Consider the following 408,164-nt stretch of genomic DNA (forward strand, 5'->3'; position numbering starts at 1 on the left):
GGTGAAGCGAGTTACACTACGTCTTTCATTGCCCCGCTCGAGCGTAGTTTCAGGGAAGCTACTTTTAAGAAAATCTATGATTTTTGCGGTGGCAAGTACGACATTATGGGTGAAAGCAATGACGGACGTGAAGTTCACCTGAGCTTCTTGTGTACCAAAAACCTGGTGCCATCAGGGGCCATTTATATTAACCGCTCCAACGGAGCCACGTGGTAACGCCCGCCGCTTACAGCACCGGTTGGTCGAGATAACGCGCGGCGAACAGCTGTTTCAGCTGGGATAACTTCGGCATATCGTTGATGGCGATATAGGGGTTATCCGGGTTTTCCGCCATATAGTTCTGGTGATAATCCTCGGCCGGATAGAAGTGGTTCTGCGTTTCGATGCGGGTGACCAGCGGTTTGGAAAACGCGTGGCTGGCATCGAGCTGCGTGATATAGGCCTGCGCGACGTTGGCCTGTGACGCATTCAGCGGAAACAGCGCCGAGCGGTATTGCGGCCCGCTGTCCGGCCCCTGACGGTCCAACTCTGTCGGGTTATGCGCCACGGAGAAAAACACCTGCAACAGGCTGCCGTAGGAGATTTGGGTCGGGTCAAAGGTCACTTCAACGGACTCCGCGTGGCCGGTAGTGCCGCTGCTGACGGTGTCATAATTGGCCGTTGCCGCCGTGCCGCCGGTGTATCCCACCACCACTTTTTTCACCCCTTTGACATGCTGAAACACGCCCTCAACGCCCCAAAAACAGCCACCGGCAAACAGGGCGGTTTCGTTGTGAGAGGTGGCCGCTGCTTCATCCTGCGCAGGGGGAGCAATGGCGACGGCCTCTTCCGCGCCACCAAATGACCAGGCGATGCTGCACCACAGTAACGCCGTGACCGCGATAAACACTCCCCAGACTCCCGAGCGGCGAAGGGACAATAAACCTGCACTGGATGTTTTCATACTGAACCTCACTCGTGATTAACCAAAGGTGAAGGCGTAAGCCGTCACACCACTGTCTAAAAATTCGATGCTGAAGGTATTGACAGGCAATGCGCCCCGGTGCTGGCAAAGGATTGATCGGAATGGGCAAACACAAAGGACAGCCCCGGCAAAATACAGGGGCTGGCGATGGGCAGCCCGCCACCGAGGTAAGCAAGGATAAGGATCAGCATGTTGGTTCCTTAGTGCAGGGTGAGGGCTTTAATTCTTATGGATTTTATTCATGCTTTTATCCTGGCAAAGCGACCAGGCCTGACGCATGACGGTTGGATGACAAAATTGTCATGAAGTGGGGGAGCTGGCTATGAGGTCAGTGCCAGATATAGTCATTCGAACCCTGAGAGTGCTAATCCAAAAATAGCGGGTCAGGGTCTCAACCATGACTCCTGCGTCTCTGTGATGCTCATCTGATTTTATCAGATGGTTTTTATTGTTTCGCATGGGAGTATTTACCTGCGGCAAACTTATGGATGAGAACCGGCACAAACAAAAATTGTTTACCGAACGGTGAATATACGATGTTGGTGTATCCCATGAGTTAAAAATACTAATGATTTGATAGGGTTTGCCGATAACATACCCAAAATATAGGGGGTCATGATGTCAGAAGCTAAATATTTCAGTGATTATTACGAGTTTCTTAATTCACAGAACATACGCGATAGTGCAGGCATTGCCGCGGTAAAAACCAAGGGCCTTCATCTCGTATGGGAGAATGGAGTTCCTGTATCAACTGGAAACTGGGGATTTGCAGCACCAAGTGATATCGATTACCTCTTAATATTTTACGTGCAAAATAAATTACCAACACAGTTATGGTTGGGTGAGGTCGTTGACGCTACACGGGTAAGCAAACTAAAGAATGACGGCGACAACTACCAACTTCATCTCAGAAATGCGGTTTTGATCGGTGAAACAACTCAGAACTGGACAACCTTCACTGCTAATGGCCAATCGAATGGTATTCGAATTTTACAACGGAAGGCGCTGAGTTCATCCTCCATCATTACCGAAGAAATGCCGATGGGTATTCCCGCAGGTAACAGGCATCCTCAAAAAATCGCTGAAATTAGAGATGTCATTGAACGATGTGAAAAGGTTAAAAAATATGTCCTTCTACGTGCGAATGGCCAATGTCAGGGATGCTTTAATGAAATACCACCTTTGCTAACTGACAGCCAGGCAGTATTTCTGGAAGTTCATCATGTGAAATTTTTACGGAATTTAGGGCCAGACACCGTGGACAATACAGTTGCTCTTTGCCCTCGCTGCCATAAGCAAGCTCACCATAGTTATGATCGTCATAAATTCATGAAACATCTTTATGAAATGAACGATTTTCTAAAGCCTTGATTTTGGTGATTGGTAACAGTCAGGTCTGACGGGCAGTTCAGTGCCATAAGTGGGCATTAACAAATCGCACCTATACATACAGATGCCCCATAGGGGTTATGGCAAATCCGGGTAACTGACAGGTTGCCCGGAAATGAGGCTAACGTGGTGAAACGGCGTCCACCACATGCTGGGAAAATTTGGCGAGGTTATTTAGCCAGGAGCTCTTTTCGGACAATTTCTGCACCTGCACTTAGCGCATCCAGTTTGCCTCTGGCTACTGCGCGAGGTAAAGGAATCATGCCACAGTTGGTGCAAGGATAGAGCTTGTCGGCGTCGACAAACTGCAAGGCTTTTCGAAGCGTCGCGGCCACTTCCTCAGGTGTTTCAATCGTATTGGTTGCCACGTCAATGGCTCCAACCATCACCTTTTTACCCCGAATAAGCTCCAGCAGTTCTATAGGAACATGGGAATTTTGACATTCCAGTGAAATGATATCGATATTAGATTTTTGCAGTTTTGGAAAAATCTCTTCATATTGCCGCCACTCTGTTCCCAGCGTTTTTTTCCAATCTGTATTCGCTTTGATGCCATAGCCGTAGCAAATATGTACCGCAGTTTCACATTTAAGCCCTTCAATGGCTCTTTCTAAAGTCGCAATTCCCCAATCATTCACTTCATCGAAGAACACATTAAATGCGGGTTCATCAAACTGGATAATATCGACACCCACAGCCTCTAATTCTTTGGCTTCTTCATTAAGAATTTTAGCAAATTCCCAGGCGAGTTTTTCACGACTTTTGTAGTGGTTATCATAGAGCGTATCGATCATCGTCATCGGCCCTGGCAGGGCCCATTTAATCGGTTGTGTGGTTTGCTGGCGTAAGAATCGGGCATCTTCGACAAAAACGGATTTTTGGCGACTCACAGGGCCAACGACTGTCGGCACACTTGCTTCATAGCGATTACGAATTTTAACGATCTCACGTTTCTCGAAATCAACACCGTTGAGATTCTCAATAAACGTGGTGACAAAATGCTGACGCGTTTGCTCGCCATCACTGACAATATCAATACCTGCTTGTTGTTGATCTTCCAGGCATAAACGCAGAGCATCTTGCTTACCGTCAATTAATTCCTGATCTTGCAATTTCCAGGGTGACCAAAGTGTCTCAGGTTGCGCAAGCCAGGAAGGCTTCGGTAAACTGCCCGCAGTCGATGTCGGTAATAATTTTTTCATCACAGGTGACCTTATATTTTTTAGTTAATCAAAGAACGGAATGAGCAGACCATTGTTCAAGAACCGTTTGGTAGGGTTTGATGAAGTTTTCTTCAGTAAACTTCCCCTGTTCAACAGCCAACTGACTACGTTCTTCCCGATCATAAATAATTCGGGTTAAAGAATAATCCTGGAAATTCAAGCTTGGTTGATACTGTTTTCCTGCTGCGGAATTCGCGTTGTAAATCTCAGGCCGGTAAATCTTTTGGAAAGTTTCCATTGTGCTGATGGTACTGATCAGCTCAAGATTGGTGTAATCACTGAGTAAGTCGCCACTAAAATAAAAAGCCAGAGGCGCAACGCTGTTTTCAGGCATAAAATAGCGGGCCCGCAATCCCATTTTTGCGAAATATTCATCAGTCAGGGATAGTTCATCCTGCTGATATTCGACGCCCAATACAGGATGTTGATTGCCAGTGCGATAATAGATGTTTTTACTTGAAACACTCAGGCAGATAACAGGGGTTTTATTAAAACACTCTTTATAGGCATCTGAGTTAATAAAACATTTAAATATATCGCCATGTAACTGGCCAAAATTAGCTGGAAGGCTGAATTCTGGTTGGTTTTTATTATGCTCTGACAGCAAAACACTGAAGTCATAATCTCGCACATAAGAGGAGAAGTTATTGCCTAAAATGCCTGCAAAACGTTCATTGGTTTTTTTATCAACGATAGTCGTTTTCAATATTTCAATCACCGGGAAAGTATCGGTCTTATCTTCAATATTGATATTCAGCTGAGCCGTAATGATGTCAAGTTCGACAGAATAGCGATCTGCCTTGGGGTTATCCCAATGTGCCAGGGCGTTGAAACGGTTGTCAATCATCACCAAGGTGTTGCGCAAGTTATCCTGGCGTTTCTCACCCCGTGCCAAATTAGCAAAGTTGGTCGTAATACGCGTATTTTCCGAGGGGTTATAATTTTCGTCGAAACGAAGACTCTTAAGAGTAAATGTGAAGTTTTTATTCATTGTAATTTTACTTCCTGACTTCTGATATAAAACCTGATGTTATTGCTTGCTTTTCAGGGCTTACCCGTTTTATTTTCGGGTTTTCTTTCAGCAGTCTTCATGTTTTATAAGGTTAATAGCAATGTACAATTTATGCCTGAGTCATTGAGTGAGGAAAAGTGATTTAATTTCATTAAACATGAGCCATATTCATGATCGGGACAGTGCATTTGCCCGCGTTGATGAGCCAGGATGGAACCCCCTCACACCTCAATATCAAATAACCGCCTCAGCGCCGCTTTACCGCTGGAGGTGATCGTTACTTCCCGGTAGCCCGGAACGCGCGTCAGCCAGCCCTTTTGTTCGCAGTGGGTGAAGAAAGCGGCTCCCGCATCGCCGCCGAGGTGAAAGCGCCTCTCGCTCCAGTCGAGGCAGCCGCAGCAGGCTTTGCGGCGTGTTTTGGTGTCGAGCACCACGCCGGATGCCTGGAACTGTTTGCGGCCTTCGGACGTCATTGTATTCCCATCAGCCTCAAACCAGCCCCGGCTTACCATCACGTCATAAATCCTGACGGCAATTTCACCGGCCAGATGGTCATAACAGGTGCGGGTGGCTCTTAACTGCAGCGGGGCGCGGGTTTGGGGGGCAGGGATTCTCTTCCATGAGATGCCCATCATCATTTCAATCAGCTCGGCAATATCATGCCCGGCCAGACGATAATAGCGGTGCCGCCCTTGCGAAAGACAGGTGACCAGTTTTTCACTGAACAGCCTGGCCAGATGTGCGCTGGCGGTGGAAGCAGCGACATCAGCCACGATGCTGAGCTCCGTCGCCGTCCATGCCCGGCCATCCATCAAAGCACAGAGCATTTTTATGCGCGACGGATCAGACATGGCAGCGGCAACCGCCGCCATGGAGAGCTCCAGTGAGTCATTGTCATCAATCGCTTCAATCTGTTTAAGCATGTTTACTCAGCCTCAATGGCCCACTTTTCGGTGACTTTGCCTGCGATAATATCATTGTCGGTGATCAGAATAAGTCGGTTTGCGTGGTCACTGTATTGCGTCAGGATATTGATACCCTGTTTCGCCAGCGTTGCGGCTATTTCACCCAGCTCACCCGGACGTTCCTGCTTGAGTTTTCTGATCAACGGTTGATGAACATTGCGCACCTCAATTCCGGCACTTTCCAGCACGGCTCTGGCTTTGTTGCCATCTTCAACCAGGAAGTGGGCATGGCACTCGGAGTCTGTGGTGAAAACTCCTCCGCCTTCCAGGCCCACGCCGTTACGTCCGAGTGTCGCGCCTAAAAGCGCCAGTTCACCGGGCTTATTGTTCAAAAGAACATGAATATCGTACATCTGTTTTATCCCCGGTTTTCTGATGAGTAATCCCTGACGACGTGTGCAATGCGGATCCGGTAATAAGAAAAGATCGATTCACGCCCTTCAGCCTGAGCTTCCTGATGAAAGACATTTTTCTTCCACTCAAGTACTGACTCCTCATCCCGCCACCAGGATAACGACAGGATTTTTCCCTCAGTGCTCAGGCTCTGGAAACGCTCGATGGAAATAAAGCCTTCAATGTCAGCCAGCAGGGGCTTTAATTCAGCAGCGAGCTGGAGGTAGCGCGCCTGTTTAGCCGGAACCGTATCCGCTTCGAATATTACTGCGATCATCATTCATCTCTCTGGAGGGGGAATGAGCGCCACTTTACGGATTTAAAAACAGGATGCTTCGCTGGGGAGCGAAATGTGGGGGAAACAGGGGAATTCACTATCACTCTTTTTGGCGGTGTTCATATACAGAGCTATTGTTTTTTACATTTATAATTCCCATGCAAATCTGGGAATTATTCATGATTGTTATGGGGTTGCTTTAACGCAATTGCACTTTCGCCAGGCAACGCAGGGTTTATACATCCGCTCACAAAAAATCTTATTGTTTGGACGATTTTCGGGGAGTATCTTTCCCGTACAAAACATAAGGAGTTGTTAACAATGACGATACCCGCGTACTTGTGGCTTAAAGATGATGGCGGTGCTGATATTAAAGGATCTGTAGATGTTAACGGTCGGGAGGGTCGCATTGAAACCCTGGTAATATCCCACGATGTTTCAATTCCGAATGATGATAATACCGGGAAGTTAACGGGTACCCGAGTTCACGGTGAACGTACGCATGGGCCAGCAGGTTTTGCTTCGGAAGGCGGTATTATTTTGACTCCTTCGGTTCGCCGACTAATACGCAGCGCTTCTGAACAACTTGGGGTAATAAGATGAAGCGATTCGCTATTCTCTTCCTCTTTCCTGTAATAGCATCCGCCTCAATTACACCAAAAGATATTCGCAATGAAATTCATCAATATGGATTCGCTGATTTCGCTGCCAAAGTATCACCCGGTGACTGGCAAATAACGGTAGATAATATTTCCAGTGGTAAAAGTGAATGGGTAGCGCTTGCACCTGATTTAGCGCCTGTAGTTAATCTGAACCAGGCAAATCAGCTTACGGATGCGCTTTACTACGCATTGGCACCCAATGCTGAAGCAACGTTAAAGGTGCTGGCAATACTTGATAAACAGCATGATGTGCATCAACAAGGCACCGCTGTATCCTGTGTCTTCCCTCTCGATAAACCAAAAGATGAAACACAGCGCGTTTATAATGAAACGCGTTTGTCTTTGCTTAATGCAGGGCCGCAGGCTGCACAATGTCTTTGGTCACTTGAAGGCTGGATGGAACAGGTCAAGGCGGAAAACGCCCATAATGAAAAGAAATGAAGGTGAGCCGTACACTCATTCTTTGTTTGGTCAGTTCAGTGCCAGAAGCAGGCGTTAATTAAATCAATGGGCATTAATCAACTGCGAACATGCCATCATCGAGAAAATGACAATGTGGCTCTTCAGAAAAGGATCTGAATTACTGCCTGCATGGGGAAATAGCTGGAACGGGCTGAACAGCCCTGTTCCTGTCTGCTTTATGAGCCGTCTGGGTTCACTAAGCAATTCATAAGAATGTAATGTGCTTCTTTACGCTTGTGTTGATCAATTAAAGGTACAAGCCGTCTGAAATGTTCACTTGAACAATGATCGTCGAGGGCCGCATGGTCCTGCCATTCCTCTATAAAAATGAAATGCCCCGGATCCTTTTCATCAATATACAAATCATAAGCAATACAGAGAGGCTCTCTCTTCGTTGCTGCTATCAGCTCACGGTACAAAGGTATAACTATTCCAACACACTCGGGTTTTATGAAATCTTCGGCAATGACTTTTAACATTCGAGGCTCTCAGTTAAAAACAGATGGCACACTATGTTGTAAAAACGTATTTTGGACAAGATTTCTTAGTGCTGACCTGCTCCCGTTGATTCGTGCAATATGATTTTAGCACTATTTTCATAGTGATCTGATTGTCGTACCCACTTTATAGCCAGAAAGTCCCTTTCTCGCACTGAAACTCAGATACAGAACTTAATCAGCTATTCAGTGACTTGGTTAAATTCTGCACCTGCCGTTAATGTTTCTATTTAGAATGGGAATGGTATGTTAAATTGAGTTTTTTCTTCTGATTTGTGTTGTTTCTCTACGATTAAAGTTTGGCCACTCATTGATTGGCCATGATACAGGACGTTCATTGTTTCCTCCCGTAGCGATGTAATTGACTGCGCGTATATATTTAAAGTATTCGGGAGGTATAACTAATTGCAGGTTGTTGGACATGCCGTTTAAATCATTTAAATTATCACGCGGGCTAATGCCATACTGGCTAATGTCCATTATATCCCACCTGCATTTTCTCAGTTGAGGTAAAGGAACGGTTGAATATATTTTTAAAATAATGGAGCCGTCGGTGGATTTCGCGATTTTACCCACGGAAGACCCTTTCTCGCCATAGTCGGGTTTTTTGAAACTATCCCGCTGTTGTGCTACCCGAGAGAAAAAAGAGACTAAAAAACCACAATCCCTGGCAACATAAAGTCCTGCTCCCAGGGCGGCATAAGCGTGACTTACTTTTGGCCCATCAATAATTAATCCCGTTGCTGCCGCTTTGCTTGTGCCATGATATCTGAGTAGAAATATGCATATTCCTTATAATATAAATACCGACCAGTCCCCATGTGCTTTATTAATGCGTCTGCTTTATAAAAATCAACGTAAATTAATATGCTTTATGTATGAGTGTGATTTGTTTATTAATTGGAGTAATAACTTAAGGGGCTGTTAAGCGTTACCCCGATGGGTTACTATTTTTTTTGGTGATATATAATAGAGTAACCTGATGGCTAAATAAAGCATTATGCATGATGTATGTTTTAAATAGAGGGGGTAATGGTATCTACCTGTATCGTGGTTTTTAAATCTTCGCCAGCCACACCTCCACCACATAATTCTCCTCGTCATCCGTCAGCGGTTGTTCACCCCTGTTCACCTGATATTCACTTTCGCCGTGTTTGACGGTGATCTGATACTGCCTTGCTGATAGGTGAGGGGGACCTGCGGCCCGTCGGCGGGCAGAACCGACCCGCGCCAGCCGCCGCCGTTGTGCGCTGGCTTCTCATAATCATAAAAAATGAAGAGAGAAGATCTCAGAACGTCATATTCCATGCCCTTGTGAAAGCCAGTTTACTACTGTAGGTTATTTAACCTTTTTCAGCGATGCTTAATAAGTCTATTATTATACTTTGGTGTCTTTTTATTTATTATTTCTTTCCTGTATTCGTATTCTAATATATTTTTGTTTAACCCAAATGCAATGCATAAGCACAATGAATGTTTACAGTTGATGGAGACTTACTATGGATGGTGAAGCGCTTAAAATCCTTCTTAAATATCAGGGGAATTATAATTTCTTCTGCCAGGATAAATATATTAGAAGTAATGGGTGGGCGAATGTCGACTCAAGGACGCGTAAGGGGGCATGGATTGGGAATCAGTATAATGAAAAAGGACAGGTAACAGCCTATGGTCTGGAGGGGGGCGTTTGTGTGGGGCTAGGTGTTGCCTATCTTATCTCTGGAAATGAGTGGGAGACTTTCAATGCATATATGATGAGTGACCGGGGGAAAAGCGTGATCCGTGGCACAGCGAATTTACAGATGCTCACTCAACATTCAGCGGTGCCCAGCCCTGAAGGATGGCATACAGTTCTTAACGTTAACCATGTTCGTTTTGTTAAAGAGTTTGACATATCTTTCGATCTATTTACTGCAAACCCACGCCAGGCTTTATGGAGAGAACTGACTCCAGAGGTTGGATATCTTATTCTGGCTTATGGCAGAACATGTGGCCATGTATTAAGTATGAGATTAAGACAGGGAACAATAACATTATTTGACCCTAACTCCGGTGAGTATTCATTTCCTTATAAGAATGGCCGCAGCCCCGGGATGGAGTCATTTCTTTCGTATTTTACCACTGTGCTTTATACTCGGTTTACACTTTTCCTTGCTGAGAAGTACGTCTTAAGTCGATATTAATTAACGGGATTTAATCCTTAATCCTTAAATCTTCATTGGTATTAAATTTAGATAATGGATTTTATGCCGTTGGGTTAATTGAATTATTGCTTTGGCTGCAATGTGTTAAAAATTGACTTTCAATTTCCTCATGATTAATTCTTTAAATGAATTGCAGGTGATTAAATTATTTATTAAAAGGTGAGCTGGTTAATATTCATTTATATACAGTTTCCACACGCATTTACCTGCACGTTGACGGGTTTGCCTGACCTGAGATCCAGACGTTAATTTCCGGGTTCAGGCCAGGCAAAACTCATCACTTCAACTTATATCTGTATCAGGTTCACCCCGCCAGCCATACCTCCACCACATGATTTTCCCCGTCATCCGTCAGCGGGATCATCCCGTCGGTCAGCGGTTGTTCATCCATGGTTACCTGATAGTCACCTTCGCCGCGTTTGACGGTGATCTGGTACTGGCTGCTGCCTTGCTGATAGGTGAGGGTGACCTGCGGCCAGTCGGCGGGCAGGCGGGTGTTGATGGAGATAAACCCGCCGTGGCGTTTGATGCCGAGCAGTGATTCGGTAATAAGCCGGTAGGTCCAGCCGGCGGAGCCGGTGTACCAGCTCCAGCCGCCGCGGCCGTTGTGCGGGTCGACGGTGTAGATGTCGGCAGTGATCACGTACGGCTCGACTTTATATTGCTCAACGGCGTCGCGTGTCAGGCTGTGGTTAATGGGGTTGATGAGGCGCATCAGTTGCCACGCCCGTTCAATATCCCCCATTTCGGCGAAGGCCATCACTGCCCAGATCGCGCCATGGGTGTACTGGCCGCCGTTCTCGCGCACGCCGGGCAGATAGCCACGAATGTAGCCAGGGTTCGGCCCGTCGCCGTTGAACGGCGGCGTCAGCAATTTGATCAGCCCGGTTTTATCGTCCACCAGCCGCGCATCCAACTCTTTCATCGCCTGCTGGCTGCGCTCAGGGTCGCCCGCGCCGGAAATCACCGACCAGCTCTGAGCAATGGCGTCAATCTGGCACTCGTTGTTGAGGTGCGAACCGAGCGTCTCTCCGCTGTCGAAATAGCCGCGCAGATACCATTCGCCGTCCCAGGCGTTATCGTGCAGATTTTTTTTCAGGGTAGCAGCCTGCTGGTGGCACAGTTGTGCGATGTCAGCACGCTCCAGCCGTTCGGCCAGCGCCGCGAAGCGTTGCAGTACGTTGTAGAGGAAGAAGCCGAGCCATACGCTTTCACCCTGGCCTTTGATGCCGACGTTGTTCATGCCGTCATTCCAGTCCCCGGCGCCCATCAGCGGCAGGCCGTTTTTGCCGAAGTTCAGACCATGCTTGATGGCACGCACGCCGTGTTCGAACAGCGACTCATTAAGCCCGCTGAGCGTCGGTTGTTCATAGAATGATTCCTCTTCCGGTGCCAGCAGCCGTGCTTCGATATAGCCCACCGGCTGCTCTGCTATTTCTGTATCGCCAGTGACGTCAATGTAATGACAGATTGCCAGCGGCAGCCACAGGTAATCATCTGAGCAGCGGGTGCGCACGCCGTTACCGGATGGCGGGTGCCACCAGTGCTGGACGTCGCCTTCGGCAAATTGCCGCGAGGCACACAGCAGGATCTGCTCGCGCATACGCTCTGGCGCGGCGTGGGTCAGCGACAGGGTGTCTTGTAACTGGTCACGGAAACCGAACGCGCCGCCGGACTGGTAATAGCCGCTGCGTGCCATGATGCGGCAGGCCAGCGTCTGATAAATCAGCCAGCCGTTGGCCAGCAGATTGACCGCCGGTTCCGGGGTGGTGATCTGAATCTTATCCAGCACCTGATGCCAGTGACGGTGAATATTATCCAGCTCGCTGCGGGCGGTGCCTTCGTTGAGGAACTGGCCGATAAGTTGCTCGGCCTCCTGTGCGTTTTGCCCCACACCTAAGGCGAAGACGAAGGTGCGCTGGTCGCCGTCAATAATGGTGGTCGCTGACTGCACCGCGCCGCACGGGTCGAGCGCCGCGCCGGTTTTATCCGACAGCCGCTGTTGCTGCATTCCGGCCGGAGAGGCCGCCGAACCGTTGCGGCCAATGAACTCGCGACGGTCACCGCTCACTGAACAATGAACGCCCGTCACGGCAAAGAAGCCGGTGCGTTCAGAACCGTTGCTGCCGTAGTGATTAGTCGCCAGTACGCTGCAACCGCGATCGGCAGGGCCGGGACGGGTGACGATGTGCATGGCGGATTTGGCACGCAGATCGGCCATGATCCACTCGACATACCCGGTGGCCGACAGCTTACGCGGTCGCCCGGAGGCGTTGCTCAGCGTCAGAATGAACAGTTTGACTGGCGCGTGTTCGGCCACCAGCACCGTCAGTTCGCTGTCGATGCCGCTCTGGCGATGTTCGAAAATGCTGTAGCCGAAGCCGTGGCGCGTCAGGTAATCGCCCTTGCCGCGCACCGGCAGCGGGGTCGGCGACCAGACCTCACCACTCTCTTCATCGCGCAAATAGAAAGCTTCACCGGAGCTGTCGCTGACCGGATCGTTCTCCCACGGCGTCAGCCGGTATTCGTGCGCATTTTCAAACCAGGTGTAAGCCTGTCCGCTTTCGGAAATCACCGTGCCGAAGTTGGCATTGGCGATGACGTTGGACCAGGGCGCCGGTGTGTTTTTCCCCTCTTTGAGCAGGATCTGATATTCGCGTCCGTCCGGTGAGAAGCCGCCCAGACCGTTGAAGAACGCTAACTGTGAGGTGTCGAACACACGCGGTGCCGCGCGGTTTTCCACCTGGCCGGACAGCGGAACCAACGCTGGCCGATTATTACGGGTGGTCTGCAATTTCTGGTTTACCTGCTCGAGCAGGCTACCGTGGCGATCGTCAACCAATATGCTGGCTACGCTCATCAATAAGGTGCGATCTTCCCATGTCATATGCTCGGCTTTTCGCACGAAAATTCCGCCGGGTTTATCCATCATGCTCGACTCTGCACCGGCCGCCACGCGGCTCATGATCTCGTTGTGCAACTCTTGCTGGTAGCCGCCCTGATCATTACTGAGGATCACCAGATCGACGCTCAGCCCCTTCAGCCGCCAGTAGGTGTGCGCCTGGATCAGGCTGGTCACCATCAGCATGTTTTCATTGCTGGTGATCGACAACAGCACGATTGGCAGGTCACCAGAGAGCGCATAACCCCACAGGCCGGACTGCCCGCGCCGGTTGTGGCCCAGGGTTTTTGCATCGGCGCGCAGCTCGGCGCTTGGGAACAGCACGGCGCTGGCCAGCCGGTTAAACAGGTTGGCGTCATCCTCGTTGGCGTTAATCTGGCGCAGCATCACCTGGCTGTGTGACCAGGCCATCTCAAACACGCGGTCGGCGATATTGTGGTCGCGGTATTTTTCCATCATCGCCAGACTGAGGTGTCGCTCTTCGGTGATGCCGTACACCATGTCGATAATCAGCGGAATACCGGGTTTGAGCACCACGCGCTGGCGGATGGCGATGATCGGGTCGAGCACCGGCCCGGCGCTGTTACCCAGCGGGCCGGCGGTTTTCAGCGCCTGCGGATCGGCTGCGGTCTGGCCGCGGCCGATAAAGGCGGCACGGTCGGTCTCAAATGAGGTCTCGCGGTCGGTCGGGCCGTGGATCGCCATCATATGGAACAGCCACGGGCAGGCTTCGTTCTCTTCACGCGGACGGCGATGGCAGAGGATCCCTTCGCGATCGGCCACCAGTTCGGTCTGAATAAACAGGTTGCTGAAAGCCGGATGCGTCAGGTCGTTAGCGGCAGGCGCCAGTACCACTTCGGCATAGGTGGTGATTTCAATGGTACGCGGCTGGCGGCCACGGTGGGTCAGAGTCATGCGCCGCAGTTCGACATCATCTTCCGGCGATACCACGATTTTGGTATGAATGGTCAGTGTGCCTTCGGTGCGTTTGAACTCGACGCCTGCGTCGGTAAACACCGCCAGGTACTGGTTGGCTTTTTTGCCGACCGGCTGCCAGGCGTTGCTCCACATCTCGCCGGACTGCGGGTCGCTGATGTAACAGAAGGTGCCACGGTTATCGCGGGTGACATCCTCACGCCAGCGGGTCAGCGCCAGGTTGCGCCAGATACTGTAGCCGCCACCCGCCTGCGTCAGCATCAGGTGATATTGCGTGTTGGAAAGCAACTGAACTTCCGGGATCGGGCTGTCGACGTTGTTGAACTGGCGGATATCAAAGTTGGTGGCTTTGAAGGAGCCTTCGACCGATTCAAACTGACGGCGCGGGCTGTAAAGTTCCACGGCGTCCGGCACCCGTTCCTGCAACAGCAGGCGGGCGGACTGGAATGAAGGATTGGCGGCGAAGCGGTCGACCATCGGTGCATCAAGCAGCAGATGGGAGAGTGCCAGCAAGCCCATGCCCTGATGGTGTGCCATATAAGAGCGGACAATCACGTAAGTCTGGCCGCGATTGAGCCGCGACGGCGAGTGATCCAGTGCTTCGTAGAAACCGTACTGGCCGCGTGCGCCCATGTTTTCCAGTTCAACCAGGTTGTCGCAGGCTTTTTGTGGTGCCACCACCAGCGCCATCAGCGTGGCGTAAGGGGCAATCACCATGTCCTCACCCAGACCACGCTTGAGGCCCAGCCCCGGTACGCCGAAGGCGTGGTACTGATAGTTGTGGTTAGGGTCGAACGAGGCGTAGGCCGATTCAGAAACCCCCCAGGGTACGCCGTGCTCGCTGCCCCATTCAATTTGCCGGTTGACCGCCGCTTTGCACATCTGCACCAGCAGGGTGTCGGGGTAGCCCGGCATCACCAGTTGCGGCATCAGGTACTCAAACATCGAGCCGCTCCATGACATCAGCGACGGTTGCTTGTTGATCACCGTAAACAGGCGTCCCAGTGCAAACCAGCTTTTCTGCGGGAGTTGGTTGGTGGCGATGGTGAGGTAGTTGGTCAGGCGGATCTCAGAGGGAAGCAGATCATAGTGGCCGCTGTCGAGGCGGCCGATATCGCAGTTATAGCCGACACTCAGCAGGTTGGTGGTGTTGTTATAGAGGAATTTGAAGTCCATCTGCGCATGATCATGAAGCCGTTGTTCCAGCTCGCTAATCAGCACCAGACGTTTACGTGCCAGCGTCACCGTCAGGGCCGTTTTCGCCCGGTTCAGCCCCGGCACTTTACCTTCCAACCTTGAAAGCCACACCAGCGACGGCAGCACTTTTCCGGTCGGTTTCTGCTGCATCCAACCAAACAGCAACGCCCACTCTTGACAGAATTCGCTCAGTTGCTGTTGCAGCGCAGTTAACCAGCGGTGGTCTCCGGTGACCTCATGCAACAGGGTTGAGGTGAGTGTTAGCATGGCATTCAGTTCGCCAAACACCTGATGTAATGGCAGGGAACCCGCATTCACCCAGTGCTGGCGCAGCGGTTTGAGGATCTCGCGTTTGGCGGTGCCTGCGCCACTTTCTACCAGATATAAGGTGTCTTCCAGACCGGCGAGCACGTTAGCGATATTCATGGCCGGCTGGTCGCGCATGCCGGTAAATCCGGTGCTTAGGGTGAGCAGATGTCCCGCCAGGTTGCCGCTGTCAACGCTGGAAACATAGCGCGGGTTCAGTGGAGCCAGCGAGCGGGTGTCATACCAGTTATAGAGATGGCCGCGGAAATGCTCGAGTTTGTCGAGGGTATCGAGCGTTTGCGTGGTACGCAGCAGCAGTTCGCCCTGAGTGATATAACCGAAGTCATGCGCGGTCATGTTTGCCAGCAGCGACAGGCCGATGTTGGTCGGCGAAGTGCGGTGAGCAATCACCGGTTCGGGCACTTCCTGATAGTTATCCGGCGGCAGCCAGTTCTCCTGCTGGTTCACGAAGGTGGCGAAGAACGACCAGGTTTCACGGCCGGTCTGGCGCAGGAAACGGCGCTGCCTGAGGTTAATATTACTCTTCGGCCGCACCGGTTTTTTACTCAGCCAGCTCAGCAGACGCGGTGCCAAAAACCACAATACACCGAGCGGCACGGCGAGAGTCATCAGCAGCGGGTTGAAGTGCATGGTGAGTAAAATCAGCGCCACGCCCGCGACCGGGTTTATCCACATCGCGCGGTAGAAGTTCTCCGGCGCCAGTGAGAAGCGGAATTTACTGGCATCAAAACTGGTCCACTCCTGCAAATGTTTGTGGCTGACCACCAGCCGCCACAGCGTGACGAAAATGGCTTTGAGGGTGTACCAGCTCTCATGCGGCAGGGTGGCCAGATGTAACACAAGGTTGGACAGGCGGCTGAGCGTGCCGGAAATCACGCAGCGGATATGCTGAATCAGCGGGCGGCGTGGCCCTTTGTTGAGCAAGTCCAATACCAGCGCGATAGCGGTCGGCAACAACATCAGCGTGGCGATAAAAGCCACCCAGTAGCCTGGGTTTGGCACCAGCGACAGGGCGGCGAAAATCATCACCAGTAGCGCGGGCGCGACTAAACTGCGGCGCAGGTTATCCAGCAGTTTCCAGCGCGATAAGGTACTGAGCGGGTTAGCGGCGCGCTGGCCATCGGCTTGCCGCACGCGCAGGCGCAGCCAGTTGAGCAACTGCCAGTCACCCCGGATCCAGCGCGAACGCCGCGACACATCCACCAGATAGTTGGCTGGATATTGCTCGTACAACACCACATCGCTGAGCATACCGGAGCGTGCATAGCAGCCTTCCAGCAGGTCGTGGCTGAGCACCAAATTCTCCGGGCAGGTGTTGGCGGTGGCTTGAATAAACATGTCGACGTCGTAAATGCCTTTGCCGACGAAAGAGCCTTCGCCGAACAGATCCTGGTAGATATCGGACGACATCGATGAATAGGGATCATTACCCGGAATACTGCTGCTCATCGCCGCATAACGGCCCTGACCATAGCGCGGGATCTCCTCGGCCAAACGCGGTTGCAAAATGGCATACCCCTGCACCACGCGCCGCAGTTGCGGGTCGTAGAGCGGGTGGTTAAGCGGATGGGCCATGGCGGAGATCAACTGATGCGCGGTGGCGCGCGGCAACACGGTATCGCTGTCGAGGGTGATGACATATTTGACCGCACTGAGCTGGCTTTGGGTGGCACCCACCACGGTGGTGAACTGCTGCGCTGCGCCACGCAGCCAGTGGTTCAGCGCGCTAAGTTTGCCGCGTTTACGCTCGTAGCCCATCCATACGCCCTGTGCGGCATTGAACTGGCTTTCGCGGTGCAACAGGGTAAACAGGCGTCCGCCGCCGTCTGGATATTTGCGGTTGAGCTGGCTGATTTGCACGCTGGCATACTCCAGCAGCAGATCATCGCTGGGGCGAAACTGGGTGCTGCTGTCGTAAAAGTCAGCCACCAGTGCGAAATAGAGATGCGCACGGGCGTTACCGAGATAACAGACTTCAAGGCTGTTGAGCAGCGTATCAATGCCTTTGCGGCTGCCGAGCAGGCAGGGGACCGCCACCAGTGTGCTGAACGCTTCGGGGATCTCTTCGGAGAAATCCAGCCGGGGCAGCGGATGCGGCGTGCGGGTGCGGGTCGTGACCTCACTCAGCAGGCTCATGACGAACTGGCTACATACGATGACCACCGGGATCGCCAGCAGCCACAATACCCAGTTCATTCCCTGGGTATGCGTGCGGAACAACAGATCGGCGGTCATGGCAGTGATGAGCAGGCTCAGGCTGCCCAGCCAGGAGAGCAGCGGGGTTTTGTTCAGCTGATAGCGGAAGCTGCTGAGCGGCGAGAAGTGGACCCTGAGGTGTTTTTCCAGCGCGTCGCGGCCTTTATCCACCAGAAAATAGCCGACATGCTGCATCCGGCTGCCTGGCGGTGCCTGTTCGGTCAATACAATGACCTGGCGGGCAATACCGGCTTCGTCATAGGGGCAGTGCCGCGCCAGCATTTCGATCACGTGGCGGTAGTTATCGCGGGTATCAAAATGCATGGTCGGGTAAATGCCCGACGGATCCTGATGCAAAATGGTTTCGACCAGACTCATGCTTTCGGCAAAGTCGGCCCAATTCATCTCATTGAGCTGGCGCAGGCCGGTGATGCTGTTGCTGACCGACAGCTGGCTGACCGCCAGATGCTGGTTAAATCGGGCGATCAGTTCAGCGGTCGTCAGGCCCGCTTCCGCCAGCCGTTGTTCAATCCAGGTCAACGGCAGGGCCAGCATTGAGCCATGGCCCTGCAGGCGGCGTACCAGTTCGGCCACAAAGGCGCTGGTACGCGGTGGGTTGGTGCGCGCCATATCGGCGATAACAATGATCAGCCGTGCCGGGTCATTCTCGGCCGCATCCTGCATTTTGGTCACCCAGCGATCGGCCAAATTGCGTTCCTGCTGGGCCTTGGCAACGTCAATACTGACGCGGCGCAGATTTTCGATCAACGCCAGGCGCAACATGCCGGGCAGTGCCCACAGTTCGCCGAGTTTTAGCGGTGTGACTTTCTGGTAAGCGGCGACGAAACGCGTCAGGGTGTCGGCATCCCAACGGCCATCGCTGTGGGCGATGGCTTCAGTGGCGATATCATAAATACGCGGGCAGTGGTGCGGCGCGGCCAGCGCAGGCAGACCTTTACCGAAGTTTTTCGGCAACAGCTGACGCACCAGACGGATCTGTTCTTCAATCAGATAAAAGTTATCGAGCAGCCATTCCCCCGCGGGCGCGATACTGTTCTTCTCGCCCGAGCTGAGAATAAGGCAGTTACGGGTCAGCAGAGTTTCATTGGCTGCCAGCCGCTTTAACAGGTAGTAGGGCGCTTTTTTACTCGACAATTTATGGGATTGCGCCAGCTTTTCGCCATAACGTTCCATCTGGTCGGCAGAGAAAAGTTCTGCTGCAATGGGGGTGTTTTCCTGACTCTCCCTCACCGTGCGCGGTGTGACTCCCGGCGACACGGGGGGATCTCTTCGATTCTTTAACCAGACAATGAAAGGGTTTTTCACGCGAACATTCCTTATGCGTACGCAAAAGGACAGGTATCGGTAGACTGAATGTATACGTACGCTGAGTGAGTGAAGAACGAGCGGGGAAGCTTCACGGATGGACGGTAAGGCGATAACCGGTTGTATTAAGCGTAGCAGTGAATGCCCGAAGGCACGGGTTATATTGAAGAATTACCCTCTGGCGCAGGCGCAGGTTTACTTTTCGTCACCCGTCGAGCGAGATCGGGATCACCCGCGACAAACTCGAGCGTTGGCGAGTAGTAGTAAGGCAGCCATCCGCCGTAGTTATCCTCCCATTCCCAGTGAACGGGGCAAGGCCATAGTAAGTCTTCATGCATGATGAAGTAGGTCCATCGGCCGTGTGGACGGCGTGGTTTAGCAGTGTTTATTGATTTGATGATGAGAATCCCGCAGTGGCGCAAGACATATTTTGACCTGCATGGGCTCAGGATTCAAGCCTGAACCGCATTACGGGCCATTTAAACTGGCTATTATTGTCATGAGTCATGCCTTAGCGCTTATTTTGCACGCTTAGGACCCTTCCTACACGCAGTTAGGACGGGCCTGTCTGTTCATCGGGAACGATTCCCGGCAAAATTCCCGGCCATAACGTGCTGACCTTCTGCTTTTCTGCGACGGAAGAACACCTGACGTCCCTTTTTTTCGGACTCTGGACGGTCTGGAGGTGATGGGTCGTTTACGCCTGCTTGATTTGCCGGTCAACGTGCTGGCGCTGACTTCTCAGTCTGCGGCGACTTGCTTTCCCTCTCCGCATTCGAAAGCCTGAGGGAGTAAGCTGCCGGGGAAACTGCTATCTTTAGCGGATTAACGTTAACGGCCAGCCTGAGAAAGGGGCGATACAGTGCAGGGTGTACCAGAGTTTTTTCCCTTTGATAAGGATTGTGCGCAGTTTAAAACCTTGCCGCATCTGCCCGGCGTTGAGCTGTACCACGCCCATATTGACCGTTACGCCTTTGAGCCGCATTCGCACGATGCGTTCGGCATCGGTACCATTGACCACGGCGCTGAGCGTTTTCGCTATCGCGGTAGCCAGCATTTGGCGTCAACCGGTTCGCTGGTCATGATGAACCCGGACGAGATCCACACCGGCCAGTCTGAGAGCGAAGGCGGCTGGTTCTACCGCATGATCTACATTGAGCCGCAGGTGTTTGAGACGCTCACTGGCGAAAGCGGACGCTGGTTTACCGAGGTCGTCAAATCGAACCCACAGGCCGCCCGCCAACTTTCCCAACTGCTTTGTGCACTGTGGCACACACAGGATCCTCTGGCACTTGATGGTTTGATGCTTTCGCTGACCGGACTGCTTCGTCCCCATTCACGGGTGGCGCGCAAAGCGGCTGACGAACCGGCCCACCGTTTTGACGTGGTGAAAAGCTACCTGCGCGATAACTACACCCGCACTATCCAGCTCGATGAACTGGCCGCGCTGGTCTCTCTCAGCCCTTACCACTTTCTGCGCACGTTTAAATCCCAGTTGCACGTCACCCCGCATCAGATGCTGATGGCGATTCGCCTCAATGAAGCCAAGCGTATGCTTAGTCTGGGGATGCCCGCGGCACAGGTGGCACAGAGCGCCGGTCTGACCGACCAGGCGCATCTGACCCGCGCGTTTTCACACCGCTATGGGGTGACGCCGGTGCGCTATCAAAAACAGGTCCATCCGGCCAGATAACCCGGCCGGTTCCGCAAAGAGCAATCTCATACAATACAGCGCCCCGTCGTTGGCTCTACTCTGCCGCCCTGTGCACAATTTCTGAGGTTAACGATGTTTAAAGGCGTGCTGTTTGCCCTTGCCGCCGGGCTGATGTGGGGACTGATTTTTGTCGGGCCGGTGATGGTGCCGGAGTATCCGGCGACGCTGCTGTCGACCGGACGTTATCTGGCATTCGGGCTAATAGCCCTGCCGCTGGCCTGGTATGACCGCCGACGCTTGCGTGAGCTGAGCTGTCAGGACTGGCTGGAGGCACTCAAGCTGACCGCCATCGGTAATCTGCTCTACTACCTGTGTCTGGCGAGTGCTATTCAGCGCACCGGTGCCCCGGTTTCTACCATGATCATCGGCACGCTGCCGGTGGTGATCTCCCTGTGCGCCAATCTGTTTTATAGCCAGCATGACGGGCGGTTGTCGTGGCGCAAACTCACGCCTGCGCTGCTGCTGATTGCCTGCGGGTTGTTGCTGGTCAACGTGGCTGAACTGCACGGCAGCACGCAGCCGTTCGATGCATGGCGCTATGGCAGCGGCATTGGATTGGCGGTGATGGCCGTCGCCTGCTGGACCTGGTTTCCGCTGCGCAATGCGCACTGGCTGCGTCAGCACCCGGATAAAAAACCGATCACCTGGTCTACCGCACAGGGCGTGGTGACGCTGCCGCTGGCGCTGCTGGGTTATGGGTTGGCCTGCCTGCAATTGTCCTTGTCACACAGCGGTTTTGCGCTGCCGCTCGGCCCGCGTCCGTGGGTGTTTCTGTGGCTGATGCTGGCGCTTGGGGTATTTTGCTCGTGGATTGGCGCGCTGTGCTGGAACGAAGCCAGCCAGCGCCTGCCAACGGTGTTGGTCGGCCCGCTGATTGTCTTTGAGATCCTCGCGGGGCTGGCCTACGCCTTTATGTTGCGTCAGACCTGGCCGCCGCTGATGACCCTCGGTGGCATCGTCTGTTTGATGGTCGGGGTGATCGTAGCGATGCGTATTAAGCCGCAAAAATCCCGGATCAGTAGGATCAGTAATAGCTAACGGTGAACACGGCCTTGCGGTTGGTCAGCCATGGACTGACTGACCGGAAAGCGCAAAACCTGTGGGGTCATAAAATGGGGAGACTTACAGATCACCCCAGATATTCAATGATCGACAAACCACCGTTGTAGTCGGTGCTGTAAATAATACCCTGAGCATCAACAAATACGTCGCAGGACTGAATGACCTGAGGGCGCCCGGGGCGTTTATCCATCATGATTTCTGGCGCAGCGGGAACCAGTGCACCGGTCTCTTTTGGCTGATAGGGATTGCTGATGTCATAGGCACGAACACCGGCATTCTGGTAGGTGGCGAAAATCAGCGTGGAGCTGATAAAGCTGCCGGGGCGGTTTTCATGCAGGTTGTGCGGGCCAAAGTGCGCGCCTTTTTTGACGTAATCGGCGTCGTCCGGCTGCGGGAAGGTGCTGATGCTGACCGGGTTAGCCGGTTCACGGATATCAAACAGCCAGATAAATTTCTCGCCATCCTCCTGGTTGTCCAGCACCGCTTCGTCGAGCACCACCAGCAGGTCGCGGTCGGGCAGCGGCAGCGCGGTATGGGTGCCGCCGCCAAACGGCGGGCTCCAGTTGCGGTGCGAAATCAGGCTTGGCTGGCTGCGATCGCTGACGTCCAGCAGCGTCAGGCCGCCGTCGCGCCAGCTGGCGTAGGCCGTGTCGCCGCTGATAATCGCGTGGTGCAGTGCGTAGCGTTTGCCCTCCGGCCAGTCCGATTTTTCCCCTTCAGCAGTGTTCATGCCCGGCAACCACCAGCGGCCAGCCACTTCCGGCTTGCGCGGATCGGCTAAATCGATGGTCAGAAAAATGTAGTCGCTGTAGCCGTCGAGCAGGGCCGAGACGTAAGCCCAGCGCCCGCCGACGTACCAAATACGGTGAATGCCGATGCCGTTAAGCGGCAGGAAACTGATTTCGCGCGGCTGGTCGGGTGTCGAGATATCAAAAATTCGCAGACCCGCACTCCAGCCGCGATCCTGCACGTCCTGAACGGTCTCACTGACCGAACGGGTGTAATAAACTTTCTCATCGGCAAAGCGCGTATCGGCAAACAGGTCGCGGGCGTTGATCACCAGCAGTAAATCGTCATGCGCCTGCAAATGCACATTCCAGGTACCTGGCGGTGCTGCGACGTAACCTGCGGCACGCGGATTTTTGGCATCGCGCACATCCACAATGGAAAAACCCTGCGACACCATATGGCCGATGTACGCAAAGCCGCGGTGAACCATCACCTGCACGCCATCGGGCCTGCCGCCCTGATCGCTGTGGCCAATAAGACGCATGTTATGACTGTGATCGGGAGTAGGAAGTGCCGGGGAAGCCATGTAAATCCTTAGAATGAGGTTATTTTCTCAGTCTTCACGGCTTTTAGGTTGTTGGCAATGAACGAAATAACATAAGTTAACACCAAAGAGTATTAGCCATCTGGATGCCTGAACGGGAAAGTAGGGACATTGATCATCTTTATTACCGTTTTCACTTATTCAAACAGGGGAAATTCATGAGCGATACCGATATCCGCGTTGTTACCGGTCCGGCTAACTACTTCTCATGCCGTGGTGCTATCGCACGGTTGTCTGATTTTTACTCCGAGGAACAACTGGCGGGTGCGCTGTGGATCTATGGACAGCGTGCGCTTGAGGCAGCAAAACCCTGGTTGCCGGAAGTGTTTAACGCAGCGGGCGCGAAGCGGGTGCTGTTCAGTGCACATTGCAGTGAAAGTGAAGTGGCGCGCATCGCGGCGCAGGCCGGGGATGATCGCCGCGTGGTGATTGGCGTGGGCGGAGGCGCGGTGCTGGATACCGCGAAAGTCGTCGCCAGAAAATTGGGTTTGCCGCTGGTGGCCATTCCGACTATCGCCGCCACCTGCGCCGCCTGGACGCCGCTTTCCGTTTGGTATAACGACGCCGGGCAGGCGCTGCGCTATGAGATTTTCAACGATGCCAACCATCTGGTGCTGGTCGAGCCGGAAATTATTCTGCGCGCGCCGCAGGAGTATTTGCTGGCAGGTATCGGCGATACGCTGGCGAAATGGTATGAAGCGGTGGTGCTCAGCCCGCAGCCGGAACAACTGCCGCTGACCGTGCGTCTGGGGTTGAATACCGCGCTGGCTATCCGTGATGTGCTGCTGACGCAGAGCGAGTTGGCGCTACAGGCGCAGGACCGGCAGCAACTGAGCCAGGATTTTCTCGACGTGCTCGACGCCATTATTGCCGGTGGTGGGTTGGTCGGCGGACTGGGTGACCGTTATACCCGCATCGCCGCTGCACACTCGGTTCACAATGGCCTGACCGCGCTGCCGCAAACCGATGCGTTTCTGCACGGCACCAAAGTGGCTTATGGCATTCTGGTGCAATCGGCACTGCTCGGGCAAAACGACGTAGTGCAACAACTGGTGGCGTTGTACCAAAAACTGCATTTGCCGACCACCCTCGCTGCGCTGGAGGTGGATATTCATCAGCCGTCACAGATAGAGGCGGTGATCGGCCGTACGCTGCAAAGCGGCGAGTCGATTCACAATCTGCCCTTTGCGGTGGATGCACAAAAACTGCGTGCGGCCTTTGAGCAGGTTGAAGCACTGAGAGGATGATAAAAGTGAGCGTGTTAACCGGTCAGATGATCTTTATCGCGCGAGGGTGTTGATGCAGAGTTTACCTCTGTCAGCGTACTGTTACCTTGGTGTCAGGTTGCTGTCGTGTTGAATCATTGCCGTTGAATGCATGCTAATCCGGTGTTCAACAATCAATGAATGGTGATTTCAATGAACTTAAATCGTATTAAACAGTTAAGGATTTCCCGGGCCTGGTCGCAGGAGCAACTGGCTGAACTTTCGTCGCTCAGCGTTCGTACCGTGCAACGTATTGAAAATGGCGAGCAGGCCAGTCTGGAAACGCTGGGGGCCATCGCTGCGGCTTTCGACATTAAAGTCGCTGAGCTTATTGCCCCAGTGGGCCCGGATGAAAATAGCACGCCCGATCTGGCACTGGATCAACACATTAAGTCGGCCAGACGGCAGGTGCGACAGGAAAGCCACTTTTATCGCGGCATGATCCTCTACATCATCGTTAATCTGGTGTTATTTATGATTAACCGTGTCACCAACACCGGCTACAACTGGTTTTACTGGCCGTTGGGGATCTGGGGGGCGTTACTCCTCATTCGGGGGCTTCGTATCTTTGTTCTGCGCGACTGGTTGAGCCGCTGGGAGCAGGCGAGGTTACAAAAAATATTGCGTAAGTGAAAACGACGGTGATATTGAGCAGGGAGTCACACTGTTGAGAAGGGGGGAGCGCTAGAATGCCGGGCAGTTTTTTCGTTCAACTCTATCAAGGAATGACCATGAACAAATGCCTGATTGCACTCTCCCTCTTTTTGTTTTCGTTGACAGCCACCGCAGCGAATACGCCCTGTTCGGGCAGTAAAGGTGGTATTTCTCACTGTTATGGGGAAAAATTCATTTGTCATGACGGCTCGATGAGTCAGTCGAAGAAGAATTGTCAGGTTTATTAACTCACCACCGCAACAGCAGGAATTATGCCTAAACGCCTAAAATTTCAGAGTGGCAAAATCATCCTGATGCTCGCAATGATCGCCATGTTGGCCGGGTGTGTTGCAGACAACCATTTGTGGGGGTTGATACCCACATCGAAGGATGTGTGCACGCATGGACGGGACAGTCTCAGTGGAAATTGCAGGGATTAGCATAGCCAGTGACAACCACGTCAGGCCAGTTTTTGACTGAGCCTGACGTTTTTTTTGGTGCGCGTACTGTCAGGCCTTTGAGCCAGGCAGCAGGGATTGCGCACATTTAAATACGTCTTCGCGGAATTTCTTTGAGGCGTCATCAAGATCCGGCGTGCTGGCAACATCGGCTTTGCCTGCGTCGATGGTTTCATTCACGGCAGTGGTGAAGGCATTGTCGTGCTGTGCGTTAATCACGTTGCCGACGGTGCCAAACAGAATGCGCATGGCGGAAATTTGCACCAGCAGTTCGCGGTTCACACGTTCCAGCTGATCAATGCGTTTGGCCTGAATATCGTCGCTCATGGTTATCTCCTTAAAAGTGATGGCGCACACCTTAACAAAATATCCAGCACAAAAAAAACCGCCTTGCGGCGGTTGAGTCAACAGGGCAGTTTAGCGCACCATTTTTTGCATCTGTCCGCTGAGCTTGATGAGCTCGGCATTCAGCGGTAATAACTGCTGCTGAATGGCGTTGTATTTATCGAGCGTCGCCTGTTTATCAAACTGTAAGGTGTTACCTGAGATCGTCACCTTTTTGCCCTGTGCCTTGATGAAGTCAGCTTTGGCAACCACCAGCGTCAGCACTTTTGGCAGCAATGTAAACGCCTGTTCGGCCACTTCGCTCGGCTGCACCACGACTTTCTCATAAGCCTGGTTATAAACGACTTTCAGGTCATCCGGCTGTTTCAGCGCCGAATGGCGGGTATCCGCCTGTTTACGCAGGACCACCAGTTTTTCACGCCAGTTGGCGCTGCTTTCGACCATTTTTTGCAGGTCATCACGCTTTTCCAGTAGCTTACCGACGGTGACGGTTTCGTTCAGACCGGCAAATACCGGGCCAAGCGACGCGTTCATCTCGCTATTCATCTGTTTATGGAAATCGGTGATCAGCGCGTAGTCCGCACTGTAAGGGCCAAACTGGTCGCGCTCTTCTTTGGTCAGTTGTGGCACTGACACCGTTTGTTTCGCCAGAACGCGGGTTTGCAGGAAATCGATGAAGGCTTTGCGCTGTGCCGGTTCTTTATCACCGCAGCCACTGACGGCCAGAATCAGCGTTGCCAGCATCAGCGGCAGCATGAAATAACGCGTAAAACGGCTATTGTTGTTGATGTTGTTCATTAAATCCTGTTCCTTGTTTGAAACATTCCAGGCTACAAACATAGACTATACCCCGCATCCTTCAAAATTTAGGTGCTGGCTGGGGCGGGCGGGTTATAAAAAAGACAAAATAGAAAAAATAGAATGAGAGACAGGGGAAGCATGACTCTTTGTAAAAGTAAGTACGTACTTTCCCTTGCTGCACTGCTGGTGCTGGCAGGGTGTAGCAGTAAGCAGCAGAGTGAAACAGCGGTGAAGCGACCGGCCGACGTCAAAGCGCGGATCGTCCGCCTGATGCCTGCCAAAGTACCTGACCGGCAGGGCTGGGCGACAGATATCACTGCGGCGTTTGCGGCGCAGAATATCCCGCCGACCACCGAGAATATTTGTTCGGTGTTGGCGGTGGCGGAGCAGGAGTCCAATTTTAGCGTTGATGCACCGGTGCCGGGCCTCGGTAAAATTGCCTGGAAGGAGATCGACCGGCGCGCCGATGCAGTTCATGTGCCGAAATTCCTGGTGCATACCGCGCTGTTGCTGAAGTCACCCAACGGGAAGTCCTACAGCGAGCGGCTCGATAAAGTACGCAGCGAGAAAGAGTTGAGCGCCATTTTTGATGACTTCATCAGCATGGTGCCGATGGGCCAGAAGTTGTTTGGCAACCTCAATCCGGTGCATACCGGTGGCCCGATGCAGGTAAGTATTGCCTTTGCTGAAGCCCATGCCAAAGGCTATCCGTATCCGGTTGATGGGACTATTCGCCATGAAGTGTTCAGCCGTCGCGGCGGGATGTACTTTGGTATTGTGCATTTACTGGGATATCCGGCCAATTACAGCCAGATGCTCTACCGCTTTGCGGACTTCAACGCGGGCTGGTACGCCAGCCGCAATGCGGCGTTTCAGAGTGCGGTCAGCCGCACATCAGGCGTTCCGCTGGCACTGGACGGCGATGTGATTGATTTCAGCACGGACAAGCCCGGCTCGACCGAACTGGCGGTGCGGGTGTTAAGCAAACGCCTGGGAATGAGTCATTCGGCTATCCGTCGGGCCCTGGAAAAGGGGGATACGCCCGCTTTTGAGCAAACGTCTCTGTATAAGCAGGTGTTTGCACTGGCCGACAAAACCACGGGTAAACGTCAGCCAAGGGAAATTTTGCCGGGCATCCAACTGGAAAGCCCGAAAATCACCCGTAAATTAACCACTGCCTGGTTTGCGAAACGGGTCGATGAGCGGCGGCAGAAATGTGTCGCCAATGCTGAATGAAGTCAGGCTTTTTGATATGTGAATGTTATACGTTGAAAATAAATGATTTTTTTGTGATGTCGCAGGGCTATACAGCGGAGGTTTCCTCTGCATAAATATCGCTTCAGTCCGAGACTCTTTTTAAAAGCGGAAACATACATGAAAAATGCAGCAGCTCTGACGCTGTCGGCCTTGCTTCTCTATGGATGTGATTCAATGGCCAGCCCCGAACCGGTTAACCCACTCTTCGCCAGCTATTCGAATATTTTTGGGTTTGAACCGATACGTGGCAATGTCAAAAGCTTTGTGCAGCAACAGCATGATGAACAAGGCAACATCAGCTCGTCATTTCAGGCCACCCTGGCAAAAAATGGGTGTTTTGAGACGCTAAAAGCGGTGGCGCCGCTGATGGCTTTGGATGTGGATCTGGTAAAAGAGGGCAACTATCTGGTTAACCGTGACGATAAGCAGAAACGCTATGCGCTGAAAGACAACTGCCTGCCCGATCGTAATCTTACGGATAACACGCGTTATGAAAGCAATGACAAAGGGCTTGTTACCCGGGCCATCAATGACACCGACGTTAGTAAAAATATCTATTTTGAATACGATGAGGCCGGCTTTCCGTCTAAAGTCTCGCAACCCACCGCTACCGGCCCGTTCGTGGCGATAATCAAAGACGCCGACTCTGCCGAGAAGAAACGCAATGGCACCATTCAGACGCGTTTCAAAGATGAAGTGTTCGGCGAAGTCACAACAGTTTGCGAATATGATGATCATTTCAACGCCACCAGCTGCAAGATTAAAAGCAAAGCTATAGGGGGCGCTAAGAGTATGCCCAAACAACTCGACGATCCCGAAACCACCAAAATCGAATATTACTGACCTGAGAGGCCCTGTCTGCGCGGCATAGTAATGACGGGGCTGTTTATAGGTTCGTTCTGGTCCAGCGGCGAATAGCCGTCTAGCGGTTTATAATGCTAAAGAATAAAGATCGTCCTAATGAAGATAATATGAAATAAAGCTTGCACCTAAAAGTTATCTATGTGTAAATAGCGTCAACGGTTTGTCGTTAAGACCTATTTATGAAAGACATTTTAGTAAAGCAGTTCCTAGTTCAAGTGATGTAACAAGTCTCTTCTCCGACGAATTTTCTTCTCTAGTGCCCCCATAAGTAACTCATAATAAAAACAGACCCTCACTGCCCTATGGCATCTAAAAAATAAAATCGAAGAAGGTATTTCTTATGTCTAATAAAATGACTGGTTTAGTAAAATGGTTTGACGCTGGTAAAGGTTTTGGTTTCATCAGCCCTGCAGACGGCAGCAAAGATGTATTCGTACACTTCTCTGCAATCCAGAGCAATGATTTCAAAACGCTGGACGAAGGCCAAAACGTTGAATTTACCATTGAAAATGGTATGAAAGGCCCATCAGCCGGCAACGTAGTCGTTCTGTAACATTCGACTGTCATAATGTTTCAACCTGCAATAGCGATGATGGGGATTAGCCCGGAGCAGACAGGGAAATAATTAAGACATCGGTTACAACGATACAAATAAACCTCGGTGAAAACCGGGGTTTATTGCTCTTTGCGGAGACCTCTTTTGTTCACCTGTTCAATAATAGAAAAGCCGGTTTATTATTTATCCGAAGGTATTTTCGACGCGGATAAATAGGGGTATTACGAGCCCGTTTTTCTATTGTGAAACCGTCATGCTCAGACTGCGCAATGTTGGAGTGTTCGATGAACGCTTGCGCCATAATATGACAGCCGGGAAAGTTACCGGCACTTATAAAAAGAAGCTGCACTCAGGTGCGGCTTTTTTGTGTCTTTTTTTTGTCATCTTACCTGGGCAAATCAGGCATAAAAAAAAGCCCGCACAAGGCGGGCAAAATAACAGGGTTCTACAGGGGTTTTCTACACAGGGACATCACACAACTTCTTGATGGGTCTAATTTACCAAACCCTCTGTATGGTTTTGTCATCGATCAGTAAGGTTAAGGAAGAAGATGTAAAAACAGTCATGACTGTTTCCCCCCTGTTTTTCCACGACTTTCCTGTTATTTCTCTGCGTTAGCGGTTTACTGCCGCGACCTGCGCCACAATCTGACGGATGTCGGCAGGCGTTGTTCTGCAGCAGCCGCCAATGATCGTCGCCCCGATCTGCCGCCATGCTACGGCCTGTGCGGCCAGTTGTTGTTCCGCAGCGCCACAGCTGTGCCAGGTCTTGGTGACAGCGTCGTAATGCTCCCCGGAATTAGGGTAGACCAGCAGTGGCTTGTCACTCAGTTTGGCAAAATGTTGTAATGCCGCACTGACGCTTTCCAGCGCGATACAGTTAATGCCAATGGCAGCCGCTTGCGGCGCACTACTGAGCAGCTCAGTCACCGCGCTCAGCGGCGTGCCGTCGCTTAAGTGCTGGCTGTCGCGCAGGGTAAATGAGAACCAGGCGAAGGTGGCGGGGAACTCTTTTAGCAAGTCCAGCAGAGCGACAGTTTCTCTAAAGGAAGGTAAGGTTTCGCACGCCAGAATATCCACGCCCGCAGCCACCAGTGCCGCGATGCGCGGGCGGTGAAATGCCTTCATCTCTTCCTGAGGTAACGCATAATCTCCGCGATATTCCGAACCGTCTGCCAGATACGCGCCGTAAGGGCCGACGGAACCCGCCACCAACAATGAGGTATCACTGCCGGTTTCTGCCAGATAATCTTCCCGTGCCTGGCGCGCCAGTTCGACACTCTTTTGGATCAACGCTGCGGATTGTTGCTCTCCAATACCGCGTGCCGCAAAGCCCAGTGGCGTGGCCTGATAGCTGGCGGTAATGGCGCACTGCGCGCCAGCACGGAAGTAATCGAGATGTACCTGGTAAATCAGCTGCGGATTTTCAATCAGCACTTTGGCTGACCATAGGGTATCTGTCAGGTCACAGCCACGGGCTTCCAGCTCGGTGGCCATTGCGCCGTCGAGGATCAGCGTACCGTGCTTAGCCAGGTGGCGGGCAATCGGGTCGCGGAAAGCGTTGAGGTTATTCGGCATGAGCGTGTTCTCCTGAGGCGACCTTGCGTTGAGTCAGCGGGTAAACGAGATAACAGAGTGCGACAAAGGGCAGGCCGCAGTACAGCGCGATACGCTGGGCAGGGTCAAAGGCCAGCCCGACGCAGGCCAGCAGGCACAAGATGAAGCCGAGGATCGGCGTCAATGGATACCAGGGCGCGCGGTACTCCAGCGCGCTGAGCGGCTGGCCGGAACGAAGAAATGCCCGGCGAAAACGATAATGTGATGCACAGATACTCAGCCACACGGCAACAACCGCGAAACCGGAAATTGCTGACAGCGCGACAAATACGGTATCCGGGGCAATCACGCTCGACAGCAGCGCCAGCAATCCCCCCAACATACTGAAGATCAGCGCATTCATCGGAACGCCGCGCCGGTTTACTTTGGCAAAATAGGCGGGCAGGGTGCGCTGATTGGCCAAAGACCATAACATACGGCCGGAGGCATACAGACCGGAATTGGCGGCAGACAGGATTGCGGTCAGGATGACGAAATTGAAAATATCAGCGGCATAGGGAATGCCGATTTTCTCAAACACTAATACGAACGGACTTTTGATGATCCCCGCCTGATCCATCGGGATCAGTGCAGCCAGCACAAATACCGAGCCGATAAAGAAAATCACCAGCCGCGCGACCGTGGTTCGAATCGCCCATGGCACCACTTTCTGCGGATTTTCAGTCTCCCCGGCGGCAATACCAATAAGCTCCGTGCCGGAGAAGGCGAAATTGACCGCCACCATGGTCATCAGGATCGGTAATCCACCATGTGGGAACCAGCCGCCTGCCGTCAGGTTATGCAGCATCGGCGCAGGGCTGCCATCTTTCATGGGAATAAAGCCGAACAGCGCGCCTGCACCCAAAACGATGAAGGCCAGAATCGTGACCACTTTGATGATAGAGAACCAGAACTCGCCTTCGGCGAACACGCGGGTATTGATAATGTTGAGGATGAAAATCGCCAGACAGAATATCAGGCACCAGAGCCAGACGGGCGACTGCGGAAACCAATACTGCATGCAGAATCCGGCAGCCGTGAGGCTGGAGCCGAGGGCCACCGTCCAGGTCAGCCAGTAGAGCCAGGCCACGGTGTAGCCGGTTGCCGGGCTAAGATAACGGGCAGCATAGACGTGAAATGCGCCGGTTTCAGGCATAGCAACGGACAGCTCGCCAAGACACAGCATCACCAGATAAACCACCAGCGCACCAATCAGATAGGCCAGTAATGTGCCCAGCGCCCCCGTGGTAGAGATGATGTAACCGGTATTAAAAAACAGACCCGTGCCGATAACGCCACCGAGGGAGAGCATCACCAGATGGCGCGCTTTCATGGTCCGTTTGTATTCGCCTTCGGAAAGGGAAGTCGAGGAGTGTTGCTCTTTACTCATAACCGTATGGACGTCTACACCGCTAAATTGTAAGGGCGTTATACCGTTTATGAGAGGAGAAATCAACGCTACCGGCGCTACAAGAGTTCCATCAGTAGCGCCATGGCGTAACCAATAGCGACAGAACCTCCTGCCATCGTTAGCCAAAATACGGTTGCTTTCATCACACCCTCCCTGGGATGGTACTGAAAATTAATTCAGCGTGTCAGCCGGTGCAGATAACTTGCTGTGGGCGCTGGTGTCGATTGTGGTGGTCAGCGGGCGGCCGCCTTCATGAGCTTTACGGTTCAGTTCTGAAGCCACATCCTTTGCGCTGGTGGACTGTGCTGCAATACTGTTGAAGGCCAGGGTACTGATAATCAAAGTGAATAATAGAGCGATGGTGCGGTTCATTGGTGCGTGTCCGTTCAAATCTGAGGATAACGTGCAGAGGACAGCGCTCAGTGATAACTTTTTCAGCAATAAGAAACGGGAGCGAATTATGCTCCCGTTCATCATTTTAACTGCTTAGAAGAACTGCCCTACACGTGCTGGAGCGCATTATGCCCCTGCTCTGACTTATTCGGTAGGCGAATTGTGGCAGAGAGAATCAATGACACAACCAATAGGATGGTGATGAAGGTGAAGGTCACCACGAAGCCACCCAGCAGGGAAGCAATCAGCGAACCCATCACGCTGCCGATACCAAAGCCGAGATACAGCAGGCCATAGTTTTTAGTCAGGTTATTCAGACCAAAGAAGTCGCTGACCAGGGACGGATAAACGGTGATGGTCCCGCCGAAGCTGAAAGCGACACAGGCTATGGAGATGAAGAACAGCGTTTCGTTCATGGTGGAGAACAGCAGGATGCTCATGCCGACCAGTGAAATGACCTGCGCCATCGAGATCACCCGAATACGCGCCATTTTGTCAGACAGCACACCGAGGATCAGGCGTCCGCTCAGGTTAGCAATGGCGATGACGGTTACCGCATTGGCGGCGGTTATCGCATTCAGATGCACCATGCCTTCACCGATATCTTTCGCCACCCCGATGACATACAGACCACTCATGCAGGCCGTCAGGAACATCAGCGCCAGCATCCAGTACTGCGGCATACGCACGGCTTCGGAGAGCGTGAAGTCGCGGCTGCTGGTCAGGTTGTCTTCATCACAGGTGACGGTTTGCGCGGCTTGTTTCGGTGCGTCAGTCATCATCAGTCCACCGATAATGATCATTACCATCGCCATCAATCCCCAGATAATAAAGGTGTGCTCCAGTGTGTTGACGGCCAGTAAGTGCCCGCAAATGAATTTGAACCCCAGACTGCCGAGACCGTAAGCACCAATGGCACAAGCGGAGATCACCCCTTTACGTTCCGGGAACCATTTCACGCAGTTGGAGAGGGTCATCAGATACCCGGCACCGTCGGCCAGACCGACCAGTACACCGGCGCTGAGATAAAGCATGATCAGATTGTTCGAATGAGCGGTCAGGGCGAAACCCACCGCCATCATCACACCGGCCGCCATGGTGACTTTTTTCACCCCGAAACGGTCCTGAAGTTTACCGGCAACGGAGGACGCAATCGCCAGACCGAGGCTCAACAAACCAAAGGAGAACGCCACGCGGCTGATAGGTTCATCCAGTTTTTGCGACAACTGCCCGTTGAACAGACTCCAGGTATAAACGGAGCCAAGAGCAAACTGGGTAATGATGGTACCGAACAGTGTCAGCCAACGGGTACGGTTGTAATTCTGCATGCCTGATTTGTCACTCATAGTGGGTTCTCCCGAGCGAAGTAAAGTCAATTAATCTGTTTGTATGATAAATCGATCTTCGCGCAGCGATCCGTTTGCGGCATGAGATGCAGCGTGAAAGGAATGAAATGCATTAGCGACGGTATGAACGGCGTTTTTGGGGCCGAATCAGGCCGGAAATTGCAGTTAAAATGCCCCCGCAGGCCAGTCAGGGCGCGGATTTTGTTTGATCTGAGTCATGAATTGAGAGATTAGTTTCTGGGGTTGCATTTCTACGCCTGATTTATCAGCAAGACGCTTCCACCTGGAATGTCAGCTGCCCCTGCCACCTGAGCATGAATATTTTTTCGCCAGCCCCTTCCCATCAAAAACGCAGGTGGTAGGATGTGCCGCAACTTTCACGTTAGGAATATTCTTATGTTCAGGTTGGGTGCTTTGATGGCGGTTTTGCTGGCGTTCACTTCCTTTTCAGCCTCTGCGGTCACGGCGTATAAATGTGTGTTGACGCACAATATGCAGGCGGCCGACGGGACGGAAACCGCTGAAGTTATCAATAAAGATGCGCATGTGTTTGATGCCGGTAACACCTTCACTTTTTCGCCGGACGGCACCAAAATGGTCACCAGCCCGGAGCTGACCGATATTATTGGTCAGAATAATCAGCCGATGAAAGCCGGTGCTGAAGATAACCTGATGTATATCCATGTTAAAAATAGCTTTGTCGTGGCCACCGAAACGGATGGCTACGTCTATGGCGATTGCGTGCAGGTCAGTACAAAGTAGCTGCACAAGCGTGGCAGTCTGAACCCGGCCACCGAGCCGGGTTTTTTATTGCCTGGTGACAACCTGTTCGAAGTATTCATAAATAGAAACATTACTGCCACATCATTAGCACACTTCTGATAGTCGCTCCTGCGCTTACGGGCTAGACTTGCCCACTTTTGACCCCCTGCGTTCACGCCACCGCATAAGAAACTGACCAGAAAGGTACTTGCCCACTTATGGCCCTACTCAATGACGAAATCCGCGACCATACCGCCGAGTCCGTTCTCTTCGTGCGCCGTGCCGTCATTGCCTTTGTGGTCGTCGTAATACTCTCGGCCATTCTGGTGTTCAACCTGTACCATTTGCAGGTCGGAATGCATGATTTTTACCAGACCCGTTCCAATCAGAATGACATCAAAATGTTGCCGATAGCCCCGAGCCGGGGGCTGATCATGGATCGCAATGGTGTGATCCTGGCGCAAAATATTACTCTGTATCAGATTCAGGTGATCCCCGGCAAAGTGGACGATTTGAAGGCGACGCTGCAGGCACTGACGCCCATCGTCGATCTGACCAAAGAGGATATCGACGCCTTCCATGATGCGATGTACCACGGTCGGAAATTTGCTGAAATTCCACTGAAGCTGGCACTGAGTGATGTCGAGGTGGCGCGTTTCTCGGTCAACCAGTTCAAATTCTCCGGTGTCTCAATCAGCACCTACCAACAGCGGCGCTACCCGTATGGCGCGGATCTGGCGCATGTGGTGGGCTATGTATCGAAAATCAATGACAAGGATGAGAAACGGCTCGATCAGGAAGGGATCGCTGAAAACTATGCTGCCGATCATGACATTGGTAAGCAGGGCGTTGAAAAGTATTATGAAAATATCCTGCACGGTCGCACCGGCTATCAGGAAGTGGAAGTGGATAATCACGGGCACGTGGTGCGCCTATTGCGGGAGGTGCCACCGCAGGCCGGTCAAAATATCTATTTGACGCTGGACCTTGGTTTGCAGCAGTACATCGAAAAGGTGCTGAAAGGCCAGCGTGCGGCAGTGGTGGTGATGGACCCGCGCGACGGTGGCATCAAAGCGATGGTCTCCAGCCCAAGTTACGATCCCAACCCGTTCGTGAACGGTATTTCCAGCAAGCAGTACAGCGCGTTGCTGAAAAACCCTGACCTGCCGCTGATCAACCGCGTGACGCAGGGGCTCTATCCACCGGCTTCAACGGTTAAACCTTTTATGGCCACATCGGCGTTGTTTGCCGGGGTGATCACGCCGCAAACCACCTTCTTCGGCGCGCCGACCTGGACACTGCCGGGCACCGATCGCCATTATCGTGACTGGCTTAAAACCGGTCATGGCATGCTCAATGTCACCAAGGCCATCGAGGAGTCGGCTGATACCTTCTTCTATCAGGTGGCCTATGAGATGGGCATCGACCGTATTCATGAATGGCTGACAAAATTTGGTTACGGGCAGTCTACCGGTATTGATCTGGATGAGCAGTACAACGGGGTGCTGCCCAGCCGTGACTGGAAAATGCGGGTACATAAGAAAGGTTGGTATCAGGGCGACACCGTGTCGGTGGGTATCGGCCAGGGTTACTGGGTGGCGACGCCGATTCAGATGGTGCGGGCGCTGAGTGCGGTGGTGAACAATGGCAAACTGAAAACCCCGCATCTGCTTTACTCCAGCAAGAGCGGTAAAGTGATCACGCCCTATGTTCAGCCGCCAGCGCCGCAAATTGCCGATCCAAAATCGCCTTTCTGGGGCATTGTCCGCAATGGCATGTTTGGCATGGCGAATTTCCCGAACGGCACCGGCTATAAGTTGTTCCATACCGCACCGTACGAGATCGCCGCAAAATCAGGCACATCGCAGGTCTTTAGCTTACGCGAAGACCAGGTCTACAACGCCAAAATGACCCCGGTACGCCTGCGTGACCACATCTTCTATACCGCCTTCGCACCCTATAAGAACCCGACGGTAGTCATGGCGCTGATTTTGGAGAACGGTGGGGGCGACGGCGTAGTGGCTGGTCCGACGGCCCGTGCGATCCTCGACCATATTTTCCTGCCGCCGGAAGTCATCGCCAAATGTGACCCTGCGAAGGTCGACAACCCGGCCAACTGTGAGCAGGACGTTCCTGCACCGAATGCGTTGGGCTTCAGTGAACACTGATCATGGCTGCGGCGCATGGCGACTGTCCAAATTTGTATAAAAATAGCGACAGACGGGGTAAAGGATGTCTCTAAAAGGAGACATTTAATTAATTGATTTTATTAAATTTATTTTAATTTGTTGTTATGTGTTGGTTTTTGGAGACGCTTTGTTGAATTAAACACCACGTAAAAAGCAGCCCGATGAGGTGTTAAAAAGTCGTTAAAAATTATTATCCTTTAAAATCAATGCGTTGATTTTTTATTTTTAAGACTGGCACGTAATCTGCATAATGTCATCAGTTGCTCATTCAATTGATTATGATAGCTGCGCTAATCCGCAATAAACGCCCATAATGCCCGAATGACGCCAAAGCAAGGTGCCTATCGTTCACTACATCGGTAATCGCTGCGAAAGCACGTTACCAAGCATCGAACGAAACGTTGAGTGAGGCACCACCTCTCCCGGTTTGCTGAACGCTGAAATGGCGTTCAGCAATACCAAGCTTCATCCGTTCGATTCCCCCCTCTGTTTTGTTTGCGAATCCTCTGCAATACCGGCTAAACCTGACTCTTTTCTGGCTGTAACTGCGTTACTCAGTTAGCATTTACAGATCGCCAGCGAATGAGATAAATGCGTTGAAAAGAGGAAGAATATTTCCCGGATCCCTGCGTCAGTTAGTACTGATGGCCTTCCTTTTGGTGCTGTTACCTTTACTGGTGCTGGCCTATCAGGCGTATCAAAGTCTGGATCACCTCAGCTCACAGGCTGCTGAAATCAACCGTACTACGCTGACCGATGCCCGCCGCAGTGAGGCGATGTCCGGGGTGGCGCTGGAAATGGAGCGCAGTTACCGCCAGTACTGCGTGCTGGACGACGCTACCTTAGCCCGCCTGTATCAGACACAACGCAAACGCTATTCCCAAATGCTGGACACCCATGCGGCAGTCCTGCCAGATGTACGCTATTACCAGACGCTGCGCGTTCTGTTGACGCAACTCACCGATCCCAAATGTGAGAACAACAGCCCGGATGCCGCCTCTTCAGCCGGGCTGGAAAATTTTGCCCGCTCTAATGCTGAAATGGTGCAGGCCACCCGCGAAGTGATTTTCAGCCGCGGGCAGCAGTTACAGCGTGCCATCGCCGAGCGCGGCCACTTCTTTGGCTGGCAGGCGCTGGTGCTGTTTCTGCTCAGCGGCGCACTGGTGCTGCTCTTCACCCGCATGATTATTGGTCCAGTGAAAGGGGTGGAAAAGATGATCAACCGGCTTGGCGAAGGGGGAACACTGGGCAATGCGGATAAGTTTAAGGGTCCACGTGAGATCCGCTCACTGGCGCAGCGTATTGTTTGGCTGAGTGAACGTCTGGCCTGGCTTGAATCCCAGCGGCATGAATTTTTGCGCCATATCTCCCATGAGCTGAAAACCCCGCTGGCCAGCATGCGGGAGGGTACTGAACTCTTGCAAGATGAGGTTGCCGGGCCGCTGACGGCGGATCAAAAAGAGGTCGTGGCGATCCTCAATGACAGCAGTCGTCATCTGCAAACCTTGATTGAACAACTGCTCGACTACAACCGTAAACTGGCCGACGGCCCGACAGAAAAAGAGCAGGTCGATCTGGCTGTCATTATTGAAAGCGTAGTGGCATCCAACAGCTTGCCAGCCAGGGCTAAACAGATCCGTACTGAAATCAGCGTTGGCGCAACTTCCTGTTGGGCGGAGTCAACGTTGCTGATGCGCGTACTGGATAATCTCTACTCCAATGCGGTGCACTATGGCGCTGAATCCGGTACCATTTGGATACGCAGTCAACAGCGGGAAAACCGGGTGATCATTGATGTCGCCAACAGCGGCCCCCCGATTCCCGAGGCTGAACAAACAATGATTTTTGAGCCGTTTTATCAGGGAAGCCAGCAACGCAAAGGCGCGGTGAAAGGCAGTGGTTTGGGGCTGAGCATTGCACAGGATTGCATACGCCGGATGCGCGGCGAATTAACACTTGTCACCCTCGAGGAGGCTGACGTCTGTTTTCGTATCGAATTGCCATTAACTGCTGAGAAAAAACCATCATGATTCAATCTTCACGCAGGAGCGCCTGATGGGTGCTGTGAGTCCTCTTTTCTTTCCCTTTCAGCCTGTGCTGAACGCTTTTTTGCGCCGCGCTGCGTTAGCGCTGGTGGCATTGCCGTCTTTGCTGGTGGGTTGTACCAACCATTCCGGCAGCCACCCAGACTACCGCCCGGTTGAGGATATGATCCCGACCAGCAAAGTGGTGGATTTTCGGCTGGCACCTTGTGAAACCCTGTGGACGCTTGATGATAACGACACCATGACCAACTCGCTTTACTGGCTGCGGGCGATGGATTGCGCCGAACGGATGAGCGATACCCAGGCCCGTTTTCAGGCCCAACAAATTAAGGTCAACAGCTGGGATACCGTCTTTAAGCACAGTATTTTGCTCTCCAGCATCGATCCCGATTTACAGCAGCGGCGCGCCTTGCTCACTCAGGTCAATCAGTATCGGGCGCAGATGCCGGGCGCTATTCGGCCATTGGTACAACTTTGGCGCGAACGCCAGACTTTGCAGGTGACACTCGGTGATGAGAAAGGCCGCAACGCCCGTCAGCAGGAAGTGGCTGAGAGTAAATTTCTGTTAATGACCCAGCAGCAAAATGCGCTGCAGGGCAGTCTGGCAGATACGCAGCGTAAACTGAAAAACCTGACCGATATCGAACGCCAGCTCTCTTCGCGCAAACAGATGCAGAGCGATTTGCCGGACAGCGACAGTAACGCCGCTCCTCAGGTTAAACCGGAAGAGACTTACCAGCCGCCTACCCGGGAGAAAAAGACCCCATGACTTTGCGCAAAGCCGCCAGCCTGTTGCTGGTTGATGACGACCCCAGCCTGCTAAAACTGCTGGGTATGCGCCTGACCAGCGAAGGTTTTCGCGTTACCACCGCCGAAAGTGGGGCAGAAGCCCTGCGCCTGCTAAACCGTGAGCGCATTGACTTGGTGCTGAGCGATTTACGCATGGACGAAATGGACGGGATGGCGCTGTTTGCTGAAATTCAGAAACACCAGCCCGGTATGCCAGTGATCATTCTCACCGCGCATGGTTCGATCCCCGATGCCGTGGCCGCCACCCAGCAGGGGGTGTTCAGTTTTCTGACCAAACCGGTGGACCGCGATGCGCTTTATAAAGCCATTGATGCCGCGCTGGCGCTGTCAGCCCCGGCAGGGGATGAGAGCTGGCGCGAAGCCATCGTGACGCGTAACCCGGTGATGCTGCGCTTGCTGGAGCAGGCCAACATGGTGGCGCAGTCTGACGTCAGCGTGTTGATCAACGGCCAGAGCGGGACCGGTAAAGAGGTGCTGGCGCAAGCGATTCATGCCGCCAGCCCACGCGGTAAAAAAGCGTTTACAGCCATTAACTGCGGTGCTTTGCCCGAGCAGCTGCTTGAGTCTGAACTGTTCGGCCACGCTAAAGGTGCATTCACCGGGGCCGTAAGTAGCCGCGAAGGGCTGTTTCAGGCCGCCACCGGCGGTACGCTGTTTCTTGATGAAATCGGTGATATGCCGCTGTCGTTGCAGGTTAAATTATTGCGGGTATTGCAGGAGCGCAAAGTGCGCCCGCTCGGCAGTAATCATGATATCGACGTCGATGTGCGCATCATTTCGGCGACTCACCGCAACCTGCCCAAGGCGATGGAAAAGGGTGAGTTCCGCGAAGATCTGTTTTACCGATTGAATGTGGTCAGCCTGAAGTTACCCACGCTCACTGAGCGCGCGGAAGACATTCCGTTGCTGGCCATTCATCTGCTGCGGGCCTCGGCTCAGCGCCACAAACCGTTTGTGCGCAGTTTTTCCACCGATGCCATGAAGCGTCTGATGGCCGCCAGCTGGCCGGGCAACGTTCGCCAATTGGTCAATGTTATTGAGCAGTGCGTGGCGCTGACCTCCGCGCCGGTGATTAGCGAAGCGCTGGTACAACAGGCGTTGGAAGGCGAGAACACCGCGTTGCCGACCTTTGTCGAAGCACGCAATCAGTTCGAACTGAATTACCTGCGTAAGTTGTTGCAGATAACCAAAGGTAACGTGACCAATGCGGCGCGGATCGCCGGACGTAACCGGACCGAATTCTATAAGTTGCTTTCACGCCACGCGTTAGAAGCGACCGACTTTAAAGAGTAACTACTCTGCTCTGCTACTATGATACCTTTAGCGCCTGCCTGTGCGATGACGCTGGCAGCGCGAATGTGAACCATGCTGCCGCTCAGGAAGGCGGAGAGCAAACGAATGATGATAAGGGTCCGCCATGAAGAAAATTGATGCGATTATTAAGCCGTTCAAACTCGATGACGTGCGCGAAGCGCTGGCCGAAGTTGGGATCACCGGGATGACCGTGACAGAAGTGAAAGGTTTTGGTCGTCAGAAAGGCCATACCGAGCTGTATCGCGGCGCGGAGTACATGGTGGATTTCCTGCCAAAAGTGAAGATTGAAATCGTAGTGACTGACGACATCGTCGATACCTGCGTCGAAACCATCATGACTACCGCGCAGACCGGTAAAATTGGTGACGGTAAAATCTTTGTTTTCGATGTCTCCCGCGTGGTGCGTATCCGTACCGGCGAGCAGGACGAAGAGGCGATTTAATTCGTTTTTGATCCTGAAAAAGAAAAGGCTGACATCGCGTCAGCCTTTTTGCTTTTTACCGCTTAAATCACTTTATGCGGGCCGAAGCATTCGTAGTGAATTCGGTCTTCACTCACGTTCATTGCCAGCAACTGTTTCGCCGCAAATTGCATAAAGCCCACCGGGCCACACAGATAGCATTCGGTGGCAGGATCTGCCAGCTGGCTTTGCAATTTGCCGAGATCCATCAGACCCTGATAGTGATAATTATCACCCGGCAGATCGAGCTCTTGCGGTTGGTTGTACCAGACATGACTTTCCAACTGCGGCAGGCGTTCGCCGAGCGACTTCACTTCATCGGCAAAGGCATGAACCCCGCCATGTTCCGCTGCGTGGATCCACTGCACCGGTGCCTGATGGCCGCCCGCTGCCAGCACATTCAGCATACCGAGCATCGGCGTCTGACCCACACCGGCTGAGATCAGTGCGACCGGCGTTTGTGGTGTGACGTTGAGGAAGAAATCACCGTGCGGTGCCGCAAGGTGAATCACATCCCCTGGTTGCGCCACGTTATGCAGGAAATTCGATACCTGACCCTGTTCTTCACGTTTTACAGCGATGCGGTAGGTGTTGCCGTTCGGTGCCTGAGTCAGTGAGTACTGACGAATTTCCTGATGCGCCAGCGTTTCACTACGGATATAGACCGCCAGATATTGTCCGGCACGGAAATCCGCCACGGGCAGACCGTCGACAGGTTCCAGCAAGAAAGAGGTGATTAGCTGGCTCTGCGGCTGTTTTTCTTTGATACGGAATTCGCGGGTGCCGGTCCAGCCACCACGTTCTTCGGCACTTTCCTGATAGATATCGGCTTCCCGCTGTATAAACACGCCAGCCAGCACGCCGTAGGCTTTACCCCAGGCATCCAGCACTTCCTGACCGGGGCTAAACATTTCGTCCAGCGTGGCAATCAGGTGTTCACCGACGATGTTGTACTGTTCAGGCCTGATGGTGAAACTGGTGTGCTTCTGCGCAATACGCTCTACCGCGGGCAGCAGTGCGGCGAGATTTTCAATATTGGTCGCGTAAGCGCAGATGGCATCAAATAGCGCCTGGCGTTGATCGCCATTGCGCTGATTGCTCATGTTAAAAATGTCTTTCAACTCAGGATTGTGCGCAAACATGCGGTCATAAAAATGGGCGGTGAGTTTCGGCCCGGTCGCAGCCAGCAGAGGAATCGTGGATTTAACAGTCGCGATAGTTTTAGCATCTAGCATGGTGATCTCCTTTCCCCCACGCCTTTGAAGCTTACGCAGTCGCCACTCCAATGCTTTTAGGGATATTAGTTTAAACATGTATTTTAAATGCATCTTATATAAAGCGATGATTACTGTAAATAGCCTTGTGAGTGTTAAGGGTTTGTTAAACACGGGCGCGCAGTCACAAAGCTGAGAAATATGCATGTCATGCTGAAGAAAACTCCCTTGATTATGCAGAGTGTTTAAGAGATCAAAGCCTTGCCACAACTAGAGCCAATCGTTTGCCTAAAAACCTTAAACTGACCCTATCCGAAGGCCGCTTAAACATTTACACTGTGGCGCAGAACCCGGAAGGGCATTTGATTTTTAGTTTGTTGAGTCAGGAGATGCAGATGTTAAAGCGTGAAATGAACATTGCCGATTATGATGCTGAGCTGTGGGCAGCAATGGAGAAGGAAGTTGTTCGTCAGGAAGAACATATCGAGCTGATTGCGTCAGAAAACTACACCAGCCCGCGCGTGATGCAGGCACAGGGTTCTCAGCTGACCAACAAATATGCCGAAGGTTATCCGGGCAAACGCTATTACGGCGGCTGTGAGTATGTGGATATCGTTGAGCAACTGGCGATTGACCGTGCAAAAGAGTTATTCGGTGCGGATTTCGCCAACGTTCAGCCGCACTCCGGCTCGCAGGCTAACTTCGCCGTGTATACCGCATTATTACAACCGGGCGACACCATTTTAGGGATGAACCTCGGCCATGGTGGTCACCTGACGCACGGTTCACCGGTAAACCTGTCCGGTAAACTGTACAACGTGGTGCCTTACGGCATCGACGAAAGCGGCGACATTGATTACGACGACGTGAAACGTCAGGCCGAATTGCATAAACCAAAAATGATCATCGGTGGCTTCTCCGCCTTCTCCGGTATCGTTGATTGGGCAAAAATGCGTGAAATCGCCGACAGCGTTGGTGCTTACTTCTTCGTGGACATGGCCCACGTTGCGGGTCTGATTGCCGCAGGCGTTTATCCTAACCCGGTTCCGCACGCGCACATCGTGACCACCACCACCCACAAAACGCTGGCTGGTCCACGCGGTGGTTTGATTCTGGCGAAAGGCGGCAGCGAAGAGTTCTACAAAAAACTCAACTCCGCAGTATTCCCTGGTGGCCAGGGCGGCCCGCTGATGCACGTGATTGCCGGTAAAGCGGTAGCACTGAAAGAAGCGATGGAACCTGAGTTCAAAATCTACCAACAGCAAGTGGCTAAAAATGCCCGTGCCATGGTAGAAGTGGTTCTGGAACGCGGCTACAACGTGGTTTCCGGTGGTACTCATAACCATCTGTTCCTGATGGATCTGGTCGATAAAAACCTGACCGGTAAAGAAGCTGACGCAGCCCTAGGCCGCGCTAACATCACCGTGAACAAAAACAGCGTACCTAACGATCCGAAAAGCCCGTTTGTTACTTCAGGCGTGCGTATCGGCACACCAGCCGTGACCCGTCGTGGTTTCAAAGAAGCGGAAGTTCGCGAGCTGGCTGGCTGGATTTGTGATGTTCTTGATAACATCAACGATGAAGCCACCATCGAACGTGTGAAGAACAAAGTTCTCGATATCTGCGCACGTTTCCCGGTTTACGCATAATCGCGTGAACGGCAGATAGCTTGTGTTCTGACACAAAAATCAAACCCGCTTCGGCGGGTTTTTTTGTGGATAATAATTATAACTGTGAGCTACCTTGCATTGTTCTTTCCTGAACACGACTGCTCGTTGCTAGCCAGTGTGACCTCTGTCAAAGTATTGCCCTCAAACCGGAGGAATTATGGTATTGCGTTCAACGTATTGGCTGGCACTCAGCTATTTCACCTATTTTTTCAGTTACGGTATTTTCCTGCCTTTCTTTGGCGTGTGGCTCAAAGGGGAGGGCATCTCTTCTGAAAATATCGGTTTATTGCTGGGGGCCGGTCTGGTTTCACGCTTCCTCGGTACCTTGATTATTTCTCCCGCCATCAAAGATCCTGCACATTTAGTCACTGGCCTGCGCATTCTGGCGCTGCTGACCTTGGTCTTTGCCGTTGGGTATTGGTTCGGCAATAGCTGGGCTTGGCTGATGATCAACATCGCCGGTTTCAGCCTGTTCTTCGGCCCGCTGGTACCACTGACCGACGCGCTGTCCGGCACGCTGCAACGCCAAATCAAAATGGACTATGGCAAAGTCCGCGTCTGGGGATCGATCGCCTTCGTGATTGGTTCAGCCCTTACCGGTAAGTTGGTCTCGGTGTACGGTCACACCGCGATTTTGTACTCGCTGACCGCCGGTGTCGCGGCGATGCTGCTTGGCATGTTGCTGCGCCCGAGTGTCAAACCGGTGGGCGAGAAGCGCGAAAGCAGTGCGCCGACCATCTCATGGAAAGCTTTGCTCAGTGAAACCCCCGTTTGGCGTTTTCTGCTGTGCGTCACTTTGCTGCAAGGCGCACACGCCGCGTACTACGGTTTCAGCGCGATTTACTGGCAGGACAAAGGCTATTCCGCCTCGGTCGTGGGCTATTTGTGGTCGCTGGGTGTGGTGGCCGAAGTGCTGGTCTTCACGTTCAGTCATCGGCTTTTCCGTCGCTGGGGGGCACGGGATCTGCTGCTGCTCTCTGCCTGCTGTGGCGTGGTGCGTTGGGCGATGATGGGGGCCTTTATCGAACTGCCGTGGCTGATCCTGATTCAAATATTGCACTGCGGCAGCTTTACCGTTTGCCATCTGGCGGGTATGCGGTTTATCGCGTCACGGCCAAGGGATCAGGTGATCCGCCTGCAATCGGTTTACTCTGCGCTGGCGATGGGCGGTGGGATCGCAGTGATGACGATGGTGTCTGGTTTCTTATTTGAACATCTGCACGCAGGGTTGTTCTTCGTCATGGCGGCGGTGGCGGCTCCGGCTATTTTCCTGCGGCCAAAAGTGACGCCGAGCGCGGCGGCTTAAGGAGCTTCGAGCAGCGAGCGGATACGTTTTCGCTGCTCTTTTGCCAGAGGAAGTTGGGTGTGGATCACCAACGGATCGGCGTCGGTGATGCGGGTGGCATAGGGGGTGACAATCATCGCAACCCCATCGGGTGCGCCGCACTGCTGAAACTCCGTCAGCGTCTGGTATTTTATGTTGAGCGGCAGTAACGTCGCTTCGCGGATTTGCTGCTCGACCGCCTCTTCCAGCTGTGGGTTGTCGTGAGTCAGCAGCAAAATCTGTTTCTCCTGCAACGCGTTCCCCTGCATCAGCCACGCCCCGAACATCACCGCCACCAGGCCAATCTCCTCCTCAGAAAGACAAATGCGGTACTCCTGCTGAAAATCCTCCAGGGCTTCACGTGTGGTACGCACCAGCCGTGGGTACATCCGCGTCACTTCATCCTGCAATAAATTATCGATACCGATAGCAAAATGGCAGCGCTCAATCGCCGGGCCAAGATGCGCGAACAACTGGCGGATTAACCCTTCGTCGCTGCTGAACTTCATGCCTGCGACATCCTGAAAATTCTCCACCACCCGTTCAATCTGGTGCATCAGGCGCTGATCTTCATCGGACCCTGAGCTGTGATAGCTGTGGTTTCTTAACAACCGAAGTAGCAGGGTAAAAAAGTCACGTTCGCCTTCCGCCAGCAGGCCCGAACTGAGTTGCTGTAACTGGCTGAACAGGCAGCTGGCGGCGAGGTATTCCGGTTTATCACGCAGCCATTCACTTTGTAGAGTATCGAACGCGACCGGGCTAAACGGCGTATCGCGTTGGGTGGCATTCTGCCACAGGCAATATTGCAGATAGAGACGCAGGAATTCCTGATCGCGCTCGCTGAATTCGCGGCCAAGCTGCACGGCGCACTGCTGAATTAAGGTTGTCAATTGCTGCTGACGAAAGCGGTCGTCAGCAAAGGCGTGGGTTTGCAGGCTCTGATGTAACCAGGGAGTAAAATGGTCGGCGATAAACTGCGGAGAGGTGCGCAGGGCGCGGCGCAATCCGTGGAACAGACATAAACGCTGATCCAGCAATGTGCCCTGTAACTGGCAGGTGTCTTCACCAAAGGCGAGAATATCCAGATGATGTAAGCGCTGGATCTCACGGTTGACCTCGGCAATGTCCTGCCGGGTTGTCGGGAGATCTGTGCCATTGATTTGGCTGATGGTCTCCAGTTGCACCGCCGGTAACGGCGCATACAGCATCAACAGAACATGGCAGCGCCGTTGTTGACCGGAGAGCTCAGGCACGGGATGAGTGTCCAGGCTCATAGAGTTCTTAGTGACCATTAGAAGTGAAATTATAAGTCAAGCATAGCAAATGACTTGTTGCGCAACGGGTGAGAGTTCACGGTTTTACACCGGCTTACAACTCAGATCACAGATATTTCTTTCGACTGCTTAATCGGTTCTGAAAAAGCTGTTACTTTGTAACAATTGAACGTGCAGATTAACTGACTTACGGGCCTTAACCATGGAAAAGACCGCGCTCTGCGCCAGGAAACGGCGTGCTTCCCGCTTCATCAGGTTGCTGTTGAGCGGTTTTCTGGCATTGCCGCTGGCCGTTTACGCGCACCCTCACAGCTTCATTGATATGCAAACCACGCTGGTCACCCAACAACAGCAGCTGACCGGCCTGAAAATGGTCTGGACGATGGACGAAATCACCTCCGCAGATTTGCTGTATGACGCGCAAAAAGCCCAAACTGATTCGGATATCTGGAAAAAACTGGCCGCTGAAGTGATGGCTCGCGTACTTAGCCAACACTATTTCACCGATTTTTATCGCGACGGCAAACCGGTCAAATATCTGGATCTCCCCAGCGAATATAAGCTGTCACGCAAAGGCGATCAGGCGGTGCTGGAGTTTGTGATGCCTCTGGCCGTGCCGCAGCCGTTAAGCGGAAAACCGATGATCTTCTCCACTTTCGATCCGAGTTACTTCGTGGATATGACTTATAAAGATCAGAATGCATTGCATCTGCCGCCGGAACTGGCGAAGTCTTGCAGCATCAATCTTTTTACCCCCAAGCCCAATGCTTCACTGCAAAGCTACGCGTTGTCTTTGGATAAGGCCGACGCGCCGCCGGAAGATATGGATTTAGGTCAGCAGTTTGCGCAAAAGGTCACCGTACAATGTCATTAAATAGGCGTGAAAAGCGTCGCCACTGGGCCTGGGATCTGTGGCCGTTGGTGGTATTTCTGTTGCTACTGGCTGCCGGTGGCGCGTTGTTCTGGCAGTACTGGCCGCGCATTTTGCTCAGCAGTATTGTCTGGCAAAGGGATCTGCATCAGGAACTGGCCAACTTGTTGCAGCAGGTGAAAGCCAGCCCGCAGAAAGCCGGGCTGACGCTGATGGGCTTCAGTCTGATTTACGGCATCGTCCACGCCATCGGGCCTGGGCATGGCAAAATTGTCATCACCACCTATCTGGCGACGCATCCTTCCCGGCTGAGAAATAGCCTGAAATTGACCTTTGCTTCGGCGGTGGTGCAGGGGCTGGTGGCTGTATTACTCGTTACGGTGATGTTGGGTGTGCTTCAACTTTCATCGCGCCAGCTGCACGAAAGCAGTTTCTGGCTGGAGAGGGGCAGCTTCATTCTGGTGATGTTGCTCGGCGTGTTGCTGTGCTGGCGGGCTATCCGGCGCTGTTATCACACCTTAAAAAATCTGCCAACCAAACCCGGTCTGACTATCCGGCAGTTACGGCCGCTGGATGAAAACCATGTCCATGACGATCACTGCGGTTGCGGACATCAGCATCTGCCTACGGATCAGCAGCTTCAGGCGGGCAGTGACTGGCGAACTCAGGCGACGATTGTGCTGGCGATGGGGCTTAGGCCCTGTTCCGGGGCGATCATGGTGTTGCTGTTTTCCAAAGTGATCGGCGTCTATTTGTGGGGCGTACTTTCTGCGCTGGTGATGGCGCTCGGGACATCCATCACCGTGTCGCTTATCGGGCTGATGGTGTTTTACAGCCGGGCGATGGCAGTAAAGCTCAGTGCGAAACGCACGCCTGCCGCGTGGCAAACTGTAGCCTGGTCAGCCCTGGCGCTGGCGGGTGGGGTCGTGCTGCTGCTGGCGGGGGTACTGCTCTACAATGCCAGCGCGGCGTCGGCAGGTGGGGGAATCGGCCCTTTCGGTCGCGGATAGCGGGCGAATTTCAGACATAAAAAAACGGACGTTTTTAGCGTCCGTTTTTTTTACTGAGTGGCGGGAAACGGAATTAACGTTTCAGCGCTTCGCTCAGTTCTTCACGCATGGTATTGATAATACCTTTTACGACGCGTGGGTTACCGGCAACCACGTTGCCAGACATATAATGGTTATGGCCGCCAACAAAGTCGGTCACCACGCCGCCAGATTCACGAACCAGCAGTTCGCCACCCGCGAAATCCCACGGTTTCAGACCGATTTCGAAGAAACCGTCAACGCGGCCTGCGGCCACGTAAGCCAGGTCCAGCGCAGCAGAACCTGTGCGGCGGAAGTCAGCGCATTCGCCAAACAGTTTGCCGAGGATATTCATGTAGCTGTTTGCGTGTTGCTTCACTTTGAACGGGAAGCCGGTCGCCAGAATGGTGCCGTCTAAGTCTTTCGCTGAGGTGCCGCGCAGACGGTAACCGTTGAGCTGTGCGCCCTGACCGCGGCTGGCGGTGAAGAGTTCGTTACGCATTGGGTCGTAAACTACCGCAACTTCAGTGCGGCCTTTGATGCGCACGGCGATAGAAACAGCAAAATGAGGGAGACGTTTAACGAAGTTGGTGGTGCCATCCAGTGGGTCGATAATCCATTGTACATCGTTGTCTTCGCCTGCCAGTTCACCACACTCTTCACTGATAATGGTGTGTTTTGGATAGGACTTGCGAATAACGTCGATAATCATGTGTTCTGCATCGCGGTCTACGTTGGTAACAAAATCATTGGTACCTTTTTGAGTCGCTTCTACAGAGTCTGGCGTTTCGTAATGTTTGGCAATTAGGTTACCGGCCTTGCGCGCAGCGCGCACGGCGATGGTGAGCATCGGATGCATGGATATCTTCCAACTAGGATGTTAAAGAACGGGAATACGGGAAACGGCGCGCAGTATAGCAGGCGTTCGTAAAGTTGACTACCGTTGTGTTAAGCTGTTGTGATTTTCCGCTACGCTCAGAGTCTCTATGCTGCACAATATCCGCATCGTTTTGGTTGAAACTTCCCACACGGGCAACATGGGTTCCACCGCCCGCGCTATGAAAACCATGGGTTTATCGAACCTGTACTTGGTTAACCCGCTGGTTAAGCCTGATTCACAGGCGATCTCTTTGTCCGCCGGGGCGAGTGATGTTATCGGCAATGCGAAAATCGTCGATACTCTCGACGAAGCGCTGGCCGGTTGCAGTCTGGTTATCGGCACCAGCGCCCGTTCACGCACCTTGCCATGGCCGATGCTTGAGCCACGCGAGTGCGGTGAAATGAGCGCGAAAACTGCTGAGAGCGCGCCGGTCGCGCTGGTATTTGGCCGTGAACGTGTAGGGCTGACCAACGAAGAGCTGCAAAAATGTAACTACCACGTCTGTATTCCGGCTAATCCTGAATACAGTTCGCTAAATCTGGCGATGGCGGTACAGATTATTGCCTATGAAGTTCGCGTCGCACATCTTGCTATGCTTGAAGCGGGCAAGCCACAGATTGAGTATGAAGAAACGCCTTATCCATTGGTTGATGATCTCGAACGCTTTTATCAGCACCTTGAGCAAACTCTGCTGCAAACCGGCTTTATCCGTCAGGCGCATCCGGGCCAGGTGATGAGTAAATTGCGTCGTTTGTTCACCCGTGCACGCCCTGAATCTCAGGAACTGAACATCCTGCGCGGCATTTTGACCTCCATCGATAAAGGCCATAAATAATACTTGAGTAAATTACTAGGTTAAATAGTTGACTGTTTTACTCGGGAATGGCAGACTCGTTTATATGTTCTACCCCATCGTATTCACCAACAGGTAACCATGCTATGAGACTGACATCCAAGGGTCGTTATGCCGTAACCGCTATGCTTGATGTGGCACTGCATTCACAGGAAGGTCCGGTACCTTTAGCCGATATTTCCGAACGCCAGGGCATCTCTCTTTCCTACCTTGAGCAACTGTTTTCGCGTCTGCGTAAAAACGGTCTGGTTGCCAGCGTGCGTGGTCCGGGTGGTGGTTATCTGCTGGGTAAAGATGCCGGTGAGATTGCAGTCGGTGCGGTGATCACCGCCGTCGACGAATCCGTTGATGCGACCCGTTGCCAGGGTAAAGAAGGCTGCCAGAATGGCGAACGCTGCCTGACTCATACCCTGTGGCGTGATTTGAGTGAGCGCATTAGCGGCTTCCTCAATAACATTACGCTGGGTGAGTTGGTGAATAACCAGGAAATCCTGGAAGTGGCCGACCGCCAGAACGGTGAACCACGCCGACAGACCAGTAGCCGCATTCTTGAAACGATCAATGTCAATTTAAGAGCCTGAGTGTCTTTAGACTGGCGATGTTTAGAATGATGAGAAGGGCTGCCGTGGGCAGCCTTTTTTTATCATTTCAGCAACGGCACTATTTCCCTTTTAAGAATCAATGAAGCCGTTTTAAACTAACCCCCGATTTTCACTCTTTTGTTCGCCCCAACGCGCAGTACGGAGCACGCCCGCCATGAAACTACCTATTTATCTGGATTATTCTGCCACCACACCTGCCGATCCGCGGGTGGCGCAGGTCATGATGCAGTGTCTTACTTTCGACGGTACTTTCGGTAACCCGGCCTCCCGCTCGCACCGTTTTGGCTGGCAGGCGGAAGAGGCGGTGGATGTGGCCCGCAACCAGATTGCCGAATTGATCAACGCCGATCCGCGCGAGATAGTGTTTACCTCGGGTGCCACCGAGTCGGATAACCTGGCGATTAAAGGTGCCGCACATGCTTACCGCAGCAAGGGCAAACACATCATTACCAGCCAGACCGAACATAAGGCGGTGCTCGATACCTGCCGCCAGCTGGAAAATGAAGGTTTTAACGTCACCTATCTGGCCCCACACCCGGACGGGTTTATCCCGCCTGCCGCTATTGAAGCCGCATTGCGCGATGACACTATTCTGGTCTCGATCATGCATGTGAATAATGAGATCGGCGTAATTCAGGATATTGCCGCCATCGGCGAGCTGTGCCGTAGCCGCGACATTATTTTTCACGTTGATGCGACGCAAAGCGTCGGTAAAGTGCCGGTTGATCTGAGCGAGTTACAGGTCGATCTGATGTCATTTTCCGCGCATAAAATCTATGGTCCGAAGGGTATCGGCGGGTTGTATGTGCGCCGGAAGCCGAAAGTCCGCATTGAAGCGCAGATCCACGGCGGCGGGCATGAGCGCGGTATGCGTTCAGGTACACTGCCGGTACATCAGATCGTGGGCATGGGGGAAGCGTTTCGTATTGCCAAAGAGGAAATGCTCGAAGAGGCGCAACGCCTGCAGACATTGCGCGATCGATTGTGGCAAGGTATCCGTCAGCTGAACGACGTTCGTCTGAATGGCACGCCAAAACATGCCGCACCCAATATTCTTAACGTCAGTTTTGCCGGTGTTGAAGGTGAGTCACTGATCATGGCGCTCAAAGACCTGGCGGTCTCCTCTGGTTCAGCCTGTACCTCCGCCAGCCTTGAACCCTCTTATGTTCTGCGGGCGTTGGGTTTGAGTGAAGAGCTGGCCCACAGTTCTATTCGTTTCTCTCTTGGGCGTTTCACAACTCAGGAAGAGATCGACTATGCTATTGAACTGATTGTGAAATCCGTCAGTAAGTTACGTCAATTACCGCCTGTATTTTCATCCTAATAAATTGGGTTAATACGTTAGATAACGTCGGGGCGAGAAGCCCATCATTGAAGATAAAACGTTCATTGATAATCAACGTTCTTTGAACATAAAAAAATCAGGAGTGCTGTTATGAGTTCCGAAGTTACCACCCATGAAGCCATGCCCATTTTTATCTCCTCTCAACCTGCTGATGCGCGCTGGGGTGAGAAAGCCACACTCAGTACCAATGCAGAAGGCATGACCATTCATCTGAGCGCAAGCGATGCTTTGACAGCGATTGCCCGTGCGGCACGCCGCATCGACGGCCAGGGTGTAAAAAACGTTAAACTGGCCGGAGAAGGCTGGGATTTGGAAAATAGCTGGGCATTCTGGCAGGGTTTTCGCGGGCCAAAAGGCAGCCGCAACGTTGAGTGGGCTGAACTGTCAGCCGAAGATACTCAAAGCCTGCAACAACGCCTAAAAATTATCGATTGGGTGCGTAACACCATCAATCTTCCAGCAGAAGAGTTGGGGCCGGAACAATTGGCCACTCGCGCTGTGGACTTAATGTGCGAATTCGGCAATGGCCATGTGAACTATCGCATCACCAAAGGCGAGGATCTGCGTCAGCAAAATTACGCCGGTCTGCACATTGTGGGTCGTGGTTCTGACCGTTCACCGGTGCTGCTGGCGCTGGACTACAACCCAAGCGGTAACGCTGACGAACCGGTCTATGCCTGCCTCGTGGGTAAGGGCATCACTTTTGATACCGGTGGTTATAGCCTGAAACCAAGCGCGGGTATGGATTCCATGAAAGCCGACATGGGCGGCGCAGCCACCCTGACCGGCGCACTGGCGCTGGCGGCGGCCAAGGGTCTGAACAAGCGTGTGAAACTCTATCTTTGCTGCGCGGATAACATGGTCAGCGGTAATGCCCTGAAACTGGGTGATATTATCCGCTACCGTAACGGTAAAACCGTTGAAGTGATGAACACTGACGCCGAAGGTCGGCTGGTTCTGGCTGATGGTCTGATCGATGCTTCTGAACAAAATCCTGAGCTTCTCATCGATGCGGCCACCCTGACCGGCGCGGCCAAAACGGCGTTGGGTAACGATTACCATGCATTGTTTAGCTTCGATGATGAACTGGCGGCTGAATTGCAAAATAGTGCCAAAGCCGAACACGAACCTTTCTGGCGTCTGCCGCTGGAAGAGTTCCACCGCTCGCATCTGCCGTCCAACTTTGCTGAGTTGAATAACATCGCAGGTCCTGCACACACGGCTGGCGCCAGTACCGCTGCCGCCTTCCTGTCTCATTTTGTTAAGAACTACAAAAAGGGCTGGTTGCATATCGACTGCTCGGCGACCTACCGTAAAAGCGCGGCTGACCAGTGGTCTGCCGGTGCAACCGGTCTGGGCGTGCGCACCGTGGCTAACTTGCTGTTAGCCAAAGCAAAGTAAATTGTCTTATATGACAGAAAGACCACAACGGGGCACTGAAAAGTGCCCCGTTTTATCGGAGTGAAAGAACATGAGTGTTCCGCACGATCACCTGCCCGCTGCAGCCGCAGCTGATAATGAAAACGAACTAGAGCGTTTGCTGCGCCTGTCAGTAAAGGAAGCCGCGTACCGTCCGGCGTTTTATCAGGCTTTGCTTGAGGCCACGGTCTATGTGCTGGGTGATGCCGGTCAGGAAGAGGAGGGCGTCGGTGAAGTCGCCATTACGGCGGGCAGTGAGTTGAATCTGCTGCATTGGGAGAAGCAGGATGGCAGTTCGATCATTCCTTTTTTCTCATCGCTGGAGGTTTTGGAACGCGCCAGTGCCGGAGAAAGCCCGCAAGAGCAGGCTTTTGTGGCGCTGCCAGCCCGCGTGCTGTTTGAAATGACCCAGGGGGAAGAGCTGTTTCTCAATCCTAAATCCGAATACGGAAAGGAGTTTACGCCGAGTGAAGTGACTCTGCTGCTTAAGACCGGTGGGTTAAGTGTGCCGGCTGAGCTGGTACTGGATAAAGAAAGCCAGCTGATGATCGGCCAGCCGGAAGAGTATCCCTCGGCGATGATCGACGCGCTGACCACGCTCTTCAGCCAGAAGAAGCCGGTGCGCCGGGCATTCCTTGCATTGATCCATGATAAAAATGTGGATGAACAGCCTAATCTGCTGGTGGGTGTGGAAGCAGACGGAACCGAAGCTGAAGTGGATGCACTGATCCGTGAAGCGGGAAATGTCGCCAGCGAAACGTCGCCAGATGACCGGCCGGTGGATTTCTGCATCGTCTCTGAGAAAGAGCGCGGGATCAGTCACTATCTGATCAGCCACACTCAGCCGTTCTATCAGCGTAAGTGGGGAAGCTGGCTGCGGAACATTATTCCCTCATCCGGTAAAGCCTAGGCCAGGGGTGCCATCGTCTGAGGTTGGGGCGATGGCCGCAAGAAGTAAGAGGTCGATAAGCAGGATCAGGTTGGACTCAAAAGAAGTTACCTCACCCGCATCAACGGCGTCGTTATTGGCGTCGTCAAACAATTGGAAGTTCATATCACTGAGCGGCCCCAGTGCATTAGCTGATGCACGGGTAAAAGAGACCACTTTCATGCCAATGCTGCGGGCTATTTTGGCTTTATCAACCACCTGCTCCGTCTCTCCGCTACGCGATATCGCGATAAATACCCGGTATTTCTGCGCATTATTTAAAAATATCCCCCGGCTATCCCCCAGACCTGACGAAAAAGCCGTCTTACCGAGCAACTGTAATTTCTTGGCTAAATACTCTGCAAACAGATGAGAAAAGCCGGTGCCGTATAAAAAGAAGCTCTCCTCCTGTTTCAGTAACTGGGCGAAGGCTTGCATTTTTTCTGCAGTGACAAATTCAAAGGTGCGCTGGTAGTTGGCCACAAATTCATGGAACGCTGGGGGAAGCGGCGTGCCGTGTTGCTCAGAGGGCTGCGTATGAAGTGTGGGGTTTTCGCGGAGCAAATGGCGGATATGAAAAAGCAGCTCGCTGAAACCGCTGAACCCTAATTTTTGACACAGACGCATCACCGTTGCGCTGGAAACGAACGTCTCCTGCGCCAGTTTACGAACGGTGAGTTTGTTTAAGGCCGGTAGGTTATCGGCGTGCTGGGGCGCGACGGAATATTCGGTGACATGGGATAAAACACGGTATTCCGCACGGGTGAGATTCTCGGCACGTTGGAGCAATGAAGCAAGGCGGTTGTCCACAAACGGGCCCTCAGCAGGAAAGATGGGGGCTATCCTAAAGCTGGCCCGAAGGGGTTTCAATAAACACTTTCGTTGACTTGCGCAAAGTGGAATGCGCCGCTCAACTTATTGTGCAACACCGTCAACAAAGGCCTTTTTGAGTTTTGGCCAATAATCGCTGTTAGCCTCGATCATATCGTCCAGAATGGCTTTAGCATGTTGCATGGTAGGCACTGTGCGGTTGAGAGTGAAGGCTTGCAGGGCTTTTTCATAGCTGCCTTCGATAGTGGCTTCAACCAACAGCTGTTCACAGGCAAGCTGTTGTTCAATCAAACCTTTGTAGAAAAGTGGGATTTTTCCAACAGTGATAGCTTCCGGGCCCTGGGAGGTGATGTAAGCCGGTACTTCAACCATGGCGTCGTAAGGCAGGTTGGCAATCGCACCGCGGTTTTCAACCATCACCAGATGGCGCTGCCGCAGGTCAAAGGCCAACGAACGGGCTACGTCCACGATGAATGCCCCATGGACCCCCACATGGAAGGCGTCAGACAGGATACCGGTCTTTTTATATTCTGCGGCGGCCGCGAAGAGTTTTTTCTCCCGGCCATCCATCACCTCATTGGCCCGCGTATAGTCAGGATCCTGATGCTCAACGATCTGATTGGGCATCAGGTAATATTGCATATAGGGGTTCGGTAAATATTCCGGGAAGTGTTCCATCAATGGCTGAATATTACGCCAGGTTTTGACCCAGGAAGGATCCGCATGTTGTGGATCGGTAGCCGCTGCATCTTCTGTCAGCAGACCGAATTTCGCCACGTGTTTGCGCAGCTCAGGCATGCGGTCGACGCCATCAACAAAGGCATGGGTAAACCAGCCAAAATGATTAAGGCCAAAGTAGTTCACGGTGACGGCATCACGATCGACGCCCAGAATCGCGGCGATATTGCGCATGGCCGCCACCGGCATGTCGCAAATATTCAGTACACGGGCGTCAGGGCGCAGACGACGTACGCCTTCGGCGACGATGGCTGCCGGGTTGGAGTAATTGACAATCCAGGCCTTTTTATCCGCGTAGCGTTCGACCAGATCGATCAGTTCTACCATAGGTAAAATGGTGCGCAGCCCATAGGCCAGACCACCAGGGCCACAGGTTTCCTGGCCTACGACGCCGTGACGTAAGGGGATCTTTTCATCCTGTTCACGCATGCTGTACTGGCCGACCCGCATCTGGGCAAAGACAAAGTGTGCCCCGCTGAATGCCACCTCTGGCTCACTGGTGACGGTGAATTTTATGCTGTCACTGTGATCGCGTATGACTTTTTCTACCACCGGTGCAATCACGTTTTGCCGTTCGCTGTCGATGTCATATAAACGAATTTCAGCCAGGGGGAATTCTGCCAGCTTTACCATCAGGCTTTTGACGATACCGGGTGTGTAAGTGCTGCCACCGCCGGCAATCGCCAGAATGAAGGGACCCTTAGTGTGAACGCTGCTTTTAACATGGTCAGTCATATTTGTTCCTCTTTTTCCAATTTTTACAGTGCATTTTCAACGGCTTCGCGCATTTTTTTCACATGTAGTCCATAGACCACCTGAACATTATTTCCCTGACGGATAACCCCTTTGGCACCGGTGTTTTTGAGCAATTGCTCATCAATAGTGTGGGTGTCGTGCACCGTCACTCTGAGACGGGTGTAGCAGTTGTCCACCACCTCAATATTCTGTTTCCCCCCCAGCCCGGCAATGATGCGTAAACCCAGATCCAGCGCCTCAGCGGCGACCGGCATAACAGGTTTGTCCTGTGAAGAGTGCTGTTGGTAATCCGCTTTGGAATAGAGTCGGGTGGCGCTGTCATCCTCTTCACGTCCCGGTGTTTTCATATCGAAATGCAGGATCATGAAGCGGAAAATAACGAAATAGAGTACGGACATGATGAGCCCGACCAAGATGTACATCGGCCAGTTCGACTTCTCAATCCCGAGCGGCAGGTTATAGAGAACAAAATCAATCAGGCCATTGGCACCGATGGCGTGCACACCGAGCAGAGAGAAAAGCATCATGCCGACGCCCGTCAGCACCGAGTGTGTGACGAACAGCATGGGGGCGACGAACAGGAAGGAGAACTCCAGCGGCTCGGTCACGCCCAGTAAAAAGGAGGTCAGTGCGGCAGGGATCAGAATGGCTTTGGCTGCCGTTTTACGCTCAGGTTTGGCGGTGACGATCATGGCGAGGGCGGCGGCCGTCAGGCCAAACATTTTGCTGATGCCCCGCGCGTCCCACACCACTGTGGCGCTGAGTTGTTTCACCGCAGGGCAGGCCATTTCGGCGAAATAGATATTGCGCGCTCCCTGATACAACGAACCACACACTTCGCGGGTGCCTCCGAGTTCGGTGTAAAGGAAGGGGGTATAAATCAGATGGTGCAGGCCGGTCGGGATCAAAATACGTTCCAGAAAACCATAGATCAGCACGCCAACGGGCCCCGCGCCGCGGATGCCGTACGCCAGTGCGCTGATGCCGTGCTGGGCAAAGGGCCAAATCTCGCTCATGGCGAAACCGAACAAGATGGCCAGTGGAATACCGAGGATGGCAACGAAGCAGTGGCCGGAATAGATCGCCATGACGCCGTTGAACTGTTTGCCTGAGTAGCGGTTATAGAGATAGCCCGAGATTGCCCCGGTCAGAATGCCCGCGAACACGCCCATTTCCAGAACCTGTACCCCAAGAACCAGGTTCTGACCCGACGCACGCATCACATCCGCCGCCACCAGTTTGCCCTGCATCTGCAAGGTAATGTTCATGGCATTGATAAAAATGATAAAAATCACCAGACCGATCAGCGCAGCATAGCCTTTGTCACGTTTGGCCAGTCCGACCGGAATACCCACGGCAAAAAGCAGTGCCAGATTGGCCAGAATGGCGACGGATGACTTTGCAACCAGTTGCCCGACGGCCTGTACCATAGGGTGAGCGAGGAAGGGCAGGTATTCCGTCAGATTCCCGTTACCAAACAAATTTCCCAGCGCGATAAATAAGCCCACTATCGGCAGGATTAATACAGGGCCATAAAGTGACTTGCCAAAATCTTGCAGCAGATTGACCGCTTTGTTCATAACATGCCCTCAAGGGTTCTTTTGTTGTGATTTAGATTGGGGACGTGATGTTGGCAAGAGACTCATCGCCATAGGTACGAAAACAAAGCTAGCAGGATGACGAGCACTAAACGAGTTATCTACTTGTTTTAAAAACAAATAACTGCAAAGGTTACATGTAACCTTTGGCAGTGTGACCGACTTAACATTTCGTCAGATTATTGGTTGAAAGAGAGGCGGTAGAAGATTGAATACGGTGGGGTTGAAGTCTGAGGTGAAAACCGCAGTAATTTTTGTGACAAATGTGGCGTGGAGACACATTTATTTAACTAAATGTTGTTATTCAGGTAGGCAATCGTAACTTAGCCCCCTATAATCTGCGCCATTTTACGGCAGGTATAACATTAAATTAACCGGCCCTACCTATAAGAGTCAGCCAGAGGTTTTTCATGACTATTCAACGTACTTTCTCCATCATCAAGCCAAACTCCGTAGCTAACAACGACATCGGCGCAATCTACGCGCGTTTCGAACGTGCTGGTTTCACCATCATTGCGTCTAAAATGCTGAAACTGACTAAAGAGCAGGCTGAAGGTTTCTACGCTGAGCACAAAGGTCGTCCTTTCTTCGACGGTTTGGTTGAGTTCATGACCTCTGGCCCAATCATGGTTCAGGTTCTGGAAGGCGAAAATGCCGTTCAGCGTAACCGTGATATCATGGGGGCAACCAACCCGGACAACGCTCTGGCCGGTACTTTGCGTGCTGACTTCGCTGACAGCTTCACTGCTAACGCAGTACACGGTTCTGACGCTGTTGAATCAGCACAGCGTGAAATCGCTTATTTCTTCACCGAAAGCGAAATCTGCCCGCGTTAAGATTTTTTGGCCGGGATTTTTGGAAGCATTCACCCACAGATACAATAAATATGTGAGTCTTGCCTTTCAAACATAGAAACCCTGCCCTAAAATTTGTACAATGTTGCGCCCCGAATGAGCCAGCCTCTTTGGGGCGTATGTATTTATGAACTCGACGCATTGCAGGCTGCTTTCAACGGCTCTGCACTTCCCTGATGCCATAACGTGTAACAACGAGGCCAATTCGTATTATGTTTGAATCCAACCCACCCGAGCAAAACTTGTCTGACATGACTTCAGAACCTACTTCACAACCTACTGAAGCAGTGAATACTGTTGAACCTGCGGTTGCCAAAATTAATCTTCTTGATCTGAATCGCAAACAAATGCGTGAATTCTTCGCCAACATGGGTGAGAAACCGTTCCGTGCCGATCAAGTCATGAAGTGGATGTACCATTATTGCAGCGATGATTTCGAGCAGATGACCGATATCAACCGCCCGTTGCGTGAAAAGCTGGCCCGCGTGGCGGAAATCCGTGCCCCGGAAGTGGCTTTGGAACAGCGCTCGACAGATGGCACCATTAAATGGGCGATCAAAGTGGGCGATCAGCAGGTCGAAACCGTGTACATCCCGGATGGCGACCGTGCGACGCTTTGCGTCTCTTCGCAAGTAGGTTGTGCGCTGGAGTGTACCTTCTGCTCCACCGCTCAGCAGGGCTTTAACCGCAACCTGCGGGTGTCGGAGATTATCGGTCAGGTGTGGCGTGCGGCAAAAATTATTGGTGCGGCAAAAGTGACCGGCACGCGTCCTATTACCAACGTGGTCATGATGGGCATGGGCGAGCCTTTGCTGAACCTCAATAACGTGGTGCCGGCGATGGAAATCATGCTCGATGATTTCGGTTTTGGCTTGTCTAAACGCCGGGTGACGCTCTCTACTTCAGGCGTAGTACCTGCGTTGGATAAGCTGGGCGACATGATTGATGTGGCACTGGCCATCTCCCTGCACGCGCCAAATGACACCATCCGTGACGAAATTGTGCCCATCAACCGCAAGTACAATATCGACACCTTCCTGGCTGCCGTGGAGCGCTATATCAGTAAATCCAACGCTAACCAGGGTCGTGTGACGATCGAGTACGTGATGCTGGATCATATCAATGATGCTACCGAACACGCGCATGAGTTGGCTGAACGTTTGAAAAACACTCCGTGCAAAATTAACCTGATCCCATGGAACCCGTTCCCTGGCGCGCCGTATGGCCGCAGTTCGAACAGCCGAATCGATCGTTTCTCCAAGGTGTTGATGGAGTATGGTTTCACCGTCATCGTGCGTAAAACCCGCGGTGATGATATTGATGCGGCCTGCGGTCAATTAGCCGGAGAGGTTATCGACCGCACTAAGCGTGTTTTAAAGAAAAAAATGGCCGGTGAATCTATCGCCATTAAAGCAGTCTAAAAAAGCCCCGTGCTAACGCGCTCTGCGTCGGATCAAACGGCGTAAAGCTGTCAGTTGTGTTTTTTCTGAAGTCCGCCCGGTGACAGAATAAAGGGATTTACGCATGACGATGAAACTCGGATGGAGGCAGGCGGTGGCGCTGAGCTTTACGATCTGCCTGCTGACTGGTTGCTCCAGCTCAAAAAATGAGTCAGAGCAGGTTACCGCGACTGGCGCTTCGCAAACGCGCCTGGAGCTTGGGATGGCTTACTTATCTCAAGGCAATATGGACGGTGCGAAGCAGAATTTACAGAAGTCCGTGGAGGGTGCGCCAGAGGATTATCGCACCCAATTGGGCATGGCGCTTTACGAGCAAAAAAACGGCGATAACGCCGCAGCCCAAACCCGCTATCAGCAGGCTTTGAAGCTGGCCCCGCAAAATGGAACTGTGCTGAATAATTACGGTGCGTTTTTGTGTAGTTTAGGGCAGTATGTACCGGCACAACAGCAGTTTAGCGCCGCTGCCAATGTCCCTGATTACGGTCAGGTGGCTGACAGTCTGGAAAACGCAGGCTACTGTTTTCTGAAGGCCAATCAGAATGAGGAAGCACGCGTGTTACTGAGTCGGGCATTAAAAATTGATCCTGATAAAGGGGCACCCTTGCTTGCTGAAGCAACCAGACAATTTGGTGAAGGGAAACGCGCGCAGGCGCAAGTTCTTCTGGATGTCTATCAACATGTTCTGCCAGCCAGTGCTGAAAGCCTCATGTTACAGATTCGATTCGCTGCGTCAGCAAGCAATCCGGTTAGCGTTCAGCGCTACGGTAAGCAGTTGGCGCGAAGTTTTCCACAATCCCAACAGTACCAGCAGTTCTTAGCTAATGAATACTGAAGCCTCCCAAGAAAATAAAGCCACAATGACGACAGGCGCACGCCTGAGTCAAGCTCGTGAACAGCTGGGACTTAGTCATCAGGCCGTTGCAGAACGCCTGTGCCTGAAAGTCTCGACTATTCGCCAAATTGAAGACGGGACCACGCCTGCCGACCTCGCGCCGACGTTTTTGCGTGGTTACATTCGCTCCTACGCTAAATTAGTACACGTTTCAGAAGAAGAGCTTTCAAGCATGATTGGCAAACAAGCGCCAATTAAAGTGCCGAAAGTGGCCTCCATGCAAGGTTTCTCACTCGGTAAGTCACGCAAGAAACGTGACGGCTGGCTGATGGGCTTTACCTGGTTGGTGGTGTTCGTGATTATCGGTCTGACCGGTGCATGGTGGTGGCAAAACCATCAGGTGCAGCAGCAAGAGATCGCCACGATGGCTGACCAGTCGACGGCGCAGCTAAATCAGGATAACGGTCAGGGGCAGTCTATTGCCCTGACCAGTGGTGATAACCCAAATTCCGCACCAACAGAAGGCGACCCTACTCAAGGTACGCCACCTGCTGATGATGTCGCTGGGGCTGCTCCGGCACAGACAGCGAATCCTGTCACTTCGAATACCTCTACGGCAGCAAAAGTCCCTGCTCAGCAGGCGCCTGTTGCGGTCTCTACCAGTCAACCTGTGGCTGAAAATGGTCTGCCGACGGCCAATGCGCAAACTGCCGCTGCGGGAACTGATGCCAACGCTGTGGTTCTGAGTTTTAAGTCTGACTGCTGGCTAGAGATTGGCGATGCGTCTGGCAAGACGTTGTTCAGTGGTATGAAAAAGGGTGGCGAAACCCTGAATGTGAAAGGCACTGCCCCGTATAAGTTGAAGATTGGTGCACCCGGTGCTGTTACCATTCAGTTCCAGGGTAAGCCGGTAGATATGAGTCGTTTTGTTAAATCAAGCCGTGTTGCGAGATTTACTCTGGCTGCCGAATAATTCGGCAGCTGGTCATTGTTTGCAACAAGGGGGGAGTAAGTCATGCATAACCAAGCACCCATTATCCGTCGGAAATCAACCCGGATTTACGTCGGCAAGGTGCCTATCGGTGATGGTGCGCCGATTGCCGTGCAATCAATGACCAACACCCGTACCACTGATGTCGCGGCCACCGTCGCGCAGATCAAAGCGCTGGAACGTGTCGGCGTTGATATTGTTCGCGTGTCGGTTCCTACCATGGATGCCGCAGAGGCCTTCAAACTCATCAAGCAGCAGGTCAACGTCCCGTTGGTCGCTGATATCCACTTTGATTACCGTATTGCGCTGCAAGTTGCAGAATACGGCGTGGATTGCCTGCGTATTAACCCAGGTAACATCGGCAACGAGTCCCGCATCCGTTCCGTGGTTGACTGCGCACGCGATAAAAATATTCCAATACGTATTGGCGTGAACGGTGGTTCCCTGGAAAAAGATATCCAGGAAAAGTACGGCGAACCTACGCCGGAAGCCCTGCTTGAGTCCGCTATGCGTCATGTCGACATTCTTGATCGCCTCAACTTTGATCAGTTCAAAGTCAGCGTCAAAGCTTCTGATGTTTTCCTGGCCGTTGAGTCTTATCGCCTGCTGGCTTCGCGTATTGACCAGCCGCTGCATTTGGGGATCACCGAAGCCGGTGGTCTGCGCAGTGGTTCGGTTAAATCTGCCATTGGCCTCGGTTTGCTGTTGTCCGAAGGTATTGGCGATACACTGCGTGTCTCACTGGCGGCCGACCCGGTCGAAGAAGTTAAAGTCGGTTTCGACATTTTAAAATCACTGCGCATTCGTGCTCGCGGCATTAACTTCATTGCCTGCCCAACCTGTTCTCGGCAGGAGTTTGATGTGATAGGCACGGTAAATGCCTTGGAACAACGCCTTGAAGATCTGATCACCCCGATGGATATCTCCATTATCGGCTGTGTAGTCAACGGGCCGGGTGAAGCGCTGGTTTCTACCATTGGCGTAACCGGTGGTCATAACAAGAGCGGTTTTTACGAAGATGGCGTGCGCCAGAGAGAGCGCTTTGATAATGAGAAAATGATCGACCAACTTGAAGCGAAGATCCGCGCCAAAGCGGCTGTCATGGATAAGAGTAATCGTATCGTTATCAATCATCTTGAAAAGTAACATCGGTTGCGGGCGTCAGAATACGCCTGCATTATATTGAACCCGACAGTGGGAAGCGTCTGCGCGTTGAACCGCATGACCCAAAGCCCCTATAATCGGGTTCATTTTTTATAAAACGATAGAGAATTGACGTGGCGAAGAATATCCAGGCCATCCGTGGCATGAATGATTACCTGCCGGAAGATACCGCTCTGTGGCAGAAGATCGAAGGCATCCTCAAGCAGGTGTTGGGTAATTACGGATACAATGAAATCCGTATGCCGATTGTAGAGCAGACCCCGTTATTTAAACGCGCCATTGGTGAAGTGACTGATGTCGTGGAAAAAGAGATGTATTCCTTCGAAGACCGCAACGGTGAAAGCCTGACGCTGCGTCCTGAAGGGACTGCTGGCTGCGTGCGTGCCGGCATTGAACATGGTCTGCTGTACAATCAGGAACAACGTCTGTGGTACATCGGTCCGATGTTCCGTTATGAGCGCCCGCAAAAAGGTCGTTATCGCCAATTCAACCAGTTGGGTGTGGAAGTCTTTGGTCTGCAAGGCCCGGACATTGATGCTGAATTGATCCTGCTGACTGCCCGCTGGTGGCGTGCTTTGGGTATTTCTGAGCATGTTGCCCTGGAGCTGAACTCAATCGGTTCGCTTGAAGCGCGTGCCAGCTACCGCGAGGCGTTGGTGGCCTATCTCGAACAGCATAAAGATAAGCTGGACGAAGACTGTAAACGCCGCATGTACACTAATCCGCTGCGTGTTCTGGACTCTAAAAACCCTGACGTGCAGGTTCTGCTGAACGATGCGCCTGAGCTGGCTGATTATCTGGATCCTGAATCTAAAGAACACTTTGCTGGTCTGTGTGAACTTTTAGAGCAAGCAGGTATCCCATATACGGTTAATCAACGTCTTGTGCGTGGTCTGGATTATTACAACCGCACCGTGTTCGAATGGGTAACCACCAATCTTGGCGCGCAGGGTACTGTGTGTGCGGGTGGCCGTTACGATGGGCTGGTCGAACAATTGGGTGGCCGGGCAACGCCTGCTGTCGGTTTTGCGATGGGCCTTGAGCGTTTAGTGTTACTGGTTCAGGCTGTGAATCCTGATTTTAAAGCGCCTGCCACCGTGGATGCGTATGTGATCTCTTCCGGTGCCGGTACTCAGAGTGCGGCCATGCAACTGGCTGAATCACTGCGTGACTCGCTGCCAGAGCTGAAAGTGATGACTAACTACGGCGGTGGCAACTTCAAGAAACAGTTTGCCCGCGCTGACAAATGGGGAGCGCGTGTCGCTCTGGTATTAGGTGAAAACGAAGTCGCGGCCCACCAGGTAGTGATTAAAGATCTGCTAAACGGTGAGCAAGAAACGCTGGCGCAAGGCGATCTCGCTGCACGTCTGGCCTCGATGATAGGTTAAGGAGAAGGACCACGTGGAAGTCTATACCACTGAAAATGAACAGGTTGATGCCGTACGTCGTTTCTTTGCTGAAAATGGAAAAGCATTGGCGATAGGTGTTGTACTTGGTATTGCCGCGTTGGGTGGCTGGCGTTACTGGCAAAGCCACCAAAGTTCAGCGATGACCGAAGCTTCCGCTGCTTTCCAGCAAGCCAATCAGGCCATGATGGATAAAAAAGCGCAGGGCATTGAAGATCTTGAGAAGTTTGCCCAGAGCAACAGCAATAATTACGGCGTGTTTGCTGCGCTGCAACTGTCAGACCATTTCGTGAATGCTAAAGACTTTGCCAATGCCGAGAAACAACTTGTTCAGGCACAGGGTCAGGCAAAAGAAGAAAACTTGTTGTCGCTGGTAAACCTGCGTTTAGCGCGTGTCCAGATGCAGCAAAACAAATTCGATGACGCACTCAAAACGTTAGACGGCGTGAAGGGTGAAGGCTGGACAGCGCTGCAACAAGATGTTCGCGGTAATGTCCTGCTGGCGAAAGGCGATGCAAAAGGCGCACGTGAAGCCTACAGCAAAGGCCTCGAATCTAAACCTTCTCAAACGCTGCAATCCATGATGCGTATGAAATTGAACAACTTATCCAGCTAAGGGGAACCCCGATGCAATTGCGTAAAACACTCTTGGTAGGATGGGTCTCTATTGCCCTGCTGAGTGGCTGTTCTTTGTTTAACAGCGAAGAAGATGTCGTCAAGATGTCCCCGTTGCCGAAAGTTGAAAACCAATTCACGCCGACGCAGGTCTGGAGTACTTCCGTCGGTGATGGCGTAGGCGATTACTACTCGCACCTTCGTCCAGCCTGGCAAGATAATACAATTTATGCCGCAGACCGTTTTGGTGTCGTAAAAGCGCTGGATGCGGACAGCGGTAAAGAAAAGTGGAAAGTGAATCTGTCTGAAAAGACGGGCTTCTTCTCTAGCAATAACTCAGCGCAGCTCACTGGCGGCGTCGCGGCGGCTGGCTCGCATATCTATGTTGGCAGCGAGAAAGCCATTGTTTATGCGCTGAACAGCAGCGACGGTACTATTGCCTGGCAGACCAAAGTGGCGGGCGAAGCGCTTTCCCGTCCGGTTATCAGCGATGGCCTGGTGCTGATTCACACCGGCAACGGTATGTTGCAGGGTCTGAATGAAGCTGATGGTACCATTCAGTGGACGGCTAACCTGGATATGCCAACGCTCTCTCTGCGTGGCGAGTCTGCTCCCGCGACAGCATTTGGCGCAGCTATTGTCGGTGGTGACAGCGGCCGCGTGAGCGCCGTGCTGATGAAAGAAGGCCAGCTTATCTGGCAGCAACGTATTTCTCAGCCAAGTGGTGCCACGGAAATTGATCGTCTGAGTGATGTTGATACTACCCCGGTAATCGTTGATGGCGTGATTTACGCGCTGGCTTACAACGGTAATCTGGTGGCGATGGATCTGCGTTCCGGTCAGATAATGTGGAAACGTGATGTCGGTTCAGTCAACGATTTCATCGTCGACGCGGGTCACATCTACATCGTTGATCAAGATGACCGTGTGATAGCACTTGATACCCAGGGTGGCGTAAGTCTCTGGCGTCAAAGCGATTTATTACATCGTAATTTGACAGCTCCGGTGCTGTATAATGGTTATATTGTGGTCGGTGATTCCGAAGGCTACCTGCACTGGCTCAACACCACTGACGGGCGTTTCGTTGCCCAGCAGAAAGTTGACAGCTCCGGTTTCCTGAGCTCGCCAATCGTGGCAAGTGACAAGCTGGTGATTCAGGCGAAAGGCGGTGAGGTTTACTCCTTTACCCGCTAACGTTTGCTCACCGCATCTGGCCAGCGATTGATGTTAATCGGGCTTAAAAACGGCTCCTGAATAGCTCAGGGGCCGTTTCGTATTCTGAAATATGCGCAGTCGAGCACCCTCGCATGCGATGTAATGAATTGATTTATAGTGATTTGCGGTTTTTACCGCGCTGTAATTTTTAATGTTTTGCGTTATAACTTTTGCATTAAAATTGTGCATTAAAACTTTTTGCAATAAAAATTGAGGCTTCAAAATGATACCTGTCGTCGCGCTGGTTGGGCGCCCGAATGTGGGTAAATCCACTTTATTTAACCGTTTAACCAAAACGCGTGATGCGTTGGTGGCGGATTTCCCGGGGCTAACGCGTGACCGCAAGTATGGTCGTGCCGAAATTGAGGGTAACGAATTCATCATCGTTGATACCGGGGGTATTGACGGTACTGAAGACGGCGTTGAAACCCGTATGGCAGGGCAGTCATTGCTGGCTATCGAAGAAGCTGACATCGTGCTGTTTATGGTCGATGCGCGCGCGGGCCTGATGCCTGCTGATCAGGGCATTGCCCAGCATCTTCGCAGCCGTGAAAAAGCCACCTTCCTGGTCGCGAACAAAACCGATGGCCTCGACCCTGACAGCGCAGTGGGCGATTTTTACGCCCTGGGCTTGGGTGAAGTTTATCCGATTGCGGCTTCCCATGGTCGTGGTGTGGCGCAACTGATCGAGCACGTACTGGTGCCGTTCGTGGGTGCCAAGCCGGAAGAAGTTGAACTGACCGACGAAGAGGCTAACGCCGCTTATTGGGCTGAACAGGAAGCCTCGTTGGCAGAAGATGAGATCCCAGCCGACGTTGAAGATGATTTTGACCCACGCACTTTGCCAATCAAACTGGCCATTGTAGGGCGTCCTAACGTAGGCAAGTCCACACTAACTAACCGAATTCTGGGCGAAGAGCGCGTCGTGGTTTACGACATGCCAGGCACCACCCGTGACAGTATTTATATCCCGATGGTACGAGATGAGCGTGAATACGTTCTTATCGACACTGCCGGCGTGCGTAAACGCGGTAAAGTGACTGAAACCGTCGAGAAATTCTCCGTCATCAAGACCCTGCAGGCGATTGAAGACGCTAACGTCGTGATGCTGGTTATTGACGCCCGTGATGGCATCTCCGATCAGGATCTCTCGCTGTTAGGCTTTATCCTCAATAGCGGGCGCTCACTGCTGATTGTGGTGAACAAGTGGGATGGCATGAGCGAAGATGAGCGCGCTCAGGTTAAAGACCAGCTGGACCTGCGCCTTGGTTTCGTGGACTTCGCGCGTATTCACTTCATCTCTGCCCTGCATGGCAGCGGCGTGGGTAACCTGTTCGAATCGGTGATTGAAGCTTATACCTGTGCGACGACGCGTGTGAGCACCTCGATGCTGACCCGTATCATGCAGATGGCTGCTGATGATCACCAACCACCGCTGGTTAATGGCCGCCGTGTGAAGCTGAAATATGCGCACGCCGGGGGTTATAACCCACCTATCGTGGTTATTCACGGTAATCAGGTTAAAGATCTGGCCGATTCCTACAAACGCTATCTGATGAACTACTTCCGCCGCTCGTTGAAAGTGATGGGGACACCGATCCGCATTCAGTTCAAAGAGGGTGAGAACCCGTATGAAGGCAAGAAAAACACGTTGTCGCCGCACCAGCAGCGTAAACGCAGACGCCTTCTGCAGCATTTGAAGAATAAGTCTTAATATCCGCAAGGTGCATGAAAATGCACCTTGTTTCTTTTGTGTAGCAGCACCACGGAAAGGGAAATATTTGATGGAGGCACATTGCCCTGCATGCAAGCAGGCCATGGCATGGGTGAGCAATCACTTTCACTGCGAAACCTGCAATGCAGAGTATCAGCAGATAGCATTATGCCCGGACTGTCAGGCACCGTTACAGACGTTGAAAGCCTGTGGCGCGGTGGATTACTTCTGCCAGAGCGGGCATGGGATGATTTCAAAAAAACGTGTGTTATTCAGCTACGTCCCTTATGGCGTTTAACCGTCTGGCGAAGCCGCTTTCCACAGCTCGACCAATTCAGCCGGGATCTGACTTTCAGGAATGATCACCACCAGACTGCCGGACTGCCCGGGCGCTGCATACTGAATTTCCAGCCGGTAATAGCGCTGGTCGCCGCTCCCGGCCTCTTCGGCAGGTTTGGCATAAGGCAGGGACTGGTTAATCAGCTGGCAAATCTCACGGCGTTTATCATCGCTCATCCCGGCCAGCGCTACACGACGCGGTCCGTTGAGTTTTGGAATAAACGCCATTCCGCCTTCCCGATACATTTCAATTACCGCGCTGCTGTCCAGCGTGTCCAATGGTTTCATTTACATCACTCCGACTTTCTCCCAGGCTTCGCGTACTGCCTGTGCAACGGTGCTGTCAAAACGCTTTTCAGCTTGCGCAATGGTCTTCTGGGCAAAGGTAGCAAAGTCGGCATTCTGCGGCAGTGACTTGTCGCACACCGTGTCATACCACACATAACCTGCGCGTTCCCAGGCATTGCCGCCCAGTGTTGTGGCTGCCAGATAAAAGGCGCGGTTTGGAATGCCTGAATTGATGTGTACGCCGCCATTATCATCTCGGGTGTTCACATAGCCTTTCATATCGGCAGGCTGTGGATCTTTACCCAGCAACGGATCATCGTAGGCGGTGCCGGGGTGCGACATTGAGCGCAGGCCGGTGCCATGAATACTTTTAGCGAGTAAACCTTCACCTATAATCCAGTCTGCCTGGTCTGCGGTCTGTTTCAGGTAGAACTGTTTTACTAATGAGCCAAACACGTCAGACAGCGACTCATTCAGTGCCCCGGATTGCCCGCTGTAAACCAAACCCGCTTCACTTTCGGTCACGCCGTGGGAAAGCTCGTGACCGACGACGTCGATGGCAATGGTGAATCGGTTGAAGATCTCGCCATCACCGTCGCCAAACACCATCTGCTGACCGTTCCAGAAAGCGTTCTGATAACCTTTGTCATAGTGAACGCTGCCCAGCAATGCCAGCCCTTTATTGTCGAGAGAGTTACGTTTGTACGCCTGCCAGAAAAAATCATAGGTTACGCCGAGATAGTCATAAGCTTCATCAACGGCGACATCACCGTCACTGACCTGGCCCTCTTTGCGAACTGATTCACCCGGCAACGTGGTGGTGTTTTTGGCATCATAAATATCCCGCTCCACCTGACCTGCTTTGACCGTTTTCGCCGCTGTAGATTTGGCATAAGGTTTTGCCATCAGCGTGTTGACGTGAATCAGCGTCTGGCGCGCACATTTTCTCTGCGGTTCAGAGCCGTGTTCGATAATGCGGTTGAGCATGTAAGGGGGGATGACGCTGTTGTAACGTTTGGCTGAACTGTGATTCATCGTGAATCTCCTTATCAAGAGTCACCCGAAGGTGAAAGAAAGGTGTTCCGGTTGTCTGATACTGAAAGACGGCTAATCCATAGTCGTCGTGATCAGTATAGGACCGCGCAGCGCCATACCTGCTAAAGATGAGATTTATCTGTCCGGCAGTGGGTCATATAAATAATGAGGATGGGGCGTTACGGCGCGACCAGGAGCCTTCCGCACCGATTCCCGGACCACCAGTCGGCCCTGCAACAGTTGCGTGGTGTACGGCGCGTCAGGGCGCAACATACGCCGTTGTAATAAGGCAATGGCCTCTGCGCCCAGCTCATCTCGCGGAACGTGCACAGCGGTCAGCGGGACATCATGGATTTCCGCCAGATTAAACCCATCGGTGCTGAGTACGCTGATATCTCCCGGCACGGACAATCCTTTTTTACTCAGCGCGGCCACCACGCCGGACGCCATAAAATCGCCGCCAGCCAGAATCGCCGTCGGCAGTGGCTGGCCTGCCGGTAATCCCTCCAAATACTCCAGCAGCGCCAGCTCGCTTTCCTGTGCACCGAATCCCGAGGTACTCAGCAAATGATGGTTATCATTAAAGGATTGATGATGACGGCTGAATGCCTGCTTAATGCCCGTCAGACGCAACTCCATAGTGTGGCGACGCAGACATTGCAGCGTGACAATATGCAGATGACCCTGGGAGAAAAGATAGTCGCAGGCGAAGTCGCCCATCGTTTGATGGTCAGGGCTGACGCTGTCATGGCGCATGTGCCGGTCATGGCAGTTTACCAGTACGCAGGGTTTGCCCATTTCGGCCGCCAGTTGATGAATATGCGGATCATCAATGCCGACCAGCAACGCGGCTTCGGTCATCGGCTCGGTCATCTTAGCGATGAACAGTGCGGCGTCGGCGTTCTCTTCTTCCATGGCGCAATAACGCACCCGCACTTCATGATGTGCCGTTGCCGCCAGAATGCCCTGAACCACTTTGTAGTAAAAAATATCACTGCGTACATCGAAGGCGCGGGCAGGGGCAAAAATCATGATGTTGTTCAGCATCAGCCTGCCTGTGGATAACCCGGTGAAAATGCCCTGCGATTTTGCACATTCCATCACCTGCGCACGGGCTTTGACGCTGGTATTATTTTTTCCCGCTAAAACACGCGAAACGGTGCTGATCGACAACCCGGTCTGGTCGGCAATTTGCTGGATATTTAACTTTCCTTTCAAACTGTGATCTCCTTCAAAATCGCCCATGCAAAAATTTTCACCTACGAAGGCGTGCGGCCCATAAGCTTTTGCCTGCCGCGCTTTCGCCACGAAGTTATATCCTGAAAGCTTTTGCAAAAAATCTCGTTTCGCTCACAAATCCCTCTGCCTACTCTGCATAAGTACCTCACATAACACATCATCTGCGGCAATGGCCGACGGGTGGGAGAAACAGGCATGACAATTCAAATCAATACCGGGGCAGCAGCTATCACCGGGCGCCGGAAAATAAAAGCACTACGCTGGTGGATGCTGGCGCTGTTTCTACTCGGGGTGACGGTTAACTACATCACCCGTAACTCTCTGGGTTTACTGGCTGCTGAACTGAAAACCAGTTTGGGCATGACCACAGAACAATATTCTTACGTCGTGGCGGCATTTCAGGCGGCCTACACCCTCTTTCAGCCGCTGTGTGGATGGCTGATTGATGTCATCGGGCTAAAGCTCGGCTTCTTGATCTGTGCATCCATCTGGGCCGTAGTTTGTATGCTGCACGCTGGCGCGGGAAGTTGGGTTCAACTGGCAATTTTACGCTTCTTCATGGGGAGCGCCGAAGCGGCAGCCACACCGGCCAACGCCAAAGCAATTTCAGATTGGTTCCCGCGTAAAGAGCGGCCAGTGGCGGCAGGCTGGGCGGGGGTCGGGTTCTCGATTGGTGCCATGCTGGCACCGCCGATCATTCTGGTGGCGCACCTCTCCTTTGGCTGGCGCGGCGCATTCCTGTTCTGCGGCGTACTGTCAATGCTGTGGGTGCTGTTGTGGTGGAAGTTTTATCACTCACCGGAAACCCATCCCAATCTGAGCAAAGAGGAACTGGCGCTGATTCGCCAGGACAACGAACCGCAGCAAACCCGCCTGCCGTTTATCCAGTCAATGAAAATTGTCTGCAAAAACAAGAAATTCTACGGTATCGCTATTCCGGCGTTTCTGGCCGAACCGGCATGGGCAGTGTTCAGTTTCTGGGTTCCGCTGTATCTCGCCAACGAACGCGGGATGGATTTAAAACACATTGTCATGTTTGCCTGGTTACCGTTTCTGGCCGCCGATCTCGGCAGTATCGCCAGCGGATATCTCACCACGCTGTACCGCAAAGTGTTTGGCTGCACCCGCATTAACTCCATCGTGGCCAGTTCGGTCACCGGTGCTTTCATGATGCTTTCGTTGGCGCTGGTTGCGCTCACGCAAAGTCCTTACGCCGCGATTGCACTGATCTCCATCGGCGGCTTCGGGCACCAGGTCATTTCCTGCATGTTGAGTGCGGTGGTGGTTGAGACTTTCGACAAAAATCAGGTGGCGACCGTCAACGGTATGCGTGGTTCTTCTGCGTGGATTGCCAGTTTCTTGTTTTCACTGCTGATCGGCGCCGTTGCCGACACTGTAGGCTTTAATCCGCTGTTTATCGCGATGGGATTCTTTGATTTGATTGGGGCAGTGTTCCTGATTGCTCTGATCGCTGAACGCCGCAATCCGGCAAAAAGGGAGAATGTATGAAGACGTTGAAACACTGGGAGCTGGCCGGACATCATGACGCAGGTGTAGATCTGCGTGTCGAAGGTAAGCATCTGTTTTGTCTGCGGGTGTTGGAGCAGGGATTGGTGCGCGTATTTCTCCAGCGTAACGGCGAGTTGGCGCTGGATCGTACCTGGAGCATTGCGCCGCAAAATGATGTGCCGTGGGAAGGGCGCGACCGTCTGAGCAACGAAGGTTTCTCGCTGCCTGGGTACCAACTGACGCACGGCGAAAATACCCTGACCGTGACCACCGACGCACTGCGCGTTACCGTTCACCAGCCACTGTGGCTGGAGTGGGAACATAAAAATGCGGCCGGTGAATGGCTGCCGCTGGTCAACGACCGCAAGACCGGCGCGTATATGCTGTCGGTGAAAGGCGATGCCTCGGCGCACTATCAACTGCGTGAGGCGCAGGACGGCGTTTACGGGCTGGGTGAAAAAGCCGGTGACCTCAACCGCAGCGGCCGTCGTTTTGAAATGCGTAATCTGGATGCGATGGGCTACAACGCCGCCAGCACCGATCCGCTGTACAAACATATTCCGTTTACTATGACACGCCGCAACGATGTCAGTTTCGGTCTGTTCTACGACAATCTCAGCAATGTCTGGCTTGATCTCGGCAATGAGCTGGATAATTACCACTTGCCGTATCGCCGTTTTAGCGCTGAAGCGGGCGATCTGGATTACTATTTGTTCATTGGTCCCACCTCGCTGGAGGTCACCAAAAAATTGGTGAGGCTGACTGGTAAAACGACGTTTGGCCCGAAATGGAGCCTCGGTTACAGCGGTTCGACCATGTATTACACTGATGAACCGGACGCCCAGCAGCAGTTGATGAAGTTCATCACGCTGTGCCAGCAACACGAAATCCCATGTGATTCTTTCCAGCTTTCATCGGGTTATACGTCGATTGGCAACAAGCGCTACGTCTTCAACTGGAACTACGACAAAGTGCCACAGCCGAAGGCGATGTCGCAGGCGTTTCTCGACGCGGGCATTCGCCTGGCTGCTAATATCAAACCCTGTCTGTTACAGGACCATCCGAAATACGCACAGGTGGCGGAGCAGGGGCTGTTTATTCGTGATTCAGAAACTGGCGCGCCAGAGCGTTCAGTCTTCTGGGATGACGAAGGCTCACACCTTGATTTCACCCATCCGGCCGCCGTGCGCTGGTGGCAAAATGGCGTCACCACGCAGTTGCTGGAAAACGGCATTGGTTCAACCTGGAACGACAACAACGAATATGAAGTGTGGGACAGCGATGCGCGTTGCCACGGTTTTGGCAAACCGATCGCCATCAAACATATCCGTCCGGTTATGCCATTACTGATGATGCGTGCGTCGTTTGAAGCGCAGCAACGTTTCGCACCAGAGGCTCGTCCGTATCTGATTTCACGTTCCGGCTGCGCGGGCATGCAGCGCTATGTGCAGACGTGGAGCGGCGATAACCGCACCAGTTGGCAGACGCTGCGCTACAACACGCGTATGGGCATCGGCATGAGCTTATCCGGTCTGTATAACGTCGGGCATGACGTTGGCGGGTTCGCCGGCGATAAGCCAGACGCTGAACTGTTTGTACGCTGGGTGCAAAACGGCGTGATGCATCCGCGTTTCACTATTCACTCATGGAATGACGATCACACCGTGAACGAGCCGTGGATGTATCCGCAGGTGACGCCACTTGTCCGTGATGCGATCCGTCTGCGCTACCGTTTATTGCCTTATTTCTACACTCTGCTGTGGCAGGCGCATGCCAATGACGAACCGATGCTGCGCCCGACGTTCCTCGATCACGAGCATGATAAAAAGACCTTCGCCGAAACCGACGATTTCCTGATGGGGCAAGATTTACTGGTTGCCAGTGTGGTTGAAGAAGGACAGCGTGAGCGCCAGGTCTACCTGCCAGATAACGGTATCGGCTGGTGCGATTTCTACACTGGTGAATGGTTCGCAGGCGGGCAGAGAATAACTCTCGACGCACCACTGGATCGCCTGCCGTTGCTGGTTCGCGCGGGTGCTGCGCTGCCGCAATCAGGACGTCTGGCACATGTTGATGTCAACAAAGATACAACGCGTGAACTGCATGTTTACCCGGCGCCAGGTCAGGTGAAATCCGCGGGAATGTTGTTTGAGGACGACGGTGAAAGCCATCACTGGCAGCAAGACCATGCATTGTGGCTGAACTGGGAAATCCTCAGCAGCGCGCAGCGCATTGATATCACGATTATTCAGCGCGGTGATTTCAAACCGGCGTGGAAAACCCTAAACATTATCTTGCCAAAGGGTGAGGTGCGGGAAGTGTGGGTGAACGGGGAACGGACGAAAAGTTACTCCGTCTGAGGATAGGTCCGGGGGCCTGTTTCAGGCCCCTTTAACGGCACGTTTCCGCGCTTTTTTTTCCACCACGATCGATTTCACTTCGCTTTCAATCCAGCCATCGGCCAGACGTGTTTTCAACGTATCGCCCGGTGCGATCTGCGTGGTTTTCTTCAGCAATGCCCCCTGCGGCGTGGTTGTCACGCTATAACCTCGTGCCAACGTTGCCAGTGGGCTGACGCCTTCCAGTTGGGCACATAGGGTGCCGAAACGCTGGCGGCTGCCTGAGAGCTGCGAGGTGAGCGCTTGTTGCAGGCGATACTGCAATTGCTGAATTTTTTGCTGAGCACGATGAATACGCGGTTGTGGCTGTTGCTGCGTTAAACGCTGTTGCAGACGGTCGGCGCGGCGCAGCATTTGGCGCAGCTGATTTTGCATGGCTTCGTCCAGGCGACGGCGCAGCTTGAACAGCGCGGTTTGCTGACGCGCCAGACGCAAATGCGGATGCTGCTGTTGCAGACGATGATTGAGCCGCGTAAACCGCTGCGTCAGCTGGGCGAGATAATAGTCCATTGCCATTTCAAGACGCTGCTGTTGGGACTGGATTTGACGCAGCAGTTCCAACTGATTGCGGCTGATCAGTTCGGCAGCGGCCGAAGGGGTCGGAGCGCGTAAGTCTGCGACAAAATCGGCAATCGTCACATCGGTTTCGTGGCCGACGGCACTGACAATAGGAATACGGCTGGCGAAAATTGCCCGCGCCACACGTTCGTCGTTAAAGCTCCATAAGTCTTCCAGCGAACCGCCGCCGCGCCCGACAATCAATATATCGGCTTCTTCTCGCGCATTCGCCAACTGAATGGCTCGTACGATTTGCATCGGCGCATCGACGCCCTGAACAGCGGTCGGATAGATGATGACGGGCAATGACGGGTCACGGCGTTTTAAAACGTTTAACACATCATGCAGCGCGGCACCGCTTGAGGAGGTGATCACGCCAACGCATTTGGCCGGTGAAGGCAGCGGTTGTTTGAATTGCGCATCGAACAGCCCTTCAGCGGCCAGTTGCTGTTTCAGCAGATCGAATTTTTGCTGCAACAGACCGTCACCGGCTTCCTGCATGCTTTCGGCAATCAACTGATAATCACCGCGTGGTTCGTAAAGAGTGATCGTCGCGCGGACTAAAACCTGCTGGCCGTTTTGCGGGCGGAATGTGGTGCGGCGATTGGTGTTGCGGAACATCGCGCACTTAACCTGCGCACGGTCATCTTTCAGGGTGAAATACCAGTGACCGGAGGAAGGTTGGGAGAAGTTGGAGATCTCGCCTGAGAGCCAGACCTGGCCCATTTCGTTCTCCAGCAACTGTCGGACCGTCTGATTGAGGCGGCTTACGGTAAAAATCGGTGGGGAAGAAGGTAGCGACATGTGATCCAGATCAAATTCAAAAACAGAGACTTAATCGAACGATACTACATGCACAAAACAGGTAATCAAGAAGTTTCTCAAAATAGTTCTGGTGGCTATGTCTGCTCACCTGTATACTCCCGCTGCAATATTTTCTCCTTTCCGCATCCACCTTGGTGAGATATTGCCCATGCTACGTATCGTAAAAGAAGCACTAACGTTCGACGACGTCCTCCTTGTTCCAGCCCACTCCACAGTTCTGCCCAATACTGCCGATCTAAGCACCCAGCTGACCGCTAAAATCCGTCTGAATATCCCTATGCTGTCTGCAGCTATGGATACCGTGACAGAAGCGAATCTGGCGATTGCTCTCGCGCAAGAAGGCGGCCTGGGATTCATTCACAAGAACATGTCTATTGAACGTCAGGCCGAAGAAGTTCGCCGCGTTAAAAAACATGAAAGCGGCGTGGTTGCCGACCCTAAAACGGTCACCCCTTCTACCACCCTGCGTCAGGTTAAAGAACTCACCCAAATTAACGGTTTCGCCGGTTACCCGGTTGTCACCGAGCAGAACGAACTGGTCGGTATCATTACCGGCCGTGACGTGCGCTTCGTGACCGATCTGGAACAGCCAGTGACCGCAGTGATGACCCCGAAAGAGCGTCTGGTGACGGTCAAAGAAGGCGAGTCCCGCGAAATCGTGTTGCAGAAAATGCACGAAAAACGCGTTGAGAAAGCGCTGGTGGTTGACGCGCAATTCCATCTGGTCGGTATGATCACCGTTAAAGACTTCCAGAAAGCAGAACGTAAACCTAACGCCTGTAAAGATGAGCAGGGCAGTCTGCGCGTCGGTGCGGCAGTTGGCGCGGGCGAAGGCAACGAAGAACGTATCGATGCACTGGTCGCCGCTGGCGTTGACGTGCTGCTGATTGACTCCTCACATGGTCATTCCGAAGGCGTGCTTTCGCGTATTCGTGCTACCCGAGCCAAATACCCGGATCTGCAAATCATCGGCGGCAACGTGGCGACAGGCGCAGGCGCGCTGGCACTGGTTGAAGCTGGCGTGAGCGCAGTGAAAGTCGGTATCGGTCCTGGTTCTATCTGTACCACCCGCATCGTGACCGGCGTAGGCGTTCCGCAAATCACTGCGGTGTCTGACGCGGTTGAAGCGCTGGAAGGCACAGGTATTCCGGTCATCGCTGACGGCGGTATCCGCTTCTCCGGCGACATCGCCAAAGCCATCGCTGCGGGCGCAAGCTGCGTGATGGTCGGCGGGATGTTGGCTGGGACAGAAGAATCTCCAGGTGAAATCGAACTGTATCAGGGCCGCTCATTCAAATCTTATCGCGGTATGGGCTCTCTGGGCGCGATGTCCAAAGGTTCCTCTGACCGTTACTTCCAGAGTGATAACGCCGCTGACAAACTGGTACCGGAAGGTATCGAAGGTCGCGTAGCGTACAAAGGTCGTCTGAAAGAGATTGTTCACCAGCAAATGGGCGGTCTGCGTTCATGTATGGGTCTGACCGGTTGTGCTACCATCCTCGAACTGCGCACCAAAGCTGAGTTTGTCCGCATCAGCGGCGCTGGGATCCAGGAAAGCCACGTACACGACGTGACGATCACCAAGGAATCTCCGAACTACAGAATGGGATCTTGATTCCCAAGACAGCGAGCCATGTGCTCGCTGTCTGTTTTACTGTATTGATACTTATTTAACCTGTTGTTTTAACGCTTTTATTGCTTTCTGGAAAACGCCCCTCATGAGCGAAAATATTCACAAGCACCGTATCCTGATCCTCGATTTCGGCTCCCAGTACACTCAACTTGTTGCACGCCGCGTGCGTGAACTGGGTGTCTATTGCGAACTCTGGGCCTGGGACGTAACCGAAGCCCAAATCCGCGAATTCAACCCGAACGGCATCATCCTGTCCGGCGGCCCGGAAAGTACCACCGAGCATGACAGCCCGCGCGCGCCAGACTACGTCTTCGAAGCCGGTGTGCCGGTTCTGGGCGTTTGCTATGGCATGCAAACCATGGCAATGCAGTTAGGCGGCCATGTTGAAGGCTCTAACGAGCGCGAATTTGGTTATGCGCAGGTTGAAGTTCAGACTGAAAGCGCGCTAATCCGCGACATTCAGGACGCCCTGAGCGAGAACAGCAAACCGTTGCTCGATGTCTGGATGAGCCACGGCGACAAAGTCACCGCTATTCCTTCTGACTTTGTGACCGTTGCCAGCACCGATACCTGTCCGTTTGCCATTATTGCTAACGAAGAAAAACGCTTCTATGGCGTACAGTTCCACCCGGAAGTGACGCATACCCGTCAGGGCCTGCGCATTCTGGAACGTTTCGTGATGGACATCTGCCAGTGCGAAGCGCTGTGGACACCGGCCAAAATCATTGAAGACGCCATTGAGCGCCTGCGTGTGCAGATTGGCGAGGATCACGTGATCCTCGGCCTGTCCGGCGGCGTTGACTCCTCCGTCACTGCGATGCTGCTGCACCGAGCCATCGGCGATCGTCTGACCTGTGTCTTCGTTGACAACGGCCTGCTGCGTCTGAACGAAGCCGATCAGGTTTTGGAAATGTTTGGCGACAGTTTTGGTCTGAACATCGTTCACGTCGCAGCGGAAGAGCGTTTCCTGTCTGCACTGGCGGGCGTTGATGAGCCGGAAGCAAAACGCAAAATCATTGGCCGCGTCTTCGTTGAAGTCTTCGATGAAGAAGCGTGTAAACAGGATGCCGTGAAATGGCTGGCGCAGGGCACTATCTACCCTGACGTGATCGAATCTGCGGCCTCTGCCACCGGCAAAGCGCACGTGATTAAATCCCACCACAACGTGGGTGGCCTGCCGAAAGAGATGAAACTGGGTCTGGTTGAGCCGCTGAAAGAGTTGTTCAAAGACGAAGTGCGTAAAATCGGTCTGGAACTCGGCCTGCCATACGACATGCTTTTCCGTCACCCGTTCCCTGGCCCAGGTCTTGGCGTGCGCGTGCTGGGTGAAGTAAAGAAAGAGTACTGCGACCTGCTGCGTCGTGCCGATGCTATCTTCATCGAAGAACTGCACAAAGCCGACCTGTACAACAAAGTCAGCCAGGCGTTCACTGTCTTCCTGCCAGTGCGCTCCGTTGGCGTGATGGGCGATGGCCGTAAATACGACTGGGTGGTTTCCCTGCGTGCCGTCGAAACCATCGACTTTATGACCGCGCATTGGGCACACCTGCCGTACGATTTCCTTGGCCGCTGCTCCAACCGTATCATCAACGAAGTCGACGGCATTTCCCGCGTAGTGTATGACATCTCGGGTAAACCACCGGCTACGATTGAGTGGGAATGAGTTCTTAGCGATATCTAAGGCTTAGCCCCAGTAAAAAACCCGCTTCGGCGGGTTTTTTTATATTTAAGGAAAGAGCTTCTGCTTAAGCGACAGAAACGCACACGTTACCGTGTTTACTTTCAACTGCGCCAGAGTGAGATTATCGTTTAGTGAGAATGGTAATCCAACGCTAAAAACCACGCTCGCATAAATGAAAGCCCTGGGCGTCGTACTCACGCTCAAACCCTCATCCCGAAAAACCAAAAAGCAGCCCTTGGCAGGCTGCTTTTTCAGTTGTTGGGGCGTTTACTTCTGTGGAGCAGGATTAAACTGTACGACGTCAGTCGCTAAGTTATCGACCACACTTTTCAGGTCATTGAGTGTCACTTTTTGTTTGTCATTCGACACTTGTTTACCCATGCCTTTACGTACCACTTTTACCACGGTTTTGCCGGTGGTGGAGTCAACCAGTTCTGCTTCGAAATACAGTTCGGTATCGCGGGTACGGTGGCCGCTGGCGGTTTCTGCACCGGCAACAACTAACGCCACCGGGATCACTTCATAGAATTGTAAACCTTCAGCTGCGGTATTTGCGCCGGTGATCGCACCTTTAAAGATCAACGTACGCGGGCCCGGGTGATTGGTGATCGTCATACGTTGAGCAATCGCTGGTTTAATGCGGCTGTTTGCGTAGTCCAACACGCCCTGCAAGGTCTGCTGATCAATCTGCGCTGTAGGTTGAGGTTTTGGATAGAAAGTGATTGGCTGATAATCGACGTAAGAGTAGTCAGAGGCTTTAAAAGAAGGATCAACCCAACGCAGAACTGTTTTACCTGATGGGGTTTTAGTCTCTTTCAATCCAGAATAATCACCGAGGAAACCAGAGAATTTATCGGCCTTGGTCACCTGACTGGTACAACCGGCAAGCATTACCGCGCCAGCAATCAGCGCAACCTGCAAAACTTTCGTTGTGTTCATTGGTACCCTTAAATGTGAGTGGCGTAATAAATTATGTATAGCACCGATACCGAAATTCACCCCCTCATAATATCAAAAGGGTGAGTTTCGCAGGATAGCAAAATAAATTGGGACCTCATTCATCAACTTTTTGTTTCTTTGATGTAGATTCATAAAAAACATACTGTCGGCTGCGAGTGCCGTTATCATGTTCAAAACGAAACCCGGCCCGTTTTATTTTCCGATGTGAAATAAATAATTTTTACTTATCATTATGATTTTAAATATTTAATTTTTTTATTTGTTTAGTGCTGAGTACAAACTTAACCAACGCCGCATATCACCCCTCATTTTGGGGATCAAAAATACAGATGTTTATTTACATATTAGCTACTTTTCTAACTAACGCCGATCTGAACAATCTGGTCACCACACATCCTGCATTGAGTATCGTGTCCACCCGGGTCGTGGTCGGGCCAACGTTCCATCAACGTTTACAAGGCATCTTCGAATCGCCGTTCGAACTCCCCGTTGACAGGTTCCACATAGCCATATTTTTTCCCCTGTTGAATGATCCTGTGCGCCCAATTGACGTGAGTGGCTGGTTCACACATGGCACCGTCGGATTTGTATACCGCACTGTCTGCATTGAGGATGCGCAGAGCTTCCTGGTAATCGCGGGGGGCGACGCGTAGTGCGTGGTGGATGATGGGGATCTGACTTGGATGGATGGCGGTTTTACCGACGAGACCGTGCAGGATATCCTGTTTTAGTTCGCGTCTTAGCATGTCATCGGGTTCGATTAACTCACAGACTGGGGACGTCAGGGCGAAACCCTGCGCGCCGAACACGCTGACCAGCATTTTGATCACATAGCCGAGTGGGCCTTCATACAGTGTGTATTCCTTGCTGCGGCGTAAACCTAATACACTCATCAAATCATTGCCGCCGATACGCAGTGCCAGTACGCGGTTGGCGGCTTTGGCTTTCAGTGCTTCGGCCATCTGCTGCATTTTATTGACGTCATACACCTCAGCATCTTCCAGCGTTGGCATCCACAGCAGGTCAGTACCCGCGGTAATGCGTAACCAGCTATCGAGAGAGGATAAGGTAAACTTCGGCAACACCAGCCCGTCGACAGCGTGCAGGAAAAATGTTTTATCGGAGATCAGTTTGGCAGCCATGGCGGCACTTCGCGGGCGGATAAACAACAATGGTCCGTCACTGAAATCACGTGGGCTCTTCAGAATAAACAGCGTTTTACGTAGATTATCAAGCGCCTGTGGGATATCCCGGTCCAGCACGGCATCTTCCAGACAGATAACCATCGACAGCAGTTCGGGATACTTTTCGCCACAGGCAATACGGGTCAGTTCCGGGTGCGTCGCGGGAACATACATGGTGGCCCCGAGGTCATTGGGGGTGATTTTTTTCATCGGCCTCTCTCCGCTTATGCAATATGCTTAATCAGGGTCACTGCACGGTAAATGCCAATCTCAGCCCCGACTTCTTCTACCCGAATGTCCTGACTTTCAGCCAAATGGACCAGCAGTGCGACGCTCTTATCCTGCTTACTGGCGACCAGTACGTGGTCCGGTACGCGGCGCATCACAGCGCGGGTGGCTTCGGCAATGCCCGGTTTAATATGATTGACCGAACGGATTTCAAAGTGTTCGGCCAGCCGGGTGATCACCTGCCTGCTCAGCTGTTTCAGATGTGCTTTCTCCTCATCACGCCGAGTGGCAGCGGGGACATCCTCTGTTTGCTGGCGACGCAGGAAGTCCACCTGTGCAACAAAATCCTGGCTGAGGTCAAAAGCTTGCAGGTGTTGGCAAAACATCGAAGCGTGGAAGCCGCTTTCGCGCCAAAGCGAGCGGCTGACCAGCCCGGAAATCGGTGCCCCGAGAATGCCGAATGGCATCAACCAGTCTTCTCCGCTGGCGGAAAGCCAGGCGCAACCGCCGGGGTCAGCGAGCACGGCCAGCCTCGGCGGTAAACCGAATTCTGGCCGTTCAGCCAGAGATGCGCTGAGCTGGCGAGAGATCGCGCCTTTTCCGGTCCAGCCATCGATAAACACCACGCCTGCACTGCCATGTTGTCGGGTGATGTGCGTTAGCGCGCGCTCATCCAGCCCACGGTCACGGATAATGCTGATGCCGTAATGCACGACTTCGACTTGCATATCTCGCAGGGCATGCAAAAGGCAGACGCCCAGCGGCACACCGGCCCGCACCAGTGAGGTCAGTACAATCGGGCGGGCAGTGATCTGCGCCGCCAGACCTTTCGCCAGTGCGGTGACTTCGCGTGCCAGCCTTGGGCCGAAATCTGTCATGGCGTGATGATAGAGCGACAGGTGTTTTTCAGACGGTAACGGTTCCTGCGACAGCATCTCCGAATAGTGTTTTTCGCCGCTCTGAATCAGACGCTCTTTCTCCGCCACGGAGGTAAACGCAATCTGTGCCGGGGCCAGCAAAAAGTGGATGTCGCCGGGTGGATAGGAACCCGACAGCAGCGTGTGTGGCGTAAATTCAGGTTGCAGCATGGTGTGCCCCCCAAGATGAAGCGATGGGCAGGGCATTTTCCAGCGTACCAAGCAGTTGGCTGCGTTGTGGTATCACCAGAAAGTCGCACTGTTGCATGAAACTGAAATCGGACAGGCTGTCACCAAAGCCCAGTACCGGGCGGTCAGGGAACGCTGCCTGCAGCCGCGTTAACAGAAATGTCACCGCATGAACTTTCTCGATGCATTTCGGCAACCAGGCGATGTTATTGCCATTGCGGTGAACATAGAAACCGTCGAGGTCAAAAGTCTGTTCCACCCAGTCGGCATAGTGATTCAGCGCTGCCAGGTGCTGACTGTCGTTAACTTTCATCACCAGATAGATCGGTATACCGTACTCCTTGTTCATCCGGCACCATCCCGCGTCAGCGGGCAGAAGCGGTGAGATTGCCTGCGGGTCCCGCAGCATCGTGCTGAGATGATGCTCAAGTGCCGACAGACGCGGTAAAAAAGCGCGCATTTGCTCAGTGATATGGGACTGCCACTCAGAGTCTGCATTGCCTTGTGCGGTCAGGATCACGGCGCCGTGGGTGGTTATGGCATAGGAATCAAAGGGAATGCACACACGGGCGATCTCCTCTGTACCACGTGCGGTTACCGGAATGGTTTCCGCACCCGCCAGCATCCACTGCACCAGATTATTTTGCCGTGGTGTCATAAAGCTGCGTGGCGCAAGGCTTCTGTCCAGTGCGCCCGGCACACTGCGCTGGCGCTCGTGGGGATCGATGATTTTTCGCCCGGTCTGGAACAGGGTGTCGTCGAGATCGGTGAAGATCAACGGGCGCGAGGCGAAGTCAGCAGTCATGGGGAGCCTCGTTGATTTCTAAATGAGAAAATTGCGCCAAAAAGGTCGGATCCCATGCGGATGCCGGCGTCTCCGAGCATAAAATCACCCGGTCCCACTCATCAGGCTTGACGTTATAGGCGTACATCGGTACGCCCAGACCGTAGTTATCGGTAAAACTGATGGCACAGCGAATGGCGTTACCGATGGCAACCGGTGAACGAGTTGTCGAGCTGAAACAGACGTCTGCCCCCTGATCTTCCAGCCACTGCGCCAATAAATAGGGCTGCCAGACATATTCTCCAGAGCCAAGCACCAGAATACGCTGGCCTTTCTGTGGGGCTTTGGTTGTCAGTAAGCGTGTATGAAACTCGACGCCGGTTCGCCCCCAGCGGTCAGCAATGTTATTGAGCGGCTGTGAACCGCGTGCCATCACATTTACGTCAGGTGCGTGGAGCAGGGGAGCATGCTCGGCTGCTTGCCACTGCCAGCGGCCACTGGCCAGCGACACCGCCGTAGTGGGCAGACTGATTTGCCCGGCTAAGGCATTGTCTGACCAGTCGGTGAGGGTGGCGGTAACAACATGCTCCAGTTGACTTAGCCCGGCATTTCTCAGGGCCTTGTATAAATTAAGAAAGGTTTTTCCTGTGGTGGCCTCGTCATCGACCATGACCAATGTCCGTGCCTGAAACAACTTATCGCGCAGTACAGGGTCGGTAGGAATATGGACCAGATGCGCCGTGGCATGGCTGTGTTCCTCTTCGAAACGGCAGAGTAAATCGCTACCGAGAGGGTGTCGGGTGGTGGTAAGAAGAATAGTGTCAGCATAGCGCTGTGAGAGCACCGAATGTACGCCGGCGGCAAGGCCGACCGCCGTTTCAGCCATTCCGGTCACTAAAATCGGGCCGGACAGTCCGCGAGGAATGTTATCGGCAAGGTCGTTAAAAGCCCTGCGGATCAGGTGCGGAGGGCAGGGGATATGGCGGCCAAGGATTTTACTGACAAATAAAAATGCCCGACGTGGGTTACGGCGCTGGGCCATATCAAACAGAGTATTTGCGTTCCAGCCCGGCTGACTGCGAAGTTGTAATGACATGACGCCTGCACTGAGCGTGGCTTCATAATGTTCGTCAGTCCGTTGCTCATCAAGACCGGGGGCGTCAGTAGCAGGGTTAGTTTTCATAGGTAGACTCACGGGCAGGAATGCAGACAGCATGGTCGAGAATGCGCACATTATGGTGATGTAATTTCTGCTCCGGCAGCGGTAAACCAAGACGCGAAGCCACCATGATGGCGGGTAAATTTATTCCACTTTCAAGCCCATAAGGCACACCGCCGCTTGGACGCAGATTACATTCCAGCACCCTCGGTTTACCTTGGTTGTCAGCGCGGGTTTGAACATTTATCAGGCCATCCGCCTGCAAAAGTGTGGCTACCCGACGGGCCAGTTCAATCTCTTCACCTTCGGTAAAAAACTGCTGAAGTGCATCGTTTTTACGTCTGCCGAGTACGGCCAGCGTACAGCCTCGTTCGGTTACCATATCGATGCTGCACTCCGGCCCCGGCAGATAGGGCATCACTAACATGGATTGCGACAGTCCACCGCTTTTCGCCACCATATCAAGATAAATCTGCGTATTTATTCGTCGGGTTTCGGGTTTTCGCAGTACCAAATCTGCGGGTGCATTGTCATCCAGGCGCCAGTAACCGCAGCCATAAATGCCCTGATTAGGTTTAACACACAGCTCAGGGAAATCAGATTTGATGCTCTTGAGTGCCGCCTCCAGCGCGGGCAGGGATTCCACCAGACAGGCCGGGGTATGGGCGATACTGTTTTGTGCCAGTTGCAGGCTAAAGCGGTATTTGTCATCGGCCAGCAGCAGGCTCTCAACGCTCAATGCACCGGTGATGAGTTTTACGCCAGTGGCTTCGATTTGCGCACGATGTTTTTCAAACCAGACATCGGCACGACCGACATGGATCAGCGTGACGCAATACCGGGCAATATTGTCGAGAATAAATGCCAGCTTTTGCATTTTATCTGCCGGTTCGCGCAGCGAAACGTCAGCCACGCCGGTAATTTCTGGTCTGAATTCACGGTGTGACGCCATGAGTTGCAACGGCGCTCCCTGAGGGTTGCACCACTTCTGCGTCATGATGGCAGAGCGCAGAGCCTCAAGGAGACCGCGCTGTGAGGAAAGCCCTTCCATTAGCCAGATCATCGGTTTATTTCTCCCGCCGGTTTTTAGCCATCAAGGCTGATAAATTTTTCTGGGCTTCCGGCATATCCCCAAAGGAATGAGCAACATAGCCGCGCAACCACAATCCATTTTTTTTGACGCCCATCTGTTCTCCCAGTTGTTTCGCGCTGTGTGTCTTGAGAGTGTTTACTAACATGGGGATCTCCATCTCTGGTGACATAGTTAGCTGGATCTCGACACCCTCAGAAAGCAGGGTTATCTGCTCAATACTGAATGCAGAACTCTTGCAACAACGCGGGATTATTTCGCTGAGCAATTGGCGATCCCGAGCCTGTACACTAAGTGGTGAGCTAAAGGCGAAAATAAGCTGTATTCGAATGTTAAAGAGATTGTATCTATTGGAATTTATCACTGCAGTAACCACCAAGAATAACGTTAATACTAAGCTGCCAGCCAAGTGATTTAATCTGTCTGGAATCAATGTAATTAATACAAATAATCATGAAGTTGGTTTGATAATATTCCTTATAAACTGACAGCGTATTTTTATATGATTTTTTCATAGTTGGCAGTAAATAAAATGGTTTGAGCAATGTTATTTACGATTCTTTTCAATACGCCATCATAAGTCTAAAAAAAGGCCATGGATGATTCTATTTGCGATGAATTTTATAATTTGGAATGCAGATCTGGAAAAATAAACGCAACCAAAAATTCCTATTGTTTACTTTAAAACAGAGGCTTACCCTTCAGTTCGTGTGCTGGGGCTGAACGTTGAAGGGGAGAAAATAGCTAACGTGGCAGGGAGGCGTCTCATGGAAATAATAAGCGTGAGAATAGTTATGGTTATTGTCAATTTATCTATCAAAAGTGTGTTTCTGTGTAAAACAATAAACCTTGTCTAAACAAAGTGAAAAAAATCGCGTAAAACGGTTGTTCATAAGATGTGTGACTCAGTGGGTGAAAAATAAACCACTCTGTCAGGTGTCTTTATTTTAATTGCCCGTGTTTCGTTAATTTTTTATTAATTTTTTTAAAAGTTCATAAAACCATTCCTATTAATTGTAGGGTCTTTAGATGTCACTGTTTTTAAACGACGCTGTTTGTTTAAAACGTGTTTTCCATAAAAGGAGCTTTCGTGGCTATTTCACTCAGTAAAAATCAATCCGTCTCCCTGGCAAAAGAGTCCGGTGCGTCCGTGACCGCTGTGCATATTGGTTTGGGATGGGATGCGGCGAAAAGCAAAGGCCTGTTCGGCATGTTTGGCGGTAGTGGGGGTGAGATTGATTTGGATGCTTCCTGCGTCATGCTCGACAGTGACGGTGAAGCGGTCGACACCATCTGGTTTCGTAAATTGCAATCCAGCTGTGGCTCAGTAAAACACAGTGGCGACAACCGCACTGGCGCGGGGGATGGCGATGATGAAGTCATACTTATCGACCTGGGACGCGTGCCGTCTGACGTCGAGCATTTAGCCTTCACAGTAAACAGTTTCACCGGCCAGAATTTTACTAAGGTTGAGAATGCCAGTGTCCGTATCCTTGACCAGCGCAGCAAGGAACTGGCGAATTTCAATCTGTCAGAAAAGGGTGCGCACTCGGCGTTGTTCATCGCTTCACTGTCGCGCAAAGGCAATGACTGGAGCTTCAAGGCGCATGGCCTGACGTCCACTGGGCGTACTGTGGAAAGCATGCTGCCGCTGGTTATCCGTGAGCTGGTGGGGTGAGCATGTCCACTCAACTTATCGCGGGTGGAAACGGGCTTGTTCCTGAGACAACGCTGGTTATTCGGGTCAAAAGCGGTATTGCCGCTGATGTGTCTGCGTTCCGGTTAGATACCAACGGCAAAACGCACTCGGATGACGATTTTATTTTCTACGGTCAGAAGCAGAGCAACGACCGCTCAGTTCTGCTGTTGACGGAAGGGGAGAACAGCTCATTTTCGGTCAATCTCAGCGCGCTGCCAGCCAGCGTGCAGAAGGTGGCTTTTACCATTACGCCGCAAGCCGGTCACACCATTCAGATGTTGCGTACCCTGAGTATCGTCGTTGAAGTGAATGGTCAGCCGCATCTGCAATGCCCGGTTGATGTAGCGGGTCGCAATGAGGCCGCGTTGATCCTCGGTGAACTTTACCGTCGTAACGGTGAGTGGAAGTTCCGCTTTGTGGCTCAGGGATTCAACGGTGGTTTGCAACCGTTGGCGGAGCATTTTGGTGTCACCATTGATGCACCGGCTGAAGAGGCTCCGAAGCCTGCGCCAGCTCCCGCCCCTGCGCCAGCGGCGAAACCCATTAATCTTAGCAAAGTGACGCTGACCAAAGATCAACCGAGCGTCAATTTAACTAAACCGGTCAATCTCAGCAAAGGCCAGGGTTTTGGCCGTATTCGCGTCAATCTCAACTGGAACCGGGCCTCCGGCGGCGGCTTTTTCAGCAAGCTCAACGCCATCGATCTGGACTTGGGGGCTTACGTTCGCTTTAAGGACGGTCATCAGGATTTAGTACAGGCGCTGGGTAACCGCTTTGGCGATTACCAGAACGTCCCTTATGTCTATCTTGAAGCCGATGACCGCACCGGCTCGGCTTCAGAAGGCGAATGGCTCAATATCAATGGCGCGAAGTGGGACGACATCGCAGAAGTGGTGATCTTCGCCTTTATCTACAAAGGCGTTCCTAACTGGGCGAAAACGGACGGCGTGGTGACGCTGCAATTACCAGAACAGCCTCCTATCGAAACCCGCCTGAATGCGGACGGCGGCAGCCAGTCAATGTGCGCAATTGCCCGTCTGGAGAACATCAACAACACCTTAAAAGTCGAACGCCTGAATGCCTATTTTGGCGGCCATGAACCCATGGATAAAGCCTATGGTTGGGGTTTTAACTGGCGTGCGGGCAGCAAATAAATTTTACAGAGGAAAGCAACATGTTGGATTGGGCTAAAAACAAATTTAATCAGGGACGCGAAACGCTGTTGTCGGAAGTCAGCCGCTATAAGGGTAAGGACTTCATGCAGGGGTGTGTCGCTGTGGGCACCTACATTGCCTTTGCCGATGGCGTAGTCAGCGCGCAGGAAAAACAAAAACTGATTAAGTATTTTGAAATCAGCGACACCTTGAAAGTATTCAGTACCGAAGAGGTGATAAGCGAGTTCCAGAAGCTGTCCTCTAAGTTCGATTTCGATCTGGATATCGGGCGATCTGAATGCCTGAAGACCCTGGGGAAATTACGTAAAAAACCTGAAGAGGCACGTGCTGCGGTCCGTCTGGGGGTGATGATCGCCAAGAGTGACGCCAGTTTTGATGAAGACGAAAAACGGGCGCTGCTGGAAGTGTGCAACGAGTTAGGCGTTAAGCCTGAAGAGTTCTTCTGATTGTTCGTTTTAATTGAGAGTAATGATGGAATCTACCCTGATTGGTTTTCCGCCGGTAACTGTCGCCGTTTTTGTGGTACTGGCCATCGCGGCCTTGTTGATCGACCTCCTGGCGCACCGTGGCGATAAAGCCATTGGGTTGAAAAACGCGGTGCTGTGGTCACTCTTCTGGATAGTGACGGCCTTAGGTTTTGCCGTCTTCCTGTATGTGAGCCACGGGTCTGAAGTTGCCAGCTTGTTTGTCACGGGCTACGCGCTGGAGAAGGTGCTGTCGGTTGATAACCTGTTCGTGATGATGGCGATTTTTGCCTGGTTCAAAGTGCCGGATGGCTACCGTCACCGCGTGCTGTATTGGGGAATTATCGGCGCCATTGTATTCCGAGCGATTTTTGTCGCCATCGGTGCCGGTCTGCTGATGCTTGGCCCGTGGGTAGAGATGCTGTTTGCGGTAATTGTCGCCTGGACCGCGGTCATGATGCTGCGTTCAGGAGATGACGGTGACGAAATAGAGGATTACTCCGATCACCTGGCTAACCGCATGGTGCGGCGTTTCTATCCAGTGTGGCCGAAGCTGGCAGGTAACCGCTTTATGCTCAGTGCTAAAGAGGTCAGCGCCGAACTGGAAAAACCAGAAAACAAAGGTTTTAGTTTTGACGTGAAGAAAGGGGCGAAATACGCCACGCCGCTGCTGTTGTGCGTGGCGGTGGTCGAGCTGTCGGATGTGATGTTTGCTTTTGACAGCGTACCGGCCGTGATCGCCGTGAGCCGTGAGCCACTGATCGTCTACTCCGCCATGATGTTTGCCATTTTAGGCCTGCGCACGATGTATTTCGTACTGGAAGCGCTGCGCAAGTATCTGGTGCATCTGGAGAAAGCCGTTGTCGCGCTGTTGTTCTTCATCGCTTTCAAACTGGGCCTGAACGCCAGTGACCATCTGTGGGGGCATGGCTTTGGTATCAGTGCGACCGCCAGTCTGTACGTGGTGTTAGTGGTGTTGGCCATTGGCATTATTGCCAGCGTGATGTTTCCGGCTAAAGACCAGCCAGCCCAGCCCTGATGCCGCGCCGGTGAAAGATCGGTAGTGGCTTCACTTTGTGCTTAACGGTGCTGCGCACAAGCGCAGTACTTTTTTTAAAATGTAATTAAGGAGTCGAATTATGGCTGTATCTTTGAAAAAAGGTGGCAATGTTTCCCTGACTAAAGAAGCGCCGTCGATGAAATCGGTGATGTTTGGTTTAGGCTGGGACTCCCGAAAAACGGATGGCGCTGCTTTTGACCTTGATGCCTCGGCGTTTATCGTCGGCGAAGATGACAAGGTTCTGTCTGACAGCAGCTTTATTTTCTTCAACAACACCAACAGCACCTGTGGCGGCGTGGTGCATCAGGGTGATAACCGTACCGGCGAAGGTGACGGTGATGACGAACAACTGCTGATCCATCTCGACAAAGTTGATGCACGAGCCAAAAAAGTGGTTTTTGCCGTGACAATTTATGAAGCGGAAGAGCGTAAACAGAATTTTGGCATGGTCACTAACGGCTTTATCCGTGCGGTCAATAACGACGATCAGCAAGAACTGGCTCGCTATGACCTGTCTGAAGATGCAGCGACCGAAACTGCCATGATCTTCGGTGAGCTTTATCGCCATAACGGTGAGTGGAAATTCAAAGCGGTAGGTCAGGGCTATGAGGGCGGCCTGTCCGCGCTCGCCAAGAATTTTGGTGTCAATATCTGAGTATGATTTAACATGACCACCCAGCTCTGTGTTGGATGCTGGTGCTGAAAACCCCATCCCGACGGAACTTCCGCCGGGATTTTTTTATCCTTTAATTCTCACCTGCTAAACTACGGGCAGGTTTTTATTGCGTTATTCATTCTATTTTTTTGATTATGGGAACGACCATGTCAGCAAAAATTTATCTCAGCTATACGCCACCCTATGACTGGCAGTGGATGATGGCTTTTCTCGGTGCACGAGCTTTGACGGGGATTGAGCAGAAAGAGGGTGAATTTTATCAGCGCACACTGGTGGTGAAGTCGGGTAATGAGCATTTCTCCGGCTGGATAAGAGTGCGGCCGGTGGAAGATAAAAACCACGTCGAACTGCACGTCTCGGCGTCATTGCAGACGGTGGCGGGACAGGTTGAGCAGCAGGTCCGGCGCTTGCTGGATTTGGATGCCGATCCACATCTAATTGCCGCCGGGCTCGGGGCGCTGGCCGAGAACTCAGTCGGGCTGCGTCTGCCCGGCTGCATTAACCGTTTTGAACTGACGGTGAGAGCGATTCTCGGGCAACTGGTGAGCGTGAAAATGGCCGCGACGCTGGCTACCCGGCTGACAGTAAAGTGGGGGGATCCTATCTCGACCCCCTTTGACGGGCTGACGCATTTATTCCCCGCACCGGCACGAATAGCCGGTCTTAGTGTTGAGGATCTGCGTGGGATCGGGGTGCAGGCCAAACGAGCGGCTTGCCTGATTGGTGTCGCTCAGGCGGTTGAGAAGGGGGCGTTGCCACTCGATAACATGACTGACGTACAACAAGGGGTAACAGCTTTACTGGCCATGCCAGGGATTGGGAGCTGGACGGCCAGTTATGTGGCGATGCGTGCATGGTCTGCTCCCGACGTTTTTCTTGGCGGTGATTACCTTATTAAACAGCGTTTTCCGGGGATGACTCCGGCAAAAATCGCCCGCTATGCTGAAATCTGGCAGCCGTGGCGCACCTACGCGACGCTCCACTTATGGTTTAACGACCGCTTCGTACCGCATTGACAGTATGAAGCGCCCGTGAAGATCAGTGGATGCCGAAATAGCCGTTATTTAGCAAGCTGTTCAGTGGGGTCACGGGCGCGATGGTGTCACCTTCGACTAAATCGATACCAATACTGGTGAGTTTATCCAGCGTTTCATTAATGTCAGCTGGCCCCGCCAGAGTCTGCGCTGCCAACCGGTGAGCGTTGCCGTGCAAAATAGTGACCAGAACTTCATCCATCTGGTTGTAATGGATCTGGCTCATAAATGAGGGATCTATCTGCACGTAGTCCACGCAGCCTTCTGCTAATTTATTAAATTCATTCAGATTTTTACCCACATTTCTCAACACGATTTTACAACCACGCAGTTTCAGCTCCGCCATGAAAATACGCAGGTGGTCATACTTAAGCAGTACCGCGTCATCGATCATCAGGTTGAGCGAAGAGGGTGACATCACCGTGTCATCCAGCAGGGTGAGCAATTCTTCGCGCAGCGAATCCTGTAACAGACTTTCAGTCGTCAGGGGGACAGCGACACAAATACCTTTGTTGCAGATCCCCTCTGCGTAGTCTTTCAGTACCTTGCGCAGTAGCCAGCGGTCTACGTCGGGCATCATGTCGTAAAAACGCGCCGCCTCTAAGAAGATATCTGCCCGCTGAATACCATTGAGTGGCTCAATAAACTGTATAGAAAGCTGATAGAAACACACTGATAACGGCGTTTTAGGCGGCGAAGCTGCGCGACAATTCAGCGACAGTTGATCCTCATTGAGGATGCGTCGGATATCTTCAGGCCGGAACATCGAACTGTGCGAGGAGAGCAGGCGTTTTTGCCGTTCTTCATAGTTGAAGGCCTGACCGCGACCACGATTTTTAGCGGTATAACAGGCAATATCTGCCTGCGCCATGTACTCGCTGCCGCTGATGGTGGCATCAACAATTCGGGTAATACCTGCACTGGCGCCGATGCGGTAAATCTGGTTGTTCCACATAAACTGGAACTCGTTAATTTTAGTGACTAACTGCTGAATAATTTGCAGCCCTTGATCCGACGGGCAGTTAAACAAGATCAGTGCAAATTCGTCACCGCCCAGCCTGGCCAGCTTGTCTGTGCTGCGGATAAGGTCCTGCATCAGTTGACTTAATTTACGTAGCAGTTCGTCGCCCGCCGCGTGGCCTGCGGTGTCATTGATGGCTTTGAAGTGGTCAAGATCGATAAAAGCCAGACTGTGATGCTGGCGTTTTTCTGCGGTCAGTTGCAGCGCATTTTTCAGGCTCTCTTCAAAACTGCCCCTGTTAGACAATCCCGTGAGCAAATCATGGGTTGCGCTGTAACTCAGTTGGCGCATCAGTTCGCGGGATTTACTCACGTCCTGCAACACCAGTACGATGCCAATGGGTTCATCTTTCAGGGTGCGCAGTGGCGATACCGCCAGTTGAACATCGAACTGACCGGTGTGATAGCCATGTAAAATCAGTGACTGATCGATAGATGAGTGCAGGTTTTCGTTGATATCAAATTGCATGAGATTATCAATCAGCGGGCCATCCGGCCCTTCGCTGAGGTGCACAATACTGTTGACCGGTTTGCCCTGTGCCTGCGTCTCTGTCCAGCCGGTCATCTTTTCCGCCACCGGGTTCATGAAGGTGATATTCATGTTACGGTCAGTGGAGATCACGGCTTCGTTGATGGCGTTCAGTGTGATATGCAGCAACTCTTTCTCTTCGTGCAGAGCTTCCGAAAGGCGCTTATTGGTGATTTCAGTCTGTTTCAGCTCACTGATATCTTCGATTTGCGAGATGAAATAGACCGGATTTTGATTGTCATCCCGTACCAGCGAAACGGCCAGCAGTGCCCACACTATCTCCCCGCTACGACACCGATAGCGTTTCTCCATCTGGTAGTTCTCAATCTCGCCATCCAATAAACTCTGTAACAGCGCTAAATCTTTGCTCAGATCGTCAGGATGGGTGATTTCCTGGAATGTCAGCGTTTTGAGATAACTGGCTTCGTAACCTAAAAAATGACACAACGCTTTATTGACTTGCAACCACCGGCCCTGTGGTGACACCAACGCCATGCCGATGGCGGAGTATTCCATTGCGTTGCGAAAGCGGTTTTCGCTTTGGGTAATGTAGGACTTCTCCACCCGCAGGGCGTGCATCGCCACCGCCATGGCATTGGCGGGCAGTAGGATCAGCAGCAGCGGCGTAAACAGCAAACCTTCCGGGATCCGGTTGATGTGCGGCACGATAGAGATAACCCCGGAGGTTTGTAACAGCACAATCATCAGGGTCATGCAGATAAAGATGAAAAAAGCTTCAACGCGGGGAAGACGAATTGCCGCCCAAAGTAGGGGAATAGTAATAAACGCGAAAGAGTAGGGCAGCCATTTCACCGCCACAAAACCGGCCAGCAGTATCAGCGTTAGCGTCAGCAACATTTCGTACAGGCGTCGCGAATGCGTGGTGAGTTGCCGCAAATATCCACGCTGATAGATCAAGCCGAGCGGCGTCAAGGATAAAATGGCCACGGCCTCAGAGATAAACCAGGTGGCGAAACGCTGTTGCAGTTCTTGCAACGAGTGAGCGTGCGCAATAAATAGGGTTAGCATCACTGAACTGAGCAACGGGCTAATGATCACGGCAATGGCCAGAAATTTCACCCAGTTTGCCAACCCGGAGAGCGGGTCGTTAGCGGGCAGAAATTTGCGCAGTAACAGCGCGCAAAAGGCGGCTTCAGCCATGTTATTGAAAATATAAGGCCAGTAGCGGCCAAACGGTGTGCCAACCAGCGTATTGGCGGCGGCAAGCCCCAGCGCTGCTGCACAAAGCAATGGGATCCAAGCGCGGTAGCGATAATGAAATAGCACCGGTATCAGCAACGCGGTGGGCAACCAGACGACGGCCAGACTTGAAGATTGCTGGATGATTTTCAGGCAGATGAGTGCCAATAAACCAGTACCCAGACCTAATGCCAGCAACACTTTCCAGGCAACCGATGGAGCTGAGAACAGACGAAGCATGTTTTTTTCCACGGTGAAAACCTTTCTCAGATTCCGTCCAGACACCGTCGGTCGAGAATAACGATATAAATAGGGTAAGACGTTATCGCGATGACGCTAAAGTTTGACGTTGTCACTTTGGTATGAGTTTTAGTCAAACATTGTTTAGGCTTAGCTGATCTTTGTCTTGGCAACTGTAGCGTGTCAGACCGCTCCAGAAAGGGATTGATAACTTACATGAATTCTACATCAGTAATTAATTGATAACGAATGATGAATGCAGATGATTAAGCCGCATTTATTGCCTCTATTACACGAACTAGTTTATAGGGAAAGGTTATCCCCCGCTGATGGGCAGGGATAACATTGCTTTAAAAGGGGAATTGAAAGAATGGATAATCAAAGATTAGCCACAATAAATGGCTTACAACAGGAAGATGGTGGCCAGTCCGAGGAAAATGAAAAATCCCCCAGTGTCAGTAATTGCGGTGATCATCACACTGGCACCGATCGCCGGGTCACGGCCCATGCGGACCATGGTTAGCGGAATAATGACGCCCATCATCGCCGCGACCAACAGATTGAGTACCATTGCCAGTGTCATCACCGCGCCCATTGCCAGGTTACCGTAAAGCAGCCAGGTGACGACGCCCATCAATCCACCCCACACTAAACCGTTAATCAGTGCGACACCCAATTCCCTGAAAATCAAAAACTTTAGGTTGCCCAGTTGCACCTGATGTAGCGCCAGGGCGCGAACAATCATGGTAATGGTTTGATTGCCGGTATTGCCGCCAATACCGGCCACGATCGGCATCAGCGCAGCCAGCGCGACCAACTGCGAGATAGTGCCTTCAAACAGGCCAATGACCCTGGATGCGACAAATGCCGTGCAAAGATTGATCGCCAGCCATGCCCAGCGATTGCGTACTGCTTTGCCGACCGGGGAGAAGACGTCTTCCTCCGGGCTGAGACCGCCCATGCGGCGCAAATTGCTGTCGGTGTCACTGTTGACGAAGTCGACGATCTCCTCGACGGTCAGACGACCCATCAACTTGCCTTTTTTATCGATAACCGGCGCGGTGATCAGATCATAGCGTTCGAAAGCCCCGGCAGCATCTTCAGCTTTGTCTTCGGCTTCAAAGCAGGTGGGATCTTCGTTCATGACTTCAGACACCAAACGGTGCGGCGGATTGAGCAAAATGGTGGTCAATGGCAGTTCACCGAGTAAGGTATTTTTGCGATCGGTGATGAACAGTTTGTCAGTCGCTGCGGGAATGTCTTTGCGGTAACGCAGATAGCGCTGAACGGTGCCGAGGGTCACCTCCGGGCGAACGGTCAGTAGCTCGAAATCCATGATCCGCCCGACGGTGTCCTTGCCAAATTTGATCACCTCTCGCACTTTCTCCCGCTGACGCGGGTCGAGTGAGGTGAGCACGCGGCCCATCAGGTCACGCGGTAGGTATTCGGCCAGATAAAGTTGGTCATCTACGTCCAGCAGCGACATGGTTTTCAGCAGGTCTTTGTCGCTCATCTCTTCGATGAGGCTGTCCCATACGGTTTCGGAAACCTCTACCAGCGCTTTTCCTCGGTCTGCGGGGTCAACCAACCGCCAGAGGGCCAGGCGTTCATGCTGCGGCAGTGCTTCGAGAATATCGGCGAGGTCAGCGGCATGCAGCCCAATAATCAGGCGGCTCAGTTCAGCCGTCTGATCCATCAGCAATGCGTGGGTGGTAACGTCGAGGTCTTTAGATTCGCCGAGAATGCTGTTGGCCAGCTCATCACTGTTAAGTAAAAGGTTGAGAATACGGCTGCGGGTTTCCGCCAGTTTTTGTATATGGTACCGGTGCTTAGTGGCCGACATGCTAGTCGTTATCCTTAAAATTCTTACAAAGTTTTATCAGGGAGCCGGTTTGATCGGTTGCTCAACCTGAGTCTGCTTTTGATTTTGGTGGTGGGACCAGGCGCCGAGCGCCGAGTAGACCAGACGTCCGAACAAAATAATGAAGCTGATCGTTAATACGATCATTGTCATCTTGATGTTTACTTTTCTAGGCATAATGATTTCAGCTTATTAAATCCGTGCTCCATCAGGGGTAAATATTGATTTAAACCCTATGTATTAACATGATCAATATATATCACATCAACTTTAGCAGCCAGAAAAAGCCGTTTTTTGTCGGAAATGTCTGGCATGAACTTAGGAAAGTTCCTTCAGACTTGACGCGGGTTTAGCTCATAGAAAGAAAGTTCGAGCGGTAATTGGTATTCTTCTGAAATATAAGCTGTAATTATTAACCTATAGGTAAATTCTTACCAGAACGTTTTTGTGCTAATTATGTAAGACTCGGTTTATTGATCACTATAAAATGGTTTAATATAGAGAAAATGAGAATTCATCATTAATTTACCAGAACTGCAAATGTTGTTTTTGCCACATTCTGTGGTCAGCCAGTGCAACGGTTTTCTAAACATCTTGATTCGTGAGGCGTTACTGAAAGCCAACCGGATACACTTCGGTGAGATTTTACTGATACTCGCCCTATTCTCCATTGGTGCAGACTTACAGGTATTGTGTGAACTTCATGCGGAACAAACATGACAGACTTTATGAATAAATTCTTTTCCTGGCGCGAGTTTAGCCGCCAATGGTGGGGGTTACCGGTGCTTTGCGCATTGGTCTTCATTAACCTCGCCTCATGGCTCTCTCCGATTGTTATGTTGCCGGAAGGTCGCACCTACCTCATTTACATGCCTTTGGCCGTTTGTGTTGCCCTGTTGATGGTTTTTGACTGGCGGGCGTTGCCGGGTATTGTACTCACGATGTTCATCCGCTATGACCTGCGTATTGGTGCCGAGATGGGCACACTGCTGACGCTGATTTATCTGTTTTCCCTTGCTGCGGCCTGGGCGGGTTATCGATGGCAGGCAGGTCGCCGTTGGTCGGCTTCATTTGGTTTAATGAGGTTACCGCTTTCCAGAGTGTCTTGGTTGGTGGTCTTTCTGTCGGTTCTGTTTGTTTTTGTTTTACAGGTTGTGGTTGAGTTGGATCTGCTGCCCGACTATCTGGGTATGGTGACGCGGGATTTCATGACGCTGCGCACGCTCATCAACTTACAAGCCATCATGCTGGGTACGTTGCTGAGTGGACATTTATGGTATCTGGTCCTGCGCGTGCTCCGCAAGCCGCGCTATCTGCGCGTACTGCGGGCTAAGCTGCGCAATCAGCGGGCGCCAGGGGTCAAAGCCCCTGAACTGGCCCTATGGTTTATGATACTTATCTGCATGGTAGTGATGCTGTGTCTGCGGGGTATCAGCGGCCCGGTCGCAAAAATATTGCTCAGTGATTACACACTGACACTCCTGCTGCCGGTTTTACTGTTTGGTGCTATGCGCTACGGTTACCATTTCATCAGCATTGTCTGGACCGTCGCGCTGGTTGTGCTGTTTAACCATTACCGTGGTTTTATCAGTGAAAGCGGCTTTATCCATAATCTGGTGTTTGTCTCGGCATTGATGCTGGTGTTCACTCTCAGCCTGTTGATGATGTCGGCGATTTCCTCCCGCCAGCGCCGCTTAATGCAGAAAACCCGCGATGCCTCGCTGCTGGATCCCATCTTTGGTCTGCCAAATTTGCGTGCTTTTAATCGCGATCTGTCGCGTTATCCGCGCTCTTTGCTGTGTTTTATCCGCGTTTCTGAGATGGATGTGCTCAGCCGAAATTACGGCATGCAGTTACGTATTCAGTTTAAGCAGCAACTGGCGATTGGCCTCAGGCCTTTGTTACAACCGGGCGAAAAAGTCTATCACCTTCCCGGTTATGACCTGGTTCTGCGCATGAACTGTGAGGAAACAGAAGAAAAACTCGATCGATTACAACACTACGTGGACGATTTTCGTTTGATCTGGAATGGGTTGCCCCTGCATCCGAGGATTGGTTTGGCCTACTGCACGATATTTCCGCCAGTGGAGCATCTGCATATGCTATTGGGTGAACTCAGCGGTATTGCTGAAGTGTCGTTGACCACCGGCAAACCGGAGTCAAACAAGAGCGATCACAGCCAGGTGCAGAATGAGATCAAAGGCAAAGTCGATATGCTGCATAACATCCAGCAGGCGCTGGATGAGGATCGTTTTCTGCTGATGGCTCAGCCGATTTCTGGCGTGCGCGGCGACAGCTATCATGAAGTTTTGATCCGTATGCTGGATGTCGATGGCGACATTTTGATGCCGGATAAATTCCTGCCGGTGGTGCACGAGTTTGGTTTGGCCTATCAATTAGATATGTGGGTGCTCAAACACACGCTGATGTTTATTCATCAATATCGTGACGTCCTGCCAAGTGCGCGCTTTGCGGTGAATTTCTCGCCTTCGACCCTGTGCCGCCCTGCGTTCAGTTCCCAGTTCAAAGCGTTGATGAGTGAGTATCAGGTTGAGCCTTACCAGATTGTGCTGGAAGTGACAGAATCCCACCTGTTGCACAACGTGAAATACGCTGACTATTCGATGCGCGACTTGCGCAATTATGGCTGCCGTATCGCGATTGATGATTTTGGTACGGGTTATGCCAGCTATGATCGCCTGAAGATGATTCAGGCGGATATTCTGAAAATCGACGGCAGTTTCGTGCGCAATATGCTGACTGATCCGCTGGATGCCTATATTGTTCAGTCAATTTGTCAGGTGGCCCGCATGAAACATCTGTCCATCGTGGCTGAGTATGTGGAAACCGAAGAGCAGCGTCAGGCCTTGCGCGCTCAGGGCGTGGATTATATGCAAGGGTATTTAATTGGTAAACCTGAGCCGCTGATCACCTTGATTTCCCACCCCGACGGTAGCGCGAAGTAAGTTTTTTCATCGTTGGTGATAGCGAAAACGATGCCCATTAAAAAACCCTCACAAAGAGGGTTTTTTAATGGGCATGAGACTTTTTTAATCCGTGGCAGGGTTATTCCGCGGAATCATCCTGCTTAGCGTCTTCTTCCTCAATCATCAGCTTCCAGCCAGTGACATCATTCCAATAGCTTTGCTCACGTTCGAAATCCAACTGCACCAGGTTATTCTGCGTCAAATAGCCGGCCGGGAAGCGCAGTGTCCAGTGGTTGTCATCAGTATACAGGCGCAGGGTTTCCGGCGTGGTGGTCGACTGACGCTGATTATTCAGCAAGGCACCGAGGCGCAGCAACTGAATAAGCGGCAGGTAATGCTTTTTCTTAAACAGGTTCAGCCGTGGTAACTCTTCCAGTTTTACAGCCTTGCGGTGGAAACGCACCAGCGTCGCCAGCAGCGTCTGTTGTTCCTGATTGAATCCGGGAAGGTTGGTATTTTGCAGAATATAGGCCGAATGGCGATGCATGCCGCTGTGGTTAATGCTCAGACCCACTTCATGCAGCATGGAACCGAACTTCAGCAGTGACTCGAGCTGCGGCTGAACCAGTTTTGTGTTTTGCGCCAGCCACTGTGCGTAAAGCAGTTCCGTGGTTTCCAGCACCCGACGCGCCTGTTCACGGTCAATATTGTAGTGTTCAGCCAGGCTTTTCGCTGTGCGGGTACGGATATCCTGATGGCGGAATCGGCCTTCCATTTCATACAGCACGCCTTCACGCAGTGCGCCATCCGAAAGACTTAACTCTTTGATGGCCAGTGCGTCAAATACGCCGCATAAAATAGCCAGCCCCGGCACAAACACCGACTGCCGATCTTCAGATAGCCCTGGCAAACTCAGCGACGAGAAGCTTTTATAATTGAGCACTTCTTCGGTGAGCATTTTCAGCCGTTCAGGGGTGATCAGCCCATCTTTTTCGCCCATTTCGACCAGAACTTCATAGGTGGCTTTAATCGTTCCCGACGCACCAAGCGCATACTGCCAGCCTTGCAGGCGATACTGCCAGGCCATTGTCTCCAGCTTTTGTGCCGCAGCCAGTTGTGCGCGCTTGAAGTTGGCGCGACTGATTTCACCTTGCGGAAAGAATTGCTGTGCGAAGCTGACACAGCCCATGCGACGGCTTTCTGCCAGCAGCGGTTCGAAATCTTCACCAATCACCAGTTCGGTCGAACCGCCACCGATGTCGATCACCAGTTTGCGGCCTTTCTCTGGCTGGGTATGTTCAACGCCCATGAATATTAAACGCGCCTCTTCCTGCCCGGAGATGATCTCAATCGGATAGGGGATGACGGCGGCCGCGCGTTTGAGAAATTCTTCGGTATTTGCCGCCTGACGCAGAGTGTGGGTACCGACGATGGTGACGTTCTCTTCGGCAAAACCCTGCAAACGCTCAGCAAACAGCGCCAGACAATCCAGACCACGTTGGATTGCCTCTTCACTGAGAACGTTATTGCTGTCGAGGCCGTCGGCCAGATGGACGCGTTGTTTCAGGCGGCCTAACACCTGCAGCGCGCCATTGACGACGCGGGCGATCACCATATGGAAACTGTTAGACCCAAGGTCAATCGCGGCAATTTCCTGTGGTTTGGCATTCATGGTGTTTTTCAGGGGCATAATAGGTGGTGCTCCAAAGTGTCAGGCCTGATCTTTTTGCTGTTTGTTATTTCCGTACTCACACGCTTTCAGGTATTCATAGATAGCCGATTGCGCGCGCACCTTACGACGATTTCCGCGTGGAACATAACGATTACTGAGATCTTTATCAATATATCTGGCTTTTACCGTGTCGCTAAACAGCAGTTCAAGGATGTCCAGCACCCGCTGTTTTAGTTTGGGATCCAGCAGCGCTACCGCCACTTCAATGCGGTAATCAATGTTGCGGGTCATCCAGTCGGCAGAAGAGAGGAATACTTTCTTGTCGCCCCCGTTTTCAAACACATACACCCGATCATGTTCTAAATAACGGTCAACAATACTGGTCACCTGAATATTTTCGCTCACTCCTGGTAACTCGGGTACCAGTGAGCACATCCCGCGGATCAGCAGGCGAATTTTCACGCCCACGTTTGAAGCCGCGTACAGTCTGTCAATCAGGCCTTTATCCACCAGGTTATTGATTTTTAGCGTGATAGCGCCTTGTTTACCGGTCTGTGCGTTGGCGATCTCCTGATCGATCAGTGCATACAGCATGCTTCTGGAGTTTTGCGGTGACACCATCAGATGTTCGAAGGTGACCGGCCGGTAAGGGTTCTCGATAAAATTGAACACCCGGCGGACTTCATTGGTGATGCGGCTGTCGGCGGTCAGCAGGGAGTAGTCGGTATAAAGCCGGGCCGTTTTCTCATTAAAATTGCCGGTCCCTATATGAGCATAGCGGACAATTTCATCCCCTTCGCGGCGTGAGATAAGAAACAGCTTGGCGTGAATTTTCAGGCCCGGTGCTGAGAAGATGACATGAACGCCGGCTTCGGTCAGACGCTTGGCCCAGTGGATATTGGCTTCTTCATCGAAGCGTGCCTGTAACTCGACTACCACGGTCACTTTTTTGCCGTTGTGCGCGGCGTGGATCATCGATTCAATAATGCGCGAATCTTTCGCCACGCGGTAAATATTGATCTTGATCGAGAGCACGTTCGGGTCGAAGGAGGCCTGACGCAGCAGTTCGAGCACATGCTCAAAGGTGTAATACGGGTAGTAAAGCAGCACGTCCTGCTCGCGGATCGCGGCGAAACCGTTGCGGAATTTATCAAACCACAGGTGGCGCAGGCGCGGCATTGGGCGGTTGACCAGATTGGCTTTCCCCACATTCGGAAAACCAATGAAGTCTTTAAAGTTGTGGTAACGGCCGCCTGGGATCACGGAATCGTAGTTAGAAATGCCGAGTTTTTCGCGCAGCAATTCCACCATGTCATCCGGCATATCGCGCTGATACACAAACCGCACAGGCTCCGCGGTCAGACGCTGTTTCAGGCTCGAAGACATCAGTTCCAGCAGGCTGGACTCCATCTCAGTGACCAGATCGTATTCGGCATCTCGGGTCATTTTCATCGAATACGCATTGAGCTGGTCGTAATCGAAGAAGCCTTTGAAAATATCATCCAGACAGTAGCGCAGGATGTTATCCAACAAGATCATAGGCTTACGGCGGCGCGGCGCTTCCGGTGGCAGATTAACGAAACGAGGCACTTTGTCTGACGGAATTTCCAGCAGCGCGTAATGCACCTCTTCACCACGGATAATTTCCACGGCCAGATAGGTGTAGTCGTCTTTCAGAAACTGCACCAGGTTAGTGTCGCGGTTAATCAGAATCGGGGTGATAAACTGGCGTAAATGATGTCTAAAGTACTGACGAAGCCAGTTCTGTTGATTTTCAGATACCTGGCGTTCATTGATCAGAAAGATCTGGTTGCGGGCCATTTCCAGCAGCAGGTCGTTATAAAGACCGTCAAACTCCTGGTCAATACGCAACACTTTGGCCTGGATCTTTTTCAGCAGATGGCGCGATGCACCAATGAAACCTTGTTCTTCGCTGATCAATATCCGGCGCTTAAGGTCAGCAAAACGGACTTTGTAGAATTCATCCAGATTGTTGGAATAGATGCCCAAAAATCGCATGCGTTCAATCAGGGGATTGCTTTTATCTGCTGCTTCCTGCAAAACGCGTTCATTAAAGGACAGCCAGCTCAGTTCTTTTTCTATATAAAGCTTTTCCTGACCCATTTTAACCCCATTGAGTAAACTTGAAACCTGGCCCAACATTCAGCGTTATCGCTACAACTGCAGGGAAAACTCTCGTCATTTCCAGCTCACACCCGAGGGTGCTCGACATATCTCTGATCGAAATCTCTGAGAGAGAGGGGCCTAGTGTCTATGAACAATATTGCGAAAGATTGACAGGAATGTCCAACATAAAGCAGAGGTTTAACCGGATAGGGTGATAAGGGCAAAAAACGGGCGGGGAGAAAGGGAGAAAAGTCTTACCGGTGAACAAGATATCCTTTCTTACCTGGGGTAAAAAAGGGTTCACCGGTATTTTTATAATAACGTTAAATAACGGAAGATCAGTGAATTACTGGCGTTAAACGACGCCTGCGCCAATGGGATCAACGCGTTTTGCTTCTGTCGGTTTGGTTTTGTACTTCGCCAAAAATTGCGGCTGGAATATGCACATACGAATGGCGCTGCGGTACTCCCCGTTAACGAAGAATTCTTGCTTCAACTCGCCTTCCAGTTCAAAGCCTAATTTACTGTAAATATGAATCGCCTTTTGGTTCTCTTTATCGACGATTAAATACAGTTTGTAGAGGTTGAGGACCGAGAACGCATAGTCCATTGCCAACCGGACAGCATCACCTGCAAAGCCTTTCCCCTGATGGGACGGGTCGATGATGATCTGAAATTCTGCGCGGCGGTGGATGTGATTAATTTCTACCAACTCGACCAGGCCAACCGGCCCACCTTCAAATTCAATAATAAAGCGGCGTTCACTCTGGTCATGAATATGCTTGTGGTAGAGGTCTGTCAGTTCGACAAAGGCTTCATAAGGCTCTTCGAACCAGTAACGCATAATGCTGGCGTTGTTATCGAGGCGGTGGACAAACGTCAGATCGTCTTTTTCCAGTGGACGCAATCTGATGCGGGTATGACTAGACATAAATTTTTCCCGAAAGGTCGTTTATTCGGATTCTTTTTAGAAACTAGGCTCTTTAAACAGTCCTGTTTTAAGAAAAGGTGGGCACACAAACGACATTCAAACGTGTACCAACTGGGTCATTATAGCGACCAACATGTAAACAAACGTAAACAAAATAAAAACAAAAAACCGGCACATGGCCGGTTTATAGTGGAATCATCGCTTTTTGCCAGTTTAATCGGCTGCGTAACCTTGCTCAGGCAACGGGTTGCCATCGAGAAAGGCTTGATTATTTTTCAGCTGCAACCGGCCATCAACAAACCAGCTGATCACCAGCGGGTAGATGCTGTGTTCCTGCGTTTGCACGCGTTCGATCAGATCCTGTTCTGTGTCATCACTGAATACCGGTACTTTGGCCTGCAAAATAACCGGCCCACCATCCAGCTGTTCAGTGACAAAATGTACTGAGGTGCCGTGAGCTTCATCCTGATTGTCAATCGCCTGACGGTGAGTATGTAAACCTGGATATTTCGGCAACAGAGAAGGGTGGATATTCAGCATCCGCCCAGCAAAGCGCTGAACGAATTCGGCGCTGAGAATGCGCATGTAACCGGCGAGAACCACCAAATCAGGGTTGTAAGCATCGATGGCGTCGGCCAATGCGGCGTCAAACGCCGCACGGTCAGCATAAAATTTCACGTCCAGCGCATGGGCAGGAATATCGGCAGACTGTGCCCGTTCCAGCCCGAACGCAGACGCTTTATTACTGAAGACGGCGCTGAGTTTCGCGTACACTCGTCCCTGTTGGCAGGCATCAATCAGCGCCTGGAGATTACTCCCTTCGCCGGACACCAAAACCACAATCCTTTTCATCTCAACACCCATCTTCTGATCAAAGTTACTTAATGATAACGCGTTCTGCGGAGTCAGACCCTTTAATCGTGCCAATTTTCCACGCTTTTTCGCCATTATCATTCAGCAGCGCGATGGCTTCGTCTGCCAGTTCAGCAGGCAGGACGACCAGCATACCGACGCCACAGTTAAAGGTACGGTACATTTCATGACGGGTGACGTTACCGGCTGTTTGCAGCCAGGTGAAGACGTCAGGCCACTGCCAGCTGGCTTCATCAATGATGACTTGAGTATTTTCCGGCAGGACGCGTGGAATATTTTCCCAGAAACCGCCACCGGTCAGGTGAACAATGCCGTGAACGTCGACGTTTTCGATCAATTTCAGGATCGATTTTACGTAGATTTTGGTCGGAGCCAGCAGGTGATCGGCCAGGGATTTACCCGCCAGATCGGTGGTTTCAGGATTCGTGTTGCTGACTTCCAGAATCTTGCGTACCAGGGAGTAACCGTTGGAGTGCGGGCCGCTGGCTGCCAGAGCAATCACCACGTCGCCGTCAGCCACTTTGCTGCCGTCGATAATTTCTGATTTTTCCACCACGCCGACACAAAAACCGGCCACGTCGTAATCTTCACCGTGATACATGCCCGGCATTTCAGCGGTTTCACCACCGACCAGCGCACAACCAGACTGCTTACAGCCTTCGGCGATACCGGTGATCACACTGGCGGCGATGTCGACGTCCAGTTTGCCGGTCGCATAGTAGTCGAGGAAAAACAGGGGTTCAGCACCCTGAACAATCAGATCATTGACGCACATGGCGACCAGGTCAATGCCGATGGTGTCGTGGCGTTTCAGGTCCATAGCCAGACGCAGCTTGGTGCCAACGCCGTCGGTCCCTGAAACTAACACAGGTTCACGATATTTTTGCGGCAGCGCACACAGGGCACCAAAACCCCCCAATCCGCCCATCACTTCAGGACGACGAGTCTGTTTTACTACACCTTTGATGCGGTCTACCAATGCGTTACCGGCATCGATATCTACGCCTGCGTCTTTATAGCTGAGAGAGGTTTTGTCGGTCACTGCGAAGTCCCCACGGCGGTTTGGGTTAGTGGTTGAAATGAAGCGCCGCAATTCTAACAGCCCAGGCAAACGTTTGCGAGGGGCACGTGCGGTGTGAGGATGAATCTCCTGTCTATACTCTTTATCAGGATTCTATTGATGCCGATCAAGCTAATGGCTGTGGCGTTCAAAATAAAAGGCGTTATAATCTCGCGATTTTTTTTTGCAGCTCAACCACCTTAGGAGAATTAAAAATGAAGATCGTCGAGGTGAAACACCCGCTAGTGAGACACAAGCTGGGCCTGATGCGTGAAAATGACATCAGCACGAAACGTTTTCGCGAACTGGCTTCTGAGGTGGGTAGTCTACTGACATATGAAGCAACCGCTGATTTAGAGACTGAGAAGGTCACTATCGAAGGCTGGTGCGGTCCGGTCGAAATCGACCAGATCAAAGGGAAGAAAATTACCGTTGTACCGATTCTGCGTGCGGGTCTTGGCATGATGGAAGGCGTACTGGAACACGTACCGAGCGCGCGCATCAGCGTCGTCGGTGTGTACCGCGATGAAGAAACCTTAAAACCTGTGCCGTATTTCCAGAAACTGGTTTCCAACATTGAAGAACGTCTGGCGCTGGTGGTTGACCCGATGCTGGCAACGGGTGGCTCAATGATTGCCACGATCGATCTGCTGAAAAAAGCCGGCTGCCATAACATTAAAGTCCTGGTGCTGGTGGCGGCACCAGAAGGTATCGCCGCACTGGAGAAAGCCCATCCAGATGTTGAGCTTTATACTGCCTCCATCGACCAGGGACTCAACGAGCATGGTTACATCATGCCGGGGCTCGGGGATGCGGGTGATAAGATATTTGGTACCAAGTAAACAATGAGCCGACTAAATCAGTCGGCTTTTTTTTGGTTTTGTTTTACCCGTCATACTTCAATAAAACTTCACAGAGGATCAATCCATGACCCGTCGTGTCATCGGGGTAAGTGAACGTCTGCCGCTCTTGCAGACTATCCCCCTGAGCTTGCAGCACCTGTTTGCCATGTTCGGCGCCACCGTATTGGTGCCGATTCTATTTAAAATTAACCCGGCAACGGTGTTGTTGTTCAACGGTGTCGGCACATTGTTATACCTCTACATCTGTAAAGGTAAAATCCCGGCTTATCTGGGCTCAAGCTTCGCCTTTATTTCACCGGTTCTGTTGCTGTTACCGATGGGCTATGAAGCCGCGCTTGGCGGATTTATCGTCTGCGGGGTGCTGTTTTGTCTGGTGGCGCTGATTGTCAAAAAAGCCGGGATCGGCTGGATCCATGTGGTATTCCCACCGGCGGCGATGGGTGCCATTGTTGCGGTGATCGGACTCGAACTGGCAGGTGTGGCGGCGAACATGGCCGGATTATTACCGGCTGATGGCGTGGCGGTGGACTCCACCACGATCATCATTTCGATGGTGACCTTGGGTGTGACCGTGCTGGGTTCGGTGCTGTTCCGTGGTTTTCTGGCGATCATCCCGATTTTGATCGGTGTACTGGTCGGTTACGGGCTGTCGTTCTTTATGGGCGTGGTCGATACCTCCGGCATCGCGCAGGCGCACTGGTTTGCGCTGCCTACCTTCTACACACCGCGCTTCGAATGGGTGGCGATCCTGACCATTTTGCCGGCTGCGCTGGTGGTGATTGCTGAACACGTTGGGCACCTGGTGGTGACGGCCAACATTGTCAAAAAAGATCTGCTGCGTGACCCTGGCCTGCACCGCTCTATGCTGGCGAACGGCTTGTCTACGGTACTGTCGGGTTGCTTCGGCTCAACGCCGAACACCACCTACGGCGAAAATATCGGCGTCATGGCCATCACCAAAGTTTATAGTACCTGGGTGATCGGCGGGGCGGCTATTCTGGCGATTCTGCTCTCGTGCATCGGCAAGCTGGCTGCAGCGATTCAGGCGGTACCGGTGCCGGTGATGGGCGGCGTTTCGCTGCTGCTTTATGGCGTCATTGCCGCATCAGGTATTCGCGTGTTGATCGAATCCAAAGTGGATTACAACAAAGCGAAGAATCTGATCCTGACTGCGGTGATCCTGATCATTGGCGTCAGCGGCGCAAAAATTCACATCGGCGCGGCCGAACTGAAAGGCATGGCACTCGCGACCATCGTCGGCATCTTCCTCAGCTTGCTGTTTAAGGTCATTGAAATGGTTCGTGGCGAAGAAGAGATCATTGATATCGAGGACGAGCGCGAAAATCCAGCGGCTTGATCTCTTGGTTGAAAATATCGCCGGAGAGGATCACTCTCCGGCGGTTCGCTCGGTTAGCAAGCGGTTGTGCGGCGTGCAGTTCAACTCCGGCCGGATCCTATGCTAGAATTCTGCCCGTACATATCCGTTTAGTTAACAGCCGAGATAACCACTTTTTGTTGATGACAACATTCGCGATTTTCAGACCGTATTGGTTGAGGTGCTTCTGAATACGCCGGCACAGCTTTCCCTGCCACTTTATCTTCCCGATGATGAAACTTTTGCCAGTTTTTATCCGGGCGAGAACCCCTCTCTGCTCTCTGCCATTCAGACAGCGCTGTATCAGGAACATGGCACCTATATCTATTTCTGGTCACGCGAGGGCGGCGGTCGTAGTCATTTACTGCACGCGGCTTGTGCGGAGCTTTCTCAGCGCGGTGAAGCGGTAGGTTATGTACCGCTCGATAAGCGGGCCTATTTTGTCCCTGAAGTGTTGGACGGCATGGAGCAGCTGGCGCTGGTTTGTATCGATAACATTGAGGGGATAGCGGGGGATGATGAGTGGGAAGCCGCCATATTCCACCTGTACAATCGGATTCTGGAAACCGGGCGCACAAGGCTATTTATTACTGGCGACCGTCCGCCGCGCCAGCTCAATCTCAGCCTGCCTGATTTAGCCTCGCGGCTGGATTGGGGGCAAATCTATAAGCTCCAGCCGTTGTCCGATGAAGAGAAACTTCTGGCACTACAGCTGCGCGCGAAACTGCGGGGCTTTGAACTGCCCGAGGACGTTGGGCGGTTTTTGTTGAAGCGGTTGGATCGCGAGATGCGCACATTATTTACGACACTGGATCAGCTTGACCGGGCGTCAATCACCGCCCAGCGCAAACTTACCATTCCTTTCGTGAAAGATATTCTCAGCCTGTAGAAACAGGCTTTCACCACGTTAGAGGATCTCCAGCACTTGCTCTGGCGGACGTCCGATCCTTGCTTTGCCGTTTGCCAACACGATCGGGCGTTCGAGTAGCCGTGGATGGTCGGCCAGCGCCTGCAGCAGTTGCTGCTCGTTCATCGCCGGGTCGGCCAGATTCAATTCTTTGTAAATCTCTTCGCCTTTACGCATCAGTTCGCGCGCTGAACTGAACCCCAGTTTGCTGATCAGCGCTTTCAGTGTGTCAATTGAGGGCGGCGTTTCCAGATACATGATCACGTCGGGCTTCAGACCTTTCTCTTCGAGTAACTTCAGGGTTTCACGGCTCTTACTACAGCGTGGGTTGTGATAAATCGCGACATCGTGGTGTGGCATATTGATAACCTCATATTCATACCGGGCTTAGCCCTTCTGATATTGACGGAAACGCTTTTGCAACTGACGCAATTGGTCAATACGCGCGTCGTAGCGTGCCTGCTCCAGACTTCCCAGCTTTTGCAGCGCGCTGGCGTTACCCAATAAGTCTATCGCCTGATCAAGACGGCCGACCAGCGCCATGCTTTCTGCTCTGGCGGCCAGTTCCTGTGCGCGTAAGCCTTGTGCGGCAGCAGCCTGCGACAGTAAATCCCAGCCATTCGGGTCATTCGGATAGGTGAAAGTATAGCGGTTGAGAATGCGGCTGGCGTTGGCGGGCTGGCCGCCTTCTACGTAAGCATTGGCCAGGTTCAGCAGCAGCACCGGGTTTTTACTGGTCTCTGCGTTGGCTTTTTCCAGCCGTGCGATGGCCTGTGGCGCACGTTTTTGATCAACGTCGACATCGGTGGCTAAATCCAGGAACCAGTCGTTGCCCGGATTTTGCACCAGCAGGGAGTCCAGAATGGTACGCGCCTGATCGTATTTCTTCGCTTTGTAGAACTGAAGCGCCTGGCCGTAGCGGGCGGCCAATTGATCGCGCACATTGCCGTTGCTCAATTGGTGCAAATAATCATCGCTCAATGGATAGGATTCTGAACCATACATGCCCAGAATTCGCACTTTGGCTAACAGGAAACTTTGCGACGAATGCACCGTCGGATGTGACATCTGATTGGCACGGTTGCGAATATCCGCCAAACGGCTGTCCGGCAGGGGATGCGTTAGCAGCATTTCCGGCGGTTTGCTCGAATAGCTTGAAAGGTCGGCTAATTTTTGCAGGAAAGCGGGCATCGCCTGCGGATCAAACCCCGCGCGTTGCAGTACCTGAATGCCGATGCGGTCAGCCTCTTGCTCATTACCCTGCGTGAAGCTGATCATATTTTGCTGGGTTCCTGCGAGGGTACCGGTCAGGGCCGCCATTCCGGCTTGCGGACTGGCCATCGCCAGCAGGATCGAGCCGAGTGCGCCAACCCAGGTCAGCGGCGCACTTTTTTGTTGATCTTCCATCGCACGCGCCAGATGGCGCTGGGTAACGTGCGAGATTTCATGCGCCATGACCGAGGCCAGTTGGCTCTCATTGTCGGTATAACGGAACAGCGCAGAGTGCAGTACCACGTTGCCACCAAAGAAGGCGAAGGCGTTCAGTTCATCGTTATTGACGATATAGAAATGGAAAGGGGTACGCACCGAGTAAGCGCTGGCCACCAGACGCATACCCAGTTCATTGATGTACTGATTGAGCAGGGGATCGTTAATCAGCGGGGTGCTGGCACGCATCTGGCGAACATAGAAATCGCCCATTTGCAGTTCCTGATCAATACTTAGAGTACCTCCGGCAGTGGTGCCCATATCCGGCAGTTGATCGGCGATCGACGGTTTGTTCGGGTTAGTTGACGCGATGGGGGTCGTCCAGTAAGAACTGTCATCTGCGAGGGCAGGGGCAACCACACCCGCCAACATTGTGCCCATCAATAGGGCGGTCACCGTTTTGTTAAACCGCATTGCCATAATTAAGCCAATCCTAATGAATAATTGATCACTCTGACGTAAACAGCCATAAGAGCTCTTCTTCCGTGAAACGGACTCCAGTACACTCTTTCACTGGCACATTCTTTGCTATTTTTCTGACACTTAATAGTAGTCTTATCAGAAAATTTTGAAGCGCTTAAACATTACCCTCTGTGACAACCGTTTCATCATAAAGTTACGTTAAGGCTGAAGCAGAGGCAGGGACGCAGGCAAACCCTGTGCTGGCCCGTTATACCAGGATCTTACAGGAGCGATATCCGATGTTAGAGATGTTATTACAATGGTACCGCCGACGTTTCACCGATCCTCAGGCTATTGCCTTATTGGCTATTTTGGTCGCTGGATTTTGTATTCTCTATTTTCTCAACGGTATTCTTGCCCCGTTACTGGTGGCGATTGTGCTGGCGTATTTACTCGAATGGCCAGTGGCCCGGCTGCAACATCTTGGGCTTTCCCGCACGCTGGCGAGCAGCGTAGTGCTGCTGATTTTCGCCGGTGTAGTGATGCTGGCGGTGTTCGTTATCGCACCGGTCACCTGGCAGCAGGGCATCAATTTGATGGCCGATCTGCCCAGTATGCTCAACCGTTTTTACGATTTTGCCGCGACCTTGCCGAAGCGCTATCCTGCGCTGGTGGACGCCGGGATCATCGATATGATGGCTGAAAACCTGCGCGCCAAGCTGTCGGGCGTTGGCGACAATCTGGTGAAATTTTCACTGGCCTCGCTGGTCGGTTTACTGACGCTGGCGATTTATCTGATTCTGGTCCCCATGATGGTCTTTTTCCTGCTCAAAGACAAAGAGCAGATGCTCAGCGCAGTACGCCGCGTGCTGCCTCGTGACCGTGGTCTGGCAGGTCAGGTCTGGCAGGAGATGAACCAGCAAATCACCAATTATATCCGTGGCAAAGTGCTGGAGATGATCATCGTCGGCGTGGCGACTTACCTGGTGTTCTTCATCATGGATATGCGTTATTCGCTGCTGCTGGCGGTGCTGGTCGGGCTGTCGGTTCTGATCCCTTATATTGGCGCGATGCTGGTGACGATCCCCGTTGTTGTCGTGGCGCTATTTCAGTGGGGGATGGGGGCTGATTTCTGGACGCTGTTCGTGGCGTATCTTGTGGTGCAGGGGCTGGATGGCAACGTGATTGTGCCGCTGCTGTTCTCCGAGGCGGTGAATTTACACCCGCTGGTGATCATCCTCTCGGTGGTGATTTTTGGCGGGCTGTGGGGCTTCTGGGGCGTATTCTTTGCGATTCCTTTAGCCACGCTGGTGAAAGCCGTGGTGCATGTCTGGCCAGATGAATTGCTCAATGAGACGCCTTAAAAGGCCATCGCTGCCCGGTTGATAGACATAAAAAAAGCGCGTCTGCGCTTTTTTTCATCACAATCAACTGTCGCGAAAGCTTATTTCTCGTTGAGATAAGCCATAACGATGTCGTGGTGGTTGCTGGTTTTGAAATCGTCGAAGACTTTCTCAACCTTGCCGTTACCGTCGAGCAGGAAGCTGATGCGGTGAATGCCGTCATAGGTTTTGCCCATGAAGCTTTTCTCGCCCCAGACGCCAAACTGTTCGCAGACCTGATGATCTTCGTCTGACAACAGTGTGAAGTTCAGCAGCTCTTTTTCAGCAAAGCGTGAAAGTTTTTCTGGTTTATCAGTGCTGATCCCCAGCACTTCTACACCGGCCTGCTTCAGTTGATCCATATTGTCGCGCAGACCGCAGGCCTGCACGGTACAACCTGGTGTCATGGCCTTAGGATAGAAATAAACCAGGACCTTTTGTCCCTGGAAGTCGGCCAGATTAATTTGTTCGCCATCTTGATCGGGCAAACTAAATTGCGGCGCAGGATCACCGGCTTTCAGTGGGCTCATTATATATCTCCGTCAATTGTCTTTATGCTGAGTGTTGCTCACGACATTAATACTGCCTTGCGCATTCAGTTCTGTACATAGCTGATGAAAAGCTTGCTCAATAATTGTCGCGTCGGTGTTAGCCGGGCTGTGGGCTGTAATTTGTATAGACAACTGCGCAGGGGTCACGCCGTCGGCCGGACGGGTTTTCGACGCCAGTTCGGCAATGTTCATTTGATGCGTGTCGAACAGATCGGTGAAGCGCTCTATCAGGTGCGGTGAATCTTTGACCTCGACCTTCACCCACACGGTCGCAGGCATCGGCGGGCGCTCGTGGGCACTGGTACGTTTCATCACGATCAGTAACTCCAGCTCCGCGCCCTTTTGCGGCAAGGTGGATTCAATCAGGGTGATGGCATTCCAACTGCCGGAAAGAAACATGATAAACGTGAACTCGTCACCGAGCATCGCCAGACGGCTGTCTTCAATATTACAACCGCAACTGCTGACCTGACGGGTAATGGTGTTTACGATACCTGGACGATCAGCACCGAGTGCGGTGATAACAAGATAGTGTTGTTGTGGCTGCGGCAAAATAGCTCTTCCTGTCATGCTTGGGAGTATTCCCAAGGTAAACATAAAAAAAACCGACGGACAAGCGCTTACAACACGTTGATTGCTTGCTTTTGCAGGGGTGTCAAAAGTACCATGAGTGACCTGTTTGTGGAGGGGATGGTTAATGTTTACGGGAAGTATTGTTGCACTGGTTACGCCGATGGACGACAAAGGTGCTGTCGATCGTGCGAGTTTAAAAAAACTGATTGATTATCATGTGTCCAGTGGTACTGCGGCGATTGTTTCCGTAGGCACAACCGGTGAGTCCGCAACGTTAACGCATGATGAACACGGTGACGTGGTCATGCAGACGCTGGAACTGGCTGACGGACGCATCCCGATTATCGCCGGAACGGGCGCTAATTCCACCGCGGAAGCGATTTCTCTCACCCAGCGCTTTGAGAATACTGGCGTTATTGGCTGTTTGACCGTCACGCCTTATTATAATCGCCCGACTCAGGAAGGTCTGTTTCAGCATTTCAAAGCGATTGCTGAACACACGTCTCTGCCGCAAATTCTCTATAACGTGCCTTCACGTACTGGCTGCGACATGCTGCCGCCAACCGTGGCGCGTTTAGCAAAAATAAAGAATATTGTTGCTCTTAAAGAAGCAACGGGGAACTTAAGTCGTGTTAGCCAGATCCAAGTGCTGGTTGATGATGAAGACTTCATTCTGCTGAGTGGCGATGACGCCAGCGGACTGGACTTCATGCAACTCGGCGGCAAAGGGGTTATTTCTGTGACAGCCAACGTGGCGGCACGTGAAATGGCACAACTTTGTGAGCTGGCCGCGCAGGGCAATTTTGCCGAAGCGCGTCGCTTAAATCAGCGCTTGATGCCATTGCATCAGCATTTGTTTGTAGAAGCAAACCCGATCCCGGTGAAATGGGCCTGTAAGGCACTGGGGTTGATGGCAACCGATACTCTGCGTCTGCCTATGACGCCGTTAACAGATGCTGCCCGTCCGGTAGTGGAAAACGCATTAAAAAGCGCCGGTTTGCTGTAATTCTTAGGGAGATTTGATGGCCTGTTCATTAGTTCAAAAAACCAGATTGCAAAAGTCGATGGTAGCAAAAGTTGTGGGTGTATCCCTCATTATGTTGCTGGCGGCCTGTTCCAGCGATCAGCGCTATAAACGTCAGGTAAGCGGCGATGAAGCCTACCTCGATGCACCGTCAGTCAGAGAGTTGAAAGCCCCAGCAGGGATGATTCTGCCGCTGCAAAACGGCACGTATGAGATCCCCCCTGGCGCGCTGAAAGGCAACGTGGGCAAGCAACTGGATATCCGTCCTCCTATGCAGCCACTGGCGCTGCTTAATGGTTCACGGACTCAGTTTACTGGCGACAGCGGTACCGTATTACTGGAAAACACCCCGCAAAACCGCGACCTGTGGAATAACGTGGTCAAAGCGGTACAGCAGAATAACTTCAAAATCGCCAGCCGCGATGATGCCAACCAGACCTTATCTACCGATCTGGTTGACTGGAACCGTGCTGACGAAGACTTCCAGTATCAGGGCCGTTACCAGATCAGCGTTCAGCAGCAGAGCTACCAGTTAGCCCTGACGGTGAAAACGCTTGAGCTGAAACAGCAAGATAAAGCAGTGACTGCACCGGCTGAGATCCAGCGCTATAACAGCCAGATGCTCAACTCTATCACCGCCAGCCTTGATAAAGTTCAGCAGGATAATCAGGCCCGTCTGGAAAACCGTAAAGTCGGCGAAATCGACGTTCAGAGTGGCGCTGATGACACCGGTTTAGCGGTGCTGATTGTGCGTTCTTCTTACGGCGTAGTGTGGGATCGTCTGCCAAATGCCCTCGCGAAAGCCGGCATGAAAGTGACCGAAAGCAGCCGTCCGCAGGGTACGCTGTCTGTTACTTACAAACCGTTGAATGACGATGCATGGCAAACCTTAGGTGCGAAAGATCCGGGTCTGACTTCCGGTGATTACAAACTTCAGGTCGGCGACCTCGATAACCGCAGCAGCTTGCAGTTCCTTGATCCTAAAGGACATGCACTCAGCCAGTCGCAAAACGACGCGATGGTTACTGTGATGCAGGCCGCGTTCAACCAGAGCAGCGCGACGAAGTAAATGTTATCAGAAAGGGGCTTCGGCCCCTTTTTACATCCTTTTGTTTTATCGGATGAAGTTGCAAGTATTACCACTACATATTGGAGTAACTTAAGATGCAAAAGTTAGCTGAGTTGTATCGCGGAAAGGCGAAAACCGTCTTCACCACCGAAAACCCAGATCTGCTGGTGTTGGAGTTCCGCAACGATACGTCAGCACTGGATGGTCAACGCATTGAGCAGTTCGACCGTAAGGGCATGGTTAACAACAAGTTTAACCACTTCATCATGACCAAGCTGGAAGAAGCCGGTATTCCAACCCAAATGGAACGTCTGCTGTCTGACACCGAAGTGTTGGTGAAAAAGCTGGATATGGTCCCGGTTGAATGCGTGATCCGTAACCGTGCTGCGGGTTCGCTGGTCAAACGTCTGGGCATTGAAGAAGGTCTGGAACTGAATCCGCCGTTGTTCGATCTGTTCCTGAAAAACGATGCGATGCATGATCCGATGATCAACGAGTCTTATTGCAAAACGTTCGGTTGGGTTAATGAAACGCATCTGGCGCGTATGAAAGAGCTGAGCTACCAAGCCAACGACGTGCTGAGCAAGCTGTTTGATGATGCCGGTCTGATTCTGGTCGACTTCAAACTGGAATTCGGTCTGTTCAACGGTGAAGTGGTGCTGGGCGATGAGTTCTCTCCTGATGGCAGCCGTCTGTGGGACAAGAAAACGCTCAACAAGATGGACAAAGATCGCTACCGCCAGAGTCTGGGTGGCCTGATCGAAGCTTATGAAGAAGTGGCTCACCGCATTGGTGTGAAACTGGACTAAGCGGTAACGCTTTTTTTAGCCGGACGACGCAATCGTTTACGCGCGACGTTATCCGTAAAACGGGGGTCATTATGACCTCCGTTTTTTATTTCTCCTGCGCTTATTCCCCTGAATTTTTTCCTTTTGTGAATACCTGCCCTAAAATTGTCCCTTCGGGTGAAAGATATTTCCTAAACTCATTATCAGGTCTTAACAAAATAGCAGGGAGATGAGCGTATGCGTTGGCAAGGTCGTCGCGAAAGCGACAATGTGGAAGACAGACGCGGGCAAGGTTCTGGCAGCGGATCGGGCAGCCTCGGCGGTATACGTCTGCCTATCCGTGGCAAAAGTGGCATCGTGATCCTCATTGTCGTGCTGGTGGCCGGTTACTACGGCGTGGATCTCTCGCCGCTGCTTGATGGTGGGCAATCAGGTGGCGCACAACAGCAAACGCGCGCTCAGTCAATAAGCCCGAAAGATGACCAGCAAGCCAAATTCACCTCGGTGATCCTCGCCTCGACCGAAGATACCTGGAAAGAAATTTTCCAGCGCCAGGGGCAAACTTACGTTGACCCTAAACTGGTGATGTATCGCGGTGCAACCCGTACCGGATGCGGTACCGGTCAGTCTGTCATGGGGCCGTTTTACTGCCCGGCAGACAGCACGGTGTATATCGATTTATCCTTCTATCAGGAGCTGAAAGACAAGCTTGGTGCAGGCGGTGACTTTGCTCAGGGTTATGTCGTGGCGCACGAAGTTGGCCACCATGTGCAGCACCTGATGGGTATCGATAGCAAAGTACGCCAGATGCAGCAGGGTGCGTCGCAGACCGTTGCCAACCAACTGTCGGTGAAGATGGAACTGCAGGCCGACTGTTTTGCCGGTGTCTGGGGACACAGTATGCAGCAGCAAAATGTACTGGAAACGGGGGACCTGAAAGAGGCGCTCGACGCTGCACAGGCCATTGGCGATGACCGTTTGCAACAGCAGGGGCAGGGGCGTGTTGTGCCGGACAGCTTTACCCACGGCAGCTCGCAGCAGCGTTACACCTGGTTCAAGCGCGGCTTTGACCGCGGGGATCCAAACCAGTGCAACACCTTTGCCAGCCGTTAATCTCCCGCCAATTCAGGCCATTCACCGCTGGTCTGTCTGAAGAAACTGTTCAATAATTAGCGCTCGATCCAGAGGGGCTCGCGGGCCTCTCTCTCTTTCTTTATTGAAGCGCAGGGACAGCCATGGCCTTTCTTGATCCTACTCTGTTGATTTTACTGGTCTTCGCCGGTCTCGGTATCATCAGCAATAACAGTGCCGTTACCATCGCGATGTTCTTTCTCCTCACCGTTCGTATCACGCCACTCAACCAGTTTTTCCCCTGGATTGAACGCTATGGCCTGACTGTGGGCATCATTATTCTGACCATTGGCGTTATGGCACCGATTGCCAGCGGCAAGATCAGCGCCAGCACCGTGGTGCACTCTTTTATGCACTGGAAATCTATTCTGGCGATTGTGGTCGGCGTGCTGGTGTCGTGGCTGGGCGGGCGAGGCCTGACGCTGATGGGCTCTCAGCCCCACCTGGTGGCCGGTCTGCTGGTCGGCACCGTGCTCGGTGTGGCGCTGTTTAAAGGCGTGCCGGTTGGGCCGCTGATCGCTGCCGGTCTGCTCTCGTTGATGGTGGGGAAAACCTGACGTGACGCAACCTGTTCCTGCGTTGAAAACCGCCCTGCAACATCAGATGCAGCAACGGGGTGTGCGTCGCCTGCTGGTATTGAGCGGTAAAGCGGACTGGTGCGCAGAGCAGGCCTTTGCGTTCAGTGAAGGGTTGAGCGGGGACTGGTTGTGGGTCAGTGACAGAGCGCCGCTATGGGCTGACTCCATCACTTTCTCTGCTGTTCATACCTTGTTGGGACAGGAAAAACTGCACGGCGTATTTGACGCACGGCTCGGGCTGAACGCGGAGGCGCTGGCTACTTTCGCTGGCGCGCTGCGTGCCGGAAGCTGGTTAGTGTTGCTGGTGCCGGAGTGGTTGCGGTGGCCGCGGTTACCCGACGAGGACAGCATCCGCTGGAGTGAGCAGCCCGAGCCTATTCCCACGCCGAATTTTATTCGGCGTTTTCAGCAATGTCTTGAGCAGGAGCCTACCTGCCTGATCTGGCACCAGCATCAGCCCTGCGCGTTGACTCCGTTACCGGCGGCACCCGGCTGGACGCCGCCGGACGGCCAGCCGACGCCACAACAGCAACAAATCTTGTCACGTCTGTTGTGCGCGCAAGAGGGCGTTTGGGTGCTGACGGCGGCACGTGGCCGGGGGAAATCAACGTTGGCAGGGATGCTGGTGGCGACGTGGGCGGGAACATGTTGGGTCACCGCACCTGCCAAAGCCTCGGCGCAGCAGCTTTGCGAACAAAGCCAGGGAAAGGCGCAATTCTGGTCGCCCGATACGCTGCTGGAATATTGCGAAAATAATACCGTCACCGGTATCGACTGGTTACTGATCGACGAAGCGGCTGCTATTCCTGCGCCGTTATTAACAAAACTGGTCGCCTGCTTCCCACGCGTGCTGCTGGCCACCACTGTGCAGGGCTATGAAGGTACTGGCCGTGGTTTTATGCTCAAGTTCTGCGCGTCGCTGCCGCAGTGGCATGACCTGCGTCTGGATGCGCCGATCCGCTGGTCACCGACTGACCCTCTCGAGCCTTTTATCGACCACCTGCTGCTGTTTAATGACGCCGCTGCTTTGGCCCTTCAGCCTGAAAAAGATGTTCAAATCTGCCCGATAGACGCCGCGCAATGGCTGGCAGAGCCTGACCTGCTGGCTGGTTTTTACGGCCTGTTGACCAGCGCACATTACCGGACTTCGCCACTGGATTTACGTCGCCTGCTCGATGCGCCCGGCAGCTATTTTGCTGCGGCAATGTTACAAGCCAGTGTCGCGGGGGCGATATGGCTGGTGGATGAAGGGGGATTAAGCGACGTGCTGGCCCATGAAGTCTGGGCCGGAAGGCGGCGTCCGCGTGGCAATCTGGTGGCACAATCGCTGGCGGCGCACAGCGGGCAGATCTGCGCGTCGGTGCTGTGCTCGCGCCGTGTCAGCCGGATTGCTGTTCAGCCAGATGCACGCCGTCACGGTATCGCGCAGGCATTACTATCTCAGCAGGCTGAACTGGCCGCGTTGCAGGGGCTGGATTTCCTGTCGGTCAGTTTTGGTTATACCCCCGAACTGGCTGCTCTGTGGCAGCGCGCCGGTTACCGGTTGGCACGTATTGGCAGCCAGCGGGAAGCCAGCAGCGGTTGCTTCGCCGCGATGGCGGTACTGCCGCTCAGCGAGGCTGGTCACGCGATGAGTGACTCTGCGGCGCAGCAGTTGACGCGTGATTGGTACTGGTTGCAGCGCATCATTCCCCTTGATTTGCCTCTGTCCGTCAGCGATGACGCGACATTGACGGATGCCGACTGGCGCGAACTGGCCGGGTTTGCCTTTGCTCACCGGGCGCTGGAAAGCAGCTATGCGGGGTTGCAGCGTCTGTTGCTGAATTGCGAATTACCGCTGGTGATGTTGCGCAGCCATCTTCAACGGGGGCTTTCTGCGGCACAGTGCGTTGATCTTTTGCAACTGAGTGGCCGCAAAGCGTTGCTGCGCCGCTGGCGCGAGGAAACGGCGCAGGCTTTGGCACATGTCGATGTCACTGCCTGTCAGCACTGGCAGCAATTCACCTTACCGCGTCTTACCTCGTTGCAATAAATCGAAAAAGTCGTTCAATAAAACCCGGTTTCACCCCAGCGGGCACAGGGTATAGTGGATCAAGACTCGTGCCACTGAGGGCACAGAAAACCGACAAACATAAGGCATCACCATGACCATTGAAAGCATCGTTGTTCAGCAGCCGGAAACCGCGGCAGACCGACTTATTTTGCTGTTCCACGGTGTCGGTGATAACCCGGTGTCGATGGCCGATATAGGTAAATTTTTCGCACACGCTTTTCCTCATGCATTGGTCGTGAGTATCGGCAGTCCAGATGTGTGCGATTTTGGCCGGGGGTTCCAGTGGTTCTCGGTGCAGGGTGTAACAGAGAAAAACCGCCAGTCGCGCATCGACGCGGCAATGCCATTATTTATCAGTACCGTGCGAGAATGGCAGAAAAGTAGCGGCGTGACGGCGCCAAACACTGTGCTGGTCGGTTTTTCCCAGGGCACGATTATGGCGCTGGAATCCACCAAGGTGGAAGCCGGCCTGGCGGGCAGAATTGTGGCGTTCAGCGGGCGCTTCGGCAACCTGCCGGAAACCCCGATTGATGCGGGAACCCTGATTCATTTTATTCACGGCGAACAGGATCCGGTGATCAACCCCTTCCAGTCAAAAAGCGCAGCCGAACGTCTGACATCGCTGGGTAATCACTGCACTCTGGACCTGCAACCTGATATGGCGCACGGACTGGATCCACAGATGATTAATACCGCGCTGGCCTATTTGCGTCAGTGAATGAGCGCCAATAAAAAAGCAGCCACAGGGCTGCTTTTTGCGTCTGACAGCCTTACTTCTTCTTCGGCCAATCGTCATCGTTATCCCACTCGGCATTATTATCGCGATGCGGCGGAACTTCAGGTTTATCGTTGAGGTACTTTTTGACATCTACACGGCTCAGCTCTTTAACGCCGCTGATGATGATCCCGGCCAAAATGATCAGGATGATCCACCAATAATCTTTAATCCACTCCATGGCTGACTCCTTAATTGATTGCGATAAAACGCGGGAAGATCGTTGCCAGATGGGCTGTCACCCAGTCTGCACCTGCAACGTCTTGTCCAAGCCAAGCGTTGATAAGAACCTCCGGGGTGAGTTGCGCTGCGCACAGTTCGGCCAGAGGACGATAACTCAGATGCCAGGGTTCGACGGCCACGCCGCCGTGATCTTCGGCAAAGGGCCGGTAAAAACCAAACTCCGCCATACTAACCGTAAGCCACTGATTCAGCGTGGCGAAATAACCGCCTGTCTCATACTCCCAGGGTTCCAGCTGCAGTTTACTGCCCGCCGGTAATAATGTTGGATCGTAGACATCCAGATCGCTGCCCCAATGATGGCGACTGGCGCCCGGCAGGGCCGACCAGCGCAGGATCAGCTCACAGCGCTCAGCATCGGTCAGCGAGCTGACCTCAACCGGCTGACTCTGCTTATCTAATACTGGCCGTTCACCGCGAAATTTGCCATTCCAGATAGCCAATTGGCGGTCGAAATCACGGAAAGTGCTGGCCGGTTGCAGATCAAACCCGGCGATACGCGCCGCCGCCTGCATACGGCCAAATGCCTCTGCGGCTTCTGGTTGCAGGCGGTGCGGGCCGTCGCCCAACGGCACTAAATGCGTCGCACAACGGCCTGTCAGCATTGCATTATCTATCATGCGACCAACTGTTCCATGATGCGTTGATACATGCGGCTGAGCAGTTGAAGATCCGCCGCGTGGACGCATTCGTTAATTTTGTGGATGGTGGCATTGACTGGCCCCAGTTCCACCACCTGTGCGCCCATCAGCGCGATGAAACGCCCGTCTGAGGTGCCACCGGTGGTTTGTAGTTCGGGCGTGATTTCACTGTAATGGCGCACGGCGTTAACCACGGCATCCACCAGTTCGCCGCGCGAAGTGAGGAAGGGTTGGCCAGAAACGACCCAGTTAAGGGTGTACTGCAGGTTATACCGGTCGAGCAATTCGGCCACGCGCTGTTTGATCACCGCGTCGGTTAGCTCAGTGCTGAAGCGGAAATTGAACTGCACATAGAGTTCGCCGGGGATCACATTATTACTGCCGGTGCCGGCATTGATATTGGCAATCTGCATACTGGTTGGCGGGAAGAATTCGTTACCCTGATCCCACTCGGTTGCCACCAATTCATTCAGCGCAGGCATTGCGCGGTGTACCGGGTTGTCCGCCAGATGTGGATAGGCGACGTGGCCTTGCACGCCATGAACGTGCAGGTTAGCTGTCATCGAACCACGACGGCCATTTTTGACAATATCGCCCACGCGGCTGGTGCTCGATGGCTCGCCGACCAGGCAGAAGTCCAGCCGTTCGCGGCGCTCCATTAACGCATTGATCACTTTTATCGTGCCGTTGACCGCGCTGGCTTCTTCGTCCGAGGTGATGAGAAATGCCAGGCGTCCTTTGTGGTTCGGGTTGCTGGCCACAAAGCGTTCAGCGGCGACGACCATCGCAGCCAGTGAGCCTTTCATATCGGCCGCGCCGCGCCCGTACAGCATGCCGTCGCGCAGGGCGGGTTCAAACGGACCAGTAACCCACAGCTTATGATCGCCAGTCGGTACGACGTCAGTATGCCCGGCAAAGGCCAGCGTTTTGCCTTGGCCACGCGTTGCCCAAAAATTGAGCGTATCGCCAAAATTCATCGGCTCGATATGAAAGCCGATGGCTTTTAACCGGGCGATCATGATCTCCTGACAGCCTGCATCATCCGGGCTGAGGGAAGGGCGGCGGATTAATTGCTGTGCTAAACCGAGTACCGGGCAACTCATGTTACTTCACCTCCGTGAGGAACTGCTGATAGCTTTCAGGCTTGAAACCCAACAGGGACTGGCCGCTGGCGGCGAGTAAGAAGGGACGTTTAATGATAGCCGGGTGCTCCAGCATCAGGGCTTTGGCAGCGGATTGATTATCACAGCCCGCACGCGTTGCCTCATCCAGCTTGCGCCAGGTCGTGCCTTTGGTGTTCAACATCGCTTCCCAGCCCTGTTTGTCGATAAGCTGCTGTAAAAGTGCGTCATCCAGGCCATCAGCCCGGTAATCATGAAAGCGATATTCGCTGCCGTTCTCGTCCAGCCAGCGGCGGGCTTTTTTGACGGTATCGCAATTTTTAATGCCATAAAGGGTGAAAGGAACCGCCGAGGATGTTTCTGCCATGGAAAACGTTACCTGTGATCATTATTTAAAGCCGGGCCAGTTTGATTGCCCAAAGTTATTAACAATAATGCGGGAAAATCGAAACAGGGTCCAGACAGGAAGGGGCTTAAAGCCCCGGTCTGAATTTATTGAGCATTTTTCTTACCCGATGATTCTTCTGTCAGTACTTTGATTTCACGTCCATTCACAAAAGTGGAGACAGACTGCGGTTTTCCATCCGGGAAGTTATAAATATAGGGCCCGTCCAGCTCACCATTGCGGTAGCTGCGGTCGGCGCGCAGGGTGACGCCATCGTCATAATATTCAATTTCATGGCCGTCCAGTTTTCCCTGCACATAATCGGCCTGATAAACCCTTTTCCCTGCCGCGTTATATTTCTGATACAGGCCGTCAGGAATGTCATCTTTGTAATGGATCACCTGCGTCAGCTGACCGTTTTTGTCACTCCAGCGCAGTTCGCCCTGTTTTTTCCCGCCGGTCAACGGGACCTGTTGAATCTCGCCGTCACCGGTTTTCAGTTTCCACACGCCGTTAGCGATGCCTTTGACAAATGGGCCTTCGCCATGTTCTGCAACCCAATAGCCTTCACGCTGGTCATCGACATAATCACCTTTTAGCCAGACAACGCCCGCCAGACGCCGCTCGCTCGGGCCGTTGCGCTGGTTATGCAGATAGGTGTCAAAACCGCTCAGCTCTGGCGTTTCACCGTTCACACCGTCGCTGATTTCCCAGCGGCCCTCGCGCTGGCTATTTTTCATCATGCCGCTGGCGGTCTCTTCTTGCGTGCTAATGGTCCACAGGCCTTGCTGTTGACCTTCGACAAATTCCCCGGCTGTTTCGTAGCGCTGGCTGTACGTAACCCATTTTCCGCTGGCGATGCCATGTTTATAAAAACCCGTCACCACACCGTCCTCCTGCAAATAATTCACATAGGGGCCGTTCTCACTGCCGCTGAATTTAGCCGGGTCAGATTGCCAACTCACGTTGGTGACACGGAAGGTCGGAATATTGCTGGCTTCGCTGAGTTCCTGCCGCAGATAGGTGGCAGTCAGAAACAGTCCGTCTTTTTGTGCGAAGGTTTTTTTATAGAAGAAGACGCCATCAGCCGGTTGTTTTTCGGCATGTGAGGGTTCACCGTTGTCGAGATACCAGCCTGCGACGCTACCCTGCGTGTAATCCGTTTGATCAAAATCGGCATTGCCGGTTTTAGGGTATTGTGCGTTGTAGTCATACGGCGGCAATTTGCCGAGCGCACGTTTGATGAGCGTTGAGTTGAGGTCTTTGCTCTTGTGGACCAGGTTATCCAAAGCCGGTTGTAATTGCGGGACGGGGATATAGCTGCCATCTGGCCTGTACCGCCAGGCACGGAGCGCGAATGTGCCGTGGCTTTTACTCAACACCAGCGTGATCTGGCCTGTGTTATCAACATCGGCATAAATCACTGATTCGATAGTAGAATCAGGAAAAGTACCGAGCAGATGGGGAAGGTGATCGACGCTTTGATCCTCTTCACTGCAGAAACAGTAATAGCCTTTGACTGCCTGATTCTCCTGAATAAATACCAGTATGGCACTGCTGTAACGTGCACCGGAAATTACCGGATGCGCCAGCGTTTTACCCTGATAAAAAGATAACGCGGTTTCGTCGGATGCCACCGATGCGGTGCTGGCCAGCACGCCCGTGCTCAGCAATACCACGCTAATCAGTAATTCTGCCGTTTTCATTCCCTGACCCGTTCCGTTGGTAAAATAATTCGCATAGGTTACCTGAAATGTTTCAGGTGGTTAATGTATTGTTGAATCAATTGATTGGTGGGAGAAACTCCCCTGTTTATGGTCAGAATAATAATCCAGGGTATTATTTTAAAATAAAACTGTGCAATTTTATTTATCAATTTGGTGGGGAGAGATGTCATGGTTATAGATGCACGAGGTATTATAAGTAAATGTGCGATGCCCGATTTTTATTCAATACGATCGAGATCATCACAATAATGTGCAATCACTTTCTTATAACGGTTTATTTCTTGCGAGGTGTCGTTTTCGGTCATCAGTAATAATAACTGTGATACTGCTTGTTTGGCGTAGCCCAAATTATAAAGCGTCATGGCGCGGAACATGCGGATATCATTCGCTTCGGGGAACCGGCTCAATCCTTCATCGAAGGTCTCAAGCGACTCCTGATATCGGCCCAATGCGCGGTAGATACTGCCCAGCCCCAGATAAGCGTCGCGTAAATCCTTGCCGCCAAGATGATGTTTAATGGCCGCCTGATAAAATGGAATAGCCTGTTGCTCCTGCCCCAGCGTGTCATACAGCGAGGCTACTTTGAATAGCAATTGCGGATGCTGCATTTGGGATGGCAGCATCCTCAGCGCACTTTGCAGCGCATCTTCATAACGGCCCTGACGGCTCAGTTTTTCAATTGTCTGTAGCATATGCACTGATTTTACTCTTTCATTACGGAGGAATGCGGCAACAGGTATCGGCGCGTTGATCAAGAACCGCCGAGGGACTAAAGCCAAATAAAATAGCGCGTCAGAGGGAATTGGGCAATCAGTGTCGGGTTTTTAGGATTAACGCTAACGTTATGATTCGCCTGATTACCGGTTTTTCAACTGTGATCCTGATTAAGATATCGGTAATTAGAATTGGTGTGGTTAAATTTTCGCCGTATAATCCCGTTCGTCAAATTCAAGGGGAGTATCATGGTCGAGCAAGAATTAGGTAATTGGAAAGACTTTATTGATGCCATGCTGCGCGGTTAACCGTCAGTTGTCAGAAAGATAAAGTGAATAACAAGGTTGAGTACGTTGTCATTGTCTTATTTAGCATCACATTAATATGACACCCGTGGGAACCCGATATAGATATCCTCATCTTGTAACGGCATACGTAGTGATATAAAAAAGTATGTCCCGATGAAACAGTTTGAACCACTTATTACACCGCAGCCTGAAGTTTTATATAAAATATTACGGCAGTTGCAGGAAAAAGTGACAGTAAAAATATAAAGGCGCTAATTCACATTAGCGCCTTTTTTATGGATCAATTTTCGGTTTTAATTGTGCGGATCTTGTTTAGTTTCAATGATATCGCCAATCAGGGGCGTTGCCTGATGTTTCGCCGGGAAACGGCGGCGCACTAATACAAAGAACAGCGGGACGAAGAAGATAGCCAGCACAGTGGCCGAAATCATCCCACCGATAACCCCGGTACCTACCGCGTGCTGACTGGCTGAACCTGCACCCTGGCTGGTTGCCATCGGCAGTACACCGAACACGAACGCCAGTGAGGTCATCAGAATCGGGCGCAAACGCTGGCGCGAGGCTTCGAGTGTGGCTTCCAGCAACGCCTTGCCCTTGAGGTTAAGATCATTGGCGAACTCAACAATCAGGATGGCGTTTTTGGCCGAAAGTCCGATGATAGTCAACATCCCTACCTGGAAGTATACGTCGTTTTCCAGCCCGCGCAGCCAGGTGGCGATCACTGCACCAATTACCCCGAGCGGCACCACCATCATGACTGAGAAGGGTATTGACCAGCTCTCATACAGCGCTGCCAGGCAGAGGAAAACGACCAGTAGCGAGATGGCGTACAGTGCCGGAGCCTGCGCACCGGAGAGGCGTTCCTGATAGGAAAGGCCAGTCCATTCCAGACCGAAACCGCTCGGCAGTTTGGCAACCAGCTGTTCCATATCGTCCATTGCTGCGCCGCTGCTGACGCCAACGGCTGCTTCACCAACAATTTCTACCGCAGAATAACCGTTATAGCGCTCCAGACGCGGCGAACCGGTTTGCCAGCGTGAAGTGGCGAAAGCGGAGAACGGCACCATGGTGCCCGAAGCATTACGCACGAACCATTTGTTCACGTCATCAGGCAGCATGCGGTAGGGCGCATCGCCCTGGACATAGACCTTTTTGACGCGGCCACGATCAACAAAATCATTGACGTAAGTCGACCCCCATGCGGTGCTCAGTGTGCTGTTGATATCCGCAATGGCCACGCCGAGTGCCTGCGCTTTTGCCTGATCGATGTCTATCTGCAATTGTGGGCTGTCATCAAGGCCGTTATGGCGCACACGGCTCAGATTGCTGTTCTTGGCGGTCATATCCAGCAGTTGATCACGGGCATTCATCAAGGCATCGTGACCAAGACCGGCATGATCTTGCAATTCCATGTCAAAACCCGCCGAGGTACCCAGCCCGTTAATCGACGGTGGTGCACTGGCTATTACACGTGCTTCTTTAATTTTGCGGAACTCTTTGGTCGCGCGCTCGATGATATCAAAGGCCGAATTGGCGCCAGAGGTGCGGCTATCCCAATCCGTCAGGCGTACGAACATACGCGCAACGTTCTGGCCGTTACCACCAGGGCCTGCACCCAGCGTCGCAAACACCGAAATCACGTCTTTTTTCTCATCCGTCAACAGATAGTGTTCAATCTTCTCGACTACTTTTTGCGTCTGTTGCAGTGTGGCACCCGGCGGCAACTGCACCTGAATGGTAAACACGCCCTGATCTTCCTGCGGCAGGAAGGAGGTCGGCAGTTTGACGAACAGGAAGGCCAGAATGCCCAGAATCAGCAGATAACCCAGCATGTAGCGCAAGCTGTGTTTGAGAACGCTGCTTACACCGTTTTCATAGCGGTTGGCATTGCGGTCAAACATGCGGTTAAACCAGCCGAAGAAACCCGTTTTACCGTGGTGATGTCCTTTGGCGATGGGCTGCAATAACGTTGAGCACAGGGCAGGGGTAAGCGTCAGGGCCACAAATACTGACAGCACCATTGCCGCGACAATCGTGATAGAGAACTGGCGGTAAATAGCACCGGTCGTGCCGCCAAAGAAAGCCATCGGAATAAAGACGGCCGACAGCACCATGGTGATCCCGACCAGCGCACTTTGAATCTGCCCCATCGATTTGCGCGTGGCTTCTCTGGGGCTCAGCCCCTCCTCGCTCATCACGCGCTCGACATTTTCCACCACCACGATGGCGTCATCGACCAGTAGCCCAATGGCCAGCACCATGGCGAACATCGTCAGGGTATTAATCGTATAACCGAACTGATGTAGCACCACAAAGGTGCCAAGCAGCACAACGGGTACTGCGATGGTTGGGATAAGCGTGGCACGGAAGTTTTGCAAGAACAGGTACATCACCAGGAACACCAGCACAATGGCTTCAAATAGTGTTTTCACGACGTCGGTGATGGCGGCTTTCACGAAGGGAGTGGTTTCGTAGGCGATGCGGGTTTCCAGACCGTGCGGGAAGTAGTGCGACAGCTCATCGAGACGCGCACGAACCAGTTTATCGGTTTCCAGTTCGTTGGCACCGGAGGCCAACTGAACGCCCATACCCGATGCGGCCTGCCCGTTATAACGGCTCAGGATACTGTAGTCTTCAGCGCCGAGACCTACCGTTGCGACGTCACCTAATTTGACCTGTGAACCGTCCTGATTAACCCGCAGGGTGATATCGCGGAATTGTTGTGGTGTCTGTAACTGCGATTGTGCATTGACCGTGGCATTCAGCGCCTGATAATCCACCGAGGGCGCGCCGCCCAACTGACCTACCGCCACCTGGCTGTTCTGCGCTTTGATCGCGGTAACGACGTCGGCGGTGGTCAATTGATAATTAGTGAGTTTGTTGGGATCGAGCCAGATTCGCATGGCGTATTGCGTGCCGTAGGCGGTGATGCTGCCCACACCATCAATTCGGCTCAGTGGATCCTGAATATTTGAGGCCACATAGTCGGCAATATCTTGCTTATCCATACTGCCGTCCGTGGAGACGAACGCCACGGTCATCAGATTGGTGTCACCGGTTTTCGACACGGTAACCCCCTGCGTTTGTACATCCTGCGGTAAACGCTTAAGAGCCTGTTGCAGCTGATTTTGCACTTGTTGCAGCGCTTCGTTCGGGTCGGTTCCGGCGACAAAGCTCAGTGTTATCTGCGATTTCCCGTTGCTGCTGCTCTGAGAGGACATGTACATCAGGTTATCCAGCCCGGTCATGTTCTGCTCAATAATCTGAGTAACAGTGTTCTCCAGCGTCTGCGCAGACGCGCCCGGATAAGTAGCAGAAATACGCACATTAGGTGGGGCTAAATCGGGGTACTGCTCAATAGGTAGAGAGTGAATAGCCAGCGCACCGGACAAGGAGATAATGATCGCCAAAACCCAGGCAAAAATAGGGCGATCGATGAAAAAGTTGGCCATGCGTCAAAAACCTCGTTATCACACCGGATGGTGTGACGAACATCAGTAAATAAACAGAATCTCAATCACCGGTACGGTGATGTTATATCCTGACAAGTAACTAAATGCTTAAAAGGCAAACATCCCTGAGCGCCGATGTCTTCGCATCGAAAAATTATCCCGAACGCAAAAATGATGCCACAACAGCATGCAAAGTGTGCCACAACATTCTGCATAAGCACTTTACCCGCTGGGTGGGAAGAAAACGTGGAGAAATAAAGGAGATAATGTAAAAAAGAATAGCTCTGACACATTATCCTGCCGACAATTTTCTTACTCTCAGGCTACGCTTTGATGAATACGCCAAGAGGTATTAAACAATCTTGCAATCAGAAAACAACAAAGAACAGGAGTTATTCATGGGGCTGAATTCAGTATTTGCCCGCCGATTGTATGTGTGCTGGTTGCTGAAAAATGAACCGCGCCCGAATGTACCCAAATTAATGGCGATCACGGGTTGGCCAAGGCGCACCTTGCAGGACGTCCTGAAAGCCCTGCCGGGAATGGGCGTAGAGCTGGAATTTATCCAGCAGGGTATTCGCAATAATGACGGTTATTATCAACTTAGCGGCTGGGGACCGCTGGACATGCAGTGGATTGATCTCAATCGTGAAGCGATCCTCAAAGCCATCGATCAGGAATAATCCCGGTTGTGGTGGCATGGGGGAAAAACGCACTATTTACATTGGCATACTGCCCATAAGCGCCCTATGATAACTGGCTTCTCTCATCCACTTTCTATGAGCGGGGACGCGGTATGTCATCGAAGATTGAAAACGTCAAAAACCAGTTACTTTCTGATAACTGGTATGTTCTGCGCAAATATACCTACGACTTAATCAAACGCAATGGGGAACGCCAGCCACAGGTTCGCGAAGTCTATGATCGCGGCAATGGCGCGACCATTTTGCTTTATAACCGCAGTAAAAAAACCGTTCTGCTGATTAACCAGTTTCGTATGCCGACCTATGTCAACGGCAATGCCAGCGGCATGTTGCTGGAAACTTGCGCTGGTCTGCTGGACAACGATTCGCCGGAAGATTGCATTCGCAAAGAGGCTATCGAGGAAACCGGTTATGCAGTCGGCAACGTAGAAAAGCTGTTTGAGGCTTACATGTCGCCGGGCAGCGTTACGGAAATCGTTCATTTCTTTGCTGCCGAGTACGATGAGTCCCAGCGCCGAAACGCTGGTGGCGGAGTCGAAGATGAAGACATCGAGGTACTGGAGCTTCCGTTTACCCAAGCCCTTGAGATGATTAAAGATGGGCGCATCAAAGACGGCAAAACCATTATGCTGCTGCACTACGCGCAAAATCAGGGCTGGATGGCGTAACGCACCCGACAGGTCCCGATTAGCATTCGCTCATCACCCACAGTTTATCGTCAGAAAATTGGGCGTCGCTGTAAAAGCATAAAGGGCCGGAAGGCCCTTTATGCTTTATAACCATGATGCCTGTGAGCGGTTTATACCCACTAATGCCCTTTGGGTAATTCCATCACTAATCTACCGGTATGCCCTGCAATGGCAGTCCACGGTAAGATTGACCAGTCCGGGCTTTCGCATGAGCGTTTTACACGTGCAAAGGTTGGACCGAAATAAATCCCCTTCTCCGTGAAGTACCAGGCCGGGAAATTCCATACCTGCGCTTCGGAATAGTCACAGTCGTCATCACTCTCTTCGGTAGGTTTAGTCATTTCCGTGGGGTGTGCCAATGCCATCTGTTTTACCAGCCAGTGTGCGAATGACTTTTCACGGTATGCGGCAAAGGTATCGAAATCGACGTCACTGTTTCCCGGTGAGGCCCGGTCTTCCGCATCAATATAGTGGAAAGGCTTTCCTTCACCGACCCACAACACATCTTCAAGCGACAGGGGTTCGGCTGTTTTGGCACTCATATTGATGGGGGCTTCGCCGAAATCTGGGTGTGCGCCGCCGCAATCATAGTTAGTAAAAATACTGATGCTCACCACCTTCTGATTGAGGTAGGTCGGTGTCACCGTCTGGCTATATTCCCCTTCGCCAAATCGGCTGGCGCTCAGCATGCAGGCATGCCAGCCGATGACTTCCTGCCAGAGCCTGGCGCGCAGTTTCTGGTTAATCGCCGCAAGTTCTTTTTCAGGATAGCCAGAAACGATATCAAACAGACTGATTTGCGACTGCGGTTCGCTCCACCATTGCAGGGTATAGCCCATGAACTCCTGACGTTTCCCTTCGACCAGGCTCAGACCCGAAAGGCGTAAATATTCATACGAGTCGCTGTGGACCAGGGAGCCGGGAAAGCTGTCATCAGGCGCATCAGGCAGTACCGCAGGCGTTAACATCAACGGTAGAGATTTACCGGCCGTGTCGGTCCAGGTGCCTTGCCAGTTCCCCTGATCGTCATGATCCAGCGTCAGGGTCGGGCGGGCCGTGTCGTCGAAGTCATCGGCACCTTCATTCAGGCTCAGCTCATTGTCTTTCAGCGTGCCATTAAGCGGTAGGTCCAGCCGGTGTTTTTGATAAAAATAGCGCCCTGTTACCTCATCAGGTTTATTGAGATCCAGTTCCACCACAATGTTGGCTTTGCCGAGCGTGCCGGTAAATACAGAAAGCGGTTCTTCAGCAAAGGCGGACGATGAAAAAAACGCCACCCATATAATCCAAAACTTCATCCGTTTCTCCTGAAAAATGAGGTTTATCCTTTTAGTACTTTTTATGGTTTCGACGAAAAACGATGTTCAGCTACAGAATATCAGCCTGACGAGTGAGTTAATGTGTCATCAGCTATTTTTTGTTGGGTATTTGATTATTGTGCAATTTATGTCATTGCCCAGCATCCTCTTACGCTATTATCAAGACGATGAATTCGCAAAAAGAGCAGAAGTGATGATTTCCAATTGGATAACCGCCCCCCTATTTTTGCTGACCGGCCTGCTGAGCGGTAACGTACAGGCCGAACCGTTACAGGCCACCTATAATGACTGGCAAGTCAGTTGCGACAACCTAAACCACTGCTCCACTCGAAATTCGCAGGATGGTCAGGAACTGGTATTGAATATTACCCGGGAAGCCGGTGCAGAAGGACGTTCATCAATCAAAATTGATTATCAGCGCAATGGCGACGAGCAGATCAGCGTGCAGCCTATCGTGAATCGTTTACAACTGGATGGCAAAACACTGACGTTCAATCATCGTGAATGGGATATCAGCAAAAAGCAGCTTTCTACCACGAACCGTTTTGTCGTAAATGAATTTATCACCGCCATTCGTGAGGGTAAATCGATTCAACTGGGCGGTAAGCTGGAGTCGCCAACAGCGGTGCCTCCGGTCATTTCCCTTAAAGGGCTCAAGGCCGCCTTGCTGGCCATTGACGCGCAGCAGGGGAGAGTCGGTACAAAATCGGCCTGGGCCAACCGGGGTAGTAAACCTCTGAATGCGGTGCCTGCACCTCCTGCTGCACCGGTTAAGCCACGCTTTAGCGAGCCGCACCCGTTAAGTGATGGCGAAATATCCTCCATAACCCAGAACGTCGCTGCCAACATTGATAACAATGATTGCAGCCTTGAACCTTCCGAACGGGAAGTGCATCTGTATGCACTGAGCAATGACAAAGCACTGATGACGGTCAACTGCGATATGGGAGCATATAACCTGTTTGTCCTTGGCTTTACTGTTTCACGGCAGGCCCCTTATAAGGCAGAAGATCTGGCGTTAAAAATGCCGTTCAAACTGGGGGATGATGAGGAATCACCTGAGCTGATCAACGCTGATTTCGATCAGAAAACCGGTGAGCTTTCAACCTTTGATAAAGGGCGTGGCATTGGTGATTGCGGCGTGTCATCGCGCTGGATCTATGACGGTAAACAGTTCCAGATGACCTCTTTTTCTTCCGAGCCGAGCTGCGATGGTTACAACACCAGCGGTGAATGGCCGGTGCTTTGGGTTACACGCTAACCCTGATATTGCTGCTCATAGCCCTTGCGGCTCCTCAGTGAGGCCGCAAGGGCTTAGCCTGATGATCAGAATCAGAGCTATTTAAGCAACGCTTTCGCTTTTGCCACCACATTTTCAACGGTAAAACCAAATTCTTTGAAAAGTTCTTCCGCAGGGGCGGATTCGCCGAAGCGGGTCATACCGACGATGGCACCATTCAGGCCAACATATTTGTACCAGTAGTCAGCAATACCCGCTTCTACTGCTACGCGTGCGCTGACTGCTTTTGGCAATACCGATTCACGGTAAGCCGCGTCTTGCTTGTCGAAGGCGTCAGTCGACGGCATCGACACTACGCGGACTTTGGTACCCGATGCGGCCAGTGCGTCTGCTGCTTGTACGGTGATGCCCACTTCCGAACCGGTTGCGATCAGAATGACCTCCGGCGCGCCGTCAGACTCTTTCAACACATAGCCACCACGGGCGATATTCGCCAGTTGTTCTTTGCTGCGCGGTTGTTGAGTCAGGTTCTGACGGGAAAGAATCAGGGCTACCGGACCATCATTGCGCTCAATGGCGTACTTCCACGCCACGGCTGTTTCGACCTGATCTGCCGGACGCCAGGTGCTCATGTTTGGCGTCACGCGCAGGCTCGCCATCTGCTCAACGGGTTGATGCGTCGGCCCGTCTTCCCCCAGACCAATCGAGTCATGGGTATAAACGAACACATTGCGGATCTTCATCAGCGCCGCCATACGCACCGCGTTACGGGCATATTCAACGAACATCAGGAAGGTCGCAGAATAGGGCAGGAACCCCCCGTGCAGTGCGATACCGTTGGTGATGGCGGTCATGCCGAACTCGCGCACCCCGTAGTGGATATAGTTACCGGCCAGGTCATCACCCAGTGATTTCGAGCCAGACCAGATGGTCAGGTTACTTGGCGCGAGGTCAGCGGAACCGCCAAGGAATTCAGGCAATGCTTTGCCGAAAGCTTCCAGCGTATTTTGGGACGCTTTACGGCTGGCAATGCTGGCGGGTTTGGCCTGCAACTCTTCGATGAATTTTTGTGAGTCAGCTTGCCAGTTTACCGGCAGTTCACCGTTAACACGGCGTTTGAACTCTTTTGCCAGCGCTGGATGGGCTTTCGCGTAAGCGGCGAATTTCTCATTCCATGCAGATTCTTTGGCCTTACCGGTTTCTTTGGCATCCCACTGGGCATAAATGTCCTGTGGAATTTCAAACGGGGGTGAGTTCCATCCCAGATGTTTACGGGTAGCGGCCACTTCGTCATCACCCAGTGCTGCGCCATGTGCGCCGTGCGTCCCGGCTTTGTTGGGTGAACCGAAAGCGATCACTGTTTTACACAGCAGCAATGATGGTTTGTCTTTCACGCTGTGCGCTTCATCGATAGCTTTTTTGATGGCGTCGGAGTCATGCCCATCAACCCCACGGACCACGTGCCAGCCGTAGGCTTCGAAGCGCTTGGCGGTGTCATCGGTGAACCAGCCTTCTACGTGGCCGTCAATGGAGATACCGTTGTCATCATAAAACGCGGTCAGTTTACCGAGTTTCATGGTACCGGCCAGCGAGCAGACTTCGTGAGAGATCCCTTCCATCATGCAGCCATCACCCATAAAGGCGTAGGTATGGTGATCAACCACCTCATGCCCAGGCTGGTTAAACTGCGCCGCCAGCGTGCGTTCTGCGATAGCAAAACCGACGGCATTAGCAATACCCTGACCGAGAGGGCCGGTGGTGGTTTCCACCCCCGGCGTGTAACCGTACTCCGGGTGTCCAGGTGTTTTGGAATGCAACTGACGGAAGTTTTTGAGTTCTTCTATCGGCAGGTCATAACCTGTGAGATGCAACAGGCTGTAAATCAGCATCGAGCCGTGACCGTTGGACATAATGAAACGATCCCGGTCAGCCCAGTGTGGATTGGACGGGTTATGGTTCATGTAGTCACGCCACAACACTTCGGCAATGTCGGCCATGCCCATCGGAGCACCAGGGTGGCCAGAATTGGCTTTTTGTACCGCATCCATACTCAATGCGCGGATAGCGTTTGCTAGCTCTTTACGAGAGGGCATTTTCTACTCCCTTAATTAAAGTTCGGCGGACAGCATGTCTTCCAGCTTTTGCTGGTCAACGGCGAAGGCACGGATACCTTCGGCCAGTTTCTCAACGGCCATAGGATCCTGATTATGCTCCCAGCGGAACTCTGCTTCTTTCAGTGGGGCAGGTTGTTTGAGACCTTTGGTTGAAGGCTGCAGTTTGCGTTCTACTGGTTCGTTGCTGGCTTTCAACTCTTCGAGCAGATTCGGGGAGATAGTCAGCCGGTCACAGCCGGCCAGGGCCAGAATTTGCTCAACCTTACGGAAGCTGGCCCCCATGATCACGGTCTGATAGCCGTGCGATTTGTAGTATTCGTAGATATCGCGGACAGACTTCACGCCCGGATCTTTTTCCACGTCATATTCTGCGCCAGGCTCTTTGGCTTTATACCAGTCATAAATGCGACCGACGAACGGGGAGATCAAATAAACACCCGCTTCAGCACAGGCACGCGCCTGGGCAAAGGAGAACAGCAGCGTCAGGTTACAGTTGATGCCTTCTTTCTCAAGTTCTTCGGCGGCTTTGATGCCTTCCCAGGTAGAAGCCAGCTTGATCAGGATGCGCGATTTATCCACGCCTTTTTCCTTATACATACCAATCAGTTTGCGGGCTTTCTCAAGACAAAGGCTACGGTCAAACGACATTCGGGCATCGACTTCAGTCGAGATGCGGCCCGGTACGCTTTTCAGGATTTCCAGACCAATATTGACGGCCAGACGGTCGCTGGCGTTGATCACCTGCGCCTCTTTACTGCCACCCTGCTTGCGAGCGTAATCCAGCGCGTCTTTGATAAGCCCCTGATACTGAGACAAACCGGCGGCTTTAAGGATCAGGGATGGGTTGGTGGTGGCATCCTGAGGTTCGAAATGACGGATAGATTCAATGTCACCGCTGTCGGCAACGACGGTAGTCAGCTTTTTGAGGGCGTCTAACTGGTTCATTCCAATTCTCCTTAGCAAGAAAAAACGATACAGCAATAAGGCCGTTCGACTCTTTTCGTAGGGCTCTTACCCTGCATCATTCTGTTAACAATTTGAATGCGCTTTTTCTGATTGTTGTAATGGGCCAGAACAATGAAAACGCAAAAGCTCACGCAAGGCTGAGCTTTCAGCCTGAGTTGCGCAAGGGGGAACCTTAAGCGTAGTCAATATTTGCGAGACGTCTTCCGCGATTGAAAATTAATCGATGTAACGTGTCAGTTTTGGTCGCGCTTCATAGTTTGGCGTGGCAGCTTCTCTATACTGAATAGCGTGAAAGGTGACTAACAACCTTCCTTGTTCCCTTACAAAAACAAAAAAGGACCCTACGATGGACGAACAACTCAAGCAAAGTGCGCTCGATTTCCATGAGTTCCCGGTACCGGGAAAGATTCAGGTTTCTCCAACCAAACCCCTCGCCACCCAGCGCGATCTGGCGCTGGCGTATTCACCTGGCGTAGCGGCACCCTGCCTCGAAATTCAAAAAGACCCACTGGCGGCCTATAGATACACCGCCAAGGGCAATCTGGTTGCCGTGATTTCCAACGGCACGGCGGTGCTGGGGCTTGGTAACATCGGCGCGCTGGCCGGTAAACCAGTGATGGAAGGCAAGGGCGTACTGTTTAAAAAATTCGCCGGTATCGACGTGTTTGATATCGAAATCGATGAGCTGGATCCCGATAAGCTGATCGACATTATTGCTTCGCTGGAACCCACCTTTGGCGGTGTCAATCTGGAAGATATCAAAGCGCCCGAGTGTTTTTATATCGAGAAGAAACTGCGTGAACGCATGAAGATCCCGGTGTTCCATGATGACCAGCACGGTACAGCGATTATCTGTACGGCAGCAGTGCTTAATGGACTGCGTGTGGTCGAAAAGAGTATTTCCGATGTGCGCCTGGTGGTCTCGGGGGCCGGTGCCGCAGCGATTGCCTGCCTGAATCTGCTGGTAGCACTTGGCCTGAAAGCGCACAACATTATTGTCTGCGATTCCCGTGGGGTAATTTATAAAGGCCGCGAAGAGAATATGGCGGAAACCAAAGCGGTCTATGCCATTGAAGATAAAGGCCAGCGGACGCTGGGTGACGTGATTTCTGACGCGGATATTTTCCTCGGTTGCTCCGGTCCCGGCGTATTGACGCAAGAGATGGTCAAGCGTATGGCGAAAAATCCGCTGATTCTGGCGCTCGCGAACCCTGAGCCAGAGATTTTACCGCCGCTGGCGAAAGCTGTTCGCCCTGATGCCATCATCTGCACCGGTCGTTCGGATTATCCGAATCAGGTGAATAATGTGCTGTGTTTCCCATTCCTGTTCCGTGGGGCGCTGGATGTGGGTGCGACGGTCATCAACGAAGAGATGAAACTGGCTTGCGTACATGCGATTGCCGATCTGGCGATGGCCGAGCAAAGTGATGTGGTTGCTTCTGCGTATGGCGAAGAAGAACTCTCTTTCGGGCCCGAATATCTGATCCCGAAACCTTTTGACCCGCGATTGATCGTCAAAATTGCTCCTGCCGTGGCCAAAGCCGCGATGGATTCCGGGGTTGCGACGCGGCCGATCAAAGACTTTGACGCTTATGTCGAAAAGCTGTCGGAATTTGTCTACAAAACCAACCTGTTTATGAAGCCAATTTTTTCTCAGGCTAAGCAGAACCCACAGCGCGTTGTCATGGCGGAAGGGGAAGAGGAGAGGGTGCTCCAGGCTACACAGGAGCTGGTTACGCTGGGGTTGGCAAAACCTATTCTGGTCGGGCGCCCGAGCGTTATCGATATGCGTCTTAAGAAGTTGGGATTGCAAATTCAGGCGGGCAAGGATTTTGAGGTTGTGAATAACGAGTCGGATCCGCGTTTTAACGAGTATTGGAGCGAATACTATCAACTGATGAAGCGTCGTGGTGTATCGCAGGAACAGGCGCGACGAGCGGTCATTGGTAATCCGACCTTAATCGCCGCCATTATGTTATTACGTGGCGAAGCGGATGCGATGATTTGCGGCACCATAGGTACTTACCATGAGCACTATGCCGTGGTGGAAAAAGTGTTGGGTTTCCGCGAAGGCGTCAACGTGGCCGGTGCCATGAATGCTTTACTGCTGCCGAGTGGTAATACGTTTATTGCTGATACTTACGTCAATGACGATCCGACGCCGGAGCAATTGGCCGAAATTACCCTCATGGCGGCAGAAACCGTGCGACGCTTCGGTATTGAACCGAAAGTCGCTCTGTTGTCGCATTCCAGTTTTGGCAGCTCTGATTGTCCGTCGGCGCGCAAAATGCGCAGAACGCTTGAGCTGGTGAATCAGATGGCGCCTGAACTGGAGATTGACGGTGAGATGCACGGTGACGCTGCGCTGGTGGAAAGTATTCGTCATGACGTCATGCCTGACAGCCTGCTCAAGGGGGCCGCGAATATTCTTATCATGCCAAATATGGAGGCGGCGCGTATCAGTTATAACCTTCTGCGGGTCTCCAGCTCCGAAGGGGTTACCGTTGGGCCGGTGCTGATGGGGGTATCAAAACCAGTGCACATTCTGACGCCAATTGCTTCGGTGCGACGCATTGTGAATATGGTGGCTCTGGCCGTGGTTGAAGCGCAAACCGAACCACTTTGATTTACCCGACATCCAACGCACCGCAAGGAGGTTGGCAGCCTTCTTGCAGCCTAATAATGTTGGGTAAACAGAAGCGGTAAAAGCAGATGGGCGTCAATAATGACGCCCATTTTCAATGAAGCGATTCAGTATTCTACTTCACCAATGCGTTCCAGCGCATCGACAATGAGATCCCAGAAACGCTGATGATCAAGTTTAACCGCTACCTGCGTATGGCAGTCCGGCGGCGGTGGGGCGCGGAAATCAGCCACTGTCATACCGAGCGTTAACGTGCCCGTCAATTCAATATCCACTGGCACTTTACGCACGGTCATTACATTGGGGTCGATGACATAAGCCACGGCGCAGGGGTCATGAACGGGTGGGTAATCAAAGCCCTGACAGTCTTTGTAACTCAGGCTGAAGAAATCCAGCAACTCGGTGACGAATTTTGCTGGACGGGTACCGATGGCGGCAATTCTTTCAACGACAGCCGCTGTGGCAAGCGCCTGATGAGTGAGATCCAGACCTACCATGGTCAGTGGCCATTTCTCGTTGAACACAATGTGGGCGGCTTCCGGGTCAATCTTGATATTAAATTCTGCGACGGCGCTCCAGTTCCCTACGTGATAACCCCCGCCCATCAGTACCACTTCTTTCACCCGTTCTACAATTCGTGGCTCTTTGCGCACTGCCAGTGCGATGTTGGTCAGGCCGCCAGTCGGGACCAGGGTGATCGTTTTTGGCGGATGCGACATGATTAAATCAATAATCAGATCGATAGCGTGAACGGGTTCCAGTGTCAGCGTCGGCTGAGGAAGCACCGGGCCATCCAGTCCTGAATCGCCATGAATTTCATCGGCAATCTCAATCTGCCGGATCAGCGGGCGGGTGGCGCCTGCTGCAAAAGGCACGCCGGTGATATTCGCAACACGGGCAACGGCCAGGGCATTGCGGGTCACTTTCTCAAGGGTCTGGTTGCCCACCACAGTCGTGACAGCCAGTAATTCAATATCAGGATTTCCGTGTGCCAGCAGCATGGCGATGGCATCGTCATGTCCGGGGTCGCAATCCAGAATGATTTTTTTAACCATGATGAGTTTCTCTTGGTAGGGTAGATTTATATTTAAAATAAGAGGTTATACCAATTACCAGGCCAGATTTATCGTTTGGCTTGTTGCAGCCATTTATCCAGCTCATTAGCAAACTGTTGGCGGTCACGCTGGTTCAGCGTCGGTGGCCCGCCGGTCTGCACGCCACTGGCGCGCATGGTATCCATGAAATCACGCATATTCAGGCGCTCTTTGATGGTTTCGGTGGTGTAACGTTCACCGCGCGGGTTCAGTGCTACACCGCCTTTTTCAATCACTTCTGCCGCCAGCGGAATATCAGCGGTGATCACCAAATCGCCTGGTTCGGTGCGCCTGACGATTTCGTTATCGGCAACGTCAAAACCAGCTTCGACCCGCAGGGTGCGCAGGTATTTTGACGGTGGCGTTCGGATTATCTGATTTGCTACCAGCGTGACCATCATGCCGGTGCGTTCAGCGGCGCGGAACAACACTTCTTTGATGACGTTCGGACAGGCGTCGGCATCGACCCAGATTTGCATTACTCTTTCTCCCCGTTGCTCAGCCAGTCGCGTACCGGCAGAAAATCACGGTAGAGCGCGGCTTCCGGGCTGTCAGTTTCAGGCTGGAAGTTGTATTCCCAGCGCACCAGCGGCGGCATGGACATCAGAATCGATTCAGTGCGTCCGCCGGTTTGCAGACCAAACAGCGTGCCGCGATCCCACACCAGATTGAATTCTACATAGCGCCCGCGGCGGTAAAGCTGGAACTGGCGCTCACGCTCGCCCCATGGCAGGACTTTGCGTTTTTCAACAATCGGCAGGTAGGCATCGGTAAATCCGTTACCGACTGCCTGCATGAAGGCGAAGCTGGTGGCGAAATCTGGCGTATTTACATCGTCAAAGAACAGCCCGCCGACACCGCGTGCTTCATTGCGATGTTTTATAAAGAAATAGTCGTCGCACCATTTTTTGTATTTCGGGTAAACATCATCCCCAAACGGCTGGCATAGCTGCTGTGCGGTGAGATGCCAGTGGTGTGCGTCTTCTTCGAAACCGTAAAATGGAGTGAGGTCAAACCCGCCCCCAAACCACCACACCGGCTCTTCACCCGGTTTTTCAGCAATAAAAAATCGCACATTGGCGTGGCTGGTCGGGATATAGGGGCTTAGTGGGTGAATAACCAGCGAGACGCCCATGGCTTGAAAACTGCGGCCTGCCAACTCAGGACGGTGCGCGGTAGCCGACGCCGGCAGTGTGGCGCCGGAAACGTGGGAAAAGTTTACACCTGCCTGTTCGAACACCGCGCCGTGGGTCAAAACCCGGCTGCGACCACCGCCGCCTTCTTCACGCACCCACTGATCTTCCACGAACGAGGCCTGGCCATCAGCGGCAGCCAGTTTCTGACAGATTTGATCCTGTAATGACAACAAGAAGGCTTTGACTTGGTTGATCTCGGGTATCGGTTGGCTCACGGGTAAACTCACTGGCGTTGAAAGAGGGAAATACGGCTGCAGTATATACTTAAAGTCACGGAGGTTGCAGCCAGCGCAGCTGCAACCTGACGGATGACGGGCTAGCGGGGTTTTCGTTCGGTGGCGTCGAAATAGCTGAAGAAGTTAACGATACCCTGCGAAATCGCCTGAGCAATTTCCTTGCGAAATGCCGTAGTGCTAAGCAGTTGCTCTTCCTGGTGATTGGTAATAAACGATGTTTCCACCAAAATGGAAGGAATTGATGGGGATTTTAGTACCGCAAATGCGGCCTGTTCAGTCTGCTGGCTGTGCAGGTGATGAATTGGGCGAATGCGATCCAGCACATGATGACCGAGTGTCAGGCTGTTTTTGATGGTGTCAGTCTGGACGAGATCGAACAGCACCTGTTGCAGATAATTATTGTCTTCCTGTGTCACTTTCTTTCCGGCGACCAGATCGGCATCGTTCTCTTTTTTCGACATATAACGTGCCATGGCGCTGCTGGCTCCCCGATTGGAGAGTGCGAAAACTGAGGCCCCAGAGGCCGAAGGGCTGGTGTAGCCGTCAGCATGAATAGAAACAAACAGGTCGGCTTGATGCTGGTGGGCAATTTCTACACGCTGATAGAGTGGGATAAAATGGTCAGCGTTGCGGGTGAGTTTAACCTCGATGTTGCTGTGTGAGGCAAGGCATTCGCGCACATAGTTGGCGATTTCAAGTACCACATGTTTTTCTTCTGAGCCTTCATGGCCGACTGCGCCGGAGTCGATGCCGCCGTGGCCGGGATCAATCATCACCAGTTTTTTAGAACCTGGTGGCTTGGGGGCCGGAGCGGTTTTGGTGATCTGTTGCGAAGCGGCGACCGCAGAACGGGTGCCAAGCATGCTGAAAGCCAAACCCAGGCCAGAAAGCAGTAGTTGCCGACGGCTAGCCGAGGGCGGAAGTGGCTGGAAATGGAGAAATTTATTCAGTGGATTAAACATTGTCCTAATACCGTCAGCGTGGCGGAGAATGGTTATGTTATAGAGCATCTTTTGCTAGTGTTCGATCTGATAACTATGTCTTTTTATGTACTACCTCCCCATTTTTGTTACATATTACGTGGCGTCAGTACCATAGCTAACGATTAAGGCAGCGTATTCTGCAGGGCAAAACTCTTAATATAATTAATGATGTCATACAGCCTGAGGTTATCACGGAAGTTTTTGTTATAAATCAGATAGACGGGTTGTGGAGATAAGATTTCTGACGTATTCATCATTTGAATATTGAACGATGACTTAAATTTATTAAACATCCACACTGGCATCACACCAATGTGTGTTGATTTTTCGATCACAGAAAGCAATGTAAAGAATGAGTTACTTCTCAAATAGACATTTCTTTCCCCAACAAGGTTCTGCACTTCTAATTTACTTGGGGTGAATTTATTGTCTGTCGTTTCAAAAAGGACAAAGGTTTCATTTTTGCAGTTGGTGGCATTCAACGTCTGATCAAGCCTTGGATGATTAGTGGCCGCGACGAAGCATAACTCCTCGTACATGATCGGAACGTTACACATTGAACGGCTAAGATTAGGTTCAAAATCAAAGATAAGATCGGTTAAGCGAAACCGTAACAGATCCTCCTGCGAGTGGGTTTCAAGATAAAGTGCCTTATGTGTAATACGGCATTCAGAATTGTGCGCCCAAATGAAATTTGAGAGGTAGGGGATCAAACGGACAGAAAGATAGGGCGAGCAGTGCATCGTAATGGTCTGATTGATATCCGGTGCCACAACGCTTTGAACTTTATTGACCAGCAAATCGCAGTCGTCCTGCAGTAATTCATAAATTTTTCTGGCCAGCGGTGAAGGAGACAACTGTTGCCCCTGGCGAACAAAAAGCACGTCGTCAAAATATTCACGCAGTTTATTCAATGACTGAGATACGGAAGACGGTGAGGTTCCTAGTACAGAAGAGGCCAGTGTTACGCTGCTATGAACAAAAATTTCGATAAAAATAGGCAGCAGGTTCAGGTCGAGTTTCTTTCTTGATGTTCCCAACTGATCCGTATGGTTAATACTCAACGTTCTCTCCAGAATTTTAGTATGCTGAACGACTATTGTTAAATTTGTTCAGGTATTGTTAAGTACACATTTATTCTAATGTGTATTATTAATTTCATTTGTAGATTAATAAATAATTAATCACATCCGAAAATGGATGATTTTATTTCAGCGTGATTATATTCTGCTGTGTCTATAAATGGATGAAGTTAGAGTTATGAGATCGGAAACCAAGTATGAGTTAATACATAACTTGGTTAGATTAGTCTTACTTTGCTGTGTGTTATAATTGGGGAATAAAGATGATAGGGGTGTTTCGATGAACAATGAATTGAATAATAATGATAAAAATCAAGAGCCTGTGCCACTCAAGAAACCTGTTTCCGCTGTGGCGAACTTGATTGCGCTGTTCAGAACGGTAGCTACGCCTGTTGATACCAGCAAAGCCGTTAATGACCTTATCGACTTGAACAAAACCCAAATGGTTTTACCGGTTATTTTGTTGATAAATGGTGAGATTAATATACATCGCGTTTCAGATGAGTTGTTGTTTGCTACCACCGACGGCCCTTCAATCTTTGGCTTGCAAGGATCGGCTTTCAGATTTGACATTTACCGTTTCAGTGCGACACAAGGCAGCGAAATTTATGTATTGACCCGTGATCAGGCCATCGATCTCGTGGCGGAACAAGGTGCGATCCGTGACCTGCTAGAGTACCAGACCTATTTCAATGATTATCAGTCAGAACGCAGTAACTTATTGATAAATAAAACAGCCTATGAAATTGTTCGTGCGTTGTTAATAGAGCTTTATAAAGTCCCTAAGGAAAAACGTTTAAAAATAAGCGTAGCGAACTACATTCTTGAACGCAGCAACCTGGCGCGCAGTGGTGTTATGAAAATTCTGGCCGACTTGCGTAGCGGCGAATACATTGTCATCCAAAACGGTAAATTAATTAGCCTGCAGAGAAAACTCCCAAACGTGTATTAACACCTGTGTATTTTCGTCCTCCAGATCCCACAAAACAACACGCCAATGCGCATTGCCGGTCATTTTGATATTGCGTATCGGGCAGATCCCGCGATAATTAAGCAAACCCTTATCAACAGCGGCGTTCAGTGATGGAAATTCGCATATACCGGCAAGATGATTTTGAAGAAGTCCTGACCTTATGGGAGCGTTGCGATTTGTTGCGCCCGTGGAATGATCCGGAAATGGATATCGAGCGTAAACAGAACCACAGTCCTGAGCTGTTTCTGGTGGCAGAAGTCGGCGGGGAAGTCGTCGGTTCGGTGATGGGCGGCTATGACGGGCATCGCGGTTCTGCTTACTACCTTGGCGTACACCCGGATTATCGCGGACGGGGTATCGCCAATGCGCTCATTAACCGGCTCGAAAAGAAGCTAATTGCCCGCGGTTGCCCGAAAATCAATCTGATGGTGCGGGCGGAAAATGACGCTGTCGTCAGCATGTATGAGAAACTCGATTACGAAACGCAGGACGCGCTGACGCTCGGTAAGCGATTGATAGAAGATCAGGAATACTGACTCTTCAGAAAGCCCCAACCATGATAAAAAGCCCCAATGACAACATTGGGGCTTTTGACTTTTTCAGCTCGTGCGGGCTGCGGGTTACTTGATGAGACTGACTGATTTCACATCAACTTCCACCGAGTTCCAGTCTTTATCCACTTTACCTTCAATACGGATCTTGTCTTTTGGCGATACGTTCTGGCCCTGCCAACGTTTACCGTCAATTTCGACATTCAGGGTGCCCGTGTTATCGCGGAAAATATATTTATCGTGATCAACACGCTGATCGATGAACCCTTCAAGCATCACCCACTGATCGTCTTTCATGGTTTGGGCATCTTTAACGGTACTCAGCGCCGTCGTTCCGGTGAATCCGCCTTGGGCCGCGGCGGGAGCCGGTGACTCTTGAGCTGATGGGCCGCTAAAACCGCCATTCTGTTGGGCAAAGGCTGGAACGGCGCAAAGTGCGATGAGGGTTGCCAGAGTGATCTTCTTCATCATAATAGTTCGTCCTTAATTAAGTGCGTCTGGTTTACCCTCCATCCTTCAAGCTGTCTCAGTATTGGCTGTCTTTATTCACCCCAGTCACTTACTGGTGTAAGCTCCCGGAGGTTCATTCAGTTGCCGCCTTGATGTCACGAGAATGACGTCGGGTATAGGTTTGCAATGCTAACGCATTTCGAAAGCATTGCTGCGTTGAGGAGCATTAAAACAGACTGTTCTTAACGGTTTCTTAAGACTGCCTGGTTAGTTTAGTGCTTAACATTAAATCGAAGGATATTTTCTGAGGCTATGAACCCGGACGATTACAACCGCCACGGCATGCTGCGTTTGCCACTGTGGTTTTGGACCATTCTCATTTTACAGGCGCGCACCTGGTTGCTGTTTGTGATGGCGGGAGCTTCCCGTCAGCAGGGGACCGATCTACTCAAACTATTTTACCCGGACACGCACAGCTTTTGGCACGGCATCATTCTGGGATTGCCGCCTGCACTGATCTTTCTACTCTGCGGCCGTCGTCATCTCTGGCCACGTACCTGGCAGGGCGGTTACTGGCTGCTGCTGGCCGGGATGTTCGTGACCTTTGCCCTGCAGGGTTTAAGTTTATGGCAAAGCAGCGATATGCCGTCACTGATTGATCTGGTGCTGGCGTTACTTGATGCTGTTGCGCTGGCTTACTGGTTACTCAGTCGTCGTTTACGCGCCTGTTTTGATACCGAACAGCGCCTGGCAGAAAGCTAATTCATATCGGACGCTGAACTTTTACGGCGTATCTGGACTCGAACTGCCGCTGACCCATGAGCCAAATCTGTTGTAAAACATGAACAGATGCTTTGCGGCAGACTGACATGGACATTAAAGGAGTGAAACGAATGACGATCCGCCCACTATTGTTGGCTTTGCCGTTACTGCTTACCGGCTGTTCAACGATGTCAAATATGTCCTGGCCTAGCGTGCATTGGTCAAGTATGAATCCGATGAACTGGTTTGGCAGCAGCGTAAAAGTGACCGACAAAGGCGTAGGCGATATCACGGCCAGCACTCCGTTGACAGAAGACGGCGTGAAAGAAGCACTGAATGGCGATTACCGTCTACGTAACGGCATGTCGATGAATGATGGCAAAATGCTGACATTCTACCAGGCGATGGACGACAAAGAGGTCAAAATGACCATTAGCGGCGAGCCGAAAGGCCATGTGCAGCGCGTTGATGTCATGGACAGCAAAGTCGAAAGCGACTGGGGTGTGAAAATCGGCACGCCGTTCAGCGACCTCTACACCAAAGCTTTTGATGTCTGCCAGAAAGGTAAAGGCGACGACGCACAGAATGTAGAATGTAAGGCACCGCAAAGTCAGCATGTTACCTACGTGTTCAGCGGTATTTGGCACGGTCCTGAAGAGTTGATGCCTTCAGATGATGCCCTGAAAGAGTGGAAGGTCAGTAAAATCATCTGGCGAGCTAACCCGGTGCAGTGATCCTGATGTATTAAGGTCAAAATTGGACTGATGAAAATCCTCAATGCCTTGCGTACGCGCAAGGCATTTTTATTGACTTCAGTTATGATAGAACCCTCAAAAATATGAGGAATAAAACATGAATCAGGTTCAGAGCGGCATTCTGCTTGAGCATTGCCGTTTCGGCATTTTCATCGAGGCCAAAGTTCAGGGTGAACTGGATGACCTGCGGCAGGGCTGCCGACTGTTTGCCGCTGCATTAAGCGAAATTCAGCAGAAATTCCCGCAGGAAAATCTTGGTGCGGTGGTGGCTTTTGGTCACGATGTTTGGCGCGACTTATCCGGCGGGCAGGGTGCCACTGAACTCAAGCCTTTCGCGCCGCTGGGCAAAGGGCTGGCGCCAGCCACGCAACGCGACGTGCTGCTGCATATTCAATCCCTGCGCCATGACGTTAATTTCGCTGTCGCCCAGGCCGCGCTGGACGCTTTCGGCACCTCAATTATCGTTGAAGAAGAGACCCACGGTTTCCGCGGTATTGAAGAGCGTGATTTGAGCGGTTTTGTGGATGGCACAGAAAACCCCAAAGCGGAAGCGCGGGCTCAGGTGGCGATTATTCCTGAAGGCGAACACGATGCTGGTGGCAGTTATGTGATGGTGCAGCGCTGGAAGCACAATCTGACGCAGTGGAACCGTTTTTCTGTGCAGCAACAGGAAGAGGTGATTGGCCGCACCAAACTGACTGATGAAGAGCTGGACCCCGAAACGCGCCCTGACACCTCGCATGTCAGCCGTGTGGACTTGAAAGAGGAGGGTAAAGGCCTGAAAATTCTGCGTCAAAGCCTGCCCTATGGTACGGCCAGCGGTGAACACGGGCTGTATTTTATTTCGTATTGCGCCCGTTTGTGGAACATTGAGAAACAGCTGCTGAGCATGTTTGGTGATCTGGATGGTCAACGTGACGCTATGTTGCGCTTCACCCGTCCGGTCACCGGCAGCTACTATTTTGCACCGTCTTTGACCCAACTGCTGGCACTTTAGTCATCCTGCTTTAGCTTCTCAGCGCGTCCGTTTCCGGGCGCGCTGCCAAATTCCCCTTCGCTTCTCCCCGTTGTTGTTAATGCCTTATAGCTTTTCATGCTTGAAAATCACCAAACGGTATATAAAACCGTTACAGCCTGACCGTCAGTTATAAATACACTGTGTGATATTGATTGGCTGAACCTTGCCATGTCGGATCTCCTTCACTTAAGGCTGAGCATGAAAACTGTCTGGATAAACAACGGATTACTGAAAGGTTCTCTTGCCGCCTTAGTACTGGCGAGCGGTGCCGCGTCAGCAACCGAATTACTTAACAGCTCTTATGACGTGTCGCGTGAGCTTTTTGCTGCGCTCAATCCGCCGTTCCAGAAGCAGTGGGCAGAGCAGAATGGAGGTGACAAGCTGGAGATCAAACAGTCCCACGCCGGTTCTTCCAAACAGGCGTTGGCTATTTTGCAGGGCCTGAAAGCTGACGTAGTGACCTACAACCAGGTGACCGATGTGCAGATCCTGCACGATCGCGGCAATCTTATTCCGGCCAACTGGCAGAGCCGCTTGCCGAACAACAGTTCCCCTTTCTATTCGACCATGGCGTTTTTGGTGCGCAAAGGTAATCCGAAGAATATTCATAGCTGGGATGATCTGACCCGTTCCGACGTCAAACTGGTGTTCCCGAACCCGAAAACATCCGGCAATGGCCGTTATACCTATCTTGGTGCCTGGGGGGCGTTTAACCAGGGAGATAACAATAATCAGGACAAAACCAGGGCGAAAATGGCCAGTCTGCTGAAAAATGTTGAAGTTTTCGACACCGGCGGCCGTGGTGCGACCACCACATTTGTGGAGCGTGGTCTGGGTGACGTGCTGATCAGTTTTGAATCTGAAGTGAACAACATCCGTAAACAGTATGGTGATGACAAGTATGAAGTGATCGTCCCGGCGGTGGATATTTTGGCGGAATTCCCGGTGGCCTGGGTCGATAAAAACGTCGAGAAAAATGGCACCGAGAAAGCGGCCAAAGATTACCTGAATTATTTGTGGAGCCCGCAGGCCCAGCAAATCATCACCAGCTTTAATTACCGCGTGTATGACAAAAACGCGATGGCGGCAGCGAAAGGGCAGTTCCCTGATACCAAGCTGTTTAAAGTCGAAGATCAATTTGGTCGCTGGCCGCAAGTGATGAAAACCCATTTCGATACCGGCGGTGAGTTGGATAAATTGTTAGAGCAGGGTCACAAGTAATGTTGTTGACGAGCAAACGCGTACTTCCCGGATTCACCCTGAGCCTCGGCAGCAGCCTGCTGTTTGTCTGCCTGGTTCTGTTGCTGCCGCTCAGTGCGCTGGTGATGCAGTTGTCGCAAATGACCCTGGCCGAATATTGGGCGGTGATCACCAATGATCAGGTGATTGCGGCTTACAAAGTGACGCTGCTTTCTGCGGGCGTCGCCAGTATTTTTAACTGTTTCTTCGGCATGTTGATGGCGTGGATCCTCACCCGTTATGAGTTTCCGGGCAAAAGCCTGCTCGATGGCTTAATGGATCTCCCTTTTGCGCTGCCAACGGCGGTAGCCGGTCTGACGTTGGCCGGTCTGTTCTCGGTTAATGGCTTTTACGGTCAGTGGCTGGCGCACTTTGATATTAAAGTTTCCTACACCTGGCTGGGTATTGCGGTGGCGATGGCCTTCACCAGTATTCCTTTCGTGGTGCGTACGGTTCAGCCGGTACTGGAAGAGCTGGGGCCGGAATATGAAGAAGCCGCTGAAACCCTCGGTGCGTCGCGCTGGCAGAGTTTTCGCCGCGTGGTGTTACCGGAAGTGATGCCTTCGCTCATGGCGGGAACCGCACTCTCCTTCACCCGCAGCCTGGGAGAATTTGGTGCGGTGATATTTATCGCCGGTAATATCGCCTGGAAAACTGAAGTGACGTCGCTGATGATTTTCATCCGCCTGCAGGAATTTGATTACCCGGCCGCCAGTGCGATTGCGTCGGTGATTCTGGGGGCGTCACTGCTGTTACTGTTTGCGATTAATACCTTACAAAGCCGCTATGGGCGTCGTCTTGGAGGTCACTGATGTCTGATATTCCGGCTTTTGCAGGCGCAACGCGTCAGCGCATCGACTGGGTGAAATGGTTATTAATCGGCACCGGCATGGTGATCTGCCTGCTGTTGCTGGTGGTACCGATGATCAGCATCTTTGTACTGGCGCTGTCTGATGGTCTTGCGGCGGTGTGGAAGAACCTGTCTGACTCCGACATGTTGCATTCGATCTGGCTGACCGTATTGATGGCGCTCATCACTGTGCCGGTTAACCTGATTTTCGGCACGCTGCTGGCCTGGCTGGTTGCGCGCTTTGATTTCCCTGGCCGCCAGCTGCTGCTGACACTGATCGACATTCCGTTTGCGGTGTCGCCGGTGGTGGCAGGCCTGTTGTATCTGTTGTTCTACGGCACCAACGGTCCGTTAGGCGGTTGGCTGGATGCTCACAATATTCAGTTCATGTTCGCGTGGCCGGGTATGGTGATGGTGACAGTCTTCGTCACCTGTCCGTTTGTTATCCGTGAGCTGGTGCCGGTGATGTTGAGTCAGGGCAGCCATGAGGATGAAGCGGCAGTCTTGCTCGGTGCCTCCGGCTGGCAGATGTTCCGCCGCGTTACGCTGCCAAATATCCGCTGGGCATTATTGTACGGCGTGGTGCTGACCAATGCCCGCGCCATCGGTGAGTTTGGCGCTGTGTCAGTTGTGTCCGGCGCGATTCGTGGCGAAACCTACACGCTGCCGCTGCAAGTTGAATTATTGCATCAGGATTACAACACCGCTGGCGCGTTTACTGCCGCCGCGCTGTTAACCCTGATGGCCATCGTTACACTGTTTCTGAAAAGCGGCCTGCAATGGCGTCTGAAGCGCCACAATGACCGTCTTGAGCGGGAGGAAAGCAATGAGCATTGAAATTAACGGTATCAACAAGTATTTCGGCCGCACCAAGGTGCTGAACGATATCTCGCTCGACATTCCTTCCGGCCAGATGGTGGCATTGCTCGGGCCGTCCGGTTCGGGCAAAACCACGCTGCTGCGTATTATCGCCGGTCTTGAAAATCAGAACGCCGGGCAGTTGAGCTTTCATGGTAAAGACGTCACACGGGTACACGCCCGTGACCGTCAGGTCGGTTTTGTCTTCCAGCATTATGCGCTGTTCCGCCATATGACGGTGTTCGACAACATCGCTTTCGGGCTGACCGTGTTGCCGCGCCGTGAGCGTCCGAACGCCGAAGCGATCAAACAAAAAGTCACCAAGCTGCTGGAAATGGTGCAACTGGCGCATCTCGCCAATCGTTTTCCTGCGCAGCTTTCCGGCGGGCAAAAACAGCGTGTCGCACTTGCGCGTGCGCTGGCCGTGGAACCCCAAATTCTGCTCCTGGATGAACCTTTTGGTGCGCTGGATGCTCAGGTGCGTAAAGAGTTGCGCCGCTGGCTGCGCCAGTTGCATGAAGAGTTGAAATTTACCAGTGTGTTCGTGACGCACGATCAGGAAGAGGCGATGGAAGTCGCTGACCGTGTGGTGGTCATGAGCCAGGGCAATATTGAGCAGGTCGGTACACCGCAGGAAATCTGGCGTGACCCGGCAACCCGCTTTGTGCTGGAATTTATGGGCGAAGTGAATAAAATCGGCGGCGAAATTCGTGGTTCCCAGCTTTATGTTGGCGTGCATCACTGGCCGCTGGAGAACCCGCCGTTGCATCAGGGGCCGGTGGACTTGTTCCTGCGCCCGTGGGAAATGGAGATCACAGCTCAAAGCAATGCCCGTTGTCCACTGCCGGTCAGAGTGCTGGAGGTCAGCCCGCGTGGTCACTTCTGGCAGTTGATCGTGCAGGCTGAAGGCTGGCATGACGAACCGCTGTCGGTGGTGCTGTCGGATAACAATGGCCAGTCAACGCCTGTTCGCGGCGACCGTTTTTACGTCGGTGGCCTTAACGGGCGCATGTACTCGGGTGATGATCAGCTGCAACCCGTTGCATTGGCGAAAAGTGCCTGATACTTTTTAGCCAAGGCAGGGTTTTAACTGATACAGTTTTAGCGAATAGTTTTAACTCATGAAGAGAAAGGGCGGTCCACGAACTGCCCTTTTTATCGTCTGATACTCATTTATTCAAATTTGATTGGTGTTTATAACCAACAGCAATAAGGCAATTACAGTGAGCACGCTCGAACATTACATCGGTAATACACCCTTGGTGAAATTACAGCGCCTGTCGAAAGATCTGGGCAGCGAAATTTGGGTCAAACTGGAAGGGAATAACCCGGCAGGTTCGGTCAAGGATCGTGCCGCACTGTTTATGATTGAACAGGCTGAAAAGCGCGGCGAGATTCAACCGGGTGACACGCTGATCGAAGCGACCAGCGGCAATACCGGTATTGCACTGGCGATGATTGCAGCCCTGAAAGGTTACAAGCTCAAATTACTGATGCCAGAAAATATGAGTCTGGAGCGGCAGGCGTCGATGCGGGCTTACGGGGCCGAACTGTTGTTGGTTAGCCGTGCGCAGGGGATGGAAGGGGCACGTGATCTGGCGCTGGCGATGGAAAAACAGGGCCAGGGTAAAGTGCTCGATCAGTTCAATAACCCGGACAATCCGCTGGCGCATTTTGTGACGACCGGCCCTGAAATCTGGCAGCAGACCGCGGGGCGTGTCACCCACTTTGTCTCCAGCATGGGGACGACTGGCACGATCACGGGCGTTAGCCGTTATCTGCGCACGCAAAATTCCTCCGTTAGAATTATCGGCCTGCAACCCTCTGAAGGCAGCAGCATTCCGGGGATCCGCCGCTGGCCACAAGAATACCTGCCGGGGATTTTCAAACCTGAACTGGTCGATGAGGTGATCGATATGGGTCAGAGCGAAGCCGAAGAAACCATGCGTGCACTGGCGCGTGAAGAGGGGATCTTCTGCGGTGTCAGTTCCGGCGGTGCCGTCGCGGGTGCGATGCGCGTCGCGCGTGATAATCCAGGCAGTGTTATCGTCGCTATTATTTGTGACCGGGGTGATCGCTATCTCTCTACCGGTGTTTTTGACGTCTGAAGCCCGGCTGTCAGCTATTATCTATTGGCAGAGTGTAAAATTAGAGTAAAAGCGGCTGCATGCAACGAGGTTAGGGGTAAAAATGACCAGAATTCAGTTAGGCGGAAATAGATGATGAAAATTTTGTTAGTCGATGACGATCTCGAATTGGGTACCATGCTCAGCGAATACCTGATAGCCGAAGGTTTTAACGCTTCGCTGGTTCTGACCGGTAAAGCCGGTGTGAGCGGGGCGATGTCCGGCGAGTATTCCGCAATGATCCTCGACATTATGTTGCCTGACATGAGTGGTATTGATGTGCTGCGCCAGGTGCGTAAAAACAGTCGTCTGCCGATCATTATGCTTACCGCCAAAGGCGACAATATTGACCGCGTGATTGGCCTGGAAATGGGCGCGGATGATTACATGCCGAAGCCTTGTTACCCGCGTGAGCTGGTGGCGCGGTTGCGTGCCGTGTTGCGTCGTGTCGAAGAGCAGCAGGAGGCCCCGTCTGACTCCTCCACGATCAATTACGGCGACCTGACGCTCAACCCGGCGACCCGCAGCAGTGAATGGCGCGGCGGGCTGTTTGATCTGACGGCGTCAGAATTCAATCTGTTGGAGTTGTTGCTGCGTGCGCCTGAGCGTGTGGTGTCAAAAGATGAATTGTCGGAAAAGGGATTGGGCCGTCCGCGCGAAGCCTATGACCGCAGTATCGATGTACACATTAGTAATATCCGCCAAAAACTGGCGTCGCTGGAAGGCGGCGATATCCTGACTATTGAAACGGTAAGAAGTATTGGCTATCGCATCAGGTAAACGCCTTCGCGCAAGGCTATTCTGGAAAATCCTGTTCGGATTCTGGTTCACGTTCATCGCCATCACTCAGGTTCTCTGGGTGGTTTTTACTTTTTATAATCACCATGAGCCGCCGGAAAGCGGTATCGCCCGGCGTTTTGTCAAACTGCAAATTACCTCTGCGGCTTCAACGCTGCGTTCCGGCGGCTTGCCTGCGCTTGATGCCATGATGTCGGACTGGCCGGAGTCGGACCGGCAGTACTTTACCGTAACAACCTCCATGGTGCCTGCCGAAGGGGAGACGCTGCAAGCTCTCGAACCGGGTAAAATCCCAAAAGAGATTGTCGAGTTCGTTCAAGGGCCGAAAGGGCAGGGTTATCGTCTGCGCTATAACGTCGAAGGCCTGATGAGCGAATACCGACCGAAGCGGCGGGAACATATGCTTAATATCCCGACACCATTGCTGTGGATTGGTGGTTTAGGCGGGTTGTTATTCAGCGCCGTATTGGCCTGGAATCTGACACGCCCACTGTTGCAGATACGCAGGGCATTTGGCCGGGTGGCGCAGGGCGATTTATCCGTGCGGCTGTATGACAGCATGGGCAAGCGGCATGATGAGCTGTCTGATGTGGCCCGTGACTTCGACTCCATGGCAGAACGCCTGCAGGTGCTGGTGAAAGCCCGTGAGGAGCTGCTACACGATGTCTCGCATGAGTTACGCTCACCTCTGGCCCGGTTACAGCTGGCAATAGGCTTAGCGCGTCAGAACCCGCTTAATGTCGAAACGTCCCTACAGCGCATTGAACATGAGGCTGGCCGTCTCGATAAAATGATCGGTGAACTGCTGGCCTTGTCGCGTACCGAAAACAGCAATATGCCGGACGAAGAGTATTTCGACCTCTATGGGCTGGTCGAAGCAGTGGTCAATGACGCCAGATACGAAGCGCAGTTGCCTTGCGTGGAGATTGCCATGAAAGCCGACGCAGGAGGTCAGAGTGATTACACGGTTAAGGGGAACGCTGAACTGATGCGGCGTGCTATTGATAATGTGGTGCGCAATGCGCTGCGTTTCTCAGCGCGTGGCCAGACGGTGACCGTCTCTTTAACCCAGACTGAGCAGTGGCTAAATATTGACGTCGAGGATCAGGGGCCGGGTGTTGAGGAAGATAAACTGTCGAGCATTTTTGACCCTTTCGTGCGGGTAAAATCTCCACTCTCAGGTAAAGGCTACGGTCTTGGGTTAGCTATCACTCGCAAAGTGATGGTGGCACATGAAGGTAAGGTCGATGCGCGTAACGCCACGCCGCATGGTTTAGTGATAAGCCTGCAAGTACCACATTGGAAGATGTAGTGTGTTCAGACATAGATTTATTTAAAAGACGTCTCCCGAAATTCAGGCAATAAAAAACGGCGCATTGAGCGCCGTTTTTTTTGTCATAACAGCCGAAAAGTGGCTGCCATCACATCGCTTACTTTCTGATACGAATGATCGGGGTTTCGCCGACAGTTACGCTACCAGTCAGTTTAATCAGCTCTTTGATCTCATCCATGTTAGAGATGACAACCGGAGTCAGGGTAGACTTCGCTTTCTCTTCCAGCAGGGCCAGATCAAATTCGATAATCAAATCGCCTTTCTTCACGCGTTGACCTTCTTCAGCGATGCGTTTGAAGCCTTCGCCTTTCAGTTCAACGGTATCAATACCGAAGTGGACAAACAGCTCAATACCACTGTCAGATTCGATTGAGAAAGCATGGTTCGTTTCAAAGATTTTGCCGATAGTACCATCAACCGGTGCAACCATTTTATTGCCAGTTGGTTTGATAGCAATACCGTCACCGACGATTTTTTCAGCGAAAACAACGTCTGGCACATCTTCAATATTGACAATTTCACCAGAGATTGGCGCTACGATTTCAATAGTGCCTACGTCTTTTTTATCATCAGAAACGAATGATTTCAGTTTATCGAACAAACCCATGATCTTCTCCTAAGCATTAATTTGGGCAGCTTTACGGCATCGCGCAATTAGCAGAGTGTTTTTTCTTCAATGAACTTGTTAACCAGATTCATCAACTCTTGCGCCGTAGGTTGAGCCAGAGCTTCATCTGCCAGCGCTTTTACATCTTCGAAGTTTGTATTGCGAATAATTTTCTTGATGCGTGGGATAGAGATAGCACTCATGCTGAACTCATCTAAGCCCATGCCCAATAGAAGAAGTGTAGCACGTTCGTCACCGGCTAGCTCGCCGCACATCCCTGTCCATTTACCGGCAGCATGAGATGCGTCAATAACTTGCTTAATTAAACCAAGTACAGACGGAGACATTGGGTTGTAAAGATGAGAGATCAGCTCGTTACCGCGATCGACAGCCAAAGTATATTGGGTCAGATCGTTGGTACCAATACTGAAGAAATCGACCTCTTTTGCCAGATGGTGAGCAATCACTGCCGCAGCAGGGGTTTCAACCATCACGCCAACTTCGATGGTTTCATCAAAGGCTTTACCTTCTTCACGAAGTTGCGCTTTCAGCAGTTCAAGCTCTGATTTCAGTTCACGCACTTCCTCAACGGAGATGATCATCGGGAACATGATGCGCAGTTTGCCGAAGGAAGAAGCACGCAGAATGGCACGCAGCTGGTCGTGAAGAATTTCTTTACGGTCAAGACAGATACGGATTGCGCGCCAGCCCAGGAACGGGTTCTCTTCTTTTGGCAGATTCATATACGGCAGGTCTTTGTCACCGCCGATGTCCATGGTACGCACGATGACTGCCTGTGAGCCCATCGCTTCAGCAACCGCTTTGTAAGCCTGGAATTGCTCTTCTTCGGTAGGCAGACTGTCACGGTCCATGAACAGGAATTCTGTGCGATACAGGCCGACACCTTCAGCGCCATTGCGCTCTGCACCGGCGACGTCGCGCACGGTACCGATGTTGGCACAAACTTCAACCTGGTGACCATCCAGCGTGATGGCTGGCAAGTCTTTCAGTTTGGTCAGATCGTCTTTTTCAGAAATGTACTGATTCTGAACGGCTTTCAACTCGTCAATAATATCGGCAGTCGGGTTGACGTAGATTTTATTGTTAACGGCGTCGAGGATCAGATAGTCATCATTTTTGACTTGTTTGGTCACGTCACTGGTACCTACGATAGCAGGCAGTTCCAGTGAGCGGGCCATGATTGAGGTGTGAGAAGTGCGGCCACCTAAATCAGTGATGAAGCCGAGCACCTTGTTCAGGTTCAGCTGTGCCGTTTCTGAAGGGGTCAGATCGGTCGCCACCAGGATAACTTCATCCTGGATAGAACTCAGATCAACAATCGCCAGATTCAGAATATTGCGCAGAAGACGTTTACCGATGTCACGCACGTCAGCTGCGCGTTCTTTCAGGTATTCATCGTCCAGCTCTTCCAATGCTTTAGCTTGCCCTTCAATCACAGAATAGGCAGCCGCATCAGCGGTGGCGTGGTCGTCTTTGATGAGGGCTATGATTTCCTGCTCAAGCTCTTCGTCTTCCAACAACATGATGTGGCCTTCGAAGATGGCTTCTTTCTCTTCACCGAAGGTTTCGCCTGCTTTGGTTTTGATCGTCTCTAACTGTGCAGAAGCTTTCGCACGGCCTGACAGGAAACGTTTTACTTCCTGATCAACTTCTTCAGGAGAGATTTTTTTCCGGTTGATGACAATCTCATCTTCTTTCAACAGAAGCGCTTTGCCGAAAGCGATACCGGGAGATACTAAAATGCCTGAAATCATAACCCTACCTTTCTCTTGACTGGTTTAAACTATAAAGACCGGGCTAGTTACTCGAGCTCTGCCATCAGTTTTACCAAGTGTTCAACGGCTTTCTGCTCGTCTTCACCTTCTGCAGAGAGGGTTACCACTGTGCCCTGAGTCAGGCCCAGAGTTTGCAGTTTGAAAAGACTTTTTGCGCTGGCGCTTTTACCGTTTGAAGTCACGGTGATATCAGAAGTGAAACCTTTAGCTTCTTTCACGAACTGTGCAGCAGGGCGAGTGTGCAGACCATTAGGTGCAGTGATAGTAACTTCTTGCTGGAACATTGTTGTTTCCCCAACTTATTAAAAGTAATGTTGTGGAGCTAAAGTCTAGCTTAGTCGCCTGATTTTAGCCTGTAAGATTCGCGCCTGACTATGGTTCAGGGGCACGCTCTGATGCAATAGGAAAGGCAAAAAAACGCACATTGCGACAAAAATTTTGTCTGGTGCGGGAGCGTTTCCAGTCAGCTTCCCATTATGCCGTGTTTTGCCATGTTGTAACAAATCGGTAAATCGATTCAGCGGCAGAACATTCGGGAAACCGATTAATTTCACGCATCGAAATAATTGAGGGGTTAAATACTAAACCTGGCGGCTAAAATCAATAACAGAGTGGTATAAAGTTTGATGTAGCCCACAAAAAAGCACCCTTACGGATGCTTTTTTGACCAATTATTCAGATTTTGTGGAAATGTGGCATTATTGTTGCAATTCTTTTTCTGTAAACAAATCTGCAAACAATGCGGTGCTCAGGTAGCGTTCGCCGGAGGAAGGCAGGATAACGACGATATTTTTATCGGCAAATTCCGGTTCTTCGGAAAGTTTGACTGCGGCAGCTACCGCTGCACCTGAAGAAATGCCCGCCAGAATGCCTTCTTCTTCCATCAGACGCCGTGCCATGCTGAAGGATTCTTCGTTAGTAATGAGTGACACACGATCAATCAGCGTCAGATCCAGGTTGCCGGGGATGAAGCCTGCACCGATGCCCTGAATCTTGTGCGGGCCGGGTTTCACTTCTTCGCCATTGAGCGTTTGGGTGATCACCGGCGAATCTGTAGGTTCGACGGCAACCAGCGTGATGCTGCTTTTTTTGCCTTTAAGGTAACGCCCCACACCCGTGATGGTGCCGCCAGTGCCGACACCGGCAATAAACACGTCCACTTCGCCGTCGGTATCTTCCCAGATTTCAGGGCCGGTGGTTTGTTCATGGATAGCTGGGTTCGCCGGGTTGCTGAACTGCTGAAGGATCAAATAACGCTGCGGATCGCTGGCCTGAATTTCTTCTGCCTTCGCAATAGCGCCTTTCATGCCTTTGGCCCCTTCGGTCAGCACCAAATTAGCCCCCAGCGCCTTGAGCAATTTACGGCGCTCGACGCTCATGGTTTCAGGCATGGTGAGGGTTAATTTATAGCCACGAGCTGCCGCCACATAAGCCAGAGCAATCCCGGTGTTACCACTGGTTGGCTCAACCAACTCTTTGTCTTTGGTCAGGATACCGCTTTTCTCAGCTTCCCAAATCATGTTCGCACCGATACGGCACTTAACGCTGAAGCTCGGGTTACGGGATTCGACCTTAGCCAGAATACGACCATTGCCAATACGGTTCAGACGAACCAGCGGCGTGTGGCCGATTGTTAATGAATTGTCTTCGTAGATCTTGCTCATAACCCGTCCTTTGACTGTAGGCCTTTGACTGTAGGAAAGTTCGCGGTGTCACTGGTTTCGCTTTATGCACTCTTAACACGATGAAATCAGTGAGGATCACAAAAGCATACGCGATCGGTTTTTCCAGTGAAGTAAGGAATTGATATATTATATGTTATTAAGAAATATGTTTTAGACGCAAGGTCACACAGGTGACAAAAACCACCCGGATTGGGTGGCTGGCAGGGTAATGTGGTTATGACCGGCGGGAATTGGAAATGTCCCTGTCATCGACCACGTGCAGCGCACGGTAGCGGTCAACCCACATTGCTGTCGCGCCACAGACGGCGACCGGTAGGATCACCAGATTGAGCACCGGCACCATGGTGAACAGACTGACCAGCGCGCCAAATTGTAAATTATCCACTTTATAACGCCCCAGTGAACGGCGCATGTCGAGGAAACTGACTTTGTGGTTATCGAACGGGTAGTCACAATACTGAATCGACAGCATCCAGGCGCTGAATAGGAACCACATTACTGGCGCGATGGTCTGCCCGATGCCGGGTATGAAGTACAACACCAGCAGCACGATAGCGCGGGGCAGGTAGTAGGCCAGTTTTTGCCATTCCCGTTTCATGATACGGGGCAGGTCCTTCATGATGTCCAAAATGCCGGTGTCAGGCAGGGCTTTACCCGTTAGCTTCGCTTCCAACTGCTCGGCGAGCAGGCCGCTGAAGGGGGCTGCAATCACGTTGGCAATCGTGCTGAATAAATAACTGAACACCAGCAAGACCGAGAGCACGGCAATAGGCCAAAGCAGATAATCCAGCCAACTCAGCCATGCCGGAATTTTGCTCATCATCGCTGGGATCCACTCACCCAGTTTCGCAAACAACCACCAGAATGCGCCACCCATTAAGATTATATTGACCAGCAACGGCAAAACGACGAAGCGACGGATACCGGGCAGGGAGATTAGGGACCAGCCGCGGCTGAAATAGTGCACACCATTGACCTGATGGGCGCTTTGCGAAGATGCCATAAACGAAATTTTCTCTCTGAGTTGAAGGACGTGGGCTATCATATCGGTATGATTTAATACTGGCTAGCGGACTATTGGCTGAAAAAACAGCAAAAGAGGTGCAACACTCATGTTTATTAGCAGAAAGTAGAGTCCAGACTTGCACTTATCAACTCAGGCAAATAGAGTTAGAAATGTGAACGTTTGCCGTATTGGCAATGGATTAGAACAACCTAGAGATAGCAATGATGCAGGATTTGCGTCTGATATTAATCGTTGTTGGCGCGATCGCCATAATAGCGTTGTTGTTGCACGGTTTGTGGACCAGCCGTAAAGAACGCTCTTCGCTGTTTCGCGATCGTCCAGCTAAACGTGTTAAAAAAGAACGAGAGCAATCCCCAGCCGACGATTTCGTTGACGGGGTGGGTGAAGTGCGCGTGCGTCCCGTCTATCCGCAGGACGAACCTTCACTCGGCCAGTATGACGAAACCGAGCAAGTGGCTCCGGTTCGCACTCAGCCGCCGCGTCCGCAACAGGCACCGCCTGTACAGCAGGCACCTGCACCTCGTCAGTCTGTGCAGCAGCCTGCTCCTGCACAGGATGATCCTTTGCTTAGTGGCTATTCCGCTGCTGACCCTGAGGGTGCCCCGCGCCGTGAGCCTGCGGTCGATGTTTCTCCTCAGCATCATGATGAGAAACGCAATCCGCCGGTTCCGCCTGCTGAAATTCATGCTGATGCAGCCCCTGCTGCCAAAGCCGAGCCATATCATGACGCCCCTTTTGCACCGGCTGAAGAACAGCCTGTCGCTAAAGCGAAACTGAAAGAAACCGTTCTGGTGCTACACGTTGCTGCACATCAGGGCGGGGTGATTGGGGGTGAAGTTCTGCTTAATAGCGTGCTGCAGTCCGGTTTCCAGTTTGGTGCCATGAACATTTTCCATCGTCATGTCAGTCCGGCGGGAAGCGGTCCGGTTCTGTTTAGTTTGGCGAACATGGTTAAGCCAGGTTCTTTCGACCCTGAGAACATGTCTGACTTCTCAACGCCGGGTATTACGCTGTTTATGATGGTGCCTTGCTATGGCGACGCGCATCAGAACTTCAAACTGTTGTTACAATCAGCACAGCGTATTGCTGACGATGTGGGTGGGATGGTGCTTGATGATGAGCGCCGGATGATCACGCCACAAAAACTGGAAACCTATAAAGCGCGGATCCGCGAGGTTCTCGACGCCACTGCCTGACCAGGCAAAACGCGTATCCCGTTGTTCTCTCCTTCCAATGACCCCCGCTAGCCGGGGGTTTTTTATCTTCATGGTGAGTCATGGCCACAATCGAAAATCAAATCAATCAATTGCGCACCCAGCTGCGCCATCATGAATACCAGTATCATGTATTGGATACCCCCGAAGTCCCCGACGCTGAATATGACCGGCTGATGCGCGAACTGCGTGAGCTGGAAACCGCATACCCTGAACTTATCACCGCCGACTCACCGACTCAGCGCGTCGGCGCTGCGCCGATTTCTGCTTTCGAACAGGTAAAACATCAGGTACCCATGCTGTCGCTGGATAACGTTTTCGACGACGAAAGCTATCTGGCATTTTACAAGCGTGTGCAGGATCGTCTGAAAACCACCGAGCCGCTGACGTTTTGCTGTGAACTGAAACTCGACGGGTTGGCCGTCAGCCTGCTGTATGAAAACGGTGAGCTGGTTCAGGCCGCCACCCGCGGTGATGGCACGACGGGTGAGAATATTACCGCTAATGTGCGCACCATTCGCGCCATCCCTTTACGGTTGCATGGTGACAATATCCCGGCGCGGCTTGAAGTGCGTGGCGAAGTTTTCATGCCGCAGCCAGGTTTCGAAGCGCTGAATGAAGAAGCGCGTCGCACCGGCGGAAAAGTGTTTGCCAACCCGAGAAACGCGGCGGCAGGATCACTGCGCCAGCTTGACCCGCGCATTACCGCCAAGCGTCCGCTGACCTTCTTCTGCTACGGTGTGGGCGTGTTGGAAGGCGGGGATCTGCCGCGCAGCCATATCGCCCGTTTGCACCAGTTTAAAGCGTGGGGATTACCGGTCAGTGACCGCGTTCGGCTGTGTACCGGCAGCGACGAGGTGTTGGCGTTCTACCGTCAGGTTGAAGCCGATCGCGCCACGCTGGGGTTCGACATTGATGGTGTGGTGGTAAAAATTGATTCGCTGGATATCCAGGAAACCTTAGGTTTTGTTGCCCGCGCACCGCGCTGGGCAACGGCGTTTAAATTCCCGGCGCAGGAACAAATCACACGGGTAAAAGACGTCGAGTTCCAGGTGGGGCGCACAGGCGCTATCACGCCGGTGGCGCGGCTTGAACCGGTGCTGGTCGCCGGTGTGATGGTCAGCAATGCGACGCTGCACAACGCCGATGAAATCGAGCGTCTCGGCCTGCGTATCGGCGATACAGTGATTGTCCGCCGCGCCGGTGATGTGATCCCGCAAGTGGTTGGCGTGGTGCTGGCAGAGCGCCCTGAAAATGCCCGCGAAGTGCTGTTCCCGACGCACTGCCCGGTGTGTAATTCTGACGTCGAACGCGTGGAAGGCGAAGCGGTAGCCCGCTGCACCGGTGGCCTGATTTGCGGTGCGCAGCGCAAAGAAGCGCTCAAACATTTCGTCTCCCGTCGCGCGCTGGACGTGGACGGCATGGGCGATAAAATTATCGACCAGCTGGTGGAAAAAGAGTACGTCAAAAATCCGGCGGACCTGTTCCGCCTGACCGCCGGCAAACTCACCGGACTGGATCGTATGGGGCCTAAATCTGCACAGAATGTCGTTTCAGCGTTGGAAAAAGCCAAGCAAACCACGCTGGCCCGCTTCCTCTATGCGCTCGGGATCCGTGAAGTGGGGGAAGCCACGGCAGCCAATCTGGCCGCGCATTACGGATCGATTGACGCGTTGCGCGCAGCCGATGTTGAGTCATTGAAATCCGTACCTGAGGTGGGTGACGTGGTCGCCAAACACGTGGTGAACTTCTTGTCCGAAGCGCATAACCAACAGGTGATTGATGAGCTGCTTAGCCCGGAGATCAACATTCACTGGCCTGAGGTTCAGGTGATCGTTCCTGAAGAAATCGACAGTCCATTCGCCGGTAAAACCGTGGTACTGACCGGCTCACTGACGGTGCTGTCCCGTGACGAAGCCAAAGATCGTCTGACGGCGCTGGGAGCGAAAGTGTCTGGCAGTGTATCGAAAAAGACCGATCTGGTGATCGCCGGTGAAGCGGCCGGCTCTAAGCTGGTTAAGGCTCAGGAGCTGGGGATTGAAGTGATTGATGAAGCGGAAATGATCCGTCTGCTGGGTGAGTAAATACCATGGAAAAAGAAGATCTGATTGAGATCGCCAATATGAAAATGCCGTTCGGCAAATATGCCGGGCGGGTGTTGATTGATTTGCCCGAAGAGTATCTGCTGTGGTTCGCCCGTAAAGACGAATTCCCACAAGGAAAATTAGGCGAACTGATGCAACTGACGTTGGCGATTAAAAGCGAAGGCTTACAAAGCCTGATTAACCCGCTGCGGCGCAGTGGTCCTGGGCTTTCAGGCACTGACGAGTGACTTGTCCTGAATGGTAGAGAAAAGGCGCTGATTTCAGCGCCTTTTCTCTGTCTGCCATTTGCCGGAAATCAGTTGGCCTTCGCCTGTGCCCGATTTTGCAGCTCAGCGGCTTTCGCCTCCTGCTTACTCTTATAACGTTTTGCCAGCACCGCACAGGTCATTAGCTGCACCTGATGGAAAATCATCAGTGGCAGAACCATCATGCCGATGGCGCTGACCGGGAACAGAATGTTGGCCATCGGGATACCGTTGGCCAGGCTCTTTTTGGAACCGCAGAACACAATGGTGATCTCATCGGGCTTGCTGAACCCCATCCAGCGGGCCATATACGTATTGATCACCAGAATAAACGTCAGCAGCACCAGGCTGAAGGCCAGGATAAACAGTAGCGAACCCAACCCTACCTGATGCCATATCCCCTGCGTCACGGCTTCGCTGAACGCTGAATAGACCACCAGTAAAATTGATGTCTGATCGGTCTTGCCGATCATCTTACGGTGGCGCTCAACAAAGCCACCAATCAGCGGACGAAGCAGATGCCCGGCCACAAACGGTACCAGCAACTGCAACAGGATATGCCAGATTTGCTGCAGGCTGTCACCGGTAGAACCCTGTACATGCATCAGCAGGCCGACCAGCAACGGCGAGACAAAAATGCCCAGCAGGCTCGATGCTGACGCGCTACACACCGCCGCTGCGACGTTACCGCCAGCCAGTGAGGTAAAGGCAATCGCCGACTGCACGGTGGCTGGCAAAATGCACAGGTAAACAAATCCGCTGTAAATTTGCGGGCTGACGTCTACCGGGTGCCACCACTGGAACAGCAATCCCAGCGCTGGGAACAGGATAAAGGTGCTGAACATCACCCATAAATGCAGCCGCCAGTTGTTACTGCCGGCGAAAATCGCTTCCCGCGACAGCTTGGCACCGTGCATGAAAAACAGCAGGCCAATAGCGATAATGGTCAGGTTATTGAAGAAGGCGACGAAGACGCCGCTGGCGGGGAAGAATGTCGCTAACAGCACGGTGGCAATCAGCGTCAGGGTAAAACGGTCGGGCATAAATCGCATAGGAGTTCTCAGCAAAGGTAAGGATCGACGTAAACCAATGCAGCTATTCTGGACGGTTGGTATAGAATTAAAAAATTGATTTATTTAATGCATTGATGAAATTTATTCATGAATTATTCCCTCAAACAACTTCGCGTCTTTGTGACTGTGGCCCGCTATCAGAGTTTTAGCCGGGCAGGGGACGCCATCGGGCTGAGCCAGTCGGCCATCAGTCACAGCATGAAGGAGCTGGAGAGCGAGATGGGCGTGCGGTTACTTGACCGCACCACGCGCGAAGTCGTCCTCACGGATGCCGGGCAGCGCCTGGCTAACCGCGTGGAACCGCTACTCGATGAGCTGCACGCTATGCTTCTCGACACGCGAAGTTTCGGTACTCAGCACAATGGCCGCGTGCGTATCGCTTCCAGCCAAACCATTTCCGCCCAGTTGATGCCGCAGTGTATCGCCAGTGGAGAGCAGGAATATCCTGAAATCCGCATCTTGCTGCGCGATCAGGCTCAGCGGTTGGTGCTCAACAGTGTGCGTAATGGCGAAGTGGATTTTGGCATTGTGATTGACCCTGGCGTCAGTGCTGACCTGGCGTGCGAGACCATTTTGCATGAGCCTTTTCTGCTGTTGTGCCGTGAAGAGCATGCCTTCGCCAGACAGGCATCGGTGAACTGGATCCAGCTAAGCGGCTGCCCGTTAGTACTACAGGATTATGCTTCAGGCAGCCGGATGCTGATCGACAACGCGTTGGCGCAGCAGGGGGTGGCGGCAGAGATTGTGCAGGAAATCGGTCATCCGGCCACGTTGTTTCCGATGGTGGAGGCGGGGATTGGTATTAGTGTTATCCCGGCGCTGGCACTGCCTTTACCACAAGGCAGTAAGCTGGTGGTGAGACGTCTCACGCCTGAAATCAACCGCGCGCTGATGCTGGTACGGCGTAAAAACCGCTCACTGTCACCGGCGGCGCAGGCAATTTGGCAGGTCGTGAAACAACAGGCTACGTTTCTCACTGAAAAACGCAGCCTGTCAGGATTGCTTTAAAGCGCGTTCAGTCTGAAAAAGGATCAGACGTAAATATCAATTTTATTGGCAGAGGACGATTTTTTGACGCTTTTGTCTTCGTCAGTTTTGGAAGCTACCTGAGCCTGTTCGGCTTTCTGCTCTGCTTTTTGTGCCTGTTGTTGCTGAATCTGCTGGATTTGCGCCTGCAGTAACTGGATCTGCGTCTGAATTGATTGAACCTGTTTTTGAACCGCATCAGAACTGTCGCCGCTCTGGCTCAAATTTTTTATCTGTTGCGTCAGTTTCTGGATCTGTTTGTTTAACTGAGCAATTTGGCTGCCGCCGGATGACGCTGTACTCGCTGAGCTACTACTACTCGTGGTTACGTTGATAGTACTCATTGCTGCCTCACTTATGGATTCACCTGCCTTGCACGTGATTGTGCACAACAGGTATCGGCTGGTGAATGGAGATCTTTATCGCCTTTGCTAAATCCTTACATTTTAAGTTGCAGACGGGGCCAGCGGCTTAACCAGCCTTTGCTTTCGGCTCTGCCTAGCATCACTTGTGGACTGCCGTGGCGTGGGTTGGCCGTGATGCTAAAAGCAAACAGTTCAGCGGTGCCAAGCGGTGTAACCAGTTGCACCTTGCCTTCATGGTCAAGTGTTGCGCCAATCACCGTTTCAGTTTCCACCCAGTAACTCATGGCGTCACTGCTGGACGCGTAAGGCGCGTGGCTGTGTAGGATATGCATCCTGGCCTGATTTTTTACCGACCAGGGTAAAGGTGCTGCGGCATTAAGGCGTTGCTCAAGACGTTTCTCAATGTCGACAGAGACATTCTGCGGATCAAAATAGACCACGTCGATATCGTTAAGTGGTGTGGCGTCAGCTAAACCGTGTAGACGATCCCACACCAGATTGCGCACAAACCCAGCCGCCAGACACCAGTCGTTCAACGCCAGCTCCTGCGCAGTTCTCAGCGCCAGCATGCGCATCGGGTCTGCTTCAATCCAGCCAATAATCGTATGTTGTCGTTGCTGTTCGTTCATCTGTTGTTCCCCACGGAGTGATGCCCACAGTGTAGATCAGCCGGATGACAAATCAGAGACTCTGCGGGAACCCTTTGCACGGCCCTGTACTCTGCGCGGCTAACGTGATTATTATTGCCTCTGTCTGACTACTTTTTATTCGCTGCTTTTGACATTCAGAACCCGCCAGCCTGAGGAGCGTTATGTATCAAACGACGTTGAGCCACCGCAGCTATCAGTTTCGTGATTTGAAGGATTTGATGGCGAAAGCGTCACCGGCGCGTTCCGGCGACTATCTGGCAGAAGTGGCAGCCGACAGCGCTGAACAGCGCATGGCCGCCAAGATGGCGCTGGCCGAATTGCCGCTGAAAACTTTTCTGCAACAGTTGCTCATTCCCTATGAAAGCGATGAAGTTACTCGTCTGATTATCGACAGCCACGACGCGCAGGCCTTTTCCTTGATTTCCCATCTCACCGTCGGGGATTTTCGCGACTGGTTATTGAGTGAAAAAACCGACAGCGTGATGCTGGCACGCGTCGCGCCAGGCATCACCCCCGAAATGGCCGCTGCTGTCAGTAAGCTGATGCGCAATCAGGATCTGATTTTGGTGGCGAAAAAATGCCGGGTAACCACCCGTTTTCGTAACACCATCGGGCTGCCTGGGCACATGAGCGTGCGTCTGCAACCCAATCACCCGACCGATAACTTGCAGGGTATTGCGGCCAGCATGCTCGACGGTTTGCTGTACGGTTCTGGCGACGCGGTGATTGGCATTAACCCAGCCAGCGACAGCCTGCCGCTGCTGGAAAATCTTAACTACATGCTGGATGACATCATCTCGCGTTTCGAGATCCCTACCCAGTCCTGCGTGCTGACTCATGTCACGAATACCATCAAGCTGGTGGAACGCGGTGCGCCGGTTGATTTGGTCTTTCAGTCAATAGCGGGAACGGAAGCGGCCAACAGCGGTTTTGGCATCAATCTGGCGCTGCTGGAAGAAGCACAGCAGGCGGCGCTGAGCCTTAAACGCGGCACCCTCGGTGACAATGTGATGTATTTCGAAACCGGGCAGGGCAGTTGTCTGTCGGCCAATGCGCATTTCGGCGTAGACCAGCAGACCTGTGAAGCGCGCGCTTACGCGATTGCCCGGCGCTTCTCCCCGTTACTCATCAATACCGTGGTGGGATTTATCGGGCCGGAATATCTCTATGACGGCAAACAGATTATCCGTGCCGGGCTGGAAGATCACTTTTGCGGCAAACTGCTGGGCTTACCGCTGGGCTGCGATGTCTGTTACACCAATCACGCTGAAGCCGATCAGGATGATATGGACACGTTGCTCACCCTGCTGGGGACGGCCGGACTGACGTTCCTGATGGGGGTGCCGGGCGCTGATGACATCATGCTCAACTACCAAAGCACGTCGTTCCACGATGCGCTTTATATCCGCGAACTTCTTGGGCTAAAACATGCGCCGGAATTTGCCCTGTGGCTGGAGAAAATGAATATTCTCGACCCGCAGGGACAACTGCTGGATACCCGCGCGTCTCACCCGTTGTTGCAACTGAGGTCGGTGATATGACAGAAGAGAGCAAAAAAGGGCTTGCGCCGCTGGTTCATCCCAACCCCTGGGAGACGCTACGCCAGTTCACTGCTGCACGTATTGCGTTAGGACGCACCGGCTCCAGCTTGCCTACTGAAGCGTTGTTGCAGTTTGGTCTGGCCCATGCGCAGGCCAGAGATGCGGTGCATCTGCCTTTTGCCAGCGTGGATTTGGAAACCCCGCTGCATGAACTGGGGCTGAGCACCCTGACGGTCGCTAGCGCCGCACCGGATCGCGCGACTTATTTATGTCGCCCGGACTTGGGCAGAAAACTCAGTATCGGGAGCCGCGAAATATTGACTCATCACGCCAGCAAACCTGCCGATCTGGTGTTAGTGGTGGCTGACGGGCTCTCTTCGAAAGCGGTACACCGCCAGGCCATTCCGCTGATCACCGCGTTGTTGCCGTATTTGCAACTCCTTGGGTTAACGTTGGGGCCGGTGGTGCTGGCGCATCAGTCGCGCGTTGCGCTGGGAGACGATATTGCCGAAGTGATGCAGGCGAAAGCGGTCGCCATGCTGATTGGCGAGCGGCCGGGGCTGTCATCTCCCGACAGTTTGGGTATCTACATGACCTGGGGGCCGCACACTAAAAGGATGGAGTCAGAACGCAATTGCATTTCGAACGTGCGCCCGGAAGGTCTGGATCACCCGCAGGCGGCCTTCAAACTGGCATGGCTGCTCGAGCAGGCGTTTCAGCGGCAGCTGTCGGGCGTGAATCTGAAAGATGAGAGCGATAACCCGGCGTTGCATAATAAAGTCGTGCCGATGTTTAAGCTGGCGTAGGGGCGTTAGGCTCTGAAACGCAGAAACGCAGAAACGCAGAAACGCCCAAAGGCGCTTTTCTCTATTCTTTATTAACAAAGAGTGGTGCGCCGTGCTGGATTGATTCGGCCTTCGGCCTCACCCTGCGGGCAACGCTGGCGCGTTGTCGTCTCGCTTCGCTCTGCTCGAACCAGCAGCTGGTTCGCCTCCATCACGGATTTACTTCGGATTTCACATACGAAAAAAGCGCCCAAAGGCGCTTTTCTCTATTCTTTATTAACAAAGAGTGGTGGGCCGCGCTGGATTGATTCGGCCTTCGGCCTCACCCTGCGGGCAACGCTGGCGCGTTGTCGTCTCGCTTCGCTCGGCTCGAACCAGCTGCTGGTTCGCCTCCATCACGGATTTACTTCGGATTTCACATGCGAAAAAAGCGCCAAAAGGCGCTTTTTTCTGAATTGGTGGGCCGTGCTGGATTCGAACCAGCGACCAATTGATTAAAAGTCAACTGCTCTACCAACTGAGCTAACGGCCCGCAGAAGTGGTGGGCGATGACGGGTTCGAACCGCCGACCCCCTCCGTGTAAAGGAGATGCTCTACCAACTGAGCTAATCGCCCACTTCTGGGTACTCCACAACGTAAGAGAAATTTACTGAGAATTGGTGGGCGATGACGGGTTCGAACCGCCGACCCCCTCCGTGTAAAGGAGATGCTCTACCAACTGAGCTAATCGCCCAATTCTCATTTCTTCTTACTTATCACAACGCGTTCACTCTAAAAAGAGTGGTGGGCGATGACGGGTTCGAACCGCCGACCCCCTCCGTGTAAAGGAGATGCTCTACCAACTGAGCTAATCGCCCCGTCGTGATGGAGTCGCATTATAGGGATACTTAAACTTACGTCAACGATTTTTAAAAACAAAAAACACTGTTCGACGCAAAATTAGACAAGCTGACCGATTTCTCGCCCGCGTAGTTGATTCTTTACGCATTCATCGAATGAATACCCATTGCCAGCTCCCTATCGGCGTTGAGGATTCAGGGCAGAGTGGTAGAATGTCAGCCACTTTTTGTTAATTGATAGCAACGTTTTCTGCGTTGCACTATTAAGGCTGCATTCCAGATGAAAATCAAAACCCGTTTTGCCCCAAGCCCAACCGGCTATCTGCACGTCGGTGGCGCCCGTACCGCGCTGTACTCCTGGCTCTTCGCCCGTAATCTTGGCGGTGAGTTTGTGTTGCGTATTGAAGACACCGATCTCGAACGCTCCACGCAGGCGGCTATCGACGCGATTATGGACGGCATGAACTGGTTGAATCTGGATTGGGACGAAGGCCCGTATTTCCAGACCAAACGCTTTGATCGTTATAATGGTGTGATCGATCAGATGCTGGAAAATGGTACTGCGTATAAATGCTACTGCTCTAAAGAGCGTCTGGAAGCACTGCGCGAACAACAAATGGCCAATAATGACAAGCCTCGTTATGACGGCCACTGCCGCGACAGCCACGAACATCACGCTGCTGATGAACCATGCGTCGTGCGTTTTCGTAACCCGCAGGAAGGTTCCGTTATCTTTGATGACCAAATCCGTGGTCCGATCGAATTCAGCAACGATGAGCTGGATGATCTGATCATCCGCCGCACTGACGGTTCTCCTACTTATAATTTTTGCGTCGTGGTCGATGACTGGGATATGGAAATTACTCACGTTATTCGTGGCGAAGACCATATCAACAACACCCCGCGCCAGATCAACATCCTGAAAGCGCTGGGTGCACCCGTGCCGGTTTATGCTCACGTTTCAATGATTCTGGGTGATGACGGTAAAAAACTGTCCAAACGTCACGGTGCGGTCGGCGTAATGCAATATCGCGACGATGGCTATCTGCCGGAAGCGTTGCTGAACTATCTGGTGCGTCTGGGCTGGTCCCATGGCGACCAGGAAATTTTCAGCCGCGACGAAATGAAAGCCCTGTTCTCACTGGAGAACGTCAGCAAGTCTGCCAGTGCGTTCAACACTGAAAAACTGCAATGGCTGAACCATCACTACATCAATTCGATGGATCCACATTACGTCGCCACGCACCTGCTGTGGCACGTTGAGCAACAGGGTATCGAAACCCGCAACGGGCCGCAGCTGTTTGAAATCGTGACGTTGCTTGGCGAGCGCTGCAAAACGCTGAAAGAAATGGCCGAGTCCTGCCGTTACTTCTACGAAGATTTCACTGAGTTTGATGCCGATGCGGCGAAGAAACACCTGCGTCCGGTGGCACGTCAGCCGCTGGAAGCTGTTCGTACAAAACTGGCTGCTATCACTGACTGGACGGCTGAGAACATTCACCATGCCATTCAGGGCACGGCGGATGAGCTGGAAGTCGGGATGGGTAAAGTCGGTATGCCACTGCGCGTTGCAGTGACCGGCGCGGGTCAGTCTCCGGGTGTGGATGTTACCGTTCATGCGATCGGTCAGAGCCGTGTACTTGCCCGCATCGATATGGCGTTAGCTTTTATTGCTGAGCGCGAAACGCAGCAGCAATAGTCGTTCTTCACGTAAGCGATAAAAAAGCCAGCCGGTTTCCCGCGCTGGCTTTTTATTACCTGAAATTCAAGCTATTAACGCTATTCGCTGACCGGTGCCGCCACCGTCGGGCGGTAAGCCAGGAAGTACATCAGACCGACAAAGCCTGCACCGCCAACTGCGTTACCGAGGAATACGGCCACGAAGTTAGGGAAGTACTGTGACCAGCTCAGCGCACCAGCGAAAATCGCGGCAGGAATGATGAACATATTCGCTACCACGTGCTGGAAGCCAATAGCTACAAACGCCATCACCGGGAACCACATACCGATCACTTTCCCACCCATCTCTTTACTGGCGAAGGCCAGCCAGATAGCCAGACACACCAGCCAGTTGCAGCCGATACCGGAAATGAATGCCTGAGTGAAGTCAGCATTGATCTTCGCGGTGGCGGTTGCCACCGTTTTAGCCAGGAATGCGCCCTCGGTCAGGCCGAGAACGTGGCCGAAGAAATAGGCGACGGCCAGGCTGCCAATCAGATTAGCCAGCGTGACCCAGAACCAGTTACGCAGCACGGACAACAGGCTTATCTGACGTGCAAACCAGGCAATAGGTAAGGTCATCATATTTCCGGTCAGCAGTTCTCCCCCTGCTAATACCGTCAAAATGATCCCTACCGGGAAGACCGCTGCGCCCAGTAAATTACTGAACGAACCCCAGGATGCAGGCAATGTCCCTATCACGTGCAAATCCAGCAGGAAACCGGTGGCGATGAAAGCGCCCGCCAGGAATCCTAAAATTAACAAATTCAATATAGTTGCACGGCTTTTATTAACTCCGGCCGTTACAGCGATTGATGCGATTTCTTTAGGTGAATACAAGGACATGGGATGGCTCTAAAGTGGATGGATATGATTATTGCGCGGGCAGTCTAGACGCAGAATTATCCGAAAACAAGCCGATCTTCATAGCTTGCTAACATTTCATTAATCATTAAGTCACACATGTTAATAAAATGCGTAATGAGATCATCAGGCTGGCAAAAAGGCCGCTGATCGGAAGATTAAAATACGACGTTTCCCACTACACATTTACCGTATGGCGGGAGAAATTCCTCAATGCTGTGGCCGGGTTGGCGGCTTTTTCATCGCTTGGCCGCATAAACAGATTTAGCCGTTGACAGGGTAGGCGGGGTTTCATATTATGCGCCCCGTTCACCGGTTTTTAACTGGTTTGAATTGGGGGTATAGCTCAGCTGGGAGAGCGCTTGCATGGCATGCAAGAGGTCAGCGGTTCGATCCCGCTTATCTCCACCAACTTCCTTCCCAGGACAAGTTGGTTGTTTCCTTCCAGAGGAAACAGAAAGAAGTAAAATGTGAACTACCTCGTGTGGGGGTATAGCTCAGCTGGGAGAGCGCTTGCATGGCATGCAAGAGGTCAGCGGTTCGATCCCGCTTATCTCCACCAAAATTAAAAAAACCGGCCTCTGGCCGGTTTTTTGCTTTCTGGCGGTTACCCTTCTACCTTCTACCTTCTACCTTCTACCTTCTACCTTCTACCTTCTACCTTCTACCTTCTACCTTCTACCTTCTGCCTGATGCACTCATTGCTGCGCCAAATTGCAGACATAAAAAAAGGCGCCGAAGCGCCTTTCTCTCAAAACCTTACTACTTCACGTTTATTGCCACTTACGCCAGAACCAGACCCGCGATAGAAGCAGACAGTACGCTCACCAACGTTGAGCCGTACAGCAGTTTCAGGCCGAAGCGTGAAACCACGTTGCCCTGATGTTCGTTCAGGCCCTTGATAGCCCCTGCAACGATACCAATCGACGAGAAGTTGGCGAAAGAGACCAGGAACACCGACAGGATACCCACGCCGCGTGGTGACAAATCTGCCGCCACTTTTTGCAAGTCCAGCATCGCAACGAATTCGTTGGATACCAGTTTGGTGGCCATAATACTGCCCACTTGCAGCGCTTCGTGGCTTGGTACGCCCATCATCCATGCAAATGGATAGAAGACATAACCCAGCACGCCCTGGAAGCTGATACCGAATATAACGTTGAACAACGCATTCAGGCAGGAAATCAGCGCGATGAAACCAATCAACATGGCTGCAACGATGATAGCCACTTTGAAGCCCGCCAGGATGTATTCACCCAGCATTTCAAAGAAACTCTGACCCTGATGGGTATTGCCGATCTGCAAATCTTCTTCTGAATCAACTTTATATGGGTTGATCAGTGACAGTACGATAAAGGTACTGAACATGTTGAGGACCAGAGCGGCAACCACAAAGCGTGGCTCAAGCATGGTCATGTAAGCACCGACAATCGACATAGAAACTGTCGACATTGCCGTCGCTGCCATGGTGTACATACGTTTTTCTGACATTTTGCCCAGAATATCTTTATACGCGATAAAGTTTTCTGACTGGCCAAGGATCAGTGAACTGATGGCGTTGAAGGATTCCAGTTTCCCCATACCATTTATTTTTGACAGCACCGTACCGATGGCACGGATAACAATCGGCAGAATGCGAATGTGCTGCAAAATACCAATCAGTGCAGAAATAAACACGATTGGGCACAACACTTTCAGGAAGAAGAACGCTAATCCTTTATCGCTCATGCCTCCAAATACGAAGCCGGTCCCTTCTGCGGCGAATCCTAATAATTTTTCAAACAAGTCCGAGAAGCCTTTCACAAAACCTAATCCCACAGAGGAGTTTAGGAAGAAATAGGCTAACAGAACTTCGATGACCAACAGCTGAACGATGAAGCGCAAACGGATATTTTTACGATCACGGCTCACCAGTAACGCAAGTAAAGCGACAACGGCCAACGCTAATACAAAGTGCAGTATTCGGGACATGGGTGCTCCAAATTTGAGGCAGGCTATATTTCGACGGTCATTCTATGTAACGCGTACATTTAAAACGTGAAGTGGCTTGCAAATATAGAAATTACAGACATCAATTGCAACATTTCTGAGCGCATGACACAAAAGATCAAGATGTTAAGAAAAATAAGCATAAGTGGAAATGTTGTGCTAGCTTTATTATCTGCCGTAGTGCGTTCTGAATCTGGCTAATTGTCTGTTTTTTGGAAATGTCTGTTTCCATAAAGTGCGCCGCTGGATAGCCGGGTTGACCTCTTTTGCAGCATGACAGTTGCGCCTCCTGCCTATTAGAGAAATCACTGAGATCAATCCAAATGCACTTGATAATCATTATCAACTAGATATGATTGCCGTCAGCGCAACAAAAGTAAGGTTACTGATATGCACAACAGCCGTGCGGAGTCTTCCGGCCGCGCATCCCGCAAGATAAAGCTCTCATTGATGGGACCGGCTTTTATTGCTGCCATCGGATATATCGATCCGGGTAACTTCGCCACTAACATTCAGGCCGGTGCCTCTTATGGCTACCAGTTGTTGTGGGTGGTGGTCTGGGCGAACATCATGGCGATGTTAATCCAGCTGCTTTCTGCCAAATTGGGCATTGCAACCAGCAAAAACCTCGCCGAACACATCCGCGACCGCTTTCCACGTCCCGCCGTCTGGGCCTATTGGGTTCAGGCTGAAATCATCGCCATGGCGACCGATCTGGCTGAGTTCATCGGTGCGGCGATAGGCTTCAAACTCCTGTTAGGCGTCTCGCTGTTACAGGGCGCAGTCCTTACCGGGATTGCCACTTTCATTATTCTCGCGCTACAAAAACGTGGGCAAAAACCGTTGGAACTGGTGATCGCCGGTTTACTGCTATTTGTCGCGGCGGCGTATATCGTTGAACTGTTCTTCTCACAGCCCAGTATGGCGGCATTAGGAAAAGGGATGCTGATCCCCAGCCTGCCATCAAGCGATGCGGTCTACCTTGCCGCGGGTGTTCTGGGGGCGACCATCATGCCGCACGTGATTTATCTGCACTCATCGCTGACCCAACGGGGAGGGAAAGCGTCGAAAGAGCAGCGCTACTCCGCCACCAAGCTTGATGTCGGTATTGCCATGACCATCGCCGGTTTCGTTAATCTTGCGATGATGGCCACCGCCGCTGCTGCGTTCCACTTCAGCGGCCACAGCGGTATCAGTGAGCTCGACCAGGCCTACCTCACGTTGCAACCTTTACTTGGTAATGCTGCTGCTACCACTTTTGGCTTGAGCCTGGTGGCTGCCGGGTTGTCATCTACTGTCGTAGGAACGCTGGCTGGTCAGGTAGTGATGCAGGGCTTTGTGAAGTTCTACATTCCGATATGGGTGCGCCGCGTTGTGACCATGATGCCTTCTTTTATCGTGATTCTGATGGGGCTGGACGCCACGCGTATTTTGGTCATGAGCCAGGTGCTGCTGAGTTTTGGGATCGCACTGGCATTATTGCCACTGCTGGCTTTTACCGGAAATCGTGAACTGATGGGCGAGATGGTGAACACAAAAACTGTGCAGTGGGCAGGGCGATTTATCGTATTGATTGTGGTCAGCCTGAACCTTTATCTACTGGTCGGAATGCTCATCAAGTAGTCTGCTGGCCGTCTGAGGCAAATAAAAAACGGGACAGCTCACGCTGCCCCGTTTTTTATGTCTTAACTCTTTGGCTTAACGGCGGTGATCGCCATGACCGTCGTGACCATCACGTCCGCCGTGTCCGCGATCCGGGCCGCGCCCCCGATCGTCTCTGTGTCCGCGATGACCATGGTCATCGTACGGGCGGCCATAGTAGCGTGGTGGCGGGCGGTGACGGGAGCGGCCATCCCACCAGCCGCGATCGCGCCAGCGTCCGCCATCCCAGTAGTAACCGCGATGGCTACGCTCACCGTAATTGCGGCCACGGTGGTTGTTCCACCAACCGGCATCACGCCAGTCATAACCATCCCAGTAGTAACCACGACGGTCGCGGTCACCGATATTGATAGAAAGGCCCGGCGTATTGAGGCTAAAACTGCTGGCCTGTACAGCAGGTGCTGCGGCAGGGAGCAGAGCAAACAATAATGTTCCAATAATGAAAGGCTTTAACATGTTGCCTCCTGATTCCTTATAATTTCTGGTAACAGTTATAAGGCGAAGGCAACATCTATTCTATTGCCTGCAATCCTGTTTTGGATTTTTTACGCAGCTTAACGAAATACTTACACATATTTTTACAAACTATCCGCACTTCCTGCAGGTTTTAGGGTAATCGTTTACACCAAAATCGCGTTGATTTCCGCCAGCTCTTTTTCGCTGAAATGCCGGTTTGCGACCATGCCGACAGCGTCATCGATCTGGCTGGTTTTGCTGGCGCCAATGAGCACGGATGTCACGCGATCGCCGCGCAGCACCCACGCCAGCGCCATCTGTGACAGCTTCTGTCCGCGCGCCTGGGCAATCGCATCCAACTGGCGAACTTTGCCGAGTTTTTCATCGGTCAGCTGGTCGCTGGTCAGGAATTTACTGCCGCTGGCTGCGCGGGAATCTTCAGGAATACCTGCCAGATAACGGTCGGTCAGCACACCACCAGCCAGCGGGGAGAAGGCTATCGACCCCACGCCATTTTGCGTCAACGCATCGAGTAAATCCGCTTCAACCCAGCGTTCAAACATCGAGTATTTGGGTTGGTGGATCAGGCATGGGGTGCCGAGATTTTGCAGGATCTCAAACGCCTGTTTTGCGCGGTCTGCCGGGTAGTTTGACAGGCCGACATACAGCGCCTTGCCCTGGCGTACCATCAGATCCAGCGCGGCCATGGTCTCTTCCAGCGGCGTGTCCGGGTCTGGACGGTGATGGTAGAAGATATCGACGTAGTCCAGCCCCATGCGTTTCAGGCTTTGGTTGAGGCTGGCGACCAGATACTTCTTCGAACCCCAGTCGCCGTAAGGGCCGTCCCACATGGTGTAACCGGCTTTCGAAGAGATGATCAGTTCATCGCGGTAAGGCAGTAAATCTTCCTGCAAAATGCGGCCAAAATGTTCTTCTGCCGAACCCGGAGGTGGGCCATAGTTATTGGCCAAATCGAAATGGGTAATGCCGTGATCGAATGCATGGCGAATCAAATTGCGGCCATTATCAAAGTGCGCATTGTCACCAAAATTGTGCCACAGGCCGAGAGACACGGCAGGCAGTTTGAGACCACTGTGACCACAGCGGCGGTATTCCATTTTGTCGTAACGGGTAGGGCTGGCCTGGTAAACCATAAGAGTCCTTATTATTTTAATCAGCACGGCGTGCTGGTAGAGAACAGGGTAAAAAGATGTTTTAGTGTATGCGTTTTCACTGTTTTTTCCAGATATCTCGATCACAGCCCCCTCATAAAACAGCCGTTTAAAGACATCCTTTTCATGACCTAAAGGGATGGTTACACCGGTCTATTACCGTAACTGATAAGCCTGAAGGCATGCGCCATGACGGGGCAAGGATGTAATCCAGCCTTTCCAGGGTTTATTTTTCTAATAAATGTCCTAATTCACCTACTGCGTTAATACTTTGATAGTGTGATCGACTATATAAATCAAAAATTGCAGGGGATCATGATGAGTACAGCTTACACAGTAGGTGACTATCTTCTCGACCGTTTGGCTTACCGTGGCGTGACGGAGTTATTCGGTGTGCCCGGTGACTACAATCTGCAATTTCTTGACCACGTGATCAGTCACCCAAAAATTGCCTGGGTGGGGTGTACCAATGAATTAAATGCCGCTTATGGCGCTGATGGTTATGCACGGCGCAAAGGGGCGGCTGCGCTGCTGACGACGTTCGGTGTGGGCGAACTCAGCGCGTTGAATGGCCTGGCTGGAAGCTACGCCGAGTATCTGCCGGTGATTCACATCGTCGGTGCGCCAGCGCTCTCCTCACAGCGCAAAGGTGAATTGCTGCACCACTCACTGGGTGACGGTAACTTCAGCCATTTCGCGAAAATGTCGCAGCCGGTCAGTGTGGCGCAGGGATTGCTGACGCCGGAGAATGCGCTGGAGGAGATCGACCGTGTTATCACGCAGGCGCTCTACCATTCGCGACCGGGCTATTTACTGCTGCCGAGTGACGTCGCGGCGCTGCCAGTGGCCAGCCGCGCGGCACCACAAAAGCCGCCCGCAGCGGCATTCTCCCAGGATTCTCTGACCGCGTTTGTTCAGGCTACCCGCGAACTGATGCACGGTGCGCACCGTGTGGCGTTACTGGGCGATTTTCTTGCCGACCGTTTTGGCGTAAAGGCTGCGCTGTCCCGCTGGATGGACGAGGTACCACTGCCTCACGCCACGTTGTTAATGGGCAAAGGGCTGTTCAATGAGCAACGTCCCCATTTTGCGGGTACCTACTCAGGAGCCGCCAGCTGTCCTGTTGTTAAAAACGCTATCGAACAGGCTGACGTGCTGATTAACGTGGGCGTTCGCTTCACCGACACCATCACCGCAGGCTTCACCCAACAATTACCGGAGGGAAAGTGTATCGATATTGACCCGTTCAGCGCCCGTATCGGCCAACAGTTTTTCCATCAGCTGCCGATGCATGAAGCCGTGCAGGCACTTCATCAATTGACGGCGGAGCTTTGTGTGCAGTGGGAAATACCGCACTTCACCCGCACACCGCTGCCGGTAACGGACCACGTTGCGCTCGACCAGCAGGTGTTCTGGCAGCACATTCAGGAATTTTTACAACCCGGTGACATTCTGGTGGTGGAGCAGGGAACGGCCAGTTTTGGCGCGGCGGCGCTGAATTTACCCGAAGATTGTGACTTTATCGTTCAGCCACTCTGGGGATCGATTGGTTTTACCTTACCGGCGGCGTTCGGCGCGCAAACAGCCGAACCCGAGCGGCGTGTGATCTTGATTATCGGCGACGGTTCAGCCCAACTGACCTTGCAGGGGCTGGGAGCGGCAATCCGCTACGGTCTGAAAACCACTATTTTTGTGATTAACAATGATGGCTACACGGTGGAAAGGGCGATCCACGGTGAAACCCAGCGTTATAATGATATCGCCCAATGGAACTGGACGCTGTTTCCGGCAGCCTTTGGCGGTAAAAATGTGCTGAGCGTACGGGTGGAAGATCGCCATCAACTGAGTGCGGTGCTGGCGGAAATCCGCGACAAACCGCAGATGGCGTGGGTGGAAGTGGTGCTGCCTAAAATGGATATTCCTGAACTGCTTGGGGCGGTGACCAAGTCTATTGCGAAGCGCAATTCAGGGCTGTAGCGCAGTGTCACACGTCAGGGTTTATCAGCCAGCAGTGGATCAATCAACTGGTCGATGAACCAGCTTCCCGCGGGTCCCGGCTGGTTGTTTTTACTCCAGACAGCATCGACTGAAATCAGTTTCGGCCAGCCACGCATCGGTAATGTTACCAGCTTATTATGCCCAAATTGGCGCACCAGCCAGTGCGGCAGAATCGACCAGCCAAATCCCTGCTCGGCCATCTCCAGCAACATCAGATAACTCGGTGCAGACCAGGTTTGCCCCGGCGTCCGGTTTTCAGTGCGCCGGTAGGGTTGCAAAATAAGCTGGCGGAAGGTGTGCAGCTGTTCCGGCTGAATATTTGACAGCTGCGCCAGCGGGTGCTCGCGACTGACGAAGATATCCATATCCGTTTGTTCAGGCAGACGAGCGACGCCAATATCCGGTGGGTACGCGTCCTGAACTTCCAACATCCCAATATGTGCCCGCCCGGCCTGCAACAGATCGATGACATCCTGATCCTCGGCGATAAGACACTCAAACTCGATATCCGGGTAGCGCTGCTCAAAACGTTTAAGCAAATTTTCATGGTGTGTCGGCTGATAGGTATCAGACAACACAAACGTCAGCTGCGTTTCGATTTGTGTGGAAAGACGAATAGCCAGCTCATCGAGGCGCTCGCTGGCGGCCAGAATGGCCTGAACATGATTCAGTACCCGTTTCCCCTGCGGGGTCAGCACGGGCTGGCGGCTGCTACGGTCAAATAATGTCAGGCCTAAATCGACCTCAAGATGGGCAATCGCCGTACTGACGGTTGACTGACTTTTACGTAATTTGCGCGCGGCAGCGGAAAAAGAGCCGGTGTCTGCTGCTTCGACAAACGCCACTAAGGCTTCGGGGGAATAACGCATCGCTGCCTCTCTTTGTCAGAAATCAATCCATCTATTTTATCGATATTAACTATCTTTTATCCATCTTATTTAACGATGATAATAACGGCCTGTGACGGATGTCACTTCTTAAATTTCCACCATAACAACAACGGAAAATGGCAGGTCTTTATGTCAATCAATTCAAAAAACACCTCTAAAAAAACATTGGGTGAACGCATTTTTCACGCCATCGGTTTTGAGGCACTGGCGGTGCTGATTTCCGCCCCGGCCGCCGCATGGCTGTTAAACAAATCCATTTTCGAAATGGGTACGCTGGCCATTCTGCTTTCCACTACCGCGATGGTATGGAACATCATTTATAACTCGGTTTTTGACCGCCTGTGGCCGGTGAGCCGTGTTACCCGCACGATGAAAGTTCGGGTGTGTCATGCGCTGGGGTTTGAAAGCGGGTTCATTCTGATCGGTTTACCGATTGCTGCGGGCTGGCTCGGAATTTCACTGCTGAACGCGTTTATGCTGGAGATCGGTTTCTTCCTGTTCTTCCTGCCGTACACCATCGCCTACAACTGGCTCTACGATACCCTGCGTCAGCGCGTGGTGAACCGCAACAATGCTAAGCGCGAGAAAACGGCAAAACGCTGTTCAGCCAAGCATTGATCTTCAAGCCTGAATTGTCAGCCGGCTGCGCCTCAGTTATGTTCTTATTCATTTATGGATAAGAACAACCTTAAGGTTCAACAGATGAAAACGTTAGGTCTGATCGGCGGCATGAGTTGGGAATCCACCGTGCCCTATTACCGCACCATCAACGAACACATCAAGCAACAGCTTGGCGGATTACACTCTGCCAGGCTGTTTTTGCATAGTGTCGATTTCTATGACATCGAGCAGTTGCAGGCTAAAGGTGACTGGCAGCAGGCTGGAAAAATTCTGGGAGAAGCAGCACACGCACTGGCTCGCGCGGGTGCTGAAGTCATCGTGGTTTGTACCAACACCATGCATAAAGTAGCCGACGATATCGAACGCATTGGCGGTTTACCTTTGCTGCACATTGCCGATGCCACGGCGGCTAAAATTAAGCAGCAGGGCCTTGCACGCATTGGATTATTGGGCACTAAATTCACGATGGAGCAGGATTTTTATCGCGGGCGTTTGCAGGATAAGCATCAGATCGAAGTGGTAACGCCGGATGAGGCCGATCGCGATATTGTGCACCGCATCATCTATGAGGAGCTATGTCTGGGGAAAATCTGCGAGGCGTCCCGCGAAGAGTACCGCAGGATCATCGGCAAACTGGAGCTGCAGGGCGTTGAGGGGATCATTTTGGGCTGTACTGAGATCACCTTGCTGGTGGGAGCAGCAGATGCGGCGGTGCCGGTGTTCGACACCACGGCTATTCATGCGCTGGCGGCGGCAGAATACGCGCTTGCCGCCTCCTGACGTTTTACTTCTTCAGATCTGATTCTGACCCGCCCTGATTACGGCGGGCAGGCAGATATTTACTGACCAGCATCAGCGGCCTACCCGCGAGTAACAGCCAGGCGGGTAGCATCACGATGCACAGCAGCGGCAATAACTTCAGGCCTGGCACCACGGCCGCGGCCATAAACAGGCTTAGCCAGCCATCGCGGGTCACCACCAGCACCATGCCCATCACGGCGCAGGAAACGGTCACTGCCGCAGGCACGTTCGGCGCGTATTGATGCAACATCAGGCCGAGCGACACCCCAACAAACACGGCCGGAAAGATGCGACCCCCACGAAAACCACAGGCTGCCGCGACCACGAGGGCGGCGAGTTTGGTCAGCGTTATCGCCAGCATCGAACTGATGCCAAACATCTGATTGGACCCCGCCAGCTGTTTCATCTCATCCAGCCCTTTGAACAGGGTGATCTCCCCGCCAATCAGCGCCAGCAGACCCAGCACAAACCCGCCAATACTCAATTTCAGCATGGGGTTGCGGATGCCGTTAAACATCCGGTGCAGATGAGGGAATATCCACACGCCAATCATGCCGAGTGCAATCGCAATCAGCACCACGACGGAGCCGCTGAACAGATCCACTAATTCAGTGGTGTTGTAAGGGGCAATGTTGAGTGAGAAATCAGGCACGAAGAACTGGTCGGTGGTCACCGCGCCAGTACCGGCCGCGACCAGGGGGGCAAACAGGCGATCCCACAAAGGAACGTCTTTATCTCCGCCCAGCGTTTGGGAGAAGATCAGCGCTGCGGCTACCGGTGTACCAAACAGTGCGCCAATCGTGCCAGACGCTGCCAGGATCACCCAATCTGTGGTCGGAACCTGAGGCAACAAGCGTCTGCCTGCTGCGGCAGCCAGCGCGATGTTAATCACGGTAATAGGATATTCCGGCCCGAGGCTGACACCGCCCGCCAGCCCCAGCATCAGCGCCAGCGCCAGTCCCGGTAAAGCATTCAGCGGCACTGGCGCACCAACCAAAGATTCACTGGCAGGATCCGGTCCGGCGTGGCCCGGCATATACTTAATCAATGCACCGACGCCCAAACCTGTCAGCGTAAGCATAAACAGCGTCCAGCTCGCGGACTGAGTATTAATATGCAGGGTGGAGGGGATGTGTTGCCAGAGCAAGGTTTGTAACGCGCCAGCCAACAGCATAACCGCCACCAGTATCAGGCTGGAAAGCGCGCCGATGACCATGGCTGGCAGGGCAAACGCCAGCATGATTTTCGCACGGGGATGCAACATGCAACATTTCCTTTCAGTAAAGTAACGCACTTGCCCAGGGCTTCGGCACTGGCGTAGTGATCGCCATGACGGCTAAGAGTCTGGCCGACAGTGATAATATTTTAAAAGAGACTACGCATAAATGTGCGTTGGCTTAAATCGGCGTTGCAGCCTATGGCAATTACCGCTATTTTGCCCTCACAATTATGTCATCTTCTCTTATTCTGCGGGCGGCTTTTGACCCGTCTCAACGATTGATAATAACGGCTTTTATCGGTTTTGCTCAGCCCCAAATTACGCAGGATCAAGAATCTACTTTTTCGGAGAATAAAATGAACCAATACTCCCTGGTGGGTGACGTCGGCGGCACTAACTGTCGGCTGGCTTTGTGCGCGCTCGACAGCGGTGAAATCTCGGCGGCGAAGACCTTTTCTGGTCTGGACTACGACAGTCTCGAAGAGGTGGTCCGTGTGTATCTGGAGCAGCAGCATCAGGATGTGAAACACGCCTGTATCGCGATTGCCTGCCCGATAACCGGCGACTGGGTGGCCATGACCAACCATACCTGGGCATTTTCCATCGCGGAAATGAAAGCGGGTCTGAAACTGGATCATCTCGAAGTTATCAATGATTTTACTGCGGTATCGATGACCATTCCGATGTTGCAGGACAAAGACTTATTGCAGTTTGGGGGTAAAAAACCACTCGACGGCAAACCGGCGGTGATTTACGGCGCAGGTACCGGGCTTGGCGTTGCGCATCTGATTCACGCCGATAAACGCTGGCTGAGCTTGCCTGGCGAGGGCGGTCACGTGGACTTTGCACCGAACAGCGAAGAGGAGGACATGATCCTTGAACAGTTGCGCACGGATATGGGCCACGTCTCTGCCGAACGTATTCTCTCCGGGCCGGGGTTGGTGAATCTGTACCGCGCCATTGTAAAATCAGATAACCGCGTGCCGGAAAATCTGGCACCGAAGGACGTAACAGAACGGGCTCTGGGCGAAGATGATGTGGATTGTCGCCGCGCACTGTCGCTTTTTTGCGTGATCATGGGACGGTTTGGCGGCAATCTGGCGCTGACCATGGGCACTTTTGGCGGGGTTTATATCGCGGGTGGAATCGTGCCGCGCTTCCTCGAATTCTTCAAAGCCTCCGGTTTCCGTGCGGCCTTCGAGGACAAAGGGCGCTTCAAAGACTATTTGGTCGATATCCCGGTTTATCTCATTATCCATGACCAACCCGGTTTGTTAGGCGCCGGAGCCTATCTGCGTCAGTCAATGGGGCATAACCTGCGCCCTTGAAGCCACAGCGGCGTTAGCTGCAGCTCCAATGACTTTGGGTATGCCATGCGGTTCTTCTTTTTCGAAGAGCCGCTTTTACTTCACTAAAACCGCATTAATCTTCTGAATTCCTTCACCTTGCTTCTGCTCACTGGCACTTCGAAATCCAAATCGCTCAGGCGCAAAATGTAGGTGTTGTTAAACCACGGCACAATTTCGCGGATCTTTGATAAATTCACGCAGTACGATCGGTGACAACGGAAAAAATGCTCCTCCGGCAGGCGGTTGCACAGTTCGCTGATGTTCATCGGCATGGTGAACTCTTCCCGGCGCGTAAATACCTGGGTGACTTTTTCCTGCGCGGCGGCGTAATAAATATCGTTAATGTCGGTGACGATGATCCGCTCATCTTTGATCAGGTTAATGCTGTGGCTGACCCGGTTACTGCTCGGCGTGGTCTGGGTCTGCTCCTGTTTATCGCGCTTAAAATGCAACTCGAGTTTTTGCAGCATGGTGACGATACGTGACTCGTGATACGGCTTGAGAATGTAGTCAAATGCTTCGATTTCGAAGGCTTCGGCGGCATGCTCCTTATAAGCGGTAATAAACACGATATAAGGCTTATGGGCGAATTTACTGATGTTTTGCGCCAGCAATACGCCATCGAGCGACGGGATGCTGATGTCGAGAAAAATCGCATCCACTTCATGCGTTTGCAGATACTTCAGCACGTCCAGACCATCATCAAAAGTGGCTGCAATATTGATGCTGCTGTGAGCTTTAATCAGATAAGTCAGCTCCTCCTGAGCGAGGACTTCATCCTCAACAATGATGGCTTTCATGCGCTTTTATCCCGGGTGATCAAAAATGAAATCTCGGTGCCGGGTTCCAGGCGACGGATCTGCAAACCCTGGCCGTAAAGTAATGAAACGCGGTGATGCACATTCAGCAGGCCGATTTTATTGCCCGGCATTTCATTGGCCGCGACGCGCTCAATCGTTTCCTGATTAATACCGTGGCCGGTGTCTTTGACCGACACCTTAATATTCCCGCCGCTGTGTTTGACGGCGATCACCACCACGCCTTTGCCGCTGCACGGCTGAATGCCGTGAACAATGGCGTTTTCCACTAACGGCTGGATCAGCAAACTTGGGATCCGTACCGAAATGTCGTCATCGATATCATAAATTACCGTCAGTTTGCTGCCAAAACGCGCCTGTTCGATGGCGATGTAATCCTGCACCTGATGCAACTCTTTGCGCAGGTCGATAAGCTCGTCATTCAGCTCGAGGTTATAGCGCAGATAGCGCGACAGATTGATGATCAACTGGCGGGCGGTATCGGGGCGAACGCGGATCGACGATGAAATGGCGTTCAGCGCATTAAACAGAAAATGCGGATTGATTTTGCTTTGCAGCGCACGCATCTCGGCTTTATTGGCCATTTCGCGCAACTGCTCGGCCCGTGATACTTCCATTTGCGTGGAGATAATTTGCGACAGCCCGACGGCCATGACTTTCAGCGAATAGGTAATGCGGTGGGCGTGGCAGTAGTAGATTTTCAGTGAGCCGGTCACCACCCCTTTTTCCCACAGCGGAATGATGATCAGCGAGTGGATCTGCGGTGTGCGGTGCATCTCATCGTTATTCTTGATGGTGATTTTGCCCTTTTCCAGCGTCAATTTCGTGATGTCGCTGAGGGTTTCATGGCCAATATTGTACTGCTCGGCGCCGACGCCGACATACGCCAGAATGTTTTTTGTGTCAGTGATGGCGACCGCGTCGGCGTTGATATCTTCACGGATAATGCCGCAAATGGTCGCCAGAGATTCGGCATTGATATTGCGAAAATAAGGCAAGGTTTTATTGGCAATATCCAGCGCCAGCCTTGCCTGACGCGCGGCGATCACCTCTTTCTCATCTTCCACGCTTTGCACCAGCAGCACGATAAGCCCGATCGAACTGGCCCCGAGGATCAGCGGCGCGGCGATATTCATCACAATATCCAGCCCCAGTGAAAAAGGTTTCGCCATCAGCAGGATCAGTACCATCGTCAGCGCTTCACACAGCATCCCGGCGGCAATCCCGACTTTCCAGCGGTGGGCTTTCTTCACCTTAAGGTTGATATAACCTGACAGAATACCGGCGGTAATACTGGTGATCAGGCAGGGAAGGGACGTTGGGCCATGAATGTCGATCAAGAAGCGGTGGGTGCCAGAAATCACGCCGGTGATAATACCGACCCACGGTCCAAACAGAATACCGCCAGAGATAATGGCGATGGTGCGCACGTTAATCAGTGAGCCTTCAACATTAATGCCTGACAGCGTGCCAAAAATCGCAAACAGCGAGAAAATGGTCGTCACCGCAGCCAGTTCCAGTGGCGTGTGATTATGGCTCTCTTTCTGTAACAGCTTGCGGAACAGGCGGGTACGGGTCAGGAAGAACAGGCAGATCAACATCAGGGCTGCACGGTCAAAGACCGCCAGTAACATCTCAAACACTTGCGGCACGGCAGGCTCTCTGGGTTGTGGCGTTACAACGCGTAATGATAAGACGCTTCATTCGCGGTAATTTAGGATGATTATTATTGTAGGGATTTTGCAGGGGCAAAACCATAATTCATGGGTACAATCCCGATTATTATAGGGTGGAAGCCCCATGAGTGTGGGCTGAATAGGCTATTATTTTCTCAACGATGTTGTGCAGGATAACTCATGAAAACACTGACCCCTATAGCGTTAACGACGGAACGCCTGCACATGCAGCCGATTGAAAATGAAGACTGGTGGCTGTTTCAACAGCTGTATCAGGACGCCGATGTGATGCGTTTTATTGGCGCTCTCGACACGCCCGCACAAATCCGCAGCCGTTTTGAGCAACGGCTCGGTTACTGGGACCGCTATGCCGATTTCTGGCTGTGCCTGACTATCCGCGAGCGTGATACGGGTCAGGCGGTTGGCCTGACAGGGTTCTTCCCCGACTGGCGGCCCTATCAGCAGGGCGAAGTGGGCTTTATCATCTCGCCAGAACATCAGGGCAAAGGCTACGCCGTGGAGTCACTGCGTGCCGTGCTGAATTTTGCTTTCGACCTGTGCGGGTTCCACCGTTTGCAGGCCAACGTGCTGGAAGGTAACCACGGATCGCGCCGGGTGCTGGAGAAATGCGGTTTTCGTCTGGAAGGGAATTTGCGTGAAAGTTACCGTATCGGTGATACCTGGCATAACGACTGGCTGCTGGGTGTGTTGGCGAGCGATCCGCGAGGTTAAAAATAGGTTGCGCAAACACTCGACAGTTTTTTCCGCCTGAGATATGTTCATTGAGGACCGCATTAGCGGTCAGCGTCGCTCGGACGGTCCGGGCGCTCACGTATCCTCGAGGAATTTATGGCTGACTCCCGTTCACCGCGTCGTTTTTCACGTATCGATCGTCTTCCCCCGTATGTTTTTAACATTACCGCTGAATTGAAAATGGCTGCGCGACGTCGCGGCGAAGATATTATCGATTTCAGTATGGGGAACCCGGACGGCCCGACGCCGCCGCACATTGTTGAAAAACTGGTGCAGGTTGCTCAGCGTGAAGACACTCACGGCTATTCCACCTCACGCGGTATTCCGCGCTTGCGCCGGGCGATCTCCCGCTGGTATGCCGATCGCTATCAGGTAGACATTGACCCGGAAAGCGAAGCCATCGTCACCATTGGTTCTAAAGAGGGGCTGGCGCATCTGATGCTGGCCACGCTCGACCATGGCGACACCGTACTGGTGCCCAATCCAAGTTACCCGATTCATATTTACGGTGCGGTGATTGCCGGTGCACAGGTGCGTTCGGTGCCACTGACCGAAGGCGTTGACTTCTTTGCTGAACTGGAACGCGCGATCCGCGAAACCATTCCGCGTCCTAAAATGATGATCCTCGGCTTCCCGTCCAACCCGACCGCCCAGTGCGTTGAGCTGGACTTCTTCGAGCGGGTCGTGGCGCTGGCCAAACAGTACGACGTGCTGGTTATCCATGACCTGGCTTATGCCGATATCGTTTACGATGGCTGGAAAGCGCCATCGATCATGCAGGTGCCTGGCGCGAAAGACATTGCCGTGGAATTCTTTACCCTGTCGAAAAGTTACAATATGGCGGGCTGGCGTATCGGCTTTATGGTCGGTAACCCGGAATTGGTTAACGCGCTGGCACGTATCAAAAGCTATCACGACTACGGCACATTTACGCCGTTGCAGGTGGCGGCCATCGCGGCGCTGGAAGGGGATCAGCAGTGCGTAAAAGACATTGCCGAACAGTATCGTCAGCGCCGTAACGTGCTGGTGCGCGGTCTGCACGAAGCGGGCTGGATGGTAGACAACCCAAAAGCGTCAATGTACGTCTGGGCTAAAATCCCCCCGGCTTACGCCGATTTAGGCTCACTCGAATTTGCCAAACGCCTGCTGGCCGATGCCAAAGTGTGCGTCTCTCCGGGCATCGGTTTCGGCGACTACGGTGACACCCACGTGCGCTTCGCCCTGATCGAAAACCAGGACCGTATCCGTCAGGCCGTTCGCGGCATCAAAGCGATGTTCCGCGCCGACGGTTTGCTGGCGCCGAAAGCCTGATTAACCGTTTTCCCCACACCAACAAAAAACCCGGCTTTCGCCGGTTTTTTCTATTTCATAACCTGAACATCTCAGGCATTGCGGGCAGAAACTATCTGCGACCGACCAGTTTGGCCAGCAGGAAGCCGACACCGGCGGCAATCAGCAGGGCCGGGACCGGGTTGTCAGAGGTCTGACGCTTCACGGTATCGACGGCATCGTTCACCGCGTAGGATGCCTGGGAAAGATTTTTGCGTACCACGCCTTCAGCCTGCAAATCACGATCCTGTGTGGCACGGCCAAACTCTTCCTGACCTTTACCTACCATTTCTTCAACTTTATCTTTCGCTTTATCAAACATAAGCAGTTCCTTCTTGTCTGCGGGACCGGCAAAAAACGGGTCCGGCTCATTCAATGAACAACGTAGTGTATGTCTTTCCTACATCATTCACTGTAGACCATCGGAGCCGCGAAACCGGCCGTGGTTAACATTGAGTAACAAACACGGCCGAAAAAAATGGCGTGGCAGGGCAACGTCAGAGTGACTAAGCGGGCAGCGCTAATCCATTGTGTTGCTGAGAGTTTTCTTATTTGATCCTCGAAACAGGCAAATTCAGCGCAAGTCACTAGGCTTAGTGAGGGGGTCTTAGACTTCATCCATTGGATGTAAAAGGGGGAAAAATGACACAGGACACGCTGAAGAAAAGCCGCATTGAGGTGATCCGGCAGTTCTACGCCAAGCTGGATCAGGCGGATGCAACCTTGCTGGATCTGTTTACCGAAGACACAGAAGTATTTTTCCCAAAATTCGGTACTGCGAAGGGGAAATCATCACTGGGTGAGCTGGGCAAACGCTTCGCGCTGGAGATCGACATGATTCAGCACATTCAGGATAAATTCCGCTTTATCAGTGATGGCGAAACCCTGGTGCTGGAAGGACAGATGCGCGGTGTGATGCAAACCGGCGAACGCTGGCCTGCGCCGCAAACTGGCAGCCATCACTTCTGTTCGGTGTTTGAATTTGAGGATTTGCTGATTAAACGGCTGAGCACTTACCTGGACCCGGATTTCAATCTTGAGGACAAAAAACGGGTGAAAAATTATCAGCAGCCACCGAAAGCCGAAGAGGGGGGAGGGGGGTAAAAAAGGAGGGAAACAGGCCTCAACCGACCGGTTCCCCTCGCCAACTGTCATGTTACGAAGCGACAGGGACAATCAGGTTCTTATACTTTTCCAGTACCGGTGCTGAGGCATCTTTTGGATTTTGCAGCTGCCACAGATTACGGCTAATGCCGTCATTCACCAGATAAATCACGCCGGTTTCAATGGCCGACATCAAACAGAGCATCACCGGCTCATTGGTGGTATAGCCCAATTCACCTTCCAGTAATCGTTGGTAATCCACAAAACGGAATACCCCGGCCTGAACTTCATACGACAAAATAGTTTTGCTGGTATTCACAGACGACAGAACTTCCCCGGTATTGACGTCGACGGCGCGCAGATTCACGGCTATCTGATCTAACTGGTACTGCGTGCTGGCCCCGATGCCAAAATAGCGCGCGCCCACCCCACCCGATTTCACATTACTTTCGTAACCAATGATTGAGCCTTCGATCAGAATATTCGCCGCCACCAGTGACGAAAGTGGCCGCGCATTGTTCACCGCTACGCTGCCATTCTCCTGCGCCGCACGGATGATTTTGCGTTCATTGAGCAGGTTCTGTAGCCCCTGGCGTTCCAGAGGAATAAACCATTTTGAATCCTTGAGTGCGGACACCAGCATCGCCGTGGCGCTTTGCGGCACTGCCGTCGAGAAGTTACTGGCCGGATAAGGCTTGAACTGGCCGGTTTCATCCTGAATGTTGTAAACCGAGACAAAAATCTTGCCCCGTGCCGGTGGCAGATTGGTCAGATCCTGATAACTCTGAGCACGAGGTAACAGCGTGGGTTTCGCTGCCTGATTCGGTGGTGCAGTCAAACACCCAGTCAGGGTGAGGGTAGCAAGAAGTAAAAAAATGCTGCGCATAAGTGGCCTTCCCGATCTTTGTAGTGAGTCGATTTTTGGGGTGCTATGCCGCCTGTCAGGTTCAGTTGGCGCCAGAAATACCCTGAACCTGAATGGTGGAAACTTTGCCGGTTTTACGGTCGGTAACGTTCATTACCAACTGGCCATCGGTGTTTTGTACGTCAACAATAAAGTCCTGCGTCACCATCCGCCCCGGTTTGCCCTGACTGATATTGCCCATCAGATTGCCCAGCAGTTGTGACTGTAAGGCGGAGGTGAAATTGTCCAGCGCTGACGGTGTCGAGGAGTCAAAGTTGTAGCCGTTGGGATCTTTATACGAGTTCTGTGCATTGGCCTCGTTGAGTAAAAACGCGCCATTGTTTGGGTTTCCGCCAAAGTTCGGGTTGACGAACTGGAAGACCATATTTCCTCCCCAGGAGAGCGGGGAGACCAGTAGCAACGACAAAAGGGATACGTAAGTTTTCACGGTGTGCTCCTAAAATTCATCGCCGGTAAGATCGCCGGTGCTTAGCAGGGCTTTATCAATCTGGCGGCGAGACAGTGCATCAAGCACACTGGCGACCGCTGTATCGATCTCTTTGTTAAAGTTGCGACGGTTGGGAAACAGCAGTGTTTGATACAGGGTGTCCTGCCCGATTTTGATACTGATCCAACTGCCCCAGCGCGCACTCGGTCTTTCACTGATGGTGATGGTCTCCGGGTAGGTTTTTTCCCAGCGATCGGTAAATCCTCGATAGAAATCATGACCGACCGCCGTCACCGTGCGGTCAGTGATCAGCCCCGGATCTTTGAGTTCAGCCGCACTCACGGTGGAACTCAGCGCGAGCGACAGACAAAAAAGCAGACACAAGGTGGCTTTTTTCATGTCAGCACTTCAGATTATCGTTGGCCCAGGAAACGGCCTGAGTCCGGTTTTTAACGGAGATCTTCCTGAACAGGTTATAGAGATGCGTTTTGACGGTGTTTTCGCTGATAAACAGCAACCGGGCGATCTCCGTATTGGAGGCACCGACCCGCAATTTATTAAGGATTTCCTTTTCGCGGTGGGTAAGACCAGACTCTTCGTAATTCAAATAGCGATATTGCCCCGACTGACTGATCAGATAGCTGGCAAACCCCTGAGTGAAATAGCATTCACCATGGATAACACTATTAATACCTTCGACCAGCTTGTTCTCATCCGTCGAGATATAAAAGACGGCGCTGATCCGTGGCCAGGTCTCTATCTCTCTGAAATGGTAGTCATTGGGTGTGTTGAATAATAACAATTTGATATTTTCATGAAAGCGGCTGAGGACAGATTGCCATAGTACAATCTGCCTTCGGTCAGCCTCCATCATATCGAACAAAATAAGCGCCTGAGTTAACGGCGTTTCGTCGAGCGGAATATTATCCAGAGACTTATTGATATTATGCAGTTTAGTATTAACACACAACTGGTGTTTAAGTTGTTGTAATAACGCACTGGCCTGCAGTGACGGTCTGGTTACTAATAATAAAAGATTATTATTTATATTTGCCCCATTATTCATAATGAAACTCCACCCTGATTTTGCCGCAGCCCATTGGCACCTTATAATTGAAGGCACAAAATAGGATGCATCACTACTGCTGAATGTAGCTTGTGCAACAGCTGCTCTGTTTAACCAAAAATAGACTAAAGATAGCTAAAAAGTTAAATTGCTACTGCACAGGTAAGGTAAATAATTTTAGATAACCTTTGCTGGTACAGCTTCAATCTAGCCATTGGATATTCTAAAGCAAGGTCTATTTGTGTTTCTAAATGTAAATCAAAATGTGTAAACTTTTCTTAACGATTGTTAACTACCAGGCTAAAAATCCATCAAATTTTCTTAACTGAACTCTTAACGCTTTCCTTACAAAGACCGTTGTAAACACAGTGAATTCTGCTGCCCTGCGGACAGATGAATCCGCTGATATCAGTAACAAGGTGCATCTTTCGTCTATTTTATCCCAAACAAAAAGCCAGTTTTGTCTCCTCCTTTCTAAGGAAAGACGCGAATTCAGCGGTGTTTAGCCGGAATTTAGCCCGTACAAACGGGTGATTCAGCGCACAATCTCACCCGAAAGAGGCATCGACCTGCTAAAAAAAATCTGTCGGATGCTATTTTTTCGTTTTTGTCTTAATAAGAATTTATCGATTTGTGTGATGAATAAAAAAGCGTGGTAACTCTATTTTAGGATAAATGCCATATCCTTCTCTCAGATGCCGCGTGGCTCCGGGGTGAGAGAATGGATAAGAGGAAAACTCATACTTTATGGTGAGGCGGCAAATAAAATACGACTTACAGGTGAGTTTTTTATTTTCACGAATAACCATACTCAACTCGTCAAACAGAAATTGTCTGAGCATCTCGGAAAGATTTATCGCTTTATCCGCTGCACTAAGGTTAAGTGAATATAAATCAGGATCGTATTATGAAAACGATATTCTTTGCCGTTGCGTTGCTATCGATACCTTTTATTACTGTGGCGCAGCCCAACGATTTTGCCCACAGTGAAGTGGGCATAGGTGTCAGTGATATATACAGCAGCTCTTTTGAACAGTTAGCGGCAGGCGGACAGTCTGTCTCCGGTAATTCAAGCATTATTCTCCAGCGGGGAAACAACAATCTGGCTGTCACCCGTCAGGTCGGTAATGGTAACAGAAGTAATGTCACGCAATATAGCAATGATAATACTGCCTATGTTAATCAGCGTGGAAATGGCAATAGTTCCGACGTGACCCAAAGTGGCAGCGACAATACCGCTGTTATTGAGCAACTGGGTAACAGCAGTTCGGCGTCTATTGATCAGAAAGATTTTGGCAATACTGCGGTTATTCTCCAGCGAGGTAGTCGGAGTGTGACGCAAATTAGCCAGAGTGGTACGGACCGGTCCGCCGGTGTCGTGCAAAATTCGTCAGGAATGGCGATTAGAGTGACACAGCGTTAAATATTCCGTCTCAACTGAAGTTCATCCGAAATTAAACCAATGGGGTAGCATCATGAATCTTTGGAAAATTGTGGCAGTCTCCGCTTTAGTCGTCAGTGGCAGTGCATTCGCAGGTTATGGCGGCGGCGGCTCAGGTCCATCAACACCGCCGTCTACGACGCCGGTATTCCAGACTACCGACTGGAACGCGGAAATTCAGATTTATCAGGCAGGTACTTCTAACCTGGCGAATGCCACCCAAACGGGTGTTTCTAAGTCTCTGACCTCTATCGATCAGCATGGCTTTAAAAACACCGCTGGCACCAATCAGACCGGTGATAAAAGTTTGGTGAAAGTCAGCCAGTTTGGTGATTACAACACCTCCAATGTGTCACAAAGCGCAGACAAGAGCATCGTGCTGGTCAGCCAGAACGGTACGGCTAACTATGCTCAGGCAAGCCAAAGTGCAGACGGCAGCCTGGCAAACATTCAGCAGTACGGCAGCAACAACCAGGCTTATGCTTCCCAGCATTAATCTGACCGTTTCTGTGTAAGCAGCATTCAACAAAACAGGGCACAAGCCCTGTTTTGTCTTTTCAGGATTCAGGAGGCTGGCCGATGCACGTTTTACTGATTGCCGCTGTGTTATCGAATCAGTTGTGGTTCGACACCCAGGCCGATGCTGACACCTATGTGGTGACGCCGATGGCGACGTTGGCCGATAGCTGCTCATGCCAGATCTCAATCGCCGTTTCCCACCGCGCCGCACAGGGCCAAAGTACCAGCCGCCAGCAGCGCAACGTCACACTTCCGGCCAACCAGCCCCTGCCTCTTGGCCAGATGCGTTTCTCAATGCAAAAAGGCGACTGGACGCAAATCACCGTCACTCTCACAGACGGCAAGGGATTACTGATGGCGAAGCAACTGATCGTACCGGATAACAGCTAGGTGATGTGGTTTCGTCAGTAGCAGGGAAGGGTGAAATATTTCTTCTGCCATGTCCAATAATAGGATTGATACACGCCTTTAAGTTATCAATTAACCGGGTATGACACATTCGGAATGTGAATGTATTAATAAAAATACCGCTACGGTTTTATTGTTATTTGAATTATACCTCCGCTATAAATCCCTGATGTATCCTAACTGTCGTGGTTAATAGATTAATCTATAAGGATATTTTTATGGTGTGTTGGCGTGTTGCTTCACATCAAGATAATGACGAATCGTAAAGAAAGGGAAATGTATTGTAAACGTTCCTTACATCGGCATAATGCGGCGATTAACAGAGCTTAACTTTCCCAAAAGATGCTAATAAGGATATTGCGTGCACCGGTTTTCCATTAATGCAGCCTGTCGGACGTTGGTTATTGCGTTCAGCCTGACGGCAGGCGCAAGCCATGCCGCTACGGTGAGCGGTCCCTCTCCTTTTCGGGTTCCAACCGGGGCAGAGCAGCCAGTAGCGCCACCCGTCAATGATCGGGTTAAAGGTTTATCGGTGGGCTCTCAGCAGTTTATCCATCAGCAAGAACAGCAGCGCGCCTTAGAGCAGCGGTTGGCACCGGATGCGCCGGATGTGCGTCTTTCCCCCCCTTCCAACAGTTTTGGCCATCTCGCGTTCCCGCAGGAAACCCCGTGTTTTACGATTTCGCAGGTCACGCTGAGCGGCACGGATGCGCTGCCTCACTGGCTGTCTTTGCAACCTATCAGCAATCAGGCGGTGGGCCATTGTCTGGGCGGCAAAGGTATTAATCTGCTGATGAGCACCTTACAGAACCGGCTGGTGGATCATGGTTACATTACTACCCGTGTTCTGGCACCTGCACAGGATCTGAATAGCGGCGAGCTGAAGTTAGTACTGGTTCCCGGCACCATTCGGCACGTCAAATTGACCCCGGATAGTGGCCATTACGTCACGTTGTACAGCAGCTTTCCGGCACACGAAGGCCAGTTGCTCGACCTGCGTGACATCGAACAGGGGCTTGAGAACCTGCAACGCCTGCCGAGCGTACAGGCCAATATGGAAATTCTGCCCGGTCAACAACCAGGGGAAAGTGATATTGCACTGAGCTGGCAGCAGCAGCGGATGTGGCGTATTGCGGCGTCACTTGACGACTCCGGCACCCGCAGCACCGGTCGCTATCAGGGCGGCCTGACGCTGTCGCTGGACAATCCGTTCTCCCTCAGCGACCTGTTCTATATTTCCGGCAGCAGCAGTCTGGAAAATGAAAACGGTAAGGGATCCGATAACATTACCGGACACTATTCCGTGCCTTTTGGCTACTGGATGTTGGGGATGACCGCCAACAGCTATGACTACCACCAGACGATCGCCGGGCTGAACAGCGATTACCGTTACAGTGGCAAAAGCAACAATCTTGATTTCCAATTAAGTCGCGTTCTGCACCGCAACGGCAGTCAGAAAACCACACTGACCTATGACGTGCTGGCTCGGGAATCGAAAAACTATATTGATGATACTGAAGTTGAAGTACAGCGCCGCCGCACCTCGGCATGGCGCATTGGTTTACAACATCGTCACTATATTTCACAAGCCACGCTGGATGCTGGAGTCAGCTATCAGCGCGGCACCCGCTGGTTTGGTGCGATGCCAGCGCCTGAAGAGAACTTCGGGGATGCCACCGCGCTGAGCAAAATCGTGCAAATCTCGGCCCAGCTCGACGTGCCCTTTGCGCTGGCCAGGCAAAAATTCCACTACAACGTTCAGTATCTGCGCCAGTTCAGTAACACGCCGCTGACCCCACAGGACCAGTTTGCTATCGGTAACCGCTGGACGGTGCGCGGCTTTGACGGTGAAAGGACGCTCAATGCGGATAGAGGCTGGTTCGTGCGCAATGATATTGCCTGGGTCACGCCGGTCCCGGCACAAGAGCTTTATCTCGGCGTTGATTACGGTGAAGTCGGCGGCAATGGCACGCAATATTTGGTGGGCACACATCTGGCGGGAGGCGCGATAGGCCTGCGTGGCCGGGCGTTCAGTGTTGGCTATGATCTGTTTGCTTCGGTGCCCTTCTCCAAACCAGACGGCTTCAGTACAGACCCGGTATCGCTGGGCTTTAATCTCAACTGGCAGTACTAGAGTAAGGACACTCGCCCATGAATAAGCACTTGTATCGCATTATTTTTAATCAAGCCCGCGGCCTGTTGATGGTTGTCGCTGAGATTGCCCGCTCCGGGCGCGAAAGCGGCCGCCGTGTGCGTCCGGGCCAAAAAACCGCGCTGCGCAGTTGTCGCCTTAGCCCACTGTCATGCGCGTTGCTGGCGGTATTCGGTTCGGTCACCGTGATCAACAGCGCGCAGGCGGATATCGTCGCAGACGCTCAGGCTGCAAAAGGCCAGCAGCCTAACGTGATGGTCAGTGCCAACGGCACGCCGCAGGTGAATATTCAGACCCCGAGCGATGCAGGTGTTTCCCGCAACAGCTATAGCCAGTTCGATGTTGACCAAAAAGGCGCGATCCTCAATAACTCGCATAGCAATACCTCGACCAGCCTGGGCGGCATGGTGCAGGGCAATCCGTGGCTGGCGAAAGGCGAAGCCCGGATCATTATTAACGAAGTCAACTCCCGTGACCCGAGCCAGCTCAATGGACATATCGAAGTGGCCGGGCAAAAGGCGCAGGTGGTGATCGCCAACCCTTCCGGGATCTCCTGCAACGGTTGCGGTTTCATCAATGCCAACCGCGCCACTCTGACGACCGGTCAGGTGCAGATGAATAACGGCCAGCTCACCGGTTTCGACGTCGACCGCGGCGAGATTGTGATTCAGGGCGCAGGCATGAACAGCCTTAAGCAGGATTACACCGACATCATTGCGCGCTCGGTGAAGATCAACGCAGAGATTGATGCCCAGGATTTAAACATCACCACCGGACGTAACCATGTTGATGCCGGTCATCAGCAAATAGACAAAAAATCATCCGACGGATCCACCCGGCCCCAGCTGGCGCTGGACGTGTCCCAACTCGGTGGTATGTATGCCAATAAAATACGTCTGATTGGCACTGAAGACGGCGTTGGCGTGCATAACGCCGGTAGTATCGGCGCACAGGCCGGGTCGCTGGTCGTGACCGCCGATGGCCATCTTGAAAACAGCGGCAAAATCAGCAGTAAAGGGGACATGGCGCTGACCTCGAATGCTGCCATCAATAACAGCGGGGAGATGTTGGCTGAAGGCAATGCCAGCCTGACGACCGCCGGTGACTTACACAACAGCGGCTCGATCACCTCGCGCCATCATCTGCAGACTCAAAGCGCCACGCTGAACAGCGAGCAGGGCAGCGTACTGGCGGCCGGCGTTCAGCAGGACGGCAAACTGGGCGGCAACGGTAACTTAACCCTCAATGCTTCCGGGCAACTGCGTGCGCAGGGGCAGAACCTGGCCTCGGGCGATATCATCGCTCGCAGTCAGGGTATGAATATCAGCCACAGCCAGACCGGTGCACAGAACATGGTGTTGGATGCTGGCCAAGGGGATTTACTGACCGGCAGCGGCGCGCAGGTAGAAGCGCAGCAGCAACTGACGGCTAACAGCCGTCAATGGCTCAACAATGATGGCGGCAAGCTGTCGGCTAACCAACTGATTATTAACGTGCACGACCTGTCTAACCAGCAGGGGGCGCTTGAGCAACTGGGTGGCGAGGCACTGCAACTCAACCCACAGGGCACGCTCAATAACCAGGGCGGTAGCATCGCCAGTAACGGCAAAGATCTCTCTATCAGTGCAGCGCGCATCAACAATCAGGGCGGCAAAATCATCCATGCCGCGCAGGGCAATCTGACGCTGACTGCCGACAGTCTGCAAGGTGAAAAAGGCCAAATTCTCTCCGCTGGCCATTTGATCGCCAATAGTGGCGAGACTTTGCTCGACGCTGGTGTGATGTCAGCGCAGCAAATCACCCTGCATGCGAACCGCTTATCCAACCGTGATGGGAAAATTCTGCAAACGGGCAGTGACCTGATGACGCTTGACGTTTTTGATGACATCAATAACCAGCAAGGGGTTCTGGCCGCGGGTGGCAGTATCCGTGTGGATGCTGCCAGCCTGAATAATCAGCTGGGTCAGGTCAGTTCACAGAACAACGGCTCACTGGATGTGCATGTGAACGACGTGCTGAACAACCAGCAGGGCTTCATCGGTGCAGGTGGCGATGCGACGCTCACTACCTCGACCTTTAACAATGTTAACGGCACGCTGGCCTGTGAAGGTGGATTGAGCCTGACTGGCGCGCAGATCACCAATCAACAGGGTTTAGTGCAGGCCGGGCAAAATCTGACTGTCGATACCCGAAACCAGATCTTCGACAACACCACGGGTACGGTAAGTGCAGGAAAAACGCTGACGCTGCTGACTGGCGCATTGCTCAATCAGGCCGGGCAGGTGCTGAGTGCCGGCGATTTACGGCTCAATACTCACGGGCAGAACCTCAATAACGCGCAGGGTAATATTGCAGCCGCCGGTGATGCGCAACTGGATATCGCCAGTTTGAACAACCGTGGCGGTCAGTTACAGGCGGCGGGTCATGCTGTGATCAATGCGTTCAATGGCCTGGTGGATAACACCACAGGTTTGATCCGCAGCGGCTCAACGGTGGGGGTTAATGCCGGGCAGATAATCAATCGTGATACCAAAGCGGATAACATGGGGCTGGAGGGGCAGTCGGTCAGTCTGAACAGTGACTTGCTCGACAACGCCGGTGGGGCATTACGCGCCAACGATCTGCTGGATATCACGACCGGCCAGTCGTTGAACAATACACAGGGGCTGCTCTCTTCCGGTGATGTACTGAATGTGCAAGGTGGAAACTCGCTGGTCTTCAGCAATACCGGCGGCACGCTGATCGCGGGTAAAAATCTGCAACTAATGGCCTCATCGCTCAGCGGTGACGGCAGCGTGCTCTCGCAGGATGGGATGACGCTGACTCTGCAACAGGCTTTCTTTAATCAGGGCGAGGTGATTGCCAATGGCAATATGAACCTTAACGTCAGCCAGGGGCTGGAGAACAGCCAGCTGATTAAAGCCGGTGGCGTGCTGAACCTGCACGCGGCCAGCCTTATCAACAACCAAAACGGGGAGATCAGCGCCGGGCAGAATCATCTGTTGATTGACAGCGACCTGACCAACCGTGGCCTGCTTGACGGCAGCCTGACGCATATTCAGTCCGCGACGCTGAACAATATTGGCAGCGGGCGCATTTATGGCGACCACATTGCGTTACAAACCGGGACGTTGAATAACCTTGCTGAAAACGGCACTGCAGCGACTATCGCGGCCCGTGACCGGCTGGACATCGGCGCGCAGACCCTCAATAACCTCGACCATGGGCTGATATTCAGCGCCGGTGACGTGGCGGTGGGCGGTCAGTTAACCGGCCAGTGGGTGGCAACCGGGCAAGCCGCGGTGTTGAACAATCACAGTGCAACGCTGGAGTCGACGGGCGGTATGGCTCTTAACATTTCGCAAATTAATAACGTCAATGACCACCTGGTCACACAAGACGTCGTCACCGAGCAGTCACAGCATCACGAAGCGGTACTAAAAGGCGCCACCACCCGCTATGACTGGGCCGACGTCGATACGTCGTCCAAAAATAAATATGGTGTGCACGACGCCAAAATGCCGGACGGCAGCGTCAACAATAATTTCTACGAATATAACTACCAGCGCACCATCACCGAGACGCAAATCAAAGAGAGCGATCCGGGGCAAATTATCGCCGGTGGCAACCTCATTATTAACAGTAACCAACTCAACAATGATGACAGCCGTATCATGGCCGGTGGCACGCTGGGCGGTGAACCAGGGGAAGTGCACAACGAAGCGACGAAAGGCAGCAAAGTCACTGTTGATGTCGGTAAACAGACGCGCTGGTATGCCAAAAAATCCGGCGGCGGTCTTGGGGGCAAGAAAACCTCACAGGGTAAAGATACCAGTAATTACCAGCCAACACCGGTAGTGCAGACCCTTGACCTGCAAGCGATGGTCTATCAGGGGAATACCCAGATTGACGGCAGTGGTGCGGTGGTCGGGAGGCGTGACACGTCGACACTCAGCCAGCAGGCGGGCAATGCGGGTGCGATTGACAGCAACACGGCGCAGCGCCCCATCACGCCGCCCGCCGGGCAGATTTTTGAGGTGGTTTCATCGGCCAGCGCGGCTGACACCGTGATCCGTATCAGCAGCCCGAACACCCGTCTGCCGGACAACAGCCTGTTCCAGCTGCACCCGGATTTCACCAGTCACTATCTGGTCGAGACCGACCCGCGCTTCACCAACCAAAAGCAGTGGCTCGGCAGCGACTATATGCAAAACGCCTTCACCCAGAGTTCGGACAGCGTGCTCAAGCGGCTCGGCGACGGCTATTACGAGCAGCGTCTGATCCGCGAGCAGGTCGTTAGTCTGACCGGGCAGCGTTATCTGGCCGGTTATGACAACGATACCGATCAGTACAAAGCGCTGATGGATGCAGGGATCGCCTTCGGCAAAAACTATACCCTGACGCTGGGCGTGGCGCTGACGCCGGCCCAGATGGCACTGCTGACCAGCGATATGGTGTGGCTGGTCAAACAGGACGTCACGCTGCCTGACGGCTCAGTGCAAAGCGTGCTGGTGCCGCAGGTCTATGCGCGGGTGAAACAGGGCGATCTCGAGGGCAGCGGCGCCTTACTGGCGGGCAACAATGTCGCGCTGAAAACAACCCATGATCTGACCAACAGCGGTGCGATCCTGGGCCGTGAAGTCACTCAGATCAGCGCCGACACCCTGACCAACAGCGGCTTTATTGGCGGTAACCGCGTCAGCCTCAATGCGCGTATTGATATCAATAACCTTGGCGGAACGTTGCAGGGCGGCGACAGCCTGGTGGCGATCGCCGGGCGCGATATCAACAGCAGCAGTACCCTGCGCGGCAGCGATGACAACCGTTATCTTGACCGCCCGGCGGGGATTTATGTGCAAAACGAGGGCGGCACCCTTGGCCTGCAGGCGCTGAATAACATCAACCTGACGGCAACCCAGGTCAGCAATATCGGCACTGACAGCCAGACGCAGATCATTGCCGGCAACGATCTGAACCTGAACACCCTGAGCACCACTCACACCGAGAACGGTGACTGGGACAAAAACAATTATCGTCATCTGACGCAGCAGGAAGATGTCGGGTCGCAGATCAACGGCGGCGGCAGCGTGGCGCTGAGCGCGGGGCATGACCTGAACGCCAGGGCGGCGTCGGTGACGGCGAAAGACGCGCTGACGGCGGTGGCGGGCAATGACATCAACCTGACCAGCGGCGACTCGGCTTATCATCTGACCGAACACAGCAAGCAGACCAGCAAGGGCATGTTGTCCGGCAAGACGGTGGAGACGCACGACGAGGTGCAAAACCAGCGCGCGCTGGGCAGTAACATCAGCGGTGACAGCGTGACGATGCAGGCCGGGCATAATCTGTCCGTAAGCGGCAGCAGCGTGGCGGGGACGAATAACGTCAGCCTGGCGGCAGGGAATGACCTTAGCCTCACCGCCGCCGATCAGTCACGGCAGGAGACGCATCAGTATCAGGAGAAAAAGACCGGGCTGTCGGGTACTGGCGGTATCGGGGTCAGCTACGGCAGCAACAGCCTGAAAACCACCGACGACGGCAAATCTCTGACCAGCGCGGGCAGCACGGTGGGCAGCACACAGGGCAACGTGACGCTGAATGCGGGCAATACCCTGACGGTAAAAGGCTCGGACGTGCTGGCAGGAAAAGACATCAACCTGACGGCCAAAGAAGTCAATATTCTGGCGGCAGACAACCAGAGCGTGCAGACCCATACCGTGGAACAAAAACAGAGCGGGCTGACGCTGGCGCTGTCGGGCGCGGTAGGCAGTGCGATAAGTACGGCGGTATCGAGCGCCAACGACGCCAGCACGGCGAGCAGCGGGCGTCTGGCGGCGCTGGACGGCATGAAGTCGGCCCTCGGCGGCGTGCAGGCGTATCAGGGTTACCAGCTCGGTCAGGCGGAAGGCCAAGACGCGGAGAGCCTGTTTGGGCTGAACCTGTCCTACGGCAGCCAGTCGTCGAAATCCGAGCAAAAACAGACCTCGAACCAGAGCCAGGGCAGCACGCTGACGGCGGGCAACAACCTGAACATTCACGCCACCGACACGGACATCAACGTGCAGGGCAGCCAGCTGCAGGCGGGCAAGGACATCGGGCTGATAGCTAACCGCGACGTGAATCTGTGGTCGGGCGTCAACACCTCGGTGCTGGACGGCAGCAACGAAAGCCACGGCAGCTCGGTGGGCGTGGGCCTGAACTTCGGGCAGGGTAAAAAGGGCCTGACGATTAACGTCAGCGGCAACAAAGGCAAAGGCTCGGAAAGCGGCAACGGGGTTACGCATACCGAGACCACGGTCAACGCGGGTAACAATCTGAACATCGTCAGCGGGCGCGACACCACCTTAACCGGCGCACAGGTGAGCGGTGACAAAGTGACGATGGACGTCGGCCGTAACCTGACGTTGGCCAGCGAGCAGGACAGCGACAACTATGATTCGAAACAACAGAATATTAGCGGAGGCGCCAGCGTCGGGTTCGGTTCGGGTAGTGCCTCAGTGAACCTGAGTCAGGACAAAATGCACAGCACCTACGACTCGGTGATTGAACAAACCGGCGTATTTGCAGGCAAGGGCGGCTTTGACATCACCGTAGGCGAACATACTCAGCTGAACGGCGCGGTGATAGGTTCGACCGCCACGGCGGATAAAAACCGCCTCGACACCGGCACGCTGGGCTTTAGTGACATTGAGAACAAGGCCGACTATAGCGTCGAGCACCAGAGCGTGGGCATCAGCACCGGTGGCAATATCGGCGGGCAGTTCGTGGGCAACATGGCCAACACGCTGTTGGTCGGGGTGAACGGCAACGGCAGCGACAGCTCAACCACGAAATCAGCGGTGTCAGACGGCAGTATTATCATCCGCGATAAAGACAACCAGAAACAGGACGTGGTAGATCTGAGCCGCGACGTCGAGCACGCCAACCAGACGCTATCGCCGATCTTTGACAAAGAGCGGGAGCAACAGAGGTTGCAGGAAGCGCAGAAGATAGGGGAGATTGGTGCGCAGGTGATGGATATCGGCCGCACGCAGGGGAAAATCGAGGCGACCAACGCGGCGAACGAGAAGATGCAGAACGTGACGGACGCGGACCGTGCGGCGGCGAAAACCGCATGGGAAAAAGCCAACCCGGGCAAACCAATCACGGATAAGAACATCAACGACCAGGTTTATCAGACCGCCTACGACAAAGCCTTCACCGACTCCGGTTACGGCACCGGCGGCAAGTTCCAGATGGCCGCGCAGGCAGCGACGGCGGCGATACAGGGGCTGGCGGGCGGTGACTTGGCGAAGGCTATCGCGGGCGGTAGTGCGCCGTATCTGGCGAACATTATTGCCAAAACGACGGAAGACGGTCCTGAGCGTCTGATGGCCCATGCGGTGGTTAACGCAGTATTAGCGAGTGTACAAGGTAACAGCGCCATCGCGGGTGCCGCAGGTGCCGTGACCGCCGAAGTGATGGCGGGTATTGCGAAGGATATGTACGGTAAGCCAGTCAGCGAGCTGTCAGAAGAGCAGAAACAGACCATCAGCGCGTTAAGTACGTTAGCGGCCGGACTTGCAGGCGGATTGACGGGAGACAGCTCGGCGGATGCTGTAGCGGGTGCGCAGGCAGGGAAGACGACGGTTGAGAATAACTCTTTGGCGGGAGATAAGGCCCGGGAGTCGGTTAAAGAAAGTAAAGAAGCCACCAAAGCACTAATTCGTGAGGCTATGGGTGAAAATCTGGCATCTCAGCTCACCAATGGCCTGGTGAACTTTGTTGGTGATACCGGCGATCTGGGTATGGCCGGTGGTGATCTGGTCCTTGATGCGGCGATGGCCTTAGTCAGTTGTGCCACAAGGGATAGTTACTGTGATACGGCGACAAGCGATTTAGCGAAGAAAGACGCCGTTGCCGCAGGTATGTTGAATGCCATAATGAATGGTGATGCATGGGAAGGTATCAAAGCCACGGCAGTAAAAGCAGCGCAGGGAGATCAACGAGCGCTGGAGAATGTGGCGGGTATCCTGACGGGAATAGTGGTGCCGTCAAGTAAAATACCGTTTGCTGGGAAAAGCGGCGCTGTAACGGAACAAGCAGCGAAGTCGACTGGCTCATTGGCCGATTATGTAAAAGATAATATCGCTCTAAGCGAGAAAGCTCGTGGGTCGTCTAATTTTGCGATTCATTCTGCAAAATCTGATCAATTGCAGTGGGGGTACGCCGCAGATGAATGGAGTATGACAACCTTACCAGCAGGCAGTAAAGTCTACGGGGGCATACCTGGGCAGTCTGCGTATTATACGACAGAGCAAACGTTGCTAAATGCTAATTTTGGCCGGGAGTCACTGTTTCAAAGTTTGCAGGTTTCACCTCACCCTGAGTTCGGTTATCGGCCGCAAATGGGCGTGTATGAAGTGACCAATCCTATAACCATTCCGTCGGGTATCGTGTGGAAAAACCCCTTGTTAGGGCCTGGCGGAGGAACACAGTTCTTTATCAAAGATTACAATAACAATCTGAAATTAATAGATAAGATTGATTTAGGAAAATGAAATGTTCAAATCCCCACATATAAGCCACGCAGTAACCATCGCGACAGAAGCTGGTTACATGGTTAAGGAAGTCTCTAATGGCTGGTCTAAAGTAGATCAGGTTGTTCATATGTCTGGCAACTTAACCGCTGATGTTCGTCAGTCCATCGAAAAAGAAGAACCTTCGCTAAGGTATTGGTCAACTGACAGAACACCACATAATCCGGCTGAAGAGGGCTTTACCTGTGATGAGTACAAAGTTGCGATGTCATTCTCTAAAAGCTAATTAATCTGATAAACAAAAGAACCCCGGCCTTCGCCGGGGTTCCTGCTTCTACACCCTTAAAATCCCGTCCCTCCGTCGCTGGATAATGATGATCCCCGGCGTGGTGGCGGCATCCACATGTCCGGCCTCGGTAATGCCAATATCCGTCAGCCAGTCGCCGCCAATAACCAGGTGGCCATCGTCACGGACCCAGTCAGCGCACAGTGTTGGGTTATGCTGGCTGGCTTCACAGAGTCCTTCCCATGTGGCGTTATCGTTGACCACGGTGACATACAAAACAGGGGGCTTGTGTTGCAGGACGAACCTTGTTCCCGGCGTAAAGCCGTTGCGGGCTAAGGTGTTACCGGTGAAGGTCAGTTCCGGGATCGACTCTTTGATAAACGTCAGTTCCATCTGTTGGCGCTCCCTTACTGGTCCTTTGCGGCGCGAATAATCAGACAGCCGTTCTCAGCCGTAATACTCACCGGCTGGCCGGTGGTAAAGCCCAGCTGTTCCAGCCACTTACCTTTAATCGTCAGTTGCGGGCTGGGGTTGGGCCTGCCGCCGTTGGGGCGGTAACGGCAACAGCGCATTAGCGGGTGCGTCCGGTGCTGCAATGGGTGAATTTATCGCTCAGCAGCTTTATCCTAATATCAAACGTGAAGATTTAACCGAAGAGCAGCGACAGACCATCTCCTCGCTGTCGACGCTGGCGGCGGGCCTTGCGGGCGGGTTGACGGGAGACAGCTCGGCGGATGCAGTTGCGGGAGCGCAGGCGGGTAAAACGGCGGCGGAAAACAATAACCTTGCAATCTTGCGTACCGGTGCAGCTGCTTGTGCCGAGATAGCCGTTTGTAGCAAAGCGGTTATAGATCTTGGGCTTGGTGCTCTTATCGGTGTTGGTGTTGCCACATCGGCGATGGAAGATCTCTCTGGGGCGCAGAAAACCAACGTTATGTTGGCTGCGATGTCAGGCGATCAGAACTTGATCGACAATCTTTCCCCGAGCGAGCGTGAAGCTTATGAGGAATGGAAGGGAAATCAAGGCCTGATCACTGTGTTCCCAACGGGAGAGAAAGATCCAACCGGTGGTAAGCTTGAAAACCCGATCCCAGACCAGAATAAGGGAACATCGCTGGTTACGCCGGATCAGAGTGGTGGGCAGGGCGCGAGCAATACCGGTAATACTGATGGGTCGGTCAGCACTGGCGGGAGTAGCACCAGTACACCGATTGCAGAGCAGAACCCGGATGACTTGGCTTATACATCAGAGAATAGTAAATATGTTTCTAGCCCCAAATATGCCGCTGGAGGCTGGGGAACCCCAAAGGATTTAAGTGATTCGAAGGCCCAAGAGGTATTAAATAACTCCATTCAAGGCGGTAAGCAAAAATATGGAGTTAGCGATGGTAAAATTTATGAATTCCAACCAGATAATGTTGGTGGATGGCATGGTTATCCGGTGCCAGGGACAGAAGCACCACCTAAAGTATTACGTGAGTTCCTTGCTAGAGGTGATATTAGCAAAGCTGAATATAATAAAATGATTAAAGGTAAATAGTAATGAATAAGCTGAATATCATTTTGCTTGAATCTGCGTCACTACAAGAGCCACAATTTGTTGAAATATCAATAGATTGCAATGGAGATCTGCGTCCTTTGTTTACTGGGCGAGTTGATTTGCCAGCATTTACTGAATGGTTTATAGAAAATGAGGATGCAATACGAAAATCTGACTTCCCAGTAGATAATTTAACTCAAGATTCTTTAGCAAAAAAAACACATTGTTTTTACGAGAGTGTGAACGTAGATGACGATGATCTTATTGATGCAATGTTTGATTATCGAGCATCCCATTGTCTTAGGTTTGCTTGCCGTGGGGTTGATTTTCCTGAGATTTATATTGGGAAATTAGGAAGTGAGCATGAAATTTCCTTATTTACTCAGAATGAACACTGGCGGTATTTTTTTGATATTGATGATTTTTTTTGCAAATTGAAATGCTGAAAAATCCCGGCTGAATGCCGGGATTTTACCTTATAGCCTCAGCCGCTCACCTCAGCTCTGATCACCAAACACCCGTTCTCAGCCGTAATACTCACCGGCTGGCCGGTGGTAAATCCCAGCTGTTCCAGCCACTTACCTTTAATCGTCAGCTGTGGGCTGGGGTTGGGCCTGCCGCCGTTGGGGCGGTAACCGACGGTGTAACGGCTGGCTTGGAGAAAGCCGCAACTGTTCTTTAACATTGCCAGGGCGCAGGGCAAGATAGCGGAAGAAAAAGCGCTGAAAGATCCGAACGCGATCCAGGCAGCGAAAGGTAAACGTTCTGAAAAACATGCACAATGCTCTTAAGGGTAAGTAATGACAAATTTAATAAATGATTATGTAGGCGTATTTACTCAGCGATCAGAGCATATAAAAAATGCGGTTAATCGATGTGTAGAATATTGGTTGCCTGAACAGGCACCGCTGATCCTACTATTTACCACTATAGGTAAGGCACTTGTAAAGCAGCTTGATGCGCTTAGCGATGATGAGAAAACGTTACTATTCCAACATATTGAAGATGGCATGCTTTCAAATGAAGATGAATTAGCCACCGCCGTAGCGACTGGTTTAGTGGAATCTCTAGTGGCTGCATCAGATAGCAATGATGAGTTATGGAGAGATATCGAGCAGTACCTAGGAAGTGAATCGAATAAACATGCTATTGCTTGGAAAAACTTCGGACAATAAATAAAAATCCCGACCCAGTCTCCGGGATCTTACTTTATTGCCTCAGACGTTCAGCTCCGACGTGATAACCAGACACCTATTATCCGCTCGGCTGACCGGTGGTAAACCCCAACTGTTCCAGCCACTCGTCATCTGCGGGCTGGGGTTCGGCCTGCCGCCGTTGGGCTATATCCTTCTACGGCCCGCTTCCCATGACTGTAACCACCTGAACATCGTCAGCGGCCGCGACACTAACTGATGTTATCTCATCGAGTGGGCGTGGATTACGTTATGATGCGCAAGGCAAACTGATAGGTTTCTTGGAACCACCAAAATCATGAATAAACTAACTGCACAAATCGCAAGTCTACCCGACAGAGAAAATGTCGTTTATGAGATCTACTTTGGTACTGACCAAGTTGCAGAGATATCAAATGAGCCAGGGGATGGACTTCGTATAGAGTTTTTTACCTGCCCCAATGGAGGACGCTGGAACTTTGATTTTAATGAGTTCTTCTCCCTGATAGTTAAAACTGAAACTAATATCTGTTAAATTAATCCCGCCTTTTTCAGCGGGATTTTACGTTATACGTCAGTGAATTACGCTTCAGCCGCCAGCCGGGTGATCAGCTGTCCCGGTTGTGTGATCACCTCAAGCTTCTGCCCCGTGGTAAAACTGAGCTGTCCGAGCCAGCGGCGCTTGAGGGTGCTCTGCGGATACGGATCGGGCTGTCCGTGATTAGGGCGGTAACCCACAATAGTCTGGCGTGCTTGGGGTGTGGCGGGTTCTGACTTATGATGTTGCTCAGCCATAATAACTACTCCTAACTAGTTGTTGTGGTTAGCGGTTAAGACAGGTTGCCGCCTGTCTTAACCGCGCTCAGTGATCTGTTTAGCCTGGTACTTCAAAATCATCCCATCCATGCAAAGTCAAAAGCCCGGCCAACTGATTTTGGGCCAAGGGCAGGCCAACATTAGAAACCCAGTCAGGTAAGAATATGATTAAATTTAGATATGATGAGTGATGATATATGACTGAAAAATTAGTGAATATTGTTTGCGAAAAACATAGCTTACAGCATGACAAATTAGCCGATTTTAGATATTTTTCTGGAACTCTTGAGTTAGTTTTAACCTCAAGTCATGCAGATAAAACTAACAAAATTCGTGTTGTATTTGACTGGATACATTCTTTTCGTGTCACTGATGAAGGTGACTTGTTAAAAATACAAGATGAACTGAATGGCCAGATGTTGAAAGGGATTTACACAGTCGAAGGATCTCATTATTTAACATGGTTTAATGAGCAAAGTGGCAATATTCATGAAGGCGGCTCTATCGCCCATTATCTCATCGTTACAGGTGAGGATGTTATTGATGTTCTGTCTTCAGTGAGTCCAATAATAGTATCTTGCTGATGAATAACAATCCCGGCCAAGTCGCCGGGATTTTACTTTAGAGCCTCAGCCGCCAACCTCGCCATGATAACCAAACACCCGTTCTCAGCCGTAATACTCACCGTGGGTTCTGGACCCGTGGGTTTAATGGTTATAGGCGGTGCTCAACGCTGAACGACCTGATTACCCTGGCGTTTTCGGCAAGCTTGCGTAATCGGGATTTTGACAATTACAAAAATGGCATTACTCAGTGAGTGCAGTGTTTAACTTAGGGAACAGTTCAATGCCTTTACAGAAGTAGAGGCATTTTTCGTCATGATAATACTGGACTTAACGGTGAGCGGTGCCAGAGTATGCTCTCGCATTATCGGGTTTCAGACCAGGGGAACTATATAGCGGACTCACCTTCATAAGCCTTTCTGAACAACTCAATGACTTGTTCTTGAGTTGCCTTACGGGGGTTGGTAAGTTGACAAACATCCTTTTTAGCATTTTCTGCCATAACAGCAAAGTCCTCGGGTTTAACACCCAGACTTTTCAGGTCGCGGGGAATACCAACTTGTTTACTTAACCTTTGGATGGCATTGATTGCTTTAATCGCAGCCTCATCAGTTGAAAGGCCGGTTATATTTTCGCCCATGGCTTCAGCAATATCCTTGAAGCGATTAAGATTACTCATTAAGTTAAATGATTGAACGTAAGGCAGCAGGATTGCATTGCATACACCGTGCGGTAAATTATAGAATCCGCCCAGTTGGTGGGCCATCGCATGCACATAGCCTAAAGAGGCATTATTAAATGCAATACCGGCCAGATATTGTGCGTAAGCCATATTGCTTCTGGCTTTCATATATTCACCATTGGCAACAGCCTTAGGTAAATATTGAGTTATCATCTTAATTGCTTTTAATGCCGCGGCATCAGTGAGCGGATTTGCCATGGTTGATACATAAGCTTCGATGGCATGAGTCAGCGCATCCATGCCTGTTGCCGCAGTTAATGAAGGCGGCATGCCAACCATTAAATCAGGATCATTAATCGAAATTTGTGGTGTGACGCGCCAGTCAATAATAGCCATCTTAACTTTACGTTCAGTATCTGTAATAATACAGAAACGGGTGATCTCAGATGCCGTGCCTGCTGTAGTGTTAATCGCCATTAATGGGATCATGTCATTAATGGATTTATCCACGCCTTCAAAATCCTTAATATTGCCACCATTAGAGGCAATAAGGCCAATGCCTTTGGCACAGTCGTGTGATGATCCACCGCCAAGGGAAACTATGGCATTACAATTATTTTGAAGATATGCCTGAATACCGTCAGCAACATTTCTATCCGTTGGGTTAGGTTCTGCACCGCAGAAAATATGTGTGTCAATTCCAGCCTTTTTGAAAATTTCAGCAACCTGATCAGCCATACCACTTTGACCAAGAAATTTATCTGTAACAATCAATACCTTTTCAGCTTTTAATGTCTTTGCCAGCTCGCCAGCTTCTTGTACGCTGCCTTCCCCAAAAATATTTCTTGTTGGTAAGAAATAATAAGTCGACATATTTCCCCTCTCTTTTTTGAATGTTGAAGACGTGCAAACATATATCTCAGTCATAGATAATAAAAAGGGCGGGATTTTCCTCGAAAAATAAACGTAAGTTTATAATATCCCACCTTTATTTAATGATATGCACGGGGGATAATATATGAAAAATGTATAATAGTTGTGAAATGACTCACAAAAAGTAAGGTTTATCGCATGGAAGTGATAAGGATATTAAAATTTTTATTTTTCTGACAATACTGTGATCTGAGTTACATACCAATAGTCTTATTTGGTCTGTTGTCGTCTTTTATTATGTTCTTAAGGTATAAGAATATTTATCTGGGAGCTGGCTTATTACGGATTTTAAAATCCACGGACTTATAGAGGAGGAGCAAGATGAAAAGCCTCCTCAAAATCTATCTCAAGATTAAGCAGCGTATTTTTTAACCCTGCGGCAGTGGTTAGTTTATCCGTGGCGATTGAAACCTATTTGTATTTATTACTATGGAAAACAGTCAGCAGTAACCCCGGCCAGGGCCGGGTTTATTATGTCTACACTTTTAAAATCCCGTCCGCCCGCCGCCGGATAATGATGATCCCCGGTGCGATGGCGGCATCAACATGATCCGCCTGAGTGATACCAAGGTTTGTCAGCCAGTCGCCGCCAATCACCAATTGCCCATCGTCATCTACCCAGTCAGCACCCAGCATAGGGTTGTGTTGGCTGGTTTCGCAGTAGGTATCCCATGTGGTGTTATCGTTAACCACCACGATATACAAAATAGGGTGTTTGTGTTGCAGGGCGACCCTCATGCCCGCCGTAAAGCCGTTGCGGGCTAAGGCGCTGCCGGTGAAGGTCAGCTCCGGGATAGGCTCTTGGGTAAAGCGTAGTTCCATCTGTGGCACTTCCTTAATGGTTCGATACTTTTAACAAATTCCGTACAATTATTATAATATAAAGGAAAAATGATTTATTGTTTAATTAATAATAGGGAGAAAGTGTTTAAAGGATAGATGTAGCAGAAAGTTGCATGCAGGTGATTGATGTCAATGTTAAATTTTTTTCTTGTCGTCGGGAGTAACAACGCCGTTTGAGCTGTCATTTCCCATTAAGAAGTGTCAGCGTGAGCGTTATTCCATATAAGTGGCTGTCATTGAAAAATAGCGTTTAGTGTCGGGGTAGTAGAGCGCATCAGAATATCTCGACGCATGGGGATATTATGACGGTTCACCGCTCAGCGATAGTTTGCAAGGCTGTTCTGTCAATGGTTTGAATGGCGGTTTTTTTATCGTTTCTGATTATTAATATCATGAAGGCGTGGAGAGGCTTCTATTCGTTTGTGTTATCCCATTTTTCCTATCCATAGATAAAGCCGGGCCTTCATTTTAACCGTGGTGTTATTTTTTCTTTCACCTTAGCGATCCCTTTGTGCCAGGCCTGGGTCCTTTTCTGACCGACCCTAGTTCACAATCTCAATTTTTATCACCCGTGAATCCCCGCGCCCGTGGTCGTCAACGGCCCTGATTTTATATTGTCCATTATTTTCAGGCTGCCATTGGATCGCCGCTTTGCTGGCGCTGCTGCCGAGATAAATATCATCAACAAACCAGTACAGGGTTTTGCTGTCGGCATCGGTAGTGGCGTTGAACACAATACTGTCGCGACCCTGCTGTGACTGACGCAGTGTATATGTGGTGTTGCGCAGCGGTGAGGTGATACGCGGCGGGTTACCGCTGACTGCCGGGCCGTCATTTTTACAGCGTCCTGCGCCTGGCGGCGAGCGTTTTGGTAACCCGGCCTGAGCGAAAACGTTGGCAAGATCAGAAGGCCAAAACTCGAACACCTCGGTGCGGGTTTCGCCTGCGGCATAAGGTGGGCAGGCCGCGTTGCCTGTCTGGGTGTCCATCACTACCGGACGGTAAATGGTATCCACCTTGATGGGCGATTTACCTGGAATAAACCAGGTTTTGCCGATCTGCTGACACCAAGGGGTTGGGAGGTCACCGCTGGCGAGGCAAATATCGATCCGTTTTAGTTGTTTCGGCCATGGGTGTTTCGGCTCACTCAGCGTCGGGTAGTTAGCCTGTACGCTGTCGATGATATTGAAGAACAACGGCGCGGCGGCATCGGCACCGACAAACGCACCATTGCCTTTACTGTCGAAGTTCCCCTCCCAGACGACCAGTACGTAAGGGCCAAAAATCCCGGCGGTCCAGGCATCACGAAACCCCCATGACGTGCCGGTTTTCCAGTACACCGGCAGGGCCGTCGGCCTTTGTGCCAGCGTATCGCCGGGGCGTCGATGCTGACGCAGCATGTCGAGGGTGATAAAGCTGGCTTCTTCGCTGAGCAGGCGTACCGGCGCAGGGGACGGGTCGCTTTTTTGCAGCCGCAGTGGTTTAAGTTCCCCACGGTTCGCCAGCAGGGCGTACAGTTTTGCCAGCTCCTGCACGGTGACTTCGCCGCCGCCGAGCACCAGCGACAGGCCGTAATGGTTTTCACTGGCCATATTGGCGACGCCAGACAGGCGCATAAACTGATACAGCGTCGGCTCGCGCAGTCGCGATGCCACATAAACGGCGGGAATATTGCGGCTGAAGTTCAGCGCATCGGTAGCGGTCACCGGGCCAAGAAAACGCCGGTCGAAGTTCTCCGGCGCGTAGGCCCCGAAGGTTGAGGGGACGTCTTTGAGAATGGTCATCGGGTGCAGCACGCCCTGTTCCAGCCCCAACGCATAAATAAAGGGTTTGAGAGTCGAACCGGGCGAGCGTTTGGCGCGCGTACCGTTCACCTGACCCTGAATGTCACGGTTGTAATAATCAGCAGAACCAACCAGCGCCCGCACCCCCATATCCCGCGTATCCACCAGCAGTGCTGCCGCATTGTGAATGCCACGGCTGGCGTTACGGGTGATAAAAGCATCGATCTGTTTCTCCACCAGCCGTTGCAGACCGGCATCCAGTTCGGTATCGACGCGGTTATCGGTGCGCTGTAGGGGCGGGTGGTCCTGGCGGATCTGCTCGATAAAATGTGGCGCAATGTAGGGCATCTGCTCCGGCTGGCGCAGGCTTAGCGGCAGCTTAAACAGCGCGATCTGGCTGCTGTCGGTCGGGTAACGCTGTTGCCAGCGGGCAAACAGCCGGTTACGCGCGGTATTGAGCGCGCTGCCGAGCACGCCGGTGCGGGTATCTATCCGAAAGCTGGGCGACTGCGGCAATACCGCCAGCGTCAGTGCTTCCGGCAGGGTCAGATCCTGCGGCGCTTTGCCGAAATAGATCAGGCTGGCCGCGCCGATGCTCTCAATGTTGCGGCCATACGGGGTGTAGTTGAGATAGGCCTCGAGAATATCGTGTTTGGAATAGCTCAGTTCGAGCTGCACGGCGCGGACAATCTGCCACAGCTTGCCCGACGGCGTGCGGGTATTGAGATGCCAGTGCATACGCGCCAGCTGCATGGTCAGCGTCGAGCCACCCTGCAACTTGGCACCGCGAATATAGCTGCGCCAGAAACCGCGCAGCAGGCTTACCGGATTAAAGCCCGGATGATAATAAAACCAGCTGTCTTCATGCAGTTGAATGCCGTTGACCACCCGTGGAGAAATCTGCTCAAGGGGCGTCCAGGTCCGGTAACGTTCGTCATTAGCCAGCGTTATGCGCAGCAAAACCCCATTGCGATCGTAATAAGTGCTGGAAAACGGCAGTCCCTGAGACAGCGGCGGGTGCGGCCACAGGCGAAAGCCGATGACCACCAAAGCCAGCAAAAAAACGGCCATCAGGCCGTTTTGTAAGAGACGTTTTAGCGAAGAGGCGTTCAGCATGAGCTATTTTTTAGCGTCAGCCGGAACCACCACAATGTTGCCCGTACCGACAGACAACGCCTGGATCTCACGGTCGTACATCGCTTCACCGAAGGCTGGCGGGATCACGAAGCTGCCGGTATTGGTGGATTTGATCTGATAGACAAACTCCTGCACCTCGGTGCTGGCGCTGCCGTAGATGATCACCCGATCGTCACGCACATCGCTGTAGTCTGGCTGCCAGGTTGAACCGTTTGCGGCGATTGGCGAACGCCAGACGTTATCGGCCGGCGCTTCGCTGTCAGCACTTTCACTTTCCGGCTCAGGCGCGGCCTGCTGCACGACCTCGAAACCTCCCGGCAGCAAATCAACAATCGCCAGATTATTCAGCCCTTCTTTGGCATTGGCGCGGATTTTCAGATGCACGTTGATCTTCTCACCCAGCGTCACCTGGGTCACCGGTTTGCCCTGATCATCCGTGTAGTCGCGGGTGATTTCCAGACCACGCGAAATGGCTTTCTGCGGTGCCTGTACGTCATAACCCGACTGCGTGACTACATACCAGGCCGGCGCATCGTTGGGGTTGCTGAACTGAACCGCCTGCGTATCGGCGCTGAAACTGCCCTGCGCAAACAGACCCTGCAGGGTAGAAATCACGTCCGGCTGTATGGCTTTGTCTTGGCTGATGGCCGTGATACTCAGTTCCCCGGCGTTGGTCTGCTGGGCAATCTGGCTGGAATAGCTGTCCAGCGCCAGAATGCTCATGGCTGAAGAGTAAGTGGTGTAGCGCTCTTCTTTGAGCGAACGCACGATGTTCTCCAGTACCTGTGGCGGGATGGACTTCGCTTTCTCCGGGAAATGACGGGTGATGAGGTACAGACGGGTGGCGTCCTGCACCAGCGGATCGAAGTAGTTCTGCGACCACCATGCGGTGTTGTAGGCCTTGCTCAGTTCATTCCAGCTGGGTTGCAACAGTTTGTTGGCTTCATCATCCATCTTCAGCAACCGGTAAGAGGAGGCCAGGTAGAGTGCGCTGAGGTCGGTCTGCCAACGGGTGGCGTACCCTTTTTGCAGGCTGTCCTGTACGGATGCCAGCGAGTTGGTGGTCACTTCACCCTGTAACGTCAGCAGATAAACCGCAAAGGCGCGCAGACGCAGGTGATACAGGTCGTCATAGTGACTGGCGGCCAGCTCCCGCAGCGCCGCGTTGGCATCTTCCAGCATACCGGCCGGCAGGGTGTAACCGGCAGATTTTGCCAGCAGCATATATTGCACGACGTACGGCGTGATGAACGGATCGGCGACCGGTGAGGACTGCCATAGGCCAATCGCGCCATTGTCATTTTGCCGTGAGCGTAGGGTGCGCAGCATCGTATTGAGCTGCGTGTTGACCGCCATCTGGGTCTGTTTACCTTTCATCTCCGGGTACTTACTTTGCAGGATCAGCGGAATAGAGCGGCTGACAATCTGCTCAGAGCAGTAGTACGGATAATCTTCCAGATACTGTGCCAGTCCGCTGGTCAACACCAGCGGCGAGTTCGACACGCGGGCATCGCGTTTGGCATAGGCATCAAACATAGTGCGCAGATGATCGACAGTCTGCTCTTTACCGCTCATACGGCCCATTATCGACTGGGTGCGGAACGGCATGGCCGGTCGCACCGACGTGCTGATGGTGCGGCGGCTGCGCTTGTCCGCGTAAGTGGCGTCAAACACCAGTGGCGCATCACCCAGTTCGGCTTTGGCTCGCAGGCGGAAAGTCAGGTTGCCTTCGCGCTTGGCGGCAAGCTGTAACGACTGTTTGGCATTGCCGACCACCTCGAGCTGCGGCGGCGGAGTCAGATTTACGCTGATGTCTGCCGGCTGCTCACCCAGGCCTTCAAGGTTGTTGCTCACGCCGACGCTGACATCAAACTCGTCGCCTGGTGCCACCATCGACGGCACGTTCGGCGTCATGATGAAGTTGTCGCGCACCGTGGTGCCGGTTTGTGCGGTACCGATTTTGTCCGGTGTGACGGAAATCGCCATCACGCGGATTTTACCGTTGAAGTAGTCCGGTACCGGATAGTTAAACTGCGCGTGGCCGTTGACCAACTGAATACCTGACCAGAATGCGACCGGTTTGTCGTGTTTGCGTTTGAACGGGTTGAGATGCAGATCCAGTCCTTCACCGGCGTCACCGCCCGGCGCTGAGGTCAGTGACATCAGTTTGCTAAATTCCGGCAAAATCAGATCCAGGATCTGCGCGCTTTGCACGTTCAGTTCACGCTTGCGGAAGAAGTACTCCAGCGGATCTTTCAACTTATAGCGCGCCACCTGCAAAATGCCTTCATCCACGGCAAACACCACCACGTTTTGTGGCGAATCGGTATTTACGGTAATTGGCAGCACCTGCCCCGGTTTAATCACCTCCGGCGTGGTCAGTTGCAGCCCGGCTTTGCGCGCACTGGTGCTGATTTTAAACGGCATCACGCCGTAGCTCAGCGGGCTCATGAAGATCTCGTCGGAATTAACGTCACGCACGAACTGGACGTTGAGGTACCCGTTGCCTTCCATATTGGCCGGCACGCGGATCTTCTGTACTGAACTGGTGGTGTCGGTTTTGAACCACTGCCAACTGTAGACTTTGTCTTTCTCAATGGTAATCAGGCCACTGCCGGTATAGGGCGCGTTGATCGAGATTTCGATCTCTTCGCCCGGCTGGTATTCACCCTGATTCAGTTTGAGTTTCAGTTCGGCATTGCGGTCGAGTGAACGACTGAGGTTGGCGTTGCCCGCCACGCTGTAGGAGACGCGGTTCAGCACCTGGCCCTGCGCGGTTTTTATCACCAATACGTAATCACCCGGCTGGCGGGTTTCCAGCAGCAGGTCTTGACCGGCGGCGGCAATCGACAGCGGCTGGTCGGAGATCGGCACTTCACGCATTTTCGACTGGTATTTATAAACGCCGGAGTCCTGTTTGGTCAGTACCGAAATGTATTTCTGTTCGATAAGTGACAGCGTGAGGTCGGGCAGGGCAATTTTCTCCAGTGACGGGTTGATTGCAATCAGGCTGAGATGACGTTCCGCCCCTTTATTGATGTAACCCAAATCACCGTCGGCTTTGACCCCGACCAGATAATCATACGGCGACACCAGCACGCGGGCGGTGGCGGCGACAGAACGGCCGCTGCCTGCGGTAAAGGCTTCTGACAGCAGTTGCAATTGATAAGTGGCGTCAGCATAGGACTTCAGATCCAGCGGGATCGCCGCCTGACCATTGACGTCGGTGGTCTGATCCTGCAACTCGGTTTCAAAGCCGTCGTTGTTGGTGCGGTTCTCGTAGAACAGGTAATCCGGGAACTGATCGAAGCTCGGGTACATCGGGCGCAGCGTCAGTTTGGACGTTACGCGGCGCTCCTGCGCTGGTGTACCAAACAGGTTCTGTACGTCGATATTGGCCTTCAGCTCGGAAGGTTTAACCCAGCCTTGCTTGCGGTCTGGCGTCAGATTGAGTTTGACTTTCAGCTGATCGGGTTCGAACTCTTTAACATTCACCGCCACGTGGCCAAGCAGGGTAGAGGCGTCTTTATCTTTGCCGATAAGGTACAGATAGACGTTCCACTCGCCGGTGGGTGAACTTTCGCTGGTGGTGTAACTCAGTTCGTTAAAGCCGCTGGCGTTGAGGGTCAACGGTTGAGTACTCATCAGGGTATCGCGTGGGTCATGGATTTCCGCACGCACCGGCACGCCCGCCAGGCTGTTGCCCCAAACGGCTGTGCGGGTGATGAGGCCAATATTAAAGGTGTCGCCGGGGCGGTAAACGCCACGGTCGGAGAACAGATAACTGTTCAGAGTGCGCGGGTCGGAAGGGGTTTCTTCGCCGCTGATATCAAAGCGCGACAGATCCAGACCCCGGTCATTGTATTCACCCGTCGGCAGGAAGGAGACGTCGCCCTCTTTTTCCACCAGGAACATCACCGGCTGGCGTTCGTTTTTATACACATCGAGCGCCGGGAAACGCGCATGGCCATCGGCATCGGTAGCCTGAGAAAGCAGCGCCACGCCGTTTTTACCGATGACTGACACTTGGGCACCGGCGACCGGCAGACCGGAATGCACGGATTGCACGAATACATCGCGGGTTTTGTCCTGCGAACGCTTACTGATGATGCCCAGATCGGTGATGACCACGAAACGTGAGTCGCCGACGCTGGCCTCGCTTTCATCATCGCCACTTTCACTGCTGTATTGATCGTCCTGCGCGGCGGCGTCGGTTTTGGCCTCTTTCTTAGCCGGATCCCATGGGGTCAGGGTCAGCAGGAACACGCCACGGCGGGCGTTCGGGTTATCCGACAGGTAGCGAGACAAATCGATGCCCTGATAGCTGACTTCACCCGGTTTCTCATTGTTCACCGCGCTGGTGTATTCGAAGTGCTCGGTGAAATATTCGTCACCCAGACGGTTAAACTGCGCCGAGGAGTAGTCGCTGCTTTTGAACGACACGATGTGCTGCAACTGACTTGGGATCACCCGTTTGATGTCCAGTTTCAGGCCCGGCACGTTACGCGCCGCCACGCTGATTTGTTTCTCTCCGTTCATCGACAGCAGCGAACCCTGCGACATAAAGCTCAGGGACGTCGGGTAGTCCGGCACGGTGATCAACTGATAACGTTTCTCCGGCATTTTGTAGCCGCCAAACGAGGTCATTGAATTGGTCACTTCAATCAGCATGTAGCGGTTGGCGGGCGCATCAAACTTGAAGCTGAACTGTGGCTGGTATTCCTGCTCGGCATCGTTGAGCGTCAGTTTTACCGGCGTGGACTGCTTGATAATGCCGGTGTCGACTTCTGACATATCCCACGGATAGATGGCGTTCTGGTCATCGTCATTATTGTCGCTGTTTTTCGGATTCTTTTGTGGCAGCAGCCAGGCTTTCACCGCGCTGCCGATCTCTTTATCTTTGACCGCGTCGCTCAGGGAGACCATCAGGGCGCGCTCACCTTTATTGTCGCTGGCGTCAACGACCGTGGCACTGATGTCTTTCACCGTCAGGCTGTAGAGCGTTGGCACCGCCACCCAGTTGTTTTTCTTCGCGGCCGTTGGCTGCGACGGGGCAGTAGATTTCACACCTTCGCCAATCGCCAGATGCACCGAACCGCCGTGATCCAGCGCCTGAATGGCTTCGGAATGTACCCAGGCGTTAAGTTTTTTCTCGTCATAGACCAGCGAGTAATTGAGCTTTTTCTCCGGCGCTTCTTTGCCTTCAATCAGCCCCAACGAAATCTGTTTTTCAAAACTGGCGACGTCCACCGGTGCATTAAATTGCACGCGGAAAATCGCGCTGCGTTTTTTAGCATCCTGCGGGTCCTGATAGTACTCAGCCTGACTCAACTGATAATCAAAAGAGGGCACGCTGACGTCATAATCGGTCTGGGTGATTTTGCTCTGCGGGGCCAGCAGTTTGGCCGGATCGAGTTTGATTTTGTAGGTCGCGCCCATCGGCAGCGGCGCTTTTGGGGTAAACACCAGCGTGGAGGCATTGCGCCACTGCCACTGGCCATCAACGGCCGGTGAGAGGCTGATGCCCTGATCGACGTTTTTACCCACCAGAGTGATCGGCGCCACTGAATTTCTGAAGTTCAGGGCAATTTCCTGCGGCAGGCGGCTGTTAGTGTTGTAGTTAATCAGCTGCGGCCCGGAAACCCGCAGCGTGGTTTCCTGATAGACCAGTGGCGCCGGTTCAATCGGTTGCGGGCGGTTGAGCCAGACGTGATAACCGTAAAATCCCCCCACGGCCAGCAGTACCAATAACAGCACCGCAGCGCCGACTGATTTTGGATGGCGTTCCACGCCGTGTTCCAAACGGCCAAAACCACTTTTCACGCCCCGGACGCTTTTTACTGCCCAGCCTGGCGCACGCCATTCAATATTGCCTACCACCGGGCGGAAAATTCGTCCGATCAACCAGAAAAATTTGCACACAACCCAGCATAGCCCTTTGATCAGGGTAAAGGGCAGGCGAAGCAAAAACCGTAATAAATCCATTATTTGAACCTTTTCCTGTCATTAAGGATCGGAGTCACTGCGCGGCACGAATGTATCTCCGGTAATAAAAACGTTCACCGGGCTGGCAGTCGGGGGGCGGTATTTGTAAGGAATGGTAAGTAAAAGCGTTAAAAAAAGCGAATATTTAACCGGCTTTTAACTCATTTCTTACCGGCAAAGGACGGCTGACCTCTCCGGCGTCACTCACTTTTAACGGCAGATAGCCCGGGTTAAAAACGGCGCGCCACACGGAGTCAATCACCAAATATGACGAAATTTCCGCTACCCTGTAAACACTGTAACCTGCTGTCAGCTATTATTCCCCTGCGGTAGTGACTCATACATTACGTTGAAAGGATAGGGATATGTTAAATAAAATCATTGGCTTATCGCTGTTTTTATTGTGTTTTTCCTCTACGGTTCTCGCCGGAGACGGCGGTGCGGGAGGACAAGGTGGCAAGGGAGGATATAACCTGTTTTCATCGGGTAATCAAAATGGCGGAGACGGGCGCTCCGGGCACGATGGTAAGCCAGGTATGAACGGCTGCCCCGGCGGCACCAAACCCTCTTCCGATGGAAAGTTTTATCTCCCCGGCAGCAAACAGCAATGTAACCCCGCCCATGCCAGCAGAAAAAAACAGTCAGTGAATTTTAGTTAATTGGGTGTTGTGCGAGCCCACTACGGTGAGATGTTCCTGCGCTGCATCGGCTCGGCATTCTGTGAAGGATAATATGGGGAAGGGCGGCCTGACTCAGGGCCGCCGGCTCGCAGGTTGTGGAGTTAAATATTGAGCTACCTGAGCGACTCGAGATGCATCAGGAACTTACTCAGCATCACCGACATTCCACCCACGTTAAACAGCAGTGCCACCCAGAGTAAGATCATCAAAAAAACGACAATTTCCGCTATCCTGTAAAACACGCACTTTCCCTCGTTGTTCACAATCCCCGAACCTTAACCTAAATTTCAGAGAGTGCCAAATGTGCAAAGGAGCCGGCTTGGTCTTGATCCACATTTATTGTGGAACGTAAAAAACCAGATAAAGAATATTAGGAAAACAGGCGCGTTATATTTAATAGCGTTATTTTTAATACAAGACCTTGGTGACATGAGGCAGGTATTAACGCTTATTAATCCTGCCTCATGTCCTTTAATTACACATCTTTCTTAATTTTCAGCCATTCAGATTTAACTTTATCTTTAAATGATTCTTTCGGAGCCTGTTTACAGGCTTCAATTACCAGAGGGGTAACTTTTTGTATACCTTCTACATTCAGTACGGCAGCTTCAGGTTTTCCATGTGAATTTAATCCCTCAGCAAAGCTGATGGCAGTAGGCTGGAAGCTATCATCTAAGGCCAGGAAGTCTTCGCAGGTCCAGGAATTAACCGGCTTTGTATTGGCAGTTTTGGTGCTATCCGCAGCATAACTCGCTGTGGCAAAGGCCATTGCACCCACTATGCTGATAACTAATAATTTTAATTTCATTATTCTCTCTCCATTGAGTTAACTTATTAATCTGATTATTAATCGGGTATGCATGCATGTAGTGAAATATAGACCAGGAAAGCGTAATTGCAAATTCCACACAAAAAAATAGTACTTACCGGTTTAATTTGTAGCAGGCGATTTTTAACAGGAGGTGATTATATTTATAGGATATGACCTGATGCCGGTGAAAATCAGAAAATAATACCCGAGATAATTTGGCTAAATTTCAATGCCCTATAAGGTTTTATTTATTCTCTATTAATGTGAATAATAAGGAGGGTGAATTATTTTAAACCGATGTAATTCGGTTTTAAGGTTGAAGCTGTTCTATCAACCTGTCGATATTCTATGGGGGCAGGCAGTTGGCCCGGCGATCCGCGTCTGGGATAAGTAATGAGAAATCAGTCTTAATCACTCCTGCGGCAGCGGGCTAATCTAAGGTATTCATCGTGACCGGAGGACAGATAATGACGGATAAACTTACCCAGGCAGGGTTCTGGCGAGTCGCCCCGGATTCATCCACACTGGCGCAGCCACGCGTTTTCATCCGCCTATTTGTGGGCGAGGGGGAGATCGACAAAACCATCGCCTTTTATGAGAATCTGCATGGCGTAAAGGCCGATATGCGGTTTGATTTCCCTGAACATCGGCTGGTACTCGCCGCCGTAGGGCCATTCCTGATCCTTGAAGGCTCAGACGCAGATCTACTCCCTTTCCGTTCCACCGTGGGCACGCTGCTGGTGGATGACATCTACCCCTACTTCGAGCGGCTTTCGGCGTCGGGTGCGGAGATTTTCTTTGGCCCGGTCGACGTCCCCACCGGCGCATGTTTCAACGCAAAATTACCAGGTGGGCTGGTAATCGAATACGTTCACCACCGTCCACAGGAAAATGAGTAAGTGAGTTTTGTTGGCTGGGAGACGAAAAGGAGCGTTATTGGTGGCTTACAGGAATGGTTATAATTTTATATTTCTTTGATTTTATTGTTTAATTATAAGGTTATGGCTTCCAAGTCCAAGTCCAAGTCCAAGTCCAAGTCCAAGTCCAAGTCCAAGTCCAAGTCCAAGTCCAAGTCCAAGTCCAAGTCCAAGTCCAAGTCCAAGTCCAAGTCCAAGTCCAAGCCTAATGACACATGGGCGCATGGTTAAAGACATCGCTGATAGCATTCATCCAGACCAACGAGAAGCCGCCGCCGTATTTCTAACCAGATCGGCCAAAGAAGCCAGGGAGACGGAACGGCAAAACGGGGAGATAAAAGGCGTCATTATCACTCGTCGTTGATTTGGGGCCGCGCAGGGCAATGGCCCATTTATCGTGTCAGGTTTTTTCAGTGAAAGTTTTAAGCCCTTGCCGCCGCAAGCCCTGTGGCGCAAAGGTTTTCAGATTTTATGGTATATCCCGCCACTGCACTTTTATCACGGCATTTTCCACGAAAAATAATTACACTCAATTTAAACAAGGGATTACACCTAGTTTTGCAAGATTGCCGGAGAGGCGAAACTGAAAAAGACTGAAATCCTTTTCACACTTTTCAGTTTGGTATTCGTTACAGAACCCCAGGAACGGCGTGGCCTGGCGTATTGGTTTGTAGAAAAATGAAACTGAACAAATTAACTGATGCAAAAGCCGCAGGCGGGTGCGGTGTAGTGCAATTTTTGTTATTTGAACCGTTATGTTTCTGAACAAACTGATGAGTAAAATGACCGTTCTCATACACTTTGCTGGTTTCTAGAAAACTTGTATTTTACTATGCTGGATGTATTGTAAGAAAAGGGATTGTGATATCGAATCTAGTAAAGGAGGTTTAATTGGACGCTGATAATAAAAAACATAGAGAGCAAACAAGAAGAAAAATAGATTTATATATATTGTCTCTTGCTATTCTATTTGGTTTTTTTATATTTATTACATGTAAAGTTCCGATGTGTTTTTCATCAACTTGTGAATATATTGGCTCGTGGGAATTATTAAAAACAAATATCGTTCCTGCTATATGCATATTATTATTGCTATATTGCCGCTTCGCTTATTCAAGATTCAAAAAAGACACAAGAAGGTCAGTTGAATTACCTTTTGAAATCATGAAAATAGAGAAAATAAATTACGAACATTTAACATTTTTGGCAACCTACATAATACCATTAATTACATTTGACTTTGAAAAAGAAAGGTATGTTTTTGTGTTGGGGGCATTATTGATTATCATGGGTATAATATATATAAAAACTGATCTTTTCTATGCTAATCCTTCACTGGCATTATTAGGTTTCAATATTTATAAGGTTAACGTTAAGTTATCCGAAGATAAAGTAAAAGAGGGGGTGGTAATTATAACAAGGCGAAAATTAGAGGAGAAACAGATGGTGAGTTATATCAAGCTTGATGATAGGGTTTATTATTCTGGTAATTAAGGGGTTTTTATGACTGCACAGATTTTAACTAAAGAACAGCTGGATGTGGATCTCCGGTATTACGTAGAAAATAAGGATTCAATTGCTGTAATTGTTTATGCAATAACCAAAGGAAATCCTACTCCCCTAAGGATGGATATCGAGGCTCCAGCTCAATCTGGACTTAAATCTCTTTTTTTAGATGTAATACAGAAAGATGTTATCGATAACGAAGAATTAACACTATTGCCTCTTTCATCCGCTGATGAAAGAGGCAATAGTGCTTTATCACTATGATATCGAAATACCTGAAGAATTAAACTGTTTGAATCGAAGTTTAGGCCAACCAGATGAACAGGAGTTTGATTTTAATGTTCATAAATTAGAAGATATAAGAGTTTTACTTATCTGCATAGGTAATATTGGGAGGCAGATAATTTTATATAAAACAATGGCTCCTGTAAATATTTTCTCACAGGATAGCTTCTTTCTTGTGAAGTCAGATACAAGACTTAAGGAAATAAAAGAGGATTTCTTCAGAGTTAGTGGTAATTTTCAAATAATAAAAGTCAATGAAAATGTCTTTGTCGTTGATCTGAGGTTAGTGGAAAAGATGTTTGGTTTTCATGAAGTAATAAAAAGGGAAGCGACTCAGGGGATGCAGGCTATCAGTGATATGAATATTGTAGCTAATATGGATGTTATGGAGGAGTTGATTGCTGATGTTAAATATGCTAGGAAGCTGACAAGAGTAGCCAAGGCTTCACCAGTAATTAAAGCCGGAATTGATAATTTGAATATCATTCAGTTCTGTAAAACTTATCCAACTCTCAAAGATCGCATCCGTTTTAATGAAGATGAGACAATGATTTCTTTAGATACGAAGGTGTCTAAAGATTTATTCATAAAAGTTTTAATGGACGATTTTTTAACATCTCAGTTAACTAAGTTTTATTATGATAGCATTGCTAAAGACACTTTAGCCGCGGAAGAAGATGCTGTGGTTAACTAATGAAATATTGTGGTGATACCATTCACCACAATATTTCATTGGAATACCATTCCAACATTTCTCTTCGTCCTTCTAGATACTGCGCATGATTATAAGTCCCTCTAATCGAGTTCTTATCAACATGCGCAAGCTGCATCTCAATCCATGCACTATCGAAACCTTGCTCATGAAGAATCGTGCTCATAGTATGCCTAAACCCGTGCCCTGTAGCTTTACCATGATATCCAATCAGCTTGAGCACCTTATTAATACTCCCTTCACTCATCGGCTTACTGGCGTTATTCCGGCCAGGGAAAACGAGTTGGTATCTTCCTGTCAGCATTTCTAATTGGCGCAAGATCTCCACTGCCTGAGTTGATAACGGAACCAGGTGAGGGCGTTTCATCTTCATACGCTCGGCAGGTATCAGCCACAGTGCATTATCTAAATCAAACTCTTCCCACTTTGCCGCACGTAGTTCAATAGTTCTTACACCCGTCATCGGATTTATGCTCTTGGCCAACTGTGATTTGGCTTCTTCACGTTTGGCGCGTGCCTCTGCCAACGTCACTGGGCCATAGACACCAAAAGAAATCATTTTAGGCTTACCTGCAAAGCGATATCTGAATCGCCAGCCCTTTACACCAGAGGTTTCGATAAGCAAAGAAAGCCATAGCCATCACTGAGTATGTAAGGCTTTTCGCCTGGTTTGGCGCGTTTTATTTGGATATCACTAAGCGGTATGTGTATAGCTCTCTACTTCGAACCTGAGTTATACACAAAAGAGCCAGCTTCTACTGGATTTTATGGGACGTCCTCAGACTATGAGATAGGTTTAATTCATTGAAATTAAGGGGGTTACGGACGTTTTTAGCTGTCTTTGGAAGTAATAATGGTGTCCCCTACAGGAATCGAACCTGTAACTAGCCCTTAGGAGGGGCTTGTTATATCCGTTTAACTAAGGAGACACGGGCGGTGTTGGAACCGCCCGCGTAGTATACCTGTTTTTGTCACAATAATAAGACGTTAGCCGGTCGTTTGGTTATTTCGTCGCCAGTTACGCGCCTTTGTCATCGCTTTGCGGCTGCTTCTTCGTGTTCGGTCTGTTCTTAGCCTTGTTCTGATTACTCATGTCGTTGCGGATCTGCGCGTGGCTTATCAGTGCGAAGATAAATGTGCCGCCGAAGATATTCCCGGCCAGTGTCGGCAGTGCGAACGGCCAGAGGAATTCGTACCAGGGGATAACCCCCGTGAACACCAGATACAGAATCTCTACCGAACCGACCACGATGTGCGTCAGGTCGGCGATGGCGACCAGATAGGTCATCAGCATGATCACCCAGATTTTTGCCGTGCCCGCCGAAGGGAGCATCCAGACCATGGTGGCTATCAGCCAGCCGGAAATAATGCCACTGACAAACATGGCGGTGGGTGTTTTCTCCATGATTTTTAGGCTGAGGGTGCGAAAGGCGGCGTCGGTATCGGCATCAAAGAACGGCACCAGATGAAACGCCAGCGCCGCGCAGGCGCAGCCAATCAGGTTACCCGCCAGTACCACGCCCCACAAACGCAGCAGGATGGCGACGTTTTTCAGCGTCGGTTTATGCATCACAGGCAAGACGGCGGTTACGGTGTTTTCCGTAAACAGTTGCTGGCGGGCCATGATCACGATGATAAAGCCTGCGGTATAGCCGATGTTCTCAATAAAGAAACGCTCGGGCGAATCGGGCAGGCGGGCATGCAGAATACCTTTGACCATCAACGATGCGCTGATCGACAGCCCCGCAGCAATCGCCGACCACATCAGGGCCAGCCCGTCGCGCTCCAGCTCCTTCTCACCCTCCATACGGATTTGCTCATGTACCGCTGCGGCGCGTGAAGGCAGATTCTCCTCATCGACTTCAATCTCAGTGCCTTGCGAATGTTCTTCACTGTCGACGTCCACGCCAGTCTCTTTGTGGTTATTTTTCTGGTTCATAAACCGTTCTCTCTGTGGTGTTGCAAAGCGCGCTGTAAAAGTTGCTGTTTAAGCATAGAAGAGAGAAAAGCGTTGTGTCGGGCCGAGGGAAGCCCAGGCTGCGACCCGTAGGATGCTTATGATATGATGCGCACTTGTGAAATTTACAGGATGCGCCCATGTTCGAAGCCCTTAATCTGAGTTGTGTGCGCGATGAGCGGACCCTGTTTAGTGGCTTAAGTTTCACCCTCGAACCCGGTGAAATGGTGCAAATTGAAGGTCAAAATGGTGCGGGTAAAACCAGCCTGCTGCGGATCCTGGCCGGGTTGTCATCGCCGGATGCCGGTGAAGTTCGCTGGCAGGGCGAAAATACCCGCCGTCAGCGCGACGTTTTTCACCAAAAGTTACTGTTTCTGGGGCATCAGCCGGGTATCAAAACCGTCCTGACTGCCTATGAAAATCTGGCGTTTTATCAGTCCGTTGAGGGTAAACAAGATGCTGATGCTATTTATCAGGCGCTGGAGAACGTGGGTCTGCTGGGTTATGAAGAGGTGACCGTGGCGCAGATATCAGCCGGGCAGCAGCGCCGCGTGGCACTGGCGCGTCTGTGGCTGACCCGCGCACCGCTGTGGATCCTCGACGAGCCGCTCACCGCCATTGACAAGCAGGGTGTCGCGACGCTGATTGCGCTGTTTGAACAGCATGTTAGCGGCGGCGGTATGGTGCTGCTGACCACGCACCAGGATTTACAGGGTGTTAACCGCACCGTGCGTCAACTGCGTCTGACAAGTGAACCCTATGTTGATTAACATCCTGCGTCGCGAGCTGAAAATCGCCTTTCGTAATAGTGCGGAGATCATCAATCCGCTGTGGTTTTTCATTATTGTGATTACGTTGTTTCCGTTGGGGCTGGGGCCTGAACCGCAGTTGCTGGCGCGCATTGCGCCCGGCATTGTGTGGGTTGCCGCACTGCTGGCTTCACTGCTTTCGCTGGAAAGACTCTTTCGTGATGACTATCTGGACGGTACGCTTGAGCAGCTTCTGTTGCTGCCTTCGCCGCTGTCACTCACGGTGCTGGGGAAAGTATGTGCTCACTGGGTGGTGACCGGTTTGCCGTTGCTGATCCTCTCGCCGGTGATTGCGTTGCTGCTTTCGCTGGATTTTGTTACCTGGAAAGCGGTGGCGCTGACATTATTACTCGGCACGCCGACCCTGAGTTTTATCGGCGCGGTGGGTGTGGCGCTGACGGTCGGCCTGCGTAAGGGCGGCGTGTTACTTAGCCTGCTGGTCTTGCCGTTGTATATTCCGGTGCTGATTTTTGCCACCGGTGCGATAGATGCCGCCTCAATGGGCATGCCGATTGGCGGCTATCTGGCCATTCTCGGCGCGATGCTGGTGGCGAGCGCGACGTTAACGCCCTTTGCCACGGCAGCGGCTCTGCGGGTGACTGTTCACTAATATATTTACCGGTCGTTACAAAACGGCAGAAAAATCGCAACCTTTGACTAACATCACACTTCCCTATAGGGAACAATAGAGCGATGCCCATAAGTGCGGATGGTGTCACATCAGACCGCACAAGAGCCCACTGAGGTTTCATGGCATACCACACAGTGCAAATTTAGAGTGAGCAACGATAACAATGTGGAAATGGTTACATCAACTTGCGCGGCCCGAACGGCTTTATCACGTCTGCGGCCGCTTTATCCCGTGGCTTGCCATTCTGGGTGTGGCCTGTCTGCTGATCGGCTGGGTCTGGGGTTTTGGCTACGCGCCGCCGGATTACCAACAAGGCAACAGCTACCGCATCATGTACATTCACGTCCCGGCGGCCATCTGGTCGATGGGGATTTACAGCGCGATGGCGATTGCTGCTTTCATCGGCCTGGTCTGGCAGATGAAAATGTCGGATCTGGCGCTGGCGGCGATGGCACCGGTGGGTGCGGTGTTCACTTTCATTGCGTTGGTGACCGGTTCCGCCTGGGGTAAACCGATGTGGGGCACCTGGTGGGTATGGGACGCGCGGCTGACCTCCGAACTGGTGCTGCTGTTTCTGTATCTCGGTGCCATTGCGCTCTATAACGCTTTCGAAGATCGCCGTCTTGCGGGGCGTGCGGCGAGTATTCTGGTGCTGGTCGGCGTGGTCAATATTCCCATCATTCACTATTCGGTGGAGTGGTGGAACACCCTGCATCAGGGTTCTACTAACATGCAGCAGTCCATCGACCCGAGTATGCGCTACCCTCTGCGCTGGGCTATCTTCGGCTATCTGTTCTTCTTTATTACCCTGACGCTGATGCGTCTGCGCAACCTGATCTTGTATCAGGAACGCCTGCGTCCCTGGGTGGCTTCACTGGTTAACAAGGAGCGACGCTGATGAACGCCGCATTTTCCAGCTGGCAGGCCTTTTTCAACATGGGCGGTTACGCGTTCTATGTCTGGCTTTCTGTCGCCGCGACGCTGATTTCCCTCACCGCGCTGGTGGTCCACACCGCCTTACAACGCAGATATATTTTGGCCGATGTTCGCCGTCGTCAGGCACGTGAAAAACGCATTGTGCAGTCCAATATTGAGGCTAAAAAACGCCAGGGCGCAGCGGGTGAAAAAAGCGCTGTGTCGGTGAAACCGGACCCGTCCGGGGAGACGTTACTGTGAATCCACGTCGTAAAAAACGCCTCTCGCTGGCCCTTGCGGTGCTGGTTGGGCTGGGGCTGAGTATTTCGCTGGTGATGTACGCGCTGCGCTCGAACATCGATCTGTTCTACACGCCAGGTGAGATCCTGCAGGGCAAAGGGGAAAACCACGAGATGCCGTTCGTCGGCCAGCGCCTGCGCATTGGCGGCATGGTGATGCCCGGTTCTGTAAAGCGTGACCCGACAAATTTGCAGGTCAGTTTCAAAATTTATGATGCCCGCGGCGCGATTGCGGTCACTTATAACGGCATCTTGCCGGACTTGTTCCGTGAAGGGCAGGGCGTGGTTGCGCAGGGCGTAATGCAGGCTAACAACGTGGTCGATGCCAAACAGGTTCTGGCTAAGCACGATGAGAAGTACGTGCCGCCGGAAGTGGAAGCGGCGATGAAAGATAATCACAAAGGGCCAGCGTCGAACTACGTTGGCAATTCCAAAGGAAGCGACCGCTCATGATGCCGGAACTGGGAACTTTTTCACTCTGTCTGGCTTTAGGTCTGGCAATACTGCTGAGTATTTACCCGCAATGGGGTGCGGCGCGGCAGGATAACCGCATGATGGCGATGGCTCGTCCGCTCTCTTACGGCATGTTTGCCACCATCATGCTGGCTTTCATTATTCTGGTTCACGCCTTTGTCGTGAATGACTTTACCGTGGCTTATGTCGCCAACAACTCCAACACGCTCCTGCCGGTCTATTACCGCATGGCGGCTACCTGGGGGGCGCATGAGGGCTCGCTGCTTTTATGGGTGCTGTTGCTGAGTTGCTGGACGTTAGCCGTGGCGCTGTTTAGCCGCAGTATGCCGCAGGATGCGGTGGCCCGCGTGCTGGCGGTGATGGGCATGATCACCGCCGGGTTCCTGGTGTTTATCTTGCTGACGTCTAACCCGTTTATCCGCACCTTGCCGGGCTTCCCGGTGGACGGCAGTGACCTGAATCCGGTGTTGCAGGATATCGGGCTGATTTTCCATCCGCCGCTGCTCTATATGGGTTACGTCGGATTCTCGGTCGCCTTCGCGTTTGCGATTGCCTCGCTGATGGCCGGGCGGCTCGATACCGCCTGGGCGCGCTGGTCGCGTCCGTGGACACAGGCTGCCTGGGTCTTCCTGACCATCGGCATCGTGCTGGGTTCGGCCTGGGCTTATTACGAATTGGGCTGGGGCGGCTGGTGGTTCTGGGATCCGGTAGAGAACGCCTCGTTTATGCCGTGGCTGGCCGGTACGGCGCTGATCCACTCGCTGGCGGTGACCGAAAAACGCGGCACCTTCAAAGCCTGGACGGTCCTGCTGGCGATCACCTGTTTCTCGCTGTGCCTGCTCGGGACTTTCCTGGTGCGTTCCGGCGTGCTGGTGTCGGTGCACTCATTCGCCTCTGACCCGGCGCGCGGTATGTTTATCCTCGCCTACCTGGTGATTGTCATCGGCGGATCGCTGCTGCTGTACGCCATCAAAGGTAACTCGGTGCGTGCACCAAGCCGCCATGAGCTGCATTCGCGCGAAAGTTATCTGCTCGGCAACAACGTGTTGCTGATTGCCGCCATGCTGGTGGTGTTGCTCGGTACGCTGCTGCCGCTGATCCACAAACAGCTCGGCATGGGCAGTATTTCCATCGGCGAACCTTTCTTTAATACCATGTTTACCTGGCTGATGGCGCCGCTGGCGCTGCTGCTGGGCATCGGCCCGTTGGTGCGCTGGCGTCGTGATGAGCCAAGCAAACTGTGGCGCCGGTTGGGCGTGGCGCTGGTGGTGACGTTGTTGCTGTCGATTCTGCTGCCGTGGCTGTTGCAGGATAAAATCATCGGCATGACGGTGGTCGGCCTGCTGATGTCAGTGTGGGTGATTGTACTGACGCTGATGGAGCTGCACGAACGCGCTACCCACCGCCATACCTTCTGGCGCGGTCTGACGCATCTGTCGCGTAGCCACTGGGGCATGGTGCTCGGCCATCTTGGCGTAGCGGTGACGGTGATTGGTATCGCCTTCAGCCAAAATTACAGCGTCGAGCGTGACGTACGCATGAAAGCCGGCGATAGCGTGGATATCCATGATTACCACTTTGTTTTCCGTGATATGCGCGACATTCAGGGTTCGAACTATTCCGGCGGCGAAGCCAATATTGACGTCACCCGCCACGGTAAGCTGGTCACCACGCTGCATGCTGAAAAACGTTATTACAGCGTGGCGCATACCATGATGACCGAAGCCGCTATCGACGGCAATCTGGCGCGTGATCTCTACGCCGCACTGGGTGAAGAGATGGATGACGGCTCATGGGCGGTGCGTCTGTACTACAAACCTTTCGTGCGCTGGATCTGGCTCGGCGGCCTGCTCATGGCAGTCGGTGGCATCTTCTGTATTCTCGATCCGCGTTACCGCATGAGTAAAAAACTCAAACGTCAGGGCAAAACGGAGAGTGAAGAAGCATGAACCGCAAACTCCTGTTCGTTCCGTTTGTGCTGTTTCTGGCGCTGGCTGCGGCCTTTCTGGTGCAACTGACCCGTAATGCTAATGGCGATGATCCGACGCTGCTCGAATCGGCGCTGATCGGCAAACCGGTGCCGGTGTTTAAACTGGAATCGCTGTCGCAACCGGGTAAAACCTATGACCAGTCGGTGCTGCGCGACGGCAAGCCTATTCTGCTCAACGTCTGGGCGACCTGGTGCCCGACCTGCCGTGCCGAACATGAATATCTGAATACACTGGCGGCCAAAGGTATCCGCGTGGTCGGCCTCAATTACAAAGACGATCGCCAGAAGGCAGTGAACTGGCTCAACACGCTGGGCAACCCTTATGCGCTGAGTCTGTATGACGGCGACGGGATGCTGGGGTTGGATCTTGGGGTCTACGGCGCGCCGGAAACTTTCCTGATCGACGGGCAGGGCATTATCCGCTATCGCCATGCAGGGGATATGAATGAGAAAGTATGGCAGCAGGAAGTGATGCCGCTGTACAAACAATATGGCGGTGATGCATGAAAATGGGCTCATCGCTCGCGGCTCTGCTGCTCGGCCTGTGCCTGAGTTTTGGCGCGTTCGCGGCCATCGATACCTATCAGTTCAAGTCGGATGCGCAGGAACAGCAGTACCGGCAGATAACCGAACAACTGCGCTGCCCAAAATGCCAGAACACCAGCATTGCGGCATCGGACTCTATTATTGCCGCTGACATGCGCACCAAGGTTTATCAGTTGCTAAACGAAGGCCAGAGCCGTGAGCAAATCGTGCAATATATGGTGGCGCGCTATGGCAACTTTGTGACTTATGAACCGCCGGTTACACCATCGACCCTTATTCTGTGGCTCGGTCCGCTGCTGTTTGTACTGATGGGTGTGACGGTCATCGTGATGCGGGCGCGGCGGCAGGGGGGGCTGGTCAGCGCGAAAAACCGGGTGAATGTTACCGCCGAAAAGGCGCTACCTCCTTGCGAACTTTCATTAACAGAACAACAGCGCCTGGCGCACTTATTGAATGATATAAAGATGAAAGACAGTGACGGGAAAGCATCATGAGTATTTTTTGGCTGATCATTGTAGTGATGTTGATGATTGCTGTTGCACTGTTTGTCGTGCCGGTGTTGCGTGGCGACCGCGCTGAGCACACGTCGCGCGATGCGCTGAACAAAGCCTTTTACCAACATCGCCTGAGCGAACTTGAGCAGGACGAAGATCAGGGTGTCGTCGATGAGCGGCCGCAGCATATCCGTGAATTGCAGGAGAACCTGCTGAGCGATATTCCTGAACAGGCCACTCGTGTCGGGCAGCCAATTGGCCGCTGGACGCTGGTGCCGGGTACGCTATTGCTGGTATTGGTGACGCTGGGCTTCTATTTCTATGTCGGCGGTCTGGGGCAGGTGAGTGCATGGAATCAAATTATGGCGCGGATGCCGGATCTGCGCCACCGCATTGCCGATGAGAATTCGCCACCGCTGACCATCATGGACGTGCAGGATTTAGGCTTAGGGTTGCGCACTGATTTGCAAAAAGACCCGTCGAATGCCAAAGACTGGATGCTGCTGGGGCGTGTCGGAATGGCACTCAATAATGCCAGTACCGCGACGCAGGCCTTCGCCCACGCCTATCAGCTTTCTCCGAGTGATGCGGAGATTAAGCTCGGTTATGCCGAAGTATTAACCCGCTCTGCAGATCCGCAAGATAATATTAGCGGCAGTAAACTCTTACGCAGTATGCTGGAGCAGAATCAGGCTAATTTACGCGTATTGAGCCTGCTGGCCTACAATGAATTTGAGCAGGGTCATTATCCGCAGGCCATCGGCGCGTGGCAGTTGATGCTGAAAATTTTGCCCCCCGGTGATAAGCGTGGCGATATGGTTCGCGCCAGTATTGAACAGGCCAGGGTAAAGTCCGGGCAGGGGAATGTCAGTCTCGGCATCAATGTTACTCTGTCTGTGGAAGTGGCCAAACAGCTTCCCCAACAAGGTACTGTGTTTATATCGGTGACCGATGGCAGCAACCCGGTTCCGGTCGCGGTGAAAAAGTTGCCACTGAGCCGGTTCCCGTTGGCCATGACCATGGATGACAGCAACGCCATGATGCCGCAAAGATTGCTTTCTTCACTGCATCAGTTAAAAGTACGCGTTCGAATTTCACCAAACGGTCTGGCCACGCCATCGAAAGGCGACTGGTACGGTGACAGTTCGCTGACTGATTTTTCCGGCAATGGACAGGTCAGCATTGAGATTAATCAGCAGGTTCCCTGAAAGCGGAACCGAAGAAAAATAGGGAGATAACCATGAACTTACGCCTGACTGGGCTGGCGTTTGCGACAGTCGTGCTGGTGGGCTGCGCCGGTGCGTCATCGGACAGCGAACCGCAGGGACGTTCCGATCCGCTTGAAGGCTTCAACCGTACCATGTTCAATTTCAACTACAACATTATGGACCCGTATGTACTGCGTCCGGTGGCTGTAGCCTGGAAAAACTATGTGCCGGTGCCTGCGCGTAACGGGATGACCAACTTCTTCGATAACCTCGACGAACCGGCCAGCATGGTCAATGCCTTTGCACAAGGTGACCCGTACCGGGCAATGATCCACTTCAACCGTTTCTTCCTCAATACCTTACTGGGTATGGGCGGTCTGATTGACGTAGCGTCAATGGCCAACCCAAAACTGGCGAAAGAAGAGAAACGCGGTTTTGGTACAACGCTCGCGCATTATGGCGTTGGCTATGGTCCTTACGTTCAGCTTCCGGCTTATGGCAGTTTCACACTGCGTGATGAAGGTGGCGACACGGTGGATTACCTCTACCCGATGCTCAGCTACCTGACATTCTGGATGTCGGCCGGTAAATTTGTGCTTGAAGGCGTGGAAACCCGTGCTGAATTGCTCGATTCCGATCAAATTCTGCGAAATTCTTCCGACCCTTACCTGATGATGCGTGAAGCTTACTTCCAGCGTCATGACTTCCTGGCGAGTGGCGGTAAACTGACGCCGCAGAACAACCCGAATGCGGCGGTGATTCAGGGTGATTTAGACAGTATCGATTCCGCGAACTGATCGGTTCCGTCCATTTTACCTGATCAATAAAAAAGCGCCTTGCGGCGCTTTTTTTGTCTCTGTCACTCGACGTACGGCAGGTATCAGAAGGTATAGTTAAAGTTCGCGCCGTACAGCATCGCGGTCCCTTTGGCCTGGAACTCATAGTTCGGCACACCATTGGCGACCTTCTCACTGATATTCACCGTCTGGCCATGCATGTAAGACACGCCCAAATCCACGGAAGCATCTTTGTTAAATGCGTAAGTGGTCCCTGCGCTTATCCAGAAACGGTCCTGATCGGGAATGGAAATGGTGCGGTTGTCGGCTGGCACTGGGCTGTCATCGAAGGCAATACCGGTACGGAAGGTCCAGTTATCATCATAGTAATAGGTGGTACCCAACGCGATGCGGTAGGCGTCCTGATAACCTTCATGTTTTTCAAACAGTGTCTGGCCGTTGTTGCCGGTGGCTTTCAGCTCCTGGAATTCGCTCCAACTGGTATACGCCATGCTGTAGTGAATTGCCCATTTAGGGGCCACTTTGTTATAACCCGAGATCTCCCACACTTCCGGCAAGTTCAGGGTCAGTGCACCCGGAACGGTACTTCCACCGGTACCGCCTAATCGCGCAGGAATGCCGTTTTTATAGTCGCCGTTGAAGTCGATATTCACTTTCGAACGGTAGGTAAAGCCGTAACGGTTATTGTCATCCACTTCATACAAGATGCCGGCGTTCCAGCCGTAGCCCCATTCGTGACCTTGCAGGTCAGCGACTTCGGTACTTGGCGTGATCAACCCACGGGAAGTGATCGGACCTAACTCACCGGCAGTACGGGTAATTTTGGCCTTGGCATACACGGCGTCAAAACCCAGACCCAGACTGAAGTGCTGGTTAATACGATAGGCGGCGCTCAAGTTAGTGTTGACCGTCGTCAGATCGGTTTCACCTCCCAGAGGACCGGCGGCGTAGTTGTCGTTAAACTGAGTTGCCAGCCCGTAGTTGGAGGTGGCAGAAGCACCTACAGCCCACTGGTCGTTCAACGGCATAATAAAGTGAATGTTTGGGATCCACTGATTCGGCGCGATGTTATCCGCATCAGTGCTGTTTCCTGTTACAGGAGAACGGCCGGTAATATTGACGTTCGGGTCAACGTAGACTGCGCCGATGGAGAAAGACGGACGGGAGAACATGGTCATGGTAGCTGGGTTACGGCTGCCGGATGCTGCGCTATCAGCAATGGCCCCTTCACCTGAAAACGAACGACCAAGACCGGCTGCGGTGTATTCATTTAACTGAAAACCGGCCGCATACACATTTGATGAAACAATTGCCACTGCAGCTGCCAGAGCTGATCTTTTTAACAGGTTTTTCTGGTTCATGACCAAAACCTCAATTTTATGTTTTTTATCAAACAATGTTACATGGAGTAACAATGAGCGCAGGATTGTAGGGTTCGTTCTCAGTCTGACAAATCAGACCAGTGAGCGAAGTATAGGTCCGACCTGTGCGTATGTTGCAATGATGTTTCTTATATATTTCAGATTTGATGTTGAAAATTAGATCCGCTTAACAAAAAACAAACAGTTTGAGGTGAACTAAATAACGTTTCAGGTGGATGTTCGAGATGAATTTAACTTCTCATTATTATTTCTGTGATTTTAATCACTTAAATGTCACACAAAAAGTAAGTGCTAGGCGACAGGCCGCTGCGGGCGTAAAATAAAGGCTGAAATAACCCCCTTTTAATGACAAAAATGGCCGACCTGCGATCGCGATGGTCAGTGCCGGGAGAACATAATGTCTGACGTAACTTTATCTTCGAAATCCACCAAGCCATTGCATTCCATTAATAAATGCGGCGCTGAAGAGACCGCAGCCTGCTGCTGCGTAGATGTCGGTACCATCATGGATAACACCGATTGCACAGCCTCTTACAGCCACGTATTTGCAACTGAAGCGCAGGCCAATGCGATGTTGAACAGCCTGACCGAAAAAGCCCGCAGCGTGGAATCAGAACCTTGTGTGATTGAAAGCCGTATGGAGAAAGTTGAGGGGGGTGTCGAGCTGAACATTGACTTCACGTTCTCCTGCCAGGCTGAGACCATGATATTTCAGTTAGCATTAAGGTAATTCATCTTTTCTGGATAACAGAATATTGAATTGATAAGAAACCGTGGCCCTTACAGGTCGCGGTTTTTTTTTGCTGTTGCTCTCACTTCGTCACGTTAGGCTTTGCCAAATGTAAACATATGGTTAAAACTAAACTATCAGGTCAGACCTCTTAATCCGGAGCCACTATGAACAAGGTTATCCCGCTGGTGACACGCGAAGGCGATCGCATTGCGATCGTAGACGGATTGCGTACACCTTTCGCCAAACAAGCGACGGCCTATCACGGCATTCCCGCGGTGGATTTAGGCAAGATGGTAGTGAGCGAGCTGTTGGCTAAAAGCGGTATCGACCCGAAAATCATCGACCAACTGGTATTTGGACAGGTGGTGCAGATGCCGGAAGCGCCAAACATCGCCCGCGAAATTGTGCTGGGGACCGGCATGAGTGTCTCGACCGACGCCTACAGCGTGTCACGTGCCTGCGCGACCAGCTTTCAGGCGGTGGCAAATGTAGCGGAAAGTATTATCAGCGGCACCATCAGCATAGGCATTGCCGGGGGGGCGGACTCCTCATCGGTATTGCCGATTGGCGTCAGTAAACGTCTGGCCCGCGTGCTGGTGGACGTCAACAAAGCCCGCACGCTGTCACAACGTCTGGCGCTGTTTAGTAAACTCAAATTTCGGGATCTGTTACCGGTACCCCCTGCGGTGGCGGAATACTCAACCGGGTTGCGAATGGGGGACACTGCTGAACAGATGGCGAAATCCCACGGCATTACCCGCCTGCAACAGGATGAACTGGCACACCGGTCACACTCCCTGGCCGCGCAGGCCTGGGAAAACGGCTACCTTAATGCGCAGGTGATGACGGCTCAGGTTCCGCCATACCGCGACGTGCTGCAAAAAGACAATAACGTCCGTATGAACTCCGAACTGTCCCAGTATGCCAAGCTGCGTCCGGCTTTTGACCGTCGCCACGGCACAGTGACAGCAGCCACCAGTACGCCGCTGACCGACGGGGCTGCCGCCGTGTTGATGATGAGTGAATCCCGTGCGCGGGAATTGGGCCTCAGACCTCTCGGTTACCTGAAAAGCTTTGCTTTTGCCGCCATCGATGTTTGGGAAGATATGTTGCTCGGCCCTGCGTATGCCACACCGCTGGCTCTTGATCGGGCGGGGCTTACGCTTGACGATCTGGACTTAATTGATATGCACGAGGCTTTCGCTGCTCAAACACTGGCTAACATCAAAATGTTTGCCAGTGATACTTTTGCCCGTGAAAAACTCGGGCGTGCGCAAGCCATCGGTGAAATCGACTGGGATAAGTTCAATGTGCTGGGCGGTTCGCTGGCTTACGGACACCCCTTTGCCGCCACGGGCGCACGCATGATAACGCAGACATTGCATGAACTTCGCCGGCGTGGCGGGCGGTTCGGGTTAACCACCGCCTGTGCGGCGGGTGGATTGGGCGCAGCCATGATCCTGGAGGCAGCAGAATGAATGACGAGATGATTGGCGTTGAAACAGCACCCGCTTCAGCCTTTACGCTGGCGTTTACCGACCAGCATGTCGGCATCATTACCATCGACGTTCCCGGTGAAAAGGTAAACACCTTAAAAGCTGAATTCGTTGAGCAAATCTGTGCCGTTTTGCAAAAAGCCCAACAATACCCACAACTGAAAGGGCTGGTGCTTATTTCCGGCAAACCGGACTCTTTTATTGCCGGTGCTGATATCACTATGATTGCCGGTTGCAAAACGGCAGAAGAGGCGAGCAGCCTGGCGAAGAAAGGCCAGTCGGTCATGTCCCATATTTCGGCAATGTCCGTTCCCGTGGTGGCCGCTATTCACGGCGCATGCCTGGGAGGCGGGCTGGAACTGGCATTGGCCTGCCATGCGCGCATCTGTTCTCTGGATGATAAAACGCAGCTCGGCTTACCGGAAGTACAACTCGGTTTGCTGCCCGGTTCTGGTGGCACACAGCGGCTGCCGCGTCTGATTGGTGCGCCGAAAGCCCTGGACATGATGCTCACGGGCCGCAGTATTCGCGCCAAACAGGCGCAGAGAATGGGCCTGGTCGACGACGCTGTTCCGCAGGCCATCCTGCTGCAAACGGCCCTTGAACGTGTCGCGCAGGGGCGAAAGGCCCGCGCGCCCTTGCCGTGGCAGGCGCGTCTGGTCGGTGGGCCTCTCGGAAAAGCGCTACTGTTCCACTTTGTGCGTAAGCAGATCCGTGCAAAAACACAGGGTAACTATCCGGCTACCGAAAAAATTATCGACGTCGTGAGAAACGGTTTGGACCATGGACGCGCCAGTGGGTATCAGGCTGAAGCGCAGGCGTTTGGCGAACTGGTCATAACGCCACAATCGGCGGCACTGCGGGGGCTGTTTTTCGCCTCCACCGCCCTGAAAAAAGAGCGCGGTGCCGGGGCTGAACCGCTGTCGTTGAAGCGCATTGGTATTCTGGGCGGCGGCCTGATGGGCGGGGGAATCGCTAACGTTACTGCCACCCGTGCCGGTCTGGCGGTGCGGATAAAAGACATTAATCATGAAGGCATCCGCCACGCGCTGAAGTACAGCTGGGACCTGCTTGAAAAACGGGTACGCGCAGGGAGGCTAACGCGCACCGAGCAGCAGCGGCAGATGATGCTGATCTCCGGCACGACCGACTACAGTGGTTTCGAGCGTGTGGATTTGGTGATTGAGGCTGTCTTTGAGGATTTATCACTGAAACAGCAGATGGTGGCCGAGATTGAACATTATGCCTCGCCGCAGACTATTTTTGCGTCAAATACCTCTTCTCTGCCTATTCACGCTATTGCTGCCAACGCAACCAGACCTGAGCAAGTGATCGGGCTGCACTTTTTCAGCCCGGTCGATAAGATGCCGTTGGTCGAGGTGATCCCCCATGCTGGAACCAGCGAACAGACGATCTCCACGACTGTGGCACTGGCTAAAAAACAGGGAAAAACGGCGATTGTGGTGGGTGACAGTGCCGGGTTCTATGTAAACCGTATTCTTGCGCCATACATTAACGAAGCAACGCGCTGTTTACTCGAAGGTGAACCGATTGCACATATCGACAACGCATTGGTGAATTTTGGCTTCCCGGTGGGGCCACTACAGTTGCTGGATGAAGTGGGGATCGACGTCGGCACTAAAATCATTCCTGTGCTGGTTGATGCTCTCGGGCCGCGTTTCGCCGCGCCTCCGGCACTGGATGCGATATTGAAGGACGACCGCAAAGGACGCAAAAATGGCAAAGGATTCTACCTGTATGCGCAGCAAGGCCGGCAGGCGAAGAAAAAGCAGGCCGACCCGGCGATTTATCGCTTACTCAACGTGACACCAAAACAGCAGCAAGAGGGAGAACATATCGCCCGACGCTGTGTGATGATCATGCTCAACGAAGCCGTTCGCTGCCTGGATGAAAATGTGCTGCGCAATGCACGCGATGGCGACATCGGCGCAGTGTTTGGGATTGGTTTCCCACCCTTCCTCGGCGGGCCTTTCCGATACATCGACCAGTTGGGGGCTGCCGAGGTAGTGAAAACCTTGCAGGGCCTGCAACAGCACTATGGCGAGCATTTTGCGCCCTGTGCCGGGCTGGTCAGACGCGCGCAGGAAGGTCAGCGTTTTTACGATTAATCATCACACTGGGCATAAAAGCTCATCATCCTGTGACCCGTATCACGGTGTGAGGGGCTTTTTCGCGGGAGGCTGGAACATAAAATGCTTTTCAGCATAATGCATCGATGCTGAATGTGTTTTATTACCGCGACAGACGCCTGGCGTACAATGGCAAGCGTTTGAAAAATAATCATTCTGCTTAATAATTAAGCAAAGTGGTTTACAAGCGGTATCGGTTGATGTAAAAAACAGCGTTTTCTTTACGAGAACTTTCAGGCAAAATGCCCGCCCGCCATTAAAGAGACGGCGCGTTAGGTGGCTGTAGTACATGCGGTTGCCCTGCAAGCTTTTCCAGGAAAGCATAGGGCAGAGGGTGATACAGCACGCGAGGCGTTTCTGTATAGCGCTATTTTTGTTAACAAAAGCGGTGCAATATGCAAGTTGTAATTATGCGTCACGGCGAGGCTGCTCTTGAAGCAGCCAGCGATTCGGCAAGACCACTGACCGAATGCGGATGTGACGAAACAGTACATATGGCGGCGTGGCTAAATGCTCGTCAGGTCAATATTCAGCGTGTTCTGGTCAGCCCGTATTTACGTGCGCAGCAAACGCTGGAGAAATTACGTCAGACGCTGACCTTACCGGCTGAGAGTGAAGTTCTGAAAGAACTGACGCCGGGGGGGGATCCTGCTGCGGTTGCACAGGAACTTCAGGCGCTGGCGCTGGAAGGTATCACTACCGTGATGGTGGTGTCGCACTTGCCGCTGGTTGGCTACCTGGTGGCAGAATTATGCCCGGGAGTCTGCCCGCCGATGTTTGCGACCTCTGCCATGGCTAGCGTTGAGTTTGATGCACAAACAGGTAAAGGCACGTTTGACTGGCAGTTCAGCCCTTGTCAGGTGATGGCTAAGGTCTGATGGTAAACAGGTTTCCGGCTTACATGATTGAATGACGGACCGGTCGCCCAAAAGGAAAGGCACAGCTCGCTGTGCCTTTTTGCTGTCTGTTGTTTGGGGTTATTGTAGTTTGTCATCCAGCTCAATTAACACCAGCAGCGCGGCGGTTCCGCCCAGCACTTTGGGGGCCTGATGAAAAGCCAGCACATCGGGGTGCTGTGCCAACCAAAGCGGTGTTTGTTGTTTAAGAATATGTTTGCCATGCCCGTGCATTACGCAGGCGCAGTGCACATGTTCGCGGCGGCAGGCGGCAATGAGCGCCCCCAGTTCCTGTTTGGCTTCCCGTTGGGTCAGGCCGTGTAAATCGAGAAACAACTCCGGCGAATAATCACCACGACGCAGTTTCTTCAATTCAAAATGGCTGACGTCAGGCCTGAGATGGCGAACAGGCCCCTCTTCCTGCAGCATCGGCTGAAATTCATCAGAAAAATAATAACTGGCGTCCACCTGCTCCTGAAGCAGCTTTTTGGGGGATATTGCCGTCACCTTTTTACGCAGTGGCCGGTGGGTAATGGTGTCATTTTGCAGGCGTTTTGTGCCAGGCACGGCTTCGCGAAAGAGGGTCTTTTCCTCCGGGCTAAGCGCATGTTTTTTCTTCATGGATTCGTCATCATTCTTAGGTCATTTCAACAGTGTACCTGCGCATGTCACTTGGTATAAAGGAAACTCGGACTTAAATTCTCCAGGACATCTCGCAAGAACGGCCTATAGCTGCTGATTTGTGGCGGGCTTCATGGCAAACTATGCGCCAAACGATGCACTGTAAACCCATGGTTAAGCGCTTGTTAAATGACTGCGTGCCGTCAGGAGAGAAAATTGGACAAAATATTCGTTGATGAAGCCGTCGGTGAGCTTCACACCATCCAGGATATGATTCGCTGGACCGTCAGCCGCCTGAACGCTGCGAATGTGTATTACGGCCATGGGACAGACAACCCGTGGGATGAAGCCGTACAACTGGTATTGCCAAGCGTGTTTTTACCGCTGGATATCCCCGAAGACATGCACTCTGCTCGCCTGACCTCCAGCGAGCGCCATCGTATTGTTGAACGTGTGATCCGCCGCGTCAATGAGCGTGTTCCGGTCGCCTATTTGACCAACAAAGCCTGGTTTTGCGGCATGGAGTTCTATGTTGATGAGCGCGTGCTGGTCCCTCGTTCGCCAATTGCAGAGCTTATCAACAACCGCTTCTCCGGCATTCTGCACGACAAACCACAGCACATTCTCGATATGTGTACCGGTAGCGGCTGTATTGCTATCGCCTGTGCTTATGCCTACCCGGAAACTGAAGTCGACGCGGTGGATATCTCCGCTGACGCCCTGGCGGTTGCTGAACAAAACATCGAAGCGCATGGCATTGAACATTGGGTTACGCCAATCCGCTCCGATCTGTTCCGTGAACTGCCACCGTTACAGTACGACCTGATTGTGACCAACCCACCGTATGTTGATGAAGATGACATGTCAGATTTGCCGCAGGAGTATCGCCACGAACCCGAACTGGGTCTGGCTTCCGGCAGTGACGGCCTGAAACTGACGCGCCGAATTCTGTCTTGCGCCCCTGACTACCTGACCGATAACGGCGTGCTGATTTGTGAAGTAGGTAACAGCATGGTACATCTGATGGATCAATATCCTGATATTCCGTTCACCTGGCTGGAATTTGAAAACGGCGGTGACGGCGTATTCATGCTGACTAAACAGCAACTGCTTGATTGTGCAGAGCACTTTAAAATGTTCCGTGACTGATCAGGACATCACTTAACCATTAATTCAACATGTAAGGAGCCGTGATGGCAGGGAACAGTATTGGGCAGTTTTTCCGCGTCACTACCTTTGGCGAATCCCATGGCGTAGCCCTGGGTTGTATCATTGACGGCGTGCCGCCGGGCATTCCGCTGACCGAAGCTGATTTACAACATGATCTCGACAGACGCCGCCCGGGCACGTCGCGCTACACCACGCAGCGTCGCGAAGCCGATGAGGTGAAAATCCTCTCTGGCGTCTTTGAAGGGGTGACTACCGGCACCAGTATCGGTCTGATAATTCAGAATACCGATCAGCGTTCTCAGGATTACAGCGCGATCAAAGACGTGTTCCGTCCGGGTCATGCTGATTACACCTATGAGCAGAAATATGGCGTGCGTGACTATCGCGGCGGCGGTCGTTCTTCCGCCCGTGAAACGGCCATGCGTGTGGCGGCCGGTGCGGTGGCTAAGAAATATCTGGCGCAGAAGTTTGGTGTGAAAGTGCGCGGCTATCTGGCTCAGATTGGCGATGTCAGCTGCGAGCTGAAAGACTGGGACCTGGTGGAAACCAACCCGTTCTTCTGCCCGGATGAATCCAAGCTGGAAGCGCTCGATGAACTGATGCGTGAGTTGAAAAAAGCCGGTGACTCTGTGGGGGCTAAAATCACAGTGATTGCTGAAAACGTTCCAACGGGTTTGGGCGAACCGGTCTTCGACCGTCTGGATGCCGACATCGCCCATGCGCTGATGAGCATCAATGCGGTGAAAGGCGTGGAGATTGGCGACGGCTTTGCCGTGGTTAACAAGCGTGGCAGCGAAAACCGCGATGAAATCACTCCTCAGGGCTTCGAAAGTAACCATGCGGGTGGCATTCTCGGTGGTATCAGCAGCGGTCAGCCGGTGATTGCTCACCTTGCGCTGAAACCGACGTCGAGCATTACTGTGCCAGGACGTACCATCAATCGCGAAGGCGAGCAGGTGGAAATGATCACCAAAGGTCGCCATGACCCTTGCGTGGGTATCCGCGCCGTCCCTATTGCTGAAGCGATGATGGCGATTGTTCTGATGGATCATTTATTGCGTCAGCGTGCGCAAAACGGTGATGTGCACTCAGATGTTCCACGCTGGTAAATCCCCGATGAAATCTGCACTGATAACTGTCAACGTGCTCAAAAATACCTGTGCTGGTTTACTGGCGCTGGTACTTTGTGCGCCTGCCATGGCCGTGACGCCGTGGCAGAAAATCACTCAACCGATTCCCGGTTCACCGCAGGCGATTGGCGGCTTTGCCAACGGCTGCCAGATCGGGTCACATCCGTTACCGCTTAACTCACCGGACTATCAGGTGATGCGTACCGATCAGCGGCGCTACTTCGGTCAGCCCGATCTGCTGGCTTTTATCAAGCGTCTGGGTCTGCAGGCCAATGATAAAGGCCTCGGCACGATGCTGATTGGCGATATGGCGATGCCAGCCGGTGGGCGTTTCAGCAGCGGTCATGCCAGCCACCAGTCTGGTCTGGATGTGGATATCTGGCTGCAACTGCCGCGTCAGCGTTGGAGCGAGCAGATGTTGCTCAAACCTCAGCCCATTGATCTGGTGAATACCGACGGTAAGACGGTCAATCAACGCCAATGGCAACCACGTATCGAAACGCTGATCAAGCTTGCCGCACAGGACAGCGACGTCACGCGTATTTTCGTCAATGCAGCTATCAAACAACAGCTTTGTGCTGATGCAGGCAGTGACCGTGAGTGGTTGCACAAAGTCCGCCCGTGGTTTGGTCACCGCGCGCACATGCATGTGCGTCTGCGCTGTCCGGCGGGCAGTCTTGAATGTCTGGATCAGGCTCCACCTCCGCCGGGCGATGGCTGCGGTGCTGAGCTGCAAAGCTGGTTCCTGCCGCCTAAACCGGGTAGCGGAACGTCAGTGAAAAAAGAGCCACCACCGTTACCGAAAACCTGTCAGGCACTGCTGGATAAGCACGTTCTTTAATAACGCGCCAATAACGCTTCGCCACGTATAGCGAGACTGAAAGAAAAATGGATTGGTTGATTGTTGCCCCTTGGGTTGTAGGCGTTCTGTTTTTAGTGGCTGTACTGGCAGGATTTATTGACTCTATCGCAGGTGGCGGCGGTCTTATCAGCCTGCCTGCGCTGCTGGCGGCCGGGGTCTCTCCGGCACAAGCCATCGCCACCAACAAGCTTTCAGCCGTGGGCGGCTCTTTTTCAGCCAGTCTCTATTTTGTACGCCGTGGGGTGGTGGATCTTAATGATCAAAAGCTAAATATTGGCTGTACATTCGTCGGTGCGGTGCTGGGGGCAATTTTAATCCAGCGCTTGCAGGCTGACATGCTGCGACAAGTGTTACCACTGTTGATCATATGTATCGGGCTTTACTTTCTGCTCACACCAAAACTGGGTGAAAATGACCGTCAGCGCCGTCTGTCGGCCTTACCTTATGCGCTGGTGGGCGGCGGTTGTGTCGGCTTTTACGATGGTTTTTTCGGCCCTGGGGCCGGTTCCTTCTATGCGCTGGGTTTTGTGACGCTTTGCGGATTTAATCTGGCGAAAGCCACCGCGCACGCTAAGGTGCTGAATTTCACCTCCAACTTTGGCGGTTTGTTGTTCTTTATGCTCGGTGGGAAAGTCGTGTGGGGACTGGGTTTCGTGATGATGGCAGGGCAGTTTCTCGGCGCGAGAATGGGTGCCCGCATGGTACTCAGCAAAGGGCAGAAAATGATCCGCCCGATGGTGGTGATTGTCTCGGTCGTCATGAGCTGTAAGCTTATCTATGATAACCATGGCGCTGAAATCCACCACTGGATCATCCTGCATACTTGACGCTGCCGCGGCCCCGAATCACTGACTTATGTCAGCTCATCGGGATCCACTCTCTTGCCGCCTTGCTGCAACGCCAATTATTTGGGGTGATTGATCTGGTAAATATTATCAGTCTCTGACTTGCCTAAAGTCATAAAAGCCATTGTTAAAACAGGTTTATATTGTCGCCCCTGAATTTACTTACTGAGTTTCACTGCCACTATGTCAGATTCGACCGCAACACATAATTATCATCAATTGATCGAGATTTTTGATTCCTGTTTCTTTGAGGAATTCAACGTGCGCCTGGTGAAAGGCGACGATGAACCTATTTATTTGCCGGCCGATGAGCAGGAAAACTTCAATCGCATCGTGTTCGCTCACGGCTATTACGCCAGCGGTATGCATGAGATTTCACACTGGTGTGTGGCAGGTGCTGAACGGCACAAGCTGGTCGATTTCGGTTACTGGTATTGCCCGGATGGGCGTGATGCACAGACGCAAAGCGAATTCGAAAAAGTTGAAATTAAACCTCAGTCCTATGAGTGGCTGTTTTGCGCCGCTGCGGGGTTCAACTTTAACGTCAGCTGTGACAATCTGAGCGGCGACTGCGAGCCGGATCGAGTGGGTTTCCAGAACAAAGTCCGTGAAGAAGTGTTAAAAATGTTGCACGAAGGTATCCCGCCACGTCCGGCACGCTTTATAAAAGCGTTACAATCGTTTTACAATACCGCTCCACTGACGGTTGAGGATTTCCCTGCACTCCAGCCGCTTGAATGAATTTCAGAATATCGAAGAGTAGAGGATGATTGATGATCGCAGAATTTGAAACGCGGATTTTGACGCTGATCGACGACATGGTTGAAAGCGCCAGCGACGACGAGTTGTTTGCCAGTGGCTATCTGCGAGGCCATTTGACCGTGGCGGTAGCCGATGCTGAAGAGCAGGGCGAGCACAGCGCCGAAGGTCTGAAAGCCCTGGTCCAGCAAGGTTTGGATAAAGCGATTCAGGCCGGTGAACTTTCACCACGCGACCAGGTTCTGGTTCTGGGTATGTGGGAGACGCTGTATCAGGCTTCACTGCCGGAAGAAAAATAGCCGCATGACTTTCTTTTGAAAACATTATTCTATTCTTGAAAACAAAGGGCCTTGCGGCCCTTTGTCATTTCAGATTTCTTCCTGAATCACCGGTTTGCCTTTAATCAGTTTACGGATCCACATGCGGTTCGGGTTAAGGGCTGCCAGCGTCTCGCTGTCGGCAGGCATAGGTTCTCCTGCAATCTGCGCCGCCAGCACTTCGGCGGCCAGCGGGGCAGAGCTCAGCCCGCGTGAACCCAATGCGCCAAGCAGGAAAAGATTGCGATGACAGGGGGCATCGGCGACCGGCTGATTGCGTTTCACGGCGATATCCAGCTTTTTATACTCGGCCAGCATGGCAGCATAATTTGCCACGGCACCCACCATTGGCAGATGATCTCGGGTAGCGCAGCGCACGCCGTTACGGGCTTCACCTGCACTGACATCCACTTCTTTTGGCCACTCCACGGCGGGCAGGCAGTCAATCAGCCGCTGGCGGTTTTGCTGCTGGTCGTCTTCGCGATATTCCGTGCACTTATCTGCGCGGTGATAACTGGCGCCGATACAGTGATGCTGATTGAGTGGATTTTCAGGCGTCATATAACCATCGTAGCACAACACCTGTTTGAGTTTTTGCAGGGTTGGTGTGGTGGGAATATGCGAAACCTGACCGCTGACAGCGTAAACCGGTAACATCGCGCTTTGCGTGAAATCGGTGATATCCGCACCGTTTGCCAGAACCACGCTGTCATGTTGGGCCGTTTTTCCGTCAGTAAAATCCATCTGCCAGCGCTCTGTTTCGAGCCACTGCAATGATTTGACCCGCTCATTAAAGTGCACGGTTAATCCCTGTTTTTCTGCCAGAGAAATCAATTCGGCGGTCAGTTGCGCCGGACACAGCCACCCGCCGAGCGGATATTGTATCCCGCCGTTACCACACTCCAGGCCAACCGCCGCCGTCAGCGCTTGCTGAGACAGCCCGGTTGCCAACGCCGACGGCCAGTCACCTTCCAGGATCTTATCGATTTTCCCCTGACTTTTTTCATCATAGGCAAGCTGGCTGACACCGCACCATTGATGATCAAACGGCACCCCCTGAGCGGCAATCGCCTGATACTGGCGACGGGCGAAGGTGAATGCATGGGCAAAGAAGCGTTCGAGTACGTCATTGCGGCCATTAAGCAGTGGATACACGGCACCCTGGCGATTGCCCGAGGCACCTCTGGCCGGCTGCTCGTCGGCACAATAAAGTGTGACGACATAATTCCGCCGTAACAGCGCCAGCGCTAATACAGCACTCGCGACACCACCGCCAATAATGCCGATGTCTGTGGTTTTTTCAGCTGCGGGGCGCCGGTACCAGGGCGCAGGATGTGGCACATCCTGCGGATTATTCATCACACCGCTGAGCATGTGTTTTTTCTCACCGAACCCTTTCACTTTCCTGACGTCAAAACCTGCGTCCAGCAAACCGCGACGGACAAAGCCCGCCACCGTGAAGGTCGCCAGTGTGCCAGTGGCTCGCGATAGCCGGGCCATATTGGAAAATACGTCGGCCGTCCACATATCCGGGTTTTTCGAGGGAGCAAAGCCGTCCAAAAACCAGGCGTCAATCTGCTGATTCATATTGCTGTCACAGGCCGGAAGCAGGGTAGTCACATCACCAAACCACAGGTCGAGCGTCACCCGTCCGCCGTCAAGCAGCAGACGATGACAGCCGGAAAACGGCAGCGGCCACTGATCGGTCAGTTGAGCTGCATACCCGGCCAGTTCCGGCCAGCGCGCGAGGGCTGCGGTCAGGTCAACGGATGACAGCGGAAATTTTTCGAAGCTGATGAAATGCAGGCGTTTCAGGGGCGCGTCAGGCGTCTGCTGGCGGAAGGCATCGAAGGCTTGCCACAGGGTTAGAAAGTTTAAACCGGTGCCAAATCCTGTTTCTGCAACCACACATACGGGGCGAGGATGTTCGGTAAAGCGCTCGGGAAAACCGTTGCCATTGAGGAAAACATGGCGTGTTTCCAGCAAGCCGTTTTGATTGGAAAAGTAGACGTCATCAAAATGTCGGGAAACAGGTGTACCCTGTTCGTTCCAACTCAATTCTGCGGGCTGGATAGGGGAATGGCTCACGTGAAACTCTCTCAGTTCAAGGCGATGCCGAAGTTTAACGGCGTGTTTGACCTCGCGCAAATTTACTGCGATTTACACAAGGAATTGCTGATCGGACTTGTTCGGCGTACAACTGTACGCTAGAGTGCGTGACGAAATCCCGAATAGTTAGTTAATAGTACAAGAGGTATTAAATGAAACGTGCAGTCATTACTGGCCTGGGTATTATCTCGAGCATCGGTAACAATAAGCAGGAAGTTCTGACCTCTCTGCAGGAAGGTCGCTCAGGGATCACCTTCTCGCAAGAGCTGAAAGATGCCGGAATGCGTAGTCACGTCTGGGGTGATGTGAAGTTAGACACTACAGGGCTTATCGACCGCAAGATTGTGCGTTTCATGAGCGATGCTTCCATCTACGCTTATCTCTCTATGCAACAGGCGATTGAAGACTCCGGTCTGACTCCAGAGATGGTTTCCAACGACCGTACCGGCCTGATTGCCGGTTCCGGTGGCGGCTCTCCGCGTAACCAGGTTGCTGGTTCAGACGGCATGCGTGCCAAAGGTCTGAAAGGCGTTGGCCCTTACATGGTGACCAAAGCAATGGCGTCTGGCGTGTCTGCCTGTCTGGCAACCCCGTTCAAAATTCGTGGTGTTAACTATTCCATCAGTTCTGCCTGCGCGACCTCTGCTCACTGCATCGGTAACGCGGTAGAAATGATCCAACTGGGCAAGCAGGATGTCGTATTTGCTGGCGGCGGCGAAGAGCTGTGCTGGGAAATGGCCTGTGAATTTGATGCTATGGGCGCACTGTCTACCCGTTACAATGAAACGCCTGAAAAAGCATCCCGTACTTATGATCAGCAACGTGACGGTTTCGTCATCGCTGGCGGTGGCGGTATGGTTGTGGTTGAAGAGCTGGAACACGCTCTGGCTCGTGGTGCGCATATCTACGCTGAAATCGTGGGCTACGGTGCAACGTCTGACGGTGCTGACATGGTGGCTCCATCCGGTGAAGGTGCAGTCCGCTGTATGAGAATGGCCATGAACGGCGTGGATACACCGATCGATTACGTTAACGTCCACGGGACTTCTACCCCGGTAGGTGACGTGAAAGAGCTGGGTGCCATCCGTGAAGTGTTTGGCGACAAAACACCAGCCCTGTCTTCTACCAAAGCAATGACCGGCCACTCTCTGGGTGCCGCCGGTGTGCAGGAAGCGATTTACACCCTGCTGATGGCCGAATACGGCTTTATCGCACCCAGTATCAACATCGAAAATCTCGATGAGAAAGCAGAAGGGATGGATATCATCACCAAACCGACACAGCGCGAGCTGACGACCGTGATGTCCAACAGCTTCGGCTTCGGTGGCACCAACGCCACGCTGGTCATGCGTAAGCTGAAAAACGACAAGTAATTCGCGTCGCTCAGTGTGAAAAAAAACCCGCTTTTGGCGGGTTTTTTATATTTGTGATTTGTAGTTTCTGTCATATTTCAACGATTCAGGTACAATTTAGCCACTTTTCATTCCCATTTTGTTGACATGATGTTCTCACTGCGACAAATCAATCATCGGCATCTTCGTTTCCCTGCATGGCTTGGGATAGCGGCGATTTTGATGTTGTTTATTGCACCAGTGGTTTCTAAATCTCTGGTGGGGGAGGGTGCACATCATAAGATGATGCCCGGTATGGTGATGTCCGATATGGACATGCCAAACGGGGACATGGCTGGCATGGAAATGTCTGACCATGATGCTTCAATGGCGCATTGTCAGCAGCAAACGTGTAAATCCACAGTTCATGACATCGCCAACAGCATCATAACGGGTGGCATGATCGATGCCGCCTGTGATTATTGTGTGTTGTTGGTGCATCTACCGATGCTGGATTTACAGACCATGCCGATGCTGTGGTCGCTGGACTTCTCCGGCCGTGCGCCCCCATTGTCTTTAATAAAACGCTTTATACCTTCGCTGTTTTTCACGGATGCCCAACCCCGCGCGCCACCTGTTTTTTGATCTTTTTATTTTCCTCACTTTAAAACATCGTCATAACGGCGCTTAACCGGCGTGGCCGTTATGCATCTGCTATTGGAAAATTCAGGAAATTTGATTGATGAGCCAGCCTGCTGCTGCACACAAAATGACAGTAAAAGTCGCATCTATCGCGTTGCTTAAGCGCCTCCATTTTTATATTGGCCTGTTTGTCGGCCCGTTTATCTTCATCGCCGCACTGACCGGTACGTTGTATGTCCTCACCCCGCAGTTTGAAAATTATCTGTACGCGGATGCGCTGTTCACTACGTCAAAAGGCGAAGCACAGCCGTTGTCCCGCCAGATTGATGCTGCGGTAAAAGTGACAGGCAATGACCAGCCCATTTATGCTGTCCGACCCGCACCCACAGAAGGTGACACCACGCGGGTGATGTTCTCCAATCCTCAGTTAGGCGCTTCCAAAAGCCGTGCGATATTTGTCGACCCTCTCACGCTGGCGGTGAAAGGAGATATAACGGTTTACGGCACCAGCGGTATTTTGCCCTTCCGCACCTGGCTGGATGATTTACACCGTGGCTTGCTGTTAGGTGACCCGGGGCGTATTTACAGTGAACTGGCGGCGTCATGGCTCTGGGTGGCGGCGCTTGGCGGCATGATGCTCTGGCTGACTGGTCGGCGCAAAGCCCGTGCACCACGTAAACTGAGTGCAAAAGTTGAAAAACAGCAGCGTAGTCGTTACTGGCATAGCACCCTTGGGCTGTTGCTGATGGCCGGGCTACTGTTTTTCTCCGCAACGGGCCTGACATGGTCGCAATGGGCTGGCGATAATATCAGTCTGTTGCGTGCCAATATGGGGTGGCTGACACCGGCGGTGAAGACGAATTTAGATCCTGAACTTGTGCCGACACCCGCGGGCGAGCACGCCGAACATCATGCCACGATGCCTGATATGCCTGATATGGAGACCTCTTCCCATTCAATGCCAGCAACACCAAGAGTGCTGACGCTGACGACGCATACTTTCGATGCAGTGGTGCAGGCGGCGAGAGAGTCAGGTATTCAGGCGAATAAGATTGAAATCCGCCCCGCCTATAAGGCTGATAAAGCCTGGACAGTCACTGAAGTGGATCGCAGTTGGCCAACACAGGTCGATGCCGTTTCGGTGGATCCTGTGTCTTTGCAGATCGTCGATCACGTCCGTTTTGCCGATTTTCCGCTGCTCGCCAAGCTCACCCGCTGGGGCGTCGATGCTCACATGGGGATCTTGTTTGGCCTGTGGAATCAGGTGATTCTGGCAGTGTTTGGGCTCGGGCTGTGTCTGATGATCGCCTGGGGATATCGGTTGTGGTGGCTGCGCAGAACCGTGAATCACGACGGCATAAATCCGGCGAACACATTGTGGCAGACGTGGAAATTAGTCCCTTTTAGCCTCCAATGTCCGGTGGCATTGATAGCATTGGGGCTCGCGTTTTCGCTGCCAGTAATGGGCATCAGCCTGATGATTTTCCTGCTGATTGATATTGTGCGCTGGAGACGAAATAAACCCGTATTACCTGCATCTTCTTCACTCTGCTAATTATTATCTCTTTAACGTTAGATTAAGCAGCGCAAACAAAATTACGCTGCTTAATCTGATGGTCATTCCGCTGAATAGCACTGTCTGAGATCCTCTTATCATACTGATAAATAGACTGATTATATTTTTTATGATTCGCCATTTATTTAAATTATCTCGCTATTTATTCCGTCTTTCAGAAAATTCTACTAGGCTTATCCAAGCACCAGAACAGTCCGAAATCTTTCTTTGTTTTATTCAATATTTCCTTTGAAAATTAATACATTACTTTTTGTAGGGGTTAGTACATGGCTATTGAATCAGATGATAAAAAAGTAGGGTTAATTCCGGTCACCCTCATGGTGTCCGGGAATATAATGGGGTCGGGGGTATTTCTTTTACCTGCCAACCTGGCGTCGACCGGTGGCGTTGCTATTTATGGCTGGCTGGTGACTATTATCGGCGCATTAGCGCTGTCGATGGTTTACGCAAAAATGTCCTCCCTGGATGACAGCGCGGGCGGATCGTATGCGTATGCGCGCAGGGCATTTGGACCTTATCTCGGTTACCAAACCAACCTGCTGTACTGGCTGGCCTGCTGGGTCGGTAATATCGCCATGGTGGTTATCGGTGTCGGCTATCTCAGTTATTTTTTCCCAATTTTAAAAGAACCCTTGGTACTGACGTTTACCTGCGTTGCTGTGCTGTGGCTTTTTGTCATTCTGAATATTGTCGGCGCGAAGATGATCACGCGCGTTCAGGCTGTTGCCACTGTGCTGGCGCTGATCCCAATTCTGGCGATCGCTATTTTTGGCTGGTTCTGGTTCAAAAGCGATACCTACATGGATGCCTGGAACGTCAGCGGGAAAAGTACCTTTGGCGCGATTCAAAGCACCCTGAGTGTGACGCTGTGGTCGTTCATCGGTGTAGAGAGTGCGTCGGTAGCGGCGGCCGTAGTGAAGAACCCTAAGCGCAACGTCCCGATTGCCACCATCGGTGGTGTACTGATCGCTGCTGTTTGTTACGTTCTTTCTACCACCGCTATCATGGGGATGATCCCCAATGCGGCGTTGCGGCTTTCAACCTCTCCGTTTGGGGACGCCGCCCGCATGGCAATGGGTGATACCGCGGGTGCGATAGTCACCTTCTGCGCTGCGGCCGGTTGTCTTGGCTCATTAGGCGGTTGGACGTTACTCGCCAGCCAGACGGCAAAAGCCGCCGCTGACGACGGGTTATTCCCGCCTATTTTTGCCAAGGTCAACAAGGAGGGGGTGCCGGTCAAAGGGCTGATCGTTCTCGGTATTCTGATGACTATCTTCCAGATTTCCACCATTTCCCCCGACGCCACGGAGCAGTTCGCGCTGGTCTCCTCCGTCTCGGTTATTTTCACCCTGGTGCCTTATCTCTATACCTGCGCCGCTCTGATGTTGGTTGGGCATGGTCATCTGGGTAACCGCTCAGGCATGTATAGCTTCATCACGCTTATTGCTTTTGTCTATTGCGTATGGGCCGTGGTGGGCTCCGGCGCCGAAGAAGTGATGTGGTCATTCATCGCGCTGATGGTGATTACTGCCATGTACAGCTTCAACTATAACCGCCGTCATAAAAACCCGTACCCACTGGGTAAACCGCTTGAGCTGGACTAACAGGTTTTGGCCGAAAACACAGAGTGGGCCCGTCATTCGTGGATGACGGGCCCCGGTGTTCACCCCGGCTTGTAACGAAATTCAAGACGAAAAGGAAAGGTTAATGATTGATTTAAGTCGCCATAAAAAACGTAAAGTGTTGGTGGTTGATAGCAATATTATGGGCATTAACACCGCCAACGGCCGCGCCGTTCGTGAGCTTATCGAAGCGCTGGAAGACAATAATCTGGCTGTTATCCCGGCAGTAACCTTTGAAGACGGTGTGGCTACCATCACCTCGGATGCGTCTATTTGCTGCGTCTTTGTCGACTGGACCTCCGGTGGCAACGATGAGGTGTCGCACAGCCAGGCGTTTGCTTTATTGCAAGAGATCCGCCGTCGCAACAAAGGGGTTCCGGTGCTGCTGATGGCTGAGCACTCCTGTATCGATACGCTGACGCTCGACACCATGAAAATGGTCAACGAGTTTGTCTGGATGCACGAAGATACCGCCGAATTTATCGCCGCCCGTTCTGTGGCGTTGATCGACAAATATTATGACCAACTGCTGCCACCGTTTACCAAAGCACTGTTTAATTACACCAAGTATTCTCCAGAATATTCGTGGGCAGCTCCTGGTCATCAGGGGGGCGTTGCGTTCACCAAAACCGCAGTGGGGCGCGAGTTTCTTGATTTCTTTGGTGAAAACCTGTTCCGTACCGATACTGGCATAGAGCGTGGTGCGCTGGGATCTCTACTGGATCACAGCGGACCGATTAAAGAGTCTGAAACCTACGCCGCTCGTGTGTTCGGCTCACACCAAAGTTATTCAGTGCTGAATGGCACCTCCGGTTCCAACCGCGCAATTATGGCAGCGGTGATTGGCGACGGTCAGTTTGCGTTATGTGACCGTAACTGCCATAAATCGATTGAGCAGGGGCTGGTGATGACCGGCGGCGTGCCGGTATTTTTCATTCCTACCCGCAACCGGTTTGGCATCATCGGGCCTATCCCTAAATCCCAGTTCATGCCGGAATCTATTCAGCAAAAAATTGATGAACATCCGCTCAAAGCTCTCGCGACAGACCCTAAACCGGTTTATGCCGTGGTGACCAACTGTACCTACGACGGTATGTGTTACAACGCCAAACAGGCGCAGGATCTGCTGGCAAAAAGCGTTGATCAGATTCACTTTGACGAAGCCTGGTATGCGTATGCGCGCTTCAACCCGTTCTACCGCGATCGTTATGCTATGCGCGGTAACCCGGCCGATCACGACCCGGAGGGCCCGACCGTTTTCGCCACGCATTCCACCCATAAATTATTAGCTGCGCTGTCACAGGCCTCCTATATCCATATTCGTAACGGTAAAAAACCGGTCGAGCATTCGCGCTTCAATGAGTCTTACATGCTGCAGGCGACCACCTCTCCACTGTATGCCATTATTGCGGCCAACGAAGTCGGTGCCGCCATGATGGATGGCAAGCAGGGCGAGTCGCTGACGCAGGAAGTGATCAACGAAGCGGTGGATTTCCGTCTGGCACTGGCAAAAGTCCACGCGACTTTCGCAGCTCAGGGTGAATGGTTCTTCTCACCATGGAATGCGCCGGACGTAGTCGATGTGAAAACCGGTAAAAAGATCCCGTTCATTAATGCCTCCAAAAAGCAGCTGACGACTGACCCGAATTGCTGGGTACTGAAGCCGGGTGAAAGCTGGCACGGTTTTGACCAACTTGACGACGACTGGTGCATGCTCGACCCAATCAAAGCCGGTATTTTGTCACCCGGTATGGGTGATGATGGCAGTATGTTGGAAAACGGTATTCCGGCAGCGATGGTCACCGCTTTCCTGTCGCAGCACGGCATTGTCCCGTCACGCACCACGGATTTCATGGTGTTGTGCTTGTTCTCCGTTGGCGTCACTAAGGGCAAGTGGGGCACACTTATCAATGTGCTGCTGGAGTTCAAACAGCACTATGATGACAACAGCCCACTGACACTGTGTCTGCCGAATCTCTCTTCCTCCAATACCGCTCGCTATGCGGGTATGGGGCTGAAAGATCTGTGCGATGAAATGTTCACCTACATGAAAACCAGCCAGATGGACAAACTCCAGTCCGATGCGTTCGGCAAGATACCTACGCCGGTCAAGTTGCCGCGTGCGGCATTCCAGGACCATATGGCCGGGCGCTGCGAACAGCTCACGCTGGACAAACTGGCCGGGCGTGTTTCTGCCGTTGGCGTTATCCCTTATCCACCGGGCATCCCTATTGTCATGCCGGGAGAAAGTTTTGGTGCAAAAAACGACCCGTGGCTCAGCTATATTCACAGCATTGCGCAGTGGGGTGAACAATTCCCAGGCTTCGAAAAAGAACTTGAAGGCGCAGAGTTCAAAGACGGTCAGTACCATATCTGGGTACTGAAAGAATAGCGGCGAGTCTACTCAACTGTCTTTTCCAGGCAAGCGGAAAAAGGCAGAAAAAAAGAGAATTGCGAGTTGTCTCGCAAGCCAAATGCGGGGCCTTGAACAGGCCCCGTTTTTTTGCGAGGCGTCGCGGAGGAACTTACTTTTGCGCTGGTACGCCGCAGGTGCTTCCGGTAAGGTCAGCGCATCAGATAACCGGCCCTTCACGGTAGAAATCACTATGCTCACCACTGTTACCCAAACGCTGATTAAGCCTTTTGCGCGCGACCGTTTTTTACACATTTTACTGTTACTTGGCGTGGTGTTGAGCCTGTTTCAGCCAGAAAAAATTGTGCAGTTTCCGCAGTTTGTAGACTGGTCAACTATTGTGACGTTAATTGGCCTGCTGATGCTGACCAAAGGTGTTGAGGTCAGCGGTTATTTCGATTTTGTTGGCCGCAAGATGATCAATACCATCAGCAATGAACGTTATCTGGCGCTATTTCTGGTTTGCGCGGCAGCGCTGTTGTCTACATTTATGACCAATGACGTGGCGCTTTTTATCGTCATACCCCTGACTATTACGCTAAAAAAACTCTCCACGCTGCCGGTAACCCGCTTGATCATTTTCGAGGCATTGGCCGTTAACGCGGGTTCGTTACTTACGCCCATCGGCAATCCGCAAAACATCCTATTGTGGAACAAATCCGGGCTGTCATTTCTAGCATTTATCGCGCAGATGGCACCGCTGGCCCTGGTGAGCCTATTGGCATTATTGGTCGTGACCTGGCTAAGTTTTCCGGCGACGACACTCAAACGTCTAAAGAATAATCAAGGCTATCCGTACCAAAAAAGATTGCTGTTCAGCTGTCTGGCGATGTACGTCATTTTTATTGGCTGTGTTGATGCTGGCGTGGCGGTCTATGGCCTGCTCGCCGTATTGCTCTGTTTTTTGCTACTGGGCCGCCAGGTGTTATTACGTATCGACTGGCCACTGATTGTGGTGTTCATCGCCATGTTTATCGATGTTCGGCTGATCGTCGGGTTAGGGCCGATCCAAGGCGCGGTAGATCAAATAGGGCAACTGTCCTCAATGGGGGTTTATGCGCTGGGGATTGCGTTGTCTCAGGTCATCAGCAACGTTCCCGCCACTATTTTAATGATCAACTATGTTCCGGCTAACGCGCTGCTGGCGTATTCCGTCAATGCCGGAGGCTTTGGTTTAGCGATAGGTTCCCTCGCCAATTTGATTGCCTTGCGTATGGCTAACGATCGCAAGATTTGGCTTACCTTCCACTATTACGCCTTCCCGTTTTTAGCCCTGAGCGGTCTGGCGGGTTGGGCGTTGCTGAAGCTTATTTAAAACATGCAGCAGTCAGCGTGCTGTGTCATGGTTTTATGCGCGCCAGTCTGTCGGCTACCGTGGCGATCTCGCTGGGTGCCAGCGCCGAAAAGCCCGGCAGCCAGCCATCGCGGGCACCGGTTGAAGTCTGGGGGGCGGGTAGCCATCGTGGCGACAGTCGCGGCGTCGAGTCGTGATATCGCCAGCAGCGGTAAGACCTGTGGCGAGCGGGCCGTAATGACCATCGGCTCCGGGCTGGATTTTTGGGTTCGCGACCAGCATCTGCTGGCTGAAGGGGAAGAGACCGGCGCTTATCCTGCCGGTCTTAGCCTTGACGACTGTGGCTGTTGAATGATCAAAGGATCAGAACAGTAACCACAACAGTATGACGACGACGATGAAGGCGATGAACGCTAAAGGCTTGCCGCCCAAAGATTGCATCGAAGGTGGCAGCATAGCGACAAACGGGTTCATGATCGGCTGCGGTTCGGTGCGTGAGACGGTGGTGAAGTCGTCATCCATTTTTTCAGGGCGCGGCGTACGATCAACCCGCTGGCTGAACAACACACCGACCAGATCGTTAAGCTGAGCGATATTCAGCGGTGTAACCGGCGTGGCGTTGAAGCGAGATTCCACATACTCGCTAAGCTGATGAACTTCCTGCGCAGTGGCTGGTTGTTTGAGCACGCTAAGCAACGTGGTCAGCGTAGGCGTGGCGGTCGGCTGGCTGAGCGCGGCCTTCACCTGCATAAACTGGCTTAACAGCTGAAAATGGCGTGCAGGAATTGGCTCACCCACTTTTACACCGACCAGATTAAACAGCTCCTGCCACAGTTTTGCCGGTGCTTCACCCGTGGCTGCGCTGAGTTTAGTCACCAGCTGTTGCAGGTTATTATGCTCGGCTGGCAGCAAAGCGCGATCGGTAATAGGTGTTTGTTGCGGCTGAGGAATGGCCATCTCGCGGGTTTGTACCAGCAGGAACACCTGCTGCAACTGTTCATGGCTGAGCTGACTTAATACGGTATGACCAAAGTTTTGGCGAATGAAGTCGCTGACTGCCTGACGATTATTGCCCTGTGGCAGCAGCTCGGTCAGTTGTTGCAGTAGTTGGCGCGTGGAGTGGCTGTCCTGAGCCTGGGACAGTTTGCCTTGCAAAACCGTTTCGGCGCGGGAAAAAATCCCGGCGGTCAGTTCGGCGTCGTGTGGCAAAGCCAGTTCGTGGCGCAGCCCGGCCCAAATCTCGGCGGACTTCATCGGTGTCAGCGCCATTAATTTGACGATGAGTTTTTCCAGAGTCGTGCGCTGTGCTGGCGTTAACGGCTGGTTTTCACCCGGCCCTGCGGGGACTGTCTGGCCATTCGGCTGTGCCCTGTTGTCGCCAATCGGCGTACCTGGACCACTCAAAGGTTGCATATCACCAGTCCTTCGCTGCTAGTTAAAACGGCGCAAAGCGCAGAAGCGCCACATCATACCTGCAAATTTAAGCAATCGACACCGCGAATACTCCGCCGTACAACTTATTCTTATGCATATTTTTTTTAGAATTTGTCAGGTGGCACGTGAAAGCAACAAATATCATGCTGCCCGCAGGGTTGCAGGCAGCAAAAAGGGAGATAAACCGGCGAGTCTTATTTCGTGACTTGCGCTTTTTCTGCGAACAGCGGGCGACGTAAACGCTGGGCGAGGATCACCCCGATAAGCGTGATGCCGCCGCCAATCAGGTGATAACTGTGCAGCTGTTCGTGCAGGAAAAGCACGGCGATGATGGCGGTAAAAATCGGCGAAAGATTCATGAAAATAGAGGTTTTATTGGCACCGAGGCGAATAACTCCTTGAATCCACAGGAAAGGCGCAATGATGGACGCAGGGATCCCGGCGAAAAGCACCAGCGGAATATTGTGCGCATTCAACTCAACATTGCCCGCCAGCAGGAAGTTTGGCAGCAGCAAGAGCACGCCAAACAGAATCTGAACGTAGAGGGATTGCCAGTTCGGTAAAGGAATGGCCCAGCGTTTGGTCAGCACGCCATAAAGTGCGTAAGAGGCCGAAGCTGCGAACATCATCAACTCACCCCGGCCAATACCATGCTGCAACAGCTGCGCCGGGTCGCCCGCACTCACCAGCCAGACTAGCCCTGCCAGCGACAACATTCCGCCGAGCACAATCCCTACAGTCGGCATCACGCTGAGCAGCACCAGGCTTATCAATACGGTTAGCAGCGGGATCAGTGAATTGAGTATGCCCATAAACAGCGCGCTGACGCTGTGGGCCGCGTAGTACGCCAGGCTCTGATACAGCACCATGCCGAGCAGGCCGAGGATCAGCAGCTTCCACCAATACTGTTTAATCGCTTTAAGATTGCGCAGGACGCCGGGCAAGACGAAAGGTGTCAGTGTCACCAGTGCCAGCAACCAGCGGTAGAAGGAGATTGCTGCCGGGTCGATGGCGGTGGCAGATGCTTTACTGACGACCGCATTCAACGACCAGATCAGTACTGCCAGCAGAGGGAAGAGAGCATTCATAAGTATAGGTTCGGGGCGTCCATGATTAAATCGTTGAGCTAGTGTACTGTTGTCTTGTTTGTTATATATAACGATAACCAGACAAGGATCTGCGCATTTCAGACAACATGTCGTTCGATTGCCCACCCTAGATTATAGGTCAGTGATGTCTCAACATCGTTTTTACCCGTCGCTTTCTGAGAAACAACCTTCGACGCTGCTTTTTCGTGGTGAGACGGTACTCGCTAATTCGGAATACGTTCTGCATTCTCATCCCTGGAGCCAGATCATCTGCGTGAAATCAGGGGTGATGGCAATGAACATCGAGGGACAGCGCTATCTGGTCCCGCGTGAGTTTGCGGTCTGGCTGCCTGCGGGCGCAGAACATTCCAGTTATAACCGTAAAACCACCCGCTTCTGCGCAATCGATATTTCGCGCGAACTGGATGTTGGCCTGCCCTCGAGCCCTTGTCTGTTGACTTTAACACCGATTTTTAATGCCATCGCCGACGACTGCTTTGCCCGAAACCTTATTGAACCGGCCACAGAAACTGACATGCGCATGGCGCGGGTTTTGCTGGATCAGATTAGCCAGGCACCGCGGCAGGAGACCTATTTGCCGACGTCACAATGTAGACTGCTGGCGCCGGTATTAGCCGCGCTGGAGAAGAATCCGGCAGATAACACGTCGCTTGCACAATGGGCTGCGCGGGTTTATACCACTGAGCGTACCTTGTCACGCCGCTGCCAGCAGGATTTGGGCATGGGGTTTGCTGAATGGCGGCAACGGCTGCGTTTTTTGCATTCCATCTCGTTACTTGAGCAGGGAAAAATGGTTCATGATGTGGCACTGGAAGTGGGTTACAGCTCGTCGTCGGCATTTATTGCCATGTTCCAGCAAATTTCCGGGACCACGCCCCAACGTTTCCGTAATGAAAGGTAAGCCTGGTGCTTCGGCATTGGGATCTGTCGCCATTCGTGGCAAAATCGAGGTCCTCTTTATTTTCTGTTTTTTCCTTGGCACAGCCTGCCGGAGATACCCGTGAAAATCCTGGTTGATGAAAATATGCCGTATGCCGTCGAGCTATTCAGCCGACTGGGCAACGTTCAGGCCGTTCCTGGCCGCCCGATTCCGCAAGATGCGCTCAATGATGCCGACGCACTGATGGTGCGTTCCGTCACCAAAGTGAACGAGAGTTTGCTGGTCGGTAAGTCAGTGAAATTTGTCGGTACAGCCACGGCGGGTACCGATCACGTGGATGACGCCTGGTTACAGCAGCAGGGGATCGGGTTCTCTGCGGCACCGGGCTGTAACGCCATTGCCGTGGTGGAATACGTTTTCTCGGCGTTGCTGATCATTGCCCAGCGCGATGGTTTCCAACTGCGGGATAAAACCGTGGGTATTATCGGCGTAGGTAACGTTGGCTCACGCCTCAACGACCGTCTGCGGGCGCTGGGTGTGCGCACGTTGTTGTGTGACCCTCCGCGTGCAGATCGTGGCGATGAAGGCGATTTTTCCCCGCTGGAACAACTGGTGGCTGAAGCCGATGTGCTGACGTTTCACACGCCGTTGAATATGTCCGGGCCTTATGCCACGCATCATCTGGTGGATGCCGGTTTGCTGGCGCGTCTGCCTGCGGACCGCATTTTAATTAATGCCTGCCGTGGTGAAGTGGTGGATAACGCCGCACTGCTCGATGCCCTGAATGGGCCGAAAAAGCTGACCGCCGTTCTTGATGTGTGGGAGCCTGAACCTGAACTGTCGCTGGCCCTGTTGGAAAAAGTCGCCATTGGCACTGCGCATATCGCCGGTTACAGCCTTGAGGGGAAAGCGCGTGGCACCACGCAGGTGTTCGAGGCATTCAGCCAGTTTATTGGTGAACCGCAAAAAGTGCCGCTGGAAACCTTGCTGCCTGCGCCGGAGTTTCCGGTTGTCAGTTTCTCTGGGGAACTGAATGAAGCCAGACTGCTGAGACTTATTCACTTAGTGTATGATGTGCGCCGCGATGATGCGCCACTGCGTCGTGTTGCCGGTCAGCCGGGTGAATTTGACAAGCTGCGTAAGTTCTATGAAGAACGGCGCGAGTGGTCATCACTGCGGGTGATTTGTGATAATACGGCCACCGCCGAGTTACTCAACAAGCTGGGGTTCGCTGCGGTTCAGGGCTGAGGCCTTAACCCGACCTTAAGTTTTTATGCTTAAAGTGGCTCCACGACTCTTTTGCTGGAGGGCGGTAATTGCCGCCCCTTTGTATTTTGTACGACTCATTTTTGGAGAATACCAACATGTCTGATGGCTGGAATATCGCGCTGCTCGGCGCCACGGGCGCAGTAGGTGATGCGTTACTGGATCTGCTGGCTGAACGTCAGTTCCCGGTTGGTGAACTCTTCCCCCTGGCGAGCGAACGCAGCGCCGGTCAGACTATCCGTTACAACGGCAAAAGTCTGCGCGTGCAAAATGCCGCCGAATTTGACTGGTCGCAGGTGCAGTTAGCGTTTTTCGTCGCTGGCGCAGAAGCCTCCGCGCAGTTTGCTGACGAAGCGGCCAATCAGGGCTGCCTGGTTATTGACAGCAGCGGTCTGTTTGCCATGGAACATGACATTCCGCTGGTGGTCCCTGGCGTAAACCCGGACTCCCTGGCTCATTATCGCAACCGTAATATCGTGGCGGTGGCTGACAGCCTGACCAGCCAATTATTGACAGCGATTAAACCGCTGACGGAACAGGCCGGTTTAGCGCGTCTTCACGTCACTTCGCTGTTGTCTGTTTCCGCGCTGGGTAAAGTGGCCGTGGATGACCTGGCTGGGCAAAGCGCCCGTCTGCTTAACGGCATTCCGGCAGAAGAGGGCGGACTCTTTAGTAAGCAGTTGGCGTTTAATCTGTTACCTCTGCTCAATGATGAGGAGGGCAGCGTGCGTCAGGAGCGCCGTCTGGTAGATCAGGTGCGTAAAGTGCTGCAAAACGACGGCCTGCCGATCTCAGTCAGCTGCGTGCAGTCGCCGGTATTTTACGGCCACGCGCAGGTGGTGCATATGGAAGGTCTGCGCCCGTTATCCGCAGAAGAAGCGCGTACTGAACTTGAACGTATCGACGATATCAACCTCAGCGAAGAGGATGATTTCCCGACGCAGGTCAGCGATGCTTCCGGCAATGCCAACCTGAGTATCGGCTGTCTGCGCAATGATTACGGTATTCCTGAAATACTGCAGTTCTGGTCAGTGGCGGATAACGTTCGTTTTGGTGGTGCACTGATGGCAGTGGAAACTGCTGAGAAACTGATTGGGGAGTATTGGTACTGATGTCTGAAGAGTTTACCCCTGAACGGCAGACGCCGCCGGCGACTTCTGTTGCCGGGCGTATTGCGTTAGGGATTGAATATGATGGCAGCGCCTATTTTGGCTGGCAGCGTCAGCCCGACGCGTCAAGCGTTCAGGCCTGTCTGGAAAAAGCACTTAGCCGTGTGGCCGATACGCCTATCACTGTGCTTTGTGCAGGGCGTACAGATACCGGCGTCAGCGCGACTGGCCAGGTGGTGCATTTTGACACCCCGGTGTTGCGTAAAGAAGCCGCATGGACGATGGGGGTGAATACCCATTTGCCAAAAAATATCTCGGTACGCTGGATGAGCGAAGTGGCGGACGATTTCCACGCCCGTTTCAGCGCCACTGCGCGCCGCTACCGCTACATTATTTACAACAACCGTTTCCGCTCCGCCATTTTGCAGACAGGTATCACCCATGTGCATTTGCCACTGGACGTTGAAAAAATGCAGCGTGCCGGTCAGGCACTGCTGGGTGAGAACGATTTCACCTCGTTTCGCGCCTCACAGTGCCAGTCCCGCACGCCGTGGCGCTACATGATTCACCTTAACGTTAGCCGCCACGGTAATTATGTGGTGGTGGATGTGAAAGCCAATGCGTTTGTTCATCATATGGTGCGCAACATTGTGGGCAGCCTGATTGAAATTGGCGCAGGCGCACAGCCAGAAAACTGGATGGCTGAGCTGCTGGCGGCCAAAGACCGTAATCTGGCGGCGGCGACGGCCAAGGCGGAAGGGCTGTATCTGGTCTCAGTGGATTACCCGGAGAAGTTTGGGTTGCCAAAATTGAACATGGGGCCGCTGTTTTTAGCGGACTGATTTTGTTGTAACACATTGTTTAACCTGGCGCATTTGGGCGCTTAAAAAGGCGATTAACTAGATGGACTTTATCCACTTTGTTATTGATTTCATTCTCCATATCGATGTGCATCTGGCAGAGTTGGTAGCACAGTACGGGGCCTGGGTTTACGGCATCCTGTTCCTGATCTTGTTTTGTGAAACAGGACTGGTGGTTACGCCGTTCCTACCGGGGGATTCCCTGCTGTTTGTCGCCGGTGCGCTGGCCGCACTGCCGGGTAATGATCTGAATGTGCATTTGATGGTGTCTCTGATGGCTGTTGCGGCTATTGTGGGTGACGCGCTGAACTACACCATTGGCCGCTTGTTTGGCGAACGTTTATTCAGGAACCCGAATTCCAGGATTTTCCGGCGTAGTTATTTGGATCAAACGCACAAGTTTTATGAGAAACATGGCGGCAAAACGATTATTCTTGCGCGCTTCGTGCCGATTGTTCGCACGTTTGCGCCTTTTGTCGCCGGTATGGGGCATATGTCATATCGCCACTTTGCTGCGTATAACGTGATTGGTGCGCTGGTTTGGGTGCTGTTATTTACCTATGCTGGCTATCTTTTTGGCAATGTGCCGATTGTGCAGAACAATCTGAAATTGTTGATTGTGGCGATCATCGTCCTTTCTATTTTGCCGGGCGTGATAGAAATTTGGCGGCACAAGCGTGCAGCGGCGAAGGAAAAGCGTCAGCAAGGCTAGGCAAAGGTCAGCAATGCAGGACGTTTGATAGTGCGAAAGCGTTAAAATTAGAGGCATTAAACCAAAGGCTTCGACCAGTTTTTTATCCACAGCGTCGGGCCGTTATGGTTTAATGAGCGACATTTATGGTCTGTTCCTGCGAGCAACCCTTCCGTGCCGCGTCTGTTTTGCCATCTGGCATCAGGGTGGTCGGACGTTTTGGGTAGGTTTCAGGGGACTTGTTACAGCATGAACAGCGGACTGGCTTCGGCCGGGTTCAAACAGAAAGGTCATCGATGAGCTGGATTGAACGAATTCTTAATAAGAGCAACGTCTCGCAAACCCGTAAGGCAAGTATTCCTGAGGGCGTCTGGACTAAATGTGATAGCTGCGGGCAGGTACTTTACCGCGCCGAGCTTGAACGCAATCTCATGGTTTGCCCGAAGTGCGACCATCACATGCGCATCTCTGCGCGGATGCGCCTCTTCACCTTTATGGATGAAGGCAGCGAGGTTGAGTTAGGCAGCGAGCTTGAGCCTAAAGATATTCTGAAGTTTAAAGACTCCAAAAAATACAAAGACCGTCTGGTTGCAGCACAAAAAGAAACCGACGAGAAAGACGCGATGGTGGTCATGAAAGGCACGCTGTACGGCATGCCAATCGTGGTTGCGGCATTTGAATTCGCCTTCATGGGCGGTTCAATGGCTTCTGTAGTTGGGGCGCGTTTTGTCCGTGCCGTTGAGCAGGCGATGGAAGATAACTGCCCGTTGGTCTGTTTCTCAGCCAGTGGTGGCGCACGTATGCAAGAAGCACTGATGTCGCTGATGCAAATGGCGAAAACCAGTGCGGCGCTGGCAAAATTGCAGGAACGCGGTCTGCCTTATATTTCCGTCATGACTGACCCGACTATGGGCGGTGTTTCCGCCAGTCTGGCTATGCTGGGTGACATCAACGTCGCCGAACCGAAAGCGCTGATCGGTTTTGCCGGTCCTCGCGTTATCGAACAAACGGTGCGTGAAAAACTGCCGCCGGGCTTCCAGCGCAGTGAATTCCTGATTGAAAAGGGCGCGATCGACATGATTGTCCGTCGTCCTGATTTACGTCCAAAGTTAGGTAGCGTTTTAGCCAAACTGACCGGTCAACCTGAGCCTAAAGTGGCAGAAGTTCAGGCGACCATCAGCGGTAATGCTGCTGATAACCATCAGGATGCCTGATTGACCAGGGTAAAAGCCGGTCAGTCATAACGGAACGCGTGGGCATTCCACGCATTCCCGCCAGCAGGCCGTGCTTTTATTCTGTTTGTCGCATCTGACAAAGGGGCATTGCCTGCTGTCGAGCTTGGGTAATGTCGTGTCTGAGTGAACCTAATACAGGTTGGACGAGACTCATGCAGAATCAAATTATTCCTCAAGCCACGTCGCCTTTGGCCGCGTGGCTTTATTATCTCGAACACCTCCATTCTCAGGCAATAGAGCTAGGGCTAGATCGCGTCAAAGCCGTCGCCAGCAAACTGGATCTGTTGCAACCCGCACCCTTCGTCTTCACTGTCGCCGGTACTAACGGCAAAGGCACCACCTGCCGCACGCTGGAAGCGATTCTTATCGCTGCCGGGTTACGCGTCGGGGTCTACAGTTCGCCGCATCTGGTGCGTTACACCGAGCGGGTACGTATTCAGGGGGAAGAACTGTCGGAGGAAGCACATTGTCGATCTTTTGCTACGCTTGAAGCCGGACGCGGAGATATCTCCCTGACCTATTTCGAGTACGGCACACTGTCGGCTTTGCGCTTGTTTAAGGATGCCAAACTCGACGTGGTGATCCTAGAAGTCGGCCTCGGCGGGCGGCTTGATGCCACCAATATTGTCGATGCCAATGTCGCCGTGGTGACCAGCATTGCGCTCGACCACACCGACTGGCTCGGCTCTGACCGTGAAAGTATCGGGCGTGAGAAAGCCGGGGTGTTCCGTGGCAATAAACCCGCCATTGTCGGCGAGCCAGATATGCCGCAGTCGATTGCCGATGTGGCCGCTGAAAAAGGTGCTGATTTATACCGCTTGGGTGAACGCTGGAATTACCGCGTTGTGGGCGACCGCTGGCGCTGGGAAGCGCAGGATGGGGAGGTGCTGGATGATTTACCGGTGCCCAACGTCCCGCTGCCCAATGCCGCCACGGCGCTGGCCGCGTTACACTACTGCGCGCTGAATATTCCCGAGACGGCCATTCGCAGTGGTTTGCAACAGGCCCAATTGCCGGGCCGTTTCCAGACTGTGAGCGAGTCGCCAAGACTTATTCTGGATGTCGCGCATAACCCCCATGCCGCCGGTTATCTGGCAGGGCGTCTGGCCCAACTGCCGCGCCACGGTGGCAAAGTACGGGCCGTCGTGGGTATGTTGCATGACAAAGATATCGCCGGAACGCTGGCCTGTCTGGCACCGCAAATTGATCAATGGTATTGCGCACCGCTGGAAGGCCCGCGCGGTGCCAGCGTAGAAGAATTGGCCGTGCATCTGACGCAAGCGCATCAGTTCACGGACGTCGTTAGTGCCTGGCAACAGGCGATGCAGGATGCTGATAGTCAGGATATTGTGATTGTCTGCGGATCATTTCATACCGTAGCGCACGTGATGGCTGCTTTAGACGCGGGGAAAACCAGTGGCTAGTAAGTTTCAAAATCGTCTGGTCGGGACCATCATTCTGGTCGCGCTTGGCGTGATCATTTTGCCGGGTTTGCTCGACGGGAAGAAAAAGCATTATGAAGATGAATTTGCTTCGATTCCGTTAGTCCCTAAACCAGGCGATGCGCAGGAGCAGGACGTGATACCGCCGGTGTCGCAGTCGTTGCCAGCCCAGCCACCGGAAGGGGCACAGGATGCGGTACAGGGTCAGGGCAATACGACGTCCCAACCGGCAAACACCGGTCAGGAGTTACCGGATGACGCCGAAGTACAACCGGTAACGCCGGTTGCGCCTGTGACGACCCGGCCTGAGCCGAAAAAGCAGGTTCAGCCTGCTCGCCCGGCCCCATCCCCGACCAAACCTAAAGTGATTGAACCAAAGCCAATGGTTGAAGCCAAACCGGTAGAAAAACCGAAAGCTGTTCAGCCTAAACCGGTTGAACAGCCTAAAGTGACGGAACAACCGAAAGCCGTTGAGCCACCGAAAATAGAGAACAAACCACAGCCGGAAGAAAAAGCGCCAACGGGGCAATCATATGTCGTGCAGTTGGGTGCGCTGAAAAATGCGTCCAAAGCCAACGAGATTGTCGCCAGCCTGCGTTTATCGGGTTTCCGTGCCTATACCGTTCCAGGTACGCCGGTGCAGGGGCAAATTACCCGCGTCTTCGTCGGTCCTGATGCGTCGAAACAGAAGCTGGAGTCGGCACTGCCTCAAATGAATCAGATCAGCGGGCTGAGTGGGCAAATACGCGCATACAGCGCCGGGCACTAAACCCAGACCTTCTTGCTTCAACGCCCATGGCTTGGGCTTGGTCTGAACTTATTGCTGTTAAATGATTGAAAAGGGCACGCGTTTTGTGCCCTTTTTCTATAAGATCTTTTACTCAGGATCTTATAGGTTTCTGCGGTGATTGAGGTTTTTTTCATCGCGATTATTAATTTGTTCGGCTGGCAGATTTCCGCTACGCAAACGTTTTCTTTTTCTGTTAGAATTCGCCGCGAAATGGATGTTTGGGCCGTCTTTACTGGTTTACACACTGGAATAGTTAATGGTCTGGATTGATTACGTCATTATTGCGGTTATTGGGTTTTCGGCTTTAGTCAGCCTGATCCGGGGTTTTGTCCGCGAGGCCTTATCACTGGTAACCTGGGCTTGTGCCTTCTTCGTTGCCAGCCATTATTACCCGTACCTCGCTATCTATTTCACGCGTTTCGAAGATGAGTTAGTTCGAAACGGGATCGCAATTGGCATCTTGTTCATCGCGACGTTGATCGTAGGTGCCATTGTCAACTACGTGATTAGCTCTCTGGTTGAGCGAACCGGATTGTCCGGTACAGACAGGGTGCTGGGGGTGTGCTTCGGCGCACTGCGCGGCGTACTGATTGTCTCCGCGATGCTGTTCTTCCTGGATACCTTTACCGGCTTTTCACAAAGTGAGGACTGGAAACAGTCTCAGTTGATCCCACAGTTCAGTTACATCATCAGGTGGTTCTTTGACTACCTGCAGAGCACGTCGAGTTTCTTGCCAAAACATCTCTAGTTTTTGGCAGCGTTGATGAGGAAAAGACAACATGTGCGGTATTGTCGGTATCGCCGGTTTCACGCCGGTAAACCAGTCGATTTATGACGCGTTAACGGTGTTACAACACCGTGGGCAGGATGCCGCGGGCATCGTCACCATTGATGCCAATAACAATTTCCGTTTACGGAAAGCCAATGGCCTGGTGAGAGATGTATTCGAAGCACGCCATATGCAACGTTTGCAGGGCAACATGGGTATTGGCCATGTTCGTTACCCTACGGCTGGCAGTTCCAGCGCTTCCGAAGCTCAACCGTTTTACGTCAACTCTCCGTTCGGCATTACCCTTGCCCATAACGGTAACCTGACCAACGCCCACGAATTGAGAAGTAACTTGTTCGAAGGCCAGCGCCGCCATGTGAACACCACTTCAGATTCCGAAATTCTGCTCAATATTCTGGCCAGTGAACTTGACCGTTTCCAGCACTACCCGCTGGAAGCTGACAACGTGTTCGCCGCCGTCGCTGCCATGAACCTGAAAATCCGCGGCGCTTATGCCTGTGTGGCGATGATCATCGGTCACGGTATGCTGGCGTTTCGTGATCCGCACGGCATCCGCCCGCTGGTTATCGGCAAACGCACGCTGGAAGACGGCCGTTACGAGTATATGGTGGCCTCAGAAAGCGTGGCACTGGACACCCTGGGCTTTGAGTTCCTGCGTGACGTCGCGCCGGGTGAAGCGGTGTACATCACCGAAAAAGGCCAACTGTTCACCCGCCTGTGTGCTGAAAATCCTCAATACAATCCGTGCCTGTTCGAGTACGTTTATTTCGCGCGTCCTGACTCCTTCATCGACAAAATTTCCGTCTATAGCGCCCGCGTGCGCATGGGGCAGAAACTGGGCGCGAAAATCGCCCGCGAGTGGGAAGATCTGGACATCGACGTGGTCATTCCGATCCCTGAAACCTCGTGTGATATCGCGCTGGAAATTGCCCGTATTCTCGACAAGCCTTATCGTCAGGGCTTCGTCAAGAACCGCTACGTGGGCCGTACCTTTATCATGCCGGGTCAGGTGGAACGCCGTAAGTCGGTACGCCGCAAGCTGAATGCCAACCGTGCGGAGTTCCGTGATAAAAACGTCCTGCTGGTGGATGACTCCATCGTGCGTGGTACGACCTCTCAGCAAATTGTTGAGATGGCGCGTGAAGCGGGCGCGAGACGCGTTTATCTGGCGTCTGCGGCACCGGAAATTCGCTTCCCGAACGTTTACGGCATCGACATGCCGAGCGCCAATGAGCTGATTGCGCATGGCCGCGAAGTCAACGAAATCAGACAGATGATCGGTGCAGATGCATTGATCTTCCAGGACCTCAGTGATCTGATCGCTGCGGTGAAAGAAGACAACACGGATATCGAACATTTCGAATGTTCAGTATTCGATGGCGTCTATGTCACCAAAGACGTTGACCAAAATTACCTCGAGTATCTCGAATCTCTGCGCAACGATGACGCTCAGGCGTTACGCGGCCAGCAGGAAGCCGAGAATCTGGAAATGCATAACGAAGGCTGATTTTTCACCACGCCTTTTGCGGCGCGTCTTGTTCGGTTGACTGACCGGCGGACGCGCCTTTTTTATGCCCTGAATTTGCTCCTGTCACCGGTGGCGAGCGGGCTTGCTTATCGCCGGGCATTGCGGCAAAGTCATCAAAATGACTTTTTGTCTGTCAAAGCGCCGTTTTGGTGCAACTTTTCAGAGGCAGTTTTCATGAAACGACTTATTGTCGGCATTTCCGGCGCAAGTGGCGCAATTTATGGCGTCCGGTTACTTGAGGTTTTGCAAAGCATTGCTGATATCGAAACCCATCTGGTGATGAGTAACGCTGCCCGCCAGACCCTGACACTGGAAACTGACCTGACACTGCGTGATGTTCAGCAACTGGCTGACGTGGTGCATGATTCCCGTGATATCGCCGCCAACATCTCCTCCGGTTCCTTTAAAACGGCGGGAATGGTGATATTACCCTGCTCGATTAAAACCCTCTCCGGCATCGTCAACAGCTATACCGACGGTCTGCTGACCCGAGCCGCCGACGTGGTGCTCAAAGAGAGCCGCCGTCTGGTGCTGTGCGTGCGTGAAACACCACTGCACCTCGGGCATTTGCGCCTGATGACCCAGGCCGCTGAACTTGGCGCGGTGATCATGCCGCCAGTACCGGCGTTTTATCATCGCCCGACCTGCGTTGACGACATTATCAATCAAACCGTAAACCGGGTTATTGACCAGTTTGATATTGAACTGCCGGAAGACCTTTTTGTTCGATGGCAGGGCAGTCGCTAGACCTTCTTCACCATTTAAGCCCATCTTTTACACAAATTGATAACATCGCACCAAAATCAAACATTGGTTGTTTCATTTTGGTGCACTCCTGTTGCACTCTATTCCTGTACGCTAGACATCCCGCTGATTTCCAGAGTTATGTTGCTGTTATTTTAATCGTATCGGGCGACGGTGGTCGCTTACCCCGACCGGATCAAAATCGGCATGAAAACTGCATGGTGAATGAGAGGGGAATACAATTTCCCGACAGCTCGACCGGCTTTACCAATAATAAAAAGACGTTCAAACACAACTGAAACGATCAACCACAACAGACGATTAATGACTGAGGGTAATGTATGAAAAAGTTGTTCAAGGTTCTTCCGCTAGTTTTGGTTTTAGCCAGTGTCAGCAGCGCTTTTGCCGCCGCCCCTAAAGCCATTAAGATCGGAACCGACCCGACTTACGCCCCATTTGAATCGAAAGACTCCAGCGGCAAACTGGTCGGTTTTGATATCGATCTGGCGAACGAAATGTGCAAGCGTGCTGCAATCAAATGTACTTTTGTCGAAAGTGATTTTGATGCGCTGATCCCGTCGCTGAAAGCCAAGAAAATCGATGCCATCATTTCATCTCTTTCTATTACCGAAAAACGTCAGCAGGAAATTGATTTTACTGACAAACTTTATGCAGCTAATGCTCGTTTGATCGCTCCGAAAGGCACCAAAATCGTCCCTACGCTGGACGCGCTGAAAGGCAAAAACGTCGGTGTTCTGCAAGGGTCAACTCAGGAAGCCTATGCCAACGCTATGTGGCAGCCTAAAGGTATCAACGTAGTGGCTTACCAGAACCAGGATCTCATCTATGCAGACCTGGCGTCTGGCCGCCTTGATGTTGCATTCCAGGACGAAGTGGCAGGCAGCGAAGGCTTCCTGAAACAGGCTCCGGGTAAAGACTACGTGTTTGCTGGCCCGTCGGTTAAAGATGACAAATACTTTGGCGTGGGTACCGGTATGGGCCTGCGTAAAGATGACGGTGATCTGAAAGCCGCACTGAACAAAGCCTTTGCCGATATGCGCAAAGACGGCACTTACGCCAAACTGGCGAAGAAATACTTCAGCTTTGACGTTTACGGCGGCTAATCGATAGTGCCATGACGTCTGCGGCCTGCCTGAGCCAGGTGGGCCGCATCAGGTCACTTCCGTACACACTCTTTTTATAAAAAACACCTGCGGCAGGTGACACGACGTTGGTCAAAGACAGGAACAGAGCATGTTATATGGGTATTCCCAGGTCATTATTCAGGGCACATTGGTCACGCTGGAACTGGCAATTTCTTCCGTTCTGCTGGCTGTAGTCATTGGTTTAATCGGGGCAGGTGGCAAACTTTCCAAAAACCGTCTGATTTCTGCGTTTTTCGGTTGCTACACTACGCTTATCCGTGGTGTGCCTGATTTGGTTCTTATGTTGTTGATTTTCTACGGTTTACAGATTTTTCTCAACAGCGTGACCGAATCGCTGGGCATGGCGCAGATTGATATTGATCCGCTCAGTGCCGGTATTATTACGCTCGGTTTTATCTACGGTGCGTACTTCACCGAGACGTTCCGTGGCGCTTTTATGGCGGTTCCCCGCGGTCAAATCGAAGCGGCGACGGCGTTTGGCTTCAGCGGCGCACAAATCTTCCGCCGCATTCTGTTCCCGGCCATGATGCGCTTTGCCTTACCCGGCATCGGCAACAACTGGCAGGTGATCCTCAAAGCGACTGCGCTGGTGTCACTGCTGGGTCTCAATGATGTGGTGAAAGCCACCGTGCTGGCCGGTAAAGGCACCTATCAGCCGTTTTACTTCGCCATCGTAGCCGGTGTGATTTATCTGGTGTTTACCACGGTTTCCAATGGAGTGCTGTTATGGCTCGAACGCCGTTATTCGCTGGGCGTGAAGAGGGCTGAGCTATGATTGATATCCTGCAACAATACGGCATGTCGCTGCTCTACAGCGATGGCTACCGTTTTACCGGCCTGGCCGTCACGCTGTGGCTGTTAATCAGCTCCGTGGTCATGGGAGGGTTGCTGGCGATACCGATGGCAGTAGGGCGCGTGTCGTCAAACCCATTCGTCCGTCTGCCTATCTGGCTTTATACCTATGTGTTTCGCGGTACGCCGCTCTATGTGCAGCTGCTGGTATTTTACTCCGGCATGTACAGTCTGGAGATCATCCGTGGCACTGATTTTCTCAACGCCTTTTTCCGCAGTGGTCTGAATTGTACGATTCTGGCACTGACGCTGAACACCTGCGCTTACACCACCGAGATCTTTGCCGGTGCGATACGCGCGGTGCCGCACGGTGAAATTGAAGCGGCGAATGCCTACGGCTTCTCACGTTTTAAACTCTATACCTGCATTATTTTACCGTCGGCGCTGCGCACGGCCTTACCCGCTTACAGCAACGAAGTGATCCTGATGCTGCACTCTACCGCGCTGGCGTTTACCGCCACCGTGCCGGACGTACTGAAAATCGCCCGCGACATCAACTCGGCCACCTATCAGCCGTTTTACGCGTTCGGCATTGCAGCGGTGATTTATCTTTGTGTTTCCTTTGTCCTGATCGGTCTGTTCCGCAAGGCGGAAAAACGCTGGCTGGCGCACGTGAAGCCTCAAACTCATTAATAAGCCTTATTTTTATGGACATAACTTTTTGCGGGATAACATTATGCCAGACAACAAATTAGCGGTTCTCGACCTGCACAAACGCTATGGTGACCATGAAGTCCTGAAAGGCGTGTCTTTGTCCGCCAATGCCGGTGATGTGATCAGCATTATTGGGTCATCCGGCTCGGGGAAAAGTACCTTCCTGCGTTGCATTAACTTCCTTGAGAAACCAAGCGAAGGGTCGATCAGCGTCAATAATCAGGATATCCGTATGGTGCGCGACACCGACGGTCAGTTGAAAGTCTTCGATAAAAAGCAACTGCAACTGCTGCGTACCAAGCTGACCATGGTGTTCCAGCATTTCAATTTGTGGAGCCATATGACGGTACTAGAAAACGTCATGGAAGCGCCGGTGCAGGTGTTGGGGTTAAGCAAGGCGGAAGCGCGCGAACGTGCGGTGAAGTATCTCGATAAAGTCGGCATCGACGCACGAGCGCAGGGAAAATATCCGGTGAATCTCTCTGGCGGACAGCAGCAGCGCGTTTCTATTGCCCGTGCGCTGGCGATGGAGCCTGAAGTGTTACTGTTTGACGAACCGACCTCCGCGCTGGACCCTGAGCTGGTAGGCGAAGTATTGCGTATCATGCAGAAACTGGCGGAAGAGGGCAAAACCATGGTGGTGGTGACGCACGAAATGGAATTTGCCCGCCATGTTTCCAGCCACGTTATTTTCCTGCATCAGGGCGTGATTGAAGAGCAGGGCAACCCGGCTGATGTGTTTGGCAGCCCGAAATCCGCGCGTTTACAGCAATTCCTGTCGGGTGCGCTGAAGTAAGAAAGAAGAAATCAGTCAGGTATTAAAAAAAACCGCCCATGCAGGCGGTTTTTTTATCCCGGGAAATCAGCCTTTCGCGGCCAGCAGGCAGAGCTGAACGGTCAGTTCGTAGGATTTCACAAACGAGCTGACCGGCAGGAACTCATACTTTGAGTGGAAGTTATGCGCGCCGGTAAAGTAGTTTGGCGTCAGCAGACCTTTGGCCGAGAGCGCGGCGCCATCAGTCCCTCCGCGCATCGGGATCACTTTCGGCTCGACGCCAATCTCTTTCAACCCGGCAAAAATGAGCTCGATGGCGCGTTTATCTTCGCCAATCGCGCTGCTGATATTGCTGTAGGTGTCACTGATCTCCACCGACACTTTTGCGGTTGGATATTTGGCGGCGATCTGTTTGGCAACGTCTTCGATTTTCTGTTTGCGTGCGGCGAAGCTGGCGCTGTCGAAATCACGGATTGAGGCGTGCAGCTTGGCACCTTGCTGGCTGGCATTCATGCCGTTGAACCAGACATAGCCTTCGCGTCCTTCGGTATTTTCCGGCGTTTCAGCACGGTCAAATGCGCTCATAAAATCATGCGCCATCAGCATGGGGTTAACTAACACGCCTTTGGCCGACATCGGGTGCGCGGTCACGCCGGTGAAGGTGATTTCCGCTGCTGCCGCATTAAAGTTCTCATACACCACTTCGCCCAGTTCGCAGCAGTCGATGGTATAGGCGAAATCAACGTCAAAGCGTTTGAGGTCCAGCGCCTTGGCGCCGCGCAGGCCGATCTCTTCATCTGGCACAAAGGCCACCACGATATCGCCGTACTGTTGGTCGTCACGCAGATTTTCCAGCAACGTCATCACTACCGTCACGGCCGCTTTGTTATCAGCACCGAGCACGCTGGTGCCGTCGCTGAAAATAATCTCTTCGCCTTTGTAAGGCAAAATCTCCGGGCGCTCGGACGGACGCAGCCAGATGTCTTTCTCTTTGTTCAGACAAACATCGTCACCCGTAAAGGTCAGCGTCTGCGGATGAATATCCGGGCTCAGACCAACGTCAACGGTATCAATATGGGTGATAAAACCAATGCGCGGACCGCCCAATTTGGTACCCGGCTTCACGGCAGTGACGGTGGCGTGCTCATCAATCTGAATGTTTTGCAGGCCCAGCGTTTTCAGTTCATCAGCCAGCAGTTTCGCCAGTGTGTGTTGCCCCGGCGTGCTTGGCAGCGTGGTGGCGTGGGCATCACTTTGCGTGGTGACGGCAAGGTAGCGAAAGAAACGGTCGGAAAGCTGTTTTGCGAGTGTTGTCGACATCTTGACCCCTAAGTTTGCGCACATATAAGACTTTCATATATAACAGAGTATTACAAAGCGTTGCACGAATGTTAATCTGTTTTTACTTTTGTACCACGATTCAGTAGCAGGATCATTAAAGCGTTTAATCACTTCTGACAGGGAAAACGATGAAACAGAAAATATTAAAACTAAGCACCGGATTAATGGCACTGGCGATGGTAAGCGGCGTTTCCGCGAAGACGCTGGTGTACTGTTCTGAAGGTTCACCGGAACAATTCAACCCACAGCTTTATACCTCTGGCACCTCTGTGGACGCCAGCGCAGCCCCGATTTACAACCGTCTGGTGGACTTCAAAACCGGCACCACCGAACTGGTGCCAAGCCTGGCCGAAAGCTGGGACGTCAGCCCGGATGGTAAGACCTACACTTTCCATCTGCGCCAAGGGGTGAAATTCCAAAGCAGCAAACTGTTCACGCCAACCCGTGACTTCAACGCTGACGACGTAATTTTCTCCTTTATGCGCCAGAAAGACGAAAGTAATCCGTACCATAAAGTGTCGGGCGGCACGTATCTCAACTTTGACAGCCTGAAAATGGGCGATTTGATCGGCACTATCGACAAAGTGGATGATCACACCGTACGCTTTAATCTGACCCGCCCGGAAGCACCGTTTGTCGCCGATCTGGCCTGGTATTTCGCCTCTATCCTCTCGGCAGAATATGCCGATCAGATGCTCAAAGCCGGTACGCCAGAGAAAGTCGACATGAACCCGATCGGCACCGGTCCGTTCGAACTGGTGCAGTATCAGAAAGACACCCGTCTGCTGTTCAAAGCGTTCCCGGACTATTGGCAGGGCAAATCGAAAATCGACCGTTTGGTGTACTCCATTACCCCGGATGCCTCAATGCGTCTTGCCAAGCTGGAGAAGAACGAGTGTCAGGTGATGCCCTTCCCGAACCCGGCCGATCTCGACCGGATGCGCGCCAATAAAGACATCAATCTGATGAGCAAGTCTGGCCTGAATACCGGTTTCCTGTCGTTTAATACTCAGAAGCCACCGCTGGATAACGTCAAAGTGCGTCAGGCGCTGAGCATGGCAATCAACAAACCTGAAATTATCGACGCGGTATTCCGCGGTACCGGCACGGCGGCGAAAACGCTATTGCCAACCGGTGTCTGGAGCTACAACGATAAAGTGACGGATTACGAGTATTCACCGGAAAAAGCCAAAGCCCTGCTGGCTGAAGCCGGAATGCCGAACGGTTTTGATATTGATCTGTGGGCAATGCCTGTTCAGCGTCCGTATAACCCGAATGCCCGTCGTATGGCAGAGATGATTCAGTCCGACTGGGCGAAGATTGGCGTGAAAGCGCACATCATCAGCTACGAGTGGGGTGAGTATCAGACCCGCGTGCGTAACGGCGAGCACATGGCGGCCCTGATGGGTTGGACCACTGCCAACGGTGACCCGGATAACTTCTTCGGTCCGCTGTTTACCTGTAACGCGGCCAAAGGCGGTTCTAACTCGGCCAAGTGGTGTTACCCACCGTTTGACAAGTTAATCACCGAAGCCAAAGAAACCACCGATCACGGCAAACGTGTGGCGTTGTACGAAGAAGCTCAGCAGGTGATGCACGACCAGGCACCGGCGGTGTTTATCGCGCACTCAACCATCTTCGAGCCAGTACGCAAAGAAGTGACCGGCTACGAGATTGACCCGTTCGGGAAGCATATTTTCTATCAGGCCGATATCAAGGAGTGATGAAAGGGGGCGGCTTTCGGGCCGCTTCCAAATTATGGGCTTGCCGCCCAAACCTGCTTTTAAATTCAAAGTCAAAACCTTGGGTTGCCACCCAAACCGAAGACCTTGGGCTGCCGCCCAAGCCTGCTTTTAAATTCCGATTCAAATTCAAGGTCAAAACCTTGGGTTGCCACCCAAACTGAAGACCTTGGGCTTGCCGCCCAAACCTGCTTTTAAATTCAAAGTCAAAACCTTGGGTTGCCACCCAAACTGGCCTGAAGGGGTGTCTATCGCCACACCCCTTCAGAATCCCCGGCTCTTAAACTGCGCGCTATCGCTGAATCGGGATGGACGTGTTTCAGGTACCTCTGTTATAGCCGCAAAATGTCATCGCTCCGCGATTCCCGGCTGCGGGTTTGAGCCAACGGTAAAGACGTTGTCTCGCCACCGACTTGCCGGTGACATTTTTGAACGCGGCCGAAGCTTCTTTAAATTCAAATTCAAATTCAAATTCAAAATCAAAATCTGCATGGTGTTTGTCTTTAAAAATGCCTGGGCCGCGTTCAAAACGACGTCGAATAAGAGGTGGAAAACCGCGCGGGGGTTTGCGCGGGTTGTAACCCGCAATGAGAGGACCGCGCAGCGGCGGAGTTTGCGGCTATAACTGCGGCACCTGAAACACGGCCATTGTGACCAGCGAAGCTGCTGTTGTTTATAGCGCAGGGTTCCAAGGGAGCCGCGCGCGGCTCCCTTGGTCGGTGTGGGCCGACGCCCACGACCTTGAAGTTGAATTTGAATTTGAATTTGAATTTGAATTTTAATTTAAAATTTAATTTGAAATTAAAAAGTTTCCCCCGGGCTTTTCAAAGCCCCACGGTCCTCTGCTTCGGTGTAGACCCTCATTGCTTGCTTCGGCATCGCGATGCCCGCCTTCTGGAAGTGGATCTTCACCAGACGATCCAGTGCGTACTGCACGTTCCACTGTTCCAGCGGCTTGGTGCGGATCAGCACGCGGACGGTAAACGACTGATCGCCGAGGGCCACGACACCCTGATAAATCGGCTCGCCGAGCAGGGAGCCTTTGATAGCTTCATCCTCTTTCAGCGCGTCGACCGCTTGTGCCAGAACCGTATTCACCTGATCAACATCCTCCTCGCGGCTGACGCTGTAACTGGCGCGGTAAACGCCGAATTCACGCTCGTAGTTCGACAGCGTGGTGATCGAAGAGTAGGGGACGATGTGATAAACACCGTAAATGTCGCGCAGGCCAATCGAGCGGATGGTCATGCGTTCCACCGTACCGCTGATGCCCATCACCGTGACATATTCGCCGGTATTCATGCCGTTTTCGAACTGAATAAACACGCCGGTGATAACGTCTTTGACCAGCGTCTGCGCACCAAAACTGATGGCTAAACCGAGCGCACCGGCACCGGCCAGCAGCGGGGCGATATTCAGTCCGACCTGCGAGAGCATGATCATAATGGTGATGGTACAAATGACGATCGCCAGCACGTTGCGAAACAGCGTCAGCAAAGTGCGTTCACGGGCGCTCGGGCGGCTACCGTTGCTCAACTCCAGCGCCAGACGATGCTCGATAATACTGGCGAGCAGTGTCCAGGAGACGATGGCGAAGAACAGAATAAATAGAATGTGCGTCAGCCCGCCGACCACCTGAGAGCCGGTTTCAGTCATAAACCATTTGTTCAGATTGAAAATCTGCCAGGCATCCAGCAGCGACAGCGTGACGGCCAGTACCACCAGAACGCGCAGGATTTTCAGTCCACCGGGAATATAAGAATTAATTCGTTTTTGCAGCAGCGGGTAACGGCGGTTGATGTCATCGGGCAGGGTGATGCGCTTTAAAATCCAGCGCGACAGCAGACCGGAGATCACCGCACCGAGACCGATCACCACCAGACTTTTCAGCGTAGCGGCCATCATAAAGGTCAGGCTTCCTGCGAAATCAAACTGCGACAGGAAGAACAGCACCACAAAATAGCTGACCGCCAGAATATGCCAGACATGCCCCAGTGCGCGCAGAATAATGCTGAAAAATGCCATTGAGCGTTCGGCTAACAGGTTGAACTCGTGATGGATTTTCTTGCGGTTATGCAGAATAAGCCAGCTGGCGTAGAGCGTCAGCGCCAGCATCACCACGAAATTCACAATCGCTGCGGTCTGGTAATTGATCTGCGTCGCAACAATCGGCACCGCCACCATCAGCCCGTAACCAATCAGCCCGCTGACCCACGCCAGCCGGGTGTTCCAGTAACGTGCGGTCTGGTCGCTGAGCGGGAAGGGGCGCAGGTAATCGAAATTGGGCGCGAAGATCAGCCGTAGTACGGCTTTGAAAAACTCGATGACCGCAAATGCGCTGAGGAACAATGCCTGCTGGCGGGCAATCAGCGCGCTACCACCGTTCACATATTGGGTAAACAGATTTCCGGCCGCGACGGTCAGCAACAGAATGCCAATGTCGATAATAAAGGCGCTGAAAATACTGGCCGGAAGCTGATACCAGTGGGCCTCCTTCAGGCGGGCATTATGTCCCCAGCGGCCAAGGCGCTTATACAAAGGACTGACCAGCAGACGCACCAGATGGAACAGCGCGAAAGTGGCCAGCACGGTCAGCAGGAAATAGGTCAGCGCGTGGAAGAAGCGTTCGGCGTTGAATGCCCGCTGCGGGCCGGAATCAATGGTGCGTTTAAGCTTTTGCACCTTCTGCATCACCAGCGACACGTAGCCCTGGCTGGAGTCCACCAGGTTGTCGATAAGCGACAGCTGTTCGGATTTTTCTTCCGGCGCATCAGGGGCGGGCTTTTGCGCACTGCTGGTCGCTGGTTTCGCGGCTTCACGCAGATGGGCAATCAGTTCGGCGCGGGATTTATCGTCCTGCAAAATATCAGCCAGCGCGCTGTAGGAAGCCTGCTGTTTATCGGCATCGCTGGAAGAGGAGGCCGCAGGCGTCGCGGCGTGGGACGTGGTGCTGAACAGGCTTAGCATCAGGATTAAAATCAGAAAGGGCAAGACAAGTAATACCGGTTTTCTGTGTCGTGGTAATAACGCATTCCAGTCGTTATTCGGCATTTTTCCTCACTTTTAGAGCGGCAGTTAATCGGTCGTTCTCAAACTTTGTAGCGACAGTGTAGGGAATTTATGACGGAAATGGGAAAAAAGGGGCCAAAAAAACGGACATCCGCAGATGTCCGTCTGTTTATCACTGATGTTCACAACCGGTGTGGCGGCTCAGGAAACGTGTTGCAGGAACTCGCGCAGGCGGTCGCTTGGCGGGTTAGCAATCAGTTCGGCTGGCGGGCCATCTTCGGCGATGCGGCCTTTGTCGATGAAGATCAGACGTGAGGCCACTTTCTCGGCAAAACCGACTTCATGGGTCACGATAACCATCGTCATGCCTTCGTCAGCCAGCTGCTTCATCACGGTGAGCACTTCATGACGCAGTTCCGGGTCCAGCGCTGAGGTGGGCTCATCAAACAGCATCAGTTTTGGTTTAACCGCCAGCGCACGGGCAATCGCCACGCGCTGCTGCTGGCCACCAGAAAGCTCTGACGGATAGTGATGGGCACGTTCTGACAGGCCGACTTTCGCCAGCAGCTCTTTTGCCTGTTTATGGGCTTCTTCTTTCTTCGCACCACGTACACGGATCGGGCCGAAGGCCACGTTTTCCAGCGCCGTCATGTGCGGGAACAGATAGAACTGCTGGAACACCATGCCTGCTTCCTGGCGGATCAGGCGTTCATCTACTTTCGGGTCATTCACTTTCAGACCATCAACGATCAGTTCGCCGGAGGTGATCTCCTCCAGTTTGTTGATGCAGCGCAGCAGCGTAGATTTACCCGAGCCCGATGGCCCGATGATCACCACCACTTCACCCTGAGAAATCTGCAGATCGATGTCGTGGAGCACCTGGGTTTTGCCAAAGTGTTTTGAGACGTTCTTGAATTCAATCATATAATTTTCAGTCTGCGTTCGAGGCGGCGCAGAACAAAGCTCAGTGCCAGCGTGATAATCAGATAAATAATGGCAACCGCACTCCATATTTCCATGGCGCGGAAGTTACCGGCGATGATCTCCTGGCCCTGACGGGTCAGTTCTGCCACGCCAATAACGATAAACAGCGAGGTGTCCTTGATGCTGACGATCCACTGGTTACCCAGCGGCGGCAGCATACGGCGCAGTGCCAACGGCGCAATGATGTAACGCAGGGTGTCACGGCGCGACAGACCCAGTGCCAGACCGGCTTCGCGAAAACCGTTATGAATCGACAAGACGGCACCACGGGTAATTTCTGCAATATAGGCACCGGAGTTGATGATGATCGTCACCACCGCTGCGGAGAACGGATCAATACGCAGGCCGGGAACCATCATAGGTAGGGCGAAGTAAATAAACATCACCTGCACGACAATCGGCGTACCGCGAATAAGCTCAATAAAGACCAGTGCGATATGGCTGCTGAACCAGCCGCCAAATGCGCGGGCAAAACCCGCAATCACACCGATAATCAGGCCGCCAACCAGACCGAGGATCGAAATCCACAGGGTCATCTTGGCACCTTCGAGCAGGATAGGCAGAGCGGGCCAAATAACGCTCCAGTCAAACTGCATGCATTCTCTCCTGATAAAGCAAATCACTGACGCCTGCCGGGTCAACAGGCAACAACTGGCGTCAGTTCAATATAATAGAAAAGGCGTTGCAGCCAGGCTGCAACGCCAGAAACAAAGGGACTTACTTAGGCTCAGTATCAAACCATTTTTTATAGATCTTCGCGTAAGTACCGTTTTCTTTGATGGTTTTCAGCGCAGCGTTGGCTTTCTCACGCAGGTCGCTGCCTTGCGGGAAGGCAATACCGTATTGCTGGCCAGCCAGAGACTCGCCAACCGCTTTGAACTGACCGTTACCGGCAGTTTTGATGAAGTACAGGATGTTTGGCGTGTCGTGCATTACCGCATCAGCGCGGCCCGTGCCAAGTTCCATATAGGCGCTGTCGATGTTCGGGAACTGACGCAGATCTTTGGTTTTTACATTGGCTTTCATGTAATCCACGGAGCTGGTGCCGCTTTTCACTGCCACGGTTTTGCCTTGCAGGTCGGCTACGCTTTTAATGGCGTTGTCATCTTTTTTAACCATGATCATCAGGCCGCTGTTGTAGTAGCCGTCAGAGAAGTCGATGGCCTTTTTGCGCTCAGGGGTAATGGTGATACCCGCCAGTGCCAGGTCAATGTTATGGGTTTGCAGGGCAGGGATGATGCCGCCGAAGTCCATTGGTTTCAGTTCGTAAGAGACTTTCATCTCTTTAGCAACGGCGTCCCATAAGTCGATATCAAAACCAACGTATTTGTCGCCTTGTTTAAATTCAAACGGTACAAACGCAGTGTCGGTAGCTACGATTAATTTTTTTTCTGCTGCATGGGAGCTAACGGCAAAGGCCAGCGTCAATGCGGCCAGGGAAACTTTCAACAGTGACTTCATCAGTTAATTTCCTTTGTACATAATTAGGATCTGCATGGTGTAACAGTCGATTCTATGCAATAAGCATGCCATTAATTAAGAATCTTAAGATTCAATAAGTTATATTTGTGCTGAACCGTTCAAGCTGGAAAAACAGCGCCTTGCGCACCATTTTAGTGCGAAGTTACAAATTGACATGACTCGTGATGGTGCAGCGCTTCATCATTAACCAAATGTCGTCTTTTAAACAATCGTTAATTAACAATCACGCTGCGTTATTGCTATCTCACTCTAACTTTTACATGTAATCCCTGAAACATACGCTCAAAAGTGAAGCAAGCCGACAGGAATAAACCCTGTATATGTCGCGGAAATAGAAAGGGGTGAACCATTTTGGTGCAACTGATGAAGGTTATCGACGTGTCAGCGCAACTGGCTGTCTTTGCTTCCACGGCGGTTATACCCGGCGCTGCTTTGCTGTTTTTTATCCAGCGCGCTCTGGCAGGTAATACAATATTGCACACCCGGAAGCGCTGCACGCCGGGCCTCGGGAATGGGCTCTGCGCATTCGTGACAAAATTCGGCGCTTTCGCCGTGCCCTAATGCCTGCCGCGCTCGTTGCACCGCGTCTTCAACGGTGGAGTCTATCTGATCCTGAACGGCGCCATCTTGCGCCCATCCGCTAGCCATAAGTCCTCCTGTATGGGGTTGTGAGGAATGGATGATTGACTGCGACCCATATAAAACGGGTTGGCAACGAACGTCGCCAACCCGTGTAACTGCCGTATGACGGCAAAATAATGCAGAGGCTGTGCGGAGGAAATTTACCCCGCACAACGCTATCTCAATTATTCAATATTTGACTCAATGAACCACAGGAACTTATCCAGATCGCGTGAGGCAGCAGTCAGGATATCTGCGGTATCTTCATCTTCAACCTTGGTGATGGCTTTACGGGTTTCGTTGGCGGTCACCGCATAGCGTTCAGCCAGGGCTTTCAGGTGTTCCTGGACGGTATGGATGTTAGTCGGGTAGCTTTTCAGCGGGGTCTGGTCATTCACGACCTGCACGGTACCCAGCGCTACACCCCCTAACTGCACAACACGTTCTGCCAGAGTATCCTGGTGATCGGTAATGGCCGTACGGAAGCCATCCAGCATTTCATGTACGCCGATAAAGTTTGCCCCACGCATGTTCCAGTGGGCTTGTTTGGTGATCAGCGACAGATCAATGAACTGCGCGACAAGGCGATTGAGAACTTTGATGGTATCGAGCTTGACGCTTTCTTCTACGTCATTGCGAGTATAGATAAGTTCAGAAGATTTCGTTTTTACCAGTTTAGCGGTGCTCATAAGGATATCCTCTTCAGTGAGTAATGTGCGTTGCACAACCCTGTGTTTAAATAAACCAGACTGGAAATAAGTATAGCAACATTTTCCCAGTCTGCCGTAAATTCCAGGCTATCGATGAGATAGTTAAAACCTAATAGCTATAAAGTGACGTTGAAGGTTATTTGTGCGCTTTAGAGAAACAAGGTTGTGATATTTATCTCGCTGGTCATTGCGTTATTTAATTGGCTTGTTAATACAATAAGCCTGAAAGGAGTGAATTTCAACCCTTTCGCATAATTCCATATTTATATTTTTGAAATTTAAGAATATTTTATGCGCGCACTATGTGAGTGTTAATTGAGTGTATTTATCATTCACACTCTCATAGTATTATTGTTACAGTGATGAATGAGAGTGCTCTTAATTTACGGGCTGCTGTTTATGAATTCGATAAGCAGATGTTTGTGGCGGGAAGTAACAGCAGGTGACAAAGAAACACCATGACGATAATAATTCATAATGTTTCTGTGGGTATCTTAAGATTTATATCCGCGTCGGTTTAATTCATTGCAGGTTGGCTCAGTGGCGCGCACTTTTGCGAGCGATGATAAACAGGCGCGGGAATGCCAGCAGCACGCTGCGGTCGGCGCGCGGGAGGTAAACCTGTTCTAACTCATGCTGGTACTGAGCCAGGAAAGCATCCTGCTGCAGGTCATCCAGCGGCGCTAAAAATGGCCGTAAACCGGTGGCGCTCAGCCAGTCAACAATGGCTTTGGCAGACGGCATCACGTGGTAATAGGTGGTGCGCCAGATATCCACCATCGCGCCCTGAGCGGCCAGCAGATCATAATAGTGCTCCGTGGTCAGCAGCTGTTTGCGCGAATTATCGACGCTGGCAATCTGCGCTCTCCAGGGGCCGCTGTCCGCCACCTTCTGCATCAGCTGATGTGAAGGCTGGTCAAGATTATCCGGCATCTGTATTGCGAGAATACCCTCGGGTGCCAACTGTTGCATCAGGTGAGGCAACAGTTGTTCATGTCCCGTCACCCATTGTAGCGAGGCGTTGCCGAAGAGGATGTCCTGTTGCTGCTGTGGCCGCCACTCGCGGATATCTGCCAGTTCGAAGCGGCAGGAGGGCAGGCGGTCGCGGGCCTGTTCCAACATCGCCTGCGACGTATCCAGGCCGGTAAGCAGTGCCTCGGAGTAGGCGTGGTGCAGTAACTCAGTACTGTTACCGGGGCCACAGCCCAGATCGCTGATGAATTTCGCATTGGGGTGCAGCACGCGAGCCAATAACTCTGCCGCAGGACGGGTGCGTTCTGCTTCGAACTGACGATAAAGATCCGGATTCCAGTCTTTCATGGCATGTCCTTACAACGGTATCTGAGACAAATCACTGCACGCAGCATGCAGCAATCAATGTCCATAATCCTAGACTGAGTTCGTGCGGCTGGCGAGTTTGCACAAGGTAAATGTCTCTCTGTTATAACGTCATCGCGCCACTGTACAAGATAGCCCCGGTCGGCTGGCCGGTTGGGGAGCCGCCATGGGGTTCAAGGCTGATTGCCAGCGTTGAACCTGGGTCAGGCATTCTGGCTGCCAGTGACAGCTCCGTTGGCGAAGCATCACTTATTAGCCCAAGCGAGCGCGGCTTGCCGCCCGCCGGAATGGTCCACAGCTCAAGGCTGCGGTCTTTGGCTATTTCACGTGTATGCAGCGGCGTCAGCATCAGGCTGTTGGCGCGTTTGTCCACGCTGACCACCCACTGTCCGGCATCGGCACTGTTATTGGCTAAAATTGTCACTGGCGTGATGGCCGACGGCTGAACCAGCAGACGCGGTACCAGCAGGAGGGCGGCGAATCCTGCGGCCAGCGCCCAACCGAGATAACCGCGCCATGGCGTTTTCACTGCTGGAATAGCGGACTGGCGCTCAGGCACCGGGCCGAGCTGCAACTGAATTCTTTTCCACACCGACGCGGGCGGTGTTACCGGAGTGAGCTGGTTATCGAGCTGAGTAAAAGCTTCCTGCCAGCGGGCTACCTCAGCCTGTAACGCCGGGTCTGTCTGCATTTGTTGCTCGAACTGCCGTTTGGCAGCGCCGCGTAAGGTCCCCAGCGCATATTCCGCTGACAGAGCGGCATGATATTCCCGTCTGTTTTTCATAGGCCCACGCAGCTCTTTAAGTGCTCCAGGGCGCGACGGATCCAACTTTTGATCGTGCCGAGAGGTTGTTGTAAATGGTCTGAGACTTCGCCATGCGACAGCCCCTGATAGTACGCCAGCACCAGACTTTGCCGCTGTTCCGCCGGTAAATGCGCCAGACAGTCGGCCAGAACTTTGGCATCTCCGTCTTGTTGCAGTTGCCGCACAGGCTCGTCGTTATCAGCGCAGAGGCTCTCCTGCATGTTGTCGTCGAGTTCCGCCAACTGGTTGTCACTGCCGCGCATCCAGTCAATGGAGCAGTTACGCACGATGTGCGTCAGCCAGGTCATCGGGGAACTGAGCGACGGATTGTAAGAAGTGGCCCGGTTCCAGGCGGTGATAAAGCTGTCATGCAACACTTCTTCTGCCCAGGCATGACGGCGCAACATGCGCAGCGCAACGGCAAACAGGCGCGGTGACGTCAGGCGGTACAGTTTTTCAAATGCCTGACGATCACCGCCAGCCATGGCATGCATCAGGTCACGCAAGGGATCCGTGGCCGGATCCGACGTTATTTTCGTTATTGAGTTGTCATGCATTCGCCAGCCCCGAACCTAAAGTGTGCAGTGCCAACAAGGGCAGCACTGCACCCAGTATAGACGGTTTTATTTAGGCATCAGCACGGTGTCGATCACGTCGATCACGCCATTTTTCTGTTGCACATCATAAGTGCTGATATTCGCCACATCGCCTTTGGCATCTTTAAGCTGGATATTGTGCGGACCATTGCCAATCAGCCACAGCGCCTGGCCGTTAACGGTTTTCAGTTCGGCTTTACCGCCACCCTGTTTGATCAGTTTTTCCAGATCTTTCATCTCATATTTCCCGGCCACCACGTGGTAAGTCAGGATGCTGGTCAGCGTGGCTTTGTTTTCCGGTTTTACCAGATTAGCCACAGTACCTGCTGGCAGCTTGCCGAAAGCAGCGTCAGTGGGGGCGAAGACGGTAAACGGCCCTTTGCTTTGCAGGGTGTCGACCAGACCTGCGGCTTTCACAGCGGCAACCAGGGTCGTGTGGTCTTTAGAGTTCACTGCGTTTTCAACAATATTCCTGGACGGATACATTGCTGCACCACCGACCATAGTGGTGTCGGACATCATTGCGGCCATTGACGCGCTGCTGAACAGAATCGAAGCACAGATTGCGGTACGGATAAGCGTTTTCATGATGTGATCCTTTTGGATTGAATGGGTAAGGTCTTGCCTCACATCAATACATACGAATCAGGAGGGGTTTTGGATGCAGGAAAGCGCAGATATTTTCGAATTAATAGGAAGATATTTTTAACTGACTCATTTATATAATAAAAAACCACGCGCAGAGGCGTGGTTTTCTGCAGAAACGCAGGGCTCACTTGCCGGAAGGATTATTACCTGCCACTTCCACGGTATCGAGTTTGGTTTTTCGCTGAATCGTCAGGGTGGAACCCGCCGATGCCGCGATGATCGCCGCCAGTGCCAGCCACTGCAACCCGTTAAGGTATTCGCCGAGGAAGATAATGCCCGACATGGCCGCCATGGCAGGCTCCATACTCATCAGCGTGCCGAAGGTTTTTGCCGGTAAGCGGGTCATGGCGATCATTTCAAGAGAGTAGGGCACCGCCGAGGTCAGCAGGGCGATCAGCAAACCCAGTGGCAGGATCGACAGGGTGAAGATCGAGGTGTGTGCCTGAAACGCGCCAATCGGGAAAAAAATCATTGCGCCAATCAGCGAGCCTATTGCCGCTGTGCCGGGCCCGTAACTGCTCCCTGCACGTTGACCTGCCAGAATATAGATAGCCCAGCAGGCTCCCGCAAACAGCGCCAGACAGGCACCTTTAGGGTCGATGCTGTCGGTGTCATGCCCGAGAGGTAGCAGGAACCACAGGCCGACTACCGCGAGGATCACCCAGACGAAATCCACCGGACGGCGGGAGGAGAACATGGCCACCGCCAGCGGACCGGTAAACTCGAGGGCCACGCCAACGCCCAGGGGAATAGTTTGAATAGCCAGATAGAAGCTGTAGTTCATGCTGCCGAGTGCCAGGCCATAAATCAGTAATGCACGAAAATTACCGCCGCGAATTTTCATCCGCCAGGGTCTGAACCACGCCAGCAGCAACAGGGAGCCAATCCCCAGACGCAGCGCCGTCACGCCTTGTGGGCCGACTAGCGGAAATAAGGTCTTTGCCAGCGATGCGCCGCCCTGTAGCGAAAGCATGGCAATCAGTAACAACAGTACCGCAATAAACGGGGACGCCGTTTTCGCTAATGCGGGCAGCGCTGGCGTGTCGGAATACGGTGTATCAACAGTGCGGTTGTCTATAGACGAATCGCCTGTTGATGAATTTTTGTCTGACTTGGTCATCCTTTGCGCCTTAAATGTGATCCCGGTCCGGGGAATTCTTGTTTTGCAGGTGAAATGTAAAAACAATGTTTACGCGATGACTCAGTGTAGAGTGAAAAGCAGGGAGGAAAAATCCATAAAAAAGATTTTTTTAGAGATCACGATCGCAAAAAATAGCGGTTTTGAGGTCAAAAAGTGCCCAAAAATTTAAGAATTTTCTGCTAAACCAAAAAAGTTCAATAAGTTTAACTTATACTTTGAGGCCTATAAAATAATTTAAAATCAACCGGTTAAATGACTATGGAAACTTTCTGTTACACCATATAACGCTTTGGACACCTTATATCAGGCAGAGTTTCACGCTGCTTTTTGTTATATTTTGCTGGTGAAGGTTACTTTTGTTTCCCATTTGAGGTGGTTGTTATGAAAAAAATTGCATGTCTTTCCGCATTAGCTTGCGTAGTAGCACTGGGCGCATCAAGCGCATTTGCTGACACCAGCACGGTAACCGCAGGTTACGCACAAGGTGATATGCAAGGCGTTGCTAACAAAGCAAACGGCTTCAACCTGAAATATCGTTTCGAGCAAGACAGCAATCCACTCGGCGTGATCGGTTCTTTCACTTACATTGAGAAAGACGACTCTTCAGCTGACAACGGTTACGGCAAATCACAGTACTACGGCATCACTGCGGGTCCAGCTTACCGTCTGAACGACTGGGCTTCCATCTACGGTGTAGTGGGTGTGGGTTACGGCAAAACTCAGGGCAGCACTGATACCAGCTCTACCGTTCTGCGTGACAAATCTGATACCAGCGATTACGGCTTCTCTTACGGCGCAGGTATGCAGTTCAACCCAATCGAAAACGTTGCTCTGGACTTCTCTTACGAGCAGTCTCGCATTCGTAGCGTTGACGTTGGCACCTGGATCGCAGGCGTGGGTTACCGCTTCTAATTATTCGAAAACTGTAGCGCGTTGCCGCTGCACATCTTCGAGAATAAAACCGCCTTTTGGGGCGGTTTTTTTATGGCTGCGATTCAGCGATCTGGCCTGTTTTCGGATAAAAAGCGGCATCAGATCCCGCTATACCAGTTATATCCCTGATCTTCCCAATAACCGCCGGGGTACTCGTTGGTGACGAATATCGCGCCGATGTGTTTGGCATTTTTGAAGCCGAGTTTAGTCGGCATGCGTAAACGCAGGGGGTAGCCGAAGTCTGGGGGCAGCGGTTTTCCGCCGAAATCCAGCGCCAGAATGGTCTGTGGATGCAGCGCGGTCGCCATATCAATGCTGGAATAATAACGGTCATCGCATTTGAACCCGACATATTTGGCCGTCAGGTCCGCGCCGACATGCTGGAGGAAGGTTTTAAGCGGTACGCCGCGCCATTGCCCAATAGCGCTCCAGCCTTCGATACAAATCAGCCGGGTGATCTGGCTCTCCTGCGGCAAAAGTTGTAACTGTTCCAGCGTCCAGGGCGCTTTCTTTTGCACCAGCCCGGACACTTCCAGCCGATAGTTCGGAATATCAATTTCCGGCACGTTGTACTCGGGGTAAAAGGCGTTGAAACGAAACGGTGTGGTGATCTGGTCCACCCGGTAAGTTTGCGCCAGCTTTTGCCCACCAAACAGCCAGCCCTGCACCCGGTCATTCCAGCGCGACATGGCCCACAGCACTTTGTCGACCTCGTCGCCGTCTTGTAAATTGCAACCGGTCAGCATCGACACCGCGCCCAGCGTCAGACCGGAGCGCAGCAGCAGTCGCCGCTGAATATTTACCAGCTGTTTGCGCTGATCCGGCTCGACGATGATTTTTGGCCGGTTGGATTTCTCACTCATCAGCGCTCTCCTTTATGCTCTGCTTTTTACCGCCGGTGATCATGGCAACCAAGGTCTTCGGCACCAGCAGCACCATCACGACGTGAATCACCACAAACAGCAGCACGCCGCTCATGGCAAAAAAATGGACATAGCGGGCGATGTCAAAACCACCGAACAGCCAGACCAGACCGCTGAACTGCACCGGTTTCCAGATAGACAGCCCTGAAAGCACCAGCAGCGCACCCAGTAACAGCACGCCGACATACATCACTTTTTGCACGGCGTTATATTCCCCGAGCTTGTGCGGCAGCTTAAACGTCAGCGCCTGCACCACATCGTGCCAGATGGATTGGGGGGTAAACGGGAAAAAATCGCGTCTGAAATGGCCGCTGAATAAGCCCCATGTCAGGTAGATCAGCGCATTGCCCGCCAGCAACCACATCACCGCCAGATGCCAGGCGATATTCCCGCCCAGCCAGCCGCCGACCGTGCTGCTCTGCGGGAAGGTGAGAAAGCTGAACAGGGGATCGGCGTTATAAATGCCCCAGCCGCTCATCACCATGCCAATCATGGCGAGCAGGTTGATCCAGTGGCACAGGCGAACCGGCCAGGGATGGATTTTTCGTTTGCGCAGCGCTTTACGGGGCGTGACGTTCACTGAGGGTTGATGGCTCACGAGGTCTCTCCTGCGAGGTCAAACACATAGACATTCGAGAAAGCAACACGGCGCGAAAGAGGGAGGTCCGCGCCGTGTTGCTTTACTGCTTGTACCGTTGTTCGTCAGCAATGTTCAGACACAGGCTGCCGACGCTATCGGGTTACATCGGTGGCGCGACACCCTCTTTACCGGCAGCAATGCCGCGGGCGGACAGCTGGCCTTTGTCATCTTTGGTCGCAAACAGCACGATTTTCACGCCAGGTTTCAGCAGGCTGCGATCGCCCGGTGCCAGCAGAACCACCGGCACATCGTCAGGCACGACCACGGTTTTCTCCGCGTCATGGTATTTCACGGTCAGGGTGCGGCCATTGCTGTTAACCAGCTTGCCGACGGTGCCGTTGGTCATGGTATTGATTTTTCCATCGGCGGATTCAAACGGGTTGAAGCCTTCGCCGCTGCCGCGCAGGCTTGGGGCAAAGACGTGAACTTCCAGCGCTTTCAGCGTGCCATCGGCCTGCGGAACGGCAGCGGTACCGATAAAACTGTCGGCTTTAATGTCAGAAATCTGGCCTTTGGAAACGCTGTTCACTTTGGTCTGGTCAGTCAGTTTGACGTCTAACTTCTCACCCTGACGGGTGGTCACCTGAATCGATGAATCATTAACTGAATCAATGGTTCCGCGGGTAGGTTTGATCACGTTGTCAGCGGCGAATGCCCCGCTGCACATCAGCAGGGAACTCAACAGTAGGCCAGCAAGGCGCGTTGATTTCGTCATGTTAACTCTCCATATTTTGCAGGTCGATCAAGGCGGTGGCGTTTCCACCACGCGGTTTGTGTAGATCAAGAATGGACGATAAACCCGAACCCGGAGATGACAATTTGATGACAAAATTGTCATCAAACATGAACCGGGAAGCTGATAAACTTCTGCTATTGAATCACTAAATGATGAGTTGCCTGAATGCGGATCCTGGTTATTGAAGATGACATCAGCACCGGCGACTACCTGAAAAAGGGGTTGGGCGAGGCAGGCTATCGTGTGGATCTGGCGCGTAATGGCGCAGATGGCCTGTTCCTGGCATTGGAGGAGGGCTATGACGCGGTGATCCTCGACGTGATGCTGCCCGGTCTCGATGGCTGGCAGGTGATGGAAGTCCTGCGCAAAAAAAGTGACGTGCCGGTGCTGTTTCTCACTGCGCGGGACGAAGTGCAGGATCGCATTCACGGGCTGGAGCTCGGCGCTGATGATTATCTGATCAAACCGTTTTCGTTCACCGAACTGGTGCTGCGTATCCGCACGTTGCTGCGCCGCCCGATGGCCCGCGAGGCAGATACTTACTCGCTGGCGGATCTGCATCTGGACGTTCTGCGCCGTCGTGTGACGCGCCAGGATCAGGTGATCGCACTGACCAATAAAGAATTTATGCTGCTGCATTTACTGATGCGCCGTGAAGGCGAAGTGTTGTCGCGAACCATGATTGCTTCACAGGTGTGGGATATGAATTTTGACAGCGACACCAACGTGGTGGATGTGGCGGTAAAACGCCTGCGTGCCAAAATCGACCGGGCGTTTGAGGTCAAACTGATCCACACCGTACGCGGCATCGGCTACGTTTGCGAAGTGCGCGCATGAGTATTTCCGCCACCGCCAACATGCCAAAACGCGCCATGTCTTTGACCCTGCGTGCCACGCTCTTGTTTGCGCTAATCGCCGCCCTGGTGGTCAGTACGGTGGGTTTTTATCTCTACTATTCGATGGAAAAAGAGCTCATCCGTCGCGCCGATTACCAGGTGACCGGGCGGGTACAGTATTTCAGACATCTGCTGGCGAATGATTTCCCGCTGTCGCAGCTGAGCCGCAGCCCTGAGCTGTTCGAGAATATGCTCGGCAATGAGCGGGATATTCTGCAATTCCGGCTGGAAAACCAGCCGCCGATCATCAACGTTAACCCGTCGCGACTGCCTTTGCCGGATGTCACACCCATAGCCGATGGGCGCGAATTAACGCTCGACACCGTTCACCCTCTTTCTGCACCCGACGGTACGCCGGTGCGCTTTACCTCGGCCGCGGTGCGTATGCAGGATGGCCGTACGGTGGATATTTCCGCCGCCCATTTCATGACCGGTGAGGCGCAGATGCTGGCGGCTTTCCGCCTGGAAATCATCGGCGCGGTGGTCTTCGCCTATCTGCTGATCGCTGTGCTGGGTTTTGGCGTGATCAGCCGGGGCTTGCGGCCGCTGCGTAAAATGGCGCAGGAAGCGGCCGGAATTCACCCAACCAGCCTCTCGACGCGCCTGAGTTCTGAGAATGCACCACAGGAGTTGCAGCAGTTGATCCTCTCCTTTAACGCCATGCTCGACCGGCTGGCCGAAGGCTACGAACGCCTGACGCAATTTTCTGCCGATCTGGCCCATGAGATCCGTACACCGGTCGGGGCATTAATGGGCCACTGTCAGGTGGCGCTGTACCAGCCACGTAGCACCGAAGAGTACGAAACCCTGCTGGCTAACAATATGGAGGAGCTGGAGCGGATCTCGCGCATGATCGAGAATATTTTGTTTCTGGCCCGCGCGTCCAACGCCCGCTCGGTGCTTAATATCACCCCGCTGGCGCTGGCGGTGGAAACCACCCGCGTGGCGGATTATTTCGAAGGGCTGGCTGAGGAGCGCGGAATGCAGCTGGTGTGCGAAGGGGAAGGCATGCTGTACGCCGATGCCATCCTCTTCCAGCGCGCGTTGAGCAATCTGGTGGCGAATGCCATTCATTATGGTGATGAAAATACACAGATTTGTGTTCAGGCAGAACAAGGCGGGCAGGGGACGCGCATCCACGTCACCAGCACCGGTGCACCGATACCTGACAACAAGCGTGAGAAACTGTTTGACCGTTTTTACCGCGCCGATGCCTCGCGCAGCGAAGGCGGCAGCTCCAACGGGCTGGGCCTGTCTATTGTGCAGGCCATTATGGCGCTGCATCAGGGAAGCGTCACGGTGCTGAGTCTGCCACATGGGCAGACGCGTTTTACATTGTATTTCCCCTCTCTTCATGAGGAGAAAATCCCCGCCTTTTCTCAATGATTACGCAATGAATGTCAAAAAAATGTAAGAAAACCGCATTTTTAGATTCTTGAAATATAAAGGTTTTGCCAGCTCAGTTACATTATTTCATTAACTGACATGATTGAAGCCGAACCAAATGCATCAGTTACTGGTCAGATGAAGTTATCGACGTGTACTCTGGCGCATGGTTTTTTGACACATCGACACGCGCGGGCAGCACAACGCACCCAGACTTTCCAAAAAGAGCTTCACTCATTGATGCATAAATTACGTTTACTTTCTCAACAGAGAATTTCTCTGTTTATTGCGCTTTACCTGGGGATTCTGCTTAACCTTCCGATTTTCTTCCGTCGCTTTGGCCAGCTGCATTACGACAATCTGCTGTCAATCGCGGTAGAAATGCTGGCATCGTTCGCGCTGGTCTATTTCCTGACACTGCTGGTCTCCTTCACCGGTAAAACGGTTTTCCGCCTGCTGCTCAGCCTGATTGTTATCTCGTCAGCGGCGGCCAGTTATTACATGATTTTGTTCAACGTCGATATCGGCTACGGCATTCTGGCGGCGGCGCTGGCGTCCGACTCCATTGATCTGTCAAAAGAGTCGATTGGCACGCACTTTGTGGGCTGGACGGTACTGTTCAGTTTGCTGCCGCTGTTGTTGTTGTGGGGCAGTAAAATGCCCGGCGCGGCGCTGAAAGAGAGCTCACTAAAAGGTCTGCTGAAGAAAGCTGTGCTGTTGTTGTCTGCGGGCCTGCTGTGTTATGTCCCGCTGCAACTGATGGGGAAAATGCAAGACCGGCATGACCTGGTGAATAACCGCATGATGGCCAGCTACGGCGGCGTGGTGGCAGGAACCTATTCACCTTCTAATTGGCTCTCGGCGCTGGGGCTGTTCGCCTACAGCTCTTACAGTAAAGCGGAAGACACCAAAAACCTGTTCGATCCGGCCAAGCATTTCACCTATACCCCACCCAAAGATGTTAAAGATCTCTACGTCGTCTTTGTGATTGGGGAGAGTGCCCGTCGTGACCACATGGGCGTTTATGGCTACGACCGCGATAACACGCCGTACCTGAGCAAAGAGAAGAATCTCGCCGCATTGCAGGGTTACTCCTGTGACACCGCCACCAAACTCTCGCTGCGCTGCATGTTTGTGCGCGAAGGCGGGGCGTCTGAGGCGCCTCAGCGCACGCTGAAAGAAGCTAACGTGTTCTCCGTGATGAAGAGTAACGGCTGGAGTTCTGAGCTGTATTCCATGCAGAGCGAGGCGTGGTTCTATAACAAAACCCGCGCCGATGACTATTCACTGCGCGAAAATATTGCCTCAGAAAAGCGTAACGCGGGCAAACCGGTGGATGACATGTTGCTGGTGGATGAGATGAAAGACTCGATGGACAACCATTCCCAGGGCAAGCACCTGATCATTTTGCACACCAAAGGCTCGCACTATCTCTACTCTGACCGCTACCCGCGTGCATTTGCAAAGTATCAACCGGAGTGCATGGGCATTGATGACTCCTGTTCGACCGAGGAGATGATCAACGCCTACGATAACTCGCTGCTGTATACCGATTACTTCCTCGAGCAGGTGTTTAACCAACTGCGCGACAAAAATGCCATCGTGTTTTATGCCTCAGATCACGGCGAGTCGATTTCCAAAAGTATGCATTTCCACGGTACGCCGCGAGACCATGCCCCGCCTGAACAGCGCGCAGTGCCGATCATGGTATGGGCGTCTGACAAATTCCTGTCAGATGATCAGAACCGTGCCGGTTTCCAGCAACTGCAAAAAATGGCGGCTGAGAAAAAACCGGTGTTCCACGAAAAGCTGTTTGATTCGATTCTGGGCTGCATCGGCTACACCTCGCCGAATGGCGGTATTGTTGAGCAGCGCAATTGGTGCCACGTGCCGGCAAGTCAGTAACCTCGCCAGGTAAAGTAAACATCAGGCCGCCGTTTTGTCGTTTACCAATGAAGCGGCGGCACTGTTTTATAGGAAGGCCTGACGGCTAAAGGCTGCCAACGCATGAGTATCCGGCAGGGCGGTCATGGCCCCTTTTTCCGTTGTTGCCAGCGCACCACAGCACATGGCCTGGTGAATAATCGCCTGCCAGCTCGCTGATGAAGGGTCGTCCCCCCGCCCGGCCAGACCCGCCAATAAACCGGCCATAAAGGCGTCACCCGCCCCCGTAGTATCGACCGCTTTCACCGTCGGGGCGGCATAGTGTGTGAGTGAAGCATCGTTTTTCTGATAAACCAACACCCCCTCTTTGCCCTGTGTCACCAGCAACAACTCTGGGTTATAGCGCTGACACAAATGGATGATCCCTTCCGATTGCAGGGCTTTACCGGTCAAATATTCCAGCTCGTCTTCAGAGACTTTTATCACGTCAGCCATCGACAGCGCCTGATGCAGATATTGACGCAACTGCGCTTCATCCGGCCACAAGTCATGACGAATATTCGGATCAAAACTTACCCTACCGCCGGCCGTTTTCATCCTGGCCATCGCCAAAAGGGCCGACGCGCGGGACGGTTCAGCCGACAGCGAAATGGAGCACAGGTGTAAAAACTGGCCCTTTTCGAAAACGGGAAGATCGGTTGGTTGCAGGAAAAGATCGGCACTTGGACGTACCATAAACGTGAAAGATCGTTCGCCGTCGGCATCATTTTCCACAACGACCGTCGACGTGCGGTGGTGCGGATCCTGATGCATAAAGTCGACATTGACCGCTTCATTACGCAGCGTCTGGTATAGAAAATGGCCGAAAGGGTCATCACCGACCCGGCCGATAAACGCGCTGTCACCTCCCAGACGGCTGATCCCCACCGCCACGTTAGCGGGTGCGCCACCTGGGCACTTCAATAAACGGTCACCGGCCTCCGGGATTAAATCCACGACGGCATCGCCCAACACCCAAACCCGATTTTTCATCTTCATTCCCTTTAGTAAACGCCTGATAAGACGTTTGTCGATAAAATAGAAGAACCGGTTTAGCTAATCAAGCACAAATGAACTATTAGGATTAAGTGACGATTTGCCAGCAAGATCACATTTACAGCATAAGAGCAGCGAACTTCGTTGCCTGAATAACTCGGAAGTGATTATTGTGTGCAGGAAAACCAGTTTAGCAGTTTAGCAAACTGACGTTTTCCCATAATAATGAAATCTCTTCAGAGACATAAAAATGATGATGAAACGACGCTATCTTGCTGTTGCTATAGGACTTATTCTCTCAAGTGCCGCCCAGGGTGCCGATCTCTCTACCAACGCCATCGAAGCGCGGTTTAATGCGCTGGAAAAACGTCTGCAAATGGCCGAAAGCCGGGCTGCCAAGGCCGAGGCCCGTGCCACGGATGCAGAACAACAGGTTAAAAAGCTGGAAACCCGCACCGCCAGTAATGAACAGCAGACCCGCCAGGTGGCGAAGACGGCTGAAGTCACTCAACAACAAACCGCCGATGTGGCTAAACGTACCGAAACGTTAGCCAGCACGAAAAAGAGCGATACCGATAACAACGGGTTTAAATTTACCGGTTACGCCCGTTCCGGCGTGATCATGAATGATTCCGCTACCTCGACGGAAAGCGGCCCTTACGTGACACCTGCCGGGCAGACTGGCGGGGCTGTCGGGCGTCTGGGGAATGAAAATAACACTTACGTTGAGCTGAATCTGGAACACAAACAGACCATGGCCAGCGGTGCTACCTCCCGCTATAAAGTGATGCTGGCCGATGGGCAGCGCAGCTATAACGACTGGACCGGCGCGAGCAGCGATCTGAATATTCGCCAGGCGTTTGTCGAACTGGGTTCATTACCGACGTTCAGTGGGCCGGTGAAAGACTCCACCCTGTGGGCCGGTAAGCGCTTCGACCGTGACAACTTCGATATTCACTGGCTGGACTCCGACGTGATTTTCCTCGCCGGAACCGGTGGCGGTATCTATGACGTGAAGTGGGGCGACACTCTGAAGAGTAACTTCTCATTGTATGGGCGTAACTTTGACGACCTCGACGACAGCAACAGTAACAACAACAATGACACGCGCATTGAGAACTACATTTTCACAGCCAATAACTTTGCCGGCCCGTTCCAGTGGATGGTCAGCGGACTGCGCGCTAAGAACAATGAGGATCGTGAAAATACCGGCACGCAGGGCATCAGTAATTCAGCCGACACGGGCTTTCACACCATGCTGGCGTACCACGGCGACAGCTTCTACGGCCTGCGCGAAGGGACATCTAAAACCGCGCTGCTGTATGGTCACGGTTTAGGGGCGGAAGTGAAAGCGCTGGGGTCTGATGGTCACCTGACCGAGGATGCCAACACGGTACGTTTGGCCACTTACGGTATTACGCCACTGAGCAAAAACTGGAGTATTGCCCCCGCCGTGCTGGCCCAGCAGAGTAAAGACCGGTATGTCTCGGGAGATGATTATCAGTGGGTGACCTTTAACACCCGGCTGATTCAGCAAATTACCGAGAACTTTGAACTGGCCTATGAAGGCAGCTACCAGTACATGGATCTCGATCCGCAGGGTTACCAAAATAATAACAAAGTGAAGGGCGGATTCTACAAGCTGACGTTTGCACCGACGTTCAAAGTCGGTGATATCAGTGACATGCTGAGCCGCCCTGAAATTCGCTTCTTCGCGAGCTACATGGACTGGAGTCATCAACTGGACAGCTACTCTTCCAGCGATTCATTCGGTACCGATGGCTTTACCTCCGGCGGACAGTGGAACTTCGGTATCCAGATGGAAACCTGGTTCTAATCCGCAGAATTTGTATCACCATGACACGCCTGAACTCATCAGGCGTTGTCGTTTAGGGTAATAAAAGGAACGTTATGAATATCAACGCAATTGCCAGCGAACTACTCCCGTTATTGGGTGGAAAAGAGAACATTGCCAGCGCTGCGCACTGCGCAACGCGCCTGCGTCTGGTCCTGGTGGATGACAGCCTGGTGAACAAAAGCGCCATCGAAAAAGTCGAAGGCGTAAAAGGTTGTTTCAGCAATGCCGGGCAGATTCAGGTTATCTTCGGCACCGGGTTGGTGAACAAAGTCCATGCCGAATTCATTAAAGTGGCGGGCATCAGCGAGTCCAGTAAATCGGAAGCGGCAAATATTGCGGCGCAAAAACTCAATCCGTTCCAGCGTATGGCGCGCGTGCTGTCGAATATCTTCGTGCCGATCATTCCGGCCATTGTGGCGTCCGGCCTGCTGATGGGCCTGCTGGGTATGGTGAAAACTTACGGCTGGGCAAACCCGGAGAGCGCGATTTTTATCATGCTCGACATGTTCAGTTCAGCGGCGTTTATCATTCTGCCGATCCTGATCGGTTTCACCGCCGCGCGCGAGTTTGGCGGTAATCCGTACCTCGGCGCTACCTTAGGCGGTATTCTGACTCACCCTGCCTTGACCAACGCCTGGGGCGTCGCCAGCGGTTTCCACACCATGAATTTCTTTGGTCTGGATATCGCGATGATCGGCTACCAGGGCACGGTATTCCCGGTGCTGCTGGCGGTCTGGTTTATGAGTTTCCTCGAAAAACGCCTGCGCAGAGTCATTCCTGACGCGCTGGACCTCATTCTGACGCCGTTCCTGACAGTGATTATTTCCGGCTTTATTGCCTTCCTGATCATCGGCCCGGCCGGTCGTGCGTTGGGCGATGGCATCTCGTTTATTCTCAGCACGTTGATCACCCATGCGGGCTGGGTGGCGGGGCTGGTCTTTGGTGGGTTGTACTCGGTTATTGTCATTACCGGTATTCACCACAGTTTTCACGCGATTGAAGCCGGGCTGCTGGGTAACCCGAGCATCGGTGTGAATTTCTTGCTGCCGATCTGGTCGATGGCCAACGTCGCGCAGGGCGGTGCCTGCCTGGCGGTGTACTTCAAAACCCGCGATGCAAAAATTAAAGCCATTGCCGTGCCTTCCGCCTTCTCGGCTATGCTGGGCATTACCGAGGCGGCGATTTTTGGTATCAACCTGCGCTTTATGAAACCTTTCCTGGCTGCACTGGCCGGTGGTGCACTCGGTGGCGCATGGGTGGTGGCGATGCACGTCAACATGACCGCCGTCGGGCTGACCGGTATTCCGGGGCTGGCGATTGTACAGGCCAGTTCCATGCTCAGCTATCTGATCGGTTTAGTGATTGCTTTCGGCACTGCCTTCGTACTTTCCTTACTGCTGAAATACAAAACGGAGAGTGAATAATGACGGAAGCGAGTTTACTGAAGCAGGCGCTGCGCAGCGTGGTGGCGGGGCAGGTAAAAGCCGCCGCCGATCCTCACCGTCCCGGCTGGCATCTGGCGCCGCCGGTGGGGTTACTCAATGACCCGAACGGATTTATTCAGCATAACGGTCGTTTTCATCTGTTCTATCAATGGAATCCGCTGGCCTGCGCGCATGGGGCCAAATTCTGGGGGCACTGGAGTTCGGTGGATTTACTGCACTGGCGGCATGAGCCGCTGGCGCTGGCACCGGTGGAAGCCTATGAGTCACACGGTTGCTATTCCGGTTCGGCGGTGGTGGATAACGGCCAACTGACGCTGATCTATACCGGCAACGTGAAATACGCCGACGGCAGCCGCACGGCGTTTCAGTGTCTGGCGCGCGAAAACGCGGACGGCGAGTTTGATAAAATCGGGCCAGTGCTGGATTTACCCGCAGGTTACACCGGCCACGTACGTGACCCGAAAGTGTGGCAGCACGGTGGTCACTGGCACATGGTGCTGGGCGCGCAGGATCTCAGCCTGCAAGGCAAAGTACTATTGCTGCGATCCGCCGATTTACTGACATGGCAATCACAGGGAGAAATTGCCGGATCCGGCCTGAACGGCCTGGGCGAATTCGGCTACATGTGGGAATGCCCTGATCTGTTCAGTTTGTCCGGCAGCGACGTGCTGATCTGTTGTCCACAGGGTTTGCCTGCGGAAGCTGACCGCTATCTGAATACCTTCCAGTCCGGTTATTTCGTCGGACAACTGGATTACGACCAGGGGCAGTTTGTGCACGGTGATTTCCATGAGCTGGATCTGGGCTTTGAGTTTTATGCACCGCAAACCACGCAGAGCGCCGATGGTCGTCGCCTGTTAATAGGCTGGATGGGCATCCCCGATGGTGACGAATTTTATCAGCCAACGGTAGCGCAGGGCTGGATCCACACCATGACCTGCCCACGGGAGTTGACGCTCGAATCCGGCAAGGTTATTCAGCGCCCGGCGCGCGAGCTGCAACAACTTCGTGGCGAAGTGCAGCAATGGCAAGGTATTGCGCAGGATGCACCGGTATGGGATGTCACGCGCGCCGAAGTTGAGGTCGAAACCGATCGGCCGTTCGTCGCTGATTTCGGGGGGGATCTCGTCCTCACGTGGGACGGTGAATGGCTGCGTCTGACGCGCCAAAACCGCCGCAGCGGTGAGCCAGAACAGCGCGTCTGGCGCGGCGCGTTACGCCAGTTGACCGCCCTGTGCGACAGTTCCAGTGTCGAGATTTTCATCAACGGCGGTGAAGCGGTGATGTCCTCGCGCTATTTCCCTGTGTTGCCAATACCATTAACCTTCAGCGGAAAACAGCCGATTGCGCTGCGCCACTGGCCGTTGTCGGATTGCGTGATAGAATAAAATTCTTTGCAGACAATAGAATATGGCGCAGTGAAAAAAAGCAAACGCATCACTATCAGCGGCATTGCTGAACTGGCTGGCGTGTCGAAATCGACAGCCAGCCAGGTGCTTAACGGGCACAGCAAAAAATTTCGTATCTCTGATGCCACCCGCGACCGGGTTCTCGCGGTGGCGGCTGAGCACCATTATCAACCCAGTATTCACGCCCGTTCGCTCAACGTGACGCGCAGTTATACGCTGGGGCTGGTGGTGCCTGAGATGACGAACTATGGCTTTGCGGCCTGCTCCAACGAACTTGAAAACCTGTGCCGTGAAAACGGTATGCAGTTGCTGATCGCTTGCACAGATGAAAATACCAGTCAGGAAATGATGGTGGTGAATAACCTGATTCAGCGTCAGGTTGATGGTTTGATTGTGGCCTCCAGCATGCTCAATGATGCCGAATATCTGAAAATCAGCCAGCAATTGCCGGTGGTGCTGTTTGACCGGCATATGAGTGACACTGCGCTGCCGCTGGTGGTCTGCGAAGCCATCGAATCGTCGGCTGCGCTGGTTGAGAAAGTGGCAAAGCATCAACAAGAAGAGTTCTACTTCCTGGGGGGCCAGCCGCGTATTTCCCCCACCCGCGACCGTCTGGCTGGCTATCAGCTCGGGCTGGAGCGCGCCGGCGTGAATCTCAAACCGGAATGGATCCTGTACGGTAATTATCATCCCAGCTCTGGCTACGAAATGTTTGCCAATCTCTGCGCACGACTCGGGCGGCCGCCGAAAGCGCTTTACGTGGCGTCCTGCGGGTTAATGGAAGGGGTGTTGCGCTATATGAGCCAGCACAAGTTACTGGAAAGTGATATCCATCTGTGCAGTTTCGATGATCACTATTTATATGACTCTCTCTCGGTAAAAATTGATACCGTGGCGCAGGATTGCCGCGAACTGGCGATCCACTGTTTTGACATTGTCACCGGCCTGATTAACGAGCAACAACCGGCACAGAACCAGTGTTATCTTTCTCCGCAACTGCACTGGCGTCACGCCGATACCCTGAGTGAGTCCTGATTTAATGCATACACTTCGAATTATTGTCAGCGTGCTGACGGTTATTATGACGCTGTTGACCCTGTTGCCGCTGTCGAAAAACCAGCGCTGGTGGGTACGGGTGTGGGATTTTCCCCGGCTGCAAATGGCGACGCTGTCACTGCTTTTTCTGCTGACTGAGCTGTGGGTTTTGCCGCTTGGTGGGCCGCTGGCAACGCTTATCGTGCTGTTGTCGTTGGCCTGTATGCTGTATCAGGCGTGGTGGATTTTGCCTTATACGCGCCTGTATCGGGTGCAGGTCAAAAAAATCCTTCCCAACGGCCATCCACGGCTGAAAATCATTAACTGCAACGTGCTGATGACCAACCGTAAATCGGCCCGGCTGCTGGAGATCGTGAAAGAACACCGCCCGGATATTCTGGTGCTGCTGGAAACCGACCAGTGGTGGGAGGACCAAATGGCCTCGATTGAGGCAGACTACCCGCACAGCCTGAAATGTCCGCTCGACAATCTGTATGGCATGCACGTCTACTCGCGTTTGCCGATCTTTAACGGAAAAACCCAGTTTCTGGTGGCCGATGGCATCCCGTCGATGCACTTTCGCGTCGAACTGACTTCCGGTGATCATGTGGTCCTGCACTGCCTGCATCCTATGCCGCCAAGCCCGACCGAAGATGATGAATCCACCAACCGCGATGGCGAGCTGGTGGCCGTCGGCCACACCGCCGCGCGCGCGACCTATCCGACTATCGTCACCGGTGATCTGAACGACGTGGCCTGGTCGCGCACCACGCGGCTGTTTATGAAGATCAGCGGCCTGCTCGATCCTCGTCGTGGGCGCGGCATGTTCAACACCTTCCACGCCAGTTTCCCTTTCCTGCGCTGGCCGCTGGATCACGTTTTTCACAGTAAAGAGTTCACCCTGATTGATCTGCAACGCCTGCCAGCGATGGGCTCCGACCATTTCCCGATCATGGTGGAACTGGCGCTGACCCCGCATGAAGGCAGTACTCAGGAGACGCTGGAAATTGACAGTGAAGATCTTCAGGAAGCCGAGGAAAAGCTGGCCAATGCCGGGGTGAAAAGTTGGGATGTGCATAGCGCCGAACAACATAATACTCATGCTTACGGGCTCTCAGTATGACGGGCGATCGTGACCGGCTGCCGCTGGCGGAGGACCTGCGGGTCTTTCTGGCGGTGGTGAATAAACAGAGTTTTGCCGCGGCGGCGATGGAGCTCGGCCAGTCTCCGGCCTATGTGAGTAAGCGCATGCAGATTCTTGAAGAAGCGCTCAATGCTCGCCTGCTGCACCGCTCAACGCGCGGTATTCGCCTGACCGAGGAAGGGGAGCGTGCGCAGCGCTGGGCGCTGCAAATTCTGGATAACTTCGATCAGTTTATCGGCGACCTGTCCGACTCCCGCACCGAGCCGCGTGGCAACATGCACATTTGCAGCTCGTTCGGCTTTGGGCGCTGCCATGTCGCGCCAGCGGTGGCCGAACTGGCCGGGCGCTATCCACTGCTCAATCTGCGTCTCGATCTGTATGACCGGGTGATTGATTTGGTGGCAGAAGGCGTTGATCTGGAAATTTTGGTGGGTGACGACATTCCTGAGCAACATATCGGAAAAAAACTGGCCCGGCATCAGCGTATTCTTTGCGCGTCGCCCGGCTACCTCAAGGCTCATGGCCTGCCTGAGGCGCTGGAGGATTTGTCCCGGCATCAATGTCTGGTACTCAAAGAGCGCGACAATCCGTTTGGCCTTTGGTCACTGACGGCAGGGGGCGAGGAGCAGCGCATTCGGGTGAAAGGAGCCTTGTCATCCAATAGCGGCGAAGTGGTTTTGCAATGGGCGTTGAAACACCACGGGATCATTTTGCGTTCTCAGTGGGACGTTCAGCCCTATATCGACAGCGGTGAGTTGGTTCAGGTGTTACCTGCTTACTCCCAACCGGCCAGTGTGTGGGCGGTCTACCCCATGCGTCTGGCTGAATCGGCCAAACTGCGGGTGTGCGTCGAGTTTTTACACCAACGGTTTAGTCAGCTATTTAGCTAGCGCCGCAGTGAATACGGCGCTCATATCCTGCTCTGCACCTCTCCCGTTATGACTTCACGCCAACCAGGGGTTGTTTTGCAAATGCGTTTGCTGGAACCGGAGAATATCGTCGCGATAGCGCAGCGTATTACCGATAGCGTCCAGCCCGTTAAGCAGTGACAGCTTACTTAACTCATCAATAGTAAAATCAATCTGTTTGCCGTTTTGCAGGCTAATCTTCTGCTGCGGTAAATCAACGGTGATTTCATTACTTTGCGCCAGCGTCACCTGTTCGGCGATTTGCGACCACTGAGTGGGATCCAACTGCACCGTCAGTACGCCGTTTCGCTGGCAGTTATCAAAGAAAATCCCTGCAAACGTAGTGCCAATCAGTGCCCGGATACCCAGCTGTTTTAACCCCCACACTGCATGTTCACGGCTGGAGCCGCAGCCAAAGTTCGGCCCTACCAGCAGGAATTTGGCTGACTGCCACTCAGGCTGATTCAGAATAAAAGTCGGGTCTGGCGAGCCGTCGGCAATAAAGCGCAGGTCGAAAAATACCCCCTGGTCCAGCCCGTTGCGGTCGATACCTTTGAGAAATTGCTTCGGCATGATCACGTCGGTATCCACATTGGCGGCAGGCAGCGGGGCGGCAACGGCGGTTAATACGTTGAAAGCTTGCATTGTTCTCTCCTCACATTTCGCGGACATCGGTCAGATGACCGTGAATGGCGGCGGCGGCAACCATGGCCGGACTCATCAGATGGGTGCGGGCACCGGCACCCTGACGGCCCTCGAAGTTACGGTTGGTGCTTGACGCACACCGGTCACCGGGTGACAGCACGTCATCGTTCATTGCCAGACACATTGAGCAGCCTGACTGGCGCCACTCGAAACCGGCCTGCATAAATATCGCTGCCAACCCTTCTTCTTCGGCCTGTGCGCGCACCTGGCTGGAGCCGGGGACGATCATCGCCCGCACATGAGAGGCAACGCGCTTGCCCCGAACGACCTCAGCCGCGGCGCGCAAATCCTCGATACGCGCATTGGTGCATGAGCCGATAAACGCATGGCTGATGTTGATGCTGTTAAGCCGCTGACCGGCATGCAGGCCCATGTAATTCAGTGCTCGCTGTAAATCTTTGCGGCGGGAAGCATCGGGCTCTGCCGCCGGATCCGGTACCTGGCCGTTGATAGCCAGAGCCTGATCCGGGCTGGTTCCCCAACTGACCATCGGTGCGATCTCTTGCGCGCTGAGTTCGACTTCACGGTCGAAAACGGCGTCCTGATCACTGCGCAGTTCTCTCCATACCGCGACGGCGTCCAGCCATTGCTGGCCCTGTGGTGCGCGTGGTTTGTCTTGCAGATACTCAAAGACTTTGTCATCGGGTGCCATAAACGCACCGCGGGCACCGGCTTCGACGGCCATGTTGCATACGGTCATTCGGCCCTCAACGCTCAGCATATCGATGCCTTCACCACAGAACTCAATGGCATAGCCCGTGGCGCCCGCTGCACCGATTTTCGCTACCAGCGCCATCACCACATCTTTGGCCGTAATGCCATTGGCAAGCCTGCCATTCACGGTGACGCGCAGGGTTTTTAATTTTTTATAGATCAGTGTCTGGGTCGCTAACAGATGTTCAATTTCAGACGTGCCGATGCCGAAACCGAAAGCGCCTAACGCCCCGTAGGTGGTGGTGTGGCTGTCTCCGGCGGCGATAACCATCCCCGGCAGAATAAAGCCCTGCTCCGGGGCGACGACGTGCTCAATACCCTGGCGTTTATCTAAAATATCAAACAGCTCAATGCCAAATTCTTCGCAGTTTTCGGTTAAATATGAGACCTGTCGGGCTCCGCCAGCATCCGGCATTTGGCGGGTGCGCAGCGGCGCAGTTGGGTTGACGTGGTCAACCACGGCGAGGGCGGTTTCAGGTCGCCACACGCGTCGCCCGGCGTCGCGCAAACCGCTAAATGCCTGCGGGCTGGTGTATTCGTTAATAACCTGACGGTCGATGTAAAGCAGCACGTGGCCTTTGTCATCCAGCGTTTGCACGCTGTGACTGGCGATATGCTTTTCATATAGCGTTCTTGGTTTCATTTTTCTACCCTAATGCACGGAAAGCCTGAGAAACGACGTGGATAACCCAGCGTCGCAACTTAGCGGGTCTCGGGCAATGGCCAGAGTGTGGTGCTGTAAAACACGATCTGTGAATGGCCGATCTCCATTTGCGTCCTTGTTGCCAACATGCGAAAGGCTAAGATGGATTAAAAAGGAGAAACCCATGTTTGAACATTTTACCCAAGGTCGGATCGCCGTTAACGGCACCGACATTGCCTACCGCATCGCCGGTCAGGGCGAACCTTTGCTGCTATTGCACGGACACCCACAAACTCAGGCCATCTGGCATAAAGTCGCTCCCGGTCTCACCACGCAATTCACCGTCGTATTGGCCGATTTACGCGGTTACGGCGACAGCGGCAAACCCGAGCCGGATGCAGAACATCTGCGCTACAGCAAACGCGAAATGGCGCAGGATCAGGTCGAGCTAATGCAGGCCCTGGGCTTTAACCAATTTAGCGTGATCGCCCACGACCGTGGCGCCCGCGTTGCCCACCGTCTGGCGCTTGACCACCCGCAGGCCGTCAAAAGGATGGTACTGATGGACATCGCGCCGACACTCGCCATGTATCAGCAAACCAATGAAGCCTTCGCTCGTGCTTATTGGCACTGGTTCTTCCTCATTCGCCCCGCACCGCTACCTGAAGCCTTAATCCGTGCCGATGCTGATTTGTACTTACGCAGCGTAATGGGCAGTCGCAGCGCCGGTATGCAGCCTTTCAGCGAAGAAGCCTACGCCGATTATCTGCGTTGTCTGCAACTTGATGGCACGGCGCGTGGGATTTGCGAGGACTATCGGGCCTCTGCCACCATTGACCTGCAACATGACCAAATTGATCTGGATGCGGGTCGCAAAGTGCGTTGTCCGCTGTTGATCCTGTGGGGGGAACAGGGCACTGTCGGCAAATGTTTTAAGCCACTGGATGAATGGGCGAAGGTGGCTGAACAGGTGGCAGGCGAGGCATTACCCTGCGGGCATTACATTGCGGAGGAGCAGCCGGAGCTGCTGGTTGATAAAGTCTTATCGTTCTTGCGCTAACTCAGGGAGCGTGACGTGACGATTAGGCTATAAAAAACCCGCTTGCGCGGGTTTTTTATGGTTATGACTGGGCGGTTTAAGACGAGATAGTCTGCTCAGGAAACGTCAGCGTATTGCCCGGTGCTTCGCGGTTAAGGTGCAGGAAGTTCAGGTGGCGCTCGTACTGATCGAGAATGTCGTTGATCACCTGATGCTTGGTGAAGTCCATCAAATCATTACCCTGGGTGCCTTCCAGCAGGAAGGTTTCCAGACGGTAATAATGTGATTTCCCCGAGCGCGCGCGGTAGGTAAAGCCCGGCACCGCGTAACGCACCGGCCAGATCTGATAGACAAAGTTCTGCTCTTCACCCAACGCCACAATCAGTTCGAGGTGATTGAGTTTCTCGTCTTCCACCGGCTCGTGCTCGTTGAACTCCACTTTGGCGCCGCGCAGTTTCAGCTCTTCTGCTACGTCGAGCATCGCCGGGCGACACACCTGATCCATCATGCGCTGGGTGTGCGTGGTGCCTGGGTAGTTCATCACCCGCGACAGACGCTGTTTCCAGTTCAGCACCGCGTCACCGCCTGCGGCTGGCATCGGTGCCAGCGACTGCAACGTACTGGCGCGGCGATAATCCTCAAGACGCAGCGATTTATACAATCCTGCCATGATGAAGAAAATCACGAAGCTGAACGGTAACCCCATGATCACCGTGGCGTTTTGCAGCGCAGAGACCCCGTCGGTCATCAGCATACCGAGTGTCAGAACCCCGATAGTGACCGACCAGAAAATCCGCAGCCAGTTCGGCGCATCGTTGTTGATATCCGCCAGTTTCGAGGTGAAGTTACCCAGCACCAGCGAGCCGGAATCTGCCGAGGTGACATAAAACAGCAGGCCGGTGATGGTGGCGACCGAGGCACTCAGCGTAAAGCCCGGATACTGCGCCAGCAGGCTGTAGACACCGCGTTCAGGGTGGGCAATCACTTCGTTGGCGAAGTCGAGATTGCCGTGAATGATCTGATACAGCGCGCTGTTACCGAAGATCGACAGCCACAGCAGGGTGAAGACGAAGGGAATGATCAGCGTCCCCAGCACGAACTGACGGATGGTGCGCCCGCGTGAAATACGCGCCAGGAACAGGCCGACAAACGGTGACCATGCCACCCACCAGGCCCAGAAGAACAGGGTCCAGCTGTTCATCCATTCAGTCGGACGGTCAAAGGCAAAGGTGTTGAGCGTCATGCCCATAAAGCGGTTGATGTAATCGCCAATGTTCAGCACCAGCGCATTGAGCAGGAACTCGGTATTGCCGAAGAACAGCAGAAACAGGATCAACCCCAGCGCCAGCAGCACGTTCAGCTCTGACAGAATACGGATGCCTTTATTGACGCCGGAAGTGACGGAGATCGTCGCCATCACCACCGAGAGCAAAATCAGCGACGCCTGTACCGTCAGGTTTTCCGGGATTTGGAACAGCACCTTCAGGCCGTAATTGAGCTGCACCACACCGATACCGAGCGTGGTGGCGATACCAAAAATGGTCCCAACCACGGCGGCAATATCCACCGTGTGGCCGATTGGGCCATAAATGCGTTTGCCGAAAATCGGGTAGAGCGCTGAGCGGATGGTCAGCGGCAGATTATAACGGTAGCTGAAGTAAGCCAGCGCGATGCCCATCAGGGCGTACATCGCCCAGCCGGTTAACCCGTAGTGGAACAGCGTCCAGGTCATGGCCTGGCGGGCGGCTTCCAGCGTCTGGCCCTGGCCTTCCGGCGGCAACATATATTGCGTTACCGGTTCGGCGACGGAGAAGAACATCAAATCGATGCCAATCCCGGCGGCGAACAACATAGCAGCCCAACTCATCATGCTGAATTCGGGTTTGGATTGTTCAGGGCCGAGTTTGATCGAGCCGAAGCGCGAGCAGGCAATGAACACTACAAACACGATGTACAGCGTAGCAGCCAGCATGTAATACCAGCCAAAAGTCGCGGAGACCCAATTCAGCGAGTGGCTGAGCCATTTCCCCGACAGTTCAGTGTAGAAAATAGACATCAGCGTGAACGCCAGAATTAACCCTGCGGAAGTGAAAAACACCACCTTGTTGAGTTCGTCACGTGGTTTATCGGACAGTTTGTCAGTCTTATCGACAGCAGCCATCGTATCCCCTGTTATTTGAATTATTAACTTATTTTCAATGAATTAGAGCAAATACCAATGCATTTTTGATACAAATCACTAACGTATTGGTAATAAAATATATGCATTTTTGATTGAACGTTCAATCAAAAAAAAGTTAAATAGAGTCAGCAACAAGGTTAAGAACGCCCGAAATCATGGTTAAAAAATGGTATTCGGAAGACCTATTTTTCAGGAGTCGGACCCATGCCCAAAGTAGGAATGCAGCCCATCAGACGGCAGCAATTGATTGAGGCAACACTGGCGGCAGTCAACGAAGTGGGGATGCATGAAGCCTCCATTTCTCAAATTGCCCGCCGCGCTGGCGTCTCCAACGGCATCATCAGTCATTACTTTCGTGACAAGAATGGATTGCTGGAGGCCACCATGCGTTATCTGCTCAGTCATCTGGGGGAGGGGGTTCAGGAACGGCTGTCACGGCTTGACGACAACGCCCCGACGGCGCGGCTGCATGCCATCGCCGAAGCCAATTTCGACGACAGCCAGACCAACAGCGCGGCGATGAAAACCTGGCTGGCTTTCTGGGCCAGCAGCATGCATCACCCGCAGTTGCATCGCCTGCAACAGGTGAACAGCCGCCGACTCTATTCAAATTTATGTTCTGAGTTCAGGCGATTTCTGCCTAAAGAGGCGGCGCGTTTGGCCGCCAAAGGGATGGCCGGGCTGATTGATGGCCTGTGGTTACGGGCGGCGCTCAGCGGCAAAGCCTTCAACCGTGATGAAGCGTTACAGATAACGTATCGCTTTATTGAGTCACAAATTTCGCAGACCCGCCCGACTGCCTGAATTCAGACCGCACCGACCGAGGAGAACAGCATCATGTCACGCTATGGCACCCAAAAACTGTATATCGATGGACGTTATCAGGAAAGCACCGGCAACGAGACGTTTGATGCCATCAACCCGGCCAATGGCGAAGTGATTGCCACACTGCCAAACGCCACCGCCGAAGACGTGGATTTAGCCGTCAGCGCTGCGCGTCAGGGCCAGAAGGTCTGGGCGGCAATGACCGCTATGCAGCGCTCGCGCATTTTGCGCCGCGCGGTGGATATTCTGCGTGAACGCAACGACGAACTGGCCGCCATAGAAACGGCCGACACCGGCAAGCCCCTGTCTGAAACAACGGCGGTAGACATTGTCACCGGCGCGGACGTACTGGAGTATTACGCGGGGCTGATTCCGGCTCTCGAAGGCCAGCAAATCCCGCTGCGCGACTCTGCGTTTGTTTACACCCGCCGTGAGCCGCTCGGCGTCGTCGCCGGTATCGGTGCATGGAACTACCCGATTCAGATAGCCCTGTGGAAATCCGCGCCTGCGCTGGCGGCGGGTAACGCCATGATTTTCAAACCGAGTGAAGTCACCTCGCTGACTGCGCTGAAACTGGCCGAGATTTACACCGACGCGGGCGTGCCGGATGGCGTGTTCAGCGTAGTGACCGGTAGCGGCGCCAGTGTCGGGCAGGCACTGACTGACCATCCGCACATCGCTAAAATCTCCTTCACCGGCGGTGTCACCACCGGCAAGAAAGTGATGGCCAGCGCCTCAGCCTCGACCCTGAAAGAGGTCACCATGGAGCTCGGCGGTAAATCCCCGCTGATTATCTTCCCGGACGCCAATCTGGATAAAGCCGCTGACATCGCCATGATGGCCAACTTCTACAGCTCCGGCCAGGTCTGCACCAACGGCACCCGCGTCTTTGTGCCAAAAGCGCTTCAGGCCGGGTTCGAGGCCAAAATCCTTGAACGTGTTCAGCGCATCCGTTTGGGTGATCCGACCGACGAGAACGTCAACTTCGGCCCGCTGGTGAGCTTCGGACATATGGAATCCGTGCTGCGCTATATCGAAAGCGGCAAGAGTGAAGGTGCCCGTCTGCTGGCCGGTGGCGACCGTATTATTGTTGGTGACTATGCCAAAGGCGCTTATGTCGCGCCGACGGTTTTCACCGACTGCCGCGATGACATGACCATCGTGCGCGAAGAGATCTTCGGGCCGGTGATGAGCATTCTGACTTATGAGAGCGAAGATGAAGTGGTGCGCCGCGCCAACAATACCGAATACGGTCTGGCCGCCGGGCTGGTGACGCAGGACCTGAACACTGCGCACCGCGTGATCCATCAGATGGAAGCCGGCATTTGCTGGATCAACACCTGGGGCGAATCTGACGCCGCCATGCCGGTCGGGGGCTATAAGCACTCCGGCGTCGGCCGCGAGAACGGCATCAGCACCCTCGAGCATTACACACAAGTGAAATCCGTGCAGGTTGAGCTGGGCGAATTCAGTTCGGTCTTTTAATCCGCCTTCCGCATAGGAGAAATCAATGGATTACGATTACATCATTATTGGTGCCGGTTCTGCCGGCAACGTATTAGCCACCCGCTTAACCGAAGACAGCGACGTCAGCGTACTGCTGCTCGAGGCCGGTGGGCCCGACTACCGGATGGATTTCCGCACCCAGATGCCTGCGGCGCTGGCCTTCCCGTTGCAGGGAAAACGCTATAACTGGGCGTATGAAACCGACCCGGAACCGTACATGAATAACCGCCGCATGGAATGCGGGCGCGGCAAAGGGCTGGGCGGCTCGTCACTGATCAACGGCATGTGCTACATCCGTGGTAATGCGCTGGACTTCGACAACTGGGCCACCGCGCCGGGTCTGGAAGACTGGAGCTATCTCGACTGCCTGCCGTATTTCCGTAAAGCGGAAACCCGCGACATCGGCCCGAATGATTTCCACGGTGGTGATGGGCCGGTGAGCGTTGCCACGCCAAAGAACGGCAACAATCCGCTGTTCCACGCAATGGTGGAAGCGGGCGTACAGGCCGGATATCCGCGCACCGATGACCTTAACGGCTATCAGCAGGAAGGCTTCGGCCCGATGGATCGCACGGTGACGCCGAAAGGACGCCGCGCCAGCACTGCCCGTGGTTATCTGGATCAGGCTAAACCGCGCGCCAATCTGACCATTGTGACGCACGCGCTGACTGACAAAATCCTGTTCGAAGGGAAACGCGCCGTCGGCGTCAGCTATTTTAAAGGCGACGAATACAACGCTAAAACCGCCCATGCCAAACGCGAAGTGTTGCTGTGCAGCGGCGCGATTGCCTCGCCGCAGATTTTGCAACGCTCCGGCGTCGGTCCGGCGGAGCTGTTGAATGGTCTGGATATTCCCGTCGTGCATGACCTGCCGGGGGTCGGTGAAAACCTGCAGGACCACCTGGAGATGTATCTTCAGTACAGTTGCACCCAGCCGGTGTCGCTCTATCCGGCGTTGAAGTGGTTTAATCAGCCGAAAATTGGTGCCGAATGGCTGTTCAACGGCACCGGCGTCGGTGCCAGTAACCAGTTCGAAGCGGGCGGATTTATCCGCAGCCGCGAAGAGTTTGCGTGGCCGAATATTCAGTATCACTTCCTGCCGGTGGCAATTAATTACAACGGCAGCAATGCGGTGAATGAGCACGGGTTCCAGGCCCACGTGGGCTCGATGCGTTCCCCCAGCCGTGGCCGTGTGCAGGTGAAATCGAAAGATCCGCGCCAGCATCCGAGCATCCTGTTTAACTATATGTCCAGCGAGCAGGACTGGCATGAGTTCCGCGATGCTATCCGTATCACCCGTGAAATCATGGCGCAACCGGCGCTGGACCCGTATCGCGGGCGTGAAATCAGCCCCGGCGCAGAGGTGCAGACTGATGAACAGCTGGATGCCTTTATCCGCGAGCACGGCGAAACCGCTTTCCACCCGTCTTGTTCATGCAAAATGGGCAGCGATGAGATGGCGGTCGTCGACGGGCAGGGTCGTGTACACGGCATGCAGGGCCTGCGCGTCATAGACGCCTCGATCATGCCGCAAATCATTACCGGTAACCTGAACGCGACCACCATCATGATCGCCGAGAAAATTGCCGATAAGATCCGTGGCCGTGCACCACTGCCGAAAAGTACTACGGAGTATTTTGTAGCGGGTGATGCGCCCGTAAGGAATCACCTTCGTTCTTGAAGCCGCAGCGGCGTTGGCTGCGTTCGGTAACCCGAATCACTTACTTGAGTCAGCGCATCGGGATTGCCTCGCTTGTCGCCTTGCTGCAACTCCAATTACTTGGTTATAGATATATTTTCTACGTGAATATTTTCCCCTTAATATAATCAGGGCATGATAAAAAGAGATAATCTTCGGGTTATCTCTTTTTTTTTGCCGCCGTTTGGCGACCAGTTGGACACAGACAGGAAAACTTATGACCGATACAAAAAACGACATCGTCTGGCAGGACTCACACCACAGCAAGCTTAGCGCCGCCCAGCTTTACGCCATTCTGGCCCTGCGCAGTGAAGTGTTTGTGGTCGAACAGAACTGTGTTTATCAGGACCTCGATGGCCGGGACCTCATCGGCGAGAACCGCCACGTGATTGGCTGGCAAAACGGCGTGCCAGTGGCCTATCTGCGCATCCTCGATCTGGACGGTGAAGTGGCGATTGGTCGGGTGATCATCGCCCCTGCGGCACGGGGGTTGAAACTGGGTTACCAACTGATGGAAAGGGCGCTCGCCTCCTGCAAAAAACACTGGCCTGAGGCGCAGGTTATTCTTTCCGCCCAGGCACATTTGCAGAAATTTTATGGCAGTTTAGGTTTCGTGGCTTACACCGATATTTATGACGAAGACGGTATTCCGCACATCAGTATGCGTCTGGAATAGGTCTTTACGCCGATTTTTGGTGAATGAGATGCAGGGGTGGTGCGACTTCCAGTTTGATATCGGGATTTTGACGGAATTCATACGGCGTGATGTTAAAACGTTTGCGGAACATATAGGTGAAATGCGACTGCGAGCCGAAGCCGAAATCCATGGCGATATCAAAAATCGAGGTGTCACTGCTGCTCAGCTGATACACCGCGCTGGCCAGACGACGCTCACGGATATACTTGCCCAGAGAGATGCCGGTCGACTCTTTGAACAATTTTTGCATGTGCCAAAGCGAATAGCCTGAATACTCGGCTAATTCTTCAAGGTGGATGACGCGCCCAAGATGGCCTTCAATCCATTTGCTGAGTGCGCAGACGATAGTGAGATGAATGTCCTGAGCCATAACCAGTCTGTGTTGATGTTCAATAAGGCTATTATACACAACTTCATCGCGATGACGCAGGATGGGAGAGGATAGCAAAGCAGACGTTCTGGCAGAAAACCCTTATAAATTCAGGGATAAGCCGTGCAGCGGCTAAGAATTAAGCGGCCCGATGACGGTTGTTACCATAACAGTGTCGTACGGGCCAGCGTTTAGCGCAGCAAGATCCAGTGGATGAACCGGGCGATAACATCGTCGATGATCACTATTGCGATAAGAATAGCGATAATGATCAGGATGAATCGTTTACCTGTAGGCAAAATCAGTTCTCTCTGGAAAGTCTCAACGTCCCGTTACCAGGGACCGGTACCTTGCATGTTCAATGCAACAACGGCCGTACACACGACAATAAAAATGATAAATACGATCAAAAGGCGTTTCATTATACCTGTCCGGGAGCCGAAGCTCTCTCATTCCCAAACTAACACCACGGTGGGCGAAACAAGCGGTAGTTAATCAGATTGGGGAGAGAAATCCAGTCTGACGGCAAAAAAATTACTCTGCCGCCGCACTGCGCCTGACCAGATTCGTCTTCTGCCCGTTTTTAATGATGGTATCCGGTGGTGCTTCTGGCACCAGCGCATCCGGGGCAATATTCATATGATTGAGTACCTGAGCCATAATCTGGCCGAATATCGGCCCGGCAACCGAGCCACCGAAGTGTTTGCCCGCTTGCGGATTGTTGACCATCACCACTAACGCAATGCGCGGATTACTGGCCGGTGCGACACCTGCCGTGTAGTTGATATAACCACCGTCATATTTGCCGCTGGCCCCCATTTTTTCTGCCGTACCGGTTTTGATCGCCAGACGGTAGCCGGGAACGGCGGCACTGAGGCCCGAACCGCCGGGCAGGGCATCACTCTCCATCATATGCACTACGGTCTGCACCACGTCCTGAGACATCACGCGGGTCCCGAGCACCGGTGGCGTGACTTTGGTGATCGACAGCGGGCGGTAGATGCCCAGTGCGCCGATGGTGGCGTATTCACGGGCAATTTGCAGCGGTGTTACGCGCAAACCGTAGCCGAAAGAAAAGGTGGCGCGTTCGATGTCGGCCCAGCGCTCACGGTGCAACGGGAAATAACCGCTGCTTTCGCCGCCGATCCCGAGATCGGTAGGTTTGCCGAGTCCAAAAGACTGATACAGCTGCACCAGCACCTGCGCAGGCATCGCCAAAGCAATGTGCGACACCGCGATGTCACTGGATTTTTGCAACACGCCGGTAATGGTTAACGCAGACCAGTGGCCAACGTCTTTAATCAGGTGCCCGTTGACGCTGTACGGATGCGTATCGAGCACCGAGTCAGGGCGGATCATCCGGCGTGCCAGACCGGCCATCACTACCAGCGGCTTGACCGTCGAGCCTGGCTCGAAGCTGTCACTGATCGCCACGTTGCGCATGTCTTTTGGCTGCACACCGACGTAGTTATTTGGGTTGTAGGATGGATAGGAGGCCATGCCGAGGATCTCGCCGGTATTTACGTCAACCAGCACGGCCGCACCTGAATCTGCCTGGTTGAGCATGACGCCAGCACGCAGGCGTGAATACATCACGTACTGCATATAACTGTCGATGCTCAGATTCACCGTTGGTGGCTGTTGCGGCGGCACTTCTTTCAGGATACCGATCACATTACCGTGCCCATCCTGACGGTATTCCCGCATGCCCGGTTTGCCTTCCAGCAGAGTATTGAACCCTTTCTCTATGCCGTTCAGCCCTTCGTTATCGGTACCGACGATACCGACCAGATTGGCTGCGGCTTCGCTCATCGGATAGTAACGGCTGTCGTCGTGCTGGCTGCTGATCCCCCCCAGATGCAACTCCGCGATATCATTGGCGATGCCCTGTTCGACTTTACGCCCAAGGTAGACAAAACGGCGTTGCGGATCGCTGGTGATGATTTGCTGTAATTGCGACAGCGGCATATTCAGCGCCGAAGCGAGATATTGCCATTTTGGGCTGTTCAGGTCGCTGTGCAGTTGCAGAACGCGGAAAGGGTCGGCGATGATATCTTTTGACGCGACGCTGAGCGCCAGCGGGTGGCCGTTACGGTCAGCAATGGTGCCGCGATCGGCCGGGATCACCGTGGAGCGCAATGAACGTTGATCCGCCTGACGTTCGAGCATCGGGCGGTTGAGCAGTTGCAAATAGCCTACGCGGGCCAGCAAAAAAACCATGCAACAGACGATGCCAAGACAGATCAGGGCAAAGCGTTTGGAATAAAAATGGGGTTGTGCATTGGCTTTTTTCGAGGACATGGTTGTTTCGCAAAGTCGTTAACGCTGATGTTGCCAAAGAATGAACAGCCCGAGGGTGCAAAACGCTTAATAAACCAGCACAAACCCGGGATTCATCATTCTGATTGATAATGAATTTTGTATCAGGCTCATCTTATAATAAGCCATTGCCGGGTTATGTTTAATTCAGTTGCGCTTTGTAAGTAACCGTTACTCTACCGACAACCACTCATCGGCTTCCTCGAACATCTCTTCCAGCATCTGGTTAAGATGAGAGCGCTCCTGTTTACTGGCGCCAGAGGTATTGAGGCCGTTTGCCTGCATGGGTTTTACTTTGACTTCGGCATCAGGAAACAGGCGGTGGACGCGTTTGGTCAGCTCAGCCTTAATTTTGTCGCTGGCGTCGGGGATCCCGGCCACATTGCGTTTGTCATAAACCAGTTCAACCAGCATTACCTTCATCCTTCACGTTACCCGCGACATTAGCCGCTGCGGCACATCTGTCGTTAAAATTAGCTGGCTAAATATACAGTAATAATCCAATGTGATTCAACCGTTTTTATGTCCTGCACTGGAATGCCATTCACGTTTCTCAGCGTAAATTCATGTAATACGCCATACATAGCTATTGTGAATGTTTTGTTGGAAGTTAGAATAGCCGCGGCACTTCATGATGAAGGCTATAAGGGAGTAATGAAGAATAAACAACGGCGTTCCGCACTGATTTTTTTCTGCCTGGCAAGTCTGGTCATACTGACATGTATGACGCAGCGTATTGCCGGGCTGAACGCGTTGTCTGCCTCCCTGCAACAAAATACGGTGACGCCACTGGCGTCCCCGGTGGTCACTGACAACACATCACAAGCCGCCGTGATCCCCACTCCCTGTGAGTTAAGCAGCAAATCGCTGCTGACAGCTCCCCCCGTTATTCTTGAATTTGCGCTGCTGGCCCTTGGCCTGCTGCTGAGCTTTTTGTCAGCAGGCAATCTGGCCGCTATCCGCATACTTCTCCCTGATGCCGTTCCTGTCCCACGCCTGCGGGTACATTTGCGGCTCTGTGTTTTCCGGGAATAAAAACGCGCCTCCGTTGTTGATTCGGATGTGACATTTTTATTTTTGGAGAAAATTATGCGTAATGCTTTCAGGGCGGCGATAGCCTGCCTGCTGCTGTGGCTGCCCGTGGTACACGCGGCGGATTCCGGCTGGCTGCAAAGCCCACACAATACCCACGCCAAAGTGCGTTTTCAGGCCGAACCGTCAGGCGATGAAACCCGGGTTCTGCTCTCAGTCAGCCTGGAAAAAGGCTGGAAAACTTACTGGCGTTCACCTGGCGAAGGCGGGGTTGCGCCGGTGATCGAATGGCAGCAGAGTGCCACGTCAGCACAATGGTTCTGGCCCACACCGTCACGTTTTGACGTCGCCGGGTTGACCACACAGGGCTATCACGATGACGTTACTTTCCCGATGGTGATTAAGGGGAAATCACCGGCGACATTGTCCGGTACGCTGACGCTGCCCACTTGCAGCAACGTCTGCATTCTTACTGATTATCCCTTCACTCTTGATCTGAATCAGTCGGGTGATTTCGCCGAGTTTTCAGGCCAGTTCGCTGCGGCTATGGGGCAGGTGCCTATTGAGCAGGGACTGACTGAAAGCGCTTCGGCCGCTTACCGGCAGGGCAGTTTGCTTATTTCTGCCAGCCGCGAGCAGGGGTGGCAGGATCCTGCGCTGTTTATTGATTCGCTGGAAGGCAGTGCCTTTGGCAAACCGGAGATAAAAATTGATGGCGCACAGCTGTCGGCGACGATACCCGTAACGGATGAATGGGGCGATGCGCCAGGGGATATCAGCGGAAAACAGGTGAGCCTGGTACTGGCTGACCGGGGGATTGCGCAGCAGCTCAACCTGCCGATTGGCCAACTGGCGGCATCAGAAGGCAGCGGCGTCGCACTCTGGCAAATAGCGCTGATGGCGCTGGCGGGTGGTTTTATCCTCAACCTGATGCCCTGCGTTCTGCCGGTGTTGGGCATGAAGCTGGGCAGCATCTTGCAGGTGAAACAGCGCGACAGGAAAAGCGTACGGGTACAATTCCTGGCCTCATCGGCGGGCATTATCACCTCGTTTCTGGCGCTCGCGCTGCTGATGACTGTGTTGCGTTACACCCATCAAACCCTCGGTTGGGGTATTCAGTTCCAGAGCCCGTGGTTTATCGGACTGATGGTGCTGGTTACGGCGTTGTTCACCGCCAATCTGCTGGGATTGTTTGAAATCAATCTGCCTTCGCGCATGACCACCCGTCTCGCCACGCAAAAACGTAGCGGGCTGGCGGGCAACTTTGCCGAAGGGGCCTTTGCCACTTTGCTGGCGACACCCTGTTCTGCGCCTTTCCTCGGTACCGCCGTGGCTTTCGCACTGGCAGCGTCACTGCCAGTGTTGTGGGGGCTGTTCCTGATGCTGGGGATTGGCATGAGCCTGCCGTGGCTGCTGATTGCCACCTGGCCAGGGCTGGCGCTGCGTCTGCCGCGTCCGGGGCGCTGGATGCTGCGCCTGCGCCTGCTGCTGGGCGTACTGATGCTGGCGGCCTGCCTGTGGTTACTGAGCCTGATGCAAAATCATCTGAGTATGCAAGCGGTGATGATTATCGCCGGCGTGATGTTATTGGCGTTGGTGGCGGCTTCACTGCGGCGCTACGGCAAGCGCAATACAGCGGTGGCGCTCTGCTTCGGGCTATTGCTGGGCGGTCTATTGATGTTAGTCGCCGCGTTCTCTTTCAGCGGGGGTAGCAAACCCCTGCAGGACGCCGTGAACTGGCAGCCGCTCACCGAACAGGCGATTAAACAGGCCCTCGCCGACCATAAAGTGGTGTTTGTTGATGTCACCGCTGACTGGTGCGTGACCTGTAAGGCCAATAAATTCAACGTATTGCTACGCGATGATGTGCAACAGGCATTGAGCGACAAACAGGTGGTGGCCCTGCGCGGTGACTGGAGCCGGCCGTCCAAACCTATCAATGAATTCCTGCAAAAGCGCGGCAGCGTTGCTGTTCCGTTCAACCAAATTTATGGACCGGGCATGCCCGCTGGCGAAATCTTATCGCCGCTGCTGACCCGTGACGCCGTTTTACAGGGGCTGAAAAATGCCCACGGAGATAAATAATGAAAACCTTAATGCTGATTTTAATGATGGTGATATCACCGCTTTCACTGGCGCAGTCACCGGCATCCGGGCCAAAACAGACGCCGGAACAGATCCTGTTCAGCGACCCGGCCACGCCGCGTTTTGGCGCCAAAGATGCCCGGTTGACGCTGGTATCGTTTACCGATTACAACTGCCCGTACTGCAAACAGTTTGATCCGTTGCTGGAGCGGCTGGTGAAAGAGAATCCTGAGGTTGCCGTTGTCATTAAGCTTCTGCCATTTCGTGGCACCAGTTCCATCAGTGCAGGCCGCGCAGCGTTAACCATCTGGGCGCAGCAGCCGGATAAATTCATGGCGTTGCATCAGCGGCTGATGGCCAAAAAGGGGCCGCAGGATGAAGAGAGTATCGATGCCGCAATCGCCAAAGTCGGTCTGGCACCGGTGAAAGTGACGCCTGAAAGCTATCTGCAACTGAAAACCAATGTGGAAATCGCCGAAGTGCTGGGCATTCAGGGGACGCCGGCCACCATTATTGGCGACCAGTTGGTGGCGGGGGCTATCTCGTATGAGGATCTCAATAAGTTGGTTAAAGCGCAGCTGGCAAAGGTGCAAAATGGCAAAAGCTAAACGTTGGGCCAAAGAGCTGGGTATCGGTGCCTTGCTGGTGATGGTGGTGCTGTTTGGCATGGATTTCCTGCGTGCACCACAGGCGCCCGCAGATTTCGGCCATCAGTCTTTGCAAACGCTGGATGGTCAGACTGTCACCCTCAACGAGAAAAGCCAGCAGCAGCCACTGCTGGTTTACTTCTGGGCGACCTGGTGCGGCGTGTGCAAACTCACCACGCCGGATGTCGGCAAGCTGGCTGCAAACGGTGAAAACGTCTTGTCCGTGGCGTTACGTTCAGGTGACGGCAGCCAGCTGCAACGTTATCTGCAGGCGAAAAATATTGAGATGCCGGTGGTGAATGATCCGCGTGGCGATATTTCCGCCCGATGGGATATCGGCGTCACGCCAACGTTTGTGATTATTGATAAGGGCAGGGTAGTGAGCACTACGACGGGCTGGACGTCTTATTGGGGAATGAAAGCCCGCCTCTGGTGGGCGGCCCGCTAAAAGGCGACCTGATTTGCCCGTTTGAATCCGCGCTGTGCGTATCCAAACGGGCTGCAACGATAACGCCTTTGCTGTGAGTGAAGCTTAATCAGCAATAAAGCGCTTTTCATCGGTCAGAACCTGTAACAGCAGACCCAGTTCCGGTTTCTGATCTTTGATGCGTTTGCCTTCAAGATTGTAAACGCGATAATCACCATCCCTTTCCAGCTGTAATGTTTGGGTTGGGGTGGTGATGATCAGCGTGCCGTTATCCGTGGTTGAGATCCAGTTATGACGGCGTTTGGCCGCAAACAGATCTTCGCCCTGCGAGTAGTCGGCAGACGAGGTGGTCACATGCAGCAGGCGTTGCATCAGGGTGGTCATCACGTCTTCATGATCGGTCAGTTTATTAATGGACTGTGCCGGTGCGCCCGGCCAGTGGATCACCAGGGGGACCTGCATCTGGTCACGGTTCATCGAATTACCAGAACCCCAGGTGCCATTTTCGTTCAGTTCAACGCCGTGTGCGGCGGTGATCACCACCACCGTTTTATCCAATACGTCATGCGCTTTCAGCTCCTGCAAAATCCCTGCAATTTGCTGATCAACTTCCTGCGCACCTTGCTGATAACGCTGGATGAAAACTTTACCCGTTGGTACTGCATCATTCCCCGCGCGCAGTGTGGTTGAAACCCCGTTTAGGCTGATGTAGGAGAACCATGGACGGTTGCTGCGCGTATTCAACCACTGTTGCCACTGCTGGGTGGTCAGCGAGTCAGGCTGATTGGTGGGGGCCGGTAAGGAGAAGTCGGTCAGTAATGACTGACGGTAAAGCGGGCTGTTAAATCCGTCGGAGGAGAAGAGACCAAATTCGTAGCCCTGCTTCGCCAGCGATGTCATCAGTACGGAGGATTTACGCGCCGAAATAATACCGTCCATATAGGTTGGCGAAATGCCGTAGAACAGGCCGAAGAGACCGGTATCAGCACGGTTGCCTGAACTGTAATGCTGGTTGAAACTGACATTCTGCCTTGCGAAGTCGGTCAGCGCAGGCATGTCTTTAACCGTGGAGGCGGCGTGAAGGCCATCAACCACGATCATCAATAAATTATAGTCACTGCCCTTATCACGGAAATTGATATCGCTCAGCGGATACTCCACTGACAGCGCTTCCGGATTACCTTGCTCAATGAGACGTTGCTCGTAGGCTTGAGCATCCAGCAGACCATGTTTCTCAAGGAATTTTCGGGCGGTCATCGGATAGGATAATGGCAGGTTAGATCGCTGCATGGTGATCGGGCGATAGAAATTGGCATCGGCCCAGATGTACATCAGGTGTGATACAAAAAAGGTCGTAATAAACAGCGCCACCAGTGGCTTGGCGAAATTACGGCGGTTTAGGCTGCGCAGTTTTTGCCACGCCCAGGTGCCGAATAACATTTCTACCAGGAAAATAACCGGCACGCAGATAAACATCAGTTGCCAGTCGCGGGCCAGTTCGCCTTGCCCTGGATTGACCACCAACTCCCATACCACCGGGTTGATGTGCAGGTGGAAGCGGGTAAACACCTCGGTATCCACCAGTAATAATGTCAGCCCGGCCGTGGCTAAAATCGCCGACAGGAACCGCAGCAGGCGCTGTGACATCACCACAAAGGTCAGTGGGAAGATGATCAGCAGGTAGGTGGAAAAACCGATAAAACTAAAATGCCCAAGCCAACTGACCAGCGAATAAATACGCCCCAGAAGGGAGGAGGGCCAGTCGGAGACAAAGAGGTAGCGGCTGCCGAGTCCAAGACTGAGCAGAATATTAAACAGGGCGAACCAGTGCCCCCAGCTGATCATCTGGGATACTTTTTCGCTAAAGCGCTGACGATTCGTCACCATAAGAGGTTTTGGGCAAATGTTGGATTAATGGGCTTTATCTTCTCTTATCGACGCTTGCAGTGCGCCGGCAAAAGAGCCTGCAATGGCTTTTCGCTGCGCAGGTGCGACGCTGGTATTGATTAAATTGGTCACCATGTTACCCAACACCATCAAAGACAGGTCGGTTGGGGTACGGTGTTTTTCCAGTACATTGGCCAGTTCTGAAAGAATCTGTTCAATGTGTTCGTCACTGTAACGAGATGATTGTGGCATGGATTAATGTGCTCAAAGCCTGACAAAGTGCAATATCTTAACGTATCGTGGCATCAGTTTCTGCATTTTTATAACGTGTAGGACGTTGAGATATTGATGGGATGTATTTGTACGTGTGTCAGCACACACGGCTTTGCGGTTGCAAGCGCACAGTATTCGGTGTTTGAATACGCGCCGCAGGCGAAAAATCATTCCATAAAACCGCCCCTTTTAAGATATTTCTACAGCATTCTATTTTTAGGAGAAACCCATGAGTCTGGATATCGAGCAGATTGCTCTGCACCAGTTGAACAAGCGTGACGAGCAGACGTTGGACGTTATGCTGCGCGATACCCTGTTGACCCCGAATGCGGCGGTCGAAGAGATGATGGCTGAATTGCATCGCGTTTATAGTGCCAAGAGTAAAGCGTATGGGTTATTCAATCAGGACAGCGAATTGTCTGTGGCGTTACGTCAGTGTCGCAAGGGGGAAGAGAATTTCCTCAATTTCAGCCGTGCTGCTACCGGGCGCTTGCGCGACGAATTATCAAAGTATCCGTTTGCTGAAGGCGGCGTGGTGCTGTTTTGTCATTACCGTTTTCTGGCGGCGGAGTATTTGCTGATCGCCGTGCTGAGCAGCCGCAGCAGTATGCGCGTCAACGAACAGTTGGACGTTAGCAGCATTCATTACCTTGATATCAACCATGCTGACATCGTGGCACGCATTGATTTAACTGAGTGGGAAACCAACCCTGAATCTACCCGTTATCTAACCTTCCTCAAAGGTCGGGTAGGGCGCAAAGTTTCCGACTTCTTTATGGATTTCCTGGGGGCTGCTGAAGGCCTGGACACTAAAGCGCAAAACCGTGGCTTGTTGCAGGCGGTTGACGATTTCTGTACCGAGGCGCAGCTCGACAAGAACGAACGTCAGAATTACCGTCAGCAGGTTTACACCTATTGCAACGAGCAGTTGCAGGCGGGCGAAGAGATCGCTTTAGATGAATTATCTGAAGAACTGCCACCGTGGAATGACAAAAAATTCAAAGAGTTTACTCAGGAGCAGGGCTATCAGTTGGAAGAGAGCTTCCCGGCAGATCGCAGCACTCTGCGTCAACTGACCAAATTCGCTGGCAGTGGTGGCGGTCTGAGCATTAACTTTGATGCGATGCTGATGGGGGAGCGCATTTTCTGGGACCCGGCGACCGACACGCTGACCATCAAAGGTACGCCACCCAATCTGCGTGATCAGTTACAACGGAAAGCGGGTAATAAATAAAACCTAGATTCCACCAATAAAAACGCCGCCTATATTGCTATGGCGGCGTTTTTATTTGTTCTCGCACGGCGTCCCGATGCGTCTCTACTCAGTCAGCGATTAAACGCGAACGAAGTCGATGTGAGCCAGTTTAGGCTTGAACGGGTGACGCTGTACTGCCTGAACTTTAACTTTGGTTTCTTTACCGTCGATAACCAAAATGATGGCTTCAGAGTAGAACTCCGCTTTAATTTCCATGTTCTTAACAGAATCATGGTCCAGTTTGATAGAAACTGGTTCAGCTGAGCCACCGTAAACGATAGCTGGGAATTTGTTCTCTAAACGCAGGCGGCGGCTCGCACCCTTGCCCTGCTCGTCCTGTGGACGTACTTCAACATTGATAGTAAACATTGTTTATTTCTCTAATAAAATAAGAACTGTTTGTTATGTGCCCCGCCACCTGCGACCGAGTGACGAGTTGAGTAATACCGCTTCGCACATGGCGAAAGCGGGCGGTATGATACCGGAGTCAGGGCGCAGCAACAACGAAAAACAACCAAAGTTGTCGATTAAAACCGCTTTGGTTGTTAGTTAAGGTTTACCCACGTAACTCATTGGCACGGCGATAGCGCCCCTGATAATCAAACACCTTCTCCCGAATCTGCCAGAACTGACCTTTCATGCGTGCGACGACAAAGTCGGGATGCCGCAGTAAAACCTGTTGCGCCACAACATCGGCCGCCGTTTGCCATTCCAGTACCACGCCCGGCGCACGCTGGTGCGGTCGCAGGAAATTGTGTAGAAATGCCATGCGCTGGGCGGGCGTGCTCAGGCGAAAGCGTTCGGAGACGTCGGCACCGTCTTCGTCGTAATAGGTGATTTTTAGCCATTCGCCTTTTTCATCACGACCATGTTCCAGATTCATCCCTCCGCAGCGTAGCACCAGCGCATCTTTCAGACGCAGGGCGGCTTTAAGCATATCGTCCGGGTCGACCAGGATCTCCTGACACTGCTGACAGCGCCGTGCGGCGATATCATTCTCCGCGCCACAGTGCGGGCAGCTTTTGAAGCGAAAGCGATAGTCGCACTGCTCGCGCTCACCGTCATCATCTTCCAGCACGCCCTGACAGCGGCGGCCAAAATGTTCAATCACCGTGCCATCTTCGGTGGTCTTTCCCCAGAAAATGTTGGCGAAACCGCAGGCCGGGCAAAACACCTGCACCGGTTTATTGTCACCGGCGGGTTTGCGGCTGCCGACTTCAGGCGTGAAAATATCGTGCGGGTTTCCGGCGTAATCGAGGATCAGACAGTCGGTTTTTCCCGGTGACAGGCGCAGCCCGCGCCCGACGATCTGCTGATATAAACTGACCGATTCAGTCGGGCGTAGAATGGCGATCAGATCCACATGCGGCGCGTCAAAGCCGGTGGTCAGCACTGACACATTGACCAGAAAACGCAGTTGCTGCTGTTTGAATTCACCGATCAGCCGATCGCGTTCAAGGGCCGGTGTCTGTGCGCTGATCAGCGCCGCCTGACCTTTAGGCAGCAGGCCGAAGATCTCACCGGCGTGCTCCACGGTGGAGGCAAAAATCATCACGCCTTTGCGGTCTGCGGCAAACTCAACGATTTGGCTGATGATGTGTGGAGTAATGCGCTTTTGCTGACGCAATTCGTCATTGAGGTCAGCCTCACTGAACAGGCCATTGCTGTTAGCTTGCAAGCGGCTGAAATCGTAGCTGACCACCGGCATATCGAGCCGTTCCGGTGGCACCAGGAAGCCGTTCTTGATCATATAGCGCAGCGGAAGTTCATAAATACAGTCGCGGAACAGGCTGTCGGCGTCGCCACGGATCATACCCTGATGGTGATACTGATAAATCCAGCCTTTGCCCAGCCGGTAAGGGGTGGCGGTCAGGCCGAGCAGACGAAGACGCGGATTGGCTGCGCGAAGGTGATGGATGATTTGCTGATACTGGCTGTTTTCATCGTCGGAAATTCGGTGGCATTCGTCGATGATCAGCAGGGAAAACTCTCCACCAAAGGCGTCAAGATTGGGGGCAACTGACTGAACGCTGCCAAACACCACTTTGCCGCTGCTTTGTTTGATATTCAGCCCGGCGGCAAAAATATCGGCGTCCAGCCCGTAAGACAGATATTTGCTGTGATTCTGCGCTACCAGCTCTTTGACGTGCGCCAGCACCAGCACGCGCCCCCGAGCAACCCGTGCGAGTTCAGCGATCACCAGGCTTTTGCCTGCGCCGGTCGGCAGGACGATCACCGCCGGTTGATCATGCTGGCGAAAATGGCGCAGCGTGGCGTCAACGGCATCTTGCTGATAAGGGCGTAGGGTGAAAGTGGTCACTGGCAAACTTCACTGGTAATAAATACAGGGGTTCAGTATGCCAAAAATTGTCGTTGATGGCGATCATCAACCCTTGTTAACTTTTATCGATCTGCGTCGCAAAACGGGGGGTTTTGAGGTTATACTGCCTGTTCACACTGGCAGTCCATCTGCCCCCGCTGAGTATTAATGGCACTTCGCAATTATTAACTCTTTGCACTTACAGAACCGAATAATCCTCAACCCTGTCAGTTACCCACGTGTAACGGCGGGGTGTTGTTTTTTATCAGGAATGCGATCTCTCAGATCGCCATCAAAGGTTAGGCAGATTCAATGCGTCTCGATAAATTTTTAGCCCAGCAACTGGGAGTCAGCCGTGCAATAGCATTGCGCGAACTCCGTAATAAACGCGTCACCGTTGACGGTGAAATTATCAAAACCGGTTCGCTGAAACTGGAACCGCAGCACCGTGTGGAGTTTGACGGCAACGTGCTGGAGCAAATCGGTGGCCCGCGCTACTTCATGCTCAATAAACCCCAGGGTTACGTCTGCTCGACGGACGATCCCGATCACCCGACGGTACTCTATTTCCTCGAAGAGCCGGTGGCGTACAAGCTGCATGCGGCTGGGCGTCTGGATATCGATACCACCGGTCTGGTGCTGATGACCGATGACGGCCAGTGGTCACACCGTATTACGTCGCCAAAACATCATTGCGAAAAAACCTATCTGGTGACACTGGAGCAACCGCTGGCGGCAGACACTGCCGAGCAGTTCACTGCGGGCGTCCAGTTACATAACGAAGATTCCCTGACGAAACCGGCCGTGCTCGAGCAGCTCGAAGAGTGTGTGGTGCGTCTGACTATCAGTGAAGGTCGCTATCATCAGGTGAAACGCATGTTTGCCGCCGTCGGCAACCGCGTCGTGGCGCTGCACCGTGAGCGCATTGGCGGGATTGTGATGGACGATGATTTGGCGCCCGGTGAATACCGTCGCCTGACCGAAGAAGAGATTGCCAGCGTTGAAGTCCACCGCTAGTTATTCAGGGCATGAAGAAAGGAGTTGGTGAACGTGCAAGAGAACCGGGTATCCCACATAGGTTTGATTTTTATCCTGGGATTGATATCGATGCTGATGCCACTGGCTATCGATATGTATCTGCCGAGTATGCCCGTGATCGCGAAGGAATTTGGCGTGCCTGCGGGCAGCGTGCAGATGACCCTCAGCGCCTACACGCTGGGCTTTGCTATCGGGCAGCTGTTTTACGGGCCGATGGCCGACAGCCTCGGGCGTAAACCGGTGATCTTCTGGGGCGTGCTGGTGTTTGCCATTGCCGCCGGTGCCTGCGCCCTGGCGCAGTCGGTGGAACAGCTGGTTCACATGCGTTTCCTGCACGGTCTGTCAGCCGCCGCCGCGAGCGTGGTGATTAACGCCCTGATGCGCGATATGTTCACCAAAGACGAATTCTCCCGGATGATGTCTTTTGTGGTGCTGGTGATGACCGTGGCACCGCTGTTGGCCCCGATGCTTGGCGGTATGCTGATGGTCGCCTTCAGTTGGCACGCGATCTTCTGGGCGATGGCGATAGCCGCCCTGATCGCCGCGATCCTGGTGGCGGTGTATATCAAAGAGACTCTGCCAAAAGAGCGGCGGCAGAAATTTCGTCTGCGCACCAGCCTGGGCAACTTTGCGTCGCTGTTTCGCCATAAGCGCGTGCTCAGTTACATGTTGGCGAGTGGTTTCTCATTCGCCGGCATGTTCTCCTTCCTCAGCGCCGGTCCGTTCGTCTATATCGAACTTAATGGTGTATCGCCGCAGAACTTCGGTTTTTACTTCGCGTTGAACATTGTTGCGTTGGTGATCCTGACGCTGATCAACAGCCGCAACGTGCGGCGTCTGGGGGCCGAGAAAATGTTCCGTTTCGGCTTGATTGTGCAGTTCATCATGGGCTTCTGGCTGTTGGCGGTGTGCGTTTTAGGGCTGCCATTCTGGATGTTGGTGGTGGGGGTTGCCGGTTACGTGGGGGTCATCGCGATGGTGACGTCTAACGCGATGGCGGTGATCATGGATGATTTCCCGCACATGGCAGGAACCGCCGCATCACTGGCGGGTACGCTACGCTTTGGCACCGGGGCGCTGATCACCGCGCTGCTGGCGCTGGTTCCGTCGCACAGCGCCTGGCCGATGGTCATCAGTATGGTGTTCTGCGTCGTGTCGGCAATGCTGCTGTATCTGTATGCCAGCCGGCCACAGGCCATCAAAGCTCAGTAATTGGCTGTCAATAAACTATGCTGGCTAAATTTAATTATCTTAGCCAGCATTTTATTAATAAATATAATTATTTATGGTTAAAGGTATTCAATCTCTCAATACTCGACTTATAACCTAAAATAAGATAAGCAACTTGTGCTTCCACGCCGAACATTAGAGCCTGTCTTTCTTCCGGTGTTAATTTATTTTTCCTTGCTACCAGTGCAACTTTCTGCATTGACTCTACAACGTCATCCATTTCTTTTTGAAGACTTTTAACGACTTCCAGCGTGGCCGGGTTTGCTAAATCCAGTAATACCTTGTCAGCGGTATCACGTATAATCATAAATTCAGCAGGGGTGGTAATATTGTCTTTAGCAATATCTTTTAATGGTTTATCTATATTGGGATTCGTTGAAGTAAGTGTTAAGGCCATAATTATCTCCAGAGTGCAAAGTTAACTTCGTCAAGACTTACGCTTAAATGTTAGTACAAACTTCAACTTCGTCTAATTTTAAATCTCAAAATTTGGATTTATTTCATCAATAATAATACTTACCTGTGAAATTATTATCATTTACAAGCATTACGCTCTGAGTCATATCATTTATTGTTCAGCTGGCAATTTGCGCTTTAATCCCTTCTGCCTTACGCATTGCCCGTGCCCTGGCATATTCATCGGCCATGGCTTTGGCTTTAGCGCCCGGTATCAATGCCATATCGCACTCTTTCGGCAACAGCGTGGTGACCAGCGCGGCAATCAACAGGGAGGCAACCAGCGCATAAATCGCCATGCTCTGACCGTAGAAATTAACCAGCACCCCGACCAGATACGGGCCACAGAAGCCACCCAAATTTCCCAAACCGTTGATCACGCCACGGGCGCTGCCGGCGACTTCCGGCGTGGTGACTTTACTCGGAATGGTCCAGAAGGCGCTGGTCGCCGCTTGCAGGAAGAAACCGGCACCGACCAGAAAACCGTAGGACGCCATAATATTATGGCTGACGCTCACGGACGCAGCCAGACAGGCGGCGAACCCGCACAGCGGCAATACAATGAACAGGCGGCGCTTACCGGTTTTGTCTGACAGCACGGACATCGCGAGTATGCCCATCATCGTCCCGACGTAAGGGATGATGGCCAGCATACCGACTGAACTCATGTCGCCGCCGGTGAGATTTTTCAGGATAGTTGGCAACCACAGGGTGTAGCCGTAAATCCCGGTCTGATAGAAGAAGTTTATGATGATCAGTTTTCTGATTGAGCTGTTGCGGAACACCTCTTTCAGCGGGGCATTTTGTACGGGTGCCAGCGCTTTCAGTGCCTCACGCTCGCGATTCAATTCGGTCACTAGGTAGGTGCGTTCACGCTCTGATAACCATTTGGCTTCTTCCGGGCGGTCGCTGATGGTGAACCACCAGAACACCATGACCACCACGGACAGCAGGCCTTCGATGATGAACAGCCAGCGCCAGTCGAGGACATCCAAAATCACGCCGGAAAGCGGGGCGGTGATCATTCCTCCCAGTGGGGCAAACATCAGTACGTAGGCATTGGCACGGCCACGTTCTTTGTCCGGGAACCAGTTACTGACCATGGTCAGCACGATCGGCAGCATTCCGCCTTCGGCAACCCCCAGCGCAAAGCGCAGGAATAACAGCTGATATTGGTTAGTCACCAGGCCGGTGAGAACCGAAATAATCGCCCATGCCACCAATGACCAGGCGATGAATTTACGCCCACTGCCGTGTACCGCCAGACTGCCGCCAGGCACCTGCAAAAACAGATAGCCGATAAAGAAGATACCGGCTGCCAACCCGGCCATTGATGAGGTAATACCCAATTCAGCGTCCATGCCACCCGGCATGGCGAAACTGATATTAACCCGGTCCATAAACGAGATAATACAGGCAATTAATATCGGCGTAATAACGCGTAACCAGCGGGCTTTGGGGATTCTGTTATCCATCGTTAACACCTCGGCTATCCCCTTCATACTTCAAGTTGCAGGTGCGTTGGCCGCGCTCAGTCACCCGAATCACTTACCTGAGTAAGCTCATCGGGATTCCCTCATTTGCCGCCTTCCTGCAACTCGAATTATTTTGGGTATATACAGGGAACCTTTGCCAGTAAAATAATTACTGATAAAGCATCTATATTATCTTGATTAAAATAAGTGGATTAAAGGACTGAAAATTTTGAGGATGACTTTTCATCGAGGCGTTTATGTAAATTCGCCAATACTTTTTCACTCATGGCCTGGCGTGTTTCATGCGTAGCGCTGCCCACGTGCGGCTGTAAAACCACATTATCCATGCTGATTAATTCATGAGGAACGCGGGGCTCATCGGCAAAAACATCCAGCCCTGCGCCGCCGATATTTTTATTCTGTAATGCCGTAATTAAATCCTGCTGATTGATCACGCTGCCACGAGATATATTGATGACCAGGCTGTTGTCAGGCATTGCGTCAAATATGGATTTATTAATCACGCCCGCAGATTGCGGCCCGCCGGAAACGGCGATCACCAGCACATCGACCTGTGCGGCAAGATGTTTAATGTCCGGGAAGAAACGGTAAGGCAGTTCGGGTTTTTCGTTATTGCTGGCGTAGCTGATGGACATATCAAAGCCGCTGGCGCGACGGGCAATCGCCTGACCAATCTGGCCCATGCCAAATATTCCCAGACGTTTACCGCTGATTTTACTCGACAGCGGAAAACCGCCTTCCAGCCATTTGCCTTCGCGAACAAACTTATCGGCCTGACAAACATTACGCGATGTTGCCAGCAGTAATGCCATCGCCATATCGGCGACGTCATCGGTTAATACGCCGCTGGTTATTTCAACCTGAATATTATTTTTAGCCGTGTAGGCGAGATCAATGGCATCGGTGCCGACGCCAAAAACAGAAATAACCTTTAAATCGGGTAAGCATTCCAGAATACTATTATCAACACCGACATCGCCGCGCGTCACTAAGCCGAGAATGCCTTTTCCGTGGGCGGCTAAAAATGCCTGTTTATCCTGCTGGTCAAAATATTTATCCACGGAAAACTGTTGTTCCAGTTTTTCGGTCAGGCTATCCATGACCGGAGCCAGAATTAATACGCGTGATTTTTGTTGTTGGGTCATTGTCGTTACCTGCCAAAGTTTGCTTCTCAGAATCGATGTTCTAATAAAAGCATTTTCAGGAAACTATTTCGTGACCGGCATCACGTTGGATCATGTTAAAAAAGAGTGTTACTGGTAACGTGATCGTTAACCACAATCTGCAGATGTCGGGTCATTGGTGTCGCCAGGGGCAATACAGATTATATCGTGCCGCCCATAGAGATCCGGTAGTGCAGATCGACCCGCTCGATCGTTGGCAGGTTTTTGATTTTTTTCAGGATAATCTCAGCGGCGACTTTGCCCATTTCAAAGCGAGGCGTGATAACGCTGGCCAATAATGGCGTGGTGGCCAGGCCAATGTCCAGACCGTGGAAACCGGAAATCGCCATCTCTTGCGGCACTTTGATGCCAGATTTCAGACACTCCTGTAACACCCCAACTGCAATATCATCATTAGTGCATAACACGGCATTAACCTGCGGGTAGAGCTGGCGGGCCAGCGCCAACATCCCGGCACCGATGGAAACGGATGAGACTTTATTCGGCGTAATATGCATAGGTTCAAGCTGGCGTTCCTGCATGGCCTGGCTGTATCCCTGATAGCGTTTCTTGTCGCGGGCATCCGACATCGATCCGAAATAGACCACGTGTTGCTTACCGCTGGCGAGCAGGGTGGCGGCCATATCATACCCGGCCTGAAAGTTGTCGAAACCGACGGCAATACGACCGTGAGTGTCATCAAGATCCATCACCTGCGCCACCGGGATCGCGGCGGCATTCAGATACTTGTCGGCTTTGAGCGTATGTACGGAGTCCGTGAGGATCAGACCTGCCAGCTGGTAGGTCAGCAGATTGATGATGTGTTCTTCTTCGCGCTCTTTGCTGTACTCGTAATTTACCACCAGCGTCTGAAAGCCTTGCTGCGACGTCACAGACTCAATGCCCGCCAACAAATCTGAGAAAATCTGGTTGTTAAAAGAGGGGACCAGAATACCAATACGCGGCGTTTTCTGTGGCCGCTCGGCGTCTTCCAACGGATACCCCACTTCTTCCATGACTTTGGCAATGCGCTCGCGGGTTTCCGGCGAGACCTTTTCGGGGGTACGCAGAAAACGGCTGACAGTCATTTTTGTCACGTCGGCGAGTAACGCGATATCTTGCAGTGTGACGCGCTGGTTTCTCATCCGAGGAGTCCTGTGTGAAGAAAAGTAGTCGGAAACAATAAGCCTGATTATGCAGCAAAAAAGGCAACAACATGTTAGCAAAATGATAGGGATCACGCTTGTGGTAACAGAGTTTGTTAACACGAAGCAGAGTGATCTGCATCACAGTTTGGCCGCCCATAAACCGCTTAAGTGTGAAGTAACTTTTTTATATGGACATCGATCATGACAAACCTTTTCTCCCTCGATAACAAAAAAATTCTGGTTACCGGCTCCACGCGCGGACTGGGTTTCCTGCTGGCAAAGGGCCTGGCGCAGCACGGCGCTGAAATTATTGTCAACGGAACCTCGGCAGACACCACCGCCCGCGCAGCGGAAACACTGCGCGCTGAAGGCTTTATTGTGCACCCGGTCTCGTTCGATGTGACCGACAGCCGGGCAGTGAATCAGGCCATCGACCATATCGAAAAGGAGATTGGTGCGATTGACGTGCTGGTCAACAATGCCGGTATTCAGCGCCGTCATAAGTTTACTGAATTCCCGGAAAAAGACTGGGATGACATTATTGCGGTCAACCAGAAATCCGTTTTTCTGGTTTCACAAGCGGTGGCCCGCTATATGGTCAAACGTGAGAAGGGTAAAATCATCAACATCGGTTCGATGCAAAGTGAACTGGGCCGCGACACCATCACGCCTTATGCCGCGTCTAAAGGGGCGGTAAAAATGCTCACCCGCGGCATGTGCGTTGAACTGGCGCGCTACAATATTCAGGTAAACGGCATCGCGCCGGGCTACTTCAAAACCGACATGACCCAGGCGCTGGTGGATAACAAAGAGTTCTCTGACTGGTTATGCAAACGCACGCCAGCCGCGCGCTGGGGCAACCCGGAAGAGCTGATTGGCGGCGCAGTGTATCTGTCATCCAAAGCGTCGGATTTCGTCAATGGTCATCTGCTGTTTATCGATGGCGGCATGCTGGCGGCAGTATAATACCCGTCATCCTTCAAGCTGTCTCTGCGTTGGCTGCCTTCATTTACCCCAGTGACTTACTTATGTAAGCTCCTGGGGCTTCACTCAGTTGCCGCCTTGATACAGCTCGGATGATTTAGGGTATTCCCTGGAACAGGAATAGATATGAAGAAAATTGCATTAATCACCGGCGGCGGTAGCGGCATTGGGTTGAGTGCGGCGCAGGCGCTGGCGGCAGGCGGCTTCACGGTGATTATCACCGGACGCAATCTGGCTAAACTTGAGCTGGCTGTGTCGCAGTTTCCTGCCGGGCAGGCGGTGGCGCATCAGTTGGATGTGACCAGTCCGCCGTCGGTAGAGGCTTTGTTTGCTGAGATTAAAACGACCTTCGGGCGGCTGGATCTGCTGTTTAACAACGCCGGAACCAACGTAAAAGATGTGCCCATTGAGCAACTGGCGGTGGAGGACTGGCTGGCGGTGATCAATACCAATCTGACCGGTGTGTTTCTGTGCACCCGCGCGGCGGTCGGTTTGATGAAACAGCAAATCCCGATGGGCGGGCGCATTATCAACAATGGCTCGATATCGGCCCAGTCGCCGCGTCCAAACTCGGCGCCTTATACCGCCAGCAAACACGCCATTACCGGCCTGACAAAATCGACGTCGCTGGATGGCCGCGCATTTAATATCGCCTGTGGGCAGATTGATATTGGCAATGCGGCCACCGACATGGGTAATAAGGCGCTGGCAGGCAGAATGCAGGCCAATGGTGAAATTGCCGAAGAGCCGGTGATCCCGGTGGAACGTATTGGTGAAGCCGTGGCCTATATGGCCGGTTTGCCGCTCGACGCCAATATATTGACCATGACGATTATGGCCACCGCTATGCCGTTGGTCGGGCGGGGATAATCTATTAATTAACGGAGAGTGTTTATATCAGATTATTTTCAGCTAATGAAATATTCATGTAATTAATGAAGTTCAGTTGCTTCATTAATTATTTGATTGCTTTTGTTTGAGGAGTGACACGTCTTCAATATAACTACTCTGATTTTTTATTATGTTAGTTTGAAAATCTAATAGAGAACACTCTGTTAGATGTCAAATAATATAATTTAATTGGAGAGTTAAAAGATGATTTTTAAATGCAAAGTATTACCTGCTGTTATTTTTGCGCTCAGCAGTTCACTGTACTCATGTTACAGCCTTGCAACTGAAATTGTAAATGTGCCGGACACCAAGTTCCGGACTTGCCTTAATGACTATTTACACCATCTCCCTGATGCACCGATCACTGATACTGAACTAGCAAGTTTAGAGGGCCAACTTAGCTGTGCTGAAATGGGGGTTGCGGATATCACTGGCGCTGAATATCTGGTTAATGTGACTTATTTGAATGTTGAATATAATCAGCTGACGTCGTTGGCACCCTTAGCTAACCTGACACAACTTACCCGTCTGGCTGCAGGTGGCAACCACATCACAACCGGCGCTCCGCTGAAAAGTCTGGTCAACATGACGGATCTTGATCTCAATAATAATAGTTTGAGTGACGGTGACTTTATTGCAGAGATGGAACCATTGGTGAGTCTTAATTTGAGTACTAATAATATTAGGAGTTGCCCGGGGATTGAGGGTTTAAAAAACTTGAAAAACATCTACCTCCAGGGTGCAAGAATGACTGACATCTCTAATTTTGGTGGATTAACACAGGTTGAGCAACTTAATTTGTCTGAAAATGGTCTCAGCGATATGTCAGTATTATCCCGTATGACCTCTCTGACATTCCTGGAGATTGATAAACAGGATATACAGATTAACCCTGTGGCTAACACCGGGACTCTGACTATTGATAATCCGGTAAAAAGCATTGATGGTTCTCTGGTTACCCCCACGACGATCAGTAACGACGGTATTTATGAAAATGGCCAAATTACCTGGTCTTCTATCCCTGCGGGTACTGACGATGTGACATTTGATTTTAGTCAGACAATAAGTGTTGACGGTCTGGAAGTACCCTTCAGCGGCTCAGTCACTCAATATCTGGAGTAACGTTACCTACTAAAGTAAAGCGCCCTGAATAGTCGGGCGCTTTTTTATGAGCCAGGTTAAATCTACAGCGTCGGATGCGCAGTCGTTTTTCTTTCCAGCAAGCAGCGGTAAATCAGCCCGCCTGCAATCCCGCCAAGAATAGGTACCCGCCAGAAGGCCAGCGGCTTTCCGTTATTTTGTCAGCTTACGCTTTCTTCCCAGCCAGAATATTAACAGCAGCAGAATCACCACACCCGCCACCATCGCCGGCACCATATAAGGTTGCAGTTTAGCCAGCAGCGTTACCGGGCCACCGGCACGCAGCACCGCAACGTCATGGGCATTGACCTGAATTGCCGCATTGCCGTAATTCTTCAGCACATAATTGGAGATATCGGCAATCTGCTGGTCATCAAGCTGACCGACGTAGGAACCTTCACCAAATTTCGGCATCAGTACATGCTCATTGCCGACCTGGCGGTCTACGCCGTAGAGAATGGCGGAGATCAGGTTAGACGCATTGCCCATGCCGGTCGCGGTGTTGTTATAGAGCGACGGGTAGGCCTGATTTTTGCTGCCCGAGCCATCCGGCTGGTGGCAACTGGCGCAGTAGCCGCTGAACAAGGCCGCACCGCTGGTCAGCGTGTTATTGGCGTTGGCCGGGTGCGCGCCGCGTAAACCCTCTTCGACATTCACCGGCTTGCCGAAGGTATCGGCGGCCTGCTTGTCTGCCGGGTCACGTACCGGCGTACTGTTTTTCAGGTAGAAAGCGATAGCATTCAGATCCTCATCCGGCATGTATTGCAGGCTGTTTTGCACCGCTTCTGCCATGCCACCGGCGGCCTGATTTTTACCGGCAGTACGGCCGGTTTTCAGATATTCCACCAGTTGCGCCTGCGACCAGTTGCCGATACCGCTCACCGGGTCCGAACTGATATTTGGCGCATACCACGGGCCGACCATCCCGCCCGCCAGCGGTTTGTCTGTCACCGACCCCATCATCAGGTTACGCGGCGTATGGCAGGTGTCACAGTGACCGGCGCCGTTGACCAGATAGGCCCCACGGTTCCATTCGGCACTTTTACTGGCATCCGGTTTAAACGGTGTGCTGTCGAGATACATCATGTTCCAGCCCGCCATCGCAATACGCATATTGAACGGGAACGGCAGGGCGGTCTCTTCGGTCGGTGTTTCCACCGGTTGCACGCCCTGCTGGAAATAGACGTACATCGCTTTGATGTCTTCGTCACTCATATGGCTGTACGAGGTGTATGGCATCGCCGGATAGAGATTTTTTCCGTCCGGGCGAACACCCTGGCGAACTGCGCGCGCGAACTGCGCTTCGGTGTAATTACCGATACCGAAAGCTTTTGACGGCGTGATGTTGGTGGTGAAGATCGTGCCCATCGGCGAGTGAATCGCGTAACCGCCCGCAAACGGCTTACCGCCTTCCGGGTTGGTATGACAGGCCTGACAGTCAGCGGCGGTGGCAACCAATTTGCCCTGACGTGCCAGTTCAGCCTGATCGTCGGCGGCCAGCGCGGCGCTACTCAGCAGCAAACCCAGCAACGCGGCGGTAAGGCCTTTAAACATCAAATTTCTCATGCGTCACCTGCCAGTTGCTTCGCCATATCGTCTGCGGCTTTCAGGCCCAGCGCGGCCATGGTCAGCGTACTGTTCACCACGCTGGAAGAGGGGATCGCACCGCCGCCTGGCAACCACAAATTAGCGTGGTCATGGGTGCGGCAGTTGCCGTTCACCACGGAATCCTTCGGATCGCTGCCCATAATGGTGCCGCCCATAATATGGTTGTTGGCGTTGAGGCTGGTGGTGATGTTGAATTCGTCCGCCATAAACAGCTGGCCGATGTGCTCCAGTTGTTTGTGCGCCGCTTCAGCACCCTTTCGCACATAATCCCCTACGTCGTAATGAATGTCAGGGCAGGGCAGACCATGTGGATCTTTACGGGTGGCGCTCAGCGTCAGACGATTTTCCGGATCCGGCAGCGGTTCGAGGCTGATGGACAAGTCCACACCATAAATGGTGCGGCGGCGGATCTCTTCATCCAGTTCTTTACCCACCAGGCCCATCTGCAGGGCTTTCGAGGTGGCCGGAATCACACGGTTGATGTTGTTGAGGATCATTTTGTTGGCGGAATACTCTTTGCGGAATTCGCCATCGCGTGGGCCGACCAGACAGCTGCTCTGCGCCGGACCACGGCCAATCCACAACGGTTCCTGCGCGATAAAGGTACAGTGAAAACCGGAGTGATCCATCATGTTACGGCCAACGTGATCGGACGAGTTGGCAATGCCGTTCGGGTTTTTATCGTTAGCGGCCATCAGCAGCAGACGCGGGGTTTCGATACCGTTACAGGCCAGCGCAAACACTTTGCCGGTGGCTTTGTGTGACTGCTTTTTGTTGTCCAGCCAGTGAACGGCGGTGACGTTGTTATCCGCGTCGGTGTCGATTTTGTACACCACGGCTTCGGCCAGCACCACGGCACCTTTATTCTCGGCGCGTTCGACGTGGGCAATACCGTTATACATGGCACCAATCGGGCAAATTGGCTGGCAGTTGTTATTACCGCAGCAGGTCGGGCGACCGTTCCACGGACGGGTACTGCGGCCCTGCGGAATAGGCACCGAGCGGTAGCCGTGCGGGTTTACCACTTCGGCGAAACGGGTATCGCCATAACCATAAGGCACCTGTTCCATCGGATAAGGCTTGCTGCGTTCAACCGGGGATTGCAGCGCGGGGTCATTTGGACCGGCAACGCCAATCTCTTCTTCTGCACGGCAATAATAAGGTTCGAGTTCGTCGTAGGAGATAGGCCAGTCGCGGCCCACGCCGTACAACGTCTTCATTTTGAAATCGTTAGGAACATGGCGCCAGCAGGAGGCCGCCCAGTGCCAGGTCGTACCACCGACGGTACGCAGATAGCCTTGTTTGAAGCTGCTGGCACTCGGACCGGTCAAATGTACGTAATTATTTTCGGGGAAGTAGAGCGGCGCGGGGGCGTTTTCAGACTGCGGGTATAAACCCTGATAATCCGAGCCCGCACGGTTTTCAAACGGCATATTGCGCCAGTTTTCCACCGCCTGCGCACGTTCGATGCGCAGACCGGCTTCCAGCACCAGGACTGAAAATCCCTGGCTGACCAGTTGATCGGCGATCATGCCGCCCACCACGCCGGAACCGACAACAATCACATCAGCGGACGCATCACCGTTCGCCATAAATTCTGGTTTTTTCATCAGGCTTTGCTCACATCAGTCTTGGGTGTCGCCGGGCCAAAACGGTCGGCATTCATCGATTCAGGCATCGCGGCCGCAGGAGGGGCGGCGGTAAACCATAAGGGGCCGTTGCCACAGTAGGTCGGCACAATCAAGCCGTCGCTCACCGGGCGATACATCAGGGCATCTTTATAAGAGACCAGAATGGAATCGATACCATGGCCAACTGTGCCGGTATACCACGCCGTGACGATACTGGTCAGTAACTCGCCTAAACCTTTTTGCTTCGCCAGTGTCTGTAATTGACTGGCCGACTGGTCATTGTTAACCAGCGCATGGAGTTTGCTGACCTGTACCGCGAAGTCGGACTGACTGCGAAAGAAAGCATTGAAAATTTGTGCTGATGCGCCTTCACTGAGGTTCTTATGTTCAGTCACGGCTTGAGAAACCAGGTAGAACTGGCCGAAAATAACCGGTGAAGTGGTCGCGGTCTCTTTTTCAGCCTGTGACAGGAACGGGAAGCCGAGCAGAGTGGTGGCGACCATCGCTGACGTGAGGCCCTTAAGCATGTCACGGCGACTGAAACCGGTCCCATTGCTGGGTGTGATGCTATGAATAAGGGAAGGATTATTGTCCATCTCATCTCTCGCTGGTGTTGGGGTGTAAGCCAAAGCGGCCCGGGTAAAAGGGTAAACCATGAAAACGGTGCGGATGATAAGCCTAAATGTAAGAAACTAAGCAAACAAATCGTGCGAATTATTTAACATCCCGTCACAATTATACCCTTGGTTCTGCAACAAATAAAGATAACCCACGGGGTTGTTTTATGCCGATATGATCTTAAACCAATGGGGTGGAGGATGGGGTAATGGTTTTTTAATTACATGAAAACTAATGCGTTATTCTATTATTTGGTTTTCGTGTCGTGCATTGTTTGTTTTTTATTTGTAAATAAAAAAGACTTTAAAAGTAGCGTTAATGGATTAAATTGGTTGAGATATAAGACAAAAAAGGTTACAAATAGCCCAAAATGAGATCTGGCTCGCAGAATGATGATGAGTTGGACATAAAATCAGCGATTGACTCTGTGCTTCCTGTGACTAAGTTGCAAATATGTTAAGTATTTTTGACATCGCACAGGCATATTCAGTGTTAATCGTCTATAACTGGGTGTATATGTAGTTTTTGTGTGAATGATTTGTTGTCATAAATCATCATCTGGGGATTCGCGTGAATAATATCCAACTTTCGGTAGTACATCGTTTGCCGCAAAGTTACCGATGGTTATCGGGTTTTGCCGGTATCAAAGTTGAACCGATTCCGCTGCCAGGCGGCGAAGAGGGCAGCAACCTGATTGGGCTCAAATTATTGAGTCATGAAGGAGATGTTGCCTGGCAGGTGATGCACCGCCTTACCGAGTGCCTGCAAGAAATTCAGGTTGAAAGCGCGGTGGTTGAATGTGACGGCCAGCCTTGCCTGTTTGTAAAACGTGACGACGAAAGCGCCACCCTGTGTCGCCTGAAAAATACCGGTGCGGCTATTGCTGAAACCGTTTCAGCGCTCTACCCCTTCTGACGCTTCGCTTTCCCCTTCAGGTTGTTAATGCCGAGAGTGACAGTAACTCCTGCGTATAGGCATGCGCGGGTGCGCTGAAAATTGCCTCACATTCGCCTTGTTCCACCACTTTCCCATCGCGTAACACAATTAACTGATGACACAACGTGCGTACTACCTGTAAGTCGTGGCTGATAAACAGATAGGACAAACCGAGGCGTTGCTGCAATTCGCTGAGTATCGCTAAAATCTGTGCCTGTACGGATTTATCCAGCGACGAGGTGGGTTCATCCAGGATCAGTAGTTCGGGTTGCAGGATCAGTGCGCGGGCAATGGCAATGCGCTGGCGCTGGCCACCGGAAAACTCGCCCGGATAGCGGTGGCGCGTGTCGGGATCCAGACCCACTTCCTGCATCACCTCAATCACCCGCTGTTCGCGCTGTGCCTCACTGAGTTTCTGATGCACCAGCAATCCTTCGGCGATGATCTGCATGACGTCGAAACGCGGATTAAGCGCCGAGAAGGGATCCTGAAATACCACTTGAATTCGGCGGCGAAAAGGCAGCATCTGGCGGCGGTTAAAGCGGTGCAGTGGCTGGCCGTCGAACAGGATTTCGCCCTGAGAATTCAACAAACGTAACAGCGCCAGACCGGTGGTACTTTTTCCTGAACCCGATTCGCCGACCACCCCGAGACTTTCTCCCCGACGCAGGCTGAAACTGAGCTGGCTGACGGCCTGCTTTACGCTGACCGTACGGCGTAGCAGACCCCGTTTTTGAGTGAAACCCACGCTCAGGTTTTTGACTTCCAGTAGCACCGGCTGTTGCGGTGTCAGAGGCCGCGGTCGGCCCTGAGGTTCAGCCTGCAATAATTGCTGCGTGTAGGCGTGCTGAGGCTGGCTGAACAGCATGGCACGCGGTTGCTGCTCCACGACGCGACCCTGTTGCATCACCGCCACATTGTCGGCCAACTGACGCACGATTTTCAGATTATGGGTGATGAACAGCATCGCCATGCCCATCTCTTGTTTTAGTTCGTCGAGCAGACGGAGGATTTGCGCCTGAACCGACACATCCAGCGCGGTGGTGGGCTCATCGGCAATCAGCAGTTTGGGCTGCGTCATCACCGCCATGGCAATCATGACACGCTGACGTTCGCCACCGGAAAGCTGATGTGGGAAATCACCCAGTCGGGATTTTGCATTGCGGATCCCCACCCGGTCGAGACAGCTGATGATTTCACCTCGTGCAGCCTCGCGGCGCATTCCCCGATGCAGTGACAGCACTTCCGCCAGTTGCTTTTCAATGGTGTGCAGCGGGTTAAGTGACACCATGGGTTCCTGAAAGATCATCGAAATCTGGTTGCCACGAATGCCACGCAGCGTATTTTCGCCAGCGTTGAGCAGTGACTGCCCGGCAAACAGGATCTCACCCTGCGGATAACTGACCGCAGGCAATAAGCGCAACACCGACAGCGCAGTCACGCTCTTACCCGAACCAGATTCGCCCACCAGGGCCAAGGTTTCACCCGCGTCAATGTTTAGCGAAACGTCGCTGACCACCTGATGAAACCCATTGCCCTGATGAAAGGCCACGCTCAAATTCTGAATACTCAACAGCGGAGAATGTGCCATATCAGCGTACCTTCCTGAAAACGGTCTGGGGCGGTGAGGCCGGGTCAAACGCATCGCGCACCGCTTCGCCGATAAAAATCAGTAACGAAAGCAGGGAGGCCAATAACACAAATGTACTGATACCCAGCCAGGGCGCTTGCAGGTTGTTTTTTCCTTCCATCAGCAGGCTGCCGAGTGATGGCGAACCGATTGGCAGGCCAAAGCCCAGAAAATCCAGTGATGCGAGCGTGGTGATTGAACCGCCGAGGATAAAGGGCAGGTAGGTCAGGGTAGCGACCATGGCGTTCGGCAGCATATGGCGCAGCATGATCATGCGGTCGCTGACGCCCATCGCCTGCGCGGCGCGGATATAATCAAAATTACGGGTGCGCAGGAATTCGGCCCGCACCACGCCGACCAGAATCATCCAGCCGGAGAGCACGCTGATCAGCAGCAGCCACCAGAAATTGGGCTGCACCACGCTCGAGAGCATGATGATAAGAAACAGCGTTGGCATTCCCGACCACACCTCAATCAGCCGTTGGCCTACCAAGTCTATCCGCCCGCCGTAATACCCCTGAATAGCGCCCGCTATCACGCCAATTATCGAGGAGAACAGCGTCAGCAGAATGCCAAAAAACAGCGAAATGCGCAGACCATAAAGTAGCTGAGCCAGCACGTCGTGGCCGCTGCTGTCAGTGCCGAGCCAGTTTTGCATGGATGGCGGAGCAGGGAAGGGTTGTTGGGTATTGAAGTTTATCGAATTAAAGCTGTGTCGGATGGGGGCCCACACCGCCCAACCGTGCGCCGTTATCTGCCCCACAACGAAAGGGTCCTGATAGTCCGCCGGGGTTTCCAGTTCGCCCCCAAAGGTGACTTCGCTGTAGTTGAACATGAATGGCGCATAAATATGGCCCTGATAGCTCACCAGCAGCGGCTTTTCGTTGGCGACCACATTGGATAACAGCGACAGGATGAACAGCAGCAGGAAAACCCACAGCGCCCAGAAGCCGCGTGAGTTGGCGCGAAAACGTGCCCAGCGGGCCTGGTTCAGGGGGGATATTGTCATTATTGGCGGCCCTCAAAGTCGATGCGCGGGTCTACCAGTGTGTAAGTGATATCGCTGATGATATTGAGCAGCAAACCAATCAGGGTGAAAATATACAAGGTGCCAAACATCACCGGGAAGTCGCGCTGGACTATGGCGTCATAGCCCAGCAGCCCCAGCCCGTGCAGGGAAAACATCACTTCGATCAGCAGTGAACCGGTGAAGAACATACTGATAAAGGTGGCCGGAAAACCGGCGATCACCAGCAGCATGGCGTTGCGGAAAACGTGGCGGTAGAGGATCTTTTTTTCGCTCAATCCTTTGGCCCGCGCGGTCACCACATACTGCTTTCTGACTTCATCCATAAAGGAGTTCTTGGTCAGCATGGTCAGGGTAGCGAACCCGCCAATCACCGTGGCCAGCACCGGCAGCGTAATGTGCCACAGGTAATCGGTGATTTTCCCATACCAGGGCAACTGGTCGAAATTGGCCGATGTCAGGCCGCGCAGCGGGAACCAGTCAAGATAACTGCCGCCGGTAAACAGTACGATGAGCAAGATGGCGAACAGAAAAGAAGGCACCGCGTAACCGATGACAATGAGTGTACTGCTCCAGTTGTCGAATGCGCTGCCGTTGTTGACCGCTTTACGAATGCCGAGCGGGATCGATACCAGATAGATAATCAGCGTACTCCACAGGCCGAGGCTGATAGAGACCGGCAGGCTGCTTTTAACCAGCTGCATAACCGACGCGCCCCGAAACAGGCTATCGCCGAAATCAAAACGCACATAACTCCACAGCATGTCGAAATAGCGTTCATGCAGTGGTTTGTCGAAGCCAAAGCGGTGGGTAATGTCTGCAATGACCTCCGGGTCCAGCCCACGTGCACCGCGATACTGACTGTCACCCACTTGGGCGACGCCGGGCATGGCTTTGCCGATGCCACCGCCACCACCGCTACCGGGTAAGCCGCTGCTCTGGCCCATCTCAATGGCGGCAATCGCCTGATCGACCGGGCCGCCTGGCGCGATCTGTACGATAAAAAAGTTGATGGTGATGATAGCCCAGAGGGTTGGGATCACCAGCAGCAGACGTCGCAATAAATAGCGGGTCACGGCAAACTCCTTAGCGACGCTCGGCCGGCAGACGCGCCGCCCGGTTCATGTCAAACCACCAGGTATCCAGTTCCAGACCGTTGGCCGGGCGGATAGCAGGCATGGAGAATTTGTCCCAGTAGGCATAACGCTCATGGTTGCTGTACCACATCGGGATCATATACATGTTCCATGTCAGTACGCGGTCCAGCGCATGGCCCAGCGCCAGCAGTTGGTCCGGCTCTCCCTGATGGGCCGCGATTTGTTCAGTCAACTGGTCAACGGCGGGATCTTTCACACCGGGTTTGTTGTAGCTGGAGTCAATATATTTGCTATTCCAGACGGTCTGCAAGTCGGAGCTGGGATAAGACGTCGCGGGATAGACCGTCGGCAGCATGTCGTAGTCCCGCTGACGCATACGGCGGACAAACTGTGAGCTATCGACTTCACGAATCTCCATGGTGATGCCCAGGCGCTGTAAATTGTGTTGGAAGGGGAGGACATATTGGGAATTGCCCCCGCTGGGCAACAGCAGTTCAAAGGTAAAAGGCTTACCGGTGTTCTGACTGACCAACTGCTGATTTTTCACCACCCACCCCGCCTGTTGCAGCAAAGCAGTGGCTTTGAGCAGGTTGGCGCGGTCATTGCCACTGCCGTCAGAACGCGGCGGTTGGTAGAGCGTATTGAACACTTCGTCAGGAACTTTGCCTTTCAGTGGCGCCAGCCACGCCAGCTCCGCTGCGTCGGGGTAATTCTTCGCCATATAGTCGGTGTTCTGAAAATAGCTGTCAGCACGCTGGTAGGCGCTGTAATAGAGCGCTTTATTCATCCAGTCGAAGTCAAAAGCCAGCGTAATGGCTTCGCGTACACGGCGGTCGCTGAACTGTGGTCGTTGAATGTTGAAGGCCAACCAGCGGGTGTCTTGTGCCGCCTGGTTCTCCTCGTCCTGTTTGACGATGTAATTCTTGCTGAAGTTGGTGCCCTGATACTGCGCCGTCCATTTCTTCGGCGAGGATTCCAGACGAAAATCGAACGCGCCGGACTTGAAAGCTTCCAAAGCGACATTATCATCCAGATAGTAGTCGTAGCGGATGGTGTTGAAGTTATAGCGTCCTCGGTTGACCGGCAGATTGGCCGCCCAGTAATCGGGCACGCGGGAGTACGTAATGTATTGCCCCAGTTTGTAGTCACTAATGCGGTAAGGGCCGCTGCTTAATGGCGGAACCGACAGGGGTTCGTTGAATTTATGTTTTTCCCAGAATACTTGCGGCAGGATGGGCAGCCCCAGCAGGCCAAGCATCATGTCTTTATCGGGGCGCGGCAGCACTATTCTTACCGTCAGACGGGAGATTGCTTTCACTTCGGCGCCTTTGTACACCACGCGAAATTGCGGCACACCTTCGGTCATGAATTTTTTGAAGGTGAAGGCGACATCGTTGGCGATGATCGGACTACCGTCATGAAAACGGGCGTGCGGATTGATGTCCACTTCCACCCAGCGGAAATTGCTGTCATAGCGGGCGGAATCGGCAATGAGGGGATAATAGCTGCCAATTTCATCGCTCGATGTGGTGAACAGGCTGTCATACAGCGTATCGGTGCGCGCGGCGGCGTTGCCGCGCGAGGCATAACGGTTGAAATTATCGTAAGTGCCGATGGTGGCGAGGCGGATGGTGCCGCCTTTCGGGGCCGCAGGATTAACGTAATCAAAATTGCTGAAATTGGAGACGTATTTTGGCTCACCCAAAATCGCAAAAGCGTAGCTGTCTTGAATGGTCTCAGCCTGAGCGCACAGGCTCAGCAGGGTCAATAAGGCTGCGGTGAAGAGTCGCGAAAACATCCTGGAGATAACTCCTGCTAAAACGACAGGGCTTCGCGGCATTGCCTTGCTGGCTGCGTAGAATTCTGCCGGTATATGATGATGGACGCGTAGGTAAAGTGATTGAAACGGTTACCAATAGCGCTTTTTCCCAGATTTTGGCTGTTGTACCACACTCTGAAACTGAGTCTACGACAAATAGCGCCTGTGAGGAAAATGGCACACATGTAGCCTGTGCTGCGGGGGCTACTCTTCCGGCAGCACGTCGCCGCCGTTGGTCTCCAGCGTAAAGTGCATCAGTTCTTCAACCGACAGCGGCTTACTGTACAAATATCCCTGCAACAGTGTGACGCCGTGATTACGCAGGTATTCAGCCTGCTGCACCGTCTCGACGCCTTCGGCCACGGTTTTCAGTTTTAGCTCTTCCGTCAGCTTCAGCACGGTATCCAGTACCGGGGCGATTAACGTGTTCTGGTCGATAGACATCACGAATCCACGGTCGATTTTCAGATAATCCAGCGTGAATTTCTCCAGATAAATCAGCGCACTGTGCCCAGTACCAAAGTCATCTATCGCGATTTCAATACCCTGATGGCGCAGCCAGTTGAATTCCCGCAGGGCATTTTCGTTATCAATCATGCCGCGCTCGGTAATTTCAAACACAATCTGGAAGTGGTCTTCGGGCATGGCAGAAAGGAAATTCATCACATCATCGCGGAAGCTGACTTTGTTCATATGATGTGGAGAGATATTGATGCCGAATTTGGCCTTGAACGGCATCACCTGCTTAAGACGGTGCGCATCGGCCGCAGCTAACTGCATCATGCGCTGCGTCAGGGGCACAATCATGCCCTGTGACTCCGCGTAGCTGATGAAGATATCAGGCGGAATTCGTCCTTCAACGGGATGCTGCCAGCGCATCAGAGCTTCCAGACCGGCAACTTTCAGCGTTTGAGTTTCCATCACCGGCTGGTACTCGACAAAGAACTGGCCGTCTCTTAAACCGAGGATAATTTCCCGTTCCGGGTTGTGGCGGCTCACCAGAGTGAAATAGATCAGTGCGCCGACCATCAGGCTCAAGAGTATTGCAGCCAGCAGGGTGAAGCGAATATTTTCACCGGTAATTTGCGGGGCATACAGACGCAAGGTGAACGGATAGTCCCCGACTTTTATTTCAGAATAGTGAGAGTCAGGCAGATTTTTTATCGGAATAAGTGTGGTGCTGATCGACGTCAGGGCGCTGTCGCCAATGATCAGAGCAAAGCCGTGATAGCCTTCATCATTCTGGGTAAAGAGTAGATAAGGTGAGAGCGTCAGCTCAATGGTGGCGAGGACGCCGTTGCCTGCGCTGTCGGGATCGCGATACCAGATAGCAATCACGGGCCGATTGGGGACAAAACGGGTGCCTTGTTCCAGCTGAATATCGAGGGGTTTATGCCAGTCAATTCTGGAGAAAATATCTTCGACAGTCAGTGTCATCTCGCCGGTGGCCGATGAGCAATACACCATACCTTCGCGCACCAGCAGAAATTCACGCACGCCCAGCGTCAGCGCGGCATCCCGGCTCAGTTGATCGCTGGCCATATCACAGCTTTTGTCCGGCATATGACCCAGACGCTTCATGGTATCGGTCAGGTTTTGCAAATATGTGGTGCTGAACTGGACAGTTCGCGCGCCAATCAGTTGTTGCTGTTGCTCATTCTTTAAAGCAATGACGTACAGGGTAGCGGCGCTGAAAACAAAAAAAAGCAGAGTGGCAGCAACAATACTTTTAATCAGATAATTGCGTCTGGGTAAAACAGTGTGGGTGAGAGCCGATTTCAACCCCATTTTATCAACCTTCACTCATGATGTTGCGGAAATAAAAGTATAACGTAAGGCGATGAATAGCAGTCATTAATTAAACTTTAGTGAGTTTTCAAAAAGGAAGTGGGCTCATAGGCAAAAAAAACGCCATCCGGGGATGACGTTTTTTTATTCGCTTGGCTTAGGACAACAAGAGTGAGTGCTTTATTTAGCTGTGTTCACCGCTCGCTAAAACACGTCTTGCTTCACGGAAACGCGCATTCCAATAAGTCTCTTTCAGGTTTGAAATCATCACACCGTTGCTGGTGGAGGCATGAACAAACTGATCGTTACCTAAATAAATACCGACGTGACGGCCTGTTGAGCCTGCACGGAACAGAACCAGATCGCCTGCACGCAGTTTAGTGCGCTGGATTTTCTTGCCCTTTTCTTCCTGTTCATAAGTCGAACGAGGTAAATCCATACCAAATTGTTCGCGGAATGTTACCTGAACGAAGGCTGAGCAATCGATACCACGCTTGCTGTCACCACCTAACCGATAACGAACGCCTTTCCAGTCAGCATACTGATCCATAATTTTGGATTTTACGTTGACGCTACGAACCATTGCTTCGAATTCATCCTGAGAGGCTTGCAGTAGAAGACCATCTTTGTCATTTACTGCACGCATATCAGTTTGCGCGCTTTCTGTGTTCGAAGAATGTATACCACTACACGCGGAGAGAATAATTGCCGCGCCAATCGCGGGAATTATCCGCGTGATATATCTCAGAAACGGTTGAGACTTGACCATTATTATTGTTATCCCTTGATGTCCTTAACGATTAAATCGTTATAAATTGCCAAACGAAGCGAGACTACCTGCTGCAATCAGAGGCGGCAAACGCCTGGTCAGGGAAACGTGCGTTAGCGCACAATTTTCCTCGAATCAAGCCGTTTATGCCACATTTCTGTGCAAACGCATTGGAGATTACCGTAATGAATAGGGGATTGCGAGAGGTTTTATGGGATTTTTTATATGAAATTGTGATGTAAAGTGATGTTAGCATTAATGTAATAAATGATGATTGATATTTGTACGGCTTTAGAGCTAAACCGCCTCACAAGCGGCCTGCCAGACATAAATCCGCAAATGCTTTGCCATAAAATATCTTTAAAATATGCTCGGTACTGCACAGAAAACATTACGGACCATAATAATTCGCTATGATTGCAAAAAATAATCATGGCCGTAAAAAAAGATTAACCCCGGCGTAATTTAGGGAGTTTATGATCCAGCCAGTTCACGAGCGCATCACTTGCGGGTGTCATTAACCACCAACTGGCCCCTGCCAGAACCACGGACATTGAACCTACCGCAATATCGGTAAACCAGTGCGCGCCAATCATCACCCGTGGCAATGAGAAGGTGATGGTGATCAACATCGCCATCGCAAACGCCCCTTTGCCCAGATAACGCAGCATGAAGCAGCAAAATACCATCAGCATCATTCCGTGATCACCGGGGAAACTGTCGCCAGAAGCATCTTTGGTCGCAATACCCGTTAGCTGACTCACGCGGTTGACGCCCGGAAAGCTTAGCGATGGGCTTTTATGGCTGATGGGCAACAGATGTCCCAACTGGTTAAGTACCACTGCGGTTAGCAGCATTACCACACCAATGATAATCATGCGGCGGCGTTCTGCGGTATCGCGCTTTATATAAAATGATAAATAGAGCAGCCCCATCACCAGCAGTGAAATACCGTCGAAAGCACGGTTATTGGTGATGGCGACCAGGTGCAGAAAGGTGTCGCTGGTCGCCAGGTGTCGATTGAAATAGAAGAAAATAGAAGTATCTATCGGCAACCAAAAGCCGTGATGGATGGGCAGGTAATACGATAGAAAAAGCGCAATGCCGAGGGCATTGCACAGCAGGATAGTGGGGAGGTTGCGGCGCCACATAAGTAAAAACCTGTTTTTAGCGAATGTTAAGTATTTTAGAAAGGCGATACGTTAAGTTGTCTAACCTAAACGAATCTTCAACAAAGAAGATTGCAGTGCGTTCCATTGGGCCTCATCGCGTGTAATAAGCTCAATCCGGCTGTCCAGCGGAGCGACGGGTCGTGTCTCAATCTTCAAGTCCTGCCCTTGTCTGTTTACCAGCAGCGTGCCTTCTTTAATGCGCATCACGCCTTTCACGCGTTCTACCGGCATCAGACGTACCCAGTCGAGCAACGCCACGGTATCGAATACCGTTTCCCCATCGAAAATCCAGCCACAGCTTGAATAACCGTCAGCCTGATTCAGCGCCCTGCGCCAGCGCTGATTACCTGGCAGGCTCAGCGCTGCCAGCCCGCGTGGTGAGGCATGGGCATGGTGGTGCGTACCGTCCGGTAATGGAGCCTGATTAAGGCGCGGTCGATCCAGCAGGTTTATGTCGATAGCGCCATGCGAGGCGATCACCACCTCGCGATTCGCGGCCCACTGGCTTTGCCAGACAGTCAGCGCCTGATGGTCTTGATCTGAATAGGCGTCGGTTTTGTTGGCCACGATCACGTCAGCAGCTGCCAGCTGATCGCGGAAGTTTTCATTCTCCACGGTGCGCTGATCGCTGAGATTACGGGCGTCAAGCAAGCACAGCGACGCATTGAGCGTCAACCAGTTGTTGTAAATCTCAGAGGTCAGTAAAGAAAGGATTTGCTTCGGATGACCAAGGCCGGTCGGTTCGATCAGCAGACGATCGGGGCGGGTCTGCTGTAATAACATATTCAGTCCGACCTGCATCGGCAGTCCGTTTACGCAACACATGCAGCCGCCGGGGATCTCTTTGAGCACAGCACCGCTGTCTGCCAGAAGCGCACCATCAATACCCACTTCGCCGAATTCATTAACCAGAACGGCCCACTTTTCGCCATCTGGTTTTTGCGCCAGTAAATGGCGAATGGTCGTGGTTTTGCCACTGCCAAGAAAACCGGTAATGAGATTGGTTTTGGTCATCGAAAACTCCCTTTTTATAGCACGCTTCGTATCGTATTGAAAATGTTGTTATTTTTTGTTTTTCGACTTTTTTAGTCGAAAAAGAAGATCAATAAGATGCCGTTTACGCTCAAGGAAATCCACTTCTGCGCCGATGAGAAAGTATCAACCGCACGTTGTGTTGTTATTACTCAGGACCCTCTTACTTTCGTGATAAGAAATTTCCGTCCCTTTTTGTGAAGTTATTCTAATGTTAATGATGAGTAAACAACGGTAACGAGGTAACCATGAACAGATTAGCGATGCTCCTGTTTTTTGGATTTTGTACCTCAGGGATGACGCAGGCGGCAGTAAACCCTTCATCGGGTACTATCCATTTCTACGGTGCCATAGTAGAAGACGCGTGCAGCTTAAATACAACTCAAAACAATGTCACAACCCGTTGTTTTCGTGATGGAAAAGATATCATTCAGACTCGAACTTTAGCGACCGGTAATCTGCCAAATTTTTCTTTACCCAAGTCCCTGGGGCGCGTGACGACACAGTATATCAACAACAATCCTCATCTGGCCGTTATGACCGTGGCGTATAACTGAGCCGCGTAAATAAGTTATCTTGCTAATCAATGGCGCAGGGCTGTTTCTCTGCGCCATAAATGGTCTGACACGTTGTTGTTTTTGGCCTATCCAATGTTGACCCCACCGACACTTTCCAGCCCCTGAACGCGACACACCTTCAGCGCGTGATATACTTTAGCCTCGTTTTTCCGGCATTAAGCGATGGTGTTCCGCGCTTTATTTGCCTGACCAATTCCTTATTTTCAGGACGATGTAATGCGACTTTATCAGGAGATCGGCGGAAAATTACGCAGCGCAATAGAAGCAGGTGATTACCTGGTCGGCGACCGGCTACCGCCAGAGAGGGACATTGCTGAAACCTTTTCGGTCAGCCGCAGCGTGGTGCGTGAAGCGTTAATCATGCTGGAACTGGAGAAGAGAGTTGAAGTGCGCAAAGGTTCAGGCGTCTATGTGCTTCCACGTCAGCCTGAGGCCAATATATTTCGCGGCGACACCGGATATGGACCGTTCGAACTTTTGCAGGCCAGACAACTGTTAGAAAGTGAAGTGGCGGCCTTTGCGGCAATGCAGGCCACCAAAAATGATATTCTCAAAATGCGCGATGCCATCGATCAGGAACGCGGGTTTATTGAGCGTGGAGAAGTGGATGAAACTGCCGACGAGTTATTCCACACTTTACTGGCACAGGCTTCGCAAAATAGTGTGCTGGCGAATATGGTGGTGGATTTGTGGCAAATCCGTAAAGGCAGCGCGATGTGGCAAGGTATTCAGCAGCACGTTGGCAAGAGCGACCATGGCCAGCAGTGGCTGCTGGACCATCAGAAAATTTTGCAGGCCATATTGAGGCGTGACCCAAAAGCGGCCAAACAAGCGATGTGGCAGCATTTGGAAAACGTGAAAATCATGCTGCTGGAAGTCTCCGATGCCGAAGACCCGGCATTCGACGGTTTTCTGTTTGAATCCATACCTGCGGTTTTGAACAAATAAAGGCTGCCGGTGGCAGCCTTCAGAAGAGACACAATACAAGTCTCTCTTAACTGACCAACAAGGCGACGCTCTGTTTAGCACCGTTTGCCTGCAGGCTGGCATAGGCCTGCTGAATGGCATTCACGGCTTTCACGTTTTGCGGCAACTGCTCACCAAATACTGAGGTTAACGCCAGCAGGGCGTTGACTCTCGCTTCGCCGTCTTGCGTAGATGCGACAATTTCTGCCAGTTGTTTGGCCATCGGATCTTTGATGTCAATTGCTGCGCCAGCATCATCGACACCCCCGACGTAACGTATCCATCCTGCCACACCCAGCGCCAGACACGCAAAGGGCCCCCCGTTGGCAAGATGCCAGCGCACTGAGTCGAGCATACGCTGCGGCAGTTTCATCGTGCCGTCCATGGCAATTTGCCAGGTGCGGTGTTTGAGCGCCGTATTACAATATCGGGCGATGAGGCTATCGGCATAGGCTTGCAAATCTACGCCCTTAACGCTCAGCGTCGGTGCCTGCTCCTCTAACATCAGGCGATGTGCTGCCTGCTTGTAATGGCTATCTTCCATGCATTCATTGATGTACTGATAACCTGCCAGATAGCCGAGATACGCCAGAAACGAATGACTGCCGTTGAGCATGCGCAACTTCATCTGTTCGAAAGGGAGTACGTCGGCCACTAGCTGAGCACCGACGTCCTCCCAGGCAGGACGCCCGGCGACAAAATTGTCTTCCACCACCCACTGAATGAACGGTTCACAGGCGATGCCACAAGGGTCAGCAACGCCTCCCAGTGCGGTAGTGATCTCCTGCAAGGTATCTTCAGTGGCAGCCGGGACAATACGATCAACCATGGTGCTCGGGAAGGTCACGTTGCTGCTGATCCATTCAGCGAGTTCGACAGAACGGGCAGTGGCCATACCCAGAATCGCTTTTTTCACCACGTGGCCGTTTTCCGGGATGTTGTCGCAAGACAGAACGGTAAAGCCCGGCAGGCCGCGCTGATGGCGTATCCGTAGTGCCTCAACCAGAACCCCCGGTGCCGTAGACGGGGCATGCTCACCGGTTAAGTCCTGTTGGATTTGCGGATGGTTCAGGTCCAGTTCGCCGCTGCCAGGCTCAATGCAATAGCCCTTTTCAGTGACCGTCAGTGACACAATGGCCACCTGAGGTTCGGCCATTTTTTCGATAATCGCTTGCAGACCGTCAACACTGCCATGCATGGACTCATGTACGGAACCCACCACGATGGCCTGGTTTCCTTCTGCCCCTTTTTCCAGCACGGTGAAGAGGTGATCCTGCCGTTGCAGGGACTGAATCAAAGAAGGGTCACCGAACAGGCTGATTTCACAAAACCCCCAGTCTCCGCCTTGTTGATTGAGCACACGGTCGGTCAGTAACGCTTGATGCGCCCGGTGAAAAGCCCCGAAGCCAAGATGCACAATGCGGGTTTTCAACAGACTGCGATCGTACTTCGGTAATTGCACACCGGCAGGCAGTGATTCTGTGACGATAGTTTTCATACACAACTCCATAACGTTATACCCGTGTTACTTCCAGTTGCTGGTACGTTGACTGCGACTCGAATGACTCAGGATAGAGAACAGTGATAATTGGTCAGGCCAAAAATGAGTTTGTATTAAGCGTTGTGCGGCAAGCGGTCTTGCTGGCGGCATTTCAGTCATAAAACAGGCTTTAGAGTGTAAAGTCATATGACAGAAATGAAAATTGGTTAGTCCAGATTCGCGTCACTTTTGTGAGACAGATCGAAAGAGATGGCGTTTTGGGTAAGTTTTCACGTCAATAAAGGCGATAAAAAAGAGCGCCAGAGCGCTCTTAGTCAAAATCAGTGATGGGAATCTGACTTAGTCAGCACGGCCCATATAACGGCGTTCTGCAATATGAATGCGAATTTTGTCGCCTTGGCTCAGGTATTCCGGTACCTGAATGCTCAGGCCGGTGCTCATTACCGCGGGTTTGTTACGTGCACTGGCGGATGCCCCTTTAATACCTGGCGCTGTTTCTACAATTTCCAGATCGACCGTCTGCGGCATTTCCAGTGCCAGAAGTTGGCTATCGAGCGTCAACACTTGCATGCCCTGCAGACCTTCCTCAGGAATGAACAGCAGTTCTTCTTCGATTTGCGCCTTATTGAAGGTGAACGGCGTAAAATCTTCGTCATCCATAAAGATATATTCATCACCGTCGACGTAGGAGAAGTTCACCCGGCGGCGGGTCAGGGTGACGGTATCGAGGATGTCGTCGCCTTTAAAACGCTCTTCAACTTTCCCGCCAGTACGCACATCAGCAAAGCGCATTTTATACAGGGTGCTGGCACCGCGTGCGCTCGGGCTTTGAACATCGATGTCTTTTACCAGCAGCAGTTTACCGTCATAGTTAACGACAAAACCGCGTTTAATTTCGTTAGCACGTGCCATATAAATACCTGTCCACAAAGAAGAGAAAATATTTTGCGACACGTTACTCGCGACGCAGATTTCAGGCAAGCGTCTCGCACAAAAAGAGTGATGGAAAGCCCGCTGCCGCGCTGTTTGTTAACGCAATACTGTTTTGCGTTGCGCTCATTAAAAGTAAGCGTAGCCAATAAGTTTCAATGAGGGAATATTTCACTGGTGACGCTTCGGGGCATTCTGTTATTGTCGCGCCTCACTAAAAGCCTGTCGGAGGCGCTGATGGACTGTCGTACCCATTGTGGGGCCTGCTGTATTGCGCCATCTATTTCCAGCCCCATCCCTGGCATGCCTAACGGCAAGCCGGCAAACACTCGCTGTATTCACCTCGCGGATGACTTCCTGTGCAACATCTTTACATCCCCGTTGCGCCCGAAAGTTTGCGGCAGTTTACAGGCCAGCCGCGAGATGTGTCACAGCCACCGCGACGATGCCCTGATTTACCTGACGCAACTTGAAATTGACACCGCGCCTTAAACCGGCAAGCTTTGCGGTTCCGCCAGTTATGCATCCACGTTTTTTACCCGCCAGATACAAAATACTGACCCGACCACCATCGCGAACGCCGCGTAAAACACCGCATGATAACTCCAGAATTGCGCCACCAGACCAGCCGAAGAACCGGCTAAAATCCAGCCTGCACGTGTTGTGTTGGTGAACAGTGTGGTGGCGGCTCCCGCCTGACCAGGCATTAAATCCTGGAAGTAGAGCATGCCGATCCCCGCCAGAATGCCGATGAAAATCGCGTTCAGCAGTTGTAACGCTATCAGCGCGATCGGCCCGGTGGTAAACAGTAAACAACCGTAAAACGCCACACCGGCCATCACCGCTACACGCATCAGGAAACGTTTCCCCAACTGTCTTGCCAGATAACCGGCGATCAGCATGGTGGGGATCTCAAGACCGGCCGCGCTGCCCATCAGTACACCGGCCAGTTTCTCTGGCAGATGCAATTCGCTCACCACATACAGCGGCATGTTGATCAAATAAATACTGTTGGCTGCCCACATCAGTGTGCAGGCGATAAACAGCAGCAGGGTATCGCGGCGGTTACGGCGGGGCGCTTCCAGCGTGGCGGTGGTTTTGATCATCGCTTTAGGCATGGACGGCAGGAACATCCACACCATCAGCCCACACAGCAGGAAAGCCAGCGTTGCCGCGATATACATGAACGGGAAGCCAAAACCCATGGACATCGCGAAGGCCAGTGGTGGGCCGACCACCCAGGCCAGCGATACTTGTGCACGCAAAATAGAGCTAAACATGACGGCTTCACGGCCGGTTTTTTCTGCGTGCTCACGTGCCAGCGCGAAAAGCTGTGGGTTGGCGGTGGAACCGAAGCTGGAGAGCAGCACGCCAATAAATAGCAGAATGAAGTAATTGCGGTTGAAGGCAAACAGCACGCAGGCCATAGCGCCGAGCAGACAGCAATACAGAATCAGGGTTTTACGGTCACCGCGTTTATCCGACCAACTGGCCAGTAATTGGCTGACGAAAATGCCGATCACCGCACTGCCCGTAAAGAAGATCCCCACCATAAAGGGGCTTACATGTACCTCTGAGGTCAGGAAGAGACTTAGCGTCGGTGTTTGCAGCGCACCGGCAATGCCGGAAAGAAAGGCAATGATCAGAAACGCAGTAGAAGTGACGTCAGGTAAACGGCGCGCGGAAGTGGTGGATGTCGACATGTTTTACAGTTGAACCGGTAAGGAAAGGGGAAAAATTTGCGCAAATATTACGCTTGTTTAAAAAAAACGAAAACCCGTTTTAGTCAGTAAAAGGTCAATACGGTGCCTATTTGCCATACTCATTAATGAAATCGCACATTGTGTTAAAAAATGGCCAAGACTCGACTCTACGACGCGGGTGAAATTGGCCTATTCACGGTAATAATTTTCGCGTCAGCTTAGGTTCAGCTTTATGGGGTAAAAAAGGCTCTGGGTTATGTTTCGCAAAGGCAAACTGTGCGTAACATCATAAAATCGTCACGCCAAATCAGGGAATGCTTGATTTAAACATCGCCGGGAATAAAACTGCCTGAAACGTTTCAGCGTTGTCCGATAAGCGTCTCGATAGATCGAACGACGCTCCTTTTTCCCAGTAAAGCTGAAACGATTCAAATTCAGTAGGAGAGGAAAATTATGTTCCAGTTGTCACAGCAAGATATCCATCTCGGTGCGGCTGCCAGCAATAAGCAGGAGGCCATTCGTCAGGTCGCCGCCGCATTGACTCAGGCAGGCCGTGTCAGCGAAGGTTACGTAGAAGGCATGCTGCAACGCGAGTTGCAGACATCCACTTACCTCGGTAACGGCATCGCTATTCCACATGGCACCACCGATACCCGCGATCTGGTATTAGATACCGGCGTGCAAGTTTTCCAATTCCCGCAGGGGATTGAGTGGGGCGAAGACCAAACCGCCTATGTCGTTATCGGCATTGCTGCACGTTCCGATGAACACCTCGGTTTATTACGTCAGCTGACGCACGTCCTGAGTGACGACAGCGTGTCAGAACGCATGGCAAAAACGGGCTCTGCCGAAGAGTTGCGCAGCCTGCTGATGGGCGAAAAAAACGCCGCCGAATTCATTTTTGATACCCAACTGATCACTGTTGATGTGGCCGCCGATAACCTGATGACCTTACAGGCATTGAACGCCGGTCGTTTGCAACAGATTGGCGCGGTAGATACTGCGTTTGTCAGCGATGTTATCAGCCGTAAGCCGCTTAACCTGGGGCAGGGTATCTGGCTCAGCGACAGCACTGAAGGCAACCTGAAAAGCGCTGCCACGTTTAGCCGTGCTGCCACACCTTTCGAACACGACGGGGAATCGGTTGCCGCGTTGTTGACCATTGCCGTGGTCGATGACGAGCCGCTGAACGTGCTGAACTACTTAAGTGACCTGCTGATCGCGCAGAAAGCTGAACGTCTGCTGACCGCGGATGCCGTCGGCGTACTGGCGCTGCTAACCAGCGACGTAACTGAAGGGAACAACGTGTTGTCAGCCGAATTCGTTATCCGTAACGAGCACGGCCTGCATGCACGTCCGGGTACGGCGCTGGTGAACGTGATTAAGCAGTTCAACAGCGAGATCACTGTCACCAATCTTGATGGCAGCGGTAAACCTGCCAACGGACGCAGTCTGATGAAAGTTGTCGCTCTGGGTGTGAAGAAAGGCCATCGCCTGCGCTTTACCGCCACCGGTGAAGAAGCTGAAATCGCCTTGAAAACTATCGGTGAAGCCATTGCCGCCGGTCTTGGGGAGGGTGTATGAGCCGCAGAGTTGCCACTATTACCTTAAACCCAGCCTATGACTTGGTCGGTTTTTGCCCGGAAATCGAACGCGGCGAAGTGAACCTGGTACAAACTGCCGGTCTGCATGCCGCAGGCAAAGGCATCAACGTTGCTAAGGTGCTGAAAGATTTAGGCATTGACGTGACCGTCGGTGGCTTCCTGGGTAAAGACAATCAAGACGGTTTCCAACATCTGTTCAGTGATCTGGGTATCGCCAACCGTTTTCAGGTGGTTTCAGGCCGTACCCGTATCAACGTCAAACTGACCGAAAAAGATGGTGAAGTTAGCGATTTCAACTTCTCCGGTTTTAACGTCACGCCGCAGGATTGGGAACGTTTTGTCACTGACTCACTCTCTTGGCTTGGTCAGTTCGACATGGTTGCCGTCTGTGGCAGCCTGCCAGCGGGCGTTGACCCTGACGCTTTTACCGACTGGATGATCCGTCTGCGCAGTCAGTGCCCGTGTATTATTTTCGACAGCAGCCGGGAAGCGCTGGTGGCGGGTCTGAAAGCTGCACCGTGGTTAGTCAAACCTAACCGCCGCGAGCTTGAAATCTGGGCTGGCCGTAAATTACCGCAATTAAGTGATGTAGTTGAAGCGGCGCATGCACTACGCGATCAGGGTATCGCTCACGTTGTGATTTCTCTTGGTGCCGAAGGTGCACTCTGGGTTAACGCGTCAGGCGCATGGATTGCCAAACCTCCCGCTTGCGAAGTGGTCAGCACCGTTGGTGCTGGCGACTCGATGGTCGGTGGGCTGATTTATGGCCTGCTGATGCGTGAATCAAGCGAGCACACCTTACGACTGGCCACCGCTGTGGCTGCTTTGGCTGTCAGCCAGAGCAATGTCGGTGTCACCGATCGTCCGCAACTCGCGGCGATGATGGCCCGTGTCGATTTGAAACCTTTTAACTGACCGCAGGAGGCAGAATGAAAACGCTGCTGATGATAGACAGTTCGTTGGGACAGGCTCGTAGCCAACTGGCGAAAAAAATGCTCGCTGCTGCTGCGGCGAACGCTGGACATACCGTAGTAGAAAACGCCGCTGAAGCGGAACTGGTGATTGTAGCGGGCGAAAATATACCGACTGAAAATGCACTTGCCGGTAAAAAATTGTTCATTGGGGATGTTGCACTGGCTATCCGTGAACCGGAAGCCTTCCTGCAACGCGCGGGTGCTGAAGCGACAGCCTATGTGGCCCCGGCAGGTGCAGTTTCTGCCCCGGTTGCCAGTGGCCCGAAACGCATCGTGGCGATCACCGCATGCCCGACCGGTGTGGCGCATACCTTTATGGCAGCAGAAGCCATCGAAACCGAAGCGAAAAAACGCGGCTGGTGGGTGAAGGTGGAAACCCGCGGTTCTGTAGGGGCTGGTAACGCTATTACGCCAGAAGAAGTCGCACAGGCCGATCTGGTCATAGTGGCAGCGGATATCGAAGTGGACCTGGCGAAGTTTGCTGGTAAGCCGATGTATCGCACCTCTACCGGTCTGGCACTGAAAAAAACCAAGCAGGAACTGGACAAAGCGCTGGTTGAAGCTGAAATCTTCGAGCCGAAAGCCGGTACGGCATCAGGCACCAAGAAGAAAGAAGCGGGCGGTACAGGCCCATATCGTCACCTGTTGACCGGCGTGTCTTACATGCTGCCAATGGTCGTTGCGGGTGGTTTGTGTATCGCGCTCTCCTTCGTGTTCGGTATTAAAGCCTTTGAAGTGAAAGGCACGCTGGCTGCTGCGCTGATGCAAATCGGTGGTGCTTCAGCCTTCGCGCTGATGGTGCCAGTACTGGCGGGCTTCATTGCCTTCTCCATCGCTGACCGTCCTGGCCTGACGCCTGGTCTTATCGGCGGTATGTTGGCTGTCAGCACCGGTGCCGGTTTCCTTGGCGGTATCATTGCTGGTTTCCTGGCAGGTTATGTGGCGAAAGCCATCAGCGGTAAGCTGAAATTACCTCAAAGTATGGAAGCGCTGAAACCTATCCTGATCATTCCTCTCGTTGCGAGTCTGATCACCGGTTTGGTGATGATTTACGTGGTCGGTACGCCGGTGGCGAAAATCATGGCGGGTCTGACTGCCTGGTTGCAATCTTTGGGTACTGCGAATGCGGTGCTGCTTGGTGCAATCCTCGGTGCGATGATGTGTACCGATATGGGTGGCCCGGTGAACAAAGCAGCTTACGCGTTCGGCGTGGCATTGCTGAGTTCTTCCGTCTACGCACCAATGGCTGCCATCATGGCTGCTGGTATGGTGCCACCGCTGGCGATGGGGCTGTCAACGCTGTTGGCGCGTCATAAGTTCGAGCAGAGTGAACGTGAAGGGGGCAAGGCGGCGCTGGTTCTGGGCCTGTGCTTTATCTCCGAAGGTGCTATTCCGTTCGCAGCTCGTGACCCGATGCGCGTTCTGCCTTGCTGTATCGTCGGTGGCGCGGTGACCGGTGCACTGTCCATGGCATTCCATGCACAACTGATGGCGCCGCACGGTGGTCTGTTCGTTCTGTTGATCCCTGGTGCGATCACCCCGGTTCTGGGTTATCTGGTCTCTATCATTGCGGGTACCGTACTGGCAGGTGGCGCTTATGCGATTCTGAAACGTTCAGACGCAACAGTGGCTGCGAAGGTTGTTACTCAGTAATAGCCGGCAATACCAGTAAAAAGGCGCGACATGTGAATGTCGCGCCTTTTTTATTACACAGCAGCAGCACGTCTAAAAGTGCGATTACGCCGCCGCCTCATCTGGTGCTTTTTGCTGCGCCTTCAGCCAGGCAATTTCATCTTTCCAGATGTCTGGATCGACGGTTTCGAGGATCATCGGGATGCCATCGAAGCGTGAGTCACGCATCATCCAGCTGAACACCGTCTTACCGATATTGCCTTCACCCAGACTATGATGACGGTCAACGCGGCTGTTGAATTCACTTTTGGCATCGTTGAGATGCATTCCGCGCAGGTAGTTAAAGCCCACCACCTTTTCGAATTCCCGGAAGGTTTCGATGCAGCTCTCTTCGCTGCGCAGATCATATCCGGCGGCGAAAGCGTGACAGGTATCAATGCAAACGCCAACGCGACTTTTGTCTTCCACGCCGTCAATAATTTTTGCCAGATGCTCAAAACGGAACCCCAAATTGCTGCCCTGACCGGCGGTATTTTCGATCACCGCGGTGACACCTTCTGTCTGGCTGAGTGCGATATTCAGCGACTCCGAAATCTTCTCCAGACATTTATCTTCATCAATTTGCATCAGATGGCTGCCCGGATGGAAGTTCAGCAGCGACAGGCCGAGCTGTTCGCAGCGCTGAAGCTCATCAAGAAACGCCTCGCGGGATTTTTCCAGCGCTTCAGCCACCGGATGGCCGAGGTTAATCAGATAGCTGTCATGCGGCAGGATTTGATGACTGCCGTAGCCGTATTTTTCACAGGCTATTTTGAATTTTTCTATCACATCCTCTGGCAGAGGCGCAGCTTTCCATTGGCGCTGATTCTTGGTAAACAGCGCGAACGCTGTTGCTTCCAGTTCATGTGCGCGAATTACGGCCTGATCGACCCCACCCGCTGCGCTGACATGTGCTCCAATAAATTTCATGTTCACTCCTCTGCTGTTCACCCTTGATCCCCGGATGATAGCGCCTTGACGCCTGGCGTGCAGCACAGATGTGTTAAATGTCACGGGCACAGCAGCCTTAGCTAAATAAACGCTGCACCAGATCGTTAATTCCCGCGCCACCCACAATCAGCCAGATGAACAGTACCGCTGCCAGCAGGATGGGTTTGATACCGGCCTGACGCAGGGCGCTAATGTGTGTGGTCAGGCCCAGCGCAGCCATCGCCATGGCCAGCAATACCGTGTCCAGGGTGATGAGCGGTGGGATCCAACTGTGTGGCAGGATATCCAGCGAGTTGAACGCAGCCACGACAATAAACAGCAGGGCAAACCACGGAATAGTGATGTTGTGCAGTCGGCCAGCCTGTTGAGTTTGCGGCACATTCCCCCGGCTTTTCCACCCTGATAACAACAGCAGGAACGGTGCCAGCATCATCACGCGGATCATCTTGGCGATCACCGCCGCATTCTCTGCATCCGGGCTGACCCCCTGACCAGCGGCCACGACCTGCGCCACTTCATGTACCGTTGAGCCGGTATAAATACCGAACTGGGCAGCGCTGAAATTCACCCAGTGATAGTGCAGATTCATCTGCCATAACCATGGGTAAAGGAAGATGGCAGTGGTGCCGAAGATCACCACCGTAGCGACGGCAACCGTCACTTTCTCTGCTTTGGCGTTGAGCACCGGTTCGGTTGCCATCACGGCGGCCGCGCCACAAATGCTGCTGCCTGCGCCAATCAGCATCGCGGTGTCGCTGTCCAGCCCGAAGACTTTTTTGCCCAGCCAGCAGGCGAGTGCAAAAGTTGAACAAAGCGTCAGGGCATCAATCAGAATACCGGTTGCGCCGACATCGGCGATTTGCGCGAAAGTCAGACGCAGACCGTAAAGGATAATGCCGAGCCGAAGCAGGCGCTGTTTGGCGAGGTTTACGCCGTCATGACACTGCGGGCGAACCGCCGGATAGAGTGTGTTGCCAAGCACCATGCCTATGACTATCGCCAGCGTCAGTGCACTGAGGCCAAGTTGGCTCAGCTGCGGGAAGTGACTCAGCCAGATGGAAACGGCAGTCACTGCGCCGGTAAGCACCAAACCCGGCAGCACCCGCTCTAACCCGACGGGCTGAAAAAAGCGTGAATGGTTTTTTTTCGCTGTAATGGTATTCATGCTGCTTGCCCTCTCTGAGGTTTCATTACCGACAAGCCTAACGCCGCCTTATATAAAAATGAAATTGATTATAACTTTATAACCTATCGGTAAAAGAGGTATAGAATGGGGTGGCGGGTGCAGCGTGGGCGGTCTGACCGTTGGGCTATACTTAACGCAAATGAAAGGGATGGCGCGATCGGGCAGTGTGCGGTTGTGGTCAACGCTGGGCAACACAAAACACGGGCGACCTGGCGCGTGTGACGGACAATAATTATGCACATTACATTGCGACAACTTGAAGTCTTCGCTGAAGTGCTGAAAAGCGGGTCAACGACCCAAGCGTCAATCGTGCTGTCACTGTCGCAATCTGCGGTCAGTGCGGCGCTGGCGGATGTCGAAGGGCAACTCGGCGTACAGTTATTTGACCGTGTAGGAAAGCGGCTGGTGATCAATGAGCATGGGCGTCTTTTGTATCCCAAAGCCCTGGCGCTGCTTGAACAGGCGGGCGAAATCGAGCGGCTGTTCAGCAAAGATAACGGTTCGCTGCGTATCGGCGCCAGCAGCACCATTGGTAACTACATGCTGCCGGGTATGATTGCCGCCTACCGGCTGGATTTTCCCGCCACACCCCTGGAACTCAACGTCGGCAATACCAATGACGTGATTAATGCCGTGGCGGAATTTCGCGTAGATCTTGGGCTTATCGAAGGTCCGTGCAGTGTGCCGGAACTCATCACGCAGCCCTGGCTTGACGACCAACTGGTGGTGTTCTGCGCACCGGGCAGTCCGCTGGCCGGGAAAACGGTGACGCTGGAAGCGCTGGCGCAGGCCCCGTGGATCCTGCGCGAGCGCGGGTCCGGTACGCGTGAAGTGCTCGACCACCTGCTGCTGCCCCAGATGCCGGATTTCAATCTGGTCATGGAACTGGGTAACTCTGAGGCGATTAAACACGCCGTGCGTCACGGAATCGGCATCAGTTGCCTGTCACGCCGGGTGATCGCCGAGCAACTCAGCAGCGGAGTGTTGGTGGAAATCCGCCTGCCGGTTGCCCCATTGGCTCGAAAACTTTACCTGATTCATCATCGTCAAAAACATATTTCTAATGCGTTATCAAGGTTTTTAACCTACTGCCGGGAACCGGTATAAACGTCTTTTGCTAATGATCCGAAGCCTATCATGAAGGTGTCTTATAACAGGGGGTTCATGCTATTCACACCGGCTCGTTTTGTTACAATCCGCGCGTAAAATTCCATATGACAGCGGAAACAGGGCAAAAATGGCTGAACCATCGACTAAAACTTCACAGCCGGCACCGTCCGGACTGCGCCGCGAGCTGAAAGCCCGCCACTTAACTATGATCGCCATTGGCGGTTCAATTGGCACCGGGCTCTTCGTGGCTTCCGGTGCTACGGTTTCACAAGCCGGGCCAGGCGGGGCGCTGCTCTCGTATGCTTTAATTGGCATCATGGTTTACTTCCTGATGACCAGCCTCGGCGAATTAGCGGCATTTATGCCGGTTTCTGGTTCCTTCTCCACTTACGGTTCCAAATACGTTGAAGAAGGCTTTGGTTTCGCACTGGGCTGGAACTATTGGTACAACTGGGCGGTGACCATCGCCGTGGATCTGGTGGCGGCACAATTGGTGATGAACTACTGGTTCCCGGACACCCCAGGGTGGATCTGGAGTGCCCTGTTCATGAGCCTGATCTTCCTGCTCAACTACATTTCAGTGCGTGGTTTCGGTGAGGCCGAATACTGGTTCTCACTGATTAAAGTTGTGACCGTTATTATCTTCATCGCCGTTGGCGTGCTGATGATCACCGGCATCATGCGCGGTGGTGAAACCGCAGGCTTACATAACTGGACCATTGGTGACGCGCCATTTGCGGGGGGGTTTGCATCCATGGTGGGCGTGGCGATGATCGTCGGTTTCTCATTTCAGGGTACCGAATTGATTGGTGTGGCTGCCGGTGAGTCTGAAAACCCGGCCAAAAATATTCCGCGCGCTGTGCGTCAGGTGTTCTGGCGTATTCTGCTGTTCTATATTCTGGCGATTTTGGTGATCAGCCTGATCATTCCTTATACCGACCCGAATCTGCTGCGTAACGAAGTTGGCGATATCTCCGTCAGCCCGTTTACGCTGGTGTTCCGTAATGCCGGCCTGTTATCAGCGGCGGCAGTGATGAATGCCGTTATTCTGACGGCGGTATTGTCTGCCGGTAACTCGGGCATGTATGCCTCGACCCGCATGTTGTACACCCTGGCCTCTGAAGGCAAAGCTCCGCGCATTTTTGCCAAATTGTCGAAAGGCGGTGTGCCGCGTAATGCGTTGTATGCCACCACGGTGGTCGCCGCGCTGTGCTTCCTCAGCTCCACCTTTGGCAACCAGACCGTCTACCTGTGGCTACTTAATACTTCCGGTATGACCGGCTTCATCGCCTGGTTGGGGATTGCTATCAGCCACTACCGTTTCCGCCGGGGTTATGTCTCTCAGGGCCGCGACCTGAAAGCATTGCCTTATCTGTCTGGCTTCTTCCCGTTTGGTCCGATTTTTGCTTTTGTGCTCTGCCTGACCATTACGCTTGGCCAGAACTATCAGGCATTCCTGAAAGATACCATTGACTGGTACGGGGTGGCGGCGACCTACATCGGGTTGCCACTGTTCTTGATCATCTGGTTCGGTTACAAATGGACGCGTAAAACTAAAGTGGTCAAATATAGTGAAATGGAATTCCCGAAACATTGTGATCAATAACGCTTGTCGGTAAATATCTTAAAAAAGCAGAGCTTCGGCTCTGCTTTTTTATTTGTGCGTGAAAATATTAATTAACTCCATAAACTCCACTGATGCCACTAATTAATTAACGCCATAAACTCCACTGATGCCGCCAACTAATTAACTCCATAAACACCACACTGAGTTCGGTAAATAAATATATTTACCCGATTGAACTAAATGTGAAATAGGTCAAATAATCCCTGATTTTTTTGTTTAACATGCAGCATTACTCAAATCGATGTCATTTATCTTTATCCTAAGCGAAGAACGTATTGATTGAATTAATAATTCGCGGTTGGGATTTATAATAAATATTGTTTCTAATTTGTTGCATGAAAATATCATCAGGTGATTCATGGACGGAGTATTCAGTCAAATAACGCGTAACAATCATGCCGGTATAGCCGAAATTACAGGATTTTTGCGAGCCAATGACTTAAATATCGATACCACGGTTGAAGTGTTTATTACCCTGCGCCGTGATGAACAGTTACTGGCCTGCGGCGGCATTGCGGGCAACATCATCAAGTGCGTGGCCATCAGTGAAAGCGTGCGCGGAGAAGGGCTGGCGCTGGCGCTGGCGACGGAGTTGGTAAATCTGGCCTATGAGCGTCATCACAGTCATTTGTTTATCTACACCAAAACACAAAATCAGACATTATTTCAGCGCTGTGGTTTTTATCCGATTGCCAGCGTGCCGGGCATTGTGGTGTTGATGGAAAACAGCGGCTGTCGCTTAAGCCGTTACGCGAATGAATTACACCAGCTTTATCAGCCTGGAAAACGTATTGGCTGCATTGTCATGAATGCCAATCCTTTCACGCGTGGACATCAATATTTAGTTCGTCAGGCGGCCAAACAGTGTGACTGGTTACACGTCTTTCTGGTCAAAGAGAATAATTCCCGCTTCTCCTATGAGGACCGTTATCAATTAGTCCGCGAAGGCATTGCAGAAATTGAACATGTCACCCTGCATGCCGGTTCTGAATATATGATCTCCCGTGCAACATTCCCCTGTTATTTCATCAAGGATCAGGGCGTGGCGGATGACTGTTATACCGAAATTGACCTCAAAATATTCCGTCAGTATCTGGCACCTGCGCTGGGCATTACCCACCGATTTGTCGGTACCGAACCTTTTTGCGAGGTGACCGCGAAATATAACCAGGACATGCGCTACTGGCTTGAGACTGAAACACTGACCAGCCCGCCGGTGGCGCTGGTAGAGATCCCGCGCCTCGTGTGGGAAAAAACCGCTATTTCTGCTTCGTGGGTGCGCAAATTACTGGCGCAATCCGACATCAGCACCATCCGCCAGTTGGTCCCCCCTGCAACCTGCCACTACCTCGAACAGCTTCTTGCTGCGCGCGCCGGGAAATCCGCAGAGCGGGCCATGGCGACCGCCAACCAGACAGGTGAACAATGAACATTATCCGTGAAACCCTTGCCGGCACGCTGGAGTCCAGTGATGTCATGGTGCGCGTTGCGCCAAATTCCAGCCATATCGACGTACAACTGAGTAGCACCGTGGAGAAGCAGTTCGGCCATCTTATCCGCCTGCGTATTCGCGAAGTCCTGAAAGATCTACAGATTGAAACCGTCACGTTGGTGGTCGATGACAAAGGCGCGCTCGACTGCGTGCTGCGCGCCCGTCTGGAGACGGCGCTGATCCGCGCCAGTGACCAAAATCCTAACCAATGGGAGACCCGCTGATGCCGACACTGACACAACGCAAGCTCAGGATGCGTCGCAGCATGTTATTTGTGCCCGGTGCTAATGCGGCGATGGTGAGTAATGCCTTTATTTATCAGGCTGATGCCGTGATGTTCGATCTCGAGGACTCGGTGATCCTGCGTGAAAAGGATGCTGCCCGCCGTCTGGTTTACCATGCGCTGCAACATCCGCTTTACCGCGAAACCGAAACCATCGTGCGGGTTAACGCCCTGGATTCCGTCTATGGCCTCGCCGATCTTGAGGCGGTGGTGCGTGGCGGCGCTGACATTGTGCGCCTGCCGAAAACCGATACCGCGCAGGACGTTACCGACATGGAAACCGAAATCGCACGTATCGAAGCGCAGTGCGGTCGCCCGGTGGGTAGCACCGGCATGCTGGCAGCGATTGAATCTGCTCGCGGTATTACTCAGGCGGTCAGCATTGCCAGCGCATCACCCAGGCTGATTGGCATTGCCCTCGGCGCAGAAGATTACGTCCGCGATCTGCGCACCGAACGCTCCCCTGAAGGAACCGAACTGCTGTTCGCCCGCTGCTCCATTTTACAAGCTGCGCGCGCTGTCGGCATTCAGGCTTTCGATACGGTCTATTCGCAAGCCAACAACGACGCGGGTTTTCTCAACGAAGCGACCCATATCAAACAGCTAGGTTTTGACGGCAAATCGCTGATCAACCCGCGTCAGATTGAACTGCTGCACAACCTCTATGCGCCAACGCTGGCCGAAAGAGACCACGCGCAAGCGGTGGTTGACGCTGCTGCTGCTGCCGAAGCCGAAGGGCGCGGTGTGGTGTCGCTTAACGGAAAGATGGTCGATAGCCCGGTTATTGAGCGGGCGCGTCTGGTATTACAACGGGCGGCATTGTCCGGCCTGCGGGATGAATAAGATGGGGAATGACATGCAAAGGCAACAGCGCTTAAGCCAGTTCAACGAAACCTCAGCGGAGGCGTTCAGCCCGTTCGCGCCGGTTTCCAAAGCCAACCTTCAGGCGGCCAAACCGCGTGATCACAAACTGTGTTCGTCGCTGGAAAACGCCATCCGCCGCAGCGGATTGCAGGACGGCATGACCATTTCATTTCACCATGCCTTCCGTGGCGGTGATCTGACGCTCAATCAGGTGGTCGACACCCTGGCCGTCATGGGTTTTAAAAATCTTACACTGGCATCCAGCTCACTGAGTGAATGCCATGGGCCACTCATTGAACATATTCGTCACGGTGTGATCAGCGCCATTTACACCTCAGGCCTGCGCGGCCCGTTGGCGGAAGCCCTCTCGCATGGCGCGCTGCCTGAATTACCGCCGGTACAAATTCACTCCCACGGCGGGCGCGTTAATCTGATCGAAAGCGGTGAGCTGAGCATTGACGTGGCCTTTTTGGGTGTTCCTGCCTGTGACATTTTCGGCAATGCCAACGGCCACAGCGGTAAAGCGCGCTGCGGTTCGCTGGGCTATGCGCAGGTGGACGCACAGTACGCGCGTCAGGTGGTCTTGCTGACCGAACAGGTGTTGCCTTACCCGCACGTTGCCAGCATCGCACAGGACCGCGTTGACCTGATTGTGCAGGTGGAAAGAGTCGGTGATGCCGAGAAGATCGGTGCTGACGCCACCCGTATGACCACCAATCCGCGTGAATTACTGATCGCTCGCCGCGCCGCTGACGTCATTGTCGCCTCCGGCTATTTTAAGCAGGGTTTTTCTCTGCAAACCGGTACCGGTGGAGCGTCGCTGGCCGTGACGCGTTTTCTGGAAAACAGCATGCGCCGTCAGGGGATCACCGCCGGCTTCGCCCTCGGTGGTATCACCGCGTCGATTGTCGATTTGCATGAAAAAGGGCTGATCGAACGCCTGCTCGACGTACAAAGCTTTGACCGGCAGGCCGCAGAATCGCTGGCGCGTAATCCCGGTCACTATGAAATCAGCGCCAATCAGTACGCTAACTTGGGGTCGAAAGGGGCGTCAGTGGAACAGCTGGACGTCGTGGTTCTCAGCGCGTTGGAAATCGACACCGGGTTTAACGTCAACGTATTGACCGGTTCTGATGGCGTGCTGCGTGGTGCATCTGGCGGCCATTGCGATACTGCGGCGGCAGCGCGTTTGGCCATTATCGTGGCACCTCTGGTCCGCGGGCGTATTCCGACACTGGTTGAGCAGGTCACCACCTGTGTCACGCCGGGGTCAAGTATCGACATTCTGGTTACCGATCACGGTATCGCCGTTAACCCTTCGCGCCCGGATCTGACCAAGAGTTTGCAATTGGCCGGAGTCCACACCGTCACCATTGAATGGCTCTATGAGCGGGCGCGCCTGCTTAGCGGTGAGCCTACCCCCCTGGCCTTTACCGACCGCGTAGTGGCCGTAGTACGTTATCGCGACGGCTCGGTTATCGATGTCGTTCATCAGATTGAGGAGTAGCCGTGCACGCTATCTCCCCGTTATTGGCCGCCAACCGCGCCGTCAGTTTGCCGGAGCTTCTTACTAGCCGTGAATCTCGTCAGACCCGGCAGCGGGCATGGTTGGCGCGCCATCATTGCACCTTAATTTCCCTGACGATGGTGATGCCGGGCGCGGTCAAGGACACCACGCTCAGCAGGGAACTGTTTTGCCTCGCCTGGCAGGCGTTGGAAACACTCAGTCAGCAGCGTGGGTGGCCATGGCTGGCGTGGCGCTGTCTGCCACAAGACACTGGCAGCGAAGGGTTGATCGCCCTCGACGTTCCCGCGCAAGAGGTCAAACAGGCCACGCTGGCGCTGGAAGATAACCAGCCGCTGGGCCGCCTGTGGGATATCGACGTGTTAGACGCCAGCGGAGCAATTCTCTCGCGCCGCGATTTCGGCCTGCCTGCGCGCCATTGTCTGCTCTGCGCGCAACCCGCCAACCAGTGCGGCCGCGAGCAAAAGCACAGCACGGCGCAATTGCTTGGCCATATGCAAAGGTTATTTGATGCCGCAGCCGGAAAATAAACCGCCGCTTCAGGCCGCGTGCGGCCCGGCAGAATGGGCCGTGCTGGCGTATCAGGCGTTATTGAATGAGGTCAATTTGACGCCAAAACCCGGACTGGTGGATCGCGCCAACAGCGGCGCTCACCAGGACATGACGCTGCAGCACTTCTACCGCAGCGCAGACGCCATTGCCCCGTGGTTTATGCGTTTTATAGCGGAAGGCGAGGGGAGTTGTCAGCAGCCGGAGGGCGACATATTACGCCGTCTGCGCCCACTGGGCATGGGGTGTGAAAATGCCATGTTTACGGCTACCGGCGGTGTGAATACCCATAAGGGCACTGTGTTTTCCATGGGGTTGCTGTGCTGTGCGCTGGGGCGTTTGCACCGTCTTGGTCAGGTTATTAATGCTGTTTCTCTCTGTCAGCAGGTGGCCTTTTTCTGCCAGCAGATGGTGGAGAACGAGCTGTCATGCGCCAAAACCTCGTTACCTCAAACTGCCGGACAGCGGTTGTTTCATCTGTACGGGTTGACGGGCGCACGCGGCGAGGCGCAGTCAGGTTTTGCGACGGTGATAGCACACAGCCTGCCGCTGTACCGGCGCCTGACAGCGCAGGGCGCAGGACAGGAGCAGGCACTGAGCCAGACGTTGCTGTTGCTGATGAGCGTGAATGCGGACACCAATGTGGTTTCTCGCGGGGGGCTGGCAGGGCTGACGTGGTTACAACGCCGCGCCAGTGAAGTACTCAATGACTCTCACCGCCAGGAAGCCACGTCGTCAGTAGAGGTATTCGATGAACAATGTATTGCCCGTAATCTCAGCCCCGGAGGCAGCGCCGATCTGTTGATTGTCACCTGGTTTTTGGCGCAGTTCCCGGAATAAACATATAACAAATCCGGGTGATATTTATCACCTTAACCCGTTTTTACAGGAGACCAGTTATGGTCATATCGAAGGATTTCATCGGAAAAGCGCTATTGCCGCTGGTGGTGCTGGCCGTCTTACTTTGCATCCCCGTACCGGACGGTATGCCGCCGCAGGCGTGGCGTTATTTCGCCATTTTTGTCGCCATGATTGTGGGCATGATCCTCGAACCTATCCCGGCGACGGCGATCAGTTTTATCGCCATGACGGCGTGCGTCATTGGTTCTAACTGGGTGCTGTTTGATGCCAAAGAATTGGCCGATCCGCATTTCGAAGCCGGGAAACAGGCGTTGAAATGGGGTCTGGCCGGTTTTTCCAGTACCACCGTATGGCTGGTATTTGGGGCATTCATCTTTGCGCTGGGCTATGAAGCTACCGGCCTTGGTCGGCGCATCGCGTTGATTATGGTTAAGTTCATGGGTAAGCGTACCCTGACACTGGGCTATGCCATCGTGATTATCGATATTCTATTGGCACCGTTCACACCGTCAAATACCGCCCGCACCGGCGGCACGGTTTTCCCGGTGGTGAAAAACCTGCCTGCCCTGTTTGAATCCTATCCTAATGACCCGTCCTCCCGCCGCATCGGTGGTTATCTGATGTGGATGATGGTGATCAGTACCAGCCTCAGCTCTTCTATGTTTATTACCGGCGCTGCGCCTAACATTCTGGGCGTCGAGTTTGTCAGTAAAATTGCCGGCGTACACATTGGCTGGATGCAATGGTTCCTGGCTTTCCTGCCGGTGGGGTTGATTTTGCTGGTGGTGGCACCGTGGCTGTCGTATGTCCTGTACAAACCGGGTGTGACCAGAAGCAACGAAGTGTCAGTCTGGGCAGTCGGGGCGCTGAAAGAGATGGGCGCGCTGACCAGAAAAGAGCTGACGCTAATTGTCTTGGTGCTGTTTAGCCTGTGCTTATGGGTGTTCGGCAACGACTATATTGATGCCACGGCTGTCGGTCTGCTGGCCGTGTCATTGATGCTGATCCTGCATGTTGTGGCGTGGAAAGATGTCACCAAATACTCCAGTGCATGGAATACACTGGTGAACCTCGCGACGTTGGTAGTGATGGCCAGCGGGCTGACCCGCTCGGGCTTCATCGCCTGGTTTGCTGACACCATGAGTCATCATCTCAGCAGTTTCTCACCGAACACGACGGTGGTGGCATTGGTACTGGTGTTCTATTTCTCCCACTATCTGTTTGCCAGCCTGTCGGCGCATACCGCCACCATGATGCCGGTCATTCTGGCTGTGGCTATGGGGTTACCGGGCTTGCCGATGGCCGAACTCTCCATGCTGCTGGTGTTATCCATCGGTATTATGGGCGTGCTGACGCCATACGCGACCGGACCGGGCGTGATTATTTATGGCTGCGGATACGTCAAATCGAAAGATTACTGGCGGCTCGGCGGCATCATGGGCGTGCTCTATATTTCCATGCTGCTGCTGGTGGGCTGGCCGGTGATGAGATTGTGGATGTAACCGCAATCTGCTATTGAACCTATCTGAACAAGCGGAGCTAACCCTCCGCTTTCTTGATGAATTTTTTGGTAATACACCTTAACGCGTTGTAACCTCACACCGATTCGCTCCCGCCACGACATCCTGTACTCTTAATAGTCTTCGCATATCGCATTGATAATTATTCTCGTTTCCATTATTGTTATGCCCTCTTCAGGGAGAGGTAACGGCATTGCAAGAAGATGATTATGCGGAGAAAAGCCGCGAGGAATTCGTAACATACCCTGCTGGGCATCGAAGAATTGCTGGGCAACCTGTTGAACCGCGAAAAGCAGGCGCAGGTCAGTCTCACGCCGCTGATGCAGCGTAAAGGGGTCTCCTCTGAATGCGGTGGAAACGGGCCGCGAGTAGGCATCTACTGGACCCTGGCCGAATAACCGGAAAACACGCAGCGACGTAAATACTGCGGTTTTTGTATTATCAATCAATGAGATGTCAGACACATGAGCGCAACCCCCGATCCCTTACTGATGGCCAGCCCGCAGGCTGACAACAGCGTGATGGGCCAATACCAACGCATTGTCCGCCGCCGTCTGTTGCTGATGTTGGTACTGGTGATGGCGATTATCGCCTCACTGATCATCGACTTCATCATGGGGCCGTCGGGGTTGTCGCTCGGTACGCTGTGGCAAACGCTGTTTGATGCAGCGTCGGCCGATGCCGGTACCCGCGTGATTGTCTGGGATATCCGTCTGCCGTATGCGCTGATGGCGATTGCCGTCGGCATGTCGCTTGGCCTGGCCGGGGCTGAGATGCAAACCATCCTTAATAACCCGCTGGCTTCGCCGTTTACCCTTGGCGTCTCTTCGGCGGCGGCCTTTGGCGCCGCGCTGGCGATTGTACTCGGCATAGGTATTCCGGGCGTGCCGGATCAATGGTTTATCTCCGCTAACGCTTTTATCTTTGCCTTACTCGCCGCGCTGATGCTGGACGGCATTACGCGCTGGACGCGTGTCGCCAGTTCCGGCGTGGTGCTGTTTGGTATTGCGCTGGTCTTTACCTTTAACGCACTGGTTTCGCTGATGCAGTTTATCGCCACCGAAGATACTTTGCAGGGGCTGGTGTTCTGGACCATGGGCAGTCTGGCGCGTGCGTCATGGGTCAAACTTGGCGTGATGCTGCTGGCCTTCTTCGTGCTGTTACCTTGGTCGATGATGAGTGCATGGAAGCTGACGGCGTTGCGTCTGGGCGAAGATCGCGCCATCAGTTTTGGTATCGATGTGCGCCGTTTACGCCTTGGCACCTTGTTGCGCATCAGTATTCTCTCCGCGCTGGCGGTGGCCTTTGTCGGGCCGATTGGTTTCATCGGTCTGGTTGCGCCGCACATCGCCCGCCTGATGTTTGGTGAGGATCACCGTTTCTATCTGCCAGCCAGTGCGCTGATTGGTGCGCTGGTGCTGTCGATGGCGTCTGTGGCCTCAAAAAATCTGGTACCGGGCGTCATTATTCCTGTGGGTATCGTGACCTCGCTGGTCGGCGTGCCGTTCTTCCTGAGTATTATTTTGCGCCATCGGGGGAATGTCTGATGTCTGCTGTACTGCAATTCAAAGCCAGAACAAACCTGAATGCGGCAACGCAGGGCTTGCAACTCCGGGACTTTAACGCCGGATACCCCAAGCGCCCGGTGATCCGCCATCTCAATGTACCGATGTTGCCGCGCGGAAAAATCACCGTGTTACTGGGCCCGAATGGCAGCGGAAAATCGACGTTGCTACGTGCACTGGCCGGGCTGAACCGTGCCGAAGGGCAGTTGCTCCTCGATGGTCATGACCTGATGCCGATGCCGTTTGCCCGCCGCGCTGAACAGGTGGTTTACCTGCCGCAGTCGCTGCCTGCGGGCGTGCATCTGCACGTGCTGGAATCCATTATCGTGGCCCAGCGCGCCTCCGGCAGTAATAGCAAACAGGCCGAAACCACCGAACAGGTGATGACGTTGCTGCAACAACTGGGTATTGAACATCTGGCGCTGAGTTATCTTGATCAGCTCTCCGGCGGACAAAAACAGCTGGTGGGTCTGGCGCAGTCGCTGATCCGTCAGCCGTCGTTGTTGCTGCTCGACGAACCCTTGTCAGCGCTGGATTTAAACTACCAGTTCCACGTGATGGATTTGGTGCGCAAAGAGACGCAAAAACGCAATATCGTCACCGTGGTGGTGGTGCATGATATCAACATCGCGCTGCGCCACGGTGACCGCGTACTGATGCTCAAAGACGGTAATCTGATTGCCGACGGGGAACCGGAAGAGGTGATCACTCCGGAAAGTCTGGCACGCGTTTATGGCGTGCGTGGACGTATTGAACGCTGCTCGCAGGGTACGCCGCAAATCTTGATTGACGGATTAGTCAGCGCACCCTCGATTTAACGCCGCCGCTTTATCTGAACCGAAAACGTTTACCTGAATAAGTCAGGCCGCCAATGTAGCGGCCCGACATTCCAACTTGTGAGCCTGAAACTAAAAAAACCAATCCGACAAACCCGGCGGGATTCTATCGCGCAAAATTTACGGTTTTGACGGAATTTTTGCTTACGACCGCCGCATGAGCGGGGTTGTTTTTATCTCATGGAGAGAAGTACATGGTTAAGCTTACATTGACACCGGCACTCAAGGCCGGGCTTATCGCACAGCTGTTCACTGCCGCATTCCCGGTCTTTGCAGAAGAGACAACGGATACGAAAGAGAGGGAGGATCAGATCGTCGTGACCGCCTCTTCCGTTGAACAAAACCTCAAGGATGCGCCTGCGAGTATTAGCGTGATCACCCGCGAGGATCTGGACAGAAAGCCGGTGCAAAACCTCAAAGACGTGCTGAAAGATGTCCCCGGTGTGCAGCTCACCAACGAAGGCGACAACCGTCAGGGCGTCAGTATCCGTGGTTTGAGCAGTGGCTATACCCTGATTCTGGTCGATGGCAAACGCGTTAACTCGCGCAATGCGGTCTTCCGCCATAACGATTTTGACCTGAGCTGGATCCCCGCTGAATCTATCGAACGCATTGAAGTGGTGCGCGGGCCGATGTCCTCTCTTTATGGCTCGGACGCGCTGGGCGGGGTAGTCAACATCATCACCAAAAAAATCGGCACTGCCTGGCACGGCACCCTGAGTGCGGACACTACCGTGCAGGAACACCGCGACCGTGGCGACAGCTACAACGGCAACTTCTTTACCAGCGGTCCACTGATCGACGACCTGCTCGGCGTGAAAGTCTATGGTGCACTGGGCAAACGTGAAAAAGATCAGGCGGATGCCTCCAGCGGAGCGACCAGTCAGCCACGCATCGAAGGTTATACCTCACGCAACACCAACGTCGAATTTGCCCTGACGCCAACCGACGAGCAGGACATGACTTTCGGCTACGGGATAGACCGCCAGGACCGCGACTCCGACAGCCTGGATAAAAACCGCATTGAGCGCGAAAATTACTCCGTTGGACATAATGGCCGCTGGGGCTGGGCCAACACCGAGCTGCGTTTCTATGGTGAAAATATCGAGAACAAAAACGCCGACACCATCACCTCCAAAAACAACTCCCTCGACGGTAAAATCGTGGTGCCGCTTGGCGAATACAACCAGCTGTTTACTTTCGGCGGCGAATACCGTAACGATAAACTGGAAGACAGTGTCAATCTCGCCAGCACCGGCAGCACACAGGCCAACCAGTACGCGCTGTTTGTGGAAGACGAATGGCGGATTTTTGAAAGCCTGGCGCTGACCGGCGGCGTGCGTATGGATGACCACGAAAACTACGGCGTTAACTGGTCGCCGCGTGCTTATCTGGTTTACAACGCCACGGATACCGTGACCGTGAAAGGGGGCTGGGCGAGTGCGTTTAAAGCGCCATCCCTGCTCCAGCTCAGCCCTGACTGGCAGAGTGCATCCTGCCGCGGTAGCTGCCAGATCATCGGTAATCCAGATCTGAAAGCCGAAACCAGCGAGAACGTCGAACTGGGCCTGTACTACGCGGGTGAAGAGGGGCTGCTGGAAGATGTTACCGCCAGCGCCACGATATTCCAGAATGATGTCGATGACATGATCAGCGTCAACCGCACGTCAAACCGTTCGCAGGCTGCCAGCTACGACAACTTTGTCGGTTTTGACTCCGCCGGTAACCCGATATTCAACTACTTCAACGTCAATAAGGCGCGTATCCGCGGGCTGGAAACCGAACTGACTATCCCGTTTAGCGACGAAGTGGGTTTGAAACTCAACTACACCTACAACGATGGGCGTGACCTCAGCAACGGCGGCAACAAACCGCTTACCGCGCTGCCGTTCCACACCGCCAACGCCACGCTGGACTGGAAACCGCAGGAGGACTGGGGTTTGTATGTTTCCGCCAACCTGAAAGGCCAGGCCCGTACTGTCGCCAACGACGATGCCACCCCCGGCGGCTACACCATCTGGAACACCGGCGGTTCGTACAAAGTGAACAAAGCCGTGAAAATCCGCGCCGGAGTGTTAAACCTGCTCGATAAAGATCTTAACCGCGACAGCTACAGCTACAACGAAGATGGACGCCGGTACTTTATGGCAGTGGATTACAGTTTCTGATGGGTTAAGCCAGACCGTGCCAAATACGGTTTCAAATCGAATACGGTGAAAGTTTCGGTTTCACAAGCACGATGATTACAGGGACTTTTGCAATGAAACCGAGTCGAGGGGAAAGTGCTTTTCCCCTCGACGCTCCCCTCGTTTTTTTACTGCGCGGTACCTTCACTCGGTGTTCAAGCCACAGGTCTTGAACCCGCTCCGTCCCGCAAGATTTTTGAATGCGCCAGTTGGGCTTTTTAAAATCAAAATATATACGAAGTGTTTGCCGCAACGGCTTTCCCATGCAACGGGTCTGATCTTATTGGATATTTCGACGGCGTTTAGCCTGATGCGTTATTTCAACCGAACGCTGTTTGAAGGGCAGAGGCATGGAGGGCTGGAGGGAGCAACGGAGCGGATCCGGTGGAATATGATCCGCCATATTGCCATTGTTACGCCCCATAAAAGGCAGGACTATGCCGGAATGTTTGAACGACTGACGCTGCCCAAAGTCCGGCTTTCTTCCATTAAAGCCATCAAACACCAGTTTGAAGCGTGGGACCTGACCTGATCACCGTTTCTGAATATAGGTCAGCGCCAGTGCAACGGCGAGGACTAAGCCCTTGATGATATCCATCGCGTAGTAGGGCACTGACAGCATGACCAGACCGTTCGACAGCACGCCTAAAATCACCGCGCCAATCAGGGTGCCAAGCGCGTTAGGTTTACCGGAACCGGCCAGTGAGAAACCGATGTAAGCCGCCGCGACGGCGTCCATCAGGTAACCCCCACCGGCATTTACCTGTGATGAACCAATGCGTGATGCCAGTAAAATGCCGCCGGAACCGGCCAGCAGTGACGAGATAATGTAGGCCGTGACACGATAGCGTGCGGTGCGGATCCCGGCCAGACGTGCCGCCAGTGGATTACCGCCAATAGCGTACATGCGGCGGCCATGTTTGGTCAGCGACATAAACAGCTGCACCACAACGGTCACCACCGCCATCACGATCACAATCACTGGCACCTGACCCAGCAGACTGAACGCCGCAGGTACCGCGCCTTCGGCCATATCGCCACTCGGCAGCACCATATTTTCGGTGATGGATCCGCCGTAACTGTAAGTCATCGCCGCGCCCTGAATCACAAACAGACTGGCGAGTGTGGCCAGCATGTCAGGAATTTTCAGGATCACGATCAGAAACGCGTTAAATAGTCCGACCAGCGTACAGAGCGCCAGCGTGATCAGAATGGCTTCAGTGGTGCCAAAACCGTGCCAGACAAACATCGAAATCACCAGCGCATTGGCCAGCGATGCCGTCGACCCCACGGACAAATCAAAACCACCGACCGACAGTGAAATCGACACACCGATGGCGATCACCGTGACGATGGCAATCGAACGCAGAATATTAATGATGTTTGATGGTTCAAGGAAGTTATCAGACGCGATGCCGAAACCGGCGATCAGCAGCACAACGGTCAGCAACATGCCCCATTTATAGAGGAATTCGAACAGCTGATGACGCCACGGCTGATTAGCTACGGGTACGTTTTCTTTACTCACCACGGCTTTGTTCACGCAGGGGTTCCTCCGGTGGAATACATTAATAAAGTCTCTTCGTCGACGTCTGCGGCATTGAGTTCCGCCACGATACGGCCATCCCACAACACCAGAATGCGGTCACATAAACCGACCAGTTCGGCGAACTCACCGGAGGCATAAATGATGCCTTTTCCCTGTTGCGCCAGGCCGTCTATCAGCCTGAAAACATCCGTTTTGGCTTTGATGTCTACGCCTTTGGTCGGTTCGTCAAAGATCAACACCTGACTCTCGCTGCGCAGCCATTTCCCGATCGCCACTTTTTGCTGGTTGCCGCCGGACAGGCGGGCCAGTTTTTGCAGCGGCCCGGAAGCCCGAATACCTAAACGGCCAATAATGTCTTTCGCCCAGACCAACGCCTGGCGCGAATTGAAAACGGAAAAACGGGAGAAACTGTCATCGGCGGTGACGCTGAGGTTCATCGGAATATCATCGTCGATGAAAATGCCCTCTTTGCGCCGTTCTTCCGGCACCAGCGCCAGCCCAAGCTCGACCGACAGGTACGGCTCTTTCGGTTTCCACGGTTTACCGTTCAGTTCGCCGTGCTCCACCTGGCTTGGTGTGGCACCAAACAGCGCCTTGCACAGTTCGGTTTTTCCGGCACCGGCCAGCCCTGCAATGCCGAGAATCTCCCCACGGTGCAGGCTGAGGGAAATATCGCGCAGTTTGTCTTTGTCGTGCATCCCCTGAATCCGCAGCAGGGTTTCAGGGCTGTGCGGCGGGCGGCGCGGCGGGTAAATATCGTCGAGCTGATGCCCCAGCATCTTCTCGATAATGTGTTCGTTAGTCAGGCCCTCCATTGCGTCATCGCTGACCAAACGGCCATCGCGCAGTACGGTCATGCGGTCACAGATATCGCGCAATTCATGAATGCGGTGCGAAATAAACACCACCCCCATTCCGGCGGCTTTCAGCTTGCGGACCAACGCAAATAACCGCTCGCTTTCTGCCTGATCGAGCGGGGCGGTGGGTTCATCGAGGATTAAGAAACGGCATTTGTGCGACAGCGCGCGGGCCAGCAAAATCAGCTGTTTTTCGGCCAGCGTGCAGCTTTCGATCCGGGCACGCAGATTAATTTTCAGCCCGAGCTGGGTGGTAAGCAATTGCGCATGACGGTAGATCTCCGCCCAATTATGCAGGTGGCCCGGTTCAGACAGGCTGTCCAGCATAATGTTTTCGGCCACGTTGAGCGTCGGCACCAGCGCGACGTCCACTTCCTGCTGGACCAGATGAATACCGAGCGCTCGCGCCTGATGCGGTAATTTTACCGTCACCGGCTGACCGTCGATGATTATCTGCCCGCTGTAATGGTCATGGGTCCCCGACAGCACCGCCATCAGCGTGGATTTCCCCGCCCCATTGGCACCGACCAGCGCATGCACCGAACCGCCTTCCAGGGTGAAATCTACCTGACGCAGAGCAGGGAATCCGGCAAATGAAATCGAGATATTGCGCATCTCAAGGAGGGAAGAGCTCACGCTGGGAGTTAGCCTTTTCAAATAAAGTTGTAGGTGCTTAGACGTTTAGCCGTCTAAAAGTACATGGCAGAGTTTTAACATATTATGTGATTTAAGCAACAGATTTAACGCTATAAGCGAGAGCGAAAAAGTCTAAGAGGGGAGTGATGGGCCGTGTGGGCGGGGAAGCCCACGACCTTGACGTTGAATTTGAATTTAAAGCGTCCCGACCGTACGTTTAAACGGCCAAACGGCCCAAAACACTTGCTCCTATCATCCCACCATTCCCTCCGTTCCCGGCAAACTTCCCGGTGATCACCAACGGTTCAGCATACTGATGCAACGTCCCGGTACGTACCTGCGAATCCAGTGCGGCAATCAGCGCCGTGGCATTTGCGAGGCCACCGCCTACGACTATTTTTGAGGGGCCAAGGATATTGACCAGCAACGCCAGCGGTTCGGCTACCAGGTGCAGCCAGGCGTTAATGGTCAGCGTTGAGTCCGGCTGACCCTCTTGCCAGCCGTCGACAATTTGCTGGCTGGTGCCGGTTTGGGCGGTAAGAGGATGATTGAGATGCTGATGCAAACGCTCGATGCCGCGTGCGCCGCCCAGGGTATCAAGACAGCCGATCTGACCGCAATTGCAGGTCAGGCGGGGAATAGAATAGGTTTTTCCGTCCAGCGTTAGCTCGGTGCGGGTAATGGCGCCGTGGCCCCATTCGCCGGTCACGCCCCCGTGGCCGCGCACCAACTGGCCGTTGATCACCAGACCACCACCGACGCCGGTACCGAGAATAATTCCGGCGACAATGGGCTGATTTTGTGCGTTTCCAGCGTAGGCTTCGGCCAGTGCAAAGCAGTCGGCATCGTTGGCAGCGGTGACCGGGCGATGGAGTTCGCGGCTCAGGTCTGCCGCCAGAGCGCGGCCGGTAAAGGCCGGAATATTGGTGGCCAGCAGTTCGCCAGTTTGCGGGGAGACCAGACCGGCGGTGGAAAGCGCCAGCGGCGTATCAGCGGGGAACCCTGTACCAAATTCGGTGAGCAGGCCCTCAATCGCGGCGACAAATTGACGCCATGAGGCGGTAGGCATAGGCACTTTGCCAAACTCTTCCACCTCACCCGCACGGTGGGAAACGCCAAACCTAATAAAAGAACCGCCGATATCGGCACAAAAAACCGCCGCATCAACTGACGCGGCGGTGAAAGGTTGACTGCTCATGAGCGGGTGTCCAGTAAATCGCGTAATCCATCGCCCAGAACGTTGAATCCGAGCACGGTCAGCATAATGGCCAGACCAGGGAACAGCGAAAGGTAAATATTTATGCCGAGAAAGTTTCGACCATCGCTCATCATGGTACCCCATTCCGGCATCGGGGGCTGCACGCCTAATCCCAGAAAAGAGAGGCTGGCAGCGGCGAGGATCACCGTACCGGCGGTCAGGGTGGACTGCACAATAATTGGCCCGACGGCGTTGCGCAGAATGTAATGCACGATGATCCGGTAGTTCGACAGGCCCAGCGCCTGCGCGGCTTCGACATATTCCATCTGTTTTAGCCCCAGCGTCAGGTTGCGGCTCAGACGGGCGTAAACCGGAATGGCAAACAGCGAAATGGCGATCAGCAGATTGATCAGCCCGCCACCGAGAATACTCACCACGAGGATGGCCAGCACGATGCCCGGAAAGGCGAACAGCATGTCCATAAACCACATGATGATCATATCCACGTAGCGACCGGCCATCCCGGCAATCACGCCGAGCGGAATACCGACAATCATCGCCAGCCCGACACTCAGCACCACCTCGACCATCGAAATCCGTGCGCCATAAATCACCCGGGCAAAAATGTCGCGGCCATAATCGTCAGTACCGAACAGATGGTCAGCCGACGGCGCCAGTAGCGTATCGATCAGATCCTGCGCATAAGGGTCATGGCGGGTCAGCAGCGGGGCGAAGATACCCATCAGAACAATCGCGCTGACGATCAGGCCGCCGAGCGTGACTGCCGGATGACGCCATAACCAGCGGAAGAAACGCAGGGTGCGCGGCTTGCGGCGGGGCTGGTGTGTGATGATGGCAGACATTAGTCGAACCTTATTTTTGGATTCAGGAAGGCGATCAGCAGCTCTCCGAGCAGGTTCATCACCACCACGCCGCAGACGGCCACCAGCGCGACACCCTGAATCACCGGGTAATCGCGGTAGCGCACGGAATCGACCAGCAGCCGCCCGATGCCCGGCCAGTTGAACACTGACTCAGTGACTACTGCGCCGCCAATCAGGCTGCCGAAATTGAGCGCCACAATGGTGACAATCGGGATCAGCGCATTACGGAACGCATGGCTGCAATAAATGGTCACGGCGGACAACCCTTTGGCGCGTGCGGTACGGATGTAATCCTCCGACAGCACGTCAAGCATGCTCGATCGGGTCATGCGCGCCATGACCGCCATCGGCAATACCGCCAGCGTGACCGACGGCAAAATGTAGCTTTTCCACGACGTCGCGCCGAGCAGCGGCAGCCAGCCGAGCGACACCGAGAAATAGTTCATCGCCATCAGCCCCAGCCAGAAGTTGGCGACGGATGCCCCGGCAATCGCCAGCAGCATCACGCCGTAATCTGGCCAGCGATTGCGGTAGACCGCGCCAATCATCCCGGCGGGTACGCCAATCGCCACCGCCAGAAAATAGGCCAGCACCGCCAGCGCCAGGGTGAACGGCAGACGTTCGCCGATCTCCTGCGTCACTGGCTGCTGTGATTGCAGAGACAGCCCGAGATTGCCGTGTAACACGTCGGTGGCAAAATGCACGTACTGCGTCACGATGGGCTGGTCCAGTCCAAGGCGAACGCGCATATTGTCCACCGCTTCCTGCGTGGCTTCCGGCCCGGCCATCAGACGTGCCGGATCGCCCGGCAGCGCGCGGATCGACCCAAAAATCAACATCGACACGCCGATCAAAATGACCGGAAAGGCGATGAGTTTTTTTGCCAGATAAGCTTTCATATCAACCCTTATGTGCGTCTTTTACGACAATCTGTCCGCCCGGGATCATGGTCACGCCGGAAACGTCTTTGCCCGTGGCGTACAGATCATTCTGGTAATACAGCAACACCTGCGGGGCCTGCTGGTTGATCTCTTTCTGCGCCTCGACATAAATGGCGTTACGCGCATTTTCATCCTGGGTTGACGCGGCTTTATCTAACATTTCATCGAATTTAGGGTCATTGAAGAAACCCAGATTGGCGCCGCCCGGTGCGAAACTTTTGCTGTAATAGAGTGGGCGGAGTTGCAAGTCCGCACCGTTCACGCCGGAAGACCACGACGCCAGCACGGCACCGGTGTTATCGGCTTTTTTACCTGCCTGATCGGCAAAGGCCGCTTTAGACCATACGCCGCTCTCCATCTGACGTACGTCCAGCTTCACGCCAATTTTCGCCCACATGCTTTGCAGCACCTGACCAATACGTGCGTCCTGACCCTGTAAGGCAATCGACATGGTAAAGCCGTCTGGCACACCGGCTTCTTTTAGCAGGGCTTTGGCTTTCTCAATATTGAGCGGATACGGGTCGAGGGTTTTGTCATAACCCGCAGTCACCGGTGCCAGCGGCGAGTTGGCCGGAATGGCGAAGCCCGACATGATGGCGCGCACCAGACCGGCGCGGTCGGTGGCGAAGTTCAGCGCCTGACGCACGCGCACATCATTAAGCGGTTTGAGATCGGTATTCAGCGCCACCCAGAATACGGCGGAGCCCGGGCTTTCATGCAGCTCGAACTTAGGATTATTTTTCAGCTGTTTGGCAAACTGCGGCGGCACCGGGTTAATCACGTCGGCTTCACCGGCCTGCAAGGCCATGTTCATCACCGACGGCTCGGCGCTCCAGGTCCATTTTATATCATCCGGCCCTGCGGTTTTATTGCCCCAGTAGCCCGGATATTTCTCTTCCAGCACGAACTCACCGGTTTTGTACTGCACCATTTTGTAAGGACCGGTACCGACCGCTTTGCTGTCAAGCGTACCGGTTTTGTCAGCCGTCGGGCTGACCATCAAAGATGCGCCGGTGGTCAGCAAATTAAGGAATGCAGGATACGGTTTTTTCAACGTGAACAGGACGGTGGAATCATCCACTTTGGTCACGCTGTCAAGGAAAGTGCGCAGACGGCCACTGGCGGCCAGCCCGCGTTTGGCATCCAGGTGGCGGGCAAAGTTGGCGACCACGGCATCGGCGTTGAACGGTGTGCCGTCATGGAAAGTTACTCCCTCACGCAGTTTGAAGGTCCACTTCAGACCGCTTTCGTCGCTGCTCCAGGAGGTGGCCAGCGCCGGTGCTGGTTTCAGTTCCGGCGACATCTTCAGTAGCCCTTCGTACATCGGATCCAGCACGGTGCCGGTAAAAGTTGCGGTCTGGTTGCCAGGATCCATGCTGCGCGGCGCTTCGTTTTGCATCACCGTCAGGGTAGCCGCGTAAAGCGGGGAGGAGAGTGCGGCAAGCAGTGCCGTACTCAGAAGAGTTAACCGCCCCGGGTAGCTGATTTTACTGAAACTGTTCATCGTATTTCCTCTGCCAGTGCTAAAAGTGTGAGTGAGAAAAAAACTGCTCAGAAACCGTCACAATTCCCTTTTTAAACGACTGAAAATAGTGTGCCCGCAGACGGTACAATTAGTTCATATGAAAAACTTATGTAAGCTTGTTTGGTTCAAAATATGAACTAATAGACGTTGATATATCCATTTTTAATGTTTAATGTCAATGCAGCTGAGTGAAATTTGAGAACCGGAAAACGAATATGTTAACTCCCTTACAACGACGGATTTTGGGTGCGATTGCCGCGTCAGATGGCCTTAGCCGGACTGACCTGGTACAGCTTTCCGGTATGAGTAAAGCCGCTGTCAGCGGCGTCGTGCGTGAAATGATCGACGCGGGTTTTTTGTTCGAAGCCGAAAGCGTTCCCGGCACAGGGCAGGGACGGCCATCGGTACGCCTGCTGGTACAACCTGACGGCGCGTATTTCGCCGGGGTATCGCTGTTACAAGATCCGGCGCACATGGTGCTGATCAACCTGCATGGCGAGATCCTCTCGCGGGTGTCCTTCCCGCTCAGTAACGTACCGCAGCAACTGGCGGATGAGATCGCCTCTGCGCTGCCTGCGCTGCTCGAACATCATGCTGACGCCGCCGAAAAGCTGCTCGGGCTGGGCGTCACACTCTCCGGGTTTATCGATGAGCATCAGTCAACCTGCGTCCAGTCGGCGCTGCTTGGCTGGCGCGATGTCCCGCTTGCCAACCTGATAAGCCAGACCACCGGCATGGACGTTGCCATTGAGAACGATGCCAAAGCGCTGGCGGTCAGCGAAAAACGCTTCGGCCACGCCCGTGAACTTAACAGTTTCACGTTGGTCAGCCACGGCGCGGGGATTGGCAGCGCGCACTTTATCGCCGGGCACTTATACCGGGGCGCACACGGCGGTGCCGGGGAAATTGCCCACAGCACCATCGAACTGAACGGTACGCCGTGCCGCTGCGGAAAACGCGGTTGCCTCGACACCATCGCCTCGCTCAATGCCGTGATGCAGGCGGCGAAAGCGGAGGGGCTGAATGTCAGCACCATGGCGCAGATCGAGGCGCTGGCATCAAAGGGCAATAATCAGGCGGTGCGTATCCTGCATCACGCGGGGACGGCGCTGGGGCTGGCGGTATCGCATCTGATTCAAATCAATGACCCGGAAATGATCCTGATAGCCCATCAGGAAGGGGCATTTTCCGGGCTGTTCGGCACCGTGGTACAGCAATCTATCGATGCCAACGTTCTGCCTGGTGTCGCCGGTCTGACGCCGGTACGGACATTTTCACTCAACGACGATACGTGGGCACGCGCTGCGGCGAGCATTGCTGCGCATCGTTTTCTGGTCGGCCTGAACTCCACTGTAAGGTAACAACATCATGCGTATAGCCGTCGGCGGTATCCATATCGAATGCAGTACTTACAATCCGGTTCTTAACGAAGAAAAAGACTTCCGCGTCACGCGCGATGCCGCGCTGCTGGCCGCTCCCTATTTCAGATTTTTACAGGATTATCCTGCGACCTTTTTGCCGACCATCCACGCCCGTGCTATCGCCGGCGGGCCGGTTTCGCGCGCGACCTATGAGAAATTCAAAGGCGAACTGATCGCTGGCCTGGAAGCACAAAAACCCTTCGACGGCCTCTATCTGCCGATGCACGGCGCGATGTATGTCGAAGGGATGGAAGATGCCGAAGGCGACTGGATCGCCGCTGCCCGCGAAGTCGTCGGGCCGGACTGCCCGATCAGCGTCAGCTATGACCTGCACGGCAACGTTTCGCAGAAAATTATTGATGCCATCGATATGTTCTCCACGTACCGCACCGCGCCGCACATTGATACCGAAGAGACCATGCGCCGCTCGGTCGCCATGCTGGTCAAAACGCTGCAAACCGGTGTGAAACCGACGCTGCTGTGGGTGCCGGTGCCGGTGGTATTACCGGGTGAACGCACCAGTACCGAAGATGAACCGGCGAAAAGTCTGTATGCGCGCTTGCCTGAAATGGATGAAATCGACGGCGTGTGGGACAGCTCACTGATGGTCGGTTACGTCTGGGCCGATGAACCACGCGCTACCGCAGCGGTGATCATGACCGGCACCGACCAGGCCGTACTGGAGCGTGAAGCGAAACAGCTGGCGCAGGCCTACTGGGATGCCCGCGAAGATTTCGTCTTCGGCTGTGAAACCGACACCGTCAAAGCCTGCGTTGCCAGGGCGATTGCCAGCCCGACGCAGCCGGTGGTGCTGGCTGATTCCGGCGATAACCCGACCGGTGGCGGCGTGGGTGACCGCGCTGATGTGTTGGCTGAGCTTATCGCGCAATATGCCGAAGGAGTGATTGTCGCGGGTATCACCGATTTACCGGCCACCGAAGCGGCGTTCAACGCCGGTGTAGGCTCAACCCTAACCCTGACGATCGGCGCCTCGCTCGATCATTCCAGCCCGCAGGTGAAAGGTGAATTTGAAGTGGTATTGCTGCTCGATGCGCTCACTCCAGCCGATCGTCAGGCGGTATTGCGCACCGGCGGCATCGACGTGGTGGTGTCGGCGCGGCGCAGGCCTTATCACAACATCAGCGATTTCACCGCGCTGGGGCTGGATCCGCATGCTGCCCAGATGGTGGTAGTGAAGTCCGGTTATCTGTCACCGGAACTGGCACCGATTGCCCGGCCAAACCTGATGGCGCTCTCCAACGGCGTGGTGGATCAGTTTGTCGAACGCCTGCCGCGCAAGCGCAAAGTGCGCGACACCTTCCCGTTTGATAAAGCGTTCAGCTTTACGCCGCAGCCGGTGCTTTCCGCCCGTAGCCGTTAATTTACCGACCTGACCTTGCCGGAGAAACCGCATGACTACAATCATGACCGAACCTGCCGCCACGCCGCGCCTGCCGGTACTGGAAGTGAAAAATCTCACCACCTCATTTCGTGGTGACGACGACTGGCTGCCCGTGGTGCGGGATCTCTCGTTTGAAGTCTATCCGGGCGAAACACTGGCGATTGTCGGTGAGTCCGGCTCCGGCAAAAGTGTCACCTCGCTGTCGGTCATGCGTCTGCTGAAGGCCAATTCCAGCAAAATTGAAGGCTCGGTCCGCCTTAATCAGCGCAGCCTGTTAACGCTCTCCGATAAGGCGATGCGCGATATTCGCGGCAATGAAATGGCGATGATTTTTCAGGAACCGATGACCTCGCTGAACCCGACGTTCAGCATCGGGCGACAGATTGCCGAAAGCCTGAAACGCCATCGTGGCATGTCTTCAAAAGCGGCGCGGGCAGAGACCCTGCGGCTGCTGGAAAAGGTGCGTATTCCCAACGCCGCGGCGCGTTTTGATGAGTATCCGCACCAGTTCTCCGGCGGTATGCGCCAGCGCGTAATGATTGCCATGGCGCTGGCGCTCAAACCTAAACTGCTGATTGCTGATGAGCCAACCACTGCGCTCGACGTCACCATTCAGGGGCAAATTCTCGATCTGATCAAAACCTTGCAGGAAGAAGAGGGCATGGCGGTGCTGTTCATCACCCATGATATGGGCGTGGTGGCAGAGATCGCGGACCGCACGCTGGTGATGTATCGCGGCGAATGTGTCGAAAGTGGCGAAACCGCCGAACTGTTCCACCGCCCGAAACACCCGTATACCCGCGCGTTGCTGGCGGCGGTGCCGAAACTTGGCTCGATGCAGGGCCGCACCTGGCCGCTGCGCTTCCCGCAAATTGACCTGCAAACCGGCGCAGTGACACAACCGCTGGAAGTCGCCAATACGCCGGACACTGGCCTGCCGCCGGTGCTGTCGGTGAAAAATCTCAGCGCCCGTTTTCCGGTTTACGGCGGTTTACTGAGCCGTCAGGTCGGGGCCGTGCACGCCGTGGAAAACATCAGTTTTGATCTGTTGCAGGGTGAAACGCTGTCGTTAGTAGGGGAGTCGGGATGTGGAAAATCCACCACCGGTCGCGCCGTGACGCGGCTGATGACGCCGCACTGCGGGGCTATCGACTTCGACGGCTTCGACGTCATGAACATCAATAAGCGCGAAATCCTGCAAATGCGCCAGCGTATCCAGATGATTTTTCAGGATCCGTTCGCCAGCCTGAACCCGCGTATGCGCATTGGTGACGCGCTGATTGAGCCGATGCTGCAACACAAACTGCATAACCGCAGCGATGCCAAAGAGAAAGCCGCCGCACTGCTGCATAAAGTCGGGCTGTCGCCGGACATGATGCGTCGCTTCCCACATGAGTTTTCCGGCGGTCAGCGCCAGCGCATCTGCATTGCCCGCGCCCTGACGCTGGATCCGAAAGTGATTGTGGCGGATGAATCGGTGTCGGCACTCGACGTGTCGGTGAAAGCGCAGGTGGTGAACCTGCTGCTCGACTTGCAGGAGAGCATGAACCTCTCTTACCTCTTTATTTCCCACGACATGGCAGTGGTCGAACGCGTCAGCCATCGTGTGGCGGTTATGTACCTCGGGGAGATTGTGGAAATCGGCCCGCGCGCCGCGATTTTCGATAATCCGCAGCATGCTTATACCCGCAAACTGATGGCCTCCGTCCCGGTGCCAGACCCAGCCAGACGCGCCCTTAAGCGCCACATGCAGGTCGACGAGCTGAAAAGCCCGGTGCGGGATAACAGCTATGTGCCGCCACTACGGCAGTACGATGAAGTCTCAGCGGGCCATTTTGTACAGATCTAGCGACAGGCTATTTTACTTGCCATTTTGAACGCGGGCAGTGCTCAGAGTCCTCACGTACTTCGTGTACGCTCCGGCTCTTGCGCGCTGTCCGCGTCCAAACTGGCTGCGACAATAACGCCTGTTGCTTAACATGAATTTCTGCAACATCCCCTCACGTAAAGTTCATCATTTTTATACGCATTGTTATAAAATAGATCCCTCGCTTTTCGACGCCAGGAACTCCATCTTGCCGTCTGACTTGGTATGCGAACACTTTCTATACGCAACAGGTTAATTTCTTAGGAGTTTTCATGTCTAATCAGTTCCCCAGCTCACGCCTTCGCCGCCTGAGACAGTCCGACTCACTGCGCGCCCTTTTTCAGGAAACTGAATTCAGCGTGAACGACCTGGTACTGCCGATTTTTGTCGAAGAAGAGACATCTGAATACGTGCCGATTGAAGCCATGCCTGGTGTGATGCGTATTCCTGAATCCCGTCTGGCGTTTGAAATTGAGCGCTATGCCCGCGCCGGTATCCGCTCGGTGATGACCTTCGGCATCTCCAAACATATGGACGCCACCGGCAGCGACACCTGGAACGAAAACGGTCTGGTGGCCCGTATGGCGCGGATCTGCAAAGACACCGTGCCGGAAATGATCGTCATGTCCGACACCTGTTTTTGCGAATACACCTCGCACGGTCACTGCGGTGTACTGCATGACCACGGCGTAGACAATGACGCCACGCTGAAAAACCTCGGTAAACAGGCCGTGGTGGCCGCCGCTGCTGGTGCTGATTTCATCGCGCCCTCTGCCGCACAGGACGGTCAGGTGCAGGCCATCCGCAGCGCGCTGGACGCCGCCGGTTTCATCGACACCTCGATCATGGCGTACTCCACCAAATTCGCCTCTTCGCTGTACGGACCATTCCGTGAAGCGGGCGGCAGCGTGCTGAAAGGCAACCGCAAACAGTACCAGATGAACCCGATGAACCGCCGCGAAGCGGTGCGCGAGTCACTGATGGATGAGCAGGAAGGCGCTGATGCGCTGATGGTGAAACCGGCTGGTGCGTACCTCGACGTGATCCGCGATATCCGCGAAGCCTCCCGTCTTCCACTGGCGGCATATCAGGTCAGCGGTGAATACGCGATGATCAAATTTGCCGCGCAGGCCGGAGCCATTGACGAGCGCGCCGTAGTGCGGGAAAGCCTCGGCGCGATTAAGCGTGCGGGCGCCGATATCATCCTGACCTACTTTGCGATGGATATTGCAGAGCAGGGCATCTGATCCCCTGCATCCTTCAAGCCGCCTTCCTGCAACTTGAATGATTTTGGGGTTGATAACGTGTTGAGTTTCTAGCCGGGCCATTTGGCCCGGTTTTTTTATGTCCGCACGGCAGAGGCGGCGGGTAAGGGCGCGGGTTTAGTTTTTGCCGGATGCCCGGGTTGCTCAACTTTTACCACCACCGTCAGCACGGCGGCGACCAGATAGAGCGCGGTGTAAACCCAGACCACACCGACGATATCGAAGAACGGCAATACGATGGAGGCGATAGCCGGGGCGACGAAATTGCTCAGGCCGGCAGACAGGTTGTAAATCGAAATCGCCGCACCTTTATGGTTAGGTTCCAGCACCGGGAAGACGGCGGTCATCGGCACAAACGCCGCCACGGTGATACCGAGCATCACGGCTGGGATCAGCGCCATCCCGAAGTTGTGCCCAAACCAGACCGGCAGATAGTAGAACGTCAGGCTGGAGATGGCGCAACCGATACAGCCGAACCAGCGCACCTGCCGCAGCCAGCCAATTTTCTCACCCAGAATTCCCCACATAATGTTGGTGAAAATGGTGACGAAGAAGAATACCGCCCAGATTTGCAGCCACTCAGACATGCTAAAGCCCAGACGGCCGACGAACAGGATCGGCATGATCACCGCAAATCCAAACAGCGAAAGGGTATTGATGATGCGGATCAGGCAGGAGAGCAAAATATTGCGGTTGGTGAATAAGATCGTCACCGCCCGGCTCAGTTCATTCAGTTTTTCCTTCGGACTGAGGTTGGCTTTACTGCCCGGCTTGCCGACATTGCGCAACAAGGTCATCGCCATTATGCCGCCGACCACCACCCAGGCAATGGCGAGCCACAACGTGCCGGTTTCGCCCATAAACGGGATAGTGAAGCTGGGTAAATAACTGCCGATACAGCCGATACCAATCGAGTACATGGCCCAGAACCAGCCCATGGCGGAAGAGAGATTCTGCTTCGGTACGGTTTGCACCACCAGCATCACAAATGAGTAGATAAACAGCGGGTAAGCCAGCCCGCGCACGCCGTAGAACAGCAACATCAGCGGGTAGTTTTTCATCCCCAGACCAAACAACATAAACAGCACATGCATCACTACCCACAGGATAAAGCCGATGCGCATGGCTTTTTGCGGCGTAATGATCTCCGCGACGACGCCGGAACTCCAGGCCGCCAGCGCCGCTGCCAGCCCGTAAACCGTAAACACCACGGCGGATTGAGAGGGCGTGAAGCCCATATCGATAATGTGTTTGGAGAGGAATGCCATTTCGAAGCCGTCACCGCTCATGAAAATAGCGATGGCGATGTAACCCCAGAACAGGTTCATCGGCAAACCGAACCAGTGGGTGCGCGGTTTTTGTATCTCGTGCATGTTGGACTCCTCTGCGGACGGGCCCGCAGCTGGTGGTATGTAGGGACAGCGATGGGGCGCTTAAGCGCCCTCGGTTTTGGTTATGCGGATCGCAAAGCGACCTGTTGTTGATAAAGTTGCCGGTAGGTGGCCAGGCGCTCACCCAGCATGCCGCGGGTTTCGACGTCAGGCAGGAACTGGCGCTCAATGGCCGGTTTACGGCACACCTCGGCGAAGTTTCCGCCCGCGGCCAGCCAGCCGAGGCGGGCGGCACCGAGTGCGCCACCGGCTTCGCCGCCGCTGTGGGTCACTACCGGTAAATTCAGGGCATCACTCATCAGCTGCGCCCAGCGGTCGCTGCGCGCGCCGCCGCCGACCAGTGAACATTGTTGCAGGCGGGTGCCCGCCTGTTGCATCACTTCCAGCCCGTCGGCCATGCCAAATGCCACGCCTTCGAGTACTGCGTAGCCGAGTGCGGCGCGGTCAGAGCTGTGCGTCATGCCGTGAAACGCGCCGGTAGCATTCGGATCGTTATGCGGTGTACGTTCGCCGGACAAGTAGGGCAGGAACAGCGGCGCCTGCCGCTGTTGCGCCGGGCTGAGCTGTGCGATTTCCGCCAGCAGCGTGGTTTCGTTGGTGCCTATCAGATTGCAATACCAGCGCAGCGCACTGGCGGCGGTGAGCATCACGCTCATCTGATGCCAGCGGCCCGGTAATGCATGGCAGAACGCATGTACCGCCGACTGCGGATTAGGCCGGAAGCGATCGTTGACCGCAAACAGCACGCCGGAAGTGCCGAGTGAAATAAAGGCATCGCCCGGATTTACCGCGCCAATGCCGACGGCGCTGGCGGCGTTGTCGCCTCCTCCTCCGGCAATCACCACGTTGTCACGCAGCCCCCATGCGCGGGCGATATCATTTTTCAGGGTAGCGCTGACCTCGCTGCCTTCTGCCAGTCGTGGCATATGGTCGCGGTTTAGCCCGCAGGCGGCCAGCAGGGAGTCTGACCAGTCGCGTTTGGCGACGTCGAGCCATAAGGTTCCGGCGGCGTCTGACATGTCAGAGACTTTTTCGCCGCTCATCATCCAGCGCAGATAATCTTTTGGCAGCAGCACGGTGGCGGTTTGCTCAAAAATAGCCGGTTCATGGCGGGCCACCCACAGCAGCTTGGGCGCAGTAAAACCGGGCATGGCCAGATTACCGGCTACCTGATGCAGCTCCGGTGCGCTTTGGGTCAATTGTTCGCACTCGGCCGCGCTGCGGGTGTCATTCCATAAAATGGCCGGGCGCAGTACTTTGCCTTCACGACTGAGCAGCACTGCGCCGTGCATCTGGCCGGAGAGGCCAATGGCGCGGATCTCCTGCCACTGCTGTGGCAATTTATTTCGCAGACGCGAGATAGCAAGGTGAGTGGCCTGCCACCAGTCGGCCGGGTTCTGTTCCACCCAGTGCGGGTGCGGGCGGCTGACGTCGAGCGGCTCACCCGCGCTTGCCAGCAGCTTTCCCTGTTCGTCGATCACCACGGCTTTAATTTCTGAGGTGCCTAAATCCAGTCCGAGATACATAGCTTTCCCCTTATGCGCGTTTCGCGTCAGCCAGCCACTGATTCACCCGTTCTACCGACTGGCGCATCAGGTCAGTGAATTCTGCTTTGCCAGCCAGTGATGCAAACAGTTTTTCATCCCCGGAAAATTGGGCGACCGGGTCAGCACTGTTGAACATGGCATGCACGGCAGCGGGGTCGAGAATGCCGTCCTGATACTCGTACGGCAGAAGATTCTGGTGCCATTGCTGCATATAAACAAAGAACAGCGCCGGTAGCATGGCGGTGGCGCGTGGGATCTGGCCGCGTTGATAGCACTCCTGCAATGTCGGCGTAATAAAGCCGGGGATTTTGGAGAAGCCATCGGCGGCAACGCGCTGATTGGTGTCCTGAATATGCGGGTTACTGAAGCGGTCAAGCACCAGGTCGCGATAGTTCTCCAGGTTCAGCGGGCTTGGCATCAGTGATGGAATAACATCTTCGGTCACGTAATCGTAAGCCATCTTGCAGAGGGAGCGAGTGCGGGTACTTTCATCAATGTAACGTTGACCGAGCAGCGTGCCTGCCCAGGCAATGCAGCTGTGGCTGGCGTTCAGAATGCGGATTTTAGCCTCTTCGTAGGGCAGCACCGACTCAACCATCTCCACGCCGACGTTCTCCAGCGCCGGGCGTCCGGCGATAAACTCATCCTCAATCACCCACTGAATAAAGGCTTCGCCCATCACCGGCGCGCGGTCTTTAAAGCCGGTGGCCTGTTCAACGCGCAGCGCGACGTCAGGAGAAGGGCGCGGGGTGATGCGATCTACCATGGTGTTCGGGAAGCGGGCGTGTTGTGCCACCCAGTCAATCACCGCCTGTTGCTGGCGCAGGGCCAGGAACTGCAACAGGCCGCGATGGAAACGGTCGCCGTTGTGGCGCAGGTTATCGCAGTTGAGCAGGGTGACATCGCCGCCGTTACGCGCTATCCGGCGTGCCAGAATATGGCCGACAGCGCCATAAATGGTGCGGCATCCACCGTTGATATCGGCCTGCACGTCAGCGTTCAGCCGGTCAAGGTTGAACTGGTTATCGAGGTAATAACCGCCTTCGGTGACAGTAAAGGAGATCACTTTGGTGTGTGCATCCGCCCCTTGTGCTACCAGTGCCGCCAGTTCGTTATCCCACGGGATGATTTTCTGAATCGACGTGATGGTTTCGTATTCACGCTTGCCCTGCGGCGTCACGGTTTCCAGCACGTATTTACCGTCCTGCGCCTGCAACGCATTCAGCAGCGGCACGCCGTCTTCGCGAATATTGCCGAGCGCAATCGACCAGCGGTTATCGCCTTCTGCCAGCAGGCGGTGCAGATACCAGGCCTGGTGAGCGCGGTGGAAAGAGCCGCTGCCGATGTGCAGCCAGATTGAAGGGGTTGGGGAAGTTGTCGCGTTCATGATGTTCTCCGCTAAAGGTGAATTTTGGGCTTAAGCTCGTTAATTGGGCTTTTGCTCAGTTGTAATTAGCTTAATAGAACATTTGCCCGTCAATTGGGCTTTAGCTCACAATTTTGTATCATGGTGGGAGTTTGCGATCACGGCTGCGTGCAAATGGCGCTAAAATAGCGTCATTGAAATCAGTCGGTCGGGATATGTGCATGAGTAAGAACGATAAAAAATTGGATCAGGCGGCGCGCGCGGCGTGGATGTATTTTGTGGCGGGGCAGACGCAGCATGATATCGCCGACGCGCTGGGCGTTTCGCGGCAGGTGGCGCAGCGGCTGGTGGCCAGCGCCATCGATAACGGGCTGGTGAGTGTGCATATTTCGCACTCGGTCGGGCGCTGTATGGAACTGGCGGCGCAGCTGAAAAAACGCTACGGACTGATCGTGTGTCAGGTGGTGCCGGGGCAGGGAATGGACAGCTCTGGCATCAGTCATGCCATCGCCGTCGCCGGAGCTGAGGTGATGACGCAGTTTATCCGCAATGAGCAGCCGATGATTATTGGTGTCGGGTCGGGACGCAGCCTGAAAGCGGCAATTGATGAACTGGCCGACATCGAGCGGCCGCAGCACAGCAGTGTGTCGCTGATTGGCGCGATTGCCTCCGACGGCTCCTGTACCCGTTACGATGTTCCGCTGCTGATGGCAGAAAAAACGCAGGGGCGCTATTTCATTCTGCCTGCGCCGCTGTTTGCCGACGGTGAGGAAGACCGCGCGATGTGGTGCAGCCACCGCATTTACCGCACGGTCAGCGAAAAGGCCAGTCAGGCGGATGTTACCTTTATCGGTATTGGCACCATCGAGCCTGGTTGTCAACTGCATAAAGACGGCTTTATCAGCGCCGAAGACGTAGAGCAGCTGATGGCGAAGAACGCAGTGGCGGAGATCCTCGGCCACTTCATGGGATCCGAGGGTCAGCAGATCGATAGCGAACTCAATGCCCGCCTGACCAGCGTCGGTCTGCACCCGCAGGAAGGTAAACCGGTGATCGCGCTGGCGGGCGGAAGCGACAAGCACGTTGCTGTCCGCGCTGCCCTGACCGGTCAATGGATTAACGGACTGGTCACTGACGAGGCCTGCGCGGAAGCGTTATTGGGGTAGGGAGCTGGGAGTTTGGATGTTCGATAAAGGAATTAGGATGATGAAAACAGTTGAGCTATTGCAATACACCCTGAAGCCAGGGACAGGGCGTGATTTTCATAAAATTATGGTTGAGCAAAGTGTACCTCTCCATCGTGAGGCAGGAATGGATGTCGTTTCTTTTGGAAATTCCCAACACGATGAGGATTCTTACTACTTGATCCGCGCTTACGATGATCTTGAGCATCTAAAATCTTCACAGGAAGAATTCTATAGTAGTAATGCATGGCGAGCCGGACCAAGAGCGGCCATCGTTGACCGGATTCAAAGCAGCGTAAAATCGGTGCTGATGCTCACGAGTACTGCGACCGATGGTTTGAGGAGGTGAGACTGAATGGTAGTTTGTCGACGGGATTCTATGTTCAGGCAGAAATGGACATTGTTGCGCTGTATTGCGTTAAGGAATTGAGTGATAACCTATTAGGTTAGCGAGTTTGTGTCTATGCGTTCTCTCATGTATCACCGTATAGATGAAAATACCAATCGCTGTCGCTGATAGGAGCAATTTCTTACGGATTCATATATGGTATTTATAACTAGATTTTCGAATTGCCATTCATAATGAAAATTCGAGATGTGGACTTAAAAGCAATCATCAATAAAACACAAATCCTAACATCCAAAAGTCAAAAAAGTTGGTTGATAATGTTTCCTGACTAATTGACAAAATAGAGTTAAATGGTCAACTAATCAATACTAAGGTGTGGACATGGCTTTTTCATCTGTAGCGATAGTTGCTGGTGTTGCAGCATTGACATCATCACTTTATTAAAAATAAAGAACTAAGGGTAAAGGATATTTTTGAGTTGTCAAAGCTAAGTAAAGAAGATGTTGAGAATCATCCTCAATTAAAAATTGTAAAAAATGACATTAATGCTCATATCACAGGTGTTAAAGACCCGATTTATCATGAGGCATTAATTGAAATTATGGCGAAGCATAACAAATCTGTAGGCTACTTTAGTAAACTTGACGGAAGACTTATTTATTCTAACCCCTGTCATATTTCAATAATCAAACATGACTTCAAGATCCGATTAGGAAGTCAATTAAAAAATACAAACTCTACTTTTGCTAGTTTGGTATATTTGTCATTTTTGCTAATTATATTTCAATTAGCAATTGAAATGGATGCTTCATCTGTAACATGGATGCAAGCTGCAGCGATTATACTTGCTGGCTTGGGTGGTGTAGTGTTTAGTCATCTACTGATTGGGTTATCAGTTCAATGGAGTGAGAATTTTCATCAAGTAAAAGATTGTGAATATAAAAATATTTTTGACGAATATGCAAATACCAAAGTGGACGACTTGGGATTAGCAAATGACAATACCATAATTGATGAGTAAATATTTATATGGCTGTTTTTTTGACCTGGCCCCTGCCTGTTAACATATAGCGATATGAGTAACGTCCCCTTTTCGCTCATAGTTGCCCCTGGTCGTAGGCAGCTTTGTGCCAGAAGTGGAAGTTGTTAACATTGTGCTCTGTGTCAATCTACGGGAGCAGTTCAAAGTGTAGTTTTGATGCGAATGAATATGTTAGATTATGCAAAACTCACCATGAGCTACTGAGTACAACAACCACTGGGAAGATAGTGATGATAGCTGGAGTTCCCAACTTAGTGGTTACGATATTTATATCGTTTCTCACCATAAATAAAAACTGGAGAAATTGTGCGGTATGAGTTTTAGAAAAATAAGAATTCCTATTTCAAAAAAAACTCATAGCCAGTAATTGTAGTCGCCCACAAGTGGGCTTTGCCTTTGCTGTTACGCAGCTCCGGCCCCTAAATTAGGCGTCAAATGCCCAAGGATGCTCGTGGATATTCTAAATAATAGAGAGATTGCAATTGCGTTATGGCTTCTAGCAATTTCGGTTTACATTTTTTCTTCATCAAAAATGGCGGCAGTTAGAAATGCCTTCAAAGGCGTCCTAGCGGCGTTATTTGTTAGACAAATAATGCGTGTGTTTTGTTTGATGGTTGCTTACATGGCAATTGTCATTTACTGGCTTTCTGCATTGGAACTATGGAATTTTGAACAGCTAAAAAATACTGTTTTTTGGTGCATTTCTGTTGGTTTCATGTCTCTATTTAAGCTTGAAGAAATTAGAAAAGATAAACTTTTTTTTAAGCACTCAGTCTTAGATAACTTGAAACTACTAGCGATTCTTCAATTTGTCGTTGGTGTATATACTTTCTCTCTTTGGGTCGAGGTTCTGCTATTCCCTGTTTTAGCATTATTGGGAGCTATGCTTGCCATTGCTGAAACCGACAAAAAATATCATCAGGTTAAGGTTATTCTAGAATATTGCCTAACTTTATTTGGGGTAGTCTTAATTATGTACACTTTGTACATGTTAATGACCGATTTCGATGAGTTTGGGAAAGAAAAAACTGCATACGACTTCTTTATTCCTCCATTGCTGACTCTTTTTTACTTACCATTCGTTTTCTTTATGTTGGTTTATTCAACATATGAGCAGGTATTTGTTCGTCTTAGGCTTTCAATAAAGAGTCGCTTCCATAGATATGCGGCTGTACTCTTTGCATTTATATTTTTTAATGTTCGGCTCAGCCTGCTAGAGCGATGGTCATTTCAAGTCGCCAAAACAAACATAGAATCATACTCGGATCTAATTGATACCTTTAAGTATATATTGAAAGTGAGATATTCTGAGAAAAACCCAAAGGAAGTGCCAAAAGAGCAAGGTTGGAGCCCTTATAAAGCTAAAGAATTTCTCGTAAATGAAGGGTTGAGTACTGGATTTTACAACAGAACTTTCGAAGAAGAATGGTTTGCATCATCCCCTATGGGAGAATTTAGCGATGGTATTATCCCGGACAATATCGCTTATTATGTTGAAGGTTCTGAAGACGTTGCAAAAATACTGAAGCTTAAAGTGAACGTGAATGATGCTTCCAGAACCCATCAGGCATGTGAAAAGTTAGAGGCTGTTGCAGAAGCTTTGAGTATGTCAAGCTTGAGCCTGCCTTTATCTGAAGAGATGAAAAGTGCTATTTCAGGTTGTAATTCACATTCTGAGAGAGTTGAGGATAAAACAATCACATTGATTGTAGAGCACTGGCCAAATCATAAGTTTAATGGGTTTGGTCTCAAGCTACTGATATCAAGCATTTAACAAAGTGCTGCTGTCGGACAAATTTTCCCCAAAGCGCGGCGTTAATGTCTGCTGTTCGCTCAGAGCTGACCCTTAGCGAACGCCTTTGTCCGCAACGTGCCAAACGGATGTTACATGCTTTGAAGTGGGCTATGTAGTGATATGCGAATCAGATTACCAATATAGGCGACTCGGAAAAATTAATGACATTTGTGAATCTAAGCACTAAGAATTTCTGTAAATTCTTTGTGCTTCCTTGTCGCCCATTCAGGTTTGATGGAAAGCATTAAACTATATTGTTTTCGGAAATAAACATCCCTGAATTCCTTTTCAGGTGAGCTGTTCATGGCTGCATACTTTGTAGCCAAACCAACCACACCACACTCAACAAACCAATAAAGAATCTCATCATCACTGAGAGTCACTTTACGCGCTATTTCGGTACCTCTTTCATTGACAATGAAATGATATTCTTTACCATGAATTTCCAGATATGGAGTTGCCATACTGAATAGACCCGGGTTTCGTAGACACTTTTTTGCCTCATAATGGAGGCCTAATGAAGGAGTGTTTATGTCAGTCAAAACGTTCACTGAAGAATTCAAAATTGAAGCCGTAAAACAGATCACTGAGCAGGGGTACCCTGTATCTGAGGTCTCCTCTCGACTTGGTGTATCCACTAATAGTCTTTACGCCTGGGTTAAGCGCTACCAGAAGCCCGAGCCGCAGCGTAAGCAGGACGATGCACTTCAGCATGAAGTAAAGCGCCTCAGGCAAGAACTTAAGCGAGTAACTGAAGAGCGGGANTGAATAGACCCGGGTTTCGTAGACACTTTTTTGCCTCATAATGGAGGCCTAATGAAGGAGTGTTTATGTCAGTCAAAACGTTCACTGAAGAATTCAAAATTGAAGCCGTAAAACAGATCACTGAGCAGGGGTACCCTGTATCTGAGGTCTCCTCTCGACTTGGTGTATCCACTAATAGTCTTTACGCCTGGGTTAAGCGCTACCAGAAGCCCGAGCCGCAGCGTAAGCAGGACGATGCACTTCAGCATGAAGTAAAGCGCCTCAGGCAAGAACTTAAGCGAGTAACTGAAGAGCGGGATATCTTAAAAAAGGCCGCCGCGTACTTTGCAAGAACGTCAGGCTGAAGTACGCCTTCATTAAAAAAATGTCGTCCTTTTATGCTGTACGCCGGTTATGCCTGGTTCTTGGCCTCCATCACAGCGGTTATTACCAGTGGCTAAAGCAGCCTAAATCTTTGCGTACCCGGCAAGATGAACGGCAAACAGGCTTGATTAAACAACTGTGGCTTGAAAGCGGTACGGTTTACGGCTATCGAAAAATCTGGCTCGATATGAAAGATCTGGGTGAATGCGTCGGACGTAACAGGATCGCGCGCCTGATGAGGCTCGCTGAACTAGCATCTCAGACTGGATACCGAAAACGACGCTATTACGGTGGCGGAAAGCCTTCTTTTGCCAGTCCAAATTACCTTGAACGCCAGTTCGTTGTCCCAACCCCAAATACGCATTGGGTGAGTGACATGACTTATATAAGGACGCATGAGGGTTGGCTGTATCTGGCTGTTGTTCTTGATCTCTTCTCACGCAGGGTTATCGGCTGGAGCATGGGCGGACGAATGACCGCTGAGTTAGTAATGGATGCATTATTGATGGCGGTATGGCGACGTAAACCAACGGCAGAAGTATTAATCCATTCAGATCAGGGCTCTCAATATACGAGCGAAAGATGTCAGCATTTTATGACAGCTCACAATTTAAAAAGCAGCATGAGTCGTCGGGGTAATTGCCATGACAACGCAGTGGCAGAAAGCTTTTTCCAGTTGCTAAAACGGGAACGCATAAAGAAACGGATCTATAAAAATAGGGAAGAAGCGAAGGCGGATATCTTCGATTATGTCGAGATGTTTTATAATGCTAAACGCCGCCACAGTGCCTGTGAGGATCAACCCCCTGCAGTTTATGAAAGTGCCTGGTTCATGAGGCACGGAACAGTCTAGGAAACTAGGGTCTATTCA

360 protein-coding genes, 7 tRNA genes, 2 other RNA genes and 4 pseudogenes (1 of these 373 only partly in view) are annotated in these 408,164 nt (G+C 52.8%); 209 read left to right on the forward strand and 164 right to left on the reverse strand.

Going from position 1 to position 408,164, the window contains the following annotated elements:
- Positions 1–216 carry the 3' portion of a hypothetical protein gene (locus EAH77_RS06155; protein WP_140470935.1) on the forward strand. 114 nt of this gene lie to the left of the window's left edge, so only the last 216 of its 330 coding nucleotides appear in the window; the start codon falls outside the window, past its left edge; the stop codon is at positions 214–216.
- Between the two features lie 10 nt (positions 217–226).
- Here EAH77_RS06155 and msrA read toward each other — a convergent pair whose 3' ends face one another.
- Both msrA and EAH77_RS25225 read right to left on the reverse strand, forming a co-directional pair.
- Entirely contained in the window at positions 227–943 is a 717-nt protein-coding gene (gene msrA / locus EAH77_RS06160; RefSeq protein WP_140470936.1) for a peptide-methionine (S)-S-oxide reductase MsrA, read from the reverse strand.
- A 56-nt stretch (positions 944–999) separates the two neighbouring features.
- Positions 1,000–1,155, reverse strand: a complete 156-nt coding sequence (locus tag EAH77_RS25225; RefSeq protein WP_162541440.1) for a hypothetical protein — start codon at positions 1,153–1,155, stop codon at positions 1,000–1,002.
- Between the two features lie 427 nt (positions 1,156–1,582).
- Here EAH77_RS25225 and EAH77_RS06165 point away from each other — a divergent pair, with 427 nt between their 5' ends.
- Positions 1,583–2,335 carry an HNH endonuclease gene (locus EAH77_RS06165; protein ID WP_161985777.1) on the forward strand — a complete coding sequence of 251 codons (753 nt, stop codon included), beginning with the start codon at positions 1,583–1,585 and terminating at the stop codon, positions 2,333–2,335.
- Positions 2,336–2,523: 188 nt separating this feature from the next.
- Here EAH77_RS06165 and EAH77_RS06170 read toward each other — a convergent pair whose 3' ends face one another.
- The 5 genes from EAH77_RS06170 to EAH77_RS06190 all read right to left on the reverse strand — a co-directional run bounded on the left by EAH77_RS06170 (position 2,524) and on the right by EAH77_RS06190 (position 6,223).
- Positions 2,524–3,555 carry a methionine synthase gene (locus tag EAH77_RS06170; protein WP_140470938.1) on the reverse strand — a complete coding sequence of 344 codons (1,032 nt, stop codon included), beginning with the start codon at positions 3,553–3,555 and terminating at the stop codon, positions 2,524–2,526.
- A 28-nt stretch (positions 3,556–3,583) separates the two neighbouring features.
- On the reverse strand, positions 3,584–4,567 hold the full coding sequence (locus EAH77_RS06175; RefSeq protein WP_140470939.1) for a DUF1852 domain-containing protein: 984 nt from the start codon (positions 4,565–4,567) through the stop codon (positions 3,584–3,586).
- Between the two features lie 242 nt (positions 4,568–4,809).
- A complete protein-coding gene (locus EAH77_RS06180; protein ID WP_140470940.1) occupies positions 4,810–5,511 on the reverse strand; it encodes an ArsR/SmtB family transcription factor in 702 nt (233 codons plus the stop codon).
- 2 nt (positions 5,512–5,513) lie between these two features.
- Positions 5,514–5,906, reverse strand: a complete 393-nt coding sequence (locus EAH77_RS06185; RefSeq protein ID WP_140470941.1) for an amino acid-binding protein — start codon at positions 5,904–5,906, stop codon at positions 5,514–5,516.
- Positions 5,907–5,911: 5 nt separating this feature from the next.
- The gene (locus EAH77_RS06190; RefSeq protein WP_140471461.1) at positions 5,912–6,223 is read right to left on the reverse strand and encodes an antibiotic biosynthesis monooxygenase family protein; all 312 of its coding nucleotides are present in this window, start codon (positions 6,221–6,223) and stop codon (positions 5,912–5,914) included.
- A gap of 321 nt (positions 6,224–6,544) precedes the next feature.
- Here EAH77_RS06190 and EAH77_RS25675 point away from each other — a divergent pair.
- Together EAH77_RS25675 and EAH77_RS06200 are read left to right on the forward strand one after the other, a co-directional pair.
- Positions 6,545–6,751, forward strand: a pseudogene (locus EAH77_RS25675) (type VI secretion system tube protein Hcp); the annotation flags it as partial.
- A gap of 71 nt (positions 6,752–6,822) precedes the next feature.
- On the forward strand, positions 6,823–7,326 hold the full coding sequence (locus tag EAH77_RS06200; RefSeq protein WP_140470942.1) for a hypothetical protein: 504 nt from the start codon (positions 6,823–6,825) through the stop codon (positions 7,324–7,326).
- Between the two features lie 197 nt (positions 7,327–7,523).
- Here the strand turns inward: EAH77_RS06200 and EAH77_RS06205 are convergent, their stop codons facing one another.
- Both EAH77_RS06205 and EAH77_RS06210 read right to left on the reverse strand, forming a co-directional pair.
- Positions 7,524–7,826 carry a putative quinol monooxygenase gene (locus EAH77_RS06205; RefSeq protein WP_140470943.1) on the reverse strand — a complete coding sequence of 101 codons (303 nt, stop codon included), beginning with the start codon at positions 7,824–7,826 and terminating at the stop codon, positions 7,524–7,526.
- 267 nt (positions 7,827–8,093) lie between these two features.
- On the reverse strand, positions 8,094–8,420 hold the full coding sequence (locus EAH77_RS06210) for a hypothetical protein (RefSeq protein ID WP_140470944.1): 327 nt from the start codon (positions 8,418–8,420) through the stop codon (positions 8,094–8,096).
- 923 nt (positions 8,421–9,343) lie between these two features.
- Here EAH77_RS06210 and EAH77_RS06215 point away from each other — a divergent pair.
- On the forward strand, positions 9,344–10,024 hold the full coding sequence (locus tag EAH77_RS06215; RefSeq protein WP_140470945.1) for a hypothetical protein: 681 nt from the start codon (positions 9,344–9,346) through the stop codon (positions 10,022–10,024).
- A gap of 325 nt (positions 10,025–10,349) precedes the next feature.
- On the opposite strand, the gene EAH77_RS06220 is transcribed toward EAH77_RS06215, so the two are convergent.
- The gene (locus tag EAH77_RS06220) at positions 10,350–18,929 is read right to left on the reverse strand and encodes a GH36-type glycosyl hydrolase domain-containing protein (RefSeq protein ID WP_431306751.1); all 8,580 of its coding nucleotides are present in this window, start codon (positions 18,927–18,929) and stop codon (positions 10,350–10,352) included.
- A 158-nt stretch (positions 18,930–19,087) separates the two neighbouring features.
- On the reverse strand, positions 19,088–19,318 hold the full coding sequence (locus EAH77_RS06225; protein WP_140471464.1) for a hypothetical protein: 231 nt from the start codon (positions 19,316–19,318) through the stop codon (positions 19,088–19,090).
- 473 nt (positions 19,319–19,791) lie between these two features.
- Here EAH77_RS06225 and EAH77_RS06230 point away from each other — a divergent pair, with 473 nt between their 5' ends.
- Both EAH77_RS06230 and EAH77_RS06235 read left to right on the forward strand, forming a co-directional pair.
- Entirely contained in the window at positions 19,792–20,622 is an 831-nt protein-coding gene (locus EAH77_RS06230; RefSeq protein ID WP_140470946.1) for an AraC family transcriptional regulator, read from the forward strand.
- Between the two features lie 93 nt (positions 20,623–20,715).
- A complete protein-coding gene (locus EAH77_RS06235; protein WP_140470947.1) occupies positions 20,716–21,681 on the forward strand; it encodes a DMT family transporter in 966 nt (321 codons plus the stop codon).
- Between the two features lie 91 nt (positions 21,682–21,772).
- On the opposite strand, the gene EAH77_RS06240 is transcribed toward EAH77_RS06235, so the two are convergent.
- On the reverse strand, positions 21,773–23,020 hold the full coding sequence (locus EAH77_RS06240; RefSeq protein WP_140470948.1) for an LVIVD repeat-containing protein: 1,248 nt from the start codon (positions 23,018–23,020) through the stop codon (positions 21,773–21,775).
- A gap of 176 nt (positions 23,021–23,196) precedes the next feature.
- Here EAH77_RS06240 and EAH77_RS06245 point away from each other — a divergent pair, with 176 nt between their 5' ends.
- The 3 genes from EAH77_RS06245 (at position 23,197) to EAH77_RS25485 (ending at position 25,205) form a co-directional block, all read left to right on the forward strand.
- Complete coding sequence (locus EAH77_RS06245; protein ID WP_140470949.1) at positions 23,197–24,285, forward strand: oxidoreductase; 1,089 nt, start codon at positions 23,197–23,199, stop codon at positions 24,283–24,285.
- Positions 24,286–24,456: 171 nt separating this feature from the next.
- Positions 24,457–24,936 (forward strand): 2TM domain-containing protein, encoded by a 480-nt coding sequence (locus EAH77_RS06250; RefSeq protein WP_140470950.1) that lies wholly within the window; start codon positions 24,457–24,459, stop codon positions 24,934–24,936.
- Between the two features lie 98 nt (positions 24,937–25,034).
- On the forward strand, positions 25,035–25,205 hold the full coding sequence (locus EAH77_RS25485) for a hypothetical protein (RefSeq protein ID WP_241673421.1): 171 nt from the start codon (positions 25,035–25,037) through the stop codon (positions 25,203–25,205).
- 261 nt (positions 25,206–25,466) lie between these two features.
- Here the strand turns inward: EAH77_RS25485 and EAH77_RS06255 are convergent, their stop codons facing one another.
- Positions 25,467–25,742 carry a hypothetical protein gene (locus EAH77_RS06255; protein WP_140470951.1) on the reverse strand — a complete coding sequence of 92 codons (276 nt, stop codon included), beginning with the start codon at positions 25,740–25,742 and terminating at the stop codon, positions 25,467–25,469.
- A gap of 90 nt (positions 25,743–25,832) precedes the next feature.
- The gene (locus EAH77_RS06260) at positions 25,833–26,558 is read right to left on the reverse strand and encodes a DUF3053 domain-containing protein (RefSeq protein ID WP_140470952.1); all 726 of its coding nucleotides are present in this window, start codon (positions 26,556–26,558) and stop codon (positions 25,833–25,835) included.
- Between the two features lie 141 nt (positions 26,559–26,699).
- On the opposite strand from EAH77_RS06260, the gene EAH77_RS06265 reads away from it, so the two are divergent.
- From EAH77_RS06265 to cspE, 3 genes are all read left to right on the forward strand, one after another.
- Entirely contained in the window at positions 26,700–27,797 is a 1,098-nt protein-coding gene (locus EAH77_RS06265) for a DUF1615 domain-containing protein (RefSeq protein ID WP_140470953.1), read from the forward strand.
- A gap of 138 nt (positions 27,798–27,935) precedes the next feature.
- Positions 27,936–28,661 (forward strand): YnfC family lipoprotein, encoded by a 726-nt coding sequence (locus EAH77_RS06270; protein ID WP_140470954.1) that lies wholly within the window; start codon positions 27,936–27,938, stop codon positions 28,659–28,661.
- Between the two features lie 361 nt (positions 28,662–29,022).
- Positions 29,023–29,235, forward strand: a complete 213-nt coding sequence (gene cspE, locus EAH77_RS06275; RefSeq protein ID WP_034788110.1) for a transcription antiterminator/RNA stability regulator CspE — start codon at positions 29,023–29,025, stop codon at positions 29,233–29,235.
- A 617-nt stretch (positions 29,236–29,852) separates the two neighbouring features.
- Here the strand turns inward: cspE and mmuM are convergent.
- From mmuM to EAH77_RS06295, 4 genes are all read right to left on the reverse strand, one after another.
- Positions 29,853–30,815 carry a homocysteine S-methyltransferase gene (gene mmuM / locus EAH77_RS06280; protein ID WP_140470955.1) on the reverse strand — a complete coding sequence of 321 codons (963 nt, stop codon included), beginning with the start codon at positions 30,813–30,815 and terminating at the stop codon, positions 29,853–29,855.
- On the reverse strand, positions 30,805–32,223 hold the full coding sequence (gene mmuP / locus EAH77_RS06285; RefSeq protein WP_140470956.1) for an S-methylmethionine permease: 1,419 nt from the start codon (positions 32,221–32,223) through the stop codon (positions 30,805–30,807). The genes mmuM and mmuP overlap by 11 nt, the downstream gene beginning before the upstream one ends.
- A gap of 192 nt (positions 32,224–32,415) precedes the next feature.
- A complete protein-coding gene (locus tag EAH77_RS06290) occupies positions 32,416–32,616 on the reverse strand; it encodes a hypothetical protein (RefSeq protein WP_140470957.1) in 201 nt (66 codons plus the stop codon).
- A 128-nt stretch (positions 32,617–32,744) separates the two neighbouring features.
- Positions 32,745–33,983, reverse strand: a complete 1,239-nt coding sequence (locus EAH77_RS06295; RefSeq protein ID WP_140470958.1) for an L-lactate MFS transporter — start codon at positions 33,981–33,983, stop codon at positions 32,745–32,747.
- A 396-nt stretch (positions 33,984–34,379) separates the two neighbouring features.
- Here EAH77_RS06295 and EAH77_RS06300 point away from each other — a divergent pair, with 396 nt between their 5' ends.
- From EAH77_RS06300 to glnB, 6 genes are all read left to right on the forward strand, one after another.
- Positions 34,380–34,745, forward strand: coding sequence for a hypothetical protein (locus EAH77_RS06300; protein ID WP_140470959.1), 366 nt, complete (start codon positions 34,380–34,382; stop codon positions 34,743–34,745).
- Positions 34,746–34,963: 218 nt separating this feature from the next.
- A complete protein-coding gene (gene mrdA, locus EAH77_RS06305; protein ID WP_140470960.1) occupies positions 34,964–36,913 on the forward strand; it encodes a penicillin-binding protein 2 in 1,950 nt (649 codons plus the stop codon).
- A 608-nt stretch (positions 36,914–37,521) separates the two neighbouring features.
- Entirely contained in the window at positions 37,522–38,964 is a 1,443-nt protein-coding gene (locus tag EAH77_RS06310) for a sensor histidine kinase (protein WP_140470961.1), read from the forward strand.
- 25 nt (positions 38,965–38,989) lie between these two features.
- Positions 38,990–39,748, forward strand: a complete 759-nt coding sequence (gene qseG / locus EAH77_RS06315; protein ID WP_140470962.1) for a two-component system QseEF-associated lipoprotein QseG — start codon at positions 38,990–38,992, stop codon at positions 39,746–39,748.
- Positions 39,745–41,082, forward strand: coding sequence for a two-component system response regulator GlrR (gene glrR, locus EAH77_RS06320; RefSeq protein WP_140470963.1), 1,338 nt, complete (start codon positions 39,745–39,747; stop codon positions 41,080–41,082). Before qseG ends, glrR begins: the two co-directional genes overlap by 4 nt.
- 124 nt (positions 41,083–41,206) lie before the next feature.
- On the forward strand, positions 41,207–41,545 hold the full coding sequence (gene glnB, locus EAH77_RS06325) for a nitrogen regulatory protein P-II (RefSeq protein WP_140470964.1): 339 nt from the start codon (positions 41,207–41,209) through the stop codon (positions 41,543–41,545).
- Positions 41,546–41,607: 62 nt separating this feature from the next.
- On the opposite strand, the gene hmpA is transcribed toward glnB, so the two are convergent.
- Positions 41,608–42,798: an NO-inducible flavohemoprotein gene (gene hmpA / locus EAH77_RS06330; RefSeq protein WP_140470965.1), complete on the reverse strand. Its 1,191-nt coding sequence runs from the start codon at positions 42,796–42,798 to the stop codon at positions 41,608–41,610.
- 374 nt (positions 42,799–43,172) lie between these two features.
- On the opposite strand from hmpA, the gene glyA reads away from it, so the two are divergent.
- On the forward strand, positions 43,173–44,426 hold the full coding sequence (glyA, locus tag EAH77_RS06335) for a serine hydroxymethyltransferase (protein ID WP_140470966.1): 1,254 nt from the start codon (positions 43,173–43,175) through the stop codon (positions 44,424–44,426).
- Positions 44,427–44,604: 178 nt separating this feature from the next.
- Positions 44,605–45,753: a 3-phenylpropionate MFS transporter gene (locus tag EAH77_RS06340; protein ID WP_140470967.1), complete on the forward strand. Its 1,149-nt coding sequence runs from the start codon at positions 44,605–44,607 to the stop codon at positions 45,751–45,753.
- On the opposite strand, the gene csiE is transcribed toward EAH77_RS06340, so the two are convergent.
- Positions 45,750–47,045, reverse strand: coding sequence for a stationary phase inducible protein CsiE (csiE, locus tag EAH77_RS06345; protein ID WP_140470968.1), 1,296 nt, complete (start codon positions 47,043–47,045; stop codon positions 45,750–45,752). The two genes, EAH77_RS06340 and csiE, sit on opposite strands and share 4 nt — an antisense overlap.
- A gap of 202 nt (positions 47,046–47,247) precedes the next feature.
- Here csiE and EAH77_RS06350 point away from each other — a divergent pair, with 202 nt between their 5' ends.
- Positions 47,248–47,919, forward strand: coding sequence for a DUF1007 family protein (locus EAH77_RS06350; RefSeq protein ID WP_140470969.1), 672 nt, complete (start codon positions 47,248–47,250; stop codon positions 47,917–47,919).
- Positions 47,910–48,926, forward strand: a complete 1,017-nt coding sequence (locus EAH77_RS06355) for a nickel/cobalt transporter (RefSeq protein ID WP_140470970.1) — start codon at positions 47,910–47,912, stop codon at positions 48,924–48,926. Before EAH77_RS06350 ends, EAH77_RS06355 begins: the two co-directional genes overlap by 10 nt.
- Positions 48,927–48,999: 73 nt before the next feature.
- Here EAH77_RS06355 and suhB read toward each other — a convergent pair whose 3' ends face one another.
- Positions 49,000–49,803, reverse strand: a complete 804-nt coding sequence (suhB, locus tag EAH77_RS06360) for an inositol-1-monophosphatase (protein ID WP_140470971.1) — start codon at positions 49,801–49,803, stop codon at positions 49,000–49,002.
- A gap of 127 nt (positions 49,804–49,930) precedes the next feature.
- Between suhB and trmJ the strand changes: the two genes are divergently transcribed.
- From trmJ to sseB, 5 genes are all read left to right on the forward strand, one after another.
- Positions 49,931–50,659 carry a tRNA (cytosine(32)/uridine(32)-2'-O)-methyltransferase TrmJ gene (gene trmJ / locus EAH77_RS06365; protein ID WP_140470972.1) on the forward strand — a complete coding sequence of 243 codons (729 nt, stop codon included), beginning with the start codon at positions 49,931–49,933 and terminating at the stop codon, positions 50,657–50,659.
- A 104-nt stretch (positions 50,660–50,763) separates the two neighbouring features.
- Positions 50,764–51,258 (forward strand): Fe-S cluster assembly transcriptional regulator IscR, encoded by a 495-nt coding sequence (gene iscR / locus EAH77_RS06370; protein ID WP_140470973.1) that lies wholly within the window; start codon positions 50,764–50,766, stop codon positions 51,256–51,258.
- Positions 51,259–51,433: 175 nt separating this feature from the next.
- On the forward strand, positions 51,434–52,603 hold the full coding sequence (locus EAH77_RS06375) for an IscS subfamily cysteine desulfurase (protein WP_140470974.1): 1,170 nt from the start codon (positions 51,434–51,436) through the stop codon (positions 52,601–52,603).
- 111 nt (positions 52,604–52,714) lie between these two features.
- Positions 52,715–54,025, forward strand: coding sequence for an aminopeptidase PepB (pepB, locus tag EAH77_RS06380; RefSeq protein WP_140470975.1), 1,311 nt, complete (start codon positions 52,715–52,717; stop codon positions 54,023–54,025).
- 70 nt (positions 54,026–54,095) lie between these two features.
- Positions 54,096–54,953: an enhanced serine sensitivity protein SseB gene (sseB, locus tag EAH77_RS06385; protein ID WP_140470976.1), complete on the forward strand. Its 858-nt coding sequence runs from the start codon at positions 54,096–54,098 to the stop codon at positions 54,951–54,953.
- Here the strand turns inward: sseB and EAH77_RS06390 are convergent.
- The 3 genes from EAH77_RS06390 to EAH77_RS06400 form a co-directional block, all read right to left on the reverse strand.
- Entirely contained in the window at positions 54,936–55,781 is an 846-nt protein-coding gene (locus EAH77_RS06390; RefSeq protein ID WP_140470977.1) for a MurR/RpiR family transcriptional regulator, read from the reverse strand. The genes sseB and EAH77_RS06390 overlap by 18 nt on opposite strands.
- A gap of 105 nt (positions 55,782–55,886) precedes the next feature.
- Complete coding sequence (locus EAH77_RS06395; RefSeq protein WP_140470978.1) at positions 55,887–57,275, reverse strand: 6-phospho-alpha-glucosidase; 1,389 nt, start codon at positions 57,273–57,275, stop codon at positions 55,887–55,889.
- A 23-nt stretch (positions 57,276–57,298) separates the two neighbouring features.
- Complete coding sequence (locus EAH77_RS06400) at positions 57,299–58,876, reverse strand: PTS transporter subunit EIIC (RefSeq protein WP_140470979.1); 1,578 nt, start codon at positions 58,874–58,876, stop codon at positions 57,299–57,301.
- Positions 58,877–59,304: 428 nt separating this feature from the next.
- On the opposite strand from EAH77_RS06400, the gene ndk reads away from it, so the two are divergent.
- The 10 genes from ndk (at position 59,305) to EAH77_RS06450 (ending at position 69,443) form a co-directional block, all read left to right on the forward strand.
- Positions 59,305–59,730, forward strand: coding sequence for a nucleoside-diphosphate kinase (gene ndk / locus EAH77_RS06405; RefSeq protein ID WP_140470980.1), 426 nt, complete (start codon positions 59,305–59,307; stop codon positions 59,728–59,730).
- Positions 59,731–59,999: 269 nt separating this feature from the next.
- Positions 60,000–61,169, forward strand: a complete 1,170-nt coding sequence (locus tag EAH77_RS06410) for a bifunctional tRNA (adenosine(37)-C2)-methyltransferase TrmG/ribosomal RNA large subunit methyltransferase RlmN (protein ID WP_140471465.1) — start codon at positions 60,000–60,002, stop codon at positions 61,167–61,169.
- Positions 61,170–61,278: 109 nt separating this feature from the next.
- Positions 61,279–62,040 (forward strand): type IV pilus biogenesis/stability protein PilW, encoded by a 762-nt coding sequence (gene pilW, locus EAH77_RS06415; RefSeq protein ID WP_140471466.1) that lies wholly within the window; start codon positions 61,279–61,281, stop codon positions 62,038–62,040.
- On the forward strand, positions 62,030–63,013 hold the full coding sequence (rodZ, locus tag EAH77_RS06420) for a cytoskeleton protein RodZ (RefSeq protein ID WP_140470981.1): 984 nt from the start codon (positions 62,030–62,032) through the stop codon (positions 63,011–63,013). Before pilW ends, rodZ begins: the two co-directional genes overlap by 11 nt.
- Positions 63,014–63,055: 42 nt before the next feature.
- Positions 63,056–64,177 (forward strand): flavodoxin-dependent (E)-4-hydroxy-3-methylbut-2-enyl-diphosphate synthase, encoded by a 1,122-nt coding sequence (ispG, locus tag EAH77_RS06425; protein WP_140470982.1) that lies wholly within the window; start codon positions 63,056–63,058, stop codon positions 64,175–64,177.
- A gap of 131 nt (positions 64,178–64,308) precedes the next feature.
- Positions 64,309–65,583 carry a histidine--tRNA ligase gene (hisS, locus tag EAH77_RS06430; RefSeq protein WP_140470983.1) on the forward strand — a complete coding sequence of 425 codons (1,275 nt, stop codon included), beginning with the start codon at positions 64,309–64,311 and terminating at the stop codon, positions 65,581–65,583.
- 13 nt (positions 65,584–65,596) lie between these two features.
- Positions 65,597–66,217, forward strand: a complete 621-nt coding sequence (locus EAH77_RS06435; protein ID WP_140470984.1) for a YfgM family protein — start codon at positions 65,597–65,599, stop codon at positions 66,215–66,217.
- A gap of 11 nt (positions 66,218–66,228) precedes the next feature.
- On the forward strand, positions 66,229–67,410 hold the full coding sequence (gene bamB / locus EAH77_RS06440) for an outer membrane protein assembly factor BamB (RefSeq protein WP_140470985.1): 1,182 nt from the start codon (positions 66,229–66,231) through the stop codon (positions 67,408–67,410).
- Between the two features lie 244 nt (positions 67,411–67,654).
- The gene (gene der / locus EAH77_RS06445; protein WP_140470986.1) at positions 67,655–69,145 is read left to right on the forward strand and encodes a ribosome biogenesis GTPase Der; all 1,491 of its coding nucleotides are present in this window, start codon (positions 67,655–67,657) and stop codon (positions 69,143–69,145) included.
- A gap of 70 nt (positions 69,146–69,215) precedes the next feature.
- Complete coding sequence (locus EAH77_RS06450; RefSeq protein WP_140470987.1) at positions 69,216–69,443, forward strand: zinc ribbon domain-containing protein; 228 nt, start codon at positions 69,216–69,218, stop codon at positions 69,441–69,443.
- Here the strand turns inward: EAH77_RS06450 and EAH77_RS06455 are convergent.
- The 3 genes from EAH77_RS06455 to EAH77_RS06465 all read right to left on the reverse strand — a co-directional run bounded on the left by EAH77_RS06455 (position 69,440) and on the right by EAH77_RS06465 (position 72,025).
- Positions 69,440–69,772 carry a protealysin inhibitor emfourin gene (locus EAH77_RS06455; RefSeq protein ID WP_140470988.1) on the reverse strand — a complete coding sequence of 111 codons (333 nt, stop codon included), beginning with the start codon at positions 69,770–69,772 and terminating at the stop codon, positions 69,440–69,442. The two genes, EAH77_RS06450 and EAH77_RS06455, sit on opposite strands and share 4 nt — an antisense overlap.
- Positions 69,773–70,807 carry a M4 family metallopeptidase gene (locus EAH77_RS06460; protein WP_140470989.1) on the reverse strand — a complete coding sequence of 345 codons (1,035 nt, stop codon included), beginning with the start codon at positions 70,805–70,807 and terminating at the stop codon, positions 69,773–69,775.
- 135 nt (positions 70,808–70,942) lie between these two features.
- Positions 70,943–72,025, reverse strand: a complete 1,083-nt coding sequence (locus EAH77_RS06465) for a LacI family DNA-binding transcriptional regulator (RefSeq protein ID WP_140470990.1) — start codon at positions 72,023–72,025, stop codon at positions 70,943–70,945.
- 216 nt (positions 72,026–72,241) lie between these two features.
- Between EAH77_RS06465 and EAH77_RS06470 the strand changes: the two genes are divergently transcribed.
- Both EAH77_RS06470 and EAH77_RS06475 read left to right on the forward strand, forming a co-directional pair.
- Positions 72,242–73,555: an MFS transporter gene (locus EAH77_RS06470; protein ID WP_140470991.1), complete on the forward strand. Its 1,314-nt coding sequence runs from the start codon at positions 72,242–72,244 to the stop codon at positions 73,553–73,555.
- Complete coding sequence (locus tag EAH77_RS06475) at positions 73,552–75,915, forward strand: glycoside hydrolase family 31 protein (RefSeq protein WP_140470992.1); 2,364 nt, start codon at positions 73,552–73,554, stop codon at positions 75,913–75,915. The genes EAH77_RS06470 and EAH77_RS06475 overlap by 4 nt, the downstream gene beginning before the upstream one ends.
- A 21-nt stretch (positions 75,916–75,936) precedes the next feature.
- Here the strand turns inward: EAH77_RS06475 and xseA are convergent, their stop codons facing one another.
- The gene (gene xseA, locus EAH77_RS06480; RefSeq protein ID WP_140470993.1) at positions 75,937–77,316 is read right to left on the reverse strand and encodes an exodeoxyribonuclease VII large subunit; all 1,380 of its coding nucleotides are present in this window, start codon (positions 77,314–77,316) and stop codon (positions 75,937–75,939) included.
- A gap of 169 nt (positions 77,317–77,485) precedes the next feature.
- Here xseA and guaB point away from each other — a divergent pair, with 169 nt between their 5' ends.
- On the forward strand, positions 77,486–78,952 hold the full coding sequence (gene guaB, locus EAH77_RS06485) for an IMP dehydrogenase (protein ID WP_140470994.1): 1,467 nt from the start codon (positions 77,486–77,488) through the stop codon (positions 78,950–78,952).
- Positions 78,953–79,055: 103 nt separating this feature from the next.
- Positions 79,056–80,633, forward strand: coding sequence for a glutamine-hydrolyzing GMP synthase (gene guaA / locus EAH77_RS06490; RefSeq protein ID WP_140470995.1), 1,578 nt, complete (start codon positions 79,056–79,058; stop codon positions 80,631–80,633).
- Between the two features lie 285 nt (positions 80,634–80,918).
- Here the strand turns inward: guaA and EAH77_RS06495 are convergent, their stop codons facing one another.
- The 7 genes from EAH77_RS06495 to EAH77_RS25115 all read right to left on the reverse strand — a co-directional run bounded on the left by EAH77_RS06495 (position 80,919) and on the right by EAH77_RS25115 (position 87,538).
- On the reverse strand, positions 80,919–81,590 hold the full coding sequence (locus EAH77_RS06495) for a DUF3313 domain-containing protein (protein ID WP_140470996.1): 672 nt from the start codon (positions 81,588–81,590) through the stop codon (positions 80,919–80,921).
- 473 nt (positions 81,591–82,063) lie between these two features.
- Complete coding sequence (locus EAH77_RS06500; RefSeq protein WP_140470997.1) at positions 82,064–83,005, reverse strand: HpcH/HpaI aldolase/citrate lyase family protein; 942 nt, start codon at positions 83,003–83,005, stop codon at positions 82,064–82,066.
- 14 nt (positions 83,006–83,019) lie between these two features.
- Positions 83,020–84,111 (reverse strand): cysteine protease StiP domain-containing protein, encoded by a 1,092-nt coding sequence (locus tag EAH77_RS06505; RefSeq protein WP_140470998.1) that lies wholly within the window; start codon positions 84,109–84,111, stop codon positions 83,020–83,022.
- On the reverse strand, positions 84,098–84,934 hold the full coding sequence (locus EAH77_RS06510; RefSeq protein ID WP_161985778.1) for a hypothetical protein: 837 nt from the start codon (positions 84,932–84,934) through the stop codon (positions 84,098–84,100). The genes EAH77_RS06505 and EAH77_RS06510 overlap by 14 nt, the downstream gene beginning before the upstream one ends.
- Complete coding sequence (locus EAH77_RS06515; protein ID WP_140470999.1) at positions 84,924–86,096, reverse strand: phosphoribosyltransferase domain-containing protein; 1,173 nt, start codon at positions 86,094–86,096, stop codon at positions 84,924–84,926. Before EAH77_RS06515 ends, EAH77_RS06510 begins: the two co-directional genes overlap by 11 nt.
- The gene (locus EAH77_RS06520; protein WP_140471000.1) at positions 86,086–87,135 is read right to left on the reverse strand and encodes an ATP-grasp domain-containing protein; all 1,050 of its coding nucleotides are present in this window, start codon (positions 87,133–87,135) and stop codon (positions 86,086–86,088) included. The genes EAH77_RS06515 and EAH77_RS06520 overlap by 11 nt, the downstream gene beginning before the upstream one ends.
- A 4-nt stretch (positions 87,136–87,139) precedes the next feature.
- Positions 87,140–87,538: a transposase gene (locus tag EAH77_RS25115; RefSeq protein WP_347237664.1), complete on the reverse strand. Its 399-nt coding sequence runs from the start codon at positions 87,536–87,538 to the stop codon at positions 87,140–87,142.
- Between the two features lie 714 nt (positions 87,539–88,252).
- Here EAH77_RS25115 and EAH77_RS06530 point away from each other — a divergent pair.
- The 6 genes from EAH77_RS06530 (at position 88,253) to alkA (ending at position 93,252) form a co-directional block, all read left to right on the forward strand.
- Positions 88,253–88,840: a TerD family protein gene (locus tag EAH77_RS06530; protein WP_140471002.1), complete on the forward strand. Its 588-nt coding sequence runs from the start codon at positions 88,253–88,255 to the stop codon at positions 88,838–88,840.
- Between the two features lie 2 nt (positions 88,841–88,842).
- Positions 88,843–90,015, forward strand: a complete 1,173-nt coding sequence (locus EAH77_RS06535; protein ID WP_140471003.1) for a TerD family protein — start codon at positions 88,843–88,845, stop codon at positions 90,013–90,015.
- Positions 90,016–90,035: 20 nt separating this feature from the next.
- Positions 90,036–90,482 (forward strand): tellurite resistance TerB family protein, encoded by a 447-nt coding sequence (locus tag EAH77_RS06540; protein WP_140471004.1) that lies wholly within the window; start codon positions 90,036–90,038, stop codon positions 90,480–90,482.
- Between the two features lie 25 nt (positions 90,483–90,507).
- Positions 90,508–91,539: a TerC/Alx family metal homeostasis membrane protein gene (locus tag EAH77_RS06545; protein WP_140471467.1), complete on the forward strand. Its 1,032-nt coding sequence runs from the start codon at positions 90,508–90,510 to the stop codon at positions 91,537–91,539.
- A gap of 100 nt (positions 91,540–91,639) precedes the next feature.
- A complete protein-coding gene (locus tag EAH77_RS06550; protein WP_140471005.1) occupies positions 91,640–92,215 on the forward strand; it encodes a TerD family protein in 576 nt (191 codons plus the stop codon).
- A gap of 167 nt (positions 92,216–92,382) precedes the next feature.
- Positions 92,383–93,252 carry a DNA-3-methyladenine glycosylase 2 gene (gene alkA / locus EAH77_RS06555; RefSeq protein WP_140471006.1) on the forward strand — a complete coding sequence of 290 codons (870 nt, stop codon included), beginning with the start codon at positions 92,383–92,385 and terminating at the stop codon, positions 93,250–93,252.
- Between the two features lie 22 nt (positions 93,253–93,274).
- On the opposite strand, the gene EAH77_RS06560 is transcribed toward alkA, so the two are convergent.
- The 3 genes from EAH77_RS06560 to EAH77_RS06570 form a co-directional block, all read right to left on the reverse strand.
- Positions 93,275–96,271 carry a diguanylate cyclase domain-containing protein gene (locus EAH77_RS06560; protein WP_140471007.1) on the reverse strand — a complete coding sequence of 999 codons (2,997 nt, stop codon included), beginning with the start codon at positions 96,269–96,271 and terminating at the stop codon, positions 93,275–93,277.
- A gap of 391 nt (positions 96,272–96,662) precedes the next feature.
- A complete protein-coding gene (mgtE, locus tag EAH77_RS06565) occupies positions 96,663–98,102 on the reverse strand; it encodes a magnesium transporter (RefSeq protein WP_140471008.1) in 1,440 nt (479 codons plus the stop codon).
- A 36-nt stretch (positions 98,103–98,138) separates the two neighbouring features.
- The gene (locus EAH77_RS06570) at positions 98,139–98,267 is read right to left on the reverse strand and encodes a YfgG family protein (RefSeq protein WP_431306752.1); all 129 of its coding nucleotides are present in this window, start codon (positions 98,265–98,267) and stop codon (positions 98,139–98,141) included.
- 569 nt (positions 98,268–98,836) lie between these two features.
- Between EAH77_RS06570 and EAH77_RS06575 the strand changes: the two genes are divergently transcribed.
- The gene (locus tag EAH77_RS06575) at positions 98,837–101,086 is read left to right on the forward strand and encodes a sensor domain-containing phosphodiesterase (RefSeq protein ID WP_241673409.1); all 2,250 of its coding nucleotides are present in this window, start codon (positions 98,837–98,839) and stop codon (positions 101,084–101,086) included.
- Between the two features lie 100 nt (positions 101,087–101,186).
- Here the strand turns inward: EAH77_RS06575 and ppx are convergent, their stop codons facing one another.
- From ppx to purM, 5 genes are all read right to left on the reverse strand, one after another.
- Positions 101,187–102,737, reverse strand: coding sequence for an exopolyphosphatase (gene ppx / locus EAH77_RS06580; RefSeq protein ID WP_140471010.1), 1,551 nt, complete (start codon positions 102,735–102,737; stop codon positions 101,187–101,189).
- A 21-nt stretch (positions 102,738–102,758) separates the two neighbouring features.
- Complete coding sequence (gene ppk1, locus EAH77_RS06585; protein WP_140471011.1) at positions 102,759–104,843, reverse strand: polyphosphate kinase 1; 2,085 nt, start codon at positions 104,841–104,843, stop codon at positions 102,759–102,761.
- A gap of 358 nt (positions 104,844–105,201) precedes the next feature.
- The gene (speG, locus tag EAH77_RS06590) at positions 105,202–105,777 is read right to left on the reverse strand and encodes a spermidine N1-acetyltransferase (protein WP_140471012.1); all 576 of its coding nucleotides are present in this window, start codon (positions 105,775–105,777) and stop codon (positions 105,202–105,204) included.
- Positions 105,778–105,990: 213 nt separating this feature from the next.
- On the reverse strand, positions 105,991–106,629 hold the full coding sequence (purN, locus tag EAH77_RS06595) for a phosphoribosylglycinamide formyltransferase (RefSeq protein WP_140471013.1): 639 nt from the start codon (positions 106,627–106,629) through the stop codon (positions 105,991–105,993).
- A 25-nt stretch (positions 106,630–106,654) separates the two neighbouring features.
- Positions 106,655–107,692, reverse strand: a complete 1,038-nt coding sequence (purM, locus tag EAH77_RS06600; RefSeq protein ID WP_140471014.1) for a phosphoribosylformylglycinamidine cyclo-ligase — start codon at positions 107,690–107,692, stop codon at positions 106,655–106,657.
- A 233-nt stretch (positions 107,693–107,925) separates the two neighbouring features.
- Between purM and upp the strand changes: the two genes are divergently transcribed.
- The 3 genes from upp (at position 107,926) to hda (ending at position 110,837) form a co-directional block, all read left to right on the forward strand.
- Positions 107,926–108,552 (forward strand): uracil phosphoribosyltransferase, encoded by a 627-nt coding sequence (gene upp / locus EAH77_RS06605; RefSeq protein ID WP_140471015.1) that lies wholly within the window; start codon positions 107,926–107,928, stop codon positions 108,550–108,552.
- Between the two features lie 85 nt (positions 108,553–108,637).
- Positions 108,638–109,930 (forward strand): uracil permease, encoded by a 1,293-nt coding sequence (uraA, locus tag EAH77_RS06610; RefSeq protein ID WP_140471016.1) that lies wholly within the window; start codon positions 108,638–108,640, stop codon positions 109,928–109,930.
- Between the two features lie 199 nt (positions 109,931–110,129).
- On the forward strand, positions 110,130–110,837 hold the full coding sequence (hda, locus tag EAH77_RS06615; RefSeq protein WP_140471017.1) for a DnaA inactivator Hda: 708 nt from the start codon (positions 110,130–110,132) through the stop codon (positions 110,835–110,837).
- An 18-nt stretch (positions 110,838–110,855) separates the two neighbouring features.
- Here the strand turns inward: hda and arsC are convergent, their stop codons facing one another.
- Together arsC and EAH77_RS06625 are read right to left on the reverse strand one after the other, a co-directional pair.
- A complete protein-coding gene (gene arsC, locus EAH77_RS06620; RefSeq protein WP_140471018.1) occupies positions 110,856–111,215 on the reverse strand; it encodes an arsenate reductase (glutaredoxin) in 360 nt (119 codons plus the stop codon).
- A gap of 27 nt (positions 111,216–111,242) precedes the next feature.
- Positions 111,243–112,763, reverse strand: a complete 1,521-nt coding sequence (locus tag EAH77_RS06625; RefSeq protein WP_140471019.1) for a beta-barrel assembly-enhancing protease — start codon at positions 112,761–112,763, stop codon at positions 111,243–111,245.
- 281 nt (positions 112,764–113,044) lie between these two features.
- Between EAH77_RS06625 and EAH77_RS06630 the strand changes: the two genes are divergently transcribed.
- Positions 113,045–114,109, forward strand: coding sequence for an AI-2E family transporter (locus EAH77_RS06630; protein ID WP_140471020.1), 1,065 nt, complete (start codon positions 113,045–113,047; stop codon positions 114,107–114,109).
- An 80-nt stretch (positions 114,110–114,189) separates the two neighbouring features.
- On the opposite strand, the gene bcp is transcribed toward EAH77_RS06630, so the two are convergent.
- Both bcp and EAH77_RS06640 read right to left on the reverse strand, forming a co-directional pair.
- The gene (gene bcp, locus EAH77_RS06635; protein ID WP_140471021.1) at positions 114,190–114,657 is read right to left on the reverse strand and encodes a thioredoxin-dependent thiol peroxidase; all 468 of its coding nucleotides are present in this window, start codon (positions 114,655–114,657) and stop codon (positions 114,190–114,192) included.
- Positions 114,658–114,669: 12 nt separating this feature from the next.
- Positions 114,670–115,248: a glycine cleavage system transcriptional repressor gene (locus tag EAH77_RS06640; protein WP_206664878.1), complete on the reverse strand. Its 579-nt coding sequence runs from the start codon at positions 115,246–115,248 to the stop codon at positions 114,670–114,672.
- A 127-nt stretch (positions 115,249–115,375) separates the two neighbouring features.
- On the opposite strand from EAH77_RS06640, the gene dapA reads away from it, so the two are divergent.
- The 7 genes from dapA (at position 115,376) to ypfH (ending at position 122,612) form a co-directional block, all read left to right on the forward strand.
- Positions 115,376–116,257, forward strand: a complete 882-nt coding sequence (dapA, locus tag EAH77_RS06645; protein ID WP_140471022.1) for a 4-hydroxy-tetrahydrodipicolinate synthase — start codon at positions 115,376–115,378, stop codon at positions 116,255–116,257.
- A gap of 16 nt (positions 116,258–116,273) precedes the next feature.
- On the forward strand, positions 116,274–117,344 hold the full coding sequence (bamC, locus tag EAH77_RS06650) for an outer membrane protein assembly factor BamC (protein WP_140471023.1): 1,071 nt from the start codon (positions 116,274–116,276) through the stop codon (positions 117,342–117,344).
- A gap of 95 nt (positions 117,345–117,439) precedes the next feature.
- The gene (gene purC / locus EAH77_RS06655) at positions 117,440–118,153 is read left to right on the forward strand and encodes a phosphoribosylaminoimidazolesuccinocarboxamide synthase (protein ID WP_140471024.1); all 714 of its coding nucleotides are present in this window, start codon (positions 117,440–117,442) and stop codon (positions 118,151–118,153) included.
- A gap of 216 nt (positions 118,154–118,369) precedes the next feature.
- Positions 118,370–119,245, forward strand: a complete 876-nt coding sequence (gene ypfJ / locus EAH77_RS06660; protein ID WP_140471025.1) for a KPN_02809 family neutral zinc metallopeptidase — start codon at positions 118,370–118,372, stop codon at positions 119,243–119,245.
- Positions 119,246–119,367: 122 nt separating this feature from the next.
- Complete coding sequence (locus EAH77_RS06665; RefSeq protein ID WP_140471026.1) at positions 119,368–119,820, forward strand: DUF441 domain-containing protein; 453 nt, start codon at positions 119,368–119,370, stop codon at positions 119,818–119,820.
- 46 nt (positions 119,821–119,866) lie between these two features.
- Positions 119,867–121,873, forward strand: coding sequence for a tRNA(Met) cytidine acetyltransferase TmcA (locus tag EAH77_RS06670; protein ID WP_140471470.1), 2,007 nt, complete (start codon positions 119,867–119,869; stop codon positions 121,871–121,873).
- A 112-nt stretch (positions 121,874–121,985) separates the two neighbouring features.
- Entirely contained in the window at positions 121,986–122,612 is a 627-nt protein-coding gene (gene ypfH, locus EAH77_RS06675; protein WP_140471027.1) for an esterase, read from the forward strand.
- Between the two features lie 52 nt (positions 122,613–122,664).
- On the opposite strand, the gene EAH77_RS06680 is transcribed toward ypfH, so the two are convergent.
- From EAH77_RS06680 to EAH77_RS06705, 6 genes are all read right to left on the reverse strand, one after another.
- Positions 122,665–122,850 (reverse strand): YpfN family protein, encoded by a 186-nt coding sequence (locus EAH77_RS06680; protein ID WP_140471028.1) that lies wholly within the window; start codon positions 122,848–122,850, stop codon positions 122,665–122,667.
- A gap of 10 nt (positions 122,851–122,860) precedes the next feature.
- Positions 122,861–123,529, reverse strand: coding sequence for a M15 family metallopeptidase (locus EAH77_RS06685; protein WP_140471029.1), 669 nt, complete (start codon positions 123,527–123,529; stop codon positions 122,861–122,863).
- Complete coding sequence (dapE, locus tag EAH77_RS06690) at positions 123,526–124,653, reverse strand: succinyl-diaminopimelate desuccinylase (protein ID WP_140471030.1); 1,128 nt, start codon at positions 124,651–124,653, stop codon at positions 123,526–123,528. Before dapE ends, EAH77_RS06685 begins: the two co-directional genes overlap by 4 nt.
- A 1-nt stretch (position 124,654) precedes the next feature.
- Positions 124,655–125,038, reverse strand: a complete 384-nt coding sequence (locus EAH77_RS06695) for an ArsC family reductase (RefSeq protein ID WP_140471031.1) — start codon at positions 125,036–125,038, stop codon at positions 124,655–124,657.
- 125 nt (positions 125,039–125,163) lie between these two features.
- Positions 125,164–126,762, reverse strand: a complete 1,599-nt coding sequence (locus tag EAH77_RS06700; protein ID WP_140471032.1) for a toxin-antitoxin system YwqK family antitoxin — start codon at positions 126,760–126,762, stop codon at positions 125,164–125,166.
- Positions 126,763–127,001: 239 nt separating this feature from the next.
- The gene (locus EAH77_RS06705; RefSeq protein WP_140471033.1) at positions 127,002–127,475 is read right to left on the reverse strand and encodes a tetratricopeptide repeat protein; all 474 of its coding nucleotides are present in this window, start codon (positions 127,473–127,475) and stop codon (positions 127,002–127,004) included.
- Between the two features lie 270 nt (positions 127,476–127,745).
- Between EAH77_RS06705 and ypfM the strand changes: the two genes are divergently transcribed.
- On the forward strand, positions 127,746–127,805 hold the full coding sequence (gene ypfM, locus EAH77_RS25775; protein ID WP_140471471.1) for a protein YpfM: 60 nt from the start codon (positions 127,746–127,748) through the stop codon (positions 127,803–127,805).
- A 293-nt stretch (positions 127,806–128,098) separates the two neighbouring features.
- Here the strand turns inward: ypfM and acrD are convergent, their stop codons facing one another.
- On the reverse strand, positions 128,099–131,257 hold the full coding sequence (gene acrD, locus EAH77_RS06715) for a multidrug efflux RND transporter permease AcrD (protein WP_140471034.1): 3,159 nt from the start codon (positions 131,255–131,257) through the stop codon (positions 128,099–128,101).
- Between the two features lie 398 nt (positions 131,258–131,655).
- On the opposite strand from acrD, the gene EAH77_RS06720 reads away from it, so the two are divergent.
- Together EAH77_RS06720 and nudK are read left to right on the forward strand one after the other, a co-directional pair.
- Complete coding sequence (locus EAH77_RS06720) at positions 131,656–131,940, forward strand: winged helix-turn-helix domain-containing protein (RefSeq protein WP_140471035.1); 285 nt, start codon at positions 131,656–131,658, stop codon at positions 131,938–131,940.
- Positions 131,941–132,053: 113 nt separating this feature from the next.
- Complete coding sequence (gene nudK, locus EAH77_RS06725) at positions 132,054–132,629, forward strand: GDP-mannose pyrophosphatase NudK (protein ID WP_140471036.1); 576 nt, start codon at positions 132,054–132,056, stop codon at positions 132,627–132,629.
- A 140-nt stretch (positions 132,630–132,769) separates the two neighbouring features.
- Here nudK and EAH77_RS06730 read toward each other — a convergent pair whose 3' ends face one another.
- Entirely contained in the window at positions 132,770–133,948 is a 1,179-nt protein-coding gene (locus tag EAH77_RS06730; protein ID WP_140471037.1) for a hypothetical protein, read from the reverse strand.
- Positions 133,949–134,162: 214 nt separating this feature from the next.
- On the opposite strand from EAH77_RS06730, the gene EAH77_RS06735 reads away from it, so the two are divergent.
- Positions 134,163–135,230, forward strand: coding sequence for a DUF1176 domain-containing protein (locus EAH77_RS06735; protein ID WP_241673423.1), 1,068 nt, complete (start codon positions 134,163–134,165; stop codon positions 135,228–135,230).
- Positions 135,231–135,307: 77 nt separating this feature from the next.
- Here EAH77_RS06735 and tkt read toward each other — a convergent pair whose 3' ends face one another.
- Together tkt and tal are read right to left on the reverse strand one after the other, a co-directional pair.
- Positions 135,308–137,302, reverse strand: coding sequence for a transketolase (gene tkt, locus EAH77_RS06740; protein ID WP_140471038.1), 1,995 nt, complete (start codon positions 137,300–137,302; stop codon positions 135,308–135,310).
- Positions 137,303–137,317: 15 nt separating this feature from the next.
- Positions 137,318–138,268 (reverse strand): transaldolase, encoded by a 951-nt coding sequence (tal, locus tag EAH77_RS06745; RefSeq protein WP_140471039.1) that lies wholly within the window; start codon positions 138,266–138,268, stop codon positions 137,318–137,320.
- 367 nt (positions 138,269–138,635) lie between these two features.
- On the opposite strand from tal, the gene maeB reads away from it, so the two are divergent.
- Positions 138,636–140,915 carry an NADP-dependent oxaloacetate-decarboxylating malate dehydrogenase gene (gene maeB, locus EAH77_RS06750; RefSeq protein ID WP_140471040.1) on the forward strand — a complete coding sequence of 760 codons (2,280 nt, stop codon included), beginning with the start codon at positions 138,636–138,638 and terminating at the stop codon, positions 140,913–140,915.
- Between the two features lie 125 nt (positions 140,916–141,040).
- Here the strand turns inward: maeB and EAH77_RS06755 are convergent, their stop codons facing one another.
- From EAH77_RS06755 to EAH77_RS06775, 5 genes are all read right to left on the reverse strand, one after another.
- Positions 141,041–141,988 carry a nucleoside hydrolase gene (locus EAH77_RS06755; RefSeq protein ID WP_140471041.1) on the reverse strand — a complete coding sequence of 316 codons (948 nt, stop codon included), beginning with the start codon at positions 141,986–141,988 and terminating at the stop codon, positions 141,041–141,043.
- A 68-nt stretch (positions 141,989–142,056) separates the two neighbouring features.
- Positions 142,057–142,506, reverse strand: coding sequence for a YaiI/YqxD family protein (locus tag EAH77_RS06760; protein ID WP_140471042.1), 450 nt, complete (start codon positions 142,504–142,506; stop codon positions 142,057–142,059).
- Positions 142,506–143,438, reverse strand: coding sequence for an oxygen-dependent coproporphyrinogen oxidase (gene hemF / locus EAH77_RS06765; protein ID WP_140471043.1), 933 nt, complete (start codon positions 143,436–143,438; stop codon positions 142,506–142,508). Before hemF ends, EAH77_RS06760 begins: the two co-directional genes overlap by 1 nt.
- Before the next feature lie 101 nt (positions 143,439–143,539).
- On the reverse strand, positions 143,540–144,421 hold the full coding sequence (amiA, locus tag EAH77_RS06770; protein ID WP_140471044.1) for an N-acetylmuramoyl-L-alanine amidase AmiA: 882 nt from the start codon (positions 144,419–144,421) through the stop codon (positions 143,540–143,542).
- Positions 144,422–144,564: 143 nt separating this feature from the next.
- Positions 144,565–145,506 (reverse strand): LysR substrate-binding domain-containing protein, encoded by a 942-nt coding sequence (locus EAH77_RS06775; protein ID WP_140471045.1) that lies wholly within the window; start codon positions 145,504–145,506, stop codon positions 144,565–144,567.
- A gap of 298 nt (positions 145,507–145,804) precedes the next feature.
- Between EAH77_RS06775 and EAH77_RS06780 the strand changes: the two genes are divergently transcribed.
- Together EAH77_RS06780 and EAH77_RS06785 are read left to right on the forward strand one after the other, a co-directional pair.
- Positions 145,805–146,476 (forward strand): helix-turn-helix domain-containing protein, encoded by a 672-nt coding sequence (locus EAH77_RS06780; RefSeq protein ID WP_140471046.1) that lies wholly within the window; start codon positions 145,805–145,807, stop codon positions 146,474–146,476.
- A gap of 131 nt (positions 146,477–146,607) precedes the next feature.
- Positions 146,608–147,033 (forward strand): GNAT family acetyltransferase, encoded by a 426-nt coding sequence (locus tag EAH77_RS06785; RefSeq protein ID WP_140471047.1) that lies wholly within the window; start codon positions 146,608–146,610, stop codon positions 147,031–147,033.
- 84 nt (positions 147,034–147,117) lie between these two features.
- Here EAH77_RS06785 and EAH77_RS06790 read toward each other — a convergent pair whose 3' ends face one another.
- Entirely contained in the window at positions 147,118–147,516 is a 399-nt protein-coding gene (locus tag EAH77_RS06790; protein ID WP_194150494.1) for a YgiW/YdeI family stress tolerance OB fold protein, read from the reverse strand.
- A 294-nt stretch (positions 147,517–147,810) separates the two neighbouring features.
- Between EAH77_RS06790 and EAH77_RS06795 the strand changes: the two genes are divergently transcribed.
- From EAH77_RS06795 to EAH77_RS06840, 10 genes are all read left to right on the forward strand, one after another.
- Complete coding sequence (locus EAH77_RS06795) at positions 147,811–148,260, forward strand: DUF2919 domain-containing protein (protein ID WP_140471049.1); 450 nt, start codon at positions 147,811–147,813, stop codon at positions 148,258–148,260.
- 131 nt (positions 148,261–148,391) lie between these two features.
- Positions 148,392–148,994, forward strand: coding sequence for an RpoE-regulated lipoprotein (locus tag EAH77_RS06800; protein ID WP_140471050.1), 603 nt, complete (start codon positions 148,392–148,394; stop codon positions 148,992–148,994).
- 118 nt (positions 148,995–149,112) lie between these two features.
- On the forward strand, positions 149,113–150,012 hold the full coding sequence (locus tag EAH77_RS06805) for a Dyp-type peroxidase (protein WP_140471051.1): 900 nt from the start codon (positions 149,113–149,115) through the stop codon (positions 150,010–150,012).
- 219 nt (positions 150,013–150,231) lie between these two features.
- Positions 150,232–151,254 carry a sulfate ABC transporter substrate-binding protein gene (locus EAH77_RS06810; RefSeq protein WP_140471052.1) on the forward strand — a complete coding sequence of 341 codons (1,023 nt, stop codon included), beginning with the start codon at positions 150,232–150,234 and terminating at the stop codon, positions 151,252–151,254.
- Complete coding sequence (cysT, locus tag EAH77_RS06815) at positions 151,254–152,084, forward strand: sulfate/thiosulfate ABC transporter permease CysT (RefSeq protein ID WP_140471053.1); 831 nt, start codon at positions 151,254–151,256, stop codon at positions 152,082–152,084. The genes EAH77_RS06810 and cysT overlap by 1 nt, the downstream gene beginning before the upstream one ends.
- Entirely contained in the window at positions 152,084–152,959 is an 876-nt protein-coding gene (cysW, locus tag EAH77_RS06820; protein WP_140471054.1) for a sulfate/thiosulfate ABC transporter permease CysW, read from the forward strand. Before cysT ends, cysW begins: the two co-directional genes overlap by 1 nt.
- Entirely contained in the window at positions 152,949–154,043 is a 1,095-nt protein-coding gene (cysA, locus tag EAH77_RS06825) for a sulfate/thiosulfate ABC transporter ATP-binding protein CysA (RefSeq protein ID WP_140471055.1), read from the forward strand. Before cysW ends, cysA begins: the two co-directional genes overlap by 11 nt.
- Positions 154,044–154,203: 160 nt before the next feature.
- Entirely contained in the window at positions 154,204–155,088 is an 885-nt protein-coding gene (gene cysM / locus EAH77_RS06830; protein ID WP_140471056.1) for a cysteine synthase CysM, read from the forward strand.
- Positions 155,089–155,202: 114 nt separating this feature from the next.
- Positions 155,203–155,886, forward strand: coding sequence for a response regulator transcription factor (locus EAH77_RS06835; RefSeq protein ID WP_140471473.1), 684 nt, complete (start codon positions 155,203–155,205; stop codon positions 155,884–155,886).
- Positions 155,867–157,216 (forward strand): ATP-binding protein, encoded by a 1,350-nt coding sequence (locus tag EAH77_RS06840; protein ID WP_140471057.1) that lies wholly within the window; start codon positions 155,867–155,869, stop codon positions 157,214–157,216. Before EAH77_RS06835 ends, EAH77_RS06840 begins: the two co-directional genes overlap by 20 nt.
- A gap of 118 nt (positions 157,217–157,334) precedes the next feature.
- On the opposite strand, the gene crr is transcribed toward EAH77_RS06840, so the two are convergent.
- From crr to cysZ, 5 genes are all read right to left on the reverse strand, one after another.
- On the reverse strand, positions 157,335–157,844 hold the full coding sequence (gene crr, locus EAH77_RS06845) for a PTS glucose transporter subunit IIA (protein WP_140471058.1): 510 nt from the start codon (positions 157,842–157,844) through the stop codon (positions 157,335–157,337).
- Between the two features lie 47 nt (positions 157,845–157,891).
- On the reverse strand, positions 157,892–159,619 hold the full coding sequence (gene ptsI / locus EAH77_RS06850) for a phosphoenolpyruvate-protein phosphotransferase PtsI (protein WP_140471059.1): 1,728 nt from the start codon (positions 159,617–159,619) through the stop codon (positions 157,892–157,894).
- 47 nt (positions 159,620–159,666) lie between these two features.
- Complete coding sequence (ptsH, locus tag EAH77_RS06855; protein ID WP_003038086.1) at positions 159,667–159,924, reverse strand: phosphocarrier protein Hpr; 258 nt, start codon at positions 159,922–159,924, stop codon at positions 159,667–159,669.
- 414 nt (positions 159,925–160,338) lie between these two features.
- Positions 160,339–161,304 (reverse strand): cysteine synthase A, encoded by a 966-nt coding sequence (gene cysK / locus EAH77_RS06860; RefSeq protein WP_140471060.1) that lies wholly within the window; start codon positions 161,302–161,304, stop codon positions 160,339–160,341.
- A gap of 235 nt (positions 161,305–161,539) precedes the next feature.
- Entirely contained in the window at positions 161,540–162,328 is a 789-nt protein-coding gene (cysZ, locus tag EAH77_RS06865; protein ID WP_140471061.1) for a sulfate transporter CysZ, read from the reverse strand.
- 224 nt (positions 162,329–162,552) lie between these two features.
- Here cysZ and zipA point away from each other — a divergent pair, with 224 nt between their 5' ends.
- From zipA to EAH77_RS06880, 3 genes are all read left to right on the forward strand, one after another.
- The gene (zipA, locus tag EAH77_RS06870; protein WP_140471062.1) at positions 162,553–163,548 is read left to right on the forward strand and encodes a cell division protein ZipA; all 996 of its coding nucleotides are present in this window, start codon (positions 162,553–162,555) and stop codon (positions 163,546–163,548) included.
- A gap of 80 nt (positions 163,549–163,628) precedes the next feature.
- Positions 163,629–165,650, forward strand: coding sequence for an NAD-dependent DNA ligase LigA (gene ligA / locus EAH77_RS06875; RefSeq protein WP_140471063.1), 2,022 nt, complete (start codon positions 163,629–163,631; stop codon positions 165,648–165,650).
- 5 nt (positions 165,651–165,655) lie between these two features.
- Positions 165,656–165,898 carry a DUF3820 family protein gene (locus EAH77_RS06880; protein ID WP_140471064.1) on the forward strand — a complete coding sequence of 81 codons (243 nt, stop codon included), beginning with the start codon at positions 165,656–165,658 and terminating at the stop codon, positions 165,896–165,898.
- A 68-nt stretch (positions 165,899–165,966) separates the two neighbouring features.
- Here the strand turns inward: EAH77_RS06880 and EAH77_RS06885 are convergent, their stop codons facing one another.
- On the reverse strand, positions 165,967–166,968 hold the full coding sequence (locus EAH77_RS06885; RefSeq protein ID WP_140471065.1) for a bile acid:sodium symporter family protein: 1,002 nt from the start codon (positions 166,966–166,968) through the stop codon (positions 165,967–165,969).
- Positions 166,969–167,076: 108 nt separating this feature from the next.
- Between EAH77_RS06885 and EAH77_RS06890 the strand changes: the two genes are divergently transcribed.
- The gene (locus EAH77_RS06890) at positions 167,077–167,997 is read left to right on the forward strand and encodes a LysR family transcriptional regulator (RefSeq protein WP_140471066.1); all 921 of its coding nucleotides are present in this window, start codon (positions 167,077–167,079) and stop codon (positions 167,995–167,997) included.
- A 23-nt stretch (positions 167,998–168,020) separates the two neighbouring features.
- On the opposite strand, the gene EAH77_RS06895 is transcribed toward EAH77_RS06890, so the two are convergent.
- Both EAH77_RS06895 and EAH77_RS06900 read right to left on the reverse strand, forming a co-directional pair.
- Positions 168,021–168,359, reverse strand: coding sequence for a FlxA-like family protein (locus EAH77_RS06895; RefSeq protein ID WP_140471067.1), 339 nt, complete (start codon positions 168,357–168,359; stop codon positions 168,021–168,023).
- Between the two features lie 95 nt (positions 168,360–168,454).
- Positions 168,455–169,009 (reverse strand): nucleotidyltransferase family protein, encoded by a 555-nt coding sequence (locus EAH77_RS06900; RefSeq protein WP_140471068.1) that lies wholly within the window; start codon positions 169,007–169,009, stop codon positions 168,455–168,457.
- Positions 169,010–169,191: 182 nt separating this feature from the next.
- On the opposite strand from EAH77_RS06900, the gene EAH77_RS06905 reads away from it, so the two are divergent.
- Together EAH77_RS06905 and eutC are read left to right on the forward strand one after the other, a co-directional pair.
- Entirely contained in the window at positions 169,192–170,571 is a 1,380-nt protein-coding gene (locus EAH77_RS06905; RefSeq protein WP_140471069.1) for an ethanolamine ammonia-lyase subunit EutB, read from the forward strand.
- A complete protein-coding gene (eutC, locus tag EAH77_RS06910; RefSeq protein ID WP_140471070.1) occupies positions 170,568–171,377 on the forward strand; it encodes an ethanolamine ammonia-lyase subunit EutC in 810 nt (269 codons plus the stop codon). Before EAH77_RS06905 ends, eutC begins: the two co-directional genes overlap by 4 nt.
- Positions 171,378–171,459: 82 nt before the next feature.
- On the opposite strand, the gene EAH77_RS06915 is transcribed toward eutC, so the two are convergent.
- The 6 genes from EAH77_RS06915 to EAH77_RS06940 form a co-directional block, all read right to left on the reverse strand.
- Positions 171,460–171,585: non-coding RNA, RtT sRNA (locus EAH77_RS06915), on the reverse strand.
- 58 nt (positions 171,586–171,643) lie between these two features.
- A non-coding RNA gene (locus EAH77_RS06920) (RtT sRNA) lies at positions 171,644–171,769 on the reverse strand.
- Between the two features lie 43 nt (positions 171,770–171,812).
- Positions 171,813–171,888: transfer RNA gene (locus tag EAH77_RS06925), tRNA-Lys, on the reverse strand.
- A 7-nt stretch (positions 171,889–171,895) separates the two neighbouring features.
- A tRNA-Val gene (locus EAH77_RS06930) sits at positions 171,896–171,971 on the reverse strand.
- Between the two features lie 42 nt (positions 171,972–172,013).
- Positions 172,014–172,089, reverse strand: a tRNA-Val gene (locus EAH77_RS06935).
- 48 nt (positions 172,090–172,137) lie between these two features.
- Positions 172,138–172,213, reverse strand: a tRNA-Val gene (locus EAH77_RS06940).
- 262 nt (positions 172,214–172,475) lie between these two features.
- Here EAH77_RS06940 and gltX point away from each other — a divergent pair.
- Positions 172,476–173,894, forward strand: coding sequence for a glutamate--tRNA ligase (gene gltX, locus EAH77_RS06945; protein WP_140471072.1), 1,419 nt, complete (start codon positions 172,476–172,478; stop codon positions 173,892–173,894).
- An 80-nt stretch (positions 173,895–173,974) separates the two neighbouring features.
- Here gltX and EAH77_RS06950 read toward each other — a convergent pair whose 3' ends face one another.
- Positions 173,975–174,760: a formate/nitrite transporter family protein gene (locus EAH77_RS06950; RefSeq protein ID WP_140471074.1), complete on the reverse strand. Its 786-nt coding sequence runs from the start codon at positions 174,758–174,760 to the stop codon at positions 173,975–173,977.
- Between the two features lie 353 nt (positions 174,761–175,113).
- Between EAH77_RS06950 and EAH77_RS06955 the strand changes: the two genes are divergently transcribed.
- Together EAH77_RS06955 and EAH77_RS06960 are read left to right on the forward strand one after the other, a co-directional pair.
- A tRNA-Ala gene (locus EAH77_RS06955) sits at positions 175,114–175,189 on the forward strand.
- A 75-nt stretch (positions 175,190–175,264) separates the two neighbouring features.
- A tRNA-Ala gene (locus EAH77_RS06960) sits at positions 175,265–175,340 on the forward strand.
- 221 nt (positions 175,341–175,561) lie between these two features.
- On the opposite strand, the gene EAH77_RS06965 is transcribed toward EAH77_RS06960, so the two are convergent.
- Positions 175,562–176,749, reverse strand: coding sequence for a NupC/NupG family nucleoside CNT transporter (locus EAH77_RS06965; RefSeq protein WP_140471076.1), 1,188 nt, complete (start codon positions 176,747–176,749; stop codon positions 175,562–175,564).
- A gap of 393 nt (positions 176,750–177,142) precedes the next feature.
- Between EAH77_RS06965 and EAH77_RS06970 the strand changes: the two are divergent.
- Positions 177,143–178,390 (forward strand): annotated as a pseudogene (locus EAH77_RS06970) (Nramp family divalent metal transporter); the annotation flags it as partial.
- A gap of 75 nt (positions 178,391–178,465) precedes the next feature.
- Here EAH77_RS06970 and EAH77_RS06975 read toward each other — a convergent pair.
- Together EAH77_RS06975 and mgrA are read right to left on the reverse strand one after the other, a co-directional pair.
- Entirely contained in the window at positions 178,466–178,885 is a 420-nt protein-coding gene (locus EAH77_RS06975) for a DUF2502 domain-containing protein (RefSeq protein ID WP_140471080.1), read from the reverse strand.
- A gap of 164 nt (positions 178,886–179,049) precedes the next feature.
- A complete protein-coding gene (mgrA, locus tag EAH77_RS06980; RefSeq protein ID WP_140471082.1) occupies positions 179,050–180,039 on the reverse strand; it encodes an L-glyceraldehyde 3-phosphate reductase in 990 nt (329 codons plus the stop codon).
- 336 nt (positions 180,040–180,375) lie between these two features.
- Here mgrA and EAH77_RS06985 point away from each other — a divergent pair, with 336 nt between their 5' ends.
- Positions 180,376–182,034, forward strand: a complete 1,659-nt coding sequence (locus tag EAH77_RS06985; RefSeq protein WP_140471474.1) for an alpha-keto acid decarboxylase family protein — start codon at positions 180,376–180,378, stop codon at positions 182,032–182,034.
- A 14-nt stretch (positions 182,035–182,048) separates the two neighbouring features.
- Here EAH77_RS06985 and EAH77_RS06990 read toward each other — a convergent pair whose 3' ends face one another.
- A complete protein-coding gene (locus tag EAH77_RS06990) occupies positions 182,049–182,924 on the reverse strand; it encodes a LysR family transcriptional regulator (RefSeq protein ID WP_140471084.1) in 876 nt (291 codons plus the stop codon).
- Positions 182,925–183,074: 150 nt separating this feature from the next.
- Between EAH77_RS06990 and EAH77_RS06995 the strand changes: the two genes are divergently transcribed.
- Positions 183,075–183,563, forward strand: coding sequence for a multidrug/biocide efflux PACE transporter (locus EAH77_RS06995; protein WP_140471086.1), 489 nt, complete (start codon positions 183,075–183,077; stop codon positions 183,561–183,563).
- An 84-nt stretch (positions 183,564–183,647) separates the two neighbouring features.
- On the forward strand, positions 183,648–184,346 hold the full coding sequence (locus EAH77_RS07000) for an aspartate/glutamate racemase family protein (RefSeq protein WP_140471088.1): 699 nt from the start codon (positions 183,648–183,650) through the stop codon (positions 184,344–184,346).
- A gap of 4 nt (positions 184,347–184,350) precedes the next feature.
- On the opposite strand, the gene EAH77_RS07005 is transcribed toward EAH77_RS07000, so the two are convergent.
- Entirely contained in the window at positions 184,351–185,631 is a 1,281-nt protein-coding gene (locus tag EAH77_RS07005; RefSeq protein ID WP_140471090.1) for an ion channel protein, read from the reverse strand.
- 311 nt (positions 185,632–185,942) lie between these two features.
- Here EAH77_RS07005 and glk point away from each other — a divergent pair, with 311 nt between their 5' ends.
- Positions 185,943–186,914: a glucokinase gene (glk, locus tag EAH77_RS07010; RefSeq protein WP_140471092.1), complete on the forward strand. Its 972-nt coding sequence runs from the start codon at positions 185,943–185,945 to the stop codon at positions 186,912–186,914.
- An 83-nt stretch (positions 186,915–186,997) separates the two neighbouring features.
- Here the strand turns inward: glk and EAH77_RS07015 are convergent, their stop codons facing one another.
- Complete coding sequence (locus EAH77_RS07015) at positions 186,998–187,735, reverse strand: LytR/AlgR family response regulator transcription factor (RefSeq protein WP_140471094.1); 738 nt, start codon at positions 187,733–187,735, stop codon at positions 186,998–187,000.
- Positions 187,732–189,405 carry a sensor histidine kinase gene (locus EAH77_RS07020; protein ID WP_140471096.1) on the reverse strand — a complete coding sequence of 558 codons (1,674 nt, stop codon included), beginning with the start codon at positions 189,403–189,405 and terminating at the stop codon, positions 187,732–187,734. The genes EAH77_RS07015 and EAH77_RS07020 overlap by 4 nt, the downstream gene beginning before the upstream one ends.
- A 204-nt stretch (positions 189,406–189,609) precedes the next feature.
- On the opposite strand from EAH77_RS07020, the gene EAH77_RS07025 reads away from it, so the two are divergent.
- Together EAH77_RS07025 and alaC are read left to right on the forward strand one after the other, a co-directional pair.
- Positions 189,610–190,161 carry a GNAT family N-acetyltransferase gene (locus tag EAH77_RS07025; protein ID WP_140471098.1) on the forward strand — a complete coding sequence of 184 codons (552 nt, stop codon included), beginning with the start codon at positions 189,610–189,612 and terminating at the stop codon, positions 190,159–190,161.
- Positions 190,162–190,278: 117 nt separating this feature from the next.
- Positions 190,279–191,493: an alanine transaminase gene (gene alaC, locus EAH77_RS07030; protein ID WP_140471100.1), complete on the forward strand. Its 1,215-nt coding sequence runs from the start codon at positions 190,279–190,281 to the stop codon at positions 191,491–191,493.
- Between the two features lie 91 nt (positions 191,494–191,584).
- Here alaC and EAH77_RS07035 read toward each other — a convergent pair whose 3' ends face one another.
- Complete coding sequence (locus EAH77_RS07035) at positions 191,585–191,833, reverse strand: CsbD family protein (RefSeq protein WP_241673410.1); 249 nt, start codon at positions 191,831–191,833, stop codon at positions 191,585–191,587.
- A 320-nt stretch (positions 191,834–192,153) separates the two neighbouring features.
- Between EAH77_RS07035 and EAH77_RS07040 the strand changes: the two genes are divergently transcribed.
- The gene (locus EAH77_RS07040; RefSeq protein ID WP_140471102.1) at positions 192,154–192,615 is read left to right on the forward strand and encodes a nuclear transport factor 2 family protein; all 462 of its coding nucleotides are present in this window, start codon (positions 192,154–192,156) and stop codon (positions 192,613–192,615) included.
- Between the two features lie 52 nt (positions 192,616–192,667).
- Here EAH77_RS07040 and csgG read toward each other — a convergent pair whose 3' ends face one another.
- From csgG to csgD, 4 genes are all read right to left on the reverse strand, one after another.
- Positions 192,668–193,501, reverse strand: a complete 834-nt coding sequence (gene csgG, locus EAH77_RS07045) for a curli production assembly/transport protein CsgG (protein ID WP_140471104.1) — start codon at positions 193,499–193,501, stop codon at positions 192,668–192,670.
- A 61-nt stretch (positions 193,502–193,562) separates the two neighbouring features.
- Complete coding sequence (csgF, locus tag EAH77_RS07050; protein ID WP_140471106.1) at positions 193,563–193,967, reverse strand: curli production assembly/transport protein CsgF; 405 nt, start codon at positions 193,965–193,967, stop codon at positions 193,563–193,565.
- A 9-nt stretch (positions 193,968–193,976) separates the two neighbouring features.
- Positions 193,977–194,366 carry a curli production assembly/transport protein CsgE gene (csgE, locus tag EAH77_RS07055; RefSeq protein WP_140471108.1) on the reverse strand — a complete coding sequence of 130 codons (390 nt, stop codon included), beginning with the start codon at positions 194,364–194,366 and terminating at the stop codon, positions 193,977–193,979.
- 1 nt (position 194,367) lies between these two features.
- A complete protein-coding gene (gene csgD / locus EAH77_RS07060; RefSeq protein WP_140471110.1) occupies positions 194,368–195,033 on the reverse strand; it encodes a biofilm master transcriptional regulator CsgD in 666 nt (221 codons plus the stop codon).
- Between the two features lie 907 nt (positions 195,034–195,940).
- On the opposite strand from csgD, the gene EAH77_RS07065 reads away from it, so the two are divergent.
- From EAH77_RS07065 to EAH77_RS07090, 6 genes are all read left to right on the forward strand, one after another.
- Positions 195,941–196,456: a curlin gene (locus EAH77_RS07065; RefSeq protein WP_140471112.1), complete on the forward strand. Its 516-nt coding sequence runs from the start codon at positions 195,941–195,943 to the stop codon at positions 196,454–196,456.
- A gap of 52 nt (positions 196,457–196,508) precedes the next feature.
- Positions 196,509–196,970 carry a curlin gene (locus EAH77_RS07070; RefSeq protein WP_140471114.1) on the forward strand — a complete coding sequence of 154 codons (462 nt, stop codon included), beginning with the start codon at positions 196,509–196,511 and terminating at the stop codon, positions 196,968–196,970.
- A gap of 83 nt (positions 196,971–197,053) precedes the next feature.
- Positions 197,054–197,383: a curli assembly chaperone CsgC gene (gene csgC / locus EAH77_RS07075; RefSeq protein WP_140471116.1), complete on the forward strand. Its 330-nt coding sequence runs from the start codon at positions 197,054–197,056 to the stop codon at positions 197,381–197,383.
- A 379-nt stretch (positions 197,384–197,762) separates the two neighbouring features.
- Positions 197,763–199,535: a ShlB/FhaC/HecB family hemolysin secretion/activation protein gene (locus EAH77_RS07080; protein ID WP_431306753.1), complete on the forward strand. Its 1,773-nt coding sequence runs from the start codon at positions 197,763–197,765 to the stop codon at positions 199,533–199,535.
- 17 nt (positions 199,536–199,552) lie between these two features.
- Positions 199,553–208,093: a hemagglutinin repeat-containing protein gene (locus tag EAH77_RS07085; protein WP_140471118.1), complete on the forward strand. Its 8,541-nt coding sequence runs from the start codon at positions 199,553–199,555 to the stop codon at positions 208,091–208,093.
- Between the two features lies 1 nt (position 208,094).
- On the forward strand, positions 208,095–208,358 hold the full coding sequence (locus EAH77_RS07090) for a hypothetical protein (RefSeq protein WP_140471120.1): 264 nt from the start codon (positions 208,095–208,097) through the stop codon (positions 208,356–208,358).
- 48 nt (positions 208,359–208,406) lie between these two features.
- On the opposite strand, the gene EAH77_RS07095 is transcribed toward EAH77_RS07090, so the two are convergent.
- Positions 208,407–208,751: a hypothetical protein gene (locus EAH77_RS07095; RefSeq protein ID WP_140471122.1), complete on the reverse strand. Its 345-nt coding sequence runs from the start codon at positions 208,749–208,751 to the stop codon at positions 208,407–208,409.
- 14 nt (positions 208,752–208,765) lie between these two features.
- Positions 208,766–208,930 (reverse strand): SymE family type I addiction module toxin, encoded by a 165-nt coding sequence (locus EAH77_RS07100; RefSeq protein ID WP_140471124.1) that lies wholly within the window; start codon positions 208,928–208,930, stop codon positions 208,766–208,768.
- Positions 208,931–208,953: 23 nt separating this feature from the next.
- On the opposite strand from EAH77_RS07100, the gene EAH77_RS25490 reads away from it, so the two are divergent.
- Positions 208,954–209,898, forward strand: a complete 945-nt coding sequence (locus EAH77_RS25490; protein WP_140471126.1) for a VENN motif pre-toxin domain-containing protein — start codon at positions 208,954–208,956, stop codon at positions 209,896–209,898.
- A 2-nt stretch (positions 209,899–209,900) separates the two neighbouring features.
- Positions 209,901–210,344, forward strand: coding sequence for a hypothetical protein (locus EAH77_RS07110; protein WP_140471128.1), 444 nt, complete (start codon positions 209,901–209,903; stop codon positions 210,342–210,344).
- 38 nt (positions 210,345–210,382) lie between these two features.
- On the opposite strand, the gene EAH77_RS07115 is transcribed toward EAH77_RS07110, so the two are convergent.
- The gene (locus EAH77_RS07115; protein ID WP_140471130.1) at positions 210,383–210,583 is read right to left on the reverse strand and encodes a SymE family type I addiction module toxin; all 201 of its coding nucleotides are present in this window, start codon (positions 210,581–210,583) and stop codon (positions 210,383–210,385) included.
- Positions 210,584–210,698: 115 nt separating this feature from the next.
- Between EAH77_RS07115 and EAH77_RS07120 the strand changes: the two genes are divergently transcribed.
- Positions 210,699–211,073: a DUF7674 family protein gene (locus EAH77_RS07120; RefSeq protein ID WP_140471132.1), complete on the forward strand. Its 375-nt coding sequence runs from the start codon at positions 210,699–210,701 to the stop codon at positions 211,071–211,073.
- Positions 211,074–211,389: 316 nt separating this feature from the next.
- Entirely contained in the window at positions 211,390–211,605 is a 216-nt protein-coding gene (locus tag EAH77_RS07125) for a hypothetical protein (RefSeq protein WP_140471133.1), read from the forward strand.
- Positions 211,606–211,652: 47 nt separating this feature from the next.
- Here the strand turns inward: EAH77_RS07125 and EAH77_RS07130 are convergent, their stop codons facing one another.
- Positions 211,653–211,865, reverse strand: coding sequence for a SymE family type I addiction module toxin (locus tag EAH77_RS07130; protein WP_140471135.1), 213 nt, complete (start codon positions 211,863–211,865; stop codon positions 211,653–211,655).
- Positions 211,866–212,083: 218 nt separating this feature from the next.
- On the opposite strand from EAH77_RS07130, the gene EAH77_RS07135 reads away from it, so the two are divergent.
- On the forward strand, positions 212,084–212,470 hold the full coding sequence (locus EAH77_RS07135; protein ID WP_140471137.1) for a hypothetical protein: 387 nt from the start codon (positions 212,084–212,086) through the stop codon (positions 212,468–212,470).
- A gap of 367 nt (positions 212,471–212,837) precedes the next feature.
- Here the strand turns inward: EAH77_RS07135 and EAH77_RS07140 are convergent, their stop codons facing one another.
- From EAH77_RS07140 to EAH77_RS07155, 4 genes are all read right to left on the reverse strand, one after another.
- Positions 212,838–214,004, reverse strand: a complete 1,167-nt coding sequence (locus EAH77_RS07140; RefSeq protein ID WP_140471139.1) for an iron-containing alcohol dehydrogenase — start codon at positions 214,002–214,004, stop codon at positions 212,838–212,840.
- Between the two features lie 537 nt (positions 214,005–214,541).
- Positions 214,542–214,886, reverse strand: coding sequence for a hypothetical protein (locus EAH77_RS25230; RefSeq protein ID WP_140471141.1), 345 nt, complete (start codon positions 214,884–214,886; stop codon positions 214,542–214,544).
- A 563-nt stretch (positions 214,887–215,449) separates the two neighbouring features.
- On the reverse strand, positions 215,450–217,807 hold the full coding sequence (gene pbpC, locus EAH77_RS07150) for a penicillin-binding protein 1C (protein WP_140471143.1): 2,358 nt from the start codon (positions 217,805–217,807) through the stop codon (positions 215,450–215,452).
- A 3-nt stretch (positions 217,808–217,810) separates the two neighbouring features.
- Positions 217,811–223,813 carry an alpha-2-macroglobulin family protein gene (locus tag EAH77_RS07155; RefSeq protein WP_140471145.1) on the reverse strand — a complete coding sequence of 2,001 codons (6,003 nt, stop codon included), beginning with the start codon at positions 223,811–223,813 and terminating at the stop codon, positions 217,811–217,813.
- Between the two features lie 365 nt (positions 223,814–224,178).
- On the opposite strand from EAH77_RS07155, the gene EAH77_RS25235 reads away from it, so the two are divergent.
- Complete coding sequence (locus tag EAH77_RS25235) at positions 224,179–224,472, forward strand: hypothetical protein (RefSeq protein WP_140471147.1); 294 nt, start codon at positions 224,179–224,181, stop codon at positions 224,470–224,472.
- 496 nt (positions 224,473–224,968) lie between these two features.
- Here EAH77_RS25235 and hdeA read toward each other — a convergent pair whose 3' ends face one another.
- Positions 224,969–225,301, reverse strand: a complete 333-nt coding sequence (gene hdeA / locus EAH77_RS07165; protein ID WP_140471149.1) for an acid-activated periplasmic chaperone HdeA — start codon at positions 225,299–225,301, stop codon at positions 224,969–224,971.
- A gap of 470 nt (positions 225,302–225,771) precedes the next feature.
- On the opposite strand from hdeA, the gene EAH77_RS07170 reads away from it, so the two are divergent.
- The 4 genes from EAH77_RS07170 (at position 225,772) to kwaB (ending at position 228,706) form a co-directional block, all read left to right on the forward strand.
- Positions 225,772–226,203 (forward strand): VOC family protein, encoded by a 432-nt coding sequence (locus tag EAH77_RS07170; RefSeq protein WP_140471151.1) that lies wholly within the window; start codon positions 225,772–225,774, stop codon positions 226,201–226,203.
- 909 nt (positions 226,204–227,112) lie between these two features.
- Positions 227,113–227,715 carry an anti-phage protein KwaA gene (gene kwaA, locus EAH77_RS07180; RefSeq protein ID WP_140471153.1) on the forward strand — a complete coding sequence of 201 codons (603 nt, stop codon included), beginning with the start codon at positions 227,113–227,115 and terminating at the stop codon, positions 227,713–227,715.
- A 9-nt stretch (positions 227,716–227,724) separates the two neighbouring features.
- Positions 227,725–227,991, forward strand: coding sequence for a hypothetical protein (locus EAH77_RS25495; protein WP_241673411.1), 267 nt, complete (start codon positions 227,725–227,727; stop codon positions 227,989–227,991).
- Positions 227,975–228,706, forward strand: coding sequence for an anti-phage protein KwaB (gene kwaB, locus EAH77_RS07185; RefSeq protein WP_241673412.1), 732 nt, complete (start codon positions 227,975–227,977; stop codon positions 228,704–228,706). Before EAH77_RS25495 ends, kwaB begins: the two co-directional genes overlap by 17 nt.
- 22 nt (positions 228,707–228,728) lie before the next feature.
- Here kwaB and EAH77_RS07190 read toward each other — a convergent pair.
- The 3 genes and pseudogenes from EAH77_RS07190 to EAH77_RS07200 all read right to left on the reverse strand — a co-directional run bounded on the left by EAH77_RS07190 (position 228,729) and on the right by EAH77_RS07200 (position 230,663).
- Positions 228,729–229,429 (reverse strand): annotated as a pseudogene (locus EAH77_RS07190) (tyrosine-type recombinase/integrase).
- 149 nt (positions 229,430–229,578) lie between these two features.
- A tRNA-Arg gene (locus EAH77_RS07195) sits at positions 229,579–229,653 on the reverse strand.
- 89 nt (positions 229,654–229,742) lie between these two features.
- Positions 229,743–230,663, reverse strand: a complete 921-nt coding sequence (locus tag EAH77_RS07200) for a formate/nitrite transporter family protein (RefSeq protein ID WP_140471155.1) — start codon at positions 230,661–230,663, stop codon at positions 229,743–229,745.
- A gap of 158 nt (positions 230,664–230,821) precedes the next feature.
- Here EAH77_RS07200 and ccmA point away from each other — a divergent pair, with 158 nt between their 5' ends.
- The 10 genes from ccmA (at position 230,822) to mlaA (ending at position 238,844) form a co-directional block, all read left to right on the forward strand.
- Complete coding sequence (gene ccmA / locus EAH77_RS07205) at positions 230,822–231,451, forward strand: cytochrome c biogenesis heme-transporting ATPase CcmA (protein ID WP_140471157.1); 630 nt, start codon at positions 230,822–230,824, stop codon at positions 231,449–231,451.
- Complete coding sequence (gene ccmB / locus EAH77_RS07210; protein WP_140471159.1) at positions 231,441–232,100, forward strand: heme exporter protein CcmB; 660 nt, start codon at positions 231,441–231,443, stop codon at positions 232,098–232,100. The genes ccmA and ccmB overlap by 11 nt, the downstream gene beginning before the upstream one ends.
- A gap of 184 nt (positions 232,101–232,284) precedes the next feature.
- Positions 232,285–233,019 carry a heme ABC transporter permease gene (locus EAH77_RS07215; RefSeq protein WP_140471161.1) on the forward strand — a complete coding sequence of 245 codons (735 nt, stop codon included), beginning with the start codon at positions 232,285–232,287 and terminating at the stop codon, positions 233,017–233,019.
- Positions 233,019–233,297 carry a heme exporter protein CcmD gene (gene ccmD, locus EAH77_RS07220; RefSeq protein ID WP_140471163.1) on the forward strand — a complete coding sequence of 93 codons (279 nt, stop codon included), beginning with the start codon at positions 233,019–233,021 and terminating at the stop codon, positions 233,295–233,297. The genes EAH77_RS07215 and ccmD overlap by 1 nt, the downstream gene beginning before the upstream one ends.
- On the forward strand, positions 233,294–233,788 hold the full coding sequence (gene ccmE, locus EAH77_RS07225) for a cytochrome c maturation protein CcmE (protein ID WP_140471165.1): 495 nt from the start codon (positions 233,294–233,296) through the stop codon (positions 233,786–233,788). Before ccmD ends, ccmE begins: the two co-directional genes overlap by 4 nt.
- The gene (locus tag EAH77_RS07230; protein WP_140471167.1) at positions 233,785–235,758 is read left to right on the forward strand and encodes a heme lyase CcmF/NrfE family subunit; all 1,974 of its coding nucleotides are present in this window, start codon (positions 233,785–233,787) and stop codon (positions 235,756–235,758) included. Before ccmE ends, EAH77_RS07230 begins: the two co-directional genes overlap by 4 nt.
- A complete protein-coding gene (locus tag EAH77_RS07235; protein WP_140471169.1) occupies positions 235,755–236,306 on the forward strand; it encodes a DsbE family thiol:disulfide interchange protein in 552 nt (183 codons plus the stop codon). Before EAH77_RS07230 ends, EAH77_RS07235 begins: the two co-directional genes overlap by 4 nt.
- Positions 236,303–236,839: a cytochrome c-type biogenesis protein gene (locus EAH77_RS07240; RefSeq protein WP_140471171.1), complete on the forward strand. Its 537-nt coding sequence runs from the start codon at positions 236,303–236,305 to the stop codon at positions 236,837–236,839. Before EAH77_RS07235 ends, EAH77_RS07240 begins: the two co-directional genes overlap by 4 nt.
- Positions 236,836–238,047 (forward strand): c-type cytochrome biogenesis protein CcmI, encoded by a 1,212-nt coding sequence (ccmI, locus tag EAH77_RS07245; RefSeq protein WP_140471173.1) that lies wholly within the window; start codon positions 236,836–236,838, stop codon positions 238,045–238,047. Before EAH77_RS07240 ends, ccmI begins: the two co-directional genes overlap by 4 nt.
- A 32-nt stretch (positions 238,048–238,079) precedes the next feature.
- Positions 238,080–238,844, forward strand: coding sequence for a phospholipid-binding lipoprotein MlaA (gene mlaA / locus EAH77_RS07250; protein ID WP_140471175.1), 765 nt, complete (start codon positions 238,080–238,082; stop codon positions 238,842–238,844).
- An 83-nt stretch (positions 238,845–238,927) separates the two neighbouring features.
- On the opposite strand, the gene fadL is transcribed toward mlaA, so the two are convergent.
- The gene (gene fadL / locus EAH77_RS07255; protein WP_140471177.1) at positions 238,928–240,205 is read right to left on the reverse strand and encodes a long-chain fatty acid transporter FadL; all 1,278 of its coding nucleotides are present in this window, start codon (positions 240,203–240,205) and stop codon (positions 238,928–238,930) included.
- Between the two features lie 418 nt (positions 240,206–240,623).
- Here fadL and EAH77_RS07260 point away from each other — a divergent pair, with 418 nt between their 5' ends.
- From EAH77_RS07260 to sixA, 4 genes are all read left to right on the forward strand, one after another.
- Positions 240,624–240,956 (forward strand): YfcZ/YiiS family protein, encoded by a 333-nt coding sequence (locus tag EAH77_RS07260; protein WP_140471179.1) that lies wholly within the window; start codon positions 240,624–240,626, stop codon positions 240,954–240,956.
- A gap of 167 nt (positions 240,957–241,123) precedes the next feature.
- Positions 241,124–242,437, forward strand: coding sequence for an acetyl-CoA C-acyltransferase FadI (gene fadI / locus EAH77_RS07265; RefSeq protein WP_140471181.1), 1,314 nt, complete (start codon positions 241,124–241,126; stop codon positions 242,435–242,437).
- The gene (gene fadJ / locus EAH77_RS07270; RefSeq protein ID WP_140471183.1) at positions 242,434–244,584 is read left to right on the forward strand and encodes a fatty acid oxidation complex subunit alpha FadJ; all 2,151 of its coding nucleotides are present in this window, start codon (positions 242,434–242,436) and stop codon (positions 244,582–244,584) included. The genes fadI and fadJ overlap by 4 nt, the downstream gene beginning before the upstream one ends.
- Positions 244,585–245,000: 416 nt before the next feature.
- Positions 245,001–245,483: a phosphohistidine phosphatase SixA gene (gene sixA, locus EAH77_RS07275; protein ID WP_140471185.1), complete on the forward strand. Its 483-nt coding sequence runs from the start codon at positions 245,001–245,003 to the stop codon at positions 245,481–245,483.
- A 99-nt stretch (positions 245,484–245,582) separates the two neighbouring features.
- Here sixA and smrB read toward each other — a convergent pair whose 3' ends face one another.
- Positions 245,583–246,122, reverse strand: a complete 540-nt coding sequence (gene smrB, locus EAH77_RS07280) for an endonuclease SmrB (protein ID WP_140471187.1) — start codon at positions 246,120–246,122, stop codon at positions 245,583–245,585.
- A gap of 216 nt (positions 246,123–246,338) precedes the next feature.
- Between smrB and prmB the strand changes: the two genes are divergently transcribed.
- From prmB to EAH77_RS07310, 6 genes are all read left to right on the forward strand, one after another.
- A complete protein-coding gene (prmB, locus tag EAH77_RS07285; RefSeq protein WP_140471189.1) occupies positions 246,339–247,271 on the forward strand; it encodes a 50S ribosomal protein L3 N(5)-glutamine methyltransferase in 933 nt (310 codons plus the stop codon).
- Positions 247,272–247,315: 44 nt separating this feature from the next.
- Positions 247,316–248,401: a chorismate synthase gene (aroC, locus tag EAH77_RS07290; RefSeq protein ID WP_140471191.1), complete on the forward strand. Its 1,086-nt coding sequence runs from the start codon at positions 247,316–247,318 to the stop codon at positions 248,399–248,401.
- Between the two features lie 7 nt (positions 248,402–248,408).
- Positions 248,409–249,263: a penicillin-insensitive murein endopeptidase gene (gene mepA, locus EAH77_RS07295; RefSeq protein WP_140471193.1), complete on the forward strand. Its 855-nt coding sequence runs from the start codon at positions 248,409–248,411 to the stop codon at positions 249,261–249,263.
- 47 nt (positions 249,264–249,310) lie between these two features.
- Positions 249,311–250,111: a sulfite exporter TauE/SafE family protein gene (locus EAH77_RS07300; protein ID WP_140471195.1), complete on the forward strand. Its 801-nt coding sequence runs from the start codon at positions 249,311–249,313 to the stop codon at positions 250,109–250,111.
- Positions 250,112–250,312: 201 nt separating this feature from the next.
- On the forward strand, positions 250,313–250,870 hold the full coding sequence (locus EAH77_RS07305; RefSeq protein WP_140471197.1) for an elongation factor P hydroxylase: 558 nt from the start codon (positions 250,313–250,315) through the stop codon (positions 250,868–250,870).
- Positions 250,871–250,902: 32 nt separating this feature from the next.
- Positions 250,903–251,187, forward strand: coding sequence for a YfcL family protein (locus tag EAH77_RS07310; protein WP_140471199.1), 285 nt, complete (start codon positions 250,903–250,905; stop codon positions 251,185–251,187).
- A 69-nt stretch (positions 251,188–251,256) separates the two neighbouring features.
- Here the strand turns inward: EAH77_RS07310 and mnmC are convergent, their stop codons facing one another.
- Positions 251,257–253,293, reverse strand: coding sequence for a bifunctional tRNA (5-methylaminomethyl-2-thiouridine)(34)-methyltransferase MnmD/FAD-dependent 5-carboxymethylaminomethyl-2-thiouridine(34) oxidoreductase MnmC (gene mnmC, locus EAH77_RS07315; RefSeq protein ID WP_140471201.1), 2,037 nt, complete (start codon positions 253,291–253,293; stop codon positions 251,257–251,259).
- A 173-nt stretch (positions 253,294–253,466) separates the two neighbouring features.
- Here mnmC and fabB point away from each other — a divergent pair, with 173 nt between their 5' ends.
- The 8 genes from fabB (at position 253,467) to EAH77_RS07350 (ending at position 262,543) form a co-directional block, all read left to right on the forward strand.
- Positions 253,467–254,687 carry a beta-ketoacyl-ACP synthase I gene (fabB, locus tag EAH77_RS07320; RefSeq protein WP_140471203.1) on the forward strand — a complete coding sequence of 407 codons (1,221 nt, stop codon included), beginning with the start codon at positions 253,467–253,469 and terminating at the stop codon, positions 254,685–254,687.
- Positions 254,688–254,888: 201 nt separating this feature from the next.
- The gene (locus EAH77_RS07325; RefSeq protein WP_241673413.1) at positions 254,889–255,290 is read left to right on the forward strand and encodes a DUF2946 domain-containing protein; all 402 of its coding nucleotides are present in this window, start codon (positions 254,889–254,891) and stop codon (positions 255,288–255,290) included.
- A gap of 97 nt (positions 255,291–255,387) precedes the next feature.
- On the forward strand, positions 255,388–256,842 hold the full coding sequence (locus EAH77_RS07330) for a PepSY-associated TM helix domain-containing protein (RefSeq protein WP_140471205.1): 1,455 nt from the start codon (positions 255,388–255,390) through the stop codon (positions 256,840–256,842).
- Between the two features lie 287 nt (positions 256,843–257,129).
- The gene (adiC, locus tag EAH77_RS07335; RefSeq protein ID WP_140471207.1) at positions 257,130–258,467 is read left to right on the forward strand and encodes an arginine/agmatine antiporter; all 1,338 of its coding nucleotides are present in this window, start codon (positions 257,130–257,132) and stop codon (positions 258,465–258,467) included.
- A gap of 103 nt (positions 258,468–258,570) precedes the next feature.
- On the forward strand, positions 258,571–260,877 hold the full coding sequence (locus tag EAH77_RS07340; RefSeq protein WP_140471209.1) for an Orn/Lys/Arg decarboxylase N-terminal domain-containing protein: 2,307 nt from the start codon (positions 258,571–258,573) through the stop codon (positions 260,875–260,877).
- A 214-nt stretch (positions 260,878–261,091) separates the two neighbouring features.
- The gene (locus EAH77_RS07345; protein ID WP_140471478.1) at positions 261,092–262,213 is read left to right on the forward strand and encodes an SLC13 family permease; all 1,122 of its coding nucleotides are present in this window, start codon (positions 261,092–261,094) and stop codon (positions 262,211–262,213) included.
- A gap of 17 nt (positions 262,214–262,230) precedes the next feature.
- Positions 262,231–262,389 (forward strand): hypothetical protein, encoded by a 159-nt coding sequence (locus EAH77_RS25120; RefSeq protein WP_161985781.1) that lies wholly within the window; start codon positions 262,231–262,233, stop codon positions 262,387–262,389.
- Positions 262,361–262,543: a hypothetical protein gene (locus EAH77_RS07350; RefSeq protein WP_140471212.1), complete on the forward strand. Its 183-nt coding sequence runs from the start codon at positions 262,361–262,363 to the stop codon at positions 262,541–262,543. The genes EAH77_RS25120 and EAH77_RS07350 overlap by 29 nt, the downstream gene beginning before the upstream one ends.
- A gap of 12 nt (positions 262,544–262,555) precedes the next feature.
- Here the strand turns inward: EAH77_RS07350 and flk are convergent, their stop codons facing one another.
- A complete protein-coding gene (flk, locus tag EAH77_RS07355) occupies positions 262,556–263,605 on the reverse strand; it encodes a flagella biosynthesis regulator Flk (RefSeq protein WP_140471214.1) in 1,050 nt (349 codons plus the stop codon).
- Positions 263,606–263,820: 215 nt separating this feature from the next.
- Positions 263,821–264,714 (reverse strand): DMT family transporter, encoded by an 894-nt coding sequence (locus EAH77_RS07360; protein WP_140471216.1) that lies wholly within the window; start codon positions 264,712–264,714, stop codon positions 263,821–263,823.
- Positions 264,715–264,859: 145 nt separating this feature from the next.
- On the opposite strand from EAH77_RS07360, the gene EAH77_RS07365 reads away from it, so the two are divergent.
- The 15 genes from EAH77_RS07365 to hisP all read left to right on the forward strand — a co-directional run bounded on the left by EAH77_RS07365 (position 264,860) and on the right by hisP (position 279,538).
- Positions 264,860–265,636 (forward strand): AraC family transcriptional regulator, encoded by a 777-nt coding sequence (locus EAH77_RS07365; RefSeq protein ID WP_140471218.1) that lies wholly within the window; start codon positions 264,860–264,862, stop codon positions 265,634–265,636.
- Positions 265,637–265,735: 99 nt separating this feature from the next.
- On the forward strand, positions 265,736–266,863 hold the full coding sequence (gene pdxB, locus EAH77_RS07370; protein ID WP_140471220.1) for a 4-phosphoerythronate dehydrogenase PdxB: 1,128 nt from the start codon (positions 265,736–265,738) through the stop codon (positions 266,861–266,863).
- A 116-nt stretch (positions 266,864–266,979) separates the two neighbouring features.
- Positions 266,980–267,993 (forward strand): aspartate-semialdehyde dehydrogenase, encoded by a 1,014-nt coding sequence (locus EAH77_RS07375; protein ID WP_140471221.1) that lies wholly within the window; start codon positions 266,980–266,982, stop codon positions 267,991–267,993.
- Positions 267,993–268,832, forward strand: a complete 840-nt coding sequence (gene truA / locus EAH77_RS07380) for a tRNA pseudouridine(38-40) synthase TruA (RefSeq protein WP_140471223.1) — start codon at positions 267,993–267,995, stop codon at positions 268,830–268,832. Before EAH77_RS07375 ends, truA begins: the two co-directional genes overlap by 1 nt.
- Positions 268,833–268,893: 61 nt before the next feature.
- Positions 268,894–269,562: a DedA family protein gene (locus tag EAH77_RS07385; protein ID WP_140471225.1), complete on the forward strand. Its 669-nt coding sequence runs from the start codon at positions 268,894–268,896 to the stop codon at positions 269,560–269,562.
- Positions 269,563–269,837: 275 nt separating this feature from the next.
- Positions 269,838–270,755, forward strand: coding sequence for an acetyl-CoA carboxylase, carboxyltransferase subunit beta (accD, locus tag EAH77_RS07395; RefSeq protein WP_140471227.1), 918 nt, complete (start codon positions 269,838–269,840; stop codon positions 270,753–270,755).
- A 173-nt stretch (positions 270,756–270,928) separates the two neighbouring features.
- Positions 270,929–272,200 carry a bifunctional tetrahydrofolate synthase/dihydrofolate synthase gene (folC, locus tag EAH77_RS07400; protein WP_140471229.1) on the forward strand — a complete coding sequence of 424 codons (1,272 nt, stop codon included), beginning with the start codon at positions 270,929–270,931 and terminating at the stop codon, positions 272,198–272,200.
- Positions 272,193–272,987, forward strand: a complete 795-nt coding sequence (gene dedD / locus EAH77_RS07405; protein WP_140471231.1) for a cell division protein DedD — start codon at positions 272,193–272,195, stop codon at positions 272,985–272,987. Before folC ends, dedD begins: the two co-directional genes overlap by 8 nt.
- Positions 272,988–273,264: 277 nt before the next feature.
- On the forward strand, positions 273,265–273,756 hold the full coding sequence (gene cvpA / locus EAH77_RS07410) for a colicin V production protein (RefSeq protein WP_140471233.1): 492 nt from the start codon (positions 273,265–273,267) through the stop codon (positions 273,754–273,756).
- A 31-nt stretch (positions 273,757–273,787) separates the two neighbouring features.
- Positions 273,788–275,305: an amidophosphoribosyltransferase gene (gene purF / locus EAH77_RS07415; protein ID WP_140471235.1), complete on the forward strand. Its 1,518-nt coding sequence runs from the start codon at positions 273,788–273,790 to the stop codon at positions 275,303–275,305.
- Between the two features lie 195 nt (positions 275,306–275,500).
- Positions 275,501–276,073, forward strand: coding sequence for a UbiX family flavin prenyltransferase (locus tag EAH77_RS07420; RefSeq protein WP_140471237.1), 573 nt, complete (start codon positions 275,501–275,503; stop codon positions 276,071–276,073).
- Positions 276,074–276,411: 338 nt separating this feature from the next.
- The gene (locus EAH77_RS07425) at positions 276,412–277,194 is read left to right on the forward strand and encodes a lysine/arginine/ornithine ABC transporter substrate-binding protein (protein ID WP_140471239.1); all 783 of its coding nucleotides are present in this window, start codon (positions 276,412–276,414) and stop codon (positions 277,192–277,194) included.
- Between the two features lie 130 nt (positions 277,195–277,324).
- A complete protein-coding gene (locus tag EAH77_RS07430; RefSeq protein ID WP_140471241.1) occupies positions 277,325–278,011 on the forward strand; it encodes a histidine ABC transporter permease HisQ in 687 nt (228 codons plus the stop codon).
- Positions 278,008–278,721: an ABC transporter permease gene (locus EAH77_RS07435; protein ID WP_140471243.1), complete on the forward strand. Its 714-nt coding sequence runs from the start codon at positions 278,008–278,010 to the stop codon at positions 278,719–278,721. The genes EAH77_RS07430 and EAH77_RS07435 overlap by 4 nt, the downstream gene beginning before the upstream one ends.
- A 43-nt stretch (positions 278,722–278,764) precedes the next feature.
- Positions 278,765–279,538, forward strand: a complete 774-nt coding sequence (gene hisP / locus EAH77_RS07440; RefSeq protein WP_140471245.1) for a histidine ABC transporter ATP-binding protein HisP — start codon at positions 278,765–278,767, stop codon at positions 279,536–279,538.
- 66 nt (positions 279,539–279,604) lie between these two features.
- Here the strand turns inward: hisP and pepT are convergent, their stop codons facing one another.
- Positions 279,605–280,837: a peptidase T gene (gene pepT, locus EAH77_RS07445; protein ID WP_140471247.1), complete on the reverse strand. Its 1,233-nt coding sequence runs from the start codon at positions 280,835–280,837 to the stop codon at positions 279,605–279,607.
- 149 nt (positions 280,838–280,986) lie between these two features.
- Here pepT and EAH77_RS07450 point away from each other — a divergent pair, with 149 nt between their 5' ends.
- Entirely contained in the window at positions 280,987–282,582 is a 1,596-nt protein-coding gene (locus tag EAH77_RS07450; RefSeq protein WP_140471249.1) for an ABC transporter substrate-binding protein, read from the forward strand.
- A gap of 819 nt (positions 282,583–283,401) precedes the next feature.
- On the opposite strand, the gene ybiO is transcribed toward EAH77_RS07450, so the two are convergent.
- From ybiO to rhtA, 11 genes are all read right to left on the reverse strand, one after another.
- On the reverse strand, positions 283,402–285,651 hold the full coding sequence (gene ybiO / locus EAH77_RS07455) for a mechanosensitive channel protein (protein ID WP_140471251.1): 2,250 nt from the start codon (positions 285,649–285,651) through the stop codon (positions 283,402–283,404).
- Positions 285,652–285,810: 159 nt separating this feature from the next.
- Complete coding sequence (glnQ, locus tag EAH77_RS07460) at positions 285,811–286,533, reverse strand: glutamine ABC transporter ATP-binding protein GlnQ (protein ID WP_140471253.1); 723 nt, start codon at positions 286,531–286,533, stop codon at positions 285,811–285,813.
- Positions 286,530–287,189: a glutamine ABC transporter permease GlnP gene (glnP, locus tag EAH77_RS07465; RefSeq protein ID WP_140471255.1), complete on the reverse strand. Its 660-nt coding sequence runs from the start codon at positions 287,187–287,189 to the stop codon at positions 286,530–286,532. Before glnP ends, glnQ begins: the two co-directional genes overlap by 4 nt.
- Positions 287,190–287,310: 121 nt before the next feature.
- Entirely contained in the window at positions 287,311–288,054 is a 744-nt protein-coding gene (glnH, locus tag EAH77_RS07470; RefSeq protein WP_140471257.1) for a glutamine ABC transporter substrate-binding protein GlnH, read from the reverse strand.
- Between the two features lie 402 nt (positions 288,055–288,456).
- Positions 288,457–288,723, reverse strand: coding sequence for a DksA/TraR family C4-type zinc finger protein (locus tag EAH77_RS07475; protein ID WP_140471259.1), 267 nt, complete (start codon positions 288,721–288,723; stop codon positions 288,457–288,459).
- 158 nt (positions 288,724–288,881) lie between these two features.
- Entirely contained in the window at positions 288,882–289,385 is a 504-nt protein-coding gene (dps, locus tag EAH77_RS07480; protein ID WP_140471261.1) for a DNA starvation/stationary phase protection protein Dps, read from the reverse strand.
- Positions 289,386–289,943: 558 nt separating this feature from the next.
- Positions 289,944–290,726 carry a trans-aconitate 2-methyltransferase gene (gene tam / locus EAH77_RS07485; protein WP_140471263.1) on the reverse strand — a complete coding sequence of 261 codons (783 nt, stop codon included), beginning with the start codon at positions 290,724–290,726 and terminating at the stop codon, positions 289,944–289,946.
- A gap of 121 nt (positions 290,727–290,847) precedes the next feature.
- Positions 290,848–291,528: an anti-sigma factor gene (locus tag EAH77_RS07490; protein ID WP_140471265.1), complete on the reverse strand. Its 681-nt coding sequence runs from the start codon at positions 291,526–291,528 to the stop codon at positions 290,848–290,850.
- Positions 291,525–292,106 carry an RNA polymerase sigma factor gene (locus EAH77_RS07495; RefSeq protein ID WP_140471267.1) on the reverse strand — a complete coding sequence of 194 codons (582 nt, stop codon included), beginning with the start codon at positions 292,104–292,106 and terminating at the stop codon, positions 291,525–291,527. Before EAH77_RS07495 ends, EAH77_RS07490 begins: the two co-directional genes overlap by 4 nt.
- Positions 292,107–292,172: 66 nt before the next feature.
- Positions 292,173–292,733 carry a fasciclin domain-containing protein gene (locus EAH77_RS07500; protein WP_140471269.1) on the reverse strand — a complete coding sequence of 187 codons (561 nt, stop codon included), beginning with the start codon at positions 292,731–292,733 and terminating at the stop codon, positions 292,173–292,175.
- A 184-nt stretch (positions 292,734–292,917) separates the two neighbouring features.
- Positions 292,918–293,826 (reverse strand): threonine/homoserine exporter RhtA, encoded by a 909-nt coding sequence (gene rhtA / locus EAH77_RS07505; RefSeq protein WP_431306756.1) that lies wholly within the window; start codon positions 293,824–293,826, stop codon positions 292,918–292,920.
- A 489-nt stretch (positions 293,827–294,315) separates the two neighbouring features.
- On the opposite strand from rhtA, the gene ompX reads away from it, so the two are divergent.
- Positions 294,316–294,846, forward strand: a complete 531-nt coding sequence (gene ompX / locus EAH77_RS07510; protein WP_140471273.1) for an outer membrane protein OmpX — start codon at positions 294,316–294,318, stop codon at positions 294,844–294,846.
- 119 nt (positions 294,847–294,965) lie between these two features.
- Here ompX and EAH77_RS07515 read toward each other — a convergent pair whose 3' ends face one another.
- The 3 genes from EAH77_RS07515 to EAH77_RS07525 form a co-directional block, all read right to left on the reverse strand.
- Positions 294,966–295,730, reverse strand: a complete 765-nt coding sequence (locus EAH77_RS07515) for a molybdopterin-dependent oxidoreductase (protein ID WP_140471275.1) — start codon at positions 295,728–295,730, stop codon at positions 294,966–294,968.
- Positions 295,723–296,346 carry a cytochrome b/b6 domain-containing protein gene (locus EAH77_RS07520; protein ID WP_140471480.1) on the reverse strand — a complete coding sequence of 208 codons (624 nt, stop codon included), beginning with the start codon at positions 296,344–296,346 and terminating at the stop codon, positions 295,723–295,725. The genes EAH77_RS07515 and EAH77_RS07520 overlap by 8 nt, the downstream gene beginning before the upstream one ends.
- A gap of 184 nt (positions 296,347–296,530) precedes the next feature.
- Positions 296,531–297,145 carry a hypothetical protein gene (locus tag EAH77_RS07525; protein WP_140471277.1) on the reverse strand — a complete coding sequence of 205 codons (615 nt, stop codon included), beginning with the start codon at positions 297,143–297,145 and terminating at the stop codon, positions 296,531–296,533.
- A gap of 186 nt (positions 297,146–297,331) precedes the next feature.
- On the opposite strand from EAH77_RS07525, the gene EAH77_RS07530 reads away from it, so the two are divergent.
- From EAH77_RS07530 to eptB, 3 genes are all read left to right on the forward strand, one after another.
- Complete coding sequence (locus EAH77_RS07530) at positions 297,332–298,003, forward strand: heavy metal response regulator transcription factor (protein WP_140471279.1); 672 nt, start codon at positions 297,332–297,334, stop codon at positions 298,001–298,003.
- Positions 298,000–299,448 (forward strand): heavy metal sensor histidine kinase, encoded by a 1,449-nt coding sequence (locus tag EAH77_RS07535; protein WP_241673414.1) that lies wholly within the window; start codon positions 298,000–298,002, stop codon positions 299,446–299,448. Before EAH77_RS07530 ends, EAH77_RS07535 begins: the two co-directional genes overlap by 4 nt.
- A 240-nt stretch (positions 299,449–299,688) precedes the next feature.
- A complete protein-coding gene (eptB, locus tag EAH77_RS07540) occupies positions 299,689–301,353 on the forward strand; it encodes a kdo(2)-lipid A phosphoethanolamine 7''-transferase (RefSeq protein ID WP_140471281.1) in 1,665 nt (554 codons plus the stop codon).
- 66 nt (positions 301,354–301,419) lie between these two features.
- Here eptB and EAH77_RS07545 read toward each other — a convergent pair whose 3' ends face one another.
- On the reverse strand, positions 301,420–302,364 hold the full coding sequence (locus EAH77_RS07545) for an aminoimidazole riboside kinase (RefSeq protein WP_140471283.1): 945 nt from the start codon (positions 302,362–302,364) through the stop codon (positions 301,420–301,422).
- Between the two features lie 253 nt (positions 302,365–302,617).
- On the opposite strand from EAH77_RS07545, the gene EAH77_RS07550 reads away from it, so the two are divergent.
- The 6 genes from EAH77_RS07550 (at position 302,618) to EAH77_RS07575 (ending at position 310,148) form a co-directional block, all read left to right on the forward strand.
- Positions 302,618–304,204, forward strand: a complete 1,587-nt coding sequence (locus EAH77_RS07550) for a carbohydrate porin (RefSeq protein WP_140471285.1) — start codon at positions 302,618–302,620, stop codon at positions 304,202–304,204.
- Positions 304,205–304,278: 74 nt separating this feature from the next.
- Entirely contained in the window at positions 304,279–305,649 is a 1,371-nt protein-coding gene (locus EAH77_RS07555) for a sucrose-specific PTS transporter subunit IIBC (protein ID WP_140471287.1), read from the forward strand.
- Positions 305,649–307,058 (forward strand): sucrose-6-phosphate hydrolase, encoded by a 1,410-nt coding sequence (locus EAH77_RS07560; protein WP_140471289.1) that lies wholly within the window; start codon positions 305,649–305,651, stop codon positions 307,056–307,058. The genes EAH77_RS07555 and EAH77_RS07560 overlap by 1 nt, the downstream gene beginning before the upstream one ends.
- A 30-nt stretch (positions 307,059–307,088) precedes the next feature.
- Positions 307,089–308,114 (forward strand): LacI family DNA-binding transcriptional regulator, encoded by a 1,026-nt coding sequence (locus EAH77_RS07565; RefSeq protein ID WP_140471291.1) that lies wholly within the window; start codon positions 307,089–307,091, stop codon positions 308,112–308,114.
- Positions 308,115–308,118: 4 nt separating this feature from the next.
- Positions 308,119–309,237 (forward strand): endonuclease/exonuclease/phosphatase family protein, encoded by a 1,119-nt coding sequence (locus tag EAH77_RS07570; protein ID WP_140471293.1) that lies wholly within the window; start codon positions 308,119–308,121, stop codon positions 309,235–309,237.
- Entirely contained in the window at positions 309,234–310,148 is a 915-nt protein-coding gene (locus tag EAH77_RS07575; protein WP_140471295.1) for a LysR substrate-binding domain-containing protein, read from the forward strand. The genes EAH77_RS07570 and EAH77_RS07575 overlap by 4 nt, the downstream gene beginning before the upstream one ends.
- Positions 310,149–310,202: 54 nt before the next feature.
- On the opposite strand, the gene leuD is transcribed toward EAH77_RS07575, so the two are convergent.
- Both leuD and leuC read right to left on the reverse strand, forming a co-directional pair.
- Positions 310,203–310,811 (reverse strand): 3-isopropylmalate dehydratase small subunit, encoded by a 609-nt coding sequence (gene leuD / locus EAH77_RS07580; RefSeq protein ID WP_140471297.1) that lies wholly within the window; start codon positions 310,809–310,811, stop codon positions 310,203–310,205.
- Positions 310,812–310,821: 10 nt separating this feature from the next.
- On the reverse strand, positions 310,822–312,228 hold the full coding sequence (gene leuC, locus EAH77_RS07585) for a 3-isopropylmalate dehydratase large subunit (protein ID WP_140471299.1): 1,407 nt from the start codon (positions 312,226–312,228) through the stop codon (positions 310,822–310,824).
- Between the two features lie 184 nt (positions 312,229–312,412).
- Here leuC and EAH77_RS07590 point away from each other — a divergent pair, with 184 nt between their 5' ends.
- The gene (locus tag EAH77_RS07590; protein WP_140471301.1) at positions 312,413–313,288 is read left to right on the forward strand and encodes an alpha/beta fold hydrolase; all 876 of its coding nucleotides are present in this window, start codon (positions 312,413–312,415) and stop codon (positions 313,286–313,288) included.
- Between the two features lie 76 nt (positions 313,289–313,364).
- Here EAH77_RS07590 and EAH77_RS07595 read toward each other — a convergent pair whose 3' ends face one another.
- Positions 313,365–315,428, reverse strand: coding sequence for a choline transporter (locus EAH77_RS07595; protein WP_140471303.1), 2,064 nt, complete (start codon positions 315,426–315,428; stop codon positions 313,365–313,367).
- A gap of 225 nt (positions 315,429–315,653) precedes the next feature.
- On the opposite strand from EAH77_RS07595, the gene betI reads away from it, so the two are divergent.
- The 4 genes from betI (at position 315,654) to EAH77_RS07615 (ending at position 320,155) form a co-directional block, all read left to right on the forward strand.
- The gene (betI, locus tag EAH77_RS07600; RefSeq protein ID WP_140471304.1) at positions 315,654–316,253 is read left to right on the forward strand and encodes a transcriptional regulator BetI; all 600 of its coding nucleotides are present in this window, start codon (positions 315,654–315,656) and stop codon (positions 316,251–316,253) included.
- Positions 316,254–316,286: 33 nt separating this feature from the next.
- Positions 316,287–317,759, forward strand: a complete 1,473-nt coding sequence (betB, locus tag EAH77_RS07605) for a betaine-aldehyde dehydrogenase (protein WP_140471306.1) — start codon at positions 316,287–316,289, stop codon at positions 317,757–317,759.
- Between the two features lie 25 nt (positions 317,760–317,784).
- Positions 317,785–319,461: a choline dehydrogenase gene (gene betA, locus EAH77_RS07610; RefSeq protein ID WP_140471308.1), complete on the forward strand. Its 1,677-nt coding sequence runs from the start codon at positions 317,785–317,787 to the stop codon at positions 319,459–319,461.
- Between the two features lie 235 nt (positions 319,462–319,696).
- The gene (locus EAH77_RS07615; RefSeq protein WP_140471310.1) at positions 319,697–320,155 is read left to right on the forward strand and encodes a GNAT family N-acetyltransferase; all 459 of its coding nucleotides are present in this window, start codon (positions 319,697–319,699) and stop codon (positions 320,153–320,155) included.
- 4 nt (positions 320,156–320,159) lie between these two features.
- On the opposite strand, the gene EAH77_RS07620 is transcribed toward EAH77_RS07615, so the two are convergent.
- From EAH77_RS07620 to EAH77_RS07630, 3 genes are all read right to left on the reverse strand, one after another.
- On the reverse strand, positions 320,160–320,546 hold the full coding sequence (locus tag EAH77_RS07620) for a helix-turn-helix domain-containing protein (protein WP_140471312.1): 387 nt from the start codon (positions 320,544–320,546) through the stop codon (positions 320,160–320,162).
- Positions 320,547–321,080: 534 nt separating this feature from the next.
- Positions 321,081–322,847, reverse strand: a complete 1,767-nt coding sequence (locus EAH77_RS07625; protein ID WP_140471314.1) for a penicillin-binding transpeptidase domain-containing protein — start codon at positions 322,845–322,847, stop codon at positions 321,081–321,083.
- Between the two features lie 189 nt (positions 322,848–323,036).
- A complete protein-coding gene (locus EAH77_RS07630; RefSeq protein WP_140471316.1) occupies positions 323,037–323,279 on the reverse strand; it encodes a DinI family protein in 243 nt (80 codons plus the stop codon).
- A 240-nt stretch (positions 323,280–323,519) separates the two neighbouring features.
- On the opposite strand from EAH77_RS07630, the gene EAH77_RS07635 reads away from it, so the two are divergent.
- From EAH77_RS07635 to EAH77_RS07650, 4 genes are read left to right on the forward strand one after another with little or no spacing between them, the layout of a single operon-like run.
- Positions 323,520–323,900 (forward strand): copper resistance protein, encoded by a 381-nt coding sequence (locus tag EAH77_RS07635; protein ID WP_140471318.1) that lies wholly within the window; start codon positions 323,520–323,522, stop codon positions 323,898–323,900.
- A 54-nt stretch (positions 323,901–323,954) separates the two neighbouring features.
- Positions 323,955–325,982: a protein-disulfide reductase DsbD family protein gene (locus tag EAH77_RS07640; protein ID WP_140471320.1), complete on the forward strand. Its 2,028-nt coding sequence runs from the start codon at positions 323,955–323,957 to the stop codon at positions 325,980–325,982.
- Positions 325,982–326,590, forward strand: a complete 609-nt coding sequence (locus EAH77_RS07645; protein ID WP_140471322.1) for a DsbA family protein — start codon at positions 325,982–325,984, stop codon at positions 326,588–326,590. The genes EAH77_RS07640 and EAH77_RS07645 overlap by 1 nt, the downstream gene beginning before the upstream one ends.
- Complete coding sequence (locus EAH77_RS07650; RefSeq protein WP_140471324.1) at positions 326,577–327,077, forward strand: protein disulfide oxidoreductase; 501 nt, start codon at positions 326,577–326,579, stop codon at positions 327,075–327,077. The genes EAH77_RS07645 and EAH77_RS07650 overlap by 14 nt, the downstream gene beginning before the upstream one ends.
- An 84-nt stretch (positions 327,078–327,161) precedes the next feature.
- On the opposite strand, the gene yejM is transcribed toward EAH77_RS07650, so the two are convergent.
- Both yejM and EAH77_RS07660 read right to left on the reverse strand, forming a co-directional pair.
- Positions 327,162–328,943 (reverse strand): LPS biosynthesis-modulating metalloenzyme YejM, encoded by a 1,782-nt coding sequence (yejM, locus tag EAH77_RS07655; RefSeq protein WP_140471326.1) that lies wholly within the window; start codon positions 328,941–328,943, stop codon positions 327,162–327,164.
- A gap of 24 nt (positions 328,944–328,967) precedes the next feature.
- Positions 328,968–329,195 carry a YejL family protein gene (locus tag EAH77_RS07660; RefSeq protein ID WP_140471328.1) on the reverse strand — a complete coding sequence of 76 codons (228 nt, stop codon included), beginning with the start codon at positions 329,193–329,195 and terminating at the stop codon, positions 328,968–328,970.
- A 250-nt stretch (positions 329,196–329,445) separates the two neighbouring features.
- Here EAH77_RS07660 and yejK point away from each other — a divergent pair, with 250 nt between their 5' ends.
- Positions 329,446–330,450: a nucleoid-associated protein YejK gene (yejK, locus tag EAH77_RS07665; protein ID WP_140471330.1), complete on the forward strand. Its 1,005-nt coding sequence runs from the start codon at positions 329,446–329,448 to the stop codon at positions 330,448–330,450.
- Between the two features lie 99 nt (positions 330,451–330,549).
- Here yejK and rplY read toward each other — a convergent pair whose 3' ends face one another.
- Positions 330,550–330,840 (reverse strand): 50S ribosomal protein L25, encoded by a 291-nt coding sequence (gene rplY / locus EAH77_RS07670; protein ID WP_140471332.1) that lies wholly within the window; start codon positions 330,838–330,840, stop codon positions 330,550–330,552.
- A 187-nt stretch (positions 330,841–331,027) separates the two neighbouring features.
- Positions 331,028–332,791, reverse strand: coding sequence for a DEAD/DEAH box helicase (locus EAH77_RS07675; RefSeq protein ID WP_140471334.1), 1,764 nt, complete (start codon positions 332,789–332,791; stop codon positions 331,028–331,030).
- A gap of 312 nt (positions 332,792–333,103) precedes the next feature.
- Here EAH77_RS07675 and rsuA point away from each other — a divergent pair, with 312 nt between their 5' ends.
- Together rsuA and EAH77_RS07685 are read left to right on the forward strand one after the other, a co-directional pair.
- Positions 333,104–333,808, forward strand: a complete 705-nt coding sequence (gene rsuA / locus EAH77_RS07680) for a 16S rRNA pseudouridine(516) synthase RsuA (RefSeq protein WP_140471336.1) — start codon at positions 333,104–333,106, stop codon at positions 333,806–333,808.
- A gap of 33 nt (positions 333,809–333,841) precedes the next feature.
- Positions 333,842–335,041, forward strand: a complete 1,200-nt coding sequence (locus EAH77_RS07685) for a Bcr/CflA family multidrug efflux MFS transporter (RefSeq protein ID WP_140471338.1) — start codon at positions 333,842–333,844, stop codon at positions 335,039–335,041.
- Between the two features lie 67 nt (positions 335,042–335,108).
- Here EAH77_RS07685 and EAH77_RS07690 read toward each other — a convergent pair whose 3' ends face one another.
- The 4 genes from EAH77_RS07690 to EAH77_RS07705 form a co-directional block, all read right to left on the reverse strand.
- Positions 335,109–335,456, reverse strand: a complete 348-nt coding sequence (locus tag EAH77_RS07690) for a hypothetical protein (RefSeq protein ID WP_140471340.1) — start codon at positions 335,454–335,456, stop codon at positions 335,109–335,111.
- A gap of 178 nt (positions 335,457–335,634) precedes the next feature.
- Positions 335,635–336,990 (reverse strand): MFS transporter, encoded by a 1,356-nt coding sequence (locus EAH77_RS07695; protein ID WP_140471342.1) that lies wholly within the window; start codon positions 336,988–336,990, stop codon positions 335,635–335,637.
- 212 nt (positions 336,991–337,202) lie between these two features.
- A complete protein-coding gene (locus EAH77_RS07700) occupies positions 337,203–338,156 on the reverse strand; it encodes a 2-hydroxyacid dehydrogenase (protein WP_140471344.1) in 954 nt (317 codons plus the stop codon).
- A gap of 179 nt (positions 338,157–338,335) precedes the next feature.
- A complete protein-coding gene (locus EAH77_RS07705) occupies positions 338,336–339,319 on the reverse strand; it encodes a LacI family DNA-binding transcriptional regulator (protein ID WP_140471346.1) in 984 nt (327 codons plus the stop codon).
- A 204-nt stretch (positions 339,320–339,523) separates the two neighbouring features.
- Between EAH77_RS07705 and idnO the strand changes: the two genes are divergently transcribed.
- The 3 genes from idnO (at position 339,524) to EAH77_RS07720 (ending at position 342,319) form a co-directional block, all read left to right on the forward strand.
- A complete protein-coding gene (gene idnO / locus EAH77_RS07710; RefSeq protein WP_140471348.1) occupies positions 339,524–340,288 on the forward strand; it encodes a gluconate 5-dehydrogenase in 765 nt (254 codons plus the stop codon).
- Positions 340,289–340,432: 144 nt separating this feature from the next.
- Positions 340,433–341,176 carry an SDR family oxidoreductase gene (locus EAH77_RS07715; RefSeq protein ID WP_140471350.1) on the forward strand — a complete coding sequence of 248 codons (744 nt, stop codon included), beginning with the start codon at positions 340,433–340,435 and terminating at the stop codon, positions 341,174–341,176.
- Positions 341,177–341,401: 225 nt separating this feature from the next.
- On the forward strand, positions 341,402–342,319 hold the full coding sequence (locus EAH77_RS07720) for an Ig-like domain-containing protein (RefSeq protein ID WP_140471352.1): 918 nt from the start codon (positions 341,402–341,404) through the stop codon (positions 342,317–342,319).
- A gap of 171 nt (positions 342,320–342,490) precedes the next feature.
- On the opposite strand, the gene EAH77_RS07725 is transcribed toward EAH77_RS07720, so the two are convergent.
- From EAH77_RS07725 to EAH77_RS07735, 3 genes are read right to left on the reverse strand one after another with little or no spacing between them, the layout of a single operon-like run.
- Positions 342,491–343,891, reverse strand: coding sequence for a cytochrome c (locus EAH77_RS07725; RefSeq protein WP_140471483.1), 1,401 nt, complete (start codon positions 343,889–343,891; stop codon positions 342,491–342,493).
- 8 nt (positions 343,892–343,899) lie between these two features.
- A complete protein-coding gene (locus tag EAH77_RS07730; RefSeq protein WP_140471354.1) occupies positions 343,900–345,555 on the reverse strand; it encodes a GMC family oxidoreductase in 1,656 nt (551 codons plus the stop codon).
- Positions 345,555–346,172 carry a sorbitol dehydrogenase family protein gene (locus EAH77_RS07735; protein ID WP_140471356.1) on the reverse strand — a complete coding sequence of 206 codons (618 nt, stop codon included), beginning with the start codon at positions 346,170–346,172 and terminating at the stop codon, positions 345,555–345,557. Before EAH77_RS07735 ends, EAH77_RS07730 begins: the two co-directional genes overlap by 1 nt.
- A gap of 592 nt (positions 346,173–346,764) precedes the next feature.
- Between EAH77_RS07735 and EAH77_RS07740 the strand changes: the two genes are divergently transcribed.
- The gene (locus EAH77_RS07740) at positions 346,765–347,109 is read left to right on the forward strand and encodes a YejG family protein (RefSeq protein WP_140471358.1); all 345 of its coding nucleotides are present in this window, start codon (positions 346,765–346,767) and stop codon (positions 347,107–347,109) included.
- A 16-nt stretch (positions 347,110–347,125) separates the two neighbouring features.
- Here the strand turns inward: EAH77_RS07740 and yejF are convergent, their stop codons facing one another.
- The 8 genes from yejF to EAH77_RS07780 form a co-directional block, all read right to left on the reverse strand.
- The gene (gene yejF / locus EAH77_RS07745; RefSeq protein ID WP_140471360.1) at positions 347,126–348,721 is read right to left on the reverse strand and encodes a microcin C ABC transporter ATP-binding protein YejF; all 1,596 of its coding nucleotides are present in this window, start codon (positions 348,719–348,721) and stop codon (positions 347,126–347,128) included.
- Position 348,722: 1 nt separating this feature from the next.
- Positions 348,723–349,769 carry an ABC transporter permease gene (locus EAH77_RS07750; RefSeq protein WP_140471362.1) on the reverse strand — a complete coding sequence of 349 codons (1,047 nt, stop codon included), beginning with the start codon at positions 349,767–349,769 and terminating at the stop codon, positions 348,723–348,725.
- The gene (gene yejB / locus EAH77_RS07755; RefSeq protein WP_140471364.1) at positions 349,769–350,863 is read right to left on the reverse strand and encodes a microcin C ABC transporter permease YejB; all 1,095 of its coding nucleotides are present in this window, start codon (positions 350,861–350,863) and stop codon (positions 349,769–349,771) included. Before yejB ends, EAH77_RS07750 begins: the two co-directional genes overlap by 1 nt.
- 10 nt (positions 350,864–350,873) lie before the next feature.
- On the reverse strand, positions 350,874–352,682 hold the full coding sequence (locus EAH77_RS07760; protein WP_140471366.1) for an extracellular solute-binding protein: 1,809 nt from the start codon (positions 352,680–352,682) through the stop codon (positions 350,874–350,876).
- Positions 352,683–352,907: 225 nt separating this feature from the next.
- Positions 352,908–354,491 (reverse strand): cyclic di-GMP phosphodiesterase, encoded by a 1,584-nt coding sequence (locus EAH77_RS07765; protein ID WP_140471368.1) that lies wholly within the window; start codon positions 354,489–354,491, stop codon positions 352,908–352,910.
- Between the two features lie 184 nt (positions 354,492–354,675).
- The gene (gene mepS, locus EAH77_RS07770; RefSeq protein WP_140471370.1) at positions 354,676–355,260 is read right to left on the reverse strand and encodes a bifunctional murein DD-endopeptidase/murein LD-carboxypeptidase; all 585 of its coding nucleotides are present in this window, start codon (positions 355,258–355,260) and stop codon (positions 354,676–354,678) included.
- 449 nt (positions 355,261–355,709) lie between these two features.
- A complete protein-coding gene (locus EAH77_RS07775) occupies positions 355,710–356,411 on the reverse strand; it encodes a phosphatase PAP2 family protein (protein ID WP_140471372.1) in 702 nt (233 codons plus the stop codon).
- A gap of 60 nt (positions 356,412–356,471) precedes the next feature.
- Positions 356,472–357,446 (reverse strand): CobW family GTP-binding protein, encoded by a 975-nt coding sequence (locus tag EAH77_RS07780; protein ID WP_140471374.1) that lies wholly within the window; start codon positions 357,444–357,446, stop codon positions 356,472–356,474.
- Positions 357,447–357,712: 266 nt separating this feature from the next.
- Between EAH77_RS07780 and EAH77_RS07785 the strand changes: the two genes are divergently transcribed.
- Positions 357,713–358,021, forward strand: a complete 309-nt coding sequence (locus EAH77_RS07785) for a type 1 fimbrial protein (RefSeq protein ID WP_140471376.1) — start codon at positions 357,713–357,715, stop codon at positions 358,019–358,021.
- A 237-nt stretch (positions 358,022–358,258) separates the two neighbouring features.
- Complete coding sequence (locus EAH77_RS07790) at positions 358,259–358,990, forward strand: FCD domain-containing protein (RefSeq protein WP_140471378.1); 732 nt, start codon at positions 358,259–358,261, stop codon at positions 358,988–358,990.
- A 46-nt stretch (positions 358,991–359,036) separates the two neighbouring features.
- Here the strand turns inward: EAH77_RS07790 and EAH77_RS07795 are convergent, their stop codons facing one another.
- On the reverse strand, positions 359,037–360,506 hold the full coding sequence (locus EAH77_RS07795; RefSeq protein ID WP_140471380.1) for a mannitol dehydrogenase family protein: 1,470 nt from the start codon (positions 360,504–360,506) through the stop codon (positions 359,037–359,039).
- Positions 360,507–360,848: 342 nt separating this feature from the next.
- The gene (yeiP, locus tag EAH77_RS07800; protein WP_140471382.1) at positions 360,849–361,421 is read right to left on the reverse strand and encodes an elongation factor P-like protein YeiP; all 573 of its coding nucleotides are present in this window, start codon (positions 361,419–361,421) and stop codon (positions 360,849–360,851) included.
- A gap of 255 nt (positions 361,422–361,676) precedes the next feature.
- On the opposite strand from yeiP, the gene EAH77_RS07805 reads away from it, so the two are divergent.
- Positions 361,677–361,931, forward strand: coding sequence for a YkgJ family cysteine cluster protein (locus EAH77_RS07805; protein ID WP_140471384.1), 255 nt, complete (start codon positions 361,677–361,679; stop codon positions 361,929–361,931).
- Between the two features lie 26 nt (positions 361,932–361,957).
- Here the strand turns inward: EAH77_RS07805 and EAH77_RS07810 are convergent, their stop codons facing one another.
- Complete coding sequence (locus EAH77_RS07810) at positions 361,958–363,142, reverse strand: sugar efflux transporter (RefSeq protein ID WP_140471386.1); 1,185 nt, start codon at positions 363,140–363,142, stop codon at positions 361,958–361,960.
- Between the two features lie 453 nt (positions 363,143–363,595).
- Here EAH77_RS07810 and fruB point away from each other — a divergent pair, with 453 nt between their 5' ends.
- The 3 genes from fruB to fruA are packed head-to-tail and all read left to right on the forward strand — an operon-like array spanning position 363,596 to position 367,373.
- On the forward strand, positions 363,596–364,726 hold the full coding sequence (fruB, locus tag EAH77_RS07815) for a fused PTS fructose transporter subunit IIA/HPr protein (RefSeq protein WP_140471388.1): 1,131 nt from the start codon (positions 363,596–363,598) through the stop codon (positions 364,724–364,726).
- Complete coding sequence (gene fruK / locus EAH77_RS07820) at positions 364,723–365,661, forward strand: 1-phosphofructokinase (RefSeq protein WP_140471390.1); 939 nt, start codon at positions 364,723–364,725, stop codon at positions 365,659–365,661. The genes fruB and fruK overlap by 4 nt, the downstream gene beginning before the upstream one ends.
- Positions 365,662–365,675: 14 nt before the next feature.
- Entirely contained in the window at positions 365,676–367,373 is a 1,698-nt protein-coding gene (fruA, locus tag EAH77_RS07825; RefSeq protein WP_140471392.1) for a PTS fructose transporter subunit IIBC, read from the forward strand.
- 84 nt (positions 367,374–367,457) lie between these two features.
- On the opposite strand, the gene nfo is transcribed toward fruA, so the two are convergent.
- Positions 367,458–368,321 carry a deoxyribonuclease IV gene (nfo, locus tag EAH77_RS07830; RefSeq protein ID WP_140471394.1) on the reverse strand — a complete coding sequence of 288 codons (864 nt, stop codon included), beginning with the start codon at positions 368,319–368,321 and terminating at the stop codon, positions 367,458–367,460.
- A 97-nt stretch (positions 368,322–368,418) separates the two neighbouring features.
- Complete coding sequence (locus tag EAH77_RS07835) at positions 368,419–369,507, reverse strand: YeiH family protein (RefSeq protein ID WP_140471396.1); 1,089 nt, start codon at positions 369,505–369,507, stop codon at positions 368,419–368,421.
- A gap of 255 nt (positions 369,508–369,762) precedes the next feature.
- On the opposite strand from EAH77_RS07835, the gene yieE reads away from it, so the two are divergent.
- The 9 genes from yieE (at position 369,763) to EAH77_RS07880 (ending at position 379,341) form a co-directional block, all read left to right on the forward strand.
- Positions 369,763–370,635 carry a DNA-binding transcriptional regulator YeiE gene (gene yieE / locus EAH77_RS07840; RefSeq protein ID WP_140471398.1) on the forward strand — a complete coding sequence of 291 codons (873 nt, stop codon included), beginning with the start codon at positions 369,763–369,765 and terminating at the stop codon, positions 370,633–370,635.
- A gap of 130 nt (positions 370,636–370,765) precedes the next feature.
- Positions 370,766–372,244, forward strand: coding sequence for an amino acid permease (locus EAH77_RS07845; RefSeq protein ID WP_140471400.1), 1,479 nt, complete (start codon positions 370,766–370,768; stop codon positions 372,242–372,244).
- Positions 372,245–372,623: 379 nt separating this feature from the next.
- Entirely contained in the window at positions 372,624–373,694 is a 1,071-nt protein-coding gene (gene citC, locus EAH77_RS07850) for a [citrate (pro-3S)-lyase] ligase (protein ID WP_140471402.1), read from the forward strand.
- Positions 373,691–373,981, forward strand: a complete 291-nt coding sequence (gene citD / locus EAH77_RS07855; protein ID WP_140471404.1) for a citrate lyase acyl carrier protein — start codon at positions 373,691–373,693, stop codon at positions 373,979–373,981. The genes citC and citD overlap by 4 nt, the downstream gene beginning before the upstream one ends.
- Positions 373,981–374,883, forward strand: coding sequence for an aldolase/citrate lyase family protein (locus tag EAH77_RS07860; protein ID WP_140471406.1), 903 nt, complete (start codon positions 373,981–373,983; stop codon positions 374,881–374,883). Before citD ends, EAH77_RS07860 begins: the two co-directional genes overlap by 1 nt.
- 1 nt (position 374,884) lies before the next feature.
- Positions 374,885–376,411, forward strand: a complete 1,527-nt coding sequence (citF, locus tag EAH77_RS07865) for a citrate lyase subunit alpha (protein ID WP_161985782.1) — start codon at positions 374,885–374,887, stop codon at positions 376,409–376,411.
- 2 nt (positions 376,412–376,413) lie between these two features.
- Positions 376,414–376,959 carry a citrate lyase holo-[acyl-carrier protein] synthase gene (gene citX / locus EAH77_RS07870; protein ID WP_140471409.1) on the forward strand — a complete coding sequence of 182 codons (546 nt, stop codon included), beginning with the start codon at positions 376,414–376,416 and terminating at the stop codon, positions 376,957–376,959.
- Positions 376,940–377,818, forward strand: coding sequence for a triphosphoribosyl-dephospho-CoA synthase CitG (gene citG, locus EAH77_RS07875; protein WP_140471411.1), 879 nt, complete (start codon positions 376,940–376,942; stop codon positions 377,816–377,818). The genes citX and citG overlap by 20 nt, the downstream gene beginning before the upstream one ends.
- A gap of 59 nt (positions 377,819–377,877) precedes the next feature.
- Positions 377,878–379,341 carry an anion permease gene (locus EAH77_RS07880; RefSeq protein ID WP_140471413.1) on the forward strand — a complete coding sequence of 488 codons (1,464 nt, stop codon included), beginning with the start codon at positions 377,878–377,880 and terminating at the stop codon, positions 379,339–379,341.
- Between the two features lie 131 nt (positions 379,342–379,472).
- Here EAH77_RS07880 and EAH77_RS07885 read toward each other — a convergent pair whose 3' ends face one another.
- Entirely contained in the window at positions 379,473–379,823 is a 351-nt protein-coding gene (locus EAH77_RS07885) for a hypothetical protein (RefSeq protein ID WP_140471415.1), read from the reverse strand.
- Between EAH77_RS07885 and EAH77_RS07890 the strand changes: the two genes are divergently transcribed.
- The 4 genes from EAH77_RS07890 (at position 379,824) to EAH77_RS07905 (ending at position 384,478) form a co-directional block, all read left to right on the forward strand.
- Positions 379,824–380,906, forward strand: coding sequence for a FecCD family ABC transporter permease (locus EAH77_RS07890; RefSeq protein ID WP_140471417.1), 1,083 nt, complete (start codon positions 379,824–379,826; stop codon positions 380,904–380,906). It abuts the gene before it with no gap.
- Positions 380,906–381,742 carry an ABC transporter ATP-binding protein gene (locus EAH77_RS07895; RefSeq protein ID WP_140471419.1) on the forward strand — a complete coding sequence of 279 codons (837 nt, stop codon included), beginning with the start codon at positions 380,906–380,908 and terminating at the stop codon, positions 381,740–381,742. The genes EAH77_RS07890 and EAH77_RS07895 overlap by 1 nt, the downstream gene beginning before the upstream one ends.
- 212 nt (positions 381,743–381,954) lie before the next feature.
- Complete coding sequence (gene cirA / locus EAH77_RS07900) at positions 381,955–383,928, forward strand: catecholate siderophore receptor CirA (protein ID WP_140471421.1); 1,974 nt, start codon at positions 381,955–381,957, stop codon at positions 383,926–383,928.
- A 169-nt stretch (positions 383,929–384,097) separates the two neighbouring features.
- Positions 384,098–384,478 carry a hypothetical protein gene (locus EAH77_RS07905; protein ID WP_140471423.1) on the forward strand — a complete coding sequence of 127 codons (381 nt, stop codon included), beginning with the start codon at positions 384,098–384,100 and terminating at the stop codon, positions 384,476–384,478.
- Here EAH77_RS07905 and EAH77_RS07910 read toward each other — a convergent pair whose 3' ends face one another.
- From EAH77_RS07910 to EAH77_RS07935, 6 genes are all read right to left on the reverse strand, one after another.
- Positions 384,479–385,474 carry an ABC transporter permease gene (locus EAH77_RS07910; protein WP_140471485.1) on the reverse strand — a complete coding sequence of 332 codons (996 nt, stop codon included), beginning with the start codon at positions 385,472–385,474 and terminating at the stop codon, positions 384,479–384,481. It abuts the gene before it with no gap.
- An 11-nt stretch (positions 385,475–385,485) separates the two neighbouring features.
- Positions 385,486–386,967, reverse strand: a complete 1,482-nt coding sequence (locus tag EAH77_RS07915; protein ID WP_194150496.1) for a sugar ABC transporter ATP-binding protein — start codon at positions 386,965–386,967, stop codon at positions 385,486–385,488.
- A 238-nt stretch (positions 386,968–387,205) separates the two neighbouring features.
- On the reverse strand, positions 387,206–388,186 hold the full coding sequence (locus tag EAH77_RS07920) for an ROK family protein (RefSeq protein WP_140471427.1): 981 nt from the start codon (positions 388,184–388,186) through the stop codon (positions 387,206–387,208).
- The gene (locus EAH77_RS07925; RefSeq protein WP_140471429.1) at positions 388,183–389,049 is read right to left on the reverse strand and encodes an ABC transporter permease; all 867 of its coding nucleotides are present in this window, start codon (positions 389,047–389,049) and stop codon (positions 388,183–388,185) included. Before EAH77_RS07925 ends, EAH77_RS07920 begins: the two co-directional genes overlap by 4 nt.
- The gene (locus tag EAH77_RS07930) at positions 389,049–389,969 is read right to left on the reverse strand and encodes an ABC transporter permease (protein WP_140471431.1); all 921 of its coding nucleotides are present in this window, start codon (positions 389,967–389,969) and stop codon (positions 389,049–389,051) included. The genes EAH77_RS07925 and EAH77_RS07930 overlap by 1 nt, the downstream gene beginning before the upstream one ends.
- A 1-nt stretch (position 389,970) precedes the next feature.
- Positions 389,971–391,515 (reverse strand): ABC transporter substrate-binding protein, encoded by a 1,545-nt coding sequence (locus tag EAH77_RS07935; RefSeq protein WP_140471433.1) that lies wholly within the window; start codon positions 391,513–391,515, stop codon positions 389,971–389,973.
- A 236-nt stretch (positions 391,516–391,751) separates the two neighbouring features.
- On the opposite strand from EAH77_RS07935, the gene EAH77_RS07940 reads away from it, so the two are divergent.
- The 4 genes from EAH77_RS07940 to hemB all read left to right on the forward strand — a co-directional run bounded on the left by EAH77_RS07940 (position 391,752) and on the right by hemB (position 397,473).
- The gene (locus EAH77_RS07940) at positions 391,752–392,897 is read left to right on the forward strand and encodes an ROK family transcriptional regulator (protein WP_140471435.1); all 1,146 of its coding nucleotides are present in this window, start codon (positions 391,752–391,754) and stop codon (positions 392,895–392,897) included.
- Between the two features lie 7 nt (positions 392,898–392,904).
- Positions 392,905–394,338, forward strand: coding sequence for a M81 family metallopeptidase (locus tag EAH77_RS07945; RefSeq protein ID WP_140471437.1), 1,434 nt, complete (start codon positions 392,905–392,907; stop codon positions 394,336–394,338).
- A gap of 31 nt (positions 394,339–394,369) precedes the next feature.
- Entirely contained in the window at positions 394,370–396,208 is a 1,839-nt protein-coding gene (locus EAH77_RS07950; RefSeq protein ID WP_206664879.1) for an ABC transporter ATP-binding protein, read from the forward strand.
- Between the two features lie 290 nt (positions 396,209–396,498).
- Positions 396,499–397,473 carry a porphobilinogen synthase gene (hemB, locus tag EAH77_RS07955; protein WP_140471439.1) on the forward strand — a complete coding sequence of 325 codons (975 nt, stop codon included), beginning with the start codon at positions 396,499–396,501 and terminating at the stop codon, positions 397,471–397,473.
- Positions 397,474–397,568: 95 nt separating this feature from the next.
- Here hemB and EAH77_RS07960 read toward each other — a convergent pair whose 3' ends face one another.
- The 3 genes from EAH77_RS07960 to dalD all read right to left on the reverse strand — a co-directional run bounded on the left by EAH77_RS07960 (position 397,569) and on the right by dalD (position 401,816).
- On the reverse strand, positions 397,569–398,864 hold the full coding sequence (locus EAH77_RS07960; protein ID WP_241673415.1) for an MFS transporter: 1,296 nt from the start codon (positions 398,862–398,864) through the stop codon (positions 397,569–397,571).
- Positions 398,865–398,944: 80 nt separating this feature from the next.
- Complete coding sequence (gene xylB, locus EAH77_RS07965) at positions 398,945–400,408, reverse strand: xylulokinase (protein ID WP_140471441.1); 1,464 nt, start codon at positions 400,406–400,408, stop codon at positions 398,945–398,947.
- Positions 400,409–400,418: 10 nt separating this feature from the next.
- Positions 400,419–401,816, reverse strand: a complete 1,398-nt coding sequence (gene dalD / locus EAH77_RS07970) for a D-arabinitol 4-dehydrogenase (protein ID WP_140471443.1) — start codon at positions 401,814–401,816, stop codon at positions 400,419–400,421.
- Positions 401,817–402,016: 200 nt separating this feature from the next.
- Here dalD and EAH77_RS07975 point away from each other — a divergent pair, with 200 nt between their 5' ends.
- The 4 genes from EAH77_RS07975 (at position 402,017) to EAH77_RS07990 (ending at position 406,144) form a co-directional block, all read left to right on the forward strand.
- The gene (locus tag EAH77_RS07975) at positions 402,017–402,961 is read left to right on the forward strand and encodes a sugar-binding transcriptional regulator (RefSeq protein ID WP_140471445.1); all 945 of its coding nucleotides are present in this window, start codon (positions 402,017–402,019) and stop codon (positions 402,959–402,961) included.
- Positions 402,962–403,001: 40 nt separating this feature from the next.
- Positions 403,002–403,328 carry an NIPSNAP family protein gene (locus EAH77_RS07980; RefSeq protein WP_140471491.1) on the forward strand — a complete coding sequence of 109 codons (327 nt, stop codon included), beginning with the start codon at positions 403,002–403,004 and terminating at the stop codon, positions 403,326–403,328.
- A 478-nt stretch (positions 403,329–403,806) separates the two neighbouring features.
- The gene (locus tag EAH77_RS07985) at positions 403,807–404,349 is read left to right on the forward strand and encodes a hypothetical protein (protein ID WP_241673416.1); all 543 of its coding nucleotides are present in this window, start codon (positions 403,807–403,809) and stop codon (positions 404,347–404,349) included.
- Between the two features lie 466 nt (positions 404,350–404,815).
- A complete protein-coding gene (locus tag EAH77_RS07990; protein ID WP_241673417.1) occupies positions 404,816–406,144 on the forward strand; it encodes a hypothetical protein in 1,329 nt (442 codons plus the stop codon).
- Positions 406,145–406,341: 197 nt separating this feature from the next.
- Here the strand turns inward: EAH77_RS07990 and EAH77_RS07995 are convergent, their stop codons facing one another.
- Entirely contained in the window at positions 406,342–406,629 is a 288-nt protein-coding gene (locus tag EAH77_RS07995; protein WP_140471449.1) for an Imm63 family immunity protein, read from the reverse strand.
- Between the two features lie 67 nt (positions 406,630–406,696).
- Between EAH77_RS07995 and EAH77_RS08000 the strand changes: the two are divergent.
- Together EAH77_RS08000 and EAH77_RS08005 are read left to right on the forward strand one after the other, a co-directional pair.
- Positions 406,697–406,927 (forward strand): annotated as a pseudogene (locus EAH77_RS08000) (transposase); the annotation flags it as partial.
- Positions 406,928–406,995: 68 nt separating this feature from the next.
- Positions 406,996–408,146, forward strand: a protein-coding gene (locus EAH77_RS08005) for an IS3 family transposase (RefSeq protein ID WP_140471451.1) whose coding sequence is annotated in 2 segments (ribosomal slippage) — positions 406,996–407,230 and positions 407,230–408,146 — 1,152 coding nt in all. Because the reading frame shifts where the segments join, the coding sequence is not laid out codon by codon here.
- Positions 408,147–408,164: the final 18 nt, after the last annotated feature.

It is taken from the genome of Ewingella americana (assembly GCF_006438725.1).
Classification (GTDB): domain Bacteria; phylum Pseudomonadota; class Gammaproteobacteria; order Enterobacterales; family Enterobacteriaceae; genus Ewingella; species Ewingella americana_A.

What these genes read in the sequence shown, in the direction of transcription:
- msrA (WP_140470936.1), bottom strand. Translation starts at nt 943, where the DNA reads ATGAAAACATCCAGTGCAGGTTTATTGTCCCTTCGCCGCTCGGGAGTC.
- EAH77_RS25225 (WP_162541440.1), bottom strand. Translation starts at nt 1,155, where the DNA reads ATGCTGATCCTTATCCTTGCTTACCTCGGTGGCGGGCTGCCCATCGCC.
- EAH77_RS06165 (WP_161985777.1), top strand. Translation starts at nt 1,583, where the DNA reads ATGTCAGAAGCTAAATATTTCAGTGATTATTACGAGTTTCTTAATTCA.
- EAH77_RS06170 (WP_140470938.1), bottom strand. Translation starts at nt 3,555, where the DNA reads ATGAAAAAATTATTACCGACATCGACTGCGGGCAGTTTACCGAAGCCT.
- EAH77_RS06175 (WP_140470939.1), bottom strand. Translation starts at nt 4,567, where the DNA reads ATGAATAAAAACTTCACATTTACTCTTAAGAGTCTTCGTTTCGACGAA.
- EAH77_RS06180 (WP_140470940.1), bottom strand. Translation starts at nt 5,511, where the DNA reads ATGCTTAAACAGATTGAAGCGATTGATGACAATGACTCACTGGAGCTC.
- EAH77_RS06185 (WP_140470941.1), bottom strand. Translation starts at nt 5,906, where the DNA reads ATGTACGATATTCATGTTCTTTTGAACAATAAGCCCGGTGAACTGGCG.
- EAH77_RS06190 (WP_140471461.1), bottom strand. Translation starts at nt 6,223, where the DNA reads ATGATCGCAGTAATATTCGAAGCGGATACGGTTCCGGCTAAACAGGCG.
- EAH77_RS06200 (WP_140470942.1), top strand. Translation starts at nt 6,823, where the DNA reads ATGAAGCGATTCGCTATTCTCTTCCTCTTTCCTGTAATAGCATCCGCC.
- EAH77_RS06205 (WP_140470943.1), bottom strand. Translation starts at nt 7,826, where the DNA reads ATGTTAAAAGTCATTGCCGAAGATTTCATAAAACCCGAGTGTGTTGGA.
- EAH77_RS06215 (WP_140470945.1), top strand. Translation starts at nt 9,344, where the DNA reads ATGGATGGTGAAGCGCTTAAAATCCTTCTTAAATATCAGGGGAATTAT.
- EAH77_RS06235 (WP_140470947.1), top strand. Translation starts at nt 20,716, where the DNA reads ATGTTTAAAGGCGTGCTGTTTGCCCTTGCCGCCGGGCTGATGTGGGGA.
- EAH77_RS06240 (WP_140470948.1), bottom strand. Translation starts at nt 23,020, where the DNA reads ATGGCTTCCCCGGCACTTCCTACTCCCGATCACAGTCATAACATGCGT.
- EAH77_RS06245 (WP_140470949.1), top strand. Translation starts at nt 23,197, where the DNA reads ATGAGCGATACCGATATCCGCGTTGTTACCGGTCCGGCTAACTACTTC.
- EAH77_RS06250 (WP_140470950.1), top strand. Translation starts at nt 24,457, where the DNA reads ATGAACTTAAATCGTATTAAACAGTTAAGGATTTCCCGGGCCTGGTCG.
- EAH77_RS25485 (WP_241673421.1), top strand. Translation starts at nt 25,035, where the DNA reads ATGAACAAATGCCTGATTGCACTCTCCCTCTTTTTGTTTTCGTTGACA.
- EAH77_RS06255 (WP_140470951.1), bottom strand. Translation starts at nt 25,742, where the DNA reads ATGAGCGACGATATTCAGGCCAAACGCATTGATCAGCTGGAACGTGTG.
- EAH77_RS06260 (WP_140470952.1), bottom strand. Translation starts at nt 26,558, where the DNA reads ATGAACAACATCAACAACAATAGCCGTTTTACGCGTTATTTCATGCTG.
- EAH77_RS06265 (WP_140470953.1), top strand. Translation starts at nt 26,700, where the DNA reads ATGACTCTTTGTAAAAGTAAGTACGTACTTTCCCTTGCTGCACTGCTG.
- EAH77_RS06270 (WP_140470954.1), top strand. Translation starts at nt 27,936, where the DNA reads ATGAAAAATGCAGCAGCTCTGACGCTGTCGGCCTTGCTTCTCTATGGA.
- cspE (WP_034788110.1), top strand. Translation starts at nt 29,023, where the DNA reads ATGTCTAATAAAATGACTGGTTTAGTAAAATGGTTTGACGCTGGTAAA.
- mmuM (WP_140470955.1), bottom strand. Translation starts at nt 30,815, where the DNA reads ATGCCGAATAACCTCAACGCTTTCCGCGACCCGATTGCCCGCCACCTG.
- mmuP (WP_140470956.1), bottom strand. Translation starts at nt 32,223, where the DNA reads ATGAGTAAAGAGCAACACTCCTCGACTTCCCTTTCCGAAGGCGAATAC.
- EAH77_RS06290 (WP_140470957.1), bottom strand. Translation starts at nt 32,616, where the DNA reads ATGAACCGCACCATCGCTCTATTATTCACTTTGATTATCAGTACCCTG.
- EAH77_RS06295 (WP_140470958.1), bottom strand. Translation starts at nt 33,983, where the DNA reads ATGAGTGACAAATCAGGCATGCAGAATTACAACCGTACCCGTTGGCTG.
- EAH77_RS06300 (WP_140470959.1), top strand. Translation starts at nt 34,380, where the DNA reads ATGTTCAGGTTGGGTGCTTTGATGGCGGTTTTGCTGGCGTTCACTTCC.
- mrdA (WP_140470960.1), top strand. Translation starts at nt 34,964, where the DNA reads ATGGCCCTACTCAATGACGAAATCCGCGACCATACCGCCGAGTCCGTT.
- qseG (WP_140470962.1), top strand. Translation starts at nt 38,990, where the DNA reads ATGGGTGCTGTGAGTCCTCTTTTCTTTCCCTTTCAGCCTGTGCTGAAC.
- glrR (WP_140470963.1), top strand. Translation starts at nt 39,745, where the DNA reads ATGACTTTGCGCAAAGCCGCCAGCCTGTTGCTGGTTGATGACGACCCC.
- glnB (WP_140470964.1), top strand. Translation starts at nt 41,207, where the DNA reads ATGAAGAAAATTGATGCGATTATTAAGCCGTTCAAACTCGATGACGTG.
- hmpA (WP_140470965.1), bottom strand. Translation starts at nt 42,798, where the DNA reads ATGCTAGATGCTAAAACTATCGCGACTGTTAAATCCACGATTCCTCTG.
- glyA (WP_140470966.1), top strand. Translation starts at nt 43,173, where the DNA reads ATGTTAAAGCGTGAAATGAACATTGCCGATTATGATGCTGAGCTGTGG.
- EAH77_RS06340 (WP_140470967.1), top strand. Translation starts at nt 44,605, where the DNA reads ATGGTATTGCGTTCAACGTATTGGCTGGCACTCAGCTATTTCACCTAT.
- csiE (WP_140470968.1), bottom strand. Translation starts at nt 47,045, where the DNA reads ATGAGCCTGGACACTCATCCCGTGCCTGAGCTCTCCGGTCAACAACGG.
- EAH77_RS06350 (WP_140470969.1), top strand. Translation starts at nt 47,248, where the DNA reads ATGGAAAAGACCGCGCTCTGCGCCAGGAAACGGCGTGCTTCCCGCTTC.
- EAH77_RS06355 (WP_140470970.1), top strand. Translation starts at nt 47,910, where the DNA reads ATGTCATTAAATAGGCGTGAAAAGCGTCGCCACTGGGCCTGGGATCTG.
- suhB (WP_140470971.1), bottom strand. Translation starts at nt 49,803, where the DNA reads ATGCATCCGATGCTCACCATCGCCGTGCGCGCTGCGCGCAAGGCCGGT.
- trmJ (WP_140470972.1), top strand. Translation starts at nt 49,931, where the DNA reads ATGCTGCACAATATCCGCATCGTTTTGGTTGAAACTTCCCACACGGGC.
- iscR (WP_140470973.1), top strand. Translation starts at nt 50,764, where the DNA reads ATGAGACTGACATCCAAGGGTCGTTATGCCGTAACCGCTATGCTTGAT.
- EAH77_RS06375 (WP_140470974.1), top strand. Translation starts at nt 51,434, where the DNA reads ATGAAACTACCTATTTATCTGGATTATTCTGCCACCACACCTGCCGAT.
- pepB (WP_140470975.1), top strand. Translation starts at nt 52,715, where the DNA reads ATGAGTTCCGAAGTTACCACCCATGAAGCCATGCCCATTTTTATCTCC.
- sseB (WP_140470976.1), top strand. Translation starts at nt 54,096, where the DNA reads ATGAGTGTTCCGCACGATCACCTGCCCGCTGCAGCCGCAGCTGATAAT.
- EAH77_RS06395 (WP_140470978.1), bottom strand. Translation starts at nt 57,275, where the DNA reads ATGACTGACCATGTTAAAAGCAGCGTTCACACTAAGGGTCCCTTCATT.
- EAH77_RS06400 (WP_140470979.1), bottom strand. Translation starts at nt 58,876, where the DNA reads ATGAACAAAGCGGTCAATCTGCTGCAAGATTTTGGCAAGTCACTTTAT.
- ndk (WP_140470980.1), top strand. Translation starts at nt 59,305, where the DNA reads ATGACTATTCAACGTACTTTCTCCATCATCAAGCCAAACTCCGTAGCT.
- EAH77_RS06410 (WP_140471465.1), top strand. Translation starts at nt 60,000, where the DNA reads ATGACTTCAGAACCTACTTCACAACCTACTGAAGCAGTGAATACTGTT.
- pilW (WP_140471466.1), top strand. Translation starts at nt 61,279, where the DNA reads ATGAAACTCGGATGGAGGCAGGCGGTGGCGCTGAGCTTTACGATCTGC.
- rodZ (WP_140470981.1), top strand. Translation starts at nt 62,030, where the DNA reads ATGAATACTGAAGCCTCCCAAGAAAATAAAGCCACAATGACGACAGGC.
- ispG (WP_140470982.1), top strand. Translation starts at nt 63,056, where the DNA reads ATGCATAACCAAGCACCCATTATCCGTCGGAAATCAACCCGGATTTAC.
- bamB (WP_140470985.1), top strand. Translation starts at nt 66,229, where the DNA reads ATGCAATTGCGTAAAACACTCTTGGTAGGATGGGTCTCTATTGCCCTG.
- der (WP_140470986.1), top strand. Translation starts at nt 67,655, where the DNA reads ATGATACCTGTCGTCGCGCTGGTTGGGCGCCCGAATGTGGGTAAATCC.
- EAH77_RS06450 (WP_140470987.1), top strand. Translation starts at nt 69,216, where the DNA reads ATGGAGGCACATTGCCCTGCATGCAAGCAGGCCATGGCATGGGTGAGC.
- EAH77_RS06455 (WP_140470988.1), bottom strand. Translation starts at nt 69,772, where the DNA reads ATGAAACCATTGGACACGCTGGACAGCAGCGCGGTAATTGAAATGTAT.
- EAH77_RS06460 (WP_140470989.1), bottom strand. Translation starts at nt 70,807, where the DNA reads ATGAATCACAGTTCAGCCAAACGTTACAACAGCGTCATCCCCCCTTAC.
- EAH77_RS06470 (WP_140470991.1), top strand. Translation starts at nt 72,242, where the DNA reads ATGACAATTCAAATCAATACCGGGGCAGCAGCTATCACCGGGCGCCGG.
- EAH77_RS06475 (WP_140470992.1), top strand. Translation starts at nt 73,552, where the DNA reads ATGAAGACGTTGAAACACTGGGAGCTGGCCGGACATCATGACGCAGGT.
- xseA (WP_140470993.1), bottom strand. Translation starts at nt 77,316, where the DNA reads ATGTCGCTACCTTCTTCCCCACCGATTTTTACCGTAAGCCGCCTCAAT.
- guaB (WP_140470994.1), top strand. Translation starts at nt 77,486, where the DNA reads ATGCTACGTATCGTAAAAGAAGCACTAACGTTCGACGACGTCCTCCTT.
- guaA (WP_140470995.1), top strand. Translation starts at nt 79,056, where the DNA reads ATGAGCGAAAATATTCACAAGCACCGTATCCTGATCCTCGATTTCGGC.
- EAH77_RS06495 (WP_140470996.1), bottom strand. Translation starts at nt 81,590, where the DNA reads ATGAACACAACGAAAGTTTTGCAGGTTGCGCTGATTGCTGGCGCGGTA.
- EAH77_RS06500 (WP_140470997.1), bottom strand. Translation starts at nt 83,005, where the DNA reads ATGAAAAAAATCACCCCCAATGACCTCGGGGCCACCATGTATGTTCCC.
- EAH77_RS06505 (WP_140470998.1), bottom strand. Translation starts at nt 84,111, where the DNA reads ATGCTGCAACCTGAATTTACGCCACACACGCTGCTGTCGGGTTCCTAT.
- EAH77_RS06510 (WP_161985778.1), bottom strand. Translation starts at nt 84,934, where the DNA reads ATGACTGCTGACTTCGCCTCGCGCCCGTTGATCTTCACCGATCTCGAC.
- EAH77_RS06515 (WP_140470999.1), bottom strand. Translation starts at nt 86,096, where the DNA reads ATGAAAACTAACCCTGCTACTGACGCCCCCGGTCTTGATGAGCAACGG.
- EAH77_RS06520 (WP_140471000.1), bottom strand. Translation starts at nt 87,135, where the DNA reads ATGATCTGGCTAATGGAAGGGCTTTCCTCACAGCGCGGTCTCCTTGAG.
- EAH77_RS06535 (WP_140471003.1), top strand. Translation starts at nt 88,843, where the DNA reads ATGTCCACTCAACTTATCGCGGGTGGAAACGGGCTTGTTCCTGAGACA.
- EAH77_RS06540 (WP_140471004.1), top strand. Translation starts at nt 90,036, where the DNA reads ATGTTGGATTGGGCTAAAAACAAATTTAATCAGGGACGCGAAACGCTG.
- EAH77_RS06545 (WP_140471467.1), top strand. Translation starts at nt 90,508, where the DNA reads ATGGAATCTACCCTGATTGGTTTTCCGCCGGTAACTGTCGCCGTTTTT.
- EAH77_RS06550 (WP_140471005.1), top strand. Translation starts at nt 91,640, where the DNA reads ATGGCTGTATCTTTGAAAAAAGGTGGCAATGTTTCCCTGACTAAAGAA.
- alkA (WP_140471006.1), top strand. Translation starts at nt 92,383, where the DNA reads ATGTCAGCAAAAATTTATCTCAGCTATACGCCACCCTATGACTGGCAG.
- mgtE (WP_140471008.1), bottom strand. Translation starts at nt 98,102, where the DNA reads ATGTCGGCCACTAAGCACCGGTACCATATACAAAAACTGGCGGAAACC.
- EAH77_RS06570 (WP_431306752.1), bottom strand. Translation starts at nt 98,267, where the DNA reads ATGATCGTATTAACGATCAGCTTCATTATTTTGTTCGGACGTCTGGTC.
- EAH77_RS06575 (WP_241673409.1), top strand. Translation starts at nt 98,837, where the DNA reads ATGACAGACTTTATGAATAAATTCTTTTCCTGGCGCGAGTTTAGCCGC.
- ppx (WP_140471010.1), bottom strand. Translation starts at nt 102,737, where the DNA reads ATGCCCCTGAAAAACACCATGAATGCCAAACCACAGGAAATTGCCGCG.
- ppk1 (WP_140471011.1), bottom strand. Translation starts at nt 104,843, where the DNA reads ATGGGTCAGGAAAAGCTTTATATAGAAAAAGAACTGAGCTGGCTGTCC.
- speG (WP_140471012.1), bottom strand. Translation starts at nt 105,777, where the DNA reads ATGTCTAGTCATACCCGCATCAGATTGCGTCCACTGGAAAAAGACGAT.
- purN (WP_140471013.1), bottom strand. Translation starts at nt 106,629, where the DNA reads ATGAAAAGGATTGTGGTTTTGGTGTCCGGCGAAGGGAGTAATCTCCAG.
- upp (WP_140471015.1), top strand. Translation starts at nt 107,926, where the DNA reads ATGAAGATCGTCGAGGTGAAACACCCGCTAGTGAGACACAAGCTGGGC.
- uraA (WP_140471016.1), top strand. Translation starts at nt 108,638, where the DNA reads ATGACCCGTCGTGTCATCGGGGTAAGTGAACGTCTGCCGCTCTTGCAG.
- arsC (WP_140471018.1), bottom strand. Translation starts at nt 111,215, where the DNA reads ATGCCACACCACGATGTCGCGATTTATCACAACCCACGCTGTAGTAAG.
- EAH77_RS06625 (WP_140471019.1), bottom strand. Translation starts at nt 112,763, where the DNA reads ATGGCAATGCGGTTTAACAAAACGGTGACCGCCCTATTGATGGGCACA.
- EAH77_RS06630 (WP_140471020.1), top strand. Translation starts at nt 113,045, where the DNA reads ATGTTAGAGATGTTATTACAATGGTACCGCCGACGTTTCACCGATCCT.
- bcp (WP_140471021.1), bottom strand. Translation starts at nt 114,657, where the DNA reads ATGAGCCCACTGAAAGCCGGTGATCCTGCGCCGCAATTTAGTTTGCCC.
- EAH77_RS06640 (WP_206664878.1), bottom strand. Translation starts at nt 115,248, where the DNA reads ATGACAGGAAGAGCTATTTTGCCGCAGCCACAACAACACTATCTTGTT.
- dapA (WP_140471022.1), top strand. Translation starts at nt 115,376, where the DNA reads ATGTTTACGGGAAGTATTGTTGCACTGGTTACGCCGATGGACGACAAA.
- bamC (WP_140471023.1), top strand. Translation starts at nt 116,274, where the DNA reads ATGGCCTGTTCATTAGTTCAAAAAACCAGATTGCAAAAGTCGATGGTA.
- purC (WP_140471024.1), top strand. Translation starts at nt 117,440, where the DNA reads ATGCAAAAGTTAGCTGAGTTGTATCGCGGAAAGGCGAAAACCGTCTTC.
- ypfJ (WP_140471025.1), top strand. Translation starts at nt 118,370, where the DNA reads ATGCGTTGGCAAGGTCGTCGCGAAAGCGACAATGTGGAAGACAGACGC.
- EAH77_RS06665 (WP_140471026.1), top strand. Translation starts at nt 119,368, where the DNA reads ATGGCCTTTCTTGATCCTACTCTGTTGATTTTACTGGTCTTCGCCGGT.
- EAH77_RS06670 (WP_140471470.1), top strand. Translation starts at nt 119,867, where the DNA reads ATGCAGCAACGGGGTGTGCGTCGCCTGCTGGTATTGAGCGGTAAAGCG.
- ypfH (WP_140471027.1), top strand. Translation starts at nt 121,986, where the DNA reads ATGACCATTGAAAGCATCGTTGTTCAGCAGCCGGAAACCGCGGCAGAC.
- EAH77_RS06680 (WP_140471028.1), bottom strand. Translation starts at nt 122,850, where the DNA reads ATGGAGTGGATTAAAGATTATTGGTGGATCATCCTGATCATTTTGGCC.
- EAH77_RS06685 (WP_140471029.1), bottom strand. Translation starts at nt 123,529, where the DNA reads ATGATAGATAATGCAATGCTGACAGGCCGTTGTGCGACGCATTTAGTG.
- dapE (WP_140471030.1), bottom strand. Translation starts at nt 124,653, where the DNA reads ATGAGTTGCCCGGTACTCGGTTTAGCACAGCAATTAATCCGCCGCCCT.
- EAH77_RS06695 (WP_140471031.1), bottom strand. Translation starts at nt 125,038, where the DNA reads ATGGCAGAAACATCCTCGGCGGTTCCTTTCACCCTTTATGGCATTAAA.
- EAH77_RS06700 (WP_140471032.1), bottom strand. Translation starts at nt 126,762, where the DNA reads ATGAAAACGGCAGAATTACTGATTAGCGTGGTATTGCTGAGCACGGGC.
- EAH77_RS06705 (WP_140471033.1), bottom strand. Translation starts at nt 127,475, where the DNA reads ATGCTACAGACAATTGAAAAACTGAGCCGTCAGGGCCGTTATGAAGAT.
- acrD (WP_140471034.1), bottom strand. Translation starts at nt 131,257, where the DNA reads ATGGCCAACTTTTTCATCGATCGCCCTATTTTTGCCTGGGTTTTGGCG.
- EAH77_RS06720 (WP_140471035.1), top strand. Translation starts at nt 131,656, where the DNA reads ATGGGGCTGAATTCAGTATTTGCCCGCCGATTGTATGTGTGCTGGTTG.
- nudK (WP_140471036.1), top strand. Translation starts at nt 132,054, where the DNA reads ATGTCATCGAAGATTGAAAACGTCAAAAACCAGTTACTTTCTGATAAC.
- EAH77_RS06730 (WP_140471037.1), bottom strand. Translation starts at nt 133,948, where the DNA reads ATGAAGTTTTGGATTATATGGGTGGCGTTTTTTTCATCGTCCGCCTTT.
- EAH77_RS06735 (WP_241673423.1), top strand. Translation starts at nt 134,163, where the DNA reads ATGATTTCCAATTGGATAACCGCCCCCCTATTTTTGCTGACCGGCCTG.
- tkt (WP_140471038.1), bottom strand. Translation starts at nt 137,302, where the DNA reads ATGCCCTCTCGTAAAGAGCTAGCAAACGCTATCCGCGCATTGAGTATG.
- tal (WP_140471039.1), bottom strand. Translation starts at nt 138,268, where the DNA reads ATGAACCAGTTAGACGCCCTCAAAAAGCTGACTACCGTCGTTGCCGAC.
- maeB (WP_140471040.1), top strand. Translation starts at nt 138,636, where the DNA reads ATGGACGAACAACTCAAGCAAAGTGCGCTCGATTTCCATGAGTTCCCG.
- EAH77_RS06755 (WP_140471041.1), bottom strand. Translation starts at nt 141,988, where the DNA reads ATGGTTAAAAAAATCATTCTGGATTGCGACCCCGGACATGACGATGCC.
- EAH77_RS06760 (WP_140471042.1), bottom strand. Translation starts at nt 142,506, where the DNA reads ATGCAAATCTGGGTCGATGCCGACGCCTGTCCGAACGTCATCAAAGAA.
- amiA (WP_140471044.1), bottom strand. Translation starts at nt 144,421, where the DNA reads ATGTTTAATCCACTGAATAAATTTCTCCATTTCCAGCCACTTCCGCCC.
- EAH77_RS06780 (WP_140471046.1), top strand. Translation starts at nt 145,805, where the DNA reads ATGAACAATGAATTGAATAATAATGATAAAAATCAAGAGCCTGTGCCA.
- EAH77_RS06785 (WP_140471047.1), top strand. Translation starts at nt 146,608, where the DNA reads ATGGAAATTCGCATATACCGGCAAGATGATTTTGAAGAAGTCCTGACC.
- EAH77_RS06790 (WP_194150494.1), bottom strand. Translation starts at nt 147,516, where the DNA reads ATGAAGAAGATCACTCTGGCAACCCTCATCGCACTTTGCGCCGTTCCA.
- EAH77_RS06795 (WP_140471049.1), top strand. Translation starts at nt 147,811, where the DNA reads ATGAACCCGGACGATTACAACCGCCACGGCATGCTGCGTTTGCCACTG.
- EAH77_RS06800 (WP_140471050.1), top strand. Translation starts at nt 148,392, where the DNA reads ATGACGATCCGCCCACTATTGTTGGCTTTGCCGTTACTGCTTACCGGC.
- EAH77_RS06805 (WP_140471051.1), top strand. Translation starts at nt 149,113, where the DNA reads ATGAATCAGGTTCAGAGCGGCATTCTGCTTGAGCATTGCCGTTTCGGC.
- EAH77_RS06810 (WP_140471052.1), top strand. Translation starts at nt 150,232, where the DNA reads ATGAAAACTGTCTGGATAAACAACGGATTACTGAAAGGTTCTCTTGCC.
- cysT (WP_140471053.1), top strand. Translation starts at nt 151,254, where the DNA reads ATGTTGTTGACGAGCAAACGCGTACTTCCCGGATTCACCCTGAGCCTC.
- cysW (WP_140471054.1), top strand. Translation starts at nt 152,084, where the DNA reads ATGTCTGATATTCCGGCTTTTGCAGGCGCAACGCGTCAGCGCATCGAC.
- cysA (WP_140471055.1), top strand. Translation starts at nt 152,949, where the DNA reads ATGAGCATTGAAATTAACGGTATCAACAAGTATTTCGGCCGCACCAAG.
- EAH77_RS06835 (WP_140471473.1), top strand. Translation starts at nt 155,203, where the DNA reads ATGAAAATTTTGTTAGTCGATGACGATCTCGAATTGGGTACCATGCTC.
- crr (WP_140471058.1), bottom strand. Translation starts at nt 157,844, where the DNA reads ATGGGTTTGTTCGATAAACTGAAATCATTCGTTTCTGATGATAAAAAA.
- ptsI (WP_140471059.1), bottom strand. Translation starts at nt 159,619, where the DNA reads ATGATTTCAGGCATTTTAGTATCTCCCGGTATCGCTTTCGGCAAAGCG.
- ptsH (WP_003038086.1), bottom strand. Translation starts at nt 159,924, where the DNA reads ATGTTCCAGCAAGAAGTTACTATCACTGCACCTAATGGTCTGCACACT.
- cysK (WP_140471060.1), bottom strand. Translation starts at nt 161,304, where the DNA reads ATGAGCAAGATCTACGAAGACAATTCATTAACAATCGGCCACACGCCG.
- cysZ (WP_140471061.1), bottom strand. Translation starts at nt 162,328, where the DNA reads ATGGCATCTTCGCAAAGCGCCCATCAGGTCAATGGTGTGCACTATTTC.
- zipA (WP_140471062.1), top strand. Translation starts at nt 162,553, where the DNA reads ATGATGCAGGATTTGCGTCTGATATTAATCGTTGTTGGCGCGATCGCC.
- ligA (WP_140471063.1), top strand. Translation starts at nt 163,629, where the DNA reads ATGGCCACAATCGAAAATCAAATCAATCAATTGCGCACCCAGCTGCGC.
- EAH77_RS06880 (WP_140471064.1), top strand. Translation starts at nt 165,656, where the DNA reads ATGGAAAAAGAAGATCTGATTGAGATCGCCAATATGAAAATGCCGTTC.
- EAH77_RS06885 (WP_140471065.1), bottom strand. Translation starts at nt 166,968, where the DNA reads ATGCGATTTATGCCCGACCGTTTTACCCTGACGCTGATTGCCACCGTG.
- EAH77_RS06890 (WP_140471066.1), top strand. Translation starts at nt 167,077, where the DNA reads ATGAATTATTCCCTCAAACAACTTCGCGTCTTTGTGACTGTGGCCCGC.
- EAH77_RS06895 (WP_140471067.1), bottom strand. Translation starts at nt 168,359, where the DNA reads ATGAGTACTATCAACGTAACCACGAGTAGTAGTAGCTCAGCGAGTACA.
- EAH77_RS06900 (WP_140471068.1), bottom strand. Translation starts at nt 169,009, where the DNA reads ATGAACGAACAGCAACGACAACATACGATTATTGGCTGGATTGAAGCA.
- EAH77_RS06905 (WP_140471069.1), top strand. Translation starts at nt 169,192, where the DNA reads ATGTATCAAACGACGTTGAGCCACCGCAGCTATCAGTTTCGTGATTTG.
- eutC (WP_140471070.1), top strand. Translation starts at nt 170,568, where the DNA reads ATGACAGAAGAGAGCAAAAAAGGGCTTGCGCCGCTGGTTCATCCCAAC.
- gltX (WP_140471072.1), top strand. Translation starts at nt 172,476, where the DNA reads ATGAAAATCAAAACCCGTTTTGCCCCAAGCCCAACCGGCTATCTGCAC.
- EAH77_RS06950 (WP_140471074.1), bottom strand. Translation starts at nt 174,760, where the DNA reads ATGTCCTTGTATTCACCTAAAGAAATCGCATCAATCGCTGTAACGGCC.
- EAH77_RS06965 (WP_140471076.1), bottom strand. Translation starts at nt 176,749, where the DNA reads ATGTCCCGAATACTGCACTTTGTATTAGCGTTGGCCGTTGTCGCTTTA.
- EAH77_RS06975 (WP_140471080.1), bottom strand. Translation starts at nt 178,885, where the DNA reads ATGTTAAAGCCTTTCATTATTGGAACATTATTGTTTGCTCTGCTCCCT.
- mgrA (WP_140471082.1), bottom strand. Translation starts at nt 180,039, where the DNA reads ATGGTTTACCAGGCCAGCCCTACCCGTTACGACAAAATGGAATACCGC.
- EAH77_RS06985 (WP_140471474.1), top strand. Translation starts at nt 180,376, where the DNA reads ATGAGTACAGCTTACACAGTAGGTGACTATCTTCTCGACCGTTTGGCT.
- EAH77_RS06990 (WP_140471084.1), bottom strand. Translation starts at nt 182,924, where the DNA reads ATGCGTTATTCCCCCGAAGCCTTAGTGGCGTTTGTCGAAGCAGCAGAC.
- EAH77_RS06995 (WP_140471086.1), top strand. Translation starts at nt 183,075, where the DNA reads ATGTCAATCAATTCAAAAAACACCTCTAAAAAAACATTGGGTGAACGC.
- EAH77_RS07000 (WP_140471088.1), top strand. Translation starts at nt 183,648, where the DNA reads ATGAAAACGTTAGGTCTGATCGGCGGCATGAGTTGGGAATCCACCGTG.
- EAH77_RS07005 (WP_140471090.1), bottom strand. Translation starts at nt 185,631, where the DNA reads ATGTTGCATCCCCGTGCGAAAATCATGCTGGCGTTTGCCCTGCCAGCC.
- glk (WP_140471092.1), top strand. Translation starts at nt 185,943, where the DNA reads ATGAACCAATACTCCCTGGTGGGTGACGTCGGCGGCACTAACTGTCGG.
- EAH77_RS07015 (WP_140471094.1), bottom strand. Translation starts at nt 187,735, where the DNA reads ATGAAAGCCATCATTGTTGAGGATGAAGTCCTCGCTCAGGAGGAGCTG.
- EAH77_RS07025 (WP_140471098.1), top strand. Translation starts at nt 189,610, where the DNA reads ATGAAAACACTGACCCCTATAGCGTTAACGACGGAACGCCTGCACATG.
- alaC (WP_140471100.1), top strand. Translation starts at nt 190,279, where the DNA reads ATGGCTGACTCCCGTTCACCGCGTCGTTTTTCACGTATCGATCGTCTT.
- EAH77_RS07035 (WP_241673410.1), bottom strand. Translation starts at nt 191,833, where the DNA reads ATGTTTGATAAAGCGAAAGATAAAGTTGAAGAAATGGTAGGTAAAGGT.
- EAH77_RS07040 (WP_140471102.1), top strand. Translation starts at nt 192,154, where the DNA reads ATGACACAGGACACGCTGAAGAAAAGCCGCATTGAGGTGATCCGGCAG.
- csgG (WP_140471104.1), bottom strand. Translation starts at nt 193,501, where the DNA reads ATGCGCAGCATTTTTTTACTTCTTGCTACCCTCACCCTGACTGGGTGT.
- csgE (WP_140471108.1), bottom strand. Translation starts at nt 194,366, where the DNA reads ATGAAAAAAGCCACCTTGTGTCTGCTTTTTTGTCTGTCGCTCGCGCTG.
- csgD (WP_140471110.1), bottom strand. Translation starts at nt 195,033, where the DNA reads ATGAATAATGGGGCAAATATAAATAATAATCTTTTATTATTAGTAACC.
- EAH77_RS07065 (WP_140471112.1), top strand. Translation starts at nt 195,941, where the DNA reads ATGAAAACGATATTCTTTGCCGTTGCGTTGCTATCGATACCTTTTATT.
- EAH77_RS07070 (WP_140471114.1), top strand. Translation starts at nt 196,509, where the DNA reads ATGAATCTTTGGAAAATTGTGGCAGTCTCCGCTTTAGTCGTCAGTGGC.
- csgC (WP_140471116.1), top strand. Translation starts at nt 197,054, where the DNA reads ATGCACGTTTTACTGATTGCCGCTGTGTTATCGAATCAGTTGTGGTTC.
- EAH77_RS07085 (WP_140471118.1), top strand. Translation starts at nt 199,553, where the DNA reads ATGAATAAGCACTTGTATCGCATTATTTTTAATCAAGCCCGCGGCCTG.
- EAH77_RS07090 (WP_140471120.1), top strand. Translation starts at nt 208,095, where the DNA reads ATGTTCAAATCCCCACATATAAGCCACGCAGTAACCATCGCGACAGAA.
- EAH77_RS07095 (WP_140471122.1), bottom strand. Translation starts at nt 208,751, where the DNA reads ATGGAACTGACGTTTATCAAAGAGTCGATCCCGGAACTGACCTTCACC.
- EAH77_RS07100 (WP_140471124.1), bottom strand. Translation starts at nt 208,930, where the DNA reads ATGCGCTGTTGCCGTTACCGCCCCAACGGCGGCAGGCCCAACCCCAGC.
- EAH77_RS25490 (WP_140471126.1), top strand. Translation starts at nt 208,954, where the DNA reads ATGGGTGAATTTATCGCTCAGCAGCTTTATCCTAATATCAAACGTGAA.
- EAH77_RS07110 (WP_140471128.1), top strand. Translation starts at nt 209,901, where the DNA reads ATGAATAAGCTGAATATCATTTTGCTTGAATCTGCGTCACTACAAGAG.
- EAH77_RS07115 (WP_140471130.1), bottom strand. Translation starts at nt 210,583, where the DNA reads ATGTTAAAGAACAGTTGCGGCTTTCTCCAAGCCAGCCGTTACACCGTC.
- EAH77_RS07120 (WP_140471132.1), top strand. Translation starts at nt 210,699, where the DNA reads ATGACAAATTTAATAAATGATTATGTAGGCGTATTTACTCAGCGATCA.
- EAH77_RS07125 (WP_140471133.1), top strand. Translation starts at nt 211,390, where the DNA reads ATGAATAAACTAACTGCACAAATCGCAAGTCTACCCGACAGAGAAAAT.
- EAH77_RS07130 (WP_140471135.1), bottom strand. Translation starts at nt 211,865, where the DNA reads ATGGCTGAGCAACATCATAAGTCAGAACCCGCCACACCCCAAGCACGC.
- EAH77_RS07135 (WP_140471137.1), top strand. Translation starts at nt 212,084, where the DNA reads ATGACTGAAAAATTAGTGAATATTGTTTGCGAAAAACATAGCTTACAG.
- EAH77_RS07140 (WP_140471139.1), bottom strand. Translation starts at nt 214,004, where the DNA reads ATGTCGACTTATTATTTCTTACCAACAAGAAATATTTTTGGGGAAGGC.
- EAH77_RS25230 (WP_140471141.1), bottom strand. Translation starts at nt 214,886, where the DNA reads ATGGAACTACGCTTTACCCAAGAGCCTATCCCGGAGCTGACCTTCACC.
- pbpC (WP_140471143.1), bottom strand. Translation starts at nt 217,807, where the DNA reads ATGCTGAACGCCTCTTCGCTAAAACGTCTCTTACAAAACGGCCTGATG.
- EAH77_RS07155 (WP_140471145.1), bottom strand. Translation starts at nt 223,813, where the DNA reads ATGGATTTATTACGGTTTTTGCTTCGCCTGCCCTTTACCCTGATCAAA.
- EAH77_RS25235 (WP_140471147.1), top strand. Translation starts at nt 224,179, where the DNA reads ATGTTAAATAAAATCATTGGCTTATCGCTGTTTTTATTGTGTTTTTCC.
- hdeA (WP_140471149.1), bottom strand. Translation starts at nt 225,301, where the DNA reads ATGAAATTAAAATTATTAGTTATCAGCATAGTGGGTGCAATGGCCTTT.
- EAH77_RS07170 (WP_140471151.1), top strand. Translation starts at nt 225,772, where the DNA reads ATGACGGATAAACTTACCCAGGCAGGGTTCTGGCGAGTCGCCCCGGAT.
- EAH77_RS25495 (WP_241673411.1), top strand. Translation starts at nt 227,725, where the DNA reads ATGACTGCACAGATTTTAACTAAAGAACAGCTGGATGTGGATCTCCGG.
- EAH77_RS07200 (WP_140471155.1), bottom strand. Translation starts at nt 230,663, where the DNA reads ATGAACCAGAAAAATAACCACAAAGAGACTGGCGTGGACGTCGACAGT.
- ccmA (WP_140471157.1), top strand. Translation starts at nt 230,822, where the DNA reads ATGTTCGAAGCCCTTAATCTGAGTTGTGTGCGCGATGAGCGGACCCTG.
- ccmB (WP_140471159.1), top strand. Translation starts at nt 231,441, where the DNA reads ATGTTGATTAACATCCTGCGTCGCGAGCTGAAAATCGCCTTTCGTAAT.
- EAH77_RS07215 (WP_140471161.1), top strand. Translation starts at nt 232,285, where the DNA reads ATGTGGAAATGGTTACATCAACTTGCGCGGCCCGAACGGCTTTATCAC.
- ccmD (WP_140471163.1), top strand. Translation starts at nt 233,019, where the DNA reads ATGAACGCCGCATTTTCCAGCTGGCAGGCCTTTTTCAACATGGGCGGT.
- EAH77_RS07230 (WP_140471167.1), top strand. Translation starts at nt 233,785, where the DNA reads ATGATGCCGGAACTGGGAACTTTTTCACTCTGTCTGGCTTTAGGTCTG.
- EAH77_RS07235 (WP_140471169.1), top strand. Translation starts at nt 235,755, where the DNA reads ATGAACCGCAAACTCCTGTTCGTTCCGTTTGTGCTGTTTCTGGCGCTG.
- EAH77_RS07240 (WP_140471171.1), top strand. Translation starts at nt 236,303, where the DNA reads ATGAAAATGGGCTCATCGCTCGCGGCTCTGCTGCTCGGCCTGTGCCTG.
- ccmI (WP_140471173.1), top strand. Translation starts at nt 236,836, where the DNA reads ATGAGTATTTTTTGGCTGATCATTGTAGTGATGTTGATGATTGCTGTT.
- mlaA (WP_140471175.1), top strand. Translation starts at nt 238,080, where the DNA reads ATGAACTTACGCCTGACTGGGCTGGCGTTTGCGACAGTCGTGCTGGTG.
- fadL (WP_140471177.1), bottom strand. Translation starts at nt 240,205, where the DNA reads ATGAACCAGAAAAACCTGTTAAAAAGATCAGCTCTGGCAGCTGCAGTG.
- EAH77_RS07260 (WP_140471179.1), top strand. Translation starts at nt 240,624, where the DNA reads ATGTCTGACGTAACTTTATCTTCGAAATCCACCAAGCCATTGCATTCC.
- fadI (WP_140471181.1), top strand. Translation starts at nt 241,124, where the DNA reads ATGAACAAGGTTATCCCGCTGGTGACACGCGAAGGCGATCGCATTGCG.
- fadJ (WP_140471183.1), top strand. Translation starts at nt 242,434, where the DNA reads ATGAATGACGAGATGATTGGCGTTGAAACAGCACCCGCTTCAGCCTTT.
- sixA (WP_140471185.1), top strand. Translation starts at nt 245,001, where the DNA reads ATGCAAGTTGTAATTATGCGTCACGGCGAGGCTGCTCTTGAAGCAGCC.
- smrB (WP_140471187.1), bottom strand. Translation starts at nt 246,122, where the DNA reads ATGAAGAAAAAACATGCGCTTAGCCCGGAGGAAAAGACCCTCTTTCGC.
- aroC (WP_140471191.1), top strand. Translation starts at nt 247,316, where the DNA reads ATGGCAGGGAACAGTATTGGGCAGTTTTTCCGCGTCACTACCTTTGGC.
- mepA (WP_140471193.1), top strand. Translation starts at nt 248,409, where the DNA reads ATGAAATCTGCACTGATAACTGTCAACGTGCTCAAAAATACCTGTGCT.
- EAH77_RS07300 (WP_140471195.1), top strand. Translation starts at nt 249,311, where the DNA reads ATGGATTGGTTGATTGTTGCCCCTTGGGTTGTAGGCGTTCTGTTTTTA.
- EAH77_RS07305 (WP_140471197.1), top strand. Translation starts at nt 250,313, where the DNA reads ATGTCAGATTCGACCGCAACACATAATTATCATCAATTGATCGAGATT.
- EAH77_RS07310 (WP_140471199.1), top strand. Translation starts at nt 250,903, where the DNA reads ATGATCGCAGAATTTGAAACGCGGATTTTGACGCTGATCGACGACATG.
- fabB (WP_140471203.1), top strand. Translation starts at nt 253,467, where the DNA reads ATGAAACGTGCAGTCATTACTGGCCTGGGTATTATCTCGAGCATCGGT.
- EAH77_RS07325 (WP_241673413.1), top strand. Translation starts at nt 254,889, where the DNA reads ATGTTGTTTATTGCACCAGTGGTTTCTAAATCTCTGGTGGGGGAGGGT.
- EAH77_RS07330 (WP_140471205.1), top strand. Translation starts at nt 255,388, where the DNA reads ATGAGCCAGCCTGCTGCTGCACACAAAATGACAGTAAAAGTCGCATCT.
- adiC (WP_140471207.1), top strand. Translation starts at nt 257,130, where the DNA reads ATGGCTATTGAATCAGATGATAAAAAAGTAGGGTTAATTCCGGTCACC.
- EAH77_RS07340 (WP_140471209.1), top strand. Translation starts at nt 258,571, where the DNA reads ATGATTGATTTAAGTCGCCATAAAAAACGTAAAGTGTTGGTGGTTGAT.
- EAH77_RS07345 (WP_140471478.1), top strand. Translation starts at nt 261,092, where the DNA reads ATGCTCACCACTGTTACCCAAACGCTGATTAAGCCTTTTGCGCGCGAC.
- flk (WP_140471214.1), bottom strand. Translation starts at nt 263,605, where the DNA reads ATGCAACCTTTGAGTGGTCCAGGTACGCCGATTGGCGACAACAGGGCA.
- EAH77_RS07360 (WP_140471216.1), bottom strand. Translation starts at nt 264,714, where the DNA reads ATGAATGCTCTCTTCCCTCTGCTGGCAGTACTGATCTGGTCGTTGAAT.
- EAH77_RS07365 (WP_140471218.1), top strand. Translation starts at nt 264,860, where the DNA reads ATGTCTCAACATCGTTTTTACCCGTCGCTTTCTGAGAAACAACCTTCG.
- EAH77_RS07375 (WP_140471221.1), top strand. Translation starts at nt 266,980, where the DNA reads ATGTCTGATGGCTGGAATATCGCGCTGCTCGGCGCCACGGGCGCAGTA.
- truA (WP_140471223.1), top strand. Translation starts at nt 267,993, where the DNA reads ATGTCTGAAGAGTTTACCCCTGAACGGCAGACGCCGCCGGCGACTTCT.
- EAH77_RS07385 (WP_140471225.1), top strand. Translation starts at nt 268,894, where the DNA reads ATGGACTTTATCCACTTTGTTATTGATTTCATTCTCCATATCGATGTG.
- accD (WP_140471227.1), top strand. Translation starts at nt 269,838, where the DNA reads ATGAGCTGGATTGAACGAATTCTTAATAAGAGCAACGTCTCGCAAACC.
- folC (WP_140471229.1), top strand. Translation starts at nt 270,929, where the DNA reads ATGCAGAATCAAATTATTCCTCAAGCCACGTCGCCTTTGGCCGCGTGG.
- cvpA (WP_140471233.1), top strand. Translation starts at nt 273,265, where the DNA reads ATGGTCTGGATTGATTACGTCATTATTGCGGTTATTGGGTTTTCGGCT.
- purF (WP_140471235.1), top strand. Translation starts at nt 273,788, where the DNA reads ATGTGCGGTATTGTCGGTATCGCCGGTTTCACGCCGGTAAACCAGTCG.
- EAH77_RS07420 (WP_140471237.1), top strand. Translation starts at nt 275,501, where the DNA reads ATGAAACGACTTATTGTCGGCATTTCCGGCGCAAGTGGCGCAATTTAT.
- EAH77_RS07425 (WP_140471239.1), top strand. Translation starts at nt 276,412, where the DNA reads ATGAAAAAGTTGTTCAAGGTTCTTCCGCTAGTTTTGGTTTTAGCCAGT.
- EAH77_RS07430 (WP_140471241.1), top strand. Translation starts at nt 277,325, where the DNA reads ATGTTATATGGGTATTCCCAGGTCATTATTCAGGGCACATTGGTCACG.
- EAH77_RS07435 (WP_140471243.1), top strand. Translation starts at nt 278,008, where the DNA reads ATGATTGATATCCTGCAACAATACGGCATGTCGCTGCTCTACAGCGAT.
- hisP (WP_140471245.1), top strand. Translation starts at nt 278,765, where the DNA reads ATGCCAGACAACAAATTAGCGGTTCTCGACCTGCACAAACGCTATGGT.
- pepT (WP_140471247.1), bottom strand. Translation starts at nt 280,837, where the DNA reads ATGTCGACAACACTCGCAAAACAGCTTTCCGACCGTTTCTTTCGCTAC.
- EAH77_RS07450 (WP_140471249.1), top strand. Translation starts at nt 280,987, where the DNA reads ATGAAACAGAAAATATTAAAACTAAGCACCGGATTAATGGCACTGGCG.
- ybiO (WP_140471251.1), bottom strand. Translation starts at nt 285,651, where the DNA reads ATGCCGAATAACGACTGGAATGCGTTATTACCACGACACAGAAAACCG.
- glnQ (WP_140471253.1), bottom strand. Translation starts at nt 286,533, where the DNA reads ATGATTGAATTCAAGAACGTCTCAAAACACTTTGGCAAAACCCAGGTG.
- glnP (WP_140471255.1), bottom strand. Translation starts at nt 287,189, where the DNA reads ATGCAGTTTGACTGGAGCGTTATTTGGCCCGCTCTGCCTATCCTGCTC.
- glnH (WP_140471257.1), bottom strand. Translation starts at nt 288,054, where the DNA reads ATGAAGTCACTGTTGAAAGTTTCCCTGGCCGCATTGACGCTGGCCTTT.
- EAH77_RS07475 (WP_140471259.1), bottom strand. Translation starts at nt 288,723, where the DNA reads ATGGCTAGCGGATGGGCGCAAGATGGCGCCGTTCAGGATCAGATAGAC.
- dps (WP_140471261.1), bottom strand. Translation starts at nt 289,385, where the DNA reads ATGAGCACCGCTAAACTGGTAAAAACGAAATCTTCTGAACTTATCTAT.
- tam (WP_140471263.1), bottom strand. Translation starts at nt 290,726, where the DNA reads ATGAAAGACTGGAATCCGGATCTTTATCGTCAGTTCGAAGCAGAACGC.
- EAH77_RS07490 (WP_140471265.1), bottom strand. Translation starts at nt 291,528, where the DNA reads ATGAAAAACAGACGGGAATATCATGCCGCTCTGTCAGCGGAATATGCG.
- EAH77_RS07495 (WP_140471267.1), bottom strand. Translation starts at nt 292,106, where the DNA reads ATGCATGACAACTCAATAACGAAAATAACGTCGGATCCGGCCACGGAT.
- EAH77_RS07500 (WP_140471269.1), bottom strand. Translation starts at nt 292,733, where the DNA reads ATGAAAACGCTTATCCGTACCGCAATCTGTGCTTCGATTCTGTTCAGC.
- ompX (WP_140471273.1), top strand. Translation starts at nt 294,316, where the DNA reads ATGAAAAAAATTGCATGTCTTTCCGCATTAGCTTGCGTAGTAGCACTG.
- EAH77_RS07515 (WP_140471275.1), bottom strand. Translation starts at nt 295,730, where the DNA reads ATGAGTGAGAAATCCAACCGGCCAAAAATCATCGTCGAGCCGGATCAG.
- EAH77_RS07525 (WP_140471277.1), bottom strand. Translation starts at nt 297,145, where the DNA reads ATGACGAAATCAACGCGCCTTGCTGGCCTACTGTTGAGTTCCCTGCTG.
- EAH77_RS07530 (WP_140471279.1), top strand. Translation starts at nt 297,332, where the DNA reads ATGCGGATCCTGGTTATTGAAGATGACATCAGCACCGGCGACTACCTG.
- EAH77_RS07535 (WP_241673414.1), top strand. Translation starts at nt 298,000, where the DNA reads ATGAGTATTTCCGCCACCGCCAACATGCCAAAACGCGCCATGTCTTTG.
- eptB (WP_140471281.1), top strand. Translation starts at nt 299,689, where the DNA reads ATGCATAAATTACGTTTACTTTCTCAACAGAGAATTTCTCTGTTTATT.
- EAH77_RS07545 (WP_140471283.1), bottom strand. Translation starts at nt 302,364, where the DNA reads ATGAAAAATCGGGTTTGGGTGTTGGGCGATGCCGTCGTGGATTTAATC.
- EAH77_RS07550 (WP_140471285.1), top strand. Translation starts at nt 302,618, where the DNA reads ATGATGATGAAACGACGCTATCTTGCTGTTGCTATAGGACTTATTCTC.
- EAH77_RS07555 (WP_140471287.1), top strand. Translation starts at nt 304,279, where the DNA reads ATGAATATCAACGCAATTGCCAGCGAACTACTCCCGTTATTGGGTGGA.
- EAH77_RS07560 (WP_140471289.1), top strand. Translation starts at nt 305,649, where the DNA reads ATGACGGAAGCGAGTTTACTGAAGCAGGCGCTGCGCAGCGTGGTGGCG.
- EAH77_RS07570 (WP_140471293.1), top strand. Translation starts at nt 308,119, where the DNA reads ATGCATACACTTCGAATTATTGTCAGCGTGCTGACGGTTATTATGACG.
- EAH77_RS07575 (WP_140471295.1), top strand. Translation starts at nt 309,234, where the DNA reads ATGACGGGCGATCGTGACCGGCTGCCGCTGGCGGAGGACCTGCGGGTC.
- leuD (WP_140471297.1), bottom strand. Translation starts at nt 310,811, where the DNA reads ATGCAAGCTTTCAACGTATTAACCGCCGTTGCCGCCCCGCTGCCTGCC.
- leuC (WP_140471299.1), bottom strand. Translation starts at nt 312,228, where the DNA reads ATGAAACCAAGAACGCTATATGAAAAGCATATCGCCAGTCACAGCGTG.
- EAH77_RS07590 (WP_140471301.1), top strand. Translation starts at nt 312,413, where the DNA reads ATGTTTGAACATTTTACCCAAGGTCGGATCGCCGTTAACGGCACCGAC.
- EAH77_RS07595 (WP_140471303.1), bottom strand. Translation starts at nt 315,428, where the DNA reads ATGGCTGCTGTCGATAAGACTGACAAACTGTCCGATAAACCACGTGAC.
- betI (WP_140471304.1), top strand. Translation starts at nt 315,654, where the DNA reads ATGCCCAAAGTAGGAATGCAGCCCATCAGACGGCAGCAATTGATTGAG.
- betB (WP_140471306.1), top strand. Translation starts at nt 316,287, where the DNA reads ATGTCACGCTATGGCACCCAAAAACTGTATATCGATGGACGTTATCAG.
- betA (WP_140471308.1), top strand. Translation starts at nt 317,785, where the DNA reads ATGGATTACGATTACATCATTATTGGTGCCGGTTCTGCCGGCAACGTA.
- EAH77_RS07615 (WP_140471310.1), top strand. Translation starts at nt 319,697, where the DNA reads ATGACCGATACAAAAAACGACATCGTCTGGCAGGACTCACACCACAGC.
- EAH77_RS07620 (WP_140471312.1), bottom strand. Translation starts at nt 320,546, where the DNA reads ATGGCTCAGGACATTCATCTCACTATCGTCTGCGCACTCAGCAAATGG.
- EAH77_RS07625 (WP_140471314.1), bottom strand. Translation starts at nt 322,847, where the DNA reads ATGTCCTCGAAAAAAGCCAATGCACAACCCCATTTTTATTCCAAACGC.
- EAH77_RS07630 (WP_140471316.1), bottom strand. Translation starts at nt 323,279, where the DNA reads ATGCTGGTTGAACTGGTTTATGACAAACGCAATGTGGCCGGGATCCCC.
- EAH77_RS07635 (WP_140471318.1), top strand. Translation starts at nt 323,520, where the DNA reads ATGAAGAATAAACAACGGCGTTCCGCACTGATTTTTTTCTGCCTGGCA.
- EAH77_RS07640 (WP_140471320.1), top strand. Translation starts at nt 323,955, where the DNA reads ATGCGTAATGCTTTCAGGGCGGCGATAGCCTGCCTGCTGCTGTGGCTG.
- EAH77_RS07645 (WP_140471322.1), top strand. Translation starts at nt 325,982, where the DNA reads ATGAAAACCTTAATGCTGATTTTAATGATGGTGATATCACCGCTTTCA.
- EAH77_RS07650 (WP_140471324.1), top strand. Translation starts at nt 326,577, where the DNA reads ATGGCAAAAGCTAAACGTTGGGCCAAAGAGCTGGGTATCGGTGCCTTG.
- yejM (WP_140471326.1), bottom strand. Translation starts at nt 328,943, where the DNA reads ATGGTGACGAATCGTCAGCGCTTTAGCGAAAAAGTATCCCAGATGATC.
- EAH77_RS07660 (WP_140471328.1), bottom strand. Translation starts at nt 329,195, where the DNA reads ATGCCACAATCATCTCGTTACAGTGACGAACACATTGAACAGATTCTT.
- yejK (WP_140471330.1), top strand. Translation starts at nt 329,446, where the DNA reads ATGAGTCTGGATATCGAGCAGATTGCTCTGCACCAGTTGAACAAGCGT.
- rplY (WP_140471332.1), bottom strand. Translation starts at nt 330,840, where the DNA reads ATGTTTACTATCAATGTTGAAGTACGTCCACAGGACGAGCAGGGCAAG.
- rsuA (WP_140471336.1), top strand. Translation starts at nt 333,104, where the DNA reads ATGCGTCTCGATAAATTTTTAGCCCAGCAACTGGGAGTCAGCCGTGCA.
- EAH77_RS07690 (WP_140471340.1), bottom strand. Translation starts at nt 335,456, where the DNA reads ATGGCCTTAACACTTACTTCAACGAATCCCAATATAGATAAACCATTA.
- EAH77_RS07695 (WP_140471342.1), bottom strand. Translation starts at nt 336,990, where the DNA reads ATGGATAACAGAATCCCCAAAGCCCGCTGGTTACGCGTTATTACGCCG.
- EAH77_RS07700 (WP_140471344.1), bottom strand. Translation starts at nt 338,156, where the DNA reads ATGACCCAACAACAAAAATCACGCGTATTAATTCTGGCTCCGGTCATG.
- EAH77_RS07705 (WP_140471346.1), bottom strand. Translation starts at nt 339,319, where the DNA reads ATGAGAAACCAGCGCGTCACACTGCAAGATATCGCGTTACTCGCCGAC.
- idnO (WP_140471348.1), top strand. Translation starts at nt 339,524, where the DNA reads ATGACAAACCTTTTCTCCCTCGATAACAAAAAAATTCTGGTTACCGGC.
- EAH77_RS07715 (WP_140471350.1), top strand. Translation starts at nt 340,433, where the DNA reads ATGAAGAAAATTGCATTAATCACCGGCGGCGGTAGCGGCATTGGGTTG.
- EAH77_RS07720 (WP_140471352.1), top strand. Translation starts at nt 341,402, where the DNA reads ATGATTTTTAAATGCAAAGTATTACCTGCTGTTATTTTTGCGCTCAGC.
- EAH77_RS07725 (WP_140471483.1), bottom strand. Translation starts at nt 343,891, where the DNA reads ATGTTTAAAGGCCTTACCGCCGCGTTGCTGGGTTTGCTGCTGAGTAGC.
- EAH77_RS07730 (WP_140471354.1), bottom strand. Translation starts at nt 345,555, where the DNA reads ATGAAAAAACCAGAATTTATGGCGAACGGTGATGCGTCCGCTGATGTG.
- EAH77_RS07735 (WP_140471356.1), bottom strand. Translation starts at nt 346,172, where the DNA reads ATGGACAATAATCCTTCCCTTATTCATAGCATCACACCCAGCAATGGG.
- yejF (WP_140471360.1), bottom strand. Translation starts at nt 348,721, where the DNA reads ATGGCACATTCTCCGCTGTTGAGTATTCAGAATTTGAGCGTGGCCTTT.
- EAH77_RS07750 (WP_140471362.1), bottom strand. Translation starts at nt 349,769, where the DNA reads ATGACAATATCCCCCCTGAACCAGGCCCGCTGGGCACGTTTTCGCGCC.
- EAH77_RS07760 (WP_140471366.1), bottom strand. Translation starts at nt 352,682, where the DNA reads ATGTTTTCGCGACTCTTCACCGCAGCCTTATTGACCCTGCTGAGCCTG.
- EAH77_RS07765 (WP_140471368.1), bottom strand. Translation starts at nt 354,491, where the DNA reads ATGGGGTTGAAATCGGCTCTCACCCACACTGTTTTACCCAGACGCAAT.
- mepS (WP_140471370.1), bottom strand. Translation starts at nt 355,260, where the DNA reads ATGGTCAAGTCTCAACCGTTTCTGAGATATATCACGCGGATAATTCCC.
- EAH77_RS07775 (WP_140471372.1), bottom strand. Translation starts at nt 356,411, where the DNA reads ATGTGGCGCCGCAACCTCCCCACTATCCTGCTGTGCAATGCCCTCGGC.
- EAH77_RS07780 (WP_140471374.1), bottom strand. Translation starts at nt 357,446, where the DNA reads ATGACCAAAACCAATCTCATTACCGGTTTTCTTGGCAGTGGCAAAACC.
- EAH77_RS07785 (WP_140471376.1), top strand. Translation starts at nt 357,713, where the DNA reads ATGAACAGATTAGCGATGCTCCTGTTTTTTGGATTTTGTACCTCAGGG.
- EAH77_RS07790 (WP_140471378.1), top strand. Translation starts at nt 358,259, where the DNA reads ATGCGACTTTATCAGGAGATCGGCGGAAAATTACGCAGCGCAATAGAA.
- EAH77_RS07795 (WP_140471380.1), bottom strand. Translation starts at nt 360,506, where the DNA reads ATGAAAACTATCGTCACAGAATCACTGCCTGCCGGTGTGCAATTACCG.
- yeiP (WP_140471382.1), bottom strand. Translation starts at nt 361,421, where the DNA reads ATGGCACGTGCTAACGAAATTAAACGCGGTTTTGTCGTTAACTATGAC.
- EAH77_RS07805 (WP_140471384.1), top strand. Translation starts at nt 361,677, where the DNA reads ATGGACTGTCGTACCCATTGTGGGGCCTGCTGTATTGCGCCATCTATT.
- EAH77_RS07810 (WP_140471386.1), bottom strand. Translation starts at nt 363,142, where the DNA reads ATGTCGACATCCACCACTTCCGCGCGCCGTTTACCTGACGTCACTTCT.
- fruB (WP_140471388.1), top strand. Translation starts at nt 363,596, where the DNA reads ATGTTCCAGTTGTCACAGCAAGATATCCATCTCGGTGCGGCTGCCAGC.
- fruK (WP_140471390.1), top strand. Translation starts at nt 364,723, where the DNA reads ATGAGCCGCAGAGTTGCCACTATTACCTTAAACCCAGCCTATGACTTG.
- fruA (WP_140471392.1), top strand. Translation starts at nt 365,676, where the DNA reads ATGAAAACGCTGCTGATGATAGACAGTTCGTTGGGACAGGCTCGTAGC.
- nfo (WP_140471394.1), bottom strand. Translation starts at nt 368,321, where the DNA reads ATGAAATTTATTGGAGCACATGTCAGCGCAGCGGGTGGGGTCGATCAG.
- EAH77_RS07835 (WP_140471396.1), bottom strand. Translation starts at nt 369,507, where the DNA reads ATGAATACCATTACAGCGAAAAAAAACCATTCACGCTTTTTTCAGCCC.
- yieE (WP_140471398.1), top strand. Translation starts at nt 369,763, where the DNA reads ATGCACATTACATTGCGACAACTTGAAGTCTTCGCTGAAGTGCTGAAA.
- EAH77_RS07845 (WP_140471400.1), top strand. Translation starts at nt 370,766, where the DNA reads ATGGCTGAACCATCGACTAAAACTTCACAGCCGGCACCGTCCGGACTG.
- citC (WP_140471402.1), top strand. Translation starts at nt 372,624, where the DNA reads ATGGACGGAGTATTCAGTCAAATAACGCGTAACAATCATGCCGGTATA.
- citD (WP_140471404.1), top strand. Translation starts at nt 373,691, where the DNA reads ATGAACATTATCCGTGAAACCCTTGCCGGCACGCTGGAGTCCAGTGAT.
- EAH77_RS07860 (WP_140471406.1), top strand. Translation starts at nt 373,981, where the DNA reads ATGCCGACACTGACACAACGCAAGCTCAGGATGCGTCGCAGCATGTTA.
- citF (WP_161985782.1), top strand. Translation starts at nt 374,885, where the DNA reads ATGGGGAATGACATGCAAAGGCAACAGCGCTTAAGCCAGTTCAACGAA.
- citG (WP_140471411.1), top strand. Translation starts at nt 376,940, where the DNA reads ATGCCGCAGCCGGAAAATAAACCGCCGCTTCAGGCCGCGTGCGGCCCG.
- EAH77_RS07880 (WP_140471413.1), top strand. Translation starts at nt 377,878, where the DNA reads ATGGTCATATCGAAGGATTTCATCGGAAAAGCGCTATTGCCGCTGGTG.
- EAH77_RS07890 (WP_140471417.1), top strand. Translation starts at nt 379,824, where the DNA reads ATGAGCGCAACCCCCGATCCCTTACTGATGGCCAGCCCGCAGGCTGAC.
- EAH77_RS07895 (WP_140471419.1), top strand. Translation starts at nt 380,906, where the DNA reads ATGTCTGCTGTACTGCAATTCAAAGCCAGAACAAACCTGAATGCGGCA.
- cirA (WP_140471421.1), top strand. Translation starts at nt 381,955, where the DNA reads ATGGTTAAGCTTACATTGACACCGGCACTCAAGGCCGGGCTTATCGCA.
- EAH77_RS07915 (WP_194150496.1), bottom strand. Translation starts at nt 386,967, where the DNA reads ATGCGCAATATCTCGATTTCATTTGCCGGATTCCCTGCTCTGCGTCAG.
- EAH77_RS07920 (WP_140471427.1), bottom strand. Translation starts at nt 388,186, where the DNA reads ATGAGCAGTCAACCTTTCACCGCCGCGTCAGTTGATGCGGCGGTTTTT.
- EAH77_RS07925 (WP_140471429.1), bottom strand. Translation starts at nt 389,049, where the DNA reads ATGTCTGCCATCATCACACACCAGCCCCGCCGCAAGCCGCGCACCCTG.
- EAH77_RS07930 (WP_140471431.1), bottom strand. Translation starts at nt 389,969, where the DNA reads ATGAAAGCTTATCTGGCAAAAAAACTCATCGCCTTTCCGGTCATTTTG.
- EAH77_RS07935 (WP_140471433.1), bottom strand. Translation starts at nt 391,515, where the DNA reads ATGAACAGTTTCAGTAAAATCAGCTACCCGGGGCGGTTAACTCTTCTG.
- EAH77_RS07940 (WP_140471435.1), top strand. Translation starts at nt 391,752, where the DNA reads ATGTTAACTCCCTTACAACGACGGATTTTGGGTGCGATTGCCGCGTCA.
- EAH77_RS07945 (WP_140471437.1), top strand. Translation starts at nt 392,905, where the DNA reads ATGCGTATAGCCGTCGGCGGTATCCATATCGAATGCAGTACTTACAAT.
- EAH77_RS07950 (WP_206664879.1), top strand. Translation starts at nt 394,370, where the DNA reads ATGACTACAATCATGACCGAACCTGCCGCCACGCCGCGCCTGCCGGTA.
- hemB (WP_140471439.1), top strand. Translation starts at nt 396,499, where the DNA reads ATGTCTAATCAGTTCCCCAGCTCACGCCTTCGCCGCCTGAGACAGTCC.
- EAH77_RS07960 (WP_241673415.1), bottom strand. Translation starts at nt 398,864, where the DNA reads ATGCACGAGATACAAAAACCGCGCACCCACTGGTTCGGTTTGCCGATG.
- xylB (WP_140471441.1), bottom strand. Translation starts at nt 400,408, where the DNA reads ATGTATCTCGGACTGGATTTAGGCACCTCAGAAATTAAAGCCGTGGTG.
- dalD (WP_140471443.1), bottom strand. Translation starts at nt 401,816, where the DNA reads ATGAACGCGACAACTTCCCCAACCCCTTCAATCTGGCTGCACATCGGC.
- EAH77_RS07975 (WP_140471445.1), top strand. Translation starts at nt 402,017, where the DNA reads ATGAGTAAGAACGATAAAAAATTGGATCAGGCGGCGCGCGCGGCGTGG.
- EAH77_RS07980 (WP_140471491.1), top strand. Translation starts at nt 403,002, where the DNA reads ATGAAAACAGTTGAGCTATTGCAATACACCCTGAAGCCAGGGACAGGG.
- EAH77_RS07990 (WP_241673417.1), top strand. Translation starts at nt 404,816, where the DNA reads ATGCTCGTGGATATTCTAAATAATAGAGAGATTGCAATTGCGTTATGG.
- EAH77_RS07995 (WP_140471449.1), bottom strand. Translation starts at nt 406,629, where the DNA reads ATGGCAACTCCATATCTGGAAATTCATGGTAAAGAATATCATTTCATT.